Raw genomic sequence first — 461,373 nt, forward strand, 5'->3', positions numbered from 1 at the left:
TCACCATTTGAGCGGCTTCGCCGATTTGATAGCCCACGCTCATAAAAACGCCGTCATCTTCAGCAAGGAGCGATGACGCCATAAGAGAAAGTAAAATCGTTTTTTTCATAAAATGTTCCTTAAAGTAATGTTTTATTTGCAAAATCGTATCAAATTGAAACTTTATTTACAATGCGTTTAAATTATGCCATAAATTTATTGAATCTTTAATAAAATTGAGCAAAAATTAACAAATTTTGCTTTTTTTTGGATTTAAAAAGAGGTTTTTGATGGTGAAAAATGCTTTGAGTAAATTTTAGCGCTCAAAGGAGATTGGGGCTAAAAATTTTCAAAGCGTTTTGCAAATCCTCTTTGGTGTCAATGCCCACGCTTTGGCTTTGAACGATTTTTACTGCAATCTTTTTTTGATAATACAAAGCCCTTAATTGCTCTAATTTTTCCAGCTCTTCTAAAACGCAAGGTTTTAAAGCGCACAATTCTTCTAATATTTCTTTATTGTGGAAGCCATAAATACCGATATGCCCTAAAAGGGGGGTTTGGCGTTTCATACCAGCGTCTCGTAAAAAGGGGATAAGGGAGCGCGAAAAATACAAAGCGTTACTTTGGCTGTCTAAAACCACCTTGACTAAATTGGGGCTTTTGGCTTGCTCTTCATCAATGACTTTAGCGCAAGTCGCCATGAAAGGGGCGTTTTTGGTGGCTTCTAATAAGGCTAAAATGACTTCTTTTTCTAAAAAAGGCTCATCGCCTTGCAAATTTAAAACCCTTTCATCGTTTTTTAACCCTAAAATTTGCGCCGCTTCCAAACAGCGTTCTGTGCCGCTATTATGGTGTTTGGAGGTTAGCACGGCTTTAATGTGGAATTTTTGGCATGTTTGCATGATGCTTTCATCATCGCAAGCGACCACGCATTCATCTACAAGATTCGCATTTTTAGCGCAACGCACCACCATAGGCAAGCCAAAAATATCTTCTAGCACTTTATTTTCAAAACGACTGGATTTTAATCTAGCAGGAATGATAATCATCTTTAAACCTTTTTAAGCCTTATGAAAATAGGGGATTTTTATGGTATTATACCCATTAAAAGCTTATCCCTTTTATTGTAAGGGTTTAGGCTATTGAACTTTAGGAGTTTTAATGATATTAAGAGCGAGTGTGTTGAGCGCGTTACTTCTTGTAGGCTTAGGGGCAGCCCCTAAACATTCAGTTTCAGCTAATGACAAACGGATGCAGGATAATTTAGTGAGCGTGATTGAAAAACAAACCAATAAAAAGGTGCGTATTTTAGAAATCAAACCTTTAAAATCCAGCCAGGATTTAAAAATGGTCGTTATTGAAGATCCGGACACTAAATACAATATTCCGCTTATAGTGAGTAAGGATGGTAATTTAGTCATAGGGCTTGGCGGTATCTTTTTTAGCAATAATGCCGGGGATGTGAAGTTGCTTACAGAAACCAATCAAAAAATCCTAGCCCTTAACACCAACCAGCAAAATAGCGCGAAATTGAACGCTATTTTTGATGAAGTGCCAGCTGATTATGCGATAGAGTTGCCCTCTACTAACGCTGAAAATAAGGATAAAATCCTTTATATTGTTTCTGATCCCATGTGCCCGCATTGCCAAAAAGAGCTCACTAAACTCAGAGATCACTTGAAAGAAAACACCGTGAGAATGGTTGTAGTGGGGTGGCTTGGAGTCAATTCGGCTAAAAAAGCGGCTTTGATCCAAGAAGAAATGGCGAAAGCTAGGGCTAGGGGAGCGAGCGTGGAAGATAAAATCTCTATCCTTGAAAAGATTTATTCCACCCAATACGATATTAACGATCAAAAAGAGCCTGAAGATTTACGCACTAAAGTGGAAAATACCACTAAAAAGATTTTTGAATCTGGCATGATTAAAGGTGTGCCTTTCTTATACCATTATAAGGCATGATATAAGGCTACTCTCATGAAAAAACCCTACAGAAAGATTTCCGATTATGCGATCGTGGGTGGTTTGAGCGCGTTAGTGATGGTGAGCATTGTGGGGTGTAAGAGCAATGCCGATGACAAACCAAAAGAGCAAAGCTCTCTGAGTCAAAGCGTTCAAAAAGGCGCGTTTGTGATTTTAGAAGAGCAAAAGGATAAATCTTACAAGGTTGTTGAAGAATACCCAAGCTCAAGAACCCACATTATAGTGCGCGATTTGCAAGGCAATGAACGCGTGTTAAGCAATGAAGAGATTCAAAAGCTCATCAAAGAAGAAGAAGCCAAAATTGATAACGGCACGAGCAAGCTTATCCAGCCTAATAATGGAGGTGGAGGGAGTAATGAAAGCTCAGGCTTTGGCTTGGGGAGCGCGATTTTAGGGAGTGCGGCGGGGGCGATTTTAGGGAGCTATATTGGCAATAAGCTTTTCAATAATCCTAATTATCAGCAAAACGCCCAACGGACCTACAAATCCCCACAAGCTTACCAACGCTCTCAAAATTCCTTTTCTAAAAGCGTGCCCAGCGCTTCAAGCATGGGCGGAGCGAGTAAGGGACAGAGCGGGTTTTTTGGCTCTAGTAGGCCTACTAGTTCGCCTGCGGTAAGCTCTGGGACAAGGGGCTTTAACTCATAATTTAATCTATTTTAAGGCTAAAAAATGCAAGTGATTCCTTTAAAACCTTTAGACAATAAGACCTTAGAAGAAATCGGCTTAGATTGGCACACTAATGACGACATGTCATCTTATATCGCTGATGAAATGGTGGTTGTTTCTCAAAAAGAAGCGGACGCTTATTATGATGCTTGTAATGAGCTTTATGACATGTTTGTAGAGACGGCTGAAGAGGCCATTCAAAACGATCGCTTTTTTGAATTGGATATTCCTAACGCGCTCATTCCTATGATCAAACAGAGTTTTGAAGAAGAAGTGCATTGGCACATTTACGGGCGTTTTGATTTAGCCGGGGGGCTTGATGGCAAGCCTATTAAATTATTGGAATTTAACGCTGATACCCCCACCATGCTCTATGAAACGGCGGTAATTCAATGGGCGTTACTCAAAGCGAATGGCTATGATGAAAACAAGCAATTCAATAACCTTTATGAAGCGCTTGGCGAGAATTTTAAACGCATGGTAACTTTAGGCGAAGACACGAGTCGTTTTGAGGAAATGTATGAGGGGTGGAAAATCCTTTTTTCAAGCGTTAGGGGGAATATTGAAGAAGAGCGCACCATGCGTTTTTTGCAAGACGCTGCTCAGAGCGTGGGGTTTGAAACGGATTTTTCTTACATTGATGAGGTGGAATTTAATGCAGAAGAGGGCGTGTTTAAAAACGGCTTGAATTATGAGTTTTTATTCAAACTAATCCCTTGGGAAAACATCGCTATTGATGAGCCAGAATTAGCCCTTTTGATGCAAGGCATGATGGAAAATAAAAACACGATTTTTTTAAACCCCGCTTACACGATCCTTTTCCAATCCAAGCGTTTTTTAAAACTTTTATGGGACAGATACCCCAACCACCCCCTATTGTTAGAAACGAGCTATGAGCCATTATCCAATAAAAAGCAAATCAAAAAAGTGGCTTTTGGTAGGGAAGGGGCGAATAGTGAAATCTTTGAAGCTTCCATGCAATCGCTTTTGAAAACGGACGGCGTTTATTCTAACCACAAGCCCGTTTATCAAGAGTTTTACGAGCTCAATTCGCATAACGGGTTGTATTATCAGCCTAATGTGTTTTTTGCGTATGAATCTTGCGCGCTAGGGTTTAGAAAAGGGGGGTTGATCTTGGATAATTTTTCTAAATTCGTGAGCCACATGTTGCAATAATGGTTGCAATGATGCGTTATTTTCACATTTATGCGACCACTTTTTTCTTCCCTTTGGCGCTTCTTTTTGCGATTAGTGGGCTTTCATTGCTCTTTGGGGTGCGCCAAGACACTGGCGCTAAGATCAAAGAGTGGGTTTTAGAAAAATCCTTAAAAAAAGAGGAACGATTGGATTTTTTAAAAGACTTTCTAAAAGAAAACCATATCGCTATGCCTAAAAAGATAGAGCCTAGAGAGTATAGGGGAGCGCTGGTTATTGGCACGCCTTTGTATGAAATCAACCTTGAAACTAAAGGCGCTCAAATAAAAATCAAAACCATTGAAAGGGGCTTTTTAGGCGCGCTCATCATGCTGCATAAGGCTAAGGTGGGCGTTGTGTTTAAGACGCTTTTGGGGATTTTTTGCGTGTTTTTATTGTTGTTTTATTTGAGCGCGTTTTTAATGGTGGCTTTTAAGGACACTAAACGCATGTTTATAAGCGTTTTAATAGGGTTCGTGGTGTTCTTTGGAGCGATCTATTGGTCTTTATAGGGTTTTAAAACAAAAGGTATTTTTCACAATCAAAATAAAAGAGCTAAGCGAGTGATAGTTTTGGTGCTCTTATGGGGTTAGGGGGATTTAGTTTTGGGGTTTTGGGAGGGTTATTTCAAAATGCCTCCTATCTCTTTATGGGTTTTAAAAATCCCATTTTTTAAAAATTAAAGAATGTTAATGCTGAAATAAGCTTGTTCATACGGGAGCGAAAGCGACACTAAAGGTATTTGAGATTTTCCCTAGTCTGATGCGAGAGTTTGGGTTTCACTCTGTGTCCCTAAGGATTTTACAGAGTTTGATCTCTAACGCATTCGCTCACGCATCATGCCTTTAAAGGCGTAACTCCTTTGTCCTAGATACGAACGCAATATTATAGACTAGTAGCATTCATCACAAACGCTAAAGGTGTTTGGGTTTTCTGCTTGGGTGGTTTAAAATTTTTCAATACCCCCTAAGTTTAGTGAGGTTTTCGCATGCTTGTTTCATGCCTAGCTTACAGCCCTTGTCATAAATCATTATGGCGTTTTCTTTATCTTTCATGTTGTAATACATGCCCGCTAGAGCGAAGCAACCCACTTCATCGCCCATATCGCAACCCCTTTCATAATTATCAAGGGCTTTCCTCAAGTCTTTTGGAACAGCGTCCCCTTGGGAATACATAAAGCCCATCCTAGAGCAACTCACCGCGTTCCCCATATCGCATGCTTGTTTGAAAAAATTAAAAGCCTTTTGGGGATCTTTTTTGACATACCTGCCTAACATATACATAGAGCCTAAACTCGCGCAACCACCAGAATTGTTTAATGTGCAAGCTTTTTGCAAATAATCAAACGCCACTTCAAAATCTTCATCAAGCCCTGCATCGCCATTTTCAAACAAACTCCCTAACGCGCGACAAGCCTGTCCATCATCCAATCGGCACGCTTTCAAATAATAAATCACGGCTTTATGGTTGCTTTGTTTGACTTCTAAAAAGCCTTTTTCATAAGCCACGCCCAAAACATAACACCCCTTAGCCATATCAAAATTGCAGCTTTTTTGATAGTAGGTAACCGCTTGAGCGGCATTGCCTTTGATTTTTCGGTCATAAATAATGCCTAAATTGTAGCAACTCTCAGGGTGTTTTAAAACGCACGCCTTAGCATAAGCGTCAATGGCCTCTTGATAATTTTGAGTCGTGCCTAACCCCTCATCATAAAGCCCCCCTAAACCAAAACACCCTTCCCTATCATCACCCTGGCATGCGCTTTGGTAATATTCTAGGGCTTTTTTATAATCTATTTTAGTGCCTTGCCCGTTTTCATAAATGATTCCTAATTGCGTGCAACCTTCACTCACCCCATCGTTGCATGCTTTTTTAAAATAAGATGTAGCTTTAGAATAATTCCCGCTTTTATAGGCCCTTTCAGCAACCCCTAAAAAGCTATTGTCTTTTTTCCCCCATAAATGGGCTTGCAAGCTCCAAAAAAATAACCCACAAACTAACATTTTTAAAATTTTGACACTCATTCTTACCTTCTTTATAAATTCTGATTTTTAGAACCCTCTTCAATCAAAACAAAAAATGCAACGCTCCATTTTAACATAAATCAAGCGCTTTGATTAAGGCTTGAAAGGTTCCTTACGCTCTTCTTTATGCGCTAAAGAGGTGATGTAAAGGTAAATCGCTTGGATTTCTTCTAAATTGAGATTGTATTTAGGCATCATGCCTTTGCCTAAACTTAGAGCGTCTTTAAAGGTTTTAAAATCTAAATGGTTGATTTTAGGGGCGTAGAGGATTTTTTTTTCGCCTTTTTCATAATAAAAAGTGATTTCTTGTTTTTCACCTTTAATGCCATGGCATTTCGCGCACGCAACGCCCCTAGGGTTTTTATAAAGAGCCATCCCGTATTCCAAATCAGAAATGAAATCCGCTTCTTTAGCATTCAAGCTTAACCACAAGAACAAAACCAGCGCGATAAACAAACGCATTAAAACAACTGCGCCTTTTCTAAAATCTCTTTAGCCCCGCTTTGCAAAAACGCTTCTAAAAGCTCTTGAACCAGATCAAGCGCTTTAGTTTTATCCCCTTGCTTTTCTTTAGCGATGACTTCTTTCCCGTTAGGCAAGCCTAAAACCGCCCGGATTTTAACCCTATCACCCATTAAACTCGCATGCACGCCAATAGGGATCTGACACCCTCCATTAAGCCCCTTGATAAACTCCCTTTCCAAATGGCAGCAAAACGCGCTTTCTTCATCATTGAGTTTTTGAAGCGTGGCAAAATGCTTGTGGCTTTTGAGCATTTCTACCCCTAAAGCCCCTTGACCCATGCTGGGAATCATTTCTTCCACGCTAAAAGCCTTGCGGTATTTCGCTCCTTGAATTTCTAGGCGGCACAACCCGGCTTCAGCTAAAATGATAGCGTCAAATTCTCCGCATTCAAGCTTTTTCAAACGGGTTTGGACATTCCCTCTCAAGCTTTCTGTGTCCAAATCCTGGCGCTTCAGTTTGAGTTGCATGGAGCGCCTTAAGGAAGTCGTGCCAACCTTTGCCCCTTTAGGCAAGCTCATCAAATCAGGGAATTTCACGCTTAAAAAAGTGTCCCTCACATCAGCCCTTTTAGTGATGCATGCCAAGTCTAACCCCTTTTCAAACACGACCGGCACATCTTTTAAAGAATGCACCGCCAAATCAATTTCGCCTTTTAAAAGCAATTCTTCTAATTCCTTAGTGAATAGCCCCTTACCGCCAATCTTATTTAAAGGGGTGTCTAAGATCTTATCGCCCTTAGTCTTAACGATTTGAATCTCGCTTTCTATAGAGCATTCTTTTTTCAGGCGTTCTTTAATGTGATTCGCTTGCCATAAGGCTAATTCGCTCCCCCTAGAGCCAATCACTAAATTTCCCACTCTTTCCCCCTTATTCGCTTTTTAACATTTCTAAAATTTTTTCTTCTAATTCTGTGTCTTTAAGCGTTCGTTTTTCTAAATTAGCGCGTTTGATGCATTCAAATTCTTTACTCTCTAAAGTTTGCTTCCCAACAATGAGCGCTAGTCGTTCCCCAATCAATTCAAAATCCCTCATCTTCGCCCCAAAACGCGCGTCTCTATCGTCTAACAGCGCATCAACGCCCTTTTGACGCAGCCTTTCATACACTTCAAAAGCGAGTTTTTTTTGCGCTTCATCTTTCCAATTAGAAACCACGATCACCACATCAAAAGGAGCGGTATTTTTCGTCCATACACAGCCTAGATCATCGCTTTTTTGCTCTAAAATCGCGCTGAGCAATCGGCTAATGCCTATCCCATAGCACCCCATTTCAAAAAATCGCTCCTTACCATTTTTATCCAAGAAACTAGCCTTCAAGCTTTTAGCATAGCCTTGCCCGAGTTTGAAAATATGCCCCACTTCCAAACTCTTATGGTATTTCAATTCTCCTTGACAATCAGGGCAATGATCGCTCTCTTTAACCTGGACAATATCCGCATAAACAAGATTTTCAAACCCTTTTAAATCCACGCCCACCGCATGAAAATCCTTTTCATTAGCCCCAACGATCAAACAATCGCCCTCTTTTAAATCTTCATCAAAGATAATGTAAGAAACATGCTTTTTCAAGCCATAAGGCCCTATAAAACCCGCTATTAACCCTGCGTTGTTTAAATCTTCTTTACTGGCCTCTCTTAACTCTAAAGCGTTCGCTCCTAAAAGATTCAAGGCGTTTAGGGCTTTAACTTCCTCTAAATTGTCATCGCCCCTGACAAAAAAGCACGCTAGGGTTTCTTTATCTTTATGGATCACTTTTCTAACAAGCGCTTTTAAAACAAAATAAGGCTCTGTTTTAAAAAACTCCGCCACGCTTTGCGCGCTGGTGGTATTAGGGGTAGGGAATTTCGCTAATTGCGCTTTTGGGACATTTAAAGGCTCAGGCCTTTTAGAGCGTTTAGCGATTTCAATGTTGGCGGCATAATCGCAATTTTTACACACCACGATCGTGTCTTCCCCGCATTCGGTTAAAACGACAAATTCCCTGCTCTTACTCCCTCCAATCGCCCCGCTATCCGCTTCCACAATGCGAAAATCCAAACCCAAATCGCTTAAAATCTCTTTATAAGCGCTTTGCGTGTTTAAAAATTCCTTATCCAAGCTCTCAGCGTCTTCATGAAAGCTATAACCATCTTTCATGATAAATTCCCTCGCTCTCACTAACCCGAATCGTGGGCGGATTTCATCACGGAATTTCGTGTGGATTTGATAGAGATGGACGGGTAATTGCTTGTAGCTTTTAATGAAATTAGCAGCAATTTCGGTGATATTTTCTTCTAAAGTGGGGCTTAAAACAAAATCATTGTCTTTTCGGTCTTTAAAAACCAATAATTCCTTGCCGTATTTATCCAAACGGCCTGATTTTTCCCACAAACTCGCTAAAACGACAAAACTCATTAAAATATTTTGCGCCCCATGCTCTTGCATGCGTTTGTGCGTGATGTTTTCTATCTTGTCTAGCACTTTTTTAGCTAAAGGCAAAAAATTATAAATCCCGCTGCCTACTTGATAAATGTATCCTGCTTGAGCTAAGTGTTTATGGCTTTTTAACACGGCATCTTTAGGGGGTTCTTTAAGAGTGGGGGCAAAGAGTTTTGAAAATAGCATGCATTATTCCTCGTAATATTCGCATTTATAGAGATTTAAATTCTGGGCATGATTGGCGCTAGATTTGTCTAAATTAAACAAGTTTTTAATCGCGCCCACAAGCACATCGGATTCTTCTTTTTGAGCGTTCTTTTTTAAGGCGATGGTAGGGTGGTGTAAAAAAGTATTGAAAGCGTTGTGCAAGATTTTTTCAATATTGCTTTCGTATTCTTTAGGCACATAGCGTTTTTTAAGCGCTTTTTGCAATTCCTTCTGGGCTGAAATCCTAGCTAACTCCCTTAAATCCTTAATCAAAGGCTCTACTTCTAAGCTTTGGATCCATTGGTAAAACTCCATAGTGGCAAGCCCTACAATCTCATAAGCTTTCGTTCTGCTCTCTTGCCGGTTTTCCACATTTTCTCTAACCATAGGCTCTAAATCATCCACGCTGTATAAGAAAATATTATCCAATACCGGCTTTTCAATATTCCGTGGCACGGCTAAATCAAACCAAAAACGCCTGAAAATCGTTTCTTTTAACATGTCATTTTGCACGATAAAATGCGGCGAAGAAGTGGCGCAAAAAAGCAGTTGGTATTCATTGATATAAGCGTTTAAATTTTCTATATTTTGAAAGCTCACTTTTTTAGGCTCTTCTAATTCTTTGATGAAATCTTCAAATTTAGCCTCATTACGCCCCAAGATAAGCGCTTCAAATTGCTTGTTTAAAAGGTGCTTGATGACTAATTGAGCCATCTCGCCAAGCCCTATCACAAGGGCTTTTTTATCCTTAATCCTTTCTTTTTCAAAAATATTAAGCGCTTCTTTGACCGCCACTGAAGAGATGGAGACTCCTTGTTTGGAAATGCCGGTTAAATTGCGCACTTTAGCGGCGCATTTGAAAGCAAAATGGAGCAATCGGGTTAAATCTTTGGAGCAAAATTTCTCTTCAAAAGCGAATTTATAGGCGTTTTTCATCTGCCCTGTGATTTGAGTTTCCCCCACTACTAGGCTATCCAAACTGCTGCACACGCTAAAGACATGATGGACTGCGCTTTCATCAACGCTCATTAAAACGCATTTTTCTAAATCAGACACGCTCATTTTTTTATTTTGAGCCAAAATTTTTAATAACGCGCTTTTTTGTTCATTAGCATGAGCGCCATGCTTTAGGCTCGCATAGATTTCAAAGCGATTGCATGTGGATAACACCATGCACTCTTTGATGTTAGGGCAATGGTTTTTAATGGTTTGTAAAAATTCTTTAAGCGTTGCGCTCGAATTGATAGCGAGTTTTTCTCGCATTTCTAAGCCCATGCTTTTATGCGTAAAGGCTAGGGTGAAATATTTTGACAAATGAGTTTCTAACTCCATTAAAAAGTCCTATAAATGACATCTTGCGCTAGTTTTTCTAAAATCAAATTGTTTTCCTTTTTAATGGCTTCAAGGGCCTTTTTAGAATAAACTTGAGCGGTTTTAAGGGTTTCTTCTATGATACCATATTGCTTGAATTTTTCCTTAGTCCATTCTATGATTTCATGACTATCTTGTTTAAAATAAGAAATTAAAAGCCCTTGTTCATGCGGATTTAATTTTTCATATAAAAGCAAGTAGGGTAAAGTGGTCTTGCCCTCTTTAAAATCGCTAAAATTGGGCTTACCTAAAGTTTTGGCGTCTTGAGTGATGTCTAATAAATCATCAATGATTTGAAACGCCATGCCAAAATTTAATCCAAAATCCGCATATATTTTTGCGTCTTTATTTAAAAGAATCGCCATGCTCTTTAGACTCGCTTCTATGAAATGAGCGGTCTTGTCTTCTAAAATACGCCAGTATTTTTGTTTGTCGCTATTGAAACATTCCCCCACAAACACATCTTCAATCTCGCCCCTAGAGAGCCTTAAAACCGCATTAGAGAGAGTTTGAGCGATGGATTCACCCATTTTAGAGAGTTCAAAAAAGGCTTTAGAATAAAACACATCTCCAAGCATCACGGCGTTAAAATTACCAAAAAGAGCGTTAATGCTGGGGAGCTTTCGGCGCATGGTCGCCTTGTCAATCACATCATCATGCAATAAAGAAGCGGTCTGTATCATTTCTACAATCGCGCACAAATTGAATGCTTTATCCAATAAAATAGCGTCTGTTTTTCCATTTAATAAAGCGAGCATGAGTTTGGAGCGCAGCATTTTTGAAGGGCCAATCTTAGAAAACAATTCATCTATAAAGGCGCTTTCTATTTCTTTGATCCAAGAAGCGATCTTGTTTTGAATGGCTTTGAGTTGTTTTTCTTGCATGCAAATTCCTTAAGGCTCTTTAGGAGAAAAAACAAGGGGCATAAGGGCTAAAAGCCTTAAAGCGGCTTTATCTTCTTTAAAGTCTTTAAACACAAGCGACAGAACGCTGTTAGAAGAAAATTTTTCTTCAAAAACTTTGAGGTTATAGGTGTTTCTCGCATGATCGGTGTATAAAATAAACTGGTAAGGGAAATGGTTAAAACGCATGTTGATGACTAAACCTTTATTTGCATATAGCGTCCAATAGAGCGTGATTTCTTTGGTTTGTTCGTTTGAAGTGTCTTTGATGATCGCTTTAAACACTTCATCTTTTTTTAATTCTAGCGTTTTATCTATCCCATAATCAAGCCCAAACGCCTTTAAAAAAAAGAGAAACATCAAGCCATAGCGGATAAGCTCATTCATTCCCGCTAAGAATATTCGCCATGGATTGGATCACAATGTCTGTTTTTTTGCTCTCTATTTTTTGTTGCAACTCTTCATCAATTCTTAAAGCTTTAGCGAAAGATTCAAACTTTTCTTCTAAGTCTTCTTTTTCTATAAAAGTTTCCAAGAGAGCCAGAAGCTCTAAAAGCCTTTCTAGCTCTTTTTTAGAAAGCTTTCTACTCGCATGAAAAATAATGTCATTCCACTTGTCTAAGGGGTTTCCCTCAAAAATTTCAAGTTCGCTGTAATCTCTCATGCTGGCTTCTTTTTGGGAGCTTAAGCCAAATGGGCTTGCAGCATCCAAATGGATTTTTGCAACTTGGCCAATTGATCGTCCGCATAAGTTACGGTGACTTTATCGCCTTCTTTTTCAGCGGTGTTAGAGAGCTCTTTAAATTCTTTTTCTAGGTGTTTGTAGTCCTCTAGAATTTCTTTAAAGATGTCTTTAGAGTGGAAGCTTGTTTTAGTTTCTTCTTTAACACGAGTGAGTTTGATCGCTTCGGATAAAGTGACTAGGGGGTGGTGTCCTAATTGAACAATCCTTTCAGCGAGATCATCAAACATGTCCGCAAACTCTTCATAAATTTCTTCGGTGGCTTTATGCACATTAAAAAAATCGGTGCCTTTCACATTCCAATGGAAGTTATGCACTTTCATAAACAACACGATCGCATCCGCTTGCAAATGTTTTAAAATTTCAAATGTTTTCATCAAAAATCCTTTTTTAAAATTGTTTTAGGCTTTTATTTTCATAAAAACCTTGATCGCTATCCTACACCAAAAGAGTTAATGAAAAATTTTTTTGATCTTATTTTTGTCAAATATTGATAAACCCTATTCAATTTAATATTATTTAATCTTTTTAAAATTTTGTTTTATAGTAAAACTCATTTTTAAGGGGAATAGTTATCCAAATCAAGAAGCGTTAAGAATCTTAATTTCAAAGGTTTTTTCTTGATTTTCTAATAGCGCAATGCTCCCTTCATGGGCTTTAACCACTTGTAAAGACAGGGCTAACCCTAAGCCATTACCCTTTAATTTAGTGGTTTCAAAAGGTTCAAACAAAGCGCTTTTGTTTTCCACTTCCTTGCCATTATCAATAATAGTGAAGACAATAAATTCGTTTTGAATGAACGCTTCAATCTTCACTTGACCCTGCTCGCTCTCTTCTAAGGCTTCAATCGCATCAATAGCGTTATACAAGAAATTTTGCAGCACAATCCCCATCAAATCAAAGTCAAAAAACCCTTCTTCATCGCTAAAATTAAAAAGAAAATCAATGTCTTTAGAGTAAGTGTAGCAATTTAGGGCTTCTTTGAGATCGCTCTCTAGCGTTTTTAAACTTTGCTTGGTGCGGTTGGCTTGAATGCCTTTAGAAAAAAGCAAGGTGGCTTTAATGATTCTTTCCACGCGCCATAAAGCTTTTTGCAATTCTACAACAATGGGCTTAGTCTTTTCATTTGCATGCTTTAATAACACCGAAGCTAAAAGAGAGATAGAGCCTACAGGGTTTCTGATCTCATGGGCTAAATGCGCTGAGATTTTCCCCATAGAAGCGAGCCGTTCTTGGCGTTTTTGAGCGCTAATATCGGTTGCGGTGATGATTTGCTTGCCTTGAATGCTGTTTTGCTGGACCAAATAGCTTTTATTTTCATGTTCAATTTCAGTGTTAAAATTTTCTAATTTAGCCTTATTGAACACCTCATGGCTTTGATTGGCTAAAGAATTTTTATAAAAAAAGCTCCCGTTTTCATTCACCACCCAAATGGCTTGCGGTAAAATCTCTATGACCCATTCATAAAGGGCTTTATAATCCTTAAATTCCTTTTCTACCTTGTAGCTTTGTAAAATAAATTGGTTTAAAAGCCCTAGCAATTCTTGCATGTCTTTTTTGTTGGAAAAATTTTCTAATAAATCTTCGCTCTCTTTGGGTTTAAAGTTTTCTAATGAAATCACATTATCCTCTTTTTTTAACAACCCCTTGAAAGAAGAAGCCTTATAAGAGTGTTTCAAATGGGAACGCTTCAAATAAGGGCGTTTTAAGCGCTTGGATTTTTTCATGATTTTTGTTTTTCTTGCTCTTTTAAGAAATTAAACAGCATTTCGCTATAGCCAAAATTCCCGCTCAATTCTTTAGAAAGGGTGTCCTTATACATGGAAGTGTAAATCTCATCGCCTGGGGCTTTAGGATACAAAGGGTTATCCATTTTCATAGCGCTATCTAGCATGAATTTTAAAAGCAACGCTTCAAAAGAATCGGTTTGTTCTTTGAGGAGCTTGTCGTTTTTATTTTGAGCTAACGCTTTTAATTTCTCTTCGCTCGCTAATTTAGAAACATTGTATTGCTCTAACATGGCTTTATTGTTGTTTATCATAGTATCTCCATTTCAGCGCTAATCGCACCGCTTTTTTTTAGGGCTTGCAAGATTGAAACCATCCCCTTAGCGCTCACGCCAATTTTTTGTAAGGCTTTCACCACCCCGGCAATGGTGATGTTTTTCCCATTAGAACTCAGCGTGTTATGAGCGGTGTCTAAGGACATGTTATTGTCTAAATCCTGCGCGTTTTTAGAATTGTCTAAGGGCTCTTTAGTGATTTTAAGCGTGATGTCTTGGCTTGTAACCACTATAGGATGCACCATTATATCCACTCCTGAAACGATCGTGCCTGATTTTTCATCCACAATGATCTTATTTTTTGCGCTGTAATTAATAGGGATTTCTTGCACTAAGGCTAAAAACTCCACCATAGAAAAACGCTCTGGGCGAGTGATTTGAATGGTTTTTGGATCTAATGCTATCGCTACTTTATTACCAAATACCTTATTTAAAGTGTTTTGCACTTGGATAGCGTTTTTAAAATTGGGGTTTTTTAGGCTTAAAACCATGGCGTTTTTATGGAACAAATCATACGAAACTTCCCTTTCAATAGTCGCCCCATTGATGATATTGGCTGAGAGCAAGTTATTAGAATTACCCGAAGTGATAGCCCCTTGAGCGAGGGCGTAAATATTCCCATCTACCGCATTTAAAGGGGTCATCACCAAAGTCCCTCCTTGAATGGATTTTGCATCCCCAATAGAAGAAATTTGAATATCAATTTTATCGCCCTGTCTTGCAAAGGGGGGCAAGGAGGCTGTAATCATCACTGCAGCGACATTTTTAGATTTAATATCATCTGCAGAGATTTTGACATTCACGCTCTCTAGCATGTTAGAAATGGATTGCATGGTGAATTTTGAGCCGGATTTATCCCCTGTGCCATTTAGGCCAATCACAAGCCCATAACCAATCAGCTGGTTATCCCTTACGCCCACCACGCTCGCTATATCGCCTATTTTTTCGGCCAAAAGCTTGTGAAAGGCTAATACAAAAATAAGCCATAAAAACACCCGTTTCAATCAAACCCTTTCTTATTCCCTAAATTCTAATTATTTTAGCATAAGCCTTTTATAAAAACTTTAAACCTAATTGAGCGCATTTTTATGCTATACTCAAAAATCTTATAAACTTTAAATCAAAGATTTTAATTTTAGCCTTTTATTAGCTTTTTATAAAGTTTCAAATTAAATTGAGGTATGAATCTCCCATGGAATTTAATCAACCACCACTCCCTACAGAAATTGATGATGACGCTTATCATAAGCCGAGTTTTAATGATTTGGGCTTAAAAGAATCGGTTTTAAAATCCGTTTATGAAGCCGGTTTCACTTCCCCAAGCCCCATTCAAGAAAAGGCTATTCCGGCTGTTTTGCAAGGCCGAGATGTCATCGCACAAGCCCAAACAGGCACAGGAAAAACCGCCGCTTTCGCTCTGCCCATTATCAACAACCTTAAAAACAACCACACCATAGAGGCCTTAGTGATCACGCCCACTAGAGAGTTAGCCATGCAAATTAGCGATGAGATTTTCAAATTGGGCAAACACACTAGGACTAAAACCGTGTGCGTGTATGGAGGCCAGAGCGTTAAAAAACAATGCGAATTTATTAAGAAAAACCCCCAAGTGATGATCGCTACACCAGGAAGGTTGCTGGATCATTTAAAAAACGAACGCATCCATAAATTTGTGCCTAAAGTGGTCGTTTTAGATGAAAGCGATGAAATGCTGGATATGGGGTTTTTAGACGATATTGAAGAGATTTTTGACTATCTCCCTAGCGAAGCGCAGATTTTGCTTTTTTCAGCCACGATGCCAGAGCCGATTAAAAGACTAGCGGATAGGATTTTAGAAAACCCTATTAAAATCCATATCGCCCCTTCCAATATCACTAACACTGACATCACCCAACGCTTTTATGTGATTAATGAGCATGAGAGGGCTGAAGCGATCATGCACCTTTTAGACACCCAAGCGCCCAAAAAGAGTATTGTTTTCACGCGCACCAAAAAAGAAGCCGATGAATTGCACCAATTCCTTGCTTCTAAAAATTACAAAAGCACCGCCTTGCATGGGGATATGGATCAAAGGGATCGGCGCGCTTCTATCATGGCGTTTAAAAAAAATGACGCTGATGTGTTGGTGGCTACAGATGTGGCGAGCCGTGGGTTGGATATTAGCGGTGTAAGCCATGTGTTCAATTACCACTTGCCCCTAAATACCGAGAGCTATATCCATCGCATCGGGAGAACCGGGCGAGCGGGCAAAAAAGGCATGGCAATCACTTTAGTAACCCCCTTAGAATACAAAGAGCTTTTACGCATGCAAAAAGAAATTGATTCAAAAATTGAGCTTTTTGAGATCCCCACCATTAACGAAAATCAGATCATCAAAACCTTGCATGACGCTAAAGTGTCTGAAGGGATCATCAGTCTTTATGAACAGCTTACTGAAATTTTTGAGCCGTCTCAATTGGTTTTAAAACTTTTGAGCTTGCAGTTTGAAACCAGCAAAATTGGCTTAAACCAGCAAGAAATTGATGCGATTCAAAACCCTAAAGAAAAAACGCCAAAAACCTCTAACAAAAAAACACACCAGCGTGAGCAAGCGCGTTCTTTCAAAAAGGGTCAGCACCAAGACAGACACCCTAAAACAAACCACCATTCTAAAAAACCCAAACGCCGTTAAAATATTTAAAAAGGAAATCCATGCCCATTGATTTGAACGAACATTTAAAAAAGAAAAATTCTCAAAGAGAAACCCCCACGCCTAATACGCCCAATGATGGGGGGCGTTTCATCCCGCCGTCTAACTCTTTTAATTCTAAAAAACTATCGGTTTTAATTGTCATTGTCCTTTTAGGCGTTATCGCTTTTTTGGCCAAGCCTTTTGAAGTGATTAGCTCAGGAGAAATTGGCATTAAAATCACCGCCGGGAAATACGAACCCACCCCCTTACAGCCAGGAATCCACTTCTTTGTGCCTATCATTCAAGACATTCTTATTGTAGATACAAGGATTAGAAATATCAATTTTTCACGCACCGAAGACATGGGCGTGGCGGGTAAAAACCAAGGGATTTTTAGAAACGACGCTATTAATGTGATGGATAGTAGGGGCTTGACCGTTTCTATTGAACTCACCGTGCAATACCGCCTAAACCCTCAAACCACCCCCCAAACGATCGCTACTTATGGCTTATCTTGGGAGCAAAAAATCATCAACCCTGTGGTGCGCGATGTGGTGCGATCTGTCGTGGGGCGTTACCCGGCTGAAGATTTACCCATTAAGCGCAATGAAATCGCCGCTTTGATCAATAGCGGTATCAATAAAGAAGTTTCTAAGCTCCCCAACACCCCTGTGGAATTAAGCTCTATCCAATTGCGAGAAATCGTCTTGCCCGCTAAGATTAAAGAGCAAATTGAAAAAGTCCAAATCGCGCGCCAAGAATCAGAAAGGGTGAAATATGAGGTGGAGCGCTCCAAGCAAGAAGCTCAAAAACAAGCCGCTCTGGCTAAAGGGGAAGCGGACGCTAACAGGATTAAGGCTCAGGGCGTGGCTGATGCGATCGTGATTGAGGCTAAGGCAAAATCTCAAGCTAATTTAAGCATTTCACAAAGCTTGAGCGACAAGCTTTTAAGACTGCGCCAAATTGAAGTTCAAGGCCAGTTTAATGAAGCGTTAAAAACCAACAATAACGCTCAAATCATGCTCACTCCAGGCGGGGCTGTGCCTAATATTTGGATTGACACTAAAAGTAAGGTTAAATCTAGTATTGCCGAGACTAAAGAGCCTTAAAAACGCATGGCATCTCTTGCCTTTATCCAAGCTTTTTTGGAGTCTTTTAAGGGCTTTTTAAGTCAAGCGACTTTAATTAGCGTTTTAATAGCGAGCGTTTTAATCCTTTTTTGCGCGATTTTGCTCCTTTTGGCTTTGCTTTTAAGAAACCGCTTGGCCAGATATATAGCGGCAACGGCTTTTTTAGGCGCGTTTTTAAGCATGCCTTTTGCTTTGAATGTTTTACTCACTCAAACGATTTACCCTATAGAAACACGCATCTTACACGCTAACCCTTTAAGCTATAGCAAAGCCTTTTCTTTGCAAGTGGGAGTCAAAAACAATTCCAAATTTACTCTAAACAAATGCGTTTTACGCCTAGAAGTGCTTAAAAACCCTCACAATTTTGTAGAAGAGCATGCGTTTAAATTGTTTGTCAAAAAAAGCTATGAAAAAACCTTTAAAGAAAAGATTTTGCCTGAAGAATCCAAGGTCTTTTCATTCTTCATTGACAACTACCCTTATTTAAAAACAGCCCCCTATCAAGTTTCTTTGTTTTGTTTGTAGAAAAGATAACACCCATTAAAAAGCGGTTAAAAACGCTTAAAGGCATGAATTTTAAATAAAGCTTTAAAGCCTAGATTCCAACAAACGCTTCGTATAAGCGTGTTTAGGGTTGTCAAACACTTCTTTAATAGTGCCCATTTCTACGACTTTCCCCTCACTTATCACTAACACCTTATCACAAAACGCTTTGATCACATCTAAATCATGGCTGATAAACAAATAGCTCAAATCCTGTTTTTCTTGTAAATCCAACAGCAATTCCAACACGCTTTTTTGAATGCTTTTATCTAAAGCAGAAGTGGGCTCATCTAAAAGAATGATTTTAGGTTTTAAGGCAATCGCTCTAGCGATCGCCACTCTTTGGCGCTCCCCACCGCTGAGTTCATAAGCGTAAAAGTTAAGCAATTCAGGGTTTAAACACACCTCTTCTAAACAAAGTTTTGCGAGATGGTGCCATTCTTCTTTGGAAGCTTTAGGGTAAGCAAAGTGCAAAGCCTCTGTTAAAATGCTTTGAATGCTTAAGCGAGGGTTTAATGATGCGTAAGGGTCTTGAAACACCATTTGCAAAATCTTGCGGTAGGGTTTGAACGCCTTAGAATTTAAAAGCCCCACGCTTTGGCCTAAAATCTTTTCTTCCCCACTATTTAAAGCGAGTTTTAAAAGCCCCAACGCTAAAGAGCTTTTCCCGCTCCCGCTTTCGCCAATGATGCCGATGTTTTCTTTGGCTTTGAGGGAAAAATTGACTGATGCAATAAGGGGCTTTTTTAAAGAAGGCCTAAAAAAGCGTTTTTGCAAGTAATAAACGCTAAAATCTTTCACCTCTAAAAGCGTCTCATCTAGCGCTTTTAAATTTTTAGCGGGCAAGTTTGAAGCTTGAATCAAGAGTTTTGAATATTCGTGCTTGGGGTCATTAAAAAGCTCTTTAGTGGAATTGGTTTCTACTATCTCGCCTTTTTTTAGCACATAAACCCTATCAGCTAAGCGTTTGACCGCTTTCAAATCATGGCTAATGAATAAAAGGGCGATGTTTTTTTCCACGCTCAATTGCTTGAGCAAGTCTAAAATCTGGTTTTGGATTTGCGCATCTAATGCGGTGGTAGGCTCATCGCAAATGAGCAGTTTGGGTGCATTAATAATGCCCATAGCGATACACACCCTTTGGCGCTGCCCTCCGCTCAATTCATAAGGGTAACGATTTAAAAATTTTTCATCTAATTGGACTTGCTGCATGGCGTTTAAAACTTTTTCTTTAAGGAGCGTTTTAGAAGCGTTTTTATGGTGTAAAAAATAGGCTTCACTCATTTGCTTGCCGATTTTATGCAAGGGGTTTAGGCTGGATAGGGGGTCTTGAGCGATGTAGGCTATCGCATTACCCCTTAAATGCTGCATAAATGCTTCGCTTTCTTTTAAAAGGTTGGTTGTTTCAAACAACACTTCGCCATTATGGGGTTTGAATCTAGGGTTTAAACGCATGATGATATTAGCGATAGAGCTTTTTCCGCTCCCGCTCTCGCCCACGATCGCCACCCTTTCGCTAGGATTTAACGAAATATTGATGTTTTGGAGCGAAAAATGTGCGTTTAAAACGCAGTTTAAGTTTTTGATTTCTAGCATGTAATCCCCTTATTTGAGCATGTTAGCGTTGAAAGCATCGCGTACCCCTTCGCCAATGAACACCAAAACAGAAAGCAACAAGCTAATGGCTACAAACGCAACGATGGCTAAATGGGGCGTAGTGAGGTTATCTTTGCCTTGATTGACTAATTCTCCCAAACTCGCGCTCCCTATAGGCATGCCAAAACCCAAGAAATCCAAAGACACTAAAGTAGAAATGCTGGCCGCCATTAAAAACGGCACATAAGTGATCGTCGCCACTAAAGCGTTGGGTAAAACATGGTAGAAAATGATTTTTAAATCATTCACCCCAAGCGCTCTAGCGGCTTTGGTGTAATCCATGTTCCTTGCTTTTAAAAACTCCGTGCGCACGACTTGAGAAAGCCCCATCCAGCTAAAGAGCAAGACTAAAAATAAAATGATCCAGAAATTAGAATTAAACGCGCTAGAAATCACAATGAGTAAAAAAAGCATAGGGATCGCGCTCCAAATCTCGCTCAACCTTTGCCCCACTAAGTCTATCAACCCTCCATAATACCCCTGAAACGCTCCCAAACTCACGCCAATAAGAACGCTAAAAAGGGTGAGTAAAATCCCAAACACTAACGAAACACGATAGCCATAAACCAGTCTGGCTAACACATCTCTGGCTTGATCGTCTGTGCCTAAAAGGTGTTTGAAGCTTGGGGGGGTGGGGGCAGGCGAGTCTAAATCCATAATGATCGTATCGTAGCTATAGGGGATGAGCGCATGGATAATGAAAGCGTCTTTTAGAAGCGTGTCTTTCACATAAGGATCGTTATAATCCGTGGGGGTGAAAAAATCGCCTCCAAACTCCACTTCCGCGTAGTCTTTAAACATGGGGAAATACGCCTTATTGTCTTTATAGATGAATAAGGGGCGATCATTCACCCACAAGGGGGCTAAAAGAGAAAGCGCTAATAAAGCGATAAAAAGATAGAGCGAAAACACCGCCCTCTTATTCTTTTTAAAACTAAGAATGCGCATTTTAAACAAACTGCTCACGCTCAAACTCCCTTGATGAAAAACAATTCCTAAGATTATAATTAATTATGGGTAATACTAGCAAGAAAACGGGTTTGATCCATAAAGAAAGAGAATAAGCGTAATTAATGGTGGAGTGTAGGGGGTTCGAACCCCTGACCTCAACGCTGCCAGCGTTGCGCTCTCCCAACTGAGCTAACACCCCACTAAAAAGCAGAAAAAAGCGTAAAAATTAAGCGAGAGCGATTATAACATTTTGCTTAAAAGATGTCAATTTGATGCTTTTTTGAAACGCTTAATAGCAAATTAAGAATGATTATCTTAAAATTAGGGAGTTTCTTTTATGGATTAAGTAAAATCACTTATCAAAGCCAAAGCAAAAAGGATATTTTTGAAAAACCACTCCTTTAAAAAAACGATCGCTCTTTCCTTGCTGGCGGGCATGTCTTTGTGTAACGCTGAAGAAGATGGGGCGTTTTTTGTCATAGATTATCAAACGAGTTTGGCCAGACAGGAATTGAAAAATCCAGGCTTCACTCAAGCGCAAGAATTAAAGCAGTTGATTAGAGATGGGGCTGTGAGGTTGCAAACTTCTGCCATTCCCTTATCCTACTACTTGGATATTTTAGGGAATAAAACAAAAATCCTTTTGAGTGAAAGCGTGAAAGACAATGCACAACCACCCCAAGCCTTAGTCAATTTAGAGCAATCTCTAGGGATTTTAGGAAAGCTATTGGATCTATCCCAGCAATACGCTAATCAGGGTGTCATTAAGCCTTTGGTGGTGGATGTGGGGAAAGAACAAATCGGTATCACTGATAGCATGCTCTTAGTGGCTCAAAACATCGTTTTAGCTTTAGGGCAAGTGGATTTGAGCAAAATCCAACAAAATAATAACAAACAGCTATACGAAAACATCATGCAAGTCATGCTTTTAGGCGCAGGCGGGACTAATGGAGCGTATAATGGCGTGAGCGTGGGCGATATTGCCACAGGCATGCAAAATTTTTCTTCGCAAACGGGCTTGATAGGGGCTAATTCTACGGTGAGCGAGCTGAACGCTTTGATTAAGAGCGGGATTTCTTTAGATCGTGAGACTTTGGGGTTAGGGAGTTTTATTGAAAAAAATATTTGTAGCAGCGCATCGTCTTGTTTTAGCAAGGGCCAGCTTATCTATAAGAAAGGGCTAGATAGATCCATAAACATCATCAGTGCGAGCTTGGATCAGTTTGAAAATTCGGCTAGTTCTCTTTATAAGATTTCTTATATCCCTAACCTCTTTTCGCTCAAAGATTACCAGTCAGCGAGCATGAACGGCTTTGGGGCTAAGATGGGTTATAAACAATTTTTCACCCATAAGAAAAATATCGGCTTAAGGTATTACGGGTTTTTGGATTATGGCTATGCGAATTTTGGCGATACGAATTTAAAAGTGGGAGCGAATCTTGTTACTTATGGGGTAGGAACGGATTTTTTATACAATGTGTATGAACGCTCTAGAAGGAGGGAAAGGACTACAATCGGCCTTTTCTTTGGCGCTCAAATTGCAGGGCAAACTTGGAGCACTAATGTAACGAACTTATTGAGCGGGCAAAGGCCTGATGTCAAGTCCAGTTCGTTCCAATTCTTGTTTGATTTGGGCGTGCGCACCAACTTTGCAAAAACCAATTTCAATAAGCACAGGCTAGACCAAGGGATAGAATTTGGGGTGAAAATCCCTGTTATCGCTCATAAATATTTCGCAACCCAAGGCTCAAGCGCAAGCTATATGAGGAATTTTAGCTTCTATGTGGGCTATTCAGTCGGTTTTTAAGGAAGGCTCTTGATGAAAAATACCAATACAAAAGAGATAAAGAATACAAGAATGAAAAAAGGTTATAGTCAATACCACGCGCTCAAAAAAGGGCTTTTAAAAACCGCTCTGCTTTTTAGCCTTCCTTTAAGCATGGCGTTAGCTGAAGACGATGGCTTTTATATGGGAGTGGGCTATCAAATCGGCGGCGCGCAACAAAACATCAATAACAAAGGCAGCACCCTAAGGAATAATGTCATTGATGATTTCCGCCAAGTGGGCGTGGGTATGGCAGGGAGTAATGGGCTTTTAGCTTTAGCGACAAACACGACCATGGACGCTCTTTTAGGGATAGGCAATCAAATTGTCAATACTAATACAACTGTTGGCAACAACAACCTAGAATTAACCCAGTTTAAAAAAGTACTCCCCCAAATTGAGCAACGCTTTGAGACGAATAAAAACGCTTATAGCGTTCAAGCTTTGCAAGTGTATTTGAGTAATGTGCTTTATAACTTGGTTAATAATAATGGCAGTAATAATGGAGTAGCTCCTGAATATGTAGGGATTATAAAAGTTCTCTATGGTTCTCAAAATGAATTCGCTCTCTTAGCTACGGAGAGTGTGGCGCTTTTAAACGCGCTTACAAGGGTGAATCTGGATAGCAATTCGGTGTTTTTAAAAGGGCTTTTAGCCCAAATGCAGCTTTTTAATGACACTTCTTCAGCAAAGCTAGGCCAGATCGCAGAAGGCTTGGAGAAGAGCGGTGGTGTAGGATCAATGCTCCAAAAGGATGTGAAAACCATCTCGGATCGAATCGCTACTTACCAAGAGAATCTAAAACAGCTAGGAGGAATGCTGAATAATTACGATGAGCCCTACTTGCCCCAATTTGGGCCAGGAAAAAGCTCTCAGCATGGGGTTATTAATGGCTTTGGCATTCAAATGGGCTATAAGCAATTTTTTGGGAGCAAGAGGAATATAGGCTTACGGTATTACGCTTTCTTTGATTATGGCTTTACGCAATTGGGCAGTCTTAGCAGCGCTGTTAAAGCGAATATCTTTACTTATGGCGCTGGCACAGACTTTTTATGGAATATCTTTAGGAGGGTTTTTAGCGATCAGTCCTTGAATGTGGGGGTGTTTGGGGGCATTCAAATAGCGGGTAACACTTGGGATAGCTCTTTAAGAGGTCAAATTGAAAACTCGTTTAAAGAAACCCCCACTCCCACGAATTTCCAATTTTTGTTTAATTTGGGCTTAAGGGCTCATTTTGCCAGCACCATGCACCGCCGGTTTTTGAGCGCGTCTCAAAGCATTCAGCATGGGATGGAATTTGGCGTGAAAATCCCGGCTATCAATCAAAGGTATTTGAAAGCGAATGGGGCTGATGTGGATTACAGGCGTTTGTATGCGTTCTATATCAATTACACGATAGGTTTTTAAGCTCTTTTTAGGGCTTATAAAGAGGCTTTTTACTTTTTTTTGGTATTCTAACGAGCTTTTAAACAATCCAATCTACTTTGTTTTAAGGATAATATTTTATGGCAGATGTCGTTGTGGGGATCCAGTGGGGAGATGAGGGGAAAGGAAAAATTGTTGATAGGATCGCTAAAGATTATGACTTTGTGGTGCGCTATCAAGGCGGGCATAATGCCGGGCATACCATTGTGCATAAGGGGGTTAAGCATTCTTTGCATTTAATGCCCTCAGGGGTTTTATACCCACAATGCAAGAACATCATTTCTAGTGCGGTGGTCGTGAGCATTAAGGATTTGTGCGAAGAAATCAGCGCGTTTGAGAATTTAGAAAATCGTTTGTTCATCAGCGACAGAGCCCATGTGATCTTGCCTTATCATGCCAAAAAAGACGCTTTTAAAGAAAAATCTCAAAACATCGGCACGACTAAAAAAGGCATAGGCCCTTGCTATGAGGATAAAATGGCAAGGAGCGGGATAAGAATGGGGGATTTATTAGACGACAAGATCTTAGAAGAAAGGCTAAACGCTCATTTCAAAGCCATTGATCCTTTTAAGGAAGCGTATGATTTGGGCGAGAATTACGAAAAAGATTTGAGAGAGTATTTTAAAACTTATATTCCAAAAATCTGCCCCTTTATCAAAGACACGACAAGCATGCTGATAGAAGCGAACCAAAAGGGTGAAAAAATCCTACTAGAAGGGGCGCAAGGCACGCTTTTAGACATTGATTTAGGGACTTACCCTTTTGTAACAAGCTCTAACACCACGAGCGCTAGTGCATGCGTGAGCACCGGCTTAAACCCTAAAGCGATCAATGAAGTGATAGGCATCACGAAAGCCTACTCCACTCGTGTGGGTAATGGGCCTTTCCCTAGCGAAGACACTACACCCATGGGCGATCATTTAAGGACTAAGGGCGCGGAGTTTGGCACGACAACCAAACGCCCAAGGCGTTGCGGGTGGTTGGATTTGGTGGCTTTAAAATACGCTTGCGCTTTGAATGGTTGCACGCAATTAGCTTTAATGAAATTAGATGTTTTAGACGGGATTGATGCGATTAAGGTGTGCGTGGCTTATGAAAGAAAGGGCGAAAGATTAGAGGCTTTCCCTAGCGATCTGAAAGATTGCACGCCGATCTATCAAACTTTTAAAGGCTGGGAAAAAAGCGTGGGCGTGAGAAAACTAGACGATTTAGAGCCAAACGCTAGAGAGTATATCCGTTTTATTGAAAAAGAAGTGGGGGTAAAAATCCGCCTTATTTCTACAAGCCCTGAAAGAGAAGACACGATTTTTCTATGAAAAAATTCGCTTCTGTATTGGTGCAATTAAAAATCCTTGCATTAGAAAAAATAGAGCAAAAGCTTAAAAGCAAGCGTTTAGAATTGCAGCAAAATGAGCGAGAAATTTTGGACAAACAAGCCCAACTGAGCGCGTTTAAAAACCCTGAATTGGGGGGAATGAGCCTTTTTTTACAAACCCAGCAATTAAAAAGTGCTATAAGAATGGAGATAGAATATTACCAACAAGAAAGCGAGAATTTAAATAAGGATTTAAAAATTTTAGAAAAAGAGTATCTTTTGGCTAACCAGGAATTAGAAAAAGCTAAAATCATTTTAGAAAATGAGAAGCGAAAAGAAAAGGAAATTTTGGAAAAAAAAGAGCAGGCTCTTTTAGACGAAAACGCCATGATTTTACACTGGCAAAAAGAGGGCTTGCATGCGTAAAATCTTGTTAATGGGCTTGATTTTACAAGCACTCTTTGGCGAAGAAGCCACGCAAGAATTGTTGCAATGCTCTGCGATTTTTGAATCCAAAAAAGCCGAATTGAAAGACGATTTGCGCCGATTGGGCGAAAAAGAGCAGTCTTTAAGGATCTTGCAAACCGAAAACGCCCGCCTTTTAGATGAAAAAAACGATCTGTTAAACAAAAAAGAAAAAGAAGTGGAAGAAAAACTGAAAAATTTAGCCGCTAAAGAAGAAGCCTTTAAAGCCTTACAAACGGAAGAAAAAAAGCGCCTTAAAAATTTGATAGAAGAAAACGAAAGCATTTTAAGAGGAATCAAGCAGGCTAAAGATAGCAAGATTGGCGAGACTTATTCTAAAATGAAAGATTCTAAGTCCGCCTTGATTTTAGAAAATCTACCCACTCAAAACGCCCTAGAAATTTTAATGGCGCTAAAACCCCAAGAACTCGGTAAAATTTTAGCCAAAATGGATCCTAAAAAAGCGGCGGCTTTGACAGAGTTGTGGCAAAAACCCCCACGAGAAAATAAAGAAATCCCAAAAACCATACCACCCATGCCCCCTATAGCTCCCATGCCCCCTATAGCTCCCACGCCTTCAAAAGAGCCGATGATAAAAGATCCTAACACCAAAGAGCCTGCAGGGGTATGATGTTCATTGTAGCGGTTTTAATGCTGGCGTTTTTAATCTTTGTCCATGAATTAGGGCATTTCACTATCGCTAGGATTTGTGGGGTCAAGGTAGAAGTCTTTAGCATTGGTTTTGGTAAAAAACTCTGTTTTTTTAAGCTTTTTGGCACGCAATTCGCTTTGTCTTTGATCCCGCTTGGGGGCTATGTGAAATTAAAGGGCATGGATAAAGAAGAAAATGAAACGAATGAAAGCGCGAATGATAGCTATGCGCAAAAAAGCCCTTTCCAAAAGCTATGGATACTATTTGGGGGGGCGTTTTTTAATTTTCTTTTTGCGATTTTAGTGTATTTTTTTCTGGCATTGGGTGGGGAAAAAGTCTTACTGCCCGTCATTGGCGATTTGGAAAAAAACGCGCTAGAAGCTGGGCTATTAAAGGGGGATAAAATCCTTTCTATCAACCACAAAAAAATAGCGAGTTTTAGAGAGATTAGAAGCGTAGTGGCGCATGCTAGAGGCGAGTTGGTTTTAGAAATAGAGCGCAACCATCAGATTTTAGAAAAACGACTGACCCCCAAAATCGTGGCAGTGATAAGCGATTCTAACGATCCTAATGAAATCATCAAATATAAAGTAATAGGCATTAAGCCGGACATGCAAAAAACAGGCGTTGTTTCTTATTCCTTGTTTCAAGCGTTTGAAAAGGCCTTGAGTCGGTTTAAAGAGGGCGTTGTTTTGATTGTGGATTCTTTAAGGCGTTTGATTACAGGGAGCGCTTCAGTTAAAGAATTGAGCGGGGTGGTAGGCATTGTGGGAGCGTTAAGCCATGCGAGTAGTGTGAGCATGCTTTTGTTGTTTGGGGCGTTTTTGTCTATCAATTTAGGGATTTTAAATTTATTACCCGTTCCAGCGCTAGATGGGGCGCAAATGTTAGGGGTTGTTTTTAAAAATATTTTTAAGATCGCGTTGCCGGCGTTTATGCAAAATGCGTTGTGGCTAGCGGGTGTGGGGTTTTTGGTTTTTATCATGTTTTTAGGGCTTTTCAATGACCTCACTCGTTTGCTATAAAAGGGGGAGTTGGTGGATGTATTGAGCGTGAGCGAAATCAATGCGCAAATCAAAGCCCTTTTAGAAGCGACTTTTTTGCAAGTTAGGGTTCAAGGGGAAGTGAGTAATTTGACGATCCATAAGGTGAGCGGCCATGCGTATTTTTCGCTCAAAGACAGCCAGTCAGTCATCAGATGCGTGCTGTTTAAAGGGAACGCTAACAGGCTCAAATTCGCTTTAAAAGAAGGGCAGGAAGTGGTTGTTTCTGGGGGCATTAGCGCGTATGTTCCAAGGGGGGATTATCAAATCAATTGCTTTGAAATAGAGCCTAAAGATATAGGTTCATTAACCCTAGCTTTAGAGCAATTGAAAGAAAAATTACGCCTTAAGGGTTATTTTGATGAAGCCAATAAATTACCCAAACCGCATTTTCCTAAACGAGTGGCAGTCATCACTTCTCAAAATTCAGCCGCTTGGGCGGACATGAAAAAGATCGCTTCCAAACGATGGCCGATGTGCGAATTGGTTTGCATCAATGCGTTAATGCAAGGGGAGGGCTGCGTTCAAAGCGTGGTGGAGAGCATCGCTTATGCGGATAGCTTTCATGACACAAAAAACGCTTTTGATGCGATTGTGGTGGCTAGGGGTGGGGGGAGCATGGAGGATTTGTATCCTTTCAATGATGAGAAAATCGCTGATGCATTGCATTTGGCTAAAACTTTCAGCATGTCAGCTATTGGGCATGAGAGCGATTTTTTATTGAGCGATTTGGTAGCGGATTTAAGGGCTTCTACGCCTTCAAACGCGATGGAGATTTTACTCCCTAGCAGCGATGAATGGTGGCAAAGACTTGATGGGTTTAATGTGAAATTGCACCGCTCTTTTAAAATTTTGCTCCATCAAAAAAAGGTGCATTTAGAGCATTTAGAGGTTTCTTTAAAACGATTGAGTTTTGAAAACAAGCACCATTTAAACGCTTTAAAGCTAGAGAAATTAAAAATCGCTTTAGAAAATAAAACCCTAGAATTTTTACGCTTTAAAAAAACGCTTTTAGAAAAAATCTCTACTCAAACATTAACAAGCCCTTTTTTACAAACTAAAACAGAGCGATTGAACGCACTAGAGAACGCCCTTAAACTCGCTCATGCAAATTTGAAATTACCCCAATTTGGGGCGTTTGTGAGCAAAAATAACCAAGCGATAGAGTTAGAGGCATTAAAAAGGGGCGACAAAATTGAATTGAGCAATGAAAAAGCCAGAGCGAGCGCTGAAATTTTAAGCGTGGATAGGGTGTAGGGGTTTGAAAAATAATATTTAAAATAAAATAGATTTTGTTTTTAAAATTTCGTATTCACTTCTTTTAACAATCTTTTCTAAACGCAATAGCATGATGTTTGAAATCGTGTTTTTATATCCCTTGTTTTTCAAAATGCTAGCAGCTTGTGGGTTATTTTTAATTTTTTCTTCTTTTTGGCACAAATAAAAAGACCAATTCAAATAATAATCCTTATTAACTTCTATAACCGCTTGCGCTGTTGTCCCGCTACCTGCAAAAAAATCTAAAATAATAGAATCTTTGGGGGTGGAGCATAATAATAAATATTTAATCAATGCTACAGGTTTTGGCGTCTTAAAAAGACCCTTTAAGCCTAATTTTTCTAAATCTTTTGTGCCTTGTCGGCTATAAAAATCCAGCACGCTCAAACAATTATCTTGTGATTCTTTTAGGTAATATTTTTCATAAGGGCGATTATTCTTAAAAATAAGTCTATTTTGATAATATAATTCCTTAAGCTTTTCATCACTGCTCCACCCTCTGCTTTTTAGGGGTTCTAAAAAAAGATTGATTTCTTGTATCGCTACACTACGCGGATTTGAAGGCGTAGATAAATCTTTAGCGAAATAAATCTCACCTTTTTCATCCACTAAATTATAATTTTTTAAAAAATTAAAATGTTCTTTTTGAGATAACTCTTTGATTTGTTCTTTTAAAACAAGTTGGGCTTGAGCTTGTCCTTTTTGTTTAAAAACATTCTTAATCATTCGCATTAAATCTTTTAATGGTTTAGCATAAATGGGCAAAAGCGTTCGTAAGATTTTAAAACCAGGAGCGAATGCTTTATTTTTAGCGTAGCTTAAAACATATTCATGGGTAATATTGATGTGTTTAGCGTTAGACCTTGTGGCTTGTTTAGTGATAAAAGTGCCTAAAAAATTGCATGTTCCAAAAATTTCATTGGCAATGATTTTAACTTCAGCCATTTTATTATCATCTATAGAAATAAAAATACAACCACTTTGTTTTAACACAGCCTTTGCTAAAATCAAATGTTCTTTAATCCATTTTTCATAGTCAGCATGAGCGTCTTCATATTCAAAGTTAGAACTCTTAGTGTTATAAGGGGGGTCTATATAGATAGTTTGGATGCTTTCTTTTTCTATTCTTTTCAAACATTCCAAAGCTTCCATAATAAAAACTTTATGCAAGATGGTTTTCCCAAGAAAAATGACCAAATTTAAGATTAAAAAGATTGATAAGCTCTTGTTCTTTTAAATCAATGGGTTTCATTTTAAAATCAAATTCTTTAATTAACTTACTAACCCCTATCGTTTGAGTTGAACGCCTGCTCTCATTATGACACTCTTTTACTTTTTGTTCTAAATACAAGCCAATTTTAGGGTGTTTTCCATAAACAATGAATAAAAGATTAGAAATATTATTCCAAACGCCCACGGCTAAAGTCGTTTTAATATCGCAAAAAACTTTGGCTTTTTCTAAAGTGGTGTCATTAAAAGTCGCGCTCCAAGTTTTACTTTGAAAGGATACTTGTTTGATTTCTAAAAATTCATCGCTTGAACTTCTTTTGGCATCAAGGCCATGCTTTTGAATATTGATAAGCTCATAATCTAAATATAGAGCCACCATGCTGTCTCTCAATTCATTCAAAAATGAATCGTTGTCATGTTTATTGTATTTATTTTGAATTTCTTCAATCGGCTTTAATGCTTGATAGCTTTCTGTAATGAAATTTCTATCAATGGGCTCAAAGTGCCCTTTATTAAAAAATCCCAAAGATTGATTTAAAAATTGCATATCTAGCCCTTTGATTGAATTCTGTCAATATTATTTTAGTGAAAATATATTATTCATTAGCAATACTTTTAAGCAGAATGTCTAAAATTTGCATTTCACTTTTATCATAAGCTTGCTTAAACACCAGCCATTATCAAAAAGTTTTGTATTATAATTTGATTGATTTCTATTGATTAAGGTGTTTGAATTGAGTTTAGCCGATGTTAGAGCGTTTTAAAGATTTTATGAGAGAACAACCTGAACCTTACAAGTTTTTACAGGTTTTTTACGCGCAAGAAAAAGAACGCTTTTTAAATGATAAAATGAACGATTGTATTAAGCAAAATAAAAGCAAGGAAGAGGCTAGTATTTTGGCCAGACAAGGCTTTGTCAGCACCATAGGAAGGGTGTTAGAAAAAATCATAGAACTTTTATTAAAAGATTTTTGTACTAAAAACAATGTAAAAATGACGAACGATAAAATCTTAAGGGCTAAACGCATTAATGGCGAGTTGGATAGAGTCAAACGGGCTTTATTGGTGCATTTTGGAGAGTATAGCGTTTTGCCTGATGGAGATATTATTCTTTATCAAACCAACAAGGATAATATCAAAATCCTAGCGATCTTGTCGGTAAAAAATTCATTCAGAGAGCGTTTCACAGAAGCGCCTTACTGGAAATTAAAACTTTTGCAATCGCCTATAACTTCTCATATTAAAGTCTTTATGATAACACCGGATAACGATAATGAAATCAGCTTTAAAGACAAACCTAAAAAAGCTAGGATCGTCATGGAGCATGAATTAGATGGCCTCTATTTAGCCAAAAGCCATTTTGATCAAAGCTCTAAAATTAAGGGTATAGAAAACTTGTTAGAAGATTTAAAAAGGCTTTTATGAAACCTTATTTCAGTTTGGAAAAATTGGATTTATACCATGGCGATGTCAGCGTTTTAGAGACTTTTGAAAAAGGTTTTTATGATTTGTGTATCACTTCACCGCCCTATAATTTGAGTGTTGAATATCAAGGGAGTAATGATTTTAGGGCTTATGATGACTATTTAAATTGGTGCAAGAATTGGCTTAAAAATTGTTATTTTTGGGGCAAGGAACAAGCGAGATTGTGCTTGAATGTCCCTTTAGACACGAATAAACATGGCAAGCAAAGTTTGGGGGTAGATATTATCGCAATAGCTAAAGAATGCGGTTGGAAATACCAAAATACGATTATTTGGAATGAAAGCAATATTTCAAGACGCACGGCTTGGGGGAGTTGGTTGCAAGCTAGCGCGCCTTATGCTATCGCTCCTGTGGAGTTGATCGTTGTTTTTTATAAAAACGAATACAAACGCCAAAAACAAACTTCTACAATCAGTAAAGAGGAGTTTTTGCTCTACACGAACGGGCTATGGAATTTTAGCGGCGAATCCAAAAAGCGCTTAAAACACCCAGCCCCATTCCCAAGGGAATTACCCAGGCGTTGCATTAAATTGTTTTCTTTTTTGGAAGACACGATTTTTGATCCTTTTAGCGGATCTGGCACGACTATTTTAGAGGCAAACGCTTTAGGGCGTTTTAGCGTGGGTTTAGAGATTGAAAAAGAATATTGCGAGTTGTCTAAAAAGCGTATTTTGGAGAGTTTGTCATTAGTGTGAGCGTTTTAAAAACCTTTGAGGGTTAAAATAGTGTAAAATAGTAAAGATTTTAAAACTCAAAAAGGATTGATAATGAATTTATTTGAAAAAATGACTGACCAATTGCATGAAACTTTAGACAGCGCGCTCGCTCTAGCTTTACACCATAAAAACGCTGAGGTAACGCCCTTGCACATGCTTTTTGTCATGCTCAATAACTCCCAAGGCATCCTCATTCAAGCCTTACAAAAAATGTCTGTGGATATTCAAGCCTTAAGGCTTAGCGTTCAAAGCGAGTTGGATAAGTTTGCTAAAGTTTCACAAATCAACAAGCAAAACATCCAATTAAACCAAGCTTTAATCCAAAGTTTAGAAAACGCTCAAGGCTTGATGGCTAAAACGGGCGACTCTTTTATCGCTACAGATGTGTATCTTTTGGCGAACATGAGCCTTTTTGAAAGCGTTCTAAAACCTTATTTAGACACTAAGCAATTGCAAAAAACTTTAGAATCTTTGAGAAAAGGCGCGACTATCCAAAGTAAAAACGATGATTCTAATTTGGAAAGTTTGGAAAAATTTGGCATTGATTTGACGCAAAAAGCCTTAGAAAATAAGCTCGATCCGGTGATTGGGAGGGATGAAGAAATCATTCGCATGATGCAAATTTTGATAAGAAAAACAAAAAATAACCCTATTTTACTAGGTGAGCCTGGAGTGGGGAAAACGGCGGTTGTGGAGGGTTTAGCCCAACGCATTGTGAATAAGGAAGTGCCTAAAACGCTTTTAAACAAACGAGTCGTCGCTTTAGATTTAAGCTTATTGGTGGCTGGAGCCAAATACAGAGGCGAGTTTGAAGAGCGTTTGAAAAAGGTGATTGAAGAAGTTAAAAAAAGCGCGAATGTGATTTTATTCATTGATGAAATCCACACGATCGTAGGGGCTGGAGCTAGTGAGGGGGGCATGGATGCGGCTAATATCTTAAAACCCGCGCTCGCTAGGGGGGAATTGCACACGATTGGAGCGACCACTTTGAAAGAATACCGCAAGTATTTTGAAAAAGACATGGCACTACAAAGGCGTTTCCAACCCATTTTACTCAATGAGCCTAGCATCAATGAAGCCTTACAGATTTTAAGAGGGTTAAAAGAAACTTTAGAAACGCACCATAATATCACCATCAATGACTCCGCGCTCATAGCGAGCGCCAAACTCTCTAGCCGTTATATCACCGATAGGTTTTTACCCGATAAAGCGATTGATTTGATTGATGAGGGGGCGGCTCAATTAAAAATGCAAATGGAATCCGAGCCGGCAAAACTCTCTAGCGTTAAGCGCTCCATTCAAAGATTGGAAATGGAAAAACAAGCCCTTGAAATGGAAAAAAAAGAGAGCAATGCCAAACGCATGCAAGAAATCCTTAAAGAATTGAGCGATTTGAAAGAAGAAAAAATCCAATTAGAAGCGCAATTTGAAAACGAAAAAGAAGTGTTTAGAGAAATTTCACGCTTGAAAATGGAAACGGAAAGCTTGAAAAAAGAGGCTGAGAGGTTTAAGCGCAATGGGGATTACCAGCAAGCGGGTGAAATTGAATACTCTAAAATCCCTGAAAATAAAAAGAAAGAAGAAGAATTGCAGCACAAATGGGAAGCGATGCAACAAAACGGGGCGTTATTGCAAAACGCTTTAACCGAAAACAACATCGCTGAGATCGTGAGCCAATGGACGCATATCCCGGTCCAAAAAATGCTCCAGAGCGAAAAAAATAGGGTTTTAAACATTGAAAGCGAATTGCAAAAAAGAGTGGTGGGGCAAGAAAAAGCGATCAAAGCGATCGCTAAAGCGATTAAAAGGAATAAGGCCGGGCTTAGCGATAGCAATAAACCCATAGGGAGTTTTCTCTTTTTAGGGCCAACGGGCGTGGGTAAAACCGAGAGCGCTAAAGCTTTGGCGCAATTCTTGTTTGATAGCGATAAAAATCTTATAAGAATTGACATGAGCGAATACATGGAAAAACATGCCATAAGCCGTCTTATTGGGGCCGCTCCTGGGTATGTGGGCTATGAAGAAGGCGGGCAATTGACCGAAGCGGTGCGCAGAAAACCCTATAGCGTGGTGCTGTTAGATGAAGTGGAAAAAGCCCATCCGGATGTGTTTAATCTCTTGTTGCAGGTTTTAGATGAAGGGCATTTAACCGATAGTAAGGGCGTGAGGGTGGATTTCAAAAACACGATTTTGATTTTAACCAGCAATGTGGCTAGCGGCGCGCTTTTAGAAGAAAATTTGAGTGAAGCCGATAAACAAAAAGCGATCAAAGAGAGTTTGAGGCAATTCTTCAAGCCGGAATTTTTAAACCGCTTAGATGAAATCATCTCCTTTAACGCCCTAGATAGCCATGCTGTCGCTAATATCGTGGGGATTCTCTTTGAAAACATTCAAAAAAAAGCGCTTGAAAGAGGCATTAATATAACCCTAGACGAAGAAGCAAAAGAATTGATCGCCAAAGCGGGATTTGACAGATTCTATGGCGCTAGACCCTTGAAGCGCGCGCTCTATGAAATGGTAGAAGACAAGCTCGCTGAACTCATTTTAGAGGATAAAATTAAAGAGAATGACAGCGTGGCGTTTGTGGTAGAAAATAACGAAATTGTGCCTAAGATTAAGTGAGGTTTTGCTATCCTAAAAAAGATAAGAAATGGTTATTTTTAAAAAAGGATTGAATGATGTTTGATAACACGCTTATCAATTTATTTGAGACAGCGCCTCTTTTAACTTCGCTTTTAGCTGGGATTTTAACTTTTTTAAGCCCTTGCGTGTTGCCTTTAATCCCAGCGTATATGTCTTATATTTCTCAAATTTCTTTAGAGGATATTAAAGATGGTAAGGCTAAAAGGGTTTCGGTTTTTTTAAAATCCTTGATGTTTGTGGTGGGGTTTTCGCTCGTGTTTTTGGGCGTGGGCATGTCTATGGCCAAGCTTATCCATAGCTTTTCGTTTTCCTGGGTGAATTATATCGCCGGAGGGATTGTGATCCTTTTTGGTTTGCATTTTTTAGGCGTGTTTCGTTTTGCATTTTTATATAAAACCCAAAGCTTTCGTTTAGCGAGCAAATCTAACAGCATGCAGCGCTTTTACCCTTTTCTTTTAGGCATGAGTTTCGCTTTAGGCTGGACGCCATGCATCGGGCCGATATTCACTTCTATAGTGATCATGAGCGCGAGTAAGGACGCTTATGGCTTAATGCTTATGGTGGTGTTTGTGGTGGGCTTGGCGATCCCTTTTTTATTGGTGGCTTTAATGCTAGAAAGAGCGCTTTTATTTTTAAAATCCTTAAAGAAATACAACCGCGCGATTGAAATTGTTTCAGGGTTGGTGCTTATTTTAATGGGGATATTGATTGTAACCAACTCTATGGAAAGCTTGACGAATTTCTTGCAAAAATAGGAGGGTTTGATGCTGTTAAAAAACGCTTCGTTTTATGATGGTGAGGTTTTAAAAAGAGCGGATATTCGCTTAAAAGATTCTCTCATTGCAGAGATTAAAGAAAACTTAAGCCCTATTAAAAATGAAGAAGTAATTGAGTGCGCGAATTTATTCGTGCTGCCAAGCTTCATTGATTTGAGCGTTACTGGTTTGGAGGGTTATGAAAATTTAAAACAAAAGGCTTTTAAAGGGGGGGTAGGGTTACTCAATGTTTTTAATTGCGATCAAAGCGGCATTAAAAATATTATGGCGATTAGAAACAACCAACTAGCCGACATCGCTACGCTTAAAAACAAAGGAGGGGAAATTTTAATCGTGCAATCTGACGCTTTTTTAGAACTCATCAGCCATTACGCCAAATCCTACAATTTGCCTCTTTTAATCTCTTTAGAAAATTCTTTTGAAGCCCTAAATAGCGGGGCATTAGCCTATGAATTGGGGCAAAATTTTGTAGAAAATGCGTTTGAAAACACGCGTTTGGTGCGTTTTATGGAAGTTTCTAGAGCGTTACAAATCCCTATGCTTTTAGATAAAGTGAGTAGCGCCGCCACGCTCAAACTCATCAAAGCCTTTAACAATTTAGGGGCGCACCTGCAAGCCCAAACGCCCTTAAGCCATTTAATCTTAGATGAGAGCGTGTATGAAGATTATGAGCCCAGATTTAAAATCGCCCCTCCTTTAAGGGATAAAGAAAGCCAAAACGCCCTAAAAGAGACCCTAAAGAATGATGAAATTACTATGCTCACAAGCCTCCATGTTTTTAAAAATTCTAACGCAGAGCTTTTTGAAGAAAGCGCTTTTGGGTGTGAGAGCATAGAGAACGCTTTTAGCGTGGCTTATACTTTTTTAGTTCAAAAAAAGGTTATCAGCTTCCAACAGCTCATTAAAGTCATGGCGACTAATCAAGCGAGATTTTTAAAACTCAATGCAGGCGAGGTTAAAGAAAATCAATTAGCTAATCTCATGATTGTGGATTTGAACGCCCAAACAAGAGTTAATAATAAAAATTCGCCCTTTTATGGTTTAGAATTATATGGTGAAGTTCAAAGAATGATCTTAAAAGGGCAAACCACATTGATTAAGGAGAATGCATGCAAGAAATCATAGGAGCGTCTTTAGTTTTTTTATGCAATGAAAAATGCGAAGTGTTAGAAGATTATGGCGTGGTCTTTGATGAAAAGATTGTTGAAATAGGCGATTATAAAAGTTTAACGCTTAAATACCCCCACTTAAAGGCGCAGTTTTTTGAAAATTCCGTTCTGTTGCCCGCTTTTATCAACGCGCACACCCATTTTGAATTTTCCAACAACAAGGCGAGTTTTGATTACGGGAGTTTTTCTGGCTGGTTAGGGAGCGTGTTAAACAATGGGGGGGCGATTTTAGAAAATTGCCAAGGGGCTATTCAAAACGCTATCAGCGCGCAATTAAAAAGCGGGGTAGGGAGCGTGGGAGCGATTTCTAACCACCTGATAGAAGTTAATTTATTAAAAAAAAGCCCTTTGAACGCTGTCGTATTTTTAGAGTTTTTAGGGAGTAGCTATTCTTTAGAAAAACTGAAAGCGTTTGAGGCAAAATTCAAAGAGTTAAAAGATTTAGAAGACAAAAAACTTAAAGCCGCTCTCGCTGTGCATGCCCCTTATTCGGTTCAAAAAGACATGGCTTTAAGCGTGATCCAATTAGCCAAAGATTCACAAAGCCTGCTTTCTACGCATTTTTTAGAATCGTTTGAAGAATTAGAATGGGTGGAAAATTCTAAAGGGTGGTTTGAAAATTTTTACCAGCATTTTTTAAAGGAGTCTCATTTCAAATCGCTCTATAAGGGCGCGAACGATTACATTGACATGTTTGAAGACACGCACACTTTATTCGTGCATAACCAGTTCGCTTCTTTGGAGATGCTAAAAAGGATTAAATCTCAAGTCAAAAACGCTTTTTTAATCACATGCCCCTTTTCTAACCGCCTATTGAGCGGGCAAGCGTTGGATTTAGAAAGAACCAAAGAGGCCGGTTTGAGCGTGAGCGTGGCCACTGATGGCTTGAGCTCTAACATTTCGCTAAGCCTTTTAGACGAATTAAGGGCGTTCTTGCTCACCCATAACATGCCATTATTAAAATTAGCTAAGATCGCTCTTTTAGGAGCGACTAGGCATGGGGCTAAAGCTTTAGCTTTAAATAATGGCGAGATAGAAGCCAATAAGATGGCGGATTTGAGTGTGTTTAATTTTGGTGAAAAATTCGTTAAAGAGCAAGCGGTTTTGCAATTCTTATTGCATGCTAAAGAAGTGGAGCGCTTGTTTTTAGGGGGGAAAAGGGTGATCTAATTTGTTTTAAAGACAGAATGCGTTAAAATGAGAAATCTAAATCAATTCAAGGAAAGAGTCAATGAAATTAGTTTTAGCCAAGAATACAAGAAAATCAGACGCTAAGAGCGTGGAATTAGAGGATTTGTATCACAAATTTAGTGAAGACAAGCGTTCTATTTTCTATTTTGCCCCCACAAACGCCCACAAAGACATGCTCAAAGCGGTGGATTTTTTCAAAGAAAAAGGCCATACGGCTTATTTAGATGAGGTGAGGGTCAGCAGCGATGAAAAAGATTTTCTTTATGAATTGCACATTATTTAAAGGCTTGTATTGAAAGTTTATATTGAAACAATGGGTTGCGCTATGAACTCTAGGGATAGCGAGCATTTATTGAGCGAGCTCTCCAAACTAGACTATAAAGAAACTAGCGACCCTAAAGCAGCGGATTTGATTTTAATCAACACTTGCAGCGTGCGCGAAAAGCCTGAGCGGAAATTGTTTTCAGAAATCGGTCAATTCGCTAAAATCAAAAAACCCAATGCCAAAATCGGGGTTTGCGGTTGCACCGCAAGCCACATGGGAGCGGATATTTTGAAAAAAGCCCCGAGCGTGAGCTTTGTGTTAGGGGCTAGGAATGTGTCTAAAATCTCTCAAGTGATCCATAAAGAAAAAGCGGTTGAAGTGGCGATTGATTATGATGAAAGCGCGTATGCGTTTGAATTTTTTGAAAAAAAGGCTCAAATCAGATCGTTACTAAATATCTCTATAGGTTGCGATAAGAAATGCGCTTATTGCATTGTCCCGCACACTAGGGGGAAAGAAATTTCTATCCCTATGGATTTGATTTTAAAAGAAGCTGAGAAATTGGCGAGTAATGGCACTAAAGAGCTGATGCTTTTAGGGCAGAATGTGAATAATTACGGCGCGCGTTTCAGTAGCGAGCATGCGAAAGTGGATTTTAGCGATTTGTTGGATAAATTGAGCGAAATCCAGGGGATTGAAAGGATACGATTCACTTCGCCTCACCCCTTGCACATGAATGATGCATTTTTAGAGCGCTTTGCCAAAAACCCTAAAGTGTGCAAGAGTATCCATATGCCCTTACAGAGCGGATCTAGCGCGGTGTTAAAGATGATGCGAAGGGGTTATAGTAAGGAGTGGTTTTTAAATAGGGTGGAGAGGTTAAAGGCTTTAGTGCCTGAAGTGGGCATTAGCACGGACATTATCGTAGGCTTCCCTAATGAGAGCGATAAGGATTTTGAAGACACGATGGAAGTGCTAGAAAAAGTGCGCTTTGACACGCTCTATAGTTTCATTTATTCCCCACGCCCTTTCACTGAAGCGGGAGCTTGGAAGGAAAGAGTGCCATTAGAGGTTTCATCTTCAAGGTTGGAGAGGTTGCAAAACAGGCATAAAGAAATTTTAGAAGAAAAAGCCAAGCTAGAAGTGGGTAAAGTGCATGTGGTGTTGGTGGAAAACAGGCGTGAAATTGACAATCAAATCGTGGGTTTTGAAGGGCGCAGCGATACGGGGAAATTCATTGAAGTAGCGTGTAAAGAAAAAAGAAATCCGGGCGAGCTTGTAAGAGTGGAGATTGTTTCTCATTCCAAAGGGCGCTTGATAGCGACCGCTAAAGGCAACTAATAAAAATAACCAATGAAAAAGTGGGTTTAAAGGCGAGAATTGAGCTTAAAATTTTTCAGGAAAAATATCGTTTTAAGGGTTGTCCCACGCTTGGCGTTTGGAGTCCTTTGGTTGTTGCATAAAACTTGTAAAAACCGCTATTTTTTAGCTCAAAATTTAAAAGAAAAACCCTTTATTGTAAGCTGTTGGCATGGGGAGCTTGGCATGATCGGGTTTGCGTATTTAAGGCTTCAAAAACCTTCTGTTTATGTGATCGCAAGCCAGCATTTTGACGGCTCTATTGCGACGGGTTTGTTTGAAAGCTTTGGTTTTAAAAACATTAGAGGTTCTAGCAAAAAAGGGGGGGTTAAGGTTTTGATAGAAGGGCTTAAGCGTTTGAAAGAAGGTTGCGATGTCGCTATCACTCCTGATGGTCCCAAAGGCCCACGACACAGCATAGCGGATGGGGTGATCGCTTTGGCTCAAAAATCAGGCGTGGGGATTAGCGCTTGTCGGGTGGTTTGTAGAAACGCATGGCGATTGAACACTTGGGATCAATTTGAAATCCCTAAGCCTTTTAGCGAAGTGCATTATTACATGCTAGAATCTGTGATTATCCCTAAAGAATGGGAGCTTTCAAAAGCTAAAGAATATTTAAAGACACGCATGGATTCTGTTGGATTTGGAGAATCTCAAAGGGGTTTGGGTGCTTAAAGGGTTAAAAAAAGCGCTTAAAGAGAGGTTTTGCTCTCAAGTGTATATCTCTTTTAATGTGGATCACAATCTTTTATCCGCTCAAATTTTAAGGGTTAAAAACCATCGCATTAAAGAGAAATTTTTTAAAACTTTTGAAACTAAAGTGGAGATTAAAAGCGGTGAAGTCCCCATTCAAGCCTTAAAAATCGCCAGAACTTATAGCCAAAAATACCCCTACACTTATTTTAGCGCGATGAGTAAAGCTAAAGAGGTTTTATGCGAAAAGCAGGCGTTTGAACAAATCAAACGAGAAAATCAAGATTATCAGGCTTGCGAAGTCAATCAAAAGTATTGCGTTTATGTGGAATCTAAGGATTTTTTAAAGGATTTCAAGCGTTTTAAAATCCAGGATGTGGATTTTTTGTTTTCGCCTTTTAGCCTTATTTATGATTTTGTGCGCGATCATTTAGAAGAAAAGCCGTTGTTGTATTTGCTTTTGGAGCGTTCAAGATTTTATTTTTTGATTGCGGATAAAAAAGAGATTTTTTTAGCCAAATCCGTGTTTTTAGAAGAGCAACCTGAAGAGTTTATAGAGAGCAAGGAGGAGGATTCTATGGAGATGGATAATGAGGCTGTGAATTTGTTTTTGAGTGAAATCCAAGAAGATATTGACAGCCTTGAAGAAGCGATAGGTCTAGATAGCAGTAAGGATAATAGCGAAAAAAATGAGGACGCTTATAGTTTGATTGAAGGCATGACAAATATCCCTTTGATTGCAAACGCCTTGCAAGAGGGATTGCGCAGCGTCTATCATTCTAGGGATATAGACTTTGTAGAAAAAGTGGTTGTTTTAGACAGCTGTCAAATCCACCAAAAAGCGTTAATGCATTTGCAAGAAACTTTGATGATAGAAGTGGATAGGCTTGATTTTTCTTTAGTGGAGCGCTTGAATATTTTAGCGCGCATGGAGAATGAAAATTATGCGTTTTAGCTACATCGAGCCAAGAGCGAAATACCTTATTAGCAAGCTTTCCAAAATTTGGGTTTTTTACATTTTTTTATCTTTTGTGGTAATAGGGGGGTTAGTGTGGTTTATGCATAACGCCATTAAAAACACTCAAAACAATGCGTCTGATTTGACGATCCAAGAAAGGCTCTATCGCCATGAAATCAGCCGCTTGCAGGTTAAGACTGATGAAACCTTAAAACTCATTAAAGAAGCCAAAAAGCGTTTGAATTACAATGATGATATACGAGATGTTTTGCAAGGGCTTTTGAATATTGTGCCGGATCTCATTACCATTAATAGCATTGAAATAGACCAGCAAAGCGTGGTGGTTAGTGGTAAAACCCCTTCTAAAGAAGCCTTTTATTTTTTGTTTCAAAACAAACTAAACCCCATGTTTGATTATTCTAGGGCGGAATTTTTCCCCTTAAGCGACGGGTGGTTTAATTTTGTTTCCACCAACTTTTCTAATTCCTTACTGATAAAAAACCCGGAGTCTATTAAATGAAGCCATTGCATTTTTCACACCTAGACAGAGAGCAATCAGGCGATGTGGGGTTTATCATTAAAAACCTCGTTTTTTTAGGGGTTTTTTCCTTATTTGGTTGGTTGAATACCGAGTATTTTCTATGGCCTAGCATGCTGGAATTGAAAAAAATCCTTTTAGAAGAAAATCGTAAAAAAAGCGTTTTAGAATACGCGCAAAGGCATTTTGAAACAGCTCTAACCAATTACCGCAATCAAAAAGAAACAGGCGAATCCTTATTAAAGATCTTTAACGATGAAGAGTCTAGGCGGATTTTAGAAAAGATTTTAAAAAAATGTTTTGATGCCTATAAAATCAAACCCTTGCTCTCTCAAAAACCCTTTCAAAAAACCCAATTTTTTATCATGGCCAGAGCGAGCGAATTAGAAAAGACCTACCTTTTTTTCACCTTAATCAACAAGTATTTACCGAGCGCTCAAAGCCAATTGCCCTTAAAAATCTCTAAAGATGATGAAGGGTTGTTGGTGCAATTTAGCGTGAGTATTGATCTCCAATAGGATTAGGGGTAGTTTAATGCAAGATTTTGATTTCAGTTTTAATCATAAGGCATGCGAGGGTTGTGGGGCAAAGTGTTGCGTGGGGGAAAGCGGGTATATTTTTTTAAATATCCAAGAAATGCAAAAAATTAGCGCTTTTTTAAAATTAGAATTAGAAGAATTCAGTCAAAAATATGTTAAAAAGGTAGGGTATAAGTTCTCTTTATTAGAAAAAGACGCTAAAGAGTTGGGTTTGGCGTGCGTGTTTTTGGATTTAGAAACCAAAAAATGCCAGATTTATAGCATGCGCCCTAAACAATGCCAAACTTTTCCTTTTTGGGAGAGCGTGAAAACTTTCTCTAAAGAGCAAAAAGAAGCTTTTTGTCAAAGCTGTCCGGGCATTACACAAAAAACCAAAGAAACTAAAGTGCGCTAAAATTCACTTCAGTGATACAAAAAAAGGAAATAAAATAATGGGTATTCAAATAAAGAAAAGATTTTTAGCAAGTTTATTGCTTTTTAGCCTGTTTTGCCTTAAGGCTGAAACCCTTTCAGAAGATCATCAAATCCTATTGAGCTCAGACGCTTTCCACAGAGGGGATTTTGCTAGCGCTCAAAAAGGCTATATGAATCTCTATAAGCAAACCAATAAGGTGGTGTATGCTAAAGAAGCGGCCATTTCAGCGGCGAGTTTAGGGGATATTAAAACCGCTATGCATTTAGCCATGCTCTATCAAAAAATCACCAATAATCGTAATGATGTTTCTATCAATAAGATTTTAGTGGATGGCTATGTGCAAATGGGACAGATTGATAAGGCGATTGAATTGTTGCACAAAATCCGTAAAGAAGAAAAGACCATAGCCACAGACAATGTGTTAGGGACTTTGTATTTGACTCAAAAGCGTTTGGATAAGGCTTTCCCGCTGTTGAGTAAGTTTTATAATGCAGTGCATGATGAAGACAGCCTAGAAAAACTCATTACGATCTATTTTTTGCAAAATCGTAAAAAAGAGGGCTTGGATTTGTTGCAATCTCATATAGACAGGTATGGTTGCTCAGAGCAATTGTGCCAAAAAGCGCTCAACACTTTCACGCAATTTAACGAGCTTGATTTGGCTAAAACGACTTTTGCTCGTTTGTATGAAAAAAACCCTATTGTTCAAAACGCCCAATTTTACATAGGGGTATTAATCTTGTTAAAAGAGTTTGATAAGGCCCAGCAAATCGCAGAATTATTCCCTTTTGACAGGCGTTTGTTGTTAGACTTATACACCGCACAAAAAAAATTCGCTCAAGCTTCCAAACAGGCTTCTTTGATCTATCAAGAAAAAAAAGACCCTAAATTCTTAGGATTAGAGGCTATTTATCATTATGAGAGCTTGAGCACAAAAAATAAAAAACTCACCAAACAAGAGATGCTGCCTATCATTCAAAAATTAGAAAAAGCCACCAAAGAGCGCCAGCAAATCCTCGCTAAAACTAAAGACAAAGAAGACGCGCAAGACGCTTTCTTTTATAATTTCTTAGGGTATTCCTTAATAGACTATGACTTAGATATTAAAAGGGGCATGGATTTTGTGAGGAAAGCCTTAGCGTTGGATTCTGGCTCAGTGCTTTATTTGGATTCTTTAGCATGGGGTTATTACAAATTAGGGAATTGTTTGGAGGCTAAAAAAATCTTTTCTAGCATCGCTAAAGAGTTTATTCAAGCCGAACCCGAACTAAAAGAGCACAATAAAATCATTCAAGAATGCAAGAAATAGGGATTTTAGAAAATTTACAAAAAAGCTTAGCCTTAAAAGAGGGCATGCTTTCTTATGAAATGCTGGGTAAAAGCCTGTCGTATAACCCTTACTTGCCTAGAATTATTTCTAAAACCAAAGATTGTGTTTTTGTAACCCCTGATGAGGTTTTAGGAAAGCTTTTGGAAGAAAACACCCGCACCGATTGCGTCATTGTCAATTTCAAAGGATTATACGAAATAGGCGCGCCAAGCGTGTTTGATTTAGAAGTTTTAGGGTTATTGCGCCGCCATGCGAGCTCTTTGATTGTCCATCAGGATCTTTTCATCAGCCATTACCAGCTTTTAGAATCGCTTGTTCAAGGCTCTGATGGGGTCATTTTAGACGAAGAGCTTTTGAAAGAAGATTTAAAGGGCATGGCAGAATTTGCTTGGCGTTTGGGCTTAAGCGTGTTTGTAGAAACCCACAAGCCAGACTATACCCATTTAAAAGATTTAGGGGTTTTAGGCGTGCTAGAAAAAGTCCCCCATTCTCAAAATCAAAAAAAAATAGTTTTTTTAGATTGAATTTTAAGCTAATTTAGAGTAAAAATCGTATTCAAACTTTTTAAAAGGAGTTAGTCATGTCATTATTGGTGAATGATGAATGCATTGCGTGCGATGCTTGCAGAGAAGAATGCCCTAGTGAGGCGATTGAAGAGGGCGATCCCATTTATAATATTGATCCAGACAGATGCACAGAGTGTTATGGGTATGATGATGATGAACCTCGTTGCGTGAGCGTATGCCCTGTAGATGCGATTTTACCGGATCCTAACAATGCAGAGAGCAAAGAGGAATTGAAATACAAATACGAAAGCTTAAAAGAGCAAGATTAAAGGCTAGCAATGGCTAAAATCACAACCGTGATTGATATAGGATCTAATTCGGTGCGTTTGGCTATCTTTAAAAAGACGAGCCAGTTTGGGTTTTACTTGCTTTTTGAAACCAAATCTAGGGTTAGGATTTCAGAGGGTTGCTATGCGTTTGATGGGGTTTTGCAAGAAATCCCCATGCAAAGAGCCATTAAAGCCTTGAGCGAATTTAAAGAAATCGCCCTTAAATACAAAAGCAAAAAAATCTTATGCGTGGCGACCTCAGCGGTGCGCGATGCCCCTAATCGGCTGGAGTTTGTAGCGAGGGTGAAAAAGGCTTGCGGTTTGCAAATCAAAATCATTGACGGGCAAAAAGAAGCGCTCTATGGCGGGATCGCGTGCGCGAATTTGTTGCATAAAAATTCAGGGATCACGATAGATATTGGAGGGGGTAGCACGGAGTGCGCGTTGATTGAAAAAGGCAAGATTAAGGATCTCATCTCGCTTGATGTTGGCACGATTCGCATTAAAGAAATGTTTTTAGACAAAGATTTAGATGTCAAAACCGCTAAAGCCTTTATCCAAAAAGAGGTTTCTAAACTGCCCTTTAAGCATAAAAACGCCTTTGGGGTGGGGGGGACGATTAGGGCGTTGAGTAAGGTATTGATGAAACGCTTTGATTACCCTATTGATTCTTTGCATGGTTATGAAATAGATGCACATAAAAATTTAGCGTTCATTGAAAAGATTGTTACGCTCAAAGAAGATCAATTACGGCTTTTAGGGGTGAATGAAGAGCGTTTGGATAGTATCAGGAGCGGGGCGTTGATTTTATTAGTCGTTTTGGAGCATTTAAAAACTTCTTTGATGATCACCAGCGGCGTAGGGGTGAGAGAAGGCGTGTTTTTAAGCGATTTATTGCGCCACCACTACCACAAATTCCCCCCCAATATCAACCCCTCTCTGATCTCTTTAAAAGATCGCTTTTTACCCCATGAAAAGCACAGCCAAAAGGTCAAAAAAGAATGCGTGAAATTGTTTGAAGCCTTATCGCCTTTGCATAAAATAGATGAAAAATACCTTTTCCATTTAAAGATTGCGGGGGAATTAGCGAGCATGGGTAAGATTTTGAGCGTCTATTTAGCCCACAAGCACAGCGCGTATTTTATTTTAAACGCTTTGAGTTATGGCTTTAGCCACCAAGATAGAGCGATCATTTGCTTATTGGCGCAATTCAGCCATAAAAAAATCCCTAAAGACAACGCTATCGCTCACATGAGCGCGATGATGCCAAGCCTTTTAACCTTACAATGGCTGAGTTTTATCCTTTCTTTAGCCGAAAATCTGTGCCTGACAGACAGCCATCATCTAAAATACACGCTAGAAAAAAACAAGCTTGTGATCCATTCTAATGATGCGCTTTACTTGGCTAAAGAGATGCTCCCTAAACTCGTTAAGCCCATTGCTTTGATGATAGAGTTTGCTTGAAGATAGCGATTGTCAGGCTTTCAGCGCTTGGGGATATTATCGTGAGCGCGGTGTTTTTAGCGCTGATTAAAGAGTGTTTTACTAACGCTCAAATAGAATGGTTCGTGGATGAGAGATTTGGCGCGATTTTAGAGCATTCCCCTTATATTGATAAATTACACCCCATCGCTTTAAAAAGTGCGCTCACAACCTTTAACCCTTTGAAGATTTTCAAACTTTTTAAATCTTTAAGGGCTTATGAATACGATATAGTCATTGACATGCAAGGTTTGATCAAATCCGCTCTTATCACTCAAATGTTAAAAGCCCCTAAAAAAGTCGGCTTTGATTGCGCTTCGGCTAGGGAGGGTTTGAGCGCGTTTTTTTACTCGCAAAAAGTTTCTATCGCTTATAATGAGCCTGTTTTAAAGCGCAATTTCACGCTCCTTTCTCATGCCCTAAACTTGCCTAAAAAAGAAATTTCAGAGGGCTTAAGCTCTCGATCTAAAGTGTTTTCTTACCAAGATTCTCCAAAAATTGATGCGTTAAATTTGAATAAAAACAAGCTAAAAATCCTTTTTGTTTTAGAAACTTCTAAACTCAATAAAACCTACCCCATAGAGCGTTTTAAAGAGCTGGCGTTAGCGTTAGAAAATTTTCAAATTTGCTTGTTATGGCATGCTAGTGAAGATAAGGCTAATGCGCTTTATGGCGCTTTAAAAAACCAGCGCGATGTGTTATTGCTCCCTAAACTCACTTTAAACGAAGTTAAGGCGTTGCTCTTTAAAATGGATTTGATCATTGGGGGCGATACGGGTATTACGCATTTAGCATGGGCGTTGCAAAAGCCCAGCATCACCCTTTATGGCAACACGCCCATGGAGCGTTTTAAATTAGAAAGCCCGATCAATGTTTCGCTCACCGGTAATTCAAACGCCAACTACCATAAAAAGGATTTTTCTATCCAAAACATAGAGCCTAAAAAAATTAAAGAATGCGTTTTAAACCTTTTAAAGGAAAAAGAATGACTTATAAAGAACGACTCATACACGAAAAAATATTAAACCAAGGCGACAAGGGTTTTAGAACAGAACTGCGCATTTTGAGTATTTTTATCGTGGAATCTTTAGTGAATATTTTGGGGTTTATTTTAGCTAAAATGCCTCATTTATGGTTTTTAAGGTGCATCAAAGCTGTGGCGTGGCTCATGAAAACTTTTGATAAGCGCCGTTATTTTGACGCTAAAGCCAATTTGGATTTTGTGTTTGGGGATTCTAAAAGCGAAGAAGAGAAAAAAAAGATTATTAAAAAGGGTTATGAAAATTTTGCTTTCATTCTTTTAGAAACCATTAGAGTGATCTTTATCCCTAAAGATGAATACGACGCTCGTTTCACGCTCATCAATGAAGAAAATGTGTGGAAGTCTTTAAACAAGGAAGGCCAAGCGATCACTTTATGCATGCATTTTGGCTATTGGGAAGCGGTAGGCACGACTTTAGCGCAATACTATAAGGACTATGGTAGGGGGTGTTTGGGGCGTTTGACTAAATTCGCCCCCATCAATCACATGATCATGAGCAGGCGAGAGGCGTTTGGGGTGCGTTTTGTCAATAAAATGGGAGCGATGAAAGAACTCATTAAAATGTATAATCAAGGCAATGGCCTTGTGGGGATTTTAGTGGATCAAAATGTTGCGCCTAAAGATGGGGTGGTGGTGAAATTCTTCAATAAAGACGCTACGCACACCACGATCGCTTCTGTTTTATCGCGCCGTTACAATATAGACATTCAGCCGGTATTTATTGATTTTAATGACGATTATTCGCATTACACAGCGACTTATTACCCGAGTATGCGCTCTAAAATCACCGATAACGCTGAGAACGATATTTTAGAATGCACGCAAGCCCAAGCGAGTTTGTGCGAAGAAGTGATTAGAAAGCATCCGGAAAGTTATTTTTGGTTCCACAGGCGTTTTAAAAGCACCCACCCTGAGATTTATCAAAGATAGGGTTTTGTTTTAATTAAAAATTAAAAACTAAAGTCTTATTTGAGAAAAACTCATTCAATGAGAGCGGGAGTGGTATTTCTCCAAAAACTCTTTTTTAAAACTCAAAAACCGCTTTTCTAAAATGGCGTTTCTGGCGTTTTTAACCAGCTCTAAATAAAAATGCAAATTGTGCAAGCTAGCTAAACGAGCGTAAGTGAGTTCTTTAGCTCTAAACAAATGGTGCAAATAGGCTTTAGAATAGCGTTTGCAAGTATAACAGGTGCAATTTTCTTCAATAGGCGTATCATCCAATTTATAGGGCGCGTTTTTGATAGAAATCTTGCCAGAATGCGTGAAAAGGGTGGCGTTTCTGGCGTTTCTGGTGGGCATCACGCAATCAAACATATCCACCCCTAAACCGATAGCGTCTAAAATGTTTTCAGGCGTGCCTACACCCATTAAGTAGCGAGGCTTGTCTTTGGGGAGCAAGGGGGCGGTGTGCGCGATGGTTTCTAGCATTTCATCTGCGCTTTCCCCCACCGCTAAACCGCCTATAGCGTAGCCATCAAAACCCTCATGCGTTAATCCCACGCTAAGGCTTCGCATTTTCAAATGCGTCCCACCTTGGATAATGGCAAAAAGGTTGTTGTTGGGGCGGTTTTTTTGCTTGTGGTATTCTAGGCTAAGATTCGCCCATTTAGCGCTTCTTTTAATGGATTCTTCAAGGCGTTTTAAGGGAGCGGGCAAGCCCACTAAATCGTCTAAAACCATCATAATATCGCTATTTAGAGAATATTGAATGTCCAAAACTTTAGCGGGCGTGAATAAATGCTTACTCCCATCAATATGGGATTTAAAAACAATCCCGTCTTCTTGCAATTTGACATTATCGCTCAAACTAAAGGCTTGAAACCCTCCACTATCGGTTAAAAAACTCCCATGAAATTGAGTGAAACGATGCAAGCCCCCTAATTTCTCAACGACCTTTTCGCCCGGCCTTAAATACATGTGATAGGTGTTGGCTAAAATGAGTTTAGTGCCTAAAATATCTTGCATGTCAGTAGCGTCTAAAGATTTGATACAACCTTGCGTGCCTACTGGCATAAAAACAGGCGTTGCCACTTGAGAATGGGCTAAATTTAAAAGACCAGCTCGTGCGTTATTGTCCATCGCTTGGAGTTGAAAATCCATCGTTTAAGCCTTAATCTTGGATATAATGGCGTAATCATTTTTTAGGAAGTTTGGAATTGAAAAAAATCGCCCTTATTTTAGATGGCATTGTAGCGAAAAATTTTTTAGACTTGGTGCTAAGGCATTATTCTAATCATAATTTTTATATAGTGGTTGTCAAAAATGAGAGCCTTATCCCTAAAAATTACCCAAGCACTTTCGCTTTTCACTGTTTTGATGCGACTTCTAGTTTCAGGCTTTTGCAAGTGTTAAACGATGAGGTGAGCGATGCGTTTTTAATCATACAAGATTTTAAAGAACAGCGCATCATTCACAAAATCATTCAAACCCATTTCAAACGCATGCGCGTGGTTTTGGGCGTGAAAAGAGATGGTGAAAAAACTTTAGAAAATAATGAAGAAAATAAAGATGAAAAGCTTATTCTAATTGATGAGTTTGAAGTTTTAGCCAATAAATTCATTTCTCGTTTGCCTAATATCCCTAGCACCCCCAGAGAGTTTGGGTTAGGCAAGGGCGAGATCATGGAGATTGATGTGCCTTTTGGGAGTATTTTTGCTTACAGGCATATTGGCTCTATCAGGCAAAAAGAATACAGGATTGTAGGGCTTTATCGCAACGATGTTTTGTTGCTCTCCACTAAATCTTTGGTTATCCAGCCGCGAGATATTCTCTTAGTGGCAGGCAATCCGGAAATTTTAAATGCAGTGTATCTCCAGGTTAAAAGCAATGTGGGGCAGTTCCCAGCCCCCTTTGGTAAGAGCATTTATTTATACATTGATATGCGCTTACAGAGCCGAAAAGCGATGATGCGCGATGTGTATCAAGCCTTGTTTTTGCACAAACATTTAAAGAGCTACAAGCTCTATATCCAGGTTTTACACCCCACTAGCCCTAAGTTTTATCATAAATTTTTATCGCTAGAAACCGAAAGCATTGAAGTGAATTTTGATTTTTATGGGAAAAGTTTTATCCAAAAACTCCATGAAGACCACCAGAAAAAAATGGGTTTGATTGTGGTAGGCAGAGAGCTTTTTTTATCTAAAAAACACCGAAAAGCCTTGTATAAAACAGCCACCCCGGTTTATAAAACCAACGCTTCCGGCTTGTCTAAAACCTCTCAAAGCGTGGTGGTATTGAATGAAAGCTTGGATATTAATGAGGACATGTCTTCAGTGATCTTTGATGTGTCTATGCAAATGGATTTGGGCTTGTTGCTCTATGATTTTGACCCTAACAAGCGCTATAAAAACGAGATTGTCAATCATTATGAAAATTTAGCCAACGCGCTCAACCGCAAGATTGAGATTTTTCAAACCGATATTAGAAATCCTATCATGTATCTCAATTCTTTAAGAAAACCCATTTTGCATTTCATGCCTTTTGAAGAGTGTATCACGCACACGCGCTTTTGGTGGTTTTTATCCACTAAAGTGGAAAAATTAGCGTTTTTAAACGACGATAACCCTCAAATTTTTATCCCCATAGCGGAGTGAAAGGATGCAAGAAATTTTAATCCCTTTAAAAGAAAAAAGCTATAAAGTGTTTTTGGGGGAACTGCCTGAAATTGAATTGAAACAAAAAGCGCTCATCATTAGCGATAGCATCGTGGCTGGGTTGCACTTATCGTATTTATTAAAGCGCTTGAAAGCCTTAGAAGTGAGAGTGTGCGTGATAGAGTCCGGAGAAAAATACAAGAATTTTAATTCATTAGAGCGCATTTTAAACAGCGCCTTTGAAATGCAATTAAACCGCCATTCTTTAATGATAGCCCTTGGTGGGGGAGTGATAAGCGATATGGTGGGGTTTGCGAGCAGTATTTATTTTAGGGGGATTGATTTTATTAATATCCCTACGACCTTACTCGCTCAAGTGGATGCGAGCGTGGGGGGGAAAACAGGGATCAATACGCCTTATGGCAAGAATTTAATCGGATCGTTTTACCAGCCTAAAGCGGTTTATATTGATCTGGCTTTTTTAAAAACCCTTGAAAAAAGGGAATTTCAAGCAGGGGTTGCTGAAATCATTAAAATGGCGGTGTGTTTTGATAAAAACCTGGTAGAAATATTAGAAACAAAGGATTTAAAAGATTGCTTAGAAGAAGTGGTTTTTCAAAGTGTTAGTATCAAAGCTCAAATCGTTACGCAAGATGAAAAAGAGCAAAATATCAGGGCTGGGCTCAATTACGGGCATACCTTTGGGCATGCGATAGAAAAAGAGACTGATTATGAGCGATTTTTGCATGGCGAAGCGATCGCTATTGGCATGCGTATGGCCAATGATTTAGCTCTTTCTTTAGGCATGCTCACTCTAAAAGAATACGAACGCATAGAAGATTTATTGAAAAAATTTGATTTGATATTTAATTACAAAATCACAGATATTCAAAAATTTTACGAACGCTTGTTTTTAGACAAAAAAAGCGAGGATAAGACAATCAAATTCATTCTGCCCAAAGGCGTTGGAGCGTTTGAAATTGCCTCTCATATCCCTAAAGAAACGATCATAAAGGTGTTAGAAAAATGGCATTAAGGGTATTATTATTCTTTTGTTTTTTGTTTTTACAAGCAGAAGATAAAAGCCAAGAGCTATTGTCCATACAAAAACAAATGGCTTTGGTGGATAAAAAACTCGCCAAAGACGATAATGTGTGGTTGAAAAAATTTGAAAACTATAAGATCTACAATCAAATTTATACCGAAAAAGAGAGCGTGAGGCAGGAATTAAGGCGTTTAAAAAATAAAAAAAGCAAGGATCTATTAAAGATTAGCACCTTAGAGCACACCTTAAAGGCTTTAGAGTCCCAGCAAAAAATGTTTGAAAGCTATGGGGTCAATCCTTTTAAGGACTTGATAGAGCGCCCTAATATCCCCAATATCCCTAATATCGCTAACCCTATTGCGATCATTGATGGCATTTCTTTCATTAAAAGCATGCGTTTAAAGCATGAAAGTCTTAAAAATAACCAGACTGCTTTAGAAGAAGTTTTAAGGCTTTTAGATCAAAAACACCAGCTTTTAAATCAGTGGCACGCTTTGGATAAAAACGCGAAATTAAGCGATGAGATTTATCAAACTCAAGCCAAACGCTTAGAATTGCAAGGGGCTCAAAACATTCTAAAAACTACGATTGGGATTTTCCAAAAAGACAGCGATGAGGCTATAAGCATTGTCAAATCTCAAGTTAAAAACCAGCTTTTTAAATTGGTTTATGTGTTTTTAGCAGCCCTTTTGAGCGTGGTGTTTGCTTGGATTTTAAAAATCATTTCCAGTAAATACATTGAAAATAATGAGCGCGTCTATACCGTGAATAAAGCCATTAACTTCGTGAATGTGAGCGTGATCATTTTAATCTTTCTTTTTTCGTATTTAGAAAATGTTACTTACTTGGTTACGGTTTTAGGCTTTGCGAGCGCTGGCTTAGCGATTGCGATGAAAGATTTGTTCATGAGCTTGCTCGGGTGGTTTATTATTTTGATTGGGGGGAGCGTGCATGTGGGCGATAGGGTGCGTATCGCTAAGGGGACGGATATTTTTATTGGCGATGTGTTGGATATTTCTATGCTGCACATTACGATTTTAGAAGATGTAACCTTTACCACTTATACGAACAACAGGAGAGCGGGCCGGATTATTTTTGTGCCTAATAATTACATTTTCACCACCATGTTCGCTAATTACAGCCATTTTGGGATGAAAACGGTTTGGGATGGGGTGGATTTTTGCGTTACATTTGATTCTGATTTTAAAAAAGCTTCTAAAATTGCACTCAATATCGCTACAGAATTGTCTAAAGAATACACGGATATTACTTATAAACAGCTCAATAAAATGCGCGACCGGTATTCTTTAAGGAGTTTGAGCGTGAAGCCTCGGTGCTTTTTGATGCCTGAAAGTAACGGGATAAAGATCTCGGTGTGGTATCAAACCAATTCGTATGCGACCTTGTCTTTAAGGAGCAAGATTGTGGCTGAAATTGTTGAAGCTTTTTTGAAAGAAGAAAATATCCATATCGCTTATACGACCAGCAAGCTGCTTAAAGTGGATACTGAAGGCGATGGCTTTGGGAATAAAAGGGAACAAAAATGAAAAAAGTCTATTTCAAAACTTTTGGGTGCAGGACGAATCTTTTTGACACGCAAGTGATGGGCGAGAATTTGAAGGATTTTAGCGCGACCTTAGAAGAACAAGAAGCTGATATTATTATCATCAATTCTTGCACCGTAACCAATGGGGCCGATAGCGCAGTAAGGAGTTACGCTAAAAAAATGGCGCGATTAAATAAGGAAGTGCTATTTACTGGCTGTGGGGTGAAAACTCAAGGCAAGGAGCTTTTTGAAAAAGGGTTTTTAAAGGGCGTTTTTGGGCATGACAATAAAGAAAAGATTAACGCGCTTTTACAAGAAAAAAAGCGTTTTTTTATAGACGACAATTTAGAAAACAAGCACTTAGACACCACGATGGTGAGCGAGTTTGTGGGAAAAACTAGGGCGTTTATCAAGATCCAAGAAGGCTGTGATTTTGATTGCAATTATTGCATTATCCCAAGCGTGAGAGGGAGGGCTAGGAGTTTTGAAGAGAGGAAAATTTTAGAGCAAGTGGGCCTTTTATGCTCTAAAGGGGTTCAAGAAGTGGTTTTAACCGGCACCAATGTGGGGAGCTATGGGAAAGATAGAGGGAGTAATATCGCAAGATTGATTAAAAAATTAAGCCAGATTGCTGGGTTAAAACGCATCAGGATTGGGAGCTTAGAGCCTAATCAAATCAACGATGAATTTTTAGAGCTTTTAGAAGAGGATTTTTTAGAAAAACATTTGCATATCGCTTTACAGCACAGCCATGATTTCATGCTAGAAAAGATGAACAGAAGAAACCGAATAAAAAGCGATAGGGAATTATTGGAAATAATCGCTTCTAAGAATTTTGCTATCGGCACGGATTTTATTGTAGGGCATCCGGGCGAGAGCGGAAGCGTTTTTGAAGAAGCGTTTAAAAATTTAGAAAGCTTGCCCTTAACGCACATCCACCCTTTTATTTACAGCAAACGGAAAGACACCCCCTCTAGCTTGATGACTGATAGCGTGATCTTGGAAGATTCTAAAAAGCGTTTGAATGCGATTAAAGATTTGATTTCACATAAAAATAAGGCGTTTAGGCAATTGCAACTCAAGCTCAATACGCCCCTAAAAGCTTTAGTGGAAGTGCAAAAAGACGGCGAATTTAAAGCCTTAGATCAATTCTTCAACCCCATTAAAATCAAAAGCGATAAGCCTTTAAGGGCTAGTTTTTTAGAAATTAGGGATTATGAAATTAAGGAGAGGGAAAATCATGCCGTTTTCTAAAAATTTAGAAAACCTCACCGCTCCCTTTAAACGCATCAAAAACCGCTCGCTTGTTTTGGCGTTAGGGTTTTTGATCCTTACTTTTTGCTTGCTTCTTTTTTTAGTTTTGAGCGATGTTTCTAGGCTCATATCCAGTAAGGACTTTTTTTATGTGATCCAATCTCACCCTAAGCAAACTCTAACAGAAGATGAAAATTATTTTTATGCTAACAAGGGTCTTTATAAAACCAACAAAGAAGCCTTTTTGAGAGCCTATAAAATCCCAGAAAGCATGCCCATAGAAAAACGAGAAAATTTAAACAAGGTTTCTAAAATCTTTTTAGCGTTGCTTTTTTTCATTTCTAGCATGCTTTTTGGGATCTTTTGGTGCTTGCCTAAACGATTGGATACTAAAATGAATTTAGAAAGCGTGCACAAAAACGAATTAGAAAATGCATTCCAGCGATACGATGCGTTAGGGGTGCGTTTTGAAGATATTGCAGGGGTGGATGAAGTTAAAGAAGAATTATTAGAAGTGATAGATTATTTAAAAAACCCTAAAAAATACCAGGATTTAGGGATTTTTCTCCCTAAAGGCGTGCTGTTAATCGGGCCTCCTGGAGTGGGGAAAACCATGATCGCTAAAGCCTTAGCGAGTGAAGCCAGAGTGCCGTTTTTTTATGAAAGCGGGAGCGCGTTTTCTCAAATTTATGTGGGGGCTGGGGCTAAAAAAGTGCATGAACTTTTCATGCACGCTAAAAGGCATGCCCCCTCTATTATTTTTATTGATGAAATTGACGCTTTGGGTAAGGCTAGGGGAGGGCATAGGAGCGATGAAAGAGAGGCCACGCTCAACCAGCTTTTAACCGAAATGGATGGGTTTTTGCAAAACGATGAGGTGGTGGTGATAGGAGCGACTAACCAAATGGAGGTGATGGATGAAGCGCTATTAAGGAGCAAGCGTTTTGATCGGCGCATTTTCATTTCTTTACCGGATTTGTCAGAAAGACAAAGCATTTTAGAAAAGCTTTTAGAAAATAAAAAGCATGCGCTCAATTATCTTAAGATCGCTAAAATTTGCGTGGGTTTTAGCGGGGCGATGTTAGCGACTTTAATCAATGAAAGCGCTTTAAACGCCCTAAAACACCAACGAATTGAAATCACTGAGAGCGACATTTTAGAAGTGAAAGACAAGATCGCTTATGGCAAGAAAAAGCCCCAAACCTTAGACGAAAACCAAAAAGAATTAGTCGCTTTGTATCAAAGCGCGAAAGCCTTGAGCGCGTATTGGCTAGAAATTGAATTTGATAAAGCGCCTTTATTGGGGGAATTTATCGCTTTTAATGAAAATAAAATCCATAGCGAGAGCGAGATTAAAAATTACATTAAAGTGTATTTGAGCGGGACGATTATTTTAGAGCTGCTCTATAAGGAGCGTTATAGCCTGTCTAAACAAGACTTGCAAAAAGCGAAATTTTTGAATGAATTTATGGCTAGTGAGCTTCTTTTAGCCCCTACAAAAGAGTCTTTAAGCGTTCTTTATGAAGAGCAACTGGAGTTTTTAAAGCCGCAAATTGCAGCTTGCAAGCGCTTGAGCGTTCTATTATTGGAGCAAGAATATTTAGAACATTCTAATTTGTATGATTTATTGAACGGGTGAAAATGCGTTTTTTTAGTGGTTTTGGGTTCACTGATGAAAGCGTTTTGTTTGAAAAGTGGCTTTTAAAAGGGGCTTATGATGTGTCAGGCTTTTCTATAGGGGCGATTAAGGCGATAGAATACGCTTATAATGAGATCTTACAACAGCGCCGTATCAATTCTTTGTTATTGTTTTCGCCTTGCATGTTAGCGCATAAGAGTTTGGCGTTCAAACGCTTGCAACTTTCTTCGTTTCAAAAAGACCCGCAAAGCTACATGGATAACTTTTATCAAGAAGTGGGCTTGAGCGCTAAATTGGAGCGTTTTAAAAGAGAGGGTTCTTTAGAAGAATTAGAATTTTTATTGAATTACAAGTATAGTGATTCTACAATTAGATTTCTATTAGAAAAAGGCGTGAAGATTGAAGCGTTTATCGGATTAAGAGACAGGATCACTGACATTCAAGCCTTGTTAGAATTTTTTATGCCTTTAGTTCAAGTGTGGCAGTTTAAGGATTGTAACCATTTGTTGCAAAAATCTTAAAAAAGGTGGAAGATGAAAAAATTTGGTTTAGGGGTGTATTTGCTTCTTTTAGGTATTTTGGGTGGCTCTTTGATCATTCTAGGAGCGATAGTTGCGCCCATTGTTTTCAAAGCTTCAAGCATTTTACCTGAATTGAATCTAACTCCATTTGAGAGCGGGAAACTCATGGCACAAATCTTTGTGCGTTTCAATTATATTTTAGGCGCGATCGGTTTTGTAGTGTTGCTTTATGAAATCATTTCTTTTATTTATTATAAAAGATCGTTAGTGTATTTGATCCTTGGCGTGGCGATAGGGGCGTTGTGTTTCCTCTTTGTTTTTTATTACACGCCTTATATTTTAAACGCTCAAAAAGCGGGCGAAGTCGCGCTCCAAAGTGCTGAATTTGCCCGTTCGCACGCTCAAAGCGAATGGCTGTTTAAGGAATTGTTTGTGCTGGTGTGCGCTTTGTTTTTTTGGCGTTTGTTTGGAAAAAATGCGCTTTGATTTAAAGGAGAGGTTTTGTTACTATTTTTGTTACTATCTAGGAAATGAGAAGGTAGCATTTAATGAAAAAATTTAAAAAGAAACCAAAAAGTATAAAACGATCGCATCAAAAAACAATCTTAAAGCGTCCTTTATGGCTTGCACCTTTACTAATCAGTGGGTTTGCTAGTGGGGTGTATGCGAATAATCTGTGGGATTTGTTAAACCCAAAAGTGGGGGGTGAGTATGTGCATTGGGTTAAGGGCAGTCAGTATTGCGCATGGTGGGAATTTGCAGGGTGTTTAAAGAATGTGTGGGGGGCAAATCATAAAGGCTATGATGCTGGAAATGCCGCTAACTATTTATCTTCTCAAAACTATCAAGCTATTTTTGTGGGTAGCGGGAATGAAACGGGGACTTATAGTTTAAGCGGTTTTACCAATTATGTTGGGGGCAATCTCACGATCAATCTAGGCAATAGCGTCGTTTTAGATTTGAGCGGTTCTAATAGTTTCACTTCGTATCAAGGTTATAATCAAGGCAAAGATGATGTAAGCTTTAATGTTGGCGCAATCAATTTAAACGGTGCTTTAGAAGTGGGCAATCGTGTGGGATCTGGAGCTGGCACGCACACCGGCACAGCCACTTTAAACTTGAACGCTAATCAGGTCAATATCAATTCTAATATCAGCGCGTTTAAAACTTCGCAAGTGAATATAGGCAATGCTAACAGCGTTATTACTATCGGTTCGGTTTCTTTGAGTGGGGATACTTGCAGTTCTTTAACTAGGGTTGGCGTAGGGGCTAATTGCTCCACTTCTGGGCCTAGCTATTCTTTTAAAGGGATAACTAACGCTACTAATACGGCTTTTAGCAATGCAAGCGGCAGTTTCACTTTTGAAGAGAACGCCGCTTTTAGCGGGGCGAAATTGAATGGGGGGACTTATACTTTCAATAAAGGATTTAGCGCTACCAATAATACCGCCTTTAATAGCGGCAGTTTTAATTTTAAAGGCGCAAGTTCCTTTAATGGCGCGACTTTCAACAACGCTACATACACTTTTAATAATCAAGCCACTTTCCAAAACAGCTCCTTTAATGGGGGGACTTTTACTTTCAATAACCAAACCAATCAAACTAACAGCGCTCAGCACCCCCAAATTTTGTTTGAAAACAGCTCTTTTAGTGGTAATGCTACCACTCTTAAGGGCTTTGTGGATTTCCAGCAAGCCTTTAACAATTCAAGCCACCAATTGACGGCGCAAAACGCTTCCTTTAATGGCGCCAATTTTAACAATACCGGTAAAATCACCATAGAAAAGGAGGTAAGTTTTAACAACACGACTTTTAACACTTCTATTAATACAAGCAACATGACCATTACCGGTAGCGTTACTCTAAGCGGTAAGAACGATTTGAAAAATGGCTCAACCCTTGATTTTGGGAGTTCTCAAGTTACCCTCACTCAAGGCACGACTTTCAACCTCACAAGTTTAGGGGATAAAAATAGCGTAACGATTTTAAATTCCAGCGGTGGGATCACTTATAATAATCTTTTAAACCATGCGCTCAATAGCTTGACAAACGCCTTAAAAACGAGCGAAAACTCTTCAGATCCGCAAAATTTCGCTCAAGGTTTGTGGGACATGATCACTTACAATGGGGTTACCGGACAGCTTTTGAGCGCAAACATTGTGGCCTCTAAAGTCGCTGACTCTTCGCTCTCTAAATCCTCTACAAACCCTACAAAAGTCTATCAAGTGGGCTACAAAATAGGGGATATTATCTACAAACTGCAAGAAACTTTTAGCCATAATTCCATTATTATTCAAGCTTTAGAGAGCGGGACTTACACGCCACCCCCTGTTATTAGCGGCTCCAAATTTGACTTATCCGCTTCAAATTATATTGATTCTAACATGCCTTGGTATGATCATAAATCTTACATCCCTAAATCCCAAAATTTTACAGAGAGCGGGACTTATTACTTGCCGAGCGTTCAAATATGGGGGAGCTATACCAACTCGTTCAAACAAACCTTTAGCGCAAGTGGTAGTAATCTGGTGATTGGGTATAATTCAACATGGACTGATCACAATGTTTCTTCTAGCGACACGGTGTCTTTTGGGGACACTTCAGGGAGCGCTCTTAATGGGCATTGCGGGCCTTGGCCATACTATCAATGCACAGGCACGACTGATGGCGCTTATAGCGCTTATCATGTGTATATCACAGCGAATCTGCGTTCTGGCAATCGTATAGGCACGGGTGGGGCAGCTAATCTAATCTTTAATGGGGTAGATAGCGTCAATATCGCTAACGCTACCATCACGCAACATAACGCCGGGATTTATTCAAGCTCTATGACTTTTTCCACGCAAAGCATGGATAATTCGCAGAATTGGAATGGTCTAAATCCTAACGGCACGCTTTCAGTGTATGGTGCAACTTTCACTAATCAAGCCAAAGACGGGAAATTCATTTTCAATGCAGGGAAAGCGGTTTTTGAAAACACCAACTTTAATGGAGGGAGTTATCAATTCAGCGGCGATAGCTTGAATTTTTCAAATAACAACCAGTTCAATAGCGGTTCGTTTGAGATTAGCGCAAAAAACGCTTCGTTTAATAACGCTAACTTTAACAATAGCGCTTCTTTTAATTTCAATAATTCTAACGCAACCACTTCGTTTGTGGGGGATTTCACTAACGCTAATTCAAATTTGCAAATCGCCGGGAACGCTGTTTTTGGGAACTCTAATAATGGCTCTCAAAATAACGCTAATTTCAATAATACCGGCTCTGTTAATATTTCAGGGAATGCAACTTTTGATAATGTGGTTTTTAATAGCCCTACGAACATGAGCGTGAAAGGGCAGGTTGCTTTAAATAATATCACTTTAAAAAATCTAAACGCCCCTTTGTCTTTTGGCGATGGGACAATTACTTTTAACGCTCATTCTGTTATTAATATTGGTGAAGCTATTACTAATGGCAACCCTATCACCCTTGTAAGCTCTTCTAAAGAAATTGAATACAACAACGCTTTTAGTAAAAATCTATGGCAGCTCATCAACTACCAAGGGCATGGGGCAAGTAGTGAAAAACTCGTTTCTAGCGTGGGTAATGGCGTTTATGATGTGGTGTATTCTTTCAATAACCAAACCTATAATTTCCAAGAGATTTTTTCACCAAACAGCATTTCTATCCGGCGTTTGGGTGTTGGCATGGTGTTTGATTATATGGATATGGAAAAATCGGATCATTTGTATTATCAAAACGCTCTCGGTTTTATGACCTACATGCCTAATAGCTATAACAATAATTTAGGGGATTCAAACAACACCATTTACTATTACGACAAGAGCATTGATTTTTATGCGAGCGGGAAAACTTTATTCACTAAGGCGGAATTTTCTCAAACATTCACTGGGCAAAACAGCGCGATCGTTTTTGGGGCTAAAAGCATATGGACGAATGCAAGCGATGCACCACAATCCAATACAATCATTCGCTTTGGGGACAATAAGGGGGCAGGGAGTAATGATGCGAGCGGGCATTGCTGGAATTTGCAATGCATAGGCTTTATTACAGGGCATTATGAAGCGCAAAAGATTTACATCACCGGCAGCATTGAAAGCGGGAATCGCATTTCTAGCGGTGGGGGCGCGAACCTTAATTTTAACGGGCTTCAAGGCATTCTTTTAACGAACGCGACTTTGTATAACCGCGCCGCTGGCACGCAAAGCTCGTCTATGAATTTTACCTCTAAGAGCGTGAACATTCAGGCTCAAAACTCCTATTTTATAGACGATACCGCGCAAAATGGAGGCAACCCTAATTTCAGTTTCAACGCTTTGAATCTGGATTTTTCTAACAGCTCTTTTAGGGGCTATGTGGGGCAAACGCAATCTGTTTTTAAATTCAATGCCTCCAATGCGATTAATTTCACCAACAGCACGAATTTAAGCTCTGGTTTGTACCAAATGCAAGCTAAAAGCGTGTCGTTTGACAATTCCAATTTAAGCGTTTCAGTGGGGACAAGCAGTATTAAAGCCAATGCGATCAATCTTTCTCAAAACGCCTCTATCAATGCGAGCAACCATTCAACCCTAGAGCTTCAAGGCGGTTTGAATTTGAACGACACCAGCTCGCTCAACCTCAACCAAAGCGTCATTAATGTTTCCAATAACGCCACGATCAACGATTATGCGAGTTTGATTGTGAATGATGGCTCACGCCTTAATTTTAATGGGACAACCAATTTTAATTCAGCGAATATCACTACGAGTTTGAATCATTCTTCTATCGTGTTTAAGGGAGCGATCTCTTTAGGAGGGCAGTTTAATTTAAGCAATAACTCTTCTTTAGATTTTCAAGGCTCTAGCGCTATCACTTCTAACACGGCGTTTAATTTCTACGATAACGCTTTTTCTCAAAGCCCCATTACTTTCCATCAAGCCCTTGACATTAAAGCGTCCTTAAGTTTGGGAGGCAACCTCTTAAACCCTGACAACAGCAGCGTGCTGAATTTAAAAAACAGCCAGCTTGTTTTCAGCGATCAAGGGAGTTTGAATATCGCTAACATTGATTTACTAAGCGATCTAAACGATAATAAAAATCGTGTGTATAACATCATTCAAGCGGGTATGAACAATAATTGGTATGAGCGTATCAACTTCTTTGGCATGCGCATCAATGATGGGGTCTATGATGCTATTAACCAGACTTATAGTTTCACTAACCCTCTCAATAACGCCCTAAAAATCACCGAGAGCTTTAAAGACAACCAACTAAGCGTTACGCTCTCTCAAATCCCGGGTATTAAAAACACGCTTTATAACATTAGCTCTGAAGTCTTTAACTACCAAAAAGTTTATAACAACGCTAATGGCATGTATTCTTATAGTGATGACGCAGAAGGCGTGTTTTATCTCACGAGCAATGTGAAAGGCTATTATAGCCCTAACCAATCCTATCAAGCCAGCGGTAGCAATAACACCACAAAAAATAATAATCTAACCTCTGATTCTTCTGTCATCTCGCAAACTTATAACGCGCAAGGCAACCCTATTAGCGCGTTGCATGTCTATAACAAGGGCTATAATTTCAACAATATCAAAGCGTTAGGGCAAATGGCTCTCAAACTCTACCCTGAAATCAAAAAGATATTGGGGAATGATTTTTCGCTCTCAAGTTTGAGCGCTTTAAACTCTAATGCGCTAAACCAGCTTACCAAACTCATCACGCCTAACGATTGGAAAAACATTAACGAGTTGATTGATAACGCAAATAATTCGGTGGTGCAAAATTTCAATAACGGCACTTTGATTGTGGGAGCGGCTAAAATAGGGCAAACAAACGCCAATAGCGCGGTTGTTTTTGGGGGATTAGGCTATCAAAAGCCTTGCGATTACACCGATATTGTGTGCCAAAAATTTAGAGGCACTTATTTGGGGCAGCTTCTAGAGTCTAGCTCGGCTGATTTGGGCTATATTGACACGACTTTTAACGCTAAAGAAATTTATCTTACCGGCACTTTAGGGAGCGGGAACGCATGGGGGACTGGGGGGAGCGCTAGCGTAACTTTTAACAGCCAAACTTCGCTCGTTCTCAACCAGGCTAATATCGTAAGCTCGCAAACCGATGGGATTTTTAGCATGCTGGGTCAAGAGGGTATTAATAAGGTTTTCAATCAAGCCGGGCTCGCTAATATTTTGGGCGAAGTGGCGATGCAATCCATTAACAAAGCCGGGGGATTAGGGAATTTGATAGCGGATATGCTAGGGAGTAATAGCGTGATTGGAGGGCATTTAACGCCTGAACAAAAAAATCAAACCCTAAGCCAGCTTTTGGGGCAGAATAACTTTGATAATCTCATGAACGATAGCGGTTTGAATGTAGCGATTAAGGATTTGATCAGACAAAAATTAGGCTTTTGGACCGGGCTAGTGGGGGGATTAGCCGGGTTGGGGGGCATTGATTTGCAAAACCCTGAAAAGCTTATAGGGAGCATGTCAATCAATGATTTATTGAGTAAAAAAGGGTTGTTCAATCAGATCACCGGCTTTATTTCCGCTAACGATATAGGGCAAGTGATAAGCGTGGTGTTGCAAGATATTGTCAAACCGAGTAGCGCTTTACAAAACGATGTAGCGGCTTTAAGCAAACAAATGATTGGCGAATTTTTAGGCCAAGACACGCTCAATTCTTTAGAAAGCTTGTTGCAAAACCAGCAGATTAAAAGCGTTTTAGACAAAGTCCTAGCGGCTAAAGGCTTAGGGCCTATTTATGAACAAGGCTTGGGGGATTTGATGCCTAATCTTGGTAAAAAAGGGCTTTTCGCTCCTTATGGCTTGAGTCAAGTGTGGCAAAAAGGGGATTTTAATTTCAATGCGCAAGGCAATGTTTTTGTGCAAAATTCCACTTTCTCTAACGCCAATGGAGGCGCGCTTAGTTTTAACGCAGGAAATTCGCTCATTTTTGCCGGAAACAATCATATTTCATTCACTAACCACGCTGGAGCGCTCAATTTATTGTCCAATCAAGTTTCTAACATTAACATCACTACGCTTAATGTTAGCAACGGCCTCAAGATTAACGCCGCTAATAATAATGTTTCTGTGTCTCAAGGCAATCTGTTCATCAACGCTAGTTGTGCGGGACAAAGCGATTCAACTACAGCTAACATTGCAAACCCTTGCGCGCTTAGCGCCCAAAGTGCAAATGGCGCTTCTTCTAGTAATGCGTCAAATAACGCGCAAATCGCCTTGAACAATAACGATGAAAGCTTGATGGTTACGGCGAATGATTTCAATTTTTCAGGCAATATTTACGCTAACGGGGTGGTGGATTTTTCAAAGATTAAAGGCTCTGCAAACATTAAAAACCTGTATCTTTACAACAACGCTCAATTCCAAGCCAACAACCTTATTATTTCCAATCAAGCGGTGTTAGAAAAAAACGCCAGCTTTATGGCCAATAATTTAAACATTCAAGGGGCGTTTAACAACAACGCCACGCGCAAAATAGAGGTGCTTCAAAATTTAACGATCGCTTCAAACGCTTCTTTAAGCACTGGGATTTATGGGTTAGAAGTGGGGGGGGCTTTGAATAATTTTGGAGCGATCCATTTTAATTTAGAAAATATTCAAACGCCAACGCCGCTCATTCAAGCAGAAGGGATCATTAATCTCAACACCACCCAAACGCCTTTTATGAATGTCAATAACAGCATGGCGAATAACACGACTTACACTTTATTGAAAAGCAGCCGTTACATTGATTACAATATCAACCCCAACAGCTTGCAATCGTATTTGAATCTCTATACCTTAATCAATATCAACGGGAACCGCATAGAGGAAAAAAACGGCGTATTGACTTATTTGGGCCAACGGGTTTTGTTGCAAGATAAGGGGTTATTATTGAGCGTAGCGTTGCCTAACTCAAACAACGCCCATCAAAACAACATTTTAAGCCTTTCTGTCCTTCATAACCAGATTAAAATGTCTTACGGCGATAAAGTGATGGATTTTACCCCCCCTACTTTACAAGATTACATTGTGGGCATTCAAGGGCAAAGCGCGCTAAATCAAATTGAAGCTGTTGGGGGGAATAACGCTATCAAGTGGCTTTCAACATTGATGATGGAGACTAAAGAAAACCCGCTTTTTGCGCCGATTTATTTAAAAAACCACTCTTTGAATGAAATCTTAGGCGTGGCTAAAGATCTTTTAAACACCGCAAGCTTGATTTCTAACCCTAATTTTAGGAATAACGCTACCAACCTTTTAGAATTGGCGAGTTACACCCAACAAACCAGCCGTTTAACAAAACTCTCTGATTTTAGGGCTAGAGAGGGAGAGTCTGATTTTTCTGAACGCTTGTTAGAGCTTAAAAACAAGCGTTTTAGCGATCCTAACCCTAGCGAAGTTTTTGCCAAATACTCACAACCCAACAAACACCCAAATAACCTTTGGGTTCAAGGGATTGGTGGAGCGAGCTTTATTTCTGGGGGCAATGGCACGCTTTATGGCTTGAATGTGGGCTATGATCGGTTGGTTAAAAATGTGATCCTTGGGGGTTATGTGGCTTATGGGTATAGCGGTTTTAATGGGAATATCATGCATTCTTTGGCTAATAATGTGGATGTGGGGATGTATGCGAGGGCTTTCTTAAAAAGAAACGAATTCACTTTGAGCGCGAATGAAACTTATGAGGGCAATGCAAGCAATATCAATTCTTCTAATCCCTTGCTTTCTGTGTTGAACCAACGCTATAGTTATAATACCTGGACAACGAGCGTGAATGGGAATTACGGCTATGATTTCATGTTCAAGCAAAAAAGCGTGGTGTTAAAACCTCAAGTGGGCTTGAGCTATCATTTTATAGGCTTGAGTGGGATGAAGGGCAAAATGAATGATGCCGCTTACAAACAATTTCTCATGCATTCAAACCCCTCTAACGAATCGGTTTTAACGCTCAACATGGGGTTGGAGAGCCGTAAATATTTTGGTAAAAATTCTTATTATTTTGTAACGGCGAGGTTGGGTAGGGATCTTTTGATCAAATCTAAAGGCGGCAATATGGTGCGTTTTGTGGGCGAAAACACTTTATTGTATCGCAAGGGGGAAGTTTTTAACACTTTTGCGAGCGTGATTACAGGGGGCGAAATGCATTTGTGGCGTTTGGTGTATGTGAATGCGGGGGTGGGGCTTAAGATGGGCTTGCAATACCAAGACATTAATATAACCGGGAATGTGGGCATGCGAGTGGCGTTTTAGCTTTTTTGCTATAATGCTTCGTTCAAATTTTATAGTTAGGTTTTTCTATGTTTAATTATGAAGAGCTGTTTCAAACTCACAAAACCCCTTTTTACCTCTATGATTTTGACAAAATCAAACAGGCTTTTTTGAATTATAAAGAAGCGTTTAAGGGGCGTAAGTCTTTGATTTGTTACGCTTTAAAGGCGAATTCCAATTTGAGTATTCTCTCTTTATTAGCCCATTTAGAGAGCGGGGCAGATTGCGTTTCCATAGGCGAGATATATAGGGCTTTAAAAGCTGGGATCAAACCTTATAGGATTGTGTTTAGTGGGGTGGGTAAGAGCGAATTTGAAATAGAGCAAGCCCTAAAACTCAACATTTTATTTTTGAATGTAGAAAGTTTTATGGAATTGCAAACGATTGAAAAAATCGCCCAATCTTTAGGGATAAAGGCTAGGATCTCTATTAGGATCAACCCTAACATTGACGCTAAAACGCACCCCTATATTTCTACCGGTTTGAAAGAAAACAAGTTTGGCGTGGGAGAAAAAGAAGCTTTAGAAATGTTTCTTTGGGCTAAAAAAAGCGCGTTTTTAGAGCCTATTAGCGTGCATTTTCATATCGGCTCACAGCTTTTAGATTTAGAGCCGATTGTAGAAGCGAGCCAAAAGGTGGCTAAAATCGCTAAATCTTTGATAGCGCTAGGGATAGATTTGCGTTTTTTTGATGTGGGCGGAGGGATTGGCGTGAGCTATGAAAATGAAGAGACTATCAAGCTTTATGATTACGCGCAAAGGATTTTAAACGCGCTTCAAGGCTTGGATTTGACGATCATTTGTGAGCCGGGTCGATCCATCGTGGCTGAGAGTGGGGAATTGATCACGCAGGTTTTGTATGAAAAAAAGGCTCAAAACAAGCGCTTTGTGATTGTGGATGCAGGCATGAATGATTTTTTACGCCCCAGTTTGTATCATGCTAAGCATGCCATAAGGGTTATAACGCCCTCTAAGGGGCGTAAGATCTCGCCTTGCGATGTGGTAGGGCCTGTGTGTGAGAGCAGCGACACTTTTTTAAAAGGTGTGAATTTGCCAGAATTAGAGCCAGGCGATAAATTGGTCATAGAAAAGGTTGGGGCTTATGGCTCTAGCATGGCCAGCCAATACAATTCGCGCCCCAAACTCTTAGAATTAGCCCTAGAAGATCACCAAATCAGGGTGATAAGAAAAAGAGAGGCTTTAGAGGATTTATGGCGCTTAGAAGAAGAAGGCTTAAAAGGGGTTTGACCAGATGCAAAAGAATTTGGATAGTCTTTTAGAAAATTTAAGGGCTGAAATTGATGTGTTGGATAATGAATTAAGCGATCTTTTAGACAAACGCTTAGAAATCGCTTTAAAAATCGCTCTCATCAAACAAGAAAACCCCATTTATTGCCCTAAAAGAGAGCAAGAAATTTTAAAACGACTCAGCCAAAGGGATTTCAAGCATTTGAATGGAGAAATTCTTACGGGTTTTTATGCAGAGATTTTTAAGATTTCTAGAAAATTTCAAGAAAACGCCCTAAAAGAGCTAAAAAAATAAAAGAGAGTTGCCATGTTTGAAAAAATCACCCTAGCGCATAAGGACTTGTTTTCAAGGTTTTTAAACGCTCAAAAAATCGTTTTATCGGATGTGAGTTTTACCAATTGTTTTTTATGGCAGCACGCAAGGCTCATTCAAGTGGCGGTGATTAGGGATTGTTTGGTGATTCAAACCACTTATGACAATCAAAAACCCTTTTATTTCTATCCTATCGGTAAGAATGCGCTTGAATGCGTAAAAGAGCTTTTGAAGCGAGAAAAAAATTTACGATTCCACTCCTTGACTTTAGAGCAAAAAGACGATTTGAAAGACAATTTTGTAGGGGTGTTTGATTTCACTTACAACAGAGACAGGAGCGATTATATTTATTCTATTGAAGAATTGATCGCTTTAAAAGGGAAAAAATACCATAAGAAAAAAAACCACTTAAACCAGTTTTTAACTAATTGCGCGAATTTTGTTTATGAAAAAATTTCTTCTCAAAACAGAAAGGAAGTTTTAGAAGCCTCCAAAGAGTGGTTTTTAGAAAGCCAGACCGATGATATAGGGCTAATCAATGAGAATAAGGGCATTCAAAGCGTGTTGGAAAATTATGAGAGCTTGGATGTGAAAGGGGGGCTAGTTAGGGTTAATGGAGAAATAGTCTCGTTTAGTTTTGGAGAAGTTTTAAACGAAGAAACCGCGCTCATTCACATTGAAAAAGCCCGCATGGATATTGCAGGCGCGTATCAAATCATCAACCAGCAATTGCTTTTGAATGAATTTAGCCATTTGACTTACGCTAACAGAGAAGAAGATCTAGGGTTAGAGGGTTTGAGAAGGTCTAAAATGAGCTATAACCCGGTGTTTTTGATAGACAAATACGAAGCTGTTGCTAAAAATTAAATGATTTTTGGGGATTTTAAATATCAAAAAAGGATTAAAAAACTCACCGCCACCAATCTTCATGAGCTGAAAAACGCCCTGGATTTCATCTCTCAAAATAGGGGGAATGGGTATTTTGTGGGGTATCTTTTATACGAAGCGCGCTTAGCGTTTTTAGATGAAAATTTTCAAAGTCAAACCCCTTTTTTATATTTTGAACAATTTTTAGAAAGAAAAAAATATTCTTTAGAGCCTTTAAAAGAGCATGCGTTTTACCCCAAAATCCACAGCTCTTTAGATCAAAAAACTTATTTCAAGCAGTTCAAAGCCGTTAAAGAATATCTCAAAAACGGCGATACCTATCAAGTGAATCTCACGATGGATTTATTTTTAGACACTAAAGCCAAACTGAAGCGCGTTTTTAAGGAGGTGATACACAACCAAAACACGCCCTTTAAGGCTTTTATAGAAAATGAGTTTGGGAGCGTTTTAAGTTTTTCGCCGGAATTGTTTTTTGAATTAGAGTTTTTAGACACAGCGATTAAGATTGTTACAAAACCCATGAAAGGCACGATCGCTCGCTCAAATAACCCCTTAATAGATGAAAAAAACCGATTGTTTTTGCAAAATGATGACAAAAATAGAAGTGAAAATGTGATGATTGTGGATTTACTGCGTAACGATTTGAGCCGCTTGGCCTTAAAAAATAGCGTGAAAGTCAATCAATTGTTTGAAATCATCAGCTTGCCTAGCGTGTATCAAATGATAAGCGAGATTGAAGCGAAATTGCCCCTAAAAACCAGCTTGTTTGAGATTTTTAAGGCGTTGTTCCCTTGCGGATCTGTGACCGGATGCCCTAAAATAAAAACCATGCAAATCATTGAAAGTTTAGAAAAACGCCCTAGGGGGGTGTATTGCGGAGCGATAGGCATGGTTGAAGAAAAAAAAGCCCTTTTTAGCGTGCCTATCCGCACTTTAGAAAAAAGAGCGCGCGAAGATTTTTTGCATTTAGGGGTAGGGAGTGGGGTAACTTATAAAAGTAAAGCGCCCAAAGAATATGAAGAGAGCTTTTTAAAATCCTTTTTTGTGATGCCCAAAATAGAATTTGAGATTGTAGAAACGATGAAAATTATCAAAAAGGATCAAAAATTAGAGATTAACAATAAAAACGCCCATGAAGAACGCTTAATGAATAGCGCCCAATATTTCAATTTCAAACATGATGAAAATCTTTTAGACTTTGAATTAGAAAAAGAAGGGGTTTTAAGGGTTTTACTCAATAAAAAGGGCAAGCTCATTAAAGAATACAAAGCCTTAGAGCCTTTAAAAAGCCTAGAAATTCGTTTGAGTGAAGCCCCCATTGATAAACGCAATGATTTTTTATACCATAAGACCACCTATGCCCCTTTTTATCAAAACGCCCGAGCGCTCATTAAACAAGGCGTTATTTTTGATGAAATCTTTTATAACCAGGATCTAGAACTCACTGAAGGCGCTAGGAGTAATCTCATTTTAGAAATCCATAACAGGCTTTTAACCCCTTATTTTAGCGCGGGCGCGTTAAACGGGACGGGTGTGATGGGATTGTTAAAAAAGGGTCTTGTTGAGCATGCCCCTTTAAAATTGCAAGACTTGCAAAGAGCGTCTAAAATCTATTGCATCAATGCTTTATATGGCTTAGTGGAAGTGAAAATCAAATAACCATAAAATAGAGCGGCTAAAACCTCATTTTTTAGAAATAGGCTACTAAATAGAGCAAAAAAGTTAAAACTCGCCCCCAGTAATCATAATGATTAAAGTTTTCATGTTCATTATAGATCCATTTACACAACTATTTTATAAATTCAAATAGAGGGTTTGTAGGAACTCTCATTAAAGAACAAGGAGTATAACATGAGACATGGAGATATTAGTAGCAGCCCAGATACTGTGGGTGTAGCGGTAGTTAATTATAAGATGCCTAGACTCCACACTAAGAATGAGGTGTTGGAAAATTGTCGCAATATCGCCAAGGTGATTGGTGGGGTCAAACAAGGTCTGCCCGGGTTGGATCTGATTATTTTCCCTGAATACAGCACGCATGGGATTATGTATGACAGACAAGAAATGTTTGACACAGCCGCAAGCGTTCCTGGAGAAGAAACCGCAATCCTTGCTGAGGCTTGTAAGAAAAACAAGGTTTGGGGAGTGTTCTCTTTGACGGGGGAAAAACACGAGCAAGCTGAAAAGAATCCCTATAATACTTTGATTCTTGTCAATGATAAGGGTGAGATCGTGCAAAAATACCGCAAAATCTTGCCTTGGTGCCCTATTGAATGCTGGTATCCTGGGGATAAAACTTATGTGGTTGATGGGCCTAAGGGCTTGAAAGTTTCTTTGATTATTTGCGATGATGGTAACTATCCTGAAATTTGGCGCGATTGCGCGATGCGTGGGGCAGAACTCATTGTGCGCTGTCAAGGTTACATGTATCCGGCTAAAGAGCAACAAATTGCGATCGTGAAAGCTATGGCGTGGGCTAATCAATGTTATGTAGCGGTAGCGAATGCGACCGGCTTTGATGGGGTGTATTCCTATTTCGGGCATTCTAGCATTATTGGTTTTGACGGGCATACTTTGGGCGAATGCGGGGAAGAAGAAAATGGTCTTCAATACGCTCAACTTTCTGTGCAACAAATCCGTGATGCGAGGAAATACGACCAAAGCCAAAACCAACTCTTCAAACTCTTACACAGAGGTTATAGTGGGGTTTTTGCTAGTGGCGATGGGGATAAGGGTGTGGCGGAATGCCCTTTTGAGTTCTATAAAACTTGGGTGAATGACCCCAAAAAAGCTCAAGAAAATGTAGAAAAATTCACTCGCCCAAGCGTGGGTGTGGCCGCTTGTCCTGTAGGCGATTTGCCCACGAAATAAAGGGCAAAAGGAGGGGGCTTTAGAAGCTTAAAAGCAATTTTAATATCTCTTTTTAGAACGCTTAAAAACCACCAAAAGACTACAAATATTTCGTTAAAGACAGATTATTGATTTTGTTCGTGGAAGCCAGAACGGCGTTATAGTTGTTAGTGAGATTGGAAAATTTATTGTAAGTTTCTGCCATGTCCGTGCCGGTTGTTTCCCCGCGAATGCTTTGAACTTGCGTTTTTAAAACTTCATTACGCCTGATAATGTTTTCAAACGTCTTACCATGAGCGCCGTTTTTAGCGATCATTTTTTCTATGTGATCGCTCAAGTGATCTATAAGGGTGATGCCGTTTTGAATGCCTAAATTACGCATGTCGCTAGAATAAGTATCCCCTAAAGCGTCCGGGCGATAAATCCCTTTTCTTACCGAAGTGATGGTATTTTCTAATTGATCAAAAAAATTCACGCTGGGCTTGTCAATAATTAAAGCGTTATTAGCGTTTAATTTAAGGCTTGGTTTGTCGCTGTGCAAGGCGTTTTGAGAAAAATCATTCGCGTCTTTATCAAAAAGCATGAACTGCATTTTGGTGTTTGAGTGCATGTTATCTTGGATAATGACTTTTCCTTCTTCATTCAAATTAACAGAAAGGTTGTCTTTAGCTTGTTTTAACAATTCAATAAAGCGCTCCTTGCTTTCTTTTGAAGTGGGGTTATCGCTGATTTGTTGGTAGATGGCGGGGTCAGTATTGCTGTAATTGAGCGCGATACTCATCGCATCCATAAGTTGCCTGTAAGTTACTTCATTGGGTTTAGAAGCTTGAATATCAGCGCTTGTGGGGTCATAAAGCGGGATTTTAATGCCATTAGGCAAACTTAAAAAAGCCCCATTATTATCCAAGATCATTTGCGCTTCTAAAAACGAACCATTCACATCGTTTAATTTCATGTTAAAAACGCTATTTTCTAAACTCCCATTAGCGACTTCACTCAGTTTAGTAGAGCCATTAGCCGCGCCATTTTGAGCGATTTGAGCCACATTGCTTTCTAATTTTGCCCCTTCTTTATTGAAATAGGTTTTTTGGTATTCGCTCGCATTATTAGTAGGAATGCCGGCCACTTCTAGCCCTTTTTGATCTAGGGCGCTTAAAGCAAAAGAAATAGGCGATTGGTTAGAAGAATTGTCAATAATCCTCAAACGCCCGTTTGTTTCAATTTCCACATCCACTTCATTATTAAAGCGTTCTTTAATCGCGTCTTTCAAATCTTTAATCGTAGAATTTTTCACATTTAAAAGAATGGGAATATCCAAATAAACAGGGAGGTTTGGGATTTTAATAGCGCTCGTATCGTCCCTGGCATTGATTTTTAAAGTTTCCACGCTATCGCCAAAAATCTCGCTCAATTTAGTGTTTTTGTTGGCTAAAACATTGTCTTTAGTTACAAACACGCTAGGGATTTCAAGCACCCTAGGGTTATACATGTTGGGCACCGCTTTAACCTGGCTCAAGCTCCTATCCGTTACAAACGCGCTTTTGACATATTCAGTAACCCTTTTAGCGCTTGAACGCAAGGCGTCTAAATCGTCAAAATCCCCATCGCTAGAAATCAAATGAAAATCCAAATTTTCACTGCCAGGCGTTAGGTTTTTGATCTCAATTTGCCCCCAATTATTCAAACTCACATCCACGACTTTATTTTGCGAAGTGTTCCCGTAAGCATGACCGATTTTATCCAGCAAATCGCTCACTTTAGTCGCGCTTTCTTTGTTCTGGTAGGCTTTATCCAGCGCGAATTTTTCTTTAAAACTGGAGCCATCAGGCCTAATGCCTTGCAAATAAAAAAACTCTTTAGGGTCATTGGTGGGGTCTTTATCGTTATCGCCGATGAGTTCTCGCAAGGTATCACCGGGTTTAATAAAAACTTCTTCAGGCAATGAAGAATGCTCTAAAGCGTCCATCACATCAGGGTGGAGCTTGTTTTGATTGAGTAATTTAATGTTGGTGGTGATGAGTTTGTGCTTGTCTTTATCCGCGCCTAAAAACAAATCTTGCCCACTGATATTATAAGGCACAAGGTTATCAGAGCTGATGAGTGCGTTTAAATCTTCGCCATTGCCATGGTATTTCCCCTCGCTATCAATGGGGGGTCTATCCACCTTACTGCCCCCAAATAAAAATTCCCCCCCTATAGAGGTGTTAGCAACATTCATCATATGCTCCCTCAAGCGTTCCAAATCGTTAGCGATAGCGACGCGAGAAGTTTCTGAATGCACATCGTTAGCGGATTGGATGAGCTTGGTTTTAAAAGTCTCCATCGTTTTAGAAAATTCTTGCAAGGCTTTGTCGGTATTGAGCGTTGAAGTGTAAGCGTTTTGAGCCACATCAATGCCTTGATCTAAGGTGTTTTCTTCGTATTGGAATTTTAAATTCTGGTTGTTAATGTCGCTGTTTTGATAGCCATAACGGATTTTTAGCCCTGAAGCGATCTGCGTGTTAGCGTCGTTGATTTTATTTTGTAAAGCGTTTTGATAGTTATTCATTTGGTTGTATTTTGAGCCAAAGGTAACGCGCATGATCAAATCCTTATTGGTTTTTTAACAAACAAGCTAAAAGTATTCCAAAACAAGTTAATAACAATTGTGAGTGGTTTGAGTGGAGCAATGATGCGGGGTAATAATGGCGGGTTAAATGGGGTTGTTTTGAGTAAAAAAATTCTTTTAATATGAATTTAATCTAAATTTAAAGTTAAATTTTAGCAAATACTCACTATAATAAGCGTTTATTTTAAAAAGAGCGTTCAATTTTTAAGGAATAGAAATGTCATACGCAATATTTAAGCATGGCGGTAAGCAATATAAAGTCGTTGAAGGCGATATTGTTTTATTGGATAAAATGGATAAAGAGCCTAAGGCTTTAGTGGAATTAGTGGAAGTGTTAGCCGTGTCCAAAGAAGGCAAACTCTCTTGCGGGAAACCCTTTGTGAATGGGGCTAAAATTGAAGCGGAAGTGATCAATGAAGGGCGTGGCAAAAAAGTCATCACTTTCAAAAAACGCCGCCGAAAAGACAGCAAAACCAAGCGTGGTTTTAGAAGAGATTTCACTCGTGTTAGAATCACTAAAATTGTAGCATAAAGGAGCATTAGACAATGGCACACAAGAAAGGTCAAGGGAGCACGCAGAATAACAGAGATTCTGCAGGAAGACGCTTAGGCGTGAAAAAATTCGGCTCAGAATTTGTGAGAGCAGGGAATATTATCGTGCGCCAAAGAGGCACTAAAATGCATCCGGGTAATAATGTGGGCATGGGGAAAGACCATACCTTATACGCGCTCATAGATGGCGTTGTGAAGTTTGAGCATAAAGACAGAAACCGCAAGAAGGTTTCTGTGGTTAGTCAAAACTTTGGGGAGTAGGGTAACCTTTAAAGGTCAATTAAACCTTTGGGTGTTTGTTAAACGCCTATAAACGCAATAAAATATTTATAATTTAGATCTCTATCCTTTAGAATTTGTTGTGGAGATTGGCTTATGAATAATGTTTTTGTTAAGGGTTTGTTTTTTTTTCTTTTGTTGTTTGGGTTCTTTTTGAAAGCTTTAGAAAACCCAAACGCTACTCTTAATCCCTCTAAAGAAAATGTTTCCGTTGAAGAGCAAAAGCGTTTTGGAGGCGTTTTAGTTTTTGCTAGAGGCGCTGATGGATCAAGCATGGATCCTGCCTTAGTAACTGATGGCGAAAGCTATGTGGCAACGGGCAATATTTATGACACGCTCGTGCAATTCAAATACGGCACCACAGAAATTGAACCCGCCTTAGCGACAAGCTGGGAAATATCCCCGGATGGTCTTGTATATACCTTTCATTTACGCAAAGGGGTTTATTTCCACCAGACGAAGTATTGGAATAAAAAAGTAGAGTTTAGCGCTAAAGATGTGCTGTTTTCGTTTGAGCGCCAGATGGATAAGGCTAAACGATACTATAACCCGGGGGCTAAAAGCTATAAATACTGGGAAGGCATGGGCATGTCTCATATTATTAAGAGCATTGAAGCTTTAGATGATTACACGATTAGATTCACGCTTAATGGGCCAGAAGCCCCGTTTTTAGCCAATTTAGGCATGGACTTTTTGAGCATTTTGAGTAAGGATTATGCTGATTATTTGGCTCAAAATAATAAAAAAGACGAGTTGGCTAAAAAACCTATTGGGACAGGGCCTTTCAAATTCTTTTTGTGGAATAAAGATGAAAAAATCATTCTTCTAAAAAATCAGGATTATTGGGGGTCTAAAGCTTATTTGGATAAGGTGGTGGTGCGCACCATTCCTAATCCTTCCACTCGCGCTTTGGCGTTGCGCACCGGTGAAATCATGCTCATGACTGGGCCTAACCTTAGTGAAGTGGAGCAATTAGAAAAAGTCCCTAATATCGTGGTGGATAAGAGCGCTGGGTTGTTGGCGAGTTGGCTTTCATTAAACACGCAAAAAAAGTATTTTAACAACCCTTTAGTGCGTTTAGCCATCAACCATGCGATTAATGTTGATGATTACATCAAAGTGCTTTATGAAGGCTTTGCCCAAAAAATGGTCAATCCTTTCCCGCCCACCATATGGGGTTATAACTACAACATCAAACCCTATGAATACGATTTGAAAAAGGCTAAAGAGTTATTGAAACAAGCGGGGTATCCTAACGGCTTTAAAACCACCATTTTTACCACTGCCACCCGTAACCCAAAAGGAGCGGTGTTCATACAAGCGAGCCTGGCTAAAATTGGCATTGATGTGAAAATTGAAGTGTATGAGTGGGGGGCTTATTTGAAAAGAACGGGTCTGGGCGAGCATGAAATGGCGTTTGCAGGCTGGATGGCAGACATTGCGGATCCGGATAATTTCTTATACACCTTATGGAGCAAGCAAGCAGCCTCAGCTATACCCACTCAAAATGGTTCCTTTTATAAGAGCGACGCCTTTTCAGATCTTCTTTTAAAGGCTAAACGGGTTTCTGATCAAAAGGAGAGGGAAGCTCTTTATTTAAAGGCTCAAGAAATTATCCATAAAGATGCGCCCTATGTGCCTTTAGCTTATCCTTATTCGGTGGTGCCGCACTTGTCTAAAGTTAAGGGTTATAAGACGACCGGAGTGAGCGTGAATCGCTTCTTTAAGGTGTATTTAGAAAAGTAAAAGGGGTTGTATGCTGAGTTTTATCATCAAGCGTGTTTTGTGGGCGATCCCCACGCTGTTTGGAGTGAGTATCATTGTGTTTATGATGGTGCATTTAGTGCCAGGAGATCCGGCGTTAGTGATTTTAGGCGAAAAGGCCAATCAAGCCGCTATTGACGCTTTAAGGGAACAATTTGGCTTGAATAAGCCTTTGATAGAGCAGTATTTTTTCTTTATCAATAATGTGTTGCATGGCAATTTTGGCACTTCTATCATGACCGGTGAGCCTGTGATGCATGAATTTTTGCAACGCTTCCCGGCTACGGTGGAATTGGCTTTGATCGCTCTGTTTATGGCTCTTGTTTTGGGTATTAGTGTTGGCGTGTTAGCCGCGATCAAACGCTATAGCGTGTTTGATTATTCCAGCATGACTTTCGCTTTAGCCGGGATTTCTATGCCCGTGTTTTGGCTAGGGCTCATGCTGATTTATATCTTTAGCGTGCAATTGGGGTGGTTGCCTGTTTTTGGGCGTTTGAGCGATGTGTATTATTTAGATGGCCCTACAGGTTTTTATTTGATAGACAGCTTGATCGCAAGGGATTATGGGGCGTTTGTGGATACCATTAAGCACTTGATTTTGCCTAGCATTGTGTTAGCCACGGTTTCTACCGCTGTTATTGCCAGAATGACTCGCGCGAGCATGGCAGAAGTGTCTAAAGAAGATTATGTGCGCACCGCTAAAGCTAAGGGGTGCAGCTCCTTTAGGGTGATTTTTGTGCACACTTTGCGTAACGCTTTAATCCCTGTAACGACTATCGCAGGCTTGATGTTGGCCGGGCTTTTAGGGGGGAGCATGATAACTGAAACGGTTTTCTCATGGCCTGGGATTGGTAAGTGGATCGTTAATGCACTCAACCAGCGCGATTTCCCGATTATCCAGTCCATGTCTTTGATTATCGCCATGATGTATATTGGGGCTAATCTTTTGGTGGATATTTTATACGCTTTTATTGATCCCAGAATAAGGTTGTCATAATGGAGTCTTTTAGAGAATTTATCCAACAATTCAAAAAAAATAAAGCGGCAGTAGTTGGCGCATGGATTGTGCTTTTATTGGTGGTTTGCGCGATTTTTGCACCCCTTTTGGCTCCGCATGATCCTTATGCGCAAAACGCGCAAGATCGCCTTTTAAAGCCTATATGGGAGCATGGGGGGAATATTAAATACCTTTTAGGCACCGATGATTTGGGGCGCGATATTTTGAGCCGCTTGATCTATGGGGCTAGGATTTCTTTAACCATAGGGATTGTTTCTATGGGGATTGCGGTCTTTTTTGGCACGATATTAGGGCTAATAGCGGGGTATTTTGGAGGGAAAACAGATGCGGTTATCATGCGTATTATGGACATCATGTTCGCTTTGCCCTCTATTTTATTGATCGTGATTGTGGTCGCTGTGTTAGGGCCTTCACTCACTAACGCCATGCTCGCTATTGGGTTTGTGGGGATTCCTGGATTTGCAAGATTGGTGCGCAGTTCCGTGCTGGGCGAAAAAGAAAAAGAATATGTGATCGCTTCTAAAATCAATGGCTCTTCGCATCTTCGTTTGATGTGTAAGGTGATCTTCCCTAATTGCATTATCCCTTTAATCGTGCAAACGACAATGGGTTTTGCTTCCACGGTTTTAGAAGCGGCCGCGCTGAGCTTTTTAGGTCTTGGGGCCCAACCTCCCAAACCTGAATGGGGAGCGATGCTTATGAACTCCATGCAATATATCGCTACCGCTCCTTGGATGCTTGTTTTCCCTGGGGTGATGATTTTTTTAACGGTCATGAGTTTTAATCTGGTGGGCGATGGCATCATGGACGCTTTAGATCCTAAACGCGCCTCTTAAAAGGAGCTTGCATGATTTTAGAAGTTAAAAATTTAAAAACTTATTTTTTCACCGATAAGGGCGTGAATAAAGCAGTAGATGGCGTGAGTTTTGGCTTGAAAAAGTCTCAAACGCTCTGCATTGTAGGGGAGAGCGGGAGCGGGAAAAGCATCACTTCGCTTTCTATTTTAGGGCTTATTGAAAAACCGGGTCAAATTGTGGGAGGGAACATTCAATTTTTAGGGCAGGATTTGTTGCAGCTCAAAGAAAAGCAGATGCAAAAAGAAATCAGGGGTAAAAAAATTGGCATGATCTTTCAAGAGCCTATGACAAGCTTGAACCCTTCCTACACAGTGGGGTTTCAAATCAATGAAGTGTTGAAAATCCACCACCCTAACCTTAACAAAAAAGAACGCTTAGAAAGGGTGGTCTATGAGTTGGAGCGCGTAGGCATTCCCCATGCAGGGGACAAATACCACGAATACCCTTTCAATCTCAGTGGAGGGCAGCGCCAAAGGGTGATGATCGCTATGGCTATGGTGTGTGAGCCTGAAATCTTGATCGCTGATGAGCCTACGACAGCGTTAGATGTAACCATTCAAGCGCAGATTTTAGAATTGATGAAAGAGTTGCAACAAAAAAAAGGCACTTCTATTTTGTTTATCACCCATGATTTAGGCGTGGTGGCGCAAATCGCTGATGAAGTGGTGGTGATGTATAAAGGGCATGTGGTGGAGCAAGCGAGCGCGAAAGAGCTTTTTGCTGATCCAAGACACCCTTATACGAAGGCTCTTTTAAGCGCGATCCCTAAACCGGGCAAAGAATACCGCAAAAAACGCTTAGAAACCGTGGATGAAAATATAGATTATTTGAGTTTTCAAAAGGAGTTGCGATGAAGCTCTTAGAAATTAAAGAATTGAAAAAATCCTATGCGATAGACAGGGGGTTATTCAAACCCAAGAGGATCATCCATGCGCTCAATGGGATTAGTTTTGAAGTGGAACAAAATGAAGTTTTAAGCATTGTGGGGGAGAGCGGTTGCGGGAAAAGCACGACAGCAAAAATTTTAGCCGGGATTGAAAGGCAAGATAGCGGGGCGATTTATTTCAATGGTAAGCGCCATTTGCATTTTAGCAAACAGGATTGGTTTGATTACCGCAAAAAGGTGCAAATGATTTTTCAAGATCCCTATTCTAGCCTAAACCCTCGGTGGAAAGTGGGCGAGATCATCGCTGAACCCTTGCTTTTAAATTCTCATTTTTCAAAAAAAGAAATCAAAACAAAAGTGCTAGAGATCATGCAAAAAGTGGGTTTGAAATTAGAATGGATCGATCGTTACCCCCACCAGTTTTCAGGCGGTCAAAGGCAACGAATCGGCATTGCTAGGGCGCTCATTTTGCATCCTAGCGTGGTGATTTGCGATGAGCCTGTGTCTGCGTTAGATGTGTCCATTCAAGCGCAAGTGTTGAATTTGCTCTTGGATTTGCAAAAAGAAATGGGGCTGACTTATATTTTTATCAGCCATGATTTAGGGGTGGTGGAGCATATAAGCGATAAAATCATCGTAATGAATCAAGGGCAAATCGTAGAAACGGGAGATGTGGATAGCGTGATAAGCGCCCCCAAGCACCCTTATACGCAGAAATTACTCAATGCGGTGCCGCATTTGGAAAAATCCATGCAAAGATTTGCTGAATAAAAGAAAGGACTTCTAGGCTGTGTTTGTAGATAGCGTGGAAATCATCGTCGCTTCGGGTAAGGGGGGACCTGGAATGGTGAGTTTTAGGCGAGAAAAGTTTGTCATCAAGGGAGGCCCTGATGGAGGCGATGGAGGCGATGGAGGCGATGTGTATTTTGAAGTGGATAACAATACCGACACTCTAGCGAGTTTTAGAGGCACTAAACACCATAAGGCTAAAAACGGGGCTCCAGGAGGCACACGAAATTGCACGGGCAAAAAGGGTGAAGATAAGATTATTGTTGTGCCGCCAGGAACGCAAGTTTTTGTAGATGATAAGTTGTGGCTTGATTTAGTGGAGCCTAAAAAAAGGGTGTTAGCCTTAAAAGGAGGCAAGGGGGGGTTAGGGAATGCGCATTTTAAAAGCGCGATTAAACAACAACCCACTTACGCGCAAAAAGGCTTAGAGGGGGTTGAAAAATGCGTGCGTTTGGAATTAAAGCTCATCGCTGATATAGGGTTAGTAGGCTTCCCTAATGCGGGTAAATCCACGCTCATTTCCACAATCTCTAACGCTAAGCCTAAAATCGCTAATTATGAATTCACGACTCTAGTGCCTAATTTAGGGGTTGTGAGCGTAGATGAAAAAAGCGAATTTCTAATGGCTGATATTCCTGGCATCATTGAAGGGGCTAGTGAGGGAAAAGGCTTAGGGATTAGCTTTTTAAAGCATATTGAGCGCACCAAAGTTTTAGCCTTTGTTTTAGACGCTTCTAGGCTGGATTTGGGTATTAAAGAGCAATACCAACGCTTGAGATTGGAGTTGGAAAAATTTTCACCCGCTTTGGCCAATAAGCCTTTTGGGGTGTTGCTCAATAAATGCGATGTTGTAGAAAACATTGATGAGATGGCTAAGGATTTTTGCGCCTTTTTAAACTTAGAAGCGCAAAAATTAGAGGCGTTTGGTTTAGAGCCGTATTTAGGGTTTTTACACCCCCATTTAACCAGCGATTTTGAAAATAACCCTAATGAAAAATCAGCGCTCTTTGTCTTACCCCTTTCAGCACTTAGCGCTCTTAATACGCATGCGCTTAAATTTGTGTTGTTGGAAGCGTTACCATAAAACGCTATTTTTAGATCAATCCATCAAAATAAAGGCGAGAAATGAAAAGATTTGTTTTGTTTTTATTGTTCATGTGTGTTTGCGTTTGCGTTCAAGCTCATGCCGAGCAGGATTACTTTTTTAGGGATTTTAAATCTACAGACTTGCCCCAAAAACTCCATCTTGATAAAAAGCTCTCCCAAACAATACAGCCATGCGTGCAACTTAACGCATCAAAACACTACACTTCTGCTGGGGTTAGAGAGCCTGATGCATGCACAAAGAGTTTTAAAAAATCCGCTATCATGTCTTATGACTTAGCGCTAGGCTATTTAGTGAGCAAAAACAAACAATACGGCTTAAAAGCTATAGAAATTTTAAACGCTTGGGCTAAAGAGCTTCAAAGCGTGGATACTTATCAGAGCGAGGATAATATCAATTTTTACATGCCTTATATGAACATGGCTTATTGGTTTGTCAAAAAGGCGTTTCCTAGCCCAGAATATGAAGATTTCATTAAGCGGATGCACCAGTATTCGCAATCAGCTCTTAACACTAACCATGGGGCGTGGGGCATTCTCTTTGATGTGAGCTCTGCGATAGCGTTAGACGATCATGCCCTTTTGCAAAACAGCGCTAATCGGTGGCAAGAGTGGGTATTTAAAGCCATAGATGAGAATGGGGTTATTCCTAGTGCGATCACTAGGAGCGATACAAGCGATTATCATGGCGGCCCTACAAAAGGCATTAAAGGGATAGCTTATACTAATTTTGCGCTTCTTGCGCTAACCATATCAGGCGAATTGCTTTTTGAGAACGGGTATGATTTGTGGGGTAGTGAGGCTGGGAAAAGGCTCTCTGTGGCGTATAACAAAGTCGCAACATGGATTTTAAACCCTGAAACTTTCCCTTATTTCCAGCCTAACCTTATTGGGGTGCATAACAACGCCTATTTCATTATTTTAGCCAAGCATTATTCTAGCCCTAGTGCAGATGAGCTTTTAAAGCAAGGCGATTTACACGAAGATGGTTTCAGGCTGAAACTCCGATCGCTGTGAATTTTTCTGTATTCAAGGTTATAGCCTTAAGGATAGCCCCATGCGCTTTAACCTTTTTATGAATGGTTTAGAAAGTTTGGTTCAGTCAGCATTATTTACAAAAAGAGTTTAAAATAAACGCAATTGTATCTCTTGAGTCGTCTTTAGAGTGCAAATGATTATCAAAATGAATCGTTTTAGTTGTAAGCGTTCTTAATTTACACTAAAATAATAAGCGTTATTGATAAGACCACATTAAAGGATAATGAATGAAAAAAATGGTTTTGGTATCGGTTTTACTAGCAGGGTTTTTGCAAGCGGTGAATTTGGATTTATCTTCGGCTAAGCTAACATGGACGGCCTTTAAAACTAAGGCTAAAACACCGGTAAATGGGAGTTTTGAAAGCATCACCTATAAACTGGGTAAATCTCAAGATAGTTTAAAAACCCTTTTAGAGGGAGCGAGTGCGAGCATGGATAGCTTGAAAGTCAATTTAGGCGATGACACTAAAAACAAAAATGTTAAAGAGGCTTTTTTCGCTCTTTTTAAAAGCACTAACATCAAAGTAACTTTTAGAAATGTGATAGAAGGCGATCATGAAGGTTCTCTTACGGCTTATGTGAGGATGAATGAAAAACTGGTGAAAGTGCCTATGCAATACACGGTTGCTAGTGATAAGCTCGTGGTTAAAGGGGTCTTGGATCTATTGAATTTTGGCTTGAAAAACGAATTAGCGAGCTTGGCTAAACGATGCGAGAGTTTTCATGAGGGCTTGACTTGGTCGCAAGTGGAAATCCAATTTGAAAGCATGATTAAGGGATAATTTAAAATCATGGAGTTGTTGCACAGCATTAATGATTTTAATGAAGCTAAACAGGTGATCGCTGGGGGGGTCAATTCGCCTGTGAGGGCGTTTAAGAGCGTTAAAGGCACTCCTCCCTTTATTTTAAAGGGTAAGGGGGCGTATCTTTATGATGTGGATAACAACCATTATATAGATTTTGTGCAAAGCTGGGGGCCTTTGATTTTTGGGCATGCTGATGAAGAGATTGAAGAAAATATTATTAATGTATTAAAAAAAGGCACTTCTTTTGGCGCTCCCACAGAATTAGAAACCACTTTAGCTAAGGAGATCATTTCTTGTTATGAAGGCTTAGATAAGGTGCGTTTAGTGAATAGCGGCACAGAAGCGACCATGAGCGCGATACGACTCGCTAGAGCTTATAGCCAAAAAGACGATTTGATCAAGTTTGAAGGGTGCTATCATGGGCATAGCGACTCCTTATTGGTGAAAGCGGGTAGCGGGTGCGCGACTTTTGGCTCTCCTTCTTCTTTAGGCGTGCCGAACGATTTTAGCAAACACACTCTAGTGGCTCGTTATAACGATTTAAATTCCACAGAAGAATGCTTTAAAAAAGGCGATGTGGGTTGCGTCATCATTGAACCCATTGCCGGGAATATGGGGTTAGTGCCGGCTCAAAAAGAGTTTTTATTAGGCTTAAAGGCTTTGTGTGAAAAATACCAAGCGGTGCTGATTTTAGATGAAGTGATGAGCGGGTTTAGAGCGAGCTTGAGCGGTTCTCAAGAATTTTATGGCGTGGTGCCGGATTTGGTAACCTTTGGTAAGGTGATAGGCGCGGGGCTTCCTTTGGCGTGTTTTGGGGGGCGTGCGGAAATTATGGACTTGCTTTCACCCATTGGAGGCGTGTATCAAGCAGGCACATTGAGCGGTAATCCCCTAGCGGTGTGCGCGGGGTTGAGTGCGCTTTATAAAATCAAAAGAGATAAAACCCTTTATACCCGCTTAAACGCTTTAGCCGTTCGTTTGACTCAAGGTTTAAAAAAGAGCGCTCAAAACTATAACATCGCTTTAGAAACGCTCAATAGAGGGAGCATGTTTGGCTTTTTCTTTAACGAAAATGCGGTGCGTGATTTTGATGACGCTTTAAAAAGCGATACGGAAATGTTTGCAAAATTCCACCAAAAAATGCTTTTTAAGGGCGTGTATTTGGCATGTTCAAGCTTTGAAACCGGCTTTATTTGTGAGCCTATGACTGAAGAGATGATTGATTTAGCGGTTGCAAAAGCCGATGAAAGTTTTGATGAAATCATAAAAGGTGTGTGAATTTTTGAAAAAGCCAAAGTATTATAAATTCATAGAGGGGGCGAATTATTTGAGCTTGGGGCTTTCTATGGTGGTAGCGATCCTTATGGGCGTGGCTATAGGCTATGGGCTTAAAAAGCTCACTCATATTTCGTGGCTTTTTTGGCTTGGGGTTATTTGGGGCGTGTTAGCGAGCTTTCTCAATGTCTATAAAGCTTATAAAAACATGCAAAAAGATTATGAAGAATTAGCCAAAGACCCTAAACACACACAAAACAAGTAAATACAATAAAAGCCCATGTGCCAAATCAAATGCTTGCTTATTTTACTTTCTATCAATATAGTTAGCGCGATCATCATTTATTTTTTCCAAGCATTTCAAGGGGTTTTGAATTTTGAAGGGGGGTTTTTAGGGTTTTTTATCGTGGCGTTGTCTTCGTATTACGGCGTTAAAAAGCGTTTGGATTTAAGGAAACAAAATTCAGGAGAAAAAGAAGAAAAGCAAAAATTCCAAAAATTCGCCTTGGGCTTGGAAATGTCTTTTAATGTGTGGCGTTTAGGGGGGTATGGGGTTTTACTAGGCATTTTAGGAGCGCTTTTATTCTTGCATCTTTTTAACGGGTTAATCTTTCTTATCGGCGTGTTTGTGAGTTCGCTCTCTAGCGCGTTATTACGATTTTTGAATAATAATGGTAAGTTTTGACACAAACGCATGTGGATTTTAACCCCATTAATCCTCTTTTAATTTCTAATCCTATACAATAAAAACAAAAATGGGAGTGGATCTTGAAAACAAAAAATCCCGCTAAAAGAATCCTAAAAACGGCTACGATTCAGATGCAATCCAAACCCTACGCCTTAAATGAAAACCTGCAATTAGCGCTCAATCTCGCCAAAGAAGCCCACAACAAAGGCGCGAATCTCATTGTTTTACCGGAATTGTTTGATAGCGGTTATTGCGTGAATGATAAAGACGCAGAGTTTGGGATAGATCTTAAAGCGATAGAGCACAGAAAGGAAACGCTAAAAAACGAGTCGTTGAGAGCGTTAAGCGATTTTGCAAAATCCAATAAGGTGCATCTAGTGGCGTGCAGCATTGAAAAAACGGATAAAAAACTCTACGACAGCGCTTATATCATTCCACCAAAAGGCGGGATCGTTGGAAAACACCGCAAGGTTTATTTGTGGGGCGATGAAAAATCGCGTTTCAAAAGGGGTAAAAAATACGAGGTTTTTACGCTGGATTTTGGGGATTTTAGCGCGAAAGTGGGTTTGCAAATTTGCTATGAAATCGGCTTTGGCGTGGGAGCGAATCTTTTAGCGTTACAAGGAGCGGAGATTTTAATCTATCCTAGCGCGTTTGGCAAAGCTAGGGCTTATAACTGGGATTTATTGAGCAAGGCTAGAGCGTTAGAAAATGGCTGTTTTGTGTGTGCGTGCAATCATAGTGGGGAAGAAACTAACGCTCAATTAAAACAAACGCTAGAGTTTGCCGGCGATTCAAGAATCATCGCGCCCAACGGGAAAATCATTGCGCAAGCCACCAGGCTTAATGAAGCCATTATCGCTGAAATGGATTTAAACGAAGCGGCACTGCAACGCCAAAAAATTCCTTATTTACAAGATTTTGACACCAAACTCACCAAAAAGGGGTTTGGAAAACTCACTTAAAAAGGAGCGATTATGGCAAAAGAAATTTTAGTGGCTTATGGCGTGGATATTGATGCGGTGGCTGGTTGGCTAGGGAGCTATGGCGGGGAGGATTCGCCTGATGATATTTCGCGCGGGCTTTTTGCGGGCGAAGTGGGGATCCCACGGCTTTTGAAATTGTTTAAAAAATACCATCTCCCTGCGACTTGGTTTGCGCCTGGGCATTCTATTGAAACTTTCCCTGAACAAATGAAAATGATCGTGGATGCAGGGCATGAAGTGGGTGCGCATGGGTATTCGCATGAAAACCCTATCGCTATGAGCACCAAGCAAGAAGAAGATGTTTTGTTAAAAAGTATTGAATTGATTAAAGATCTCACTGGCAAAGCCCCCACAGGCTATGTGGCGCCGTGGTGGGAGTTTTCTAATATCACTAATGAATTGCTTTTAAAACATGGCTTCAAATACGACCACTCGCTCATGCACAATGATTTCACGCCTTATTTCGTGCGCGTGGGGGATAGTTGGAGCAAGATTGATTATAGTTTGGAAGCTAAGGATTGGATGAAGCCTTTGATCCGTGGGGTGGAAACCGATTTGGTGGAAATCCCTGCGAATTGGTATTTGGACGACTTGCCGCCGATGATGTTTATTAAAAAATCCCCCAATAGCTTTGGTTTTGTAAGCCCGCGCGATATAGGGCAAATGTGGATCGATCAATTTGATTGGGTTTATCGTGAGATGGATTATGCGGTGTTTAGCATGACAATCCACCCTGATGTGAGCGCCCGCCCGCAAGTGTTGCTCATGCATGAAAAAATCATTGAGCATATCAACAAGCACGAGGGCGTGCGTTGGGTAACATTCAACGAAATCGCTGACGATTTCTTAAAACGAAGCCCCAGAAAAAAATAGCGGTTGGAATTGTACCTAAGTTGGTGTGAATTTAGTGGGATTCACGCCAACTGCTACAAATAAACTTTCAATTCATTCTCCATTAGTTTGATTGCTTTAATGAGAATCTGTTCATCTAAAGGTTTGAAATTTTTGTGTATGGGTTGGTTTATGTCTCTTTCACCTTTGAGTAAGGTTACTATATTCAGATTCACGCTTTCAAAGTAGCTCATTATAGCATGCGTGGATTTTGATCCCAATGGGGTTTCTGGTAAAGCTGAATAATCCCCTCCTAATTGACTTTCTAGCTGAAATAAATAACAAGATATATTTGGATATAAAGTTTTAAGGAGATGAAAATCTACTAATATTCACTTTAGCATAGCATTTTCCGTATAGTTTTTACACTCTATCCCCATAACCAATTGATTATCCACAAATATATGTTTATCAACACTCAATCCGTAATAATAATCTTTCTTACGCTCTAATATGTATGCCCTTACTTGTTTGTTAGCTATATTTTCTATGTAGCTGTCTTTGATAGGAATCTTTATTTTTTTAGAATTTATTTCAAGCCTATTAGCTTTAGCGCCAATATTTTGCCACGCTATTTTTACAATCGCTTCGCTGATATCTTCTAGTAATTTGCCTTTAGCACTTCTTATAACTCCACCATACGCCCTGCTATCTTGCCCCTGAGCATCTTTATCAATATCTTTAACCACGCTTCCATAGACTTGTATAATATCTTCTATAGAACTCAAATCACATCTCTCAATTAAATAAATTTGTTACTTCTTTTAGTCTTGCTCTTGCTACTTCACAATACTTTTCACTAATGTCTATACCTATGAATCTGCGCCCTAGTTGTTTGGCGACTTTTGTCGTTGTCCCTGCACCATTAAATGGATCTAATATAATATCATTTTGATAGGAAAATAGTTTTAAACACCGCTTTACTAATTCTTCTGGAAACATTGCATCATGCCCATATTGTTTCATGTTGCGTTCTGGGGCAAAGTTCCACTTTCCATAAACCCACTTTTTAAATTCATCATCGGTTATGTCAATGCTGTCTTTATCGCCCTCTTTTTTAAGATTATTTTTGCAAAAAATTTCAATAAACTCCCACGAATATTTTAAATATGGTGCAGCAGGGCTTTTCCAGCTTCCCCAAGTGCAGTATTTGCAGTTGTAGTTATTCTTTTCCCATAAAATCTCGCCTTTCCAAATAAGCCCTTCATCAATGAAAAATTTGCTGATAAAATGGTGTGTAGGGATATAATCGCTAAACATAGGCTGGATATTGACGATGATTCGCCCTCCGCTTTTTAATACACGAATACACTCTTTAAAAATGGCAAAAAGCGTGTTGAAATACTCATGCCAAAGATTTGCATCCTGCGTTGCGCTGTAATTGATACCAAAGTTGTAAGGTGGCGAAGTTAGCACTATATCTATGCAATTATTCGGGAGCTTTTTTAAAAACTCCAAGCTATCTTCGCAGTAAATTTGATTAAGACAGCTTTGAATCTCATTTGTCTCCTTGCTAAACTCTTTTTTGTAAGATTCGTAAGCCAATCTTGCCTTTGCGTTTTGCTTTTTGTTGGCGACTTTTTTGGCTTTATTGAAGCTCTTAAATACGATTTTGCCATTTTGACTAGAAAATGAGCGAATTTTATACAACTCCTCTAATGTCTTTTGAACTAGCGTATTTTGTGTAGTAGATTCAAGCATTTTTAAATCCACAATGTCAAAATTAAGCGTGATATTTGAAGGATTAACAATCGATTCAATACCGCAAGATTGCAACAATGAAAGCGCGTCTGTTATCTCATCTGGCGCATAAATATTTTCTAGTGTAAGAGTTCTATAATCCTGCATTAAATTTCCTAATCAATAAACAATTAAACAGCACGAGATTTATTCTTGTTTTTTCAGTAAAATTGTAGCATGATTTAGATTTAAAAGGTTGAAAGATGTGCGTTTTATGCGGGGAGCTTATCAGTTCTTTCCATTGGACTGATAGTTATGAGAATGAAAATTTGAAGGGGCAAAATGCGCTTATTAGTGCCAATGAAAACGCCAGGGAGCGCAAAAGAGCACGGATCAAACGAGTGGGATTGCTCAATCAAATTTTGGCGTTTTATGGGCTAAAAATGGATGATTGGCAAGGCGCGAAGTTTGTGTTGTGCGATAAAAAAGGGCAAAGCGTGATCGTGAATGATTTGGGCGATTTGTGGGATAAGGCGCAAAACTTAGCCAAAAAAGAGATGGACGCGCTAGATTCTCATCTGTTAGCGTTTTTAAATCAAAATACCAACGCCATTCACTGATGCCCAAAATCCCTATCACGCTCATCACCGGTTTTTTAGGCAGTGGTAAAACGAGTTTCTTAAGCGAATATTTAAACCAAACAGATCACCAAGGCGTTGTGCTTATCATCAATGAAATCGGTCAAGCCGCCTTGGATCAGCGCATCTTAAACATTCAATATTGCGGTGAAAAAATGCTCTATCTTAACGCAGGGTGCGTGTGTTGCAACAAACGCATGGATTTAGTGGAGTCTCTAAAAGCCACGCTCAATAACTATGAATGGCGCGGCGAAATTTTAAAGCGCATCATTATTGAAACCACCGGTTTAGCCAACCCGGTGCCGATTTTATGGACGATTTTGAGCGACACTTTTTTAGGGGCGCATTTTGAGATTCAAAGCGTGGTGGTTTGTGTGGATGCACTGAACGCTAGAATGCATTTAACCAACAATGAAGCTAAAGAGCAAATCGTTTTTGCTGATAGCGTTTTATTGACCAAAACGGATTTGCAAAACGACAGCGTGGCTTTAATCAAATTAAAAGAGCGCTTGCAATCCATTAACCCTAGTGCAGAAATTTTTGACAAGAAAAATATCCATTACGAAAGCTTTTTTTCACGCAAAAATAGGGTGCGAAATTTTATGCCAAGAATGCCAAAAGATTCGCACTCGCAAGGCTTTGAAACTTTGAGCATTAATTTTGAAGGGGCGATGGAATGGAGCGCGTTTGGGATTTGGCTGAGTTTGTTATTGCATAAATACGGCACACAGATTTTACGCATCAAGGGGATTATTGACACTGGAAGCGGCTTTTTGGTGAGTATTAATGGCGTGATGCATATCATTTACCCGCCTAAGCACATTTTAAAGGATCAAAACGGCTCTAACCTCGTTTTTATCATGCGCCATTTAGAGCGTGAAAAAATCTTAAATTCATTAAAGGGTTTTAAGGATTTTCTCGGCATTAAGGGTTTTGAAACCCAATAATTTTTCTATTGATTGATGGCTGTTTGCATTTTGATAGGGAAAAGAACGATAAAGCTTAAAACCAAACACGCCCCACAAATGACAAAAATCAAAAGATAGCCCAAATCCCCTAAAAAGATCGTAAAAAGATACGAAAAAAGCGCTTGGAAAATGCCAAAAGAAAACACCACCCACGAAGACGCTTTAGCGAAATGCTTTGCGCCTGCAATTTTTAAAGCCATCATGCTGAATAAATTGATATTGGCGGTTGTGGCCGCTCCCATTATAAAGATGCTTAAATTGAGTAAAGAGATTTGGTGGAAAAAAATGGGCAAAAAGCATGCGATAGATTTTAAAATAAGGATAAAGATATTGGCGTTTTTAGCCCCTAGTTTTTGAGCCATGGGACCGCTGATTAAAGAGCCAAGCGTGGCCCCAAAACCAAAAAACGCCCATGAAGTTCCAGCGATAGCGGGGGAGATATTTAAATGGCGAATCAAATAATCCACCCAAAAAAGCGTGTGCGGTAAAAAACCAATCGCATTGAGCGCGCAAGAAATGAGCAATAACCACAAATGAAAAGGGATTTTAAACGCGCTTTCTTCTTTTTTAACGGATTTTTTCCTTAAAGAATGGTTTTTTAACCCAATCAAGGAAAGAATAAAGGCTATCAAACAACTGCCCCCTAAAAAAATCCATGCCCATTTGATATTATAAGAGCTAATCCAAGGCAGAACAAACCCACTAAAGACAGATCCAACGCCTACAGCGCTAAAAATAAGCCCCCCCACTAAGGCTCTTTTATTTTCTTTGACATAGGGTAAAGAGAGGGGAGCGACTAAAATCATTAACGCGCTGCTAGCCACACCGGCGATAAAACGCCAGATCCAAAGCCAAAAGAAAGGGATACTATCAAAATAACAGATTAAAAAACTCAAAGCGATCAAACCAAAACTGATTTTAGCGATGCTTTCTAATGACATTAATGGGCTTAAGAATTGGATTAAAAAACTCCCAAAAACATAGCCCATTAACACCGCAATACCCAGTTGGAAGCTTTGGTGTGGGGTTAAACTTCCTGATAAAATGAGTAGGGGGATTAAAACCACATAGCCAAAACGAGCCAAGCCGTTGGACACAAAAACCCCTAAAAAGCAAACAAACACGCGCATTTTGATCCTTAACAAACGACAAATTATAAAAAAACAAGATCTTATATTATATTGAAACTTGTTAATTGATAGCGCATAATGAAAGCATGGTAAGAATAAATTTAAGGAGCGTCCTTTACCAATACCCGTATTATTAAAGAGTCCTCACGATTGAGAAAAAAGAGTGGTTATTAGCGCTTATAGAGCTTGTTTCAAAAGCGCTTTATAAAAACAAGGTTTCTATTAGGATAAGGCTTCTTGCGGTATCGTTGCTGAAACAGACGCTAATAACTATGGGCTAGGCTTAAAAAGAGCATCATTGAATAGCATGAAAGCGCTTTTTTTGTCATTTTGGAAAAATTTTGTCATTTTTTTGCTTTTGATGCTTTTTGTGTGGTGTTAGCCCACAAAAAGGCTTTTAGCATTTTTTAAGAGTGGATAGTAAAGAGCTTGACTTTGCCGTAACCTCTTTAAAAAGAGATCTTTTGGGGCGTTTGCCCCTTATGAGTGAGAAAGTTTATTTCTTGTGAGCGAAATCGTGTGGGTTGCCTTTGCCCCCAACATAAGCGATTTCGTCGCCTAAAATGTCATAAGCTTGGCCAAAGCCTTTCACGAAACGCCCTTCTTTGAAATCCAATGCGATCAAATGGAAATCTTGCATGGTGCGAATGGTTTTAATGCCCCCAGCTCCGCCGGTTTTTTCAATGAAAGAATCAAACGCTTTGTCAAACTCCGCCCCTCTTTCAATAAAACGAGCGTTGGTTTTATAACGCAAGCGTTTCCTCAAAATAGCTGATTTAGCCTTGCTTTCGTCTTCTAAAAACATCACTTCTACATTGTGGGGGTTGTGTTTAAGGCCGGCAAAATGTTCAGCCACTTCGCTCACATAAATGTAGTATTGTTTGCCATCTGTCATTAACGGCGCATAAGAGCATACCACATGCCCATTAGGGTGTAAGGTCGCTAAACAAACAGAATCAAAGCCTTCTTTAAAGGCTTTAACTTCTTCTTCCACGCCTTTTAAATCATGGGTTTTTTCTACGCTTTGACACAATTCAATGATAGCGTTTTTGTAGTCTTTGGGGTCTTTGACTTCGTGGTTAAATTCAATCCTTAAGGTTTGATTGTTGTTATAACCAATCACAACGCCTTGAGAATCCACGCTTTTAAAGGCGACATTTTCAGCGTGATGGACTTGCCCGAATTTTTTCAACAAACCTTTCATGTCTTCCACATGGTGAGCGTTCATGTGTTCTATAATACGATTAAGCAAAATATTCTCCTTAATTTCAAAAAATAAGGGGAATGTTATAACAAAAAATTAAATATTAGCTTAATCTTTAGCAGAAATTTTGGTTTTTATCTCTATGCCTAAAAGTTTGAAAGCGTTGCTCAAACTCAAGCTCACCATTAAACAAATCTTTAAAAGCTCTTTAGCTTTAGGGGTGTCTAAAATCTTGCCAGCGTTATAGAAGCGGTGGAATTCTGAGGCGAGGGTTTTTGCGTATTCGCACATTTTTTGCAAGCCGTATTCTTCAAAAGAAGATTCAATGATTTTGGGCAAGCTTAAAGCGCTAAAAAGCAGGTATTTTTCTTCAGCGTTCAAATTGGTTAAAGGGGTTTGTAAAATTTCTTCTTTAGAAAAGGGCGATTTTTCTAGCATGGTGTGGATGCGCGAATTAGCGTAATGGATATAGTAAATAGGGTTTGAGCTGTCTTGTTTTTTTAAAGTATTGACATCAAACTCTAAATGCGTGTCAAGCCGTTTGCTTAAAAAAATAAACCTTAAGGCGTCTTTACCCACATCATCAATCACATCTTTAATCAAAATGAAATTACCCGCTCTTTTACTCATCTTGTAAGGCTCGTTATCTTTGAGCAAGCGCACCATTTGAGCGAGCAAGACTTCAAGCTTGTTGGAATCATAGCCCAAAAACTCAAGGCTGGCTTTCACTCTAGCGATATAGCCGTGGTGGTCTGCCCCCCAAATGTTGATATATTTGGTGTAATTTTGCTTGAATTTTTCATCATGATAGACAATATCGCCCGCTAAATAAGTGTAGCTCTTATCTTCTTTAATGAGCACCCGATCGCTTTCATCCTGGTAGAGTGAAGATTTGAGCCAGATTTTAGAATCCTTTTCATAAAGGGCGTTCGCTTTTTCTAATCGTTCAAACACCGCATCTTTATGTTTAAAAATTTCTCTTTCGCTTGCATAAGAATCAAAATGAATGCCTAAAGCGTCTAAATTATCTTTAATTTCTAAAAGCATTAAATCTTTAGCATAGCCGCTTAAAACTTCAATAATAGTTTCTTCGTTTTCTTTAAAAAGGCTTGGCTCTAAATCGTTGTTCGCCTTTTTAGCGATTTCAATGATGTATTCGCCTTTGTAAAAGACTTCTGGGTAAGTTACGCTTTCTTTTAAAACATGCTCTCTGTAAGCGAGCCATACAGAAAGCCCTAACAAGCGGATTTGAGATCCCATGTCATTAACATAATATTCGCACAAAACTTCATGCCCTAAAAAGCGAGCGATTTTAGCCAAACTATCGCCAAACACCGCCCCTCTAGCATGCCCTATGTGTAAAGGCCCCGTGGGGTTAGCGCTCACAAATTCTAAAAAGATTTTTTGAGAACGCTCGCTTTTGGGCTGAGAGCCAAATTTTTCTTTTAATTCTAAAGCCTTTTGGGTGAAACGCTCTAAAAAATCTAAAGAAAGCGTGAAATTGATATAGCCTTTACAAGCCACTACGCTGTCAAAAAGCCCTTGAGTTTTTTCATGCGTGCTGATCTTAAGGGCTAATTCTTCAGCGATAACTAAGGGCGATTTTTTAAAAACTTTGGCGAGATTGAAAGCAATGGGCGTAGCGTAATGCCCATGCTCTCTGTCTTTAGGGTATTCAATAATGACTTCTTCTTCTAAAATCTCTTCTAAAACGCCCTTAATGAGAGTGTGCATGTTTAACTTTCTTGTTTGCTTTTAATCTCGCTAGTTTCATGCACTTTGGTTTGTGCTGCTTGAGCGTCTAGGGTTTTTGGCTCGTTTTTAGCCTCTTCTTCATCGTCTTTCACGGCTTTTTTGAAATTTTTAATCCCGCTGCCTAAACCCTTAGCCAACTCTGGGATCTTTTTAGCCCCAAATAACAACACAATCACTAATAAAACAATGACCCAATGCCATATGCTTGTGAATCCACCCATATTTTACTCCTTAAACTATTGGTTGGTTTTCCTTGAATTATAGCTTTTTTAAAAAATAATTGATAGGTTTTATAAGGATTCGTTTTTCCAAGCCTTGCATATTTTTTCAAAATTAAACGCTTTTAAGCGATGGACTAAAGTTTTTGCGATGCTTAAGATGATTTCTTTGGATTTTTCCAAATCTTCATTGATGATGAGGTAATCAAAGCTCTCCAAGCACTGCATTTCCTTATAAGCGTTGATCAAGCGTTTTTCTATCGTCTCTTTAGAATCCGTCCCCCTTAAAAGCAAGCGCTCTTTTAAAATCTCTTGGTTTTTGGTGCTAATAAACACAGAGCATGCGTTGGGGTAATGCCTTTTAAGGATCTCATGCCCTTGCACATCAATATCAAAAATGACGATTTTACCTTCTTTTAAGGCTTTTTCTACAGGGATTTTAGAAGTGCCATAATAGTGGTTATGCACGATCGCCCATTCTAAAAATTGCCCTTTTTCTATGCCTTGTTTGAATTCTTCTTCGCTGACAAAATTGTAATGCAAGCCATCAACTTCGCCCTCTCTGGGCTTTCGTGTGGTGGTGGAAAGGGAAAAATGGGTTTTTGGGATTTTTTCTTGCAAATACTTTGTAAGGGTGCTTTTACCCGCTCCGCTAGGGCCTGAAAGGATGAGTAAATTAAAATCATTATGCATCAGGTTTTTTATCCTCTAAAGTGATTTTAATGCTTAAGGTTTTGTTTTCTAAAAGGTTTTTCAAGGACTCTTGATTGAGACTTTTTAATAAATCTTGCAAATTCAAGCGCAATTCTAGGGGGTTGGAAGTTTTATCGCTTCCTTCTTTTTCTTGCGGGGTTTTGATAACGCTCTCTTTAGGGGTTTCTGTGTCATTCTCATTATTAGAAGTTTTTGCAACGCTCTCACTCAAAAAGGGCAATGCTTCCCCCATCGCTTGAGCCATCACCGGCTCAGGAATGTCTTCAATGCTTTCGTAATGGTCTTCTTGGGTTTCTAATTCTTGGGTTTCTTTTTGCGGTGTTTCTGTGCTTTCTTGTGGGGTTTCTAACTCTTGTTTTTCTTCTTGCGGGGTTTCTAACTCTTGTTTTTCTGTTTCTTGTGGAGTTTCTGCGTTTTCTTGTGGGGTTTCTAACTCTTGCGGTGTTTCTAATTCTTGCGGTGTTTCTAATTCTTGCGGTGTTTCTAATTCTTGCGGTGTTTCTTGTGGGGTTTCCGTATTTTCTTGCGGTGTTTCTTGTGGGGTTTCTGCGTTTTCTTGGGCTTCTTCTTTAGGGGTTTCTAACTCTTGTTTTTCTGTTTCTTGTGGGGTTTCCGTATTTTCTTGCGGTGTTTCTTGTGGGGTTTCTGCACTTTCTTGGGCTTCTTTTTTATCCTCTTGGCTGTTAGAGTTTTCTTGGATTTCTTTGACTAATTCTTGCATGGCCTCTAATTCTTGCGCGCTTGGGGAATCTTGCGTTTTTTCTTGTTTTTCCTCTTTAATTTCTTGCGTTTCTTCTTTGATTGGCTCTTGTTCTTTGGCTTGCTCTTGCGTTTCTTCTTTGATTGACTCTTGTTCTTTGGCTTGCTCTTGCGTTTCTTCTTTGATTGACTCTTGTTCTTTGGCTTGCTCTTGTGTTTCTTCTTTAGGGATTTCTAATTCTTCTTGCGTTTCCAACTCTTTAGAAACTTCTTTATCTTTGAGAGTTTCACCCTCTTGTATTTCATCATCTTTAGGTTTTTCTTCTTCTTGGGGAGTTTCTTTAACCTCTTCTTTTTCTTCTTCTTGGGGAGTTTCTTTAACCTCTTCTTTTTCTTCTTCTTGGGGAGTTTCTTTAACCTCTTCTTTAACTTCTTCTTTTTCTTCTTGTGCGTTTAAAGTGGGGAGCAGTTGCTCTTCATTGTTAGGCTCTTCTTGCACTAGGGCTTTTAAATCGCCTAAATTTTCTAATTCGTCCCAATTGGTTTCTAAAACTTCTTGAGTTGGGTCTAAATTCTGGCTAGGCTCTAGCTCGCTCATGTTAGAACCAAGCTTTTTTTGAAGGATTTTTAAAATCTCAGTGGGTAAAAAAGGTTTTTTGATTTTCATCTCAAAGCCCTCTAAGAAGGGTTGCGCTTCATGGCCCTTTTTATACATGCACACGCTGTTTTTATTTTGAGAGATGATCTCTTTTAATTCTAGCCAATCCACTTGGTCTAGTTTTTCCAAACATTCATCATCGGCTATCAAAATCCATTCTGGATCTTCTTTAAGGCGTGTGGATAGCTCTTGATAGCGGTTAAAATCTTCCATAGACAATTCTAATTTCTTAGAAACACTCTCAAGCAGCTTTGTGATCATGGGGTTTTGGTTGAATAGAATCATTTTCATTTTAGGGACTCCTTATTTGATAAGAAACGCTTCTTTAAGCCTATCAATTTTTATCGCTTTTTTTAAATCTTTTATTATAATCAAAAATCCACTTGGTTGGTTGTTTTTATCATGAGTGTAATTTAAAATAAGGATCATTTGATGTTAAACAAATTTAAAAAAATCGTTGGCGCGGGTGTGTTAGTGGGCTGTTTAGGGGTTTTGCAAGCTAAAAACAGCTTATTTGTCTTACCTTATGAGCAAAAAGACGCTCTCAATTCTTTAGTTTCTGGCATTAGTAGCGCCAGAGAGAGCGTGAAAATCGCTATCTATAGTTTCACGCACAGAGATATTGCAAGAGCGATTAAAAGCGTAGCGAGTAGGGGGATTAAGGTACAAATCATTTATGATTATGAAAGCAATCATAATAACAAGCAATCCACTATCGGCTATCTGGACAAATACCCTAACACGAAAGTGTGCTTATTAAAAGGGCTTAAGGCTAAAAACGGGAATTATTACGGCATCATGCACCAAAAAGTAGCGATCATTGATGATAAGATCGTGTTTTTAGGATCAGCGAATTGGAGCAAAAACGCTTTTGAAAATAATTACGAAGTGCTTTTAAAAACCGATGACACAGAAACAATCCTCAAAGCCAAGAGTTACTACCAAAAAATGTTAGGAAGTTGCGTTGGGTTTTAAAAGCCCTTTAGAAGTGGTAATTATACCCCACATAAAAGGCAAAGACCCTACGCATTTGAACCTTGAGTGCATCAGTGGTGTAATATTTGTTATTAATGGTGGGGAATTTAAAACCGATTTCAAATTCATGTTCATCTACAAATAAAGCCTTGAGACCAAAGTTAAAGAGGAATTGAAAAGAGGTGTTATCAACCGCCCTGCTGTTAGTGATGCCTAATAATTCCTTCCCTTTACTGCCAATATACCAGCTATTCCCCGCAATCGCAATCCCCCCAAAAACGCCAATATCCACGCCAATATCATCTTGATAGAAACTCCCTTGGAAGAAATTCCACACCGCATCCACGCCCACGCCATAAGTGATCATGTTATTGCCGCCATAATAGCCTTTAGGGTATCTCATGCCATAGCCTTGCCAATCTAAAAAAGCAAAATAACGCAAGCCCAATATTTTATCCGGATGGAAAAAGTGGTTATAGCCCATGACTAATCCAATCCCATTAGATCCCATGTTGGTGAGTTTTTTAACGCTATTAACGCTAGTTATGATATTGGTGTAACCGGTTTGATAGTTAGTAATTTCTCTAACTTCATGGATATTAGTCATTAAATTGATAGACCCTGTTTGGTAATTGACTCCCATATACAAATTTTTCGTCCAAGAAGGTGCAGCGCTTTCTTCTTTAGCTATTAAGGCGTGTGCCAGCAAGCTTGCGCCAACCAACATTTTTAACAAGGTTCTCAATTTTATCTCCTGCAAGTTAAGTTTCATTATAAAGATCTAAATTTTACAACAACTTACTCAAAATTAAGCATTTATTCTTTATAAGAGAGTATAATTCAAGGCTTAAAATAACTCAAATAAGGCTAATGGATGAAAAAAGCGCTTTATTTAGGGGCTGTTGCGTTTAGCGTTGCATTCAGCATGGCATCAGCCAATGAGCCAAAAATTGATTTTAACCCTCCTAATTATGTAGAAGAAACCCCCTCTAAAGAATTTATCCCTGAATTGAACAAGTTGGGGAGTTTGTTTGGGCAGGGAGAGCGCCCTTTATTTGCGGACAGGAGAGCGATGAAGCCTAACGATTTGATCACAATCATTGTTTCTGAAAAAGCGAGCGCGAATTATTCCAGCTCTAAAGATTATAAAAGCGCTTCAGGGGGTAATTCCACGCCCCCAAGACTCACTTATAACGGGCTAGATGAAAGAAAGAAACAAGAAGCGCAGTATTTAGACGATAAGAATAATTACAATTTCACCAAATCCAGCAATAACACGAATTTTAAAGGCGGTGGCTCGCAAAAAAAGAGCGAAGATTTAGAGATTGTGTTGAGCGCTCGAATCATTAAAGTGCTAGAAAACGGGAATTATTTCATCTATGGGAATAAGGAAGTGCTAGTGGATGGGGAAAAGCAAATCCTTAAGGTGAGTGGGGTGATTCGCCCTTATGATATTGAAAGGAACAATACCATCCAATCCAAGTTTTTAGCCGACGCTAAGATTGAATACACGAATTTAGGGCATTTGAGCGATTCCAATAAAAAGAAATTCGCTGCTGATGCGATGGAAACCCAAATGCCTTATTAAAAAGAGCAAAGCCTAGCATGAGAGCGATCGCTATTGTTTTAGCCAGAAGTTCCAGTAAAAGGATCAAGAATAAAAATATCATTGATTTTTTCAATAAACCCATGCTCGCTTACCCTATTGAAGCGGCGCTAAATTCCAAGCTCTTTGAAAAGGTGTTTATCTCTAGCGATAGCATGGAGTATGTTCATTTAGCTAAAAATTATGGGGCGAGTTTTTTGAATTTGCGCCCTAAAGTTTTAGCGGACGATAGAGCCACGACTTTAGAGGTGATGGCCTATCACATGAAAGAATTAGAGTTAAAAGATGAAGATATTGCGTGTTGTTTGTATGGCACTTCAGCGCTTTTACAAGAAAAGCATTTAAAAAACGCTTTTGAGATTTTAAAAGGAAATACGGATTATGTTTTCACATGCTCTCCATTCAGCGCTTCGCCCTATCGTTCTTTTAGCCTTGAAAACGGCGTTCAAATGGCTTTTAAAGAGCATTTAAACACGCGCACGCAAGATTTAAAAACGCTCTATCATGACGCAGGATTGCTTTATATGGGGAAGGCTCAAGCCTTTAAAGAAATGCGGCCTATTTTTAGTCAAAATTCTATCGCTTTAGAATTATCGCCCTTAGAAGTCCAAGATATTGACACTTTAGAAGATTTAGAATTAGCCAAGCTCAAATACAGCCGTTTGAAAAACGCATGCCAGTAAAAATTTTGTGCGATTGTTTTTTAACAAGCGGTTTAGGGCATGTGAGGCGTTGTGAAAAAATCCTTTCTTTTATAGAAAAATTAGGGGTTAAAGCGGATCTTTATTTATATAAGCACAATAATATAAGCGCTTTTTTAGAGGGCGTTGGCAATGATGATTTTTTGATTATAGATAGCTATTGTTTAAATTCAAAGGATTTTTATCTTTTAAAAGAAAAAGCTAAAAGCCTTATGGTCATAGAAGATAAAGAGCATGTTAAGGGGTTTTACCCTAAAAACACCAAGATCATGAATTTCACGCTGAACGCTTTAAAACACTACCATTATTTATCAAAAGATTATCAGTATTATTTGGGGGTGGGGTTTTACCCTGTTGATATTCGCTTTGTCTATGAGCGCCCTATTAATACAGAAAATAAAGAAGTGCTGATCACTCTAGGGGGGAGCGAGCAAAAAACGCTCAAAGAGATAGTCAAAATTTTAGAAAATAAGGGCATGCATTTGCATATCATTTCGCCCCATATCCCCAAAAATCCTCCCAAAAACACGCATTATTACAGCCCTTTAAGCCCTTTGGAGTTCAGTTCTTTGATGAAATTTTGCGCTTGCGCCATTAGCGCTGCAGGCCAAACCCTCTATGAATTAGCCCTTTCTCAAACGCCCTCTCTTATCATTCCCATCGCTTCTAATCAAATCATTCAAAGCCAAGAATTTGAAAGCTTGGGTATTTTCAAACAAACGAGTTTGAAAACTTTAGCGAAAGATTTTGAAAAATTACAAATTCAAAAAAACCAAGCATGGGCAAAAAACCTGGCCTTTGGGAGTGAGCTAGAGGGCGCCTTAAGGGAGTTTTTAGAAATTTGAAAAAAAATTATTGTTATAAAAATATCCAAGCGATTGATTTTGCGCACTTAAACGATGAAGAAAAGTTGTTGGTTTTAGAGTTTCGCAACCACCCAAACACTGCCTTATGGATGTATAGCGCTTTTATTTCTTTAAAAACGCATTTGCAATTCATAGAAGATTTAAAAAACTCGCCTAACCACCGCTATTTTTTGTTTAAAGAAGAGGGCGTTTATTTAGGGGTTGGCTCTATCACTAAAATCAATTTTTTTCATAAGCATGGGTATTTGGGGATTTATAAAAACCCTTTTTTGAAAAATAGGGGAGAAACTATTTTAAAAGCTTTAGAACGCATCGCTTTTGAAGAGTTCCAATTAAATTCTTTGCACTTAGAAGTGATGGAGAACAATTTCAAAGCGATCGCTTTTTATGAAAAAAACCATTATGAGTTAGAGGGGCGTTTGAAGGGCTTTGTTTCTAAAGAAAAGGAATTTATAGATGTTCTTTTGTATTACAAGGATAAGAAAGGATATAACGATCGATCTGTTCTAAAACTTTAGGGCAAATTTCTAGCTTTAAATCCAATACGCTTAAGGGCAAGTTGCAATCTTGTAATTTGACGAGATCTTTTGAAGTAACCAATAAGGAAGTGGCGTTATTTTGATAAAACTCTTTTTCTAAAAGCTTCAAATCAAAAGGGGCATGATCTCTAAAATACAATTTTTTAACCACTTCTTTGGGTAAAAACGCATCAAGCCTGCTAGGATTAGCGATAGCCGTTGCTAAAAGCATGCGTTTGGTGGGGTGGGAAATAGAGGTGATTCTTTTATAGTCCTTATCTTCTGTAATGACCAAATGGGCTTCTTTATAGCTTTTGATGCTTTCTCTATACAACCCGCTAGGCAAACAAAAGGGGTAGTAGGGGGGGACTTTAGGCTTTAAAAGCAAATTGAATTGGTTGAAGTTAAACCTAAAACCATCGTCCAAAAACACAATCTTTGCCCCTAATTCAAGGGCTTTTAAAACGCCTAGCTCTCTTTTTTCGCTCACAATCACGCTCGCTTGTTTTAAATTTAAGGCTAAAAGATAGGCTTCATCGCCCGCTGTTTGTTGGGAAACTAAAATGTTTCCTTTAACGCTCACCACCACTAAACCTTTAGAATCTCGTTGGTACCCCCTAGAGATAACCGCCACTTCTTGGTATCTTGGAGCGGTTTCTAAAATAAAGGGCGTTTTACCGCTTCCCCCAGCGATCAAATTGCCTACGCTGATAATGGGGATTTTAAAATCATGCTTTTTAGCGGTTTTTCGTTTAAGGGTGGCGATGCCTTGATAGATTAAAGAAAAAGGATAGAGCGCAAAAATCAACCCCTTTTGCAAAAGAGTGGGGTCATAAAAATAGCGTTCTAAAAAGGGTTTATCGCTTTTCATTTAGGGTTAAATCGTTTGGCGATGGTGGGTAATTCTAATTTGAAAGAGTTTTTTTGGATACGGCTCATGATGTTTTTCACTAAAATTTCATCATAGCCTAATTGGGTGAGCGTTTCTGCATCAATGGGCTTGTTTTGAAACAACGCTTCAATATCCTTCAATAAAGGATCGATCACGCTATAAGGATAGCCCAAATCTTTTTCATCGCTTTGCCCCACAAATAAATCCGCGCTAGGGGGCTTATTTAAAATCTTTTTAGGGATATTCAAATGGCAAGCGAGTTCATAAACTTCGGTTTTAAATAATTCCCCAATCGGGTTAATCGCGCACGCCAAATCCCCAAATAAAGTGCCATAGCCTAGCATTCTTTCGCTTTTATTGCTCGTGCCAATGACTAAAGAATCGCTTTTTAAAGAATAATCGTATAAAAATGCCATGCGCAATCTTGCGCAAAAATTCCCCTTCCTGGTAAGGCTTGCGTCTTTAAAATGAGAATCAAAGATGGCGTCATAGGGAGCGATAGAATATTCTGTATAAGGGATAGAAAATGTTTCGCACAAATCTAAAGCGTCTGTTTTACTCTCTGGCATAGAAACCAAAGAGGGCATTAAAAGGGCATGAGCGTTTTTTTTAAAAACTTTTTGACACAGCACCCCAACGACCGCGCTATCCAGCCCCCCGCTCAGCCCATAAACGACTTTTTTAAAGCCTCGTTTTTGCGCTTCTTTTTCTAAAAAATCGCATAAATAAGCGATGAGTTTTTGGTGATCTTTTTGCATGCCTTAAATTATAATAGAAAAAACGCATCGTTTAAGTGAAAAATTAGCTTTTCTTGCTATAATCATCGTTTCACTTCTTTAAAGGTGCTCGTAGCTCAGCTGAATAGAGCAACAGGTTGCGGTCCTGTAGGTCGGGGGTTTGAATCCCTCCGAGCACACCATTTTTTAATTCTGCATGTTTTTAAACATTATCGCTCCCATTATGGTAAAATAAATACTTGCTTAAACACGCTAGGAGATTTGATTTTGGCATTACCCGTTTATTATGATAAAGACATTGATTTAGGCGTTATCCAATCCTTACAAGTGGGCATTATCGGCTATGGCGCGCAAGGAGAAGCCCAAGCGCTCAATTTGAGGGACTCTAAAGTAAGAGTGCGTATTGGCTTGTATCAAGGGAGTTTGAGCGCTTCAAAAGCAAAAGCAGAGGGCTTTGAGGTGCTAGAAGTCAAGGAATTAGTCCAACAATCTGATGTGATCATGGCGCTACTTCCGGACGAATTGCATAAGGAAGTGTTAGAAAAAGAAGTGATCCCTTTTTTAAAAGAGGGGCAAATTGTGGGCTTTGCCCATGGCTTTAGCGTGCATTTCAATCAGGTTGTTCTCCCAAAAGGCGTGGGCGCAATTTTAGTCGCACCAAAAGGGCCTGGGAGCGCTTTAAGAGAAGAATACCTTAAAAATAGGGGCTTATACCATTTGATCGCTATAGAGCAAGAAAGCTCAAAAAATAACGCTAAAGCGGTGGCTTTAAGCTACGCCAAAGCGATGGGTGGGGGGAGAATGGGGGTTTTAGAAACGAGCTTTAAAGAAGAATGCGAGAGCGATTTATTCGGCGAACAAGCGGTTTTGTGCGGGGGGTTAGAAGCGATTGTGAGAACGGGGTTTGAAACTTTAATTAGGGCAGGATACCCTGAAGAATTAGCCTATTTTGAGTGCGTGCATGAAGTGAAGTTAGTGGCGGATTTATTGCATTATAAGGGGGTAGAGGGCTTAAGGAAACACATTTCTAACACCGCTGAATTCGGGGCGATTAAAAATAGAGAGCCTATGGGAAATCTGCTAGAAAAACGCATGCAAAAAATCTTAAAAAAGATTCAAAACGGCTCATTCGCTAAGGATTTTTTACTGGAAAAGAGTTTGAATTACCCCAGGTTAAACACAGAGAGGAAAGCCCTTAAAGAGACTAAAATAGAACAAATTGGGGAAATTTTACGCGCCCCATTCAATCATAAAAAATAAATCATTAAAAGGAATCATATGGCAATAGTAGTTACTATCACTTCAGGTAAGGGGGGCGTGGGTAAAAGCACCACCGCGGCTAATTTAGCGATCGGCTTGGCTGAGAGCGGTAAAAAAGTCGTAGCGGTTGATTTTGACATAGGCCTTAGGAACTTGGATATGATTTTAGGCTTAGAAAATCGCATTGTTTATGATGTGGTGGATGTGATGGAAAAAAATTGCAACCTTTCGCAGGCTTTAATCACGGACAAAAAGACCAAAAACCTTTCTTTTTTAGCGGCTTCACAAAGCAAGGATAAAAATGTTTTAGATAAGGAAAAAGTAGCGATTTTAATCAACGCTTTAAGGGCGGATTTTGACTATATTTTGATTGATTCACCGGCTGGGATTGAAAGCGGTTTTGAGCATGCGATTTTGCATGCGGACATGGCGTTAGTGGTGGTAACGCCGGAGGTGAGCTCTTTAAGGGATAGCGACAGAGTGATTGGCATTATTGATGCGAAGTCTAATCGGGCTAAAAAGGGCATGGAAGTGCATAAGCATTTGATAATCAATCGCTTAAAACCCGAATTAGTGGCAAATGGCGAGATGATTTCCATAGAAGAAGTGCTTAAGATTTTATGCCTGCCTTTAATTGGGATCATTCCTGAAGACAGCCATATTATTTCAGCGACCAATAAGGGCGAGCCAGTGATTCGCACGGATTGCGAGAGCGCGAAGGCTTACCAACGCATCACCAGAAGGATTTTAGGCGAAGAAGTGGAATATGTGGAATTTAAGGCTAAAAAAGGCTTTTTTAGCGCGTTAAAAGGGATATTTTCATGAGTTTGTTTGATTTTTTTAAAAACAAAGGGAGTGCGGCTACCGCAACAGACAGATTAAAATTGATTTTAGCCAAAGAGCGCACTTTAAATTTACCCTACATGGAAGAGATGCGTAAAGAAATCATTGCCGTCATTCAAAAATACACTAAATCTTCAGACATCCATTTCAAAACCATTGATGGCAATCAAAGCGTGGAAACGATTGAAGTGGAGATTATATTGCCTAAATAGTTAATCAACGAATGAAAAGCAACTTCCAATACAGCGCGCTAGAGAATATCCCTAAAGCCTTTGATATTCTCAAAGACCCCCCTAAAAAGCTCTATTGTGTGGGCGATACAAAGCTTTTAGATGCGCCTTTAAAAGTGGCTATCATCGGCACAAGAAGACCCACCCCTTATAGCAAGCAACACACCATCACTCTAGCCAGAGAGTTTGCTAAAAATGGTGCGGTTATTGTGAGCGGAGGAGCGTTAGGCGTGGATATTATCGCTCAAGAAAACGCCTTACCAAAAACGATCATGCTTTCGCCTTGCAGTTTGGATTTTATCTATCCCACGAACAACCATAAAGTGATCCAAGAAATCGCGCAAAACGGCTTGATTTTAAGCGAATATGAAAAGGATTTTATGCCCGTTAAAGGCTCTTTTTTAGCGAGAAACCGCCTGGTGATCGCTTTAAGCGATGCGGTAATTATCCCCCAAGCGGATTTAAAAAGCGGCTCTATGAGCAGCGCGAGATTAGCCCAAAAGTATCAAAAACCCTTATTTGTTTTGCCCCAGCGCCTGAATGAGAGCGATGGCACTAATGAGCTTTTAGAAAAAGGGCAGGCTCAAGGGATATTTAATATTCAAAATTTTATAAACACCCTTTTAAAAGACCACCATTTAAAAGAAATGCCTGAAATCAAAGACGAATTTTTAGAATATTGTGCCAAAAACCCAAGCTATGAAGAGGCGTATCTCAAATTTGGGGACAAGCTTTTGGAATACGAACTGTTGGGTAAGATTAAACGCATCAATCATATCGTGGTGTTAGCGTGATTTTGGCATGCGATGTGGGGTTAAAACGCATTGGGATCGCTGCGCTTTTAAACGGCGTTATCTTGCCATTAGAAGCGATTTTACGCCACAACAGGAATCAGGCCTCTAGGGATTTGAGCGATTTGTTGAGGGAAAAAAACATTCAGGTGCTGGTGGTGGGCAAGCCCAATGAAAGCTATGCGGACACGAACGCACGCATTGAACATTTCATCAAACTTTTGGATTTTAAGGGCGAAATCGTTTTTATTAATGAAGACAGATCCAGCATAGAAGCCTATGAAAATTTAGGGCATTTGGGTAAGAAAAACAAGCGGCTCGCTATTAAAGACGGCCGGCTAGACTCTTTGAGCGCTTGTAGGATCTTGGAGCGCTATTGCCAGCAGGTTTTGAAAAAGTGCTAGATTTGATTGCAATTTGATTATAATAAAGTCTAAATTTTTTAATAAAGGGAGAAGCGTCATGCTAGGAAGTTTCAAAAAAGCTATTTTTAGGGCTTTGTGTTTGTGTTGTGCGTTGATTGGGGGGGGGGGGTTAATGGCAAGAGCCAAACCCTGAAGAGCTTTTCAATTTGGGTATGCTGAGTTACGACAAGCAAGATTTTTCTAAAGCTAAGGAATATTTTTAAAAAGCGTGTGATTTGAATAATGGTAGGGGGTGTAATGGTTTAGGGGTGTTATATAGAGATGGTCAAGGAGCGGAAAAAAACTTAACAAAAGCCGCTCAATACGCCTCTAAAGCGTGTGATTTGAATAATGGTAGGGGGTGTGGTGCTTTAGGGAGTCTATATGAAGATGGAAAAGGCGTAGAAAAAAACTCAAAAAAAGCCACTTATTTTTATTCTAAAGCTTGCGATTTGAAAGATGGTTGGGGGTGTAATAATTTAGGGTGGTTATATGAAAATGGTAAAGGGGTAGGAAAAGACTTAATAAAAGCCGCTTATTTTTATTCTAAAGCATGCGAGTTAAAAGAAGGTTTGGGGGTGTGGTGCTTTAGGGGCGTTATATTATGATGGGAAAGGAGTGGAAAAAGACTCAAAAAAAGCCGCTCAATACGCCTCTAAAGCCTGCAAATTAGGAGATCAAAAGGCATGCGAGATGCTCAAAAAATAGAAAATAGGGACAAAAAACATGCGATAATCTCACCTAAAAATTATCGCACAAAAGCCCTATTTCGGGGGTTAGGATATTGTTAAACGCTCTCTTGTCTTCTTAAGAAGGCATTTTACTAGAGAGTTTTAATCTTTTTTTGGTATTCTTTTAGGGTGATAATAAGCGGACTCAATACCTTTAAAAACGGATAACAATGAAAATCATGCATCAAGTTATGGATTTTTTAGATTCTTGCAAACAAACGATCCAAAAAAATTCTAACGAAGCGCTCCAAAAGACCAAACGAGCGCTCTTCAAGGAAAAATCTCAAAAGATCAGAGAGCAAGCGGTTAAAATCGTGGAAAAACGCTTGAAAAAAGAGGGCATGAAATTGAGCGATTTCAATGAAGAGGAATTAAAAATCATGTTTGAAGCCGAAGAAAAGAGGCTCTTGGAGCAGATCCACGCCAAAGAATCTGAAGAAAACCAAGAAAAGAGTGTTAAGCATTTCAAAGAAGTTTGGGAAAAGGGCGATAATGAGCAAGAAAGATAGTTTCATCTCTAGCGTGATGGGGTTTTTTAGCGAAAAGAATGAACGCTGGCTCTTAGCCCACAGGCACACGAGAGGGTTTGTGATCGTGGCGTGGCTTTTTCGGTTTAAAAGCATCGCGTTTTCTATTTTGATCACTCTGTTGATTATTTTAGTGGATATTTGGGTGTATAGCGATGTGCGCCAATTCTTGCTAGACACCGCCAGTTCGCCTATTTTGCTTTTAGTCGCTTTGTTAATCAAGTGGGGCGTGATTGTCATAAGCGTGCGCCAATGCTATAAGTTCAGCAAAAAAATGTTTGCGCTCATCCAAAAAAAAAGGCAAATCAGAGAGAGTTTGAAAAAGCGCTCCCACCAACAAGAGGGTAAAACTCCCCCAAAAGAGAGGCTCTCTAGCGTTACTGAAGAAATTATCGCCAAAAAGCAAGAAGAAACCCAACGCCAAGAAGCCCCAGAGGATACGCATGAGAGGCTCTCTAGCGTTACTGAAGAAATCATTTCAAAAAAACTAGAAGAATTGAAAGCCAGAAATGATAAGGGGAATTAAAAAGGGCGTAGAACGCTTTAGCTTATTTACCGAAAGAAACATTAAGAGGGTTTATCAAGATGCTTTGCAAGCAGCAATATCCCCTAAGGGATATATAGAAAATCTTAATCAAAACCCCCAAAGAGAACAACCAAAAGAACAATCAATAAAAAAGGGTCAATCTTTTAAAAATGGCATGAAGCGTTTGGGCATGGGGGAAGTGATCTCATGGATCGCTCCCTTAAATTCAAATGCCAAACTAGAGGCATGGAGCATGAGTAATGGGGTGTTATTTTCACGCTTCAATTGGAGGTATTCTCTAGCGTTTTCATCTATGACCCCATAAAGCCCCTCGCCCACGATCCTATGACCCACGCTGCTTAAATGCAAGCGGATTTGGTGCGTGCGCCCGGTGAGTGGGGTTATTTTGAGTAGGCTTATATCCAAAAAAGGATTATAGCTTAAAGGCTCAACAAGCGTGGTTGAAGGCTTGCCTAAAGGAGAAATTTTAGATCGAATACGCAAATCTTTTTGAATGCTTTGTAGCGTTAGAATGGGTTTGTCTATGACGATATTTTTATCAACCAACCCATGCACTAGCGCCAAATAAGTTTTTTTCACTTTTTTTTGCATGAAAAGCGCTTTTAAATCCTTAGCGCTTTGTAAAGTCTTCCCCGCTAAAACTAACCCGCTCGTTTCATAGTCTAGTCTGTGGGCTGGGTGGGCGTTTTTGCCAAAATGCGACTGGATATAATCCAGTAAGCTTTCATGGTAAAAATAGCCTTTAGGGTGGGTATAGACTTGAGGGGGTTTGTCAAACACGCCAAAATCTTTCGTTTCAAAAACAAGCGCTTGAGTTTTTTCATTAGGCTTGAAATGAATCAAGCTAACGACCCCTTGAATCATTTGAGATTTACGCACGGCTTGTTGGTTTTGTTTTAGGCGTTGTTTGTCAAGGTGGCGCTGGGCTTCTTTTAAAGAGCATTTTAAAACATCGAGCACAAAAAACAAGGCTTTGGTGGGTTTTAAAATTTCAAATTCTTCTTCAACAAAAGGCACTACAACAAACTTTTAACAAACATTTTAGGCTCATTAGAACACTCATCTAATTCCACGCTAAAAATCGCATTCACCTTTTCGCCCGCTTTCAAAAACCGCTCAGTGTTAAAATAAATAGCCTCTTTGATGCATTCTTTATCCTTAAAACGCAAAACCTGGTGGCTTTCTTTAATGATTTTTTCTTCTATGACTTCTAAATTTTGCGCTTGAAAGAGCGGCTCTGGGTTTTCTTGCCCATAAGGTTCGCCCGCTTCTATAATCTCTAAAAGCTCTCTGTCAATGTCTTTTAACGTGAGCGTTAAAGGGGGTTCTTTTTCACAAAAAGGTAGGATTTTAAAATCAAAATTTTCTAAAGTTTCAAAGAGCGAGATGATATTGTTTTTTCCAACGCTCAAACCGCAAGCTTGCCTATGCCCCCCATAGCCGAGCAACAAAGAAGAAACCCCATTCAAAGCGTCAATGAGATCAATATTTGAAGAGCTGCGCCCGCTCCCTTTATACACCCCTTCTTTAAAGGTAAAAACCAGGCTTGGCTTTTGAGTGGCTTCCACTAATTTTGAAGCCACAATCCCAAGCACGCCCTCATGCCAATCATCCTTAAAAGCGATGATAATTTTTTCTCCAACCATCGCATGCTTAAAAGCCTCTTCAAAAACCTGCTGTTGGATCATTTTACGCTTCATATTGCATGCTTTCAAGCGTTCATACAAAAAATAGCCATCTTGAAAATTATTCGCGCTTAAAAAATCTAAAGCCATTTTTGCATCTTGCATGCGCCCTGCGGAGTTGATTAAGGGGGCGATACTAAAAGAAATATCGCTCGCTTTTAAAGAGCGTTTTCTAAAAACTTCTCTTTGGCGCAAAAACCCCATCGCTCCTAAAGATTCTTTTTGCAAAAAATACAAGGCTTTAGAAACTAAAAAGCGGTTAAAAAAAGTCAAAGGCATCATGTCAGCAATAGTCGCCACGCCCGCTAAGCACAGCAACTCGCTAGAATGGCTTTTTTCTTTTCCTAAAAGCTGGTGGATGCCATAGCACAAATAAAACGCCACCAACGCCCCGCACACTTCCTTTTGGATAAAATCACAATCCGGTTGCTTGGGGTTGATCACCGCATAAGCGTCTGGGACTTCATCATGGTGTAAGCAATGGTGATCTGTGATGATAAGGGTGTAATTTTTTTCTTTGCAAAATCGCGCGGCTTCAAAGGCGCTAATCCCATTATCCACCGTGATGATTAAAGGGGCGTGGTGTTTTTCTAAAAATTTTTTAGAAATCCCATAGCCATCAATGAAGCGATTAGGGATTACAATGCGAACATGCTTATAATTCAGGCTTTCAAAAAATTTTGCCATGATAGTAGAGCTAATCACGCCGTCAGCGTCATAATCGCCCACCACTAAAATCTCTGTGTTTGCGCGCATGGCTTCTATGATTTTGAGCGCGGCTTTTTTCAAGTCTTTGAATAAAAAGGGGCTAGGAAACCCTTTTTCATTATAAGCGATAGAAGCCACTCGCTCTTTGATTTGAGCTTTAAGCTTTTGTTTCATTTTTTTAGATTAGGATTTATGAAGAGCGCTCTTAATGAAATCCAAAATAATAGGGTTAGGGCTTTGCAACCTGGAGGTGAATTCCGGGTGGAATTGCACTCCCACAAAAAACGGGTGATCGTCTAACTCAATCGCTTCTATCAAATGATTCGCTCCAAAACCCACCACTTTCAAGCCCTTATTTTCCCACTCTTGGCGGTATTTGGGGTTGATTTCATAACGATGGCGGTGCCTTTCTTTAATGCTAGGCTTTTTATAAGCTTTTTCTAACAAGCTATTTGGCACGATTTCGCATTCGTATTCGCCTAATCGCATGGTGCCTCCTAAAGGCGAATTATAGGTGCGCACCTGTTTTTGGTGGTTTTGATCGATAAAATCTTCAATCAAATACACCACAGGGTATTCGCAGCGTTGGTTAAACTCCGTAGAGTTAGCCCCTTTTAAACCCAAAACATTGCGGCAAAATTCAATGATCGCTAATTGCATGCCCAAACAAATCCCTAAAAAGGGGAGTTTTTCTAACCTTGCCCTTTGAATGGCGCAAATTTTGCCCTCAATCCCCCTTTCTCCAAAGCCCCCAGGCACTAAAACCGCATCAACGCCCTCTAAATCCGTCTTTTCGTTAAAATTCTCGCTATCTAGCCATTCAATATTGACTTGCGTGTCCAAATGCGCGCCCGCATGGATTAAGGCTTCAATCAAGGATTTATAAGATTCTTTTAAGCTTAAATACTTGCCCACAAAACCAATTTTGACTTTGTGTTTAGGAGCGATAATCTTTTCTACTAAAGTGTTCCAAGCCGCCATTTTGGGGTGTAGTTTATTCAAATTAAAGCGTCTGGCAATGGGGGTTAAAATGCCTTCTTGCAAGAAAAGAATAGGGCATGCGTAAATGCTTTTAGTGTCTGTGGCGACAATCACGCTGTCTTGCTCCACATCGCAACTCAAAGCGATTTTATTTTTCAATTCTTTATCCAAAGGCTTAGGCGATCGCGCCAAAATGATTTGAGGGGTTACGCCAAGGCGCCGTAATTCTTGGACGGAGTGTTGCGTGGGTTTGGTTTTTAATTCGTTAGTGGTTTGGATATAGGGGATCAAGGTTACATGCACATTGATGACTTTTTCATTCCCTAATTCCAATTTAAGCTGGCGGATCGCTTCTAAATAAAACATGCCCTCCATATCGCCCACGGTTCCGCCCACTTCCACGATTAAAAAATCCAATCCCTTAGCCGCGCTTTTAATGCGCCTTTTGATTTCATCGGTTACATGGGGGACGATTTGAATGGTTTTGCCTAAATATTCCCCTTTCCTTTCATTTTCTATCACGCTTGAAAAAATCTGTCCGGTAGTGAAATTGTTCAACCTTGTTAAATTCCTGTTCAAAAAGCGTTCATAATGCCCTATGTCTAAATCCGTTTCAGCGCCATCGCTAGTTACAAACACTTCCCCATGCTCTAAAGGGCTCATGGTGCCTGGATCAATATTGATATAAGGGTCAATCTTCAAAATAGAAACCTGATAATTGCAATGCTGTAAAAGCGTAGCGATTGAAGAAGATGAAATCCCTTTCCCTAGAGAGCTTAACACGCCCCCTGTAACGAATATAAATTTGGCTCTATCCATAAGTTATTGCGTTCCTTTGATTTTTACTTCTCGCATTGTAGTCTAAAAAGGGTTAAAAAGCTTTAAAAGAGGGCAAAAATTAAAGCGATTTCAAAAAAAAAAAAAAAACAATTTCAGTTTTTTATTAGCTAGGTTTGATTAGAATAAAAAGCTTTTATGTGTTTAAACTTCATTGTCTTAAAACTTTTAAGAGCAATTTTAAAGTTCGTTGGCGTATAATATCAAGTTTGAATGAACTAACTAAAAGGGTTTTAAATAATGGCTGAAAATTCTTTCAAAAATGTTACCATCCAATCCAAACCATTTTTTTTGTCGCAAGTTAAAACCCTTTTTCTTTTAGGAGGCGTTTTTAGCGCGTTTTTTATCCTTATGGTTGGCTTGGTTTTTTTTGATTGTGTTAATTCAATGGACAATGCCATTTTTAACTTGATGCGTTCAAACTCTTCTAACCCTATTTTAGATCAAACGCTCCAACGCATTGTTTTTTTAGGCTCTTCTCAATTCGTGTTGCCTTTGAGTTTGTTAGTGGGGGTGTTTTTAAGCCTTTATCGCAGAAATTTAGCGCTTGGGGTGTGGTTTGTGCTAAGCGTGATCCTGTTTGAAGCCCTTTTAGAATCCTTAAAACACCTTTTGGCGCATTCCATTCAGTGGCTTTCGCACAGCGCTAATTTCCCTAACGCTACTGCGCTTTCTTTAGCGCTATTTTATGGGTTGCTTGTTTTATTGATACCCCATTTGATCACGCATCAAACGCTTAAAAACATTCTTTCTTATAGCTTATTTGGTTTGATTCTTTTAATAGGGTTAGCACTGATTGTTTTAGGGGTTTCTTTTAGCAGTGTTTTAGGAGGGTTTTGTTTAGGGGCGTTAGGGGCTTGTTTTTCCATAGGGATTTATTTGAGCGTGTTTCAAAAGATCTAAGCGAACGGCTTAAAAGAATGAAAATTTTATCAAGGTTTTAATATTGGATTTAAAGGTATTATTGCAACGGATTGTTGATTTTTTCATCAAGCTCAATAAAAAGCAAAAAATCGCCCTGATCGCAGCCGGGGTTTTAATCACCGCTTTACTCGTGTTTTTATTGCTCTATCCCTTTAAAGAAAAAGACTATACGCAAGGGGGCTATGGGGTTTTATTTGAAAGATTGGACTCTAGCGATAACGCTTTAATCTTACAGCACCTCCAGCAAAACCAAATCCCCTATAAAATCTTAAAAGACGACACCATTCTTATCCCTAAAGATAAAGTGTATGAAGAAAGGATCACGCTGGCTTCTCAAGGGATCCCTAAAACGAGTAAAGTGGGCTTTGAAATCTTTGACACTAAAGACTTTGGAGCGACTGATTTTGATCAAAATATCAAACTCATTCGCGCCATTGAGGGGGAATTGTCGCGCACGATTGAAAGTTTAAACCCCATTTTGAAAGCCAATGTGCATATTGCAATCCCTAAAGACAGCGTGTTTGTGGCTAAAGAAGTCCCTCCTAGCGCTTCAGTGATGCTCAAACTCAAGCCTGACATGAAGCTTTCACCCACTCAAATTTTAGGGATTAAAAATTTAATCGCTGCAGCGGTGCCTAAACTCACGACAGAAAATGTGAAAATCGTGAATGAAAACGGCGAATCAATAGGCGAGGGCGATATATTAGAAAACTCCAAAGAATTAGCCCTAGAGCAATTGCGTTACAAACAAAATTTTGAAAACATTTTAGAAAATAAGATTGTCAATATCTTAGCCCCTATTGTGGGGGGTAAAAACAAGGTAGTCGCAAGGGTCAATGCGGAGTTTGATTTCAGCCAAAGGAAAAGCACTAAAGAGACTTTTGATCCCAATAATGTCGTAAGGAGCGAGCAAAATTTAGAAGAAAAAAAAGAAGGCGCTCCTAAAAAACAAGTCGGCGGCGTGCCGGGGGTTGTGAGCAATATCGGGCCTGTGCAAGGATTGAAAGACAATAAAGAGCCAGAAAAATACGAAAAATCTCAAAACACGACCAATTATGAAGTGGGTAAAACCATTAGCGAGATTAAGGGCGAGTTTGGCACTTTAGTGCGTTTGAATGCGGCGGTTGTGGTGGATGGCAAGTATAAAATCGCGCTTAAAGACGGGGCGAACACTTTAGAATACGAGCCTTTGAGCGATGAATCGCTTAAAAAAATCAACGCTCTAGTGAAACAAGCCATTGGCTATAATCAAAATAGAGGCGATGATGTAGCGGTGAGCAATTTTGAATTTAACCCTATGGCACCCATGCTTGATAACGCCACTTTGAGCGAAAAAATCATGCACAAGACTCAAAAAATCTTAGGCTCATTCACGCCTTTAATCAAGTATATTTTGGTGTTTATAGTGCTATTTATTTTCTATAAAAAAGTGATTGTGCCTTTCAGCGAACGCATGCTAGAAGTGGTGCCTGATGAAGATAAGGAAGTGAAATCCATGTTTGAAGAAATGGATGAAGAAGAAGATGAATTGAACAAATTGGGCGATTTGAGAAAAAAAGTAGAAGATCAATTAGGGCTTAATGCAACCTTTAGCGAAGAAGAAGTAAGATATGAAATTGTCTTAGAAAAGATTAGAGGGACCCTTAAAGAGCGCCCTGATGAAATCGCAATGCTCTTTAAACTCCTAATCAAAGATGAAATTTCTTCAGACAGCGCGAAAGGCTAAAAAGATAAAAGGTTAAAAATGGCAACCAAGCTTACCCCCAAACAAAAGGCCCAATTAGACGAACTTTCCATGAGTGAAAAAATCGCTATTTTACTCATTCAAGTGGGCGAAGACACCACAGGCGAGATTTTAAGGCATTTAGACATTGACTCTATTACAGAGATTTCTAAGCAAATCGTGCAATTAAACGGCACAGACAAGCAAATCGGCGCGGCGGTTTTAGAGGAATTTTTTGCGATTTTTCAGTCTAACCAATACATCAATACCGGCGGTTTAGAATACGCTAGAGAGCTTTTAACCAGGACTTTAGGGAGCGAAGAAGCCAAAAAAGTGATGGATAAACTCACTAAAAGCTTGCAAACGCAAAAAAACTTCGCTTATTTAGGCAAAATCAAGCCCCAACAACTCGCTGATTTCATCATTAACGAACACCCTCAAACCATTGCCTTGATTTTAGCCCACATGGAAGCCCCTAATGCGGCTGAGACTTTGAGCTATTTCCCTGATGAAATGAAAGCTGAGATTTCTATTAGAATGGCGAATTTAGGCGAAATATCGCCCCAAGTGGTTAAAAGGGTTTCCACGGTGTTAGAAAACAAACTAGAATCGCTCACTAGCTATAAAATTGAAGTGGGTGGTTTAAGAGCGGTGGCTGAAATCTTTAACCGATTAGGCCAAAAGAGCGCTAAAACCACGCTCGCTCGCATTGAAAGCGTGGATAACAAGCTCGCCGGCGCGATTAAAGAAATGATGTTCACTTTTGAAGACATATCCAAACTAGACAATTTTGCTATCAGAGAGATTTTGAAAGTAGCGGATAAAAAAGATTTGTCTTTGGCGCTAAAAACTTCTACCCAAGATTTAACCGATAAATTTTTAAACAACATGAGCAGCAGGGCTGCAGAGCAGTTTATAGAAGAGATGCAATATTTAGGGGCGGTCAAAATCAAAGATGTGGATGTGGCCCAAAGGAAAATCATTGAAATCGTGCAGAGCTTGCAAGAAAAAGGCGTGATCCAAACCGGTGAAGAGGAAGATGTCATTGAATAGCCGTAAAAACTTGATCCAAAAAGACCATTTGAATAAGCATGACATTCAAAAATACGAATTTAAGAGCATGGCAAACTTACCCCCTACAACTAATCCTAATGGTGCGTCTTTAGAAACGCCTAACCCAGAAGAGCCTTTGGAAAAAAAAGCGATAGAAAACGATTTGATTGATTGCTTATTGAAAAAAACCGATGAGCTTTCAAGCCATTTAGTGAAATTGCAAATGCAATTTGAAAAAGCCCAAGAAGAGAGTAAAGCTTTGATTGAAAACGCCAAAAACGATGGCTATAAAATCGGCTTTAAAGAGGGCGAAGAAAAAATGCGTAACGAACTCACTCATAGCGTGAATGAAGAAAAAAACCAGCTTTTGCATGCGATCACCGCTTTAGATGAAAAAATGAAAAAATCAGAAGATCACTTAATGGCTTTAGAAAAGGAACTGAGCGCGATTGCGATAGATATAGCTAAAGAAGTGATCCTTAAAGAAGTGGAAGACAACAGCCAAAAAGTGGCCCTAGCTTTGGCTGAAGAGCTTTTAAAAAATGTTTTAGACGCAACGGATATTCATTTAAAAGTCAATCCTTTGGATTACCCTTATTTAAACGAGCGTTTGCAAAACGCTTCTAAAATCAAATTAGAGAGCAATGAGGCTATTTCTAAAGGAGGCGTTATGATCACTAGCTCTAACGGGAACCTTGATGGGAATTTAATGGAGCGCTTTAAAACGCTCAAAGAAAGCGTGTTGGAAAATTTTAAGGTGTGATTTTGCAAAATAAAACTTTTGATTTAAACCCTAATGATATTGCAGGCTTGGAGTTGGTGTGCCAAACGCTGCGGAGTCGTATTTTAGAAGTGGTGAGCGCTAATGGGGGGCATTTAAGCTCTTCTTTAGGGGCTGTGGAGCTGATTGTAAGCATGCATGCCTTATTTGATTGCCAAAAAAACCCTTTCATCTTTGACACTTCGCACCAGGCTTACGCTCACAAGCTTTTAACCGGGCGCTTTGAAAGCTTTAGCACTCTAAGGCAATTTAAAGGCTTGAGCGGCTTTACTAAACCCAGCGAGAGCGCATACGATTATTTCATTGCCGGGCATAGTTCCACTTCGGTGTCTATAGGCGTGGGGGTGGCTAAAGCTTTTTGTTTGAAACAAGCACTAGGCATGCCTATAGCTTTATTAGGCGATGGGAGCATTAGCGCAGGGATTTTTTATGAAGCCTTAAACGAACTGGGCGATAGGAAATACCCCATGATCATGATTTTGAACGATAATGAAATGAGTATCAGCACGCCTATTGGAGCCTTATCCAAAGCCCTTAGCCAGCTGATGAAAGGTCCGTTTTACCAGTCTTTCCGCTCTAAAGTTAAAAAAATCTTAAACACCTTACCTGAAAGCGTGAATTACTTAGCGAGCCGTTTTGAAGAATCTTTCAAGCTCATCACCCCGGGTGTGTTTTTTGAAGAATTAGGCATTAACTATATAGGGCCTATTAATGGGCATGATTTGAGCGCGATTATTGAAACCTTAAAACTCGCCAAAGAGCTTAAAGAGCCGGTGCTAATCCATGCGCAAACCTTAAAGGGCAAAGGCTATAAAATCGCTGAAGGGCGGTATGAAAAATGGCATGGGGTGGGGCCTTTTGATTTGGATACCGGCTTGTCTAAAAAATCCAAAAGCGCGATTTTATCGCCCACTGAAGCGTATTCTAACACCCTTTTAGAATTAGCCAAGAAAGATGAAAAAATCGTAGGCGTAACCGCTGCTATGCCTAGCGGCACAGGATTAGACAAACTTATTGACACTTACCCTTTGCGCTTTTTTGATGTCGCTATCGCTGAACAACACGCTTTAACTTCTAGCAGCGCTATGGCTAAAGAGGGGTTTAAACCTTTTGTGAGTATCTATTCTACTTTTTTGCAAAGGGCTTATGATTCCATTGTGCATGACGCTTGCATTTCTAGCTTGCCGATTAAATTAGCCATTGATAGGGCTGGGATTGTGGGCGAAGATGGCGAAACGCACCAAGGGCTTTTAGATGTATCGTATTTGCGCTCTATCCCCAACATGGTCATTTTTGCCCCACGAGATAATGAGACTTTAAAAAACGCCGTGCATTTTGCCAATGAACATCATTCAAGCCCTTGCGCGTTCCGCTACCCTAGGGGGTCGTTTGCGTTAAAAGAGGGGGTTTTTGAGCCTAGCGGTTTTGTTTTAGGGCAAAGCGAATTGTTGAAAAAAGAGGGCGAAATTTTACTCATTGGCTATGGTAATGGCGTGGGGAGGGCGTATTTAGTCCAACTGGCTTTAAAAGAAAAAAACATAGAGTGCGCGCTTTTGGATCTCAGGTTTTTAAAGCCCTTAGATCAAAATTTAAGCGCCATCATTGCCCCTTATCAAAAGCTCTATGTTTTTAGCGATAATTACAAGCTTGGGGGGGTGGCTAGCGCGATTTTAGAGTTTTTGAGCGAACAAAATATTTTAAAGCCTGTTAAAAGCTTTGAAATCATTGATGAATTTATCATGCATGGGAACACCGCTTTAGTGGAAAAATCCTTAGGTTTAGACACAGAGAGTTTGACTGACGCTATTTTAAAAGATTTAGGACAAGAGAGATGAAATCAAAAGTGCCAATGAAAAATATCCGCAATTTTTCCATTATCGCTCACATTGACCATGGTAAAAGCACTTTAGCGGATTGTTTGATCGCTGAATGCAACGCTATCAGTAACAGAGAAATGACCAGCCAAGTGATGGACACTATGGATATTGAAAAAGAAAGGGGCATTACGATTAAGGCTCAAAGCGTGCGCCTAAATTACACGCTTAAGGGGGAGGATTATGTTTTAAACCTCATTGACACCCCAGGGCATGTGGATTTCAGCTATGAAGTGTCGCGCTCTTTGTGTTCATGCGAAGGGGCGTTATTGGTGGTGGATGCCACTCAAGGCGTGGAAGCGCAAACCATTGCGAATGTTTATATCGCTTTAGATAACCATTTAGAAATTTTACCGGTGATTAATAAAATTGATTTGCCCAATGCGAATGTTTTAGAAGTCAAACAGGATATAGAAGACACGATAGGGATTGATTGCTCTAGTGCTAATGAAGTGAGTGCTAAAGCTAGGCTTGGCATTAAAGATTTGTTAGAAAAAATCATTACGACCATTCCTGCCCCTAGCGGTGATTTTAACGCTCCCTTAAAAGCGCTCATTTATGATTCATGGTTTGACAATTATTTAGGGGCGCTAGCGCTGGTGCGTATCATGGATGGGAGCATCAACACCGAGCAAGAAATTTTAGTGATGGGAACGGGTAAAAAACACGGCGTTTTAGGGCTATACTACCCTAACCCTTTGAAAAAAATCCCAACTAAAAGTTTAGAATGCGGTGAGATTGGCATTGTGAGTTTAGGGCTAAAAAGCGTTACGGATATTGCTGTGGGCGACACGCTCACAGACGCTAAAAACCCTACCCCTAAACCCATTGAAGGCTTTATGCCGGCTAAACCCTTTGTTTTTGCGGGGCTTTACCCTATAGAAACGGACAGGTTTGAAGATTTAAGAGAAGCGTTATTGAAACTCCAGCTTAACGATTGCGCTTTAAATTTTGAGCCTGAAAGCTCTGTGGCGCTTGGCTTTGGCTTTAGGGTGGGCTTTTTAGGGCTATTGCACATGGAAGTGATTAAAGAAAGGCTGGAAAGGGAATTTGGCCTTAACCTCATCGCTACCGCTCCCACGGTGGTGTATGAAGTGCATTTGACGGATAATAGCATCAAATATGTCCAAAACCCTAGCGAACTGCCCCCTGAAAACCATATCGCTTGCATCAAAGAGCCTTTTGTGAGGGCGACGATCATCACGCCGAGTGAATTTTTGGGTAATTTAATGCAGTTATTGAACAATAAAAGAGGCATTCAAGAAAAAATGGAATATTTGAACCAATCTCGTGTCATGCTCACTTATTCCTTGCCGAGCAACGAAATTGTGATGGATTTTTATGACAAGCTCAAATCTTGCACTAAAGGGTATGCGAGCTTTGATTATGAGCCGATAGAAAACAGAGAGGCTCATTTAGTGAAGTTGGATGTGAGGGTGGCAGGCGATGTGGTGGATGCGCTTTCTATCATCATAGATAAAAACAAGGCGTATGAAAAGGGGCGAGCTTTAGTGGAAACGATGAAAGAGCTTATCCCAAGACAGCTTTTTGAAGTCGCTATCCAAGCGAGCGTGGGGAATAAAATCATCGCCAGAGAGACGATTAAATCTGTCGGTAAGAATGTAACGGCTAAGTGCTATGGGGGCGATATTACACGAAAAAGAAAACTCTTAGAAAAGCAAAAAGAGGGTAAAAAACGCATGAAAGCTATCGGTAAGGTGGAGCTTCCCCAAGAAGCGTTTTTGGCGATATTAAAGATTGATTAGGGCGTTTGATGAAAGTAGGCTCACTTTTTGCTGGGATTGGAGGGTTTGAATGCGCGTTTTTGCAAGCGGGCTTTGAAATTGGTTGGGCGAATGAATTGGACAAAGACGCATGCAACACTTATAGGGCTAATTTCAAACACAAGCTTTTAGAACAAGACATTAAAGATTTAAACCCTAATGAATTAGAAGATGTTGGGTTGATAAGCGCAGGGTTTCCTTGTCAAGCGTTCAGCATTGCCGGGTTGCAAAAAGGACTTAATGATGAAAGAGGAGCGATTGTTATGGAAATGTTTCGCATCATTCAAGCCAAAAAACCTCAAGTTTTATTATTAGAAAATGTAAAAAATTTAGTGAGTCATAATAAGGGGGAAACCTTAAAGTTTATTTTAGAAACTTTAAAAAACTTAGGCTATTTTGTCCATTATAAAATACTAAACACTTATGAATATTCTACTGTACCACAAAATAGAGAGCGGATTTATATTATAGGATTTTTAGATAAAAACCATTACAAGCGCTTTCATTTTCCTTTAAAAATCAATCACACACAAAGTATTAAGGATTTATTAGAAATAAAAGTGGGTGAGGAATTTTATTACAAGCAATATCGTTTTTATGAGACTTTAAAAAAAGAAATCACCAAAAGAGACACTTGCTACCAATGGCGCAGGCATTATGTAAGAGAAAATAAAAACAATCTTTGCCCCACTCTTACAGCCAACATGGGGACAGGAGGGCATAATGTGCCTTTAGTTTTAGATGAGCAAGGCATAAGAAAACTCACGCCTAAAGAATGTCTGAATTTTCAAGGTTTCGCTAAAGATTATGTTTTACCTAATACCGCTAAAAGCAAACTTTATAAACAAATTGGTAATTCTGTGAGTGTGCCTGTGATTAAAGCTTTAGCGTTAGAAATTAAAAAGGTTGTTTATGGATAATTATACGCATCAAACTTGGGTCATCAATTTAACCGGTATTGACAAGGGGATTTTTCGCACAATGAATGGCAACGCTGATGAACTCATTGCTATAGGAAGGGTGATTAAAGCAGGATTTCCTTGCAGTAGAGTAGATGTTACAAACGCTAAATACGATGCCATTGTGGATCTAGGAGGAAAGCAGAAATTATTGAGGATACAGATTAAAGGCACAGGGGGAGATACCTTGAATTTTACAGGGGGCTATAGGAGTGGGGTTCAAATTGATAGGAATGCCCCTAAACGCACTTACAAATACACCAAAAAGGATTGCGATTTGATTTTAGGGATAGACACTCGCACGAGCGAATGCTATATTATCCCTATTGAAGACATACAAGAATGGGGCAACACAAAGAGTTTGTCGCAACTCCAACACTATAAAGAGAATTGGCAAATTTTGATTGACTTGGCGTTGGAGTAAAAATATAAAATTACATTTATAAAGAAAAAAAGACCTCTTTAGATATGGTGTTGGTTATGCTAAAAGGGCATAATCAAATTACAAAAGAACGATTTGCTCTTAAACCCTAGCCTAGTGGAAACAGGAAGGAAATTTTTACAAGCTTTTAGAATGGCTCTATCTTAAAATGGACGCTGATAATAAAGTGGATAATAAAAAAGCTTGATTTTAATGGGGCGATAAAAACATTAAGGGGATTAGAGACCAAGCCGACACTCTCTAACCATTACAGAAACGACTATAGCGTCTCAAACCTTAATGGGGATAATCCTACCACAAACGGGTTTAAAACACAAGAACCACAACGAACTAAACAACAAAAAAGAAAAAATAAACATGCAAACACACGCACGCATGAAAATTTTTCACAAGCCAAAAAGACAAATCGTTTTTAAGCTTTTGAGGCGAGTTTGTTGATCGCTTCAGCGTTCATGTCGTCTTGGTGGGTTTTTAACACTTTAGAATACATGTCCAAAAAGCGGTTGATTCCAATCAAAGCGCTCATCTCGCGCACCGCATTGACATTGCTTTTTTCTAGCATATATTGCCTTAATGAGCCAGAGTCAGAGATTTGATGAACGCCTTCGCCCTGATAAGTATAAAGGTTTTGCCCTATTTTTTTAAGATTTTTAGGTTCGCTAAAACTCACTAAAGCTAACGCGCCTGCTTGAATGGGGGCTTCATTATCCCTAAAAGTGATTTCGCCATTTTGATTGACTTCAATTTCAGCGTTAGGCATGAGCATGATCCCTCCTTTTTCGTTCAATCCCGAGCGAGAAAGCACCCTAAAGCCATTAAGAGTTACCAAAAAGCCGTCTTTATCCACGCTAAAATGCCCATCTCTGGTATAGGCGACGCCCTCATTAGTTTGTATCGCAAAATAGAGATTAGGGCTTGTTAGGGCAAAATCTAGGGGGTTATGCGTTTCTTCAAACGCGCCAAGGCTTCTATCCGTATAGATTTCTGATAGAATAGGCACACGATTGAGATTGCGGTTTAAATACTTCGCGCTCGCTTTGGTTTGATCTTCTAAGGGCAGTTGCTCTCGGTATTGTTGGTAAAGCCTTAAAAAATCGCCTGTAATCGCATCGTCTCTTTTAAAGCCATTGGTGTTTAAATTAGCTAAATTATTAGAGGTTAAATCCAAGCGGTTAAATTGTGTCGCCATGGCTCCCGTGGCCGCATAATACCCATTTTGCATGCAAGAATCCTTTTAAAAGAAAAATTATAGCAAAAATTAAATAAAAACCAGGATTTATTCCAAATAGGTTTTTTTAGGGAATATGATAACCATAACCATAAAGATAACAATACTAAACATGACATAGCCCACAAACCCCCATTCAAAACCATGTTGTTTGAATTGCAACGCTACATAACTCGCGCTCCCTCCAAAAAGCGCATTTGCAATCGCATAGGCTAAACCCACGCCAAGCGCTCGCACATGTTCAGGGAACAATTCCGCTTTAATGACCCCAGCAATGCAAGTGTAAAAACTCATCGCGCTCAATGCAAGCATTTCATAAAATAGGGCTTCATACACGCCACTAGCATGCTTGATACCATAAAAGACAACGGGCGTTACAATAAGCCCTGCGATAGCAAAAACCATCAGCATTTGGGTGCGTTTGATTTTATCAGCCAGCATCCCGCATAAGGGTTGTAAGAAGATAAAATAAGAGAGCGCTAAAAGCATGATAAAACTGCTTTCTTTAGGGCTGAATGATGAGCTGTTGGTTAAAAAGATTTTTAAATACACCGTAAAAGTATAAAAACACAAACTCCCTCCCATAGTTAGCCCAAAGACTATCATTAAGGCTTTTTTATGGTTGAGCAATTCCTTCAAACTGCCTCTTTGGGTTTCTTCTTTAATGGTGGTTTTGGAAGTTGTTTGACTATCCATAGTTTCTTCCATGATATTTCTTAAAAAGAGCGAGAGTAAGGCTAATATACCCCCTAAAGCGAATAAATAACGCCAAGCAAACGCGCTGATTTGCTCATGCGTGTAAATATTTTCAACGATGAATAGTGAAAAAATAGCTAAGAGTTGCCCTCCCACTAAAGTTACATATTGAAAAGAGCCATAAAAACCTTTTTTGCCATTCTTGCCTAATTCAGAGAGGTAAGTAGCGACCACGCCATATTCTCCTCCCACGCTAAAGCCTTGTAAAAGCCTGGCTAATAATAAAAACAAGAACGCCCATTCCCCTACGATTTCTTTAGTGGGGAGCAATGCGAGCATGAAAGAGCCTAGCGCCATAAGGATAATGGAATACACCATAGAAGTTTTACGCCCCTTTTTATCCCCCAATTTACCAAAAAACAAACTCCCCAAAGGGCGCATGAAAAACCCTAGCATGAAAACTAAAAAAGCTGAGATTAGCGCTAAAGTGGGGTCGTTAGTGTGGGTAAATTCCTTAGCAAAATAAGGCGCTAAGAACGCATAAGCGTAAAAATCATACCATTCCACTAAATTACCTGAACTAGCGGCTAAAAGGGATTTTAAGGGTTTTTTGGTGGCTGGTTGGGTTTGGGGGTTCATGGCTATCCTTGAATATGAAATTTTTAGGTGATTTTACTAGGAGTTAGGGAATACACAGATAATATTTGATTAATAGATGAAAGGTTGGTATCGTTTGTATCATTGAGAAAAGTTTTTTAAAAATTAAAAATAATGTTTGCTAATATCCAATGAAAACAAAACCTAAAAGTTTTGCAAAATCTCTCTGTTGCCTTTGGCGTTTCTTGGGGACAAAAAGCCTTGAGCTTCTAATTCGTCAGTAATGGTAGCGGCTTGGTTGTAGCCGATTTTTAATTGGCGTTGTAAAAAACTCGTAGAAGTGATCTTTTTTTCTAAAATCACCGCTTTAGCCCTTTCTAAAATGTCATCGCCTTGATAATTAGGGGTGTCTAAAGGCATGCGCGATTCTTCTAGCAAGAAATCTTTATCGTATTTTACTTCTTTTTGGGCTTTAATGAAATCCACGATTTTTTTGATTTCATCTTCAGTGGCAAAGGGGGCATGCAAGCGCACTAACCCGTTTGATCCTGGGGGGGTAAAGAGCATATCGCCCCTTCCTAACAAGCTTTGCGCCCCATCGGTGTCTAAAATCACTTTAGAATCAATCTTAGTGCCTACCCTAAAACTCACCCTTGAAGGCAAGTTGGTTTTAATCAAGCCGGTTACAACATCCACGCTTGGGCGTTGGGTCGCTACAATGAGGTGCAAGCCGCTCGCTCGCCCCATTTGAGCGATTCTAGCGATAGGAAACTCCGCTTCTTTGCCCCCTGTCATCATCAAATCCGCTAATTCATCAATCACTACAATCAAATAGGGGAACGCTTCAACGCCATTGTTTTCCGCCTGCTCGTTATAAGAATCAATGGTTTTAACCTTGTATTCGCTCATTAAAGAATATCGGCGCTCCATTTCTTTAGCCACGCTTTGTAAAGCCCCGATAGCTTTTTTAGGGTCGGTGATAATGGGCGTGAGTAAGTGAGGAATGTCTGCATAAATGCTAAATTCTACCATTTTGGGATCGATCATCACTAATTTGAGTTGATCGGGGGGGTTTTTATAGAGTAAGGATAAAATCATCGCATTCACGCCCACGCTCTTACCGCTTCCTGTCGTGCCAGCGATGAGCAAGTGGGGGAGCTTTTTTAAATCCGTGATGAAAGGGTTACCCACAATGTCTTTGCCTAAAGCTAGAGTTAAGGGCGAGCTGGATTTTTGAAACAATTCGCTCTCTAAAATTTCTCTTAAATAAATGGTTTGGCTTTGGCTGTTAGGGATTTCAATGCCAACGACATCTTTACCCTTAATAGGGGCTTGAATGCGAATGGATTCAGCGCATAAAGTCATCGCTAAATCATCGCTCAAGCCTAAAATACGGCTCACCTTAACGCTAGGGGCAGGGCGGAATTCAAAAGTGGTTACAATAGGGCCTGAATAAGTGCGGATAATATCGCCATCAATTTTAAAGGTGCGCAGTTTGCTCAATAAATCCTGGATTTTTTGGTCAATCTCGTTTTCATCTAAAGAAGTGTCCTTCAAACAAACCGCATTCAATAATTGCGTTGTGGGAAGCTCATAATCTTTGGGTTTTTGCACTTCGCCATAATCCAATCCGTCTAGTATCTCTTTATTTTCGCTCAATTCTTTAACCATAACGGGTTTTTTAGCGCTTGTGGGGGTTATTGGGCTAAAACTTGGAGCGTTTTGCGCCTCTTTTTCTTCTTCTTTTATCATTTCTTCTATCATTTCTTCTATCATTTCTTTTTGTGCGTTTTCTTGCATGTTTTCTTCTTTTGTGGGGTGGTTTGGGGCTTTGTGGTTTTCTGTTTTGTTGTCATTTTCTGTGTTGGGTGCAGATGCGGGCATGATAGGTTTGAGCGTGGTAGGTTTGGGCGTGGGTTCTCTTTCTTTAGTTCTTTTAAAGCGGGGTTAGTGGGGTTGGATAAGTCATCAAATCGGTTTTTTTTAGGGTAAATGGTGTAATGGGTAGGAGGGTTGGAAGAGATTTGGACTAAGCCTTCTTGCGGCTCTAGAGCGTTTAAAGTCGTGTTATAGGGGGTAGGGATCGCCAGAAACGATTCTTCGTTAGGGGTTTTGTGGTTTTCATCAATAGGGTTTTCTTTGAGGTTTTCTTTTTCTTTGTCGTTTTTGGTTTCTTTTTTTTGAATGTCTGATGGGGCGTTTTCAAAACCCTCTTTTTTGGGGCTAAAATTAGGGCTAAAGGCTTGTAAGCATTGTTTATAAACCTCCTTTAAAAGGCTTTGTGTTTTGTTTATATAAGGATAAAAAACGCTTTTAGGGGGCAGTTTGAATAAAATCAAATAAGAAATAACTACCATAAGCATTATAAGCGCATAAAGCCCAAAGTCCCCTATAAAAGGGCGTAAAAACAAACGCGCGCTGTTGCCGATTTCCCCTTGATCCAACAGGCTAGATTGCAAAAAGAGCAAAGATAAAATGCCAAGCAGATGCCCTAAAGTTTTTTCTAAAACGATTTCTGTAAAAGGGTTTTTAGTCTTGTATAAAAGGAATAAAACCCACGCTAAATAGGGTAAATTAACCAATGAAAGATACCCAAAATATTTTTTATTGATTGCGGCAAACCACACCCCAAAACGCCCCACTAAACCGCTATTACTTAGCCATGAAGATAGGGTTAAAAACGCTAATAAAACCCCTATGATTAAAGCTAAATAAAGTTTTTTAGATTTCATCGGTTGCACATGTCTTTAAAAGAGCAATATTCACAATCTTTAACCTCTAGAGTTTTTTCAAAATCAATTTCTTGTTTGAGCTTGGGGATAAGAGAAGATTTTAAATAATCCATTTTAGCCTGCAAAATAGGCTCTTCTTCTTCTAACAGCTTACCCTTTCTTAAGTCATAAAAAAAGGCTTTTATAGGCCCTTTGTAACCCAGATTTTTAAGGGCAAACGCATAGATGGCCATTTGATAATCAGCGCTTATTTGAGCGATTTCTATGGGGCTTAAACTTCCTCTTTGTTTTTCACTCATGTTGTCCAATTTCAAATCGCTTTTGAATTTGTAATCCAATAAAATAATCTCATTGTCAGCCGTTTTGTCAATCCTGTCTATGCGCCCTTTAAACGCAACGCCTTGAATGGTTGTTTCAAAGCTTTTTTCAAGATCAAGGATTTTGATTTTTGCATTGAAGCGTTCTTTTTCTTTAACATAAAAAGCCTGGATTTTTTTAAGCGCTATAAGAGTGTCTAAACGCTCTTTAGGGGTAATGTTTCCTTTTGTTTCTAAGAGTTGAATGAGCCTTTCTTCTAATGCATAGGGGTTTTTATCTTTTTCATAAGCTTCTTTTAAAAGTTCATGGAGCAAACTGCCTATAGTGCTATTACTTTCATCTTTAGGGCTTTCTTTGAATCGCTTAATGTAGTGGTAGTAAAAACGGCGTTTGCAAGTTAAAAAAGTGTTCAATGAGCTAGCGCTAAAGCTAAAATCTTTAGGGATAGTGGCTTGGATTTCTTCTTCTTGGTAGTCTTTTAAAGGGGTTGGTGCAAAAAGCGTGTAAGCGTCTTTGATAGGCTCTATATGCAAATCCAATTCCAAAAGCATGTTAGAAACTTTTGAAGTTTCGCTCTCTATATAAGAAAGCGCCATTTCTTTAGAGTTTTTAAAGAGCTGGTAGTAATAATGTTTTTGCAAATTTTTCTTATCTGATAAAGTGGGGAGGTTGAGCGATTTTCTTAAAGCAGAGTTTAAAAACAAATCGCAATCTTTAAGGCTTGGCACACAAGTTTCATTGAAATCCACAATCACGATTTTATCAAATTGCATGCCCCTTGTTTCTAAAGTGTCCATGACTCGTATTTTGCCCCCGCTAGAATCGTCTAAACGGAAATTGGCTTCAAATTCTTGCAAATACAAATGCAACAAATCTTTAAGGCTGTAGTTTGTAAGCGTGTCTTTTAAAAGATGAAACTGGTGCATGATTTGAGAATGCGCTTCTTTTAATGGCGCTTTTTCTTTAGAGCTTTGTTGTTCTAAAAGCGCAAGCGTGAGGTTTTCCAAATCCAATAAAGGCGATGCGCTCAAATCAAAACCGCTCGTTTCTAAATCTTCTGAGATTTTGACAAGCTCTATATAATAAGGGCTGTTTTTAGCCCCTAAGCCCATAGCGAAATTCAAATTGTTGTTTTTGTCTAAGAGTTTTAAAAAAGGTAAAAAATCCGCATTAGGCGTGATGATCGCCATTTTATTAGGATCGTTATCTTTTTGCAAATATTCTTCTATGGTTTGTAAAACTAAAGCGCTTTGTTTTAAATAACTGGAGTTGGCGTAAAGCTTTGGCTCTATTTTTTGGTGCTTGGGTGTTTGGGAGAGGATCTTTTGGGTTTTAAAATCAATGGAATAATCGCAATCTGTTTCTAATTTGAGATTCAAAAATTCCAAAAATTTTTGGTTGTATTGATCGCAAGATAGGTGTAAAGTGATAGGCACTAACTCGGCCACTTCTAACAGGCATTGCCTTTCAAAAACGCTCATAAAGCCATCTAAATGCCATTCAATGGAGAAAAAATGCTCAAAAAATTCTTTTAAAATGGTGGGCTTTTCTTGCATGATTTTGTCATAAAATCCCAGTTCTTCCAGCTTTTTAATGTAGCGCTTATAAATCATTTCTAAGACTTCTAAATGCTTTTCATAATCCAAATAAATGTCTTTAGAAGAAAGTTCATTGAGCTTGATACAAGCCGAACTCAATTCATCAAACAAATCAAACAAAAAAGAAGTGCTTTCCAAATACCCCAAAAAGCTGTTTTCAAAAAGCAAAAGCCCTTCAAGAATGGATTTTTTTTCTTTAGCGATAGCTTTAATGGTGTCTATCATTAAAATTTGGCGTGCGCTGTTAGGGATTTTCTTTTTATTAGGGATGTAAAAAGCCTGTTCAAAAAAACTCCCCATGCTCATTGCGTTAGGCAAAAACCCTTCGCCTTGCTCTAAATAGAAATGTTTTAAACGCCTGGTGGAGCTAAAAACAAATAGGGGGTTTTTTTGTGAAAAAAGTTTTTCTAAGTTCATGCGTGGAGTAACCTTTTAGCTTGAGCGGTGATGTTTTCAACGCTGAAGCCGAATTTTTCAAAGAGTTTATTGCCCTTTGCTGAGCTCCCAAAAGAATCCATGCCAATGATCTTATCCGCAAAACGATACCACTCTATCGCGCGGCTCGCTTCAATCACTAAAACTTTACCCTTAAAAAGCTCTTTAAGATAGCTTTCATCTTGTTCCACCAATAAATCAAAGCATGGCGCGCTCACCACTTGAGTGGGGATATTTTCTCGCTCTAACATTTTAGCGCTCTCTAAAGCTAAAGAAACTTCGCTCCCGCTCGCAACCAGTGTGATAGCGGGGTTTTTAGCCTCATATTTAACATACGCACCTTTTAAAACCTGCTCTTTAGAAACCTCATCAAGCACGGGTAAATTCTGGCGCGATAAAATAAGCCCGCTAGGAGCGCTCAAACTTAACGCCACTTGCATGCAAGCGGTATTTTCAAAAGCGTCGCTAGGTCTGAAAGCGTAGAAATTGGGCAAAGCGCGTAAATGGCTCAATTGCTCTACAGGCTGGTGCGTCGCCCCATCTTCGCCCACGCCAATGCTGTCATGCGTAAAGATAAAAAGGGCTTTTAGTTTCATTAAAGCGCTCAAACGAATGCTGGGCATCAAGTAATCGCTAAACACAAAAAAGGTCGCGCAAAAAGGCACAAACAAGCCATACGCCGCTAAAGCGTTAGTGATAGCCCCCATGGCATGCTCTCTGATCCCAAAATGCAAGTTTTGCCCTAAAGGGAAATCGCCAGAGTGTTTTAATTGCGTGTTATTGGACGGGGCTAAATCCGCGCTCCCCCCCAAAAAGCCCTCGCATTCTTTAGCGATAGCGTTTAAAATCATGCCGTTACTCACTCTCGTGGCTAGAGATTCGTCTTTTTTAAAGGTGGGGTAATTGATGGCGTTAAAATCAAAATCCTTCAACGCATGGATCTTTTCTTTTGTTTTAGGGCTTAAGGATTTTTCCCATAAGGCTTCTAAACTAACGCCCCTAACTTTCACTTCTTCAAAATGCATTTTGTTTTTTAGGCTAACGATAAAGCTTTCATCAGGATTGATTTGAGCGTTTTCTTTGGATTGTTTTAACACTTCTTTATTTAGGGGCGAGCCATGCGTTTTTTCACTCCCCTCTAAGCCAATAGCCCCCTTACCAATAATCGTATGAGCGATTAAAAGCGTGGGTTTGGTGGATTTTTTGGCTTCTTCTAAAGCGTTATGAATCGCTTGATAGTCATGCCCATCGCATTCTAGCACTTCCCAATTTTGCGCCAAAAACCGCATCTTAACCTGTTCGCTAAAACTAATATTAATAGCGCCTTCAATGCTGATCTGGTTGCTGTCATAAATCACAATGAGATTGCTTAAGTTGAGGTGCCCAGCTAAAGAAGCGCTCTCATAACTAATGCCTTCTTGCAAATCCCCATCCCCACACAAGCAATAGACTTTATGAGAAATGGCTTCTTTGTCTAAAAGGTTTTGAGCGTATTGACTCGCCATGCTAAAGCCCACAGCGTTAGCAAAACCTTGCCCCAAAGGCCCGGTTGTGATCTCAATGCCTTTGGTGTGGTGCAATTCGGGGTGTCCTGGGGTTTTAGAGTGTAATTGCCTGAAACGCTTTAAATCTTCTAGGCTTAAATCAAAGCCCCACAAATGCAACAAACTATACGCTAACGCGCTCGCATGCCCTCCGCTAAAAACCAGCCTATCTCTATTGAGCCATTTAGGGTTGGTGGGGTTTAGGTTTAAGTGCAAGCTTAAAACCACCATCACATCGGCTAATCCCAAGCACACGCCCGGATGCCCGCTATTAGCCTTATCTATCATGTCCGCGCACAAAAAGCGCAGCGTGTTGGCCATGCTTTTTAATCGTTCTAAGTCAGCGTTACTCAATCGCATCAAATTTTTCCATTTTTAAGGTTTTTAAAAGCCATTTTAACACAAATTATCTCAAAATCTCTTTGGCCCTTAAGATGTCTTGTTGGATCTGATTTTTAAGCTCTTTTAACGAAGAAAAACGCATGTTGTCTCGTATTTTTTGGACCAAACGCAAAGCGATTTCTTGGGGCGGGTTTTCTATGATGGTATCAAGGACATGGCATTCTATGGCGAAATGTTGATCCGTGCTTAAGCGGTTGCCTATAAAACTCACGCTTTTTTGATAAATTGGATCTTTTATTTTCACTAAACTCGCATACACCCCAAAACTAGGGAGGATAAAATCTTTAGTTTTTATATTTAAAGTAGGCGCTAATTCTTTATGCCCTAAGCCTTGATCGCTAATGACTTCCCCGCACACTTCATAAGGCCTGCCTAAGAGCTTGTTAGCTAAAGATAAGTCGCCATGACTTAGGGCTAGTTTGATAGTTTTAGAATGCACGCTAATCTCTTTTATTTTCACTTCAGGCACAATAATGGTTTTTTCAAAACGCTCTTTTAAAAATAAAGCGTCATTTTGCCTCTCATGCCCAAACCTGAAATCATAGCCCACGACCAGGCGTTCTAAATGGGGGAATTTCTTTTTTAAAAGATCTAAAAATTCTGAAGCGTTTAATGGCGAAATCTCTTCTAAATACACAAAAAATAAAGGCATGCCCACGAGTTTAGCGCGGTATTTTAGGGGGGTTAAATAGCCTTTGGTGTAATGTTTTTTTTCTATGATTAAAAGGGCTTTGGGATCTTTTAATTCCTTAAAAAGGGCTTGATGCCCTAAATGCAAGCCGTCAAATTTACCGATAGCTAGGCTTTTAATTTTAGGCTCGCTTGAAATGGATAAAAAATTCAACATTCCCGTTTTTCCCTTTCACTAAGCTTTCTTGGATCTTTAAGATTTGAAAATCCTTTGTTTTTAAATGGTTTTTAAAGTTTTCTAAAGCGTTCAAAATGGCTTTTTTATCCACCACCACCCCCTTTTTATTGCGTTTTGTTGCTCTGCCCACTTCAAATTGCGGTTTGAAAAGTGTTAAAAATTCATCGCTTAAAGGCAAAATCGCTTCTAAAATACAATATAAAGAAATAAAGCTCACATCACAAAGCGCTAAATCAATTGTTTCTGGCGTTTTAAACCCTCTAATATCGCATTCTTCATGACATTCTATGCGCTTGTCTTGTTTCAAACTTTCATCTAATTGCATTTTCCCCACATCCACGCAAAGCACCTTTTTAGCCCCTTTTAAAAGAGCCACTTCACTAAAGCCCCCCTTGCTCGCTCCCACATCTAAAACCACCTTTCCCTTAAAATCCACGAAATGGGTTTCTAAAAAAGCCGCTAATTTTTCCCCAGCCCTGCTAACGAATAGGTTTGTAGCGATGAGTTCAATCTTATCGTCCTCTTTAACAATAAAAGAGGGTTTAGAAACCACCATTTTATTGACTAAAACCTGATTTTTTAAAACCAACGCTTTAGCTTTTTCTCTGCTACCCACTAAATGCCGGTTGAATAAAGCGTAATCTAAGCGCATTAAAATTGAGGTAAGGGGACTTGATAAGCGAAATTAAAAACAATCTTGCCTAAACTATAGGCATCAAGCTCTAGTTTGGCTTCTTGCACCGCTAAATAATCCAATTTGTCAAAAGCGAGTAAAAAGGCTCTGCTCCAGCGATTCGTGGTTTCTAAAATGCCATCAAATTCATCTTTTGTGATTTCTCGCACCCATAAAGGCTCTTTTCCTATAGGTTTTGTGCCAAAAAGTTCATAAGAAATATAGCCATCATCAATCCAATTGTTATTTTGCGTGAAAATCTCCACTAAAAAATACTCATGGTCATAGTAAGCGCCGCTATCCACATCGTTTAAATGCGTAGCGATAGCCGTGATGATAGGCACATTATCTTGGGTGATTTCGCCCTTCCTGCTGGCTTGGATCTTTTTTTCTAAAATGAGATCCGGCGTGTAAGTGTCTTCATTAAAATTGCTCACACACCCTAAACAAAAGAATAAAAACACCAGAAGCGTTGAGAGATTTTTCAAGCCCATTCCTTGCTAAAACCCATGCCATTTTTAGCTAAAATAAAGTCTATATTATAACTAAAAGGGGGTTTTATGCCAAAAAAATGCCGACACTTGCTCCAAACCAGCGATTTAAGCCTAGATGAAATCAAGCTTTTATTAAAAAAAGCGAGCGTTTATGCGAGCGATTTTAACGCCGTATCTTTAGAAACAAAAGAAAAAATGCAAAATAAAATCATCGTGGCTTTATTTTTTGAAAATTCCACCAGAACGGTGTCTAGTTTTGAAATCGCAAGCTTGAGATTGGGGGCAAAAATCGTGAAATTAAACATGCAAACAAGCTCCGCTTCAAAGGGTGAAACCCTAACAGACACCTTTAAAAATATCCATGCCATGCAGCCTGACGCTATCATCACACGGCATGCTTTTTCAAGCGCACCTTTTAAATTAGCCGAATTTTCTCAATGCCCCTTGATTAATGCAGGAAGCGGCGTAAGCGCTCATCCTACCCAAGCGTTATTAGACTTGCTCACCCTTTATCAGCATTTTGGCGGTTTAGAAAATTTAAAAGGGAAAAAAATCGCTTTCATAGGCGATGTGAAAAATTCCAGAGTGGCTAATAGCAACATTAAATTGCTCCAAAGGCTAGGGCTTGAGATCATGCTGTGCGCTCCAAGCTCCATGCTCCCTATCGCTTCTTTAAAAACGACGCATAACATTGAAGAAGCGATAGAGTTTGCAGACATTTTAATGAGTTTGAGAACCCAAACCGAACGGCACAACGCGCCCATTTTTGCAAGCTTGAAAGATTATGGTAACGCTTATTGCATCACCCAAAAACGCCTAGAGACTCACGCTAAAAATAAAGAGATCATTATTTTACACCCAGGCCCGGTGCATAGGGATATTGATATAGAAAGCACGGTGTTAGAAGATAAGCGATCTAAAGTTTTAGAGCAAGTCAAAAACGGCGTGGCGATGCGCATGGCGGTGTTGGAGTTTTTGCTATTAGATTGATTGTCAAACTTAAAAGATGCTTTTTGGCATTTTTAAAATCAATATGAGAGCTTTCATATTAAAAAAATGGGTTTGGTTATAAAACAGCACAAAAATCCCACTTTGATTAAATTTTGATTTACCTTATCTCATTTTAGCATGAAACTAAAAAAATTTCGTTATAATCTAAAATAGTTGAGTTAATTAAAAGTAAATAAATAGCTTGATTACGCTTCTTTGTTTTTAGATTAGTTAAGAATTGTATAGTCTTTAAGTCATAATCTTTAAGATGTATTTGCTATTAAAAGGAAAAAAATGAAAAATAGCACGCCTTTAAAGAATAAAGTTTTTTGTGGGTTATATGTTTTAAGCTTAAGCGCTTCTTTGCAAGCGTTTGATTATAAAATTGAAGTTTTAGCGGAGTCCTTTTCTAAAGTTGGCTTCAATAAAAAAAAGATTGATATTTCTAGGGGGATTTATCCTACAGAAACCTTTGTAACCGCTGTAGGGCAGGGCAATATCTATGCGGATTTTTTATCCAAAGGCCTTAAAGATCAAGGGCATGTTTTAGAGGGAAAAGTCGGTGGCACGCTAGGAGGGGTCGCTTATGATGACACCAAATTCAATCAAGGCGGATCGGTTATTTATAACTACATCGGTTATTGGGATGGCTATTTAGGGGGTAAAAGAGCCTTATTGGATGGCACGAGTATCCATGAGTGCGCGCTTGGGTCTGATGGCAAGGTGATTGACTCTATAGCGTGCGGGAACGCTAGGGCCAATAAAATCCGCCGTAATTACTTGATGAATAACGCTTTTTTAGAATACCGCTATAAGGATATTTTTTTAGCTAAAGGGGGGCGTTACCAATCTAGTGCTCCTTATATGAGCGGTTATACGCAAGGTTTTGAAATCAGCGCTAAAGTCAAGGATAAAAGTGAAGGGATTCATAAATTATGGTGGTTTAGCTCATGGGGTAGGGCGTTCGCTTATGGGGAGTGGATTTATGATTTTTACTCTCCAAGAACCGTGATTAAAAACGGGCGCACTTTAAATTATGGTATCCATTTAGTGAATTACACTTATGAAAGAAAAGGGGTTAGTATCAGCCCTTTTTTCCAATTTTCGCCCGGGACTTATTATAGCCCTGGGGTGGTTGTAGGCTATGATAGTAACCCTAATTTTGATGGTGTGGGCTTTAGATCAGAAACAAAAGCTTACATTTTGCTCCCTGTCCATGACCCCTTAAAAAGGGATACTTATCGTTACGCCATAAAGGCTGGCACCGCCGGGCAAAGCTTGCTTATTAGGCAACGATTTGATTACAATGAATTTAATTTTGGAGGAGCGTTCTATAAAGTATGGAAAAACGCAAACGCTTACATCGGCACGACAGGAAACCCTTTAGGCATTGATTTTTGGACCAATAGCGTTTATGATATAGGGCAAGCGATAAGCCATGTGGTAACCGCTGATGCCATCTCTGGTTGGGTTTTTGGTGGGGGCGTGCATAAAAAGTGGCTGTGGGGGACTTTATGGCGTTGGACTAGTGGCACTTTAGCCAATGAAGCGAGCGCGGCTGTTAATGTGGGCTATAAGATCAGTAAGAGTTTGACAGCGAGCGTGAAATTAGAATATTTTGGCGTGATGACGCATTCAGGCTTTACGGTAGGGAGTTATAAGCCCACGCCCGGCTCTAAAGCGCTTTATTCAGACAGGAGCCATTTGATGACAACTCTTAGCGCTAAATTCTAATCAAGCGCTTTAAGCTGTTTATTAAAGCGTTAAAAATCCCTTAATAAAAACACTATAATACGAGTTTAGTCAAATCCATAAGGTTAAACATTTGAAACTCTTTTTCAGGCGTTATTCTAAATATCTTAAAGAGCATTATAAAAGTTTTATAGTGGTTTTATTTTCTTCTTTAGTGGTGGCTTTAAGCACGGCTTGGGGGACTTATTTGGTCAAGCCCACTTTAGATGAAATTTTTATCAATAAAGACACTCACATGCTTAAAATCCTGCCTTTTTTAGTGATTTTGGCGTATTTGGGCAAGAGTGGGGGCATGTATTTAGGGACTTATTTCACTAACTTTATCGGGCTTGATATTGTCAAAAAAATACGCAACACCATGTTAGAAAGCCTTCTCAAAATGGAAATGGATTTTTTTAACAGGACTAAAAAGGGCGAATTGATCGCAAGGATCACCAATGATATAGGTTTGATCAGAGCGAGTTTGTCCAATTACCTTTCAGAGAGCATAAGAGAAGGGCTAACGATTGTTGGGTTAGTGGGGGTGGTGGTTTATCAAAGCCCTAAATTAGCGTTAGTGGGGCTAGTGATCATGCCGCTAGCCGCTATTCCTATCAGTAAAATCATTCGTAAGGTTAAAAAACTCGCTAAATCCCATCAAGAGAGTAACGCCAAAATCACCTCTCGTTTGAGTGAAGTCTTTAACAATGTGGAAGCGATTAAAATCTCTAATGGCGAAAAGTTAGAGCATAAGGCTTTTGTGAAAGAAAATGAAGCGTTTTTTAAAATCGGCATCAAAAACATCGCCGTGGCTGAAATTTCTTCGCCTTTAATGGAGTTTTTAGGCTCTATCGCTATAGCGCTAGTGATTTATTTAGGGGGGAATGAAGTGATTAGAGGCCATATTAGCGTGGGGGCGTTTTTTTCTTTCATCACGGCCCTTTTTATGCTCTATACGCCGATCAAACGCTTGACTAGGATTGTTTCTAATTTTCAAGAAGCCTTAGTCGCTAGCGACAGAATCCATGAGATTTTAGAAAGAGAGCCGGCTATTGTTGATGGGGAATTAACGCTAAATGACGCTATACACACCATAGAATTTAAAAAAGTATGGCTGGCTTATACGCTAGACAATCAAGAGCGTTATGTTTTAAGCGATATTAGTTTGAAATTCCAACAAAATGAAATCATCGCTTTAAAAGGCGAAAGCGGGAGCGGTAAAAGCTCGTTAGTGAATCTGATCTTACGCCTTTATGAGCCAAGCAAGGGCGAAATTTTCATCAACGATCAAAAAATAGAGAGCATCACTCAAAAATCCTTGAGAGAAAAGATTAGCGTTGTCACTCAAAGGGTGTTTATCTTTAACGGGAGCGTGGCTGAAAATGTGGCGTATGGTTTAGAAATTGATGAGGTAAAAATCAAAGAATGCTTAAAAAAAGCTCAAGCCTTAGATTTTGTGGAAAAAATGCCTCATGGGATAGAGAGCGTTTTAGATGAATTTGGCGCTAATCTTAGCGGCGGCCAACGCCAAAGAATCGCCATTGCAAGAGCTTTGTATAAAGACGCTCAAGTGTTAATCTTTGATGAGGCCACTTCCGCTTTGGACAATAACACAGAAGAGAGCGTTAAACAAAGCATTTTAGAATTGAAACAAAATCGTTTGATCATTCTCATCTCGCACAACCCAAGCACGCTAAAATTAGCCACTAAGCATGTGAAATTAGAGCATGGGCGTTTGATAGAATGCTAAGGGTTTTAAGCGTTGGTGTTGTTTTTATTTTATTAGGGTGTCAGTTTTTCAACAAAACCACACTCCATTTAAAATATAAAAATTACCCCAAGAATAGCACTTTAAAAACCGCTGTCACTTTAACCCCCCCTAAAATCTTTTTTAACGCCCGTTTTGTGCCACCCTTTTACCAAAAAGAATTTAAAAAAGCAATCATCCAACAAATCGCTTATTTTTTAAAAGATAAAAGCGCTTTTATTCTCAATGTTTCAGGCAATGTTTTTTTTTCTTTTGAAGAGAGTCCTAAAGATTTAAAAGCCATTAAAGAAAGGCTTAAAAAGACGATTGAGCCTAACGCTGACCCAAAATCCGTCATGCGTTTTTTAAACCTTCAAGCGAGCTTGATTTTAGAATGCACCCCGCAAACAACTTGCCCGTTTGACACCCTTTTAATCCCCACCGCTTTCAGCGTGCCTGTTTATTACGCTAATCGTTTGGGCGATAACCCCTCTCTTTTTTCCCAAGAAGATAAAACCTATCATAACGCTTTAATCAAAGCCCTTAATAAGGCTTACTATTCTCTTATGGAGGGTTTAGAAAAGCGTTTGAACGCTATAGAAAATGCAGAGTGGCTTTAAGGCATGAAAAAGATTGTATTTTTTATTTTTGTCATTTTGTTTTCGGTAGGGATTTATTTAGCCTGGCATGTTTTATTGGAAAAAGCCTTAGAATTGAAATTAGTAACCTCAGCTAATGATTTGCTTTTAAAATTGTTAGCGCTTCTTGGCGTTTTTTCAATGTTAGTGCTTTTTCAAGGCGTTATTTCTTCGTATAAGAAGCGCCAACTCAAACGCGCCTTACAAAAAATAGACGCCATGAACGGCTTTGAATTTGAAGAATATTCCAAAATCTTTTTCACTTCAAAGGGTTTTGAAGTGAGCATCACGCAAAAAAGCGGCGATTATGGAGCGGATTTGATTATAGAAAAAGACGGCATCAAGTGGGCGGTTCAGGCCAAACGCTACTCGCATAAAGTTTCGCCCAAAGCCATTCAAGAGGTGGTCTCTTCTAAAGCTTACTACGCTTGCGAAAAAGCTTGCGTGATCACTAACAGCTATTTCACGCAAGCCGCTCAAAAACTAGCCCAAGCTAACGAAGTGCTTTTGATTGACAGAGACGAATGGGTTAGGTTTTTGAACGAAAAGAGATGAACTGATCCCATCAGATCGTTTGTCCTCAAGTTCTTTTAAAATTTTGTCGTAATTGCATGCGCTATAATGTCAAGCGTTAATTTCTGCTTGGATAAAGGGGTTCAATGATTCAGTCTGTTCGCATCAAAAACTTTAAGAATTTTAAGGACACCACAATTGATGGTTTTACCAAGCTTAACATTATCACTGGTGAAAACAATGCGGGCAAATCCAATTTGTTAGAAGCGTTGTATTATTTGGTAGGTAAATCCATGCACCCATGCGCTAATATAGTAGAGATTTATGACAATATACGCAAAGAACCTTTAACATCAGAATCAAAAAGCTTAATGTTTTATGGTTTAGACACCAAGAAAGAAATACAAATTGTTACAACTTTAGATAACAATCAGACCTTGGACTTGCAAATAAAATTCATAGCCAGTGAATATCAAAATACAATAGAGTCGCAAATAATACCCACAGTAGAACAGGCGCAAGCATTCTCACAACTTAAGTTCATTTTTAAAAAAGGTAAAGAAGAAATCTATAACGACTATTTAAATATTGCTAGAATTCCCAATTTCCCACCAATTCCTAATCAGTCAAGCTATAACAGGCAATTTAACAATTTCAGACCTGATCTATCACGGAAGCTTTTACCCTTTGAAAGCGCTGCCATCATAACGCCTAGCGATGTTGCTCGCAAGCGAGATATTATGAATCCTAATGCTATCCATATTATGGATCCTAATATCATTCAAGCAATGCGTAAGATTCTTGACAACAATCAACTAGAAAAAAGGCTGAATCAAAGCCTTAACCAATTTGATAAAAGTATTCAAGCCATCAGGTTTAGTGCCAACAACCAACTCAAATTAAAAGTGAAAGGTATAAAAGAAAAAATCCCATTATCTATGTTTGGCGATGGTTTGATGAAGTATTTGCATATTGTGAGTGCTTTTATTGTCAATAACGCAACAACGATCTATATTGACGAAGTGGAAAATGGTTTGCATTTTTCTCGCATGGGGTTATTGTTAGAAGAGATTATTGATTTTATTAATAATAACAAAGATCGTAATTTGCAAGTGTTTATGACTACCCACAGCCAAGAATTTGTAGAAATTTTAGATCAAGTTATCAGAGAAAAGGATTTTGCCAATCAGACTAAGTTGTTTTGCTTAGAACAATACAATGGTTCAATCGTTGCAGAGCCTTATTATGGAGAAAATTTATCTCTTTATTTCAAGAATCATGCCAATCTTTTTGGAGGTAAAGAAAGGTTTAAGGAAAATAATTATGAGTAAAAAGACACTCATTTATACAGAAGGAAAAAGTGATAAAAATTTTCTAGGTTGGTGTCTTGATGTTTGGAAAAATGAAGATCGTTTTGATATAATCCATGTAGAAGGTAAAGATAAATTATTCTCAGATGAATTTTGTGAAAGAATCAAGAATATTTTAAAGAATAAAAACCAAGAATATAGACAAGTGTGCATTATTTTTGATGCAGACATAAAAAAAGAGAACCAAGAAAGCGATGCAGGTTTTGATAATAAGCTTGAGTATATTCGTGAAAAATTCAAAGAAAAAGGGATTGATTTTCCAAAAGAACAAATCTTTTTATTCCCTAACAATCAAGATGATGGCGATTTAGAAGACCTATTATTAAAGATTGCTAAACACGATAAATTTTTTGAATGCTTTGAAGGATACTTAGAATGCATTAAAAGTAAAGAACATTATAAACCGATTAAAAACATAAGAAAAAGCAAGTGGTATGCCTATTTAGAAGCACTTGGATTAGAGGATCTATATACCAAAAAAAATATTTTTGATATAGAAGGTAAAGTAAAGAATGAATATGAAGAAGACTATGAAAGATTAAAAAAAGCTATCGAGTTTGAATCAGACATTCTCATTCCCCTTAAAAATTTTTTAGAGCTTACAAAGAATACAAAACCTAATAAATCAAAAAAATAAATCCTAAAGTTTTCTAATTTAACAAAATATATTACAATTATCTAAAAAGTATTATTTTTCTTAAAAGGCGTGCTGTGAAATTGTGGTTTCCTTATTTTTTAGCGATTGTGTTCTTGCATGCATTAGGTTTAGCGTTGCTCTTTATGGCCAATAACGCTTCGTTTTATGCGGCAGCGTCTATGGCTTACATGCTAGGGGCAAAGCATGCCTTTGATGCAGATCACATCGCTTGCATAGACAACACCATTAGAAAGCTCACCCAACAAGGCAAAAACGCCTATGGTGTGGGGTTTTACTTTTCTATGGGGCATTCAAGTGTGGTGATTTTAATGACCATCATCAGCGCGTTTGCAATCGCTTGGGCTAAAGAGCATACGCCGATGCTAGAAGAAATAGGGGGGGTAGTGGGGACTTTAGTTTCTGGGCTTTTTTTGCTCATTATAGGGCTATTGAATGCCATTATTCTAGTGGATTTATTAAAAATATTCAAAAAATCGCACTCTAATGAAAGCCTAAGCCAGCAACAAAATGAAGAGATCGAGCGGCTCTTAACGAGTAGGGGCTTACTCAACCGCTTTTTTAAACCCTTGTTTAATTTCATCTCCAAGTCGTGGCATATTTATCCTATCGGTTTTCTTTTTGGGTTAGGTTTTGATACCGCTAGTGAAATCGCGCTTTTGGCCCTCTCTAGCAGCGCGATTAAAGTGAGTGTGGTGGGCATGCTCTCTTTACCCATTCTTTTTGCCGCTGGCATGAGTTTGTTTGACACTTTAGATGGGGCGTTCATGCTTAAGGCGTATGACTGGGCGTTCAAAACCCCTTTAAGAAAAATCTATTACAATATCTCTATCACGGCCTTAAGCGTGTTTATCGCGCTTTTTATCGGCTTGATTGAGCTTTTTCAAGTCGTTAGCGAGAAACTCCACTTAAAATTTGAAAACCGCCTTTTAAACGCCTTACAAAGCCTAGAATTTACAGATTTGGGCTATTACTTGGTGGGCTTATTTGTAATAGCGTTTTTAGGCTCATTCTTTTTATGGAAAATCAAGTTTTCTAAACTAGAGAGCTGAATTTTAAGCCCTCAAATTATCGCTTAACAAATCTTTAAGGCTTTTATTTGAAAAACTTGGCATAAAGGCTTTAGGGTTTGAAAGGCTTTCGCTCAAATAACCTAATAATTCCTTAATTTCGTTTAATTTTTCTTCCAAATAAGCTTGAAATTCGCCCGCATTTTCCAATAAATCCAACGGATTATCCACAACCATGGAAAAAACTTCATCATTGATTGCAATGTTGAGCTGAGTGTCAAACAAAGGGGAGGCTAAAAACTGGCAATTTTCTACAATTTCTCGCAATTCCTGTTTAATGATAGAAGCTTGCAAAGCGTCTTTATCTTCTAAACCCATGCTCTTATTGAAAAGCTTTTTGCAAGCGATTTGCAAGACTTGTAACGCTCCAACGCTCTCGTTTATATTTTTCATGTCCCTACTGAATTTGGCGATTTGTTGGGATTTTTCTATCGCATTGGTTTTAAAATCGCTTGTTTCAACATCGCCCAAATGCTTTTGAAGAGTTTTTAAAATATCCATAAAAAACCTTTAAGTAGAATTGATTATTCACAAGCATTTTTCGTTCCTTTTTATGAAAACTTTAAAAACATCCTTAAAAAGGTTTTTGGGTATAATTAGCGATCTTTTAGTTTCAAATAGTAGAGAGATTGGATGAAAAAAATATGGCTTTTAGTGTGGGGCTTGTATTCTTTGGTGTTTGTGCATGCGATAGAAACGATAGAAAAAGTCCCTACAAATGTAGAGGATAAAGACAAAGCCCCCCACTTGTTGCTTTTAGCAGGGATTCAAGGCGATGAGCCTGGGGGGTTTAATGCGGCTAATTTGTTTTTAATGCACTATAGCGTTTTAAAAGGCTTGGTTGAAGTGGTTCCGGTATTGAATAAGCCTTCCATGTTGAGAAATCATAGGGGCTTGTATGGGGATATGAACCGCAAATTTGCCGCTTTAGACAAGAATGACCCTGAATACCCCACCATCCAAGAAATCAAATCCTTGATCGCAAAGCCCAATATAGATGCCGTCTTGCACTTGCATGATGGCGGTGGGTATTATCGCCCTGTTTATGTTGATGCGATGCTCAATCCTAAGCGCTGGGGGAATTGCTTTATTATTGATCAAGATGAGATTAAAGGGGCAAAATTCCCTAACTTGCTTGCTTTTGCAAACAATACGATTGAGAGCATCAACGCCCATTTATTGCACCCCATTGAAGAGTATCATTTAAAAAACACGCGCACCGCGCAAGGCGATACAGAAATGCAAAAAGCCCTAACTTTTTATGCGATCAATCAAAAAAAGAGCGCTTTTGCCAATGAGGCCAGCAAAGAACTCCCTTTAGCATCAAGGGTGTTTTACCATTTGCAAGCCATTGAGGGCTTACTCAACCAACTCAATATCCCTTTTAAGCGCGATTTTGAGCTTAACCCTAGCAGCGTGCATGCCCTAATCAATGATAAAAGCTTGTGGGCAAAAATCAGCTCTCTGCCTAAAATGCCCCTTTTTAACTTGCGCCCCAAACTCAATCATTTCCCCTTACCCTACAACACTAAAATCCCACAAATCCCCATAGAGAGCAACGCTTACATTGTAGGGCTAGTCAAAAATAAACAAGAAGTGTTTTTAAAATACGGCAACAAGCTCATGACACGATTATCGCCCTTTTATATAGAGTTTGATCATTCTTTAGAAGAAGTGAAAATGCAAATTGATAATAAGGATCAAATGGTTAAAATAGGGAGCGTGGTTGAAGTGAAAGAGAGTTTTTATATCCATGCTATGGACAATATCCGCGCGAATGTGATTGGCTTTAGCGTCTCTAATGAAAGCAAGCCTAACGAAGCGGGTTATACGATTAAATTTAAAGATTTTCAAAAACGCTTTTCATTAGACAAGCAAGAAAGGATCTATCGCATAGAATTTTATAAAAACAACGCGTTTAGTGGCATGATCTTAGTGAAATTTGTGTAGAATGGTTAAACCTTACCAAAAGAGCATGGATAGCTTATCGTAGCGATTAGACAATGATTTAAAAGATGATGACTCTCGTATTCTTGTCCCTATTGGATACATAAAGGGCTTATGCTTGGCGATATGAAACCCGATTGATCTATGCATATTGTTTGTTAAAATCTGTGAACTCATTCGTTCGCGATTCAACAGCAATCTATCTCGCAACTCCCTTTCTTTTATGGGTGGTGTGATTAGCGGCTTGAATAAGCAGATTTGCATGGATAAAAAATTAAAATGAGAAAAGGAAAACGCGATAACTTTTCTCTTATGGTTATGATAGATCGCAATGGAAGGGCGTAAAAACACCCAAACAAAGCATTAAAAGACAACGACCCTTTTGAGTGTTGCGGTCTTTAAACTGCTATCTTTATATCACACCACCTTTATTATCAATTATTATCACACCACTTCTATATCACATTACTTCTTGCCCAGCATCTAATAAGGCTTCTTTAATCAAATCCTGTGTCGCTGGAGCGTCAAACTCTACAACCACGCTCTTTTTTTCCACGCTCACATCAATAAAGCTCACGCCTTCAATTTCGCCCACAAATTTTTCAATTTTATCCACGCAATGGTTGCAAGTAATGCTTGGCACTTGAAAAGTTGCTTTCATTCAATGATCCTTAATTTTAAAATTCCTTAGCCTTTGGGAGTTTAAGACCACACTCACAGAGCTTAAACTCATCGCTAAACCCGCAATCGCCGGGCTTAACATGATATTAGCCTTATAAAGAACCCCACAAGCTAAAGGGATAAACACGCTATTATAACAAAAAGCCCAAAACAAATTTTCTTTGATATTTTTAATGGTCGCCCGGCTTAATTGGATCGCGCTATAAACCGATTTAATATCGTTATTAAAGCTCACAATATCCGCTGCTTGCACGCTCACATCGCTCCCCTTAGCCATCACCACCGCCACATCGCTCATCGCAAGACTGGGAGCGTCATTCAAGCCATCGCCCACCATCATAACGATCTGCCCTTTTTCTTTAAGCTCTTTAATCTTATTGAGCTTGTCTTGTGGTTTAGCGTTGCTGATATAGCCATCAATCCCTAATTCAAGCGCGCATTTTTTGACATTTTCCCTATTGTCCCCACTTAAAAGAAGCGTGTTAATGCCTAATTTTTTGATTTGAGCGATATGCTCTTTCACGCCTTTTTTGGGCAAATCTTCTAAAACAAACACCCCTAAAAGCTCGTCTTCTTTTTCACTGATCGCTCTGCCCACAAACACTAAAATCCCGTTTTCTTTAATTTCTAGCGTGTTAATAGGGTTAAAAAACTCGCTGTTGCCTACTTTAATGATCTCTTTAGTGCCTTGATAATCCGTTTTAGCGCTAATGCCAAAACCCGTTTTCACTTTAACCTCGCTCATTTCTTTTAAGGGAGCGTTATTCTCTTTTGCGTATTCTACAATCCCTTTAGCGATGACATGTTCGCTGCTCTTTTCAATACTGCCCGCTAAACTCAATAACTCTAATAATTCTATCTTAGAATGAACGCTTTTAACGACAGGCTTGCCGTTAGTGAGCGTGCCGGTTTTATCAAAAACGATCGTATTGACTAGCCTTGCTTTTTCTAAACTTTTAGCGTCTTTAAAAAATAAGCCTAAAGAACTCGCTTTTTGGTTCGCTACTAAAATACTCATAGGCGTAGCCAGCCCTAAAGCGCAAGGGCAAGAAATCACTAAAACCGACACAAACACTTCTAAAGCGATTCCAAAATTCCACCAAAAATCAGGCTTAGGCGCGATGATGAGCCACACCACAAACGCTAAAATAGCGATAGCGATCACGCTTGGCACAAACACGCTTGAAACCTTATCCGCTAAGCGAGAAATCTCTGCCTTTGAGCTTTGAGCGTTATGGATCATTTCTATGATTTGAGACAAGGTGCTGTTTTTGTTATTTTGCGTGGCTTTCATTAAAAAACTCGTGTGGCTATTGAGTGTCCCTGAAAAGACTTTATCGCCGACTTTTTTATAAACTGGCAACGCTTCACCGCTTAACATGCTCTCATCTAATTCCCCTTCGCCCTCTATGATTTCGCCATCCACCGCAATAGCGCTTCCAGGGAGGACTTTCAAAATATCCCCCACCACAATGCTATCCACTAAAACTTCAATCTGTTGGTTATTTTGCATTTTAAGGGCGGTTTTTGGGGCGTTTTTCATCAAGGCTTGCATAGCGTCTAACGCTTTGTCTTTAGAAACATTTTCAATGCGTTTGCCCACCATCACAAACATTAAAATCACGCACACGCTCTCAAAATAATAATGCCCATAAGACCACTGGTTTGTATAAACCAAATACAATGGCCACAGGCTTGAAATTAAGGCAGCGCTTGTGCCTATGGCGATAAGGCTACTCATGTTAGGCTGTCTGTGCCATAAGGCTTTAAACCCTTGAATGTAAAAATCCCTCCCCAAATGCATGACAATGAGCGCGCCTATAAGCTGTAAGCAAGCGTTTAAAAAATTACTATGATTATCAATCGTAAGCAAGCTTTCAGGTAAAAGGCTAGGACTAAGCATCGCCCCCATAGAAAGATACACCACAAAAAGCGTGAAAACGACCGCCAACGCTAATTTAACATTAGGGCTGAAAAATCCTTTTTTTTCTTTTGCCAGAGTTTTTTTAGGGCTATAGCCTAGCTTTTCAATGAGCTTGAAAATTTCGTCTAAATTGGTTTGGTTTTCGTCAAATTCAATATTAGCGCTCTTATTTAAAAGGCTCACTTCTATTTTTTTCACAAAACTCTTACGCCCTAAAGAGCGTTCAATCCCACTAGAACACGCCGTGCAAGTCATTCCCTCTATGTAAAAAGATTCTTTCATGTGCTTTTATTTTTATTAAAAATAATTTTTACCATTAAAAAGAGCCACCGAATGATGCCATAAATCAAATACAACCCCATAAACACGCTTAAAGTCTCTAAAGGGCGCACAAACACTAACGATAAAAAAATCAACACTAAGATGAAAAGCTTGAGATTCCATTTGACTTTTTTAAAATTAGGGTAGCGGATATTGCTCACCATAAGCACCCCCAATAAGGCAATGAAGCCTAAAAATAACTTTTCTGTATTTCCTTCTAAAAAATGGTATTTGTTATCCAGTAACACGCAAAGCACCACCAATACCGCCGCAGCAGGAATAGGGATACCGATGAAAGAATAGGGGTCGCTTGTGTTGGTGCTGATATTGAATCGCGCCAATCGTATCGCTCCAAAAATCACAAACAACGCACTCACCGCCATGCCTATGCGCCCAAAGTTATACCCCACATAAAAGTAAGTGATTAAGCTTGGGGCCACTCCAAAAGCGACCACATCAGCCAGAGAGTCAAATTCAATGCCAAACTTGCTAGTGGTGTTGGTAAGCCTTGCGACACGCCCATCAAGCCCATCTAAAATAAGGCTCGCTACCACTAACCAGCATGCCATGACAAATTGATAACTGGAAGCGTAAAAAATACTCATCATGCCTAAAAAAATACTGCTAGCGGTGAAAAGATTAGGGAAAAGATAGAGAGGGTTAATAGGCATTAGAAGCTCTTTTTAACTTGGCTTTTAGAATGGGAATAAAAACGATTTTAAAATCCATTGTGGGGATAAAAACCTCACAAGCGTTAAAAAACTTACAAGGAAAGAGCGTTAGAGCGAACGCTTTATAACGCTGTTGATAAGCATGAGTTTTTAGAAAACAAAGTCTAAAAAAAAACTCTAAACAAACAGAATGTTTGTAATAAGGCTTTAAACCCTTATCAAAAATCCGTTTGTAAGCTCGCACTCTTAACTCGCTTGCTCTTCTAAAGGGATCAAACGGCTTTCTAAATTGTTGGCGGCTTCGTATTCGCTGATGATTTCACGCACCCTTTCGCCTGTAATGACTTCTTTGTCAAACAATTCTTTGACCATGATTTCAATCGCTTCTCTATAGTCGCTTAAGGTTTGTTTGACATGCTTATAGCGTTCTTCTAGCAGGTTTTTAATGAAAAGATCCATTTCTTCTGCGGTCTTTTCGCTAAATTCCCTACTGCTTCCATAACCACCTCCTAAAAAGGCGTTCCGTTGCTTTTCTAATACCATAAGCCCACTGACACTGCTCATGCCGTAGTAACTCACCATGCCTTTAATAATATCAGTCGCTCTTTCTAAATCGTTGCTCGCACCGGTAGAAATTTCTTCCAAAAAGACATCTTCAGCCGCTCTCCCGCCTAAAAGCACATCAATTTCAGCGATGAGTTCGTGTTTTTGCATCAAGTATTTGTTTTCTTCAGGCGTGTTAAGGGTGTAGCCTAAAGCCGCCATGCCCCTTGGAATGATAGAGACTTTATTCACCCTAGCGCTCCCTTTAGTCATTTCAGAAATCACGGCATGCCCGCTTTCATGATAAGCGACGATTTTCTTTTCTTTAGGGCTGATGCGCCTGCTTTTCTTTTCTAACCCTGCAATCCCTCTTTCAACCGCTTCTTTTAAATGTTGTTGCCTGACTTCTTTTTGGTTGTTTCTTCCTGCTAAAAGCGCGGCTTCATTGATGATATTCGCTAAATCCGCCCCCGCAAGGCCTGCGGTGAGTTTGGCGACTTCTTGCAAATTCACATCATTAGCGAGTTTCACGCCCTTAATATGCACTTTTAAGATTTCCACCCTGCCATTAAAATCAGGCTTATCCACTAAAACCTGCCTGTCAAAGCGCCCTGGACGCATTAAAGCTGGATCTAAGATTTCAGGGCGGTTCGTTGCGGCTAAGACAATCACAGGCGCGTTTTCGCTCCCAAAACCATCCATTTCGGCTAAGAGCTGGTTTAAGGTTTGCTCTCTTTCATCGTTCCCGCTCACCACGCCTCCAGCCGCTCGGCTCTTACCTATGGCATCAATTTCATCAATAAAAATGATGCTAGGGGCTTGTTTTTTAGCGGTTTCAAACAAATCTCTAACCCTGCTTGCCCCTAAGCCCACAAACATTTCAATGAAACTGCTCCCTCCCATAGAGAAAAACGGCACATGCGCTTCGCCGGCCACCGCTTTTGCTAAAAGGGTTTTACCGGTTCCTGGAGGCCCTACTAATAACACGCCTTTAGGGATTTTAGCCCCTAAATTAGCGTATCGTTCGGGGTATTTTAAGAAATCTACGATTTCTACCACTTCTTCTTTGGCTTCTTCATTGCCTGCCATGTCATTAAAACGCACATTGGGTTTTTCAGCGTTAATGAGTTTTTTCGCACTCCCCATGCCAAAAATACCCCCACCCATATTTTTTTGCATGCGGTTTGCCATAAACATCCATAGCCCTAAAATCACTAAAATAGGCATGAGCCACCCTAACATGTCCGTAAAAAAGTTAGACTCGCTAAAACCAGAATAATTGATTTTTTTCTCGTCTAACAAAGGCACTAAGGTCAAATCAGGCACTCGTTTAGCGATATAAATCACACGATTGTTACCCTCTTTATGGCTGGCTTTGATCAAAGTTTGACCGATACTCACATTTTCCACTTCATTGTTACTGATGAGCTGTTTGATTTCATGGTAGCTCACATTTTTAGTGCTAGAAGCTAAGAAATTGTCCGAAAAACTGCCATCAGAATTGAAAGAGCGTAGGAAAAAGATGAGTAAAATCCCTCCAAGAACCGCAAGGATAATGGGACTTTGAAAAAAAGGTTTTTTAGGTTCGTTCGTTGGTTTCATTATAATCCTTAATTTATTGATTGTTTTTTAAGCAATTTTAGAGCGACCCATTCGTTACGCTGTCGTTGCTCTAAAACCTCAAATCCATTATAATAGATCTGTAAAACAGAGTTTAAATGGGTTTCTAAAATCCCTGATAAAATAAGAGTGTGGTTACAAAGCCGCACAAATTCACTATACAAACTCTTAATCACATCAGCGACAATGTTCGCTACAATAATATCAAAACGCCCTTCAATTTTTTGCGTAGAGCCATGAATGACTTTATCTTGCGCTAATAGGGTGATTTGATTCAGGCTAAAATTTTTTAGGGTTTCTTCAACGGCTAAACTATCCGTATCGCAAGCGCTTAAAGCGCTAACGCCTTGTTTTTTTAAAGCGATGCTTAAAATCCCGCTCCCACAGCCCACATCTAAAGCGTTTTTGCGTTTTAAATCAAGGTTAGAGAGCAATTCCAAACACATAGAAGTGCTTTCATGATGGCCTGATCCAAAGGCAAGAGCCGGATCAATCATTATGCTATCATCTGTAGCGACATGGCTTGGTTTTTGATGCCAGCTAGAGTATATGTAAAATTTGGCGCATTGCACCGGCAAAATAGCTTGTTTGTAGGCTTCTAGCCAGTCTTTTGAGGCCAGATTGCGTGAAAGATAGAAAAAATCAAACCCGCTTTGCAGGTTTTGTTGCAAGCTCAAACAAAACGCTTCTAATGCTGGAATGAGCAAGTCGTTCAAATCCTTTTGAGAGCGTAAGATAACGAAATTTTTGAGGTGTGGGGGTTTTTCTTTTAAATTTTCTTTTAAAGGGTCATGAGTGGCGAAATAATGCCAACTGGATTGGCTTATAAATTCAATGGTTTCTTTATCGTCAAACGCTTTTAAATTTTCTAGGCTTGATTCTTCTAAGGCTAGATGCGTGGTGTCTAAAAGAAAGCTCTCAAAAAGCTCTTGCTCCTTAGGAAAGATAAAGAAAAACTCATAATACATTGGCTTTAACACTCAATCGTTTGTCCCTAAAACAACCTCTAATTTTTCTTTCAAAACTTGGGGGGTAAAAGGCTTCACAATGTAGTTATTCACGCCCGCTTTCAAAGCCGTAATGACCTCAGCCTTACCGCCCTCTGTGGTGATCATAATAATAGGGATTTCTTTAAACCGCTCATCCGCACGCACCTTTATAACGAGATCCAAGCCGTTCATTTCAGGCATGTTCCAATCTGTGATAAGCACCTTAGTGTCCGCATTAGCGTTTAGTTTCTCCCAAGCTTCCACCCCATGCTCAGCTTCTAAAACATCTTCATAGCCTAAGCGTGAAAGTGTGTTTTTAATAATTCTCCTCATAGTTGAGCTATCATCTACTACCAGTAGTTTCAAAGCGCTTCTCCTTTTAAGATTGCATTTAAATTAGGCTCTTTTTAAACAGCCAAAGCGTCTCTAACGCCTTATAATAATAAATCGTTCCAAATAATAGCATGTTTTGATTAAAATTACCTTGACCGACAATAATCATTGGCTAAATGGAGCGTTCAATGAGCGTTCCTATTTGTAAAAAAATTTAGTTTGTTTGCTATGATAATCGTTTAAAAGTAATAAAATAACTCTTTGAGTGCAATAAAGGGTCATTGGATGGTTTGAAAAAAGAAAGACAAGGATTTTGCAAGTAAGTGTATTATTTAAGAATTTTAATACTGAGTATAAGTTTTTTAAATATTTTAAATGCTGAAAATTTGAGTTATATGTCTTCTTCTTATCAAGTGGGCATGGTGTTTATGCGCCCTTTAAACACCAACAAGCTTTTACAAGGGGCTTCAATCCTTCAAGGCTATGAAGTGAATCCTAAAAACGATTGGGCTTATTCTAGGTATTATTTCTTTATAGATTATGGTAATGTGCTTTTTAACAATGATTCTACTTTACAAGCGAACATGTTCACTTATGGGGTGGGAGGGGATTTTATGGTCGCCTACGCTAAAAACCCTATCAACCGCTGGGCTTTTTTCTTTGGCTTGCAACTGGCCGCTAACACATGGATACTCAACAATAAAGTCAAAGATTTGGTGGTGAATACTTGGGATTCATTAAAAGATTTCAATTTTCGTAACACTTATTTCAGGGCTATTGGGAAATTTGGGGTGCAGTTTCGCACGATCGTTTTGTATCATAAGGTGGATGTGGAAATTGGCATGAAAATCTTTCTAACCCCTGAAAGGCGCAGTTTGTTTGAAAGGAGCTTTTTGTTTTTTGTTTCGCATTCGTGGCATTTTTAAATGGCGGAGAGAGAGGGATTCGAACCCTCGAAGGCTTGCACCTTACACGCGTTCCAGGCGTGCTCCTTCAACCACTCGGACATCTCCCCTTAAAAAGGGTTTATTATAACTAAGATTTGTTTAAAAAGGGCTTATTTTAAAAGGAGTGAATCCTTAGAAATAACGCCATCAACCTGATTTTTAGCGCAAATTTCCCACAACTCTGTATCGTTTAAATCCATAGAAAACAAAATTTTGCTATCTAGTAAGTAATTAGTGGCGTGTTGTTGGGCGAGTATAGCTTGTTTAATATCCTTAAAAATACAATAGAGCGGTTTGAAAGCGTTGAATAAAAAAAAGGTGTCTGTTTCTATTTTGTGCGATAAAAAGATCACGCTAAAATGGACGCTATTTTCACAGCAATATTTGGCTAATTCCAAATTTTTTGGGTGTGCTTCAAAACATACTATATCGTTATTGGTGCTAGAATGAACGCCGTCGGTGTTTTTAATGAAAATAAAACGATCGCTAGGGATTAAAGGGTGTCCTAAAATAAGCATATTTACCTCTTATCTTTCAAACAAGTTTCACTGCAATACGCCACCGCCCCGCTATAAATAGCGTCTTTGCTAGAAACATAGGTTTGGCATTTAGAGCATACAATCATGTGATCTTCTAATTCTTTAGGGGTTTGTTGCGTATAAGAGTGGTTGTCTTTAAGGGGTTTTTGTCTCAAAAACAAACGCCATAAAACCCACACAATAATGAGTAGGGGGATTAAAATTCTTAACATAAACTTTCCTTTGATTTGTAAAAATAAATACGCCTTTGATGCATAAAGCATTCTGTGTCTTTACAAGCGATTTCATCTTTTAACTGCTCGCCTTTATAAAATAAAAAATACCCCTTATCTTTTAGGAAGCGTTGGCTTTTTTCTATCAAAAAAGAAGAGCTAGCGACCGCTCTAGAAGTGATTAAATCCACTTGTAAAAGATTTTGGTAATCTTCTAAACGCTTTTTAACAATTTCAATATTTCTTAAAGGCAAAACGCTTTTAAGGTAGCTTAAAAAAGCCGCTCTTTTTATTCTTGGCTCTAAAAGAATGAATTTGACTTCAGGTTTTTCAAGGGCTAAAGGGATAGCAGGAAGTCCCGCCCCGCTCCCAATATCCAAACAACTTTTAAAATCTTTGATAAATTCTAAGGGTTTTAGAGCGTCTGTGATCTGGGGTTCTAACTCGCTTAAATGTTTCGCGCCGCTCAAGTTGTGCGTTTGATTCCATTCTAAAAGGATGCGCGCATAGTCTTGCAATAAGGGGTTCATAAAATCAGCATCCCATCGCCATAAGAATAAAAACGATACTTCTTTTCTATGGCTATTTGATAGATTTCTTTGGTTTTTTCTAAGCCTATCATCGCGCTTACAAGCATTAAAAGGCTTGATTTGGGCAAATGGAAATTGGTGAGTAAATAATTAACATGCAAAATAGGATTAGCAAGATGCAAGAATATATCGCATTCAAACGCCTCTTGATTAGGGTTTTCTAAACGCTTAAAGTATTCCACGCTCCTTAAAGCGGTCGTGCCGATGCATAAAATCTCTTGGGTTTTTTGCAAAATTTCTTGGCTCTTTTTAGGAATGCGTAAAACTTCTGTATGGATTTGATGCTCTCTAATATCCTTAGTTTCTACTCCAAGAAAAGTCCCAGCCCCCACATGCAAGGTTAAAAAAGCATGCTTGAAATCTTTCAATAATTTTTCTAAGGTATTTTGAGAAAAATGCAATGATGCTGTAGGGGCAGCCACCGCACCCATGTGTTTAGCGAACACGCTCTGGTATTCATGCGTATCCAAACTTTCATCCGCTCTTTTAATATAAGGGGGTAAGGGCATATGCCCGTATTGCTCTAAAAGTTTTAAGATATTCGCTTGATTTAAGGGGGTTTTATTGCCATAAAAAGCGATCAAGCGCTGGCCGTTATGAAGCAATTCCAAAACTTCAGCGTGATAATTTGCATCAAAAAAGATTTTGTCCCCCACTTTGATCTTGCCCTTGATTTGAGTTAGAGCGGTATTATCTTTAAAAAAGCGGTGGAAAAACACTTCGGTTGTTTTTGATGGCAAAAAGGCATGCTTAGAACCAAAAAGCCTGGCCTTAATCACTTTAGTGTCGTTCAACACCACAAGGGCGTTTTTAGGGAAAAAATCTAAAACATGCTCAAAAGTGGTGTGCGTGATTTTTTGCGAACGCCTTTCATATACGAGTAATTTAGCCTTTTCTTTGGGCAAAATGGGGTAGTTTGCGATCAATTCCTTAGGCAAATCATAATCATAGCTTTCTAAATCAAATTCTTTCAACTACGACTCGCTTTTTTCATTTTCTTTGGCGTTATTTTCGCTATCTTTTGCGTTGTCATTTTCGTTGTCATTTTCGTTGTCATTTTCGTTGTCATTTTCGCTATCTTTGGGAGCCGGATTGACCATTTTGGCGATCAAAATAGAAAGCCCATAAAGCCCCACTAAAGGCAACGCCATAAAGATTTGACTCACCACATCAGGGGGAGTGATAATGGCTGCTACAATAAAAATCACTACAATAGCGTATTTAAAATACGCTTTCAAGCTCGCATCGGTAATCAAGCCCACTTTAGCCAAAAAATACGCCAAAACAGGCAATTCAAACGCCACACCAAAGCCTAAAATCAAGCGCGTGAAAAAGCTCACATAACTAGAAGCAGAAATATTAGCCGCAAACACATCGCTCCCAAAAGTGGCTAAGTATTCAATGATGAAAGGGAACACCACATAATAAGAAAATGCCGCCCCAATTAAAAACATGCCGCTCCCAAAAAACACAAAAGGCAAAATCACTTTTTTTTCATTCTTGTAAAGCCCTGGAGCGATAAAGAGCCATAATTGCCAAAAAATAATAGGCATGGAAATGACGATAGCGGCTGAAAAACTGATTTTAACCGCTACCATGACCCCTTCAATAGGGGAGAGCTGAATGAGCGTGCCTTTATAAGAATTTTTAACAAATTCAAAAATACTTTTCCAAAAATGAAAGCACCCCAAAAACGCCACTAGAATCGTCCCTACAGAAACCATCAAACGCTTTCTTAATTCCTGTAAATGCGGTTTTAAATCTTCAAACATGCTCTTTTTCTTTGTCGTGTTCTTTGGTGTTGTTATCGGTTGCTAATTTGACTTCTTTAGGAGATTCATCGCTTGAAACCTCTTTATTTAGGGCTTCTTCATTGGAAACTTCTTCGCTTAAATGGTTAGGGGTTGTGTTGGTTTCTAAGCTGCGTTGATAATCTTGCATCAAATCCTGAATGCTTTTAATCTCATTTTCTGCAGTTACTTTAGCGTCTTCTAATTCTTCAATCTTAACGCCCTTAAGACTCTCCACTTTGTTTTCAAAGAGCTTTTGATACTCTAGGGTTTCTTTTTTGATTTCTTCAATATTGATTTCTTTATCCAAAGTGTCCTTAGCGTCATTGAGCGTTTTTTTAACCGCGCGGAAAAACTTCACCATATCCACGACAGCCTGGGGGAATTTTTCTGGCCCTAAAAAAATAATCGCTACAACCAACACCACAAGGATTTCAAAAAAGCCCATGCCAAACATAATAATCTACTTTTACACCCTTTAAAATTTTATCGTTATTGTAGTGTAATTTTCTTTCTAAACAAGATTAAAAAGTAAAAGTTTGAATTTTGTTAGTCCTTGGTTCTAAAATTTTTATGCTAGAATGCCACTAGTTATTCTTAACTTGCTTTATGGAGAGTAAGCGTATCTGGTGTATGCCTTGGGCTTCAAACCCACAGAGTGCCTAGATGTCTAGGTGCTGAGAAGTTCGATTCTTCTACTCTCTCGCCAATTCTTATTTTATTTTTAGTTTATTTTTGAATCAATAATATTATTCCATGCAAGTTTATGCTCTTCATTGATTTCTGTATTTTGCGAGATATTTTTAAGATAATTATTTATAAAATGTTCCGTGTTTTTAATCAGTCTCAAGTAATATTTTAAGGTATCATAAATTCCATTAACAATTACTTGACAACCATGTTCATGCTCAATTTTATCTATAATCTTTTGTAATTCTGTTTTGTTTTGAATGGGCAAAGTGCTTAAAATGTAGTATCGCTTAATAGGTGTTTGAGCAATTTTTTTATAAGCGTCTTGTAGCATAATACTATCTATAGCGATATTAAATTTAATTTCTATAACTTCAAATAATTGTTTTTGTTCATCTAAAATTACAATGTCTCCAGCATTGCCACTACTTCTATCGCAACTATAATGAGAATCTAAAGGCTTTAAGCTTTTATTAGTAAAACGCCCTAGCTCTAAGATTAAACATTCATATATGCTAAACAAAGCCACTACAGGCAATATAGAAGCCCCCCTACTTTTATAAGCGTAGTTAAAATGTTTTTGTAGTGTATTGATGATAAAATCTATGCTATAGCTAGATTCTTTTATGATAGGCTTAACAAGAATAATAGCCTTTCTCGTTTTTTCTCTAATGCTTAAATAAAATAGAGCTTTTAAGTATGGTGTAGATAAGTTTGGATTTTTTTCTACATCATCTAAAATTTCTAAAAACGCTTTTTTAATAGAAACGCTTGAAATTTTTCCTGGATAATCTATGGTATAGGGTAAATTTTGTTCTAAACTTCTTGTAAGCCACCCACTTTCTTTCATAGCCCCTAGAAATTGCTTTTGCTTTAAAAAAGGCGTGATAAATTTGGTATCAAAACTTCTACCACTATATCCATTTTTCATATTTGCTTGATGAAACCTAATATCTTGCTCATGGTAGTTGCTTTTATAAACTAAGCTTGTGATTAAAACCGTATAAACACCCTTAAAAGTTTCTTCTTTTTCAACAATCATTTGAGCTTTTTGGAGTTGTGTTTTGCTTAAATTCAAGCTGTCTAAATTTTTTAAGCTCACACATTCTTTATAAATTTTTTCTAAAAATTCTAAAATTTTATTTTGCATATTATTTTCCTTAAGGGGTTGTTTGTAAAATTGATTTAATACTTCTTTCATGATAGCCTTAATCATAGGAACACACACGCTATTGCCTATGCGTTCATAAAGCTGTGAGTTTGTGCCTATTTTTTTGAAATCTTTAGGAAACCCCATAAAAGAAAAACATTCATTTAGAGTTAATTTTCTTACTAAATTATCCGTATAAATGAAATAACGACCACTTTGCTCTTGACTAGCAATGGTGGGGTGTATACCCTTCACATGATAAATCCTATTAGGCTGTTTATGAACTCTGCTTAAATGTTCTGTATTTTCTCTTGTACCTTTAGTGCGGATTTTTTTATTACGATAGCCACAAAAAATAAGTCCTGAATTTTGCCTCTTAAGTAACTGGTTATCCAATAGAGTGTATTCATAAGGTTCTAAAATCTCAAAATGACCACTCTTATCTAAAAAATTTTGCATGTCAGTAATAGGATTTGTTTTAATAGGATTAAAGTCAAAGACTTGAGAGCCTAAATATCCTACAATGATAATTCTTTCTCTATTTTGTGGGACTGAAAAATTTTTAGCGTTTAAAATTTGATAACTCACGCTATAACCTAAATTACTAAGGGCTTGTAACATTACAAATAGCGTGTTGCCCTTATTGTGTTTTAAGAGATTTTTTACATTTTCTAAGATAAAAATCTTTGGTTTCTTATTTTTTAAAATCCTACAAATATCAAAAAATAATGTTCCCCTTGTTGTATCTTCAAAGCCTTTTTGCTTACCACATACTGAAAATGCTTGACAAGGAAATCCAGCACATAAAATATCAAAATTTGGCATAGTGTTTGGATTTAAAAGAGTAATATCACAAGTGGAGTCATCATCAAAATTTGCTTGATACATGGCTATGGCATGGGGATTGTTTTCTGCACTAAAAACACATTTTAACCCTAAAGAATCTAAAGCAAGTCTAAAACCACCGATACCTGCAAATAAATCTGCATAAGTTAGCAAAATAAGTATTTCCTATAAAAATTTTGATTTCGTAGTGAATACTATAACAAAAATGCTATAAAAATCAATATTTCTGCAATAAATATATGAGCTTGGTTTGAACACACCTACGATTTTTGTGGATTAAAAGTTTTCATAGAAAATTCATATTGCCAAACTAAAATAGACTTGCTGGAGTAGGGGTGGTTGTAGGGATTTTTAAAAGCGCATGGGTTTTAGGCGTGGCGATTCTGCCTTTAGCGGTGCGCTCTAAATAACCATTAGCGAGTAAAAAAGGCTCAATCACATCTTCAATCGTGCCTTCATCTTCTCTCATAGATGCTGCAATCGTGTTCAAACCCACCGGTCGTCCTTGAGCGTTAGCCAACAAAGACAAATACGCCAAATCCGCTTCATCAAAGCCTAATTCATTCACGCCTAATTCATTCAAAGCATGCAAAGTGATGTTTAAATCCATCAAGCTTGAATTTTTGACTAACGCAAAATCGCGCACCCTTTTTAAAAGCCTTAAAGCAATCCTTGGCGTGCCTCTACTCCTTTTAGCGATTTCATCAGCGCTTTCTTCTTTGATGTCTTGGTTGAGTTTGGCGGCGGCTTTTTTGATAATAAGAGCCAGTTCGCTAGGGTTATAAAATTGCATTCTAAAGCTCATGCCAAATCTGTCTCTTAAGGGGTTAGAGAGCATTCCGGCTCTGGTGGTAGCGCCGATGAGGGTGAAAGGGGGTAAATCAATTTTAATGGTTTGAGCCGCCGGGCCTGAGCCTATGATAATATCCAACCTGAAATCTTCCATAGCCGGGTATAAAACCTCTTCAATCGCTGGGCTAAGCCGGTGGATTTCATCAATAAAAAGAATGTCTTTAGCTTGCAAATTCGTCAAAATGGCGGCCAAATCACCGCTTTTTTCTATCATGGGAGCGGCGGTGATTTTGAGATTGGTTTCCATTTCTTTAGCGATGATATGGCTTATTGAAGTTTTACCCAAACCGGGCGGGCCAAAAAAGAGCATGTGATCCAAACTTTCTTGGCGTTTTTTAGCCGCGCAAATAGAAACTTGCAAATTGCTTTTAATCTTTTCTTGACCGATATAATCTTCCCAAAGATTAGGGCGCAAACTCGCTTCTTGAGAAGTTTCAAAATCCAAAGTTTCTAAATTGACTATCCGTTCTTTCATTTAATGATAACTTTCTAATTCGTTAGGGAAGTTTCCCTTTTTCACATCATCAGCGTATTGTTTGATAGCGTTTTGAACCAATTCTTTCCCCTTAAGGTATTCTCGCACGAATTTAGGCTTAAAACTATCAAAAAAGCCTAACATATCGCTCCACACTAAAATCTGCCCGTCGCAATCTTTACCGCTCCCTATGCCGATCGTGGGGATTTTGATTGTTTGCGTGATTTTTTGAGCGATAGGGGTGGTTATACCCTCTAAAACCAATAAACCCGCACCGGCTTCTTCTAAACTCAAGGCGTCTTCTAAAAGTTTTTTTTGTTGCTCTTCATTTTTGCCCTTAATCTTATAACCTCCATCAAGACGCACGAATTGGGGCATTAAGCCGATGTGTCCTACCACGATAACGCCCTCATCAGTGAGCGTTTTAACCAGTTTCGCTTTTTCTTTCCCTCCCTCCAGTTTGATCGCGCTCGCTTGGGTTTCTTTATAAACTCTAATGGCGTTTTTTAGGGCTGTTTTTTCATCTTTATAGCTTCCAAAGGGCATGTCTGTGATGATAAAAGGAATTTTAGCACCCGCGCACACGGCTTTGGTGTGATAGAGCATCATTCCCACACTCGCATTTAAAGTGTCGTTTTGATTGAAAAAACTCATATTCAAACTATCGCCCACTAAAATCACATCCACTAGCGGATCAAATATTTGAGCGAATAGCGCATCATAAGCGGTGATAGCGATGATTTTTTCTTGATTTTTTTTAGCTTGGAGGTGGTTGAGAGTGATTTTTTTAATTGGGGCGGTTTGCATGCTCATTGAAAAATCCTAAGTGTTAAATATAGTGGCATTGTAGCATGACTTTATTGGGGTGGGTAAAATTTCACTCAATTTTAACCGGTCATTTTAATTATTTTAGTATAATTGGAAAAAACTTTTAACAAACAATTCAAGGGATTTAGCGATTTTGGGTCTTAAAAAATATGTTATTTTATGGTTTTTAATGGGGTTTTATTCGGGATTGAACGCGCTTGATTATGACACCTTGGACCCAAAATACTACAAGTATATCAAGTATTATAAAGCCTATGAAGATAAAGAAGTTGAAGAATTGATCAAAGACTTAAAAAGGGCGAACGCTAAAAGCGGGCTTATTTTAGGGATCAATACCGGGTTTTTTTACAACCATGAAATCATGGTTAGAACTAATAGCTCTAGCATCACGGGGAATATTTTAAATTATTTGTTCGCTTATGGCTTGCGTTTTGGCTATCAAACTTTCAGGCCGTCGTTTTTTGCGCGCTTGGTCAAGCCAAATATCATTGGCAGGCGCATTTATATCCAATATTATGGAGGAGCTCCTAAAAAAGCGGGCTTTGGGAGCGTGGGGTTTCAATCGGTTATGCTGAATGGGGATTTTTTATTGGACATTCCCTTACCTTTTGTGGGAAAATACCTTTATATGGGGGGTTATATGGGTTTAGGTTTAGGGGTTGTAGCGCATGGGGTGAATTATACGGCGGAATGGGGGATGTCTTTTAACGCAGGATTGGCTCTAACGGTATTAGAAAAAAACCGCATTGAACTTGAATTTAAAATTTTAAATAATTTCCCTTTTTTGCAATCTAATTCTTCAAAAGAGACTTGGTGGGGAGCTATAGCAAGCATTGGGTATCAATATGTGTTCTAAAAAAATAAAAAATCTCATTTTATGCTTTGGTTTTATTTTAGGCTTGAATGCTGAAGAAAATACGGCTCAAGAGAATATGACTGAAGAAAATACCCCTAAAGACGCTCCCGTTCTTTTGGAAGAAAAACGCACCCAAACGCTAGAGTTTGAAGAAAACAAGGAAGCTAAAAAAAAGATTGATGAAAAAAGCCTGCTTGAAGAAATCCATAAGAAAAAACGCCAGCTTTACATGCTCAAAGGGGAATTGCATGAAAAAAATGAATCCATCTTATTCCAACAAATGGCTAAAAATAAGAGCGGTTTTTTTATAGGCGTAATTCTTGGCGATATAGGCATTAACGCTCATCCTAACGCTCGATCTTATGAGAGCTTTGAACCTTCAAGCAATATTCAAGCTTCTCCTTTGTTGTATGGCTTAAGGAGCGGGTATCAAAAGTATTTTGCTAACGGGATTAGCGCCTTACGCTTTTATGGGGAATATTTAGGGGGGGCGATGAAAGGGTTTAAAAGCGATTCTTTAGCTTCTTATCAAACCGCAAGCTTGAATATTGATCTGTTGATGGATAAGCCTATTGACAAAGAAAAAAGGTTTGCGTTAGGGATATTTGGAGGCGTTGGAGTGGGGTGGAATGGGATGTATCAAAATTTAAAAGAGATTAAAGGGTATTCACAGCCTAACGCTTTTGGGTTAGTGTTAAATTTAGGGGTGAGCATGACGCTTAACCTCAAACACCGCTTTGAATTAGCCTTAAAAATGCCTCCCTTAAAAGAAGCTTCGCAAACCTTTTTATATTATTTTAAAAGCACTAATATTTATTATATTAGTTACAACTATTTATTGTAAAGGCTAAAATGTTGAAATTTAAATATTGTTTGATTTATATCGCGCTCATACTGGGACTTCAAGCGACAGATTATGACAATTTAGAAGAAGAAAACCAACAATTAGACGAAAAAATAAACCATTTAAAGCAACAGCTCACCGAAAAAGGGGTTTCGCCCAAAGAGATAAATAAGGATAAGTTTGAAGAAGAATATATTGATCGATCTTATCCTAAAATTTCTTCCAAGAAAAAAGAGAAATTGCTCAAATCTTTTTCCATAGCCGATGATAAGAGTGGGGTTTTTTTAGGGGGTGGGTATGCTTATGGGGAACTTAACTTGTCTTATCAAGGGGAAATGTTAGACAGATATGGTACGAATGCCCCTAGCGCGTTTAAAAACAATATCAGCTTAAACGCTCCTGTTTCTATGATTAGCACTAAATTCGGGTATCAAAAATACTTTGTGCCTTATTTTGGGACACGATTTTATGGGGATTTATTGCTTGGGGGTGGGGTGTTAAAAGAGAATGCGCTCAAGCAACCTGTAGGCTCGTTTATTTATGTTTTAGGGGCTATGAATACGGATTTGTTGTTTGATATGCCTTTAGATTTTAAAACTAAAAAGCATTTTTTAGGCGTTTATGCGGGTTTTGGGATAGGGCTTATGCTCTATCAAGACAAGCCTAATCAAAACGGGAGGAATTTGGTAGTGGGGGGCTATTCAAGCCCTAATTTTTTATGGAAATCTTTGATTGAAGTGGATTACACTTTTAATGTGGGCGTGAGTTTAACGCTTTATAGGAAACACCGCTTAGAGATTGGCACAAAATTACCGATTAGCTATTTGAGAATGGGAGTGGAAGAGGGAGCGGTTTATCAAAATAAAGAAGATGATGAGCGTTTGTTGGTTTCGGCTAACAACCAGTTCAAGCGATCCAGTTTTTTATTAGTGAATTATGCGTTTATTTTTTAAGGCTTGATCTTGGAGTTAAGGTTTAAAATTTTAGCGATAGTCGTTTTAATTTTAGTGGGTTATTTGATTTTTAACGCTTTAATCACAAAACCCAAAGCTTTAAGTTTTAGTTTAAATAGCAAAGAGGGTGCGCTTAATAGCAATGATGAAGCGCTTTTTTGGGATTTAAAAAAACCCATTAAGATTAAAATAGTAGCCCCAAAGGGCATCAAACGCTATGAATTGAAAGTAACCACACAAGATGATTTGATCTTATACGAAAAAGAAAATCTGGTGTTGGATAAACCCAAATCTTTAGAAGTGCCTTTGATCAAGCCTGAAATCATGGGGCTAGAAGACAAGTGCCTTTTGTATGAAATTCAAGCTAATGATTGGAGTTATGCTAATTTTTTCAATGGCAATAAAGCGTCTTTCAAACAAGAAGTGTGCGTTGATACGATAAAACCCTCAATTACTATTTTATCTCGATCCCCAAGCATCGCTTATGGAGGGAGCGCGATAGTCGTTTTTGAAGCTTTGGATAAGAATTTATCTCAAGCGTTTGTACGCGTCAAAAAGAAGGATTTTGAAGCTTTCAGGCTTTTAGAATTCAAACAGCGTAATGTTTTTATCGCTCTAGTGCCTTGGTCTTATAAAAATAAGGATTTTAAGGCGTTCATTGTCGCTAAAGATAAAGCCTATAACTCTAATACCATCCCAATATTATTCAAGCGAAAAACCCATCGTTTGAGGGAAAAAGATATAGACTTAAGTGCTTTAAAAGATAAGATTGCAAAGCAAGAAAAATCCCAAAACCACACTGAACAAACTTTGTTAGAAAGATTTTCCAACGCGCGCCCAAAAGATTTAGAAAAAATCCACAAGATCGTTTTAGAGCAAGGGGATTTTTATAAGGATTTTTCTCATTTTCAAGCGCTAAAACCCTTGAATGGGCCTTTTAAAATGGCAAGCAATTTTTTAGAAAATCGGCGTATCTTAAGGGATAATCAGGTGTTGTTCCAATTCTTGCATTTAGGGGTGGATTTGATACCTGGCAAGGATTTATCTTTAGCGTTTGATTCATCTGTGAAGAGGGTTTTTAAGGGGGAGTTAGATTTTTATGGTAATAGTTTGATCAATTGTTATGGGCTGGGTTTGTGCGTTTTTTTAGCCCATTTAAAAGATGATGAAAGCGTGGGGAGTAGTGGTTTGAAATTAGGGAGCGGGTTGCATTTAGGGACGCTTTTGCAAGGGGTTTTTGTCCGGCCTAATGAATGGCTTAATGAGCAATGGATAAAAACCAATATCATCGCCCCCATAGAGCAAGCCAAGTGGCTTTTAATGAAAGGATAGTCATGTTAAAAACGAATCAAAAAAATGTGCATGCGTTTGAAATTGAAAAGCAAGAGCCTGAAGCGGTCATAGGATTTTTAGAAAAAAACCATGCCCTTTTGCAGTATTTTCTTATTATATTTAAATATGATATTGAACCAGAAGTCAAAGCCATTTTGCGCAAACACCAGCTTTTGTTTTTAGAAACGAATCGCCCTTTAAACGGGCGTCATATCAAAACCATGTCTATAAAAGAAGAAACCAACCATCCAGCACCCAATCATTCTAAAACAGAACCTAAAACAACGATTTATGAGCGCCATATCAGGAGTGGGGAAGAGATTTATAGCGCTAACCACCTTATTTTTTTGGGTAATATCCACAATGGAGCCAAGATTATTTCAGAAGGCTGTGTGTCGGTTTATGGGGTTTGTGAAGGGGCGATTGTGTGCTTTGGAGAGTGTTTGATTTTGAAAGAAGTCAAGAGCGTTCAAATCGTTTTTCAAAATAAAATTTTATCTCTAAAAGAGATTGAACGGCTTTTGGTAAATAAAAATATTAAAATAATCACTAAAAATGACGATATACTAGACATAAAGGAAGTATTATGAAACAAACAACCATTAACCACTCTGTGGAATTAGTAGGGATAGGCTTGCACAAGGGCGTTCCTGTGAAGCTTGTTTTAGAGCCTTTAGAAGAAAATCAAGGCATTGTTTTTTACCGCTCTGATTTGGGCGTGAAGCTCCCCTTAAAACCTGAAAACATCGTGGATACCAAAATGGCAACCGTGTTGGGTAAGGATAATGCTAGAATTTCTACGATCGAGCATTTGCTTTCAGCTGTCCATGCGTATGGCATTGACAACCTTAAGATCTCTGTGGATAACGAAGAAATCCCTATCATGGATGGGAGTGCTTTGGCTTATTGCATGCTTTTAGATGAAGCAGGGATTAAAGAACTAGACGCTCCTAAAAAGGTGATGGAAATCAAGCAAGCTATTGAGGTTAGAGAGGGCGATAAGTTTGTTAAAATTGAGCCAGACAGCCAGCTTTCTTTGAATTTTGCGATTGATTTTAACCATCCGGTTATCGCTAAGCAAGCCCACCATTTCGTTTTTAGTAAAACCGCTTATAAAGAGCAAGTCGCTAAAGCTCGCACCTTTGGGTTTTTGCAAGAAGTGAATTACTTGCGATCCATTGGTTTGGCTAAAGGGGGGAGTTTGAATAATTGCATCGTCCTAGATGAAAACAGCATTTTGAATAAAGAGGGTTTGAGGTGCGAAAAGGAATTTGTGTGCCACAAGATTTTAGACGCTATGGGGGATCTAATGGTTTTAGGCATGCCTGTGATGGGCAAATACACTTCTTTTTCAGGGAGTCATAAGCTCAATTCCATGTTGGTTAAAGCCATTTTGGCGGACGCTAAAAATTACGAAGTTTTGATCGCTACAGATCCGGCTAAAGAATTTGCGTTGCAAAAGGCTTTCGCTTAATCCTGAATTAGGGTTTATTTTTTGGAATTGGATTTAGTGCTTGTCTCTTTAGGCGAGAAGGTCTTGCTTGGGGTGTATCAAAACAATTTTTTATGCGCTTCTTACACTTCTAAAGCAAAAACAAGCGAAGCTTTAGTGGAAGTTTTTTCGCAATTATTTGAAGATTTTAAAAACCCTACTTTACCGGCGATTAAAGGGGTTTATTACGCTAAAGGGCCAGGGAGTTTCACTAGCCTAAAGCTCACGCATGTTTTCTTACACACTTTGGCTTTAATCCATGACTTTGAACTCTATTCCACCACAGGCTTTGATTTTAACGGCAACACGCCCATTTTAGCGTATGCCAATAAATACTTTGTTTCAAAAGAAATGGAAAGCTTGAGCGATTTTAAAGATTTGAAAATCGCACCAAAAGATTTCATGCTGCCCCCCTTTTTAGAGAAAGACAAATTCACCCAATTGAACACGCCGTTTTACATTTTGCCTCCTATTTAGTGTATAATGCTGGTTTTAAAAAATGAAAGGGTATCAACAATAGGGGTTTAAAATTTGGTAGTGAGTGTTCCTGCAACAAGTGCGAATTTAGGCCCCGGTTTTGATTGCTTGGGTTTGAGCTTGAATTTACGCAATCGTTTTTTTATTGAGCCTAGCAGTTTTCATGCGGTGAAATTGGTTGGGGAGGGTGAAGGGATCCCTAAGTTTTTAACCAACAATATTTTCACTAAAGTGTTTTATGAGATTTTAAAAAAGCATGGGAATGACGGCTCATTTAAATTTTTATTGCATAATAAAGTCCCTATTACAAGGGGCATGGGGTCTAGCTCGGCGATGATTGTGGGGGCGGTCGCTTCAGCGTTTGCGTTTTTAGGGTTTGCTTTTGATAGAGAAAACATTGTCAATACCGCTTTAATTTATGAAAACCACCCGGATAATATCACCCCGGCGGTGTTTGGGGGGTATAATGCAGCGTTTGTGGAAAAAAAGAAAGTGATAAGTTTGAAAACCACAATCCCTTCTTTTTTAAAAGCGGTGATGGTGATCCCTAATAGGGCCATTTCTACCAAGCAATCGCGCCATCTCTTGCCCAAGCGTTACAGCGTGCAAGAAAGCGTGTTTAACCTTTCGCATGCGAGCTTGATGACGATGGCGATTGTGCAGGGGAAGTGGGATTTATTGCGTTGTTGTTCTAAAGACAGGATGCATCAATACAAGCGCATGCAAACTTATCCCGTGTTGTTCGCGATCCAAAAGCTCGCTTTAGAAAATAACGCCTTAATGAGCACGCTTTCAGGGAGCGGTTCGTCGTTTTTTAACATGTGTTATGAAGAGGACGCCCCTAAATTAAAGCAGGTTTTGAGCAAGAAATTCCCTAAATTTAGGGTAGCGGTTTTAGATTTTGATAATGATGGAGTCCTTGTTGAGAAAGACTGAAATTAAAATCCGCATGTGTGTGGCGTGCAGAATGCGCCAACCTCAAAAGGATTTGTTGCGTTTGAAAAGCTTTGAAAATCAGATCATGGAATTTGATGGCAAAGGCCGTAGTTTTTATGTGTGTGAAAATTGTTTGAAAAATGGAGAAAAAAAGTTGTTGAAAGCGGTTTCAAAAATAAAGAACGCCCCAAAAGATACCAAAAATATCATTACTTGGATTAAGGAGAGAAGCATAGCATGAGCGAGATGGTTGATTTAAAAAAATTTTTAACCGAGCTTGGTAAAACCCAAAAAGAGCTTAAAAATGTGATCGAGCAAGCCAAAGACATTGGTTTAGAGCTTAAGACAAATTCTAAAATGACCCCAGAGCAAGCAGGCAAGCTATACAAATACATTGTGGATGGCATTAAAGAACAAATACAAGCCAATAAACCCACTAAAAATCCTGAACAAGACAATAAAGATGATTTGAATATAACCGCTACGCCCAAACCCCTTAACAAAAAGGTTTCCAAAACGCCTAAAAAAGAAGAAACAAAAAGCCAGCCAAAGCCCAAAAAAACTAAAGAAAAGAAAAAAGAAGCTCCTGTGCCCATTGCCAAAAAAAAAGGAGGGATAGAGATTGTCAATACTTTTGAAGACCAAACGCTAGAAAACACCCCTAAAGTGGTTAGCCACTCTCAAATAGAAAAAGCCAAGCAAAAGCTCCAAGAAATCCAAAAAAGCCGAGAAGCCTTAAGCAAGCTCACTCAAAGCAACGCTAACAGTGCCAATAACGCTAATAATGTTAATAACGCTAATAATGTTAATAACGCTAAAAAAGAAATCAGCGAAGTTAAAAAGCAAGAGCAAGAGATCAAACGCCATGAAAACATTAAAAGGCGCACCGGTTTTAGGGTGATTAAACGCAACGATGAAACAGAAAATGAAACTGAAAACAGCGTAGCTGAAAGCAAAAGACCCACTCAAAGCGCGGCGGCTATTTTTGAAGACATTAAAAAAGAATGGCAAGAAAAAGACAAACAAGAGGCCAAAAAAGCCAAAAAACCAAGTAAGCCCAAAGCCACCCCCACAGCCAAAAACAACAAATCCCATAAAATTGATTTTAGCGATGCGAGGGATTTTAAGGGCAATGATATTTATGATGATGAAACCGATGAAATCTTATTGTTTGATTTGCATGAACAAGATAATTTCAATAAGGAAGAAGAAGAAAAAGAAATCCGCCAAAATATCAACGACAGGGTGCGCGTCCAAAGAAAAAACCCTTGGATGAATGAAAGCGGGATCAAGCGACAATCCAAGAAAAAGCACGCATTCCGTAACGATAACAGCCAAAAAGTGATCCAAAGCGCGATTTCAATCCCTGAAGAAGTGCGCGTTTATGAATTCGCGCAAAAAGCGAATTTGAATCTGGCTGATGTGATTAAAACCCTCTTTAATTTAGGGCTTATGGTAACTAAAAACGACTTTTTGGATAAGGATAGCATAGAAATTTTAGCCGAAGAGTTCCATTTAGAAATTTCTGTTCAAAACACTTTAGAAGAATTTGAAGTAGAAGAAGTGCTAGAGGGGGTGAAAAAAGAGCGCCCGCCTGTGGTTACTATCATGGGGCATGTTGATCATGGTAAAACTTCACTATTAGATAAAATCCGTGATAAAAGAGTCGCTCACACGGAAGCTGGGGGGATCACTCAACACATTGGCGCTTACATGGTAGAAAAGAATGATAAGTGGGTGTCTTTCATTGACACCCCAGGGCATGAAGCCTTTAGCCAGATGCGTAATCGTGGGGCTCAAGTTACAGATATTGCAGTGATTGTGATAGCGGCTGATGATGGGGTGAAGCAACAGACTATTGAAGCTTTAGAGCATGCAAAGGCCGCTAATGTGCCTGTGATTTTTGCGATGAATAAAATGGATAAGCCTAATGTGAATCCGGACAAACTCAAAGCCGAATGCGCTGAGCTTGGCTATAACCCTGTGGATTGGGGCGGAGAGTATGAATTTATCCCTGTTTCGGCTAAAACGGGCGATGGCATTGACAATTTGTTAGAAACCATTCTTATCCAAGCGGATATTATGGAATTAAAAGCCATAGAAGAGGGCAGCGCTAGAGCGGTTGTTTTAGAAGGAAGCGTGGAAAAAGGGCGTGGGGCAGTAGCCACTGTGATTGTCCAAAGCGGGACTTTGAGCGTGGGGGATAGTTTTTTTGCCGAAACAGCGTTTGGTAAAGTAAGAACGATGACTGATGATCAAGGCAAGAGCATTCAAAATTTAAAACCCTCTATGGTGGCTCTCATCACAGGCTTAAGCGAAGTGCCGCCTGCGGGATCTGTTTTAATAGGGGTAGAAAACGATTCTATCGCGCGCTTGCAAGCTCAAAAGAGGGCGACTTATTTACGCCAAAAAGCCTTGAGTAAAAGCACTAAAGTGTCTTTTGATGAGCTTTCAGAAATGGTCGCTAATAAGGAATTGAAAAACATTCCTGTAGTCATTAAAGCGGATACGCAAGGAAGCTTAGAAGCCATCAAAAACAGCTTGTTAGAGCTTAATAACGAAGAAGTAGCGATTCAAGTGATCCACTCAGGGGTGGGGGGCATTACTGAGAATGATTTGAGCCTGGTTTCTAGCAGTGATCATGCGGTGATTTTAGGCTTTAATATCCGCCCCACCGGTAATGTGAAAAATAAGGCTAAAGAATACAATGTGAGCATTAAAACTTACACGGTGATTTATGCCTTGATTGAAGAAATGCGATCGCTGTTATTAGGCTTGATGAGTCCTATTATTGAAGAAGAGCATACCGGGCAAGCGGAAGTGAGAGAAACCTTTAATATCCCTAAAGTTGGCACGATAGCTGGGTGTGTGGTGAGCGATGGGGTGATCGCTCGTGGCATTAAGGCGCGTTTGATTAGGGATGGCGTGGTGATTCATACCGGCGAAATCCTTTCTTTGAAACGCTTTAAAGATGATGTGAAAGAAGTTTCTAAGGGCTATGAGTGCGGGATCATGCTGGACAATTATAATGAGATTAAAGTGGGCGATGTGTTTGAAACCTATAAAGAAATCCATAAAAAAAGAACCCTCTAATGAACGCTCATAAAGAACGCTTAGAATCCAATCTTTTAGAATTATTGCAAGAGGCTTTAGCGAGCTTGAACGACAGCGAGTTGAATTCTTTAAGCGTTACTAAAGTGGAATGCTCTAAAGGGAAGCACCACGCTTTTGTGTTTGTGCTTTCACAAGATCATAAAATCCTTTCCAAATTAAAAAAAGCTGAGGGCTTGATCAGGCAGTTTGTTTTGCAGGCGAGCGGGTGGTTTAAATGCCCAAAACTCAGTTTTGTTTTAGATAACAGCTTAGAAAAGCAGCTCCGCCTAGACGCCATATTTAATGAAATCGCTAAAGGGAAAGATAATGACTAAAAAAATAGAAGAGAAAATAGAGGGCGTGATTGAAAGTTTGGGTTATTTGCTTTATGATGTGAGTTTGATTAAAGAAAATGAGCAGCATGTTTTAAGGGTGAGCCTTAAAAACCCTAACGGAGCGGTTAGTTTGGATATTTGCCAGCAAGTGAGCGAGATCATTTCGCCCTTATTAGATGTGTGCGATTTTATTCAAGACGCTTATATTTTGGAAGTGAGCTCCATGGGGTTAGAAAGAACGCTTAAAACCCCCAAACACTTCAAGCTTTCTTTAGGCGAAAAAGTGGGAGTCAAACTCACAAATAAAGAAAGCTTCCAAGCTGTCCTTAAAGACGCTAACGATTTGAGCGCGGATTTTGAATTAGAAGATCACGCTATCAAAAGCGTGGAGTATAAAGATTTAAAGAAAGTTAAAACGCTTTTTGAGTGGTGAAATAACGCAAAGCGGTAGCGTTCTTACACTTTATGAGAGATTATCGCTTGATTGGAATTGGGTTCTCATTATTTGGCTAAAAAACGCTAAAAGGCGTTTTTTAGATTTCACTCTTCCATTTGAACAATACTCATTATTTCTTTGACCACATTCACATCTTCTAGCGTGCTTAAATCTTGAGTGATTGGCTCTTTTTTGGCGATAGATTTCAAAAGCCTTCTCATGATTTTCCCGCTCCTGGTTTTAGGCAAACCTGGCACATACATGACATTGTCTAATTTAGCGATCTTTCCAATCTCAATGGATAAGATATGATTCATTTCTTTTAGCAATTCTAAACTCTCGCCAAGATTGCATTTAGCCCCATCGCACAGCACTACAAACGCAAACAAGCCCTCTCCTTTAATCGTATCTGGGATACCCACTACCGCACATTCAGCCACCATTTCATGTTTAGAAATAGCGCTCTCCACTTCAGCCGTGCCAATCCTATGCCCGCTCACATTCACAATATCATCTGTGCGCCCAATAATAGTAATGTATCCGTTTTCATCCACGATAGCGCCATCTCCAGAGAGATAGACATATTCCCCATTCAACTTGATTTGAGAAAAATAGCTGTCAATGTATCGTTTTTCATCGCCCCAAACGTTTCTTATCATAGAAGGCCATGGCTTAGTGATGCATAAAAACCCTTGTTCTCCGGGTTTTGTTTGAGTGCCGTCTTCGTTTAAAACTTCTGCATGGATGCCAGGCAAAGGTAAAGTTGCACAACTGGCCCTTATAGGCGTAGCTCCCGGTAAAGGGCTGATGATATGCCCGCCTGTTTCTGTCTGCCACCAAGTATCCACGATACTGCATTTTGAATTACCGATTTTTTCATAAAACCATTTCCATGCTGTAGGGTTAATGGGCTCTCCCACTGTTCCTAAAACTTTGAGTGAGTCTAAATTATACTTTAAGGGTTCGTTTTCGCCTTTGGCATGCAGCATTCTTATAGCGGTGGGGGAAGTGTAGAATTTATCCACGCGGTATTCTTCTATCATCCTCCACCATCTCCCATAATCCGGATAAGACATCGTGCCTTCTAGTATCAAAGTCGTCGCCCCACAAGCTAAAGGCCCATAAACCACATAAGTGTGCCCTGTGATCCAGCCAATATCAGCGGTGCACCAAAAATTATCGTTATCTCTAATATCAAAAACCCATTCCATCGTCATTTGTGCCCACAGCAAATACCCTGCACTGCTGTGTTGAACGCCTTTAGGTTTCCCGGTTGATCCGCTTGTATAGAGCAAGAATAAAGGATCTTCAGAGTCCATCATTTCAGGCTGGCATTTACCGGATTGGTAATTGACCATTTCATTATAGACAAAATCGCGCCCTCTCACATAGTCAATCTCTTTGGCGTTTCGTATCACAATGAGCACTTTTTCCACACTGGGGCAGGCGTTATTTTCTAGAGCCTTGTCAAGGGCTGGCTTGAGCATGTAGGGTTTGCCTTTTCTAAAAGTCCCATCCGCTGTGATAACTAATTTGGCTTGAGCGTCGTTGATTCTATCCCTCAAGGCTTCAGGGCTAAATCCGGCAAAAACGATGCTATGGATCGCTCCAATCCTAGCGCATGCGAGCATCATATAAACGCTTTCTACAATCATAGGCATATAGATAATAACTCTATCGCCTTTTTTGACATTGAATTCGTTTTTTAAAAGGTTGGCTGTTTTATTGACTTCAGAGTGGAGTTTTCTGTAGGTGATGACATTATAATCCCCCATTTCCCCTTCAAAAATGATCGCCACTTTATTCTTTTTGTCTTTTAAATGCCTGTCTATGCAATTGTAAGAAACATTGATTTTGCCGTTTTCAAACCATTTAAAAAAAGGGGTGTTATCGCTGTTTAAAACCTTATCAAAGGGCTTAAACCATGTGAGTTTTTGTTTGGCTAACTCGCCCCAAAAATGTTCATAATCTTCATTGGCTTCATGCACTAAATCTTTATATTCGCACATGTTTTTAATCCTGGCTTGCTTGGCAAACGCTCTGTTAGGGTTAAAGACTTTTTTAGCGAATTCTAAATCATCGTCTGATTGCATCGCATCTCCCTTCTATGGCTTTAAGCACATTTTTTATTATTGTATCCAAACTCACACTCTTTTAAGGGGAGGGATACTTTTCTCTTTCTGTGGGGATTGAGACTGATAAAAAAGGAAACAATAGCAAGATGAAACCTAAAGGGGATATTAGCCCTAATATGCTAATATAGAAAAAACATTATGACTACAAAAGGGTGATATGCTGATCTCTATAGCGTTTTTATTGGTTTTGTGTCTTTTGAATTATAGTTCTTTTAGGATGTTAAAATCGTTTTTAACCTTAAAAAAAATCTCTCAATACGCTTATTTAGGGTTTTTTATCCTTTTGAGCGTGGGCGAGGCGGCTTTTGCTTTTTATAGAAATATTATGCCTAGCCATTTGTTTGTTTTGACTTCGGCGTGTTCGTTTGTATCTTTTATTGTGTTTATTTTTTCTTTAAGTTTTTACGGGTTTTCCTACTCCATAGAAAAAATAGATTTTTTGCATTCAAGGCGTAAAAGTTTAAAAAATTTTTTAAAGTTGGGGTTTTATCTGGCGTTATTGGGGTATTTTTGGCGCGGGTTTTATGAAGGGTTGGCCCGCCCTAAAATCAAAGAAACCCCTATTTATTTGGACAAGCTGGATAAAGAATTAAAGATTATTTTACTCACAGACATGCATGTGGGGAGTTTGTTGCAAAAAGATTTTGTTGATTACATTGTAGAAGAAGTCAATCAAAAAGAAGTGGATATGGTGCTGATTGGGGGGGATTTAGTGGATGAAAACATTGAAAAAGTCAAATCTTTTTTACTGCCCTTAAACAACCTTAAAAGCGCGCATGGCACTTTTTATGTGCCAGGAAATCATGAGTATTATCATGGCATAGAGCCGATTTTATCGTTTCTTGACACGCTTAATTTAACGATTTTAGGGAATGAATGCGTGCATTTAGGGGGGATCAATTTGTGCGGCGTGTATGATTATTTCGCACGAAAGCATCAAAATTTTGCCCCTGATATTGACAAAGCTTTGAAAAAGTGCAATGAGAGTAAGCCCACGATCCTTTTAGCCCACCAGCCCAAACAAATTAGAAGCCTCAAAGAAAGCCACTCTGTAGATTTAGTGCTTTCAGGGCATACCCATGCGGGGCAAATCTTTCCTTTTAGCCTTTTAGTCAAGCTGGCGCAAACTTATTTATATGGTTTATACAAGCACAGCGACACCACTCAAATTTATGTGAGCAGTGGGGCAGGGTATTGGGGTGTTCCTTTAAGGTTTTTAGCCCCTAGCGAGATCGCATACCTTAGGCTTTTACCTAAAAATCAAGCTTAGTTAAACAAAATTTTAAAATCGTAATCAAGCGGTTAAAAATGAGAATTAAAAAACAACCGCCAAGACAAAGGGAAAGGAGGGGGAGGTGACCCTTTAGTCTAAGCGGTGCCAACCAAACCATAAGGAATGGTTGGATTTGTAATTATACAATAAAATAGTGATTTTTAGCAAATGATTTTAAAAATTATCCATAAAAACGCTCAAAGGCATTTTTTACAACCAATAATCAAGGGCTTGATTTTGATCAAGCGATAACTTTTATTAATATTTTCTTAAACTAATTTAAAATTATGATATAATCAGTGCTTGAATTACTCTTAAATGCAGGAGCCAACAAACCATGCGCGTTCTACTGATTGAAAAAAATTCTGTTTTGGGTGGAGAAATTGAAAAGGGCTTAAATGCTAAAGGCTTTATGGCTGATGTAACAGAGAGTTTAGAGGATGGGGAATATCTTATGGATATTAGGAATTATGACTTGGTTATGGTTAGCGATAAAAATGCTTTAAGTTTTGTTTCTAGAATCAAAGAAAAGCACTCTTCTATTGTTGTTTTAGTTTCTTCGGATAACCCTACAAGCGAGGAAGAAATCCATGCGTTTGAGCAAGGCGCGGACGATTATATCGCTAAGCCTTATCGCAGCATTAAGGCTTTAGTCGCAAGGATTGAGGCTCGTTTGAGGTTTTGGGGTTCTAATGTGATTGAAATCGGGGATTTGATCATTAGCCCTGATGAAGAAAAGATTATTTACAAGGGGCGTGAAGTTGAGGTTAAAGGGAAGCCTTTTGAAGTGCTTACCCATCTTGCCAGACATAGGGATCAAATTGTCTCCAAAGAACAGCTTTTAGACGCTATTTGGGAAGAGCCTGAAATGGTTACCCCTAATGTCATTGAAGTGGCTATCAATCAAATCCGCCAAAAAATGGATAAACCCTTGGGGATTTCCACGGTTGAAACCGTAAGACGCAGAGGCTATCGTTTTTGCTACCCAAAACCGGCGTGTGAAGAATAAATTCCGTGGTTTTTGCTAAAAATAGATTAGAATGAGGGTGTGGCTCTGTCAAACATTGACCATAAAACTTAAAAAATGTTAAAAGCATTTTTTACAATCAAATCATTAAAAGAGCTTGATTTTAATCAAGCGATGGATTTTTAAGCGCTCTTTTGGGGGTTAGGGGGATTTAGTTGGAGGTTTGTAGGGGAAGAAGTTATTTTAAAATATCTCTTATCCCCTTAAAAAATGAGCTTTTGCCATAAAACGAGAAAATTTTTAAACTTTCCAAAAAGAGTTTTTAAACTCTTTTTAGTTTTTGTTAGCTTTTTACAAACAGCTTATTTTAAGCGTTATTAAAGATTTCTTCAATTTGTTCTTTAATATCCCTATAATTAAAACTCTCTCTAAAGCCATCAATCTTGCCTCCGCTCGCATTCCTATGCCCTCCCCCATTAAAACACATTTGACTGAGTTCGCACACATCGCAATTCCCGTTCGCTCTCAAGCTCACATTCCCTTTAGCGTTCACATCCATATAAAAATCAAAATCCGGATTTTGCGTTAAAAAAAGGTTAGCCAACACGCTAATACCCCCCATAGAATAACTTAAAAACCCTTTTTTATCCTGGTAATAAACGCTGCAATCATGCTTTTTTAAAGAGAGCAAATGCGTTTGCGCGTTTGAAGAGATATTGTCCATCGTTTCTGTATCAGGATCACCCCCCAAAGCGATTTTTTTAAGTTTGAACAAATCATTATCATAGGCTACAGAGGCATTTTCTAAAAACAAATAGTTTTTAACTTCTTCTAAAAGCTTTAATTTATAATTGCGGTTCTCATCATCAAACATGAAACGATTCAATTCAGAGCTTTGGTTAATCATGCGCATACACACCTTGCCTAATTCAAAGCCATAACCTTGCGTGTCCCAAATATCCACAGAATTGACCATTTCCACTAAAGGCTCTAGCCATGCTGTGTTTTTTGGCTCTAAAATCGCGTAATGCTTTTTCAAAAACTCATACACGATTTTAGTCGCGCAGCGGTTCGTGTCTAAAAAATACCAATGGAAACTCTCAGCCACTTCCTTACCGCTGATATGGTGATCTAAAAGCTGGATTTGAATGTTTCTATTTTGCAAGCGGTGTTCTTGGATTTTATCTTGCAAATACTGCGCTTCGTTTAAATTCAAATTCAAATCGCTAATCAAAATGAGGAATTTACTCTCTTTAGATTGAGCGATCGCGTTTAGAATTTCATAAATCCTTGCTGAGACTTCACGCCCGTAATTAGCGTTATAGCATTGGATATTTTTAAAAAATTGTTTTGAAACAAGCTGGCATGCATAGCCGTCTAAATCAATGTGTGAAAGGTGATAAACTTGCATCATTCTCCTTTTTTATCAATTATTTATCCATTAAAAGTTGATATGGATCGTGCCTAAGGCTTCAAAATTAGAGTTAGGATCTAATTCGGCATGGCTTAGCACGATCACATCAATCCTGGCCTGCTCCATTTGATTGGAGAGGGCTTTTCTTAAATTAGGCTCTACGATCAAAATCACCGGAGCGATCCCTTTTTGCAAGACTTTCATAGCCTCTTCAGAAACCACTTCAATGAGTTTTTGCAATTCGCCCACATTGAGCAGCAGACTCTTAGAAGTGCCATTTTCTCGCAATTTATTAAGCAAAAATTGTTCGCTATCGGTAGAAAAGGTTAAAAATTTCAAACGCCCGTCTTCAGATTTAAAAGCGTTAGTGATCACCCTAGAAAGCCTCGCTCTCACTTGTTCGGTTAAGATATTCACATCGTTTTGAACCAATGGGGCAATATCGGTAATCGTTTCTAAAATAGTGAGCATGTCTTTAATGGGGACTTTTTCATGCAACAAGGCTTGCAAGACTGATCGGATCGCACCGGTGGGGATTTTTTTACTCTCTTCTACAATCGTAGGATAGTCTTTAGCCAAGCGCTCTAAAAGGGATTTCACTTCATCTTTAGTGATAAAATCTTCAGCGTATTTTTTCACTAATTCGCTGGTGTGCGTCGCAATAACGGTGCTTGGATCAATAATGGTATAGCCTTGAATAATGGCTTCTTCTTTATTTTTAGTTTCAATCCATAAAGCATCCATTCCAAAAGCCGGCTCTTTAGTAGGAATGCCTTCAATTTCTTTATTCACAAAACCGGTATTCATGGCTAAAAACTTATCTGGCATCACCATGCCTTCACCAATCACAATGCCTTTAAGCTTGATTTCATAATGCGTTGGGGGGAGCTGCAAATTATCCCTGATCCGGATTTGAGGCATCAAAAAACCATAATCGCTCGCTATTTTTTTTCTAATACCCCTAATCCTTTCTAACAAATCGCCCCCTTGTTTCATGTCCGCAAGACTGATGAGCTGATAGCCTAAAGCCAATTCTAAAAATTCAATTTTTAACACTTCATCAATCGCTTGTTCTTCTTCTCTTTTAAGCTCTTCTTGGGTTTTAGCCCTTGTGGTTTGGGTGTGGGGTTTGATTTTAGAGCTGTGGGGTTTTTCGCTCAAATCCAAGCCGAATTTTTGACTCAAATAATTTTCTAATTTAGTGAGCAGCCCGTCTTTTCCCTCCCTGCTAATCAGCCATGCGATGAACAAAAAGAGAGTCCCTACAAACGCTAAAGAAAAGGTAGGGAGTCCAGGAATGGTTGCAAAAAGCAATAAAATCGCTCCCACAATCACTAAAGTTTTGCTTTTATTGGTGAGCTGTGTGATGAGTTTGGAAGCAAAGTCCTCTTCTTCGTTTTGCGTGGTGCGGGTGGCGACAATACCGGTCGCTGTCGCAATGATTAAGGCAGGGATTTGCCCTACAAGCCCATCGCCAATGGTTAGGATAGTGAAAGTGCTAGCGCTAAAGCTCAAGCTCATATCCCTTTGAAACACGCCCACTAAAAACCCTCCAATGATATTGATAAGCGTGATGATAATAGAAGCGATCGCATCGCCTTTGACAAATTTAGACGCGCCATCCATCGCGCCATAAAAATCCGCTTCTTGGCTTAGAGCGGCGCGCCGTTTTTTAGCTTCCTTATCATCAATAAGCCCTGAATTTAAATCCGCATCAATCGCCATTTGCTTTCCTGGCATAGCGTCTAGAGCGAATCGCGCCCTCACTTCAGTAACCCTAGTAGAGCCATTAGTAACCACTAATAAATTCACCAGCACTAAAATACTAAAGATAATAGCCCCAATCACATAATTCCCGCTCACGTTAAATTCCCCAAACGCCGTGATAATATCGCTCACCGCACTAGGCCCTTTATAGCCTTGCGTTAAAATCATTCTGGTCGTGGCGACATTTAAAGCCAAGCGGTACAAGGTTACAATGAGCAATAAAGTGGGGAAAGCACTAAAATCAGTCGGTTTGTCAATATAAAGCCCGATTAAAATAATCAACACCGATAGCGCGATAGAAATCGTGAGTAAAAAATCCAACACAAAAGGCGGTAACGGCACGATAATGATCGCTAAAATAGCTATCACAAAGACCACAAGGGCTAAGTCTTTGGATTGCAAGAAGCGTTTAAAGACGGGGAAAGTCTTTTTAAAAGCTAATTTGGAGCGTTCGTTTGCCATAATCTAAAATCAATGCCTTAAGGTAGATGGTTTGTCTTTTTAGGCTTATTATAATATAAAGTTTAAGAGTATGACACAAAAAAGCTTATTTTACGCTATAATGCGATCTTTAAAATTATTACCAATTAGGAGGTCGTTATGGCTTTGAATCTGGAGAAAAAACAAGAAATCATTAAGGCGTTTGCCACTAAGGAAAACGATACGGGTTCTTGTGAGGTGCAAGTGGCGTTGTTGAATGAAAGGATCAAACTTTTAACCGAGCATTTAAAAGCTAACCCCAAGGATCATTCCAGTCGTTTAGGGCTTTTAAAATTAGTCGCCCAAAGACGCAACTTGTTGAAATACATCAAACGCACCGATCATGCGCGTTATGTGGTTTTGATTGAAAAGTTAGGCATTAAAGACAGATAATTTTTATCGGTTTTAGGGCATGGCGAGTTTGTGTTGAAAGAGCGTTTAAAAGCCTTTTTTAGTGCGGACTCTGTTTTCACTTTAATTTTTGCCCTTTTCTTTCTCACTTCGTTTAAAAAGCCTTTAACTCAAGTCTTATTGATTGTTTTAATGGTTTTTTTGTTTTTTAGGTGTTGTTTCCAAGCGTCTTTGAAAGAGATCTTTGGAATTAATCATCTAAAAACAATGCCTTTCAAATGGCTCACTCTGGCTTTTTTGGGCGTGTTTTTAAGCATCTTCCCCAACATGTTTAACATGCATGATAGCCAAACTTTCCGCTACAATTTATTCGCTCTAAACATGTCCTTAACTTATGCTTGCGGGGCGTTATGCTTGCTTTTTGCCAGTTGTTTAAGAATCAAATTGAATCAAAAAATCCTTTTTTACAGCATGGCTGTTGCCAATTTCATCAACGGCTTGCTTTCATTGGTGCAAAAAATTTATTTTAACATGCCCAGAGCGCAAGGGTTTAGCACTGTTAAGGAGTATGTGGTTTTAGTGAGCGTTTCCATTTTAGGCTGTTATATTTATGCGCTTTATTCGCGCAATCAAAAAGAGAAACTTTTTTTCACGCTTTCTGTTTTTGTGGGGTTTTTAGTCGTTATTTTAAGCGCTACAAGGAGCGCGACAATCGCTTTTATTATGACTTTTTTAATCCTTTCTTGCTTTATTTTATACGCCAAAAAATCGCTCAAACCATTGGGTTATATGGTGGTTGTGAGTCTTATTTTGAGCGCTTTGTATATGGGGAGTAACGCTTTAGAAAAAAAGGGGGCAATAGAGCAATCTAGGGTTCAAAACCAAAGCTTTGAAGAAGATTTGAAACGCTACGCTAAAAAGGACGCTGATAGCAGCATCGGGTGGCGTTTGGAGCGTTGGAAAGAAGCCCTAACGGTTTTGCGTTTAAGGCCCTTTTTTGGTATGGCCGCTAGCGAGAAATGCCAGAGGTTAGAAGAGATTTTATCTTTATCGCATTCTTACAGAGCCAAAGATTTGATTCTTTGTTATGAAAGATACGACAACCAAATCATTCATGTTCTAGCCACTAGGGGGATCATAGGCTTTTTAATCTGGCTCTTTTTTTTATTAGTCATTGTAAAGATTTTTTGGAGCGGGATAAAGCAAAACTCTTTAATCTCACTCTTTATATTAACGACGATCACTTTTTACCTTATTTTTGGTATTGGGTTTGACCCCTTTGATTTCTTTATTACGGGAAGTTTTTTTGTAGGAATGGTCATGATGGCTGTTTTTTTAAAAAAGGATAAAAGCGCTTTTTAGCATCAAAGGGTTTAATGCTAGTCAAGCGGTAATTTCTTGTGATGCACTCTTATGGGGATTTAAGGGGTAAGATAAAAACTTATGCTATAATGCGATCTCATTCCATATTAAACAAGGAGAAATCAACAATGAAAATTTTAGTAATTCAAGGGCCTAATTTAAACATGTTAGGACACAGAGACCCAAGACTTTATGGCATGGTAACCTTAGACCAAATCCATGAAATCATGCAAACTTTCGTGAAGCAAGGCAATTTAGATGTGGAATTAGAGTTTTTTCAAACCAATTTTGAGGGTGAAATCATTGACAAGATCCAAGAGAGCGTGGGTAGCGATTATGAAGGGATTATCATTAACCCTGGAGCGTTTTCGCATACTTCTATTGCGATTGCTGATGCGATCATGCTAGCGGGCAAACCCGTCATTGAAGTGCATCTCACTAACATTCAAGCTAGAGAAGAATTCAGGAAAAATTCTTACACTGGAGCGGCTTGTGGAGGCGTGATCATGGGATTTGGCCCGCTTGGTTACAACATGGCTTTAATGGCGATGGTCAATATTTTAGCCGAAATGAAAGCGTTCCAAGAAGCCCAACAAAACAACCCTAATAACCCCATTAACAACCAAAAATAAAAGGGGGCTATTGATGAGAGAATTAGAGAGAGACGCCCATTTCACGCTTGATGAAAATGCGATGTTTTTTGAGTGTGCTTATAGTTGCGATAACGCTTTGTTTTTGCAATTAGAGGATCGTTCGTTTTTTATCACTGATTCTCGCTACACTCAAGAAGCTAAAGAAAGCATTCAGCCTAAAAATGGCGTTTTAGCGGAAGTGGTAGAATCTAGCGATTTAGTGCAAAGCGCGATTGATTTGATTGCTAAAAGTTCGCTTAAAAAGCTCTTTTTTGACCCCAATCAAGTGAATTTACAAACCTACAAGCGTTTAAATTCAGCGCTTGGGGATAAGGTTACTTTAGAGGGCGTGCCTGGTTACCACCGCCAAAAACGCATCATTAAAAACGATCATGAAATCCAACTCCTCAAAAAATCTCAAGCGCTGAATGTTGAGGCTTTTGAAAATTTTGCTGAGTATGTGAAAAAGGTTTTTGATGAAAAAGAGTCGTTGAGCGAGCGGTATTTGCAGCACAAGGTTAAGGACTTTTTGACTAAAGAGGGGGTTTATGATCTGAGTTTTGAGCCTATTTTAGCCTTGAATGCGAATGCGAGCAAGCCCCATGCCTTGCCTAGCGCGAAGGATTTTTTAAAAGCAGAGCATAGCATTCTTTTGGATATGGGGATCAAATACGAACGCTATTGCTCTGATAGGACTCGCACGGCTTTTTTTGACCCTAAAGATTTTGTCTTCACAAGAGAGCAGAGTTTCAAGGATAAAGAGCGTCAAAAGATTTATGACATTGTGAAAGAAGCGCAAGAAAAGGCTATTTCAGGCATTAGAGCGGGCATGACCGGTAAAGAAGCGGACAGCTTGGCTAGGGGAGTGATTAGCGATCATGGTTATGGGCAATATTTCACTCACAGCACCGGGCATGGCATTGGCTTAGACATTCATGAGCTTCCTTATATTTCATCGCGCAGTGAAACCATTTTAGAAGAGGGCATGGTGTTTTCTGTAGAGCCTGGGATTTATATCCCTGGGTTTTTTGGGGTGCGCATTGAAGATTTAGTGGTGATCAAAAATTCTAGGGCTGAGCTTTTGTGATGCGAGAGATCCTTACTAGCCGCTTTTTCCCTAGCCTTTTTAAAAAAAGGCTTGATTTTTCTAACAGGGTGGTTTTAGGGCTGGGATCTAATCTTAAAAATCCTTTAAAAATATTAAAAAATTGTTTTTTATATTTTAAAAATCATAGTAAAATCGGGAAAATTTTTTCTTCGCCTGTTTATATCAACCCGCCTTTTGGTTACACGAAGCAACCTAACTTTTATAACGCTACGATTATCCTTAAAACATCTTTAAGTTTGCGCCATTTTTTTGCTCTGGTTTTTTATATAGAAAGGCGTTTTGGGCGTCAAAGGAAGCGCGATTTTAAAGACGCTCCAAGAACTTTAGACATTGATATTATCGCTTTCAATCAAGTCATTTTAAGACAGAACGATCTGACTTTACCTCATCCTAAATGGAATGAAAGGGATTCGGTGTTAGTGCCGTTGGCTTTGCAACAAATTCTTTTTAAAAAAGGGGAGTGGTGAAATTCTATACCTATAGTGGGGAGACGGCCGCTGAAGCTTTAAAGATCGCTCAAAGCCACCATGGGGTGGATACGCTGGTGTTTAAAACCCAAGAAATCCGTAAAAAAACGCTCACTTCTTCTGGGCTTTATGAAATCGTTGTGGCGGTTGAAGAAGAAAGCGAAAACAAACCCCCTAAAGCCCCCCTTATTCCAGAAAGTTTGTATGATGAAGAATTGAATGAAGAAGATGTGGTCATGCAGCTTTCAAGCACTGTAGAAGAAATGCGCAAACTCGCCGGGGTTTCATCCAGTCAGCGCAACTATAGTTTTTCAAAAAATAAGACCCTTTTAGAAAAAGACGCTCCATTAGAGGATGCGCCTTTAGAGGCTAATCAACAAGACGCTTTATTGCAAGCTTTAAAAGATGAAGCCAACCATAAAAAAGAAAGAGAAAAAAGAGAAGTCAAACAAGAAGAAGAAATTAAAGGCATCAATCTGCAATTAAGCAAAATCAGAGACAGCCTGAAACTCATTCAAAACATGTTTTGGGATGAGAAAAACCCTAATTCTATTAATATCCCTCAAGAATTTGCAGAAATTTACAAACTGGCCAAACAAAGCGGGATGAAATCCAGCCATTCAGATGAAATCATGCAATTGAGCTTGGAATTGATGCCTTTACGCATGCGGGAAAATTCCGTAACGATCAAGCGTTATTTTAGAGAAGTGTTGCGCAAAATGATCTTGTGCCGCCCTGAAGACTTGAATTTAAGGCAAAAACGCATTTTAATGCTTGTAGGGCCAACAGGCGTGGGGAAAACGACGACTTTAGCTAAATTAGCCGCGCGCTATTCTAGGATGTTAGCTAAAAAATACAAGGTGGGCATTATCACTTTAGACAATTATCGCATTGGGGCTTTGGAGCAATTAAGTTGGTATGCTAATAAAATGAAAATGAGTATAGAAGCGGTGATTGACGCTAAAGATTTTGCTAAAGAAATTGAAGCTTTGGAATACTGCGATTTTATTTTAGTGGATACGACAGGGCATTCGCAATACGATAAAGAAAAAATTGCCGGTTTGAAAGAATTTATAGATGGGGGTTATAATATTGATGTGTCCTTAGTGCTTTCGGTTACCACTAAGTATGAAGACATGAAAGACATTTATGATTCTTTTGGGGTGTTAGGGATTGACACTTTAATCTTTACGAAATTAGATGAGAGTAGGGGGTTAGGGAATTTGTTTTCTTTAGTGCATGAAAGCCAAAAGCCTATCAGCTATCTTTCTGTTGGGCAAGAAGTGCCTATGGATTTGAAAGTGGCTACTAATGAATATTTAGTGGATTGCATGCTAGATGGCTTTAGTAACCCTAATAAGGAACAAGCATGAACAATCAAGCGAGTCGCTTAGATAATTTGATCAATATTAAAAACCCCAAAAGTTTTTTTGACAATAAAGGGAATACCAAATTCATCGCTATCACAAGCGGTAAGGGAGGCGTGGGGAAATCCAACATTAGCGCTAATTTAGCTTATGCTTTATACAAGAAAGGTTATAAGGTAGGGGTGTTTGATGCGGATATTGGTTTAGCGAATTTAGATGTTATTTTTGGGGTGAAAACCCATAAAAATATCTTTCACGCTTTAAAAGGTGAAGCCAAATTACAAGAAATCATTTGCGAGATTGAGCCCGGGCTTTGTCTTATTCCTGGGGATAGCGGCGAAGAAATTTTAAAATACATTAGCGGCGCAGAAGCTTTGGATCAATTCGTGGATGAAGAGGGGGTTTTAAGCTCTTTGGATTATATTGTGGTTGATACAGGTGCTGGGATTGGAACCACTACGCAAGCGTTTTTGAACGCGAGCGATTGCGTGGTGATTGTTACCACTCCCGATCCTTCAGCGATTACCGATGCGTATGCATGCATTAAAATCAACTCCAAAAATAAAGATGAATTGTTTCTTATCGCTAACATGGTAGCCCAACCTAAAGAGGGCAGGGCGACTTATGAAAGGCTGTTGAAAGTGGCTAAAAACAATATCGCTTCATTAGAATTGCATTACTTAGGAGCGATTGAAAACAGCTCCTTATTGAAACGCTATGTGAGAGAGCGCAAAATTTTGAGAAAAATAGCCCCTAATGATTTGTTTTCGCAATCCATTGATCAGATAGCGGGCCTTTTGGTTTCTAAATTAGAAACCGGCGCTTTAGAAATACCAAAAGAAGGTTTTAAAAGCTTTTTTAAAAGGCTTTTGAGTTATTTGGGGTAGGCTGATGAAAGTGCAAAATTTTATCCATTTTTCTGTTGTGGTAGGGTTTTTTTTGGGGTTAGTGGTTTCGGTGTTGAAATTCAATGAGCCAGAGAGCATTTTATTATGGACGGTGTTATCCACGCTTGGGGGATACTTGATTGCGTTGTTGTTCGCGTCTATTTTTATCGCTTGCACGGATTTGGATATTTGTCTTTTTGACAAAAAAGGCACTGAAGAGAGCTTGCTTCGTTTCAACCATGAGTTTAAGAACAGGGAAAAAGAAGTGGCTAGTATTTTAGAATACATTAGAAGTTATGATTTTGATGATGGAAAATAGAATGCCCAAAGAAATTCAAAAAACTCAAACAAGCGAAACAAACGAAAAAAATATAGAAAAGGTTTTGAACGCCTATGATAAGCAGCAACACCACCATCAAGACGCGCTCGCTATCCAGTATTTACCCGCCGTGCGCGCTATGGCGTTTCGTTTGAAAGAGCGCTTGCCCAGCTCTATTGATTTTAACGATCTGGTTTCTATTGGCACTGAAGAATTGATTAAATTAGCCAGGCGTTATGAGAGCGCGTTAAACGATTCTTTTTGGGGGTATGCTAAAACTCGTGTCAATGGGGCGATGCTAGATTATTTGCGCTCTTTAGATGTGATTTCTCGCTCCAACAGAAAGCTGATTAAAAGCATTGATAATGAAATCACCAAACACCTTAATGAGCATGGGAAAGAGCCTAGCGATGCGTATTTAGCGGAAGTTTTAGGCGAAAATATTGAAAAAATTAAAGAAGCCAAAACGGCTTCAGATATTTATGCGTTAGTGCCAATAGATGAACAATTCAATGCGATTGAGCAAGATGAAATCACTAAAAAGATTGAAGCAGAAGAGTTGTTAGAGCATGTCCAAAAAGCGCTGAATCAAATGAGCGAAAGAGAGCAAATCCTTATCCAGCTTTATTACTTTGAAGAGTTGAATTTGAGCGAGATTAAAGAGATTTTAGGCATCACTGAATCGCGCATTTCTCAAATCATTAAAGAAGTGATTAAAAAGGTGCGTAAATCCTTAGGAGTGGATCATGGCTGATATTTTAAGCCAAGAAGAAATTGATGCGCTTTTAGAGGTCGTTGATGAAAATGTGGATATTCAAAATGTCCAAAAAAAAGATATTATCCCGCAGCGCAGCGTAACCCTCTATGATTTCAAACGCCCTAATCGTGTGAGTAAGGAGCAACTGCGCTCTTTTAGGAGTATCCATGACAAAATGGCTAGGAATCTTTCCAGTCAAGTTTCTTCTATCATGCGTTCTATTGTAGAAATTCAGCTCCATAGCGTGGATCAAATGACTTATGGCGAATTTTTGATGAGTTTGCCTAGCCCTACGAGTTTTAATGTCTTTTCCATGAAGCCTATGGGAGGGACAGGGGTTTTAGAAATCAATCCTAGCATCGCTTTCCCTATGATTGACAGACTATTAGGGGGTAAGGGGAGCGCGTATGATCAAAACAGGGAGTTTAGCGATATTGAATTGAATTTATTGGATACGATTTTACGCCAAGTGATGCAAATTTTAAAAGAAGTGTGGTCGCCCGTGGTGGAGATGTTCCCTACCATTGACGCTAAAGAATCCAGCGCGAATGTGGTCCAAATCGTCGCTCAAAATGAAATTTCTATCATGGTGGTTTTAGAGATTATTATCGGGCATAGTCGTGGGATGATGAATATTTGTTACCCGGTGATTTCCATTGAGAGCATTCTTTCTAAAATGGGGAGTAGGGATTTGATGCTTTCAGAAACGAATTCCAAAAAGAGCCGTAACAAGGAATTGCAAGCGCTATTGAGCGGGGTGAGCGTGGATATGATGGTGTTTTTGGGCGCGGTAGAATTGAGTTTGAAAGAAATGCTGGATTTAGATGTGGGGGATACTATCCGGTTGAATAAGATCGCTAATGATGAAGTGAGCGTGTATGTGCATAAAAAAAAGCGTTATTTAGCGAGCGTGGGGTTTCAAGGGTATAGGAAAACCATTCAAATTAAAGAAGTGGTCTATAGCGAAAAAGAACGCACTAAAGAAATTTTAGAAATGCTAGAAGAACAGCGCAGAGACAAAGTGGGCGATATTATGAAAATAGAAGAAGAGTGAGAAATGCAAGATTTTATTAAAATTTTTATTCAAGAGGTTGTTTCTACTTTAGAAGGGTTAGTGGGTAAGGCTCCGAGCGTGGGATTAGAAAAAGAAGTTTCTAATAGTGAAGAAGCTTGGGAGAGTTTGATTAGCGCACCTTATGCAAGAGTTGTGATAAGCGCGATTGAAAAAGAAGAGAGTTCTATTGAATTACTGGCTCCAGTAGTTTTAGTTACCGCTTTAAGCGATTTGATGCTAGGAGGTGAGGGAGCGAGTAAGGAAGAAATGGATAATGACGATTTAGACGCCTTTAAAGAAATGGCTTCTAATATTTTTGGCGCGATCGCTACAAGCTTGAAGTCTCAAGAATTGCTCCCTAAACTCAATTTCACCACTATAAACGCTGAGATCGCTAAAGAGCTTCCTAAAAAAGAAGATTACGCTAAAATGATGGTGTTTTCTTTTAAAATGGAAGCGCTCAAAGAAAGCCAAATCATTTTATTGACTACGGCGGCTTTTGAGCGCCAATTTGAAAAAACGCATCAAGAAGAAAAAGAAGAAAAAGAAGAAAAAGAAGAAAAAGAAGAAACGACAAAGAGCGCTACTGAAGAGGTTAAAACCCATGATGCGTCTTTAGAAAACATAGAAATCCGCAATATCAGCATGCTTTTAGACGTGAAACTGAATGTTAAGGTGCGCATCGGGCAAAAAAAGATGATTTTAAAAGATGTGGTTTCTATGGATATAGGGAGCGTGGTAGAGCTGGATCAATTGGTGAATGACCCTTTGGAAATTCTTGTAGATGACAAGGTGATCGCTAAGGGCGAAGTGGTGATCGTGGATGGGAATTTTGGCATTCAGATCACAGATATTGGCACTAAAAAAGAACGCTTAGAACAACTGAAACATTAAATCTTTTTATCATAAAAAGGAAAGGGATATGGCTATTTTTGGGGAATTAAGCTCGCTTGGGCATTTGTTTAAAAAAACGCAAGAATTAGAAATTTTGTATGAGTATTTAAAAGATGTCATGCAAAAGGGTAGTAAAGCGAATCAAAGGGTTTTAAACCTCGCTTCTAGTACAGAATTTCAAGTGCCTTTAGGGCATGGCATGTTTAGCATAGAGCAGAGCTATTGTTTAGAGCATGCCAAAGAAAGCGCGAAAGGCTTTTTTGAAAGCCACAAAAAATATGTGGATTTCCAGCTGATTGTCAAAGGCGTTGAGGGGGCTAAAGTGGTGGGTATCAATCAAGCTGCCATTAAAAACCCTTACAATGAAAAAAAAGATTTGATCGTTTATGAGCCGGTTAGTGAGGCTTCTTTTTTGCGTTTGGATGCGGGCATGCTGGCTATTTTTTTTGAAAGCGATGCACATGCGTTGAGGTTTTATGGAGAGTCTTTTGAAAAATATAGGGAAGAGCCGATTTTTAAAGCGGTCGTTAAAGCGCCCAAAGGATTGATCAAATTAAAATTATGAAATTGGTGAGTCTTGTTATAGTTTTTTGTTGTTTTTTAGGGGCTGTAGAGTTGCCTGGAATTTATCAAACTCAAGAGTTTTTATACATGAAAAGCTCTTTTGTGGAGTTTTTTGAGCATAATGGGAAGTTCTATGCCTATGGTATTTCTGATGCGGATGGCTCTAAAGCCAAAAAAGACAAGTTTAACCCTAACCCAAAACTAAGGAATCGCAGCGATAAAGGCGTGGTGTTTTTAAGCGATTTAATTAAGGTTGGAGAACGATCTTATAAAGGCGGTAAAGCGTATAATTTTTATGACGGCAAAACCTACTATGTGAGAGTCACTCAAAATTCAAACGGGGATTTAGAATTCACTTCAAGCTATGATAAATGGGGGTATGTGGGTAAGACTTTCACTTGGAAACGCTTGAGCGATGAAGAAATCAAAAATCTAAAACTCAAGCGTTTTGACTTGGATGAAGTCCTTAAAACCATTAAAGATAGCCGCCCTATATAAGCTTCTTTTTTAAAATCTTTTAATACGCGCTCTCTTGGCATTCTTTACACCACACAAACATTTTCATGTCATGGCTAATCAGCTTGGCTTGATATTTTTTAACGACTTCATTCTGGCGGTGTTCAATTTCAGGGTCTGCAAATTCAATGATCTTACCGCAATGCAAACAAATGATGTGATCATGGTGTTCTTTAGCCGCAATTTCATAGCGCCGGCCGCTTTTTGAAGTCTCTAAAACACAGATAAAATTTTCTTTTTCTAAGAAATTCAAAATGCGATAGACTGAAGAAATGCTGGTGTTTTTGTCCTTTTGGCGGATAGAATGCGTGATTTCTTCAGGGCTTAGGTGTGTGCCGCTGCGATACAAAACGCTCACCACTTCTTCTCTTTGTTTTGAATTTTTGAGTCCGTTTTTTTTGATAGACATTCTCAAGCGCTCTAAAATGGATTCTAAAGTTTCTAATCTTTTCATGTTAATATTTTCCTTATCCGTAAAATGATTTTTATAACTAGAATATTATTATACAATAATAATGCGATGAAACATAGATAAAACTCATTATTATTTTAATTTAATCAAAAAATATTGATTTTTTATTACCATTATCGCATTTTAATGTAACTTATAAGATCAATTTCTTATCTTATCCAGCCATTCTAAAAGGGTTTTTTCAAACCCTATGCCTTGAGAAGAAACCAAATCTAGGGGTTTTTCCAAATAATCTTGTTTGACATAGCCGTTATAATCATGCGGGTAAAGGTAATCTTTAGCGTTAGGCAGCAGGTGTTTAGGAATAGGGTAGAGTGAGCCTTTTTGAACGCAATCCAAAGCCTGATTGATCGCTCTATAAGCCGTGTTAGACTTGGGCGAACAAGCCAGATAAATCACGCATTGGCTTAAAATGATGCGCGCTTCAGGGTAGCCGATTTGTTTGACTGAAAGCAAGCAAGAAGCGGCTAAATTTAGAGCGTTTGGGTTAGCGTTACCAATATCTTCGCTCGCAAAAATCACCAGCCTTCTAGCGATAAATTCCGGGTTTTCCCCGCCAGCAATCAAGCGCGCCAAATAATAAATGGAAGCGTTTTCATCGCTCCCTCTTAAAGACTTGATTAGAGCGCTAGTAAGATTATAATGCGTATCATCACTATAAGATCCGTCATTCAGGCTATGAGGCCGTAAGGATTGCAGCGTTTCTAAAGTGATAGGATCTTCTATTTTAGCGCTCAAATCTAAAAGGTTTAATAACGCTCTGGCATCGCCAGCACTGTTGTTTAAAAGATAGGTTTTAGCGCTAGGCTCTATTTGTTTTTTGAGCAATGTTAAAGCTTTAGCGCAAAGCTTGTCTAAATCGCTCTTGTTTAGGGGGGTTAATTCAAAAATAAAACTTCTTGAGCGAATCGCATGGCTTAGGCTGTAATTAGGATCTTGCGTGCTAGCCCCTAAGATTAAAGCGTGATCTTTTTCCATAATGGGGAGTAAAAATTCTTGTTGGGTTTTATTCAATCTGTGGGTTTCATCAATAAAAACAACCGGTTTTAAAAGGGTGTTTTGGTAATTTTTAAGCTTAAGGCGTAAATCCTCTAGCTTAAAATCCGTCGCATTAAATAAAAGAATGGGGCGCTCTAGCATGCGGGCGATGATTTGAGCCAGACTTGTTTTACCCACGCCAGGAGGGCCATAGAAAAAGGCGTGGGGGAAGTGTTTGGATTGTAAGGCTTTAAATAAGGGGGCGTCTTTGCCTATTAGATGCTCTTGGCCTAAAAAATCTTCTAGGCTTTTTGGGTTTAAAAGCGAAGTCAGGCTCATTTTTTAAACAAAATCAATTCATAAAAATTAGTAGGGGTGTTTAAATTTTTCGTTGGGGTTTTGTTGTTTTTAGAGTGTTTGTGCAGAGCGTCTTGCAATTCTTTATTCAGGCTGTCTAACTCATCAAGCTTTTCTTTTAAACGCAAAATAATATCCACACCCGCTAGATTAACCCCCATATCCCTTGTAAGGCGTAAAATCGTTTTGATTTTATCCATATCTCGTTGGGAGTATAGGCGCATTTTCCCATCAGTCCTGCTAGGCTCTATCAAACCCTCTTTTTCATATTGGCGCAAGGTTTGAGGGTGCACGCCTAAGATTTTAGCCACAACGCTTATCAAATAAAGCGGTTCATCATAATCGCACACGATTCCTCCTTACAATTCTTTTTCTAATAACGCTTTTAACTCGCTAGAAAGCGTTTCAGTTTTAGGCAAAATCAAACGAGCTTGCAAATACAAATCCCCCACATGCGAAGTTTTTCTGTTTTTGATCCCTTTATCTTTAATGCGGAATTTTTGCATCGCTTTTGTGTTAGGGGGAATGGTTAGGGTTAAGGTTTTATGCCAAGTAGCGATTTCAATTTTCCCTCCAAAAAGAGCCGTTTTTAAGGGTAAATCAAAGATTTGGATAATATCGTCTTTCTCGCGCTTATAAATTTCATCTTCTTCAATATGGATCTGTAAGAGCAAATCGCCCCTGCCCGTTCGCCCCATTTTCCCCTTGTTGCGAACCCTGATTTTTTCACCCTCTTCCACGCCGATAGGGATTTTAAGGCTAAAAGTTTCATTATTGATGCTCACTTGTTTTTTATTGCCTAAAAGGGTGTCTAAAACAGAGACATTTAAAGTGGTGGTCATGTCTAAATCTTCATGGGCGAAATTGGAAAAATTAAAGCCAGAAAAGCCTTGCGAATTTTGAGAAAATCTTTGCGAAAAGCCTCCTCTCCCAAAAATAGAGCTTAAAATATCGTCTAAATCTTCACTAGTGCTGCGGCTTCTGGCAAAATCGCTGAAATTCTGCCCGCCAAACATGTTATCGCCAAACTGATCGTATTGGCGGCGTTTTTCTTCGTCGCTTAAAATTTCATAAGCGGCGTTGATTTCTTTGAATTTTTCTTCGGCTTCTTTGGTTTTATTCAAATCCGGGTGGTATTGTCTGGCTAAACGGCGGTAGGATTTTTTGATTTCATCTTGGTTGGCGTTTTCGCTCACATTTAAAGTTTGGTATAAACTCTTGCTCATGGATCACCTTTAAAATAGTTTTATTAGAATACTATCATAAATCTTTAGTGTTAGTCAATCAAGTTTATTGATAATGCTTTTAGGTAATGGAGATTTTAAACCCGTTTCAGCGCAATTAAAAGGAATTTTCATTAAAATATTGAGTTTAAATCCACGATGAGTTTTTAATGCAATATAAGAAAAATAAGAAAAGATATTATTATTTAGCGTTATGGATCCTTTTTTTAAATGGTCTGTCTTTGAAAGCTTTAGAAATCGCAGTCAAACCTTTTGGCTATCTGGGGCTGTTGTATAATCAAGGGGCGCAAAAAAACCCTCACAGCTATGTGGGGGCTTTAGCGCGCCTTGGGGTGGATTTTTCTTATAGCAATGGGTGGTCCTTTGGCATTGGAGCGATTGGAGCTTGGAATATTTATAACAAACAGCGTTTGGCCAACCTTTACATCAGTCTAGGGAATTTTTTTGGTAGTTCTAAAAATGTTAAACCTTATTTGAGCGCTGGCGATGTTTCTGATGCATATATTCAATACACTAACCAGCGTTTTAAAATAGCTTTAGGGCGTTTCAATACCGATTTTGTGGATTTTGATTGGATAGGGGGCAATATTCAAGGGGTTTCTGTAGCTTTTAAGCAAAATTCCATGCGTTATTTTGGGATTTTTATGGATAGCATGCTTTATAACGGGCATCAAATCAACAAAGAGCAAGGGAATCGGATCGCTACTTCCCTAAACGCTCTAGCGTCTTATGACCCTGTGTCTAAACGCTTGTATGTGGGGGGGGAAGTGTTTGTTTTAGGCGCAGAATACAGGCATGAAAATCTTAAAGTGCTTCCTTTTATTTTAACGGACACCCGCTTGCCTTTGCCCACTCAAAATGTTTTAGTGCAAGTGGGGGGTAAGTTGGAGTATGACGCTTCTTTGGCTAAGGGTTTCACTTCGCGCACTTTAGTGCATGGCATGTATCAATACGGCAACACTGACGCTACCACCAACGCTAAAAATGCCGGCTTGTTTTTGATCGATCAAACTTTTAAATACAAAATTTTTAATTTTGGAACGGGTTTTTATATCGTTCCAGCAAGAAACAATAAGGGCTATCTATGGACTTTTAATGACAGGACCAAATTCTATGGTCGTGGGATCAACGCGCCCGGCGTGCCAGCGATTTATTTTGCAAACTCCAGCATTTCAGGCTATGTTTTTTTAGGGCTTAAGACTAAAAGGGTGCGTTTAGACGCGATGGTGGCTTTTGGGGATTACCAAGAATATTCTTTAATGAGCAGTTTTAAGGTTTGGACTTATAGGAGTTTGTCTTTTGATATGGGTGGGGGGTATGTGTATGCTTACAATTCTAAAGCCACGAGAAAAAGTCTTGGGAATAGTTCTTTTGTCTTTTTTGGGAAGTTTTTATTTTGAAAAATACCATTTCTACAATCAATAGTGAAGGGCCTTGCGATAAAGCAAGCGATAATTTCTTTTTTCAAGAAATTCTTTTAAAATCAGGTCTTTGGGGTTTTTTAGGGAAAAAGGTTTTTTTAAACTCAGGCTCCCATAGTTTGATCACGCCATGGTGGGTCATCTGGTGCATATTGACCAAACGCATGTTTAAAAGAGCCTTTTCTTTAGCTTCGCTATCGCTCAAATCTTCTTTAATTTTGAACGCTTGAATGATTTGCTCCCACAACTCATGCTCTTTAGCGTCTTTGTTTAAAAAATCTTTATAGTTGAAGCCACCAATCCCTTTAACCCCTTTAATGTTATCCCCCTTATCCCCCACAACGCACTGATAATAAGCAAAAAAATGAGCCTCTTTTTGACTCACATTGAAAAAAGCGTTGGTTTTGAGGTTGAAATGAGAGCCTCTATTGGAATACAAAATATCCTTATCCATGCTGGCTATCACATAATTTTTGGGGTCTTTCTTTTTGTAAAAAGAGATAATATCATCGGCTTCATATTCAAAACAATGTTCGCCCTGGATTCTAGCCCCTTTTTTTAGGGGGTATTTTTCCACTAAAGCGATCTTTAGAGCTTTTAAAAGAGATCGAAAATCTTCATCAAATTGGTGGCGTTTTTGTTTGTAATGATCGCACAGCTGGTAGCGGAAACTCTCTCTGCCCCTAGTGATAAAAAAAAGCGTTTTAGAGCAACGGGCTTTGCGCATGATGGATAAAATTTGAGTAGTGAGAAAGATTATGCCCACTTCTTGCAAGCTGCAAGCGGCGAATCTTTTAGGGAGCGTTTTATTAGAAAGCAAACGCCTAACAATATTAGGGATAACACAATCAATGTCTAGTAAAAGGGTTTTTGAATGTGCAAACCTTGCCTTGTTAAACGCTTGTCTAATGGTTAATCCTTAAGTTGAATTTCTCTTTTTTAAAAGCTAAACTATTATAGCAAATATATAGCAAATAATAAGTTATTTTAATGATAATTAGCTCTATTCTCATTAAATACGCTAAATTTTGAGAGGTTATCGCTTGCTTTAGATCTTTTGATTGTATTTGATTGTAAAAACGCTTTTGGCATTTTTACATTTTATGATCAAACGCCCAATAAAAACAGGGCTTAAGGATTTTCTTTTATTTGCGCGGCAAGTTATACTTACGGCGTTTTTCCCAAAGGCTTTTGCGGCTAATGCCAAGCTTGTTAGCCAATTCTGTATCGGTGCAAGTAGAAGAAAAATGCCTGATCGCTTCTCTTTCATATTCTTGAATGGAAAGGAAAGTCGTGTGGTTGCTAAACAAAAATAAGGGTTTATCGCCGCATTCAATGCTCACAATTTTAGGGAATTCTAGGGGTTCTTTATGGGTATAGGACAAAACAATAGGGCATGAACGGGCCAATTCTAACAATTTCAATTGCTCATCTTTTTTAAGCTCTTCTAAATGCATGATGTAAAAAGGGCGTTCTAGTTTGTCTTTATTCTTGTATAGTTCTTTCCAAGTGGTATCCTTTAGAGAGAAAAAAGAAAAATCCATTTGCCTTTCTTTAGCGTATTGCAATAAATAAGCGTTCGCAAGCTCTTGAGAGGGCGTGTGGATGATAAAGGGCGGCCGGTAAGAAAAATCTTTAGGCAAGGGCAATTCCGCATGGATAAAGTCTAAGTAATTTTCATAAAATCCTAGGCGAGCGGTCATTTCTTGGTAGGCTTTGTGGTATTGGATCTTACGCAACAATTCGTCCATTTTAAAAGGTTTTAGAATATAATCCCTCGCTCCCGCTTGAATGGGTTTATTCACGCCATCTTCATTGACATGCGAAGCCATCATGATGATGATTTGCTTGGAATTATAACGCACAAAGTGTTCGCAACGCCCTTGAGTGCAAACTTTAGAAGAAACCAAAATCACATCATAAGGCTCTTTATTTTCTTCTGAAATGCTAGAGATGATCTCGCAAAAATGCCCTAAATCATGCAAATTATGCGAAATACTCCTAGCTAGCGCTAAATCGTCTTCAATGATTAAGATTTTCATCAATTCTTCCTTTTATCACATTTTATCACATTTAAAGTTTTTGTTTATAACGCATGCTCACATGCGCTTGGACTAACAGCCCTTCTTGTTTGCCAATGAACCCCATTTTTTCCATTGTAGTGGCTTTCAAGCTGATTTGAGATTTTTCTAAACCCAAAAGTTGGCTCAAATTTTCTAAAATCGCCGGTTTGTAAGGAGTGATTTTAGGGATTTCGCTAAAGATGGTCGCTCCCATTTCAAGCAATTCAAACCCAATGCTTTGAGAAAAATCCAACACGATTTTTAAAAGCTCTTTAGAAGAGGCGTTTTTGTATTGCGGGTCATTATCAGGGAACCATTCGCCAATATCCCCCCCTTTAATCGCTCCTAAAATCGCATCAATAACCGCATGCAACAAAGCATCGCCATCGCTATGGGCCTTTAACCCAAACTCGCAATCCAAAACAACCCCCCCTAAAACCATAGGCTTATCTTTAATGAACGCATGCGTATCAAATCCCATGCCTATAAAAGTGTCTTTTGCTGGGTTAAAAAAGAATGAGAAATGCTTCAAATCGCTACTCGTGGTGAGCTTGTGCAAATCCTTACTGCCTTCAATATAGCTCACCAAATCAGGGAAAGCTTGTAAAATTGCGCTGCTTTCATCTTTAAAATCCCCTTGATTTAGGGCTGATTGGAGCGTTTTGGTGTGGCTTAATTGTGGGGTTTGAATGAGTTTGATCGCTTCTCTGTCTAAAACCTCGTTATAATAGATTGCCGTGTCATAGCAAGGCAAATAAGGAGCGATGCAATAATGGTTGGTTTGTTGGAGGGTTAAAAACAAACTTTTGAGCGTTTCAATATTGGCCAAACCCCTAGCCACATCGCTGGTGAGCGTGTAAGCGCTATCAATTATTTTTAAAGCGTTACGCACGGATTCTTGCCTTGATGCCCCGCCTTTTACAAGCTTGATTTCAGGGTGATGGCGTTTGATATAAATATAATCCAATTCGCTTACGACTAGAAGGATTTCTTTAAAGTCTAGGGCTTCTTTAAAGCTTTCATAAACGCTGAGCCATAAGGGGGTATGGTTAGAGCGCAACCATTGTTTTTTGATTGTTTGAGAAAAACGCCTAGATTCCCCAGCGGCCAATAAAACAACGCTCGTTTGTTTAACAAGCGTTTCTAGCGTTTCTTTAGTTTCAAAAGGGTCTTCTTCCAAACTTTCTAAAGAGAGTTTAAAAGCTTCCCCATTCACTCTAATCAAAGACATGCGACTAACAACCCACCTCTATCATTTCACCAAAATGATCCTATAACCTTGATTCAAGTCTAAAACTAAGAATCGTTTGGGTTTGCCTTTATACTTTTCTAAAGCATGGTTAAAATCCGCAACGCTTTTAACTTCAACCTCTTCAATTTTTGTGATAATGTTGCCTTGCCTAAATCCGGCTTGCTCTGCTGGGGAATTTTCATTCACTTGAGAAACTAAAACCCCTTGAACATCATCGCTCAAACGCATAGACCTTTTGGTTTTTTGGGTTAAATCTTCTACTTGAAGCCCGTTCAATTGGCCTTGCGCACCGTTTTGAGCAGAAATTGTTTCTTTTTTGTTAGGGTTTTTCCTTTCGGCAAGAGTGAGAGTGAAGGTGCGTTCTTTTTTATCTCTAATGACTTTTAAGGTTACTCTTTGATTGGGTAGCATAGAGCCGATTAGATTTCTCAATTCGTTCGTGTTTTTAATTTTTTTCCCATTGACTTCGGTGATCAAATCCCACACCAAAATCCCTGCTTTTTTAGCCGGAGAGTCTTTTTCTACGCTAATGACTACCGCCCCTTCTTTATTGTCATAAGAATTTTGCAAATCGCTGCTCAAATCTTGCAAGCCCACGCCCAAGTAACCTCTCTCAATCTTACCGGTTTTAATGAGCTGAGTTACAATATCTTTAACCATGTTAGAAGGGATGGCAAAGCCAATGCCGTGGTTGCCTCCAGTTTTAGAGATAATAGCGGTATTAATCCCCACTAACCCTCCACGGCTATCAATTAAAGCGCCACCGGAATTTCCAGGATTAATAGAAGCGTCTGTTTGAATGAAATTCTCATAGCTGTTGATCCCAATCCCGCTTTTATTGAGCGCTGAAACAATGCCTTGCGTAACGCTTTCACCCACGCCAAAAGGGTTACCAATCGCAAAAACCAAATCGCCCACTAAAATATCATTAGAATCAGAGAATTTGATCGTGGGCAGATTGTCTTTAGTGATGCGAATCACCGCTAAATCGCTTTCAGAGTCCGTGCCTACTAGAGTAGCGGAATATTCTTTATTGCTCCCTGGAATGGTCACTTTAATCTTATCTGCGCCATCAATCACATGGTTATTAGTTACAATATAGCCATCTTTAGAAATGATTACGCCACTGCCTAAAGCCCTTTCCATTCTTTCTTTAGGGATCATGCCGCCCAAATCCCCAAAAAATTGTTGGAAAAAGGGGTCATTAAACATACCGCTACCCATAAAATTGTTTTTAATCTTCTTTTCAGTAGAGATATTCACCACCGCTTTAATCGAATCTTTAATAGAATCGTGGTAAGAATAGATCGTATCGTCTTTAGAGGGGACACTCACTCGCTCTTTAACTTTGGGCATGCTTTGGATTTGGATATTGCCCGCATTCAAGCTTAACGCTAAAGCCAAAGAGATAAAAAGGGTTTTTTTCATCATGGTTACTTCCTTAAAATTTGCTAAACTTCAAAATTAATAAAAGATTATATCAAATCTTTTTTGTTATTTTCATTAGCTTTTTGTGTAAAATAGTATCCAATGTAACAAATAACAGCAAAAACAATCGTTAAAATCATCCCAATGCGTTGATCCTTATCCATAGCCGAACCAATCACGCCGATGACACACCCAGTGATCCCTATGAGTTGCAAAAAGGGTAGGAAGGGGGCTTTATAAGGCAAATCCTCTAAAGAATGCCCGGCTTTTAAGTATTGCTTGCGGAAAGAATATTGCGAAACAGACACGCTAACCCACACAATAATCACCGTGAAACTGATCACATTGATCAAAGCTTCCACGACATTTTCTTTGGCATAAATTTGGACTAAAAGCCCTATGAGAGAAAAAGAAAGGGAAAAAAACATCGCATAAGTGGGCGTGCCTTGTCGGTTGAGTTTGGAAAAAACCTTAAAAAACATCTTTTGTTTGGACAGCCCATAAATCATGCGGCTCGCTCCATAAAGCCCTGAATTAGCGGTAGAAAACATCGCCGTAATGATAACAGCGTTCATTATATCAGACACATAAGGGATACCCATGCCAATAAAAGGCAAATTAATGCGTTCTAAAACGCTCACAAAAGGGCTTTGCGTGATAGAAGAATTGCTCATGGGTAAAAAAACAGAAATGACAAACACAGAGCCTAAAAAGAAAAAGACGATCCGCCACAAGGTCGCCTTAATCGCTTTAGGCATCACTTCGCTAGCGTTTTTAGTCTCTCCCACAGCCACCCCAATCACCTCTGTGCCAGTGAATGCAAAAATCACCGCAAGCATCGCGCTAAAAACCGCTGCGCTCCCGTTAGGGAAAAACCCCTTATCGCCAAAATGGAAGTTATCAAAAATAGAACTAAACCCATGCAAATAGATTTGATAAATAATCCCAATCGCGCCAATGCCTATAAAAGCGATCACCGCTAAAACTTTAATCAGGCTGAAGAAAAACTCGCCCTCAGCAAAAATTTTAACCGAAAAAAAATTCAATAAAAAAACTAACGCAATGCATAAAATAACCCAATAATGGATAGGAATACCAACAAACCAGCGTTGCATGAGCATGCCTATAGCGATATATTCTAACGCCACCGTGATCACCCAACCAAGCCAATACATCCAAAAAACCATATAGCCCGTGCCAGGGCCTATGAATTTAGCCGCATAATCCCCAAAACTTCCCGTAGTGGGATAAACGCTAGCCAATTCGCCTAAAGAGAGCATGATGCAATAAACCACTAGCCCTCCAAAACAATAAGCGATCAAAGTCCCTAAAGGGCCAGCACTCGCAATATTACCCCCAGTGCCTACAAAAAGCCCTGTGCCAATCGCTCCCCCAAATGCAATCATTAAGAGATGGCGCATTTTCATGTCTCTTTTAAGTTCGCCTTGTTTTTGCGTGATATTTTGATGCGCTATCTCTTGATTGTCCATGCGACACCTCCTTAGATTGAAAATAAAAATAGCTTGAATTATAACAAAAATAAAATAAAATGATTTTTTTTAATGAATATTGAAAATAAAATTTAAAAAAAACGAAAGAATTAAGGTTAATGTTTATCAATATTGGATGAGAACGGAGTTTTAAGGTATTTTTTAAAGGACGCTAAAAACTTCTTCTAAAACATTAAGATTTATAATATTTAATAGTGTAATCTATCCCCGAATAAAGGGTTAAAAAAATCGCTATAGCCACAAGCGTATAAGAGTAAGTTACATCAGCCAATAAAGCGCTAATCGCCACGACTTGAGAAACGGTTTTATACTTGCCTAGCGCATTGACAGGAATATCCTTTTTTTCATTAGCGGCTAAAACCCTAAGCCCTGAAATAAAAAATTCACGCCCTAAAATCACAAACGGAATCCACGCGTTCACACGATCCAAATGGACTAATCCTAAAAACGCGCTCAAAATAAGGATTTTATCCGCTAAAGGGTCAAAGATTTCCCCAAAGCGCGATTTGGCTTTATAGTTTCTAGCGATGTAGCCGTCCAATAAATCCGTGAGCGCGGCAAACAAAAAAACCAATGAAGAGATCATGTTGATGTGAAAGGGGGTTAAAAAACTAAAATAAGTGTGCGTGTTTAACAATAAAAATAATAAAAATAAGGATAAGACGATGCGTAAAATCGTTAAAAAATTAGGCAGGAGTTTTAAAACTTTCATGCTTTCAAAAAGACTTGTGAAAAATTCAAAAACGCGCGCCCTAAAAAGCCAAGCGCCACACACATTAAAATCACAGCGATCGTTAAAAAAAGGATAACTAACGCTTGCACTAAAATCCCTAAAAGAGCCAGCATGAAACTAAAAAGCAATAACCTAAACCCGCTTAAAAAAAACCTTTCTTGCGTGTAAAGGCTCAATTCTCTATAGAGTTTGTGCAAATAAAAAATAGAAACGCCATTACCGATTAGCGAAAGAGCGTTACTAGCGTTAGGGATAAGATAGCTTAAAAGAGCGCATAAAATCACCGCTAAAAAACTGAAAGCAAAATTTTCAAAAAAACTCAGATGGCGTGTGATTTTAGAAAGCCTGTAAAAACCAATGGCTCCGGCAATAAACCCAAGCGCACACAAAAAAAGAGACAATAAAACGATATAGGCTAGTTGGTTGCTAAAGAGGTTAGAAACTTCAAACGATTTTGCCCCACTTGAAACAAGAAAAAGCGCTAGCAGGATAGCCCCACACAAAGGGGCGAAAAAATAGCATAACAAGCATTTTTTAATGAATTGCAACTCTTTGTTTTGGTGGATGTGGATAATGTTTTGCAAGAAATATCTTTATTTAAAAGTAGTCCCGCCATCTACAACGATCGTTTGCCCTGTAAGCCAACCGCTTTGGGTTTCATCGCATAAAAAATAAGCCGCTCCGGCTAGATCGTTAGGATTGCCCATGCGTTTTAGGGGCGATTGCTCTTCTACTTTTTCTTTAATCTCCACATAATCAGGGAAGGCTTTCAAAGCGTCCGTATCAATAGGCCCGCCACTCACCGCATTCACTCTAATGTTAAACTCGCCTAAATCAACAGCAGCGTATTTGACCATGGTTTCTACGGCGTTTTTAGAATTGCCATGCCCGGCGTAATTAGGCATATAGACCAAATTCCCGGTAGAGCTTAAGCTCACGATCGCCCCGCCGCCTATTTTTTGCATGCGTTTTGCCGCTTCTTGAGCCCCCACTACAAACGCTAACACAGTGGCTGTGTAAATATTGTTTAACCCTTTAGGTTTTAATCGCATAAACGGCGCAAATCCGCCCACGACAGAACGCCCGTAAATAATAGCGTTAGAAATAAAAAAATCCACTCTGTCAAAATCAGCGTCAATTTGTTTAAAAAGCTCTGTGTATTGCTCAGGCTCTAAAACATTAAGGGGGTAGGCTTTGGCTTTAATGGAATATTTTTGCTCCACATCTTCTATAATTTTGTTGGCTTCTTCAACATTTTTATTGTAAGTGAAAGCGATATTCACGCCGCTTTGAGCGAAGCGATACAATATTGCCTTGCCAATCCCTCTAGTCGCGCCGCTGATCACTAGGGTTTTATTTTTCATGTGATTGGAATTGTTCATGCAATTACCTCATATTGTTGTAAAGTTTTTTCTAAAAGTTGAATCGTTTCTTTGCTTGGGGCCACTAAAGGCAGTCTGTAGCTTGGGTTTTCAATCAAGCCGGCTAAATGCATAGCCATTTTAATAGGGATAGGATTCGTTTCTACAAAAAGGGCTTGGTGCAAATGAAAAAGCTTATTTTGGATTTCTAGGGCTTGTTGGTATTCAAGTTTGAGCGCGCAATTGACCATTTGTGAAATCAGATTAGGCATTAAATTACCGGTCACTGAAATCACGCCACACCCCCCTGAAAACATGATAGAGTGGTTGAGTGAATCTTCCCCACTAAAAATTTTAAAATCTTTTTCATAATAATGCAATTCTGTTACCCTTTTCAAAGAGCCAGACGCTTCTTTAATGGCTTTAATGTTAGGGACTTCTCTAAAGAGTTTGAGAGCGGTTGAAACTTCAATAGACACGCCTGTTCTACTTGGCACATCATAAAGCATGACGGGGATTTCCACCGACTGAGCGATAGTTTTATAATGTTCAAACAAACCTTGTTGGGTGGGGCGGTTATAATAGGGGCTTACGCATAAAATCGCATCCGCGCCGATTTTTTGAGCGAACTTTGCCAAAGAAAGGGACTCGCTCGTGGCGTTACTGCCCACGCCGGCTAACACTTTCATGCGTGAATTTGAGGGCGTTTTAGTGTTTTTGCAAGTTTCTACGGCGATTTCAATGCAACGCATGTGCTCTTGATGGGTGAGCGTGGCGGATTCTCCTGTCGTGCCAACAGGCACGCATGCGTCCATGCCTTGAAAAATTTGGCGCTTGATCAAGGCTTCATAAGCGGCCTCATCAACGCTCAAATCTTTTTTAAAAGGCGTAATTAACGCGCTAGATGAATGGAATTGCATGTTATAAGGCTCTTTTAAGGTTTCAAAAACACGGTGGTTGATTGGGTGTCTTTAAAATATTCATTGGCCACACGCACCAAATCGCTCACTTTTAAATCCAAAAATTGTTGCTGATAATCCGTCAAGCCTTGAATATCGTTTTGCACTAAATAGTCCGCAAAAAGCCCCGCAACATCGCTAGAACTTTCTAAATTAGAAATGAAGTCGGCTTTTTGATTGATTTTGAGCTTGTCTAACTCAGCTTGAGTGATTTCGCCTTTTTTAAGCTTTTCTAAAAGCGCTACGATTTCTTTTTGTAAGGCTTCGGCTTTGACATTAGGATTACCCCCCGCAATGAATAAAAACACGCTTTCATCTTGTAATTGCATGTTGTGCGAGAAAGCTTGAGAAGCCAGGCGTTTTTTATCCACCAATTCGCTTTGCAACCACGAGCTTTTACCTTCGCCTAAAAGCTTGCTTAGCGCGTCTAGGGCGACTTGATCTTTATGCTTGAAAGCAGGCACTTTATACCCAAGGGCTACCCATTCTAAATGGACCCCATCTTTATGCACGACTGCCGTTCTGGCTCCATCTTGCTTAGGCTCTTTCATGTAGGGGGTGGGGATAGCTTTTCCATCAAGGTTCTTTAAGGATTCAAAATGCTTTTTACTCAATTCAAAAACCTTTTGAGAATTGACATCGCCCACCACTAAAATAATAGCGTTTTTAGGCTGATAATAGAGCGAATGGAATTTTTTAATGTCTTTTAAAGTCCAGTTTTGAATATCGTCCATAAAACCAATGGGCGTCCAATGGTAGGGGTGATAGACATAAGCGGTGTTAAAAAAGCGGAAATAAAGCATGCCGATAGGGGAATTATCAGTGCGCCATCGCCTTTCTTCAGCGACCACTTGACGCTCAGGCAAAAACTCATCTTCTTTTAAATTCAAAGAACCCATGGTTTCAGCGAACAATTCTAAAGATTTATCCAAGTTAGCCTGACTGGTTTTAATGAAATAGCGTGTAATATCAAAGCTCGTAGAAGCGTTACTCACGCCCCCAAAACGCTTAACGATTTTATCAAATTCGCCGGCTTTAAGGTTTTTGGTGCTTTTAAAATTCAAATGCTCTAACATGTGAGCGATCCCGCTCTTGCCCATGGTTTCGTTTCTAGAGCCGACTTTATAAAGCACATCCACTTCTATAACCCCGGTTTTATTTTCTAGGGGGACGCTTACGACTTGCAACCCATTTTTTAAGGTAACACTCTCATGTTTGGGTAAGTAAGATTGTGCGTGCATGCTCGCTCCTAAAGTGACTAACAAGACAGAACTAAGCCTCAAAAGTCTTTTAACAGAAAAATATCTCATCTTAAATCCGCTCCTATAGCCTCTTTGACGCTCAAAAATCCATCTTTTTGGAGTAATTTTACCAAATCTTTAAGAATATTTTGGCATAAATTTGGCCCATTGTAAATAAAAGCGCTATAAATTTGTAACAGACTCGCTCCCATTTTAATCCTTTCATAAGCATCTTTGGCACCGCTAATCCCCCCCACAGAAACAAGAACGCTTTTATTAAAAAAAGCTTTAGCCAATTCTTTAAAGATTTCACGGCTTTTTTTAGTCAAGCATTTCCCGCTCAAGCCCCCCATTTCTTTAGGAGCGAACACCAGGCTTTTATCAATCGTGGTGTTAGTCGCAATGATCCCATGCGCTCCTGCTTCAATAGCGCTATTGACCATCTCTAGCATGTTGTCTGTTTCTAAATCCGGGGCGATTTTTAAAAATAAAGGCTTATGGGTCATTTCTTTCGCCATGCAAAAAAGCTCATTCACAAACGCTTTGTTTTGTAAATCCCTTAAATTAGGGGTGTTGGGCGAAGAAAGGTTGAAAGTGTAATAATCGCCAATGTTTAAACATTTATTTAAAACCGCCTTGTAATCTTCTAGGGCATGCGCTTGCTCTATGCGTTTGTTTTTGCCTAAATTGATGCCAATAGGGGTTTTATAAGGGGCGAAGCGATTGAACGATCTCGCTGCTAAAATTGCCCCATGATTATTAAACCCCATCGCATTTTGTAAGGACTCTTCTTCAATGTGCCTAAAAAGCCTTGGTTTTTCATTCCCCGTTTGCGCTTCATTGGTGAGAGTGCCTGCTTCTAAATAGCCAAACCCAAAAGCGATTAACGCCCTAAGCATGGAGATATTTTTATCAAAACCGGCGGCTAAGCCTAAAGGGTTAGGGAAATGCAAGCCTAAAATTTCATTTTCAAGCTTTGGGTTTTTATAACCCCATTGAGAATCAATCAAACCACACAAAAAGGGCGATGAAGAAAGCATTTTTAAAATTTTACACACTTTTTCATGCGCGTCTTCAGCGTCTAGGCTAAAAAGATATTTTTTTAATAACGAATAAAGCATTTAAATCCTTATCTTTTATGATTTGAACGATAACCCTTAAAAGGTTTTAAGGGTTTGTTTTTCAAAGTAATCCTGCGAATTTAAAGGATCGTTAGGGTTTGAAACTTTAATGTAACGGCCTTTAGAATTTAACTCATAGCGTTTCAAGGTGTCTTTTAATTGGATTTCTAAAATATGCAACAACTTATTAGCGATCTTTGGGTTTGTGGCCGGGACAAGCAATTCCACGCGCCTTTCTAAATTTCTGGGCATTAAATCCGCGCTAGAAAAATAGATATTCTCATGTTTAAAATAATAAATGCGTGCATGTTCTAAATATTTCCCCACAATAGAATACACCCTGATATTTTCACTCAATCCCTTGACTTGGGGCTTTAAACAGCAAATCCCTCTAATAATGAGATCAATTTTAACCCCTTTTTGAGAGGCTTGATAGAGCCATTCAATGATTTCGCTATCCACTAGGGCGTTGGCTTTTAAAATGATATAGCCTTCTTGTTGGTGATTCATTTCATTTTGAATGAGTTCAATGATTTTAGGCTTGATCTGTTTGGGCGCCATAAAAAGCGTTTCTAGAGCGCTATTAGTCGCACTGCTAGTGAGCAAGGAATGGAAAAGCTTGATAGTGTCGTTAGCGATTTCATTTTTAGCGCTAAAAAAACTCACATCGGTATAGATTTTAGCGCTCAAAGGGTTGTAATTGCCCGTGCTTAAATGGGTGAAATGGCGTAATTGGTTGTCTGTTTTTTTAGTGATCACTAGCATTTTGGCATGCACTTTGAGTTTGAAAACGCCATAAACGACTAACGCGCCCGCCCTTTCTAAAGCTTTTGCCCAATGCAGATTGCTCTCTTCATCAAAGCGCGCTTTTAATTCCACTAAAACGCTCACTTGAATCTTGCTCGCCGCTTCAATTAAGGCTTTGACAATGGGGGAATGCTTGCCCACACGATAAAGCGTCATTTTGATAGAAAGGGTGGTGGGATCGCTAGCGGCTTGCTCTATTAGATCAACCACAGGCTCAAAACTTTCATACGGGTGGAACAGCAACAGATCTTGCTTTTCTATGGATTTAAAGAGATCGTTTTCATTGAAATGAGGGTGGATTTTGGGCGTGAAATTGGGCGATTTAAGCGCTTTAAAATCGCTATGACTGACCAATTCCCACAAATCCCCTAAATTGAGCATGATCGCGCTTTTATAGGCATGCATGCCGGTGAGTTTGCGCTTTTTGTAAGAGTGGGTTTGAAAACTCCTTAAAGACGCTAAAAGGGTTTTTAAAAGCTCTTGACTCCCTTTTTGGGTTTGCAAGCGCACGATTTCGCCTTGATTGCGTTTCCTTAAACTCTTACTCATCAAATCCGCATAATCATGCGCTTCATCTTCAGTGATGGCAATATCCGCATCGCAAGTTACCCTAAACGCCATGCAATCTAAAATCTCATGCTCTAAAAACAATTCTTCTAAATGCGCTTCTACGATTTCTTCAGCCAGCACAAACAAGCCTTTTTCTAGCTCTACAAAACGGAAGATAAAAGAGGGGAGTTTGATGAGCGCATAGGAGGTGGTTTGGGTTTCTTTGTCTTTAATGCGGGCAAAAAGCGCGAAAGTCAAATTCCCCAAAGGCGGGAAAGTGTGCGAAGAATCCAACTTAAAAGGCAAAGCTAACGCATAAAGTTGCTCTTTAAAATAGGTTTTAGCCTTAGCTTTTTGCTCCAAATTCAATTCATTATAGGGGGTGATACAAAGCCCTTTTTTAAAGAGTAGGGCTTGGATTTTTTGGAATTCCAACTCCCTTTCTTCAATTTCATGCGCTAAATAATGCTTGATTTTTTCTAATTGTTCTTCAGGGTTTGCGCCATCAATGCCTTTAGAGGCGATTTTATGCTCATAGAGTTGTTTAAGCCCTGCCACTCTTATCATGTAAAATTCGTCTAAATTCGTGTCATAAATGGCTAAAAATTTCAAGCGCTCTAATAAAGGCAAGCTCTCATCTTTGGCTTCATTTAAAACCCTTGTGTTAAAAGCTAACCATGAAAGCTCTCGGTTAAAGAAACGATTCAATAGAAATCCTTTAAATCATCATGTTTAAAAATCAGTTTGTTTGGTGTGATTATATAATGAAATGATAATAATTGAAGCTTTTTAAAAAGTCATGGTCGGAGTAGCGGGATTCAAACCCACGACCTCACCCACCCCAAGGGTGCGCGCTAATCAGGCTGCGCCATACTCCGCAATCAAAAAGGGAAATTGTAGCGCGAGTTTGCTTAGTTATTGTTTAAAAACTCTTTTTTGTAAAACTTCATTTAACCCTAAAAGATCGCTTAAAATTTTTTTAGCGTTTTTTGGGTTGATTTATTCTATAATAAACGAACGCAAGTAGTAATCTCTTGGTTTTCTCTTTAGTTGCGGTATTTGGAGTATGTTAGGGTTGGGGGTAACAATGGGCGGTTACCCCGAAAGGAGATAACCTACATGAGATTACTATTAGTAATCATAGTTTTAATGGTATACGCAACGCCATTATACTAAAATTTTGGCTCTGGCACAAGAGCGCTAGGGTCAAATCTATGGTTACTAGCGGATTTGACTCAAACTTTTAATTTTTGAAACTTCTTTTTCTTTAAAAAATTTCTTTTGATGACAAAACTTCTCTTTCTTGTAACTAAAGGGTTTTTACCCCTTAAAAAGTTTTGTTTTAAAATTTTTCATTGGGGTTTGACTTGTTGTTTTAGGAGTAGGGGGAGTAGAAAATCTCTGATTTGTTCTAATTTTTTAGAAGTTCTTGTGTTAATGGATATAAGCGTGAGTAGGGGCATAATAATTTGATTAAATTTTTTAATTTCATGCACGGACGGCATGTAAATAGGATATTTTTTAAGCAAATTTTTTTGTAAGTGTTTAAGGCTAGTTCCTTGAAAAAAGCTTTGATTGATATGGGTTTTTATACTTGAGAGCAATAAATATAAATAGTCGCTAAATTCGTTAGCGCAAATACACCAAGTATCCGTTGAATAAGAAGCTTTGCCTACATAAAATTTAATACCAGCATTACCGCCAGTGTTTAAAAAGCAATTTCTGCCATCAATGATCGCTTTAGGATAGGATAGGATATTATCTCCGCTTGTAAAAAAGGGGTATTTATCTTGGGTTTTTTGGGCGTTTTTAACCATAATACTAGATTTAGGATTTTCAATAATAATTTGTTCTAGCTTTGCATTTTTAGGTTTGTATTTGAAATAATATTCATAGACTTTATAAGCGAGCGTGTGTAAAAGCTCATTGATTTTGTGGTTGTTTTCAATCTTATTTTGAATGCTATTAAAAATTTTAGCGATTGTAAAATTGATTGTAGGGATTTTGAAATCCATCATGTGTGTTTTATTGCCTCTTGGCATTTTAGAACCTTGACTGCCTGAACACGCATAATCAGTAAAAATTTGACTAGATAAAATCGCAAAAAGTGTGGCGCTATCAATGTGTTTAGCCCTAAACACTAGGACATCAGAACTGCAACCGCCTTTTTGTTTGGCTCTATAAACTTTTCTAAAATAAAGTCTTATATTTGACAACAAAACATCATCTTTTTGAAATGATCTGACCTTTCCTTGTGGGATATTGATGTTTTTAAGTGTATCAATACCGCCTAAATTTTGGCACATGTTATCCGTAGTTATATAGTGATTGATTTCATTTGATTGTATGGTATCATTGATTAAAGTTGCATAGTCTTGTAGAGTTTTACTCAAACCTAACCCCTTTTAAAGTTTCTAAAATTTCTTGTTGCAAGCTCTGGCTTTCATCAAAAAGGCTTGTTAATTTGCTTGAATATTGTTGCATCAAGTTTTCAAACTCTGCTTGGCTTATTTTCTCGCTTGTGTCTTCTATAGTGAAATACTGCCCGGGGTTTAGAGAATAGTTTTTTTCTGTAATCTCATTAAAAGAAACCAGAGCGCAAAAATCCGCTTTTTGGGTTTTATTTTGAAAAGTTTCTAAAATCAAATCAATATCGCTCCCTCTTAAGCGCGTTTTTTTGTTTTTGTTTTCGGTGTATTCTTCGCCGAGTTTGGAAGCGTCAATCAAAACCACTTCATTTGCGCTTGGCGTTTTTTTAAAAAAGATGATGCTCACATTAGTGCCGGTGTTGGCAAAAACTTGACTGGGCATGCAAATCACCCAATAAACGAGCTTTTCATCCACTAAATGCCTGACAATCTTATTTTCTACTCCGCTTTTAGCGCTAATGAATCCGGTTGGCACGATTATAGCCCCCTTACCCTTATCGCTAAGCATGTTCAAGCAATGCTGGAAAAAGAGCGTGTATATGGGCATTTTGCTTTTATCGTTTTTAGGGATATTAGGCACGCCTAAGAAAAAATCGTTTTTGTTTTGCGAAATTTCGGCATGCTCGTTGGAAAAATCCAGCTTGAAAGGGGGGTTACTCACGATGTAATCCATTTTCCCTTTAAGGTCTTTAGAGTGGTAGGGGTTGGTTAAAGTGTTTCCCTCAATGGCGTATTTTAAAGAGTGGGTCAAATCGTTTAAAATGAGGTTGAGTTTGAGCATTTTTAAGGATTTTTGCGAAATGTCTTGGGCATAAAGGGTGCAAGAATCTGTGCCTATTTGGTGGGCTAATGCCATTAAAAGCGTTCCTGTGCCTGCGCTTGGGTCATAGATTTTGACGCTTTTAGTTGGCTCATTAATTAAAAGCTTAGCAATGATTCTAGCGATGCTTAAAGGGGTGTAGTATTCGGCGTATTTGCCTGTGCCGGCGTTATTGTAATCTTTGAGCAAGTATTCAAAAATGGGGGCGAAAAAATCATAGCCTTGCTGGTTTTGTAAATTTAAAAAAGCTTGTTTGAAATCAAAATTTTTGAGTTTGTCTAGTAAAATTCTGGTGAAATTAGCCCTTTTAGACTCTTCATTAATGTATTGTGAGATGCTTTCAAATAGGGCGATAGTGGTTTCATCCGTGCTTTTGGTGTTGAAAAGCTCGGCATTATTGCTAGAAATACGATTAAAAATAGTATCTAGCTTTAGGTGTAAATCGTTATCGTTAAAATGTTTTTCAAAAAGATAGCTTAAAAGATCATCATAGGCGAGTTTGGGGAGTCTTTTATCTATTAAGGTAATCAAAAAATCTTCTTTTTCTTCTTCGTTAAAGTCTTTGTAATCTTGTATTGTTTGGTTAGGAAATTCTTGTTCAAAAAGGAATTCAAATTTATCGCATAAGAATTTATACAAAAAGCATTGCGTGATGATCTTGTATTCGTTGCCATCATTCCCTAAACCAAAACTCGCACAAACGACTTTTAAATCATCAATGAGGTTGAGGGTGCTTTGTTTGATTTGCAATAAAGCGTTATTAGGCATGTGAATTTCCTTGATGGTGGTTTTGTAGCTCGTTAAAAAGGGTTTGAACGATAAATTCTTTTTCTTTTTCTAAATCTTTTAAGGAGGGGTTTTTTTTGAAAGCGTTCCTTAATTCTAGTTTTATGGCATTTTTTAGGTGGTATTCTTCGTTTAAGAATTCTTGACGCTTAGAAATACGCTCATCAATAGCACTTTTTAAGGCGCTTAAAAGCGTGAAAATTCCCACTGGGTCAGAAATGTTTTTTTCCGTGAGGCGTTTGTGGAGGCGTTTGTGCGTGATCGCATAAGCTATATTATCGTATTTATTTAATAAGTGGGTGGTTTGTTGGTGGTGTTGTTTGAGTTGTGAAATGATTGCGCTATAAGAATGAGAAATTTCCTCAAAATTCTGGCTTGTTGCGGGCGTTTGGAGCAGTTTTGAAAAGTCTTTATAAATCTTTTGGATTTCTTTATCTTTTTGATCCTTGATTTTTTCTAAAATCTCTTTAGCTTGCTTTTGTTTGGTGCTAATTTCTTCGCTTTCTTTGAAGTGTAATTCTTTGCTTTCTTTATACGCTATTTTAAAGTCTAAAATAGCGATGAGATCTTCTAAAATGATTAAATCGTTTGGGTTTTTAGGCTCATTGATATTTTTTAACGCATGGAGGTGTTTGGCTTTTTTATGAAGCGTTGAAGAGATTTTATTGATCTTTTCAATATCAATTTTTTCTTTTAGTGAAAGGATTTTTTCATCATTAGAAGTGCGGATTAAATTGTAGCGCTCTTTGAGCGTGTTGATGGCGTGTGAAACTTTTTGTAACTCGTTAATGTCGCTCATATTCACAATGGCGTTAGTCATGTCTTCTATATTGTCAATGGGGTAATCAAAAAGATCACCATAGGCGTTTTTAATGTCTTGTTCTAAAACCTCACGATCCGCAAAAATGTCTTTGATATTAGAATCGCTACTGGCACCGCTTTGATTGAATCGGTTTAATTCTTTCAAATAATCATCAGTCGTTTTGTCAAAATTTTCTTGAATCCCTACAAAATCTATAAGGTAGCCAAAAGACATGTTGTTATAGGGGCGATTCACTCTGGCTAGGGCTTGGAGTAAATTGTGATCTTTTAACTCCCTATGGATATAAAGGCGTTTGAGATTGGGTAAATCAAAGCCGGTTAAAAGCATGTTAAACACAAAGGCTATATCCGTATCTTCATGTTTGAAAGAATAAATCTTTTCTTTGACTTCTTGTTCATCATGCAAAATCAGGCTGGATTTGAGTTTGTTTAAAATCCTTAGGTTGGGGTTTTTTTGTAAGACTTCTTCTTGGACTTCATTAAAAAGAAAATTAGCCAATCTGGCTTGCTTGCTTGAAAAACAAACCACCATAGCCTTTAATTGTTCGTTGTCGTCATGCAGTTGTCTGAATTTCAATAAATCTCTAATGATATAAGAGAGCATTTCTTTAATGTATTTTTCATCATTAAAAATCGTTTCTTTTTTAACCTCTATGTCTTCAATAATGATGCTTTCTTGTAAAAGGCGATAGATTTCTTGTAGTTTTTCTTTGTAGCTTGTTTCAATGGTTTCTAACTGGAGTGTTAGGGTGTGTCCGTCTTTAATGGATTCTGTGTAAGAATAGGTGTGCAAGTAGTTGCCAAAAGTTTTTTTAGTGGCTTTATCTTGCGCGTTGTCTTCTAATAGGGGCGTGCCTGTGAGAGCGATTTTAATCGCTGTTTTGTCGCATTCTATCAAATTAGCGTAAAAACAACCTTTAGGATCGTAGCTCCTGTGGGCTTCATCTATGATAAACACCCTTTGTAAATCGTGGCTGTTTTGAATGGATTCTTGCAATTCTGTTTTAGAAATAATTTCTTTAGGAGCGCTATTGGAGGGGTCTTCATTGGGGGCTTTGAATTTTTGGATATTCACAACGATGATTTCATCATTCCCTTGAGGGTTTTCAAACACGCTAGAGTTTTTTAATTTTTGGCTCAAATCCTCTTTATTTTCTGCCTCATGCGCTTGAAGGCCTCTTTTTAAAAACTCGTTTTTGGCTTGCTCTAATAAATCCAACCTATCCACAATAAAATAAAATTTAGTCTTTTTCGGGCTAAAAAAGTCTTTTATGAGTTTGGTTAAATGATAGGTTAAGGCGGTTTTACCGCTGCCTTGCGTGTGCCAAATGATGCCTTTTAGGGGGTCTTTGGGGTTATTTTGATAATGCTTTTGCAATTCTTTTAAAACATTCAAGCTCGCAAACATCTGCGCATAACGCCAAATGTGTTTTTTAAACTCTGATTTTTCTTTTAAGAAACTGATGCCGTATTTTAGGATAAAGCAAAGCCTTTTTGGGGAGCAAAACGAAGTTAAAAGGGCGTTTGTGGGGGTGTCTTTAGGGTTTTTTGGGCAGTCGGCGTCTTTAAGGTTAAATTCGTTTAAGACGCTTTTTTGAATTTCTTCAAGCGATTGATGATTTTGATGATTTTGATGATTTTCGGGGGGGGGGGGTAATATCTAGCTTATCCGCTTCAACAAAGCGTTGGAAAATAGGCGAATATGAAGCGCTATAAAACGCGCCTTGATCGGGGTTGTTTTCATCATAGGGTAAATTATCGCTAAAGAGCCAAATTTGCGAGGTTATAAAAAACTTTGTTTTCAGGGTTTTTATAGCGTTTGATGTGGCGATCTCTTTCTTCTTTAATGCCTTGTCCGGCGTAAGGCTGCTTAACTTCTATATTCACCAAAGGCAAGCCATTGATAAAAAGGGTGATGTCAGGCCTAAAGGATTTATAGGGTAATTCAGCCATCATTTCATAAAGATTGTTGTTAGGGTTATCAAAGTCTATGATTTGACGCTCGCTTTTGAGCAAGTATTCATAAAAGCTTTTGCCTAAATCATTATCATTCAAGCGTTTTTTCATTTCATCAAGCGAATCTTGTGCGTTTTTAGTGGGGTTTAATCGCTCAAACGCTTGAGTGAAACTATCTGTTAAAATATTAGTGGCCGTGTCTAGATTAGGCTTAGAATTAGTAGGAATAAAATCATAGCCCAACTTGGCTAAATGCATTAAGGCAGGGACTTGAACCCTTGTGATTTCATTGTGTGGCATGAGCACCCCTTTGATTTAAGGTTGTTAATTATAATGTAAAAGTAAAAATCATGGTTGTTTGAGTCGCATTTGCAATAACAAACAAGCTTTTTTAAGGAATTGTTTTAAGGTGTTTTGAGAGTGGTTGGTAAAATGCGTAAGCTCATTTTCGTTAAGATGCAATGAAACGATCAATACGCTTTGTAAGATATGAGCGATACTCCCCTCAAATAAAATGCCTATAGTGGGGGTTTTAGCGCTTGTTGTTTGGCAAAATCCATTCAAGCTATCCACCCATTCAAATATTTCTTGCTTGGTTTTGCAAGGCGTGTTTAAATGCATGAAAAAATCCTCTTTAAAACTGATCAGATTTTTTTGTAAATTTTTTAAATCCTTAGCATGGTTACTTTTAGGGCTAAACATGCTTTTAATGCGAGCGGTAGCTTTTTGTTTGTTGGAATGTTTCAATTTTACTTGAGAATGATTGAGGCTAACGGCATGCTTGATTTTAGCCCCATAACTTAAATTATAGACTTTTTTAGGCTGGTAATAATTAAGGGCTTCTTCAATCCTTTCTTTAGAGAGCAAAAAAAGCGAGTCGCTAAAAGTTTCATAACCTTTAAAATTACCCTCTACGCTGATTAAAGACGAAGGGTCAATTTCTTTTTCATTTTCATAATAGGAATTTTGAGCGTGCTTTTTAAACCCTTTGATATAAGCGCAATCTAAAGCGCACAAATAAATTTCATCGCTCATCAAACCCGCTAAAGCCACCCCGGCATTGCCCACAAAAGGCGCTGCGTATTCTATACTTAAAGGGCTTATATACGCGCAAGCGCTCCCCCCACGCATAAACATTAACGCTTCTTTGGCTATATTAAAAGCGTTAGGATTGAGCATGTTAGCCCCTATTAAGGGGGTGTCTTCTAGGGGAGCTTTTTCTAAAACCTCTTTAAGATAGTCTATGCGCTCCACTTCTATTTGAAAATCCACTTTGATGCCATGCGTTTTTAAAGGCTTTAAAGCGGTTCCGCATGAAAAAATAATGAAACGATCTTCATTTTCTTTTAAAAAATCCAACAATAAATCCAGGCTTGGCCCATTACCCACCACGCAAATGGGGGCGTTAATCTTTTTAGGTTTGGTTTTTAGGGTTTGGTATAAGGGTAAGTTTTTAAGCGTGTTTTTTAATCCTAGCAATTCATCTTCAAAACTCCCCCAACCCCTTAAAGCTTGTTTGTAATAGCTTTGAATGTTTTCTCGCATGCGTGAATTAAAAGCGCTTTTATAGGGCATGATTTCTAGCTTTAAAAAAGAATGCGTGATAGGGCGTTTCAAAAAATCCATTTTTAATTCATTGGGGTTAAAAAACCCTTGAATAAAGAGTTTAGCCCCTTTTGTAATCAAATCTTCATAACGTGCAAAATAACAGCTGATTTTAAACAAATCTAAATTTTCTTCAAACAAATAAAGCGAATGGAAGCGGTAATTTTGAGCCTGTAAAATAGCCAAAAACAAGCCGTCCAAGACGCCATAAATCATGGTAGGGGGTAAGAATTTTTTTAAAGAGCAAGGCGTTTGATAATCATCTAAAAAGTTTGAGATCGCATGCGTGGCTTTAAGGGTTAGGGGGAGTTTGGGGTTGTTTTGAGTTTTTAAATAATTTAAAGAGAGGTGGTTATTATCTAATGACCATCTGGGATTATTCAGGGGGTTAGAAGCCATGTTAAAAGCGATTTCTACCATTTGATTTTTAGGGTAGCTTAAAGCGTTTGTGGGCGTGTGTAAGAGATTGAAGTGGTTTTTTTCAAAAAGCAATCGGTAATTTTTAAAAGGCGTATTGAGAGCGTTAAAAAGATGGGGATTATAAGATTTGAAAAAAACTAAATTATCCCTAAAACGCTTTGAAATTTCTTTTTCTAAAAAGGGCGCATCAAAAGATTCTAGGGCTTTTAAAAAGGGCATTCAATAGCCTTTTTCATAAGACCCCTTAGGAGTTTTTTAAAGCATTTTCTAAGAGTTGGGAAGCGAGAGCGATCTTTTTCAACGAGATAAAATCTTGTTCGCTGTAGCGTTTGTTGTCGTTCATTTTATGGTAGTAGAGAGCGCTTAAATTTAGGGCTTTTTCCTCTAAATCTTGCTTGGTTATATTAGTTTGGATTTCAAAAAGATTTTTTGCTTCTTCTAAAGACATAGGGATTTCTATTGAATTGAAGCGTTCAAAATTATCATAAAGCTCGTTAAAATCTTGATTGTCTATCTGCAAAAACGCCCCCACATCTAAAAACAATTCTTTTTCTTTGCTATCCAAAATCCCATCAGCATAGGCTAATAACATAAGAAATTCCACTAATTTCAGGCGTTTGGTGTATTCCCCATGCGTGTGGTCGGCGATTTCTTGGCATAAGGATTCAAAATTTTCTTTTTTATCCACAGGCTCATTGAGGAGCTCTTTGGCTAAATTTTGCTGTTCGCTGTTTAAGGGTTGCTCTAATTCATTGATAAAAAGCGTCCTTAAGGCGTTATCTAAAGCGTTTTTTTGAATGTCTAAAAACTTTAAAAGACGCATATACGCGCCTATTTGGGTTTGCTTGAATTTTTCTAGGGGGCTAGATTGCACCAACAAATAGGGGTCATTTTTCAAGTCGTATTCTTCGGTTTTGGTTTTAGGGTTTAGGGGGTTTTTCAAATATTCTTTGAGGGTGTTGTAAAAATAAAACAACACAATCGCCGCAACAATTAACAAAATGATTTCCATCTTTTTCCTTTATGAGTATTTTTTCATTTGTTCTTTAAGGTCTTGTTTTTGCCTGCTCTCTCGTTCTTTTTTGGCTTGATAAAGACGCATTTGCTCTTCTTTTTGCTTGTCTTGTAAGATCATTTTCCTCTCATGGTTTTTTTTAAGCCGTTCTATGTATTCTTCTCGTTTTTCTGGGTCTTGGAAACTCACAGGGCGGATGAAAAAAACAAACAAGATCAATAAAAAAATCCCTATGGCGACAATCTCAGAGCCTTCGCCATTGAAAGCATACCAAAGCCCCCCCATCAAAGAAGCGAGCGCGAGTTTTAAAAAAGCGTTCATCTTAAATGAAAGTAACCTTATGATAATGCGCATCAAGCCCTAAAGCTTGCGTGTTTTTTTCCCCCATAGCCATTAGCGCGATTTGAGGTAAAAATAAAGTGGGGGTGTTGTCATTATCTCTTTTATAAATCTTTGAAGCTTTTAAGCTTAAATTTTCAAAAGCGTGAAAAAGCCCTAAAGAATGCGCGATTAAAAAATCCGCCCCCAAATCAATCCCTAAATAGCGTAAATGCGCGCACTGGAGTAAGCCGCTTATTTCATTGACTTCTAAAAGAGGGGCGTAATTTTGAAAAGACTCTAAAAAATGGGGGGCTTTTAAATGGATTTTATTGAAAAAATGATCGCTTTGTTTGATGCGAGAAAATTCAGCCCCTAAAAACGCATCAAAAGGGCCTTTCAATTCCCATGCCAAAAACTCATTAACCCACTCATTAAGATAGACTATCTCAACGCCTTTTTCATAAACAAGCTGGTATTTTTTCAATTTTTCATTAATGGAGTCGATGATTTCAGGGTTGTTGTCTAAAACTTCTTTAGCATGCAAGATATTCAAATACGCATCTTCTTCGCAAAAAATGAGCGAAACGCCATTGGCTTTGGCTAGAGCCAAATTATATGCGCAAGCGGTGAGGAAATCATGCGTGCTTATAATCTTCCCATAATAGCCTCCATCATAACAAAAAGGCAGATCAATGGTTTTTTGCCCCATTTTTTCTAAATAGAGCTTGGCGCTTTTTAGAAGCGGTTGCGCGTTTAAATGCTTCGCATAAGCGTTAAAGAGCGCACAAGTTTTAGGGGGGTTAGGCGTTTTAGGGGGGTTAGAATTGTATTGAAAAAGGCTTAAAAGGTTTTTAGAAAAATCTTTCCATGGCTTGATTTTGGAATTGGTTAGGATTTCTTGCAATTCATAGATTTCATGGTCAATGTTGTCATCGTTTTTATAGAGGTAATGCGCCACGCTTAAAAAATTCATCACGCCGCTTTCAGGCTGAGAGATCATCTCTAATAACCGGTTGCGCTCTGTGGGGTAGCGCTTCATCAGCCATTTAACATACAAGAAAAAGCCATCGCCCAGATATTTAGGGTTTGTTTGGGGGTTGATAAAATTGATTTGGATAAACTTTTCTAATTCTTCTTTTTCGCCTTTAGTGATGTAGGGGACTTGTTTGAAAAAATCTTCATAGTTTTTTAAAACCGCCTTTTCATCAATCACCAAATCTTTTAAAGCGTATCGTTTGGATAGGGGATCTAGCACCCATTCTTTAGAAAAAGACGCCACCAAATCGCTCACTTTAGCGTCTTCAAACACCGCAATTTGGTTGATTTTAAGCGCGATATTTTCATTATAGCTCACGCCTTTGAGTTGTTTTAAAAGATCCAAAAGGTATTGATCTTCTTGGTATTCTAAAAAATAAGACTCATAAGCAGGGTTGTAATCTTTGTTGGTTTCAAAACGAAAGACTTTTACATGCAATTTCAAAACGCTCATCAATCAGTCCTTTAGCTTTTGTGCAGATTTTCTAAAATCGCGCGGTTTTTGGAATTGGAAAAAAGGGCTTCTTTAGAATCCAGCCATTCTTTAGACTCCCGCTCGTCTTTTTTTGGCTCTTGAAAGAGCGGTTCTTCTTTTTGAAACAATTCAAGCGAATCGCAACGATTGAATAAAACGGCATTTTCATTTTTTTCTTTGATAAGGATTTGAATGATGCCAGGAAGTTCCACTTGAACCACGCTACCAATGTTATTAGGGCCAAACCCGGCTTCAAACTGCACGCTTTTTGCATCAACCATCAAGCTTTCTAAGGTGTATCCGGCTAAAACAAACAGCACCAACGCGCCGAATTTTTCATGAATTTCTTTAGGGAGCTTGGGGGAAAAATCAATCGCATCTCTTTCGCACAAAAGGTTAAAACTCAAATGGTTTTTGGACAGAAATTGCAAGTATTCAATGCAATGCTTGTTGTTTAAAAGCCTTAATTCTCTTTGCATGCGAGCAACCTTTCAAATTCTTCTAACAAATGACGCACCTCTTGCATGCCAATTTCCCAAAATTCTTTGCTATCAATGTCAAAGCCAAACATGGACACTAATTCTTTAGGGCTTTTTGACCCTCCTAAGCTCAAAAATTCCGTGTAAGTTTTAACAAACTCTTTAGCGTCGCTTTTTTTATAAAGCCCATAAAGCGCTAAAGTTAAAAGCTGCCCGTAACTATAAGCGTAGCAATAAAAAGGCGAATGGATAAAATGGGGGATATAGCTCCACCACAAATGGTAGTTTTTAGTGAGTTTCACGCTCTTTTCAAACATTCTTTGGTTTTCTTCAAACCAGATTCGATCAAAATCTTTGGTGTCTAGTTCTTCATCAATTTCATGGATTCTTCTTTCAAAATTAGTCATCACCACTTGCCTAAAAAGGGTAGAAAAAATATCTTCTAGCTTGCCGGCCAGCATGAAAAGGAGCTCGTCAGATTTTAATCCCTTTTTTAAATGCTCAAAAAACAGCATTTCAGAAAAGACGGAAGCGGTTTCTGCGGTGGTTAAGGGCGTATCCATGTTCAATACGCCTTGTTTTTTGGACAATTCTTGGTGGATCATATGCCCAAATTCATGAGCGATAGTGAAAGCGTCTCGGCGATTTCCTGTGTAGTTTAATAGCACATAAGGGTGAACGCTAGGCACCCCGCCATGGCTAAAAGCCCCGCCTTGCTTAAAGTCTTTAGGGTGTGAATCCACCCAGCCTTCTTTGATCGCTTTAGAAGCGATTTTGTAAAATTCAGGGCTAAAGGCTTTAAGGGTGTTAAGCACTTCTTCTAAAGCTTGAGAGTAAGTCATGGTGGTATTTTCATCGCTTAAAGGGGCGTAGCGATCGTAATCTTTGAGTTTATGCCCTAAAATTTGCGCTTTTTGATGGTAGTAACGATGCACTAAGGAAAAATTAGCGTTCACAATCTCTATCATGCTATCCACGCTCTCTTGGGAGATCTGGTTGTCAATGTGGCGGAAACTCTCTTTTTTATCGTATTTTCTCAGCCTAGTTTCAATGAGCAAATCTTTACGCACCATGTTTAAAATGTAAGTGAGCAAAGGGCGAGATTTTTCTAACGCTTTACTGAAAGCTTTTTGAGATTTTTTACGGATCTTGCGTTTGGGGTTGTGCAAGAGGGCTAAAATTTCTTCTTCGCTTAAGTGTTGCTCTTCAAAAGGGATTTTCAAAGAAGAAAAATGCTCATCAAAAAGACGGCTAAACGCACCCACTCCCACAGGTGAAAGGGCTAGAGCGATCTTTTCTTCGTCTAAATTTAGGGTGTGCTTTTTCTTTTCTATGAGATTGTTCAAATAAAAAGCATGGTCTTTGCATTTTTTAATGAAAGCGAGTTGTTTTTTGGCGTCTAAATTCTTAAATTCAATTTCAAAGAACAAAAGGTGCTGTTGGATATTTGTGCAAGCCATTTCGCATTGCGAATAAAACTTCGCTTCTTTAGTGTTTTTAGCAAAAAGTAATTGAGCGTAAGTCATCGCTTTAGAGATTTTTTCTGACAAATCTTCGTAATATTTAAGAGCGTTGGAAAATCCTGTAGCGTCTAAATTCTTAAGGTTGTTTTGATAAGCGCTCTCAAATTCTTGCACTTCTGTTTGTAGGGTTTTTAAAAATTCTTCTGTGCTTTCTTTATTTTCAAATAAAGCACTTAAATCCCATTCTTGCTCCTTCATAAAAGCCCCCTTTGTTTAATAGTTTGAGTTCAATACGCTGGTATTTTAACATAATACTGACAATACAAGCAAACTTATCATTTGGTTTTTACGCAATTATTTTTTAGCCGGCTCATTTTCTTGGCTCTTTTGGTGCAAAATAAATTGAGCGATAGATTCTAGGTATTTTAAAATAAAAGGGGTTGCCAACATAGAAAAGACCACCATCAAAATAAGGAGCTGGTGGATGTCATTTTGAGCGATACTTAAGATATTTTTTTGGTGCAAAAAACCAAGAATCCCTTTTTTTTCTTGCAAATTAAAGAGCTGGTGCGAGCCTGAATTTAAAAAGATGACAAAAGAAAATTCCCCGATTTGTGCCAAAGAAAGAGCGGTTTTTATGGCAGTTTTAGAGTCTCTAAAAAAACGCAAGAGTGCATAAATGATAGCCGTCTTAAAACCCATCACTAAAATGAGTAAAAAGATGACAACAAAGAACTTCTCTATAAAGAAACTCACATTAATTTGCATCCCTATCGTAATGAAAAAAAGGGCTAAGAAGAGGTTTTTTAACTGCACGAATTCTTCTTGGACATTGATTTTATAGCGCGATTTAGAAATGGCCATGCCCGCAATGAACGCTCCTAAAGACATAGAAAACCCAAAAAAATGGCTCAACCCCGCCGCGCTGCAAACAATCACTAAAATCGTGCCTATAAAAATTTCAGGCAAGCGCGTGTCTTTTGCTTGCTCTAAGATAAGATTAGCCCCTTTTTTTCCAGGCAATAATAAAAGAACTAAAATAATCCCTGCTGAAATAAAGGTTTTAAGAATGAGTAAATTGACATTAGAATCTTTACTGCCTAGAATCGTCAAAATTAAAAGCATGGGAATGGCTGCAATATCTTGGAAGATCAAAATCCCCACCGCGCTCTTTCCCATGGGCGTGCTAAGCTGTTTGGAATCTTCAAAGAATTTCAGCACAATAGCGGTTGAAGAGAGCGAAAGCCCCATGCCTAAAACAAGGGAAAAAATGGGTGAAAGACCCAAAACAAAATACCCCAATAAAAAAGCGATTAAAGCGCATAAAACTACTTGTAAAAGCCCAAAAACTAGCACTTCTTGTTTGATGGATTTGAGCTTGTCAAAATTAAACTCAATGCCTATCATAAACATTAAAAAGACGATACCAAATTCACCAATATCAGACAACAAATTAAAATCATTAATTTTAAAAAAAGCCGCTAAGACCGTTCCTGTGCAAATGTAACCAATGATAACAGGCATGTCTAATTTCTTTAAAAAGATCCCAAAGCCCACAGCAAGCCATAAGCCAGCAATAACAATATAAAGTGTGCTGTTTTCCATAAAAACCTTTCCCCAGTAGAATCGATTTGTTTTAAAGAAATAAAAACGAAACTATCCTATTAAATTGAGCCATTAAATAACACTATTGAATAAAATAGTATCTATCAAATATATAAGTATTTTATTATTTAAATCTTACTAAACCCATATTCAAACGCAAACACCAAATGCTCTATTTAGTAAAATAAAAATTAAAACGCTAGGATTGTACTGCACTAAAGCAAACTTTCTATTTATGAAAAAGATTTTTGAACCCCAACCTTTCAAGAGTCGGCTAGGGTTTAATTTGATGAAGAAGAGCGAATGGAAGAATGGATTAGAAAGTGAAGACATAATCCACATACCAAGAATAGTAGCGGATAAGCCCCACATCCTTACTGCCCTGATTAACCATAGGGAATTTCACGCCCGCTTCAAACGCACTGCGATCCCCAACGCGCATTCTTCCGCCTAAATTCCATAAGAACTGGAATCTCGTTTGATTGACATCATAAGGGAACATCCAAGTGTTTCCGGCTAACTGAACGCCACCAATAAGACCCAGAGCGAATTTATCCAAAGGAATGAGATTGACAATCAAATCGCCACCGCCACCATAGGTGAGCAAATTGGTTTTTGTGTGTTCGGTCCCTGAAGTGTTAAACCAATCTAAAAAGCCATACACCCTAGCCCCAAACCATTTATTGGCAAAGCCTACAAAACCTAATTTGAAATTCAAACCATAAAGATCATTGCCATGGCGCCAATCAGAGTAATTGCTGTTATAAGGACCATAACGACCTTGCTGGTAACCCGCACCCATAAAAAAGCCATTCACTTCGCCAGCAAGCGCTAAACTCGTGCTCAAGCTTAAAATACAAGCAATTCTTTTAATCATAATAAATCCTTCTTGTTGAATTAAAGTTACACCCTAAAATCGGTTATTTTTCTAAAAGATTTAATTTTTTATCAAAGATTGAGGGTTTTAGAGTGAAAATATTGATTAAATCATGGATAAGCGGGACACACCCACAAAACCACCTCAAACTTTTAAAATACAAATTTTTAAGATACAAATTAGATATAATCACCAACTCCAATCATTTAATAAAAGGGAGTTTTATGAAAAATACTTTCAAAGCGTTTGCCTTTTTAATCGTATTTTTTTCAAGCGCTCTGTTGGCACAGGATTTAAAAATCGCTGCTGCTGCTAATCTCACGCGCGCTTTAAAAGCCCTTGTTAAAGAATTTCAAAAAGAACACCCAAAAGACGCTATTAGTATTAGCTTTAATTCTTCAGGCAAACTCTACGCTCAAATCATTCAAAACGCCCCTTTTGATTTATTCATTTCAGCAGATATTGCTAGACCTAAAAAGCTTTATGATGAAAAAATAACCCCTTTTAAAGAAGAAGTCTATGCTAAAGGCGTGTTGGTTTTGTGGAGCGAAAATTTAAAAATAGATTCTTTAGAAATTCTTAAAGATCCTAAAATCAAGCGTATCGCTATGGCTAATCCTAAACTGGCCCCTTATGGAAAAGCCAGCATGGAAGTCTTAGATCATTTAAAACTCACTTCCAGTCTTAAATCTAAAATCGTTTATGGCGCTTCTATTTCTCAAGCCCATCAATTTGTCGCTACTAAAAACGCTCAAATAGGCTTTGGAGCGTTATCCTTAATTGATAAAAAAGATAAAAACCTCTCTTATTTCATCATTAATAAAGCCCTTTATAGCCCTATTGAACAAGCCTTGATTACCACTAAAAATGGGGCTAATAACCCTTTAGCCAAAGTCTTTAAAGATTTTTTATTCAACCCTAAAGCCAGAGCTATTTTTAAAGAATACGGCTATATTGTGGATTAAAGCGCATAAAAAAGGCGAACAATGGATCATGAGTTTTTGATTACCATGCGTTTGAGCTTTTCTTTAGCTTTTATTACCACCCTTATTTTACTCCCTATAGGGATTTGTTTAGGCTATTTTTTAAGCCTTAAGCGCAATCTTTTAACGAGCTTGACAGAAACGCTTGTGTATATGCCTTTAGTTTTACCCCCAAGCGTGCTAGGGTTTTATCTCCTTTTAATTTTTTCGCCTTCTTCTTTTTTGGGAGCGTTTTTACAAGATGCGTTAAATGTGAAACTTGTTTTTAGTTTTCAAGGGCTTATTTTAGGGAGTGTGATTTTTTCTTTACCCTTTATGGTAAGCCCTATTAAAAGCGCGTTAATTTCCTTGCCCACTTCTTTAAAAGAAGCCAGTTATAGTTTGGGTAAAGGGGAATATTACACCCTTTTTTTTGTCCTACTCCCTAACATCAAACCCAGTTTATTGATGGCTATCATTACAACTTTTACGCACACTATAGGTGAATTTGGCGTGGTGATGATGCTTGGGGGTGATATATTAGGGGAAACAAGAGTGGCTAGTATTGCGATTTTTAACGAAACTGAAGCGCTCAATTACCCTAAAGCCCACCAATACGCCTTAACGCTCACGCTTATCAGTTTTGGCCTCTTATTTGTTACCCTATTTTTGAATAAAAAACAAAGCTCGTTTTGATGATAAAAGCGCGATTTAAAAAACACCTTTTAGGATCTAGGGGTGCGTTTGATTTGAATATAGACTTAGAAATTAAAGAAGCAGAAGTTGTGGCTTTATTAGGAGAATCTGGAGCGGGTAAAAGCACGATTTTACGCATTTTAGCAGGGCTTGAAGCGGTGGATAGTGGCTATATTGAAGTCAATCATTCAGTATGGCTAGACACTCAAAAAAAGATTTTTTTAAAGCCACAGCAACGAAAAATCGGCTTTGTGTTTCAAGATTACGCCCTATTCCCTCATTTAAATGTGTATCAAAACATCGCCTTTGCTCACCCTAAAGATAAAAATAAAATCCACGAAGTGTTACGCTTAATGCGTTTAGAAAATCTAAGCCATCAAAAAATCCTCAAACTCTCTGGCGGACAAGCCCAACGAGTCGCTTTAGCAAGAGCTTTAATCGCAGCCAAGAATTTATTGCTTTTAGATGAGCCTTTAAACGCCCTAGATAACGCCTTAAAAAACGAAGTGCAACAAGGTTTGCTTGATTTTATCAAGCGTGAAAATTTAAGCGTGTTATTGGTAAGCCATAACCCCAATGAAATAACCAAACTCGCGCGAACTTCCCTCTTTTTAAACAATGGCGTTATTAATCCTAATCAAGAAAATCTGCTTTTTTCAAACCGCTTATTGATAAAACCTCTCTTTGAAGATGAGAATTATTGCCATTATGAGGTCATTCCTCAAACGATTAGTTTGCCAAAAGATTGTCTGAACCCAACTTTTAAGCTTGATTTCAATCAGGGCAAAAAATTTTAGAAATATTTTTATTTTTCTCTTAAAACCCTCTTATTTTTCAAAAATGCAAACTTTATGCACCCATTTTAGAGAGCTAATCTTTTAGTTTTTCAAAAACTCTTCTATTCTTTTGAGGCTCTCTGTTTTGCCTAAAATGAAAAGCGCTTCTTTAAGGCCTATCCCGCCCCCCTTACCCAAAAGGGCTAATCTTAAAGGCTGCATAAAACTGCCCGCTTTAATTTTTTCTTCTTCAATGATTTTGTGCATGGCGTTTTCTAGCGTGCTTTCATCGTTGAAATTGGCTTTATTCAATTCCAGTTTAAACTTTTCTAACAAGGGCATAACGAGCGCTTGATTGAGCTTTTTAAAAACCTTTTCTTCATATTCCACAGGAGCGATTAAAACCTCATCTATTTTAAGGGCTAATTCTTTTAAGGTTTGAGATCTCTCTTTGAGAGCGTCCAACAAACGATCCAATTGAGTGGGGTTTAAATGCGAGAGATCGCTAAAACTAAAAGGCTTTAAAAGTTCTAACAATCTTTGCGCGCTTTGGTTTTTTAAATAATGAGCGTTGAGCCAATTAAGCTTGTGCCAACTGAAGCAACTGGGCGAAGAATTTAAATCTTTAGGGTCAAACCATTCTAGTAATTCTTGCATGCTAAAAACCTCTTTATCGTGATAGCTCCACCCCAAACGCGCTAAAAAATTCACTAAAGCTTCCTTAAGATAGCCCATTTCTTGATAGTCCATCACATTAGTGGCCCCATGGCGTTTGCTTAATTTTTGCCCTTCTTCATTCAAAATCATCGGCACATGGAAAAAATTAGGGATTTTAAAATTTAAAGCCTTATAGAGAACGATTTGTTTAGGGGTGTTAGAAAGGTGATCATCGCCTCTAATCACATCAGTAATCCCCATTAAAGCGTCATCAATGGTAACCACAAAGTTATAAGTGGGCGTCCCATCGCTCCTGGCGATAATAAAATCGTCTAATTCATTAGTATTCACTTTCACTTCGCCTTTAACCCCGTCATTAAAACCAATGATTTCATTTTGTGGGACTTTAATCCTTACCACAGGCTCTATGCCTTTAGGGGGCGTGCCTTTAAAATCACGATAACGATTGTCGTAGCGTGGGGTTTCTTTCCTGGCCTTTTGTTCTTCTCTCAAAGCGTCCAGCTCATCTTTACTCATGTAGCAGTAATAAGCTTTGTCTTCATCTAAGAGTTTTTGGATATATTCTTTATAAATTCCAAAGCGTTTGGATTGGTAGAGGATTTCTCCATCGTATTCTAGCCCTACCCATTTGAAAGCCTCTATAATGGCATTAGCCGCTTCTATAGAGTTACGGCTCAAATCCGTGTCTTCAATGCGTAAAAAAAATTTTCCTTGATTGGCTCGTGCAAAAAGATAATTGAAAATGGCTGTTCTTAAGCCTCCTATGTGGAGATAGCCAGTGGGCGATGGAGCGAAGCGCGTAACGATCAAACTCATTATTCTAACCTTAAAAATAAAATACTCTTATTGTATTCAAAAATGGCTTAAAAATGGTTTCACTTTTTTCTATTAAAATTAGTGTATGATTGAGATTATTTTTGATTAGGATCAACCCATGCAAAAAACCTTATTTTCTTTACCTTTGCCTTTTTCTTTATTTTTATCTTTTTGTATCGCTGAAGAAAATGGGGCGTATGCGAGCGTGGGGTTTGAATATTCTATTAGTCATGCCATCCAACACAATAACCCTTTTTTGAATCAAGAACGCATCCAAATCATTTCTAACGCTCAAAATAAGATTGATAAACTCAATCAAGTCAAAAATGAAATCACAAGCATGCCTAAAACCTTTGCATATATCAACAACGCTTTGAAAAACAATTCTCAATTAACCCCTACTGAAATCCAAGCTGAGAAATACTACCTCCAATCCAGCTTTGAAAATATTGAAAAAATCGTGATGCTTAGCGGTGGCGCTGCATCTAACCCACAACTAGTTCAAGCGTTAGAAAAAATCCAAGAACCCACCACTAACGAATTTGAAGAAAACTTAAAAAATTTAGAATCGCAATTCGCTCAATCCCAAAACCGCATGCTTTCTTCTTTGTCTTCTCAAATCGCTGCAATTTCAAATTCCCTAAACGCGCTTGATCCTAATTCTTATTCTAAAAACATTTCAAGCATGTATGGGGTAGCTTTGAATGTGGGTTATAAGCATTTCTTTACCAAGAAAAAAATCAAGGGTTTCGCTATTACTTGTTCTATGACTATGGTTACACTAATTTTGGTTTTGTGGGTAATGGCTTTGATGGTTTGGGCAAAATGAATAACCACCTCTATGGGCTTGGAATAGACTATCTGTATAATTTCATTGATAATGCACAAAAACATTCTAGCGTGGGTTTTTATGCAGGCTTTGCTTTAGCGGGGAGTTCGTGGGTAGGGAGTGGTTTGAGCATGTGGGTGAGTGAAACGGATTTTATCAACAATTACTTGATTAATTATCAAGCTAAAATGCACACGAGTTTTTTCCAAATCCCTTTGAATTTTGGGGTTCGTGTGAATATGGACAGGCATAACGGCTTTGAAATGGGCTTAAAAATCCCTTTAGCGATCAATTCCTTTTATGAAACGCATGGCAAAGGGTTAAATACCTCTCTCTTTTTCAAACGCCTTGTGGTGTTTAATGTGAGTTATGTTTATAGTTTTTAGGGGGTTAAATGCCTTCAAACGCTCTTTCTATTGAAGAAATCGCTCGCCTAATCAATGTTTCTCATAGCAGCGTGCATAACTGGATCAAAACCAATCTTTTAGAGAAACTAGAGATTGATCACAAAATTTATGTGAAAATAAGCTCTTTTTTAGATTTTTGCCGCAACCATTTAGGGAAAAGCAAGCTTAACAAATACGCTAACAAATCCTTAAAAAGCACTCATAACCATCAAGAATTGGTTTTAAAATACCTAAAAATATTAGAAAATAGCTCTGATTTAGAAAAGTTGGGTTCTTATTATGAAGAAGAGCTTTCTAACACCACCAGAAATTTAGAGGGCATTTACTACACTCCTAATAAAATAGTAGAATGGCTTTTCACCCTCCCTAAAGATTTTGATGCCTCTCAAGCGATTTTTTGCGATCCGGCTGTGGGGAGCGGGAATTTCATCATGCATGCTTTAAAACTGGGGTTTAAGGTTGAAAATATTTATGGCTATGATACGGACGCTTTTGCTATCGCTTTGACTAAAAAGCGTATTAAAGAGCGTTATCATTTAGATTGCCCTAATATTGTGCAAAAAGATTTTTTAAATTTAAAACACACCCCACAATTTGATTGCATTTTCACTAACCCGCCATGGGGCAAGAAATACAATCAAAACCAAAAGGAAAATTTCAAACAGCGATTCAACCTCTCTCAAAGCCTAGATAGCGCGTCGCTCTTTTTTATAGCGAGTTTGAATTGCTTAAAAGAAAACGCTCATTTGGGGCTATTATTACCCGAAAGTTGTTTGAATATTGATGCATTTAGTAAAATGCGAGAAATGGCTCTGAAGTTTCAAATTAGAAGCCTTATTGATTTCAACAAACCCTTTAAAACCCTAATGACTAAGGCTGTGGGTTTGGTGCTTAAAAAAGCCCCTAACAAGGATCAAAAAATCTCATGCTTTTATCAAAATAGTGAGTTCAAACGCTCGCCCTCTTCTTTTTTAAACAACCCTAAAAAGATTTTTAATATCCATTGCTCTAGCAAAGAAAATAAAATTTTAGACCACCTTTTTTCCCTTCCTCATATAACTTTAAAAAATAACGCTCATTTTGCTTTGGGGATTGTTACAGGCAATAATAAAGAAAAATTACACTCCAAACAAGAAAAAAATACCATTCCTATTTTTAGGGGTTCAGATATTTTAAAAGACAGATTAAAAGCCCCTAGCCAATTCATTAACGCTGATTTAAAAAACTGCCAGCAAGTCGCTCCCTTAAGCCTTTATCAGTCTAGAGAAAAAATCGTGTATAAATTCATTTCTTCAAAACTTGTCTTTTTTTATGATAATAAGCAACGCCTTTTTTTAAATAGCGCGAACATGTTTGTTTTAAAAGAAAATTTTCCTATCAACGCTAATGCGTTAAAGGAATTATTAAACAGCGATTTAATGCAATTTATTTTTGAATCGCTTTTTAAAACGCATAAAATTTTAAGAAAAGATTTGGAATGTTTGCCTCTATTTGTGCAATTTATCAACAATAGTTTTGATGAAAAATTTTATTTGAAAAATTTAGGGATAGAAAAAAAAGACCCTAAACATTTTACAATCAGGAAAAACCATGCACATCGCTTGTCTTTTGGCTTTAGGGGATAACCTCATCACGCTTAGCCTTTTAAAAGAAATCGCTTCCAAACAGCAACAACCCCTTAAAATCCTAGGCACTCATTTGACTTTAAAAATCGCCAAGCTTTTAGAATGCGAAAAACATTTTGAAATCATCCCTCTTTTTGAAAATGTCCCTGCTTTTTATGACCTTAAAAAACAAGGCGTTTTTTGGGCGATGAAGGATTTTTTATTGCTGTTAAAAGCGATTAAAAAGCATCAAATCAAACATTTGATTTTGGAAAAACAGGATTTTAGAAGCGCTCTTTTAGCCACATTCGTTCCCATAAACGCTCCCAATAAAGACATTAAAAATGTTTATCAAAACCGCCAGGAGTTGTTTTCTCAAATTTATGGGCATGCTTTTGATCATTCTCCATACCTTATGAATTTAAAAAACCCCAAAAAGATTTTGATCAACCCTTTCACAAGATCAACAGAGCGAAGTATCCCTTTAGAGCATTTGCAAATCGTTTTAAAACTCTTAAAACCCTTTTGTGTTACGCTTTTAGATTTTGAAGAACGATACGCTTTTTTAAAAGATAGAGTTACTCATTATCGCGCTAAAACCAGTTTAGAAGAAGTTAAAAACCTGATTTTAGAAAGCGATTTGTATATAGGGGGGGATTCGTTTTTGATCCATTTGGCTTACTATTTAAAGAAAAATTATTTTATCTTTTTTTATAGGGATAATGACGATTTCATGCCGCCTAATGGCAAGAATGAAAATTTTCTAAAAGCCCACAAAAGCCATTCTATAGAACAGGATTTAGCCAAAAAATTCCGCCATTTGGGGCTATTATAATATTGTGTTATACTTCTAAATTCAATTTTGCTTGTTAGGACATTTATGAAAAATATTAGAAATATCGCTGTAATCGCGCATGTTGATCATGGGAAAACCACTTTAGTAGATGGCTTACTTTCTCAATCTGGCACATTTAGTGAGAGGGAAAAAGTGGATGAAAGGGTGATGGATAGCAACGATTTAGAAAGAGAAAGAGGGATTACTATCCTGTCTAAAAACACCGCTATTTATTACAAAGACACTAAAATCAATATCATTGACACTCCTGGGCATGCTGATTTTGGGGGCGAAGTGGAGCGCGTTTTAAAAATGGTGGATGGGGTGCTTCTCCTAGTGGATGCGCAAGAAGGGGTCATGCCTCAAACTAAATTCGTGGTTAAAAAGGCTTTGAGTTTTGGGATTTGCCCTATTGTGGTGGTGAATAAAATTGATAAGCCTGCCGCTGAACCAGATAGAGTGGTGGATGAAGTTTTTGACTTGTTCGTAGCGATGGGGGCTAGCGATAAGCAATTGGATTTCCCTGTGGTGTATGCTGCTGCTAGAGATGGCTATGCGATGAAAAGTTTAGACGATGAAAAGAAAAATTTAGAGCCTTTATTTGAAACGATTTTAGAGCATGTGCCAAGCCCTAGTGGGAGCGTTGATGAGCCTTTGCAAATGCAAATTTTTACGCTTGATTATGACAATTATGTGGGCAAAATCGGTATCGCTAGAGTGTTTAATGGCTCAGTTAAAAAGAATGAAAGCGTGCTGTTGATGAAAAGCGATGGGAGTAAAGAAAATGGCCGTATCACTAAGCTTATAGGCTTTTTAGGGCTGGCTAGGACTGAGATTGAAAACGCTTATGCGGGCGATATTGTAGCGATTGCCGGCTTTAACGCAATGGATGTGGGCGATAGCGTCGTTGATCCTGCTAACCCCATGCCTTTAGATCCCATGCATTTAGAAGAGCCTACGATGAGCGTGTATTTCGCTGTCAATGATTCGCCCTTAGCCGGGTTAGAAGGAAAGCATGTTACTGCCAATAAATTGAAAGACAGGCTCTTGAAAGAAATGCAAACCAATATCGCTATGAAATGCGAAGAAATGGGCGAAGGCAAGTTTAAAGTGAGCGGGCGTGGGGAATTGCAAATCACTATTTTAGCTGAAAATTTGCGCCGTGAAGGGTTTGAATTTAGCATTTCACGCCCTGAAGTCATCATTAAAGAAGAAAATGGCGTTAAATGCGAGCCTTTTGAGCATTTAGTGATTGACACGCCTCAAGATTTTAGCGGGGCTATCATTGAGAGATTAGGCAAAAGAAAAGCCGAGATGAAAGCGATGAATCCCATGAGCGACGGCTATACAAGATTAGAATTTGAAATCCCTGCAAGAGGGCTTATCGGCTATAGGAGCGAGTTTTTAACCGACACTAAGGGCGAAGGCGTGATGAATCATAGCTTTTTAGAATTCCGCCCTTTTAGCGGGAGCGTGGAATCGCGCAAAAATGGGGCGCTAATCAGCATGGAAAATGGCGAAGCGACCGCTTTTTCGCTATTCAATATCCAAGAAAGAGGCACGCTTTTTATCAACCCCCAAACTAAGGTTTATGTGGGCATGGTCATTGGCGAGCACAGCAGGGATAATGATTTAGATGTTAATCCCATCAAATCCAAGCATTTAACCAACATGAGAGCGAGCGGGAGCGATGATGCGATCAAACTCACCCCGCCTAGGACTATGGTGTTAGAAAGAGCACTAGAATGGATTGAAGAAGATGAGATTTTAGAAGTTACCCCCTTGAATTTAAGGATCAGGAAAAAGATTTTAGACCCCAACATGAGAAAAAGGGCGAAAAAATAAAACTTGTATAAGGTAGCAGATATTTTTTGTGGTGCTGGAGGATTGAGCTATGGCTTTTCTATGCACCCTTATTTTGAATTGATATGGGCTAACGATATAGACAAGGACGCTATTTTAAGCTATCAAGCCAATCATAAAGAAACGCAAACCATTTTATGCGATATTATGCAACTTAATTGCCACAACTTGCCATGCGTTTCAATTGATATTCTACTAGGCGGACCACCATGCCAGAGCTATTCTACCCTTGGCAAAAGAAAAATGGATGAAAAAGCGAATCTGTTTAAAGAATATTTGCGGCTCTTAGATTTAGTAAAACCAAAAATGTTTGTTTTTGAAAATGTGGTGGGTTTAATGTCTATGCAAAAAGGGCAATTATTCAAACGAATTTGTAACGCTTTTAAAGAGAGAGGTTATATTTTAGAGCATGCCATTTTAAACGCCCTAGATTATGGTGTGCCTCAAATAAGAGAGCGAGTGATTTTAGTGGGAGCGCTCAAAAGCTTTAAACAAAAATCCCACTCCCATAAACCCATAAAAACGCATTTTTTCAATCAACTTATATTTTGATTTGCATTAGCCTTTTTATTGCCTCCTATTAAAAGTGATCCCATAAACTTCATTCCTGATTTGGAATAAGGGATCAGTAGGAGCTTCTACGCCTTTAGGGAGATCGGCTGGGAAATACACATCTTTATTGCAACCCATTCCTTCGTATTTTTCAACTTTCAATGTCCCTACTAGTAATTCCTTGTGTTTGCCTTTCCAAAGTGCGGTCGTGTCGTTGGTGGCATCATTTTTATTCGCAAACACCAGATACATTTGGTATTCTATGGGTTTAGTTTTAAGGTGTTGTTGGAATGAAGAAAGCAGATAATTTGAATCTTTTTGCTTTAATTCTTGGGGGTTAAGATACTTAATGCCGTCTTTAGGCACAAATTTCCATCTCGCAGGCAATAATTTTTCTTTTTTATCTTTAAACTTGAACGCATGCACGCTATAATAAGGTGTGTTAGCCACGCTTGAGCTAATCCCTATCGTTTTGGTGTAAGCGGCAAAATTCCTATAAGAGGGGACTTCTTCATAAAGCTTTTTGATTCTTGCTTCATCCACCTTGCCATTTTTAGGGATTCTCATTTCAAAAAATTGAGCGAATTCGTTAGGGTTTTTGGCAAAATTGATTTCTGTATTGAGCATCACCATTGTCCAACTAGCGTTTTGGTTTTCTAATTTTAACGCCATTCCCCTAACTTTGCTTTTATCATCCATCGCCACGCCTCCTAAAGAATACCTTACAGACGCAGGGATTTCTTTTTCATTGAGTAATGGCACATCTAAATCCTTTCTTACTTGCGGGTTAGGGAGGAACACGCCTTTAGCGCAAAACCCCTTAGTGTGGTTGATTTTCATTTTAGGCTCTTTGGCGTTGAGTTTGTAGAAAATATCCGCAATCTTTTCAGCGCTCACTTCATGGGCTTTTAAAAAACCCAAGCTAAAAACCACACACAAGCTCAAACCAATTTTTTTCATTCTTGATCCTTGATTATTATTTTTTATATAAAACAATGCCTTATTGTATCAGTAAATTTCCTATTGAGCCTTAAAAAAGCCTTTTTTAAATATCTTATTAGGATATTAAAAGATTATCCTATCCATTTGCATGCGATGAGCAAGCTTTTAAGGATAAACTTGCGTTTTAAATTTTGTGATTTTTAAGAAAAATTAGCTTGATTTTAAACTAATTCTACATTCTTTTATGCTACAATTATCTCTACATAGTAATTTATCTATTCTCAGGTAAAGTAAGGAAGAGGAATGAAATTAAAGAAACGAAAAGTTGCGGCTACATTGCTAAAGCGTTTTACCTTGCCACTATTGTTCACTACGGGTTCATTAGGGGCGGTTACTTATGAAGTGCATGGGGATTTTATCAACTTCTCCAAAGTGGGTTTTAACCATTCGCCTATTAACCCTGTTAAAGGTATCTATCCCACAGAAACTTTTGTTAACCTTACGGGTAAGCTAGAGGGGTCTGTGCATTTAGGTAGGGGATGGACCGTGAATTTAGGCGGTGTTTTGGGCGGACAAGTTTATGATAGCACTAGGTATGATAGGTGGGCAAAGGATTTTACCCCCCCAAGCTATTGGGATAAAACTTCTTGTGGCACTGATTCTATGAGCCTTTGTATGAACGCCACTAAAATGTGGCAACAGCAAGGGCCAGGTGGTGTCATTAACCCTAGAGGTATTGGTTGGGAATATATGGGTGAGTGGAACGGCTTGTTCCCTAACTACTATCCGGCTAACGCTTACTTGCCTGGGCATTCAAGGCGCTATGAAGTTTATAAAGCGAATCTCACCTATGATAGCGATAGAGTCCATATGGTAATGGGGCGCTTTGATGTTACTGAGCAGGAGCAAATGGATTGGGTTTACCAATTGTTCCAAGGTTTTTATGGGACTTTCAAGCTCACGAATAAGATGAAGTTCTTGCTCTTTAGCTCTTGGGGTCGTGGTATCGCTGATGGTCAATGGTTGTTCCCTATCTATCGTGAAAAGCCTTGGGGTATTCATAAAGCCGGTATTATTTATCGCCCTACAAAGAATTTAATGATCCACCCTTATGTGTATCTTATCCCAGAAGTAGAAACAGATCCCGGTGTTAAAATAGAGTATGATACCAATCCTGAGTTTAGTGGTAGGGGCATAAGAAACAGAACGACTTTCTATGCGTTATACAGCTATCGTTGGAATAACGCTGAATACGGTCGTTACGCGCCCGCTCGTTATAACACTTGGGATCCTTTCTTGGATAATGGTAAGTGGCGTGGCTTGCAAGGTCCTGGTGGTGCGACGCTTCTTTTGCGCCACCATATAGATATTAACAACTACTTTGTGGTTGGTGGTGCTTATCTCAACATTGGTAACCCTAACATGAACTTAGGTACTTGGGGTAACCCTGTGGCTGTTGATGGTATCGAACAATGGGTCGGTGGCATCTATAGCTTAGGTTTTGCGGGGATTGACAACATTACCGATGCTGACGCGTTCACCGAGTATGTTAAAGGTGGAGGCAAGCATGGTAAGTTCAGTTGGAGTCTCTACCAACGCTTCACTACCGCTCCAAGGGCTTTGGAATATGGTATTGGTATGTATCTAGACTATCAGTTCAGCAAGCATGTTAAAGCGGGTCTCAAACTCGTATGGTTAGAGTTCCAAATCCGTGCGGGTTACAACCCTGGAACCGGTTTCCTTGGGCCAAACGGGCAACCGCTTAACTTGAATAATGGTTTGTTTGAATCTTCTGCGTTCGCAGAAGGTCCTCAAGACATGGGTGGCATTAAAAAGAGTATCACCCAAGACAGAAGCCATTTGATGACACACATTAGTTATAGTTTCTAAGAGAGCTTCCCTATCTCTTAGATATGCCTTTTTTGTATTTTTATTTTAATATCTTTGGGAGTTAGGGTTTTGGAAATTAAGAAATATTTTTCTTACTCTCTGTTTTTTTTGCTTTTTTCTAGTCTCTTTTTGTCCAAACTTCAAGCTTATAAATTCAACATGAGCATTGTTGGAAAGGTGAGTAGCTATACCAAGTTTGGCTTTAACAACCAAAGATACCAGCCTTCTAAAGACATTTATCCTACAGGTAGCTACACTTCTTTGCTCGGCGAATTGAATTTGAGCATGGGGTTATACAAGGGTTTGAGAGCGGAAGTGGGAGCTATGATGGCAGCGCTTCCCTATGACTCTACCGCCTATCAAGGCAACAATATCCCCAATGGCCAGCCCGGCTCTAGGACCGATCCTTTTGGGGCGGGTATCTTTTGGCAATACATTGGTTGGTATGCGGGGCATAGTGGTTTGCAAGTGCAAAAACCTCGTTTAGCCATGGTGCATAACGCTTTTTTGAGCTACAACTACAAAAAAGACAAATTCAGTTTTGGCGTGAAAGGGGGGCGCTATGATGCTGAAGAGTATGATTGGTTCACTTCTTACACTCAAGGGGTTGAAGGCTTTGTCAAATATAAAGACACTAGGTTAAGGGTGATGTATTCAGACGCTAGGGCTTCAGCGTCAAGCGACTGGTTTTGGTATTTTGGGCGCTACTATACAAGCGGTAAGGCTTTAATGATTGCGGATTTGAAATATGAAAAAGACAATCTAAAAATCAACCCTTATTTTTATGCGATCTTTCAAAGAATGTATGCGCCAGGCATTAATATCACTTATGACACCAACCCTAATTTCAACAATAAAGGCTTTCGTTTTGTAGGCACTTTCGTGGGGTTTTTCCCCATTTTTGCCACTCCAGCCAATCAGAATGATATTATCCTCTTCCAACAAGTGCCGTTAGGAAAAAGCGGGCAAACTTATTTCTTCCGCACCCGTTTTTACTATAACAAGTGGCAATTTGGGGGCAGTGTCTATAAAAATATCGGTAACGCTAATGGTGATATAGGTATTTATGGGGATCCTTTGGGGTATAACATCTGGACGAATAGTATTTATGACGCAGAAATTAACAATATTGTTGGCGCTGATGTTATTAACGGGTTTTTATATGTAGGCTCACAATATAGAGGGTTTAGTTGGAAAATTTTAGGCCGTTGGACGGATAGCCCAAGGGCTGATGAAAGGAGTCTTGCGCTCTTTTTGAGTTATTTTTCTAATAAGTATAATATTAGAATGGATTTAAAACTAGAATATTATGGCAATATCACCAAAAAAGGCTATTGTATTGGGTATTGTGGCATGTATGTTCCAGTCGATCCTAACGGGCCTGGGACACAGCCTTTAACGCACAATGTGTATTCTGACAGGAGCCATATAATGTTTAATATTACTTATGGTTTTAGGATTTACTAGCATTTTATCCTTAATGGATATTTTTGATTAGCCTTTTTAAAATATGAAAAGGCTCTGTTCCAATCAAATATTAATACTCAAAAAGCCTTATTTAACTTTATTATTCAATATTTAATACACTAGAAAAAACACCACACCCTACGCATTTTTTCAACAAGCTCAACGAGTTTAAAGATGAAGTCTTTAGCACGCCAAAGGCTAAAGAATACATTGACATAGCGAGCGGTTTTCATAAGCTTTTCAAAAACGACGCTAAGATCGCCGAAAGCCTAAAGCCAGCCACCACTAAGAACTTAAGCCAAGGTTTAGCTACCACTCTAAGCGGAGCGTTAAAGTATCAATGGACTAAATTTACGCTAGGGACTTTATACCGCAACGCACCCGATCGCATTTTAGGAGTGAAGTTACCAAAAGCTTTAAACGAAGCCACCGCAGGAGCGGCTTTAAAGTATCACATTAAAAGAGCGTTAGAAAGAAGCCACACTATAAGCGATTTTAGCAAGCAATTAGAACTAAGCGCTAAAAACTCCCAATTCACCAACAACACGCTTAAAATCATTGAAGAGCTTAATAACGGCGTTAAACAAGCCAGCGATGAACTCAAAGAAGCCACAAAACCGAGTAATCTAGTTAAAAGCATAAGAGAGCAAGATGCGCGCCCTTTTGAGGTCATAAAAGACAAAGAAGCTTTTTTTAAAGACTTGAACCAAAATCTAAACGATAACGCTACCGCCTTGCCTAAAGGCATGAGCGTTGAAGAATTTAAGCAAACTTTAGAGAGCGTTGAAAACAAAGAAAGGTTTTTAGAACATTTACAAACAAGAGAAAACAGCGATGAAAGGTTAAAAGCGCTTAATTTAGTAGAACCAACTCTTAGAGAGCCTCACATTGAAATTTTCACTAAAGATAAAAATAACGCTACAGATAAAAAAGAATATATCAAAGCGTTTAAAGATGAAAACCAAGCGCGCCTATATATGCTAATCACACAAGATAACGATACGATTTTAAGGACTTTTATACCAGATACACCTGAGAGATATGTAAGAAATCATGTAAGAAATGCTGACATTATCCACTCTTTCATTCAGCCGAACAGAACCGCAAATAGCGACGACTTAGAAGCCGTAGTGGTCTATGGAGAGAATACTACTAAAAAACCTCTAACAAGTCAAGAGGATTTACTCAAAACACAAGAAAACGCGCCAAAAAACACGCAAGATTTAAGCCCTCTAGAACTTGCCAAAGCCGAAAAGCTTGCCAAATTAGAAAGCGATCGCATAGAGAGCGAAAAAGAGTTTTTGAAAGCCAAAGAGCAAGAACAAGCACGAAAAGCCGCTTTAAAAAAGAAATTAGAACACGAGCGAGGCAATGCAGGCAACATTGAAAGCCAGACTAAAATAGAAGTTGGAGAAGATATACCAGCACACACGCAAGCGCAAATCCCTAAAAGCCGAGTGAGGTTGAATGAAAGAGAGATTTACGATCTAGATTATGCGATCGTGAAAGCTAAAGACCTAAAACCAAGCTTTACCACAGGCGGAACGCAGAAACGCACCGACATGAACGAAGAACAGATTAAAAGCATTTCAGAGAATTTTGATCCAAAAAAGATATTTGGAAGCGGAGGTTTTGAAGATTTACCGATCATTTTACACGACGGGCAAGTGATCGCAGGAAACCACCGAATCCAAGGCATGCTAAATTTCACGCCTAAAAGCCGTTTTTCTTACGAGAAAGCGATCAAGGAATACTATCATATAGATTTAAAGCCGGACGAGTTGTTAGTGCGCTTGCCTTCTAAACGCTTAAATAATACCGAGATCAACAATTTAGCAGCATCAAGCAATCAAGGACGCTTTAATAGCGAGAGCGATCATGCAATAGCGGTTTTAAGCCACTATGAAAGCAAATTAAAAGAATTAGAAAGCCAATTAAACGCTGATAGCGTCTATTCTTTAAAAAATATCGTTGCTAAAAATCTTAATTTTGATAAGGCTACTCATCCTAATGTAACCGATAGCAACTTGAGTCTTTTGATGTATAACATGCCAAGGACGAAAACGCAAGGCATAGAGCTATTAAACCGCTGGCAGAAAGAATTTTCTAACGACATTAAAAGCTATGAAAAATAAAAAAATGTTTGTAGATAACGCCGGGAGTTTTCACAATCTAATCCATGACATGAATTTCCCCAATGTAAGCCTGAACGCTTATTTAAGCGACATAATGGATCGGTCTTTTGCTAATTTAAAGAACTACCAAAGCACGAGCGAGAGCCTGAAAGACTTGAGCGAAAAATTCTATAAAACGAATAGTTTAGAAATGTTTGAAAAGAGCGATCAAGGAATAAGCGATATCAGCGAGATTTTAGGAGGAGCGATCGCAAGGTTTGCGAGGTTTGATGATCCTTCTAAAGCGTTATTTGAAGCCTTAAGAAGCGATAACATTAAAAAAGGTTTGAAAGAATTTAAGATCGCTGATGTTGCAAAGGACATGTTTGATCCTAATAGTAAGGAATTTAAGGACATTGATATTTACGATTTCACGCATTACCTTTTAATGGTTAATAGAGAGCCTAATGAAACTAATCCCGCCTTAAATCGTTTGATTGAAGCCGTAAAGGACATGCAAAAAGAAAGCAAGAACGCCAAAGAAGCAAGCAAAAAGAGTGCTAAGGAAACTAAGAAAGGGATTTGAGTAATGATGAAATTAAAAAACTTATTGATGAAAGCCCACGAACTGGAAGCAGTATGCCTATTTTAGGGATGCAAAATTTGAACGCAGAAGCGGTTGAATACATTCAAAAAAATCATAAACGAATAGCTGTTGAAAAGATAGATCCAAGTTTTGCTAAAGATTTAAAGTTGAAATATCCAGATGATGCAAGAGCGGCTATTGACTATCAAGCTATTAACCATATACTAAAAGAACACAAAAACTTATCGTATGAAGACATAGCCAACTATAGAAAATTATCCAAACAAGCTAATGAAACCTTAAAACTAAAAGATAATCAAAACAGACCGGTAGTAGCGAGTTTTAATCAAATAAATAGATTTTTTGTAGTGGTGGAGTAAGTATCAAATGCTAAGAATGAACTAATGCTAAAAACAATGTATAAGGCAAGAGGAAATTATAAGGATAGTTTAATCTATAAAAAAACATTAGCAAAATCTCAGAATAGCAATTGACCATCAGTTATGAGCTGAGTGCTAGACATATTTGATAAAGCTAATGTATTTTTAAAGTATAAAACAAAATTTTTAATAAGTCAAGGAGTAAGAAGAAGAAAAAAAGCCTCACCCACGCAGTCAAAAAAACCGCTATGTTCACGCTTAAATTTGGAGAATCTCTGACAATAGAACACGATTGCAAAAATTTCATGGGGATTACAATCCAAACCAATAAGGGCGTAAAACCCTTCATTTTAAACTTCCACAACCCAAGGAATGAGAATCGTTAATTGGTTGGCTCTTTGGTTAAAGCCTTTTTAAATTAATCGGGTTGGATTGACTCCTTGTTTTATTTCTTTAATTTTTTAAAAAAAGAAATTGTGGTTACTCTGTTTGCATCGTTACTAGAACTTTGTTGATTTTTTAGCTTAAAGCCCAGTTGGTTTTAGTGAGATTTTCTCTGATTGAAAAAAGCTTGTCTTTGACTTCGTTACTGCTCAATTTCCTCACTTTATCCGAATTGTATTTCAAATCCTGGCTAAGGAGAGACAATCGATTAGACAAATCGGCAATATCCACCCGTAGCCCCTCATCTCTGGCTAATTTGAGCGCAGGGATCAAATCCGTATCTTTTGAAAATATAAGAATCCTATCGGCTATTTTTTTAAAGGCTATTCTTTGAATGTCAAGACCCATGAGCATATCCACCTGCTTTTGTTCTAATAACGCCTTATAACTCCCATCAAACTCCACTCTTATTGCGTTTAACTTAGTCCTCCCCAACCTCAATTCCACTTGATCCAATGAAGCTAGATCGTGTTGGAAATTTTCCACATCGCTATAAATCTTCTCCCATTTAGTCGCTTCACTGCTTTGTAAGATCTCTTCAATGTCGTTGCTTGTGAAGATTTTCATTTCTGTTCCCGGATTTTTTTCATTTTGGAGGGTGTCATTCCTCTTATCCCATAACGCATGTTCAAAATCAAAGGGTGGGGTGGTATAAAAGTAAATACGACTGATCCTCTCATCATCTAGTAAAAAAGCCCTAATAGTAACGATCACATCTAAAGCGATATTATAATTAACGCATTTTGTTTGTTTAATATCGCGCCTGAAATTCTCCCAATCTACTAATATGATTGTGTTTGCTTTCATTTATTGCTCCCTTATTTATATGCTAAATTTTTTAAAACTTTTAATGCAATCTTGTATTTTGCGCTAACAAGAAACATGGATATAATAATAGCGTTTTTTAAACCTTGCGATAAACAAACAGGAATGGTTGATGCGTATTTTAGGAATAGATCCGGGCAGTAGGAAATGCGGGTATGCTATCGTTTCTCACACTTCTAACAAGCTTTCTTTAATCACGGCCGGGTTCATTAACATCACCACGACACGCTTGCAAGAACAGATTTTAGACTTGATAGAAGCCTTAGATTGCTTATTGGATCGTTACGAAGTCAATGAAGTAGCGATTGAAGATATTTTCTTTGGGTATAACCCTAAAAGCGTGATCAAGCTTGCGCAATTCAGGGGGGCGTTGTCCTTAAAGATTTTAGAAAGGATCGGTAATTTTAGCGAATACACGCCCTTACAAGTCAAAAAAGCCCTAACCGGTAACGGGAAAGCCGCTAAAGAGCAAGTAGCCTTTATGGTCAAACGCTTGCTTAACATCACAAGCGAAATCAAGCCTTTGGATATTAGCGATGCGATAGCCGTTGCTATCACGCATGCGCAACGCTTAAAACCCCACTAATCACCATTTGTAAGCCACTTCAAAACGCGCGTTAAACCCGGGCTCTGCGATCGCTCTTTTAACAGCGTCAGTGCCTGGCATGTCCGGGCTCATGACATAAGGGCTTGTTTGATCCACATAGAATTTGTTGAAAACATTATTAAACACAGCAGAAAGCAACAAACCTTTCCAGCGGCTTTTGGTTTTAGGACTCCAATTGATATAAAAATTACTCACGCCATAGCCTGGTTTATGCATATGCACTAACCCTAATTGGGATCCGCATTTGGCTAAATCGGTAGGGGTTTTGGGTTTTTCAGCCGTCCCGTAATCAGGCAAGTAAATATCAAACCCGCAATAATCTAAACCGGTAACAAAACGGCTAAGCCATGCAAGATTGATCCCTGTTTTGGGGATGGTGTAATCCAATTTGATGATAAAAACATTACCGGTGCTTGCGGCAAGCTCATAGCTGTCCGCCATTAAATACCCCCTAGTGGTGGGCCAAGTGCGCGAGATCCCCACATTCAAACTCACGCCCTTGTATTTGAATGTCCCGCCCACTTCATAGCCATAAATCCTAATCGCTTGACTCAAATTGGTTACAATCAAACTTTGCGCGTATTGTGAGATGAAATTATCCAAAGCCTGATAAAACGCCGCAGCCCTCCCGCTAAAATACTGGCCTGAATAATCAATATTAAATTCAGCGTTAGAGCCCACTTCAGGCTTGATATTTTTAGCGTATCGTAAATCGTTTTGGCGCATATACACGCCATCTCCTGGCATAACCCCCCTTGTAACTTGAGAATAAGTGATTTTTAAAGATAGAGGCTCAATGGGGCTGATCACAAGAGCCGCGCTAGGGCTAAATCCTTGAGTGTAGCGGTGGTTCCAGTCTTTATCATAAAGCGTGTATGCGTCCCACCTTACCCCGGCTCCAAAAGTGATGATTTTATGAGGCGAGTAATTCGCTTGCACATAGCCTCCATAAATATTCCCGTTCGCTTTCCCTCTTTGGCACAAAGTAGGGTCATTGGGGTTATTATCCACAAGAGAGCAAGCGATTTGTTTTTGCCCTTTATCATCAGTATAGACTTGATTAGGCCTGTATAATTCTGATTTAGGGATGCGAGCGTCAAAAACGCTTAAATTTTGGTAGTTGAATCCGTATTCAAAGAGGCTGTCTGTGGCTTCATCAATCACATGCGCGACTTTAAGGTTTAACCCGGTGTTGTTTAAAAACAAATCCCTAGGCTGTGAGCTTGGTTTATCCACATCTGAAAAGCTTGGGGTGCAATACCCGCCTTCCACGCATGGGTAATTTTCTTTTTCCCATGCGCTCGCTTGAGAAGTGGGGAATTTAGCATAAACGCCATTAGGATCAAATAGGGGATCAAACTGAGCGTTTCTAATGCTTGTATAAAGGGTAAAATCTAATCGTGGGTCGCCAAAAGAATTTCCCGCTTCCCTTTTGTATTGTAAGGAAAGATTGTTAGCGCTATTGATGGAGTGATACATGTATCTTGTGAAACTATCCAACACATTAGGACACCCTTGGTCGCTATCTGGGCTAAAAGGGGCTTCACAAGGATAGGCTAACCCTATAGCGTTACTCCTTAAAGGGCGTGTAGCGTTATCTCGTGTCATGTTCCAGCTGAAAGTGAGCGTGTCTCTGTCGCTCAAATAACCATTCATTTTAACTAAAGCGTTGTTTTGCTCGCTAGGAGTTCCTGGCTCTTTATCGGCTTGTGTGGGATTGAAAAGGTTTTTCATCGCTGTAGCGCCGCTTCTATAATAGAAGATGTTTTGGTGCGTGTAGTAAGCGATAATATCAAAATGCGCACTTTGATAAGCCGATCTAAAAGTCTCTCGATCGCCAAAATTGGTATAAAAACTCACCGCCCCACTCGCTGCATAATTTTTCCCCCTAGGGATAAAATCAGCCGCTCCTTTAGTCTCCATTTTAATCACCCCCGCAATCGCTCCTGGCCCTGCACTCGCGTTCGCTGATCCTTTGGTCACTTCCACGCTTTTGAGCATGCCAGGGTCAATCACGGTGTTGCCTTGGTGGTGGTAGATATTGCCATTTTGCGCAGCCCCATCCACCGTAACCCTTAAAAGCCTGTCTTCAATGCCTCTCACATAGATTTTCTGCCCCATCACGCTCCCTCCGCCCACATTCACATCAGGGTTAGTCCTAAACAAGTCCTTGACTTCATTGCTTTGGCGTTGATCCAATTCTTTAGAAGTTACTTTAAACTCATTGTTGTAAGTGAAAATCCTTTTAGCTTGGGTGGTAACCTTATTTAAAGTGCGCTCCTCGCTATAGCAAGTATCAGCGAGTAGGGGGAAACATAAAGCGTATCTAAGCTTTGGGTATGATCTTAAAAATATCAAACAACTCTCCTTAATCTGAAAATTTAAAAAATAAAAATCAAAAAAAAAAAAAACAAAATCCGTCAATGCATTGAGATATAATAGTATGATAATTATTATTAAAACCAGATTAAAAATAAAATTTTGTTTTTAATTCTTTCTTATTTTCATTAATTGTTACAAATAGAAATACTTAAGGGGTCTTTTTATTCTCAAAAAAGGATTTTTTAAGGAAATTGAATCTTGTTAGTCTTTGTATAACAAATTATGTAATAATCACCGCAAGTAATTTGGCTTAGTGCTAGATTACTAAAGATTTAAAACCAAATAAAGGAAAAAAGATGGTTAATAAAGATGTGAAACAAACCACCGCTTTTGGCGCTCCCGTTTGGGATGACAACAATGTGATTACAGCTGGTCCTAGAGGTCCTGTTTTATTACAAAGCACTTGGTTTTTGGAAAAGTTAGCGGCGTTTGACAGAGAAAGGATCCCTGAAAGGGTGGTGCATGCTAAAGGAAGCGGAGCTTATGGCACTTTCACCGTGACTAAAGACATCACTAAATACACTAAAGCGAAAATTTTCTCTAAAGTGGGCAAAAAAACAGAATGCTTTTTCAGATTTTCTACTGTGGCAGGGGAAAAAGGCAGTGCGGATGCGGTGAGAGACCCTAGAGGTTTTGCGATGAAGTATTACACTGAAGAAGGTAACTGGGATTTAGTAGGGAACAACACGCCTGTTTTCTTTATCCGTGACGGGATCAAATTCCCTGATTTCATCCACACTCAAAAACGAGATCCTCAAACCAATTTGCCTAACCACGACATGGTATGGGATTTTTGGAGTAATGTTCCTGAAAGTTTGTATCAAGTAACATGGGTTATGAGCGATAGAGGTATTCCTAAATCTTTCCGCCACATGGATGGTTTTGGTAGCCACACTTTCAGCCTTATCAACGCAAAAGACGAACGCTTTTGGGTGAAATTCCACTTTCACACCATGCAAGGCGTTAAGCACTTGACTAATGAAGAAGCTGCAGAAATCAGAAAGCATGATCCTGATTCCAATCAAAGGGATTTATTCAATGCGATCGCTAGAGGGGATTTCCCAAAATGGAAATTAAGCATTCAAGTGATGCCAGAAGAAGATGCTAAAAAGTATCGATTCCATCCGTTTGATGTGACTAAAATTTGGTATCTCAAAGATTATCCATTGATGGAAGTGGGCATTGTAGAGTTGAATAAAAATCCTGAAAACTATTTCGCAGAAGTGGAGCAAGCGGCATTCGCTCCGTCTAATGTCGTTCCTGGAATTGGCTATAGCCCTGATAGGATGTTACAAGCTCGCTTGTTCTCTTATACAGACACACAACGCTACCGCTTAGGGGTTAATTATCCTCAGATACCGGTCAATAAACCAAGGTGCCCATTCCATTCTTCTAGCAGAGATGGTTACATGCAAAACGGATACTACGGCTCTTTGCAAAACTATACGCCTAGCTCATTGCCTGGCTATAAAGAAGATAAGAGCGCGAGAGATCCTAAGTTCAACTTAGCTCATATTGAAAAAGAGTTTGAAGTGTGGAATTGGGATTACAGAGCTGATGATAGCGATTACTACACCCAACCAGGCGATTACTACCGCTCATTGCCAGCTGATGAAAAAGAAAGGTTGCATGACACTATTGGAGAGTCTTTAGCTCATGTTACCCATAAAGAAATTGTGGATAAACAATTGGAGCATTTCAAGAAAGCTGACCCCAAATACGCTGAGGGAGTTAAAAAAGCTCTTGAAAAACACCAAAAAATGATGAAAGACATGCATGACATGCATGGAAAAGACATGCACCACATGAAAAAGAAAAAGTAACCCTTTTCTTTGAGCGTTCTTATTTTTTAGGAATGCTTTGTCTTTCAAAATTTAGGTTTTTGGATACTTATCAATCCTTTAGGGTTGGTGGTGTGTCCTACTTTTTCATTCATTCAACGAATTTAAAAATTACAATAAAGAGTTATACCTATGAAACGAAGGGATTTTATTAAAACGACTGCTTTAGGCGCTACAAGTGCTGTTTTAGGAGCACAGATTTTGCAGGCAGAAGAAAGCAAAGGGAGTGTTGCAAAATATAAAATAGAAGCTCAATACAGCATTGATTTTGATTCTGCAGAACACACTTCACTTTTCATTCCCATGCCGAGTGTTGTAGCGAGCAATGTGCATTTACAAGGCAATCATGCTAGCTATAAAAGCATGCTCAATTTTGGAGTGCCTTATTTGCAAGTGGATTTTTTAAAAAGCGCTCAAAAAAAGCAAGTCCATTTGTCTTATGAGATCGCTAGCTATCAATTGAATGAGCGTTTGTTTGAAACGAGCGATTTTGTAGCAATGGGGCGTTATGAAAGAGACGATGCGAGCGTGGCTAACATTGCCAACCAGCTCAAGGGAACAACCCCTAAAGAAAGCGTTCGTAATTTTTATGCGTTCATCAAGCATGAGATGCCTAAAAGACAGAAGGCTTTAGAGGGTAAAGAAAATTTGCCTAAGCGAGAGAGTTTGCCTTGGTTTGCAACCATTTCAAAAGAGAGCATGTTTGTGTCCTTATGCCATGCGTGTGGGATTAAAAGCGCTGAAGTGCAAGGCTTGAAATTGGCTCAAAACAGCGTGGTGAAAAACGCTTCTAAGGTAGAAGTGTATTTGAAAGATTCATTTCTAGCGTTTGATTTTCAAAATAATCACAAGGAAGTTTTTATCCCGTTGAATCGTCATAAAGACATGCAGTTAGATTCTGCTTTATTGGCGACTTTTGGCGATGCCTTTGCCCTTGTAGATGGTAGGGACTTAGGCAATTACGAGAGCAAACTTTTTGAAAAAAGAGTGTCCTATACGATTGTCTAAAGGCATGAAATTTAGGAATATTCCTTGATAGTGAGCTTTCCTTTTTAAGGAGAGCAAAAAGGGTTTAAAGGGTTGTCTTTATGCGAGAATTTTTTAAGAAACTTGGCACAGAATACGCTTCTAAGCTGTTTTTGGTTTATTGGCTTAGGTGGATGTTGAGCGCGTTGGTGATGCTGCCTTTTATGGAGATTTTCTATTATTTCAATTTTCCGTTGTGGCTCAATCTTTTCTTGGGGCAAACCATTGGAGCGGTGATTTTTTTCAAGCTGGATAAGTTGATTTTTTCTAAAAAATGATTTTTACAAGCTTAAAAAGCCACTAAGCTTTTCTCACTCTTAAGCTTTTGTATTTTCCTAAGCTTTTTTGAGGAATTCAGATTTTAAAGACAGACTCTGCCCTTCCACTTTACAATCCACATTGTGATCGCCATTGACAAGCTTGATATTTTTGATTTTGGTGCCTTTTTTAAGCGCTAAAGATGAACCTTTAACCTTTAAATCCTTGATGAGAATGACCGAGTCCCCATTTTGTAAAAGATTGTTATGGCAATCTTTAACGATCAATTCTTCATCATTAGCTTCATTTTCATTCCATTCATGCAAACAGCTAGAGCAAACCAATTGCACGCCATCATGGTAGGTGTAGGCGTCGTTGCATTTAGGGCATGGGGGCAAATCTTGCATGATAATTATCCTTATTGTGGTATCAGTATGACGATATTACCTAAAGTAAGGTTATAAAACGCTTTATTTTGATAAGTATCAACCCCATAAGATCGCATGACGAAAAAATATCACCTGCTTAGTGCAAGCTATTTAATATTTTAAAAAATTCTTTTAGTATTTTTAATGCCATCAATTTAAGTTTTTTCTGGTTAGTATTCAAAAAGCTCTTTTTAGAAATAGGTTACTAAAAGTTACTAATAAGTTAAAATTCGTTAAAATAATCATAATAATTAAAGATTTTAACCACTATTGTAGAAAAATAACAAGAGGGTTTGTAAAAACTCCCATTAAAAACAAGGAGCAAAAAAGATGAAAAAAGCGGGCTTTCTTTTTTTAGCGATGATAGCTATCGTTGTGATGAGTTTAAACGCTAAAGATCCGAATGTGTTGCGTAAGATTGTTTTTGAGAAATGTTTGCCTAATTATGAGAAAAATCAGAATCCTTCGCCATGCATAGAAGTCAAACCCGATGCCGGCTATGTGGTTTTAAAAGATATTAACGGCCCGTTGCAGTATTTGTTGATGCCAACAACTCACATTAGCGGTATTGAAAGCCCTTTGTTGCTTGATCCTTCCACGCCTAACTTTTTTTATTTGTCCTGGCAAGTGCGTGATTTTATGAGCAAAAAATACGCCAAACCCATTCCTGATAGCGCGATCTCTTTGACGATTAACTCTCATAAGGGGCGATCGCAAAACCATTTTCACATCCATATCTCTTGCATTAGCCTTGAAGCGCGCAAACAGCTGGATAATAATCTAAAAAAAATCAACAGCCGTTGGTCGCCATTATCAGGTGGCTTGAACGGGCATAAATATCTGGCGCGTCGGGTAACAGAAAGCGAATTGGCGCAAAAAAGCCCCTTTATCATGCTTACCAAAGAAGTGCCTAATGCACGCAAACGCATGGGAGACTATGGCTTGGCGGTGGTGCAACAAAGCGATAACTCCTTTGTCTTGTTAGCGACACGATTTAACCCATTGACTTCCAATCGCGCTTCAGCCGAAGAGATTCAAGATCATGAATGCGCGATTTTGCGTTAAGTTAGATTCTTAAATTTGAGCGGCAACTTTTAAAAAGCGTTATGGGGGTAGTGTTACCAAAACCCCCTATTTTTTGTGAATTTGACTGATCTTTTTGATTAACAAAACTTAAAATCCGCAATCAATCATTCTAAAAAGCTATTTAGGAACAACTTTTGCTTTATTTTGCATAGATTGAATTTCTTTAAATTAAAGGATAACCATGCTTAGGTCTTTATGGTCTGGTGTCAATGGGATGCAAGCCCACCAAATCGCTTTGGATATTGAGAGTAATAATATTGCGAATGTGAATACCACTGGTTTTAAATATTCTAGGGCTTCTTTTGTGGATATGCTCTCTCAAGTCAAACTCATCGCTACCGCACCCTATAAAAACGGGTTAGCAGGGCAGAATGACTTTTCTGTGGGGCTTGGGGTAGGCGTGGATGCGACGACTAAAATCTTTTCACAAGGCAATATCCAAAACACAGATGTCAAAACCGATCTAGCGATTCAAGGCGATGGCTTTTTTATCATTAGCCCTGATAGGGGGATCACGCGCAATTTCACTAGAGATGGGGAGTTCCTTTTTGACTCGCAAGGGAGTTTGGTTACCACCGGCGGGCTTGTGGTGCAAGGGTGGGTGCGAAACGGGAGCGATACCGGCAATAAAGGGAGCGATACGGACGCTTTAAAAGTGGATAACACCGGCCCTTTAGAAAACATTAGAATTGATCCAGGAATGGTGATGCCAGCCAGAGCGAGTAACCGCATTTCTATGAGAGCGAATTTAAACGCTGGAAGGCATGCGGATCAAACAGCGGCGATATTTGCTTTGGATTCTTCAGCCAAAACCCCTTCAGATGGCATTAATCCGGTGTATGATTCAAGCACGAATCTAACTCAAGTCGCCGAAGACATGGGATCTTTATACAATGAAGATGGCGACGCTCTTTTATTGAATGAAAATCAAGGGATTTGGGTGAGTTATAAGAGCGCAAAAATGGTCAAAGACATCCTCCCTTCTGCAGAAAACAGCACGCTTGAATTGAATGGGGTTAAGATTTCTTTCACGAACGATTCAGCGGTTAGCAGGACTTCAAGCCTAGTGGCAGCCAAAAATGCGATCAATGCGGTCAAAAGCCAAACAGGCATTGAAGCTTATTTGGACGGCAAGCAATTGCGTTTGGAAAACACCAATGAATTAGACGGCGATGAAAAGCTTAAAAACATTGTGGTTACTCAAGCCGGAACCGGGGCGTTCGCTAATTTTTTAGACGGCGATAAAGATGTAACGGCTTTCAAATACAGCTACACGCATTCTATCAGCCCTAATGCGGATATTGGGCAGTTTAGGACCACTGAAGACTTGCGCGCATTAATCCAGCATGACGCTAATATCGTTAAAGATCCTAGTTTAGCGGACAATTACCAGGACTCAGCCGCTTCTATAGGGGTTAGCGTCAATCAATACGGCATGTTTGAAATCAATAACAAAGATAATAAAAATGTCATTAAAGAAAATCTCAATATCTTTGTGAGCGGGTATTCTTCAGACAGCGTAACGAACAATGTTTTGTTTAAAAATGCGATGAAAGGGCTTAATACCGCCTCTTTAATTGAAGGGGGAGCGTCAGCGAGCAGTTCTAAATTCACCCACGCAACCCATGCGACAAGCATTGATGTGATAGACAGCTTAGGCACTAAACACGCCATGCGCATTGAGTTTTATAGGAGTGGGGGAGCGGAATGGAATTTCAGGGTGATCGTGCCTGAGCCTGGGGAATTAGTAGGGGGGTCAGCGGCTAGGCCTAATGTGTTTGAAGGAGGCCGTTTGCGCTTCAATAATGACGGATCGCTTGCAGGCATGAACCCGCCTCTTTTGCAATTTGACCCTAAAAATGGCGCTGATGCCCCCCAACGCATCAATTTAGCTTTTGGTTCTTCAGGGAGCTTTGATGGGCTAACGAGCGTGGATAAGATTTCTGAAACTTATGCGATCGAGCAAAACGGCTATCAAGCGGGCGATTTGATGGATGTCCGCTTTGATTCAGACGGGGTGCTTTTAGGGGCGTTCAGTAATGGCAGGACTTTAGCGCTCGCGCAAGTGGCTTTAGCGAATTTCGCTAACGATGCGGGCTTACAGGCTTTAGGCGGGAATGTCTTTTCTCAAACCGGAAACTCAGGGCAAGCCTTAATCGGTGCGGCTAATACGGGGCGTAGGGGTTCGATTTCAGGATCTAAACTGGAGTCTAGTAATGTGGATTTGAGCCGGAGTTTAACGAATTTGATTGTGGTTCAAAGGGGGTTTCAAGCGAACTCTAAAGCGGTAACCACATCCGATCAAATCCTTAACACCCTATTGAATCTGAAGCAATAAACTAAAAGATTACTCTAATACAATATAATAGGGGCTAATTTAAAGATTAAGGTTTAGTATGCATGAATACTCGGTCGTTTCTTCTTTAATCGCTCTTTGCGAAGAGCATGCGAAGAAAAATCAAGCCCATAAGATTGAAAGAGTTGTGGTCGGTATTGGTGAAAGAAGCGCTATGGATAAGAGCTTGTTTGTGAGCGCGTTTGAGACTTTTAGAGAAGAATCTTTGGTGTGTAAAGACGCTATTTTAGACATTGTGGATGAAAAGGTTGAATTAGAATGCAAGGATTGTTCGCATGTTTTTAAGCCTAACGCGCTAGATTATGGGGCGTGTGAGAAATGCCACAGCAAGAATGTCGTTATCACTCAAGGCAATGAAATGCGTTTGTTGTCTTTGGAAATGTTAGCGGAATAACCGATGCAAGAAGAATTGAACGCTTACCAGCAAGAAATTAAAGACACTAGAGAAGTTTTAAAAAAAATCCGTTTGGAATTGAAGCAAGTCCAAGAAATCTTGCGTAAGAAAAAGAGCGCTTTAAAAGGTTTGAAGCAAGAAATCTATCAAAAAAAATTAGAAAAAGAAAACTCCCGCTTAAACAAAGAAACACAAAATACACAAGAGGATGTGATTTTCCCTAAAGCCCTTGAAGAAGTGGAGATTTACACTAAGGATAATCAAGTTATAATAGCAAAACCAAGCAAGCGCGTGTTTGATGAAGGGCTTTATTTGCAATACCGCAGCGTTTTGCGCGAAAACAGGTTTTTAAAAAACCATCTCTCTAAAAAAGACTTTGAAAATTCGTTACTCAAAATTGAATTAAGGGATTTGCATAAAGAAATCAAGCTTTATCAAGTCCAAAACCTTTTGAAAGACAAATAATGCCCACGATTTTAGTGAGCGCTTTAGAAGCGAGCTCTAATGTGCATTTAGAGGAATTACGCCGCAATTTGCCTAAAGATTATCGTTTTATTGGCGTGTTTGAAGGCAAAGAGGCGCTCTATAGCCCTAGGGAATTTTCTATCATGGGTTTTAGAGATGTGATAGGCCGTTTAGGGTTTTTACTCAAAGCCCATAAGGAAATGGTCCAATTAGCCAAACAAGCGGATATGGTGCTTTTAATGGATTCTTCTTCTTTCAATATCCCCCTAGCCAAAAAAATCAAAAAACAAGATCCGCATAAAAAAATCATGTATTATATTTTACCGCAAGTTTGGGCATGGAAAAAATGGCGCGCTAAAAGCCTTGAAAAATACTGCGATTTTTTGGGAGCGATTTTGCCTTTTGAAGTGGGCTATTACCAAAAAAAAGCCCAATATGTAGGACACCCTTTATTAGATGAAATTAAATACTATAAAAAAGATATTAAGGGCGAAACTCTAGTGTTCATGCCAGGAAGCCGAAAAAGTGAAATCGCTAAAATATTCCCTTTGTTTGTCAAAGTGGCTCAAATTTTAGAACAAAACGAAGGGTTTAAAAGGCGTGTGTTGGTGGTGCCGAGTTTCTTTAAGGGGTTGGATTTGAAAGCTCTTTATGGGGAAGACATTAAATTATTTGAAATTTCTTATGATGCGCATAAGAGTTTGTTTGAAGCGGAATTTGCGTTCATTTGCAGCGGCACAGCGACTTTAGAGGCCGCTTTGATTGGCACGCCTTTTGTGTTGGCGTATAGGGCTAAAACGATGGATTTTTTGATCGCTAGAATGTTTGTCAATTTGCATTATATAGGTTTAGCGAATATCTTTTATAACGCCTTAAACAATGAGACTCCAGGGCTTGGGGAGAGCCAATTACACCCGGAATTGATCCAGCATTTTTTGAGCGTAGAGGGTTTGTTAAAAGCGTATGAAGAAATGGATAGAGAGCGCTATTTTAAAGAAAGTTTGAGATTAAGGGAATATTTGGCTAGTGGGAGCGCGAGAAAAATCGCTAATGGAATGGCTTTTTTGCTGAATTTAACTTAATTTTTACTATAATCTCTACTGAATAAGCTTAGGAGATTAAATGAACAAAGAACCTATGAGTATGCATGGATACAATAAAATTTGCGCGGAATTGAAGCAATTAAAAGAGGTGGAACGGCCTAATATTGTGAAAGAAATTGATATTGCTAGAGGGCATGGGGACTTGAAAGAAAACGCTGAATACCATGCTGCTAAAGAAAAGCAACGCTTCATTGAAGCGAGAATTGTGGATTTAAGCGAAATTATCGCTAACGCTCAAGTGATTGACCCAAGCGTTTTAGCCCATAATAAAGTGAGTTTTGGCAGCACGATTAAAATCCTTAATTTAGATAACGATAAAGAGTTTTCTTATACGATAGTAGGGAGCGTGGAGAGCGATCCGTCTAAAGGGTTAATCTCTTTTGGTTCGCCGATCGCTAAGAGCTTGATAGGTAAGAGCAAGGGCGATGCGGTGAGCATTCAATTGCCTAATGGTGAGAGCGATTTTGAAATTTTAGACATTTATTATAAAGAGATTTGTTTTGATGAAAATTAAAATCCAAAAAATCCACCCAAACGCCCTTATCCCTAAATACCAAACTGAGGGTTCTTCAGGCTTTGATTTGCATGCTGTAGAAGAAGTAATGATCAAACCTCATAGCGTGGGCTTGGTGAAAATAGGGATTTGTTTATCTTTAGAAGTGGGGTATGAATTGCAAGTGCGCACCCGTAGCGGTTTGGCTTTGAATCATCAGGTGGTGGTGTTAAATTCTCCTGGCACGGTGGATAATGATTATAGGGGCGAAATTAAGGTCATTTTAGCGAATTTGAGCGATAAAGATTTTAAGGTTCAAGTAGGGGATAGGATCGCTCAAGGGGTGGTTCAAAAAACTTATAAAGCCGAATTTATAGAGTGCGAACAATTAGATGAAACTTCAAGGGGTAGCGGGGGCTTTGGCAGCACAGGAGTGAGTAAGGCATGAGTATTAAGGAAAATTTAGAGCAAGTTAAAAACGAATTTAAAAGCGATGAAAAGCTTTTAGAAGGGGCGTTTAGATTAGAAAAGTTTTTCAAACGCTACAAGTGGGTGTTGTTGTTTATCGTGGTGGCTTTTATCGCTTATTTAGGGGATACAAAATTACAAGATTATAAGCATGAGCAAACTAGAGAGCGGATCACTCAAATTTATAATGAAGTGCTAGAGAGTCCTAATAATATAGCCTTGCAAAAAAGATTGAAAGAAGTCGCCCCAGAGTTGTATGACTTGTATCAGTTCGCCAGAGCGAGTGAGAGAAACGATGCAAACGAGTTTAAAAGGCTTTCGCAATCTTCTAATGAAGTCGTTAAAGCGTTTGCCAAATATTCTTACGCATCGCTCTCTAGAGATAAAAACTTGCTTGAAAAAAGCCCCATTCTTAAAGAAATGAGCGCTTTACAAGAAGTGAATTTGTTGTATGAAGAAAATTCTAAAGACGCGATCATAAAAGCGCATCAAAGTTTATCAACTATCCCTATAAGTTCTTCACTCTATGCTATAATCTCTGTTTTAAAACATTATGGAATGTTAGAAGATATTCAACAAAACCCTTCCAAACCAACCAATCTAAAAAAAGAAACCATTCAAGGAACGCATTGATTTGATGAACAAACCATTTTTAATCTTACTCATAGCCCTAATTGTCTTTAGCGGCTGTAACATGAGAAAATACTTCAAACCCGCTAAACACCAAATTAAAGGCGAAGCGTATTTCCCTAACCATTTGCAAGAAAGCATCGTTTCGTCTAATCGTTATGGAGCCATTTTGAAAAATGGAGCGGTTATAGGCGATAAAGGTTTAACGCAGCTAAGAATCGGTAAGAATTTCAATTATGAAAGCAGTTTTTTAAATGAGAGTCAGGGGTTTTTCATCCTTGCGCAAGATTGTTTGAATAAGATTGATAAAAAAACAAGCAAAAGCAAGGTGGCTAAGACTGAAGAAACGGAATTGAAATTAAAGGGCGTTGAAGCAGAAGTCCAAGATAAAGTCTGCCATCAAGTGGAATTGATTAGCAATAACCCTAACGCCAGCCAACAATCCATCATTATTCCTTTGGAAACTTTTGCCTTGAGCGCGAGCGTTAAAGGGAATCTTTTAGCGGTGGTGTTAGCGGACAATTCAGCGAATTTATACGACATCACTTCTCAAAAATTGCTTTTTAGTGAGAAAGGTTCCCCAAGCACCACGATCAATTCTTTAATGGCGATGCCTATTTTTATGGATACGGTCGTGGTATTCCCCATGCTAGATGGGCGTTTGTTAGTCGTGGATTATGTGCATGGAAACCCTACGCCTATTAGAAACATTGTTATCAGCAGCGATAAGTTTTTTAACAATATCACTTATCTTATCGTAGATGGCAATAACATGATCGCTTCTACAGGGAAAAGAATACTCTCAGTAGTGAGCGGTCAAGAGTTCAATTATGATGGGGATATTATAGATTTGCTTTATGATAAGGGGACTTTATATGTGCTCACGCTAGACGGGCAGATTTTGCAAATGGATAAGAGTTTGAGGGAATTAAATAGCGTGAAATTACCCTTTGCTTCGCTCAATACCATTGTATTAAACCATAATAAATTGTATTCTTTAGAAAAACGCGGGTATGTGATAGAAGTGGATTTGAATGATTTTAATTCGTATAATGTCTATAAAACGCCAACTATAGGCAGTTTTAAGTTTTTTTCATCCAATCGTTTGGATAAAGGGGTGTTTTATGATAAAAATCGGGTGTATTATGATCGCTACTATTTAGATTATAATAATTTTAAACCCAAGCTTTATCCCGTTGTGGAAAAACCTGCATCTGAAAAATCTCAAAAAGGCGAAAAAGGGAACGCTCCTATTTATTTGCAAGAAAGGCATAAAGCTAAAGAAAAGCCTTTAGAAGAAAACAAAGTTAAGCCAAGAAATAGCGGGTTTGAAGAGGATGAAGTTAAAGCCAACCAACGCGGTATGGAGCCTATCAACAATCAAAATAACGCTATCCAACGAGGCGTAAAAGAAAATCAAGAAAACAAAAACACTCCTGCTTCAAAAGAGGGTAACGCTTTTAAAGAAGCGCCAAAACTCAGCCCTAAAGAAGAAAAACGCCGCCTGAAAGAAGAAAAGAAAAAAGCCAAAGCCGAACAAAGAGCGAGAGAATTTGAACAAAGAGCGAGAGAGCATCAAGAAAGAGATGAAAAAGAGCTTGAAGAAAGAAAAAAAGCTTTAGAAATGAATAAGAAGTAAGCCTATGCCAGCTAGGCAATCTTTTGCAGATTTGAAAAACCTGGTTTTATGCGATATAGGCAACACGCGCATCCATTTCGTGCAAAACTACCAACTCTTTTCAAGCGCTAAAGAAGATTTAAAGCGTTTGGGTATTCAAAAGGAAATTTTTTACATTAGCGTGAATGAAGAAAATGAAAAAGCCCTTTTGAATTGTTACCCTAACGCTAAAAATATTGCAGGATTTTTTCATTTAGAAACCGACTATGTGGGGCTTGGGATAGACCGGCAAATGGCGTGTCTAGCGGTAAATAATGGCGTGATCGTGGATGCGGGGAGCGCGATTACGATTGATTTAATCCAAGAGGGCAAGCATTTAGGAGGGTGTATTTTACCCGGTTTAGCCCAATATATCCATGCGTATCAAAAAAGCGCTAAAATCTTAGAGCAACCTTTCAAAGCATTAGATTCTTTAGAAGTTTTACCTAAAAACACTAGAGACGCTGTGAATTACGGCATGATTTTGAGCGTCATCTCTTGCATCCAGCATTTAGCCAAAAATCAAAAAATCTATCTTTGTGGGGGCGATGCGAAGTATTTGAGCGCGTTTTTACCCCATTCTGTTTGCAAGGAGCGTTTGGTTTTTGACGGGATGGAAATCGCTCTTAAAAAAGCAGGGGTATTAGAATGCAAATGATGCACAATTTGAGTTTTTTGGGCATGTTTTTAGCCGCTTTGAGCATGTCTTTAGGGCATTGTGTGGGCATGTGTGGGGGGATTGTGAGCGCGTTTAGTCAAATAAGATTTTCTAAAGTTACAAGCTTTTCTTACCAGCTCGCTTGCCATGCTCTCTATAATGTAGGGAGGATCAGCACCTACATGCTTTTAGGGGCTATAGCGGCGGGTTTGGGGCATAGTCTTAGCGTGAGCATGGGTTTTAGGGGTGTTTTATTCATCAGCATGGGGATTATTTTGATCGGTTTAGCGCTCTTGGGGGCTAAAGTGGAAAAATTAAGCTTTCAAATCCCTTTCATCTCTTTTTTGATGAAAAAAACCTTGCAATCTCAAAACATTCTAGGGCTGTATTTTTTGGGCGTGTTGAACGGGTTTTTACCTTGCATGATGGTGTATTCGTTTTTAGCGAGCGTGATTCTCAGTCATAGCGCGTTTATGGGAGCGATGCTAGGCCTTTCTTTTGGGCTTGGCACCAGCGTGCCGTTGTTTTTAATGGGGTTTTTTTTAAGCAAAATTTCCGTTTCTTACAGGAAATTTTTCAATCTTTTGTCTAAAGGTTTAATGGGGGTTTTTGGGCTTTATATTCTTTATATGGGGATCATGCTCATTAACCACCAAAACCCCCATGCGATACATCATTCAAGCGAAACCACCCAACACGATCACAAGGGAATGCATGAGCGCCACTAACAAAGCCCTTTTTTTGGACAGAGACGGCATTATCAATATTGATAAAGGCTATGTGAGTCAAAAAGAAGATTTTGAGTTCCAAAAAGGGATTTTTGAATTACTAAACCATGCGAAATCTTTAGGCTACAAACTGCTTTTAATCACCAACCAATCCGGGATCAACCGGGGCTATTACACCCTTAAAGATTTTGAAACACTCACCGAATACCTCCAAGAAAGCTTGCTCAAAGAATTAGGTTTTAATTTGGATGGCGTCTATTTTTGCAGGCACGCCCCAGAAGAAAATTGCGCTTGCAGAAAGCCAAAACCCTCTTTGATTTTGCAAGCCGCTAAAGAACATCAAATTTGCTTGGAGCAATCTTTTATGATAGGCGATAAGGAGAGCGACATGTTAGCCGGCTTGAACGCTAAAGTTAAAAACAACCTTTTATTGACCACAAATGTTTTAAAAACTTCTCATTCTTGGATACAATGTAAAGATTTTAAAGAGATGATAGATCTAATCAAATAAGGACAAGAATGCGTTATATTGATGATGAATTAGAAAATCAAACGATTTTAATCACCGGTGGGGCTGGCTTTGTGGGCAGTAATCTGGCCTTTTATTTTCAAGAGAACCACCCTAAAGCTAAAGTGGTGGTTTTGGATAAATTTCGCAGTAACACGCTTTTCAGTAATAAGCACCCCAGTTCCTTAGGGCATTTTAAGAATTTAATCGGTTTTAAGGGTGAGGTGGTTATAGCTGATATTAACAACCCCTTAGATTTAAGGCGTTTAGAAAAATTGCATTTTGATTATTTGTTCCACCAAGCCGCTATCTCTGATACGACCATGCTGGATCAAGAATTAGTGATGAAAACCAACTACCAGGCTTTTTTAAACCTTTTAGAAATCGCTCGCCCAAAAAAAACTAAAGTGATTTACGCTTCTTCAGCGGGCGTTTATGGCAACACCAAAGCCCCCAATGTGGTAGGCAAAAACGAAAGCCCTGAAAATGTTTATGGCTTTTCCAAGCTTTGCATGGACGAATTTGTCCTCTCCCATTCAAACGACAATATTCAAGTGGGCTTAAGGTATTTTAATGTCTATGGGCCTAGGGAATTTTATAAAGAAAAAACCGCCTCTATGGTTTTGCAACTCGCCTTAGGCATAATGGCGTTTAAGGAAGTCAAGCTTTTTGAATTTGGCGAGCAATTAAGGGATTTTGTCTATATTGAAGATGTGATCCAAGCGAATGTAAAAGCGATGAAGGCTCAAAAAAGCGGGGTTTATAATGTGGGTTATTCCCAAGCCAGAAGTTATAATGAAATAGTTAGCATTTTAAAAGAGCATTTAGGGGATTTTAAAGTAACTTATATTAAAAACCCTTATGCTTTCTTCCAAAATCACACCCAAGCACATATTGAACCCACTATTTTGGATTTGGATTACACCCCTTTATACGATTTAGAAAGCGGCATTAAAGATTATTTGCCCCATATCCATGCGATTTTTAAAGAACAGCGCGCATGAAACAAATTCTAGTCGTGGGGGATCTAATCGCTGATTATTACCTGTGGGGGAGGAGCGAACGCCTTTCGCCTGAAGCCCCTGTGCCTGTTTTAGAAGTCCAAAGGGAGAGCAAGAATTTAGGCGGAGCGGCTAATGTGGCGAACAACCTCACCTCTTTAAAAGCTAAAGTTTTTTTATGTGGGGTTGTAGGCGATGATTTAGAGGGCGAGCATTTTATTAACGCTCTCAAAGCCAGGAATATTGACACTTCAGGCATTTTAACGGATAAAACCCGTTGCACCACGCTCAAAACGCGCATCATCGCGCAAAACCAGCAAATCGCGCGCGTGGATAAGGAAATCAAAGACCCCTTAAACGCTGATTTAAGAAAAAAACTTTTAGATTTTTTCACAGAAAAAATCCAAGAAATAGATGGCGTTATCCTTTCAGATTACAATAAGGGCGTGTTGGATTTTGAACTCACTCAAAAAATGATCGCTCTAGCCAACAAACACCACAAGCTCATTTTATGCGACCCTAAAGGGAAGGATTATAGCAAATACGCTCATGCGAGTTTGATCACGCCTAATCGCATTGAATTAGAACAAGCGCTCCATTTGAAGTTAGACAGCCATGCGAATTTATCAAAAGCGCTCCGAATCTTAAAAGAAACTTATCATATCGCCATGCCTTTAGTAACTTTGAGCGAACAAGGCATCGCTTTTTTAGAAAAAGGCGAGTTAGTCAATTGCCCCACTATCGCTAAAGAGGTTTATGATGTAACCGGGGCAGGCGATACGGTGATAGCGTCTTTAACGCTCTCTTTATTAGAATCGATGAGCCTAAAAGAAGCTTGCGAGTTTGCCAATGCGGCTGCGGCTGTGGTGGTGGGTAAAATGGGGAGCGCGTTAGCGAGTTTAGAAGAAATCGCTTTGATTTTAAACCAAACGCACCCTAAAATCCTCCCTTTAGAAAAGCTGTTAGAAACTTTAGAACGCCATCAGCAAAAAATCGTTTTCACCAATGGCTGTTTTGACATCCTCCATAAAGGGCATGCGAGTTATTTGCAAAAGGCTAAAGCTTTAGGGGATATTCTCATTGTAGGGTTAAATAGCGACGCTTCCGTTAAAAGACTTAAGGGGGATAAACGCCCCATAGTGAGCGAAAAAGACAGAGCGTTTCTTTTAGCGAGTTTGTCTTGCGTGGATTATGTCGTGGTGTTTGAAGAAGACACGCCAATCAAATTGATTCAAGCCCTAAAGCCTGATATTTTAGTCAAGGGAGCGGACTATCTCAATAAAGAAGTCATAGGGAGCGAGTTTGCTAAAGAAACCCGCTTGATGGAATTTGAAGAAGGTTATTCCACAAGCGCTATCATAGAAAAAATTAAAAGGACATGCAATGATTGATGGTTTGATTAAAAAAGAATTTTTAGCCCATAAGGAAGCGTTAGAAAAAAGTTTAGAGAGTTTGCAAGAAGCGTTAAAAGAAAGCGTTCATCTTTTGATAGAAACTTTAGAAAACCAAGGGAAAATCCTTATTTGCGGTAACGGGGGGAGCGCTAGCGATGCGCAGCATTTTGCCGCTGAATTGACCGGGCGCTATAAATTGGAAAGGAAAGGTTTGAGCGCCTTAAGCTTAAGCACGGATACCTCAGCCCTTACCGCCATTGCGAACGATTATGGTTATGAAGAAGTGTTTGCCAGACAAGTAGAAGCGTTGGGGGTAAAAAACGATGTTTTGATAGGGATTTCTACAAGCGGTAATTCCAAAAATGTCCTAAAAGCTTATGAAAAAGCCAAAGATTTAGGGGTAAAAACGCTTAGTTTAGCGGGGCGTGATGGGGGGAAAATGAAGCCTTTAAGCGACATGGCTTTGATTGTCCCTAGCGATGATACCCCACGAATCCAAGAAATGCACATTCTTATGATCCACATTTTATGCGATTGCATTGAAAGGCATTTCGCTAATAAAAATTAAATTCAAAGGCTATGCGCTTGAATTTAACAAGAAAATGATCCCACAAAACAAGTTGAAGACCATTTTTTTGTCTTTTGCTTTCGTTTCATCAATCTTTTTTAGATTGCGTCTCCATTGAAAATTGAATTTTTCACAATGACATAATCAACTTTTCGAATCGCTTCAAGGTCTCTCCCACCTGCATAGGAGATTGAAGATTGTAGATCTTGATGCATTTCAATCAGCGTATCTTTTAATGATCCTTTATGTTGGATCCAAATTTTCTTACCTTCAATATTTTTCTTTTCACCTTTTTGGAACTCTGAAGCTGAACCGAAATATTCTTTATATGCGATACCATTTTCTATTTTTGTTTCTCCAGATGATTCTTCATGCCCTGCAAAAAGCGAGCCAATCATTACCATTGTCGCGCCAAAGCGTATTGATTTTGCAATATCGCCATGCGTGCGAATACCACCATCTGCAATAATCGGTTTTCTTGCTGCTTTAGCGCACCATATAAGAGCTGCCAGTTGCCAACCACCCGTACCAAAACCTGTTTTGATTTTGGTGATGCACGCTTTCCCAGGTCCAATGCCAACTTTTGTAGCGTCAGCACCGGCGTTCTCTAATTCACGGACTGCTTCTGGTGTGCCAACATTCCCGGCAATCACAAAAGTTTCTGGAAAATGCGTTTTGATGTGTTGGATCATTTCAATGACAGAATTTGAATGGCCATGCGCAATATCGATCGTGATATAGTCTGACGCTAATTTTTGTTTGGCCAACTCTTCTATGAAAAGATATTCTTCCTTTTTCACCCCAACACTGATGGAGCTGATCCATTGGCGTCCCTTCATTTTTTTGACAAACGGGATTCTTGCCGCTCCATCAAAACGGTGCATGATGTAGAAATAGCCATTTTCTGCTAGGAATTCTGCGATCGAGTCGTTGATGATTGTTTGCATGTTTGCTGGAACTACGGGCATTTTAAATGCGTGCTTGCCTAAGGTAACGGTCGTATCACACTCTGAACGGCTATTCACGATACATTTATTAGGGATGAGCTGGATGTTTTCGTAATCAAATATTTTCAATGACACGATCCTTTTGATGTTCGTATAGAGCAAAACACGAACATTATTTGATTTTAAGCATTATTTTTAAGCACCTTTTGTAATTTATCTTAATTTGAATAAAAAATCAAGAGAGAAAATTAAATAAACTCGGACAAGATTTGGGCATCAAAGATCTTACAGATAACCATAATAAGCAAGGGATACAATATTGTAAAGAAAACGCTACAATAAACTTTCTCTAATCACAAAAATAAGGAAATCATAAGATGCTACAAACCATCAACTTAACGCAACGCTATGCGACTAAAAAATTGTTTGAGAATGTGAATATCAAGCTAGATAAAAACAAACGCTACGGGCTGATTGGGGCTAATGGTGCAGGAAAATCCACTTTTTTAAAGATTTTAAGCAAGAGCATTGATTGTAGCAGTGGGGAAGTCATCATCACAAGCGGGATGAGAATGGGGGTTTTAGGGCAGGATCAATACGCTTTTGAAGATTTGAGCCTTAAAGATGCGGTTTTGATAGGCAATAAGCGTTTGTATGACGCTATCAAAGAAAAAGAGCGCTTATACACTGAAGGCGATTTGAGCGATGATAAAGTGAATGCCAGGCTAGGGGAGTTAGAAACCATTTGCGTGGAAGAAGATCCCATGTATGAATGCGAAGTGGTGATTGAAAAAATCCTAGAAGATTTAGGCATTCCTAGCTCTAGGCACAATGATTTGATGAAAACCTTGCCAAGCAGCGATAAATTTAAAATCCTTCTCGCTCAAGTCTTATTCCCTAAACCGGATATTTTGCTTTTAGATGAGCCGACCAACAACCTGGATTTAAACGCCATTGAATGGCTAGAAAACAACCTCAAACGCCATGAAGGCACGATGGTAGTCATCAGCCATGACAGGCATTTTTTAAATGCGGTATGCACGCATATTTTAGATTTGGATTTTCACAGCGTGCGCGAATTTAGCGGGAATTATGACGATTGGTATATCGCTTCTACTTTGATGATCAAACAGCAAGAGGCCGAACGCAATAAAAAACTCAAAGAAAAAGAAGAGCTAGAAAAATTCATCGCTCGTTTCAGCGCTAACGCTTCTAAAGCCAAGCAAGCCACCAGCCGCCAAAAACAACTGGATAAATTAGACATTCAAAGCTTAGCGGTATCTAGCAGGAGGGATCCTAGCATTATTTTTAAACCCAAAAGAACCATTGGTAATGAAGCTTTAGAATGCGAAAACATCTCTAAAAGTTATGACGGGCAAATCGTTTTAAATCAAGTGAGCTTGAAAGTGATGCCTAAAGACAAGATCGCCCTCATAGGGCCAAATGGCGTGGGTAAATCCACGCTTTGTAAGATTTTAGTAGAAGAGTTAAAGCCGGATACGGGCGTGGTGAAATGGGGAGCGACCGTTTCAAAAGGCTATTTCCCTCAAAATGTGAGCGAAGAAATCAGCGGGGAAGAGACCTTGTATCAATGGCTTTTCAATTTCAATAAAAAGATTGAAAGCGCAGAGGTGAGAAACGCTTTAGGGAGGATGCTTTTTAATGGCGAAGAGCAAGAAAAATGCGTGAACGCTTTAAGCGGGGGCGAAAAACACCGAATGGTTTTATCCAAGCTCATGCTAGAAGGGGGGAATTTCTTAGTCTTAGATGAGCCAACCAACCACCTAGATTTAGAAGCCATTATCGCTTTAGGTGAAGCACTCTTTAAATTTGATGGGGCGCTGATTTGCATAAGCCATGACAGAGAGCTTATTGATGCGTATGCTAATAGAATCATTGAATTAGTCCCAAGCCCTAAAGGCGCTTCAATCATTGATTTTAAAGGCAGTTATGAAGAGTATTTAGCGAGCAAAAAATGAAACCACAAGATATTGGAATCATTCAAAGCGTTTTAGAGATTATCAAAGAGCCTATTAAGGTTACTGAAGTTTATGATAAAACCCAAGAGCTTTTTGAAAAAGGCGAGATTGAAAACATGTTTGATTATGGGGGTAACACTCCCGATCAGAGTGTTAGCGCTGCTATTTATACAGCCTTAAACAAGGGCGAAGAGCTGCCTTTTTTGAAAACGCAAGAAAAACCAGTTTTAATCGCTTTAAAAGATGCGGCTAAAGAGCCGGTTTTAAACGCTCAAAAATCAAGCGTTCCAGGCGTTAAAATCGTGCATGAAAGAGATTTGCACCCCTTTTTAACTTACATGGCTTGCTACAATGAAAATTTGAAATGCTACACGAAAACCATTTTTCATGAAGGGAGCTCAAAATCGCCAAAAGGCATGGACAGGTGGCTTTATCCGGACATGGTGGGGGTTAGGTTTTTGCACGCTGAATTGTCTAATGAAAATTTAATCGCTTTTTCTAAGAAATTTGACACTTTACCCGTTAAACTGGTGAGCTTTGAATTGAAAAAAGAAATCAGCGTGAATAATTGCAGGGAGTGTTATTTTCAAGCGATTTCTAACAGCTCGTGGGCTAATGAGGGGTATTTAGTGGGCCATCATATTGATACGCATAATCCCAAACTCATGGATTTGTTGAAGCGTTTGCATGCGAGTTTTGGGATTGGCGTGATTGATTTGAGAACGAATGAGGACAAAAGCGCTATTTTATTGAACGCTAAATACAAAGAAAAAATTGATTACACCGTGGCTTTAGAGCTTAGCGAAAAAAATGAAGAATTCAGCGGTTTTTTAAAGAGCGTTGTGGATTATGACCCAAACCACCAACACCGCTATAAAGATGAATTTGATGAGATCAAAAAGAAAGAGGAGTTATACCCTAACGCATAACTTTCTTTAATAAAACGCTTTAAGCGATTTAATAAGGGCGTTTCAAAAACCCCAAATAAAGTGCTAAAGAACAGCATGACCAAGCAATCCCTAATAAAAACCCTCCTAAAACATCGCTAGGGTAATGCACCCCTAAATAAACCCTATCATACGCCATTAAAAAAATCCAAAAAAATAAAATTATAGCGCCAATAGTTTTAATGCGAGCGTTGGCGTTAGAATAGCATAACAACAACGCCAAAGAGCCGTAAAAAAGCGCTGAAGCTAAAGCATGCCCGCTAGGGAAACTAAAGTTATGCGCAAAAGCCAGTTCGCCATTAGTTACAGGCCGTGGGCGCGCCACCAAATGCTTAAGGAGTTTTAAGGTGATTTCACCTAATAAGATGCTAGGAAAAAACCACAACGCCAAAGCGATGCGTTTTTGAAACCCAAACCACAGGCTAATGAGTAAAGCGATAGAAGTGGTGAGCTTGCTTTGCGCAAACCATGTGCTTAAAAACACGAAAGAAAGCCACGCGCTCCCTTGAATGGGGGCAGGGTTGCGGATCAAGTCTATAAAAAATAAATCCAATTGTTGCACCCACTCTTTTTGAAAAGCCACCCCGCTTATTACGATGCCAAACAATATAAAAAAGACCACCCCCACAATCCCAAGCGTTTTAGCCGCTTTCTTTTCTCTTACGCTTATCGTTCTGTCAAATACCATTCAAACCCCTTTTAAAAATGACCTTTAAAAAGGGGATTATAGCTTATTTGATTAAAAAATAAGTTTTATGACAAAACTATAAAATAACCACAATCCCATTATTTAAAAAAATAACAATAAAGTTTTAATTATCAGTATTTGATGAGAATAGAACTTTTTTGTTTGCCTAAAACCCTACTATAAAAACTGCAACACTCTCAGGTTTTGAAAGCAATTTTATATCAAATTTCAAGCTTGGTTCTACCCTAGAGCTTGCATTATGGATTCGTAATGAAAATGACCACCCTTCATCTAAAACCAATTCTAAAGTATTGAAACTTTTGGGTTTGAAATCAAAATAAATCATTCTAGTAGGCAATTTGCTTAAAGGGATAATTCTTTTAGGCTTATTTTTCACGCTACGATTAAGAGTATTATTAAAATGGTATGCCTCTAATTTAGTTTTTTGTTCTCTTTCTAACAAAATCGCTTTGTAAAAATCATATTTGCCTAGCAAATACTCCACCATTTTTTGTGGGACTTTATTTTTCTTATTTTCATCAATTCTTAAAACCTCTTTTTTAAAAGCTTGTAATAATGGGGCATAAATTTCTTGTTCTTTATTAGGGAAATCCCTCCATAACATGCCTTCTTTTTTAGCGTTTTCTAGTCTTTCAAATAGTGGTTTTATAGTGTCTTTATAATTTTGAGACACTCCAACACCCAGCCATTTTTTTCCAAAATCCAAGTCTTTAGAAAGTCTAGAATGTTTTACCGCATCATGGTTATGTTTAATGCTTAATCCTATGCAAAATCTATCAAAATAAATTAAAATATCCCGGATATCACCTATTTCACCAAGTTTGTCTTTTTGCAATGATAGGGTGATTTCATTTTGCGAACTCTCTATGACTTCGTTTAATAATGGCTCACAATCCAATAAAAGCAATACGCCTTGTTTAGCGCTTTCTAAATAACGATCTTGTAGAGATTTTTCTAAACTTTCATAAGCTCTATAGCATGCATTAAAACCATTTTGTTTATCCACTATAACCTTTTTAAAAACGCTCAATTTTTGCTCCAAAGCTAAACACCATGCGTATTCATACGCCCTACCTTGATTATTGCTCTTATCGCTCAATATAACGCCTTATAAATACTTACAGCAATTTCTTTAGCTAAACTCACAGGCACAGCATTACCTATCATTTTATAAGCGTCGTTGAGGTTTTCATAAACGAAATAAAAATCATCATCAAAACCTTGAATCCTTGCACACTCTCGCACGCTCAAGCGGCGGTATAAATGTTGGTAATTTTCTATAAATCTGCAATCATTTTTGCCAAATTTAGCCATTTTAGGGGCTTGTGGGTGTAGTTGGCATTGCCTTCCTGATGCTTGTATAGTAAAGGCTTGTTCGTCCCAATTTTTTACACGATTTCTGCTCATAAAGATCGGCGAATAAGAACCAATAAAATATTCATGATTGTTAATGGCATTAGGGTTTCGTTTGTTTTTTGCTAAAGCGCACACCACGCTATCTTTTAGATCCCAAATAACATCTTTTAAAGTGAGTTTTTTTAAATGCGTTGAACCTTTAGGAAAAATGTAATTGATTTTTAAATCTTTCCTAAAACCAATATAAAAAACCCTAAGCCTTTCTTGCGCTACTCCATAATCTTTGGCATTCACTAAATGCGTATTGACTTCATAACCACACTCTTTAAAAGCATTAAGGATATTTTTCACACTCGTTTCGTGGCGTTGAGCGAGCATGCCCCTTACATTTTCAGCTAAAAAAAATTTAGGCTTAAGCTCTCTTAAAAGGCGCAAATATTCATAAAATAACTGCCCTCTAGCATCATCAATACCTTTTAAATTCCCAGCCTCTGACCAACTTTGGCATGGCGGACCGCCAATAATCCCATCAACAGAAAAGTTAATTTCACTGGTTTGTAAATTTTTAATGTCTTTTTCTAGTAGTCGTGTATTTTTATGATTTAGTCTGTAAGTAGGTGTAATATTTTTATCATATTCATTTGCAACTACTATTTTAAACCCTGCTTTCTCAAAGCCTAAATCTAGCCCTCCGGCTCCAGCAAATAATGAAAGTAAATTCAAAAACTATCCTTATCATTCTGTTAAATCTCAATACTTTATAATGAAAGAATTTTACAATAAATATCGGGTTATTCTAAAGAATGGGTTAGCATTATTTAAGGCTTTAGTTATCGGTATTTGATTAAAATAAAACCTTTAAATTTTTAAAAAACGCCAATCAACACAAAAAAGAGGCTTATTATCATGGAAAACAAAAACACTCAAGCAGATAAATCTTCTTCACTAGAACGCAACGAATTGCACAACACCATTTGGAAAGTGGCTAATGAATTGAGAGGCTCAGTGGATGGCTGGGATTTTAAGCAATATGTTTTAGGCATTCTTTTTTACCGCTACATTTCAGAAAACATGGCTCATTACATCAACAAAGAAGAGCGAAAGCGCGATCCGAGTTTTGATTACGCCAAATTAAGCGATGAAGAAGCCGAGAGCGCAAAAGAAGGTCTGATTGAAGAAAAAGGCTTTTTCATCCCGCCAAGCGCTTTAGCCGCTTTCTTTTCTCTTACGCTTATGTCAAATACCATTCAAACCCCTAAAAATGACCTTTAAAAAGGCGATTATAGCTTATTTTCCACACAAACGCATGGAAAATACAGGGAATAAAAAAATAATATTCTTTGCTATAATGAAACCTTTGAATGGTATGCTAAAAACGCCAAATTTTGAAATTAGAAAATATTTTAAAGCGCATCTTTGTAAAATAAAAGAAAGTTTAAGGAGGCTCATAATGTTAAAAGAATTACGCCAAAAACGCCCCTTAGTGCATAATATCACCAATTATGTGGTGGCGCAATTCGTGGCTAATGGTTTATTAGCCTTAGGGGCATCGCCTTTAATGAGTGATGCCATTGCTGAAATGCAAGATTTAGCAAAAATTTCTGACGCGCTCGCTATCAATATTGGCACTCTCAATGAACGCACCATTTTATGCGCTAAAGAGGCTATCAAACATTACAAGGCTTTGAATAAACCCATTGTGTTAGATCCTGTGGGGTGTTCAGCGAGCGCTTTACGCCATGGCACAAGTTTAGAGCTTTTAGAAAGCGAAGGGATTAGCGTTCTTAGGGGTAATGCTGCAGAATTAGGCTCTTTAGTGGGGATTTCTTGCGGAAGTAAGGGGCTAGACTCTCATTATGCCACCACGCCTATAGAAATAGTCAAACTAGCGGCTCAAAAGTATTTTGTGATAGCGGTAATGACGGGTAAAACAGATTATGTGAGCGATGGGAAAAAAGTTTTTAGCATTACTGGGGGGAGCGAGTATTTAGCGCTCATTACTGGGGCTGGGTGTTTGCACACAGCAGCGTGCGCGAGCTTTTTAAGTTTGAAAAAAGACCCCCTAGATTCTATGGTGCAACTTTGCGCGCTCTATAAACAAGCCGCTTTTAATGCGCAAAAAAAAGTGTCGGAAAATAACGGCTCTAATGGTTCGTTCTTGTTTTATTTTTTAGACGCTCTAAGCTTGCCCATAAAGCTAGAAAATAGCCTTATTAAGGAAGAGTTGTGAAAATTTACCCGCAAGTTTTAAGCATTGCCGGCAGCGATAGCGGTGGGGGTGCTGGGATACAAGCCGATTTGAAAGCGTTCCAAACTTTGGGCGTGTTTGGGACAAGCGTGATCACTTGCATCACCGCGCAAAACACACAGGGCGTGCATGGGGTTTATCCGTTGAGCGTTGAAAGCGTGAGGGCACAAATCTTAGCCATTAGAGATGATTTTTCTATCAAAGCGTTCAAAATGGGAGCGTTATGCAACGCTCAAATCATTGAATGCGTGGCGGACACTTTAAAAACATGCGATTTTGGGTTGTGCGTTTTAGATCCGGTGATGGTTGCAAAGAATGGGGCTTTGCTTTTAGAAGAAGAGGCGATTTTAAGCTTAAAAAAACGCCTTTTACCTAAAACCCATTTACTAACCCCTAACCTCCCTGAAGTTTATGCGCTCACAGGCGTTCAAGTGCGAGATAATAAAAGCGCTTCAAAAGCGATGGGCATTTTAAGGGATTTAGGCGTTAAAAACGCTGTGATTAAAGGGGGGCATACAGAGCATTTTCAAGGGGAATTTAGCAACGATTGGGTGTTTTTAGAAGACGCTGAATTTATCCTAAACGCCAAGCGATTCAACACGAAAAACACGCATGGCACGGGTTGTGTTCTGTCTAGCTTGATAGTGGGCTTACTCGCTCAAGGGTTGGATTTGAAAAACGCTATTTCAAAGGCTAAAGAGCTTTTAACTATCATCATTCAAAACCCTTTAAACATTGGGCATGGGCATGGGCCTTTGAATTTATGGAGTATTAAAGAGCTTGTTTGATGCGAATTGTTTGAAACTCATGTTTGTGGCTGGTTCGCAAGACTTCTACCACATAAAGGGCGGCAAAAACGATAGGATAAACGCGCTTTTAGACGCTTTAGAATTGGCTTTACAATCTAAAATCACAGCGTTTCAATTCCGCCAAAAAGGCGATTTATCCCTACAAGATCCTATTGAAATCAAACAATTAGCCCTAAAGTGTCAAAAACTATGCCAAAAATACGGCGCGCCTTTTATTGTCAATGATGAGGTGCAACTCGCGCTAGAATTAAAGGCTGATGGCGTGCATGTGGGGCAAGAAGACATGGCCATAGAAGAGGTAATGACTTTATGCAAAAAGTGCCTTTTTATAGGTTTGAGCGTCAATACTTTAGAGCAAGCCCTAAAAGCGCGCCATTTAGACGGCGTAGCCTATTTTGGGGTAGGCCCTATTTTTCCCACACAATCTAAAAAAGACAAACAAGTTGTAGGCGTGGAGCTTTTAAAAAAAATAAAAGATAGAGGGATAAAAAAACCTCTCATAGCGATTGGGGGCATCACGACGCATAACGCTTCAAAATTGCGCGAATATGGGGGTATCGCAGTCATTAGCGCGATCACGCAAGCCAAAGATAAAGCCTTAGCGGTTGGAAAACTTTTAAACGATGCGTGAGGGATTCTAAAATCCCACAAAAAGCGTTTTTTAAAAAAATCAAGTTTTAGTTTTCTACCCTATCGTGTCCAACAAACGCTCTTCAAAAGCAAAAAGCATGGGGGTTTTTTCGCATGCAATTTCCACAGAAGAAAAGCCCAAAAGGGTGTTTTGAGCCTCTTTTAAAATTTCTTTAGTCCTTTGGAGGGAGGTTTTTAAAAAAAGCTGTTTTTCTTTTTCCTTTAAATAAATAACGCCGCCAATTTCGCCCAAGTTAGGATACAGAGCGTAAAAATCAACGCTTTGTTTTTTGGCTTTCACTTGCAAAAAAGCTTTTTTGCGTTCGTTTTCAATCACAAAGCTTAACACCTGCGATTGCAAGCTTAAAAGCATGTTGGCCGTATTCAAAAACTCTTGCGGATTTTTAGCATGGATTAATTTTTCGCTCAAAAGTTCTTTATATTCTTTTAAAGGGGTATTGTCTTTAGCGCTCAATATTTCTTTGATTTTTTTCATTTCAAGAGCGCTCAAATCGTCCAATGCGTCTAAAATTTTTGGGGCAGGCACTAAATTTTTAAGCACAATATCGCCCAGCTGGTTTCTTTGCATGGTCGCAAAATAAGGCTGATTGATTTTCAATTCCTGTTCGCTTTTGGTGGGGATAATCCTATTACCCACTTGCAAAAGAAAAAGATCTTTATCTTGTTTTTCTAAAACCTTCAAAAGAATGGGTAAGGTAGCGTTAAAATGGTGCACGGCGTTTTTGGAATGAAGAGCGTTAAGCTGGTTTATGGCGTTTAGGGCTTCTAGCATTAAAGGGCGTTGTCTTTGATAAAATCAAGGATTTTAAAGCTCGCTTCTAATTTGTTCATAGAAGGGATTTTTTGGGTTTTGTGATGGCTAAAAAGCCACAATTCATTCTCTAATGAGCCAAAAGGGCGTGAATCTTTAATGAGATTCAAAGCAACCATGGAGCAATCCTTGCCGTTATCTTGAGAAGGTTTTAAAAGATTTTGAGCGTTTTTGATGGCGTTTTGTTGATCGTCTTCAGCTTTAAAACCGATTTTAACGAATTGATTGGGATTGATAGAAGCCAGTAAATCCTTATTTTGAACGCATTCAATGTTTAGGGTTTCGCCCAATTCGCTTTTTTTAAGCTTATGGTTAAAAGAAGTTTTAGGCACATAATCGCTAATGGCGGCTAAATTAAAGAGTAGGGGTTTTAAGGCATGTTTTTGCATGTTGTTAGCGGCGTTATTTAGGGCGTTTTCATAAGATTTAGTATCGCTGACTGGAACGCTTGCGATTTCTTTAGGCAAGGGGGTAGGGAAGTTTGATGCGATCAAGGTTACTTTCGCTCCCTTAAAATACAACGCCAGAGCTAAAGCGCTCGCTTGGATCCCGCTAGAAAGGTTGCTGATCGTTCGAACGCTGTCAATCTTTTCCACGCTCGCGCCGCCCATGATGATGACTTCTCTGTTTTCAAAATAAGCGTCTTTTAAGAGCGTTTGCGTGGCTTTAAAAAGGATTTCTAAAGGCTCAGCCATCGCCCCATCGCCTTTAGTATCGCATGCTAAAAGGCCGTTTTGCGTGTCTAAAATAATATGGTTGGAATCTTTCAAGCGTTTTAAATGGCTTTGAATGATAGGGGAATTGAGCATGTTGGTGTTCATGCTAGGGGCTAGGATTTTAGGGGAAGCGCAAGCTAAAAAAGTCGCGCTTATGATATTATCCGCTAAAGCGTGAGCGATTTTAGACAGGCTGTTAGCGCTTAAAGGGGCAAAGATGAGTAAATCAGCATTAGCAGCGCATGCGATGTGGTTATGGTGCAATGCGTTTTGGTGGTTGTAATACCATTTTTCATTATGATCATGCAAGACTTTGTGATGGCTCAAGGCTTCAAAGCTTAAGGGCGTAACAAATTTTTTTGCACCCTCACTCATCACCACTTGAACACTAGCCCCGCTTTTAAACAACAAACGCACTAATTCTAGGGATTTATACGCCGCAATAGAGCCGCTCACGAGCAATAAAACGCGCTTGTTTTCTAATAATCTTAAGGGGTAAAACAAATCTTCTAAAAAATTCATAGCAATTTCAATAAATCATCAGGCTCTAGCCATTTGCTGTTATTATGGCTGCTGTATTCAAAATCAGGGGCGACTTTGTGGCCTTTTTCGTGGAGTTTGGTGAGCGTGTAATCTTTAGGCGTTTGGAAGCTTATAGTGGGCTGAATGATGAAAAAGTCTTCAAATTCTAGGGCTAAATGGCTTTCATCTTTAGGGATCATCACTTCATGGAGTTTTTCGCCCGGTCGAATGCCGATGATTTTAATAGGGGTATTGGGGGCTAGGGCTTTAGCGAGATCAGTCATTTTCATGCTGGGGATTTTAGGCACAAAAATTTCACCCCCATGCATTCTTTTCAAGCTTTTAAGCACAAAAGAAACCCCCTCATCTAAGGTGATCCAAAATCGTGTCATGCGAATATCTGTAATGGGGATTTCACTCGCTTTGTTTTGGATTAGTTTTTTAAAAAACGGCACCACGCTCCCACGACTCCCCACCACATTACCATAACGCACCACGCCAAATTGCGTTTGAGAAGAGCCTTTGAAGTTATTCGCGCTCACAAAGAGCTTGTCGCTGCACAATTTCGTTGCGCCGTAGAGGTTAATAGGGTTAGCGGCTTTATCGGTGCTTAGGGCGATGACCTGGCTCACTTCATTTTTTAGGCATGCGTTAATCACATTGCTCGCGCCCATGATATTGGTTTTAATGCATTCTAGGGGGTTGTATTCAGCGATGGGCACATGCTTGAGCGCGGCGGCATGGATGCAAATATCCACACCCTCTAAAGCGTAATTCAAGCGCTCTAAATCCCTCACATCGCCGATAAAAAAACGCATCCTAGGATCATTAAATTCCATTGCCATTTCGCTTTGCTTTAATTCATCTCGGCTATAAACAATGATTTTTTTAGCGTTGGTGGTGTCTAAGACTTTACGCGCAAAGCGTTTGCCAAAACTCCCAGTGCCACCGGTGATTAAAATCGTTTGATTGTCTAGCATGTTTTACCAGCGATAGCCTAAAGAGGCGCTAAAGATTCTCAATTGCCCAATGTTTGGGGATTGATACAAACTAGAGCGGTTGCTTTTAAAAGTGAAACTCCCCGCTACGCCCAAATCAAAGCCCCTAAAATTGTATTTAGTCCCAAAAGCCACGGTATAGCCATTAGAATCCGGAATGCCTATCGCATCTTGGGGGCTTGGAGCTTGATCATAATCAATAGCGCCCATTAAACGCAAGCTTTTGCCCATGTAAGTTACCCCTAATCTAAAGGTGTTGGTGTCCCTCCAGCCAGCTCCCATGTTCATCACGCTTTTAAAATTCGCTAAGCCTACCATTTTTTTAAGCGTCTCAGAGTCTAGTGAAGCCACCGTTCCGCTCAAGCCCTTGTAAGTGGCGTTCGCAAAATCAGGGGTTACTAAAAATTTATTCCCTTGACTCCAAAAGGTGCGCTCAAACACCCCCTCTATTCTTAAATGGTCTTTAAAAAATTGGTGGGCGTAGGCTAGGCTTAGGGTTTGGGGGAGTGAAACATTGATATTCAAGCTGCCTTTAGTCAAAACGCTCCCTAAAGAAGGGCCAAGCTCTGTGATAGCCACTAGATCGCCTTTCATGTTGAATGTAACTGAAGAATTATACACCACAGAAAACATGCCATGATCAAAGATACGCAAACTCGAACCCACTCTATAGCCCCCCGATACGCCTTGCCCGTTAGATTTTTGCACGACTTGAGTTGTGCCATAAAGATTCGCGCTCGCTTTCACTAAACCGCTATAGCCCATGATTTTTTTCAAGCCGTTATAAAACTCTTGACAGCTTTGATCGCTCATATCCCCACCGGCTTTTTGGCAATTAAGTGCGGGTTGGTAGCCAATATTGCCTAATAAAGCCATCATGTTGCTTGGCACTTGATCGGCAAAAACATTGTTGGGTAAATTTAAAATTTGCTCCGCGCTCAAAACCGAAGCGCCCTCTAAAGGCACATAAACGGTGTTATTAAAGCTCCCGGTCGCATAAAGCCCCCTTAAGCCCACTCCCACGGAAAAGCGCTTATTAACAGTATAGCTCATGCTAGGGGCAAGCTCTACCATCATGATGAAAACATCATGCAAAAATTCCCCCCCCTTACCATTCCATTTCATGCCCAACCCGCTAGGAGCGCTAAAACTCCCCCCAAAAGTGAAGCCGTTATGCGTGCGCGTCTTATAAAAGAATTTGGGTAAAACAAAATTAGTCGTGCCCGTCCAGCCATTCACGATTTGAGTGTCAGGCGATGAAGCGAGGGTTACGACTTTTTGATTGGTTAGATTCATAAGCCCTTGAATACGATTGAAAGCTTGTTGCAAGCCATTGGTAGCGGCCGTATTGCCAAGCGCTTTAAGGATATTGCCAAGCCCTATAGTGTTGATGATGCCTAAAATATTTTGTTGGCTTTTATCAATTTCTAAGCTCGTAACTGAATACAAGCCTTGATTAGTCGTAGGGACTTTAAAGCTAAAGGCCGGAATGTTAATCACGGTGGTGGTCATTTCAAATTCGCTTCTGTTTTCACCCCAATCGTTAGTAAAGCCCATATTCGCCGGGTTATAAAAGGAAGCGTCAGCGCCCCTAGCCCCAGCGACATACGCCGAGCCTAAAGCCGTGCCGTTCAAACTTTGCTCTTGGATTTTAAAGCCATTGGCATAAGAAAGCAAGGGCAAGCTCCAAGCGATTAAATGGCGTTTTTTAAACTTTTTTAAAAAATAGAGTGGGGAAAAGTTTTTCATTGGAGCTCGCTGTCAGCGTTTTCATTATCTTCTAAATCTTGCAAAGAAGGCTCATAGGGTTCAATCCTAATAGCAATTTTTTGAGTCAAATTCTGGAAAGAAATTAGGCCATTTTTTCTTTCATAAAGGATAATTTCCCCGCTTTTTTGAAACCTTTGGATCACATATTCAGGGGTTAGGTGGCGCTTGCCTAAACCTTTAAAAATATCCCTCCCTAAAACGATGTCATCAAACAAATCCCCATAGCTCACCTTACCAAACAAATCCCTTGCAACAATCCATTTAGCCGAACATTTTTGGCTAAAACAAATGTTTCGTTTAGTCATATAAATATCGCCCACTCTTTGGCTGAGTTTATAAAGGGTTATTTCAATATTATGGTCTTTATCGGTTTTGATCGTGCCGTAATCATAAAAGCGAAAAACCGGCGTGTTAATATAAATGAGCCTGAATTGGCGCAAGGCATTCAAAGTCTCTTCTCTTTTTTTACGGGCTTCTTCTTGTCTGATCTGCTCCCTAGTCTTAGGGGTTTGTTTATGAAAGGGGTGCTTGGAGCAAGAGATAAAAAAAAGCGTCATGAAAAATAATGAAAAAACGCTTCTAAAATACCGCATGGTTGAGAGTAAGAGAATTTATCCTCTCGCTCCGCTCAAAATACGATACCAAATCCTGCCGTCTAATTTAAGCTCCATGCTGACTTGACACAAGCCGTCTTTATAGATGGTTTCAGTGATTTCAGCGTTACGAATGAGAGCATTCACTCTGGTTTTAATCACGGAATTTTGTAAAACCATGTCTTTGACGGTGTCTTGAGCGTTCACTCTGATACCATACATTTTTTCACCCAATTGGCGGTAGCCATCAACAATAGCCGCTCGTTTGGCCAAAGCTAGGGCTTGAGAGGGCGAAATGGTGGATTCTGGAGCCACACCCATGCCCACCGCGTTCAATTCAATGACATTATTAGGCGTGAGAATGGGGGTGTTAGGGATAGCGTTAGTGGGATTAGAGCTAATGATGGGCTGATCGTTATTCTCAAGGCGAGGGCTTGGGAGAGGCTGAATGCTCTTTCTGGGGGTGAAATTGGTCGGGGGATAAATGGGGGCTTGCAAGCCATTAGCTGAAGGGGGGATTAGCTGCGCATTAGTGTTACGCTTTTTAAAGAGACTGCAACCACTTATCAAAAGAGCGGCAACAAGCAATGAATTAATACCAAAAAAGGCAGTGTGCAAACGCATGGGCATTTTCCTTAAAATGAGTTCATCAAGTCTATTATATCATTTTTGAATGGATTTGTCATGCGGATATTCTTATTAAGCTTATAAGGCTAGTGGGTTTTAATGTAAAGTCTAGGGGATTATGATTTATTTTTTTTAAAAAAGGGATTTTAATGGCTTGATTTTATCGTTTTAAGATTTTATTTTATGATAAAACTCATTTTTTAAGTTTGATTTTTAAATTCATTTCTTTAAGGGTGTAGGGGGTATTTTGAAAAATTCCCCCTACAACCCTAGATTAAAAACCCCCTAAAGAGCGCTTTTTTAAGAGGTTATGGCTTATTTTTTTTCAAGATCTTTTTAATTGTAAAAAATGCTTTGAAAATTTTTTAAATAAGATGAGAAATAAAATGAAATTTTTTGAGCGCTTTTTAAGAATAAGGTTAAATTTTTAAAACGATTCAAAAAGAGTTTTTAATTTCTTTTAACCACCAACCTTTCATCAAAAACACCAACAACGATTGTTTTAAATTCCTATGATAGTAAAAATAATGCGAGTGGTGTCCTTGGCGGGATTCGAACCCACGACCTTACGATTAGGAATCATACGCTCTATCCAGCTGAGCTACAAGGACATAAGAAAGCAAGAAACTCACAACCTATTGGTAAGCCCCTTGCTGAGTGGATCAGATTTATTTGCCTTCTTCAACTTTTTGTTTAAGGATTTTGCCGGGTTTGAATTTAGGCACTCGCTTGTCTTCAGTTTTATAAGTTTTATCGCTTCCTGGCACTTTACCTTCTTTGCCTTTTTGCTCTGCGGTCTCAAATTTGCCAAAACCAATCAATTCCACGCTTTCACCCTTGCTTAAAGCCGTTTCTACCGCTAGAGTAAAGGCATTGATCGCTTCTTCGGCTTCTCTTTTGCTGTTGTATTTGCCCGCTTCTTTAACCAAATCAATAAATTCCGCTTTGTTCATGTGGATAACCCCTTTTCTAATAGATGCCAAAACCAAGCGATTTAACGCCTAGCTTGACTGATTGAGCGGTAATTATAATCAAATCCTAAAGATAAATCAAGCAAAGACGCTTTTTTAAGGGGGTTTAAAGCATAAAAAATTTAATTTTGTTGGGCGCTTTTTTTATCTTTAGCGTTAAGGATTAAAGGCGTGCCTAAAAAATTAAATTCTTTCCTTAAGGTGTTGATCAAATAGCGTTTGTAACTGAAATGCAAGGCTTTAGGGCGATTCATTATAAGAGAGATTTGAGGGGGTTTGGTGGCAAATTGCGTGGCGTAATACACTTTCACTAATTTCCCTCCATCGCTTGGCAAGGGGTGTTTTTGGGTGGCTTGATTGATCACGCTATTGAGCAAGCTCGTGGGAATGCGTTTGGAAAAACACTCATAGACTTCTATGATTTTATGCTTGATTTCATCTATATGGCGCGCTTTTAAGCAACTGGTTGTGATAACGGGGGCGTATTCTAAAAAGCGGAATTTCCTTTTTAAAGTTGCCATGATCTCTTCATAAGGGGCATAGCGGATGTCCCATTTGTTTAAAATAAGAATGATGCCTAAAGAGTGTTTATCTGCTAAGGAACTGATCTTTTCGTCTAATTCCACAAAAGGAGCGCTCACATCTAAAACTAAAAGCGTGATGTGGGATTTTTCTAAGGCTTTTTGCGTGCGTTCTAGCGCGTATTTTTCAATGCCTAAAATTTTACCCCTATGCCTGATGCCAGCGGTATCCACAAAGCAAATTTTTTGATCGCCTATTAGAATGGTTTCATCTATGGGGTCAATGGTAGTGCCAGCCACGCTAGAAACAAGGCTCCTTTCTTTTTTCGTGAGCGCGTTTAAGAGCGAGCTTTTGCCCACATTCACCCTCCCAATGATGCCCACTTGAATGATCTCTTCTTCTTTAGTTTCTTCTTTGGGTGCGTTATTTTCTAGGCTTTCTAAAATATCCGCATCCAAATCCTGCTCTATGATTTGATTCAAATCCAGTGCGCTCAATATCGCATCAATTAAGGCGCCAATGCCTCTATTGTGCGAAACGGAAATATTAAAACTCTTTGGCATGCCAAAAGAAGAAAACGCGTAAGCTCGCTCTTTTTCTTTGTCGTTATCAATTTTATTGATCACTAAAAAGCAGTTAGGGTTGGTTTTAAAAACCTCTCTAAAAAGCTTAAGATCTTCATCGCTAGGGATAGACTTACCATCCACAACATATAAAATCAAATCGCTCATTTGAGCGGCTTTTAAATTAAGGGCTTTGATTTCTTTAGACAAAAGAGCGTCTTTAGCCATGCCCCCTGTATCTAGCAATTCCACTTCATGGCCATTCAATGCGATTTTTCGTTTGTTAATGTCTCGTGTAGTGCCTGCAAAATCTGAAGTGATAGCGATCCTTTCTCTAGCCAGGCGGTTAAATAACGAGCTTTTCCCCACATTAGGCTGGCCTAAAATCGCAATGGTTTTTAAAGTTTTATGGCTTGTATTCATTTTACTTGTAGTTTCACTTTAATCAAAATTAGATTACAATATTATAGTTATTTAAAGCTTAAATAAGGGTCTAGCATTGTTTTTAGTCAAAAAAATAGGCGTGGTAGTAGTGGTTTTAATAGGCTTTTTAGCTTGCTCGCAAGAGAGGTTTATCCAATTGCAAAAAAAAGCCCAAGAGCAAGAAAATGACGGATCTAAACGCCCTAGCTATGTGGATTCGGATTATGAAGTCTTTAGCGAAACGATTTTTTTACAAAACATGGTGCATCAGCCTACAGAAGAAAGAGACGCTTTGGCCCAACTGACTAAAGATGAAGACGATTTTTTTAACCCTGAAACTTCTGTGATTTTATTGAATGAGCCAAGCGATAACGATACAAAAAACCCGCCCTTAAACCAAAATGAGTCTGACAATAATACTAACACTGCCAATAACGATGCAAAAAACCCGTTCCTTTACAAACCAAAAAGAAAAACAAAAGATCCAAAACTCATTGAATATTCCCAACAAAATTTCTACCCCCTAAAGGACGGGGATATTATGATGAGTAAAGAAGGGGATCAATGGCTGATAGAAATCAAATCCAAAGCATTGAAGCGTTTTTTAAAAGATCAAAACGATAAAGATCGCCAGATCCAAACTTTCACTTTTAATGACACTAAAACGCAAATCGCGCAATTTAAGGGCAAAATTTCTTCGTATGTTTATACCACCAATAACAGCGATTTGAGTTTAAGGCCTTTTTATGAATCCTTTCTCTTAGAAAAAAAGAGCGATGATTTTTATACGATAGGGGATAAGGCTTTAGACGCCATTGAAATTCAAAAGTGTCAAATGGTGTTAAAAAAGCATTCAACCGATAAATTAGACAGCCAGCATAAAGCCATCAGTATTGATTTGGATTTTAAAAAAGAGCGCTTTAAGAGCGATACGGAACTTTTTTTAGAATGCCAAAGCTAGGCTTTTGTTACAATATTTTAGATTTTTTAGGTAGCATGTTAGCATTTCAAAGGCATGGATATTGTTAAAAAGTAAGCTAAGGAGTGTTTATGTGGATCACCCAAGAAATCACGCCGTATTTGCGTAAAGAATACACCATAGAAGCGAAATTATTAGATGTTAGAAGCGAGCATAATATCTTAGAGATTTTTAAATCTAAGGATTTTGGCGAAATTGCGATGCTTAATTGCCAGTTGCTGTTTAAGAATTTTTTGCACATTGAAAGCGAGTTGCTCGCTCATATGGGGGGTTGCACTAAAAAAGAGCTTAAAGAGGTTTTGATTGTGGATGGGTTTGATTTGGAATTAGCCCACCAGCTTTTTAAATACGACACGCATATAGATTTTGTGCAAGCGGATGAAAAGATTTTAGACAGCTTCATTAGTTTTTTCCCCCATTTCCATGAAGTGAAAAACAACAAAAATTTCACGCACGCTAAACAACTATTAGATTTAGACATTAAAAAATACGATTTGATTCTTTGCTTGCAAGAGCCAGATATTCATAAAATGGATGGTTTAAAAAGAATGCTTAAAGAAGATGGGGTGTTTATTTCTGTAGCCAAACACCCATTATTAGAGCATGTGAGCATGCAAAACGCCCTTAAAAACATGGGCGAGTTTTTTTCTGTTGCCATGCCTTTTGTAGCGCCTTTAAGGATTTTGAGCAATAAGGGTTATATTTACGCTTCTTTTAAAACCCACCCCTTAAAAGATTTAATGGCGCCAAAAATAGAAGCGCTAAAAAGCGTGAGATACTATAACGAAGACATTCATAGGGCTGCATTCGCTTTGCCTAAAAATTTACAAGAAGTCTTGAAAGACAATATCAAATCTTAAAATGGTTTTAAAAAACGCTATCGCTCTAACAGGGGGGATAGGCACCGGTAAAAGCACCACCATTAAAATATTAGAATCGCAAGGTTATCAAATTTTAGATGCCGATAAGATCGCCCATCAATTATTGCAAGAGCACCGGTTTAAAATCGCCCAACATTTTGGATCAGATATTTTAGAAAAGGACATTTTAAACAGAAAAAAACTTGGCGTTATCGTGTTTCAAAATGCTAATGAGTTAAAATGGCTAGAGGATTTTTTACACCCCTTAATCCGTGAGCGCATGCTTAAAAAAGCCTATGAATTAGAAAAGAATCATCAAGCGTATTTTTTAGACATCCCTTTGTTTTTTGAAGTGGGGGGTAAAAAATGCTATCCTGTGAGTAAGGTGGTTTTAATCTATGCGCCTAGGGCCTTACAAATTGAGCGCCTTTTAGAGCGAGACAAACTCAAAGAAGCTGAAATTTTGCAGCGCTTAGCTTGTCAAATGGATATAGAGCAAAAACGCGCCATGAGCGATTGCATTATAGACAACAGCTCCAGTTTAAAAGATTTAAATAAGCAAGTTGAACGCTTTTTAAAAACGCTCTTATAAGCTCGTTTTGTATCTAAGCATGTTAAACTACCATTAAATTTTTTGTAAGGCTAAAAACATGATCACTTTAAAACAAGCCCTTTCTTTATCCCAAGATGAATTAGAAACCCTTAAAAACGAAATTGACGCTAAGGTTAGAGCTTCAGATTTGAACGCTTATATTAAAGCCCCTAGCCTTAATGGCACTAGCGCTAAAGGGGTGCCAATCCTTATTAAAGACAATATCAGTGTTAAGGGGTGGGAAGTTACTTGCTCTAGTAAGATTTTAGAAGGCTATATCGCTCCTTATCATGCGAGCGTGATTGAAAACTTGCACCAAAACAGCATGGCAGGGTTTGGGCTTTCTAACATGGACGAGTTTGCGATGGGAAGCACCACGGAGTCTAGTTGCTATGGGATCACTAAAAACCCACGAGATAAAAACAGAGTGCCTGGAGGGAGTAGCGGAGGAAGCGCAGCAGCTGTGGCTGGCGGCTTAGCGGTGGCGGCTTTAGGGAGCGATACGGGCGGGTCTATCAGGCAGCCGGCGAGCTATTGCGGGTGCGTGGGGTTAAAGCCCACTTATGGGAGAGTGAGCCGTTATGGTTTGATTGCGTATTGTTCTAGTTTTGATCAAATCGGGCCTATCACGCAAAATGTAGAAGACGCTTCTATTTTATTTGACGCAATTAGCGGGCATGATAGCAAGGACTCCACGAGCGCAAATCTCAAACCCACGCAAACCTTTAAAAACCTTAACAGAGAAAAACGCTTTAAGATCGCTATCTTAAGAGATCACATTAAAGATGCGAGCAATGAAGTGCAACTCGCTTATGAAAACACCCTTAAAGCCTTGAAAGAAATGGGGCATGAGATTGTGGAAAAAAGGATGTTGGATTCGCATTATCAAATCTCTATCTATTATATTATCAGCATGGCTGAAGCGAGTTCGAATCTGGCCAGATTTGATGGGGTGCGTTATGGGAGGAGGGCTCAAAATATTAAAGACTTGAAAGAATTGTATCTCAAAAGCCGCAGTGAAGGTTTTGGCGATGAGGTGAAACGGCGCATCATGTTAGGGAATTTTGTCTTAAGCAGCGGGTATTATGACGCTTATTATTTGAAAGCCCAGCAAATGCGTTTGATGATTAAAGAGCAATACAACAAGATTTTTGAAGAAGTGGATTTGATTTTCACCCCTGTAGCTCCCACGAGTGCCCATTTATTCAATTACCATGCAAGCCCTTTAGAAATGTATTTGAGCGATATTTACACGATTGGGGCGAATTTGAGCGGTTTGCCGGCCCTTTCTTTACCGGTCGCTAAAGATCCTTTAGGCTTGCCTATAGGGATGCAATTCATTGCTAAGGCTTTTGATGAGCAAAGCCTTTTAGATGTTTCTTACGCTTTAGAGCAAGAATTAGATTTAAAATTAGATTAAGGATAGAAAATGAGAATTTTACAAAGGGCTTTGACTTTTGAGGATGTGTTGATGGTGCCTAGAAAATCCAGCGTTTTACCTAAAGATGTGAGCTTAAAGTCTCGCCTGACTAAAAACATTAGTTTGAATATCCCCTTTATCAGTGCGGCTATGGATACGGTTACAGAGCATAAAACCGCTATCGCTATGGCACGCCTTGGGGGTATTGGCATCGTGCATAAAAACATGGATATTCAAACGCAAGTTAAAGAAATCACTAAGGTTAAAAAAAGCGAGAGCGGGGTGATTAATGATCCTATTTTTATCCATGCGCACAGGACGCTAGCGGACGCTAAAGTCATAACGGATAATTACAAGATTTCAGGCGTGCCTGTGGTAGATGATAAGGGGTTGTTGATTGGGATTTTAACCAACAGAGATGTGCGCTTTGAAACCGATTTGAGTAAAAAAGTGGGCGATGTGATGACTAAAATGCCTTTAGTTACCGCTCGTGTGGGCATTAGTTTAGATGAAGCGAGCGATTTGATGCACAAGCATAAGATTGAAAAATTGCCCATTGTGGATAAGGATAATGTTTTAAAAGGCTTGATCACGATTAAAGACATTCAAAAACGCATTGAATACCCTGAGGCTAACAAAGATGATTTTGGGAGGTTGAGAGTGGGGGCGGCTATTGGAGTGGGGCAGTTGGATAGGGCTGAAATGTTAGTTAAAGCTGGGGTGGATGCGTTGGTGTTAGACAGCGCGCATGGGCATTCAGCTAATATCTTACACACTTTAGAAGAGATTAAAAAAAGCTTGGTAGTGGATGTGATTGTGGGGAATGTGGTTACTAAAGAAGCCACAAGCGATTTGATTAGCGCGGGGGCGGACGCTGTTAAAGTGGGTATTGGACCAGGAAGCATTTGCACCACTAGGATTGTGGCTGGGGTGGGAATGCCTCAAGTGAGCGCGATTGATAATTGCGTAGAAGTGGCGTCTAAATTTGATATTCCTGTGATTGCAGATGGAGGGATTCGCTATTCAGGCGATGTGGCTAAGGCTCTGGCTTTGGGGGCATCAAGCGTGATGATAGGTTCTTTACTCGCTGGCACAGAAGAATCGCCGGGGGATTTTATGATCTATCAAGGGAGGCAATATAAAAGCTATAGGGGAATGGGCAGCATTGGGGCCATGACAAAAGGGAGTTCTGATCGGTATTTTCAAGAGGGCGTGGCGAGTGAAAAATTAGTCCCAGAAGGCATTGAGGGGCGTGTGCCTTATCGTGGTAAGGTTTCGGATATGATTTTCCAATTAGTGGGGGGCGTGCGCTCTTCTATGGGGTATCAGGGGGCGAAAAATATTTTGGAATTGTATCAAAACGCTGAATTTGTAGAAATCACTAGCGCGGGGTTAAAAGAAAGCCATGTGCATGGCGTGGATATTACTAAAGAAGCCCCTAATTATTATGGGTGAATTTTAAAAGAAAATAAGACAAATCGTTAAAAAACTCGTTAAAAAGCTTGGTTTAATGAGTTTTTAAAACTTAATTGCTACAATTAAGGAAATTTTCAATAAGGCTTAGAGAAACTTTTTCATGGAACACAGAGTATTTACTATTGCTAATTTTTTTAGCTCCAATCATGATTTTATCACCGGGTTTTTTGTTGTTTTGACGGCGGTTTTGATGTTTTTAATCTCGCTTGGCGCGTCGCGCAAAATGCAGATGGTGCCTATGGGTTTGCAGAATGTGTATGAGAGCATCATTAGCGCGATTTTGAGCGTGGCTAAGGATATTATAGGCGAAGAATTAGCCCGCAAATATTTCCCACTAGCAGGCACGATCGCTTTGTATGTCTTTTTTTCTAACATGATAGGCATCATTCCTGGTTTTGAATCCCCTACGGCCAGTTGGAGCTTTACACTAGTTTTAGCGCTGATTGTGTTTTTTTATTACCATTTTGAAGGCATTAGAGTGCAGGGCTTTTTTAAGTATTTCGCTCATTTTGCAGGTCCTGTGAAATGGCTCGCCCCTTTCATGTTTCCTATTGAGATTATCTCGCATTTTTCTAGGATTGTGTCTTTATCGTTTCGTTTGTTTGGGAATATCAAGGGCGATGACATGTTCTTGCTCATCATGCTTTTATTAGTGCCTTGGGCTGTTCCTGTAGCGCCCTTTATGGTCTTGTTTTTTATGGGGATTTTACAAGCTTTTGTTTTTATGATCCTCACTTATGTGTATTTGGCAGGGGCTGTTTTAACCGATGAGGGGCATTAAGCAAAACATTCTTGTTTGGCTTTAATATTGTTTTTTAAAACTTTGTTTTATGGTAAAGCTTAAAAGGATAGGGGGGTGATTTTGAAACCATGCTCCCCTTATCTTTTGTGCTTTTTAAAATTACCGCTTGCTTGTGTAAGTTCTATTTTATTATCAATACCCAATTTTAATAGCTTTTATAATTTTTTAAGCAATCATTAGATAAAATTCACCATACTTCTGTTTTGGATGTGTTTGGGTTTTAGAAGTGCTACTTTTTTATAACTTTTTCATATTCTTATGGGTATGTTGTTATTTTTTTACCGGAGAATTTTATCTTGAAAAACATTTATGTAGGGAATTTGGTTTATAGTGCTACCAGCGAGCAAGTTAAGGAGCTTTTCAGTCAATTTGGCAAAGTTTTTAATGTCAAGCTGATTTATGATAGAGAAACGAAGAAACCTAAAGGTTTTGGCTTTGTAGAAATGCAAGAAGAGGGCGTTAGTGAAGCGATTGCTAAATTAGACAATACGGATTTTATGGGCAGAACGATTAGGGTAACTGAAGCTAATCCTAAAAAGTTTTAGTAGCATTAGAAAATAATTTTCTAATGCACTTCCATTCTCTTGATGCGTCTTAATTGCGCATAGAAGCTAAAAGGGGTTAAACCCTTTTAAAATCCATTTAAAATTTTAATCCATTTTTAAAGGCGATTAAAAACCAATTTTATTCTAATCAAATGGGAGCAATTGACGCTTTAAAACGCTCTTTAGTATGTTTATTATTGGCTATACAAACTGCCAATATTTCAAATATTTAAAATGGAGTTTTCTCATTAAGGCGATTTTAGGGCTATAGGGTTCTTCTTTTCGCGCTATCGTAGAGATTTGCTCATCATCAGCGATCACAAAAGGTTGTAACACCAAATTTTTCACGCCATGGATAAAAGTAGCGTCCATTATCGTATCCACAGGAACAACCCATTTTCGGCTGCATTTTTTAAAAACTTTGGCAATCTTGGGCGTGATCACATAGCCTTGCGTCCCCACCCCATGACTATAAGCTTTAATGATGCCCACACGCTCTTGTATCTCGTGGTTTTTGTGGTTCAATGGCTCACTTCTTACACTGGCATCATACAACAAATGCATCAAACGCGCATAGCCTAGTTCTTGGATGTGTTTTTCTAAAAAATCCAATCCCTCTTTAAAATTCTCTTTCAAGGTTATATCGTCTTCTAAAATACAAACGGGCTCATTTAACTCTATGCATTTTTCCCACAAGGAATAATGGCTCGCATAGCACCCAAGCTCCCCCAAGCTCATAAACTTCGCATAGTATTTTAAAGCGTAATAAAACTTAGAAACCCTACTGATTAGGTTGGTTGTAATCCCCATGTCTTTGATGTTTTGCGTGATGAAATAAGGGTGTAAATGCTTTTTAACTAAGGGGTGCAACTCGCCTTCAAAAGTTTTAGAATAAATCGCATCAAAAATTTGTGCCTTGTGGTGGGTGGCATTGATATTATGGAGTAAAGTTGTGGTGTCTCTAAAAACTAAACCAAATTGATCGCACACTTTTTGATTTAAAGAAATAATAAAAACACGCAAAGCTTAAACTCCCATAATTGTTAATAGAGTATATCGTTTTTAGGCTCTGTTTTACAATAAAACTTTGCGAATAAAATCGCATCACGGCTACAAAAAAGCTTTAAAAGATCCAATGAATGTTTGAAGCGAGAACTCATAACCCTAAATTTAGGGTTATAAGCTTGATTTAATGGTGTTCTAAATAAGAAATCACGCTTAAGGCTGCCGTAGCGCCATCGCTTGCAGCACAAACCACTTGCTTAGGGGCAAAAATGCGAATATCTCCTGCTGCAAACAAGCCTTGAACATTCGTTTTCATGGAAAAATCCACGACAATAGAGCCGTATTCATCGCATTTGCATAGCATGGAGCCGTCTTCTTGTTTCAACACGGCGTTATTCACATCATAACCTACAAAAATAAAAAACCCCGGCACGATTAATTCTCTTGTTTCATTAGTGGCTGTGTTTTTAATGCTTAAAGAAGACACGCCAGAAGCATCGCCCTTGATTTCTTCTACCACATAAGGGGTTAAAAACTCAATCTTATCATTGTTTTTGGCATGTTCTAAAGTGATAGGCGCACACCTAAAACCATCTCTTCTGTGGATGAGATAGACTTTTTTGCAGATGTTGGCCAGATAAATCGCCTCTTCTACGGCGGTATCGCCTCCACCAAGCACCGCTACTTCTTTATTTTTGTAAAAGAAGCCATCGCATGTTGCACAAGTGCTAACGCCTTTACCCCAATATTCTGACTCGCCCTTGATGCCTGTGCGTTTAGGGCTACCACCGGTAGCGATAATCACGCTATTAGCTTCAAAAGTCTTGCCATCTTCTGCCAAAATAACAAAATGAGAGTCTTTTTTAGAAACCCTTTGAATAGCGCTCATCTCATGCTTTAAGCCAAAGCGGAAGCACTGCTCCTGCCATGGTTGCATGAAATCCAACCCGCTCACCACTTCCTTAACGCCCGGATAATTTTCAATCTCGCTACTGCCAGTGATTTGCCCCCCAGGCATTCCTTTTTCAAATAAAACGGCGTTTTTAACACCGCCTCTAGTGGCATAAAGCCCCGCACTCAAACCGGCAGGACCACCTCCAATAATTGCGCAATCTATCATGGCTACTAGCCTAGAAGTTTGTTCAATTGCTCTTTTAAAGCAACTTTAGTTTGCACGCCCACCAACTGATGGACGACTTCGCCATCTTTTGTGAATAAAAGCGTAGGAATGCTCCTAATACCAAATTTCGCGCTCAGTTCTTCTTGCTCATCGGTATTGACCTTACAGATCTTAGCCTTATCTTCATATTCGCTGGCTAATTCATCAATCACAGGGGATAGCATCTTACAAGGCCCACACCATGGCGCCCAAAAATCCACTAACGCAACCCCTTTTTTAATGGTGCTTTCAAAATTTTCTTCAGTTAATTCAATATAGTGACTCATTGGTTACTCCTAAATATATGATTTTGATTAACGAGAATTATATTAGCTTAAGAATGTTAATGAAAACGCATTGATTTTGGATAAAAATCTAAAAAGTGATATTTTCTAAAAGCTCAAAATTACCATTTTTCACAATAAGAGCGTCAATGCAAAAATCGCTATTGGGATCTTTTTGGGACAAATAACAGCGGATCGTTTTAATCATCTTTTTTAATTTGCTTGGCGTGATCGCATAAATGGGATCAAAATTTTCCCCGCTTTTGACTTCAATGAAATGCAAAACCCCTTTTTTCAAAGCGATAATATCAATTTCGCCAAATTTTGAAAAAAAGTTCCTCTCCACCATTTCAAAACCCAGCGTTTTTAAAAATTCGCAGGCCTCTTCTTCAGCCTTCAAGCCCTTTGCCCTGTGTTTGTTATTCAAAAAGCGCATTCAATGTTCCAAACGGATCATTTTAGGGGTGTCTAGCACGCTTTTTAGATTTTCAAGCTCTTTAAGGGCGTTTAACATAGATTTTTCGTTGGTGGTGTGCGTGGAAAATAAGATTTTAGCCTTGTTGGAATGCGGGATTTCTTTTTGTAAAACATTGTTGAGCGAAATATCATTTTGGGCTAAAATCGCGCTAATTTGAGAAAAAACCCCTTTTTCATCGCTCACCAACAAACGCGCATAATAAGCGCATTGGATCTCTTCTTTGGGTTTTAGGGGGAGTTTTTGAGGGGTTTCAAAGCCTAGCATTAGAGAGCTTTTTTTCCTTGCGATTTCTATAATATCGCTAATGACCGCACTTGCGGTAGGCTCTCCCCCAGCCCCAGCCCCATAATACAAAGTCTCGCCCACCTTATCCCCTATAACGCTTATAGCGTTCATCACCCCATCCACTTTAGAGAGCATGCATTCATTTTTAATCATGCTTGGATGCACCCTTAATTCAATGCAATCTTGGTGTTTTTTAGCGATGCCTAAAAGTTTAATGCTATAACCAAATTCTTTAGCAAACTCCATGTCGTCTGGCTCTATTTTTTCAATGCCTTCAATTAAAATTTCTTCTAATTTCGCATCAATGCCATAGGCTAAAGACGCTAAAATCAATAATTTGTGCGCCGCATCAATGCCTTTAATGTCAAATTCAGGGTTTAATTCCGCATAGCCTAAATGTTGGGCGTCTTTCAAAGCGTCCTTAAAGCTCGCTTGATTTTTAAACATTTGGCTTAAAATGTAATTGCTGGTGCCGTTTAAAATCCCTTTAAAAGAAAGGATGTGATTAGCGCTCAAGCCGTCTTTTAAAGCCTTGATAATAGGGATACCCCCACACACGCTCGCTTCAAAGCCTATGGGGGTGTTTTTAGCGATTTGTTCTAATTCATAGCGGTGATACGCTAACATGGCTTTATTGGCTGTAACGAAGGCTTTTTGTTTGGCTAAAGTTTTTTTAGCTAAAAGATAAGGCGCTTCCACCCCACCCATAAGCTCCACGACAATATCAATCTCTTCATCTTCTATCAGGCTTTCTAAATCATTACTGATCTCAAAAGGGTAGCCTTTGCGCTTTTTCACATCTCGCACCACCGCTTTTTTAATCATGATTTCCACGCCGGCTCTGTCTTTAATGATTTCTTGATTTTCTTGTAAGATTTTAGCGACCGCGCTCCCCACACACCCTAAACCCACAAGCCCTATATTCAATCTTTTTTTCATGTTTTTTCCTTTAGATTCGTTTTTTTAAAACAGCGTTTTTTTCCTGCTCGCTCGCTTTTTCTATCGCTTCAAAACTCCCAAAATAATCCAACAATTTTTTCACGCTGGCTTCTCCTATACCCTTTTCTTTTAAAAGAGCGATTTGTTTCATGTTTTTAAGTTTAGTGGATCTATGGAAGTTTATCGCATACCGGTGGCTTTCATCGCGCAATTTTTGCACCCACTGCAAGCGCTTGTCGCTAGGGAGCAATTTAAAAGTATCGCTAGCGGTGTGGATAATGTCTTTAGCGCCCCCTTTAGAGCGATAAGCTTTAGAATCCCTTTTTTCTTTAGAAATAGCGATCACTTCTACAAAACTCCCGCTGCTTTTTAAAATTTCTAAAGCGATGTTTAATTGCGCCCTCCCTCCATCGATCACCCACAAATTAGGCGGCGGCTCTTTGGCAAAGTCTAAAGCCCTTCTGGTGAGCAATTCGCTCATTTGAGTGTATTCATTAGAGCCTTTTAAATGGTAGCGCCGATAGGAGTTTTTTTGAAATGCATGGTTTTCATACACGACCATTCCCCCCACGCATTGGCTGTTGGCATGGTGGCTTGTGTCAAAGATTTCCACCCTATAAGGCATGCACTCTAATTTAAAGAGCGATCGCGCTTCTTCTAAAATCAGATCTTCATTAGAGGTTTTTTCCTGGCTAAAAATCTCTTGAGCGTTTTTCATAGCGATTTCTATTAAAGCGAGCTTATCGCCTTTTTTAGGAATACTAAGAGCGATTTTTTTAGAGTATCGGTGAGAGATAAATTCTTGCAATTCTTTAAGCGTTTCATTAGAACAAGCGTTCAATAAGATTTGTTCTGGAATTAAAGGCAAATGCGATTGGTAATGATTGATAATGGCTTGTTTCATCGCTTCATCAGTGTCAAACCCATTGAGAGAGTGGATTTTTTCAAACGATGAAGAAATGATTTTACCCCTACGCATAAACATTTTCACTAACACCGCCTTATTACCCTTGCCATAAAAAGCAAAAATATCCAAATCGTAGAGTTTGGCTAAATCCATGCAAGTGAAAGGGGCGATTTTTTGGATTTTTGCAATCCTGTCCCTATAAATGAGGGCTTCTTCAAAACGCAAGTTATTAGAAAGGCGCTCCATTTTTAATTCAAGCTCTTTGATGAGTTTGTCTTTATTTTCAATCATTTCTAAACATTCTTTAGCGATTTTCAAATACTCTTCTTTGGTGATTTTATTCTCGCATGGGGCTTTACAACGCTCTATTTGATAAAACATGCATGCCTTTTTATCTTTGATGCAATTTTTCTTTTGAACTAACGGGAGCAATTCATACAAGCTGTCTAAAATATCCTTAGCCCCGCTCGTAAAAGGCCCAAAATATTTAACGCCAGGCTGTTTTAAAATTTTTCGTGTGATTAAAGGGATAGGGAAATCAGTGGAAAAATCCATGTAAATATAAGGGTAAGTTTTATCGTCTCTTAAAAGAATGTTGTATTTGGGTTTGAGCTGCTTGATTAAAGAATTTTCTAAAATCAAAGCGTCTTGCTCGTTTTCCACTAAAATGGTTTCTAAAAAAGCGATCTGTTTGACCATCATTTGGATGCGTAAGCTGGTGCGATAATTGGGCGTGATTTCATTATTGCGGACAGAAAAATAGCTTTTGATGCGCTTTTTTAAATTTTTCGCCTTACCGATATAGAGTAATTGGTGGTTTTTGTCAAAATATTGATACACGCCACTGCTATGAGAAAGGTTTTTCAAACTGGACAATAAATCAGCCATTCATTCCTCAAAAAAACTTCGTTGGTAGTGGATCAAAGCGCGCGCTTTTTCAAAACATTCATGCAAACGAGCGTCTTTAATGGGGTTATGGAACAACCCTAAAGCGCTAGGGCGATAAAAACGGGCTTGTTTTTTAATGGGGGCATAAAAATTGGCTTTTTCTAAGGAATCTTTAGGCACATAGCCTAAAATTTCTAACCCATTCAACCCGTCAAACCCATAAGCATGCCCTTGCGCGTTTAAAAAATGGCTGATTTCTTTAGCGAATCGCTGGTTAAATTCTTTAGAAGCCCAAAGATCTTTAAACGCAAAAAGCAATTTAGAGTCTTTTATGAAGATAAAAAGCAAATTTTCTTGTAAACTTAAAGGCATAAAAACCTTAAGCTTTTTGAGTTTCAAAAGAGTTTCAAGCTTTTTATAAGACTTTTTTTGAATGAGTAAGGAGAAAATATTTTGTTCCATAAACTGATCTTAACATGCTTTTTAACGCTTGTAGCAATAACGATTCAAGCTTGCGGCTATAAAGCCCCCCCATTCAATGAAAAACCCGCTAAAAAAACTTCAAACAGCTCTAATTCTTCTATGCAAACGCCCACCAACAACACCACGCCAGAATTTTTAAATCAGCCTTAAAATCACGGCTCTTATTTAAGGGCTTTGATTTCTAGGGTTTTTGTGGCCAACTTTTGAGCCTCGCTTTCATCATGCGTTACCATAATGAAAGTAGCGTGAGAATTTTGGTGTATTTCTTTGATGAGATCTTGCAAATTCTTACGATTAAAACTATCTAAAGCGCTAAAAGGCTCGTCTAACAAAATGAGTTCTGGTCTGTGGATAATCCCCCTAATAATGCCCACCCTTTGGGCTTGCCCCCCACTCAATTCGTTAGGGAATTTATCCATAAGGCTCTCCTCTAACCCCATTTTTAACGCTAAGGCTTTGGCCTCTTTTTGAGCGCTTTCTTTGTCCATGCCTTGCAAATTAAGGCAAAAAGTCATGTTTTGCAGGGCGTTTAAATGAGAAAATAAGGAATTGCCTTGAGCGATATAGCCTATTTTTTGGCGTAAAAAAGCGTTGTTTGAAAGGGTTTCATTAAAGATTTTAACGCTCCCCAAACTGGGTTTTAAAAGCCCTAAAATCAAGCCTAAAAGCGTGCTTTTACCGCTCCCGCTCTCCCCTAAAACGCATAAAAAATCCCCTTCTTGAATGTTTAAATTAAAATCCTTAAAAACAGCGCGATTGTGGTAGTTAAAAGACACATTCTCTATTGTAACGATTTCTTTCATGCTATAACCCTAATCTCTCTAAAAACTCTTTAGCGACTATTTGGGGGCTTTTTTTCAACACTTCCACCTGATAGTTTAAATCTTGCATCACCTCATCGCTAAATTTTGAATCCAATTTTTCTAAGATTTTTAACGCTTCCGGATACTTTTTTACAATTTCTTTTCTCATAACAATACCGGCCTGATAATTGGGGAAAAACCCTTTATCGTCCTTAAGCACTCTTAAATCCAACTCTTTGATTTGAGCGTCTGTAGTGAAGACATCTAAAGCGTTGATTTTATGGGATTCAAAACTTTTATAGCGCAAATTAATATCCATTTCATGCAAACTTCTAAAATGGAATGGATAGGCTTTCACTAAGCCTTTAAAAGCGTCCTCTCTTTCAAAAAAGTCAAACTCCGCTCCAAAATCAAAATTTGGGCTATGAAAGGCTAAATCGCTGAAAGTTTCAATAGCGTATTTTTGAGCGTCTTCTTTAGAAATCGCTAAGGAATAGGTGTTATTAAAGCCCAAAAGCCCCACCCATAAAAGATTGAATTCCTTCTCATAACGCTTTTTAATCGTTTCAAAATCCACTTTTTGAGTCAAAGGGTTTTTGAGCGTATTCACCCAAGCGGTGCCGGTATATTCCACATACAAATCAAAATCGCCCCTAATTAACGCCGGATGGATATTCATCGTCCCCCCACCAATGCCAAACGCTCGCTTGATAGGGATATGGTGTTTTTCTAACAAAAGGCTTAAAATCTCGCCCAAAATATACTGCTCGCTGCTGGGTTTTGTCGCCACGACTAAGGGTTACAAACAGAAACTAAAATCCTATAATAACCTATAAAATACTATAATTTTTGTATAGGTTATTAAGTTTTGTGTTATACTGCTTGCATGAATAAAAGAATGCTATCAATCGGTCAAGCGAGTAAGCTTTTGGGTGTAACTATCCAAACCTTACGCAATTGGGATAAAAAAGATTTGTTAAAACCTGATGAACTCACTAAAGGCGGTGAAAGGCGTTACAAGTTAGAAAGTTTAAGGCGTATCAATAGAAACGCAGTCTTTAATCAAGATGAATTAAAAACAATAGCTTATGCTAGAGTAAGCTCGCATGACCAACAAGAGGATTTAATCAGACAAGTTCAAGTTTTAGAGCTTTATTGCGCTAGATGCGGCTTTAACTATGAAGTGATACAAGATTTAGGGAGTGGCATGAACTACTATAAAAAAGGCTTAACCAAGCTTTTAAACTTAATCTTAGACAATCAAGTCAAGCGCCTTGTATTAACGCATAAAGACAGATTATTACGCTTTGGAGCTGAATTGGTATTCAGTATTTGTGAAGCTAAAGAAGTAGAAGTGGTTATCATCAATAAGGGTGATGAGAATGTGAGGTTTGAAGAAGAATTAGCCAAAGATGTTTTAGAAATTATAACCGTCTTTAGCGCTAGATTGTATGGCTCTAGGTCTAAGAAAAACAAAAAACTCTTAGATGAAATGCAAGAAGTCATAACTAACAATGTCAGCTATCTCAATCACGCATAAAATCGCTTTAAAGCCTAATAACAAGCATATTACTTACTTTAAAAAAGCTTTTGGGTGCGCTAGGTTCGCTTATAATTGGGGGTTAGCTAAATGGAAAGAAAACTACCAACTGGGTATTAAAACTAACCATCTACAGCTTAAAAAAGAATTTAACGCTCTTAAAAAATCGCAATTTAATTTCGTTTATGAAGTAACTAAATACGCCACCCAACAGCCTTTTATCCACTTAAATCTAGCCTTTAATAAGTTTTTTAGGGATTTGAAAAAAGGTTTAGTGAGTTACCCTAAATTTAAAAAGAAAAGAGAGTTTCAAGGTTCTTTTTATATAGGGGGCGACCAAATTAAAATCATTCAAACAGCTAATACTGGTTATTTAAAAATACCTAACTTACCACCAATCAAACTCACTGAAAAACTAAGATTTCAAGGCAAAATCAATAACGCTACCATCACTCAAAAGGGCGATCATTTCTATGTTTCAATCTCTTGTGGTGTTGATGAGAGTGAATACAAACGAACCCATAAACTCCAAGAGAGTCATAATAAACTAGGGGTTGATATAGGGATTAAATCCTTTGTGAGTTTGTCTAATGGCTTAAATATCTATGCCCCTAAGCCCTTAGATAAGCTTACTAGAAAGCTTGTAAGAATTAGCAGACAACTGAGTAAAAAAATCCACCCAAAAACCAAAGGGGATAAAACCAAGAAATCTAATAATTACTTAAAGCATTCTAAAAAGCTTACCCACTTGCATGAAAAAATCGCTAACATCAGACTTGATTTTTTACACAAGCTCACAAGCTCTCTTATAAGACACTCAAACTCGTTTTGTTTAGAGAGTTTGAAAGTCAAAAACATGTTTAAAAATCACAGGTTGGCTAAATCTTTAAGCGATGTTTCTATGTCTGTGTTTAACACGCTATTAGAGTATAAAGCTAAATACTCTAATAAAGAAATTCTAAGAGCTGACACTTACTATCCAAGCTCTAAGACTTGTTCTAATTGTCAAAAGGTTAAACAAGATTTAAAACTTAAAGATAGGATTTATCAATGCCTAGAGTGTGGCTTTGAATTAGATAGAGATATAAACGCTGCTATCAATCTTTTAAAGCATTTAGTAGGTAGAGTTACTGCCGAATTTACGCCTATGGACTTGACAGCTCTGTTGAATGATTTATCCAAAAATCGTTTAGCAACTAGCAAGGTTGAACTAGGAATACAACAAAAACCCTAAATTAAGAGAATTTTATAGCTCTTTATAGGATTTTATAGGTTTGTAGTAACGGCTTTTCTTCTATGGCGTTTCTAGGAATGAGCCATAAAGCGCTCGCTAGCAATAAAAAAAGGAACACCGCTAAATTAAGATAAACTTTTCTTTTTTGTTTTTTGGTAGCGTTTTGAGAAAATAGGCGTTGCAAGGCGTTTTCATGCTGAAAGACGCTCACAAATTGATCCGCTAAAACACTAAAAAGAGCAATGATCAAACTGCCCGCCACTAAAAGCGTGGTGTTTTGTGTGTTTAGCCCTCTAAAAATCGCCTGCCCTAAGCCCCCAGCCCCAATGAGCGCCCCAATCCCAGCCATCGCTACTAGCATCACCACCGCAATCCTTAAGCCCACTAAAATTTGGGGGATAGCGAGCAAGAATCGCACCCTAAAAAACAACTCTTTTGGGTTACACCCTAGCCCGATAGCGGCCTTAATCACCTCTTCTCTCACCTCTTTTAAAGCGTTATAAGTGCTATGGACAATGGGTAATAAGCCGTATAAGACCAACACTAAAAGCGCGTTTTTTAACCCCACCCCAATTAAAGGAATGAATAACGCAAATAACGCAAGCGATGGGATGGTGTAGAGGAAATTCACTATAGGGAGCAAGAACGCCCTAGCCTTTGAGTTGTAAAACACAAAAACCCCAATCAAAACCCCAAACACCAGCACAAGAAAGCTAGAGAGTGCAACGATGATAAAATGCTGCGCGAGTAAGTCTATAAAATAAATGAAACGATCATGAAATTCTTGTATCAAATGTTTTACCACGCTTATTTTTAGCGCTATGGCAACTAAATGCTGTGTGATTACATCTACAGAATGGAGCAACCATTCATACAATTCTTTAATCAAATGTTTAAAAACGCCCATGCTTGGCATTATAACTAAACTTATTTGAATAAAGGGGTTTTGTTTAGTTTTTGCATGGGGGTTTTGTAGCGTTTAATGAGTGGGCTTTGTTATAATACCCTTTCATGTTACCTATTTTTATTATTCTATACCAAAAATTTTTATTCATGCCAACAACTATAGCGCCAAATGTTTAAAACGGGTGAAAAAATCAAAACTGGAAGGTGCGTTTGCCTAAATTGGTGCTCACTTCTATCCATAGGGGCTGGTTTTCGCATAAAATTTCATAGGCTACGCTTTGATTCCTCACTAAAGAAACGCTTTTAGGCGTGGGGTAGAGCGAGCAAGAACGCCCCTGATTGATGTCAATTTTTAAGATAACCACACTCTCCACGACAGCGCTCACCTTTAAATAATACGACTCCCTAGCCCCTTGCCATTCTAAATAGGGCGTTTCTTGGGGGACAATCTCTAAAGCCACTAAAGGGCTTTGAGCCAGTTTTAAGCGCGTTTTTTGCTCCTGCTCTTTTAGTTCTTGTTCTCTGTTAATCCCTTGATCGATCAAATCAAAAAGGTTTGAAGAAGCGTCCTTTTCTCTGGCAATAAGGCTCGCTAAAAAGAGAAAGATGAAGAGAAAAAATTTATTCATGGCTCATTCTTGGTGGGGGTTGAACTCATTATCTAAAATAGAGTGGATCTTACTCAAATCGTTCGCATCGGTTGAAAAAAAGATTTCCACACGATTGTTTTTCATCCTGTTTTCTAGGGAATCATTAGGCGCGATAGGGTTTGTGGATCCGTAAGAAGAAAAAGACAGTTGGTTAGGATTTACGCCGTATTGTATAAGGACTTTCATCACCCTATAAGCGCGATTAGCGGCTAATTCATAATGGCTTTTAAAACGGGTTTTAATTAAAGGCGTGTCGTCTGTAAAACCTCTCACATTAATATGCACCCTTTTAGGGAGTTTTTGAATGATTTTAGCGATCCGTTCAAGATAAAGCATCATGTCTTGATTGATAGTATCTGAAGTAGCGTTTTCAAACAACAAATTAGAAGGGAGCTTTAAAATAGAGCCTTGATCAATTTGCTCTAAAACACTGCCTTCGCCTTTGCGAGCGATAGTGGCTTTTGTTTCGGTATTTTGCGAAGCCGGTTTGGAGCTTTCGCTCGCCATTTGCTCTTCTTCTTTCCCTGAATCAGGGGGGATCACTACAACCGGCTGCATCGCCTCTGGCTTGGGAGCGTAATTAAAAATCTTAATAAATTCGGTTTTCAAGGCTTCCACTTTGGATTTATTGACCGCTGAAATGGCATAAAGAGCGATAAAAAGCGCAAGCAACAACGACAAAAAGTCCGCATAAGGAACCGCCCATTTTTCGCCGGCGGGGCATTCGGTGGGTTTGTTTTTCTTAGCCATCTTTAGCCCTCAAATTGAGATTTTTTAGGCTCACCGGGAGCGATGTAGTTTAAGAGTTTGTTTTCTAAATCCCTTGGATTTTCCCCGTTAGCGATGCCTAAAATCCCCTCTAAAAGAACGGTTTTTTCTTTGATAATGTCTTTAGACTTAGCCTTGAGCTTATGCCCAAAAGGGCCAAAAATCGCATAAGAACACATAATCCCTGTAACAGTAGCCGTAAAAGCCCCAGCGATCCCTGCTGCCATTTCAGCCGGGTTGTCTAGTTTTTGCAAGGCTAGCATAAGCCCCATAACCGCCCCCACTAACCCCATAGTCGGAGCGGTCTCGCCGGCCGTTTCCCAATAATGAGCAGCGCCGTGGTAATACTCTTCCATTTCTTCAATGCTGATTTCTAAGCTTTCCTTAACGGATTTGAGATCCTTGCCATCTATAATCATAGACAAACCATTACGGGTGAAATCGTCTTCAATTTGTGCCACTCGCCCCTCCAAACTCAACACCCCATCTTTTCTGGCTAAAGTGGCTAATTCCACTAAATTTTTAATGGTTTCGTTCAAATTGATTTTAGGGTTTAAAAAAACAATTTTTATCTCTTTGTAAGCGGCTTTCACATAGCGAGCATGCGTGCCTGTCATGGCAGCAAAAAGCGAAGTGGGCACGATGATGATGACTGAACTCAAATGGATAATGTGCAACGGGTTACCATCTTCTAAAATATCGCCTAGCGAAATAGAAGCGACCGCCAATACCAAGCCTAGTATGGTTGATAAATCCAAAACTTACCCCTTAATCTAAATTTCATAATCTTGTAAATGCGTGATTTTATGCGTGCCACAAACCCTACATTCAGGGTTTTTGGGTGCTTGAATTTTTTTAAAATCCATCGTTTTAATATCGGCTATAAGTAAAGTATTTATAAGTAAAGTTTCAAACCCTAAAAAATATTTAAGGCATTCGCTCGCTTGGATGCACCCTAAAACTCCGGGTAAGACCCCAAAAAGCCCTGAAATAGGATTTAATCCCTTTTTAGGGGACTTATCAAAAACGCACGCTAAGCATGCGCTATTGGGTAAAACGCTCATGCTTTGCCCCCTGTATTTTAAAACCCCGGCATGCGAATAGGGTTTTTGGGCTAACACGCAAGCGTCATTAATCAAAAATTTAGCGTTGAAATTGTCTGTAGCGTCTATGATAAAATCATAAGGCTCTATGAGAGAAAGAGCGTTATGAGCTTTAAAGCGTTCTTCAAAAGTCTCTATTTCAATACCCGCATTGAGTTGTTTTAAGCGCGCTTTAGCGCTAGAGGCTTTAGATTGGTTTAAAAAATCCTGTGAATGGATAATTTGGCGTTGCAAATTACTCATATCCACCACATCAAAATCTACAATACCGATTTTTCCTATCCCAGCAGCGCACAAATATATCAAAACCGCCGATCCAAGACCCCCAGCCCCAACGACTAAAACGCTAGATTTTAAAAGCTTCAATTGGCCTTCTTCGCCCACATCTTCTAGCATGATATGGCGCAAATAACGCTCCTTTTCTAGCCGGCTTAACAATTAAGCCATCCTTGAAACCCAAATTTTAGAATGCTCTCTTTCAGCAAAAAAACTTGTCTTATCCCCATGCCCTGGATAAATCTCTATGTCTTTAGGGAAATCTAAATTTTGAAACCTTAACAGGGACTCTTTCATGTCTTTTTCATTAGAATAAGGGAAATCATAACGGCCAATGCTGCGATAAAAAATAAAATCCCCGCTAAAAATCACCCCTTCTATTTCTATGATAGAGCAGCCGGGCGTGTGTCCGGGAAAATGCCAATATTTAATGGTGGTGTTTTCTATCTCTAAAGTGGTGCAACCCTTATTGCAAGGCACGCTGAAATTGGGGCTAAAAACCGGCATGCCCAAATGGAAAATATCATTTTCTAGCATGAACACATCGTCTTTGGGGGCGTAAATGGGGGTGTTTTTAAGGAGTTTTGACAATTGAGCGCTATCCCATACATGATCATAATGCCCATGCGTGATTAAAATCGCCTTAGGGTTTTTAGCGTTTTCTAACACCCATTCGCTACTAGAAAATCCGGGATCAATAATAAAATCTATCCCACTAGAAAGCTTCACAATATAAGCGTTTTCTTCCACCGCCCCACATTCTCGCCTTAAAATTTCCAAACTCTAAACTCCCTTCAAACTTAGCTTAAAAAGTCATTATGATTGAATATCATAGCGCAAAAATAAGGCGATTTTGACTAGAATAGCGCTTCTATTGTTGTTGGTTGAGATGAGTTTAATGAAAGGAAAATCATGCATTCGTTTGGGAATTACATGCAAGAGTGGCTTTATGGAGAAAAGGGGTATTACAAAAAAGCACTAATCGGTCAAAAAGGGGATTTTTACACTTCGGTGTCTTTGAGTAAGTTTTTTGGGGGCGCTGTTGCGTTTTATATCGTCAAGCTTTTAGAAGAAGAAAAATTATTTTTGCCTTTAAAAATTGTAGAAATTGGCGCTCATCATGGGCATTTTTTGAGCGATATAGCGAATTTTTTAAACGCTTTGAGCGTGGGCGTAATGGAAAAATGCGAGTTTGTCAGCTGCGAGCCTTTAAAGGAATTGCAAAAACTCCAACGAACCATTTTTAAACAAGCCACGCAATTGGATTTGAGTAGTTGCAGTTTAGAAGAGCTTGATTTTAAAGAAAAAAGCGCGTTTGTTGTCTCTAATGAATTGTTTGACGCATTCGCTTGCGAGATCATTAAAGATAACAAAATGCTTTTTATTGCCCATGATCATAAGGGCGTTTGGGGCACTATTGATGAACCCACTAAAGAACTTCTTAAAAATTTGGATTTAAAACAAGGGTGCGCGCCGTTATTTTTAGAGGCTTTCATTAAGGATTTGTTAGAAAAATTGGATGAGGCTTCTTCTTGGGTGTTTTTGAGCTTTGATTATGGCGATGAAATAGAGAGGAAAGACATGCATTTAAGGGCTTTTAAAAACCACCAAGCGCTGGATTTTAAGGATATTTTAAACAATCTAGCTTCTTTGTATCAAAAGAGCGATTTGACCTATGATGTCAATTTTTCTCTGGTGCGCTTTTTGTTTGAAAAACACCATGCGCAATTTTCATTCTTCAAATCGCAGGCTAACGCTTTATTGGATATGGGACTTATGGAGTTATTAGAAACATTTTCAAAGAGTGCGAGTTATGAAAGGTATTTGAAAGAAGCGGCTAAAATCAAGCCCCTAATTAGCCCTGGGGGCTTGGGGGAGCGTTTTAAAGCGTTAGAGTTTGTGAAAAAAAATAAAATGTAAAGCATTTTTACAATCTAAATAATAAAGAGTTTGCGTATTTTTAAAGGGGGGATTGGTGTCTTGGATTTTAGAATATTAAACACTAAGTATTTACTATTAAACACTACGCTTTCAAGTTTAGTTTGTGTGAAAAGTTGAGAGAGGCTAACTTGCTTTCTCAATTGAAGGTAAGAGCATCAGGACATTTTAATGAAAAAGTTTATTAAAATGCTAAGTTATAGTAAAGAAGGAAGGAATATAATACGCCTTTTGCTCTTACCTTCACCGAGCATTATACCAAAAAAAAAAAAAACGATGTTATTTGAACTTTATTTTTAACATTCTTTTTAACTTTTTTACAAAATGAGAATTTATTTATTTAGTATTGGCGCTTAAAAGAAAGAATTGCTATAATTTGAAACAATTTAAGTCTATTGATGGGATAAAAGGGGTTTTTTGAAAATTTTTCTTTCTTGCAAGTCTTTGTTGATTCAAAGGAGTTTGGAATTTTATTTGAGCGATTGCCTCTCTCCTATGGAAGTTTGCGATCTTGTTTTAAGCGATGATGGAAAGCTAGAAACCAATAAGCCCCTATGCTTTATAGAAGAGCGCTTAAGAAAGCCTTTCACTAAACAGAGCGTGAAAGAAGATATAAAAAATTTTTATCACGCTTTAAAAGAGAGCGAAAAACCTTGCGAAGAAATCCAATTTTCTAAAGAGCAAAAGATCCAGCAATTGCTAGAAGAATACACCCAAAAATTATGCCAAATCATCAGCCAGTAAAAAAATTTAAGATTATTGGGGGGGCTTGTAAGGGATTGGGCTTGAATTTGCCCAAAATTTCTAGCACGCGCCCCACGAAAGCGATCGTAAGAGAGTCGTTTTTTAACACCTTGCAAGCAGAAATTAGGGGAGCGCATTTTATAGAAGTGTTTTCAGGCAGCGCTTCTATGGGTTTAGAGGCTTTGAGTAGGGGGGCTAAAAGCGCGGTGTTTTTTGAGCAAAACAAAAGCGCTTATGCCACGCTTTTAGAAAATATTTCCCTCTTTAAAAACCGCCTGAAAAAGGAAATTGAAATTCAAACCTTTTTAGACGACGCTTTCAAGCTTTTGCCCACGCTGTGTTTAAAAAATGGCGTTTTGAATATCCTTTATTTTGATCCTCCTTTTGAAACAAGCGGGTTTTTAGGGATTTATGAAAAGTGTTTTCAAGCTTTAGAAATGTTATTGAAACGCTTTAATCCAAAAAATCTTTTAGCGGTTTTTGAGCATGAAAGCGTGCATGAAATGCCTAAAAGTCTTGTAACTTTAGCTATAATCAAACAGAAAAAATTTGGAAAAACCACTTTAACTTATTTTCAATAGGAATAGGCATGGCAGAAGAACAAGAAAATACCGCGCAACAACCTCCCAAAAAAAGCAAAGCCCTTTTATTTGTCATTATTGGAAGCGTGTTAGTGATGCTTTTATTGGTAGGGGTGATTATCATGTTGCTTATGGGGAATAAGGAAGAATCTAAAGAAAACGCTTCTAAAAACACCCAAGAAGTTCAAGCTAATCCTATGGCGAACAAAAATCAAGAGGCCAAAGAAGGCTCTAATATCCAGCAATATTTGGTGCTTGGGCCTTTGTATGCGATTGATGCGCCTTTTGCGGTGAATTTGGTTTCTCAAAATGGCAGACGCTACCTTAAGGCTTCTATCTCGTTAGAATTGAGTAATGAAAAGCTTTTAAATGAAGTCAAGGTTAAGGACACAGCGATCAAAGACACGATTATAGAAATTCTGTCGTCTAAAAGCGTGGAAGAAGTGGTTACTAACAAAGGCAAAAACAAGCTTAAAGATGAAATTAAGAGCCATTTGAATTCGTTTTTGATTGATGGCTTTATTAAAAATGTCTTTTTCACTGATTTTATCATCCAATAATTTTAAATGATTGGCATAGATATTGTTTCTATTGCTAGGATAGAAAAGTGCGTAAAACGCTTTAAAATGAAGTTTTTAGAGCGTTTCTTATCGCCAAGTGAGATTAATTTATGCAAGGATAAATCTAGCAGTATCGCCGGGTTTTTCGCGCTTAAAGAGGCTTGCTCTAAAGCCCTTCAAGTAGGCATTGGTAAGGAATTGAGCTTTTTGGATATAAAAATCTCTAAAAGCCCTAAAAACGCCCCCTTAATCACTCTTTCTAAAGAAAAAATGGATTATTTCAATATCCAAAGCTTGAGCGCAAGCATCAGCCATGACGCTGGTTTTGCGATAGCGGTTGTAATGGTTTCTTCATCAAGTTGATAAATAACGCATTCTAAAACTAACATTCTGTTTTAAAAAGCGCCCCGCTTTCATGGCAAAGCGAAGAAGTGCATAATCTCACAAGCTCTCGAACGGCTGGAATGTTTGGTAAGCATGCAGGCATTAGCATGCAGGGCAATTGGATCAACAGGCAAGATTTTAAGCAAAACAGCCCTACAAAGGCGCGAAATTACTTGCTTGATGCGGTTTATAAGATTAATGCGACCAACACTTTTAAGGTTTAATCTTTATGGCTGTAGCGGTTTAAGCAGTTGGGTATAAAAAACAACCCTTTGTTTTAAATGTTCTCTTAGAGCGCGGTAATTAGGGCAAAAGATTTCCACGCAACGCCAGAAATTTTTAGAATGGTTTTTGTGGATCGTGTGGGCGAGCTCATGGATGATGACATAATCAATCGCTTCTTTTTTGGCGCAAACCAATAATAATGCAAAACTCAAGCGGTTATGATAAGAGCAACTCCCCAAAACTTTAGCGTTGTTTCTAACGCTAAAATGGGTGTATGAAGTTTGCATTTTTTGAGCGCTTAAAGGGAGTTTCTGCTCCAAATAAGTTTTTAAGATTTTTTTAAGCTCTGTTAGGGTGTAATCGTTAGCGTTTTTCACCTCATCAAACACAAGGATTTTGTTTTGATAGGTTTCTAAGCGCGAGTGTAAAAGGGAGTATTTTTCTTGCATGGCTGAAAGGGTTTTTTGTAGCCAAGCTTTCTGTTCTTTTAAAAAAGCATGCGCTCTATTTTGAGGGCAAGAATCAGGCATTTTTAGAATCACTTCTAAAGAGGGCGTGATGTTCAAGCTTAGGGTTTTGATTTTTTTACTTTTTTGGATGGTAATAGGAATATCATCTAACATAATGCGTATTTTACTAAAATTTGCGCTAGAATGTGAGTCTGTTTGATATTGATTTTATTTGCATTAAGAATTAAGGCTAACATGCGTGTTTTTATTATTCATTTAAGCCCAAAAACCTGTCAAAATTTTTCTTTAAAAGAAACTCATATAACCCCCCTTTTAGAGAGCCTTAAACTTCAAGGGATCTCTTATGAAATTTTTGATGCGATCTATTCTAAAATCTCTCCCACTCAATTACACTCCTTGATTTTAGAGCATTTGCACCCTTCTTTTATGGTTGAAGATTTATGGGCTTTTTGCAAGAATGAAAAACACCCCCCTTGCGCGTTAAAAAATTTCTTTTACGCGCTCAAGCATTGCGGGAAGAGGATGGGGTTTGGGGAGCTTGGGTGCTATGCGAGCCATTATTCATTGTGGCAAAAATGCATAGAACTCAACGAAGCGATCTGTATTTTAGAAGATGATATTATTGTGAAAGAGTATTTTAAAGAGAGCCTGGAGTTTTGTTACCAACACATCAACGAGTTAGGCTATATCCGTTTGATGCATTTAGAAGAAAATGTGGCCAAACAAAAAACTCTTATTAAAGGGGTTTCTCAAATCTTAAATTTTAAAGATGGCATTGGCACTCAAGGGTATGTTTTAGCCCCAAAAGCCGCGCAAAAATTGTTGAAATACAGCACGAAAGAATGGGTGATGCCTATAGATTGCGTGATGGATAGGCATTATTGGCATGGGGTCAAAAACTATGTGTTAGAAGAATTTGCGATTGCTTGCGATGGAATGAACACTCAAAACTCCAACACAGAAAAACAAAGGCCTAAAAAATTACCTTTAAGCATTAGGATTGGCCGTTCTTTACATAAAAGCGCGCTTAAACAATGGAATGTTTTGAGATCATTTTTTCCCCATCAATGATCAAGTAATAATCGTTATTAAACATGCTATATTTGTTGTTTTTATAACACTTAATATTATTGAATAAAACGAGGGAGTTAGAATGATCTTAAAACGAGTTACTGAAGCTTTAGAAGCGTATAAAAATGGCGAAATGCTTATTGTTATGGATGATGAAGACAGAGAAAATGAGGGGGATTTGGTTTTAGCTGGGATTTTTTCCACCCCTGAGAAAATCAATTTCATGGCCACGCATGCTAGGGGGTTGATTTGCGTGTCTTTGACCAAAGATTTAGCGAATAAATTTGAATTACCCCCTATGGTTAGCGTGAATGATTCTAACCATGAGACCGCTTTCACGGTTTCCATTGACGCTAAAGAAGCCAAAACCGGGATTTCTGCTTTTGAAAGGCATTTAACGATTGAATTATTGTGTAAAGACACCACCAAGCCTAGCGATTTTGTGCGCCCGGGGCATATTTTCCCTTTAATCGCCAAAGATGGAGGCGTGTTAGCGCGCACGGGCCATACTGAAGCGAGCGTGGATTTATGCAAATTGGCTGGATTAAAGCCTGTGAGCGTGATTTGTGAAATCATGAAAGAAGACGGCTCTATGGCGAGAAGGGGGGATAAATTTTTGAGCGATTTTGCCCTAAAGCACAATCTCAAAACTCTCTATGTTTCTGATTTGATTAGCTATCGTTTAGAAAATGAAAGTTTGCTGAAAATGTTTTGCCAAGAAGAAAGGGAATTTTTAAAACACCAAACGCAATGCTACACTTTTTTAGACCACCAGCAAAAAAACCATTACGCTTTTAAGTTTAAGGGCGCAAAAACCAATGATTTAGCCCCTTTAGTGCGTTTCCACCCTATCAAAGAGGATTTTGATTTTTTAACGACTGGCGCGTTTGAAGTGTTTTTTAAGGCTTTAGAATATTTAAAGCGCGAAGGGGGTTATTTGATCTTTATGAACACGCATTCTAAAGAAAACAATATCGTTAAAGATTTTGGGATTGGGGCGTTAGTGTTAAAGAATTTGGGGATAAAGGATTTCAGGCTTTTAAGCTCTTCTGAAGATAGGCAGTATAAGGCTTTGAGCGGGTTTGGGCTTAAGCTTGTAGAAACGATTAGCCTTTGAGGCTTGTTGAGTCTTATTGAATGTGTTGTAATGTTTTTAAGGTATAATAAACTCTTTTTAAGTCAAGCAATAAAGTTTGCAACCTGATGAAAGTAATAATAGAGTTTATGCTGATTTCATTAAAAACATTCCTAAAAATATTATTGAAAATATTCCTAAAAACATTCCAAAAGATTTGGATGGTTTTGGTTATTATTTGGGGGTTAGGCTGTAGTTTTTTAAACGCTAACAGCGTTCAATTAGAAGAAACGCTCAGACGAAATCCTAAAAATTTTATTTGGCAACACTTTAAAAAGAGGTTTAAAAAGAGCAACACGATCCCTTATGCCCCAAATAGCCGTTGGAAATATTTAGGCACGAGTGTTGGGATTTTAGGCGTGTCTTTGGTGATAGGGATTGTGGGGTTGTATCTCATGCCAGAGAGCGTAACGAATTGGGATAGAGAAAAATTTGGGATCAAGAGTTGGTTTGAAAATGTCCGCATGGGGCCAAAACTGGACAATGATAGTTTTATTTTCAATGAAATTTTGCACCCTTATTTTGGGGCTATGTATTATATGCAACCGCGCATGGCTGGGTTTGGTTGGATGGCATCAGCGTTTTTTTCTTTTATCACTTCTACGCTTTTTTGGGAATATGGCTTGGAAGCGTTTGTGGAAGTGCCTAGCTGGCAGGATCTAGTGATCACGCCCTTATTAGGCTCCATTTTAGGGGAAGGGTTTTATCAGCTCACGCGCTATATCCAACGCAACGAAGGCAAGCTTTTTGGCTCTTTATTTTTAGGGCGTTTGGTTATCGCTCTTATGGATCCTATCGGTTTTGTGATTAGGGATTTAGGGCTTGGGGAAGCTTTAGGGATTCATAATAAACATGAAATCCATTCTAGCTTAAGCCCCAATGGTTTGAATTTGACTTACAAATTTTAAAGGAGTAGCCCGCATCAAGCGATTTTAAAAACATTTTTATCGGCACAAATTATAAAGAGTTTTGATAGAATACCTTTTTTTAAAGATGCGTTTTTAAAACTAATTTTAGGAGTATCCTTGAAACGATTAGAAGTTTCTAACCAAGCCAAATTACCCACTCAATTTGGGGAGTTTTGTATCCAGTGTTTTAGAGAAAAGGGTTCTAATGGCTCTAAAGATCATTTAGTGGTTTTCACCCCTAATTTTTCTCAAAACCCCTTAGTGCGTTTGCATTCAGAATGCTTGACCGGCGACGCTCTAGGCTCTCAAAAATGCGATTGCGGGGGGGCGTTGCAAATGGCGTTAGAAAGGATTTCTAAAGAAGGGGGGCTAGTGATTTATTTGCGCCAAGAAGGGCGTGGGATAGGGCTATTTAATAAAGTCAATGCCTACGCTTTGCAAGATAAGGGCTATGATACCATTCAAGCCAATGAAATGATAGGGTTTAAAGACGATGAAAGGGATTATAGTATTGCGGGTGAAATTTTAGAATATTACGGCATTAAAAAAATGCGCTTACTCACAAACAACCCTAAAAAAATCGCCGCTTTAGAAAAATACGCTGAGGTAACAAGAGAGAGCTTGATCGTGTGCGCTAATGAGCACAATCAAGGGTATTTGGAAGTCAAAAAGCTCAAAATGGGGCATTTATTGTGAAAACCATGAGCGCTTTAAAGAGGTTTTAAAATATTAAAATCATGCTTTTAAAGATTTAATATAAGGGTAAATGATGGTAGAAGTGCGATTTTTTGGACCCATAAAAGAAGAAAGTTTTTTCACCAAAGCGAGTGATTTAAAGGAATTAAGAGCGATTTTACAAGAAAAAGAGGGCTTAAAAGAGTGGTTGGGCGTTTGCGCGATAGCCCTTAATGATCGTTTAATAGACAATTTAAACACGCCTTTAAAAGAGGGCGATGTGGTAAGTTTGTTGCCACCGGTTTGTGGGGGCTAGGTGTTAAAAATCATTCAAGGGGCATTAGATACTGACAAGCTTTTAAAAGCCTACCAAGAGGAAGCTTGCGCGAAAAACTTTGGAGCGTTTTGCGTGTTTGTTGGGATTGTGAGAGGAGAGGATAATATTCAAGGCTTGAGTTTTGATATTTATGAAGCGCTATTAAAGACTTGGTTTGAAAAATGGCACCATAAAGCCAAAGATTTGGGCGTGGTGTTAAAAATGGCGCATAGCTTGGGCGATGTTTTGATAGGACAAAGCTCATTTTTATGCGTTTTAATGGGAAAGAATAGAAAAAATGCCTTAGAACTATACCAAGATTTTATTGAAGATTTTAAGCATAACGCCCCTATTTGGAAATACGATTTAATCCACAATAAACGCATCTACGCTAAAGAAAGAAGCCACCTTTTAAAAGGGAGTGGGCTTTTAGCTTAAAAAGGAGTTAAAATGCAAACGATTCATATAGGCGTTTTGAGCGCAAGCGATAGAGCGTCAAAAGGGATTTATGAAGATTTAAGCGGTAAGGCGATACAAGAAGTGTTGAGCGAATATCTGCTCAATCCTTTAGAATTTCATTACGAAATTGTCGCTGATGAAAGGGATTTAATTGAAAAATCGCTGATTAAAATGTGCGATGAATACCAATGCGATCTAGTCGTTACTACAGGAGGCACAGGCCCTGCTTTAAGAGATATAACCCCAGAAGCCACAGAAAAAGTGTGCCAAAAAATGCTTCCTGGTTTTGGAGAGCTTATGCGAATGACTAGTTTAAAATATGTGCCTACAGCGATTCTATCGCGCCAGAGCGCTGGTGTTAGGAATAAGAGTTTGATTGTCAATCTCCCTGGTAAGCCAAAAAGTATTAGAGAATGCTTAGAAGCGGTTTTTCCAGCGATTCCTTATTGCGTGGATTTGATTTTAGGAAATTATATGCAAGTGAATGAAAAAAACATTCAAGCGTTTCGCCCCAAACAATAAGGTAAAAAAATGCCGCTCACTCATTTGAATGAAGAAAATCAGCCTAAAATGGTGGATATAGGGGATAAAGAAACCACTGAAAGAATCGCTTTAGCAAGCGGCCGCATCAGCATGAATAAAGAGGCTTATGACGCTATTGTTAATCATTGCGTCAAAAAGGGTCCGGTGTTACAGACTGCTATTATTGCTGGGATTATGGGGGCTAAAAAGACAAGCGAGCTCATTCCCATGTGCCATTCAATCATGCTCAATGGGGTGGATATTGATATTTTAGAAGAAAAAGAAACTCATAGTTTTAAACTCTATGCGAGAGTCAAAACTCAAGCTAAAACGGGCGTAGAAATGGAAGCGCTAATGAGTGTGAGTATAGGGCTCTTAACCATTTATGACATGGTGAAAGCCATTGATAAGAGCATGACAATTAGCGGTGTGATGTTGGAGCATAAAAGTGGAGGCAAAAGTGGGGATTATAACGCTAAAAAATAGAAAAAGACTAAATAATCTAAAGATGTTAGGGTAAAATAACATTTTGACAACAAAAGCGTGTTGGTTGCTTCGGGTTTGTTGTTATGGAAGTCTAAAATATTACAATCAAGGATAGAACGATGAAAGCAAACAATCATTTTAAAGATTTTGCATGGAAAAAATGCCTTTTAGGCGCGAGCGTGGTGGCTTTATTAGTGGGATGCAGCCCGCATATTATTGAAACCAATGAAGTCACTTTGAAATTGAATTACCATCCAGCTAGCGAGAAAGTTCAAGCGTTAGACGAGAAGATTCTACTTTTAAGGCCAGCTTTTCAATACAGCGATAATATTGCTAAAGAGTATGAAAACAAATTCAAGAATCAAACCGCAATCAAGGTTGAACAGATTTTGCAAAATCAAGGCTATAAGGTTATTAATGTGGATAGCAGCGATAAAGACGATTTTTCTTTTGCACAAAAAAAAGAAGGGTATTTGGCCGTCGCTATGAATGGCGAAATTGTTTTACGCCCCGATCCTAAAAGAACCATACAGAAAAAATCAGAACCCGGGTTATTATTCTCCACTGGTTTGGATAAAATGGAAGGGGTTTTAATCTCGGCTGGGTTTATCAAAGTTACCATACTAGAGCCTATGAGTGGGGAGTCTTTAGATTCTTTTACGATGGATTTGAGCGAGTTGGACATTCAAGAAAAATTCTTAAAAACCACTCATTCAAGCCATAGCGGGGGGTTAGTTAGCACTATGGTTAAGGGAACGGATAATTCTAATGATGCGATCAAGAGCGCTTTGAATAAGATTTTTGCAAATATCATGCAAGAAATAGACAAAAAACTCACTCAAAAGAATTTAGAATCTTATCAAAAAGACGCCAAGGAATTGAAAACCAAGAGAAACCGATAAAAGCAAATACACACAAGAAGAACGCTTGAACAAACTGCTTAAAAAGGGGTTTTTAGCGTTCTTTTTGAGCGTGTATTTAAGGGCTGATGATCTGGTTACTTACACAATCACCAAAGAAGAAGATCTAGGATACCAGCGGTTTTTAGCAAAGAAGTGTTTAAGGGGTAAAACCCATTCTCCATGTTTCACTGAGCCTAAAAAGCCCAATAAAAAACTTTTTAACATAGACAAAAGTTCCCATTATTACGGCACAAGCGTGGTGCAAATGTCATGGCTACAGAGTAGGGAAAAATTTGAAAACCATTCAAAATACCGAGATATTCCTTTTGCTGAAGTCAGTTTGATTTATGGCTATAAACAATTTTTTCCTAAAAAAGAGCGCTATGGTTTCCGCTTTTATATTTCTTTGGATTATGCCTATGGTTTTTTTCTTAAAAATAAAGGTTTGTTGGGCGATAGTTTGAGGGAGAGTTCGCAAATCCCTAAAAGCTATAGGGAAAAATTGCAAAGAAAAGAGACTTTTATTAACGCTATTTTTTATGGCGTGGGAGCTGACTTTTTATACAAACGCGCTTTTGGAACGCTGATTTTAGGGATGAATCTCGTGGGAGAAACCTGGTTTTATGAAACAAGGATTTTTAAAAAGTGGGCTAAAGATCCTTCAAGCGTTTATCACCCTTACATGTTTCAAGTGATGTTGAATGTGGGGTATCGTTACCGCTTTTCAAGGTATAAGAATTGGGCGATAGAATTGGGTGTGCGCATCCCCTTTTTAACCAATGATTATTTTAAAACCCCTTTATACACCCTTCATTTCAGGCGCAATATTTCTGTCTATCTCACTTCAACTTATGATTTTTAGTTTTTTAAATTTTTGAAAACTAGAATTAAAACCGCTTTTTATAAACCGGAATTAAAACAAATTAAGCTATAATGATACAAAAATTTAATTTTTTAACCATTTAAGGAAAAAAATGAATCTTGAAGTGAAAAAGATTGACACCGCTAACGCCCGTTTGAACGCTAAACCTTCCGTTGAAAATTTAGAAAAGCGTTATGATAAAATCGCTCAAAAAATCGCCCAAAAAGTTAAAATTGATGGCTTTAGAAGAGGTAAAGTCCCCCTTAATTTAGTGAAAACCCGTTATCAAGCCCAAATTGAACAAGACGCTCAAGAAGAAATGATTCAAGAGGTTTTAAAAAACGCTCTTAAAGAATTAGGGATTGAGAATAAGGATCTAATCGGTAGCCCCAACTTCACTAAATTTGAAAAAAAAGACACGCATTTTGAAATAGAAGCGGACATCGGCTTAAAACCCACGATTGTTTTAGACAAGATCAAAGAGTGCGTGCCTAGCGTGGGAGTGGAAATTCCAAATGAAGAAAAAATTGATGAGCGTTTGAAACAGCTCGCTAAAGACTATGCGAAATTTGTGGATACTGACGCTCAAAGAAAAGCTCAAAACGACGATAAATTAACGATTGATTTTGAAGGCTTTATAGATAATGCGCCTTTTGAAGGGGGCAAGGCTGAGAATTTCAGTTTGATTTTAGGCAATAAGCAAATGCTAGAAGATTTTGAAAAGGCTCTTTTAGGCATGCAAGCGGGCGAAGAAAAAGAATTCCCTTTGACTTTCCCTAGCGAATACCACGCAGAGCATTTGGCCGGCAAAGAAGCCCTTTTTAAAGTGAAATTACACCAGATTCAAGCGCGTGAAGTGTTAGAAATCAATGACGAACTCGCTAAAATCGTGCTGGCTAATGAAGAGAATGCGACTTTAAAGCTTTTAAAAGAAAGGGTTGAAGGGCAGTTGTTTTTAGAAAATAAAGCCAGGCTCTATAATGAAGAGTTGAAAGAAAGATTGATTGAAAATTTAGATGGAAAGATTGTTTTTGATTTGCCTAAAACGATCATAGAGCAAGAAATGGATTTGTTGTTTAGGAACGCTCTTTATTCCATGCAAGCTGAGGAAGTCAAATCCTTACAAGAAAGTCAAGAAAAAGCCAAAGAAAAGCGTGAAAGCTTTAGGAATGATGCGACAAAAAGCGTGAAAATCACTTTTATCATTGACGCTTTAGCGAAGGAAGAAAAAATTGGCGTGCATGACAATGAAGTCTTTCAAACTTTGTATTATGAAGCGATGATGACAGGGCAAAACCCAGAAAATCTCATTGAACAATACCGCAAAAACAACATGTTAGCGGCGGTGAAAATGGCGATGATTGAAGATAGGGTGCTGACTTATTTGTTGGATAAAAACCTGCCTAAAGAACAACAAGAAATTTTAGAGAAAATGAGGCCCAACGCTCAAAAAACTCAAGTGGGTTAAACGGCTAAAAAGGAGAGATGATGGGATACATTCCTTATGTAATAGAGAATACCGATCGTGGGGAGCGTAGCTATGATATTTACTCGCGTCTTTTAAAGGATCGCATTGTTTTATTGAGCGGTGAGATCAATGATAGCGTGGCGTCTTCTATCGTGGCCCAACTCTTGTTTTTGGAAGCTGAAGACCCTGAAAAGGACATTGGCTTGTATATCAATTCTCCCGGTGGGGTGATAACAAGCGGTCTTAGCATTTATGACACCATGAATTTTATCCGCCCTGATGTTTCCACGATTTGCATCGGTCAAGCGGCTTCTATGGGGGCGTTTTTACTGAGCTGTGGGGCTAAGGGCAAGCGCTTTTCACTACCCCATTCAAGGATTATGATCCATCAGCCTTTAGGGGGGGCTCAAGGGCAAGCGAGCGATATTGAAATCATTTCTAATGAGATTCTCAGGCTTAAAGGTTTGATGAATTCTATTCTGGCTCAAAACTCAGGGCAGAGTTTGGAGCAAATCGCTAAAGACACGGATAGGGATTTTTATATGAGCGCTAAAGAAGCTAAAGAGTATGGCTTGATTGATAAAGTGTTAGAAAAAAATGTGAAGTGATTGCATGGCGTTATTAGAGATTATCCATTACCCTTCTAAAATCTTAAGAACGATTTCTAAAGAGGTCGTTTCTTTTGATTCAAAACTCCACCAACAACTAGACAACATGCATGAGACTATGATTGCTAGTGAGGGGATAGGGTTAGCCGCTATTCAAGTGGGTTTGCCTTTAAGAATGCTCATTATCAATCTCCCACGAGAAGATGGCGTGCAACACAAAGAAGACTGCTTAGAAATCATTAACCCTAAGTTTATAGAAACTAAAGGGACGATAATGTATAAAGAGGGGTGCTTGTCTGTTCCGGGGTTTTATGAAGAAGTGGAGCGCTTTGAAAAGGTTAAGATAGAATACCAAAACCGCTTCGCTGAAGTGAAAGTTTTAGAAGCGAGCGAGCTTTTAGCGGTAGCCATCCAGCATGAAATAGATCACCTTAATGGCGTGTTATTCGTGGATAAATTGTCCATTTTGAAGCGTAAGAAATTTGAAAAAGAATTAAAAGAATTAAATAAAAATCCCAAAAACAAGTCCTAATCATGATTAACACGATATTTTGTGCAACCATGCAAAGGGGAGTGGCAGAAATCGTGGCTGTGGAGGCAACTTTCACAAGGGCTTTGCCGGCGTTTGTGATTTCAGGCCTGGCTAATAGCTCTATCCAAGAAGCCAGACAGCGGGTCCAATCGGCTTTACAAAATAACGATTTCACTTTCCCGCCTTTAAAAATCACCATCAACCTTTCCCCTTCAGATTTGCCTAAATCCGGGAGCCATTTTGATTTGCCTATCGCTCTTTTAATCGCTTTGCAAAAACAAGAGTTGGCTTTTAAAGAGTGGTTTGCTTTTGGGGAGTTAGGGCTTGATGGCAAGATCAAACCCAATCCTAACATTTTCCCCATGCTTTTAGACATTGCCATCAAACACCCCCATGCTAAAGTCATTGCACCTAAGGCCAATGAAGAGCCTTTTTCGCTCATCCCTAATTTGCAATGCTTTTTTGTGGAGCATTTTAAAGAAGCTTTAGAAATCTTGCAAAACCCTGAAATCAAAGCAGACACCCACACGAAAAAACTACCCTTTAAAACGATAGAATTGAACGATAAAGAGTATTATTTTTCAGACGCCTATGCCTTAGATTTTAAAGAAGTTAAGGGGCAAGCTGTCGCTAAAGAAGCCGCTTTGATCGCTAGCGCTGGGTTTCATAACTTGATTTTAGAGGGAAGTCCAGGGTGTGGGAAAAGCATGATCATCAATCGCATGCGTTATATCTTGCCTCCATTAAGCCTGAATGAAATCCTAGAAGCGACGAAATTACGCATTTTAAGCGAGCAAGACAGCGCCTATTACCCCTTAAGGAGTTTTAGAAACCCTCACCAAAGCGCTTCAAAATCCAGCATTTTAGGCTCAAGCTCTCTAAAAGAGCCAAAACCTGGCGAAATCGCGCTAGCGCATAACGGCATGCTCTTTTTTGATGAATTGCCTCATTTTAAAAAGGATATTTTGGAAGCTTTAAGAGAGCCTTTAGAAAACAATAAATTGGTGATCTCAAGAGTGCATAGCAAGATTGAATACGAAACCTCTTTTTTATTTGTGGGGGCTCAAAACCCTTGCTTGTGCGGGAATTTACTCAGCACAACCAAAGCATGCCGTTGCCAAGATAGAGAAATCACGCAGTATAAAAACCGCTTGAGCGAGCCTTTTTTGGACAGGATTGATTTGTTTGTGCAAATGGAAGAGGGGAATTATAAAGACACGCCGTCGCATTCTTGGACTTCAAAAGAGATGCATCAATTAGTATTGTTAGCTTTCAAACAGCAAAAATTAAGGAAACAGAGTGCTTTTAATGGTAAGCTTAATGAAGAGCAGATAGAACGATTTTGCCCTTTAAACGCTGAAGTGCAAAAGTTGTTAGAGCAGGCGATTGAAAGGTTTAATCTGTCCATGCGCTCTGTTAATAAGGTCAAAAAAGTCGCTAGGACGATTGCGGATTTAAACGCTTGCGAGAATATAGAAAAATCTCACATGCTTAAAGCGCTGAGTTTTAGAAAGATTTCTTAAAAGGATTTTTATAAGGGAGAGAAAATGCAAGAATACCACATTCATAATTTGGATTGCCCTGATTGCGCGTCTAAATTAGAAAGGGATTTAAACAAACTAGATTGTGTGAAAAAAGCTCAAATCAATTTCAGCACCAGTAAGTTGTTTTTGGATACGAGCGATTTTGAAAAAGTTAAGGCTTTCATCAAGCAAAATGAACCGCATTTGAGCCTGTCTTTTAAAGAGGCCACAGAAAAGCCCTTGAGTTTTACGCCACTCATTATGACGATCATTGTCTTTTTAGGCGCGATTTTAATCTTACACCTAGATCCTAGCCCTTTTATTGAAAAGGCTATGTTTTTCGTGTTGGCTTTAGTGTATCTCATAAGCGGTAAAGATGTGATTTTAGGGGCGTTTCGTGGGCTTAGAAAAGGGCAATTTTTTGATGAAAACGCTTTGATGCTCATTGCGACTATTGCGGCTTTTTGCGTGGGGGCTTATGAAGAGAGCGTGTCTATTATGGTGTTTTATTCAGCGGGCGAATTTTTGCAAAAACTCGCTATCTCTCGCTCTAAAAAATCCCTTAAGGCTTTAGTGGATGTCGCTCCTAATTTGGCTTATTTGAAAAAGGGCGATGCGCTAGTGAGTGTTGCACCTGAAGATTTAAAAGTCAATGACATTGTGGTGGTGAAAGTTGGCGAAAAAGTGCCTGTGGATGGCGTGGTGATCAAGGGCGAAAGTTTGCTAGATGAAAGGGCGTTGAGCGGGGAGTCTATGCCTGTTAATGTCAGCGAACGCTCTAAAGTTTTAGGGGGGAGCTTGAATTTAAAAGCGGTCCTTGAAATTAAAGTAGAAAAAATGTATAGAGATTCTTCTATCGCTAAAGTGGTGGATTTGGTCCAACAAGCCACGAATGAAAAGAGCGAAACCGAGAAATTCATCACTAAATTTTCACGCTACTACACCCCAAGCGTTTTATTCATTGCACTAATGATCGCTATATTACCGCCCTTGTTTTCTATGGGGAGCTTTGATGAGTGGATTTATAGGGGGCTTGTGGCTTTAATGGTGAGCTGTCCTTGCGCGTTAGTGATCTCTGTGCCTTTAGGGTATTTTGGGGGCGTGGGAGCGGCGAGCAGAAAGGGTATTTTAATGAAAGGCGTGCATGTTTTAGAGGTGCTTACCCAAGCTAAAAGCATCGCTTTTGATAAAACCGGCACTTTGACTAAAGGCGTTTTTAAAGTGATAGATATTGTGCCGCAAAACGGGCATTCTAAAGAAGAAGTTTTGCATTACGCTTCTTGTTCGCAGCTTTTATCCACGCACCCGATCGCTTTATCCATTCAAAAAGCATGCGAAGAAATGTTAAAGGGCGATAAGCACCAGCATGACATTAAAAATTACGAAGAAGTGAGCGGAATGGGGGTTAAAGCGCAATGCAATACGGATTTAATCATCGCAGGGAATGAAAAAATGCTAGATCAATTCAATATCGCGCACAGCCCTTCCCCAGAAAACGGCACGATCGTGCATGTGGCTTTCAATCAAACTTATGTGGGCTATATCGTCATTAGCGATGAGATTAAAGATGACGCCATAGAGTGCTTAAGGGATTTAAAAGAGCAAGGGATAGAGAATTTTTGCATTTTGAGCGGGGACAGAAAAAGCGCGACTGAGAGCATCGCTCAAACTCTAGGCTGTGAATATTATGCGAGCTTGTTGCCTGAAGAAAAAACGAGCGTGTTTAAAACTTTTAAAGAACGCTATAAGGCCCCGGCGATTTTTGTAGGCGATGGCATCAATGACGCTCCGACTTTAGCGAGCGCTGATGTGGGGATTGGCATGGGGAAAGGATCAGAATTGAGCAAGCAAAGCGCAGACATTGTGATCACTAATGACTCCTTAAGCTCTTTAGTGAAAGTTTTAGCGATCGCTAAAAAAACTAAAAGCATTATTTGGCAAAATATCTTGTTCGCTTTGGGGATTAAAGCCGTTTTTATCGTGCTAGGGCTTATGGGGGTAGCGAGCTTGTGGGAAGCGGTCTTTGGCGATGTGGGGGTTACGCTTTTAGCCTTAGCCAACTCCATGCGCGCGATGAGGGCTTAATGATCGTATCATCAGCCATTTAGAAGAGGGGCAAAATGCATAAAATAGAGCGCTTACTCCAAACCTTAGCGCCTAAGGGGGTGGAGTTTAGGAAATTGGGGGAGGTGTGTGAAATAATTAGGGGTAAAAGGGTTACAAAAAAAGAAATATTAGATAAAGGAAAATATCCCGTTGTATCTGGTGGAATAGGATTTATGGGATATTTAAATGAATATAACAGAGAGGAAAATACAATCACTATAGCTCAATATGGAACTGCCGGATTTGTCAATTGGCAAAATCAAAAGTTTTGGGCAAATGATGTTTGTTTTTCTGTTATTCCAAAAGAAACCCTAATCAATAGATACCTTTATTATGTATTAACAAACATGCAAAATTATTTATATTCTATTTCAAATAGAAGCGCTATACCTTATAGCATTTCTAGTAATAACATTATGCAAATAACAATCCCCATCCCACCCCTAGAAATCCAACAAGAGATCGTTAAGATTTTGGACGCTTTCACAGAATTAAACACAGAATTAAACACAGAATTAAAAGCGCGAAAAAAGCAATACCAGTATTACCAAAACATGCTTTTAGACTTTAATAACATCAATCAAAACCATAAAGATGCAAAAATTAAAACCTACCCTAAACGCTTAAAAACCTTACTTCAAACCTTAGCGCCTAAGGGGGTGGAGTTTAGGAAATTGGGGGAGGTGCTAGAGTATGATCAACCCAATAAATATTGCGTAACGAGTAAAGAATTTGATAAAAGTTATCCTACTCCCGTTTTAACCGCAGGAAAAACCTTTATTTTAGGTTATACAAACGAAAAAGACAATATTTATCAAGCGAGTAAAAGCTATCCGGTTATCATCTTTGATGATTTCACAACAGCGACCCAATGGGTTGATTTCCCTTTCAAAGTAAAATCAAGCGCCATGAAAATCTTACTCCCCAAAAATCCTACAATTAACATCAGATTTATCTTTTTTTACATGCAAACTATTCCCTATAATATCAGTGGGGAACATACAAGGCAGTGGATTTCTCGCTATTCAAAAATAACAATCCCCATCCCACCCCTAGAAATCCAACAAGAGATCGTTAAGATTTTGGATCAATTCTTGGCTCTAACCACCGATTTATTAGCCGGTATCCCAGCTGAAATAGAAGCGAGAAAAAAGCAATACGAATATTACAGAGAAAAACTATTGACCTTCAAACCACTAACCCCCCACAAAGAAGTTAAAAAATGCTAAAAGCGTTTTTACAACCAATAATAAAAGAGCTTGCATAAAAAGAATTTGAAATATTTTTTAAAAACAAGCCCTAAAATAGGCGATAAAGCGTTTTTTAATGGCTGATTTTTTGCTAGGCGTTTTAACAAACCCCTTAAAGGGTTGTTATTTAAAGAGGGCTTAAAGCTTCCACACTATCTCGGTGAAAATATGGCTCCTATCTTGATCGGTTGCAGGCTGGCTGTCCAATTTTGGCCCGTTCCACCCCATTTTATAGCCTTGATGCATCAACACATTATAATATTCAAATTTGATGTCGGCCGAGAAATTTTTAGTGAATTTATAGCCCAAGTTGAGCGATAGGACTTGTTCGTTCGCCCTAGGCCCATAGGTCAAACGCCCCAATAAGCCCCAAAGGAGTTTCCTATGCACCCCACCGCCAAAGGCAAACACGGTAAAAGCGTTCGCATCCATCATGTAAGACAAAGAGTTAAGGGTGTTTGCATAAACGGTGTTCGTCCAAAAGTCAAAGCCTAAGCGGTTACCATGGTAGCCTATCATCCAGTTAGCGTTCCCAAAGGATTTATAAATCCCAAAACCAAAATTGTATTCATTCCATTCAAACTTTTGTTTGATCATCAAGCTGTGTGCATTCTTACCGGCTGGCATGCCAAATTGATAGGTGTCCCAAAATCTTTTAGCATAAAAAGGATTAAGCACGGTAACATCTGTTTGAGAGCGAAACCCTAATCCGGTAAAAGTGGGGTTACTATCATAAGTGATCGTGAAGTTAGGGTCGTATTCGTTAAAGGGTGAAAAATAGACAAAAGGCTGAATGCTCCAACCCTTGTAATTCCAAATGATATAAAAGGCATGCACCCCAGGGTTTATGGTTTGCCCGTTTTTAAGAGTGTAGGTTTTAGGCGAATAGAAATTATAAAGCCACTCATTATAGGCAAAACCACGACCAAAAGAGCTAAACCACCAGAATTTGAAATTCCCTAAGTTTAAGGTCATGTCCAAGCCTTGGTTGTAACCACTCATATAATCCGCTGGGGATTCGTATCTTCCGCCCCTAATTTGAAAAATATCTTTGTAGTTGTAGCGCAAGTAAGCGTTATAAATCACATAGTTTCTGGTGTGATCGGCATAAGATTTTGCGCAAGTGGAAGCCTCTAAAGCCTCTTGATTGGACAATTGTGTCATTTGGGCTTGAGTCATCTTATCGTATTGGCCTTGGGTCAAATTCCCTGTGGCTAACCCGCAACTAGCCCATGGTTTTTGCCCTACAAGACCGCCCCAATAGCCCACATAGTTCCATGTCATAGCCCCATAGGGTTTTCCTGTAACTTCGTTAATGAAATCCTTAGTGCTATCATAAATAACAGCACCCCCCCAACCCCCAAGACTCCCGTCTAAATGATGCCCGTTAGCCGTAGCGCTTTTGGGCAAGAGTTCCGTAAAATCTACTTGCATGTAAGCCATAACCGTCATAAAGGTTTCGGTAGGGTAAAGCCCTTTATTAGTGTTGATAGGTTTGTTATTGAAACCGACTTTAGAGAAACTTTCAGCACCCGCTTTAATTTTAGCGATTTTACCCAAATCAAAAGCTTGACTTTGATAAGAGAATAAAAAAAGAAGCGTTGCGATATTTTTAGCAGATGCAACTTTATAGTTCATGTTTAACCCTTAGTATAAACAAAAAATTCTAAATAGAGTAAGCCAACACCATTCAAAGAAAATTTTTTCTTACAGATCTTGAGAGTCTAATCAGTCTGTTCATCTTTCGTCCTTTTTTCTACGAAGTCCGACTTATAAAGTTAATTCTTAACTAAGTCGTTTCTTATACTAGCATAATATTATTGTTTTTTTTAATTTTGAGGATAAAATTTTTCTTTGTTAGTCAAATATAGACATTCAAAGCCTTATTTAATCTAATATTATTTAATTTTTTAATTTATTCATTCCTTAACACGCTTAAAGCGTCAATATGAGAAGCTTTTTTAGACGGGTAATAAGAAGAAAGGGCTACGATAATGATAGAGCCTATTAGAGTGAGCATAAAATCCATTAAAGACAGATCCAAAGGCAAGGTGTTAATACCATAAACATCTGCTGGGAGCGAGATGATAGGGAACACGCTTAAAAGATACATGCTTAAAAACGCTAAAATCACCCCAAGCGCCACACCGCCTAAACCAATGATATTGCCCAAATAAAAAAAGGTTTTTTGGATTTCTTTTTGGCTGCTCCCCATGCTAAAGAGTAGAGCGATTTCTTTACGCCTGTTCATCACCACCATTAAAAGCGAGCTGATGATATTTAAAGACGCCATTAAAATAATGAGCATGAGCACAATGAATAACGCTCTTTTTTCTAATTCCATAGCCGAGAAAAAATTCCCGTTTTGTTGCCACCACCCTTCAATGCCTATGCCATGGTGGTTGATGGTTTTTAAAGCGTTGCGCAAAATTTCAATATCCTTCATGGGCGTTTTAGAATAGACATGCACCCCATCATAAAGCCCTAAGGGCAATCTCCTGATCGCGCTTATGGCTTGAAGGCTAGAATACATGTAGCTCATGTCATAAGATTTTAGCCCTGAATCAAAATCGCCTTTGATAGTAAAACGCTTCATGATAGGGGAGAGCGTGAGGCCTGTTGGCTCTAATTCGGTGAAAAACAAATCGGCTTTTTGATTGAGATCTAAATTCAAGCTGTATCTCAAGCTTTTCCCCACGATCAAATTAAAAGGGTTTTTAAAAAGATCGTTTTCATTGGTGTTTTTTAAAGCGTCGTTTAAAACTTCATTGATGCGCCTTTCTTTAGAAAAATCAACCCCAAACACCACGCCACCATTCATGGAATGAGCGCTTTTAATCAGGCTTTGAGTTTGCAAATAGGGGCTAAAAAGCAAATTAGGGAACTTTTTTTCTAAAGCTTGAACCACTTCTTCGCTGATCCCATAAGGGCTTGTGGTATAGAGCGTTAAGGGGTAGTTCATCACAAAAAGCTTTTTTTCAAATTCCTTACTCATGCCGTTCATGATCGCCATAGCCACAATTAAAACCATCACGCCAACCGCCACTCCAAAAAAAGCCAAAAGGGCGGTGATGCTAATAAAAGGCTGGCTTTTATCAAAACGCAAATAACGCTTGATAAGGAAAAAAATCAACGATCTATTTGGCAAATAAGCCCTTTTTAGGCCCGCTTTTAGCGCAACAATCTTTGTATTTTTTGCCGCTCCCACAAGGGCAAGGCTCGTTCCTTTTAGGGGTTTTAGCGAAAGCTTTCATGGCCACATTCAAATCTTCATCTAAGGCTTCTTCATGGCGGTAAGTTACGCTTTCATGCTCTCTTTCTTCGCTAAAGTTATCCAAATAACGCTCCGCATCGCTAGAATCTTGCTCATTTTCAAACTGGATCTTAGAAAAGGTTTTGATCGCTTCCATTTTAATGTCTTCAATGAGTTCTAAGAAAAGGTTGTAACTCTCTTTTTTGTATTCTACAAGAGGGTCTTTTTGGTTATAGCCTCTTAAATTAATACCGGTTTTGAGATTATCCATCGTATAAAGGTGCTCTCGCCATGCGTTGTCTAAAATCTGCAAATACACGATGCGTTCAATCCGGCTTCTTTGTTCGCTATCCAAAACTTTCATTTTGTTTTCATAATTGCTTTTTAATTTTTCGGCGACAAAATTTTCAATAGGGGAGGCTTTTTTTAAATCTTCTAATCCAACATGAGTGTTAAAATCTTCTTTTAAGATGTTTTTAAGCCCTAAAAGTTCCTCTTCAGACAGGTTTTGATGGTCAAAGGCTTTGAGTTTAGAAAAGATTTGATTGAGCGCGTATTCTCTGTTTTCAGCGATTTTAGCGCTAATATCGTAATTGACATCTAATAATTCATCTCTAAATTTATACACGCTTTTTCGTTGCTCATTAGCGACATCATCGTATTCTAACAAATGCTTACGGCTTTCAAAATGCAAGTTCTCCACTTTTTTTTGCGCGTTTTCCACCGCTCTTGTAACAAGCTTTGATTCAATGTGTTCGCCGTCTTTAAGCCCTAATTTTTCCATCACCCCCTTAATCCTATCGCTCCCAAAAATGCGTAATAGATTGTCTTCTAAACTCAAATAAAACTGGCTTGTTCCCGGATCGCCTTGGCGCCCGCTTCGCCCCCTTAATTGGTTGTCAATCCTGCGGCTCTCATGCCTTTCAGTGCCAATGATATACAACCCCCCAAGCTCTTTAATTTCATCAGTGAGTTTAATATCAACGCCCCTGCCTGCCATGTTAGTCGCAATCGTAACCGCCCCTTTAAGCCCGGCGTCTTTGATGATTTCAGCTTCTTTGGTGTGCTGCTTGGCGTTTAAAACGGTGTGAGGGATGCGTTCTTTTTTGAGTAAAGCGTGTAAGGTTTCACTCTTTTCAATGCTGGCCGTGCCGACTAAAACGGGCTGTCCCTTATCGTGCAACTCTTTAATCTTAAGGATCACGGCGTCAAATTTTTCTTTTTCACTCTTATAGATCAAATCGTTCAAATCTTTCCGCTTGATCGCTAGATTAGTGGGGATAGACACCACTTCTAAATTATAGATTTCTAAAAATTCTGTGGCTTCGGTTTGAGCCGTGCCTGTCATGCCAGCGAGTTTAGAAAACATCCTGAAATAATTTTGGAAAGTAATATCGGCTAAGGTTTGGCTCTCTTCTTTAATGCTCACGCCCTCTTTAGCCTCTAATGCCTGGTGCAAGCCCTCACTAAAGCGCCTCCCCTCAGACAAACGGCCGGTAAATTCATCTACAATCACCACTTCATTATTGGCTACAATATAATCTTTATCAATAAAAAAGAGGTAATTCGCTTTCAAAGCCTGGTCTAAATGGTGCGATAAAGCGGCGTTTTCAATCTTGTATAGATTATCCACGCCAAAGAGGTTTTCGGCTTTTTTAATCCCCTCTTCAGTGATTAAAATCGCGCGGTTTTTTTCATCTATGGTGAAATCTATTTCCACTTGCATGCTTTTAGCGACTTCATCAGCCTTGTTGTAATTTTCCATGCGCCTATCCACAGGCCCTGAAATGATTAATGGGGTTCTGGCTTCATCAATTAAAATGGAATCCACTTCATCAACAATAGCGAACGCATGCGATTTTTGCACCTTATGCTCTAAAGAATATTTCATGTTATCCCTTAGATAATCAAAGCCAAATTCATTATTAGTGCCATAAACAATGTCTTTAGAATAAATTTCCAATCGCTCATCATCATCTCGCACGCTTGCGCTGATCGTGCCTACGCTATAACCTAAGAAATGATACAACGGCTCCATTTCTTTAGAATCCCTATGGGCTAGGTAATCATTAACGGTTACCACATACACGCTCTCACCCTTTAAAGCGTTCAAAGCCACCGCTAAAGTAGCGACTAAAGTCTTGCCCTCGCCGGTTTTCATTTCAGCGATTTTGCCATCGTTTAAGACCATGCCCCCAATGAGTTGCACATCAAAATGGCGCATCTTTAAGATCCTTTTGCTCGCTTCTCTAGTGATAGCAAAACTTTCTGGTAAGACTTCTAAAAGGGTTTTTTCTTGCAAATCTTTTTCTACGGATCGCACTCGTTTTTTTAACTCTTCAAAAGCGTTTTGCAGCTCATCATCGCTCATTTTTTCATAAGTAGGCTCTAAAGCGTTGATAGCTAGGACTTTTTTTTTGTATTGTTTGATCCAGTGATCGTTTCTGGTGCCAATGATTTTTCCAATTATTGCTTTTATCATAGTAGTAATAACCTTATTAAGAGTGCTTTAATCCTATTTATTTTATTAAAGCGTCAGTTTTTAATCCCATTTTAGCATGGATAAAATAAAAGTCATGTAAAATAAAGGGTTTTATTGAGATGAGAGATTATTTTAAGGTTTGGATAATGAAAGCTTTTTTAAAGATTTTAATGGTTTTGATTTTTATGAGCGTTGCTTGTGCTAAAAATCCTTCAACGCTTTCTAAAGAAGAAGAGGTTTTGCAGCATTTGCAAAGTTTTAGTGCGAATTTCAAGCAGGTTTTAAAAAATGAAAAGCCTTTAGTTTATTACGGGGTTTTAAAGGCTAAAGCCCCTAATTGGGCTTTATGGGTTTATGAAAAGCCTTTAAAAAAAGAAATTTACATGAACGATAAAGAAGTGGTAATTTATGAGCCTAATTTGTTTCAAGCGACCATCACGCCCTTAAAAGACAAGACGGATTTTTTCACCATTCTCAAGCGCTTAAAAAAGCAAGATGACGGCTCTTTTAAAACGACTATCAACAAAACCACTTATCGTTTGGTTTTCAAAGACGGCAAGCCTTTTTCGTTGGAATTTAAAGATGACATGAACAATCTTGTTACGATCACTTTTTCTCAAACAGAAATTAACCCCACCATTGCTAATGAAACCTTTGTTTTTAAGCCTAAAGATGAAAACATTGATATTGTGCGCCAATGATTTTTGATGACTCATTGCATTTTGTTAGCAAAAGTTGACTAAAATAGACAAGCTTTTAAAATTATGGGGCTGACTTGGATTTCGACAGATTTCTTGTCGCACAGACGGCATGCCAAGCGCTGCTTGTAAAACAGCAACAAAAATAACTGTAAACAACACAGATTACGCTCCAGCTTACGCTAAAGCTGCGTGAGTTAATCTCCTTTTGGAGCTGGACTGATTAGAATTTCTAGCGTTTTAATCACTCCATAACCTTAAGCTAGACGCTTTTAAAAGGTGGTTCGCCTTTTAAACTAAGAAACAAGAACTCTTGAAACTACCTCAAGGTTTTAGAAAGTTGGACCAGAGCTAGTTTTAAGGCTAAAAAACTAACCAATTTTCTAAGCATTGTAGAAGTTTGTGTTTAGGGCAAGATTTTTGGACTGGGGTTCGATTCCCCACAGCTCCACCATATTAAAAAGTATCATTTTTAAGCGTATTTAAGGAAGGTAAATGCAGAAGTTTTTCTCTCGTTTTAGAAGGTGGGCGTTGCCCTTTTATTTTGTGAGCGCTTTAGCAGCGATTGATATTGATGAAGTAACAGAAGCTCAAGCCAACAGCATTAAATTAAGCGATCAGTTAGTAAGCCTGAGCGATAAGCTTTTAGAAAAAGCGGTTGATAGGGGGCGCAATACCGATCACTTAAAAGATCTTAACGATTTGCATGAAAAAATCAAACATTTGCGCTTGATCTTAGAGCCCAAACCTAAGGATAAAGAAAATAATCCTAACTTAAAAGATCATCAAGGTTCTGAAACGATTGAAATCGGCGAAGCGATTAAAAAGGCTTTAGGCGATCCGGTATTCCCCCAAGACGCGCTAGATGCCGCTTTGCAAATTGACAAACAGCTGGATTCTTTCAAGCAAGATAGTTTGATTGATGTTAAGCCCTTAAAAGATGTTTTAGCCCAACTAGAAGCCGAATTGAGAAAAGCCATTAATTTCCAAAAACAATGGCTCAATTCTACCAAGCCTAATTGATAGGGCTTAAAAAAAGAACTTCACGCTAGCCATAAGGTTGCTCCTGTCTTGCGCATCAGCCTTAAAGGCTTTGTTGAAAGGGCCGGTAAGATAGTTTAATTTATAGCCGTTGTGCATGCTGACCACATAGTATTCTAAATCCACATCAACCCTGAAAAAAGAACCCCATTTGTAACCCAAGTTCAAGTTAATGGATCTTTCGCTCGCTCTGGTGGCATAAGTGTATCTGCCTAAAATACCCCATAAAAATTTCTTATACACCCCCCCACCAAAGACATATCCAGAAACAGCGTCTGCGGTAATAGCGTTACTAAAAATCCTACCATAAACGCTGTTATTTCTTATACTAAAAGGGGTCGGGTTACCATACCAGCCAATCCTTGCGTTAGCGTTGCCAAAATTTTGGTAATAACCAAAGCCAAAGTTAAATTCGTTGTAGTCAAAGCGTTGGTGGATTAAAAGCGATGAACCCCACTCGCCAATCTTAGAATTAACCCAATACACATCGTATAAATCTTTAGCATAAACAGGGAAGATCGCATTGATAAGGGTTTGAGATCGTAACCCTAAACCTTTAAATTTCGGGTTGCTATCAATATGGATTTTAATCCCGGGCGCTTTATAAGTCTTAGGTGAAAAATAAATAAAAGGCGTTATTTGAACATGTTTGCTAGAAAAATAGAGTTGCACCGCATGAATGCCGTCATTAACATCTTTTCTGTCGTCTTCAGTAACAATAGGAGCATACCAATCCCTAATCCATTGCCCCGCAGCCAAAGCCCTCCCAAAAGAGCTGAACCATTTTAACGACACCTTAGGTTTGATTTTATATTCTACTTCAAAACCTTGCGTATAACCGCTCATAAAATCCATGTTAGAGAGGTAACGCCCTAATTTTAAGTGGAATTTATCGCCATAAGAATAAAACAAATAGGAATTATACAGCACATAATTACGAGTGTGAGCGTCAGATTCTATGGGAGAGTCTTTCCAAGGAGCGTCGCCTAAATACCCCCACCAACGCCCTATGAAGTAATAAAGTTCTGATCCATAGACTTGATGCGTGGCTTGGTCTATGAGCGTTTTTGTGGAATCGTAAGCGAGCGCTCCTAAAATCCCGCCAACGCCTATTTTTAAGCTGTGTTTTTCAATGTTTTTAGGGAGCAGATTGGAATCAACTTGAAGCTTGATTGTGGCGGTTACAAAAGTGGCTGTAGGGAAAATGCCTTCTTTGGAATTGAGTTTGGAATGGTTAAACCCCACTTTAGAAAAGGATTCCGCTACCCCGCTAAACTTATAATCAAAAGCCAACAAAGGGCTTTGATTGTAAAGAATGGAAACAAACAATAGAGGTAATTTTTGAAATTTTAACACAGAATAACCTTTGTTTAATTTTCTCTCGCATCATATTCCAATTTTATTAAAAAACCTATTAAAAATGAAAGCATTCAAATAATTATCTAAATATTATTCTTTTTTTGTTCCGCTTCCATTTTTTATCGGCTCAAAAGAATACCCTAAAGCCTGATAAATTTGATTGTGGTAACGGACTTGATTGTCTTCTAAACTCTCTTGAAAAGATTTTTTAAAATGCGGATCTAGCGTGTTTAAAAACACCTCTAACCCTATCGCGCTGGAATAATTCACCCAATCATGCCTTAAATCGCTCTCCAATAAGGAGGCGTATTCTATAAGCGTTTCATCGCTATTTTGCAAGGCATTGACAATGAATAAATTTTTTCTGTCTTTAGGCTGGGTGAGTAAGAGTAAAGAGGGGTTGAAATTGATTTGTGTGGAAAGGATTTTAAAGGGTTTATATTCTAAAAGCCCTATTTGAGAAAGGATTAGGCCGCTTTTAGTGGTAGGGGTGTTTAAAATCAAGGTAGAATTTTTAAAAAACGCATCATGTTTTCTAAAATTTTTAGAAAAACTGGTGGCTTGCTTGTAAGAAATATTTTCTTGGTGTTTGACTGCAATGCTTAAAGACTCCGTGATTTGCCTCAAGCGTTCGCCTATTAAGCCATCATCATCGTATTCAATCACGGGCGAATTAGGGCTAATGAAGGCCGTGAGCATGCCTAATTGCTCTTTATAGTCAATCCCCCCAAAATACAAACGCTCGCTTAAAGAACGATCGGCATGATTTTCTAATTGCACTCTATTCACCGTAGGCACATAAGTAGGGGTGCTAATGGTGGTGTTTTGGAGCAAATTTTCCACGCCCTCTTTAGTCAACAAGGCTATCACAAAAGGGAATTTTTCTTTTTCAATTTCTTTATAGGTTTGCTCTAATTTTTCAGGACTCTCTTCATCGCTGTCAAAGACTTGGATATTGAAATCGTTGTTTCTGGTGTTCAAATACGCTAAAAGGGTGTTCATCACCGAAATGGCATAACGCCCCACCACCTTTTTAGGCAGTAAAACCGCTAATTCAATCTTAGGCTCATAGCTTTCTTTAGCTGGAGTTTGAGAAGCGATAAATACGGGGTTGAGTTTATTGAGTATGTCTTTGTAATAAGTTTTAAGGCTCTCATCTTGGCTGTTGTTATCGTATTGAGAAACAAAAGAAAAGATTTGATTTTGCAGCATCAAGTCTTTCAAGCATTCCAAAGAGCAAGGCTCTGTCTTAATGATTTGCTGGTGCGCTGGGGGCAAAGGGGAAAACAGATAGCTTTTAGCGTTCAAGCTTATCGCGCAAAAAATTGAAACAATCAGCACAAGGCGTTTGAAAAATCTTTTTCTTAAGGCGTATGGCATTTTTTAATATCTTTTAAACTGAATTTCCTAAAATTTTATTATAGAATATTTAATGAGAAAACTAATCCCACCCCCGCAATCCAACAAGAGGACTTTTTTAAGGCGTGTGAGATCAAACGCGCTTGGACACTCAAACTCTATAAAATCCCCATTATATTATAGGGACACAGAGCGAGAGCCAAACCCCCCAACTTTAATTTCTTCAACCATTAAAGGATTGCATCAAAGGATTGAATGGCGCATGCTTTCATGTTTTGATTATCCCCTAGCGCCAATTATAGATATAAGGCCTTAAGCTAATGCAATAATCTCTAGTGCTTAATATATCCTTACGCATATCCCCTAATTGCTCAGACAACACTTCTTGCACTTTTCTTAAATGGTTAATCTCAGTGTTTTGCGCGCTGATTATTTTTTTTAAATCCCTTATCTCTTTAATCAAATCCGCATTAATGATCGCTTTATTGGCTTGTGCTGGATCCGCGCTTAAAAAAGCCAACGCCACACACCAACTCACAACGATTTTTTTCACCACCGCTCTCCTTTTTTATCCTATTCCAACACTCAGCCACAGCTAAATAAAAGGGATCGCCCCTTTTAATGCAAAACTAGAGCCTGAAATTCTCCATTAAGTTAAAGTTCATGTAGCGATAGATCTTGTCTTTTTGGCTCTCTAGCTTTTCACTCACTAAATTCATGTATTCTTCTTTAGTGGGGATTCTCCCTAGTAAAGCGCACGCCGCCCCAAGCTCCGCACTGCCTAAATACACTTTAGCCCCTCTACCCATACGATTATCAAAATTCCGTGTGGAAGTGGAAAAGACGACCGCATTATCCCTAACCCTCGCCTGATTGCCCATGCACAAGCTACAGCCTGGGACTTCAGTCCTTGCCCCAGCAGCCCCAAAAATCGCATAATAGCCCTCATTAATAAGCTCTTGTTCATCCATTTTACTGGGTGGCACTACCCAAAGACGTGCTTGACTGGGGGGAGCGTTTTTAACGATTTCGCCAAAGGCTCTAAAATGCCCGATATTCGTCATGCAAGAGCCAATAAACACTTCATCAATAGCGTGGGGTCTTTTGCCGGTCGTATCCGCTAAAACTTCGCTCAAAGTAGCGACATCATCAGGGTCATTAGGGCATGCCAAAATAGGCTCAGTGATTTCTGCCACATCAATTTCAATGACAGCGGCGTATTGAGCGTTACTATCTGGCTCTAACAATACCGGATTATCCACCCAAGCTTGCATCGCATCTCGGCGTTTTTTCAAAGTTTCTTTGTCTTCATAACCGCTCGCAATCATCTCATCAATAAGCTTGATATTGGATTTCAAGTATTCAATCATCGGCTCTTTATTCAAACGCACCACGCAAGCAGCCGCGCTCCTTTCTGCACTTGCATCGCTTAATTCAAAAGCCTGCTCCATTTTAATATCAGGCAAGCCTTCAATCTCTAAAATACGCCCGTTAAAGACATTGATTTTACCCTTTTTCTCCACCGTGAGTAACCCTTTTTTAATGGCATAATAAGGGATCGCATTCACTAAATCCCTTAAGGTGATCCCAGAATTCATTTCCCCTTTAAAACGCACCAATACGGATTCTGGCATGTTCAAGGGCATCGTGCCTGTAACCGCTGCAAAAGCGACTAACCCGCTCCCTGCCGGGAAACTAATGCCTAAAGGGAAACGGGTGTGGCTATCCCCCCCTGTGCCTAAAGTGTCAGGCAATCCCATGCGGTTTAGCCATGTGTGGATCACGCCATCGCCCGGATGCAACGCCACACCGCCTCTTTGAGTGATAAAACTGGGCAAGGTTGCATGCAAACTCACATCGCTAGGCTTTGGGTAAGCGGCGGTATGGCAAAAACTCTGCAACACAAAAGGCGCATCAAATTTCAAACTCGCCAATTCTTTAACCTCATCTCTAGTCATCGCCCCTGTGGTGTCTTGACTGCCCACGGTGGTAACCTTTGGCTCACAATAAGTGCCAGGTAAGATCCCTTTCACCCCACAAGCATGGCCTACAATTTTTTGGGCTAAAGTGTAGCCTTTGGCGTCGCTTTTAGGAGCGGATGGCTTTTTAAACGCTTCAGATTCGCCTAGCCCTAAAAATTTACGCGCTTTATTCGTCAAACCCCTGCCAATGATTAAAGGGATACGCCCAGAAGCCCTAACTTCATCTAATAAAGTTTCAGGCTCTAGCTTAAAGGAACTAACCACTTTATCGTTCAGCGTGATTTCGCCTTTATAGGGATAGATTTTAATCATATCGCCCTCTTTTAAATCCTTAACATCAGCCACAATGGGTAACGCCCCGCTATCTTCACAAGTTGCAAAGAAAATCGGAGCGATCACCCCCCCAATCACAATGCCCCCGCTCCTTTTATTAGGCACAAAAGGAATGTCCTTACCAAAATGCCACATGATAGAGTTTGTCGCGCTTTTTCTGGAGCTTCCTGTGCCGACCACATCGCCCACATACGCTACAGGAACGCCTTTAGCTTTAATGGCTTTGATGCGTTGTTCGTAATTTTCAATCCTGTTTTTGAGCATCGCTTTGGCGTGTAAAGGAATATCGCTTCGTGTGAAAGCATCGCTTGCTGGGCTTAAATCATCGGTATTGGTTTCGCCATCAATCTTAAACACGCACGCTTCAATGCATTCATTTAAAGGCTCTTTATTCAAAAACCATTCAGCGTTCGCCCAAGATTCTAGCACCTCTTTAGCCAAAGCGTTAGTTTTACTCATTGCAGCGATTTTATCAAACGATCCATAGACTAAAAGAGTGGTTTTTAACGCTTTCGCACTCTCTTTAGCGATGCTTTTGTCTTGACTTTCTAAGCCCATAATCAAAGGCTCTACATTATACCCCCCAAGCATCGTGCCTAAAAGAGTGGTCGCTTCTAAAGCGCTAATGCACGTGCATTCTAGTTTTTTTTGAGACAATTTGGCTAAAAATTCCGCTTTCACTTTCGCCCCCTCATCAACCCCAGGGCTTACTCTGTGAATGAGTAATTCTTTAGCGAAAGCAGCGTTTGTGGGATCTTTCATCAAAATCTCAACGACGGCTTCTACTTGTTTAGCGTTTAAAGGGAGCGGCGGGATACCATCGCTTTCTCTTTCTAAAACGCTTTTTTTATAATCTTCTAAAAAATCTTTCATCATTTCTCCTTTTTAAATAGCATTATTGACTAATGCCCTAATCATTTGCCCCATCATGATAACAAAACTCTTTTTACTTTTAGTTAAGTTGTAAGAAACTTTAGCTACCATGCGATACAAAAAAGGATTTTAAGTGCGTTTTGGTAAAATTGATTATTTAAACATGCTCCCTTTTGATGTGTTTATCAAATCCTACCCCACCCCTTGTTATTTCAAACAATTTTTACGGCTTAAAAAAACCTACCCTTCCAAACTCAATGAGAGTTTTTTATTCAGGCGTATTGATGCGGGGTTTATTTCTTCTATCGCTGGCTATCAATTCGCTCTTCATTCCTATTCTCTAGGCATTGTCGCTTATAAGGAAGTTTTAAGCGTGCTGGTTGTGGATACAAAAAACGCTTTTGATAAAGAAAGCGCCTCTTCAAACGCCCTCTCTCAAGCGCTAGGGTTAAAGGGCGAAGTGTTAATCGGCAATAAAGCACTGCAGTTTTACTATTCCAACCCTAAAAAAGATTTTATAGATTTAGCCGCTCTTTGGTATGAAAAAAAACGCTTGCCGTTTGTTTTTGGGCGTTTGTGTTATTACCAAAACAAGGATTTTTACAAGCGCTTGTCTTTAGCTTTCAAACATAAAAAAACAAAAATCCCTTACTACATCCTTAAAGAAGCCGCTTTAAAAACCAACTTAAAACGCCAAGACATTCTAAACTACTTGCAAAAAATTTACTACACTCTAGGCAAAAAAGAACAATTAGGCCTTAAAGCGTTCTATCGTGAATTGCTATTCAAACGCATTCAAAAACCCAAGCGCTTTTAGTTATTCGCCAAGAACAGAGGCTTAAAAATTCAGAAAGGGTGTTTTTAAGCAAGATTAGGTTACAATCATAAGTTTTATTAAAGTTTTATTAATGATTAAGAAGGGATCATGCAAGCAAAAATAAAAAACAAACGGGTTTTGGTGAAATTTTCTGGGGAAGCGTTAGCTGGGGACAACCAGTTTGGGATTGACATTCATGTGTTAGATCACATCGCTAAAGAAATTAAAAGCTTAGTGGAAAACGCTATTGAAGTGGGTATTGTGATTGGTGGAGGCAATATCATTAGGGGGGTTAGCGCGGCTCAAGGGGGGATTATCAGGCGCACCAGTGGGGATTATATGGGCATGTTAGCCACCGTGATTAATGCAGTAGCCATGCAAGAAGCTTTAGAGCATATCGGCTTAGACACAAGAGTGCAAAGCGCGATTGAAATCAAAGAGATTTGTGAAAGTTACATTTACAGAAAAGCGATCAGGCATTTAGAAAAGGGTAGGGTGGTGATTTTTGGTGCTGGCACGGGAAACCCGTTTTTCACTACGGATACGGCTGCCACTTTAAGAGCGATTGAAATTGGATCGGATTTAATCATTAAAGCGACTAAAGTGGATGGCATTTACGATAAGGACCCTAACAAGTTTAAAGACGCTAAAAAATTAGACACTTTAAGCTATAACGATGCCTTGATAGGGGATATTGAAGTGATGGACGATACCGCTATTTCTTTAGCTAAAGACAATAAGCTCCCCATTGTGGTGTGTAACATGTTCAAAAAAGGGAATTTATTGCGAGTGATCAAGCACCAACAAGGCGTATTTTCTATGGTAAAATAAGCCCTTTAAAATTGGATAGAACTCTAAAAAATAAAAGGATCAATTTGAAAAAAGAGAGAACAGAGAGTTTAGTCGCTCAAGCCTTAAAAAATATTGGGAACGACCGCTACATGCTAGATAATTTAGTTTTTGTTCGTGTGAAGCAATTGAACGCCGGAGCCAAAACTTTAGTGAATATGGACCCTAAACGCCATAAATTAGTGGATATTGCCATTAGAGAAATCGCTGAAGGGAAAATTGATATAGACAGGATAGATGAACGAAATTGATAAATCCGTTGATATCGGATTCTTACGGATTCTTGATGTTATTAAAAAAGTTACGACCCCAAAGGGCGGCATTGAAATCTTAAGGACTTTAATTGATTTCACGCCCAAAATTGAAAACGCCCTAAATTTAGCGGCCAAAAGCCATAAGGGGCAGTACAGAAAAAGCGGCGAGCCTTATATTGTCCATCCTATTTGTGTGGCAAGCTTGGTAGCGTTTTGTGGGGGCGATGAGGCGATGGTGTGTGCAGCGCTTTTGCATGATGTGGTAGAAGACACGCCCTGTAAAATTGAAACGATTGAGCAAGAATTTGGGCAAGATGTGGCTAATTTAGTGGATGCGCTCACTAAAATCACTGAAATCAGGAAAGAAGAATTAGGAGTGAGCGCTCAAGATCCCAGAATGGTGGTTTCAGCGCTCACTTTTAGAAAGATCCTAATTAGCGCGATACAAGATCCAAGAGCCTTAGTGGTAAAGATTAGCGACAGGTTGCACAACATGCTCACCTTAGACGCCTTGCCTCACGACAAACAAGTGCGTATTTCTAAAGAAACTCTAGCGGTGTATGCCCCCATAGCGAGCCGATTGGGCATGTCTTCAATCAAAAATGAATTAGAAGATAAGAGCTTTTATTATATTTATCCAGAAGAGTATAAAAATATCAAGGAATATTTGCACAAAAACAAGCAATCTTTACTCTTAAAGCTCAACGCTTTTGCGAGCAAGTTAGAAAAAAAACTTTTTGATAGCGGGTTTAGCCATTCGGATTTTAAACTCGTTACAAGGGTGAAACGCCCTTATTCTATCTATCTTAAGATGCAACGAAAAGGTGCGGTTAATATTGATGAAATTTTGGACTTGTTAGCCATTCGGATTTTATTGAAAAACCCGATTGATTGCTATAAGGTTTTAGGGATTATCCATTTGAATTTCAAACCCATTGTTTCTCGTTTTAAAGATTACATCGCTTTGCCCAAAGAAAATGGCTATAAGACGATACACACGACCATTTTTGATGAATCTTCTGTTTATGAAGTGCAGATTCGCACCTTTGATATGCATATGGGGGCGGAGTATGGTAATTCAGCCCACTGGAAGTATAAAGCTGGGGGCGTGGATAATGACGATCATCATGAGGGCATGAGGTGGTTGCAAAATTTTAAATACCATGACAGCGATTTGAAAAACGACCCTAAGGAATTTTACGAACTCGCTAAGAACGATTTGTATCGTGAAGATATTGTCGTTTTTTCGCCCCATGGGGACACTTACACCTTACCGGTAGGAGCGATTGCTTTAGATTTTGCTTACATGGTGCATAGCGATTTAGGCGATAAAGCCACGGACGCTTATATCAATAGTAAAAAAGCCTTACTCAATCAAGAATTAAGGAGTGGGGATGTGGTTAAAATCGTTAAAGGCGATAAAGTAATACCTCGTTTCATTTGGATGGATCAGCTTAAAACTTCTAAGGCTAAAAACCATTTGCGCATCCAAAGAAGAAACCGCTTGAAAGAAATTGACACTAAGAGCATGATCAATATCTTAGCGACTTTTTTTGGGCGCTCTGTTTTTGAAGATGTGGATTTGAAAGATTACAAAAACTTTGAAGAAAGATTAACAGATTGTGGGGTGGAAACCACCTTAACAGAAGCGATGAAAACCTTTGAAAATTTAGCCAAACTCACTGAAGAAATTGAAAATAAGGTGTTTTCTTTAAAAGAAGATGCGATTTTGGAATACCAAGAGATGAGTTTATGGACTCGAGGTTTAAGGTATTTGGGTTTTAAAACCAGCGTTTTGAATTTTCTAACCCCAAACCGGCAGTGGCAGTGTAAGGAATTAGAACATTTTAGCGTTTGTTCAAGCAACGCTTTAGAAATCAAACAGGTGTTGTTGAATGATTGTTGTTACCCTAAATATGGCGATGAAATCATTGCGATTGTAACGGATTTAAAAGATCCAAAAGCGATTGCGCACCATAAATTTTGCAAAAAAGCGATGGCGGAAGTGGATGCTAAAGTGCCTATGGTTTATATAGAATGGCACAAGCGGGATCGAACGATTTATAAAATGATGTTTTATTTAGGCGAAAAAAAGTCGGTTTTAGCAAGTTTATTGACTTTTTTAAACAGGAATGAATGCAATATTGTGGGCGTGTCTTACTTAGGCTATAAAGACAAGTATTCTAGCCATTGTGAAGTGAGTTTTGAAATAGCTACGGATAAGGCGGATTGGATCAGAGCCTTAATCAATCGCAAATATCAAGATAGGATTGTAGAATTATCCAGTCTGGATGATGCTTATGAATTACAATAAGCCCTAATTAAGGAATGAACATGGAACAAAAAATCAGTATCGCCTTAAAAGAGATCGCTAGAGGCGCTAATGAAATCATTGGATTAGAATATATTGAAAAATTGGTGAGAAAATATTACGAAACCAATGAACGCTTTATCGTTAAAGCCGGGTTTGATCCTACCGCTCCAGATTTGCATTTAGGGCATACGGTATTGATCCAAAAACTGGCTTTATTACAGCAATATGGGGCTAGGGTTAAGTTTTTGATTGGGGATTTTACCGCTATGATAGGCGATCCTACAGGGAAAAATGAAACCAGAAAGCCTTTAAACCGGGAGCAAGTCTTAGAAAACGCTAAAACTTATGAAGAGCAAATCTATAAAATTTTAGATCAAAAACACACCGAAGTGTGTTTTAATTCCACTTGGCTTGATGCTTTAGGCGCAAAAGGCATTATAGAATTGTGCGCGAAGTTTTCAGTCGCTAGAATGCTAGAAAGGGACGATTTCACCAAACGCTATAAAGAAAATCGCCCTATTAGCATCGTGGAATTTTTATACCCTTTGTTGCAAGGCTATGATTCGGTAGCGATGGATGCGGATATTGAGCTTGGGGGCAATGATCAAAAGTTTAATTTGTTAGTGGGGCGCTTTTTGCAACGGGCTTATGGCTTGAATAAAGAGCAGTCTGTCATCACCATGCCTTTATTAGAGGGGCTTGATGGGGTGCAAAAAATGAGTAAGAGCTTGGGGAATTATGTGGGGATCACTGAAGAGCCTAATGCGATGTTTGGGAAGATCATGAGCGTGAGCGATGATCTCATGTGGCGATACTACACCCTTTTGAGCGCTAAGACTTTAGAAGAAATTGAAGACTTAAAACATGGCATTTTAAATCAAACCTTGCACCCTAAAGCCGTTAAAGAAGATCTCGCTGGTGAAATCGTGGCTCGTTATTATGATAATGAACAAGCCATCAAGGCTAAAGAGCAATTTTCTAAAGTGTTTGGCGCAAATCTTTTGCCTGAAATTTTATTAGAGAGCGATTTTGATGAGGGGGTGGGGATTTTAGATGTTTTAAAACAGATTGGCTTTTGCCCATCCACTTCACAAGCCAGGCGCGATATTCAAGGGGGAGGGGTAAAGATTAATCAAGAAGTGGTAAAAAATGAGAATTATCGTTTTGTTAAAGGAAATTATGTTATACAGCTTGGTAAGAAAAGATTTATGAAATTAAATATTAACTAAGGAAAGAGCTATGGTATCAACACTCAAACCGCTAAAAATCGGTAAGCACACCATAAAATTCCCTATCTTTCAAGGGGGAATGGGTGTGGGGATTAGTTGGGATGAACTAGCTGGAAATGTTGCCAAAGAAGGGGCTTTAGGAGTGATTTCAGCCGTAGGGACTGGTTATTATAAAAACATGCGTTTTGTAGAAAGGATTGTGGCTAAAAAACCCTTTGAAGCCTTGAATTTTTACTCTAAAAAAGCGTTGAATGAGATTTTTGCAAACGCTAGGAAGATTTGCGGGAACAACCCTTTGGGGGCGAATATTTTATACGCTATCAATGACTACGGCCGTGTTTTAAGGGACGCTTGTGAAGCGGGAGCGAATATCATTATTACAGGGGCTGGTTTGCCCACTAACATGCCTGAATTCGCTAAGGATTTTAGCGATGTGGCGCTCATCCCTATTATTTCTTCAGCGAAGGCTTTAAAAATCCTTTGTAAAAGGTGGAGCGATCGGTATAAAAGAATCCCAGACGCGTTTATTGTGGAAGGGCCTTTGAGTGGGGGGCATCAGGGCTTTAAATACGAAGATTGTTTCAAAGAAGAATTCCGATTAGAAAACTTAGTGCCTAAAGTCGTGGAAGCTTCTAAAGAATGGGGGAATATCCCTATCATCGCTGCTGGGGGGATTTGGGATAGGAAGGATATAGACACCATGCTAAGTCTTGGAGCGAGTGGGGTGCAAATGGCGACTCGTTTTTTAGGTACGAAAGAATGCGACGCTAAAGTGTATGCCGATCTTTTGCCCACGCTCAACAAAGAAGATATTTTACTCATTAAATCGCCTGTAGGCTATCCGGCTAGGGCTATCAATACTGGGGTGATCAAACGCATTGAAGAGGGTAACGCGCCCAAAATCGCATGCGTGAGCAATTGTGTAGCGCCTTGTAACAGGGGTGAAGAGGCTAAAAAGGTGGGCTATTGCATCGCTGATGGCTTGGGGCGCAGTTATTTAGGAAACAGAGAAGAGGGGCTTTATTTTACCGGGGCTAATGGCTATAGAGTGGATAAAATTATCAGTGTGCATGAATTGATTAAAGAGCTTACAGAGGGTTAATTTGTAGTGCTTGTGAGGTTAGGGGTTGTTGCATGTCTTTTTTGGTTGCATTTTGCTTATGCGACAACCCTTAAAATTATCAATATTGTGCCTTTTGGCTCTAGCAGTGTCAAAATCTCTTTCAATCAAGAAATTAAAACATTCAAAGAAGTTTCGCTCAAAAATTTTAAGAGTTATTTGGAATTAGAAGCCATTTTAACCATTCCTAAAAAGCATTACCAGTTTTCTAAACAATCGTCCATCACGATCGCGCAATTTAGCCCTAAATTAGCGCGAGTGGTCATTAGCCATGCTCCCAAGATGACTTATGAAGTTAAAATCCTTAAAGACAAGCTCTATGTTTCTATCGTGGAGAAAAAGCCCTTAATAAGGCATCAAATGGCGCCAAAACACCAGGTGCTAAAACCACCCAAACACCATGCGCTAAAACACCAAGTGTTAAAACCTGCTCCTAAACCCATTAAAAAAGAGGCTAAAGAAGTTAAAGAAAAAACGCCAACTAAGCATGCGCGCTCAAAACACACGCATTCTCAATGGAACGAAAGGAGCGCTAAAAAAGAAATTCCTAAAAAAGAAGCAGAAAATGAGGGTAAGAACCAAGTTTTTATAGCAGAAAAAAATGATGCTTTCATCAAAACCAAGCGCAAAAAACACAAAAAGATTGTTTTAGACGCCGGGCATGGGGGGAAAGATTGCGGGGCGATGAGCGCGAATTTAGTGTGTGAAAAAGACATTGTTTTAGAAGTGGTGAAGTTTTTGCATAAAGAGCTTAAAAAAAGAGGCTATAGCGTTTTATTGACAAGGGATAAGGACATTTATATTGATTTAGTGGCCCGCACGGAATTAGCCAACAAAAAAAGCGCGGATTTATTCATCTCAGTGCATGCCAATTCTATCCCTAAACGCTCCACCTCTAACGCTCATGGCATAGAAACTTATTTTTTATCCACCGCAAGGAGCGAAAGGGCTAGGAAAGTGGCTGAGCAAGAAAATAAAGACGATGTGAATTTGATGGATTATTTTTCTAAAAGCTTGCTTTTAAATTCATTAAACACGCAGCGATTGATTGTTTCTAACAAACTGGCGATTGATGTGCAATACGGCATGCTCCAAAGTGTCCGCAAAAATTACCCTGATGTGGTGGATGGGGGCGTGAGAGAGGGGCCTTTTTGGGTGTTAGCCGGGGCCTTAATGCCTTCAATTTTAATAGAAATTGGTTATAATTCCCATGCGATAGAATCTAAACGCATCCAAAGCAAACCGTATCAAAAAATCTTGGCTAAGGGCATTGCTGATGGCATTGATAGTTTCTTCAGCAAGAATGATTAGGCAATGATTAGGTTATAGATGAATTTTTATCAAAAAATACACACGCATAAAGTCGTTTTTTCTTCATTGTTTTTTTTATTGTTTTTGTTCAATGTGGAAACTTTGTTGCTTTCGCATTTCAGCGACGATTTTTCGCAATTGTTTTTTTTGTTTGAAAACCATGTTTATGATTTCATTGTCAAATTAGATTACTTGGGGTTAATAGGCGTTTCTTTAATTTATCTGCTTGTGCTTATTCTAAAGCCTTTCACCCTCACGCGCCAAAAATGCGCTTGCGTAGGGATATTATGCCTTTCTTTCTACGCTTGGAATTTTCCGGTTAAAGATTCTTTAATGGCGCTTTATATTTTCTATTTTGTGCTGTTAGCGACTTTATTGTGGCGTTTTTTAGGGGCTAGCATGAAGCAATCTTTCTTGCCCTCTATGAATATTTGCATCGTGTGGATTTTTGCTTCTTCTTTACAGAGTTTTAAATTTTTAAGCGTGTCTGATTGCGTGGATTTTTCCCTTTTTATACTCGCTCTTATTTTATTGATACTGGTTTTAATCTACCACAAACGCCTTTTTGGGTTGTATGAATACGCTAACACGCTCATTTTGATCGTGGGGCTTAGCGTGGTGGTGCTATGCTCTAGCATGTTCATTCAAACTAAAGAATACTATGGCATGCGATTGGGTTTTTATTTTTTAGGCTTGTTAGGGTGGCTTTTAGAATATGTGCATAACACTTTAAGGCGCTTGGAGCATCAAATTTAAAGCTCAAGTAGGGATAGCTAAAGCCTTTTGATTGAGTGTCTTTTTAGGGCTTAAAAGCGGGTTTAAAAAATCTTAAAGAGGTTTAATGATCTTTTGTTTCTGGCGTTCTTGCTCTAATTTAGCCACTTGAGCAAAGACAATCGCCACGGCTTCAAACAATTCTTCTGGTATGGTAGCGTTTAATTTCACATCTCTATAAAGCTCTCTAGCGAGCGTTTTGTTTTCTATAATTTCTATGTCATGCTCTCTAGCGATACCCTTAATCCTAATGGCTAAATAATCCGTGCCTTTAGCCACCACCACCGGCACAGGGTGTTCTTCATCAAATTTGAGAGCGACGGCATAATGGGTAGGGTTAGTAACCACGACATTAGCTTTAGGGATTTCTTGCATCATTTTATTCGTGGCGTTTTTTAGCATCATTTGGCGGATTTTGGCTTTGATTTCTGGGTTTCCTTCTTGCTGTTTGTATTCGTCCTTAACTTCTTGCTTAGTCATCTTTAAAGAGTTGGTGTATTGGCGGCGTTTGATCATTAAATCTATAAAAGCCAAGATAAAAAATAAAAATAAAAGCGAAGAAATGAGCAGTAACGCCTTGCTTTTAAACCACAATAATTGGCCTTGCAAATTCAAAAGAGCCGCATGGTTTAATTCCCCTAAAAATAAAGAAAAGATGAAAAACCCCAGAAAAAAAGCTAAAAAAACTTTTAAGGTGATCAAACTCCCATCAAGGAGCTTTTTTAAAGAAAAAAGGTTTTTGACGCCATTGATAGGGTTGATTTTAGAAAATTTAGGCTCAATGACTTTAGGGGCAAAGAGCCAGCCAAATTGCAAGACATTAGATAAAAACGCCACCACCACTAAAATGATTAAAACAGGTAAAAGCAATAAAAAAGTGTCTTTAGCCAATTGGTTAAACAGCTTTTGAACGCTTTCTTTACTGAAATCTAGGGAAAAATCTTTCACTACATGGCGATACATCTCGCTAAAGCCATCCACCCACCATATAAAAAAAACAAAAATACTGAGTAATCCAGCTAATAACCCTAAAAACCCCACCACTTCCATGCTCTTAGGCACATTGCCTTCTTCTCTGGCTTTTTGGATTTTTTTCGCGCTAGGGAGTTCGGTTTTTTCTTCTTCAGCCATTGGTCCTCTCTTTTAAAATTTGAACGGCTAATTCATAGTCTTTTAGGGTGTTTAGGTTTAAAAACTCTTCTTCTTTATCCAAATGCATAGCGATAGAAGAGGTATTTTTCACAAGATCACTAAGGCGATAATTTTGTGTTTTAAGAGCGTAATTAAGAGCGTTAAGGCTATTTTGATGCCACAAAGAAATCAAATAATGTTCTTTTGTAGGACTTTTAGCATAGGTTACGCTAAAGTTTTTAATCCCACAAAGAGCCTTAATGCTTTCAAAGGACACTAAAGGCGTATCTATAGGGATAAAAAAAATATAAGGGGTTTGCAATGTTAAAAAAGCGTTATGAATGCCAAAAAGGGGTGAAAAAAGATCGCTCTCTCTTTCTAAAAGATAGGGAGCGTTTAGTTCATACGATTTTTTAGCGCTGATAATGACTTTTTTGAAAAGTTTTAAAAGGCGCGTGTATTGGTATTCTAAAAGGCTAGAATACGATTCAAAAGGCATGAGAGCCTTATTGATTTGAATGTTATTAATGATAAAACGAGAGCTTTTGCCCCCAGCCAGTAAAACGCAAGGAATGTTATCAATGATAGGGTTTTTCAAAAGATCCATCCATGTTTAATGTTGTTAAGTCATTGTTTATTATGTTACACTAAAAGCTTAAATAAAGGGCATAAGGGAAAAGGGAGTGTTAGTAGATAGTTTTAATAGGGTTATTGACTATATTAGGGTTTCTGTAACCAAACAATGTAATTTCAGGTGTCAGTATTGCATGCCTACTACGCCATTAAATTTTTTTGATGATGAAGAATTATTGCCTTTGGATAATGTTTTAGAATTTCTTAAAATCGCCATTGATGAAGGCGTTAAAAAAATTAGAATCACCGGTGGGGAGCCGCTATTACGCAAAGGCTTAGATGAATTTATCGCCAAACTACACGCTTACAATAAGGAAGTGGCGTTAGTTTTAAGCACTAATGGTTTTTTACTCAAAAAAATGGCTAAGGATTTAAAAAATGCCGGGTTATCCCGAGTGAATGTTTCATTGGATTCTTTAAAAAGCGATAGGGTTTTAAAAATCTCTCAAAAAGACGCTCTTAAAAATACGCTAGAAGGGGTTGAAGAGTCCTTGAAAGTGGGTTTAAAACTCAAATTAAACATGGTTGTGATGAAAAGCGTTAATGATGATGAAATCTTAGAGCTTTTAGAATACGCAAAAAATAGGAATATCCAAATCCGCTACATTGAATTTATGGAAAACACGCATGCCAAAAGTTTGGTTAAAGGCCTGAAAGAGCGAGAAATTTTAGATTTGATCGCTCAAAAATATCAAATCATTGCGACAGAAAAACCTAAACAAGGGTCTTCTAAAATCTACACGCTAGAAAATGGCTATCAATTTGGCATTATCGCTCCGCATAGCGATGATTTTTGCCAATCTTGCAATCGTATCCGTTTGGCTTCTGATGGTAAGATTTGCCCATGTTTATACTATCAAGACGCCATAGACGCTAAAGAGGCGATCATGAATAAGGATACAAAAAATATAAAAAGGCTTTTAAAGCAATCTATCATCAATAAACCAGAAAAAAACATGTGGAATGATAAAAACAGCGAAACTCCCACAAGGGCGTTTTACTACACAGGGGGGTAGGACACAGGAGAGTAGGGAAAATATTTATTAGTTTAAATCTTTTTGTTAAGAATAAGGCGGTTTGTTTAGGATTTTTGGTTGTAGTAGCTAGGATTAAACAATAAGAAGCGTTTTATGGAAAAAATCCTAGCGTTTTTCATCCCTAGCTATTTTATCCCTAGTCTTTTTTCTAGTTTTTCGGGGGGGGGGGGTTACTTATAAGCCTTTCTTGAATTCTTCAAAATCCCCCATTCTTTTTAAACTTCTTAAATTCCGTTTATTGACACCGCTAAAGGGAGGCAATTCATGTTAGATCAAGATGCGTTACAAAATTTCCATGAAGCTGGGATGGGTGGTTTGGAGGGTGAAATCTTGAATGGTTTTGTTTTATTCATAGAGAGTATCTATGAATGCCAAAAAAAAGGAAAAGACCCCAAAGAAGCGCTCAAGCGTGCCGCCACTGAGACTCTAAAGGGTGGGGCGCGTAGTTATGGTATTGCATCTATGGGTTCATTGTTGAGGAATATGATGCAAAATAACGCTAACCAATTCATCCAAAGCCTTGGCAATGGTCCAATGCCTACGATGGTTGTAGGGGTTGGTGTGGGAAGTTGCGAAATTTTAATTAAATATTTTCGTGGAGAGATTGATAGAGTGGAGTGTTTGGAGCAACTGGGGGAAAAAAACACCAACTTTTTAAGCGGTATGGCTATGGGGGGCATTGGTCAATTAGCGATCCCCATTCCTGTGGTTGGGGTGCTCATTGGGTGCTTTGTGGGCACAGTGATGAGCAAAACTTTTTATGATATCTCGCTAAAGACTCTCAAAGAAGCCAAGGAGGCGCACCAAAGGCGTATAGAGATTGAGAAAGAATGCCGTGATCATATCAGGCAGTTAGAGATGCATCAAAATCAATTTAATGAGGTGTTTGAGCGGTATTTTCACGGGACTATCAAATTCTTTAATGAGAGTTTTGATGAGTTGGAGAGGGCGCTTTATGCGGGCGATGCAGATTTAGCCATAGGAGCCAATAACAAGATCCAAGAAGGGCTAGGTCAAAAGCCGTTGTTTGGCAACAAGCAAGAAGGTTGGGAATTTATCACTAGCCGTAAAGAAGGAGAAGTCATGGAAGAAAATAGAGATGGGCATGCGATTGTGTCTAATGTGATAAAGTCGTTGGAAAAGGGTGGTTTTTTCAGTCCAAGCGATCGAGAAAAATTCGCACAAACCGCTAGAGAGTATGGGATTGAAGGTAGCGTTATTGAATAGGTTATTGATATTGCTCAGACCATTAGTCTTAGCCACCGCCATGAAGATTGGCTTGATGCAAGCGATCTGGCAAGAGAGGAGAAGAAAGCCATGCGCGCTGAGCTCCAAAAAAGCATTGATGAAAATTTAGAAGCTTTGAGAAAGATCATAAACATTTAAAGGAGAAGACATGCCATTACCATTCATTTTAGGAGGGTTAGCTCTAGCGGCTGCAGGATACGGGGTTAAAAAGGGGATTGATGCAAAGAATACCAACGACGAAGCTAAAGACCTATTCAAAAAAGCAGAGGAACGGCTAGAAGAAACAAAGAAGAGGGTTGAGTTTGCTCAGTCTGATTGCAAGAATGCTTTTGCAAGGTTTGGTGAGAAGAAGCTCCATGTCATAAGCCGTGGCGTTTCAAGGTTTGTGGAGCATTTCAATCAATTGGAGGGTCATGAGTTTGTCATCAACAATATGGATATGCAAAACATTCAAGAGCAAGTCTCAGAAGCGCTAAATGTTGTCAATAAGTGTAAAGAGATGGGTTTATCAGATCTTGCTAGTTTGGGTGGCGTGGGTACTGCGGTTGGAGTTCTTGCCACTTATGGCGCATACACCGGTATAAGCGCGACGGCTGGTGGCACGGTGCTGTCGTCTCTTAGTGGCGCTCTTGCTTGGATGAGTGGCGGGGCGATTTCTTTGGGAGGTGGGTTGGCTGCTGGGAGTATGGCGTTGATTGGAGGGGTTGGGGCTGCACCCGTGATCGCAATCTTGGGAGTTTTGAGCGCTAAAAAAATGGAAAAAAAGCTAGAAGATGTTAAAGCTTATTGCTGCGAGGTTGAAGAGGCGATCACTAAAGCCTATGGGGTGATTGACGACCTTTTAGCCGTTGAGAGAGTGGTAAAGCTTTTCACCAGACAGATCACCAAATGCGATGCATTGTTCTTTTCGCTCTCTCAAGACGCCATCGCCACGATGAAAAAGCATAACTACGATACCTCTCGTTACAATCAAAAAGAAAAAGATCAACTCTGCGTTACGGTTTCAATCCTCATGACTTTGAGCGCTTTTTTGAAAGTCCCCATCATAGACAAACACCAAAAGCTCCAAGAGAAAGCGAAAAGGGCTTTGGAGATCATGAAAAGGCAGATGGATAACTTAGAAAGCGGGCGTTATAATGTGGCAATGATCCAATCCAGGCAAAAAGATCTTGAAAACCTGTAAAAAGGGATCGCCTATAGGCTTGAAAGATGAAGGGCTTTAAAGGGGAGAATATAAAAAGATGAAAGGATCAAATGAAAAGCTTGATCGCTTCCCCTGCACCTCTTGTGGGCTGTGCTGTAAAAATATCACCGGGATTGTTGAGCTTGTTGGGTTTGATGCGGGCAATGGGGTGTGCAAGTTTTTGGATTTAGAAACCAATCTGTGCAAGATTTATGAATCCCGCCCGTTAATTTGTAGGGTTGATGAAGCGCACAAAAAGCTTTATTCTCATATCCCGCTGGAGGAGTTTTATGCCAAAAACGCAGAGGTTTGCAACGCTTTGCAAGAAGCAAACCATATGGATAAGAGCTTTAGGGTTATTGTTCAATAATATTAGAATTATTGTTCCACAAACACCGCATCAACCAAGTCTTCTATAAAGCGTTCTTCATCAAAAGCGATCAAGTCGTCTTCTTTTTCGCCCATTCCTAAATAAAGAATGGGTAATTTCAACTCATACAGCACGCTTAAAATCGCTCCGCCTTTAGAAGTGCCATCAAGCTTAGTCATAATCACGCCGTCTAACGCCAAAGTCTCATGGAAAATCTTGGCTTGAGTGAGTCCAGAACTCCCTTGCGTGCCGTCTAAAATAAGGAATTTATAAAAGGGGGCGTCTTTTAAGACTTTAGAGCAGGTGCGCGCGATTTTAGAAAGCTCGTTTTTAAGGTTGGTCTGGTTGTGTAACCTCCCGGCGGTGTCTATAAAAACTTCATCTATATTTTTAGCGATCGCGCTTTCTATGGTGTTATAAGCTAGAGAGCTTGGATCGCTCCCTTCTTTAGCGCTAATGACTTGAATGTTAAGCTTTTCGCCCCATAATTGGAGCTGTTTGACTGCGGCCGCTCTAAAGGTATCGCCTGCCCCTAAAAGCGCTTTTTTATGCTGTTTTAAAGAGAGCTTGGCGAGTTTGGCGATCGTTGTGGTTTTACCCGCCCCATTAACCCCCACGATGAGATGCACTAAGGGTTTTGTGGTGATGGTTTTTAGGCGTGTTTTATCATAATAGCTTTCCCCACGCACGAAACGCAACAAAGCGACTTCTAATTGCTTGGGCGTGATTAAATCGCCTAAATGATTTAACAAACTCTCTATCAAATCGTATTGAATGTCAAAGCCAATCAAAATTTCTTCTAATTCCTCTTTAGGAACGCTTTGACGCTTTTTTTCTTTAGTCTCTTCACCCTTAATTTTATTGACAATTTTTTTGAAAAAATTAAACATGGTTTTTTAATCCTTTAAATTGGAAATATCAAATTGGAGCATTTCTATTGGCACGATCCCCTGATACATTTTAATCAATTCGTGTTTGTAATATAAGAGCATGTTAAAAGAATGGTTTAAAGAGTCATGCTTTAAATGATCAAAAAGAGCGGTATCTTTAGGGCTTAAAATCATAAAATCAGCTTGAAAATGCGTATTAAAGTCTTTGATTTCATCGCTTGAATAGGGTTTATTGAGTAAAATAAGCACTCTCAAACGATCTTTAAAAGTTTTTTTTAAGATGTTAAAGCTAGGGGCGTAATCTTTTAAAAAATTATCTAAAGCGCTTAAAACTAATAGGGTAGGGGTGTTAGAATCCGGGCTGATATTTAGAGAATCTAAATCGCCTGTGATGGTGTATTCTTGGTTATTCAAATCCATAGCGGTGTAGGTTTTAGGGCTATCTTGTTGGGTGGTATTGTTTTGAGAATCTTGAGATTTTTGAGAATTTTTACAAGCGCTAAAACCTAACAAAACGATCAAAACCAGCGCGATAAAACGCAAAAAATAAGCCTTAATTCTCATTATAAACACATCCTTAAGAATAATAAAATGGTAACTAATAACCTAAAATTATACTATAATGTAAGTCTAAAATTTAAGGATTATAACCATTAAAACGATTTTTAGAGATTTTTGTAAAGAACGCTTGAAAAGGGCTAAACCAACCAAAGATAAAGCAGTCAGGGATAAACTGGCTTGCAAGCTTTTATTTTGGAAACTCAAAGATTATCAAAATATTTTATTGTATAGCCCATTAGGGCATGAGCTTGACATTAGGTCTTTGATTTTGAAGTTAAGACAAAAAAATAAGCGCGTGTGGTTGCCTAAAAGCATCAAAAAAGGCGCTAATTTTTCTAAAGAGGGTTTCACTATCGCGCCCTTTAGGTTGCCCTTAAGGCGTTTGGGGTGGTTTGATGAGCCGAGCTTGTCGCGTTATTATAAGCGGGAATTGGATTGTATTGTCGTGCCGATTTTAGGGATGGATACAAGCTTTAGGCGCGTGGGTTTTGGGCTAGGCATGTATGATAGGAGTTTGCCCCAATTATTCAAAAGGCGGCTAAAACGCCCCTTAATCGTGTTTGTGAGTAGGGAATTAGCTCTAGCTAATGGTGTTCTTACAGACGCTTATGACATTGAAGCGGATCTTTATATGAATGCTCGTATCGTTATGAAGAATAATAAAAGGAAACATTATGAGCAGCGGGTTAATTTACATTTCATTAGAAGTCTTAGTAGCGTGTTTGATTACCGCTCTAATCATGTATTATGTGATGAAAAAGATCTATTATGCTAGAGGGCAAACCATTTTAAAAGGCGCTTCAGCTAAAGCCAAATTAATGGAGTTTCAAGCGAAATCTTTTGTGGAAGCTGAAGAGATGCGCATGAAAAGCCAAGAATGCAAATTGCAACAGCAATACGAAAATAAAAATTTGCAACTCCAAACCCATTTTGAAAAAAAAGAAGTGCATTTGAAGCATCTAGAAGCGCAACACAAAGAATTTGTAAGAGATGAAAAACGCTATTTGGAAAAGGAAAAACAAGAGCTTGAAAAAGAACGCCAAATTTTAGAGCAAGAGAGGGAAAATTTTAAAAAACAGCGCGCTGTTTGCAAAGAAGCTCAAGCCAAAGCACTAGATGCGATGCTCAATTACATGGCTTATACCAAAGATGAAATTAAAAGCATGGTTTTAGAGCAATTAGAAGAAGAATTAGAAGCGCAAAAAAGCGCGTTAATCAAGCGTTATGAAAAAGAAGCCAAAGAAGAGGGCAAGAAAAAATCGTATGCCATTTTAGCGGAAGCGACAGCCCGTTTTGCGGGTAATTATGCGGCAGAGAATTTAACAACTCGCATTGCTTTGCCTTGCTCAGATTATATCGGTCGTGTGATAGGCAAAGACGGGAAAAATATTGAAGCGTTTAAAAAAGTCAGTGGGGTGGATATAGAATTTAGCGAAGGTAGCAGCGAATTGTATTTGTCCAGTTTCAATCTTTATCGGCGTGAAGTAGCGAGCGAAACGCTTAAAATTTTAATAGAAGACGGCCGTATCCAGCCTAACAGGATTGAAGAAGTTTATCATAGAGTCGTGCGCAACATGGAAAAAGAATTGCTTTCTGAAGGGGAGAGCGTGGTGCTAGAATTAGAGCTTGGGGCTATGGAAGATGAGCTTAAAATTTTAATAGGCAAAATGCGTTATCGTTCTAGTTTTGGGCAAAACGCCTTACAGCATTCTAAAGAAGTCGCTCTTTTAGCCGGCTTGATTGCAGAACAGCTTGGGGGGGATAAAAAACTCGCCAGAAGAGCCGGTATTTTGCACGATATTGGTAAAGCGCTCACCCAAGAGCTTGGGAGAGATCATGTGAATTTAGGGGTTGAGGTGTGCAAGCGCCATAAAGAAGATCCGGTTGTGATTAATGCGATTTATGCCCACCATGGGCATGAAGAGATCATGAGCGTAGAGTGCGCGAGCGTGTGCGCGGCTGATGCGCTTTCAGCAGGGCGTCCTGGGGCTAGAAGAAAGAGCGATGAAGAATACGCTAAACGCATGCAAGCTTTAGAAGAGATCGCGCTAGAATTTGATGGGGTGGAAAAGGCGTATGCGATGGAGAGCGGGCGAGAATTAAGAGTGGTTGTCAAATCCAACCAAGTCAGGGACAATCAAGTGCCTATTATTGCCAGAAAGATCGCTAAAAAGATAGAAGAGAGCGCTCAGTATGTGGGCGAAGTGGGCGTGCAAGTGGTGCGAGAAAGCCGTTTTAAAACGACCGCTACGCTCAAGCAATAATCAAGCCTTTTTCCCGCACCTTTTCCAAATGCCTTTAGAAAAAACTTTGTAATAGATGAATGAGCGCAAAAAAGTTTCTGATGCGATCACTACAAAAATAAATTCCACCTTAAAATGATAAATTAAAAGCAAGTAAATGGGCATGATCCTTAACCCCCATAAGCTTAGGGTGTTAATATACAGTGAGACTTTAGAAATGCCAGCCCCTCTAAAAACTCCATCCAGCACAAAATACCCAATTAAGGGGGCTTGAGAAAGACCCACAGCGATCAAATAAGATCGCGCCACTTCCAAGACTTCTTCATCTTGAGAAAAAAGGTTCGCAAATTCTTTAGCGAATAAAACTAAAACAATCCCTAAAACCCCCATTAAACCCATAGAAATTTTTAAAATCAAATGCGCGTATTCTGTGGCGATTTTTGGCTTGTTCGCCCCCAAATTTTGCCCTGTTAAAACCATCGCTGCGATCATAAACCCAAATCCGGGCATGAACGAAAAGGTTTCAACCCTAATGCCTATTTGCATGCCCGCTAACACTTTATCCCCATAGCTCGCTACAAATTTGGATAAGAGGATTAAAGAAAATAAGCTCAATAAGCGCTCAAACCCGGCCGGCCAACCCACTCTAAACATGGTTTTTAAAAAAGAAAAATTAAAGGTTATTTTGAATTTTAAAGGGATTTTTTTGATTTGTATCCAAACGCCAAGCGCGAGTAATTCCAAATAAGAAACAATCACATTCGCTAAAGCAGAGCCTACAATCCCCATTTCTTTAAAACCAAAATCCCCAAAAATCAAGGCTTGATTCAAGAAAATGCATGCGATGACCATGATGATTTTGACAATAAAGGGGGTTAGGGTGTCTGAAAAGCTAGCGAGCGCTGAAACTAAAACATTTTTTAAAAAAATACTCGGTAGCGCGATGACTAAGACTTCTAAATAATCTTGCGTCAATTGGCGCGAAGGATCTTGCAATCGCATCCAATTTAAAAAAGGCTCAATCAAAAAATAAGAAACAAACAGCACGCCCAAACAGATCACAAACGCCCCTATAAAAATACTTGAAAAAGCGTGATTGATTTGAGTAAAATCCCTAGCCCCCACAAGCCTAGAAAGAATGGCGTTAGTGCCGGTGTATAAAATCGTATTGATGCCATAAAAAAGCATCAAAAATTGCAAGCCCACCCCTAAAGCCACAATGTGATGGTGAGAAATCTTGCCCACAAAAAAAACCGAGAGCGCGACCACTAGCACATCTAAAAAAGCATTAATCCCAGAGGGTAAGGCTAAAGAAAAGATTTTCTTAACTTGATAGATTAGCCTAATAGTAACGCTCCAACCACTCCAAAAACAATCAAAGGGAGGTTATAGACTAAAAAAGTCGGCACGCATGTGTCATAGATATGATTGTGTTGGTTGTCTGCGTTAAGCCCGCAAGTGGGCCCCATGGTGCTATCGCTAGCCGGTGAGCCTGCATCGCCTAAAGCTGCGGCTATGCCGATGAGTAAAATCGTAGATTCTATGCTAAAACCTAATTTCGCGCATAAAGGGACATAAAACACAGCGATGATAGGAATAGTGCCAAAAGAAGTCCCTATCCCCATAGTGATAAAAAGCCCTACAACAAGCATTAAAAAAGCCCCTAAAAGCTTCCCTTGGACGACGCTTGTGATCGAATTCACTAAGCCCTCTATCGCATGCACTTTTTGCAACACTTCTCCAAACCCGCTAGCCACTAACATTACAAAAGCGATAAACGCCATCATTTTCACGCTATCATCCATAAGCGAGTCTGTTTCTTTAAACTTAATGCCACGGCCTAATAAGATGATCGCTAACGCTAAAAAGGCGGCTAAAGGCATCGAATCGGTGGCTAATTGGATCACAAACGCCACGATAATCCCTATAAAAGTCAAGTAGTCATGGTAGTTTAATTTAAGCGAGTCGTAATTTTCTATGTTAAAAGATTTTTCTTTGTAGTGTCTGGGTTTTTTGTATAGCGTTAATACAGCGACAAATAGCCCAACAGCCATCGCTAACCCCGCTATCCACATCACTCCTGTGATTTGCGCTAGGGTAGCGCTAACGCCATTAGCTTTTAATTGCTCTAAAATGGTGGTTTGAAAAATCAAGCCAAACCCTACAGGAAGCACCAAGTAGGGGGCTTGCAAACCAAAGGTTAAAGCGCAAGCGACCGCTCTTCTATCCAATTCTAGCCGGTTCATTAAATGCAAAAGAGGGGGGATTAAAATAGGGATAAAAGCGATATGCACCGGCACTAAATTTTGCGAAAAACATGCGATGAAAGCGATCAAAAAGCAAAAAGTGGATCGCTTGTAGTTCATTAAGCCTATTAATTTACTCAAAGCGACTTTAATGAGATTGCTTTTAGCGATCGCTACCGCTAAAGCCCCTAAAAGGATGTAGCTTAAAGCGATGTTTAAATTGCCTTTCATGCCATCTATCATTGCATTAAAACTCTCCGTGATCCCAAGCCCTCCCATAAGTCCTGCTATGAGAGTCGCACTTATCATAGAAAGCATGACATTGAGCCTTAAAAGGCTAAGAACGCACATGCAAATGATAGCCACAAAGGCAGGATTGCTCCATATAGAGCTATTTTCTAGCATTTTTGCTCCTTGTTAAAATGAAAATACCGCGCAAAAATGATAGAATTTTTGCGCTTGTTTAGCGCAAAAAACCACACCTACCATGTTTAATCCTTTCTAACCTTAAATTTTAAATTGATTGACTGATTAAATATAGCGTTTCAACAAATCGTTATAAAAATCAATACGCCTGTCTCTCAAAAACGGCCACATTCGGCGCACTTCTTCGGTGCGTTCTAAATCAATTTCTGCATACAAAATCTCTTCTTTATCGCTCGCTTTAGCTAAAAATTCGCCCAAAGCCCCCACCACAAAACTAGAGCCAAAAAAAGTGATGCCTCCCTTAATCGTGCCGCTAGGATCTAACTCTACGCCCACTCTGTTAGTCGCAATCAAAGGCAAGCCATTAGCGATCGCATGCCCTCTTTGGATAGTCTCCCATGCATTTTGCTGGCGTTTTTTTTCTTCATTAGAGTCTTCTTCTAAAAACCCTATCGCGCTAGGATAGATTAAAATTTCTGCCCCTTTTAAAGCCATAATCCTTGCTGCCTCAGGATACCACTGATCCCAGCACACCATAAGCCCTAATTTGCCCACGCTTGTAACAATAGGCTCAAAGCCCAAATCCCCCGGCGTGAAATAAAATTTTTCATAAAACCCCGGGTCATCAGGAATGTGCATTTTGCGATACACTCCAGCGATTAATCCGTCTTTTTCAAACACAACAGCGCTATTGTGATACAACCCTTTAGTGCGCTTTTCAAATAAAGAAGCGATCAGCACCACTTGAAATTTTTGGGCTAAAGCGCTAAAAAAAGCCTTATCCTCTTCAAAATATTCGCCCAAATCAAAAAATTTAGGGTTTTCGCTCTGGCAAAAATAACTATAAGGGTTTAATTCTTGCAACACCACTAAATTGGTTTTAGGGTGTTTTTTTAGCGCTTGTTCAAGCAAGTTTGCTGTATGCTCTATGGTTTTTTTTCTAGAGCCGCAATAAGCATGCTGGAGGACGCTTGCACAAATCATTTTTCACTCTTCTTCATAATCAGAGCTATAGTCTTCATAATCGTCATCATCATAGACATTCTTATAATCCCCATACTCTTCATCTTCTTCTTCAAAGCCCTCTAATTCTTCTTCTTCAAAATCTTCCAATTCGTCTTCGTAATCTTTCATTTTGCTTCCTTTCATTGCTGATAATACCTTATTTGATAATGTCTTGCACGACTTCACTCGCTATTTGCAAACCAAAACTCGCCGTAACCGCATTAAAACTCCCAAGCTCTATGCAATGCGGGACTTCAGGGCTAAAAACCACTTTAAAATCCCCTTTAAAGCGGCGTTTTTTTAAAAAATCCCTAAATTTACGCCCGAATTTATCGCCATAGCTTTCCCACACGCTCCCCACTTGGATGTGTTTAGGGTTCAAGCGTTTCGCGCTCCCCATAGAGCTGATAAATTTCCCGTAAGCGAAATTTTGACATTTGATCGCTAAGCTCGTTTTAATAGGCAAATCGTCCATGCAATCTAAAATGTAATCATAATCTCTAAAATTAAACGAATTTAAAAACGCTTCATCTATATGCAAATTCAAAGCTTGAATGCCCTTATAGAGATCTTGCAACACCAACACTTTAGATTCTCCTATCCTTTCTGATCCAATCTGGCGGTTTTGATTGGTAACATCAAACACATCTTTATCAATGATAGTGATTTGCCCTATCCCCACACGATACAAAGCGTCTAGTGCAAAGCCCCCAACGCCCCCCACGCCACAGATTAAAACCCTTTGTCGGCGGATTTTTTCAAAATCGTTTTTAAACAACCACCTTATGCGCGTGAATCTATCTATGGGTTCAGACAATCTTTAGCCTTCAATAAAAATAGTGCTTTTATTGTATCGTAGTTTAAAAAATCTAAAACAAAAATTTTTGAATCTTTTTAGCCTTATGCATTTGTGATTGCAGTTCTTCTTTTTCTTTTTCCAATAATTCAATGCTTTGGGCTATCATTTCCTTAAGGCTTAAAAGCGTGTCTAAATCTAAGCTTTTTATTTGCTCTAAAGAAAGGTGCTCTATCAACGAAAAGGCAAGTCTAGAATCTTTTTTAATGAGAGCGATTTTAAAGGAATCTAATAACATGTCAGGCGAGTTCATCTGAATGGATTTCCCTCCATGCTTCTAGTAACCCCCTAGCCACATTCAACACCAAATCAATCTTGCTCGCATCATTTTCCACATTGGCTTGCGTTAAAACTTTGATTTGATGGGTGTATAAGCCTGTAAGATACACTGCCACTTCCCCCCCTTTTTCATAATCTAAAATATTCAACAATTCCGTGAAAATATCCGTAACCCTGTTAATATAATAAATCTTTTTTTCAATGTCTTCATTTTCAATACAGCGTTTGGCTTGCGAAGAAAATCTTAAAATCCCTTCATAAAGCATTTCAATGAGTTTTGCCGGGGATTCCACACTCACTCGGTTATGCTGGTAGGCTTGATAAGCGTTAGCGTATTGCATAATGTTCCTTTATCCTTTAAAATTGATAACTCTTTTTTTAATTCTTTTTAATTCTTTTTGGCCGCCGCTTGATCGATCATCATTTGCACGGAATTGAATTTTTGATTGGCTTTAGAAATTTGGCTATCATAAGCCGCAAAGCGTTCCGCCATGATGTTGTAGCGGGTTTTTAAAAGCTCTTGAGCGTTTTCTTTGTCTTTGGTCAGGCTTTTAGCGTCTCTGTCTAGGGAATCTTCATAAATCTTTAATTTAGCGTTCCCTCCATCTATGAGATTGGCGATGACTTGATTGAATTTAGAAAAAATGCCCTCTTGGTGGATCTCTCTGCCCCCCATATCCTTGCTATCGCTCCCATAGAAAAAATCTTGAGTCGCTTTAGGATTAGAATTTAGCGCGCTACTCAATTTAGCCTCATCTAAACTCATCACGCCCTTATCGTCCAAACTAAGCCCGTATTTCATCAAGCTTTCTACCCCATTATCCGTATGCACGCTATAAGAAAACACATTATTAAGAGAAGATCGAATCGCGCGAATATCGCTCACGCCGTTAAAAATCCCAGCGATTTTAGTGTCAGCGTCATAACGAGTGTCTTCGTCCAGTTTAGGGATAAGCTCATTATAGGCTTTGACAAATTCAGTAAGGCTGTCTATAATGGCTTGATTGTCCCTGCTCACGCTGATAATGGCAGGCTTATTAGGCTCTGTGGTTTGCTCTAAAGTGATATTAACCCCACTGATCACATCATTGACCTCATTAGTGGGGCGTGTGATGCTCACCCCGTTATAAGTGAATGCTGAATCGCTCGCTTTTTGCAAATTTTTAGACATAAAAAGCGTGCCTTGCGAAGCTTCATAAGATTGCACCATGCCAGCACTTAAACCCAAATCCTTCAAACTGGCCTTGCCTAAAGCGTCCTCGCCCTTAATCGTTAGCATCCCGGTTTTAGAATTGATCACAAGCTTGCCTTCGGCGTTCTTAAACGCATTCAAGCCTTCTTTGGAATTGATCGCTTGAATGATAGCGTCTGTGTTTTCTTCGCTGGTGTTGCTTTCTTTGGTTAAAGCGCTCAAATCCAGTTTTTGGCCATTCAAGCTAACCACCCCTTCTAATTTACCCTCTTTTATGGTGCGAGAGCTTTTCAATAAATCGCTTTCTTGGGTGGTGGTTTGCAAAAACCCAAGCTCTTTAGCCTTACTCCCTTTAATTTCAATGTTTCCCCCACGCCTGTCATTAATGATTAAAGACTCCCCCCCATGAAGAGTGTCTATAGAAATATCCCCATTAGCGATCAAATCTTTAAAATTAGGGTCATTTTCTAAAGCCTGCTCTATCGCTTTTTGGATTGCGGTGTTTTTTTGTTTGATAGAAGCGCTTTCAGGGAGTTCTAGCATGATGGGGACTTCATGCATACTCCCATCAGCCCCCTTTAAATTCAAACTCACTTCACTTTTTCCGCTCCCATCAACCCCCAAAGAAAGGGCGTTTTTGTTAGTGAGCGTGGATTGGAGGTGTGAGCCAAAATAGATGCGGTTGTCTTCGCCGGTGTTTTTGGTATTCACCATTAATTGGTAGGGGTCATTCCCTCCTGTTTTCATCACAATGCCCATCACTTCGCCGTTGGTAGCGTCCGTGATGCTTTGAGCCACATCGCCTAAAGTCATTCCTGCTTTAATGTTAACGGCGTAGTCCTTGTTTTGCGTGTAAAATTTGAGTGTGGTATCCACTTGGCTAAAAATATCATCTCTTGAAGAAAATTTCGCCCCCAATTCGTTAATATCGCCTTGCGCTAAATTTTGCACATCCACTTTAATATCTTGAATAGGCACGCCAGCCCCCACGCTCGCACTCAACGCATCGCCTGTAACATTGCTTTTCCTGCTGATATAAGTGGAATAATCCGAAAGCGTTTTAACCGGGCCTTTTAGAGATGAAAGGAGCGTTTTAATTTCTACTAGGGCTTTTTGTTTTTCAACATTTTGCTCCATTTTCTTGTCTAAGGGGGCGATTAACGCTTTTTCATCGGCGTCCTTAAGCTTGTCAATCACATCGTAATTCAAAACCTTACTGCCAAGCCCTAATGAGCTTAATGAACCTATTGCCATGTTTTACCTCTAATTTTTAGCCTTTTTCATCAAAGATAATGCCTATCACATCGCGCATTCTTTGCATAAGCTCCACGGCTTCTTTAGAGGGTATTTCTCTTATCACCTTATCCCCATTAGCGTCTTTGACTGAAACCACTAACCCTTTGATCGTATCGTTATAACTAAAATTAATATCCGTGCCGATGCGCTTCATTTCTTCATTCAGACGCTCGCTCAATAATTCCAATTTGGGTTTGTATTGCTCAGGGTCTATCGTTGTTTTAGATTCATCAATAGTGTTTATAGTATTTGTGCGACTGATCTCTTTTGTGGGGGTTGTTTGAACGCTTGTGTGAGATGTGGGAATCCCAATCCCTTGAACTTCATTGACCATAAAAACCTCCAAATTTTTCCATGCCTACAAGTATAATGATTTGTTTGTTTGCATGAACTCTTTAGCCAATATCGGCAATAAAAATGATTTGTTAAATCTTAATTGCGCGCGATGAGTTCTAGGGGGTTGATGTGTTTTTCTTTCATGGTAACTTCAAAGCCCAAGCGTTGATCAATGCGCCCTAAAACATAGCCTTTTTGGATCCGCATGCCGCTTTTAATGGTGGGAGCGATTTTATCCAGTTGAGAATAAATCGTGCGGATGCCGTTTTTATGCTCAATGATAACGACTTTTTTAAGCATGTTGATTTCTTTAGCGAACACGATTTTCCCATCTAAAACATTACGCACCAAAGCGTTTGGGGTTTTTGACACTAGCGTAATAGACTCGCTAAAAATTTTTAAATTATAAACCGGATCAATATAGGGGCCAAATTTTTGCACCACTTCATAATCGTTCAAGGGAGCGATCGTTTTTGGCCCGTTATAGCTCGTGGTGTTGATATTTTGATAAGAGCTCGCTACTTGTTTGACTTCTAAGGCTTGAGAAGATCTTTTCAAACTGACTTTTTCTTCATTTTCTCTGTTTTGTTTGATGATATTCAAGCGTTTTAAAAGAGCGTTTAAATTCTGGCGCTCTTTTTCTAAAAGGGTTAGGCGTTGGTTATAGATCGCATAATCTTTTTGCATGCTCAAAATGAGCTTATCTTGTTCGGTTTTCAAGGATTTTAAGGTTACTTCACGAGTTTTTTGCTCATCTATGACAGATGAGATTTTTTGAATGCTGCTTTTGACTTTTAAAGCTTGCGCGTTGAGATCCTTTTCTTCTTGGCTTAGTTGCGACATTTTAGACAGAGTGCTTTGGTGCAAGTTTTCAAACGCTACTTGTAAGATAACATCATTAGAAGAGGCTAAATTCTGTCCCTTTAGGGCTTGTGAAAAAAGGAAATCCTGTAAAAGCGCATCAAACACCCTCTTTTGTAAAAACGATCGCTGTTTTTGCAAACGATCTAAAGACTTGCGGTAGTTAGTTAGGACTTTTTCTTGTGCCAAACTTTCGTTACGATTTTTTTCAAGACTCTTTTTTAAAGCGATCATTTGGCGCTCCATCTCAGCTTTTTGAAGCTCTTTAGAGCGGATCGCTTCGCCTAAAGAACTCAAACGGCTGTTCAATTGGTTTTTTTCTTCATGGGTTTTTTTCAAAAGGGTTTCTTTATGTTGAATGTCTTTAGCAATATCGCTCACTTTTTGCGTGTTAGCTGATAGTAAGGTGGCTAACAAAAACACCCCTAATTTATACATGTCTAGTCCTCCAAGCTACAAGTAAAACAGAAACAAATGAGACCACAAGGCTAAAAAGCAGTCCCCATAAAAAATGGTTTAAAGCAAACGCGCCTCCTATAATACCCAAAGTATCCATCGTTTTTTCAAAACCTTTTTGCGAAGTGATATAGAGCATGAACATGGGGGCTAAAAAACTAGCGATTATAGAATCCATTAAAGCTATTTTATACAAAAACCCGTTTTTAAAAGACACCGAAGCCCCTAATAAATCCATAATCTCCAACCTCTCATGGTATTGATAGATCCAGATGCGGACTTGTTTAAACATCAATAAAACCGATAAGACAAAGACCACTAACGCAAAGATATAGACCGCTGCTTTAATAAAACTCAAAAGATCATACACTTGCATGTAAGTTTTGGCAAAAACTTCAACTTTTTGAACGCCAGGGATTTTGAGCAATTTTTCTTTAATGTTTTCTAAACGCTCTTGAGTGGGGAATGTGGAAAGTTGTAAAGAATAAAAAAAGGGTAAATTTTTTCTCAATTCCTTAAGCCCGTCCATGCCTAAAGTTTTTTGAAGAGGCTCTAAAGAGTAATTAGGATCAATTTCTTTTAACGCTACGATTTCGCTAAAATTTTGACGCAACAATTCCAAGCCTAATTTTTGCGTGCTGGCCAACACGACCGAATAATCTTCAATCAATTTTTTTTCTTTTTGCTCTATCGCTTGATTGATAAATAACACGCACTCCAAACTAAACAATAACGCTACTAGGGGAATGATAAAGGCTAAATGCTTTTTAAGAGTATTCATAAACTTCCCCATCTTCTATATAAAATTTTCGGTGATAAGCGCTAAAATTTTTAGGGAATTTGTGCGTAACCACCACGATCGTAGCGTTTAATTGCGTGTTCATGCCCCTTAACAAGCTCCAGATTTTATCGCTAGAATAATCGTCTAAATTCCCGGTAGGCTCATCGGCTAAAATGAGTTCAGGGCAGTTCGCTATAGCTCTAGCCATAGCCACTCGCTGTTGTTCGCCTCCGCTGAGCTCTTTGGGGTAGCGGTTAGCCTTATGGCGTAAATCAATATGCCCTAAAAGTTTTTCTAGCTGCAAGCGGCATTCTTCTTTTTTAACGCCGCAAATCACCATGGGTAGTTTGATGTTTTGCTCAATCGTGTAATCTTGGATCAATTTATAATCTTGGAAAACCACGCCGATATTTTTACGCAAATCTAAAATCGTTGATTTTGAGGCGTTATTCATGTTGATATTGCAAACTTCTAATTTGCCGCTAAAAAGTTTTAAATCCCCATAGAACGAACGCAAAAGCGTGCTTTTACCGCTCCCGCTAGGCCCTGAAATGAACACAAAATCCTTGCGTTTGATGCGTAAATTAGCATGCTTAATGACCGGTTCGTTTTGCTGGTATTGCAAGCACAGATTGTTCGCTGCGATGATCACACTCATCCAATTCCCTTTTGGCTTAGGATATTTTGGAGCAAAAGATGCGCTTTGTGGTTGTTTAAGGTTTTTAAGGGGCTTTTATTGAGATAAAAAATCTGATTTTCTGTCAATAAAACAAACAAACGCACAGGCCAATCAAAATCCCCCATACTCAATTCCACTAAAAAATCCCCCTTATTCTCATAAATATTACAAACATGCACAAAATACCCCTCTTGGATGATTTTTGGGGTTTTTAAAATCGTTCCAACGCTCTTTTTACTAATTGTTATTGTATCAAAAGAAAAATCAAATGCATGATGATAAAAAGGGGTTTCATTCAATTCTAAAGAATAAATTCTTAAATCATAAATATCTTTTTTGAGTTTATTCCAACGCGCTTCATACTTGCTGATAACCGGTATTTGAGCGTTTTTTTTGATTTCTATCTCGCATTTAAAGTTTTTTAGGGCTAATTTTAAGCTGTCTTCAAAATAAAGGCTATCATCGGTTCGTAATTCCAAAAACCCTTTAGGCTTTAAAACCCTTAAAGCTTCGTTTAAAAATTTTTCGCTTAACACTCGGCGGTGTTTTTTCTCATTCCATGGCACAGGGAAATGCACAAAAATTTTCTCGCACTTGTGGTGTGGCATGCTCTCTAAAACCAAACGGCCATCGCCTTGTAAGATATGCAGATTTTTCAAATCCAACAGCTCAATTTGCTTTAACGCTTGCGCGATAGATGGGGTGTGAATCTCTATCCCTAAACATGTTTTAGTGGGGTTGTTTTTGGCTAATTCTATCAAATGCCTCCCACTCCCAAAACCAATTTCTACTAAAATAGGGGCTTGATTTTTTTGAATAAAGTCTTCAAAAGTTTCTAAATCAAGGGTTTTTTTTCCGCTCGCATGTTTAGAATTTTCTTGCAAATTATGCGAAATGATTTCAAAAGATTGCGAATAAATCCTTAAAGCTTGTTTTAAAACCTCCCTTTTTAAGGGCGTTGCTTTTTCGCTTTTGATCAAAAAATCATTCGCTCGCCTGATTTTTTGCAATAAAAAAATGCGATCCTTAAAACTCGCATACACATAGCTTTTAGTGGGGTGTTTTAAGCTTAAAAATTCCCTATGAAAACAAAAATCCCCTTCAATTAAGGGGTATTCTAAGGGTTTAAAATCCAGCTTGGCTAAAAAATGGGGCATTAAAACCCTTTTAGCGCTCTAAAAACAAACGCACTTCTTTGCTTGGGTGCGACTCTAAACCATCTTTATCCACGCTCACCACTTGGTAGCGATAAGACACGCCCACTTTCATGTCTTTATCCACGAATTGGTTTTTGGTGATATTCCCAAAGCGTAAAGGGGTTTTAGAGTTGGCTTCAAAGCGATACACCGCATAAGTGGCTATTTTAGCGCTTGGGTTATTTTCCCATTGAATGAGGGCTGAAGAGTCTTGAATAGTCCCTTTAGTGATGATAGGGGCTTCGGGCCTATCAGCGGTCTCACCCATTGCAGGATCTTTGGGTAATGCCCCTTCAAGATGCGTTTTATCAAGGGCGACGACTTTATAATAACGAGTGAGGTTGTCTTTTTCTATTTTATCCACATAGGAAGTGTTGGTGGTTTGAGCGATGAATTTGTATTTATCGTTGCGGTTATTGGAAGCGTAAATGCGATAAGCTATCACATCTTCTTCGGGGGATTTATCCCAACTCAATTCAATGTGTCGGGTGAGATTTTGGCTCACTCTAACATTAGCGATTTCTTTGGGTAAATCTTTGGTTTTCCCTTCTACTATGATGCTAGGCCTGGATTTATCCCCCATGAAATTTTCGGCGATGACTTGGTAGCGGTATTTTTTCCCATCTTCTAAATCTTTATCAAAAAACTCTACAAACAAGCGGTTCCTAACAGCCCCTACGCTAACAAATTTGCCGTCTTTATTCTGCCTTTGGATGATGTATTTAGAAACGCTAGGGTTAGGGTGGGGGCTCCAAAAGACTTTCACGCTTTTAGGGTATTCAAGGCTTGCAAACACGCTTTCTACGGGATTGATAAAAGAGGTTTTCACTAAAATGGGCTCTGAAAGTTTAGAGATTTTATCGCCCTTGTAAGTAGCGAGTTGGTAAGTGTAAGAACTCTCTGTTTCTAGCCCCTCATCATAATAATGGGTCGCATAAGGGTTTTTAATCGTGGCGATTTTTTTAAGCTTGGAGTCTTTTTTCAAACGATACAAAATAAACCCATCAATATCATAAGTATCAGCGATTTTAGGCCATTCAAAACCCACTGAACTCACATCGTTAATCGTTTTAACAGAATGGACTACCGGAAGATTAGTGTCTGTATTTTCTTGATTACTAAGGGCTGAAAAAGTATGATTCCTGGTAGAAGAACACCCTATAAAAACCGCTAATACCACACTACTTTGCAATAAAAGCGTGAAGTATTTTTTCTTCATCCAAGACCTCATCTAAATTCTCCTTGTCAAAAACTTTTCTAAAGTATTCTAACATATCCTTTAATAGGGGAACTTTAAAGCGCAGTTTTTGCTCGCTTCTAGGGTGTTTGAACTCTATCAAATAGGCATGCAGCATGATTCTTATTTCTTCTTTAGGAAGCGCTTGATTAAGCCCGTAAAGATTATCGCCTATGATGTGTCTGTTCAAATATTCCAAATGCGCTCTGATCTGGTGCGTGCGCCCGGTGAACAATTTAGCCCCTATCAAATTAAGATTATTTTGAGAAGTCAGCAAGCTGGTAAATTCGCTTTTGGAATAACGGCTTTTTTCTTTTTTGGCCGCTTTGAGCGCTATCATTTTTAGGCGGTTATTGGGGTTTCTTGTCAAATAGCATTCCACGCTCATTTTTTCTTCTTTTAAGGGGGTTGAAAGCAAGGCGATATAGTAGCGCCCCATCATTTTAGTTTTGAGCTGCTCGCTCAAATAAACATGGGTAAAATTGTTTTTAGCGATGACAATCCCTCCGCTTGTGTCCTTATCCAAACGATGCACAATCCCATAGCGCTCTTTAGATCCCAGATTAGAAAGCTCGTAATTTTTCAATTCCAGCCAATCCACTAAAGTAGGCTCTTTCACGCTTGGGGCTTTATGGATGACTAAATTAGGGGGCTTATTCAACACTAATAAATCTTCATCTTCAAAAATGACTCCTATTTCTAAATCAAGCCCTCTTTTTAAGGGTTTAGGCGTGATTTTGGGCGTTAAAATCGTGATTTCATCGCCTTTTTTTAAGGCTAACCCTCCCTTTTTTACCCCCTTTTTTTGACAAAACACCAGCCCTTCTTTAATCAAATGCAACACTTGGTTTTTAGAAATTTGCAATTCTTTGGCTAAAAATTCATCAAGGCGTTTGTGATCGGTTAGGGCGATAAAAACTTTTTGCATCCAAACTCTTTTTTGCTTTTTTAAAAACCATTATTTTACTCAAAACCTTAAAAAATCATGTAATTCATTAGTTAGTTTAATACGCTATAATCGCCTTATATCTTAAATCATTCTATAAAGGGGTTTTATAATGGAAAACAACGAAAACCATGAAAAGTTGAGCGGTATTTTGCACAAGTTTTTAGGCGATGCGTTCACGCTTGATGGGAAAGAAGGAGGATTGAATATGGAAAAAATGCACGAAGTCATCAAAAAAGAAAAACCAATCATGAATATTTTGCTCATGGGAGCTACTGGAGTGGGTAAAAGCTCGCTCATTAACGGCTTATTTGGTCAAGAAGTCGCCAAAGCAGGCGTAGGAAAACCTCTCACTCAGCACCTTGAAAAGCATGTTAATGAAGAAAAAGGCTTGATTTTATGGGACACTAAAGGCATTGAAGCTAAAGATTATCAAAATACCATAGAAAGCATTAAAAAGGAAATGGAATATTCTTTTAAAACGCTTGATGAAAAAGAGGCGATTGATGTGGCGTATCTGTGCGTTAAGGAGGGTTATTCTAGGGTTCAAGGGAGAGGAAAGCTTTATTGAGTTTTGCTAAAGAATAGAATATCCCAACGATCGTGGTCTTCACCCACACCCAAGCCGAAGCCGGCGATGCGTTTGTTCAAGAAGCTCAAAGAGTTATAGATGAAGAATGGGGCTTTAAAGGTTTTGTCAGAGCCTATGTGAGAGTCAATTCCGTTGCGTTTTCATTTAGAGGCATGGAAGTCCCCGTTGAAAGTTTAAAAGAATTGGTAGATGAAACGAAAAAATGCTTGATAGACGCTAAGAAAAACAAACAAAACCATTTCTTGCTGATTCAAAAAGCTAATATCCAAGCAAGAAAACAAGCTATGATAGATGAAGGTAAAACCATTATCCACCTTGCATCAGGAGCGGCTGGAGCGGCTGGGCTTATTCCCATACCTTTTAGCGATGCGCTCGCTATCGCACCCATTCAAGCAGGAATGATCTATAAAATGAATGACGCTTTTGGAGTGAAAATCGAAGATTCTGTAGCCGCATCGCTCATCATCGGATTGTTAGGCGTAACCGCAGTCGCGCAAGTGGGGAGAACGCTCGTTAATGGCTTACTTAAATTCATTCCTGTTGCGGGGAGTATTGTGGGGAGTGTTGCAGGGGGCGCAACCGCTGCGACTATCACAGAAGGCATTGGGTTTGCTTATTTGAAAGTGCTAGAAAAGTGCTTTAACGATGAGACGGGCGAAGTGGAATTGCCTGCAATGGATACGATAAAATCTCTCTTTAAGGAGAGTTATCTCAGTTTGGATACTATCAAAAAATTAAAACCATAAGATTAGGGGTTATGAAAAACGCATGGCATTAGACAAAAGAATCTGGATGCATTTTGATTTCTTGCCTTTTGTGTTTGTCATCCCCTTGCTTGTGGTTTCTTTTTTATTGATTTTTGAGAGCAGTGCGGTTTTAAGTTTAAAGCAAGGGGTTTATTATGCGATAGGGTTTCTTCTCTTTTGGATCGTGTTTTTTATCCCTTTTAGGAAGCTTGATCGGTGGCTCTTTGTGTTTTATTGGGCATGCGTTATTTTATTAGCGTTAGTGGATTTTATGGGATCGAGCAAGCTTGGGGCGCAGCGATGGCTAGTCATTCCCTTTACCTCTATCACCTTACAGCCTAGCGAACCCGTGAAAATCGCTATCCTTCTATTATTGGCGCATTTGATTAAAATAAACCCACCCCCTTTTAAGGGCTATGATTGGGGCATGTTTTTAAAGCTTAGTTTTTACATTTGCTTACCGGCGGCTTTGATTTTAAAACAGCCTGATTTAGGCACGGCTCTTATTGTGTTAATCATGGGTTTTGGGATTTTATTGATCGTGGGTTTAAGGACTAGGGTGTGGCTCCCTCTTTTTATCGCTCTTTTAGTGGCTTCGCCTATCGCTTATCACTTTTTGCACGATTACCAAAAAAAGCGCATCGCAGACTTCCTTTCTGAAAAGCCTAGTTACCATGTCATGCAATCCATTATCGCTATAGGATCGGGCGGGTTTTTAGGCAAATCTAAAGAAGCCTGCACGCAAACCAAATTCAAATTCTTGCCTATCGCAACGAGCGATTTTATCTTCGCTTACTTCGTGGAGCGTTTTGGGTTTTTAGGGGCTATGTTGCTTTTTGCAATTTATATAGGCTTGAGTTTGCATTTATTTTTTTACATGTTTGAGAGCAACAGCGATTGGTTTTTAAAGATTGTAGCCCTTGGGATTTCTATTTTAATCTTTGTTTATTCCAGCGTGAATATCGCCATGACTTTAGGGTTAGCCCCTGTGGTGGGGATTCCCTTGCCCTTATTCAGCTATGGAGGGAGCAGTTTTATCACTTTTATGATCCTATTTGGGATCTTAGAAAACCTGCTTGCTTTTCGCTATATTTTTGGATACAATAGCAAACCATCCTTTGGGAATTTTGGATTCTTAGCTCAGCTGGTCAGAGCACTCGGCTCATAACCGATTGGTCGTAGGTTCAAGTCCTACAGAATCCACCACTCCCCCCTTTTTTAAGTGAAAAGCGATTGGACGCTTTCGTTATGATAAATCCTTCTGATCACTTCCGCAAATAAGGGCGCTACGCTTAAAGTGGTGATTTTATCGCATTTTTGAACTAAAGGGATAGAGTTAGTTGCCACCACTTCATCTAACGCGCTTTCTTTAATGCGCTTGATCGCATTCCCGCTCAAAACCGCATGCGTGCCTAACGCCATGACAGAAGTTGCCCCTTGTTCTTTTAAGGCTAAAGCGGCTTTACAGATCGTGCCTGCGGTATCAATCATGTCATCCACTAAAATCACATCGCGCTCCTTTGCTGAGCCGATAATATTCATCACTTCGCTTTCATTAGCTTTTTCACGGCGCTTATCCACGATGATTAAATCTAAGCCCATTTGATTAGCAAAATACCTGGCTCTTGTAACCCCACCCACATCAGGGCTAGCGATCACAGGGTTTTTTAACGCTTTAGAGCGGATATAATCTCTAAAGACGATAGATCCGTATAAATTATCCACCGGCACATCAAAAAAGCCTTGGATTTGCCCGGCATGCAAATCCATCGTAATGATCCTTTCAATCCCCACTTCTTGCATCAAATTAGCGACCATTTTAGCCGTGATAGGCACTCTTGGAGCCGCTTTTCTGTCCTGTCTGGCATAGCCAAAATACGGCAACACCGCTGTGATAGAATTGGCTGAACTGCGCCTTAAAGCATCTACCATGACTAACAATTCCATTAAATTGTCATTAACCGGCACGCAAGTGGGCTGGATAATAAAAATATCCTTACCGCGCACCGATTCGCTGATTTGGATATTGATTTCGCCATCGCTGAATTTGCCTATCACCGCTTTGGATAAGGGAATGCCTAAATGCTTTGACACTTCTTTGCCAAATGCAGGGTGAGCGCTCCCTGAAAAAATCTTAAAACCACGCATCTTTGTCTTAAACCCACGCGCCTTCATCGTTTACACTCCCTAAAATGAATTAAAATCAATTGTAGCGCACCCAAACTAAAAGCGTTTGTTTTCAACCAAGCTCCTTTTCTAATAAGTTTTTTAAGGTAAGATAGGTTTCATTTAAATCAATCCCGCACACCCTAGTTTGAGCGATAACGCTTATAAAATTGCTATCGCCTAAAAACCTAGGCACTAAATGCATGTGCAAATGCTCAGGGATTCCTGCTCCAGCGTTTCTGTGCAAATTCAAACCTAAATTGATCCCTTGAGCGCCATAAGCATACAACGCTTTTAACGCTTTAGGCGCTAATGCATTCATATTCAGCCAAGTATTCAGCTCTAAAAGTTCAACGCTCGCCTTGTGCACATGGGGAATGATCAACAAATGCCCTGGGTTATAAGGGTAGGCGTTCATCACAACAAAGAGATCGCTATTTCTATAAAGCACTCTGTTTTCTGAATCTTTTGTAGGGTTTTGAGAAATTTCACAAAAGACACAACCCTTATCTTTCTCTTTCAAATAACTTTCGCGCCAAGGAGCGTATAAATGTTGCATGTTCATTTCCTAAATGTAATTGGGGGCGTCATTAGCGAATAAAATCAAATCGCCTTGAATCGTGGTGGCTTGTAAGATATTTTCCAATTGCGCCTTATCCTTGAGTAAGATTTTTTGGGGGGTTTTCAATTGTGAAGCAATCGTTTTGGAATTCAACTCCCCTGTGATGATAGCGACATCAAAAACCTCGTCTATTTTTTGCGCTAAAGTTTCATTACTTTCTGTATTGCTTTCCACTAATCCCGGTGTTACAATGACTTTACGCCCTTCATACAAACTCGCTAAACGAATGCCCTCTAACATGCCCTTTAAATTCCCATTAAAGCTATCGTCTATAATGATTTTTTGATTCACTTCCAAAAGTTGCAAACGATGGGCAATGGGGTTGAGTTCTAAAACAAGCCGTTTGATCCTTTCTGTTTCTAATCCTAAATGCTTAGCGATTAAAATGGCTGAAGCGATATTATAAGCGTTGAATTTGCCTAAAACCTTCGTTTCAAAGCTTTCCCAAACGCTACCTATAAGCATTTCAAAAGAAGTGCCTTTTAAAGTGGATTGGATGTTTTTAACCAGGCTAGAATAGTCTATTAAAGGGCTATCTTTAGGGGCATAGGGCTTGATTTTTTCTACAGAGTAACAAAAGGCTTTTTCTAAGCGTTTGGAATCCAATAATTCCGCTTTAGTCTCGCAAATATTTTCTAAAGTTTTAAAGTATTCTAAATGCTGTTCGCCCACTTCTGCGACCACGGCAAGGTGCGGTTCAATGAGGCGAGTGATTTCTTTAATATCGCCCTTATTCCTTGCTCCGGCTTCAGCGATATAAATATCACTCCTATCATCTAAATTCTGGTTAATATCATTCGCAAGCCCTAAAAGAGTATTGACGCTTTTGGGGCTTGCATGCGCGTTGAATGTGGTTTGTAAGATTTGAAGCAAGAAATTTTTAATGCTGGTTTTCCCAAAGCTTCCGGTAATGGCGATGACTTTTAAATTCTTTAAAGAGGCGATTTTATCTTTAGCGGTTTGCAAATACTGCTTGGATAAGACTTTTTCAAAGATTAAAGAAGCGTTTAAAACAAATATGAATAAACACAAATAAGCGAGCACGAGTGAAATCCCATTCAAAGGGACTAATTCTGTATTTAAGATTTCATGCAAGATTAAAAATAACAATAAGAAGATAAAAAAGCGCTTCACCCTTGGCGTGAAAACTAAAGGTTTGTCGTTGCGTTTGGCCCAAACAATGAGCATGGGCATTTGAATAACGCCGCAAAAGAAATCAAAAACAAACGGCATTGTGAAAGCATACGATAGGATAAACACCCCCAAAGGCAATAAAAAATAAATCCCATGCCAACGCATCTTGTGGTGCTTGGTTAAGATCCTAAACACGCTGTAATGATACCATTGCAATAAAGTCATTATATAATAGCCAAGCCCGGTTATAAAGAGCCAACGAAACGCTAAATTCAGCCAACTAAGACTTTGCATGATGATTCTCCACTAGTTTTTCAATCTCTTTTGCCTGGTTTAAAAAAAAGAAATGATCCCCTTCTAAAACGAATAACGCGCTTCTTTTCAATAAGGTTTGCATTTTTTGAGCAGAGCTTAAGGGGGTTGCTTTATCATCTTTACCCCAAAATAATAAAACTTCTTTCTCGCATCGTTTGAAATGATCGCTAAAGTCTTCGCTAACTACTTTTTTAAAGGTTTCATACATCGCTTGATTAAGCCCCATAGCGTCCTTACTCCTCAAAAACCCTAAATTCAAGCCTAATTTTTTAACGATTTTAGCTAAAAGGATTTTACAACGCACTTTTAAGGGCTTTGGCTCTAAGATCCCTGCGCTGCTCAATAAAACAATGCGTTCGTTTTCACACAAGATCGCTACTTTCCCTCCAAAGCTATGCCCAAAAACGACATGCGCTTTTTTATCCACGCTTTTTAAGAACGAATTGATGATATTAGCATAATCTTTAGTCTCTAAAACTTTTTCATCGTTAGGGCTTTGATTGAAGCCGGGCAAATCCACATACAAATGGTTGTAATTTAAAAAACAGCCTTGAAACGCTTGTTGCATGATTTCTTTAGAACTCCCCCAACCATGCAAAAACAAGGCGTTTAAAGGGCTATGGTGGTCTATAAAAGTGTAGGAAATGTCAAAAACGCTATCCAAATAAGCGATACTGCGTTTGGCCATTACTTATTCTTTTGGATTTGCAACAAATAAGAGTTTTTGATTGGGATTTTAGGGGTTTTGGGTAATGATTGCGCTAAATTTTCTAGCGTTGTTTTAAAATCATCAAACAAATAATTGGCCAAACTGCCAGGAATGGGGTTGATCTCATTAAGATACACTTCATTTTCTATGACAAAAAAATCGCAACGGATGAGCGCGCCATCAAACAAATCGTTATAGAGTTTTTTAAAATTTTCTTTCAATTGTTCTTCTAGGGCGTTAGAAAGATTCGCTTTAGGGGCTTTATTGCGTGAAAAATCCAAATATTTTTGTTTGAAGTCTAAAAATTCCTGTTTGTTAGGCTCTTCAATATAGGAAAAACAGAAATCCTTTTTGATCTTGCAACCGGCTAAATTGTATTCTTTCACTCCCTGAATGAAAGGCTCTATTAAGACCTCTTTAGAATATTCAAACGCGCCGTCTAAAGCGTAAATCAATTCTTTTTCTTCTTTCACAACGCTCACCCCTAAAGAGCTCCCAGCATTATTGGGCTTGACAATAAAAGGAAAATTAAAGCCAATCAAATTTAGAGCGTTAGCGCGGTTTTTTTCATTCAAAAGAACATGATCTAAAGCCTTTATCCCTAAGTCTTTGGCGTAAAGCTTGGTTAAATATTTGTTATAACTCAACACGCTCGCTTCAATCCTAGGGCCTATAAAAGCGATACGATAAAATTCTAACAAGCTCGCTAATTTCCCGTCTTCGCCATCGCCCCCATGCACAAGATTAATCACTAGAGGCAATTCTATAATCTTAGCGCCTAAAAACGAGTTCTTAAGCAAGCCATTGCGCGTAAGGATTAGGGGGGGTAATTTTTTTTCTTTGATCTGAGCGAAGTATTTTGAATGCATGTTAGATTCTTCAATCAAATAAAAATGATGGTTTTCATCTAAAAAAATAAAATATTTAATCCTATCCTTTAGCGCTTCTTTAAGCGCGATCGCGCTCACAATGCTGATTTCATGCTCAAAACTCGCCCCACCAAATAAAACGCAAAATTCCACGATCAAACTCCCTAAAAACGATTGCAATGAAGTCTATCTATATTTACCTAAAAAAAGGCTTTTGAATTTTCTTAAAATTAAAGTTTAATGTTAAAAAATCCCAAAATATTGATGACTAATAACGCGCTCAATCCGGCTAAAACACCCGCTAAAGCGTCATCAGCCACAACCCCTAAGCCCCCTTTAACTTCTTTGTCTATCTTGCCAATGAGTGAGGGTTTAGTAATATCATAGATCCTAAAAAAGATAAAACTCAAAATTACGCCCGCTAACGATAACCCGCTAATCGCCATCGCCAACCACATGCCCACTAATTCGTCTATCACAATATAAGAGCTGTCATGAATCTTACTCTCTTCTTCTTCTTTATCTATTTGAGCGATAGCGATAAGCCCAATAAAAACTGCCGCTAAAAACAAAGTGTTAGCCGAAAAAATTAAAACAGGTAAGCCTAGCAACAACGCTACTAAACTCCCTATCGTTCCAGGAGCTTTTTTAGAATACCCGCTAAAAAAAAGGGTTAGAAAACACGCGCGAAGACTAAATTTATTCAATCATTGCCTTAAATTCTTTTTAAATCATGGCATTTTAGCATTTTATTTGCATTAAAAAGCGATTTTCTTAAACAATAAGGCTTAATTTTAAGCGCGTTTTAGTATGATACCTTTTAAATTCTCTCAAAAATTAAAGGTTAATTTTAAAATGTTGCTTTTCACTCCAGGCCCTGTAGCCATTAGCGAAGAGATGCGCTCAAGCTTTTCTCAGCCGATGCCCCACCACCGCACCAAAGATTTTGAAAAGATTTTCCAAAGCGTGCGAGAAAATTTGAAAAAAATGACCGGTTTAGAAGAGGTTTTGCTTTTAAGTAGTAGCGGGACGGGGGCTATGGAAGCGAGCGTGGTTTCGTTGTGTCAAAAAGAGTTGCTTTTTGTTAATGCGGGAAAGTTTGGCGAAAGGTTTGGCAAGATCGCTAAAGCCCATTCTATCAAAGCCCATGAATTAGTCTATGAATGGGACACGCCAGCCCAAGTGGATGGGATATTAAACGCGCTTAAAGCCAACCCTAACATTGATGCGTTTTGCATTCAAGCATGCGAGTCCAGTGGGGGGTTACGACACCCTGTAGAAAAAATCGCTCAAGCGATCAAAGAAACTAACCCGAATATTTTTGTGATTGTAGATGCTATCACCGCTTTAGGGGTTGAGCCTTTAGAAATAACGCATATTGATGCGCTCATTGGAGGGAGTCAAAAAGCGTTCATGCTGCCTCCTGCGATGAGCCTAATCGCATTGAGCCAGAAGGCGATTGAACGCATAGAAGAACGCAATGTGGGGTTTTATTTCAATTTAAAGAGCGAATTGAAAAACCAAAGAAATAACACCACAAGCTACACCGCTCCTATTTTACACACTTTAGGGTTGCAACGCTATTTTGAATTGGTGCAAAATTTAGGGGGCTTTGAAGCGCTCTATAAAGAAACTAAAAGAGTCGCTTTAGCCACTCAAAAAGCCGTTTTAGCTTTGGGTTTAAAGATTTTCCCTAAAAGCCCAAGCTTGAGCATGACAACGATTGTTAGCGAGCATGCCAAAGAATTGAGAAACCTTTTAAAAGAAAAATACCAGGTGCAATTTGCGGGCGGTCAAGAGCCTTATAAAGACGCGCTCATTCGTATCAACCACATGGGGATCATTCCTGTTTACAAAAGCGCTTACGCTTTAAACGCCCTAGAATTAGCCCTAAACGATTTGAAATTAAGGGAATTTGACGGCGTGGCGAATACAACCTTCTTGAAGCAATATTATGAAATTTAAGGATTATAATGCATTATTCTTATGAAACCTTTTTGAAAGATAGCCTAAAATTAGTCAAACAAGTAGAGCGAATTTGCGGTGTCCCAGAAGCCCTTGTGTGCGTGATGCGAGGGGGCATGACTTTAGTGCATTTTTTGAGTTTGCACTGGAATTTAAGGGAAGTTTATGGCATCAATGCGATTTCTTATGACACCACCAACCGACAAAACGCCCTAAAAATTGAAAATATCCCCACGATCAAAGAGCGTTTAAAAACCATTCTTGTGGTAGATGAAATCGTAGATAGCGGTAATTCTTTAGAAGCGGTGCTTCAAGTGTTAGAAGACAAACACCCTGATAAAAAGTTTTATAGCGCGAGTTTGTTCCAAAAAACAAGCGCGAAATACAAAGCCGATGCGTTTTTAAAAGACGCTCCTGAATGGATTGATTTCTTTTGGGAAGTGGATTTGAAAAACTTAAAAAGCCATTAACATGCAAATTAAAGAAAACAAACAACTCTGCTTAATTTCATTAGGTTGCTCTAAAAATTTGGTGGATTCAGAAGTGATGTTAGGCAAGCTTTATAACTACACGCTCACTAATGATACTAAGAGCGCTGATGTGATTTTGATTAATACTTGCGGTTTTATTGAAAGCGCCAAGCAAGAAAGCATCCAAACCATTCTAAACGCCGCTAAAGACAAAAAAAAGGGGGCGATTTTGATTGCGAGCGGGTGCTTGAGCGAGCGCTATAAAGATGAAATCAAAGAATTGATCCCTGAAGTGGATATTTTTACCGGTGTGGGGGATTATGACAAGATTGATATAATGATTGCTAAAAAACAAAACCAGTTCAGCGAACAAGTGTTTTTAAGCGAGCATTATAACGCGCGCATCATCACGGGATCGAGCGTGCATGCGTATGTTAAAATTTCTGAGGGTTGCAATCAAAAATGCTCTTTTTGCGCTATCCCTAGCTTTAAGGGGAAATTACAAAGCAGGGAATTAGACTCCATTTTAAAAGAAGTGCAAGATCTCGCGCTTAAAGGCTATACGGATATGACTTTTATCGCTCAAGATTCTAGCTCCTTTTTATACGATAAGGGGCAAAAAGACGGCTTGATCCAGCTTATCAAGGCGATTGACAAACAGCAAGCCTTAAAGAGCGCGCGAATCTTATACCTCTACCCTTCTAGCACCACGCTAGAGCTTATTGGCGCGATTGAAAGTTCGCCCATTTTTCAAAATTATTTTGACATGCCCATCCAGCATATCAGCGACTCCATGCTTAAAAAAATGCGGCGCAACTCCAGCCAAGCGCACCATTTAAAGCTTTTAAATGCCATGAAGCAGGTTAAAGAAAGCTTTATCAGAAGCACGATCATTGTAGGGCATCCGGAGGAAAATGAGGGCGAATTTGAAGAATTGAGCGCGTTTTTGGACGAGTTCCGGTTTGACCGGTTGAATATCTTTGCTTTCAGCGCTGAAGAAAACACGCATGCCTATTCTTTAGAGAAAGTGCCTAAAAAAATCATCAACGCTCGCATCAAAGCCTTGAATAAAATCGCTCTAAAACACCAAAACAATTCCTTTAAGGCTTTGTTAAATAAGCCCATTAAGGCGTTAGTGGAAAATAAAGAGGGCGAGTATTTTTACAAAGCAAGGGATTTGAGATGGGCGCCTGAAGTGGATGGGGAAATCTTAATCAATGACAGCGAACTAGCCACCCCTTTAAAACCCGGGCATTATACGATCATGCCTAGCGCATTTAAAGACAATATCTTACTCGCTAAGGTTTTAAGCCCTTTTTAAAAGTTAAGGCTAAAAGCGTGGCTAGAGCGTAGCTAGAGCGTGGGGGTTTGCGTTTTTTTTTTTTTAAATTGCGTCAGAAAAATCCGGCAAGAGGCAAAAATGAAAAACATTTATTTTGATGTGGAGAAAAGTATCAAAGATCTCTAAAAGATTTTTGAAAATACCGATGGTGCTGATAAGAGGTTAAGAGCGTTCAACCAAGAAGCCCTAGAGAAGTTCAAAAACCTAGAGTCTGAGAGCTTAAAAGAGCTTGAAAGTCTAAAAAATAATGAAGAGTGGGAAAAATTTACCATTGCTTTTTATGGGGAAACCGGCGCGGGGAAATCAACCCTCATTGAATGCTTGAGGCTGTTTTTAAAGAGCCAAGCAAAATGGATCAGCAAGAACGCTTCAAGCGGCTCTATGCAAATATGAAAAATTATAGAGGCAACAAGCATGCTGAGCTAGAAAAATTGCAAGATGGAGCGATTATAGGTGATGGGAGGAGCGATTTCACTTTAGAAACAAAATCTTACACCCTGAAACACAACAATCAAAGCTTTGTCTTGCTTGATGTTCCAGGGATAGAGGGCGATGAAAAGAAAGTTAAACAGCAAATTTCTAACGCTTCAACAACCCAAGAGTCTTAAAAGATGGGCTTATTGATGAAAACGAAAAAGAAAGCTTAAAAATTTTAAATGAAAAGATGGGAGCTATTTTAGGCAAACACTACGAGGGGCATCAAATAGTCAGCGTCCAAGCGGCTTTTTATGGCCTTTCATCGGCGTTGTTTCCAGAGAGTGATTTTTATAAAAACAAACAAAAATTTTTAGCAATTTTTAAAGCAGAAGAATTGTTATTGAAATCCCATTTTAAACAATTAGGAAAATTTATAGCTGAAGCGCTTCTTGAAAACTCACGCAAAAAAATCATAGAATCCAACTGCAATAAAGCCTTAAAAGTGATAGAAAAATTGCAAAAAGCGATCGTAACCACGATTGAGAGACAGATAGACCCAACTATCAAAGAAATAAAGGATAAGCAACTAGAGGCTCGTTACAAGCTGGATCGTTCTAGGGATAAATTCGTATCCAATTTAACAAATTCAGTATTCGGCACAATAGAGCGATTCGAATCTGACTTGAGAGAAAAAATGTATGAGCATATTGACAGAGATGAAACATGATTTTGATCATGATTCTAAGATTGATACTGATAGGGATATTAAAAAAAAGGCTTCAATAGCAAGTTTGATTTTGGGAATATCCAACTTTTGGAATTTTGCAGGTTGGGGATCCATAGGATTAGGATTAGTTGGGATAGGCAAATCAGTGTGGAGTTTTTTTGATTCAGACTATAAAAAATCCCAACAGAAAAAAGAAGTGGATGAGAATTTAGATAAATTTTGTGAACAAATTACAGAGGAAATGAGAAACCAGATTGAAGGTGCCAAAAAAGGCATATGTGAAAAGGTTGAAAGCCTAAAAGTCGGGCTTAACGATCCCGTTGTTTGTTATGAATGCATGAGGGAAGGACTGATAAAAGCTGGTGAGGGCTTATGGCAAATATCTAACCACATCAAAACAAGGATCGCGCAATGAATGAAACTTTAAAACAATTTAAAGAAAATCAAAAGAGGAATCAAGAAAATCTTGAAAAATTGCTTGATTTTGTCAAGACCGGTGAAAAATACGACATCCGTATTGAAGAGTCCTTTAAGGCAAAGATCAACAGCACGATCCAAAGCGCTGCTGATCAGAAACTCAAGGTGGCGTTGGTGGGAGGCTTTTCTGAAGGAAAAACATCCATAGCGGCAGCTTGGATTGAACGCTTGGATAAGAGCATGAATATAGATCATCAAGAATCAAGCGATGCAATTAAGATCTATGACATAGATAATGAAATTGAGCTGGTTGATACCCCGGGGTTGTTTGGGTTCAAAGAAAAAGAACACGATAGCGGCAAAATAGAACGCTATAAAGATATTACCAAAAAATATGCCAGCGAAGCCCATCTCATTTTATACGCGCTCAACCCGTCAAACCCCATCAAAGAAAGCCATAAGGACGATTTGAATTGGTTGTTTAGGACGCTCAATCTTTTATCCAGGACGATCTTTGTCATCAGCCGTTTTGATGATGAAGTGGATATTGAAGATGAAGAAGATTACAACAAAAGATTTAAAACCAAAAAAGAAAACATTCAAAACCGGCTGAATAATCTCATTTCTTTAAGCGAAAAAGAAAGAGAGGGTCTGAGCGTTGTCGCTGTGGCTGCCAATCCTTTTGGTTGGGGGCTTGAATACTGGCTAGAACATAAAGAAGAATTCCAAAAGCTTTCGCATATCAAAACTTTGCAAGATGCGACGCAAAAAAAGATTAAAGAAAATGGCGGGAAAATTAACCATCATAGAAGAAGCTAAAAAAAGCGTCATTCAAGATGTTGTTGATAAGCAAATGCTCTTGGCAAAAAAAGAGCAACAATATATTAAGAGAGAATTGGAAGATTTGAATAAAGCGAAAAGGCAAAAGGAGATTCAAGATTTAAATGGCGAAATTTCTCAAACCCGCATTAATTTAAGAGAATTTATAACGAGGTATTTTAGCGGTCTCATCCGTCAAGTTGCTGGCACCGGCCTAGAAACCTTTTAATGTTTTTGTTATCAGAGAAATAGGCGATGAAGGTATCAATATAGATACAAGAGTCCAAAATGCATTTGAAAGAGAAACGCAAGGGATTTTAAATGAAACCGCTAAAATTGCAACGAGTTTTAATGCCGATAGGAGTCTTTTTGAAAAACATGCTGGAACATTGGGGAAAATTGGGAATGAATTTTTAAAAACAAGCGGGTTCATCAACGCAACTAACATCAAACTGGCTAGAGACACAATAGCGGCTGTGGGAAAATTGGTGGGCATAGATTTGGCTTTCAAATTCAAACCATGGGGCACTGTAAAATTGGCAAGCAATGTGAATAAAGCTCTGCCGCTTATCGGTTTTGTTTTTGAAGCATGGGATTCTTATAACAAATATCAAAAAGAGCAAAAGCTTGAAGAAGCTAAAAAAGAAATGCTATCCAATTTTGACAATCAAAAAAAAGAAATCTTAGATCTCATCAATGATGAAACCAGATTCAAACAAAAATGTTTCCCGAGCGCGTTGGAACTGGAAAAATCGCTCCAAAAGATCAAAGAAGCGATTGAAAAAACGCAAGAGTATGATCAAGAATTTGAAAAATGGATTAAAGCCGGCGAAGATTTGATCAAGGGCGAAGATTTTATAGAAGTTGAGCCTAAAGAGGAATGGATTATGATCCAATCTGTGTTAAAATACCCAATGCGCCAACGCCAAAACGCTTGCTAGTTTTTGGCTAGTAAGCGGTGTTTTTCAATCTTTTAATAAGGGAAGACAATGTTTTCTAAAATCTGCTCATCTTTTAAGCTCGCCAATTTGTTCAAGGGCTTTTTGTTCAAACGCATCGCAAGCCCCATGCAGAGCACTCGCATTGTCAACATGATTTTGAATATCAAAAACGCTCTTGAGAGCGAAAACGATCCATCAAACAAGATAGGCAAGACTTTAGACTTGATCGTGGGTTTTAAGAAAGAGAACCCGCAGGATTTTGACGAATTGTTTCAAATTTTAAAAGAACTCATCCAGGAATACGAGAAAAATCCTGAAGAGGTCAAGCAGAATCTCACAGAGATTTTGAAAAAAGGCAAGGCATGAACCACCTTTTAATCCTCTACAATCCTTACTACCAGCGAGATGTTATCCAACAACATTTAAGCGTTTTGCAGGAAAAATCCCAAGTGGGTTTTGGTAAAATCCGATCAAAGCTCAACGATCAAGAAAAGCACCACTCTTTAGAAGAGATTTATAAAGCCACTAATGAAAAAAATTTTTTGCAGCTTTTTTTGACCGATTACGCTAATTTGTTTGTCGCTAAGGTGATAAAGGTTTCTAAGGATATTGATGAGGATTTGATCCCTAGTTATTATAAAGAAAAAAATTTGGAAGTGGAAGACTTTTTTATTATCAGCGATTTAAGGGAATTAGTCAGGGAAGACTTTAGCCTTTTAAGGGATCAGTTTTTAGCCAATTTCATCGCACCCAACAACCACACTTACGCCATTTATGGGAATAATTATGTTTACCCTTTGCCGGTGAGGTTGAAAGAAGAGCGTTCTTATTTTTTAGGCGATGGAAAACATTATTTGAGCGTGTATAAAAGCAAAGAATATTTGATCATGCAAGAAAATTTCATGCGTTTTGTTTTTGGCAAAAGGCTTTTTTACCTCTTACACCCTGACAGCATCAATAACATCATCCATGCAGAATTAGAGCTTTTGCAAAGCGAAAACGATCTTTTGAATGATTTTACAAGCATCATCGTCAAATACTCCAAAACCTTAGAATACGAAATTTATCTTTTCGCTAAAAAAGTCCTTTTAAAGGCGTGCGCAAAAGATCTCAACCTTTATGATTTAGATTATAAAGTCCAAGGAAAATCTTTGATACTTGAAGATTTTTTCACTCAAAAGCCTAATCTTGGGAGCGTTAAATTTTTACTCAGACACGAAAAAATCCAATACCATTTAGAAGAAAACTTAAACCGATTCATCAATTATCCTTTTTCAAAAAGCCTAAGCCTCATTCAAGATATCCGCAATGAAGCCGTCTATGAAAAAGCCCCGAGTTTGCATGAAGTGGAAAAGCTCAGGAATGAAATTTTAGGCATAGAAGGTATGAGCTTGTTGAAAAGCATTCTGACTCGCAGGGAAGTTTCATGAAAGAATGCTAAATCTATGCTTAATGCCGATTTGATAGCGCGAGATTTTAAAACCTATTTAGAGCCTTTAAGAGAGAAGAAAAATTTATTGGGTTTTTCAGGTGGGTTGGACTCTACTTGCTTGTTTCATCTTTTAGTTGAAGAAAATATCGCTTTTGACATCGCTTTAGTGGATTACAACACGCAAAAACAACGCCTTGAAATCATCCAACACGCCCAAAAACTCGCCCAAACACACCATAAAAAATGCTATGTCCATTACGCTCCAAAGATTGAGCGCAATTTTGAAATGCAAGCGAGAAAGATCCGTTATGATTTTTTTGAAACTTTGATCAAAGAGCATTCTTACAAGCATTTGATTTTAGCGCACCACTTGAATGACAGGCTGGAATGGTTTTTGATGCAATTAAGCAAAGGAGCCGGGCTAAACACGCTTTTAAGCTTTCAAGCTTATGAAAAAAGAGGGTTTTATGCGATCGTTCGCCCCTTACTCTACACCCCTAAAGAAACCCTTAAAACGCTCGCTAAAGATTGGGAATTTTTTGAAGATAGTTCTAATTCTTCTTTAAAATTCAAACGCAATTTTTTCAGGAAAAATTACGCTAACTCCTTGATGCAACATTATTCTAAGGGCATTATCCAAAGTTTTAAGTTTTTGGATAAAGAAAAAGAGTGGCTTTACCCTTTGATGGTCGTTTCACAAATGCATGGGATCACTTTTTTTAAGTATTCGCAAAATACGCTTTTTATGGTGGATAAAATCTTAAAGCAAAAGGGGTATGTGTTGAGCTTTTCTCAAAAAGAAGAAATCAAACGCAATTTTTTTAGCCTAGAAATCGCTCAAAAATTCATCATTGAAAAGAATAAAGAGCATGCGTTTATCGCCCTTAAACCCCAAAAAACTTTAAGCATGCCAAAGGATTTTAAAGACAAAGCCAGGAGGTTGAATATCCCTAAACGCTTACGGCCTGTTTTATACGCAGAGTTTTTAAAACAACCAACGCATGATTTTTTAACCCGTTTTAAACAGAGTTTAACAGATCTATAACAGATCTATAAAAGAGCTTCATTTCAATCAAGCGATAAGTTTTTAAAGCGCTTTTTAACCTTGATTGTGTCAAAATACAGCAAAAAACTTTGATATGAGAATGAATGGACTTTAAGAATAAAAAATGGCTTTTTCTAGCCCCTTTGGCAGGCTATACGGATTTGCCTTTCAGGAGTGTGGTGAAAAAATTTGGCGTGGATGTTACCACAAGCGAAATGGTGAGCTCGCATTCGTTAGTGTATGCGTTTGATAAAACTTCTAAAATGTTGGAAAAATCCCATTTAGAAGATCATTTCATGGCGCAAATTTCAGGCTCTAAAGAGGGCGTAGTCAAAGAAGCGGTGGAGAAAATCAACGCTTTAGAGCATGTGAGCGGGATTGATTTTAATTGCGGTTGCCCTGCTCCTAAAGTGGCTAATCATGGTAATGGTAGCGGGCTATTGAAGGATTTAAACCACTTAGTGAAGCTTTTGAAAATCATCAGAGAAAACACCAATAAAAAAATCACAAGCGTGAAAGTGCGTTTAGGCTTTGATCAAAAAATCCCTAAAGAAATCGCTCATGCCTTAAATGACGCGCCGGTGGATTATGTGGTGGTGCATGGGAGGACACGAAGCGACAAATACCAAAAAGAAAAAATAGATTATAAAAGCATCGCTTTAATGAAAGGGATTTTAAAAAAGCCGGTGATAGCCAATGGCGAAATTGACAGCGTGAAAAAAGCCTTTGAAGTTTTGCAAATCACGCAAGCTGATGGGCTAATGATAGGGCGAGCAGCCTTAAGAGCCCCATGGATATTTTGGCAAATCAGAAACAACACCACCGAATTGCCCGCAGTCGTGAAAAAAGACCTGGTTTTAGAGCATTTTGATAAAATGGTGGAGTTTTATGGGGATAGGGGGGTGATCATGTTTAGGAAAAATTTGCATGCTTACGCTAAGGGCGAAATGCAAGCGAGCGCGTTTCGCAACTGCGTCAATACCCTTACAGAGGTAAAGAGCATGCGAGAGAGTATAGAGGAATTTTTTAATCAAGAAATGTTGCAAAGTGAAGTGCCATTATGGGTAGAATTGAATCAAAAAAGCGTTTGAAAGCGCTTGTTTTTTTAGCCAGTTTAGGGGTTTTGTGGGGAAATGCCGCTGAAAAAACGCCTTTTTTTAAAACGAAAAACCATATTTATTTGGGTTTTAGGCTAGGCACAGGGGCTAATGTAAGCACAAGCATGTGGCAACAAGCCTATAAAGACAACCCCACTTGCCCTAGCAGCGTGTGTTATAGTGAGAAATTAGAAGCCCATTATAAGGGGGGTAAAAACCTGTCTTATACCGGGCAAATAGGCGATGAAATAGCTATTGATAAATACCATATTTTAGGATTAAGGGTGTGGGGGGATATAGAATACGCTAAAGCGCAATTGGGTCAAAAAGTGGGGGGTAATACCCTTTTATCCCAAGCCAATTATAACCCAAGCGCGATTAAAACCTACGATAGCGCTTCAAACACTCAAGGCTCTTTGAATTTGCAAAAAACCCCAAACCCTCAAGATTTTCTCTTCAATAACGGGCATTTCATGGCGTTTGGTTTGAATGTGAATGTGTTTGTTAACCTCCCTATAGACACCCTTTTAAAACTCGCTTTAAAAACAGAAAAAATGCTGTTTTTTAAAATAGGCGTGTTTGGTGGGGGTGGGGTGGAATACGCAATATTATGGAGTTCTCAATATAAAAACCAAAACACCCATCAAGATGATAAATTTTTTGCAGCGGGTGGGGGGTTTTTTGTGAATTTTGGGGGTTCTTTGTATATAGGCAAACGCAACCGCTTCAATGTGGGGTTAAAAATCCCTTATTATAGCTTGAGCGCGCAAAGTTGGAAAAACTTTGGCTCTAGCAATGTGTGGCAACAACAAACGATCCGACAAAACTTCAGCGTTTTTAGGAATAAAGAAGTTTTTGTCAGCTACGCGTTCTTGTTTTAGGCTTTATTCCCATTGAATACTGATAAAATTCAAAAGATAATTTTATCGTTACAAAAATCAACACTCCAAAGATAAATAAGTTAAAATCCCCAAAAATCTTTTTTTTTTGAAATTCAATAAGTTTATTATAAAATTAAACTCATTGCAAATCTATTATCATTTTAAAATATTTTTGTAACAAAAAATTACTTCAAGGAACACTTTTATGAAAAAACGATTTTTACTTTCTCTATCCCTTGCGGCGTCATTACTTTGCGCTGAAGACAATGGCTTTTTTGTGAGCGCGGGCTATCAAATCGGCGAAGCGGTGCAAATGGTCAAAAACACCGGCGAATTGAAAAACTTGAACGAAAAATACGAGCAATTAAACCAGTATTTAAATCAAGTGGCTTCGTTGAGACAAAGCATTCAAAATGCCAACAACATTGATCTGGTCAATAGCTCTTTAAATTATTTAAAAAGCTTTACCGAAAACAACTATAACAGCACCACCCAATCGCCCATCTTTAACGCCGTGCAAGCGGTTATCACTTCGGTATTGGGTTTTTGGAGTCTTTATGCGGGGAATTATCTCACTTTTTTTGTGGGTAATAAGGATAGTAAACAACCCGCTAATGTCCAAGGTAACCCTCCTTTTTCAACGATTACCAAAAACTGCTCAGGAATTGAAAACTGCGCTATGGATCAAACCACTTACGACAAGATGAAAAAACTTGCTGAAGATCTCCAAGCAGCTCAAACAAACTCTGCCACTAAAGCGAACAATCTTTGCGCTTTATCCGGATGCACTGCAACACAAGGCCAAAGCCCAAGCTCAACCGTAAGCAACGCTCTTAACTTGGCGCAACAGCTTATGGATTTAATCGCAAACACTAAGACTGCTATGATGTGGGACAATATCGTCATCGCTGGTGTTTCAAACGCGTCCGGTGCTATCACATCCACCAATTACCCAACGCAATATGCGGTGTTTAACAACATCAAGGCGATGATACCTATCTTGCAACAAGCGGTTACGCTTTCTCAAAGCAGCAACACCCTATCTGCTGGCTTGCAAGCTCAAGCTACAGGATCTCAAACAAACCCCCAATTCGCTAAAGACATCTACAATCTCGCTCAAAACCAAAAGCAAGTCATCTCTTACGCCAAAGATATTTTCAACCTCTTTAATTCCATCCCTAAAGATCAGTATAGATATCTAGAGAAAGCTTACTTGAAAATACCCAATGCGGGTTCAACTCCTACTAACCCTTACAGACAAGAGGTGAATTTAAACCAAGAAATTCAGACGATTCAAAACAATGTGAGTTATTATGGCAATCGGTTGGATTCGGCTTTAAGCGTGGCTAAAGATGTTTATAACCTAAAATCCAATCAAGCACAGATTGGAGTCGCTTATAGTGGCGCTAAGAATTTGAGCGAAGAGATTTCTCAACTCCCATACAATCAAGTCAATACAAAAGACATTATCACACCACCTTATGATAAAAACGCTCCAGCAGCGGGCCAATACAACTACCAAATCAACCAAGAGCAAGCATCCAATCTTTCTCAAGCTTTAGCAGCGATGAGCAATAACCCCTTTAAAAATATAGGAATGATCAGCTCTCAAAACAATAACGGCGCTTTGAACGGGCTTGGCGTGCAAGTGGGCTATAAGCAGTTCTTTGGCGAAAGCAAAAGATGGGGATTAAGGTATTATGGCTTCTTTGATTACAACCACGGCTATATCAAGTCAAGCTTTTTTAATTCTTCTTCTGACATATGGACTTATGGCGTGGGGAGCGATTTGTTAGTGAATTTTATCAACGATAGCGTTACAAGAAAGAACAACAAGCTTTCTGTGGGTCTCTTTGGTGGTATCCAACTAGCAGGGACTACATGGCTTAATTCTCAATATGTGAATTTAACCGCATTCAATAATCCTTACAGCGCGAAAGTCAATACTTCCAATTTCCAATTCTTGTTCAATCTCGGCTTGAGGATGAATCTCGCTACAGCTAAGAAAGAAGACAGCGAACATTCCGCACAACATGGCATAGAATTGGGCATTAAAATCCCTACCATTAACACGAATTACTATTCTTTTCTAGGCGCTAAGCTAGAATACAGAAGACTCTATAGCGTGTATCTCAATTATGTGTTTGCTTACTGAGTGATCCAAACCCTCTTTTTTAAGGGGGTTTAGAAAAACCGCAACATCAAGCTTTTTATCACTAATGATAAAATCTACAAAACCAACGGTGCGACAACAAACCCTAACGCCACGCTCAAAGACACGACTAAAACCCCAGGGATCAAAAACGCATGATCAAACACATAACGGCCCATTTTAGTGGTGCCGGTGTTATCCATAGCGATCGCTCCTAGTAAAGTGGGGTAAGTGGGTAACACAAACAACGCCGAAACGCTCGCAAAAGAAGCCACGATAATATACAAATGCTCCGTGTGGTTAGCGCTAATGCCTAAGGCTGTGATCACGCTTGGGATGAGCGCTTTAGAGGTGGCAGCTTGCGAATACAAAAGCATGGAAGCCAAAAAGAGCGCTACGGCTAATAAAAACGGGTAATCTGCAATCAAAAAAGAAGCGTATCGCTTGATTTCATCTAAATGATTGCTCACAAAAGTATCGCCCAACCACGCCACGCCTAACACGCACACGCACGCTTGCATGCCGGATTTAAACACGCTTGAATGAGCGATTTCATTAGCGTTAATTTTGCAAAAAAGCACAATTAAAGTTGCCACGCTCAACATGAAAGACACGATCGCGTAATCTCTGCCTAAAACCACCGGGTTAATCAAAGCGATATTTTTAGAAATCGCGCTCGCGTAAAAAACGATCGCTACAACCCCACCGATAAAAATCCATAACGATAATTTCGCGCTTTTTGAGGTTTCTTTTTCTTCTTTGATGGTAGGGAGCGAAATTTTTCTTGCTTTCAAACGCTCTAAATAATTCGGATCGCTGTCTAATCTCAAATCAGTAAAACCCATAACAAACGCCGTGATCATGCATGCTAAAAAAGTCGTAGGGATCCAAACCATTAAAAGGGTCAAGTAATCCGCCCCTAAAGGCTCTAAAATGCCGCTCATAAACACCACCGCCGCGCTCACCGGGCTTGCAGTAATAGCGACTTGACTGGAGACTACCGCTAAGCTTAAAGGCGCTTTGGGTTTGATGTTTTGGCTCTGGCTCACTTCCACAATCACCGGGATCAAGGAAAAAACCGTATGCCCAGTGCCGGCTAGTATCGTTAAACAATACGCCACGCTTGGCGCGAGGTAATTGATTTGCTTGGGGTGTTTTCTTAAAATTTTTTCAGCGATTTTGACTAAGTAATCCAAGCCCCCCGCTTTTTGCATCGCGCTAATAGCGCTAATGACTGCCATGATGATTAAAATCACATCAAAAGGGATTTTGCCCGGATTTAGCCCCAAAAATAAGCATAAAACAAGCACGCCCAAACCCCCCGCATAGCCTACTCCCAAGCCCCCTAGCCTTGCCCCTAAAAAAAGCGAAAAAAGCAACACTACAATTTGAAAAAAGGCATCCACCATTAACTCTTTTTAAATTTATTTTAACAACGATTCACTATACTACAAAAATCTTTAAATCCTTTTATTTTGTTTGAAGGGGCAGGTTATGGCTCAAAATTTACCCACCATTGCTTTATTGGCGATGGGGGGGACGATTGCAGGGAGTGGCGTTAATGCGAGTTTGGGTAGTTATAAAAGTGGTGAGTTGGGCGTCAAAGAGCTTCTTAAGGCTATCCCCAGTCTTAATAGACTCGCTCGCATTCAAGGGGAACAGATTTCTAATATCGGCTCACAAGACATGAATGAAGAGGTATGGTTCAAGCTCGCCAAACGCGCCCAAGAATTGCTAGATGATAGCCGTATTCAAGGCGTGGTCATCACGCATGGCACGGACACTTTAGAAGAGAGCGCGTATTTTTTAAATTTAGTTTTACGCTCCACAAAACCGGTTGCACTAGTGGGAGCGATGCGTAATTTTGCTTCTTTGAGCGCGGATGGGGCTTTGAATTTGTATAACGCGCTGAGCGTAGCAACTAATGAAAAAAGCGCGAATAAAGGCGTGTTGGTGGTGATGGACGATAATATTTTTAGCGCTAGAGAAGTGGCTAAAACGCACACCACCCACACTTCCACCTTTAAAGCCCTAAATAGCGGCGCGATAGGGAGCGTGTATTATGGTAAAACACGCTATTACATGCAGCCTTTGAGAAAACACACCACAGAGAGCGAATTTTCCCTTTCACAACTCAAAACCCCCCTGCCTAAAGTGGATATTATTTACACGCATGCCGGCATGACCCTTGATTTATTCCAAGCGAGCCTAAACTCGCATGCAAAAGGCGTTGTGATAGCCGGGGTGGGTAATGGGAATGTGAGCGCTGGGTTTTTAAAAGCGATGCAAGAAGCGAGCAAAATGGGGGTGGTTATTGTTCGTTCTAGCAGGGTAGGTAGCGGTGGAATTAATTCAGGCGAGATTGATGACAAGACCTTTATCACAAGCGACAATTTAAACCCCCAAAAAGCCAGGGTGCTTTTACAACTCGCTCTAACTAAAACAAATGATAAGGCAAAAATCCAAGAAATGTTTGAAGAGTATTGAAACCCTCTTTAGAATGGTTTGAAACGCTGAAACGGTTTTAGGTTTTTATTTTTTGATTGGAATTTAATCAAATCGTGGTTGGGGGTAGAAGTTGCCTTTAAAACCACCCAAGCATAAATCCCAAACATCTTTAGTGTTTGGGATGAATGCCACTAATTTGTAGTATAATGCCCCCATGCATTTGTATCTAGCGTAGGAAGTGTGCAAAGTTACGCCTTTATAAGATATGATGTGTGGGACCGAATGCATTGGAGATCAAACTCTGTAAAATCCCTATGATTAGGGACACAGAGTGAAAACCAAACTCTCCCCCAACACCAGCCTAGGAAGCCCAATTGCTTTAGCGGTTGGGCGCTTCACTGATAAATCCCACGCTTGGCTGATTGCTAAAAACTGCGGTGTTAAAAAAACAATAAAAAATCACTAATAATATTTTATATAATAACATGCTTCTATCCCAAACGCTAAAAGCGTTTAGGATTTCTGCTTAAAGGGTTTGAAGCTTTGATAGAAAAGTGGTGTGGTTTAAGCTTTATTTCTCATTTTCGCCATGATCATCATGATCGTGATCTTTTTTGCCTTGTTCTTCACCATGCCCTTTATCATGCCCTTTTGCTTTATTTTGACCATCGTGTTTGTGGTGTTTATGCATTTTCCCATGCTTGCATGATCTCAACCCCAAATCATCATCCATGTCCTTCATGTTGCTTTTTTTAAGCGCTTCTTTAACGGCTTTTTTGTGCGCTTCAAAATCCGCCACGGTCATGTTGTCTGTGTTTTTAATCGCATATTCATGCAACTGCTTATGGAACGCTTCTCTTTTGTCTTTAGGCATTTTTTTCATGCGCATTCTCAACTCTTTTTTATAATCCACAATATCCTGCGGAGCGACAATGCCAGCCATTTTAGCCAAATCCTCATCGCTTGTTTTGCTGAAATCTTTGGCGTTTAAAGCCACAAATAGCAACGCGCTAACAGAAAGTATTTTCAACGCTTTTTTCATGTTTTATCCTTTTAAATTAAATTTTATCTCACTTAGGAGAGCAATGTTCGTCTTTTTTCTTAACAGCCCTACACCAAACTTTTCTCGTATCGCCACTGCAAACGCTCACATTAAGCCCTTTTGCCTTAATCTCTTCAGCGCTCAAACCTTTGGTTTTTTCTTCTAATTCCTTACGCACTTCTTCACGCATTTTTTTGAAATCCTCTTCACTCATTTTGGAAAGATTCTTCTTAGCGATTCGGCTGAAATTCGCGCGGAATTTCTTAGCGTCTTCAGCGTTTAAGGCTTTAAGGCGTTTAGACACTTCCATGCGATAATCAATCGCTTCATTAGAAGGCAGAGTTCCTGCTAATTCTAAAAGCTCCTTATCTTTGAGTTGCGAAAAATCCCTAGCGCCTAAAACCTGTAATCCAAGCAAAGCTAACAGGCAAAAAGCCAAACTCCTTCTCATTCCCAATTCCTTGTTGTCTAAATTTTTGCCGCATGACGACAGCAAATTTTGGCATTCTACCATATTAATTTTAATATTTTCAAACGCCTCTAAGAGCACTAAAAAATGGGGTTTTTAAATTTTGTGCAAACCATTGTGTATCATCATTTAACTTTTATTTATAAAGGTCGTTTTAAACCCTAAAATTTTAAAATACCATTTTGAATGATTGGTTTGTATGGTGTTGGTAGTTTTTGGCTTATTTTGAGTGAAAGGATTTAAGCAAGATGTTTGTGGTTTTTATAGAAGGTTTTGGTTTAGCGATTTCTTTGTGCGCGGCTGTGGGAGCACAATCCTTGTTTATTATAGAGCGAGGCATGGCTAGGAATTATGTGTTTTTGATTTGCACTTTGTGTTTTATGTGCGATATTGTGTTAATGAGCATGGGCGTGTTTGGCGTGGGGGCTTATTTTGCTAAAAACCTTTATTTGAGTTTGTTTTTGAATTTATTTGGAGCGGCTTTTACCGGATTTTACGCTTTTTTAGCTTTAAAAACCCTTTTTCAAACCTTTAAAAAGAAGCAAGTCCAAACCCCTAAAAAATTATCCTTAAAAAAGACCTTATTATTCACTTTAGGCGTTACCTTACTCAACCCTCAAGTGTATTTGGAAATGGTGTTTTTAATTGGTGCGAGTGCTTTGTCTTTCAATTTAGCTCAAAAATTTGTTTTTTTAGCTGGCACTTTATCGGCTGCCCTTTCTTGGCTTTTATTGTTATGCACCCTATCTCTACGCTATGGCTCTAAACTTTTAAACAACCAAAAAATCTTTATGGGGGTGAATCTCTTTGTAACCGCTATCATGGGAACGCTTAGCGTTACTTTATTTAGGGATTTTTTAGCGCTATTGAGTAAAACCTAAAAAGGGGCTAGTTTTAAGTCATTTTGCATTACAATACTCCTAAATGAGTTTTAAGGATTACAATCAATATGCAAGTTTTAGCGTTAAAATACCGCCCCAAACATTTTAGCGAGCTAGTCGGTCAAGAGAGCATGGCTAAAACGCTTTCTTTAGCCCTAGACAACCAGCGTTTGGCTAACGCTTATTTATTCAGCGGGTTAAGAGGTTCAGGCAAAACCAGCTCTTCTAGGATTTTCGCTAGGGCTTTAATGTGTGAAAAAGGGCCAAAAGCCGTGCCTTGCGATACTTGCACCCAATGCCAGAGCGCTTTAAACAACCACCATATAGATATTATAGAAATGGACGGAGCGTCTAATAGGGGGATTGATGATGTCCGTAATCTCATAGAGCAAACGCGCTACAAACCAAGCTTTGGGCGTTATAAAATCTTTATCATTGATGAAGTGCATATGTTCACCACCGAAGCGTTTAACGCGCTTTTAAAGACTTTAGAAGAGCCTCCTAGCCATGTGAAATTCCTTTTAGCGACAACGGACGCCTTGAAATTGCCCGCTACCATACTCAGCCGCACCCAGCATTTCCGGTTTAAAAAAATCCCTGAAAATTCCGTTATTTCTCATTTAAAAACCATTTTAGAAAAAGAACAAGTGAGCTATGAAACAAGCGCGTTAGAAAAACTGGCTCACAGCGGGCAAGGGAGCTTGAGGGATACGATCACTCTTTTAGAGCAAGCCATCAATTATTGCGATAACGCTATCACAGAAAGCAAAGTGGCTGAAATGTTAGGAGCGATTGATCGAAGCGTTTTAGAAGATTTTTTTCAAAGCCTAATCAACCAAGATGAAGCGCGATTGCAAGAGCGTTATGCCATTTTAGAAAATTATGAAACCGAGAGCGTTTTAGAAGAAATGATGCTTTTTTTGAAAGCGAAATTATTAAGCCCTGATGCTTATTCCATCCTTTTGATAGAGCGCTTTTTTAAAATCATCATGAGCGGTTTGAGCCTTTTAAAAGAAGGAGCTAATGCCAGTTTTGTGCTGTTGTTATTGAAAATGAAATTCAAAGAAGCTTTGAAACTCAAAGCCCTAGACGATGCGATTTTGGAATTAGAGCAAAGTAAAGAAAGCGTTTTAAAACCCTTAAACCAAAACGCTAACGCCTTTAAACAAGAACCCAAAAACGCAGAGAAAATAGAAAAGCCAGAAAAAAGAGAAAACACAGAAACCCCACAAACTCCCATGCTTTCAGCCAAAGATCGCATTTTTCACAACCTTTTCAAACAAGTTCAAACATTGGTTTATGAGCGCAATTACGAATTAGGGGCGGTGTTTGAAAAAAATATCCGTTTCATTGATTTTGACAGCCAGACTAAAACCTTGACTTGGGAGTCTTTAGCTACCCATAAAGATAAAGAGCTTTTAAGAGAGCGTTTTAAAATCGTGAAAAGCATCGTTGATGGGGTTTTTGGCAAGGGCGAAACTATCAAAATCGCTTTAAAAAATTATTCAGAAAATAAAAGCGCTTTAGAAGTGGTTAAAGGGTTTAAATTCCCTTATTTAAAGCCCAAACCAACCACCGAAACGACGGCTGAAATGAAAGAAAAAGAAACTAAAGAAAAAGAGATTAAAGAAAACGACACTAAAGAAGTTCAAGAAACCCAACCAAAAGAAACCCCTACAGCCTTGCAAGAATTCATGGCTAACCATTCCGATCTCATTGAAGAGATTAGGAGCGAGTTTGAAATCAAAAGCGTGGAATTGTTATGAGAGCGCATTTAGACGAGTTAGACAAAGTGGCTGCTGCAATTTTAAAAGATGATTTTAAGGGGGTGGTGCTTTTAAAAGGCGTTGTGGGGAGCGGTAAAACGACTTTGGTTCAAGCGTGCTTGAAACACTTGGGTTTAGACATTCAAGCGACTTCGCCCACCTTTAGCCTGATGCATGCTTATAGCGAGAGCGTGTTCCATTATGATTTTTACATGCGCGATTTGGAGGCTTGCTTGGAGCTTGGCATGTTAGAGTGCTTGTTGGAAAAGGGGATCCATTTTGTGGAATGGGGCGATGAAAAATTAGAAAAAATTTTAAAAAAATACGATTTAGCTATTAAGGTTGTGGAAATTAAAACCGAATTAACCAGCCGTTTTTATACAATAAAGATCGCTTAAAGGGTCGCTTGAATGGATATTTTAAAAGCAGAGCATTTAAACAAACAGATTAAAAAAACCAAAATCGTTTCAGATGTTTCTTTAGAAGTGAAAAGCGGCGAAGTGGTGGGGCTTTTAGGGCCTAATGGGGCGGGTAAAACCACCACCTTTTATATGATATGCGGGCTTTTAGAGCCTAGTGGGGGGAGCGTTTATTTAAACGATGTGGATTTAGCTAAATACCCCTTACACAAGCGCTCTAACTTAGGCATAGGCTACTTGCCCCAAGAATCTAGCATTTTTAAAGAATTGAGCGTGGAAGATAATCTAGCCCTAGCAGGGGAGAGCACTTTTAAAAACTCTAAAGAGAGCGAAGAAAAAATGGAAAGCTTGCTAGACGCTTTCAATATCCAAGCCATAAGAGAGCGCAAGGGCATGAGCTTGAGTGGGGGAGAAAGAAGGCGCGTAGAAATCGCTAGGGCTTTAATGAAAAACCCTAAATTCGTGCTATTAGATGAGCCTTTTGCGGGCGTGGATCCGATTGCAGTGATTGACATTCAAAAAATCATTGAGAGTTTGATTGGATTAAACATCGGCGTGTTGATCACTGATCACAATGTGCGAGAGACTTTGAGCGTGTGCCACAGGGCGTATGTGATTAAAAGCGGCACGCTTTTAGCGAGCGGGAACGCTAATGAAATTTATGAAAACGCTCTGGTGCGTAAGTATTATTTAGGGGAAAATTTTAAGGTATAGACATGGCGGTTTTACGCGCAAACCTTAGCCCTAAAAACAAATTAAACGCTACCTTAAAAGGGTGGCTCCCCATTTTACAAAGCGAGCTTGAAGACTTAGAAGAAGTGTTGAAGCAAAACGCCCTAGATAACCCCTTAATCAAAATTGAAAACAAACGCATCAAAAATTTTAGCGATCGTTTTAGCGCTAAAAGTAGCAGCGATCATTTAGAAAATTTCGCAATCGCCTCTAAAAGCCTTTTTGAAACCTTAGAAGCTCAAATCATTCCCCCCCTCTTTCCTACTGAAACCTCTCAAAAAATCGCTATGGATATTATCAACGGGCTAGATAGTGAAGGGTATTTTGAAGAAAACATTGAAGAAAGGGCTAGAATTTTAGGGGTAGAGAGCGAAGTTTATGAAAAAGTGCGCCAGCGTTTTAGTTGCCTTAATCCCGCTGGCATTGGCGCTAAAGATGTGAAAGAGAGCTTTTTATTCCAGTTAGAGGGTAGGGAATTAGACGATAATGAGCTTTATGAAGAAGCGCGAAAAATCATTTTAAATTTAGAAAAACACCACGAATTTTCTAAAGATTTTTATTATGAAAAGGCTTTAAAGATTTTAAAATCCTTTAAAAACCCCCCAGCCATTGAGTTTTTAGAAAAAGAAATAGAAGTCATTCCGGAGCTTTTTATTCTAGAAGTGGATAATGAAATCATCGTGCGTTTGAATGATGAGAGCTACCCGACGATCAGTTTAGAAGAGAATCGCTTTAAAGATAGCGCTTATTTAAAAGAAAAATTAAAAGAGGCTAAAGATTTGATTGATGCGTTGAATTTGAGAAAAGCCACGATTTATAAAATCGGCCTCATGCTTTTAGAGTATCAATACGATTTTTTTAAGGGTAAGGAATTGCGCCCTTTAAAATTATTGGATTTAGCCAATGAGTTTAACCACTCTGTAAGCACGATTTCAAGGGCTATTTCTAATAAATATTTGGCATGCCAAAGGGGGGTTTTCCCTATTAAACATTTCTTTAGCACCGCCTTAGACAATAGCGAGACTTCAAACGCTGTGATCAAAGACTACCTTTTAGAATTGATCAAAAACGAAGACAAAAAAGAGCCTTTGAGCGACGCTAAGATTTTAGAACTCATTGAAGAAAAATTCCATTTGAAAATGGTAAGAAGAACGATCACCAAATACCGCCAACTGCTCAACATCGCTTCTTCAAGCGAAAGGAAAAAGCTCTATTTGATGCGCGCTTGAAAATAACCAGTCAAGTTCTACTCAAATGGATCAGAAAAAATCCGTTTAAGCTATCTCCTAACATATAAAAAGAATGGTTTTAGAGAGGTGAGCGGATTGGTTGGGTAAAAAAGTTTTATCGTTTTGATGCATGGGGTTTCCTAAATTTAAAAATAACTAGAGATTAACATGTTTTTAATTTAATATTCATTAAGCGGTGGTTTTGTGGCTATTTCATTTTAATTTTGTTTTTCATTAAAACCCAACAACTAAAATCTTATTTTTATAATAAAATACTTACTAATAACAAAATTCTAAACTCAAGGAAAAACCATGAAAAAAGCTCTCTTACTCTCTCTCTCTCTCTCTCTCTCGTTTTGGCTCCACGCTGAAAGGAATGGATTTTATTTGGGTTTAAATTTTGCAGAAGGAAGCTATATTCAAGGACAAGGTAGCATCGGCGAAAAAGCTTCAGCAGAAAACGCCTTAAATCAAGCGATCAATAACGCAAAAAATTCATTATTCCCCGAACAAAACACAAAAGCCATAAGAGATGCGCAAAACGCTTTAAATGAAGTGAAAGATTCAAAAAAAATCGCTAACCGATTCGCAGGAAATGGTGGATCGGGCGGTCTTTTTAATGAACTCAGCTTTGGGTATAAATATTTTTTGGGTAAAAAAAGGATTATAGGGTTTAGGCACTCTCTTTTTTTCGGTTACCAACTTGGTGGCGTTGGTTCTGTTCCTGGTAGCGGTTTAATCGTTCTTTTACCCTATGGTTTCAATACGGATTTGCTCATTAATTGGACTAACGATAAGCGAGCGTCCCAAGAATATGTTGAACGAAGGGTAAAAGGGCTCTCTATATTTTACAAGGATATGACCGGCAGAACGCTAGACGCTAATACATTAAAAAAAGCATCAAGGCATGTATTTAGAAAATCTTCAGGGCTTGTGATTGGCATGGATATAGGGGCTAGCACTTGGTTTGCAAGTAACAATCTCACCCCTTTCAATCAAGTCAAGAGCCACACGATTTTTCAGTTACAAGGAAAATTTGGCATTCGTTATAATAGTGATGAATACGATATTGATCGCTATGGCGATGAAATATATCTTGGGGGTTCTAGTGTTGAATTAGGGGTTAAAGTGCCAGCTTTTAAAGTCAATTACTATAGCGATAATTATGGGGATAAATTGGATTATAAAAGAGTGGTGAGCGTTTATCTTAACTATACATATAACTTTAAATAACTTTAAAAACAAAAATTAAAACATGCCTTTTAATGCTCTTTAGTTGGTTGTCTTCAACATGCTTTTGAGCATTTTTTAGATTTTATAACCAATACGCTATTAAATAGAGCTATAAATCACTTAAAATCCCTAAACAATTTCCCTAAATCCAAATCAAGCAGTTCTGTTTGGGATCGCAATTCTAAAAGGTTTTGAGCCCCTTTAATCAAATCGTTACTGGAAATGCCATGAGAAAGAGAGATTTGAGCTTCTAAAAACGCGCTCAAATGATCGCACACCTTCAAAAGCTCCCCACAAACCCCAAGATATTCATCGCTGTTATAAAGCGTGAATAATTCTTCAGCGTCTTTAGTGAAAATGATTTGATGGGACTTGTCTTTGTAGCGGTTTTTAAACTCGTTTTCGGTGAAATATTTCAAATCTTCTTGAACGCCCAAAGAGACAAAGGAATAGACTTTGTTTTGCATTTCCTTTTTTTCAATTTCTTTAATGCAGTTATCAAGCCCTGCAACGCTTTGTTTGATGGGCGTGATAATATCTCGGGTTAAAATCTCGGGTAAATCATGGAAAAGCCCGCCCAAAAAATGATTGATCCGCATGCTTTTACAAGCTTTTAAATCAAAGCTCAACAAATACCCCATGATCGCCACGCATAAGGTATGCCCTAAGACACTGGTTTGCGGCACTCTTGGGGTCTGGCTCCAGCGCTTTTGGAAACGCAACTGCCCAAACATGCTCACCAATTTTTTCAGATCTTCTTTTTCCCCAAAAAGCCCTTCAAACAAATGCTCGTTATTGTGGAGTTGCTTATCAATCTTATCTTTAATTTCTTTCACGCCATACATGTTGGGGTTAAAATGATAAATAATATCAAATTCCCACTTAGACGCATAAAAATGCGCGCTCTCTAAAATTTGAGTTTCTAAAACTTGGGGCCTGTGGCTTAAATACTCTTTTAATTCCTCTAAAGAAAAATACGCGCTGATTTCATCTTGCAAACTTTGCGCGACATAGGAGGCTAATTCTTGGCTGTGCGTTTGTTGGAGGGCGTAAAAAATAGGGGGTTTAATATCGGTTAAAACCAAGCGCTCCAAAAATTCAAAGCAAAAATACTTGATTAAAAGATCTAAATCCAAGTCTTTGCCCCTGTCTTTTAAATCTTTAGCGAGCAAATACGCAATCATCGCTTTATGGGCTTGCTTGTCTAATTCCACAAATTCCAAAGGGCATGCTTGGTCATTCCAACGCCTAATAGACGCACCCACAAACACACGCCTCAAAAATTTAGTTTTGAGTTTAGGGGCTTTTAGGAGTTTAATAGGATGAGCCGCATACATAACTTTCCTTTTTATACTATTTTGAATATTAAAGCTATGATCTTATTAGGAACTATTGATTTGATCACGCAAGTGAAAAACCTTAACGCACCACTACCAATACTAACTAAATCTTATTATACGAAAAAAAGACAAAAATAAGGCTTTTATTTAAAAAAATATTATTTCTATCAATTCTTTTCACGCTCAAAACACCCACCCATAATTAAAAACACCTTAAAAGCCCCTTCATTGAAAACAAAAGAGTTCGTATAATCGCCATTGCTAGAAACGACGCTAGCTTTTCTTTGGATTAAAGGAATGCTAATCCCTACAGAATATTTAGAATGCTTATAGCGGTAGTTCAATCCAGTAGCCACATCTAAATTTGGCATTAATTAGGCTGTGTTAATCAAAGTTTGATAGTTAAACCTTTAATAACCCCCTTAATTTTTCTAAAAAGCGCTTTACTTAGCGCACTTCTTTATATCAATATTCCAGTCAGCACCGGATTTAATTTGATATTTTTGCGCGAAATTATCCATATTCAGCGCTACAGAAACATTCAACAAGCTGTTTAGATAGACCAACGGCTGGCCTTCTAAAACATCGCCAAAGCTCGCAACATACGGCATTTTCCCTTCGTATTTTTTCTTGGAACCTTTAGAGATAGTTACACACAATATATCGTTGCGTTTGATCCCTGCTTGATTGAGCAATCTATCGCTGATATTGCTCCAAACATTGCCGTATTGGATATCAAGAATTGGGATATTACCCTTCACCTCCCCTTTTGTTGCTTTCGCTTTTTGATAAGGGATTTCAACAACCTTTGCGGGAAGCTCTGGCCCGATCTGCTCGAATGTGATCGCCCCAGAAGCCAAGCGCGCCCCAGTGTAAGCATACACATCACGACCATGGAAAGTATAGGATTTTTCAGAACCTTTCAAGCGGTTGGCTTTTTCATCAATTTCACGCACGCTATCAATCCCCAAAGTTTGCGCCACCAAAGTCAGCGTGCCGTTATCCGGTGAGACGAAATACTGGCCATTTTTAGTTTTCAATACCACCGATTTACGCTTAGTGCCTACGCCCGGATCAACTACGCTCACAAATACCGAACCTTGCGGCCAATAACTAGCGCTCTGATACAAGCGGTAAGCGCCCTCCCAGATGTTATACGGGGGGATTTCGTGCGTTAAATCAAAGATTTTAAGATTAGAATCAACGCTGAAAGCGACGCCTTTCATCGCCGAAACGGCCCCATCTTTTAGGCTAAAATCGGTTTGTAAAATCAAAGCGTTACTCGCACAAACAGACGATAACCCTATACACGCTGATAAAAACAACGCTAGAATCGTTTTTTTCATCTATATTATTTCCTGAATAACAAAAGTGGAGTGAATCGTTTTCTCATGGTTATCCTTTGTTGGCTTAAAGTGTTTTTATTATACCATTTAAGGGGATTGTTTGTTTGTTTTTTGAAATTTAAAGTTTTTACAAGGGATTAAAATTTCGTATTGAAACAAAATTTTAAAATAAGTCTTTTATATTAAAATAATTCAAAATGATTTATTATCAATTAGGCTCTCTTAAGGATAGGGGGTTTTTCACTTAAAACGCAATATCGCCAATATTTTCACTATTCTCTATATAGTATTTAAAGCGCTCTTTTTCTAATTCGTTTTTTAGGATTTGTTGCTCTTCTAAAAGCAAGCGTTTTTGATTTTCTAGGGTGTTGATTTTACGGCTAATGTAATAGATATTATTGCTTAAATAGATTTTAGGCGCTAACAGAGCTAAAAACGCGCCCCCAAAAACCAATACCCCTATTAAAGCCATTAAAGAAATCCCATGCTCTTGTTTGGGCGTTATCGCATCAAATAAGGCGTTTTTTTCACTTTCTTTAATACGCATCAAGTGATCTTGGTTTAGAATATTTTCTGTATTCATGTTTTTATGCCTGTGGCCTGAATTGAAACACTCTCATTTTAGCGCTTCGTGAACGCCTGTTGTTTTTAATTTCTTCTGGGCTTGGAGTGATGGGCTTTTTGGTTAAAATTTCGCCTAAAGCGTGATTGTTAGAGCAAGCGCATTTGAAACTTGAAGGATCGCAAATGCAATTTTTAGCGTAATCTTTAAAAGCGTTTTTCACTAACGCATCTTCTAAAGAATGGAAAGAAATCACGCACAAAATCGCTCCCTTAAGGTTTCTAGCGCATTGTAAAAACTCTTTTAATTCTTCTAATTCGCTATTAACTTCTATGCGAACGGCTTGAAACACCAAAGTCGCTGGATGGATTTTTTTATTTTTAGAAAGGGAGCTTAAAAAATCGCTCAAATCCTTAGCGTCTTTAAAGGGTTTTTTAGCGCGCCTTTCTGCAATTTTGTGGGCGATTTTTTTGTATTCTTTGATTTCGCCATAGTCTTTAAAGATTTTTTCTAACGCCACTACAGGATAAGAGTTGATGACTTTTTGAGCGTTCAAATCGCCCTCTAAATCCATGCGCATATCCAGAGCGTGCGAGTGGAAATTAAACCCTCTGTTATCATCATCAAGCTGTAAAGAGCTCACCCCTAAATCCACTAAAACCCCTTTAATCTCCTTGTTATGCGTTTCTAGGGCTTCTTTAAAGCGTTTGGCAAACCCCCCACTTAAGAGATTATAACGCCCTTCAAAGGCTTTCAATCGTTCTTTAGCGATTTCTTGAGCGAACTTATCCTTATCAATGCCAATGAGTTTCAGGTGCGGTTTTTGGGATAGAAGGGCTTTAGAATGCCCTCCTAACCCTAAAGTGCAATCTATCAAAACCCCTTCTTCTAAAGGCGTGAACGCTTGCAAAACTTCTTGCAACAAAACGCTTTGGTGCAAACTCTCTATTTTTTGCAAACAACCCCCTTAAAACCCCTAGATGAATTTTCCAAATGCCTACTCAATGGTATTGGTTTTGTTGGTTACGCTCAAAAGTTTCTTTATAACCAACCTCAGCTTTCAACCTTAGCTTTTTAAGATGCAAAAACCCAAATTAAAATCCTTTTTATAAAGACTAAAAGGGCTTAAAGATACCCTTTTAAAGGGTTTAAAAAGTGTAGTTATACCCTAAATAAAGCGAATAATCCCGTTTCAAATGGTAATAAAGATTAGTAGCGTTAGGACCCGCACTCAAAAACTTGTTGATGAGTAGCGGCACTCTCACGCCAAACTCCACGCCATTATGCTTGTAGATATTGGCTCTCACCCCAAAATTCAACCATACCTGAAAAGCGACGGTTGAAGTGTTGGTGCTATAAGGAGCGTTAGGGTTACAATAAGTAGGGGTGCAAACATCAGGACCTTTAGCTTCAATGATTTGCTCTTTCCAATAGTTTGCTGCTGAGCTTTTCCAAGTGTTACCGCCGATAGCGACCCCACCAAAAATACCAAAAGAAGCGTTGTCTTTATCAATAATATCAGCTAACAAATCGCTCCCCACACCCCAAGAAACCATATCCAACTGGATTTTATTAGGTGCATAAACTTGCTTGCCTAAATCGGCATGCCCGTAATCAAAAAGCCCATACACTCTAAAACCAAACCACTTGCTTGTCATGTCAAAAGACTTGAACTGGAAGAACTTCTTATAACCCACATTCAACCCAAAACCATTCAAAGCCCCATTAGCGTATTTGGAGTGCCAATTGATATTGGTGCCTCCTGGATTATGCTTATTAGCGGTAAGACCTGGGGGGCAACCTACAACACTCCCCGTGCAATCCCCTGTATTATAAATATTACTATTCAAACGGGCTTGTCCAAGCTGATAATTAGTCCCTATATAAACACCATCACCTTCGGCTAACAACGAAGAGCTTAAAACTGCGGATAGAAGCCCTAAAGCTACAAACTTTTTCATAAATTCCATTCCTTTACATTCCTATCTTTAAAATTGTCTCATAAAATAATAGCATGTTTATCCTTAATCAAGCAAATATTTTTAACTCTTATGAATAAGAAATGATAATAAAACCATTCTTTTTTGAAGTATAATAGCTCCTTTTAATCCACTTTCTTAATTTTAAGGAATTTTAAGGAAACTCTTGCAACATAAAACCATTATGGATAAGATCATTATTCAAGGGGCTAGGGAAAATAATCTCAAAAATATTTTTTTAGAAATCCCTAAAAACCAGTTTGTTGTTTTTACCGGATTAAGCGGTTCGGGCAAATCCACTCTGGCGTTTGACACTTTATACGCTGAAGGCCAAAGGCGTTATTTAGAGAGTTTGTCCAGCTATGCGAGGCAATTTTTAGACAAAGTGGGTAAGCCTGATGTGGATAAAATTGAAGGCCTAACCCCTGCGATTGCTATTGATCAAAAAACCACTTCTAAAAACCCTAGATCCACTGTGGGGACGATCACTGAGATTTATGATTATTTAAGGTTGTTGTTTGCAAGGATTGGGGAGCAATTTTGCCCCACATGTTTAGAGCCCATTAGTTCTATGAGCGCGAGCGATATTATTTCTCAAATCTGCCATTTAGAAGAAAATTCTAAAATCATTATTCTAGCCCCCATTATTAAAGATAAAAAAGGTTCGTTTAACGATAAATTAGAGAGCTTGCGTTTAAAGGGGTATGTGAGGGCTTTTGTTGATGGGGTGATGGTGCGTTTAGATGAAGAAATCCATTTGCACAAAACCAAAAAACACACCATTGAAGCGGTGGTGGATAGGGTGGTTATCAATAGCGAAAATTCTTCACGGATCGCTAGCGCAATAGAAAAAGCCCTTAAAGAAAGCTATGGGGAATTAGAAGTGGAAATCTTGCAAGACAATGCGCCAAGTATCAGGAAGCATTACAGCGAGCATAAGGCATGCTTTAAATGCAAGATGAGTTTTGAAGAATTAGAGCCTTTGAGTTTTTCATTCAATTCGCCTAAAGGGGCGTGCGAGAGCTGTTTGGGTTTGGGGACAAAATTCAGCTTAGACATTAGTAAGATTTTAGACCCTAACACGCCTTTAAATCAAGGAGCGATTAAAGTGATTTTTGGGTATAACCGCAGTTATTACGCTCAAATGTTTGAAGGCTTTTGCGAATACAATGGCATTGACACCGCGCTTTGTTTTAATGAATTGAATAAAGAGCAACAGGACGCTCTTTTATATGGGAATGGCACTGAAATCAGCTTTCATTTTAAAAATAGCCCTTTAAAACGCCCTTGGAAAGGCATTATCCAAATCGCTTATGACATGTTTAAAGAGCAAAAGGATTTGAGCGATTACATGAGCGAAAAAACCTGTTCTTCGTGCGAGGGGCATCGTTTGAAAGCCTCAAGTTTGAGCGTCCAAGTCGCTGGCTTGAAAATGGCGGATTTTTTAACTAAGCCCATTGAAGAGGTCTATCACTTTTTTAATGATCCCACGCATTTTAGCTATCTTAACGAGCAAGAAAAAAAGATCGCTGAACCCATTTTAAAAGAGATTTTAGAAAGGGTGTTTTTTTTATACGATGTGGGGCTAGGGTATTTGACTTTAGGGCGGGATGCGCGAACGATTAGCGGAGGGGAGAGCCAAAGGATACGAATCGCTAGTCAAATCGGGAGCGGTCTGACGGGGGTTTTGTATGTTTTAGACGAGCCTAGCATTGGCTTGCATGAAAAAGACACGCTCAAACTCATCAACACCCTTAGGAATTTGCAAAAAAAGGGGAACACGCTCATTGTCGTAGAGCATGACAAAGAGACGATTAAGCATGCGGATTTTGTTGTGGATATTGGGCCAAAGGCTGGAAGGCATGGGGGTGAAGTGGTTTTTAGCGGGAGCGTAAAAGATTTATTGCAAAACAACCATTCTACCGCCTTGTATCTCAACGGCACTAAAAAGATTGAGCGCCCTAAATTGGAACTCCCTAAAGAAAAGCATTTTTTAGAAATTAAAAATGTCAATATCAATAACATTAAGAATTTGAGCGTTCAAATCCCTTTAAAACAATTGGTGTGCATTACTGGGGTGAGCGGGAGCGGTAAAAGCTCGCTGATTTTACAAACCCTTTTACCCACCGCTCAAACCCTTTTAAACCATGCTAAAAAAATTCAAAGCTTGAATGGGGTGGAGATTGTAGGGTTGGAGCATTTGGATAAAGTGATTTATTTAGACCAAGCCCCCATAGGCAAAACCCCACGAAGCAACCCTGCCACTTATACAGGAGTGATGGATGAAATCAGGATTTTATTTGCCGAGCAAAAAGAAGCTAAAATTTTAGGCTATAGCGCGAGCCGTTTTAGCTTTAATGTTAAAGGGGGGCGGTGCGAGAAATGCCAAGGCGATGGGGATATTAAAATAGAAATGCACTTTTTGCCTGATGTGTTGGTCCAATGCGATAGCTGTAAGGGCACTAAATACAACCCCCAAACTTTAGAAATCAAGGTGAAAGGCAAATCCATTGCCGATGTGTTGAACATGAGCGTAGAAGAAGCCTATGAATTTTTTGCTAAATTCCCTAAAATCGCTGTGAAGTTAAAAACCCTTATAGATGTGGGATTAGGCTATATCACTTTAGGGCAAAACGCTACGACTTTAAGCGGGGGGGAGGCTCAAAGGATCAAATTAGCTAAAGAATTGAGCAAAAAAGACACAGGCAAAACCCTTTATATTTTAGATGAGCCTACCACCGGTTTGCATTTTGAAGATGTGAATCACCTTTTACAAGTCTTGCATTCTTTAGTGGCGTTAGGCAATTCCATGATAGTGATTGAGCATAATTTAGACATCATCAAAAACGCTGACTACATTATAGACATGGGGCCTGATGGGGGGGATAAGGGCGGGAAAGTCATTGCGAGCGGCACGCCTTTAGAAGTGGCGCAAAATTGCGAAAAAACCCAAAGTTATACGGGAAAATTTTTAGCTTTGGAATTGAAATAGCTTACGCATGGGGTTTGTTTGTGAAAGAGAATGAACTACCGAAATTATAAAAAATACTAAAAAGCATTTTTTATAATTAATAGTAAAAAGCTTGATTTTACAAGATTTTATTTATTATTGTTATTGTTTCCCTTCCGCATTAGAATCGCCTGAATGGGATCTTTGCCGAGGAGGTTGCCAAACAGGGGCCCTTTTGACAACTCATAAAACACCCTGCTTGTTATTTTAACGGCTTCCCTCTTTGAGTCTTTAAGATATTTGGGGAATTGCATTTTAACTTCTCTATCAATCATAGATCCCCACTTTTTATAGCGGAATTTGATCACGAATTTTGTTTCTCGTATCCGCTCTACCTTGCAACTCCTAAACCCAACCTCCAAATACTTTCTCATCAACCACTCAATGTTGTAAGGCCCTCTATCCAAAAAAACGCCTGATATTTGCAGAATTAGCTTCATAATATATTGCAGGCTCGCCATTTTCAAGCAAATCAGCAAGAGTGGTGTTGTTATTATCAATCATAGGGGGCACATAAAACCCTAAACACTCATCAACCTCTAATTCCTTAACGATAAACAATTTGCAATTAATAAAATCACCATCCTTATCATTAAGAACATCAATGATTTTATAGGAGCTACCATGCCCATAATAGAGCGAGTTAGGTTTCTGTGGTTCTTTATTAGCCTTTAATCCATTAAATTCATCAAAAATACCTTCCATGAAATTATCACCATTTGCTAAAGCGGTTTTGCTATTCAATCTAACAATCGTTTCCCTATTCAATTGAACAATAACTTCGCTAGTCTCTTTATCCACTCCAACACCAATCGCTCTATAGCCAAATCTATCCACTCTTTTACTCAATTTGTTACACAACAAACCATGCAACTCCTTGTTTTTTAATTTCTTAACCATAAAATCATTCGCTAACATAAAAACTCCCCATTAATTGAACCCTCATCTTTAAATCCCTTTAAGCAAAAATCCCAAATTAAGCGTTTCTAATAAATGCTTTTTAATAACTCCATGAAATGATACTACCTTTCCAAAAACAAATCTTTTTCTTGGATTTCTGCTCCTTCGCTTAAAATCGCCGCTCTCTCCACGACGCCTAAAAGCTCTCGTACATTCCCATGCCAAGAATATTCTAAAAGGCGTTTTGCGGCGTTTTTTGAAAAGGATTTTGGCCCCAAATGATACGCATCGCACACTTCTTTAAGCTTGATTTCAGCAATGGGTAAAATCTCTTCTACCCTCTCTCTTAAAGGTGCAATAACTATAGGCACAATTTGCAGGCGGAAGAACAGATCCTCTCTAAATTCTTTCGCAGCGATTTTTTCTTTCATGTTAGCGTTGGTAGCGGAAATGAAACGAACATCAATTTTAACGCTCTTATTATCCCCAAGGCGCGTGATTTCTTTTTCTTGAACCACTCTTAAAAGTTTGCTTTGCAATTGAATGGGCATTTCAGCGATTTCATCTAAAAAGATCGTGCCTTTATGAGCGCTTTCAAAAAGCCCCATTTTAGGAGCTGTGGCGTCCGTGAACGCCCCTTTTTGATACCCAAAAAGCTCGCTTTCTAATAAATGCTCTGGGATAGCGGACATGTTGATTGCTATAAAAGGGTGTTTGGAGCGTTGCGAATGCTGGTGGATGAAATGAGCAAAAACCTCCTTACCCACCCCGCTTTCACCTAATAGCATGACATTAGCGTCCGTGCTTGCGACTTTTAAGGCTTGGCGTTTGCTCTCTTCTAACGCTTTTGAAGCGGCTAAAAAGCTGTGTTTGTGTGGTTTTTTTAAAGGTTTTTCTAAAGGGTGTTTTTTTTGAAATTCTAAAACTTTTTTGGTGCGATAGATGGACTCTAAAAGCAATTCTGGTTTAAAAGGCTTTTGGAAAAAGTCTTTCACGCCTAAACGAATGGAATCAATGGCTTTATTCAAGGTCGCATTACCGGTAATCACAATGGATTCATACTTGCCTTCTAAAAGGCGTAAAAATTCCAAGCCGTCCATATGGGGCATGTTAATATCCGTGATGACTAAATCAAAGCTTTCATCTAATTTGGCTAAAGCGTCTTTAGGGTTTTTAAAACTCACAATCTCTAAATCGTCTTGAAGCTCAAAAAAAAGCTCCAGGCTTTTACGCATGTTAATATCGTCTTCTACAATGGCGATTTTCATTCTTCTTCCTTTCTAAAAATATCTAAAAATAGTGCATCTCCCACCAAACTCGCTCTAACGCTTAAGGCTTTGAGGTTGAGAATGCTTGTGGTGGTGGTGCCGTTTTTATAGCTGTGATCATAATGCGTGATAGCGACTTGGCTTTTTAAAATGCAGTCTATGACTCGCTCTTTTTCTTTTTTTAACGCTATTTCTAAAAGAAAGCGTTCTAACTTTACTGGGAGCAAGGATTCTTTCAAATCGGGTGAGTTGCGAATAATAATGGAGCAATGATAGTCTAAAACATAGGGGGCTGTTTTGATGCGGCTAACGATAGGTTTAGAAACAGAATACTCTTCGCCTATCACTCTGGAATCAACGATTTTCAAGCGATACGAAATTAAAAATTCTTGATTTTCTAGGGGGTTTAGAGCATACAAAGAAACCCCTAAAAAATACAATAAAAAATAAAAGAATGAAAAGAAACGCATCACTCAAACAATTGTGTGGGAGGGTTTTCTAAATTTTCTGGCTCTTCTTCTTTGGGGCAAGAATTGGCATACACGACTTTATCGGCAGTGTCTATGAGTTTTACCCCACTGGTATTTCTTCCGATGGTTTCTTTAATGTCTTTAATAGAAACTCTGATCATTTTCGCGCTTGCGGTAAGGATCATCAAATCCAGGTTTTCATCATCCACGCTGATAACGCTCACTAGATTGCCGGTTTTTTGAGTGAGCTTCATGCCAATGATCCCCTTACCTCCACGAGATTGCTCTCTATACGCTTCGGCTAAAGTTTGCTTGCCAAGCCCGTTTTCACTCACGCTCAAAAGCTTGTTGCTGTCATCGTTAATAACGACCGCACCGACAACAAAATCATTTTCATTCAATCTAATCCCTCTAACCCCACGAGTGCTTCTTCCGATCTCGCGCACATCTTCTAAAGGGAATTTAATGAAAAGGCCCAAATACGATGCGATGAGCAAATGTTTAGCGTTTTTATCCACAATTTTTGCGCTCACCAATTCATCGCCCTCATCTAAAACAATCGCTCTCATACCGTTATAGTTGCTGTCAAATTCGCTCAAGTTGGTGCGCTTCACCACACCTTTTTTGGTGAAGAAAGCTAAAGAGCGTTCATCGCTAAAGTCTTTGGTGCTTAGAGTCGCCATGATCTTTTCATCAGGAGCGAGCGAGATTAAATTCACGATGGCTTTACCCATAGCGATCCGGCTCGCTTCTGGGATCTTATAGACTTTCAAACGATACAACTGCCCCTTGTTGGTGATAAAGAGCAAAATATCATGCGTGTTAGCCACAAAAAAGTTTTCAATGAAATCGTCTTCATAAGTGTTGCCTGAAAGCTTGCCCTTACCGCCACGATTTTGCCTTTCATAAGCTTTCAAATCCACTCTTTTCACATAGCCTTTATAGCTCATGCTCACCACCATAGGCTCATTAGCGATCAAATCTTCTATGTCAATATTTTCATAAACTTCTTGAATCTCAGTGCGCCTTTGAGAGGAAAATTGCTCTTTGACTTCTAAAAGCTCTGTTTTGACGACTTTATTCAAGCGATCTTCGCTCTTTAAAATGCCATTGAGATCACTAATAAGCTCTAACAAGTTTTGGTATTCTTCTTTGATTTTATCTCTTTCAAGGCCTGTTAAGCGCTGCAAACGCATTTCTAAAATGGCTTTGCTCTGGATTTCGCTCAAAGTAAAACGCTCCATTAAGGCGTCTTTAGCCGCTTCTGGGCTTTGGCTTGTTTTAATGAGTCGCACGATTTCATCAATATTGTCTAATGCGATCAAATAGCCCTCTAAAATATGCGCTCTAGCTTTAGCCTTCTCTAATTCAAAAATAGTGCGTCTTATAATAATGGTTTTTCTGTGGTTTAAAAAAAGGCGCAACAACTCTAAAAGCGTGAAAATCTTAGGCTCTTTATTGTAAATAGCGAGTAAAATGATGCTAAAAGTGGTCTCCATGGTGGTGAGTTTGTAGAGGTGGTTTAAGACAATTTCACTCATCGCATCTCTTTTTAATTCAATCACCACTCTAATGCCCTCTCTATCGCTCTCATCGCGCACTTCGCTAATGCCTTCAATTTGTTTTTCTCGCGCTAAATCGCTGATTTGTTCCACTAATTTGGCTTTATTGGTTTGAAAAGGCATTTCATCTAAAACGATGATTTCTTTATTTTTCGTCTTTTCCACATGCACTTTGGCGCGCACTTTCACGCGCCCTCGCCCCGTTTTATAGGCTTCAATAATACCCGCCTTGCCATAAATGATCCCGCCAGTGGGAAAGTCAGGCCCTTTGACAAATTCTAAAATTTCATCTAATCCAGCGTTAGGGTTTTCTAAGACATGCACTAAAGCGTCTATGATTTCATCAATCCTGTGAGGGGGGATAGAAGTCGCCATCCCTACAGCGATCCCATTAGCCCCATTGACTAAAAGGTTAGGCAGACGGCTTGGTAAAATATCGGGCTCTTTTAAGGTGTCATCGTAATTAGGCACAAAATCAATGGTGTCTTTATCAATATCCCTTAAAATTTCTTCACTCGCCTTGGTCATTCTGGCTTCAGTGTAACGCATCGCCGCAGCGTTATCGCCATCAATAGAGCCAAAGTTGCCTTGCCCATCCACTAATTCCAAACGCATAGAAAAATCTTGCGCCATTCTTACTAGCGCATCATAAACCGCGTTATCGCCATGGGGGTGGTATTTACCAATCACATCACCCACGATCCTAGCGCTTTTTTTATAAGCGACTTTGGAAGTGAGGCCTAATTCATGCATCGCATACAAAATACGCCTATGCACGGGCTTTAAGCCATCTCTAGCGTCCGGTAAAGCGCGCCCTATGATCACGCTCATTGAATAAGCTAAATAGCTTTCTTCAATAGAAGAATCAATCCCCACTTCTACAATATTTTTTGTTTCATTGATTAAATTATCTTGCATGTGTCTCCCTAAAATTTCATTACTCCAAATAAAGCGTTAAAAGATAACGCCCCCAAATGAAAGCCCAAAAAATAAGCCCTATCAGTTGGGCTGAACTGGCCATGTCTTTAGCCTTTTTAGCTAAAGGGTGGAACTCTTTGCTGGTAAAATCCACAGCCTTTTCAATAGAGCTGTTGATCAATTCAATGACCACCGACAAAAAACAAGGCAAGATCAATAGCCCCCATTCTAAAAAATCTTTAATCAGATAGCTCGCTAGAACGATACAAAAAAGAGCCAAGATGGCAATTTGCCTGAACGCGCTCTCTTCAACCCATGCGCATTTAAGCCCGTCTTTAGAATAAAAAAGGGCTTTAAAAAGGCGTTTAAACCCTTTAGCTTTGGGGGGGACTTTGAAATCACTCATGGCTTATTTTGTAAGATTGAAAGAAATTCACGCTAAGACTTTCTAACAAGGCGTTAAAAGTCAGCTTGGCGTTGTCTTTAGCTTGGGCGTTAAGAGCGATTTGGGATCGTTTGTCTTTAGCCATAGAAACAAAGGCTTGCAACAATCCTTTAAAATTTTGTTGGAGCTTTGCATCGTCTTTAAAGTGGGATTGGAACAAGGCCATAAAATATTTTTCTAAAGAAGCTAACGCGCTTTCATAAGAGACGCTAGGGGTTTGAGAACGCAAGCTAAAATAAGGGGAAAAAAAGCCCAAACTCTCTTTATTTTGGTGATAAAAGGCGTCTAAAAGGTTTTTAAGATGGCGCGCTTGGATAGAAACACCCAACTTTGGCACTAAAAAACGCAGTTTGTCTTGCAACTCTTCTATGGCTTTAGCGTCTTTAGAACTCAAGGTTTTAAAAATATTTTTAAGGGAGAGATTTTCTTGCGCCTCCATTAAGCCCTCTTGAAAAAAAGTGTAAGCAAGGATATTTTCTGCATTAGTCAAATCGCATTTTAAATGGTCGTTTAAGGTTTTTTCATCTAAAGCGTTGAATTTTAAAAAGCAATTCAAGCGCGTGGGTTTAATTTTTTCCAATAAGGCATTCAAGTCTTTTAGGGGGATTTGATGGATTTTTTGCTGAATGGATTGTTCTAAAATAGGGGATTTGATTTGAGAATGGACAGAAAGGACAAGAGAGCTCTTATCTAAAGAATTGAGCTTAATACTCAAATTTTTAAAATCCATAATAGGGGAGTTTTGAGAATCTAAAAAACTGATCTCTTTAGAAACGCATGCAATTTTAAAAAACCCCTCGCATTCAAAAGGAGCACCTACAATCCCCACGCCCTTAATCTTAGGGCGTTGATCTAAATAAGCGTTAAGATAAGCGGTTAAAGATTTTTTAACCGACATGCTAGTAAAGAAGATAAACACCCCTAAAAGCACGCAAATTAAAGCCCCGATAACCACCATCCAAGACATGAATTTTTTAGTCAAAAAAACCCTTTATTGAAAGCATAATGATAGAACTCATAAAATACATTTTCTTATTTTTAGAATAGAAAATATCGTGTTTGTTAGGGCAAAAAAATCGTTAGTAATGCCTTGTGTTACTTTCATAGCTTTTCCTTTTAGGTGGATTAAAATTATACCGAGTATTAAATCAAAAAAAAAGAAAAAAGCTTAAATTTTTTAATTTGCAACTAAATTTGTTAGGAGTGAAGAAAATCTGCTTGAGTTAAATTAACCCAAGCTTGTCATATAAAGGATTGAGCGCTCTTAGCGTCTTTCTGGGGGCTGTATGCCTAGCCAATCTTTATAAAACGCCTCTATATCAGGCTCAAAATCATGGATCACAGGATACCAAGGAGTTGGGGCTTCAACATCTAAAAGGATGCCGCAATCCGGGCAAATATACTCCCGATACACTTGCCAGTTAGTATCGCTGGCTAAGAGTTTAGGATACACCTCTTCCATTTTTTCTGCCGTATCGCGCACATAGATGTTTGCATGCAATTTCCAGTTCTCCTCTGGAGCGCAAAACGCATGACCGCATGAACACTTGATCGCCCACTTTTTTTGCGGGTCTTGCACCACAAACAAATGCGGCCCCAAGGGTAGGACGATTTTGTCATCAAAATCTACCTTATCTTGCAACACCTTCAAATACATTTGGAATCTTTCATGATCTTTAGGCATGCTAAGCATTTTTAAGACAGTGTTCCAATCCAAGTTCCCCTCTACCAAATTTTTAATTTGTTCTTGTGTGTATTTTGACATAACCATTCTCCTTTCTTTATTTCTCATCAACCAACACAACCGTGCGCACATCAGGCAATTTATTCAAATCCATCCTGTATTTAGACCCATAGGTGAATACACCAAGCTCATCTTCTTTCACGCTCCAGCTCTTTGGCAAGTTCCAGAATGTTTTAAAATCGTTTAAAAACTTAGGCGAAAGATCAAAACTAGTCGCATACATGTGCTTAACCTGTTTGGAAGCCTCTTTTTCAAGGATAGCGTTTCTTTCTTGCTCCATCCATTGTTTTACCGGTATGGATCTAGCCTTTCTGTTTTCAAGAATTTCTTTTCTTCTAGCCTTAGTTTTGGCTTCATCGCCGACCCACACGCCGTCTTTATTTTGACTCACCACCGCACCATAAACCTTGTAAGCGTATTCTGGCAATAGCTGTTTGCTGTTGAGATCTTCTAAAATCGCATTCAAATCCCTTTCAATCGGATCGCCAAATCCAGGACCGCCTTTGATGTAATTCAAATACAAGTCATAATTATCAAAGCAGTTCTCGGTGGTGATGCACTGCTTATCCCTTTTAACTTGAGACGCATGAGAAATGTGTTTTTCATAATCTCTATCAGTTGGGTTAAAATCGCCCCCCAAAGGCAAGCTGGCGTTATTTTTAATCCTGTTTTCTAAATCGGTGTTGTGCGCTTCAAACCTATAGCCACTAGCCGCTGGATAGCCCCCCATCATACCCCAATCGCTATTCATATAGCCATTACCCATAAAGAACATGGTCCAATCATGTGCACCCCACACCATTCTTAAGGTTTCAAACCCATTACCGCCTCGATATTTTCCATACCCACCGGTATTGGCTTTGACATTCCTGCCTAGATAAAGGAGAGGCTCTGCCATTTCCCAAATTTCAACATCGCCCATATCGCCCTCTGGATTCCAAATAGCCGCTGCGTGATTCAAGCCGTCTTTTATCGCGCAAGCTCCAGTCCCACAAGAACTCGTCTCAAAGCTATTCACCGCATGGATTTCTCCATCCTGGTTGATACCACCGCCTTGCAGCCAATTGGAAGTGTTAGCGTTTCCGGAATTGACCTCTTCTAAATACCCTCGGCTGTAATACGCTTGAGATAAGCCTCTCCACAAAGCGCTCCAGCCTGATACCAAGAAATGCCACGCATAAGCATGCCCGGTGCGCCTGTCATCTGGATTCATCCAAGTCCCTTTTTTGAGCCTGAACTGCGTAGCGAAATAAGCGCCATCATTGATGCGAGAAGTGGGTATCAGCGTTTGAGTCATCATCACCCAAATACCGCTAGTGAAAGACACTTGGTTGCAATTAAAAGAGTGCCATCCCCACCTAGACGCGCCTTCAAAATCTAATTTCCATGTAGCGTCTTTATTGATAGTGATTTCCACAGGAGAGTGCATGATTGTGTCTAGCTTAGCAAATTCAGAGCACACGCCAATATCCTTATGTGCATAAGGCACATCCACAAACGCTACCTTTCTATACTTGCCTGGTATGGTCATGGATTTGATCCTAGAGATAAGACCTCTTCTGCCCTCTTCAATCACCTCATCAATAAATCGCATGTAAGAATCAATGCCATCTTCTTTAATGACTTCCATCACTAAATCTCTAATCATATGGCACCCTGCAATCCTAGTCCTTTCATCTAGAATCCAATATTTAGGCGTGCGAACCGATCTTTGAGATTCATGCAACCAATCTTTAAAGCTTTCATCGTTCGCTCCTGTCTTACGGCAAGTGATCATGTATCCATCCCCAAATCTTTGAACCTGTCCAGTGCTCATCGATCCTGGAGTAACCGAACCGGTATCAATCACATGCGTAACGCCACCTACCCACCCAATCAATTTTTCATCGTGGAAAATAGGCACAAGAGTCATAATATCGCATGGGTGCACATTCCCAATCGCGCAGTCGTTATTGGTGAAAATATCCTTGTCATTGATACCGGGGTTATCTTCCCAATTATTCTCTACCATGTATTTGATAGCTGATCCCATAGTGCCTACATGGATAATGATACCCGTAGAAGTCAGCACGCTATCGCCCACAGCGTTATAAAGCGTGAAACACAATTCCCCCTCTTGCTCAACAATAGGGCTTGCCGCAATCCTTTTAGCTGTTTCTCTGGCATGCACGATACCGCCCCTTAGTTTAGAGAACATCTTCTCATAACCGATCGGATCTCTTTCTTTAAACTCTAGTTTTTTGAGACCATTATAATGCCCTGTTTTTTCTGTCCTGGCTAGGATTTCATCTCTAGCTTGTTTTAAAGTTTTGCCGTTTTTCAATAAATTTGCCATTTTGAACTCCTTTATTTAATTTCTTTCAAGTGGAACAATCGGTGTTTGTCTAGTCTTGTCGCAAAGCCTTTGGGTATCACGAAAGTGGTCGCATCTGATTCCACGATCGCAGGCCCTATGACTTCATTTCCAGGCAATAATTTTTCCATTTGCCACACATCTGCATCCACCCATTTTTTATGCCGATAGAATTTTCTAACGCCTATTTTGGCTTCTTTTGGGGGCGTAGCACCATGCTCTTTTTCAACCGGAATTACAGGTTTTTGCGTAGCCACAACACCACGCATGATCACGCCGGTCACGCTAAAACCAAGCTCTGGAGAACACGCTGATTCGGAATAAACACGAGCGTAGGTTTTTTCATATTCTTTGACAATCTCTTCCCAATCAGCCACGCTTGCAGCTTTTGACACAGGAGAAGTGATCTCTAAATCATTCAATTGCCCCATATACTGCATCCTGTATCCAGGTCTTAAGATCACATCTTTTTGAGAAAATCCATTGATCTTGAACTCTTCAATCACTTTGAGGGTCAATTCATCCCATGCGTCTTGAATGATTTTGCATGCTTCTACTTTTGACTTGTCTGAAGAATACTGCGGAATAGCAATATCCACGCTCTTATCGTATCTGTATTCAAAATCAGCGCAAGCGCAACCAAAAGCGCTAAATCCAGCCGCCCACGCAGGCACTACCACATCCTTAAACCCTAAGCCTTCTGTATAGCCATAGGTATGCACAGGCCCCGCACCACCATACGAAAAACACACAAAATCAGACGGGCTATACCCTTTAGCGCTAATATTGGATCGCAAGTATTCTTTAAGCTCCAAATCAAGCAACTCAATCACACCCGCAGCCGCATCTTCTACGCTAATGCCTAGCGGATCAGCGATTTGTTCTTTAATGTGTTTTTTAGCCCTATCCACATCTAATTTGATCAAACCACCTAAGAAATTATCCGGGTTCAAATAGCCTAAAACAATATGGCAATCGGTTACTGAAACCGTGTCTAATCCGCTGTCTTTCCAACAAGTGCCAACCCTATACCCCGCACTGTCAGGCCCTAGTTTGACAGATCGGCTGTGTGGATCAATGCGCACAAAACTCCCCGCACCTGCACCAACGGAATCCATAGCCACAAGCGGTAGAGATAAAACAAGGCGTGCCATATCAGGGTCAGAAGCGATGTTGAAATTGCTCTTAACGATAAGCGCCATATCAAAGCTCGTGCCGCCAATATCGCTGCATGCAATATTGTCATAACCAAGCGTTTCGCCTAGCAATTTAGATCCGATCACGCCTCCAATAGGACCGCTCACGATCGTTCTGGCAAGCTCTTTAGCCTTCCAACTAATAGTGCCTCCATGTGTTGCCATCACCCTAAGATCAAATTTAGCGCCATGCTCTTTGAAGCGGTTGCTGACTTTAGAGAGAGTTTGCCTGCTTGGCTCAGCCGCATAAGCTTCTAAGATAGTGGTGTTCATTCTGTGGCTTTCTTTTCTTTGAGGGTAGTAATCCACCGAAGCGAATACAGGAACATTTTTACCCAATTTTTCAATCTCTTTTAACGCTATATCTCTAACGATCCGCTCGCTTTCAGCGTTTTTATGAGATTGCAACAAGCAAATCACAATGGCCTTTGCGCCTGCTTCTAAAAGCTCCTTAACAGCAACTTTAATCTCTTCTGGGCGCACTGGGATAACCACTTGCCCCTTGACATCGGTTCTTTCTGTAACGCCTCTAATCCTTTTTAAAGGAATCAGCGGATCATCATACTTGTGCGTGTTGATATGCAACCTTTCTTCTAGCGCATACCCCAAGTAGGATTGCAACGCTCTGCCCATAGAATGCATTTGCTCAAAACCCTTATTACAAATTAGGCCCACTTCCATCCCACGCCTTTGGACGACCCGATTGAGCATCGCCGTGCCTGAGTAAACGCAAGTGACCAACTCTGGATAAACCTTATTCACATCCGATTCCCAGTGCGATAAAGCGTCTTGTGAGCTATTGTAAATAGCTAAGCTCTCATCTTCTGGGTTGCTTTGGGCTTTACCAACTACGAAACTGCCATTTTCTTTCACAAAAAATGTGTCCGTCATGGTGCCGCCGGCATCAATACCCATCACCTGAACTTTTGCGTCTTTCATTTTTTAGACTCCTTAGTATTAATGTGTTGCTCGAGGTAACCTATCAAGGTAACCTGTTTGAATTATAGGACAAATTTTAAAATGGAAATCATTTTTTTTTTTAAAGCCAGTCAATAACAATGTAAAAATTTGGTGTATAAAGTGAAGAATAGTAATAAGTTCATTCAAAGAATACCATATATATATATATATATATATATATTAGGAAGAAAAATATTAAACCTATATTAAATCAAAAAGCAAAATTCAATTCTAAAGTGCCGATTTGATGGTGTTTAGGCTGGGATTGAAAGGTTTTACTAATATCGGTGATCGTAAAAGCCACCCTAAAGCTGCGCCACATCATCGCCGCTCCTATTTCACTGGCATAAACAAAGTATTCCAAATTAGCAATACCCCTAGTTTCAGGGCTATTGCCTTGAATGAAGATGTTAAGGGGTTGGAAGCGCCCAAAAGCCCCTACAAAAAAATAGATGGAAAATTTATCGCTATAAGGCATGCCTCCATCAAAAGCGGTATTGACCTTATTGACACCATAATCAGCGTCCAGGTTATACCCAGCCCTAAAGAGCGAGCCTAGTTGGAAATAATCCCTCGCATTACCCAATTCCACATTAAACCCAGGCATTAACTCCATAGAAAAAAAACGAGTCTTTAAAAGGGGGACTTTTTTGAGCAATTGGTAGTGCAATTCAAAGATAAATTCGTTTTTGAGCTGCGTGTTCCAGCCATAAAATTGGGGGTCATGACCCCATTTATGAATGAGATGCTGCGTTTGAGCGGCCAAAGAATCTTGCCCTGTCGTTCCTAAAGAAAGCGTGAATAACTCCATGAAAGTTTGATGGCGGTTATACACATTCAAATTCACCCTCAAATACCCCCCATAAGGGTGGTTGTCATGCAAATGCACCAGTTTTCTGTTTTCAAGTGAAGGGGTATACATGTCTTGGGCGAGAGAAATGCCAAAACGAGTAACCCTAGGGCTTTTATTGAAAAACCCTAAATACGAAGTCCATTTCATCGCTTTATTTTTAGAAAAATCAAACTCTTTAGTAGAAAAGCCTATTTGATTGCCTGCGGTATAATACTCATCAATGTAAGGGTTGATATAACCATCATTTTCAGTCATCAAATTGATAGAATAGCGTTTAGAGGGCGTTAATGGGGTAAGAATATCCTCTTTTGCCCATGCAAACATTCCTAATAATAAACATAAAATAAATTTGAAAAACAAAACACTTCCTCTTAGGTTATTATGGGGTTATTGTAACGAAATAAGGCTTAATTGCAAGAGCGTTTAAGGGGTAGAGAAAATTTACCCCATTGAAAAGAGCGTGGTTTTAGGCATAAAAAACTCACACTAAAAAATAAAACACCCCACACACGACTAAGCCTACAAAAATTAAAGTCAAAACGCAATAGCCCATAATATCTTTAGCGCCCAAACCCGCAATGGCTAAAGCGGGTAAAGCCCAAAAAGGCTGTATCATATTCGTCCAAGCGTCTCCCCAAGCGATAGCCATAGAAACCACGCCCGGATCCACCCCCAAGCTTTGCCCTGCAGGGAGCATGATAGGAGCTTGAATCGCCCATTGCCCTCCGCCAGACGGGATGAAAATATTGACAATCCCCGCGCTCAAAAAAGTCATGAGCGCGAAAGTTTTTTCATTAGCGATGTGCGTGAAGGCTAAAGAAAGCATTTGCGCTAATGAATGACCTCCCACGCTATGGCTTGCCATCATCCCCATGATCCCGGCATAAAAAGGGAATTGCAATAAAATCCCAGCCACGCTCCTAGCGGAATGATTGATCGCTTTCACATAAGCTAAAGGGGTTTTATGGAGCAAAATCCCTAAAAAAAGGAAAATCGTATTGACAATGTTTAAACTAATCCCTCCTCCTTTAAAAAAATAAATACCAAGATACCCAAAACCCAAAAAAACCAAAAGATAAGAAAGCAAAGCGCTGTTTTCCAAAAAATGTGCGATCGTTTTGTCTTGTTGGTGATCAATGAGTTCTGTTTCCTTGTATTCGTCTTTTAAAAGCTTTGCGTCAATCTCAACAATTTCTTCTTTTTTAGGGTGGATTATTGCCATTAAAAAGGGTAACCCTACAAGAATGATCCCTATGATGATTAAATTATAAGCAGAAAAAATCGTCTGACTGATAGGAATAGCTTTTTCAATCACCCCGGTGCTTATTTTGGATAGATCTTCATTTTGGGTGGCAACGCTTAAAGGGATAGAGCCTGATAAGCCCCCATGCCAGATGACAAAACCCGAATAAGCGCTCGCAATAAGCAGCCTGTAATCCACCCCTTTAACATTTTTGGCGATCTCTTTTGCAAAAATAGCGCTAATCACTAAGCCAAAACCCCAGTTGATCCAATTAGCGATTAATGACAGAAAAGTAACCAACAATAAAGCCGCGTAATACCCTTTAGGTAAAGACGCTAGATATTTTAAAAGTTTTTGGACTAATTTAGCGCTAGCTAGAGCCTGACCCAACACCAAAATAAGAGCCATTTGCATAGAAAAACCTAAAAGCGTCCAAGCGCCATTCCCCCAACTAGAAATGACAGAAAAAGCGTCTTGCCCTGTCAAACCATAAACAAGAATAAACACGATAAACGATAAAAGAGTGACCAAGACAAAGGAGTCCGGCAAACATTTAGACGCCAAAAACACGCACGCTGAAGTCAAATGCCTTAATAAAAACATCAACACCCCTTTTATAAGCTATAAGCACACTTCAAATTCAGCTTCTGTTTTTTCTCTCACTTGATCAAGGCTGACACCCTCTTGCAATTCCACTAATTTCATGGCGTTATTAAAAAACTCAAACACCGCTAAATCCGTTATCAATTGATGCACCACGCCTTTTCCTGTTAAGGGCAAGGAGCATTCTTTTTTCACTTTAGACTCCCCGTATTTGTTGCAATGCTCCATGATGACAATCACTTTTTTAGCGCCATGCACCAAATCCATAGCCCCTCCCATGCCTTTTATGAGCTTTTTAGGGATCATCCAATTAGCCAAATCCCCATTTTGTGAGACTTCCATCCCTCCTAAAATCGCTAAATCAATATGCCCCCCACGAATCATCGCAAACGAATCCGCGCTGTTGAAAAACGAAGCGCCCGGCACCACGGTCACGGTTTCCTTTCCTGCATTAATGAGATCCGCATCAACGCCCCCTTCCAATGGGTAAGTGCCAATCCCTAATAGTCCGTTCTCGCTTTGGAAAACGATATTCATCCCGCTCACTTCATTAGCCACAAGCGTGGGCAAGCCTATCCCTAAATTCACATACATGCCCTCTTTCAATTCCTTTGCCGCTCTTTTAATGATAGCCTCTCTCATTTTGCGCTCCTTGTCGTGATTTTTTCTATCCGTTTTTCAAATTTCTCGCCCTTATAGATGTGTTGCACATAGATTCCTGGCAAGTGTATTTCATCTGGGTCTAATTCCCCAGCCGGGACAATTTCTTCCACTTCAGCGACGCATATTTTTGCCGCCATCGCGCACAAGGGATTAAAGTTTCTAGCCGTTTTTCTAAACACCAAATTCCCAAGAGTGTCGCTTTTATAGGCTTTGATAAGCCCATAATCGCCTGTGATCGCTTTTTCTAAAATATACTCCTTGCCGTTAAACTCCCGTGATTCCTTGCCTTGAGCGATCAAAGTCCCAACCCCGGTTGGGGTGTAGTAAGCGGGTATCCCAGCCCCTCCAGCGTGCAAATTTTCAGCCAGCGTGCCTTGTGGTGTCAAAACGACTTCAATTTCTCCGTTCAGCATTTGCGATTCAAAAATCTTATTTTCCCCCACATAGGAAGCGATAATCTTTTTAATCTGCTTTTTTTCCAAAAGAATGCCAAGCCCAAAGTCATCAACGCCGCAATTATTGCTCACAACAATCAAATCCTTGATGCCTTTCTTATAAATGTAATCAATGGCGTATTCGGGTATCCCACACAGCCCAAAACCGCCCACTAAAATAGTGTCTCCGTCTTTTAAAGCGCTCAATGCTTTGTCTAAATCAGTTATAACCTTATTCATCTCATTCTCCTTATTTTTGTTCCACTACCACTGATAGCCCTTGTCCGCCGCCCACACACAATGACGCGCAACCCACGCCATGACCGCTTCTTTTCATTTCATGCAATAAAGTTACCAAGATCCTAGCGCCGCTTGCACCAATAGGGTGGCCAATGGCTATCGCGCCTCCATTCACATTCACGATATTGGGGTTTAATTCAAGCTCTTTTAACACGGCTATGCTTTGCGCGGCGAAGGCTTCATTGAGTTCAAAAAGATCGATGTCGTTGAGATTTATTTTGACATTTTTAAGATTGTTTTTAATAGCGATGCTAGGGCATATCCCCATTATATCCGGACTGCAACCACCCAAACCAAACCCCTTGATAGTTGCCATTGTTTTTAACCCCAATTTTTGCACTTTTTGAGCGCTGCATAAAATGATAATACTTGCGCCATCATTGATCCCTGATGAATTTCCTGCCGTTACCGATCCATCTTTTTTGAAAGCGGGTTTGAGCTTTGCAAGGGATTCTAGCGTCGTTTCTCTAGGGTATTCGTCTTCTTTAAAAACAACCACGCCTTTTTTATTCGCTATTTCAATGGGCGTGATTTCTTCTTGGAATTTCCCTGCATTAATGGCGGCTCTTGCTTTGAGTTGCGATTGGAGCGCGAAAGCATCTTGCTCTTCTCGGCTGATGTGGTATGCTTGAGCGACATTATCAGCGGTGATCCCCATGTGGTAATCATTGAACGCATCCCACAATCCGTCATGGATCATGGAGTCTATCATGTTCGCATTCCCCATTCTTTTCCCATCTCGCATGTCAAACGACAAATAAGGCGCTGCGCTCATGTTTTCCACGCCACCGCACACCACCACCTCATCGCGCCCAAGCATGATGCTGTCATGCGCTAATTGAATGGCTTTCATAGACGATCCACAAACCATATTGACGCTAAAAGCGTTCCTGTCATTCGGAATGCCCGCGTCCAGTTGGATCTGTCTGGCGATATTTTGACCCAAACCGGCGGATAAAACATTGCCTAAAATGACAGAATCCACATCGCTAGGCTTAAGACCGCTCGCCTTCAAAGCGTCTTTAAGCACGACAGCGCCCATTTCTCTAGCGCCCACGCTCTTTAGAGAGCCTAAAAAACTCCCCACTGCACTTCGTTTTGCCGCCACTACAACCACTTCATTCATGTCTTTACCTTTAAGTTGATTTATTAATCCATAGTATCACTTTTAGGTGATTGACACCCTAACAGGTTTGATTTTGTTTTAGGTTTTGTTTTAGATTGAGGGCGATCCGTTTATTTTTTTCACAAAAATATTATTTACATTCAACACAAATTGGTTTAAGCTATAGCCTATCTTATAAGTTGGTTATAAATACCCATATTTTGGTTTTGACTATCTAATTAAGGTTTTAATAGGAATTTGATAAAGCTTCAAGCAAACTCCCCAATCTCTTTCTCTAAAGCGTTAATAAAAACGCTTGAATAGGATTTTTCTTTAGGGAATTTTTCTAAAAAATCGCTCAATAGCCCAAGGTATTGCTCTTTATTTAAAGCGCCTTTTAACACTTCGTATTTCAAAAAAAGCCAGTAAGTGTTAAGCGCATCGCTTTGGCAATAGCTGTCAATAACGCCTTTTTTCTCCTTTTGGCTTAAATGTGGGTTGTAATAAATCGCATGCACTAAATCCCCGCTCACATCAAATTTACCAGGAATATTTGTCATGGAGCAAACGCCATTTAGATTCAACCCCCTAACGGATCCATAATGGCTCAAGCTATCCATTAAATCCAAATGAAACTGCTCGCTATAGCGCGCGCGGTAATTTTCCCATTTGTTCTCTTGGTTGTAAAAAGCGTCTAAAGTTAAATTATATTTAAGGGCTTTGAGCGTGAGTAGGGGCATGTCAAAACCTCTGCCATTGAAACTTATCAAGCGCGGTTGCTTTTCGTTAAAGTATTTGAAAAAGTCCTCTAAAAGCTCTTTTTCGCTCGCAAAATCCTCTTTATTCTCGTGCTTTTGACCAAAATTCCCCACTTTGATAAACTTCCCGTAATCATCGCCTATGACCGCTGCAATAGAGATAATTTCATGCAAATAAAGAGGCAAAAACTCGCTCCCGCTTTTTTCTTTTTGCTTTTCAAAACTCCGTTCACAGATTTTTAGCGCATCATTTTCTTCTAATTGAAAATGCTCTTTACACAAGCTCACGCTAGGAATGGTTTCTATATCAAACACGCACAACATTACACGCTCCTTTCGCATTTTAACATTCTTGTTTCGCTTTTATTATATAACAATTAGTCTTATAGCGCTATAGTGCTAAATTTTAATATCAAAACTATATAACCAAAAATTAAAAAACTTATTTGGAGAATTGGAAGTGGAAGAAATCATTGTCGCTCTTGTGGGCCAACCTAATGTAGGGAAATCCTCCCTTATCAATGCTTTGAGCAACGCCCATTTGAAAGTGGGGAATTTTGCCGGGGTTACCGTGGATAAGATGGAAGTGAGTTTGATCCACAAAGAGCGTCAAATCACCATCATTGATTTACCTGGCACTTACGCGCTCAATGACTTCACCACTGAAGAAAAGGTTACTAAAGATTTTTTAGAAAAAGGGCAATACGATCTCATTCTTAATGTGGTGGATTCCACCAATTTAGAGCGTAATTTAGCCTTAAGCGCGCAACTATTAGACACGAATAAAAAAATGCTTCTTGCGCTCAACATGTGGGATGAGGCGCAAAAAGAAGGCATTAAAATCAATACAGAAAAGCTTTCTCAAGAATTAGGGGTTGTGTGCGTGCCTACAAGCGCAAGATCCAAAGAAGATCGCTTGAATACGGAGCTTTTATTAGATGAAATTGTCAGGCTTTATTCTCAAAACACTACAAACAATGAAAGCATAAAAGTCCCATTTCAAAGTTTTAAGGAGTCTTTAAAATACAGCCAGAGCGCTCAAAGAATCGCCAAATTAGTGATCAGTGAAAACAAACAAAACGCGAGCTTTGAACACACTTATAAGATTGATAAGATTTTAATGCACAAGCGTTATGGGATTTTCATTTTTTTAGGGTTTATGTTTATCATTTTTTCCTTGAGCTTTTTAATAGGAGGCGGAGCGCAAAAAGCGCTTGAAGCAGGGTTTAAATTTTTGAGCGATAGCGTTAAAGAAAATGTGGCTAATGAAGATTTAGCGTCTTTGGTGGGCGATGGCATTATTGGGGGAGTGGGAGCGACGGTTTCATTCTTGCCTTTAATTGTGGTGTTGTATTTTGGGATTTCTTTACTAGAAACGACAGGCTATATGAGTAGGGTAGCGTTTTTATTAGATGGGATCTTGCATAAATTTGGCTTGCATGGGAAGAGTTTTATCCCTTTAATCACCGGTTTTGGCTGCTCTGTGCCCGCTTACATGGCGACAAGAACCTTACAAAACTATAACGAACGATTGATCACGCTTTTTGTGATCGGGTTTATGAGCTGCTCGGCAAGACTCCCTATTTATGTGCTGTTTGTAGGCTCGTTTTTCCCTTCTTCAAGCGCGGGGTTTGTGCTGTTTTGTATTTATATTTTGGGGGCGGTTGTGGCGTTAGTGATGGCCAAATTACTCAAATTAAGCGTGTTTAAAGGACAGACTGAATCCTTTATCATGGAAATGCCCAAATACCGCTTTCCTAGTTGGAGAATGGTCTATTTCAGTATCTATACCAAATCGCTTTCTTACCTTAAAAAAGCCGGGACTTATATTTTAGTGGGAGCGATTTTAATCTGGTTTATGTCTCAATACCCTAAAAGCGATGCGGCTATGAAAACTTATAAACAAGAAAGCTCATTAGTGGATAAAGACACCACCCTTTCAAGCGAAGCTAAAGAAGAAAAATTAAAAGAATTAAAAACCAAATTGGATCAAAAGAATTTAAAAAATAGCATTGTAGGAAGAGGCGGGGCGTATTTAGAAAAAGTCTTTAGCCCTATGGATTTTGATTGGCGTTTGAGCGTCTCGCTTGTAACCGGATTTATGGCTAAAGAGGTGGTGGTTTCTACTTTGGGGGTGTTGTTTTCTTTAGGGGATCAAAATGAAAAATCTGACGCTTTTAGAGAGATTTTAAGAAAAGAAGTCAGCGTGCCAAGCGGGATTGCTTTTATCGTGTTTGTGATGTTTTATATCCCTTGTTTTGCAGCGACCATTACTTTTGGTAGGGAAGCTGGGGGGATCAAGTTTGTAGCGTATTTATTCATCTTCACAACCGTTGTAGCGTATGCGTTTTCCTTGATAGCTTTTTATGCAACTCAAATTTTGGTTTAAAGGTTAGCCATGGTTTAAAAACTTTATTTGTTTAAAATTCCCCCCATTAAAAATATTAAAAAATTTTTATTTTTCTCCCAATCTTTTCTATAAACATTCGCATTAATCGGCATTTTTGACAAAAAAAGCTATTAATTTAATTTAAATAATAATTGTCTCAAAATTTAAGCCAAAACTAATAATAGTTATTATAAATTCCACCTTGTTGTAAAAATGAACATTTTTCATAAAAGGTGGTAAATGAAAAGAATTTTAGTCTCTTTGGTTGTTTTGAGTCATAGCGCGCATGCTGTCAAAACTCATAATTTGGAAAGGGTAGAAGCTTCAGGGGTGGCTAACGATAAAGAAGCACCTTTAAGCTGGAGGAGCAAGGAAGTGAGAAATTATATGGGTTCTCGCACGGTGATTTCTAACAAGCAACTCACTAAAAGCGCCAATCAGAGCATTGAAGAAGCTTTGCAAAATGTGCCAGGCGTGCATATTAGAAACGCTACGGGTATTGGAGCTGTGCCTAGCTTTTCTGTTAGGGGGTTTGGTGGGGGGAGTTCAGGGCATTCCAATACGGCTATGGTTTTAGTCAATGGGATCCCTATTTATGTTGCACCCTATGTTGATATTAGCATTCCTATTTTTCCTGTAACCTTCCAATCTGTAGATAGAATCAGCGTAACCAAGGGCGGGGAGAGCGTGCGTTATGGCCCTAATGTTTTTGGCGGTGTGATTAATGTGATCACTAAGGGCATTCCTACCAAGTGGGAGAGTCAGGTGAGCGAGAGGGCCACTTTTTGGGGCAAATCTGAAAATGGGGGTTTTTTCAATCAAAATTCTAAAAACCTTGACAAGAGCTTAGCCAATAACATGCTTTTTGACACTTACTTAAGAACAGGGGGCATGATGAATAAGCATTTTGGAATCCAAGCTCAAGCCAACTGGCTTAAAGGGCAAGGGTTTAGATACAACAGCCCTACGAACATTCAAAACTACATGCTAGATTCCTTGTATCAAATCAATGAGAGTAATAAGATCACTGCTTTTTTCCAATACTATAATTATTTTATGGCAGACCCCGGATCTTTAGGTATAGCCGCTTACAATCAAAATCGTTTTCAAAACAACCGCCCTAATAACAATAAAAGCGGGAGAGCGAAGCGATGGGGGGCTGTGTATCAAAACTTTTTTGGGGATACGGATAAAATAGGTGGGGATTTCACTTTTAGCTACTATGGGCATGACATGTCAAGGGATTTTCAATTTGATTCTAATTTTTTGAATGTCAATACCAATCCTAAATTAGGCCCTGTTTATACCGATCAAAATTATGCAGGATTTTTTATCTTTGATCATTTAAGGCGTTATATAATGAATGCATTTGAGCCTAATTTGAACTTAGTTGTCAATACCAGTAAAGTTAAGCAAACTTTTAATGTGGGCATGCGTTTTATGACAATGGATATGTATTTTAGGTTGGATCAAAGCACATGCGAAAAAACCGATATTATCAATGGGGTGTGCCACATGCCTCCTTTTGTTCTTTCTAAAAAACCCAGCAACAATCAAAACTTGTTCAACAACTATACAGCGGTATGGTTGAGCGATAAAATAGAGCTTTTTGATTCTAAATTGGTGATAACTCCAGGGATTAGATACACTTTTTTGAACTATAACAACAAAGAGCCAGAAAAGCATGATTTTTCTGTATGGAACATTACAAAAAAGCGTCAAAACGAATGGAGTCCCGGCCTTAACATTGGCTATAAACCTATGGAAAATTGGATATGGTATGCGAACTACCGCCGCAGTTTTATCCCTCCACAACACACAATGCTAGGCATTACTAGGACTAATTACAACCAAATTTTTAATGAAATTGAAGTAGGGCAACGCTATAGTTATAAAAATCTATTGAGTTTTAATACCAATTATTTTGTGATTTTTGCCAATCGTTACTATGCGGGAGGCTATAGCCCACAGCCTATTAACGCTAGGAGTCAAGGGGTGGAATTGGAATTGTATTACGCGCCAATTAGGGGTTTGCAATTTCATGTGGCTTACACTTACATTGATGCGCGCATCACTTCTAACGCTGATGACATTGCTTATTATTTTACAGGTATTGTCAATAAACCCTTTGACATTAAAGGGAAGCGTTTGCCTTATGTGAGTCCTAACCAATTCATATTTGACATGATGTATACTTACAAGCACACGACTTTTGGTATCAGTAGCTATTTTTATAGTCGTGCTTATAGTTCCATGCTCAATCAAGCCAAAAGCCAAACCGTGTGCCTGCCCTTAAACCCAGAATACACAGGGGGGCTAGAGTATGGTTGTAATTCTGTGGGGTTATTGCCCTTGTATTTTGTGTTGAATGTTCAAGTAAGCTCAGTTTTATGGCAAAGCGGTAGGCATAAAATCACAGGAAGTTTGCAAATCAATAACCTTTTCAACATGAAGTATTATTTTAGGGGAATTGGCACAAGCCCTACAGGAAGAGAGCCCGCACCAGGAAGATCCATTACAGCGTATTTGAATTATGAGTTTTAAACTAGCTTCAAGCTTTTATCGCTTGAATGCTTTTAATATTAAACCATTTTAAAACTCGCCACTAAATTTTCGGTCAATAAATTAAACCCATCTACCAGAATAAACACTAAAATTTTAAAAGGCAGAGAAATCATTACAGGCGGGAGCATCATCATGCCCATCGCCATTAAAATAGAGCTGATCACCATATCAATCACCAAAAAAGGCAAGTAGAGTAAAAAGCCGATTTGAAACGCTGTTTTCAACTCGCTTATCATAAATGCCGGGATTAAAACGCTCAAACTCACCTCATCAGGGGTTTTAGGGTTAGGGAGGTTTCTAATCCTAAAAAAAAGGGCTAGATCCTTTTCTCGTGTGTTTTTAAGCATGAATTCCTTGAAAGGCAGAGCGCTTTTTTCAAACGCTTCGGTGTAAGAAATTTTTTTATCCATATAAGGCTTAATCCCTGTATCATAAGCCTTTTTCAAGCTAGGTTCCATGATGAAAAAAGTCAATATCAAAGAGAGCGAAACTAAAATTTGAGTGGGTGGGGTTTGTTGCGTGCCTAAAGCGGTCCTTAAAAAAGAAAACACCACGATCAAACGGGTGAAACTCGTCATCACTAAAATCAATGACGGGGCTAAAACTAAAAGCGTGAGTAGGGCGATGACATTAAGGGTGGTTACAAGCTGCTTAGGATCATTAGGAGCGTTTAAAGAGAGATTGACGCTGGGTAGCGCGCTATCAGCGCTCATTAAAGGGTATATTAAAGGGCAAATGAGGATTAAAAAAATGAAAAAACGCAAAATTCTAGCCTTAAATCTTTGATGAAACGAAGCCAAATTATAAGATAAGGCATGTTAAAATTCCCTAAAATAAGTTTAAGGATTTTAATGCTTTCTGTCATCATACTGGCTGCTGGTAAAGGCACTCGCATGCATTCTAGCCTGCCTAAAACTTTACACACGATTTGCGGGGAGCCTATGTTATTTTACATTTTAGAAACGGCTTTTTCAATCAGCGATGATGTGCATCTTATCTTGCACCACCAGCAAGAACGCATTAAAGAAGCGGTGTTGAAGCGTTTTAAGGGTGTGATTTTCCACACTCAAATCGTGGAAAAATATTCAGGAACAGGTGGGGCCATCATGCAAGAAGATAAAACGCCTATCCCCACTCAACATGAGCAGGTTTTGATTTTGAATGCGGACATGCCCTTAATCACTAAAGACGCTCTCGCCCCTTTATTAAAAAGCCATAATAACGCTATAGGCTTACTCCATTTGGCTGACCCTAAAGGTTATGGGCGCGTTATTTTAGAAAACCATCAGGTTAAAAAGATTGTAGAAGAAAAGGACGCTAATGATGAAGAAAAAGAAATTAAAAGCGTGAATGCTGGCGTGTATGGGTTTGAAAGGGAGTTTTTAGAAAAATACTTACCCAAGCTCCATGACCAAAACGCCCAAAAAGAATACTACCTCACGGATTTAATCGCTCTAGGAATCAATGAAAACGAAACAATTGACGCTATTTTTTTAGAAGAAGAGTGCTTTTTAGGGGTGAATAGCCAAACAGAAAGGGCGAAGGCTGAAGAAATCATGCTAGAAAGACTGCGAAAAAACGCCATGGACTTGGGGGTAGTGATGCAATTGCCTAGTAGCATTTATTTAGAAAAAGGCGTGAGTTTTAAGGGGGAGTGCGTTTTAGAGCAAGGGGTGCATTTGAGTGGGAATTGTTTGATAGAAGATGCGTGCATTAAGGCTTATAGCGTGATAGAAGAGAGCCAGATCATTAATAGCAGTGTGGGGCCGTTTGCCCATGCGCGCCCTAAAAGCGTGATTTGTAATAGCCATGTGGGGAATTTTGTAGAGACTAAAAACGCTAAACTTCAAGGCGCTAAAGCAGGGCATTTGAGCTATTTAGGGGATTGTGAGATAGGGAAAAACACAAATGTAGGGGCTGGCGTGATCACTTGCAATTACGATGGTAAAAACAAACACCAAACAATCATCGGTGAAAATGTCTTTATAGGGAGCGATAGCCAGCTAGTCGCCCCCATCAATATCGGCTCTAATGTCTTAATCGGCAGCGGCACCACCATCACTAAAGACATTCCTAGCGGTTCGTTGAGCCTTTCACGCGCCCCTCAAACTAACATTGAAAACGGGTATTTTAAGTTTTTTAAGAAATCTTAAAGAGTTTGAAAAATCGCTTTTACAGAAAAAATTGCAATGTCTTAAAACTTTATTGAGCATATTTTTAATGGATTAAAAAATCCTCTTTTTATTCTTAATTATTTACCTTAATCTTGTAATTTGTGCAGAAACAAAACACTTATTGAGCTTTTTGTGATATTTTTATGATCTATAACAATGCTTCTAATAGGATTGTGGTATAAATATTCTTATCAAGGTGTGCCAAACATGCCTTGAATCTCAATTTTATGAAAGGATTTGTTATGAGTGGATTGAAAACATTTAGTTGTGTAGTGGTTTTATGCGGTGCAATGGCTAATACAGCTATAGCTGGTCCTAGAATAGAAGCAAGGGGTGAGTTTGGTAGATTTTGGGGGGGAGCTGTTGGAGCTGGAATGGGTGGTGCAATGGGTGGAATAATTGGGTCTCTTGTAGGTCCATGGAGTACTGTGGTTGGTGCAGGCATTGGTGGTGGAATAGGGGCATATTCTGGAGCTGAAATAGGCGATAGGGTAGAAGATTTTATCCGTGGCGTTGATAGAGAGCCACAAACCCCAAGAGAACCCACCTATGATCGTCATTTTGTGTATGATAGGTAGTTTTGGGCAAGAAAGGAGAAAGCATGAATATCAAAGAGCGTTTGAGAATCTCCGAATATCGATGGGCAGTGGCTCTAGTCTATGGGGGATGTCTCTCCATGGGCACTGGGATTTTGTATGAGATCAATGGTTCTGCTAGCGATTCGACCTTTGACCCTAAAAATAGCTATTATATGTGGCTAATACTCTTAATAGCGGCTCTATTGTCTAACCTTTTATTTGACCCACGAGGCAGGGATTGTTATAAATCTTTCCAAGTAAGATACCCTAGGTTTCTCAAAGCCATTTTTAAGGCTAGGTTTTTTGGCGCGTTTTATGACGCTGTGTTAGGAGCGAGACTAAGGGATTTTTATATGGTGCTTTCAATGATGCCCTTTGTTGTCGCTATGCATGAAATTTCAGCGTATTGCGGGCACCCTAGCAACTTTCTTGTAGAGTGTTTGGTCATTTTGGGGCTTCAATGTTTTCTTAAGCTTTGCACTAAATTAGGGTGGTGATTTAACCCAAGTGCCATTAAATGGAGGGGGGTATAAAAAATTAAAAAACTTTAAAACTCATTCTCATTAATAGAACAGATTCAACTTGAACTTTTCTTTTTCTTAAGTTTTTTATTGATACAATTCCAAATTTAAAAAACAAACGATTTAATTCAAAGGAAAAATTTTGATTACGGTGGTTAAACGAAACGGGCGCATTGAGCCTTTGGACATTACAAAAATCCAAAAATACACTAAGGACGCTACGGACAATTTAGAGGGCGTGAGCCAAAGTGAGCTGGAAGTGGATGCGAGGTTGCAATTTAGGGACAAGATCACTACTGAAGAAATCCAGCAAACTTTGATTAAAACCGCTGTGGATAAGATAGATATTGACACGCCTAATTGGAGCTTTGTCGCCTCAAGGCTTTTTTTGTATGATTTATACCATAAAATAAGTGGTTTTACAGGGTATAGGCATTTGAAAGAGTATTTTGAAAACGCTGAAGAAAAGGGCCGCATCCTTAAGGGCTTTAAGGAAAAATTTGATTTAGAGTTTTTAAATGGCCAGATCAAGCCTGAAAGGGATTTCCAATTCAATTATTTAGGGATTAAAACCTTGTATGATCGCTATTTGTTAAAAGACGCTAACAATAACCCTATTGAATTGCCCCAACACATGTTTATGAGCATTGCGATGTTTTTAGCGCAAAACGAACAAGAACCCAACAAAATCGCTTTAGAATTTTATGAAGTTTTAAGCAAATTTGAAGCGATGTGCGCAACCCCCACTCTAGCGAACGCTCGCACCACCAAGCACCAACTAAGCTCATGCTATATTGGCAGCACGCCGGATAATATTGAGGGGATTTTTGACAGCTATAAGGAAATGGCGTTGTTGTCCAAATACGGCGGAGGGATTGGCTGGGATTTTTCTTTGGTGCGCTCTATTGGGAGTTATATTGATGGGCATAAAAATGCGAGCGCTGGCACGATCCCTTTTTTAAAGATCGCTAATGATGTGGCGATTGCGGTGGATCAATTAGGCACACGAAAGGGCGCGATTGCGGTCTATTTGGAAATTTGGCACATTGATGTGATGGAGTTCATTGATTTAAGGAAAAATAGCGGCGATGAAAGGCGAAGAGCGCATGATTTGTTCCCGGCTCTTTGGGTGTGCGATTTGTTTATGAAAAGGGTTTTAGAAGATGCGATGTGGACTTTGTTTGACCCTTATGAGTGTAAGGATTTGACTGAGCTTTATGGGCAGGATTTTGAAAAACGCTATTTAGAATATGAAAAAGATCCTAAAATCATTAAAGAATACATTAACGCTAAAGATTTATGGAAAAAAATCTTAATGAATTATTTTGAAGCCGGCTTGCCTTTCTTAGCCTTTAAAGATAACGCCAATCGGTGCAATCCAAACGCTCATGCAGGCATTATTCGATCCAGCAATCTGTGCACGGAGATTTTTCAAAATACCGCGCCTAACCACTATTACATGCGAATAGAATACACCGATGGCACCATAGAGTTTTTTGAAGAAAAGCAGTTGGTAACGACAGACAATCATATCACTAAATGCGCCAACAAGCTCACTAGCACGGATATTCTTAAGGGCAAGCAAATCTATATCGCTACTAAAGTCGCTAAAGACGGGCGAACGGCGGTGTGTAATCTGGCGAGCATCAATTTAAGCAAGATCAACACTGAAGAAGACATTAAAAGGGTTGTGCCGATCATGGTTAGGCTTTTAGACAATGTGATTGATTTGAATTTCTACCCCAACCGCAAAGTCAAAGCCACCAGTTTACAAAATAGAGCCATAGGGTTAGGGGTTATGGGTGAAGCGCAAATGCTCGCAGAACATCAAATCGCTTGGGGGTCTAAAGAGCATTTAGAAAAAATTGACGCTTTAATGGAGCAAATCAGCTACCATGCGATTGACACGAGCGCGAATTTAGCGAAAGAAAAAGGGGTTTATAAGGATTTTGAAAATTCAGAATGGAGTAAGGGGATTTTCCCCATTGATAAAGCCAATAATGAAGCCTTAAAGCTCACCGAAAAAGGGCTTTTTAACCACGCTTGCGATTGGCAAGGTTTGAGGGAAAAAGTCAAAGCCAATGGCATGCGTAATGGCTATTTGATGGCGATCGCTCCTACTAGCTCCATTTCTATTTTAGTGGGCACAACCCAAACGATTGAACCCATTTATAAGAAAAAATGGTTTGAAGAAAATTTGAGCGGGCTTATTCCTGTCGTAGTGCCTAATTTGAATTTAGAAACCTGGAATTTTTACACATCAGCCTATGATATTGACGCTAAAGATTTGATTAAAGCAGCGGCTGTGCGCCAAAAGTGGATCGATCAAGGCCAAAGCATTAATGTGTTTTTACGCATAGAAAACGCCAGCGGTAAAACCTTGCATGAAATTTACACGCTCGCTTGGAAATTAGGGTTAAAATCCACTTATTATTTGCGCAGCGAAAGCCCTAGCATAGATGAAAAAAGCGTGTTGGATCGATCGGTGGAGTGTTTTAATTGCCAATAATATAAGCTTAAATAAGCTAATCTTTGCTAAAATGAGATTCAAAATTATTTAAGGAAGATGAATGCTTTTTGCTATGATTGGTTCAGGGGGGTTTATCGCTCCCAAGCACTTGCAAGCGATTAGAGATACAGGGCATTTTTTGGATTGCTCTTTTGATATTCATGATAGCGTGGGGGTCTTAGATGAATATTTCGCGCAATCAGAGTTTTTTACAAATATTGAAGATTTTGAAAAGCATTTAGAGCAATCTAAGGCTATGGGTAAAGAAATCAACTATTTGAGTGTTTGCACGCCCACGCACACGCATTTTGATTATATCCGTTTTGGGCTAAAATACGGCATGCATGTGATTTGTGAAAAACCCTTAGTTTTAGACCCTAGCGAAATACAAGAATTGAAAGATTTAGAGGTGAAATACCAAAAAAGGGTGTTTAGTCTTTTGCCCTTGCGCTTGCATTGCGACACGCTGGCCTTAAAAGAAAAAATTAAAAGCGAATTAGACAAAAACCCTGAAAAGGTGTTTGACATCACGCTCACTTATATCAGCGTTCAAGGGAAATGGTATTTTTCTTCATGGCGAGCGGATGTGAATAGGAGCGGGGGGTTAGCCACTCATATGGGGATAAGCATTTTTGACGCTTTAATCTATTTGTTTGGAGGCGTTAAAGACAAGGTTATCAATAGAGAAGAGCTTGATTGCGTAGGAGGGATACTTTTTTTAGAGCATGCCAAAATAAGGTGGTTTTTTTCCATCAATCCAGAACACATGGGAGTGGCTAAAGAGAAAGTTTATCATAAAATGATCCTAGAGGGCGAAGAAGTCAATCTCACGCAGAGTTTTGATAATCTGTATATAGAAAGCTACAAACAGATTTTAGCTCAAGGGGGGTTTGGCTTGGATGAAGCTATGGCGTCTATCAAACTGGCTTATGAATTAAGAAACCTCTCAGTCAGCGAACCCAATGAAGATTCGCATGCTTTGTGTTGCAAAAACAACGCATGCAAGTAAGGCTAATCGCTTTGTAATTTTTTTTAAGAGGGTTTTTACTTTTTTAAGGGTTTGTATGGATATTTATGCGTTATACATAGCGATAGGGCTTTTTACTGGTATTCTATCAGGGATTTTTGGCATTGGTGGGGGGATGATCATTGTCCCTATCATGCTCGCAACCGGGCATTCTTTTGAAGAATCCATTGGGATTTCCATTTTGCAAATGGCGCTTTCATCGTTCGTTGGCTCTGTTTTGAACTTTAAAAAAAAATCGCTTGATTTTTCTTTAGGCTTGTTGATAGGGGCAGGGGGGCTGATAGGGGCGAGTTTTAGCGGATTCATTTTAAAAATCGTTTCCAGTAAAATTTTAATGGTAATTTTTGCGCTTTTAGTCGTGTATTCTATGATCCAATTTGTTTTAAAACCCAAAAAAAAAGATTTTATAGCAGATACCAAACGCTACCATTTGCAAGGTTTAAAATTATTCTTAATTGGCGCGCTCACTGGGTTTTTTGCTATCACTTTAGGGATTGGTGGGGGGATGCTCATGGTGCCTTTGATGCATTATTTTTTAGGGTATGATTCTAAAAAATGCGTGGCGCTAGGGTTATTTTTCATCTTGTTTTCTTCTATTTCAGGAGCTTTTTCTTTAATCTATCATCACATTATCAATAAAGAAGTGCTTTTAGCAGGGGCGATTGTGGGATTAGGCTCTGTTATGGGCGTGAGCATTGGGATTAAATGGATCATGGGGCTTTTGAATGAAAAAATGCATAAAGCTTTGATTTTGGGGGTGTATGGTTTGTCGCTATTGATTGTTTTATACAAACTCTTTTTTTAATTGATGGTTTTATACCACTACTATTTTAAGACCCCTAAGAGTTTCCCTTTAGAGTATTTGCATTTGTGCGCTAATGAGAGCCATTTATTAAGATTGGATTTTGATGCGACCAATTTTTCTCATAACACCCCTATGAATACCCCATTAAAACTCAGCGTTCAAGCCTTGGAGCGTTATTTCTTGGGACAACTTTTTGAATTTAATGCGCCTTTAGATTTGATAGGGACTTTTTTTCAAAAACAAGTTTGGTCTGCGTTAATGACTATCCCTTATGGCAAGACAAAAAGTTACGATGAAATCGCAAAGCTCATTAATAACCCTAGATCTTGCAGAGCTATTGGCAACGCTAATCGCAATAACCCTATTTCTTTGATCGTGCCTTGTCATAGAGTGGTGCGTAAAAATGGCGCTTTAGGGGGGTATAATGGGGGCATAGAAGTCAAAAAGTGGCTGTTAGAATTTGAAAGCAAAATTTTAAACCAGCAAGCTAAAAACTCTTTAATTTCTTAAAAAATGGGGTTTTGGTTATTTTATGGTAAAAATCATTTTTTTAAGGGAGTAGGGGGGTGTTTTTACTTTTCTTCCCAAATGCCCGCCGCTTCTTCTAAACGCTGCTTATCAAAATGCGTGTAAATCCTACTGGTATTCAAGCTCGCATGCCCTAGAGCTTCTTGAACTAAAATCAAATCATGGCGTTTTTGATAAAGCAAGGTTGCAAAAGAATGCCTTAACATGTGCGCCCCGTTTTTTTCCCTTCTCAGACCCGCAAAATTGATGATGCGCTCCACTTGTTTATACAAATACGCTTGCGTTAAAGCGCTGCCTTTTTGATTGCAAAACAATAAATCATTTTTAACGGGATACAATTCCCTTTCCATAAGCCATTCTTTTAAAAGGCTCTCAATGTGGAAAGCTTTGAGCATCACCGCTCTGTATTTGTCGCCCTTACCTTTAATCAAAATCGTATAACAGCCATTTTCTAAAGTAAAATCCTTTATTTTAAGCTGTAAGGCTTCGTTAGAACGCATGCCCGTAAAAACGATGATTTTAATGAGAAGGCGGTTTCTGGCACGCACTTTAGCAGACATTTCTATTTTATCAATGCCCTCTAAAAATTTTTCTAATTCTTCATTATTTAAGTGAGTAGGGAGCTTGTTGCCCGCGCTTTGATTGACTCCGCTGATATTTTTAAGCGTGATATTGTAAATATAAGATTTTTCATTTTCATCTTGATTTTGCTTGTCTATGTAGCTAAAAAGCCCGAGTAGGGCGATCCTGTAATTTTTCTTAGTGGCTAAACTCAAACCCCCGGTATAAACGCTCAAAAATTCAGCGAGCAGCACTTCATCAATGCTTTTGAGCGATTTTAAAGAAATCTTTTTTGTGTATTCATAAAATTTGAGTAGGGGTAATGCGTAGGTGTTGATCCCGAGTAATCCGGCGTTACGGGCTTTTTTACAAACTTTTTCTAAGTGGCTTGCACTGCACGCTTGATTGAGTTCGTTCAAGCATTCAAAAACCTTGTTTTGGTCTTTCACTTGGGAATTAGACAAGCTTGTGCATTTGTAACGCAAAAAGCGCCCAATCCATAGCAAAAGATTTTCTATAGGATCTTTTAATTCTTCTAGGGGGTGCTTCATTATTTGGGTTTAGTCATCTATTAAGCGCAGATCAATGATATAAGAGCCTTCAGAAATGTGATACACTAAAGAACCTTGGCTATAATTATTATAGGGAGACAGCATATATTCAACAAGCCGATCAACATTCTCTAGATCCAACGCCTCTCTAGGCACTTCAATAACCAACTGACTTGACTCTTTCAATAAAGGATTACCAATATCAAAGATAAAATGGAATGTGTTATCAAGCAAATTATACTTAATATCGTTTATTAGAGCGTAATCGAGAGCCACTCCCTCTTTTTGATTGATAGCGTTAGTAATAATGTCTGATAATGGAAATGCTTGAGTTTTTAATTTTCCCAATAAATCCTGAAGATTTAAATCATTGATGGTTTTATCGTTTTTTAATAAAAATGAATTTTCATCATCAATACACCCACAGATAGTTCTTATTAATCCATTGAATATGTTTTTTTTAGTGTTAGGCAACTCATCATTTTCTAAAACTTTTCTAGGCACTTTAATAACTAATTGAGAAGGGTTACCAACATCAAAGATAAAACAAAACGCACTATCAAGCACATTATACTGGATGTCATCTATTTGAGCATGATCGAGTGCGACTCTCTTTTTTTGGTTGATAGCATTGATAATATCTATAAATAATCGTTCCTTTAAATTCTTTAAACCATCAGGAGTGATAAAACAATAAGCTAGCATTTAGATCGAACGCATTAGAGATAATCTTTTTACCAATTATCTTACCACTTTTTAAACCTTCAGCAATTTCATTGATCTTGCGGTTTTGTTCAGAGTCTACTCTATAATTACGAAAAGAAGGATTTATCTTAATTTCTTCATTCACTTGCTCTTTTATTTTGGCTATCCTTTTGCAAATTTAATTGGTGGCAAAAAAGATAAAATTTTTCCATTGGGGCTTTTTGAATTTTTAAAGTTTGTAAGAAATTGTGGTATTTCATTAGGGGTTTTTGGTATATTCTCTGAAAATTCAAGCAATACCTCTCTGAAATCAGAAACATTACCAATCAATTCAATTTTGTGTGTGTTTGCGTTTTCACAATAGAAAATACCCGTTAGCTCAAACCCTAACTTTTCTTTCAATCCTAACAAGTATTGCTTTAAATTGAATGGTCTATCGTTCTCGTCGTTATCAAATAATGTTACATTTGGCTTGTTTTGGAACACAAAACAGCTTTTTAGATTATCTAAAATTAAATAGTCCTCAATTGTAATTGGGTAGTCAATAAACCAGTTACTCTCATCATCACAAAAGCATGATTTTAACTTTTTGGTTTTATCGTCAATATCAATAGGGTTGTCAGAGTTGCCAGCGATGAAGATAATCCCAAAAGGCAATCCGTAATTAATTTTTTTATGAAAATTAAATTCAATTTCCTTGTTCTTTAAATTTGTAAGAAGTTGTAAATCACCATTGAAAGTGTCTTTGACTGTGCCTAAAACTTCTCCAAACACTCCTCTAAAATCATTAGCAGAGCTCACCAATTCTATATTATAAGTGCCTTTTTTATCGCAAATAGCGTTTTCACAATACCAAATATCTCTACTATTGAAATTTTTGGCTAACACTAACAAGTAGTTTTTTAAATTGAATATTGTATCTGAATCGCTCTTATGCTTTAAAATTGATCTTAATTCCTCGGTTTTGTCGCCAGTGATAAAGATAACCCCAAATCTTACTGCCATATTTTTCCTTTTAAAAATTCATTTAGTTATGAAAACTGCACTTTTCAAACTTTTAAATCTAACCATTATACCACTAACTACAATATAAAATCCCCCCTTTTAAAATAAGATTCTTTTATCCTTTTGATTTGACAAAGCGAGCGATGCGTTCCATCCCCTTTTCAATCTGTTCTTCTGAGCATGCAAAAGACAAACGCACATAGCCTTCCAATCCAAAAGCCTTTCCAGGCACTAACGCCACGCCTTCTTTTTCCAATAATTCATGGCAAAATCGCATCGAATCCCCCCCACAAAGACCGCCAATGTTGATAAAAAGATAAAACGCCCCATCAGGTTTTAAAGCGTTCAGCCCCTCAATCGCATTGATTTTTGCGTGGGCTAAATGACAGCGCTTCTCAAAAGCCTGACGCATCGTTTCAATTTCTTTATCCACCAACCCCTCAAGCGCCACGATAGAAGCCATTTGCGTGATAGAATTGATATTGGAAGTGCATTGGCTTTGCAAGTTATTCATCAATTTGACTAATTTTTTATCCTTGCTCGCCGCATAGCCCATACGCCAGCCTGTCATCGCTACCGACTTGCTCAAGCCGTTAATGGTAATGGTGCGTTTTTTCATCTCTTCACTCACCGCCGCACAAGAAACAAACTCCCCCTTATAAACAAGCTTTTCATAAATTTCATCGCTAAGCACCCAAATTGGAGTGTCTTTTAAAACTTCGCCTAAAGCCTCTAACTCCGCCTTACTATAAAGCATGCCGGTAGGGTTTGATGGGGTGGTGAGAATGAGCATTTTTGTTTTGGGGGTTAAGGCGTCTTTAAGCTGCTTGGGGGTGATTTTAAAATGGCTTTTTTCATCGGTTTGAATGAATTTGCTCACCCCACCGCTGTATTTCACAAGCTCAGGGTAAGTTACCCAAAAAGGCACAGGGATAATCACTTCATCGCCCTCCCCTATTAAGGCTTGAATCGCATTGAACAAGCTTTGCTTAGCGCCATTGCTCACTAGAATTTCATTCGGTTCGTAATCCAAGTTGTTTTCTTTTTTCAATTTATGAGCGATCGCTTTTAATAATTCAGGGATTCCGGCTACTGGAGTGTATTTGGTGAAGCCGTCATTTAGGGCTTTTATAGCCGCATCTTTAATCGCTTGCGGGGTGTCAAAATCAGGCTCGCCCGCTGAAAAACTTAAAATATCTTTTCCTTGCGATTTCAATTCTTTAGCGAGTGTGCTAATAGCGATCGTTGTGGATTCTGAAAGGGATTGGATTTTAGAGGAATAGGGCATGCTTAATCCTTGTTAAATTTTTAAACTATCATAACATGATCAAAAAGATTTTAATTCTAATTTTCAAAAAACTTTCAAAAATGTTTCAAAAGAAAGCGGGAGATTTTGTAAGAAAACTCTAATTGAAAATCCAATTAGAGAAAAACAAGCGTTTTAAATCAGAAATTGTAACGATACCCCACATAAAGGCTGTATTGACGGCGGTAAGTGAAGCTCAAATTCCCATGGTTAAAATAATAAACATTGATAGTAGGAATTTTCACGCCAAAGTCAAATTCTTGATGTCGGCCAATATGGGTGCGAATCCCTAAATTAAAAAGGAATTGGAAAATCGCCGGATCAAGGCTATAGGAGGTGTGCTTATAAGGGCTTTTAGTTTCCAAAAAGGCCCCTGTCGTATTCCCCCAAGAGTTACCCGCGATTTGAACCCCAAAAAAGAATCCAAAACTCGCATCCTCTTTATTGATGACATTGTATAAAGTGTCAATACCCACACCATAAGTGAACATGTCAGACAGATTGCCCATTGTCCCTACTTTGGTCGCGCATGGCTGGTGAAGCTCACACACCCCACCATTATCTGATGTCAAAGCGTTCGCTCCAAACACGGCATGCCCATAGTCCATGAAGCCGTAATAGCGTGCACCAAACCATCTCTTTTCCCCGAAAAACTGCTTATAACCCACAGTAAGTCCTAAGCCTTGCATAACGGCTAGATAGTCGGTTTTACCCACAGGGAACTTAGGATAGTTAAATTCACTGCTTTTGGGGGGGTTTTTAACGCTTTGCGAAGCCTGACCGACTTGATAGCTAATCCCCAAATACCAAGCGTTTTTCTCGCCTTTCACTGCTTTATACTCTTTTGGCTTTTCCAATTGTTTTTGCACTTCTGTGCTGCCTTCTGCTGCCAAAAGACTATTACCTAACACTACCGATAAACAGAGCGTTTTAAACACTACAAACTTTTTCATACAACATTTTTCCTTCTAAAAGTCTACATTTCGTATAATAATAACATAATAATCTATAAAAAACCTAAATTCTTAAGAAAAACACCCCTAAAACTTAAAATTTTAAATTTTCTTGGGGGTTTTAGCGGTTTTGCTTGGTGATTTTTTCTGTTTTTGGGGGGTTTCTTAATTTAACTTTGTTAAGAAAACTATCATTGTTTATAATGAAACCACTTAATCCTATCTCACCAAAGAAATATTCAATGACAATTTGCTTGAAATCTATAAAAGCATGACTAATGTCTGTAGCTTTGTTTGTATCAAGCTCTAAATCTTTTCCGTGTGCTAGAGAGTTACGGCAGTCAACAATCTGTTCGATTAGATCTTCTTGACATTTATCATTAAAATAATTTTTCGTTTGATCGCATTTTGTCCTAGATAATGAAATTTTAAAAAATTCAGAGAGTTTTACACGGAGTGGTGTTCGTTTTGATTTCTTTAAAAAACTTTCAATCATGCTAATCAGTACAAACATGTCTGAATACAAGTGAATAATTGGATCTTTTTTATTGACAATGTCTAAAATACTTTCAAGTTGGAAACCTTTATTTTTAATACAAAAATCAATCCATTTTTCAAGTATTACAGAAAAATTATCTATCCGTTGGAAATCTATAGCAATCCCATAAGGATCTATCTGCATGGACTTTTTATCTTTTTTGTAAGTGTTTCTTATTGCTGTAATGTCTTTATTAGAAAGCTTAAATTGGATATAGTCAATTTGGATGTCAAAATTAGAATGAGCATAAATCAAAATAAAAAAGTTTTTAATTGCTTCAGCAATAAGCTCTAATTTTTCAAGGGTTTCAAAAATCATATTGCATTCCAAAAATAAATCACATTGATAAGTTAATAAACGATTCTGTCTTTTAGAAAACAATGTATTAGATCTTGCTTTCACCTTGTCTTTTTCATATTTTTGGGACAAAAAACCATTTTGAATATAAAATGATTGTAAGATAAAATTCTTATCGTTATCCCCATGATAACTTTCACACCCACTTTCATCTGCTTTAAATAATGCATCAGGTAGCAAATGCTTCTTGGTTGTAAAAAAGCTTTCTAAATAATTTGTCCTGCAAACAAAACATTCGCCCTTAATTTTGTTTGGATCAACATGATCATCAAACAGCCATTCATAATAAAGTGTGATTGGTACAGGATACCCTAAAACATGACCTAAAATAATGCGATTATAAGGCTTGTAAAGAGTGTATCTTTTTTTGTTATCCACAATATAGAGCGTTTGGTATTGCAAAGAGTGGATCTCTTTAATTTCTCCTGAAACCATAAAAGAAAAAGAAATTTTGTTTTCTTGATACGAAAACACTCCCGGAATGTATTGCTCATTTTGTGGATTGGTTTGTGGATTTTTTAAAAAAGCAAGACATTGCCCTTCAAAATATTCCACACCCCCAAGCGATGCGATCACTCAAACCTCTTTTCGCTGATTTTTTCTATCAAATCCACGCTTTTTTCAGAGAGTTTGATGACCCTACAAAGGAGTTCAAAAACATATTTGCCGCCGGCGTAATCGTTCGGGTTGTTTTCAATCAAGCTGTCTTTATCCTTAGTCTTTTTATAGCGTTCGATCACCCAGTCAATCGCGCTTTTGCCATTCACCACATAGTCAAAGGCTTTTTTAGGGATTTTAGTGATAGCGATATGGTTGTTATAATGGATGCGATCCCCTTTTTTGGTCATTGTTTCCACATCATAATAACCCTCTTGTTCTGCGTTCATTAGCGTTTTGTATTCAACGCTTGCGTGCATTTCCCCACTCTCATAGTTAAGGTGCAACTTCGCTAATTCTTTACCAAGATTAGAGAGCTCTTTAAAATCCTTACTCAAACCGATGCGCGGATCTTCTTTGGTTAGGGAATTTTTGTATTTTTCTAAATAGCCTTTATGGTGGAAAATCGCATAAATGTAATAAAAAATCTCTTCTTCAGCGATAGAGTTATCTTCATAATGCTTCCTAAAGAGGTTGAACGCATAGCCGCTGATCGCATAATGGCGATTCCTTAAATCATCGTAATAATACAAAGGGTAAGCTTGGTTGGGTGAAATCAAACCATAATCAGAAATAAAATCGCTTACAAGAGCGCTAAAATTCTTACCATTACCCACACCAGTATTGATCACCACATTCTGAGCGTCTTTATTCGGGAAAATTTTTGAAAATTCTCCTTGTCTGTTTATCCAATCCTTATCCCAATAAAGCCATTGTTTATTAAAGGGGCGATACAAACTAACAGAGATTTTTTCTTGTGAAAAATCATCAAGTTTTTTCCCTTTTATCAGTTGCATTTTAAGATTTTGAACCCAAGCGATTTTCGTTTTATCGGTGGTGATTTCTTTGAGGTGTTTGTAAAGATCGCGTGATTTGACGCCTTTGGCGCGTTGTTTGAAAGCTTCCCTAAAAGATTCGTTAAAGCGCTTCAAATCAGCGTTATAAGTGTCAATGCATTTTTGCACCGAATGCATTAAAGCGTTTGGAGAAAAGTTATACACCCAAGGATCACGGCCAGTGGATACCCCTAACGAATTGGTGTCAAAAACGCTAGGGTTTTGGCGTTTTTTATCTCTTTTTAAAGGGATGAGTTTTTCAAAAGCGTCATTCCTTTGGTTGATCCAATCGCCTTTATTATTCGGGGTGATGGTTTCAAAAGCGATTGCGTCTAGGTTGGTGAAGTGAGCGAGCCGATTGAGTTTTTCTTCTCTTTTCAAATAATCCCCAATATCGTAGTAATGGATCGTGCTATTTTTCACGCTTGCGTCTTTGACAAAAAAGATAATCGCTATCGTCGCCCTTGATCCGCTATCAAAGATTTTCCCTCCCTCTTTTTTAAAAGTCTCCCCTGAAGTCCTAGCATTCCCCCTTAAATTCAACACATAAAGATGCGCAAATTCTTGCGCCACGCATTTCCTGAATCCGTCCGCGCTTTTAGAGTCAATAAAACTCCCATTCACCACAAAGCCTAGCACCCCCCTATCTTTAAGAAGTTCGCTTGCCATGTAGATGCTTTGAATGAGCGTGTCTCGTGTGGTTGCCCCCACTTTGGCGGTGGAATTTTTGCCGTATTTTTCATAAACCCTTTTTTCAAGCTTGGGGTGTGAAAGGTTTTGGTTGTTGTCGTTTTCAGATTTTGAGCCGGCTGAATAAGGCGGGTTGCCTATGATGACTCTAATGTTTCGTTTTTCTATGGTGGATTTGATTTCTTTGTTTTCTTTCAAATCTTCAAAGATTGGCAACACTCCCTTATCGTTTTTTTCCTCATAAATATCCAGGCTGTCCGTGAGCGCGATATTTTTGAAATTTTTTAACGAACTATCCCTACTTTGCGCGGCTTGGGTGATATTGATTAAAGCGATATAATAGGCTAAAAGCACGATGTCAAAAGCGAATAAATGGTTTAAAAACTTCTCTTTTAAGGCTTCGTCGCTAATGAGCTCATTTTCTTTAGAAAGCAAACGAGCGATAAAACTCCCGGTTCCGGTGAAAGGATCAAAAATCGTGATGTTTTTATCGTTAAAATCCGTATTGAAATGCTTTTTCAAAATGCCGTCAGTGGCTCTTAAAATGAAATCCACCACCTCTATAGGCGTATAAACGATTCCTAGTTTTTCGCTTTGTTTTCTAAAGGCTTCTTTAAAGAAAGTGTTGTAGAGGTTTTTAATGAGTTCTTGTTGGCTTTTTTGGCTTTTGGCGTGCATGGCTTCTGTTTTCACGCTTTCATAGAGGTTTTTAAGATCTTTAGTTTCTCCTTGTAATCCCAGAGTGGAGAGTTTTTCTACCATTTTATCCAGCGCTTTAGAGATAGGGTTTTTGATATTGTCCCCAAAAATCGCATCAAAAATGGGCTTAGTGATGATATGAGAGATGATCATATCTAAGGCTTCATCTTCTTTGATGCTTTGGTGGATATTGCCTCTTAAAGAATCCAAAAAGCCGTGGAAAATTTCAGGGTTTTTTTCAAAAATATCTTTCAAGCGATTGTTCAAGGTTCTTGCGATATTGCCCGTTTTTTTGGCGAAATTTTCCCAATAGTTCCTGTCCCCTAATTTAGTGGGCATGACATTATACACAGCGTTTGCTAGATCTTGCAATAAGATAGCGTCAAAAAGGGTTTTTTGGGCTTGTTTGGGATCTTGCTTTGTTGTATCTTTTTTTGGCTCTCCATCGTCTTGATTGGTTTCATCATTGTCATCGCTTCCAAAGACTTTGATTTTTTCTTTAAAAGTGGCTTCATCAACCAGGCTTGGGTCATGGCTTCTTAAGGCTTTTATCACTTTCCAAATGTTTTTGAAATTGGTGTTATTGACAGCTTCATCCAGGTTTTGGATTTCACTCTCTTCTAAAGCGATAGGCAAAATGATATAGCCTCTTTTCTTGTGTTTGGCTTTTTCGCATCACCCTACCCACCGCTTGGATAATATCCACCATAGCGCTTTTGCCATCAAAAAAGACAATGCTATCTAACGCCGGGACATCCACCCCTTCGCTCAAACACCTAGCGTTACTTAAAACCTTGCAAGTGTTAGGCTTGAATTCATTGAGTTCTTCTAATTTTTCAAGCCTAACCTTACAATTCATGGTGCCATCAATGTGATCGATGCTGATGGTTAGGTTTTTAAAACTCTTTTTCTTAAGCTCTTCATTGTAGCATTCCATAATCGTTTCAAAAGATTCTTTAATATGCTTGCTCGTGTTAATGCTTTTACAAAAGCTTATGGCTCTTTGAGAGGGAGTGGTGTCGTTTTTGTTTTGCAAGTCGTAATCTTTTTTGTTTTCATCATCTAAAGCGATTAAATCCTGCTTGGCCAACCCTTTATGAGTGCCAATAATCTTACAAACAAATTCGTTATTGATGAGCTTTTTATCCAGTTTAGTGCCTTCGGCTTCAAGCCGACTGATCTTTTGATTCACGCTGTTAGTAACGCCACTTAAATTTTCTTTTCGCACCGCTAAAATCATGACTTTGTAGTCTGTGAGAAGATCTAAAGCGATCGCTCTTTCAAAATTGAGCGTATAGATTTCTTCGCCAAAAATCTGTGCATCGTCCATAGAATAGATGGCATTATCGCTCTCTTTGGCTTTAGCTTTAGAGCTTTCGCTATAAACTTTAGGCGTGGCGGTCATATAAAGGCGTTTTTTCGCTTTGATATGTTCATCGCTATGGCAAAGCGTGAAAGCGTTTTTATCGTCCCTTTCATTACTAGAATACATAGCCCCTACCGTTCTGTGGGCTTCATCGCAAATGATGAGATCCATTTCGCCCAAACCCACTTCTTGCGCTTCTTGGATGCGCAACGCGCTTTGATAAGTTGAAAAGATGATGAAGCGCTTGTTTTCTTTTTGCGCTTTTTTTTGAACGCTTAAAATGTCTTCAAGGCGAGTGGAGGGCTTTAAGGGGAGCTCAGAAAAATTAATATCATCGGTGTCATCATCGTTTTTATTTTTCTTACCTTTCCCGACTTTATCATCGCTGCACACGATAGAAGCGTAAAAAGGCTCGCTTTTTTCTTGCGCGTATTCTCTAAAAGTTTGAGAAAGCAAAGCGATGCTTGGCGCTAAAAAAAGCGTGATTTTGGGCTCTAAAGCTTCCATGATTTTTAAAGAAGTGTAGGTTTTGCCTGTCCCGCATGCCATAATGAGCTTGCCTCTAGTGTTTTTAGGGTCAGAAAAATACTCTTTGGTGGCTTTTATCGCTTCTATTTGGTGAGGGCGTGGCTTTTTCTTATCGCATAAGGGGAGTTCGCCTTGAGTTTGCATAGGATCAAACTTTTCCCAATCAATCTGAGAATAGATAAAATCCTCTTCAGTGATTTCAACAATATCAATTCCTTTGCTTCTTCTGATTTGTTCAATTTCGTTAAGAGCGGCTGAGGTTAAATTAGAAGTGGAGATGATGATCCCTTTTTTAAACCTAACCTCTTTTACCCCGCTTTGCAATTTGAGTAAAAAAGTTGAAAGGTCGTTCAATGAGACGCTGTCTTGGTGGAATTTGCATTGCACGGCGATGTGTTCTTTTGAAGTCGTTGTAATCACCATATCAATCCCACAATCGCGTTTATTCCCCCTTAATTCCCAATCGCTCCAAAGCTTAATAGACTCGTATTCGTTAGCGCTGTCATGCTCTATTAAAAAACGCCTAGAAACTTTTTCAAACCAGCTCCCTTTAAGGCGTTGGTTAGGTATGGCTTGCAATTTTTCTTTGATGAGTTTGTAGGTGCTGATTTCTGACATTTTTCATTCCTTAAATAGTGGCGTTAAAGTTCTGTATTATATAAAAAGATATTAGAAAGTGGGGTTAAAAAGGCTTTTTATTCAGCGCTTTTTAAAGCTTTAGCGATGAGTTCTAAAGGGTGCGAAAATTGCGGGGTGTTAGGGTCGTCTAAAGACTTTAAGGCGTTGTTTAATTGCATGTGGCATGCCCCGCATTCAGCGCTTAAAATTTCAGCTTTAGTGTCCATGATTTCTTTAGCCCTAAGAAGCCCTACTTTTAAAGAAAATCCCGCCTTTTCTGTTTGCATCGTAATCCCCCCAAAACCGCAACAATTATCCGGCATTTCTTTAATTTCATAATGCGAATTGAGTAAGTTGCGCACTTCCTTATGAGCGTTTAGGGTTTTTTTGGCATGGCAAGGGTTATGATAGGTGATAGTCTCTTTTTTTCCCTTAGGGATTTTTTCTAAAAGATGTTTTAAAGGGGTGTGTTTCTCTAAAAACACGCTCGCCAGATAGATTTTAGGCGTGATTTTTTCCAAGCGCTTCAAATACAAATCCTTATCCTTTTCGCCTAAAAACACCTTGTAATAATCGTTGATAAGCATGCTAGCGCATGTGGCTTCAGGCACAATGATCGCATCCACTTCATCTAAATAGCTTTCAAACCATTCTATGTTTTTTTTCACTAAAAAAAGCGTGGTGTCTTTATCGCCGGTAAAATACGCCGGCGCTGAGCAGCATTCTTGCTTAGGGATGATCGCTTGAATGTTGAGTTTTTCTAAAATATACAACAAGCTTTCCCCCACTTGTTGGTAATGGTAATTGCTCAAGCACCCTATAAAAACCGCCACTTTTTGAATGGGGTTTTCTAAAGGCTTCATTTCTGCATGCTTTTGTAAAAAACTTTTTTGATTTAAGGGGGGCAGAGCGCTTTTTTTAAAGCGTTTGAATAAGCCTTTAAACGCCATTCTAGGCTCTAAACTATCCCCTACTTGCTTAAAAATACAAGGGGCTAAAAAATGCGCCACCGAAAACACCCTATCCATTTTTTTGCGGTTTTTTAAAAGGGAAAAATAGGATTTTTTATACCAAGCAATGCCGTATTTTTGAGCGATTTTTTCTCTGGCTTTTTCTATTAAAGTGTCTATGGGCAAATGAAAAGGGCAAATTTCCACGCAAGCGGTGCATAAAAAACAAGTTTCTAAAAGGTGTTTTAAATTCGTGTCTAATTTAAGCTTGTTTTGAGCGTTTAGGCGCATCAAATCTAAAAAGCCTCTAGGCGAAGTCGTTTCGTCTTTATGAATGCGGTATATGGTGCAACCTGGCACGCATTTAGCGCATTTAACGCAAGCGTCCCCTACTTCTTCAAAAATATTTTCATTCATAGCGTTTTACTGAAATGTTTTTCGCCCCCACGCAAATACGCGTCAAACTCTATAGCCATGTTTCTTACGAGCATGCCCCCTGTTTTGGTCATCTCAAAGCCTTTAGCGTTAAAAGAAAGCAAGCCCGCTTCTTCATAAGGCTTTAATTTTTCTAATTCTTTTTTAAAATGCGCTTTAAAATCAATAGAAAATTTTTCTTCAATATTAGAGTAATCCAATTTTAAATTACTCATCATTTGCATGATCACTTCTTTTCTCAATACATCTTCTTTGGTGAGCGCTACACCCCTTTCTACCGGTAAATGCCCCAAATCAAGGGCTTTTTCATAGTGGTGCAAGTCTTTATAATTTTGCGTGTAGTAATCGCTCCCTTCGCCAATGCTCGTAATGCCAATGCCAATGGTTTGAGTGAATTTCTTAGTGGTATAGCCTTGAAAATTACGACGCAACTCTGCTTTTTGAAGGGCTAGATACAATTCATTATCGCTTTTAGCGAAATGATCCATGCCTATCATTTGGTAATGGGCTTTTTCTAAAAAACTAATGAGGGATTCTAAAATCTCTAGCTTGTCTCTAGGGCTTGGCAATAAGGTTTCATCAATTTTACGCATCGTTTTTTTCACCCAAGGCACATGCGCGTAATTAAACACCGCTAACCGGTCCGGATCCAGTTTCAAAACCAATTCCAAAGTTTTTAAAAAACTCTCTTTAGTTTGGTTGGGTAAGCCATAAATCAAATCAAAATTAATGGATTTGATGCCGTAATCTCTGGCGAGTTTCACGGATTCTTGAACCATTTCAAAAGGCTGGATCCGATGAATGGCTTTTTGGACTTCAAAATCAAAATCTTGCACCCCAAAACTCAAGCGGTTAAACCCTCTATCAAACAAGGTTTGCATGTGTTCTTTAGTGAAATGCCTAGGGTCAATCTCGCAACTCATCTCAATATCTTGACTGAAATTAGGGAAAACTTCTTGAATGCTTTGGGTGATTTCATCTAATTGAATGGGCGAAAAAAAGGTCGGCGTGCCGCCTCCATAGTGGAATTGCACCACTTCTCTGTTGGTATCCATCGCGTTTTTTAAAAGAGCGAGTTCTTTTTTAAGGTAGCTGATATAGCGAGTTTTTTTCTCTTCTAAGCTTGTATAAATGACTGAACAAGCGCAAAAATAGCACGCGCTCCTGCAAAAGGGCAAATGCGTATAAAGCGATAAGGGCATGGGGTTTTTGAGATGGTCATGGTTAAAAAACGCCGTTTTCAAGCTCTCTTCATTAAAATTTTCTTTAAATTCCACCGCTGTTGGGTAGCTGGTGTATCGCGGCCCGGGCTTTGAATACTGGGAAAATTTTTCAAAATCAATGGTTTGCATTAAAAATTTTCCTCATCGCTGTTATCAAAATTTTCAAAATTATTCTCATTAAAAGGGGGTTGTTTGAACATGTTGTCAAAATTAAAAAATAAATTAGGGTGTTCTTTTTTGATTTGTTTGACAAAGTTTAAGGTGTTGATATTGGGCAAATTCCCGTCTTTTTGGCGTAAATTTTCTAACAATTGCAAGGAAACTTCGCGCACATCTTCAAAATCAATCGGCGCTTGGGTGATAATATCCCTTTCTAATTCCGCCCTAAGCCTGGCTTCAAAAGCCTTTCTGGCGTTCTCTGCCAAAAGAGAGATCACATTATCTGGCACTAAAACATAATTTTTATCTTCTTCATCAGAAATAAAGTAAGCTTCATTTTTTTTAAACGCCCCTTTTTCTAATTCTAAAAGCATTTCACTAGCGCTGATTTTTTTGAGAAAGGCTCTGTTTTTTTGGGTTGTTAAGCTATGGATAAGTTTTTGTGATTTGGTTTTAGAAACTCGTTTTTTAGGTAATTTTTCCACTTTATATCCTTTTTAAGCTGATTGTATCCAATTTCGTTTAATTCTCATTATAAATCGTTTTTAAATACTCTATTTTTGAAGTCAAATTGAGTAATACCATATCAGCCAACACCAATGAAAGCAAACTCTCGCACACCACACTCCCTCTAATCGCAATGCAAGGATCATGCCTGCCCTTTAACAAGCATTCGCATTCATTATTGTTAATATCTATGGTTTGTTGAGGTTGGAAAATACTTGGCGTGGGTTTGAAATGCGCTCTTATAATAATTTCTTCCCCATTGCTCATGCCCCCTAAAACCCCCCCGCTACGATTGCTCAAAAACCCCTTTTGATCCATTAAATCATTATACTCTGAGCCTTTTAGTAAAGAGCTTTCTACCCCCTTGCCTATTTCAACCGCTTTCACCCCGTTAAGCCCCATCATCGCTTCAGCGATTTTAGCGTCTAATTTAGCGTATAGCCCTTGACCTAAGCCAATGGGGAGCTTTTGATTTGTTTTTGCGCTCCTTGCTCTAATCAAAGCCACGCCCCCTATGCTATCGTGGTTTTTGATAGCGTTTTGAATGGTTGTTTTTTGCGCTTCTTCTTGTTCTTCATCTAGGGCAAAAATCTCGCTTTTTAAGGCGTGATTAAAATCATAATTTTTGGCTTTAATGCCCCCAATTTCTATGATCCCGCTTTCACAAACAATACCGATTTCTCTTAAAAGCATTTTAGCAAACGCCCCAGCAGCCACTCTTATAGCGCTCTCTCTGGCCGAACTCCTCCCCCCACCCCTAAAATCTCTGATGCCGTATTTATGAAAATAAGTGAAATCCGCATGGCTAGGCCTGAAAAGGTTTTTAATGTTATCATAATCCTTACTCCTAGCCCTTTGGTTGTGGATTAAAAACCCTATAGGCGTCCCTGTGCTAAAACCTTCAAAAACCCCGCTTGTTATTTCCACTTTATCGTCTTCTTTTCGTGGTGTAATGAAAACATTCCTCCCCCCTTGGCGGCGCTTCATTTCATTTTCTAATAGCGCATAGTCTATTTTAATCCCGCTAGGCATGCCGTCTAATACCCCCCCTATCACATCCCCATGCGATTCCCCAAAAGTCGTGAGCCTTAAAAAACGCCCCAAAGTGTTCATTTTGCTTCCTTAAGTTTTTGAAGCGCTTGATAAGCGCATTGCTGTTCGGCTTCTTTTTTGCTTTTGCCTTTAGCGGTCGCGTATATTTTATCTTGAATGTATAGAGCCATTTCAAATTCTTTATGGTGATCGGGGCCTTTTTCTTTGAGCAATTGGTAAGTGGGGATCACGCAAAATTGCGCTTGGGTTAATTCCTGTAAAGCGGTTTTATAGTCCATAAACAAATGCTCCAAATCCAAACGCTTGTAAGCGCGATTGAGTAAATTCTGTATGATTTTTTGCACCTTAGCTAACCCCGCTTCTAAATACACCCCAGCCATTAAAGCCTCAAAAGCGCTTGATAAAATAGAGGGTTTTTCTCTCCCATTAGAAATTTCTTCAGAAGAAGAAACGTGCAAATAATCTTGTAAAGCGATCACTTTCGCTAATTTAGTAAAACCATGCGCGCTCACAATAGAAGCCCTTAATTTAGAGAGTTTGCCCTCATCGTATTGATAGAATTTATGGTATAGCAACTCCCCTATCACCAAACCCAACACCGCATCGCCCAAAAATTCCAAGCGCTCATTGTTTAAAGCGAGCTTGCATGATTTATGCGTTAAGGCTTGCTCCAATAAACGCTTGTCTTTGAAAGAATACCCCAAAGCTTTTTCTAGCGTTGCATAAGGGCTATTAGGCGTTGCATAAGGGCTATTTTGAGAGCGTTTGTTTTTCATCGTTTTTCCCTTTGGTCGTTTTTACCCGTTTTTGCGCCTCTAATTTAGCGAGGCTATCGCATCGTTCATTCTCGGCATGCCCATTATGCCCCTTGATCCAAACAGCCATGATCAAATGCCCTTTAGAGACTTCTAAAAATTCTTTCCACAAATCCACATTTTTGACTTTAGAAAAATTCTTTTTTTGCCAGTTAGTTAGCCACACATTGATCGCTTGGCACACGTATTGCGAATCGCTATAAAGCGTGATATGGCATGGGCGTTTCAAAATTTTTAACGCTTCATTGAGTGCTCTTAATTCCATGCGGTTATTCGTGGTGAATGATTCGCCTCCACTGATGATTTTTTCTTTATCTTTATAGCGTAAAATCGCCGCATAACCGCCTGGCCCGGGATTGCCTAAAGAAGAGCCATCGCAAAAAATTTCAATCTCTTGCATCCAATCCACTCCCATAGCTTTCTTTAGAAATTTTAAGCACCATATCCATAAACGCTAACTGGTAACACACAGGACACCTATGGCTTTCAAAAGGAAAGATTTGTTTGCAATGCTTGCAGCGGTATTCAAAAGTCAGACTCGCTTTTATAGGGCTATTCAATAAAGCGCGTAAAACCTCTAATTCAAAAACTTGGCAAGGTTTGTTATCCAAAAGCAGCCCTTGAGATCGCGCGATGTCTTGCAAAATGGCATGTTTTTCTAAAATAAAAGCAGGGATATTCATATCCCATAAAAGATCGATCATATTTTCTAAACGCTCGGTCGCATCAATTTCTTGCCAAAAAAGATTTTCATCATGCGATTTTAAGTGATTTAGGGCGATTTTTTTCAAATCTAATGACGCTTTTGAAACATGCAAGATTTTAGCCGCATCTTCTTTATTCTCTATTAAATGCATGAGATAAAGGTAATTTTTAATCGTTTCAATTTCAGGCGTTTCTAATTCTTCCAAACATTCCAAAGTCTCTAAAGCCTTTGAATAATCTTTTTCTAATTCATACGCATGCAAAAGTTTCAACAACGCTTCCACATTCCTTGGGGAAAAGCGCAAAATTTCTTTCACGGTGTCTTTTGTTTTTTGCAAATACCCCACACTAAAATAATTTTTGGCTAATAAATCTAAAACAGTGATTTTTTCTTCATCTTTTAGGGGGCGATTCAAAAGCCCTTTTAAGATTTCAATACTCATTTGTACATCCGCTTTAGAATACGCTCTGGCTAAAAACATCAAACTAGAAATTTTAGCATGCTTTAAAAGCTCGCTTAAATTCTCACTGCCTGCATAAGCGTTTTGATTTTGGGCGAATTTTTGTAAAAATTTTTTGTTTTTCTTTTGAGTGAAATACGCCCTAGCCTGTTCTAATAAAATCACAAGAGCGATAATGAAAGTGAATAAAGCGATAGAAAATAAAGAATCTTTATAGAGGAAATTAAAGTGTTGCACAATCTAAAATTCACTCTCTAATCATCACAATCCTAGACTTAACGCGCAATTTTTCAAAATGCTCTTCTAAAATCTTATCTTTAGATTCTTCCACTAATTTTTGGGCGATGAATTGCTTGGCTTGACTGAAGCTCACTTCGTTTTTACCCTTTTTTTCCTTGATATAAAAGGTGATAAACTGCCCCCCACCCCCATTCATAACGGGCGTAAAAGAGCCTTGCTCATGCGAAATAAAGACTTGAGCGATTTGAGGGTTTAGGGTTTTCATCTCTATTTTTTCATTAGCCTTACTCACCCCTGGAATTTCCAAATTAGGGTTAGACATCGCCCTTTCTAAATCTTCTTGGTTGGTGGAAGTGTAGCGCACGGTTTCTATTTCAGTGGGGATACTGAATTGCTCCTTGTGTTTGTTGTAATATTCGCGCATTTTAGTTTCAGAGCTGGTATCCACATTCGTGAGTAAGATATTACGCAACAATTCTTGCATTTCTAAATGCTCCTTAAGCTGATTCCTATAGAGTTTATAATGCCCCTCAGCCATAAGCATTTGTTTGAAATGGTCTAAATCCATGCCTTGTTGTTGAGCCATCATCGCCATTTCTTGGTCTAGCTTGTCGTCATCTACATGGATTTTTAAGCGCTCAATTTCTTGGTTTTTAATGCGTTCAGCGATCAAACGATCCCTGGCTTGAGCTTTGCTCACTTTGGATTTCTCTTGCTCTTCTTGGATTTGATACAGCGTGATAGGCGAACCATTAACAAGCAAAGAAATGCCCCCTACGACCTTATCTTCAAGGGTGCTATTAGCAGCGTCATTAGGATTACCAAAAATGGAATTGAATTGAGAGTTAGGGGTTGCTTCTTTTTTTTCCGTGGTTTGAGTGGTTTTCTCTTTGGGTTTTATTGCGTTATTTTGATCGCTTTGGTTTTGAAAGGCTTTTTTGCTTCCTTTGATTTTAGGAGGCGTTATTTTTTGAGTGGGATTTTTGGCATCCCCATGATGGACTTCTGCTCTGGGCTTTCTTTTGGCTTTTATTTCTTTCTTTTCTTCGGCGTTTTTCTTTTCTTCTTTATTTTTCAGTTCTTTATTTTTTAACTCTTGGCGGATTTTTTTATCCAAAGAAGACTCTTGTTTCTTCCCTTCTAAGGCTTCTACTTTAGATTCAGGATCTGCATGAGCGATCCCAAAAAACAACAAAGCCTTCAAAACATAAGAAAAAATTTTCCTCATCAATCCAATTTCTCTTTCAAAATAGCATTCACCACGCTAGGATTAGCGCCTTTTAAATTTTTCATCGCCTGCCCCACAAAAAAACCAAAAAGCTTGTCCTTACCGCTTTTGTATTCAAGCACCTTATCAGCGTTGTTTTTAAGCACCTCTTCTATCACTTTAACAATCGTTTCTGTGTCATTGACTTGAGACAAGCCCATTTGTTCAATGAGCGCATCCACATCGCCCCCTTGCTCTTCTAAAAGCCTGTCTAACACATCTTTAGCGCTCTTGCCAGAAATCTTGCCCTCATCAATACGTTTGGCTAAAACGCCTAACATGTGAGCGCTAACTCCGCAATTTTCTAAAGTGATTTCGGCTTTCAAACGCCCTAATAATTCCACGCAAAGCCATGTTACGCTCGTTTTAGCCTTAACCCCAAGATCGAGCATGCTTTCAAAATACTCTGCCAATAAAGGATCGCTCGCCAATAAATTCGCATCGTCTTCTTTAATGTTAAAATCTTTCATGTAGCGGATTTTTTTCGCGCTAGGCAATTCATTGATCTTTTGAGCTTCTTTTAAAAGTTTTTCATCAATAAAAACAGGATACAAATCCGGATCTTTAAAATAGCGGTAATCCGCTGATTCTTCTTTATTGCGCATAGAAAGGGTGATCCCTTTATTAGTGTCAAAAAGGCGCGTTTCTTGAACCACTTCTTTATGATAACGCCCGCTTTCCCACGCCGCGCTTTGGCGCTCTATCTCGTATTCAATCGCTTTAGCGATGAATCTAAAGCTATTTAAGTTTTTAATCTCCACTCTCGTGTAAAGCTTTTCATCGCCTTTGGGTCTAATGGACACATTCGCATCGCACCTGAAATTCCCCTCTTGCATGTTCGCATCAGAAATCCCTATAAAACGCACGATAGCATGGAGCTTTTTCAAATACGCTATGGCTTCTTCACTATTTCGCATGTCCGGCTTACTGACAATTTCTAATAAAGGGGTGCAAGCGCGGTTCAAATCCACTAAAGAACAGCTGCCCTCATGGATATTTTTACCAGCGTCTTCTTCCATATGGGCTCTTTCAATACGCACGATTTTTGCGCCCTCTTTAGTGTCAATCTCTAATTTCCCATCGCTCACAATAGGGACTTCAAACTGCGAAATTTGATAAGCCTTAGGCAAATCAGGGTAAAAATAATTTTTCCTTGCAAAAATGGAATATTGGTTGATGTTGGCTTCAATGGCTGTGCCTAATTGGATGGCTTTTTTAACCACTTCTTTATTCAATACCGGCAAAGCTCCCGGTAAGCCCAAACACACAGGGCAAGTGTTAGAATTAGGGGATTCTCCAAAGCTTGTAGAGCAAGAGCAAAAGATTTTGGTTTTAGTGTTGAGTTGGACATGGACTTCTAGCCCGATTACAGCTTCAAATGGCATCATTTGTCCTTCTTTTTATTGCTCACAATGGCAAAAGTCAAGTCGTTGATTTCGGTATGGGCTTTAATGAAATCATTGATCTCTTTCAAACTCATTTTTTGGATTTGATCCAATAGCGTTTGGTTGAAATTTAAAGGCAAATCCAAATAAAAATAATTGTAAGTGGTGTTCAAGCGGCTAGAGATTGTTTCATTCCTTAAAGGCTCAGAGCCTAGTAAAAACTTTTTAGCGTCGTCTAATTCTTGTTGCGTCATGCCTTTTTCTATAAATTCTTTGACTATTTTTTTAACTAAGGCAACGCTTTTAGCTTGAGTGCTGAGCTTGGTTTGCAAATACCCGCTTGCAAAATGCGCTACTTTAGAAAAATTGGAGCGGATATACACGCTATAAGCCAAGCCCTCTTGAACCCTGATTTTTTCCATCAAACGAGAGCCAAACCCCCCTCCAAGCACAAACATCATGACTTTAGATTTCGCTAAATCCTGTTTTAAATCCTTGATTTTAAAGGGCGCGCCAAAATACACGAAAGCCTGTTCGGTGTCTTTATAGAGGATTTTTTCGCTCTTTTGATGGCTCGTTTCAAAATAAGGCTCTTCATACGCTTTACCTTGCGGCAAGAAATTAAGAGCGTTATCTAAACGCTTAAGGGTTTGATTGATTTTCAAATCGCCCCCAAGCACCACCACGAGTTTATTGAGTTCAAAAACCTTATCAAATTGCTGTTTCAAATCGTCTAGCTTGATTTTTTGAAGACTCTCTTTAGTGCCTAAGGCTGCGTTAGCTAAAGGGGTGTTAGCAAAAAGTTCTTGCTTTAAAGTCAATTTAGCCAGATAATCAAAATCGCTTTCTTTTTGTAAAAGCGCGGCTAACATTCTGGTTTTGACTTTTTCTAAAGCGCTTTGCGTGAAATTAGGGGATTTTAAAAGCTCTTTTAAGCGCATGATGGCTTCATCTTCGTATTCTTTTAAAAATTCTAAAGTGATTTGCAAATCTTCTGTGCTGGTATCCACATTCAAACTGATCGCTTTTTGCTCTAACGCTTGTGCAAATCCCACCGCGCCAAGCTCTTTAGTGCCTTCGTTTAAAACTTGCGCAAATAGTTTCGCCAAACCCAATTGGTTTTTATCGCTTAAGCTCCCACCCCCTCTAAAAGCTAAATGGATAAACCCCATAGGCAACAAATGGTTTTCTTCATAAATCACAGGGACTTTAGCTTGATTGATTTCTTGGTGTGTCAAAGCGCTCGCTTGTAACCCCATAAAAACTCCTAATAATAAAGTGATTAAAATTTTTTTCATGCTGTTTATACCTTTGCTTTAGCCGGATAACGCTTTAAGATTTCATAAGCGGTGTTTCGTTTAGCCGCCACGCTCCCAATATCTTCAATAAGCTCTATCATTTCTGATTCATTCATGCAAAAACTCGTTCCGGCCGCTTTCACTACATTTTCTTCCATCATCACACTCCCTAAATCATTCGCTCCAAACAATAAGGCTAACTGCCCTATCATAGAGCCTTGAGTAACCCATGAGCTCTGTATGTTTTGAATGTTATCTAAAAAAATCCTACTGCATGCCAAATAGCGTAAATACCGATTGGAACTCGCTTTTTTAATGCTTGGGATTTCTTCTTTTAAAGGGGTGTTGTCGGGCTGAAAACTCCATAAAATAAAAGCCCTAAAGCCACCGGTTTCATCTTGCAAATCGCGCACCCTTTGTAGATGCTCCACCACATCTTCTTCATTATCCACGCTCCCAAACATCATGGTAGCCGTGCTTTTAATCCCACAAAGATGCGCCATTCTATGCACTTCAATCCAGCGATCACTGCTCAATTTTTTAGGAGCGATCACATCGCGCACCCTATCGCTTAATATTTCTGCTCCCGCTCCTGGAATGGAGCTTAAACCGGCGTTTTTCAACCTTTCTAAAACTTCTTTTAAAGACAATTTAGAGATTTTAGAAATGTAATCAATTTCAACCGCGCTAAAACCATGAATGGTAATGGTGGGGAATTTTTGAGCGATATGGCTGACTAAATTTTCATAATAGTCTATTTTGAGCTGCGGGTGCACCCCCCCTTGAAAAAGGATCTGCGTGCCGCCAATAGCGAGTAATTCTTCAATCTTTTGATCAATTTCTTCATAGCTCAACACATAGGCGTCTTTTTCTTTTAAGGTGCGTTTGAAAGCGCAAAACTTGCAATCCACAAAACAAATATTGGTGTAATTGATATTCCTATCCACAATAAAAGTCGTCAAGTTTTCAGGGTGCAAGCGTTGCTTGATTCTTAAAGCCTTTTGCCCTAGTTCTTTCAAGGGCGCGTTTTTCATTAAATCTAAAATTTCTTCTCTGTCAATGCGCATTTTAAAACCTTGTTCCCATAGAAAATTCAAAGTGTTGCGTGTAATCGTCCATGTTAGGGTTGAAGCATAGCCCTTTACATTTCTTGCCATTGCCATCGCCCCATTGGTTGAAAAACGCTATAGGGAATATGAGCACCAAAGGCCCCATGGGCGAAATCCATTCAATCTGCAAGCCTGTAGAAGCCCTCCAAGTTGCTCTTTCAAACCCAGCCCCTATAACGCCATAATCTTTAAAATTCGCTGTTGTGAAGGGAGCATTATAGAAGAAGCTCCCCCTAGTTGGGGTTTTAAAGGTTAAGAAACCAAAGTCAAAAAACCACGCTAAACGCATTTTAGCCGCTTTTAACACCCCATAGCTCAATTCTGTAGAAGCGGTGAATATCCCATCGCCCCCAAGCCACAAGCCAAATTCGTCTTTAGGCGTAACCGATCCGTTCCTAAAGCCTCTCACCGTGGTTACGCCCCCCATGTAGAAAGTGGAGTTTAAGGGCAAGTAATCATCGGTGTTATACCTAAAGATGTAGCCCCCTTGCGTTTTAAAGCGAGCGATCAAATCTATCAATAAATATTTTTGCAAATGGTGGTAAGCGGCGAATTTACCATAGACTTTAGTGTTACGGACATTCCCGCCTAACCCGTTCCACGAATTGAGCGTGCCAGAGCTTGGCAAGCCAGACATCGTCGCATAGGAGCTAAAGATAACCCCATTTCTAGGGAAATAATAATCATCGGTGTTGTCATAGCTCAAATCAAGGGTGAAAGAGCTGGTGATAGGCGTATGGTAATCCCTGTCCCAAATCCCTTTTATTTCTGGTGAAGTGGTGATCGCTCCAGGGCTAGAACAGCTTTCAGGTTGTAAGGGGGTTTTACCGCCTGATAAGCGATTGATAATCACCGATGCGGGGGTAGAGCATCGCCTTGGAGAAACCACTTCATTAACAGAGGAATAGTAGCGGTTGTATAAAGGGCTGCTGAAACCAAGGAGTTTGGTAACATTCAAGTTATACCCTAAGCTCACATGGGTTCTGTTACCCAGCATGCGCCCGATATTCACCCCAAAGCCCCCGCCTTGTTGGATGTATTGGTAGCTTATCCTATAATCCGCATAAAGATTGATCGTAGAGCTATACCAGCTGTCAAAAATCCTTGGATTAGTCAGGCTCAAATTCCCGGCAAACATACGACCCGCTCCTTTTGGCATGCCCGGATAAGATCTGCCTCCCCCTGTAGCGATGTTAGCATACAAGCTCATGCTTTGCCCTGTGCCAAAAAGGTTTCTTTCGCTCACGCTCCCATTAAGCATAAGCCCTCCATAAGAGCCATAGCCTAACCCAAATTGCAACTGCCCAGTGCGCCCCTCTTCTACGCTCACTAACAAATCCATAAGCGAGCTATTCACCCTTTTTTCTTCAATTTTGACTTTAGAAAAGAATCCTAAACGCCTTAAAGAATTTTCGGAATTTCTCAGTTTAGTCAAGTTGTATTTATCCTTAGGCCCTAACAATAACTCCCTTCTGATGATCCTATCGCTTGTGCGCTGGTTCCCTGAAATGATGACATCATTGATATACACCATATCGCCCACTTCAATACGATAAATGACTTTCACAAGCCCGTTTTTTTCATCTTTATCCAAGTCTGGCTTCACCACCGCAAACGCATAACCCTTATCGGCAATTTCGGTTTTTAAAATTTGCGCATCCGCTCTTAAATGCTCAATATTAAAGACATCTTTTCTTTTAACTTTAAGCGCTTTTTCTAAGGTTTTTAAGGGGACTACCGGGTTGTCAATCTCTATTAAAATGTCTGAAATCCTGTATTGAATCCCCTCTTTGACTTTATAATGAAGCTTAGCGTCATGGGTAGAAAAATCCGTTTTCAAAAAAGGCGAAGAAATATGAGCGTCTAAGTAACCCCTACGCATATACACATCTTGGATACGCATAGAATCGTATTCTAATTGATCTAAACGCAATTTCCCATCATTCAAGCCCCACATCCAGCCCATGAAATCTCGTTGCTTGTTCGCGCTCAAAGATTCAATCATGCGGCGTTTTAATTTCGCGCTTCCCTCATAAATGGATTGTTTGATATAAATGCTATCCCCCCTATTCACATCAAACACGATTAATAACGCGCCCTCACTGACCTTTTGGGTGCGCACCTCCACCACGCTCCCATAATAGCCCTGCCCCTCTAAAGCGGATTTTAAAGCCGTTTTAGCATGCTCTAATTTTTGCTCATCAAAGGTGTCGCCCTTTTTGATCCCCATTTGGGATTTTAAGCCGTCTTTTTCCTTTTCAGTCCCATAACCCTTGATTTCTACCCCGGCAATTCTGGCTTTTTCATCAAAATGAAACTCTAATATGCCGCCTTCAAAAGTGGCATAAACATCTTTAAAATACCCTTGATTAAACAAAGCCAAAACAGCGGTGTCTATTTTTTTAGAATCCACAATATCGCCCACACGAATCTTTACAATTTCATTAGCGAGCATGTCAGACATGTAAGAAAGCCCAACATAAGAAACGGACTTGACTTTCATTTCTTTAGGCGTTTGACTTGATTGAGAGGTTTCGTTTTGAGCTTCATTTCTTTGAATCTCATTTTTTTGAGATTCTTGAGAGGCTTCTTTTGGAGAAGTCAAATCGTTTGGTTTAGAGCCGTCATTTTCTAAAGCTTCAACGCTGGTATTGATACATGCGAAAACAAGAGAAGATAGAATAAATTTTTTAATACTGATTTCCTTAATAGATTTTAGCTTGAGTGTTGTTA

At 39.0% G+C, this 461,373-nt stretch carries 428 protein-coding genes, 7 tRNA genes, 1 other RNA gene and 18 pseudogenes (1 of these 454 only partly in view); 248 read left to right on the top strand and 206 right to left on the bottom strand.

Annotated features, from left to right (window positions below):
• Window positions 1–109, bottom strand: the start of a protein-coding gene (gene hopA / locus HPSH112_RS01395; protein ID WP_000751101.1) for a porin HopA. 1,343 nt of this gene lie to the left of the window's left edge; only the first 109 of its 1,452 coding nucleotides appear in the window; the start codon lies at window positions 107–109; the stop codon falls past the left edge of the window.
• A 193-nt stretch (window positions 110–302) separates the two neighbouring features.
• On the bottom strand, window positions 303–1,028 hold the full coding sequence (gene kdsB, locus HPSH112_RS01400) for a 3-deoxy-manno-octulosonate cytidylyltransferase (RefSeq protein WP_000584031.1): 726 nt from the start codon (window positions 1,026–1,028) through the stop codon (window positions 303–305).
• A gap of 112 nt (window positions 1,029–1,140) precedes the next feature.
• On the opposite strand from kdsB, the gene dsbK reads away from it, so the two are divergent.
• The 4 genes from dsbK to HPSH112_RS01420 are packed head-to-tail and all read left to right on the top strand — an operon-like array spanning window position 1,141 to window position 4,334.
• Window positions 1,141–1,938, top strand: a complete 798-nt coding sequence (dsbK, locus tag HPSH112_RS01405) for a protein disulfide-isomerase DsbK (RefSeq protein WP_000603198.1) — start codon at window positions 1,141–1,143, stop codon at window positions 1,936–1,938.
• A 15-nt stretch (window positions 1,939–1,953) separates the two neighbouring features.
• Complete coding sequence (locus HPSH112_RS01410) at window positions 1,954–2,607, top strand: UPF0323 family lipoprotein (RefSeq protein ID WP_000743486.1); 654 nt, start codon at window positions 1,954–1,956, stop codon at window positions 2,605–2,607.
• Window positions 2,608–2,631: 24 nt separating this feature from the next.
• The gene (locus HPSH112_RS01415; RefSeq protein WP_001197176.1) at window positions 2,632–3,804 is read left to right on the top strand and encodes a glutathionylspermidine synthase family protein; all 1,173 of its coding nucleotides are present in this window, start codon (window positions 2,632–2,634) and stop codon (window positions 3,802–3,804) included.
• On the top strand, window positions 3,804–4,334 hold the full coding sequence (locus HPSH112_RS01420) for a membrane protein (protein WP_000226282.1): 531 nt from the start codon (window positions 3,804–3,806) through the stop codon (window positions 4,332–4,334). Before HPSH112_RS01415 ends, HPSH112_RS01420 begins: the two co-directional genes overlap by 1 nt.
• A gap of 444 nt (window positions 4,335–4,778) precedes the next feature.
• Here the strand turns inward: HPSH112_RS01420 and hcpE are convergent, their stop codons facing one another.
• From hcpE to HPSH112_RS01480, 12 genes are all read right to left on the bottom strand, one after another.
• Entirely contained in the window at window positions 4,779–5,846 is a 1,068-nt protein-coding gene (gene hcpE, locus HPSH112_RS01425; RefSeq protein WP_000111768.1) for a Sel1-like repeat protein HcpE, read from the bottom strand.
• A gap of 93 nt (window positions 5,847–5,939) precedes the next feature.
• Window positions 5,940–6,308: a c-type cytochrome gene (locus HPSH112_RS01430; RefSeq protein WP_001235917.1), complete on the bottom strand. Its 369-nt coding sequence runs from the start codon at window positions 6,306–6,308 to the stop codon at window positions 5,940–5,942.
• Entirely contained in the window at window positions 6,308–7,228 is a 921-nt protein-coding gene (hemC, locus tag HPSH112_RS01435) for a hydroxymethylbilane synthase (protein ID WP_000527620.1), read from the bottom strand. The genes HPSH112_RS01430 and hemC overlap by 1 nt, the downstream gene beginning before the upstream one ends.
• A gap of 10 nt (window positions 7,229–7,238) precedes the next feature.
• Window positions 7,239–8,972, bottom strand: a complete 1,734-nt coding sequence (gene proS, locus HPSH112_RS01440) for a proline--tRNA ligase (protein ID WP_000899234.1) — start codon at window positions 8,970–8,972, stop codon at window positions 7,239–7,241.
• Between the two features lie 3 nt (window positions 8,973–8,975).
• Window positions 8,976–10,325, bottom strand: a complete 1,350-nt coding sequence (gene hemA, locus HPSH112_RS01445; protein ID WP_000418277.1) for a glutamyl-tRNA reductase — start codon at window positions 10,323–10,325, stop codon at window positions 8,976–8,978.
• On the bottom strand, window positions 10,325–11,248 hold the full coding sequence (locus tag HPSH112_RS01450; protein WP_001156626.1) for a polyprenyl synthetase family protein: 924 nt from the start codon (window positions 11,246–11,248) through the stop codon (window positions 10,325–10,327). The genes hemA and HPSH112_RS01450 overlap by 1 nt, the downstream gene beginning before the upstream one ends.
• Before the next feature lie 9 nt (window positions 11,249–11,257).
• Window positions 11,258–11,653: a hypothetical protein gene (locus tag HPSH112_RS01455; RefSeq protein WP_001004144.1), complete on the bottom strand. Its 396-nt coding sequence runs from the start codon at window positions 11,651–11,653 to the stop codon at window positions 11,258–11,260.
• Window positions 11,646–11,930 (bottom strand): DUF2018 family protein, encoded by a 285-nt coding sequence (locus HPSH112_RS01460; protein ID WP_001206067.1) that lies wholly within the window; start codon window positions 11,928–11,930, stop codon window positions 11,646–11,648. Before HPSH112_RS01460 ends, HPSH112_RS01455 begins: the two co-directional genes overlap by 8 nt.
• Before the next feature lie 20 nt (window positions 11,931–11,950).
• A complete protein-coding gene (gene dps, locus HPSH112_RS01465) occupies window positions 11,951–12,385 on the bottom strand; it encodes a DNA starvation/stationary phase protection protein (RefSeq protein ID WP_000846459.1) in 435 nt (144 codons plus the stop codon).
• Window positions 12,386–12,589: 204 nt separating this feature from the next.
• Window positions 12,590–13,735: an acid survival sensor histidine kinase gene (gene flgS, locus HPSH112_RS01470; protein WP_000748841.1), complete on the bottom strand. Its 1,146-nt coding sequence runs from the start codon at window positions 13,733–13,735 to the stop codon at window positions 12,590–12,592.
• On the bottom strand, window positions 13,732–14,049 hold the full coding sequence (locus HPSH112_RS01475; RefSeq protein WP_000609407.1) for a hypothetical protein: 318 nt from the start codon (window positions 14,047–14,049) through the stop codon (window positions 13,732–13,734). Before HPSH112_RS01475 ends, flgS begins: the two co-directional genes overlap by 4 nt.
• Window positions 14,046–15,074 carry a flagellar basal body P-ring protein FlgI gene (locus HPSH112_RS01480; RefSeq protein WP_000832089.1) on the bottom strand — a complete coding sequence of 343 codons (1,029 nt, stop codon included), beginning with the start codon at window positions 15,072–15,074 and terminating at the stop codon, window positions 14,046–14,048. The genes HPSH112_RS01475 and HPSH112_RS01480 overlap by 4 nt, the downstream gene beginning before the upstream one ends.
• Before the next feature lie 188 nt (window positions 15,075–15,262).
• Between HPSH112_RS01480 and HPSH112_RS01485 the strand changes: the two genes are divergently transcribed.
• From HPSH112_RS01485 to HPSH112_RS01495, 3 genes are read left to right on the top strand one after another with little or no spacing between them, the layout of a single operon-like run.
• Window positions 15,263–16,741 carry a DEAD/DEAH box helicase gene (locus HPSH112_RS01485; protein WP_000395605.1) on the top strand — a complete coding sequence of 493 codons (1,479 nt, stop codon included), beginning with the start codon at window positions 15,263–15,265 and terminating at the stop codon, window positions 16,739–16,741.
• A gap of 20 nt (window positions 16,742–16,761) precedes the next feature.
• Window positions 16,762–17,850, top strand: coding sequence for a prohibitin family protein (locus tag HPSH112_RS01490; RefSeq protein WP_001121071.1), 1,089 nt, complete (start codon window positions 16,762–16,764; stop codon window positions 17,848–17,850).
• A 6-nt stretch (window positions 17,851–17,856) separates the two neighbouring features.
• The gene (locus tag HPSH112_RS01495; RefSeq protein ID WP_000157389.1) at window positions 17,857–18,396 is read left to right on the top strand and encodes a DUF2393 domain-containing protein; all 540 of its coding nucleotides are present in this window, start codon (window positions 17,857–17,859) and stop codon (window positions 18,394–18,396) included.
• A gap of 63 nt (window positions 18,397–18,459) precedes the next feature.
• Here HPSH112_RS01495 and HPSH112_RS01500 read toward each other — a convergent pair whose 3' ends face one another.
• From HPSH112_RS01500 to HPSH112_RS01510, 3 genes are all read right to left on the bottom strand, one after another.
• Complete coding sequence (locus tag HPSH112_RS01500) at window positions 18,460–20,010, bottom strand: dipeptide ABC transporter ATP-binding protein (RefSeq protein ID WP_000889790.1); 1,551 nt, start codon at window positions 20,008–20,010, stop codon at window positions 18,460–18,462.
• Window positions 20,011–20,019: 9 nt separating this feature from the next.
• The gene (locus tag HPSH112_RS01505) at window positions 20,020–21,042 is read right to left on the bottom strand and encodes an ABC transporter permease (protein WP_000116838.1); all 1,023 of its coding nucleotides are present in this window, start codon (window positions 21,040–21,042) and stop codon (window positions 20,020–20,022) included.
• 102 nt (window positions 21,043–21,144) lie between these two features.
• Window positions 21,145–21,220: transfer RNA gene (locus HPSH112_RS01510), tRNA-Ala, on the bottom strand.
• A 186-nt stretch (window positions 21,221–21,406) separates the two neighbouring features.
• Here HPSH112_RS01510 and hopF point away from each other — a divergent pair.
• From hopF to xseA, 7 genes are all read left to right on the top strand, one after another.
• Window positions 21,407–22,828: a Hop family outer membrane protein HopF gene (gene hopF / locus HPSH112_RS01515; RefSeq protein ID WP_000788612.1), complete on the top strand. Its 1,422-nt coding sequence runs from the start codon at window positions 21,407–21,409 to the stop codon at window positions 22,826–22,828.
• A gap of 12 nt (window positions 22,829–22,840) precedes the next feature.
• Window positions 22,841–24,253: a Hop family outer membrane protein HopG gene (hopG, locus tag HPSH112_RS01520; RefSeq protein ID WP_014662201.1), complete on the top strand. Its 1,413-nt coding sequence runs from the start codon at window positions 22,841–22,843 to the stop codon at window positions 24,251–24,253.
• A gap of 98 nt (window positions 24,254–24,351) precedes the next feature.
• Complete coding sequence (purA, locus tag HPSH112_RS01525; protein ID WP_000796204.1) at window positions 24,352–25,587, top strand: adenylosuccinate synthase; 1,236 nt, start codon at window positions 24,352–24,354, stop codon at window positions 25,585–25,587.
• A complete protein-coding gene (locus HPSH112_RS01530) occupies window positions 25,584–26,012 on the top strand; it encodes a flagellar export protein FliJ (RefSeq protein ID WP_000712748.1) in 429 nt (142 codons plus the stop codon). The genes purA and HPSH112_RS01530 overlap by 4 nt, the downstream gene beginning before the upstream one ends.
• On the top strand, window positions 26,005–26,682 hold the full coding sequence (locus HPSH112_RS01535) for a MotE family protein (RefSeq protein ID WP_001226661.1): 678 nt from the start codon (window positions 26,005–26,007) through the stop codon (window positions 26,680–26,682). Before HPSH112_RS01530 ends, HPSH112_RS01535 begins: the two co-directional genes overlap by 8 nt.
• Complete coding sequence (gene rseP, locus HPSH112_RS01540) at window positions 26,682–27,728, top strand: RIP metalloprotease RseP (protein ID WP_000471105.1); 1,047 nt, start codon at window positions 26,682–26,684, stop codon at window positions 27,726–27,728. The genes HPSH112_RS01535 and rseP overlap by 1 nt, the downstream gene beginning before the upstream one ends.
• A 12-nt stretch (window positions 27,729–27,740) precedes the next feature.
• On the top strand, window positions 27,741–29,003 hold the full coding sequence (xseA, locus tag HPSH112_RS01545) for an exodeoxyribonuclease VII large subunit (protein ID WP_000382879.1): 1,263 nt from the start codon (window positions 27,741–27,743) through the stop codon (window positions 29,001–29,003).
• An 18-nt stretch (window positions 29,004–29,021) separates the two neighbouring features.
• On the opposite strand, the gene HPSH112_RS01550 is transcribed toward xseA, so the two are convergent.
• Together HPSH112_RS01550 and HPSH112_RS01555 are read right to left on the bottom strand one after the other, a co-directional pair.
• A complete protein-coding gene (locus HPSH112_RS01550) occupies window positions 29,022–30,176 on the bottom strand; it encodes a DNA methyltransferase (protein ID WP_041199820.1) in 1,155 nt (384 codons plus the stop codon).
• A gap of 10 nt (window positions 30,177–30,186) precedes the next feature.
• Entirely contained in the window at window positions 30,187–30,801 is a 615-nt protein-coding gene (locus HPSH112_RS01555) for a hypothetical protein (protein WP_014662202.1), read from the bottom strand.
• A gap of 200 nt (window positions 30,802–31,001) precedes the next feature.
• On the opposite strand from HPSH112_RS01555, the gene HPSH112_RS01560 reads away from it, so the two are divergent.
• The 19 genes from HPSH112_RS01560 (at window position 31,002) to HPSH112_RS01650 (ending at window position 48,620) form a co-directional block, all read left to right on the top strand.
• Entirely contained in the window at window positions 31,002–31,679 is a 678-nt protein-coding gene (locus HPSH112_RS01560) for a BsaWI family type II restriction enzyme (protein ID WP_000893463.1), read from the top strand.
• Window positions 31,676–32,434, top strand: a complete 759-nt coding sequence (locus tag HPSH112_RS01565; protein WP_000806081.1) for a DNA-methyltransferase — start codon at window positions 31,676–31,678, stop codon at window positions 32,432–32,434. The genes HPSH112_RS01560 and HPSH112_RS01565 overlap by 4 nt, the downstream gene beginning before the upstream one ends.
• A gap of 72 nt (window positions 32,435–32,506) precedes the next feature.
• Window positions 32,507–35,077, top strand: a complete 2,571-nt coding sequence (locus tag HPSH112_RS01570) for an ATP-dependent Clp protease ATP-binding subunit (protein WP_001048002.1) — start codon at window positions 32,507–32,509, stop codon at window positions 35,075–35,077.
• A gap of 56 nt (window positions 35,078–35,133) precedes the next feature.
• Window positions 35,134–35,853: a cytochrome c biogenesis protein CcdA gene (locus tag HPSH112_RS01575; protein ID WP_014662203.1), complete on the top strand. Its 720-nt coding sequence runs from the start codon at window positions 35,134–35,136 to the stop codon at window positions 35,851–35,853.
• A gap of 9 nt (window positions 35,854–35,862) precedes the next feature.
• Window positions 35,863–36,999 carry an amidohydrolase family protein gene (locus HPSH112_RS01580; protein ID WP_000924936.1) on the top strand — a complete coding sequence of 379 codons (1,137 nt, stop codon included), beginning with the start codon at window positions 35,863–35,865 and terminating at the stop codon, window positions 36,997–36,999.
• The gene (gene mqnF / locus HPSH112_RS01585) at window positions 36,984–38,213 is read left to right on the top strand and encodes an aminofutalosine deaminase family hydrolase (protein ID WP_001155840.1); all 1,230 of its coding nucleotides are present in this window, start codon (window positions 36,984–36,986) and stop codon (window positions 38,211–38,213) included. The genes HPSH112_RS01580 and mqnF overlap by 16 nt, the downstream gene beginning before the upstream one ends.
• 61 nt (window positions 38,214–38,274) lie before the next feature.
• Window positions 38,275–38,517: a nuclease gene (locus tag HPSH112_RS01590; protein ID WP_000780041.1), complete on the top strand. Its 243-nt coding sequence runs from the start codon at window positions 38,275–38,277 to the stop codon at window positions 38,515–38,517.
• 9 nt (window positions 38,518–38,526) lie between these two features.
• Complete coding sequence (gene miaB / locus HPSH112_RS01595; RefSeq protein WP_000870197.1) at window positions 38,527–39,840, top strand: tRNA (N6-isopentenyl adenosine(37)-C2)-methylthiotransferase MiaB; 1,314 nt, start codon at window positions 38,527–38,529, stop codon at window positions 39,838–39,840.
• Between the two features lie 39 nt (window positions 39,841–39,879).
• Window positions 39,880–40,533 (top strand): lysophospholipid acyltransferase family protein, encoded by a 654-nt coding sequence (locus tag HPSH112_RS01600; RefSeq protein ID WP_000053558.1) that lies wholly within the window; start codon window positions 39,880–39,882, stop codon window positions 40,531–40,533.
• Window positions 40,526–41,506, top strand: a complete 981-nt coding sequence (locus HPSH112_RS01605; protein ID WP_000911945.1) for a hypothetical protein — start codon at window positions 40,526–40,528, stop codon at window positions 41,504–41,506. The genes HPSH112_RS01600 and HPSH112_RS01605 overlap by 8 nt, the downstream gene beginning before the upstream one ends.
• A complete protein-coding gene (locus HPSH112_RS01610; protein WP_001212809.1) occupies window positions 41,496–42,029 on the top strand; it encodes a hypothetical protein in 534 nt (177 codons plus the stop codon). Before HPSH112_RS01605 ends, HPSH112_RS01610 begins: the two co-directional genes overlap by 11 nt.
• Window positions 42,026–42,565, top strand: coding sequence for a hypothetical protein (locus HPSH112_RS01615; protein WP_000803109.1), 540 nt, complete (start codon window positions 42,026–42,028; stop codon window positions 42,563–42,565). Before HPSH112_RS01610 ends, HPSH112_RS01615 begins: the two co-directional genes overlap by 4 nt.
• Before the next feature lie 16 nt (window positions 42,566–42,581).
• The gene (locus HPSH112_RS01620) at window positions 42,582–42,980 is read left to right on the top strand and encodes a YkgJ family cysteine cluster protein (RefSeq protein ID WP_001150503.1); all 399 of its coding nucleotides are present in this window, start codon (window positions 42,582–42,584) and stop codon (window positions 42,978–42,980) included.
• A gap of 37 nt (window positions 42,981–43,017) precedes the next feature.
• The gene (locus HPSH112_RS01625) at window positions 43,018–44,310 is read left to right on the top strand and encodes a tetratricopeptide repeat protein (protein ID WP_000512686.1); all 1,293 of its coding nucleotides are present in this window, start codon (window positions 43,018–43,020) and stop codon (window positions 44,308–44,310) included.
• The gene (locus tag HPSH112_RS01630; RefSeq protein ID WP_001155707.1) at window positions 44,298–44,855 is read left to right on the top strand and encodes a beta/alpha barrel domain-containing protein; all 558 of its coding nucleotides are present in this window, start codon (window positions 44,298–44,300) and stop codon (window positions 44,853–44,855) included. The genes HPSH112_RS01625 and HPSH112_RS01630 overlap by 13 nt, the downstream gene beginning before the upstream one ends.
• 56 nt (window positions 44,856–44,911) lie before the next feature.
• Complete coding sequence (locus HPSH112_RS01635) at window positions 44,912–45,166, top strand: YfhL family 4Fe-4S dicluster ferredoxin (protein WP_000055463.1); 255 nt, start codon at window positions 44,912–44,914, stop codon at window positions 45,164–45,166.
• Window positions 45,167–45,175: 9 nt separating this feature from the next.
• A complete protein-coding gene (locus HPSH112_RS01640; RefSeq protein ID WP_001074200.1) occupies window positions 45,176–46,630 on the top strand; it encodes a Ppx/GppA family phosphatase in 1,455 nt (484 codons plus the stop codon).
• On the top strand, window positions 46,627–47,637 hold the full coding sequence (waaC, locus tag HPSH112_RS01645; RefSeq protein ID WP_000684655.1) for a lipopolysaccharide heptosyltransferase I: 1,011 nt from the start codon (window positions 46,627–46,629) through the stop codon (window positions 47,635–47,637). Before HPSH112_RS01640 ends, waaC begins: the two co-directional genes overlap by 4 nt.
• Window positions 47,634–48,620: a lipid A biosynthesis lauroyl acyltransferase gene (locus HPSH112_RS01650; protein ID WP_000221276.1), complete on the top strand. Its 987-nt coding sequence runs from the start codon at window positions 47,634–47,636 to the stop codon at window positions 48,618–48,620. The genes waaC and HPSH112_RS01650 overlap by 4 nt, the downstream gene beginning before the upstream one ends.
• A 54-nt stretch (window positions 48,621–48,674) precedes the next feature.
• On the opposite strand, the gene tgt is transcribed toward HPSH112_RS01650, so the two are convergent.
• Entirely contained in the window at window positions 48,675–49,790 is a 1,116-nt protein-coding gene (gene tgt, locus HPSH112_RS01655; RefSeq protein WP_000347359.1) for a tRNA guanosine(34) transglycosylase Tgt, read from the bottom strand.
• Between the two features lie 56 nt (window positions 49,791–49,846).
• On the opposite strand from tgt, the gene HPSH112_RS01660 reads away from it, so the two are divergent.
• The 13 genes from HPSH112_RS01660 to HPSH112_RS01720 all read left to right on the top strand — a co-directional run bounded on the left by HPSH112_RS01660 (window position 49,847) and on the right by HPSH112_RS01720 (window position 71,873).
• Window positions 49,847–51,283: a COG3400 family protein gene (locus HPSH112_RS01660; RefSeq protein WP_000717258.1), complete on the top strand. Its 1,437-nt coding sequence runs from the start codon at window positions 49,847–49,849 to the stop codon at window positions 51,281–51,283.
• Between the two features lie 4 nt (window positions 51,284–51,287).
• The gene (gene aroB / locus HPSH112_RS01665; protein WP_001156103.1) at window positions 51,288–52,319 is read left to right on the top strand and encodes a 3-dehydroquinate synthase; all 1,032 of its coding nucleotides are present in this window, start codon (window positions 51,288–51,290) and stop codon (window positions 52,317–52,319) included.
• Window positions 52,310–53,875: a mechanosensitive ion channel family protein gene (locus HPSH112_RS01670; RefSeq protein ID WP_001218172.1), complete on the top strand. Its 1,566-nt coding sequence runs from the start codon at window positions 52,310–52,312 to the stop codon at window positions 53,873–53,875. Before aroB ends, HPSH112_RS01670 begins: the two co-directional genes overlap by 10 nt.
• Window positions 53,872–55,128: a tRNA (N(6)-L-threonylcarbamoyladenosine(37)-C(2))-methylthiotransferase MtaB gene (gene mtaB / locus HPSH112_RS01675; RefSeq protein WP_000758470.1), complete on the top strand. Its 1,257-nt coding sequence runs from the start codon at window positions 53,872–53,874 to the stop codon at window positions 55,126–55,128. Before HPSH112_RS01670 ends, mtaB begins: the two co-directional genes overlap by 4 nt.
• Complete coding sequence (locus tag HPSH112_RS01680) at window positions 55,115–56,767, top strand: AAA family ATPase (protein ID WP_001116733.1); 1,653 nt, start codon at window positions 55,115–55,117, stop codon at window positions 56,765–56,767. The genes mtaB and HPSH112_RS01680 overlap by 14 nt, the downstream gene beginning before the upstream one ends.
• A 2-nt stretch (window positions 56,768–56,769) precedes the next feature.
• Window positions 56,770–57,288, top strand: a complete 519-nt coding sequence (bioV, locus tag HPSH112_RS01685; RefSeq protein ID WP_001210556.1) for a pimelyl-ACP methyl ester esterase BioV — start codon at window positions 56,770–56,772, stop codon at window positions 57,286–57,288.
• A 12-nt stretch (window positions 57,289–57,300) separates the two neighbouring features.
• Window positions 57,301–57,774, top strand: coding sequence for a DUF4149 domain-containing protein (locus HPSH112_RS01690; protein ID WP_000713306.1), 474 nt, complete (start codon window positions 57,301–57,303; stop codon window positions 57,772–57,774).
• A 62-nt stretch (window positions 57,775–57,836) separates the two neighbouring features.
• Window positions 57,837–66,536: an immunomodulatory autotransporter protein ImaA gene (gene imaA / locus HPSH112_RS01695; protein WP_000713677.1), complete on the top strand. Its 8,700-nt coding sequence runs from the start codon at window positions 57,837–57,839 to the stop codon at window positions 66,534–66,536.
• A gap of 47 nt (window positions 66,537–66,583) precedes the next feature.
• On the top strand, window positions 66,584–67,801 hold the full coding sequence (lysA, locus tag HPSH112_RS01700) for a diaminopimelate decarboxylase (protein WP_000483590.1): 1,218 nt from the start codon (window positions 66,584–66,586) through the stop codon (window positions 67,799–67,801).
• Between the two features lie 4 nt (window positions 67,802–67,805).
• A complete protein-coding gene (locus HPSH112_RS01705) occupies window positions 67,806–68,096 on the top strand; it encodes a chorismate mutase (RefSeq protein WP_001171423.1) in 291 nt (96 codons plus the stop codon).
• Window positions 68,097–68,108: 12 nt separating this feature from the next.
• Entirely contained in the window at window positions 68,109–68,981 is an 873-nt protein-coding gene (locus tag HPSH112_RS01710) for a DUF2156 domain-containing protein (RefSeq protein ID WP_000461860.1), read from the top strand.
• Entirely contained in the window at window positions 68,982–70,661 is a 1,680-nt protein-coding gene (locus tag HPSH112_RS01715) for a bifunctional chorismate-binding protein/class IV aminotransferase (RefSeq protein WP_000575946.1), read from the top strand.
• Window positions 70,662–70,853: 192 nt separating this feature from the next.
• Complete coding sequence (locus HPSH112_RS01720; RefSeq protein WP_001215732.1) at window positions 70,854–71,873, top strand: aliphatic amidase; 1,020 nt, start codon at window positions 70,854–70,856, stop codon at window positions 71,871–71,873.
• Window positions 71,874–71,952: 79 nt separating this feature from the next.
• On the opposite strand, the gene flgL is transcribed toward HPSH112_RS01720, so the two are convergent.
• Complete coding sequence (gene flgL, locus HPSH112_RS01725; RefSeq protein WP_001266679.1) at window positions 71,953–74,433, bottom strand: flagellar hook-associated protein FlgL; 2,481 nt, start codon at window positions 74,431–74,433, stop codon at window positions 71,953–71,955.
• A 244-nt stretch (window positions 74,434–74,677) separates the two neighbouring features.
• Between flgL and rplU the strand changes: the two genes are divergently transcribed.
• The 15 genes from rplU (at window position 74,678) to HPSH112_RS01800 (ending at window position 87,375) form a co-directional block, all read left to right on the top strand.
• Window positions 74,678–74,992: a 50S ribosomal protein L21 gene (gene rplU / locus HPSH112_RS01730; protein ID WP_000119318.1), complete on the top strand. Its 315-nt coding sequence runs from the start codon at window positions 74,678–74,680 to the stop codon at window positions 74,990–74,992.
• Between the two features lie 14 nt (window positions 74,993–75,006).
• Window positions 75,007–75,273: a 50S ribosomal protein L27 gene (rpmA, locus tag HPSH112_RS01735; protein ID WP_000940618.1), complete on the top strand. Its 267-nt coding sequence runs from the start codon at window positions 75,007–75,009 to the stop codon at window positions 75,271–75,273.
• Between the two features lie 114 nt (window positions 75,274–75,387).
• Window positions 75,388–77,037 (top strand): ABC transporter substrate-binding protein, encoded by a 1,650-nt coding sequence (locus HPSH112_RS01740; protein ID WP_001066749.1) that lies wholly within the window; start codon window positions 75,388–75,390, stop codon window positions 77,035–77,037.
• 10 nt (window positions 77,038–77,047) lie between these two features.
• Entirely contained in the window at window positions 77,048–78,052 is a 1,005-nt protein-coding gene (locus HPSH112_RS01745; RefSeq protein ID WP_000948028.1) for an ABC transporter permease, read from the top strand.
• Window positions 78,052–78,909, top strand: coding sequence for an ABC transporter permease (locus HPSH112_RS01750; RefSeq protein WP_000443364.1), 858 nt, complete (start codon window positions 78,052–78,054; stop codon window positions 78,907–78,909). The genes HPSH112_RS01745 and HPSH112_RS01750 overlap by 1 nt, the downstream gene beginning before the upstream one ends.
• 11 nt (window positions 78,910–78,920) lie before the next feature.
• The gene (locus HPSH112_RS01755; RefSeq protein ID WP_000599913.1) at window positions 78,921–79,784 is read left to right on the top strand and encodes an ABC transporter ATP-binding protein; all 864 of its coding nucleotides are present in this window, start codon (window positions 78,921–78,923) and stop codon (window positions 79,782–79,784) included.
• A complete protein-coding gene (locus HPSH112_RS01760; protein ID WP_000770449.1) occupies window positions 79,781–80,587 on the top strand; it encodes an ABC transporter ATP-binding protein in 807 nt (268 codons plus the stop codon). The genes HPSH112_RS01755 and HPSH112_RS01760 overlap by 4 nt, the downstream gene beginning before the upstream one ends.
• Before the next feature lie 19 nt (window positions 80,588–80,606).
• Complete coding sequence (gene obgE, locus HPSH112_RS01765; RefSeq protein ID WP_000497292.1) at window positions 80,607–81,689, top strand: GTPase ObgE; 1,083 nt, start codon at window positions 80,607–80,609, stop codon at window positions 81,687–81,689.
• 41 nt (window positions 81,690–81,730) lie between these two features.
• On the top strand, window positions 81,731–82,726 hold the full coding sequence (locus HPSH112_RS01770; protein WP_000819937.1) for an alginate lyase family protein: 996 nt from the start codon (window positions 81,731–81,733) through the stop codon (window positions 82,724–82,726).
• A gap of 248 nt (window positions 82,727–82,974) precedes the next feature.
• Window positions 82,975–83,529 carry a YceI family protein gene (locus HPSH112_RS01775; RefSeq protein ID WP_000738963.1) on the top strand — a complete coding sequence of 185 codons (555 nt, stop codon included), beginning with the start codon at window positions 82,975–82,977 and terminating at the stop codon, window positions 83,527–83,529.
• A gap of 9 nt (window positions 83,530–83,538) precedes the next feature.
• Window positions 83,539–84,831, top strand: a complete 1,293-nt coding sequence (gene hemL / locus HPSH112_RS01780; RefSeq protein ID WP_000421479.1) for a glutamate-1-semialdehyde 2,1-aminomutase — start codon at window positions 83,539–83,541, stop codon at window positions 84,829–84,831.
• A gap of 4 nt (window positions 84,832–84,835) precedes the next feature.
• Window positions 84,836–85,093 (top strand): AtpZ/AtpI family protein, encoded by a 258-nt coding sequence (locus HPSH112_RS01785; protein WP_001867648.1) that lies wholly within the window; start codon window positions 84,836–84,838, stop codon window positions 85,091–85,093.
• Window positions 85,094–85,108: 15 nt separating this feature from the next.
• On the top strand, window positions 85,109–85,513 hold the full coding sequence (locus HPSH112_RS01790; RefSeq protein WP_000336425.1) for a hypothetical protein: 405 nt from the start codon (window positions 85,109–85,111) through the stop codon (window positions 85,511–85,513).
• An 83-nt stretch (window positions 85,514–85,596) separates the two neighbouring features.
• The gene (locus HPSH112_RS01795; protein ID WP_000850687.1) at window positions 85,597–86,481 is read left to right on the top strand and encodes a carbon-nitrogen hydrolase family protein; all 885 of its coding nucleotides are present in this window, start codon (window positions 85,597–85,599) and stop codon (window positions 86,479–86,481) included.
• A gap of 12 nt (window positions 86,482–86,493) precedes the next feature.
• The gene (locus tag HPSH112_RS01800; protein WP_001040381.1) at window positions 86,494–87,375 is read left to right on the top strand and encodes a polysaccharide deacetylase family protein; all 882 of its coding nucleotides are present in this window, start codon (window positions 86,494–86,496) and stop codon (window positions 87,373–87,375) included.
• Between the two features lie 53 nt (window positions 87,376–87,428).
• Here the strand turns inward: HPSH112_RS01800 and HPSH112_RS01805 are convergent.
• Window positions 87,429–88,121, bottom strand: a pseudogene (locus HPSH112_RS01805) (restriction endonuclease).
• A gap of 10 nt (window positions 88,122–88,131) precedes the next feature.
• Window positions 88,132–89,241: a DNA-methyltransferase gene (locus tag HPSH112_RS01810; protein WP_001154467.1), complete on the bottom strand. Its 1,110-nt coding sequence runs from the start codon at window positions 89,239–89,241 to the stop codon at window positions 88,132–88,134.
• A 95-nt stretch (window positions 89,242–89,336) separates the two neighbouring features.
• Here HPSH112_RS01810 and HPSH112_RS01815 point away from each other — a divergent pair, with 95 nt between their 5' ends.
• Together HPSH112_RS01815 and HPSH112_RS01820 are read left to right on the top strand one after the other, a co-directional pair.
• Entirely contained in the window at window positions 89,337–89,693 is a 357-nt protein-coding gene (locus HPSH112_RS01815; protein WP_000337973.1) for a hypothetical protein, read from the top strand.
• The gene (locus HPSH112_RS01820) at window positions 89,693–90,658 is read left to right on the top strand and encodes a CobW family GTP-binding protein (protein ID WP_001124381.1); all 966 of its coding nucleotides are present in this window, start codon (window positions 89,693–89,695) and stop codon (window positions 90,656–90,658) included. The genes HPSH112_RS01815 and HPSH112_RS01820 overlap by 1 nt, the downstream gene beginning before the upstream one ends.
• Before the next feature lie 5 nt (window positions 90,659–90,663).
• Here the strand turns inward: HPSH112_RS01820 and HPSH112_RS01825 are convergent, their stop codons facing one another.
• The 6 genes from HPSH112_RS01825 to HPSH112_RS01850 form a co-directional block, all read right to left on the bottom strand.
• Window positions 90,664–91,809, bottom strand: coding sequence for a YbfB/YjiJ family MFS transporter (locus HPSH112_RS01825; RefSeq protein WP_001263596.1), 1,146 nt, complete (start codon window positions 91,807–91,809; stop codon window positions 90,664–90,666).
• Between the two features lie 496 nt (window positions 91,810–92,305).
• Window positions 92,306–93,061, bottom strand: a complete 756-nt coding sequence (locus HPSH112_RS01830) for a HugZ family heme oxygenase (protein WP_000934604.1) — start codon at window positions 93,059–93,061, stop codon at window positions 92,306–92,308.
• Between the two features lie 60 nt (window positions 93,062–93,121).
• Window positions 93,122–94,747: an arginine--tRNA ligase gene (gene argS / locus HPSH112_RS01835; protein WP_000557179.1), complete on the bottom strand. Its 1,626-nt coding sequence runs from the start codon at window positions 94,745–94,747 to the stop codon at window positions 93,122–93,124.
• A 2-nt stretch (window positions 94,748–94,749) separates the two neighbouring features.
• Window positions 94,750–94,989 (bottom strand): twin-arginine translocase TatA/TatE family subunit, encoded by a 240-nt coding sequence (tatA, locus tag HPSH112_RS01840; protein WP_000508577.1) that lies wholly within the window; start codon window positions 94,987–94,989, stop codon window positions 94,750–94,752.
• Window positions 94,990–95,058: 69 nt separating this feature from the next.
• Entirely contained in the window at window positions 95,059–95,679 is a 621-nt protein-coding gene (gene gmk, locus HPSH112_RS01845; protein WP_000551236.1) for a guanylate kinase, read from the bottom strand.
• Entirely contained in the window at window positions 95,672–97,348 is a 1,677-nt protein-coding gene (locus HPSH112_RS01850) for a midas domain-containing protein (RefSeq protein WP_000782086.1), read from the bottom strand. Before HPSH112_RS01850 ends, gmk begins: the two co-directional genes overlap by 8 nt.
• A 141-nt stretch (window positions 97,349–97,489) precedes the next feature.
• Between HPSH112_RS01850 and HPSH112_RS01855 the strand changes: the two genes are divergently transcribed.
• The gene (locus tag HPSH112_RS01855) at window positions 97,490–98,032 is read left to right on the top strand and encodes a phospholipase D-like domain-containing protein (protein ID WP_000932469.1); all 543 of its coding nucleotides are present in this window, start codon (window positions 97,490–97,492) and stop codon (window positions 98,030–98,032) included.
• 7 nt (window positions 98,033–98,039) lie between these two features.
• Here the strand turns inward: HPSH112_RS01855 and HPSH112_RS01860 are convergent, their stop codons facing one another.
• Window positions 98,040–98,777 (bottom strand): outer membrane protein, encoded by a 738-nt coding sequence (locus tag HPSH112_RS01860; protein WP_014662204.1) that lies wholly within the window; start codon window positions 98,775–98,777, stop codon window positions 98,040–98,042.
• Between the two features lie 129 nt (window positions 98,778–98,906).
• On the opposite strand from HPSH112_RS01860, the gene flgH reads away from it, so the two are divergent.
• From flgH to pseH, 4 genes are read left to right on the top strand one after another with little or no spacing between them, the layout of a single operon-like run.
• The gene (gene flgH, locus HPSH112_RS01865) at window positions 98,907–99,620 is read left to right on the top strand and encodes a flagellar basal body L-ring protein FlgH (protein ID WP_000709991.1); all 714 of its coding nucleotides are present in this window, start codon (window positions 98,907–98,909) and stop codon (window positions 99,618–99,620) included.
• A 17-nt stretch (window positions 99,621–99,637) separates the two neighbouring features.
• Window positions 99,638–100,321, top strand: coding sequence for a pseudaminic acid cytidylyltransferase (gene pseF / locus HPSH112_RS08865; RefSeq protein ID WP_001201338.1), 684 nt, complete (start codon window positions 99,638–99,640; stop codon window positions 100,319–100,321).
• Window positions 100,312–101,184: a hypothetical protein gene (locus HPSH112_RS08870; RefSeq protein ID WP_001144423.1), complete on the top strand. Its 873-nt coding sequence runs from the start codon at window positions 100,312–100,314 to the stop codon at window positions 101,182–101,184. Before pseF ends, HPSH112_RS08870 begins: the two co-directional genes overlap by 10 nt.
• Window positions 101,181–101,723, top strand: a complete 543-nt coding sequence (gene pseH, locus HPSH112_RS01880; RefSeq protein WP_000742581.1) for a UDP-4-amino-4,6-dideoxy-N-acetyl-beta-L-altrosamine N-acetyltransferase — start codon at window positions 101,181–101,183, stop codon at window positions 101,721–101,723. Before HPSH112_RS08870 ends, pseH begins: the two co-directional genes overlap by 4 nt.
• On the opposite strand, the gene HPSH112_RS01885 is transcribed toward pseH, so the two are convergent.
• Together HPSH112_RS01885 and HPSH112_RS01890 are read right to left on the bottom strand one after the other, a co-directional pair.
• Window positions 101,656–102,594: a tetraacyldisaccharide 4'-kinase gene (locus HPSH112_RS01885; protein ID WP_000833938.1), complete on the bottom strand. Its 939-nt coding sequence runs from the start codon at window positions 102,592–102,594 to the stop codon at window positions 101,656–101,658. The genes pseH and HPSH112_RS01885 overlap by 68 nt on opposite strands.
• Window positions 102,591–103,373 carry an NAD+ synthase gene (locus HPSH112_RS01890; RefSeq protein ID WP_001168078.1) on the bottom strand — a complete coding sequence of 261 codons (783 nt, stop codon included), beginning with the start codon at window positions 103,371–103,373 and terminating at the stop codon, window positions 102,591–102,593. Before HPSH112_RS01890 ends, HPSH112_RS01885 begins: the two co-directional genes overlap by 4 nt.
• Before the next feature lie 84 nt (window positions 103,374–103,457).
• Between HPSH112_RS01890 and HPSH112_RS01895 the strand changes: the two genes are divergently transcribed.
• From HPSH112_RS01895 to HPSH112_RS01935, 10 genes are all read left to right on the top strand, one after another.
• Window positions 103,458–103,534: transfer RNA gene (locus tag HPSH112_RS01895), tRNA-Arg, on the top strand.
• Window positions 103,535–103,619: 85 nt separating this feature from the next.
• Window positions 103,620–104,612, top strand: a complete 993-nt coding sequence (gene ilvC, locus HPSH112_RS01900) for a ketol-acid reductoisomerase (protein WP_001207777.1) — start codon at window positions 103,620–103,622, stop codon at window positions 104,610–104,612.
• 18 nt (window positions 104,613–104,630) lie between these two features.
• Window positions 104,631–105,437 carry a septum site-determining protein MinD gene (gene minD / locus HPSH112_RS01905; RefSeq protein ID WP_001019023.1) on the top strand — a complete coding sequence of 269 codons (807 nt, stop codon included), beginning with the start codon at window positions 104,631–104,633 and terminating at the stop codon, window positions 105,435–105,437.
• The gene (minE, locus tag HPSH112_RS01910; RefSeq protein ID WP_000051411.1) at window positions 105,434–105,667 is read left to right on the top strand and encodes a cell division topological specificity factor MinE; all 234 of its coding nucleotides are present in this window, start codon (window positions 105,434–105,436) and stop codon (window positions 105,665–105,667) included. Before minD ends, minE begins: the two co-directional genes overlap by 4 nt.
• Window positions 105,668–105,678: 11 nt before the next feature.
• Window positions 105,679–106,479, top strand: a complete 801-nt coding sequence (gene dprA / locus HPSH112_RS01915) for a DNA-processing protein DprA (protein ID WP_000840094.1) — start codon at window positions 105,679–105,681, stop codon at window positions 106,477–106,479.
• Window positions 106,476–106,880 carry a Holliday junction resolvase RuvX gene (gene ruvX / locus HPSH112_RS01920; protein ID WP_000599165.1) on the top strand — a complete coding sequence of 135 codons (405 nt, stop codon included), beginning with the start codon at window positions 106,476–106,478 and terminating at the stop codon, window positions 106,878–106,880. The genes dprA and ruvX overlap by 4 nt, the downstream gene beginning before the upstream one ends.
• A gap of 236 nt (window positions 106,881–107,116) precedes the next feature.
• Window positions 107,117–107,488 carry a tetratricopeptide repeat protein gene (locus HPSH112_RS08190; RefSeq protein ID WP_014662205.1) on the top strand — a complete coding sequence of 124 codons (372 nt, stop codon included), beginning with the start codon at window positions 107,117–107,119 and terminating at the stop codon, window positions 107,486–107,488.
• A 10-nt stretch (window positions 107,489–107,498) separates the two neighbouring features.
• On the top strand, window positions 107,499–107,588 hold the full coding sequence (locus tag HPSH112_RS08985; RefSeq protein ID WP_411155629.1) for a hypothetical protein: 90 nt from the start codon (window positions 107,499–107,501) through the stop codon (window positions 107,586–107,588).
• Window positions 107,589–107,781: 193 nt separating this feature from the next.
• The gene (locus tag HPSH112_RS01930) at window positions 107,782–108,120 is read left to right on the top strand and encodes a hypothetical protein (RefSeq protein ID WP_000699918.1); all 339 of its coding nucleotides are present in this window, start codon (window positions 107,782–107,784) and stop codon (window positions 108,118–108,120) included.
• Window positions 108,104–108,664 carry a hypothetical protein gene (locus HPSH112_RS01935; RefSeq protein WP_000037125.1) on the top strand — a complete coding sequence of 187 codons (561 nt, stop codon included), beginning with the start codon at window positions 108,104–108,106 and terminating at the stop codon, window positions 108,662–108,664. The genes HPSH112_RS01930 and HPSH112_RS01935 overlap by 17 nt, the downstream gene beginning before the upstream one ends.
• Window positions 108,665–108,820: 156 nt before the next feature.
• Here the strand turns inward: HPSH112_RS01935 and HPSH112_RS01940 are convergent, their stop codons facing one another.
• Genes HPSH112_RS01940 through pyrG form a run of 3 tightly spaced genes read right to left on the bottom strand, consistent with a single transcriptional unit; the run spans window position 108,821 to window position 112,878 of the window.
• Entirely contained in the window at window positions 108,821–109,702 is an 882-nt protein-coding gene (locus HPSH112_RS01940; RefSeq protein ID WP_001117116.1) for an RluA family pseudouridine synthase, read from the bottom strand.
• Complete coding sequence (gene recJ / locus HPSH112_RS01945; RefSeq protein ID WP_000810779.1) at window positions 109,702–111,252, bottom strand: single-stranded-DNA-specific exonuclease RecJ; 1,551 nt, start codon at window positions 111,250–111,252, stop codon at window positions 109,702–109,704. The genes HPSH112_RS01940 and recJ overlap by 1 nt, the downstream gene beginning before the upstream one ends.
• Window positions 111,253–111,261: 9 nt before the next feature.
• Window positions 111,262–112,878: a glutamine hydrolyzing CTP synthase gene (gene pyrG, locus HPSH112_RS01950; protein ID WP_000373227.1), complete on the bottom strand. Its 1,617-nt coding sequence runs from the start codon at window positions 112,876–112,878 to the stop codon at window positions 111,262–111,264.
• A 258-nt stretch (window positions 112,879–113,136) separates the two neighbouring features.
• Between pyrG and HPSH112_RS01955 the strand changes: the two genes are divergently transcribed.
• From HPSH112_RS01955 to HPSH112_RS08705, 9 genes and pseudogenes are all read left to right on the top strand, one after another.
• A complete protein-coding gene (locus HPSH112_RS01955) occupies window positions 113,137–113,799 on the top strand; it encodes a phosphatase PAP2 family protein (RefSeq protein WP_000829951.1) in 663 nt (220 codons plus the stop codon).
• Between the two features lie 43 nt (window positions 113,800–113,842).
• Window positions 113,843–115,546 carry a flagellar basal-body MS-ring/collar protein FliF gene (gene fliF / locus HPSH112_RS01960; RefSeq protein ID WP_000364762.1) on the top strand — a complete coding sequence of 568 codons (1,704 nt, stop codon included), beginning with the start codon at window positions 113,843–113,845 and terminating at the stop codon, window positions 115,544–115,546.
• A gap of 18 nt (window positions 115,547–115,564) precedes the next feature.
• On the top strand, window positions 115,565–116,596 hold the full coding sequence (gene fliG / locus HPSH112_RS01965) for a flagellar motor switch protein FliG (RefSeq protein WP_000201851.1): 1,032 nt from the start codon (window positions 115,565–115,567) through the stop codon (window positions 116,594–116,596).
• Window positions 116,583–117,359, top strand: coding sequence for a flagellar assembly protein FliH (gene fliH, locus HPSH112_RS01970; protein ID WP_000056306.1), 777 nt, complete (start codon window positions 116,583–116,585; stop codon window positions 117,357–117,359). The genes fliG and fliH overlap by 14 nt, the downstream gene beginning before the upstream one ends.
• 2 nt (window positions 117,360–117,361) lie before the next feature.
• Window positions 117,362–119,212, top strand: coding sequence for a 1-deoxy-D-xylulose-5-phosphate synthase (dxs, locus tag HPSH112_RS01975; RefSeq protein ID WP_014662206.1), 1,851 nt, complete (start codon window positions 117,362–117,364; stop codon window positions 119,210–119,212).
• 14 nt (window positions 119,213–119,226) lie between these two features.
• Window positions 119,227–121,017, top strand: a complete 1,791-nt coding sequence (gene lepA / locus HPSH112_RS01980; protein WP_014662207.1) for a translation elongation factor 4 — start codon at window positions 119,227–119,229, stop codon at window positions 121,015–121,017.
• 8 nt (window positions 121,018–121,025) lie between these two features.
• Window positions 121,026–121,955 (top strand): DNA cytosine methyltransferase, encoded by a 930-nt coding sequence (dcm, locus tag HPSH112_RS01985; protein ID WP_000862787.1) that lies wholly within the window; start codon window positions 121,026–121,028, stop codon window positions 121,953–121,955.
• A gap of 61 nt (window positions 121,956–122,016) precedes the next feature.
• A complete protein-coding gene (locus HPSH112_RS08565) occupies window positions 122,017–122,418 on the top strand; it encodes a group I intron-associated PD-(D/E)XK endonuclease (RefSeq protein WP_157819905.1) in 402 nt (133 codons plus the stop codon).
• Between the two features lie 173 nt (window positions 122,419–122,591).
• A pseudogene (locus tag HPSH112_RS08705) lies at window positions 122,592–122,874 on the top strand (hypothetical protein).
• Here HPSH112_RS08705 and HPSH112_RS02000 read toward each other — a convergent pair.
• The 8 genes and pseudogenes from HPSH112_RS02000 to HPSH112_RS02035 form a co-directional block, all read right to left on the bottom strand.
• A complete protein-coding gene (locus tag HPSH112_RS02000) occupies window positions 122,849–123,658 on the bottom strand; it encodes a flagellar hook-basal body protein (RefSeq protein ID WP_001179221.1) in 810 nt (269 codons plus the stop codon). The pseudogene HPSH112_RS08705 and the gene HPSH112_RS02000 sit on opposite strands and share 26 nt — an antisense overlap.
• Window positions 123,659–123,712: 54 nt before the next feature.
• Window positions 123,713–124,999, bottom strand: a complete 1,287-nt coding sequence (locus HPSH112_RS02005; protein WP_001069542.1) for an MFS transporter — start codon at window positions 124,997–124,999, stop codon at window positions 123,713–123,715.
• Window positions 125,000–125,161: 162 nt separating this feature from the next.
• Window positions 125,162–127,689: pseudogene (locus HPSH112_RS02010) on the bottom strand (DNA translocase FtsK).
• Entirely contained in the window at window positions 127,686–130,022 is a 2,337-nt protein-coding gene (gene addB / locus HPSH112_RS02015; protein ID WP_001047495.1) for an ATP-dependent deoxyribonuclease AddB, read from the bottom strand. Before addB ends, HPSH112_RS02010 begins: the two are co-directional and overlap by 4 nt.
• A complete protein-coding gene (tkt, locus tag HPSH112_RS02020) occupies window positions 130,019–131,944 on the bottom strand; it encodes a transketolase (protein WP_001239882.1) in 1,926 nt (641 codons plus the stop codon). Before tkt ends, addB begins: the two co-directional genes overlap by 4 nt.
• 46 nt (window positions 131,945–131,990) lie before the next feature.
• Window positions 131,991–132,833: a bifunctional riboflavin kinase/FAD synthetase gene (locus HPSH112_RS02025; protein WP_000931633.1), complete on the bottom strand. Its 843-nt coding sequence runs from the start codon at window positions 132,831–132,833 to the stop codon at window positions 131,991–131,993.
• Window positions 132,799–133,506 carry a 23S rRNA (cytidine-2'-O)-methyltransferase TlyA gene (gene tlyA, locus HPSH112_RS02030; RefSeq protein ID WP_001235217.1) on the bottom strand — a complete coding sequence of 236 codons (708 nt, stop codon included), beginning with the start codon at window positions 133,504–133,506 and terminating at the stop codon, window positions 132,799–132,801. The genes HPSH112_RS02025 and tlyA overlap by 35 nt, the downstream gene beginning before the upstream one ends.
• Entirely contained in the window at window positions 133,506–134,021 is a 516-nt protein-coding gene (locus HPSH112_RS02035) for a hypothetical protein (RefSeq protein WP_000523555.1), read from the bottom strand. The genes tlyA and HPSH112_RS02035 overlap by 1 nt, the downstream gene beginning before the upstream one ends.
• Window positions 134,022–134,087: 66 nt before the next feature.
• Here HPSH112_RS02035 and pyrB point away from each other — a divergent pair, with 66 nt between their 5' ends.
• The 8 genes from pyrB (at window position 134,088) to HPSH112_RS02075 (ending at window position 142,717) form a co-directional block, all read left to right on the top strand.
• On the top strand, window positions 134,088–135,011 hold the full coding sequence (gene pyrB, locus HPSH112_RS02040; RefSeq protein WP_001124602.1) for an aspartate carbamoyltransferase: 924 nt from the start codon (window positions 134,088–134,090) through the stop codon (window positions 135,009–135,011).
• Window positions 135,012–135,305: 294 nt separating this feature from the next.
• Window positions 135,306–136,745 carry an outer membrane beta-barrel protein HofB gene (gene hofB / locus HPSH112_RS02045; RefSeq protein ID WP_000798585.1) on the top strand — a complete coding sequence of 480 codons (1,440 nt, stop codon included), beginning with the start codon at window positions 135,306–135,308 and terminating at the stop codon, window positions 136,743–136,745.
• Window positions 136,746–136,836: 91 nt separating this feature from the next.
• Complete coding sequence (locus HPSH112_RS02050; RefSeq protein WP_000765019.1) at window positions 136,837–138,492, top strand: ABC transporter ATP-binding protein; 1,656 nt, start codon at window positions 136,837–136,839, stop codon at window positions 138,490–138,492.
• Window positions 138,486–139,109, top strand: coding sequence for a hypothetical protein (locus HPSH112_RS02055; RefSeq protein WP_000946787.1), 624 nt, complete (start codon window positions 138,486–138,488; stop codon window positions 139,107–139,109). The genes HPSH112_RS02050 and HPSH112_RS02055 overlap by 7 nt, the downstream gene beginning before the upstream one ends.
• A 3-nt stretch (window positions 139,110–139,112) precedes the next feature.
• On the top strand, window positions 139,113–139,682 hold the full coding sequence (locus HPSH112_RS02060) for a restriction endonuclease (protein ID WP_000724640.1): 570 nt from the start codon (window positions 139,113–139,115) through the stop codon (window positions 139,680–139,682).
• Window positions 139,683–139,786: 104 nt separating this feature from the next.
• Window positions 139,787–140,971 (top strand): AAA family ATPase, encoded by a 1,185-nt coding sequence (locus HPSH112_RS02065; RefSeq protein ID WP_000616475.1) that lies wholly within the window; start codon window positions 139,787–139,789, stop codon window positions 140,969–140,971.
• The gene (locus HPSH112_RS02070) at window positions 140,964–141,647 is read left to right on the top strand and encodes a DUF3226 domain-containing protein (RefSeq protein ID WP_000039507.1); all 684 of its coding nucleotides are present in this window, start codon (window positions 140,964–140,966) and stop codon (window positions 141,645–141,647) included. Before HPSH112_RS02065 ends, HPSH112_RS02070 begins: the two co-directional genes overlap by 8 nt.
• Before the next feature lie 74 nt (window positions 141,648–141,721).
• Window positions 141,722–142,717 carry a HoxN/HupN/NixA family nickel/cobalt transporter gene (locus HPSH112_RS02075; RefSeq protein ID WP_000780449.1) on the top strand — a complete coding sequence of 332 codons (996 nt, stop codon included), beginning with the start codon at window positions 141,722–141,724 and terminating at the stop codon, window positions 142,715–142,717.
• Window positions 142,718–142,720: 3 nt separating this feature from the next.
• On the opposite strand, the gene HPSH112_RS02080 is transcribed toward HPSH112_RS02075, so the two are convergent.
• The gene (locus HPSH112_RS02080) at window positions 142,721–143,236 is read right to left on the bottom strand and encodes a flagellar FLiS export co-chaperone (protein WP_000353415.1); all 516 of its coding nucleotides are present in this window, start codon (window positions 143,234–143,236) and stop codon (window positions 142,721–142,723) included.
• Window positions 143,237–143,368: 132 nt separating this feature from the next.
• Here HPSH112_RS02080 and csd4 point away from each other — a divergent pair, with 132 nt between their 5' ends.
• On the top strand, window positions 143,369–144,685 hold the full coding sequence (gene csd4 / locus HPSH112_RS02085) for a DL-carboxypeptidase Csd4 (RefSeq protein WP_000725415.1): 1,317 nt from the start codon (window positions 143,369–143,371) through the stop codon (window positions 144,683–144,685).
• Window positions 144,686–145,142: 457 nt separating this feature from the next.
• Here the strand turns inward: csd4 and copP are convergent, their stop codons facing one another.
• The 7 genes from copP to HPSH112_RS02120 are packed head-to-tail and all read right to left on the bottom strand — an operon-like array spanning window position 145,143 to window position 151,797.
• The gene (gene copP, locus HPSH112_RS02090) at window positions 145,143–145,343 is read right to left on the bottom strand and encodes a copper-binding metallochaperone CopP (RefSeq protein ID WP_000648264.1); all 201 of its coding nucleotides are present in this window, start codon (window positions 145,341–145,343) and stop codon (window positions 145,143–145,145) included.
• Complete coding sequence (gene copA / locus HPSH112_RS02095) at window positions 145,344–147,569, bottom strand: copper-translocating P-type ATPase CopA (RefSeq protein WP_000664953.1); 2,226 nt, start codon at window positions 147,567–147,569, stop codon at window positions 145,344–145,346. It abuts the gene before it with no gap.
• On the bottom strand, window positions 147,566–148,279 hold the full coding sequence (pssA, locus tag HPSH112_RS02100) for a CDP-diacylglycerol--serine O-phosphatidyltransferase (protein ID WP_001122209.1): 714 nt from the start codon (window positions 148,277–148,279) through the stop codon (window positions 147,566–147,568). Before pssA ends, copA begins: the two co-directional genes overlap by 4 nt.
• On the bottom strand, window positions 148,269–148,523 hold the full coding sequence (locus HPSH112_RS02105; protein WP_001203143.1) for a hypothetical protein: 255 nt from the start codon (window positions 148,521–148,523) through the stop codon (window positions 148,269–148,271). Before HPSH112_RS02105 ends, pssA begins: the two co-directional genes overlap by 11 nt.
• A gap of 2 nt (window positions 148,524–148,525) precedes the next feature.
• Entirely contained in the window at window positions 148,526–150,424 is a 1,899-nt protein-coding gene (ftsH, locus tag HPSH112_RS02110) for an ATP-dependent zinc metalloprotease FtsH (protein ID WP_000805279.1), read from the bottom strand.
• A gap of 8 nt (window positions 150,425–150,432) precedes the next feature.
• Window positions 150,433–151,410, bottom strand: coding sequence for a 50S ribosomal protein L11 methyltransferase (prmA, locus tag HPSH112_RS02115; protein ID WP_195154942.1), 978 nt, complete (start codon window positions 151,408–151,410; stop codon window positions 150,433–150,435).
• Window positions 151,411–151,422: 12 nt separating this feature from the next.
• Entirely contained in the window at window positions 151,423–151,797 is a 375-nt protein-coding gene (locus tag HPSH112_RS02120) for a chemotaxis response regulator CheY (RefSeq protein ID WP_000772153.1), read from the bottom strand.
• A 290-nt stretch (window positions 151,798–152,087) separates the two neighbouring features.
• On the opposite strand from HPSH112_RS02120, the gene HPSH112_RS02125 reads away from it, so the two are divergent.
• Window positions 152,088–152,690 (top strand): outer membrane protein, encoded by a 603-nt coding sequence (locus tag HPSH112_RS02125; protein ID WP_000291641.1) that lies wholly within the window; start codon window positions 152,088–152,090, stop codon window positions 152,688–152,690.
• Window position 152,691: 1 nt separating this feature from the next.
• On the opposite strand, the gene HPSH112_RS02130 is transcribed toward HPSH112_RS02125, so the two are convergent.
• From HPSH112_RS02130 to tatB, 7 genes are all read right to left on the bottom strand, one after another.
• Window positions 152,692–152,779 (bottom strand) — tRNA-Ser (locus tag HPSH112_RS02130).
• Between the two features lie 42 nt (window positions 152,780–152,821).
• The gene (locus HPSH112_RS02135; RefSeq protein WP_000906076.1) at window positions 152,822–153,229 is read right to left on the bottom strand and encodes a hypothetical protein; all 408 of its coding nucleotides are present in this window, start codon (window positions 153,227–153,229) and stop codon (window positions 152,822–152,824) included.
• A 2-nt stretch (window positions 153,230–153,231) separates the two neighbouring features.
• Window positions 153,232–153,462: a PP0621 family protein gene (locus HPSH112_RS02140; RefSeq protein ID WP_000944425.1), complete on the bottom strand. Its 231-nt coding sequence runs from the start codon at window positions 153,460–153,462 to the stop codon at window positions 153,232–153,234.
• Complete coding sequence (rsmG, locus tag HPSH112_RS02145; RefSeq protein ID WP_001068816.1) at window positions 153,456–153,992, bottom strand: 16S rRNA (guanine(527)-N(7))-methyltransferase RsmG; 537 nt, start codon at window positions 153,990–153,992, stop codon at window positions 153,456–153,458. The genes HPSH112_RS02140 and rsmG overlap by 7 nt, the downstream gene beginning before the upstream one ends.
• The gene (gene queA / locus HPSH112_RS02150; RefSeq protein WP_000657327.1) at window positions 153,989–155,026 is read right to left on the bottom strand and encodes a tRNA preQ1(34) S-adenosylmethionine ribosyltransferase-isomerase QueA; all 1,038 of its coding nucleotides are present in this window, start codon (window positions 155,024–155,026) and stop codon (window positions 153,989–153,991) included. The genes rsmG and queA overlap by 4 nt, the downstream gene beginning before the upstream one ends.
• A complete protein-coding gene (gene tatC, locus HPSH112_RS02155) occupies window positions 155,027–155,824 on the bottom strand; it encodes a twin-arginine translocase subunit TatC (protein ID WP_000461252.1) in 798 nt (265 codons plus the stop codon).
• Window positions 155,817–156,299: a Sec-independent protein translocase protein TatB gene (gene tatB / locus HPSH112_RS02160; protein ID WP_000467596.1), complete on the bottom strand. Its 483-nt coding sequence runs from the start codon at window positions 156,297–156,299 to the stop codon at window positions 155,817–155,819. The genes tatC and tatB overlap by 8 nt, the downstream gene beginning before the upstream one ends.
• Before the next feature lie 154 nt (window positions 156,300–156,453).
• On the opposite strand from tatB, the gene HPSH112_RS08465 reads away from it, so the two are divergent.
• Window positions 156,454–156,551 (top strand) — tRNA-Sec (locus HPSH112_RS08465).
• A 15-nt stretch (window positions 156,552–156,566) separates the two neighbouring features.
• Here the strand turns inward: HPSH112_RS08465 and HPSH112_RS02165 are convergent.
• From HPSH112_RS02165 to panB, 3 genes are all read right to left on the bottom strand, one after another.
• Window positions 156,567–158,681 carry a DNA cytosine methyltransferase gene (locus HPSH112_RS02165; protein WP_000958896.1) on the bottom strand — a complete coding sequence of 705 codons (2,115 nt, stop codon included), beginning with the start codon at window positions 158,679–158,681 and terminating at the stop codon, window positions 156,567–156,569.
• A 157-nt stretch (window positions 158,682–158,838) separates the two neighbouring features.
• A complete protein-coding gene (gene ruvB / locus HPSH112_RS08470) occupies window positions 158,839–159,855 on the bottom strand; it encodes a Holliday junction branch migration DNA helicase RuvB (RefSeq protein WP_000664453.1) in 1,017 nt (338 codons plus the stop codon).
• Window positions 159,856–160,668 carry a 3-methyl-2-oxobutanoate hydroxymethyltransferase gene (gene panB / locus HPSH112_RS08475; RefSeq protein ID WP_000062663.1) on the bottom strand — a complete coding sequence of 271 codons (813 nt, stop codon included), beginning with the start codon at window positions 160,666–160,668 and terminating at the stop codon, window positions 159,856–159,858.
• 148 nt (window positions 160,669–160,816) lie between these two features.
• Between panB and HPSH112_RS02180 the strand changes: the two genes are divergently transcribed.
• Genes HPSH112_RS02180 through HPSH112_RS02235 form a run of 12 tightly spaced genes read left to right on the top strand, consistent with a single transcriptional unit; the run spans window position 160,817 to window position 171,434 of the window.
• Window positions 160,817–161,539 (top strand): hypothetical protein, encoded by a 723-nt coding sequence (locus tag HPSH112_RS02180; RefSeq protein ID WP_000523345.1) that lies wholly within the window; start codon window positions 160,817–160,819, stop codon window positions 161,537–161,539.
• Complete coding sequence (locus tag HPSH112_RS02185; protein ID WP_014662208.1) at window positions 161,529–162,383, top strand: outer membrane beta-barrel protein; 855 nt, start codon at window positions 161,529–161,531, stop codon at window positions 162,381–162,383. The genes HPSH112_RS02180 and HPSH112_RS02185 overlap by 11 nt, the downstream gene beginning before the upstream one ends.
• A gap of 8 nt (window positions 162,384–162,391) precedes the next feature.
• Window positions 162,392–163,336, top strand: a complete 945-nt coding sequence (locus tag HPSH112_RS02190; protein ID WP_000911212.1) for an outer membrane beta-barrel protein — start codon at window positions 162,392–162,394, stop codon at window positions 163,334–163,336.
• Between the two features lie 9 nt (window positions 163,337–163,345).
• Window positions 163,346–164,668 (top strand): M23 family metallopeptidase, encoded by a 1,323-nt coding sequence (locus HPSH112_RS02195; RefSeq protein ID WP_000423073.1) that lies wholly within the window; start codon window positions 163,346–163,348, stop codon window positions 164,666–164,668.
• Window positions 164,669–164,670: 2 nt separating this feature from the next.
• Window positions 164,671–165,258, top strand: coding sequence for a septum site-determining protein MinC (gene minC / locus HPSH112_RS02200; protein ID WP_000921039.1), 588 nt, complete (start codon window positions 164,671–164,673; stop codon window positions 165,256–165,258).
• Window positions 165,255–166,142, top strand: coding sequence for a UDP-3-O-acyl-N-acetylglucosamine deacetylase (gene lpxC, locus HPSH112_RS02205; protein WP_000815187.1), 888 nt, complete (start codon window positions 165,255–165,257; stop codon window positions 166,140–166,142). The genes minC and lpxC overlap by 4 nt, the downstream gene beginning before the upstream one ends.
• 21 nt (window positions 166,143–166,163) lie before the next feature.
• The gene (locus HPSH112_RS02210; protein WP_000418021.1) at window positions 166,164–166,637 is read left to right on the top strand and encodes a tRNA threonylcarbamoyladenosine biosynthesis protein TsaB; all 474 of its coding nucleotides are present in this window, start codon (window positions 166,164–166,166) and stop codon (window positions 166,635–166,637) included.
• A 54-nt stretch (window positions 166,638–166,691) separates the two neighbouring features.
• Entirely contained in the window at window positions 166,692–167,573 is an 882-nt protein-coding gene (gene thrB, locus HPSH112_RS02215) for a homoserine kinase (RefSeq protein ID WP_000261717.1), read from the top strand.
• Window positions 167,560–167,814, top strand: a complete 255-nt coding sequence (locus HPSH112_RS02220) for a DUF448 domain-containing protein (protein WP_001232496.1) — start codon at window positions 167,560–167,562, stop codon at window positions 167,812–167,814. The genes thrB and HPSH112_RS02220 overlap by 14 nt, the downstream gene beginning before the upstream one ends.
• Window positions 167,811–170,666, top strand: coding sequence for a translation initiation factor IF-2 (gene infB / locus HPSH112_RS02225; RefSeq protein WP_001293398.1), 2,856 nt, complete (start codon window positions 167,811–167,813; stop codon window positions 170,664–170,666). The genes HPSH112_RS02220 and infB overlap by 4 nt, the downstream gene beginning before the upstream one ends.
• Complete coding sequence (gene rbfA, locus HPSH112_RS02230; RefSeq protein ID WP_000991174.1) at window positions 170,666–171,001, top strand: 30S ribosome-binding factor RbfA; 336 nt, start codon at window positions 170,666–170,668, stop codon at window positions 170,999–171,001. Before infB ends, rbfA begins: the two co-directional genes overlap by 1 nt.
• Window positions 170,994–171,434: a ribosome maturation factor RimP gene (locus HPSH112_RS02235; protein WP_000162229.1), complete on the top strand. Its 441-nt coding sequence runs from the start codon at window positions 170,994–170,996 to the stop codon at window positions 171,432–171,434. The genes rbfA and HPSH112_RS02235 overlap by 8 nt, the downstream gene beginning before the upstream one ends.
• A 107-nt stretch (window positions 171,435–171,541) precedes the next feature.
• On the opposite strand, the gene acs is transcribed toward HPSH112_RS02235, so the two are convergent.
• The gene (gene acs / locus HPSH112_RS02240; RefSeq protein ID WP_001190264.1) at window positions 171,542–173,530 is read right to left on the bottom strand and encodes an acetate--CoA ligase; all 1,989 of its coding nucleotides are present in this window, start codon (window positions 173,528–173,530) and stop codon (window positions 171,542–171,544) included.
• Window positions 173,531–173,729: 199 nt separating this feature from the next.
• Between acs and HPSH112_RS02245 the strand changes: the two genes are divergently transcribed.
• On the top strand, window positions 173,730–174,842 hold the full coding sequence (locus HPSH112_RS02245) for a metallophosphoesterase (protein ID WP_000908689.1): 1,113 nt from the start codon (window positions 173,730–173,732) through the stop codon (window positions 174,840–174,842).
• A 340-nt stretch (window positions 174,843–175,182) separates the two neighbouring features.
• Window positions 175,183–175,854, top strand: coding sequence for a response regulator-like transcription factor HsrA (gene hsrA, locus HPSH112_RS02250; RefSeq protein ID WP_001264965.1), 672 nt, complete (start codon window positions 175,183–175,185; stop codon window positions 175,852–175,854).
• Window positions 175,855–176,179: 325 nt separating this feature from the next.
• Here hsrA and HPSH112_RS02255 read toward each other — a convergent pair whose 3' ends face one another.
• Together HPSH112_RS02255 and flhA are read right to left on the bottom strand one after the other, a co-directional pair.
• Window positions 176,180–177,223: a 3',5'-cyclic-nucleotide phosphodiesterase gene (locus tag HPSH112_RS02255; RefSeq protein WP_014662209.1), complete on the bottom strand. Its 1,044-nt coding sequence runs from the start codon at window positions 177,221–177,223 to the stop codon at window positions 176,180–176,182.
• A 30-nt stretch (window positions 177,224–177,253) separates the two neighbouring features.
• A complete protein-coding gene (gene flhA, locus HPSH112_RS02260; protein WP_001262838.1) occupies window positions 177,254–179,455 on the bottom strand; it encodes a flagellar biosynthesis protein FlhA in 2,202 nt (733 codons plus the stop codon).
• A 138-nt stretch (window positions 179,456–179,593) separates the two neighbouring features.
• On the opposite strand from flhA, the gene rpsO reads away from it, so the two are divergent.
• The 13 genes from rpsO (at window position 179,594) to HPSH112_RS02325 (ending at window position 189,733) form a co-directional block, all read left to right on the top strand.
• The gene (gene rpsO / locus HPSH112_RS02265) at window positions 179,594–179,866 is read left to right on the top strand and encodes a 30S ribosomal protein S15 (protein WP_001207116.1); all 273 of its coding nucleotides are present in this window, start codon (window positions 179,594–179,596) and stop codon (window positions 179,864–179,866) included.
• Between the two features lie 30 nt (window positions 179,867–179,896).
• A complete protein-coding gene (locus HPSH112_RS02270) occupies window positions 179,897–181,186 on the top strand; it encodes an O-antigen ligase family protein (RefSeq protein WP_000910782.1) in 1,290 nt (429 codons plus the stop codon).
• A gap of 128 nt (window positions 181,187–181,314) precedes the next feature.
• Window positions 181,315–181,818, top strand: coding sequence for a type II 3-dehydroquinate dehydratase (gene aroQ / locus HPSH112_RS02275; protein WP_000699289.1), 504 nt, complete (start codon window positions 181,315–181,317; stop codon window positions 181,816–181,818).
• A 13-nt stretch (window positions 181,819–181,831) separates the two neighbouring features.
• Entirely contained in the window at window positions 181,832–182,905 is a 1,074-nt protein-coding gene (locus tag HPSH112_RS02280) for an aminopeptidase (RefSeq protein ID WP_001208574.1), read from the top strand.
• Window positions 182,905–183,393, top strand: a complete 489-nt coding sequence (gene folK / locus HPSH112_RS02285; RefSeq protein WP_041199792.1) for a 2-amino-4-hydroxy-6-hydroxymethyldihydropteridine diphosphokinase — start codon at window positions 182,905–182,907, stop codon at window positions 183,391–183,393. The genes HPSH112_RS02280 and folK overlap by 1 nt, the downstream gene beginning before the upstream one ends.
• On the top strand, window positions 183,390–184,766 hold the full coding sequence (flhF, locus tag HPSH112_RS02290; protein WP_014662210.1) for a flagellar biosynthesis protein FlhF: 1,377 nt from the start codon (window positions 183,390–183,392) through the stop codon (window positions 184,764–184,766). The genes folK and flhF overlap by 4 nt, the downstream gene beginning before the upstream one ends.
• Complete coding sequence (gene ylxH / locus HPSH112_RS02295; protein WP_001064440.1) at window positions 184,763–185,647, top strand: flagellum site-determining protein YlxH; 885 nt, start codon at window positions 184,763–184,765, stop codon at window positions 185,645–185,647. Before flhF ends, ylxH begins: the two co-directional genes overlap by 4 nt.
• A gap of 4 nt (window positions 185,648–185,651) precedes the next feature.
• On the top strand, window positions 185,652–185,966 hold the full coding sequence (locus HPSH112_RS02300; RefSeq protein WP_000868006.1) for a hypothetical protein: 315 nt from the start codon (window positions 185,652–185,654) through the stop codon (window positions 185,964–185,966).
• The gene (locus HPSH112_RS02305) at window positions 185,944–186,720 is read left to right on the top strand and encodes an RNA polymerase sigma factor FliA (RefSeq protein ID WP_000602374.1); all 777 of its coding nucleotides are present in this window, start codon (window positions 185,944–185,946) and stop codon (window positions 186,718–186,720) included. The genes HPSH112_RS02300 and HPSH112_RS02305 overlap by 23 nt, the downstream gene beginning before the upstream one ends.
• Window positions 186,713–187,777 (top strand): flagellar motor switch protein FliM, encoded by a 1,065-nt coding sequence (gene fliM, locus HPSH112_RS02310; RefSeq protein ID WP_000763580.1) that lies wholly within the window; start codon window positions 186,713–186,715, stop codon window positions 187,775–187,777. The genes HPSH112_RS02305 and fliM overlap by 8 nt, the downstream gene beginning before the upstream one ends.
• A 3-nt stretch (window positions 187,778–187,780) precedes the next feature.
• Entirely contained in the window at window positions 187,781–188,671 is an 891-nt protein-coding gene (gene fliY, locus HPSH112_RS02315; protein ID WP_001150673.1) for a flagellar motor switch protein FliY, read from the top strand.
• Between the two features lie 28 nt (window positions 188,672–188,699).
• Entirely contained in the window at window positions 188,700–189,236 is a 537-nt protein-coding gene (locus HPSH112_RS02320) for a YhcH/YjgK/YiaL family protein (protein ID WP_000964052.1), read from the top strand.
• Complete coding sequence (locus HPSH112_RS02325) at window positions 189,233–189,733, top strand: DUF2147 domain-containing protein (RefSeq protein WP_000780267.1); 501 nt, start codon at window positions 189,233–189,235, stop codon at window positions 189,731–189,733. The genes HPSH112_RS02320 and HPSH112_RS02325 overlap by 4 nt, the downstream gene beginning before the upstream one ends.
• 19 nt (window positions 189,734–189,752) lie before the next feature.
• Here the strand turns inward: HPSH112_RS02325 and fur are convergent, their stop codons facing one another.
• From fur to HPSH112_RS02345, 4 genes are all read right to left on the bottom strand, one after another.
• A complete protein-coding gene (gene fur, locus HPSH112_RS02330) occupies window positions 189,753–190,205 on the bottom strand; it encodes a ferric iron uptake transcriptional regulator (RefSeq protein WP_000824987.1) in 453 nt (150 codons plus the stop codon).
• Window positions 190,206–190,364: 159 nt separating this feature from the next.
• Window positions 190,365–191,540 carry a replication-associated recombination protein A gene (locus HPSH112_RS02335; protein WP_000060221.1) on the bottom strand — a complete coding sequence of 392 codons (1,176 nt, stop codon included), beginning with the start codon at window positions 191,538–191,540 and terminating at the stop codon, window positions 190,365–190,367.
• The gene (locus HPSH112_RS02340; protein WP_000333000.1) at window positions 191,537–191,908 is read right to left on the bottom strand and encodes a heat shock protein transcriptional repressor HspR; all 372 of its coding nucleotides are present in this window, start codon (window positions 191,906–191,908) and stop codon (window positions 191,537–191,539) included. The genes HPSH112_RS02335 and HPSH112_RS02340 overlap by 4 nt, the downstream gene beginning before the upstream one ends.
• Before the next feature lie 9 nt (window positions 191,909–191,917).
• Complete coding sequence (locus HPSH112_RS02345) at window positions 191,918–192,784, bottom strand: DnaJ family protein (RefSeq protein WP_000045803.1); 867 nt, start codon at window positions 192,782–192,784, stop codon at window positions 191,918–191,920.
• 167 nt (window positions 192,785–192,951) lie between these two features.
• On the opposite strand from HPSH112_RS02345, the gene HPSH112_RS02350 reads away from it, so the two are divergent.
• A complete protein-coding gene (locus HPSH112_RS02350; protein WP_001199604.1) occupies window positions 192,952–194,202 on the top strand; it encodes a hypothetical protein in 1,251 nt (416 codons plus the stop codon).
• Between the two features lie 64 nt (window positions 194,203–194,266).
• Here HPSH112_RS02350 and HPSH112_RS02355 read toward each other — a convergent pair whose 3' ends face one another.
• From HPSH112_RS02355 to HPSH112_RS02430, 16 genes are all read right to left on the bottom strand, one after another.
• Complete coding sequence (locus HPSH112_RS02355) at window positions 194,267–195,133, bottom strand: 5'-3' exonuclease (RefSeq protein ID WP_080024693.1); 867 nt, start codon at window positions 195,131–195,133, stop codon at window positions 194,267–194,269.
• 235 nt (window positions 195,134–195,368) lie between these two features.
• Complete coding sequence (locus tag HPSH112_RS02360; RefSeq protein ID WP_000697556.1) at window positions 195,369–196,265, bottom strand: OriC activity response regulator; 897 nt, start codon at window positions 196,263–196,265, stop codon at window positions 195,369–195,371.
• Between the two features lie 31 nt (window positions 196,266–196,296).
• On the bottom strand, window positions 196,297–197,517 hold the full coding sequence (locus HPSH112_RS02365) for a bifunctional 2-C-methyl-D-erythritol 4-phosphate cytidylyltransferase/2-C-methyl-D-erythritol 2,4-cyclodiphosphate synthase (protein WP_000052976.1): 1,221 nt from the start codon (window positions 197,515–197,517) through the stop codon (window positions 196,297–196,299).
• A 21-nt stretch (window positions 197,518–197,538) separates the two neighbouring features.
• Window positions 197,539–198,969: a DegQ family serine endoprotease gene (locus HPSH112_RS02370; RefSeq protein ID WP_000976659.1), complete on the bottom strand. Its 1,431-nt coding sequence runs from the start codon at window positions 198,967–198,969 to the stop codon at window positions 197,539–197,541.
• A 44-nt stretch (window positions 198,970–199,013) separates the two neighbouring features.
• Complete coding sequence (locus HPSH112_RS02375; protein WP_000369889.1) at window positions 199,014–200,456, bottom strand: amino acid permease; 1,443 nt, start codon at window positions 200,454–200,456, stop codon at window positions 199,014–199,016.
• A gap of 193 nt (window positions 200,457–200,649) precedes the next feature.
• A complete protein-coding gene (pgsA, locus tag HPSH112_RS02380; protein WP_014662211.1) occupies window positions 200,650–201,189 on the bottom strand; it encodes a CDP-diacylglycerol--glycerol-3-phosphate 3-phosphatidyltransferase in 540 nt (179 codons plus the stop codon).
• Complete coding sequence (locus tag HPSH112_RS02385) at window positions 201,186–201,794, bottom strand: hypothetical protein (protein ID WP_001179523.1); 609 nt, start codon at window positions 201,792–201,794, stop codon at window positions 201,186–201,188. Before HPSH112_RS02385 ends, pgsA begins: the two co-directional genes overlap by 4 nt.
• Window positions 201,795–201,803: 9 nt before the next feature.
• Complete coding sequence (locus tag HPSH112_RS02390) at window positions 201,804–202,592, bottom strand: enoyl-ACP reductase (RefSeq protein WP_001065844.1); 789 nt, start codon at window positions 202,590–202,592, stop codon at window positions 201,804–201,806.
• A complete protein-coding gene (gene dapA / locus HPSH112_RS02395) occupies window positions 202,589–203,491 on the bottom strand; it encodes a 4-hydroxy-tetrahydrodipicolinate synthase (RefSeq protein WP_001159503.1) in 903 nt (300 codons plus the stop codon). The genes HPSH112_RS02390 and dapA overlap by 4 nt, the downstream gene beginning before the upstream one ends.
• A 14-nt stretch (window positions 203,492–203,505) precedes the next feature.
• Window positions 203,506–204,840 carry a zinc protease PqqE gene (gene pqqE / locus HPSH112_RS02400; protein ID WP_001268796.1) on the bottom strand — a complete coding sequence of 445 codons (1,335 nt, stop codon included), beginning with the start codon at window positions 204,838–204,840 and terminating at the stop codon, window positions 203,506–203,508.
• Window positions 204,837–205,892, bottom strand: coding sequence for a quinone-dependent dihydroorotate dehydrogenase (locus HPSH112_RS02405; RefSeq protein WP_000967023.1), 1,056 nt, complete (start codon window positions 205,890–205,892; stop codon window positions 204,837–204,839). Before HPSH112_RS02405 ends, pqqE begins: the two co-directional genes overlap by 4 nt.
• Window positions 205,893–205,928: 36 nt before the next feature.
• Window positions 205,929–207,956: an RNA degradosome polyphosphate kinase gene (locus HPSH112_RS02410; protein WP_001078627.1), complete on the bottom strand. Its 2,028-nt coding sequence runs from the start codon at window positions 207,954–207,956 to the stop codon at window positions 205,929–205,931.
• A 92-nt stretch (window positions 207,957–208,048) separates the two neighbouring features.
• Window positions 208,049–208,126, bottom strand: a tRNA-Pro gene (locus HPSH112_RS02415).
• 474 nt (window positions 208,127–208,600) lie between these two features.
• Window positions 208,601–209,641, bottom strand: coding sequence for a restriction endonuclease subunit S (locus tag HPSH112_RS02420; protein WP_000047722.1), 1,041 nt, complete (start codon window positions 209,639–209,641; stop codon window positions 208,601–208,603).
• A complete protein-coding gene (locus tag HPSH112_RS02425; RefSeq protein ID WP_001133462.1) occupies window positions 209,634–211,265 on the bottom strand; it encodes an N-6 DNA methylase in 1,632 nt (543 codons plus the stop codon). The genes HPSH112_RS02420 and HPSH112_RS02425 overlap by 8 nt, the downstream gene beginning before the upstream one ends.
• Entirely contained in the window at window positions 211,258–213,513 is a 2,256-nt protein-coding gene (locus HPSH112_RS02430; RefSeq protein WP_000458270.1) for a DEAD/DEAH box helicase family protein, read from the bottom strand. Before HPSH112_RS02430 ends, HPSH112_RS02425 begins: the two co-directional genes overlap by 8 nt.
• Before the next feature lie 55 nt (window positions 213,514–213,568).
• Between HPSH112_RS02430 and HPSH112_RS08875 the strand changes: the two genes are divergently transcribed.
• Window positions 213,569–213,703 (top strand): hypothetical protein, encoded by a 135-nt coding sequence (locus HPSH112_RS08875; RefSeq protein WP_001146205.1) that lies wholly within the window; start codon window positions 213,569–213,571, stop codon window positions 213,701–213,703.
• On the opposite strand, the pseudogene HPSH112_RS08480 reads toward HPSH112_RS08875, so the two are convergent.
• From HPSH112_RS08480 to HPSH112_RS08915, 11 genes and pseudogenes are all read right to left on the bottom strand, one after another.
• Window positions 213,687–214,361: pseudogene (locus HPSH112_RS08480) on the bottom strand (type I restriction endonuclease). The gene HPSH112_RS08875 and the pseudogene HPSH112_RS08480 sit on opposite strands and share 17 nt — an antisense overlap.
• 48 nt (window positions 214,362–214,409) lie before the next feature.
• Window positions 214,410–216,305: a motility associated factor glycosyltransferase family protein gene (locus HPSH112_RS02435; RefSeq protein WP_001116302.1), complete on the bottom strand. Its 1,896-nt coding sequence runs from the start codon at window positions 216,303–216,305 to the stop codon at window positions 214,410–214,412.
• A 25-nt stretch (window positions 216,306–216,330) separates the two neighbouring features.
• On the bottom strand, window positions 216,331–217,098 hold the full coding sequence (locus HPSH112_RS02440) for a TerB family tellurite resistance protein (RefSeq protein ID WP_000402722.1): 768 nt from the start codon (window positions 217,096–217,098) through the stop codon (window positions 216,331–216,333).
• Window positions 217,099–217,107: 9 nt separating this feature from the next.
• Window positions 217,108–217,422 (bottom strand): hypothetical protein, encoded by a 315-nt coding sequence (locus HPSH112_RS02445; protein WP_001860400.1) that lies wholly within the window; start codon window positions 217,420–217,422, stop codon window positions 217,108–217,110.
• Between the two features lies 1 nt (window position 217,423).
• The gene (locus HPSH112_RS02450; protein WP_000114762.1) at window positions 217,424–218,911 is read right to left on the bottom strand and encodes a DUF5644 domain-containing protein; all 1,488 of its coding nucleotides are present in this window, start codon (window positions 218,909–218,911) and stop codon (window positions 217,424–217,426) included.
• An 11-nt stretch (window positions 218,912–218,922) separates the two neighbouring features.
• Complete coding sequence (locus HPSH112_RS02455; RefSeq protein ID WP_001188581.1) at window positions 218,923–219,411, bottom strand: hypothetical protein; 489 nt, start codon at window positions 219,409–219,411, stop codon at window positions 218,923–218,925.
• The gene (locus HPSH112_RS02460) at window positions 219,396–221,132 is read right to left on the bottom strand and encodes a M3 family oligoendopeptidase (protein WP_000662878.1); all 1,737 of its coding nucleotides are present in this window, start codon (window positions 221,130–221,132) and stop codon (window positions 219,396–219,398) included. The genes HPSH112_RS02455 and HPSH112_RS02460 overlap by 16 nt, the downstream gene beginning before the upstream one ends.
• Window positions 221,133–221,228: 96 nt before the next feature.
• Window positions 221,229–222,479: a cation:proton antiporter gene (locus tag HPSH112_RS02465; RefSeq protein WP_000431973.1), complete on the bottom strand. Its 1,251-nt coding sequence runs from the start codon at window positions 222,477–222,479 to the stop codon at window positions 221,229–221,231.
• Window positions 222,480–222,629: 150 nt separating this feature from the next.
• Entirely contained in the window at window positions 222,630–222,812 is a 183-nt protein-coding gene (locus HPSH112_RS08715) for a hypothetical protein (protein ID WP_080024744.1), read from the bottom strand.
• Entirely contained in the window at window positions 222,796–223,356 is a 561-nt protein-coding gene (locus HPSH112_RS02470; protein ID WP_000595790.1) for an outer membrane beta-barrel protein, read from the bottom strand. Before HPSH112_RS02470 ends, HPSH112_RS08715 begins: the two co-directional genes overlap by 17 nt.
• Before the next feature lie 43 nt (window positions 223,357–223,399).
• Window positions 223,400–223,552, bottom strand: coding sequence for a hypothetical protein (locus tag HPSH112_RS08915; protein ID WP_000234785.1), 153 nt, complete (start codon window positions 223,550–223,552; stop codon window positions 223,400–223,402).
• 28 nt (window positions 223,553–223,580) lie between these two features.
• Here HPSH112_RS08915 and modA point away from each other — a divergent pair, with 28 nt between their 5' ends.
• Genes modA through HPSH112_RS02490 form a run of 3 tightly spaced genes read left to right on the top strand, consistent with a single transcriptional unit; the run spans window position 223,581 to window position 225,811 of the window.
• Window positions 223,581–224,321: a molybdate ABC transporter substrate-binding protein gene (gene modA, locus HPSH112_RS02480; protein ID WP_000798918.1), complete on the top strand. Its 741-nt coding sequence runs from the start codon at window positions 223,581–223,583 to the stop codon at window positions 224,319–224,321.
• 21 nt (window positions 224,322–224,342) lie between these two features.
• Entirely contained in the window at window positions 224,343–225,014 is a 672-nt protein-coding gene (gene modB, locus HPSH112_RS02485; RefSeq protein ID WP_000349383.1) for a molybdate ABC transporter permease subunit, read from the top strand.
• A complete protein-coding gene (locus tag HPSH112_RS02490) occupies window positions 225,014–225,811 on the top strand; it encodes an ATP-binding cassette domain-containing protein (protein WP_000588348.1) in 798 nt (265 codons plus the stop codon). Before modB ends, HPSH112_RS02490 begins: the two co-directional genes overlap by 1 nt.
• An 81-nt stretch (window positions 225,812–225,892) precedes the next feature.
• Here the strand turns inward: HPSH112_RS02490 and gltX are convergent, their stop codons facing one another.
• A complete protein-coding gene (gene gltX / locus HPSH112_RS02495; protein ID WP_000053266.1) occupies window positions 225,893–227,284 on the bottom strand; it encodes a glutamate--tRNA ligase in 1,392 nt (463 codons plus the stop codon).
• A 118-nt stretch (window positions 227,285–227,402) separates the two neighbouring features.
• On the opposite strand from gltX, the gene HPSH112_RS08920 reads away from it, so the two are divergent.
• The 6 genes and pseudogenes from HPSH112_RS08920 to HPSH112_RS02525 form a co-directional block, all read left to right on the top strand.
• Window positions 227,403–228,113: a hypothetical protein gene (locus HPSH112_RS08920; protein ID WP_001172977.1), complete on the top strand. Its 711-nt coding sequence runs from the start codon at window positions 227,403–227,405 to the stop codon at window positions 228,111–228,113.
• Window positions 228,044–228,499, top strand: coding sequence for an outer membrane protein (locus tag HPSH112_RS08925; protein ID WP_041199793.1), 456 nt, complete (start codon window positions 228,044–228,046; stop codon window positions 228,497–228,499). Before HPSH112_RS08920 ends, HPSH112_RS08925 begins: the two co-directional genes overlap by 70 nt.
• An 8-nt stretch (window positions 228,500–228,507) precedes the next feature.
• Window positions 228,508–230,145: a class I SAM-dependent methyltransferase gene (locus HPSH112_RS02510; RefSeq protein ID WP_001139731.1), complete on the top strand. Its 1,638-nt coding sequence runs from the start codon at window positions 228,508–228,510 to the stop codon at window positions 230,143–230,145.
• Window positions 230,111–230,959 (top strand): glycosyltransferase family 9 protein, encoded by an 849-nt coding sequence (locus tag HPSH112_RS02515; RefSeq protein WP_000546655.1) that lies wholly within the window; start codon window positions 230,111–230,113, stop codon window positions 230,957–230,959. Before HPSH112_RS02510 ends, HPSH112_RS02515 begins: the two co-directional genes overlap by 35 nt.
• A 45-nt stretch (window positions 230,960–231,004) precedes the next feature.
• On the top strand, window positions 231,005–232,804 hold the full coding sequence (typA, locus tag HPSH112_RS02520) for a translational GTPase TypA (protein ID WP_000790221.1): 1,800 nt from the start codon (window positions 231,005–231,007) through the stop codon (window positions 232,802–232,804).
• A gap of 3 nt (window positions 232,805–232,807) precedes the next feature.
• Window positions 232,808–233,353: pseudogene (locus HPSH112_RS02525) on the top strand (DNA cytosine methyltransferase); the annotation flags it as partial.
• A 36-nt stretch (window positions 233,354–233,389) separates the two neighbouring features.
• Here the strand turns inward: HPSH112_RS02525 and HPSH112_RS02530 are convergent.
• Window positions 233,390–234,334: a catalase family peroxidase gene (locus tag HPSH112_RS02530; protein WP_000719630.1), complete on the bottom strand. Its 945-nt coding sequence runs from the start codon at window positions 234,332–234,334 to the stop codon at window positions 233,390–233,392.
• Window positions 234,335–234,619: 285 nt separating this feature from the next.
• On the opposite strand from HPSH112_RS02530, the gene hofC reads away from it, so the two are divergent.
• From hofC to HPSH112_RS08720, 3 genes and pseudogenes are all read left to right on the top strand, one after another.
• Entirely contained in the window at window positions 234,620–236,206 is a 1,587-nt protein-coding gene (hofC, locus tag HPSH112_RS02535; RefSeq protein WP_000768630.1) for an outer membrane beta-barrel protein HofC, read from the top strand.
• 69 nt (window positions 236,207–236,275) lie between these two features.
• Window positions 236,276–237,673, top strand: a complete 1,398-nt coding sequence (gene hofD / locus HPSH112_RS02540) for an outer membrane beta-barrel protein HofD (protein WP_014662214.1) — start codon at window positions 236,276–236,278, stop codon at window positions 237,671–237,673.
• A 398-nt stretch (window positions 237,674–238,071) separates the two neighbouring features.
• A pseudogene (locus HPSH112_RS08720) lies at window positions 238,072–240,867 on the top strand (PBECR3 domain-containing polyvalent protein).
• A 405-nt stretch (window positions 240,868–241,272) separates the two neighbouring features.
• On the opposite strand, the gene HPSH112_RS02550 reads toward HPSH112_RS08720, so the two are convergent.
• Entirely contained in the window at window positions 241,273–242,004 is a 732-nt protein-coding gene (locus tag HPSH112_RS02550) for an NYN domain-containing protein (RefSeq protein WP_000646758.1), read from the bottom strand.
• A 130-nt stretch (window positions 242,005–242,134) separates the two neighbouring features.
• Between HPSH112_RS02550 and ruvC the strand changes: the two genes are divergently transcribed.
• Window positions 242,135–242,608 carry a crossover junction endodeoxyribonuclease RuvC gene (gene ruvC / locus HPSH112_RS02555; RefSeq protein ID WP_001221189.1) on the top strand — a complete coding sequence of 158 codons (474 nt, stop codon included), beginning with the start codon at window positions 242,135–242,137 and terminating at the stop codon, window positions 242,606–242,608.
• On the opposite strand, the gene HPSH112_RS02560 is transcribed toward ruvC, so the two are convergent.
• Window positions 242,609–244,984, bottom strand: a complete 2,376-nt coding sequence (locus HPSH112_RS02560; RefSeq protein ID WP_041199825.1) for a TonB-dependent receptor — start codon at window positions 244,982–244,984, stop codon at window positions 242,609–242,611.
• Window positions 244,985–245,307: 323 nt separating this feature from the next.
• On the opposite strand from HPSH112_RS02560, the gene HPSH112_RS02565 reads away from it, so the two are divergent.
• The 3 genes from HPSH112_RS02565 to HPSH112_RS02575 all read left to right on the top strand — a co-directional run bounded on the left by HPSH112_RS02565 (window position 245,308) and on the right by HPSH112_RS02575 (window position 248,156).
• Complete coding sequence (locus HPSH112_RS02565; protein ID WP_000247325.1) at window positions 245,308–246,834, top strand: catalase; 1,527 nt, start codon at window positions 245,308–245,310, stop codon at window positions 246,832–246,834.
• A 150-nt stretch (window positions 246,835–246,984) separates the two neighbouring features.
• Window positions 246,985–247,860, top strand: coding sequence for a twin-arginine translocation signal domain-containing protein (locus HPSH112_RS02570; RefSeq protein WP_000828989.1), 876 nt, complete (start codon window positions 246,985–246,987; stop codon window positions 247,858–247,860).
• Between the two features lie 80 nt (window positions 247,861–247,940).
• Complete coding sequence (locus HPSH112_RS02575) at window positions 247,941–248,156, top strand: hypothetical protein (RefSeq protein WP_001206520.1); 216 nt, start codon at window positions 247,941–247,943, stop codon at window positions 248,154–248,156.
• A gap of 57 nt (window positions 248,157–248,213) precedes the next feature.
• Here HPSH112_RS02575 and HPSH112_RS02580 read toward each other — a convergent pair whose 3' ends face one another.
• A complete protein-coding gene (locus tag HPSH112_RS02580) occupies window positions 248,214–248,543 on the bottom strand; it encodes a zinc ribbon domain-containing protein YjdM (RefSeq protein WP_001153411.1) in 330 nt (109 codons plus the stop codon).
• Window positions 248,544–248,739: 196 nt separating this feature from the next.
• Here HPSH112_RS02580 and cdh point away from each other — a divergent pair.
• The 15 genes and pseudogenes from cdh (at window position 248,740) to gmhA (ending at window position 262,073) form a co-directional block, all read left to right on the top strand.
• Window positions 248,740–249,629: pseudogene (cdh, locus tag HPSH112_RS02585) on the top strand (CDP-diacylglycerol diphosphatase).
• A gap of 202 nt (window positions 249,630–249,831) precedes the next feature.
• Window positions 249,832–251,988 (top strand): flagellar hook protein FlgE, encoded by a 2,157-nt coding sequence (gene flgE / locus HPSH112_RS02590; RefSeq protein WP_000946422.1) that lies wholly within the window; start codon window positions 249,832–249,834, stop codon window positions 251,986–251,988.
• A gap of 58 nt (window positions 251,989–252,046) precedes the next feature.
• Complete coding sequence (hypA, locus tag HPSH112_RS02595) at window positions 252,047–252,400, top strand: hydrogenase/urease nickel incorporation protein HypA (RefSeq protein ID WP_000545277.1); 354 nt, start codon at window positions 252,047–252,049, stop codon at window positions 252,398–252,400.
• A gap of 3 nt (window positions 252,401–252,403) precedes the next feature.
• Entirely contained in the window at window positions 252,404–252,865 is a 462-nt protein-coding gene (mua, locus tag HPSH112_RS02600; protein ID WP_001154766.1) for a nickel-binding protein Mua, read from the top strand.
• Window positions 252,865–253,947: a lipid-A-disaccharide synthase gene (gene lpxB, locus HPSH112_RS02605; RefSeq protein ID WP_001142281.1), complete on the top strand. Its 1,083-nt coding sequence runs from the start codon at window positions 252,865–252,867 to the stop codon at window positions 253,945–253,947. Before mua ends, lpxB begins: the two co-directional genes overlap by 1 nt.
• Window positions 253,948–253,987: 40 nt before the next feature.
• Window positions 253,988–254,482 carry a transcription elongation factor GreA gene (gene greA, locus HPSH112_RS02610; protein WP_001031330.1) on the top strand — a complete coding sequence of 165 codons (495 nt, stop codon included), beginning with the start codon at window positions 253,988–253,990 and terminating at the stop codon, window positions 254,480–254,482.
• Window positions 254,472–254,909 carry a dUTP diphosphatase gene (gene dut / locus HPSH112_RS02615; protein WP_000694157.1) on the top strand — a complete coding sequence of 146 codons (438 nt, stop codon included), beginning with the start codon at window positions 254,472–254,474 and terminating at the stop codon, window positions 254,907–254,909. Before greA ends, dut begins: the two co-directional genes overlap by 11 nt.
• A complete protein-coding gene (locus tag HPSH112_RS02620) occupies window positions 254,906–255,562 on the top strand; it encodes a tetratricopeptide repeat protein (protein WP_000022985.1) in 657 nt (218 codons plus the stop codon). The genes dut and HPSH112_RS02620 overlap by 4 nt, the downstream gene beginning before the upstream one ends.
• Before the next feature lie 4 nt (window positions 255,563–255,566).
• Window positions 255,567–257,198, top strand: a complete 1,632-nt coding sequence (gene pgbB, locus HPSH112_RS02625; RefSeq protein WP_001039570.1) for a plasminogen-binding protein PgbB — start codon at window positions 255,567–255,569, stop codon at window positions 257,196–257,198.
• 4 nt (window positions 257,199–257,202) lie between these two features.
• A complete protein-coding gene (locus HPSH112_RS02630) occupies window positions 257,203–257,874 on the top strand; it encodes a type III pantothenate kinase (protein ID WP_001111528.1) in 672 nt (223 codons plus the stop codon).
• Window positions 257,865–258,602: a sulfite exporter TauE/SafE family protein gene (locus HPSH112_RS02635; protein ID WP_001178190.1), complete on the top strand. Its 738-nt coding sequence runs from the start codon at window positions 257,865–257,867 to the stop codon at window positions 258,600–258,602. The genes HPSH112_RS02630 and HPSH112_RS02635 overlap by 10 nt, the downstream gene beginning before the upstream one ends.
• Entirely contained in the window at window positions 258,589–259,113 is a 525-nt protein-coding gene (gene gmhB / locus HPSH112_RS02640; RefSeq protein ID WP_001276972.1) for a D-glycero-beta-D-manno-heptose 1,7-bisphosphate 7-phosphatase, read from the top strand. The genes HPSH112_RS02635 and gmhB overlap by 14 nt, the downstream gene beginning before the upstream one ends.
• An 8-nt stretch (window positions 259,114–259,121) precedes the next feature.
• The gene (gene rfaD, locus HPSH112_RS02645) at window positions 259,122–260,114 is read left to right on the top strand and encodes an ADP-glyceromanno-heptose 6-epimerase (RefSeq protein ID WP_001268966.1); all 993 of its coding nucleotides are present in this window, start codon (window positions 259,122–259,124) and stop codon (window positions 260,112–260,114) included.
• A complete protein-coding gene (gene rfaE1, locus HPSH112_RS02650) occupies window positions 260,111–261,502 on the top strand; it encodes a D-glycero-beta-D-manno-heptose-7-phosphate kinase (protein WP_000809666.1) in 1,392 nt (463 codons plus the stop codon). Before rfaD ends, rfaE1 begins: the two co-directional genes overlap by 4 nt.
• Window positions 261,495–262,073, top strand: coding sequence for a D-sedoheptulose 7-phosphate isomerase (gene gmhA / locus HPSH112_RS02655; RefSeq protein ID WP_000565148.1), 579 nt, complete (start codon window positions 261,495–261,497; stop codon window positions 262,071–262,073). Before rfaE1 ends, gmhA begins: the two co-directional genes overlap by 8 nt.
• Window positions 262,074–262,171: 98 nt before the next feature.
• On the opposite strand, the gene guaC is transcribed toward gmhA, so the two are convergent.
• Window positions 262,172–263,149 carry a GMP reductase gene (gene guaC, locus HPSH112_RS02660; protein ID WP_000688167.1) on the bottom strand — a complete coding sequence of 326 codons (978 nt, stop codon included), beginning with the start codon at window positions 263,147–263,149 and terminating at the stop codon, window positions 262,172–262,174.
• A gap of 248 nt (window positions 263,150–263,397) precedes the next feature.
• Between guaC and HPSH112_RS02665 the strand changes: the two genes are divergently transcribed.
• Together HPSH112_RS02665 and HPSH112_RS02670 are read left to right on the top strand one after the other, a co-directional pair.
• Window positions 263,398–264,999: an ABC-F family ATP-binding cassette domain-containing protein gene (locus HPSH112_RS02665; RefSeq protein WP_000942161.1), complete on the top strand. Its 1,602-nt coding sequence runs from the start codon at window positions 263,398–263,400 to the stop codon at window positions 264,997–264,999.
• Window positions 264,996–265,928: a COG2958 family protein gene (locus HPSH112_RS02670; RefSeq protein WP_000804222.1), complete on the top strand. Its 933-nt coding sequence runs from the start codon at window positions 264,996–264,998 to the stop codon at window positions 265,926–265,928. The genes HPSH112_RS02665 and HPSH112_RS02670 overlap by 4 nt, the downstream gene beginning before the upstream one ends.
• Window positions 265,929–265,956: 28 nt before the next feature.
• Here HPSH112_RS02670 and HPSH112_RS02675 read toward each other — a convergent pair whose 3' ends face one another.
• The 3 genes from HPSH112_RS02675 to HPSH112_RS02685 all read right to left on the bottom strand — a co-directional run bounded on the left by HPSH112_RS02675 (window position 265,957) and on the right by HPSH112_RS02685 (window position 268,734).
• A complete protein-coding gene (locus HPSH112_RS02675; protein ID WP_000230847.1) occupies window positions 265,957–266,634 on the bottom strand; it encodes a phosphatase PAP2 family protein in 678 nt (225 codons plus the stop codon).
• A gap of 166 nt (window positions 266,635–266,800) precedes the next feature.
• On the bottom strand, window positions 266,801–267,754 hold the full coding sequence (locus tag HPSH112_RS02680) for a HaeIII family restriction endonuclease (RefSeq protein ID WP_001281076.1): 954 nt from the start codon (window positions 267,752–267,754) through the stop codon (window positions 266,801–266,803).
• Window positions 267,751–268,734, bottom strand: coding sequence for a DNA cytosine methyltransferase (locus HPSH112_RS02685; protein WP_001050902.1), 984 nt, complete (start codon window positions 268,732–268,734; stop codon window positions 267,751–267,753). The genes HPSH112_RS02680 and HPSH112_RS02685 overlap by 4 nt, the downstream gene beginning before the upstream one ends.
• Before the next feature lie 183 nt (window positions 268,735–268,917).
• Here HPSH112_RS02685 and HPSH112_RS02690 point away from each other — a divergent pair.
• The 5 genes and pseudogenes from HPSH112_RS02690 to thiE form a co-directional block, all read left to right on the top strand.
• Window positions 268,918–269,220 (top strand): annotated as a pseudogene (locus HPSH112_RS02690) (type I restriction-modification system subunit M N-terminal domain-containing protein); the annotation flags it as partial.
• A 52-nt stretch (window positions 269,221–269,272) separates the two neighbouring features.
• Window positions 269,273–269,395 (top strand): annotated as a pseudogene (locus HPSH112_RS08725) (type I restriction endonuclease); the annotation flags it as partial.
• Window positions 269,396–269,461: 66 nt separating this feature from the next.
• Complete coding sequence (gene thiM, locus HPSH112_RS02700) at window positions 269,462–270,241, top strand: hydroxyethylthiazole kinase (protein WP_014662217.1); 780 nt, start codon at window positions 269,462–269,464, stop codon at window positions 270,239–270,241.
• Entirely contained in the window at window positions 270,238–271,047 is an 810-nt protein-coding gene (gene thiD / locus HPSH112_RS02705) for a bifunctional hydroxymethylpyrimidine kinase/phosphomethylpyrimidine kinase (protein WP_000708610.1), read from the top strand. Before thiM ends, thiD begins: the two co-directional genes overlap by 4 nt.
• Complete coding sequence (gene thiE, locus HPSH112_RS02710; RefSeq protein ID WP_000458999.1) at window positions 271,040–271,699, top strand: thiamine phosphate synthase; 660 nt, start codon at window positions 271,040–271,042, stop codon at window positions 271,697–271,699. The genes thiD and thiE overlap by 8 nt, the downstream gene beginning before the upstream one ends.
• Before the next feature lie 54 nt (window positions 271,700–271,753).
• On the opposite strand, the gene HPSH112_RS02715 is transcribed toward thiE, so the two are convergent.
• The 9 genes from HPSH112_RS02715 to der all read right to left on the bottom strand — a co-directional run bounded on the left by HPSH112_RS02715 (window position 271,754) and on the right by der (window position 280,235).
• Entirely contained in the window at window positions 271,754–272,491 is a 738-nt protein-coding gene (locus HPSH112_RS02715; protein ID WP_000888370.1) for a hypothetical protein, read from the bottom strand.
• Window positions 272,491–273,768: a bifunctional phosphopantothenoylcysteine decarboxylase/phosphopantothenate--cysteine ligase CoaBC gene (gene coaBC / locus HPSH112_RS02720; protein ID WP_001010002.1), complete on the bottom strand. Its 1,278-nt coding sequence runs from the start codon at window positions 273,766–273,768 to the stop codon at window positions 272,491–272,493. Before coaBC ends, HPSH112_RS02715 begins: the two co-directional genes overlap by 1 nt.
• The gene (gene pseB, locus HPSH112_RS02725; protein WP_000886571.1) at window positions 273,765–274,748 is read right to left on the bottom strand and encodes a UDP-N-acetylglucosamine 4,6-dehydratase (inverting); all 984 of its coding nucleotides are present in this window, start codon (window positions 274,746–274,748) and stop codon (window positions 273,765–273,767) included. Before pseB ends, coaBC begins: the two co-directional genes overlap by 4 nt.
• Before the next feature lie 3 nt (window positions 274,749–274,751).
• Entirely contained in the window at window positions 274,752–276,515 is a 1,764-nt protein-coding gene (locus HPSH112_RS02730) for an OmpP1/FadL family transporter (RefSeq protein ID WP_000788073.1), read from the bottom strand.
• A complete protein-coding gene (locus HPSH112_RS02735; RefSeq protein WP_001268753.1) occupies window positions 276,512–277,129 on the bottom strand; it encodes an HP0838 family lipoprotein in 618 nt (205 codons plus the stop codon). Before HPSH112_RS02735 ends, HPSH112_RS02730 begins: the two co-directional genes overlap by 4 nt.
• An 18-nt stretch (window positions 277,130–277,147) precedes the next feature.
• A complete protein-coding gene (locus HPSH112_RS02740; RefSeq protein WP_001236594.1) occupies window positions 277,148–277,753 on the bottom strand; it encodes an LPP20 family lipoprotein in 606 nt (201 codons plus the stop codon).
• 537 nt (window positions 277,754–278,290) lie between these two features.
• A tRNA-Arg gene (locus HPSH112_RS02745) sits at window positions 278,291–278,367 on the bottom strand.
• A gap of 57 nt (window positions 278,368–278,424) precedes the next feature.
• On the bottom strand, window positions 278,425–278,709 hold the full coding sequence (locus HPSH112_RS02750; protein WP_001029061.1) for an HU family DNA-binding protein: 285 nt from the start codon (window positions 278,707–278,709) through the stop codon (window positions 278,425–278,427).
• A gap of 140 nt (window positions 278,710–278,849) precedes the next feature.
• Window positions 278,850–280,235, bottom strand: a complete 1,386-nt coding sequence (gene der, locus HPSH112_RS02755) for a ribosome biogenesis GTPase Der (RefSeq protein WP_001097836.1) — start codon at window positions 280,233–280,235, stop codon at window positions 278,850–278,852.
• Between the two features lie 76 nt (window positions 280,236–280,311).
• On the opposite strand from der, the gene HPSH112_RS02760 reads away from it, so the two are divergent.
• From HPSH112_RS02760 to HPSH112_RS02790, 7 genes are all read left to right on the top strand, one after another.
• On the top strand, window positions 280,312–281,196 hold the full coding sequence (locus tag HPSH112_RS02760; RefSeq protein ID WP_000480395.1) for a hypothetical protein: 885 nt from the start codon (window positions 280,312–280,314) through the stop codon (window positions 281,194–281,196).
• Window positions 281,197–281,285: 89 nt separating this feature from the next.
• Window positions 281,286–282,074 (top strand): spermidine synthase, encoded by a 789-nt coding sequence (locus tag HPSH112_RS02765; protein WP_000265051.1) that lies wholly within the window; start codon window positions 281,286–281,288, stop codon window positions 282,072–282,074.
• Between the two features lies 1 nt (window position 282,075).
• The gene (gene coaE / locus HPSH112_RS02770) at window positions 282,076–282,666 is read left to right on the top strand and encodes a dephospho-CoA kinase (protein ID WP_000243306.1); all 591 of its coding nucleotides are present in this window, start codon (window positions 282,076–282,078) and stop codon (window positions 282,664–282,666) included.
• Between the two features lie 58 nt (window positions 282,667–282,724).
• Entirely contained in the window at window positions 282,725–284,086 is a 1,362-nt protein-coding gene (gene gatA / locus HPSH112_RS02775) for an Asp-tRNA(Asn)/Glu-tRNA(Gln) amidotransferase subunit GatA (protein WP_000631528.1), read from the top strand.
• Window positions 284,087–284,095: 9 nt separating this feature from the next.
• A complete protein-coding gene (gene guaB, locus HPSH112_RS02780; RefSeq protein WP_001221749.1) occupies window positions 284,096–285,541 on the top strand; it encodes an IMP dehydrogenase in 1,446 nt (481 codons plus the stop codon).
• Between the two features lie 121 nt (window positions 285,542–285,662).
• On the top strand, window positions 285,663–286,343 hold the full coding sequence (locus tag HPSH112_RS02785; RefSeq protein WP_000401225.1) for a F0F1 ATP synthase subunit A: 681 nt from the start codon (window positions 285,663–285,665) through the stop codon (window positions 286,341–286,343).
• Window positions 286,344–286,660: 317 nt separating this feature from the next.
• Window positions 286,661–286,909 (top strand): RNA-binding protein, encoded by a 249-nt coding sequence (locus HPSH112_RS02790; RefSeq protein ID WP_000790556.1) that lies wholly within the window; start codon window positions 286,661–286,663, stop codon window positions 286,907–286,909.
• Window positions 286,910–287,110: 201 nt separating this feature from the next.
• Here the strand turns inward: HPSH112_RS02790 and HPSH112_RS02795 are convergent, their stop codons facing one another.
• The 7 genes from HPSH112_RS02795 to HPSH112_RS02825 all read right to left on the bottom strand — a co-directional run bounded on the left by HPSH112_RS02795 (window position 287,111) and on the right by HPSH112_RS02825 (window position 293,316).
• Window positions 287,111–287,932, bottom strand: a complete 822-nt coding sequence (locus HPSH112_RS02795; RefSeq protein WP_001263421.1) for a glycosyltransferase family 25 protein — start codon at window positions 287,930–287,932, stop codon at window positions 287,111–287,113.
• Window positions 287,933–288,098: 166 nt separating this feature from the next.
• The gene (trxB, locus tag HPSH112_RS02800) at window positions 288,099–289,034 is read right to left on the bottom strand and encodes a thioredoxin-disulfide reductase (protein ID WP_000564371.1); all 936 of its coding nucleotides are present in this window, start codon (window positions 289,032–289,034) and stop codon (window positions 288,099–288,101) included.
• A 5-nt stretch (window positions 289,035–289,039) separates the two neighbouring features.
• Entirely contained in the window at window positions 289,040–289,360 is a 321-nt protein-coding gene (trxA, locus tag HPSH112_RS02805) for a thioredoxin (protein WP_000020197.1), read from the bottom strand.
• Between the two features lie 88 nt (window positions 289,361–289,448).
• Window positions 289,449–289,793 carry a YraN family protein gene (locus HPSH112_RS02810; protein ID WP_001211675.1) on the bottom strand — a complete coding sequence of 115 codons (345 nt, stop codon included), beginning with the start codon at window positions 289,791–289,793 and terminating at the stop codon, window positions 289,449–289,451.
• Window positions 289,794–291,059 (bottom strand): homoserine dehydrogenase, encoded by a 1,266-nt coding sequence (locus HPSH112_RS02815; protein WP_000746802.1) that lies wholly within the window; start codon window positions 291,057–291,059, stop codon window positions 289,794–289,796.
• Window positions 291,060–291,069: 10 nt separating this feature from the next.
• Window positions 291,070–292,854 carry an excinuclease ABC subunit UvrC gene (uvrC, locus tag HPSH112_RS02820; RefSeq protein WP_000774345.1) on the bottom strand — a complete coding sequence of 595 codons (1,785 nt, stop codon included), beginning with the start codon at window positions 292,852–292,854 and terminating at the stop codon, window positions 291,070–291,072.
• Window positions 292,855–293,316, bottom strand: coding sequence for a hypothetical protein (locus HPSH112_RS02825; protein WP_000437151.1), 462 nt, complete (start codon window positions 293,314–293,316; stop codon window positions 292,855–292,857).
• Here HPSH112_RS02825 and HPSH112_RS02830 point away from each other — a divergent pair.
• Window positions 293,308–293,487 carry a hypothetical protein gene (locus tag HPSH112_RS02830; protein WP_000468794.1) on the top strand — a complete coding sequence of 60 codons (180 nt, stop codon included), beginning with the start codon at window positions 293,308–293,310 and terminating at the stop codon, window positions 293,485–293,487. The two genes, HPSH112_RS02825 and HPSH112_RS02830, sit on opposite strands and share 9 nt — an antisense overlap.
• An 11-nt stretch (window positions 293,488–293,498) precedes the next feature.
• Here HPSH112_RS02830 and egtV read toward each other — a convergent pair whose 3' ends face one another.
• Both egtV and egtU (HPSH112_RS02840) read right to left on the bottom strand, forming a co-directional pair.
• Window positions 293,499–294,140: an ergothioneine transport ATP-binding protein EgtV gene (gene egtV, locus HPSH112_RS02835; RefSeq protein WP_000659419.1), complete on the bottom strand. Its 642-nt coding sequence runs from the start codon at window positions 294,138–294,140 to the stop codon at window positions 293,499–293,501.
• A gap of 1 nt (window position 294,141) precedes the next feature.
• Window positions 294,142–294,939, bottom strand: a pseudogene (gene egtU, locus HPSH112_RS02840) (ergothioneine transport permease/ergothioneine binding protein EgtU); the annotation flags it as partial.
• A gap of 87 nt (window positions 294,940–295,026) precedes the next feature.
• On the opposite strand from egtU (HPSH112_RS02840), the gene HPSH112_RS02845 reads away from it, so the two are divergent.
• Both HPSH112_RS02845 and HPSH112_RS02850 read left to right on the top strand, forming a co-directional pair.
• Window positions 295,027–295,680: an IS607-like element IS607 family transposase gene (locus HPSH112_RS02845; RefSeq protein WP_001042542.1), complete on the top strand. Its 654-nt coding sequence runs from the start codon at window positions 295,027–295,029 to the stop codon at window positions 295,678–295,680.
• A complete protein-coding gene (locus HPSH112_RS02850; protein ID WP_001274344.1) occupies window positions 295,655–296,914 on the top strand; it encodes an RNA-guided endonuclease InsQ/TnpB family protein in 1,260 nt (419 codons plus the stop codon). Before HPSH112_RS02845 ends, HPSH112_RS02850 begins: the two co-directional genes overlap by 26 nt.
• Window positions 296,915–296,945: 31 nt before the next feature.
• On the opposite strand, the pseudogene egtU (HPSH112_RS02855) reads toward HPSH112_RS02850, so the two are convergent.
• The 6 genes and pseudogenes from egtU (HPSH112_RS02855) to HPSH112_RS02880 all read right to left on the bottom strand — a co-directional run.
• Window positions 296,946–297,830, bottom strand: a pseudogene (gene egtU / locus HPSH112_RS02855) (ergothioneine transport permease/ergothioneine binding protein EgtU); the annotation flags it as partial.
• 181 nt (window positions 297,831–298,011) lie between these two features.
• Window positions 298,012–298,449 (bottom strand): hypothetical protein, encoded by a 438-nt coding sequence (locus tag HPSH112_RS02860; protein WP_001031795.1) that lies wholly within the window; start codon window positions 298,447–298,449, stop codon window positions 298,012–298,014.
• 3 nt (window positions 298,450–298,452) lie between these two features.
• The gene (gene motB, locus HPSH112_RS02865) at window positions 298,453–299,220 is read right to left on the bottom strand and encodes a flagellar motor protein MotB (protein WP_001085329.1); all 768 of its coding nucleotides are present in this window, start codon (window positions 299,218–299,220) and stop codon (window positions 298,453–298,455) included.
• 2 nt (window positions 299,221–299,222) lie between these two features.
• On the bottom strand, window positions 299,223–299,996 hold the full coding sequence (gene motA / locus HPSH112_RS02870; RefSeq protein ID WP_000366185.1) for a flagellar motor stator protein MotA: 774 nt from the start codon (window positions 299,994–299,996) through the stop codon (window positions 299,223–299,225).
• A 15-nt stretch (window positions 299,997–300,011) separates the two neighbouring features.
• Complete coding sequence (locus HPSH112_RS02875) at window positions 300,012–300,779, bottom strand: HesA/MoeB/ThiF family protein (RefSeq protein ID WP_000952633.1); 768 nt, start codon at window positions 300,777–300,779, stop codon at window positions 300,012–300,014.
• The gene (locus HPSH112_RS02880; RefSeq protein ID WP_000404704.1) at window positions 300,780–301,397 is read right to left on the bottom strand and encodes an MBL fold metallo-hydrolase; all 618 of its coding nucleotides are present in this window, start codon (window positions 301,395–301,397) and stop codon (window positions 300,780–300,782) included. It lies immediately after the preceding gene.
• Window positions 301,398–301,529: 132 nt separating this feature from the next.
• Here HPSH112_RS02880 and HPSH112_RS02885 point away from each other — a divergent pair, with 132 nt between their 5' ends.
• The 6 genes from HPSH112_RS02885 (at window position 301,530) to HPSH112_RS02910 (ending at window position 305,048) form a co-directional block, all read left to right on the top strand.
• On the top strand, window positions 301,530–302,537 hold the full coding sequence (locus HPSH112_RS02885; protein ID WP_000555527.1) for a class I SAM-dependent methyltransferase: 1,008 nt from the start codon (window positions 301,530–301,532) through the stop codon (window positions 302,535–302,537).
• A 435-nt stretch (window positions 302,538–302,972) separates the two neighbouring features.
• On the top strand, window positions 302,973–303,299 hold the full coding sequence (locus HPSH112_RS02890; RefSeq protein ID WP_000688959.1) for a hypothetical protein: 327 nt from the start codon (window positions 302,973–302,975) through the stop codon (window positions 303,297–303,299).
• Window positions 303,278–303,880: a 16S rRNA (guanine(966)-N(2))-methyltransferase RsmD gene (gene rsmD, locus HPSH112_RS02895; RefSeq protein ID WP_001132707.1), complete on the top strand. Its 603-nt coding sequence runs from the start codon at window positions 303,278–303,280 to the stop codon at window positions 303,878–303,880. Before HPSH112_RS02890 ends, rsmD begins: the two co-directional genes overlap by 22 nt.
• An 8-nt stretch (window positions 303,881–303,888) precedes the next feature.
• Window positions 303,889–304,440: a flagellar basal body-associated protein FliL gene (gene fliL, locus HPSH112_RS02900; RefSeq protein ID WP_000797017.1), complete on the top strand. Its 552-nt coding sequence runs from the start codon at window positions 303,889–303,891 to the stop codon at window positions 304,438–304,440.
• Between the two features lie 6 nt (window positions 304,441–304,446).
• Window positions 304,447–304,803 (top strand): holo-ACP synthase, encoded by a 357-nt coding sequence (gene acpS / locus HPSH112_RS02905; protein ID WP_000579170.1) that lies wholly within the window; start codon window positions 304,447–304,449, stop codon window positions 304,801–304,803.
• A 68-nt stretch (window positions 304,804–304,871) separates the two neighbouring features.
• The gene (locus HPSH112_RS02910) at window positions 304,872–305,048 is read left to right on the top strand and encodes a hypothetical protein (protein ID WP_154079360.1); all 177 of its coding nucleotides are present in this window, start codon (window positions 304,872–304,874) and stop codon (window positions 305,046–305,048) included.
• Between the two features lie 3 nt (window positions 305,049–305,051).
• On the opposite strand, the gene HPSH112_RS02915 is transcribed toward HPSH112_RS02910, so the two are convergent.
• Complete coding sequence (locus HPSH112_RS02915) at window positions 305,052–305,672, bottom strand: M48 family metallopeptidase (RefSeq protein ID WP_000883259.1); 621 nt, start codon at window positions 305,670–305,672, stop codon at window positions 305,052–305,054.
• 81 nt (window positions 305,673–305,753) lie between these two features.
• Between HPSH112_RS02915 and HPSH112_RS02920 the strand changes: the two genes are divergently transcribed.
• The 17 genes from HPSH112_RS02920 (at window position 305,754) to HPSH112_RS02995 (ending at window position 320,321) form a co-directional block, all read left to right on the top strand.
• Window positions 305,754–306,590, top strand: a complete 837-nt coding sequence (locus HPSH112_RS02920; protein ID WP_001263328.1) for a glycosyltransferase family 25 protein — start codon at window positions 305,754–305,756, stop codon at window positions 306,588–306,590.
• A gap of 82 nt (window positions 306,591–306,672) precedes the next feature.
• Window positions 306,673–307,707, top strand: a complete 1,035-nt coding sequence (locus HPSH112_RS02925) for a bifunctional 3,4-dihydroxy-2-butanone 4-phosphate synthase/GTP cyclohydrolase II (RefSeq protein ID WP_000601468.1) — start codon at window positions 306,673–306,675, stop codon at window positions 307,705–307,707.
• A 76-nt stretch (window positions 307,708–307,783) separates the two neighbouring features.
• On the top strand, window positions 307,784–307,921 hold the full coding sequence (locus HPSH112_RS08730) for a hypothetical protein (protein ID WP_001182133.1): 138 nt from the start codon (window positions 307,784–307,786) through the stop codon (window positions 307,919–307,921).
• On the top strand, window positions 307,887–308,633 hold the full coding sequence (locus tag HPSH112_RS02930) for a DUF3943 domain-containing protein (protein WP_000244671.1): 747 nt from the start codon (window positions 307,887–307,889) through the stop codon (window positions 308,631–308,633). The genes HPSH112_RS08730 and HPSH112_RS02930 overlap by 35 nt, the downstream gene beginning before the upstream one ends.
• A 117-nt stretch (window positions 308,634–308,750) precedes the next feature.
• On the top strand, window positions 308,751–309,329 hold the full coding sequence (gene ribA, locus HPSH112_RS02935) for a GTP cyclohydrolase II (protein ID WP_000825041.1): 579 nt from the start codon (window positions 308,751–308,753) through the stop codon (window positions 309,327–309,329).
• A gap of 73 nt (window positions 309,330–309,402) precedes the next feature.
• Window positions 309,403–309,624: a MoaD/ThiS family protein gene (locus HPSH112_RS02940; RefSeq protein ID WP_000230631.1), complete on the top strand. Its 222-nt coding sequence runs from the start codon at window positions 309,403–309,405 to the stop codon at window positions 309,622–309,624.
• Window positions 309,625–310,062 (top strand): molybdopterin synthase catalytic subunit, encoded by a 438-nt coding sequence (locus HPSH112_RS02945; RefSeq protein ID WP_000912620.1) that lies wholly within the window; start codon window positions 309,625–309,627, stop codon window positions 310,060–310,062. It begins immediately after the preceding gene.
• A 12-nt stretch (window positions 310,063–310,074) separates the two neighbouring features.
• Entirely contained in the window at window positions 310,075–310,605 is a 531-nt protein-coding gene (mog, locus tag HPSH112_RS02950) for a molybdopterin adenylyltransferase (protein ID WP_001193323.1), read from the top strand.
• Window positions 310,606–310,614: 9 nt separating this feature from the next.
• Complete coding sequence (gene moaC / locus HPSH112_RS02955; protein WP_001131556.1) at window positions 310,615–311,091, top strand: cyclic pyranopterin monophosphate synthase MoaC; 477 nt, start codon at window positions 310,615–310,617, stop codon at window positions 311,089–311,091.
• 119 nt (window positions 311,092–311,210) lie between these two features.
• Window positions 311,211–311,993, top strand: coding sequence for a flagellar sheath lipoprotein HpaA (gene hpaA / locus HPSH112_RS02960; RefSeq protein WP_000646687.1), 783 nt, complete (start codon window positions 311,211–311,213; stop codon window positions 311,991–311,993).
• A 25-nt stretch (window positions 311,994–312,018) separates the two neighbouring features.
• Window positions 312,019–312,855 (top strand): outer membrane protein, encoded by an 837-nt coding sequence (locus tag HPSH112_RS02965; protein WP_001037762.1) that lies wholly within the window; start codon window positions 312,019–312,021, stop codon window positions 312,853–312,855.
• A 112-nt stretch (window positions 312,856–312,967) separates the two neighbouring features.
• On the top strand, window positions 312,968–314,323 hold the full coding sequence (gene tig, locus HPSH112_RS02970) for a trigger factor (protein ID WP_001047726.1): 1,356 nt from the start codon (window positions 312,968–312,970) through the stop codon (window positions 314,321–314,323).
• Window positions 314,324–314,343: 20 nt separating this feature from the next.
• Window positions 314,344–314,931, top strand: coding sequence for an ATP-dependent Clp endopeptidase proteolytic subunit ClpP (clpP, locus tag HPSH112_RS02975; RefSeq protein WP_000540571.1), 588 nt, complete (start codon window positions 314,344–314,346; stop codon window positions 314,929–314,931).
• Between the two features lie 4 nt (window positions 314,932–314,935).
• Window positions 314,936–315,463 carry a peptide deformylase gene (def, locus tag HPSH112_RS02980; protein WP_001185887.1) on the top strand — a complete coding sequence of 176 codons (528 nt, stop codon included), beginning with the start codon at window positions 314,936–314,938 and terminating at the stop codon, window positions 315,461–315,463.
• 2 nt (window positions 315,464–315,465) lie between these two features.
• Window positions 315,466–316,986 carry a YifB family Mg chelatase-like AAA ATPase gene (locus HPSH112_RS02985; protein ID WP_000611097.1) on the top strand — a complete coding sequence of 507 codons (1,521 nt, stop codon included), beginning with the start codon at window positions 315,466–315,468 and terminating at the stop codon, window positions 316,984–316,986.
• A gap of 24 nt (window positions 316,987–317,010) precedes the next feature.
• The gene (locus HPSH112_RS02990; protein WP_001158823.1) at window positions 317,011–319,071 is read left to right on the top strand and encodes a heavy metal translocating P-type ATPase; all 2,061 of its coding nucleotides are present in this window, start codon (window positions 317,011–317,013) and stop codon (window positions 319,069–319,071) included.
• 35 nt (window positions 319,072–319,106) lie between these two features.
• Complete coding sequence (locus HPSH112_RS02995) at window positions 319,107–320,321, top strand: restriction endonuclease subunit S (RefSeq protein ID WP_000548888.1); 1,215 nt, start codon at window positions 319,107–319,109, stop codon at window positions 320,319–320,321.
• Between the two features lie 159 nt (window positions 320,322–320,480).
• On the opposite strand, the gene hofF is transcribed toward HPSH112_RS02995, so the two are convergent.
• From hofF to secA, 3 genes are all read right to left on the bottom strand, one after another.
• A complete protein-coding gene (gene hofF / locus HPSH112_RS03000; protein ID WP_001108269.1) occupies window positions 320,481–321,980 on the bottom strand; it encodes an outer membrane beta-barrel protein HofF in 1,500 nt (499 codons plus the stop codon).
• Between the two features lie 277 nt (window positions 321,981–322,257).
• On the bottom strand, window positions 322,258–323,490 hold the full coding sequence (locus HPSH112_RS03005; RefSeq protein WP_001133725.1) for an ABC transporter permease: 1,233 nt from the start codon (window positions 323,488–323,490) through the stop codon (window positions 322,258–322,260).
• Entirely contained in the window at window positions 323,480–326,077 is a 2,598-nt protein-coding gene (gene secA, locus HPSH112_RS03010) for a preprotein translocase subunit SecA (protein WP_000588057.1), read from the bottom strand. Before secA ends, HPSH112_RS03005 begins: the two co-directional genes overlap by 11 nt.
• A 146-nt stretch (window positions 326,078–326,223) precedes the next feature.
• Between secA and lolA the strand changes: the two genes are divergently transcribed.
• The 3 genes from lolA (at window position 326,224) to HPSH112_RS03025 (ending at window position 327,798) form a co-directional block, all read left to right on the top strand.
• Complete coding sequence (lolA, locus tag HPSH112_RS03015; protein ID WP_014662222.1) at window positions 326,224–326,778, top strand: LolA-like outer membrane lipoprotein chaperone; 555 nt, start codon at window positions 326,224–326,226, stop codon at window positions 326,776–326,778.
• Between the two features lie 65 nt (window positions 326,779–326,843).
• Window positions 326,844–327,229: a transfer-messenger RNA gene (gene ssrA, locus HPSH112_RS08265) on the top strand.
• A gap of 41 nt (window positions 327,230–327,270) precedes the next feature.
• Window positions 327,271–327,798, top strand: coding sequence for a hypothetical protein (locus tag HPSH112_RS03025; protein ID WP_001168741.1), 528 nt, complete (start codon window positions 327,271–327,273; stop codon window positions 327,796–327,798).
• Between the two features lie 6 nt (window positions 327,799–327,804).
• On the opposite strand, the gene HPSH112_RS03030 is transcribed toward HPSH112_RS03025, so the two are convergent.
• The 4 genes from HPSH112_RS03030 to acnB form a co-directional block, all read right to left on the bottom strand.
• Window positions 327,805–329,172 carry an outer membrane family protein gene (locus HPSH112_RS03030; RefSeq protein ID WP_000911494.1) on the bottom strand — a complete coding sequence of 456 codons (1,368 nt, stop codon included), beginning with the start codon at window positions 329,170–329,172 and terminating at the stop codon, window positions 327,805–327,807.
• A 93-nt stretch (window positions 329,173–329,265) separates the two neighbouring features.
• On the bottom strand, window positions 329,266–330,555 hold the full coding sequence (locus HPSH112_RS03035) for a DDE transposase (RefSeq protein WP_001146081.1): 1,290 nt from the start codon (window positions 330,553–330,555) through the stop codon (window positions 329,266–329,268).
• Window positions 330,556–330,820: 265 nt separating this feature from the next.
• Entirely contained in the window at window positions 330,821–331,087 is a 267-nt protein-coding gene (locus tag HPSH112_RS03040) for a hypothetical protein (protein WP_014534255.1), read from the bottom strand.
• 76 nt (window positions 331,088–331,163) lie between these two features.
• The gene (acnB, locus tag HPSH112_RS03045; RefSeq protein WP_014662223.1) at window positions 331,164–333,722 is read right to left on the bottom strand and encodes a bifunctional aconitate hydratase 2/2-methylisocitrate dehydratase; all 2,559 of its coding nucleotides are present in this window, start codon (window positions 333,720–333,722) and stop codon (window positions 331,164–331,166) included.
• 133 nt (window positions 333,723–333,855) lie between these two features.
• Here acnB and HPSH112_RS03050 point away from each other — a divergent pair, with 133 nt between their 5' ends.
• The 8 genes from HPSH112_RS03050 to HPSH112_RS03085 all read left to right on the top strand — a co-directional run bounded on the left by HPSH112_RS03050 (window position 333,856) and on the right by HPSH112_RS03085 (window position 342,372).
• Complete coding sequence (locus HPSH112_RS03050; RefSeq protein ID WP_001210719.1) at window positions 333,856–334,539, top strand: MqnA/MqnD/SBP family protein; 684 nt, start codon at window positions 333,856–333,858, stop codon at window positions 334,537–334,539.
• A gap of 108 nt (window positions 334,540–334,647) precedes the next feature.
• Complete coding sequence (gene pyrH, locus HPSH112_RS03055) at window positions 334,648–335,370, top strand: UMP kinase (RefSeq protein ID WP_001148050.1); 723 nt, start codon at window positions 334,648–334,650, stop codon at window positions 335,368–335,370.
• A 44-nt stretch (window positions 335,371–335,414) separates the two neighbouring features.
• Window positions 335,415–335,639 (top strand): DNA-directed RNA polymerase subunit omega, encoded by a 225-nt coding sequence (locus HPSH112_RS03060; protein WP_000712204.1) that lies wholly within the window; start codon window positions 335,415–335,417, stop codon window positions 335,637–335,639.
• The gene (locus tag HPSH112_RS03065) at window positions 335,626–337,956 is read left to right on the top strand and encodes a RelA/SpoT family protein (RefSeq protein ID WP_001002213.1); all 2,331 of its coding nucleotides are present in this window, start codon (window positions 335,626–335,628) and stop codon (window positions 337,954–337,956) included. The genes HPSH112_RS03060 and HPSH112_RS03065 overlap by 14 nt, the downstream gene beginning before the upstream one ends.
• 20 nt (window positions 337,957–337,976) lie before the next feature.
• Entirely contained in the window at window positions 337,977–339,185 is a 1,209-nt protein-coding gene (gene tyrS / locus HPSH112_RS03070) for a tyrosine--tRNA ligase (RefSeq protein ID WP_000435671.1), read from the top strand.
• A 10-nt stretch (window positions 339,186–339,195) separates the two neighbouring features.
• Complete coding sequence (gene fabX, locus HPSH112_RS03075) at window positions 339,196–340,287, top strand: decanoate oxidase/trans-2-decenoyl-[acyl-carrier protein] isomerase FabX (protein WP_000255235.1); 1,092 nt, start codon at window positions 339,196–339,198, stop codon at window positions 340,285–340,287.
• Window positions 340,288–340,293: 6 nt separating this feature from the next.
• On the top strand, window positions 340,294–341,616 hold the full coding sequence (locus tag HPSH112_RS03080) for an N-acetylmuramoyl-L-alanine amidase family protein (RefSeq protein WP_014662224.1): 1,323 nt from the start codon (window positions 340,294–340,296) through the stop codon (window positions 341,614–341,616).
• Window positions 341,617–341,634: 18 nt separating this feature from the next.
• Window positions 341,635–342,372 (top strand): hypothetical protein, encoded by a 738-nt coding sequence (locus HPSH112_RS03085; RefSeq protein WP_001012372.1) that lies wholly within the window; start codon window positions 341,635–341,637, stop codon window positions 342,370–342,372.
• A 72-nt stretch (window positions 342,373–342,444) separates the two neighbouring features.
• Here HPSH112_RS03085 and flhB read toward each other — a convergent pair whose 3' ends face one another.
• A complete protein-coding gene (gene flhB, locus HPSH112_RS03090; protein WP_000796818.1) occupies window positions 342,445–343,521 on the bottom strand; it encodes a flagellar biosynthesis protein FlhB in 1,077 nt (358 codons plus the stop codon).
• The gene (gene mobA / locus HPSH112_RS03095) at window positions 343,514–344,119 is read right to left on the bottom strand and encodes a molybdenum cofactor guanylyltransferase MobA (protein ID WP_014662225.1); all 606 of its coding nucleotides are present in this window, start codon (window positions 344,117–344,119) and stop codon (window positions 343,514–343,516) included. Before mobA ends, flhB begins: the two co-directional genes overlap by 8 nt.
• 85 nt (window positions 344,120–344,204) lie before the next feature.
• Between mobA and moaA the strand changes: the two genes are divergently transcribed.
• The 4 genes from moaA (at window position 344,205) to HPSH112_RS03120 (ending at window position 347,992) form a co-directional block, all read left to right on the top strand.
• Window positions 344,205–345,170 (top strand): GTP 3',8-cyclase MoaA, encoded by a 966-nt coding sequence (gene moaA / locus HPSH112_RS03100; RefSeq protein WP_014662226.1) that lies wholly within the window; start codon window positions 344,205–344,207, stop codon window positions 345,168–345,170.
• A gap of 285 nt (window positions 345,171–345,455) precedes the next feature.
• Complete coding sequence (locus HPSH112_RS03105; RefSeq protein WP_000886710.1) at window positions 345,456–346,418, top strand: hypothetical protein; 963 nt, start codon at window positions 345,456–345,458, stop codon at window positions 346,416–346,418.
• A gap of 169 nt (window positions 346,419–346,587) precedes the next feature.
• The gene (locus HPSH112_RS03115; protein WP_001130748.1) at window positions 346,588–347,622 is read left to right on the top strand and encodes an interferon alpha-inducible IFI6/IFI27 family protein; all 1,035 of its coding nucleotides are present in this window, start codon (window positions 346,588–346,590) and stop codon (window positions 347,620–347,622) included.
• 58 nt (window positions 347,623–347,680) lie between these two features.
• On the top strand, window positions 347,681–347,992 hold the full coding sequence (locus HPSH112_RS03120) for a YkgJ family cysteine cluster protein (RefSeq protein WP_000678794.1): 312 nt from the start codon (window positions 347,681–347,683) through the stop codon (window positions 347,990–347,992).
• 8 nt (window positions 347,993–348,000) lie between these two features.
• On the opposite strand, the gene ftsY is transcribed toward HPSH112_RS03120, so the two are convergent.
• On the bottom strand, window positions 348,001–348,882 hold the full coding sequence (gene ftsY, locus HPSH112_RS03125) for a signal recognition particle-docking protein FtsY (protein ID WP_000481601.1): 882 nt from the start codon (window positions 348,880–348,882) through the stop codon (window positions 348,001–348,003).
• A gap of 6 nt (window positions 348,883–348,888) precedes the next feature.
• Window positions 348,889–349,446: a PHP domain-containing protein gene (locus tag HPSH112_RS03130; RefSeq protein ID WP_001220442.1), complete on the bottom strand. Its 558-nt coding sequence runs from the start codon at window positions 349,444–349,446 to the stop codon at window positions 348,889–348,891.
• Between the two features lie 97 nt (window positions 349,447–349,543).
• Here HPSH112_RS03130 and HPSH112_RS03135 point away from each other — a divergent pair, with 97 nt between their 5' ends.
• Window positions 349,544–350,218 (top strand): 5-formyltetrahydrofolate cyclo-ligase, encoded by a 675-nt coding sequence (locus HPSH112_RS03135; RefSeq protein WP_080024701.1) that lies wholly within the window; start codon window positions 349,544–349,546, stop codon window positions 350,216–350,218.
• Window positions 350,196–351,707: a ribonuclease Y gene (gene rny / locus HPSH112_RS03140; RefSeq protein WP_041199830.1), complete on the top strand. Its 1,512-nt coding sequence runs from the start codon at window positions 350,196–350,198 to the stop codon at window positions 351,705–351,707. The genes HPSH112_RS03135 and rny overlap by 23 nt, the downstream gene beginning before the upstream one ends.
• Here rny and HPSH112_RS03145 read toward each other — a convergent pair whose 3' ends face one another.
• The 15 genes from HPSH112_RS03145 to HPSH112_RS03215 form a co-directional block, all read right to left on the bottom strand.
• A complete protein-coding gene (locus HPSH112_RS03145) occupies window positions 351,708–353,024 on the bottom strand; it encodes an MATE family efflux transporter (protein ID WP_267470971.1) in 1,317 nt (438 codons plus the stop codon).
• Complete coding sequence (locus HPSH112_RS03150) at window positions 353,024–354,337, bottom strand: Na+/H+ antiporter family protein (RefSeq protein WP_000892549.1); 1,314 nt, start codon at window positions 354,335–354,337, stop codon at window positions 353,024–353,026. The genes HPSH112_RS03145 and HPSH112_RS03150 overlap by 1 nt, the downstream gene beginning before the upstream one ends.
• Before the next feature lie 126 nt (window positions 354,338–354,463).
• Window positions 354,464–355,342: a carbon-nitrogen hydrolase gene (locus tag HPSH112_RS03155; RefSeq protein WP_000562732.1), complete on the bottom strand. Its 879-nt coding sequence runs from the start codon at window positions 355,340–355,342 to the stop codon at window positions 354,464–354,466.
• A gap of 3 nt (window positions 355,343–355,345) precedes the next feature.
• A complete protein-coding gene (locus tag HPSH112_RS03160) occupies window positions 355,346–355,492 on the bottom strand; it encodes a hypothetical protein (RefSeq protein WP_000656202.1) in 147 nt (48 codons plus the stop codon).
• Window positions 355,493–355,520: 28 nt separating this feature from the next.
• Window positions 355,521–356,180, bottom strand: coding sequence for a tRNA threonylcarbamoyladenosine dehydratase (locus HPSH112_RS03165; RefSeq protein WP_001294133.1), 660 nt, complete (start codon window positions 356,178–356,180; stop codon window positions 355,521–355,523).
• A gap of 52 nt (window positions 356,181–356,232) precedes the next feature.
• Window positions 356,233–356,472 (bottom strand): hypothetical protein, encoded by a 240-nt coding sequence (locus HPSH112_RS03170; RefSeq protein ID WP_001087782.1) that lies wholly within the window; start codon window positions 356,470–356,472, stop codon window positions 356,233–356,235.
• Window positions 356,459–356,839 (bottom strand): flagellar export chaperone FliS, encoded by a 381-nt coding sequence (gene fliS, locus HPSH112_RS03175; RefSeq protein ID WP_001199081.1) that lies wholly within the window; start codon window positions 356,837–356,839, stop codon window positions 356,459–356,461. Before fliS ends, HPSH112_RS03170 begins: the two co-directional genes overlap by 14 nt.
• A gap of 47 nt (window positions 356,840–356,886) precedes the next feature.
• Window positions 356,887–358,944, bottom strand: a complete 2,058-nt coding sequence (fliD, locus tag HPSH112_RS03180; protein ID WP_014662228.1) for a flagellar filament capping protein FliD — start codon at window positions 358,942–358,944, stop codon at window positions 356,887–356,889.
• A 16-nt stretch (window positions 358,945–358,960) separates the two neighbouring features.
• Entirely contained in the window at window positions 358,961–359,320 is a 360-nt protein-coding gene (locus tag HPSH112_RS03185) for a FlaG family protein (protein WP_014534249.1), read from the bottom strand.
• Window positions 359,321–359,418: 98 nt separating this feature from the next.
• On the bottom strand, window positions 359,419–360,621 hold the full coding sequence (locus HPSH112_RS03190) for a murein hydrolase activator EnvC family protein (protein WP_000277348.1): 1,203 nt from the start codon (window positions 360,619–360,621) through the stop codon (window positions 359,419–359,421).
• On the bottom strand, window positions 360,614–361,420 hold the full coding sequence (locus tag HPSH112_RS03195; RefSeq protein ID WP_001094193.1) for an FtsX-like permease family protein: 807 nt from the start codon (window positions 361,418–361,420) through the stop codon (window positions 360,614–360,616). Before HPSH112_RS03195 ends, HPSH112_RS03190 begins: the two co-directional genes overlap by 8 nt.
• Window positions 361,407–362,078: an ABC transporter ATP-binding protein gene (locus HPSH112_RS03200; protein WP_000111072.1), complete on the bottom strand. Its 672-nt coding sequence runs from the start codon at window positions 362,076–362,078 to the stop codon at window positions 361,407–361,409. Before HPSH112_RS03200 ends, HPSH112_RS03195 begins: the two co-directional genes overlap by 14 nt.
• Complete coding sequence (gene trmB, locus HPSH112_RS03205) at window positions 362,075–363,256, bottom strand: tRNA (guanosine(46)-N7)-methyltransferase TrmB (RefSeq protein WP_001119907.1); 1,182 nt, start codon at window positions 363,254–363,256, stop codon at window positions 362,075–362,077. The genes HPSH112_RS03200 and trmB overlap by 4 nt, the downstream gene beginning before the upstream one ends.
• A gap of 10 nt (window positions 363,257–363,266) precedes the next feature.
• Window positions 363,267–364,514, bottom strand: a complete 1,248-nt coding sequence (locus tag HPSH112_RS03210; protein WP_000731387.1) for a fibronectin type III domain-containing protein — start codon at window positions 364,512–364,514, stop codon at window positions 363,267–363,269.
• Window positions 364,477–365,460, bottom strand: a complete 984-nt coding sequence (locus tag HPSH112_RS03215) for an RluA family pseudouridine synthase (protein ID WP_001174289.1) — start codon at window positions 365,458–365,460, stop codon at window positions 364,477–364,479. The genes HPSH112_RS03210 and HPSH112_RS03215 overlap by 38 nt, the downstream gene beginning before the upstream one ends.
• Before the next feature lie 130 nt (window positions 365,461–365,590).
• On the opposite strand from HPSH112_RS03215, the gene HPSH112_RS03220 reads away from it, so the two are divergent.
• From HPSH112_RS03220 to HPSH112_RS03230, 4 genes are all read left to right on the top strand, one after another.
• Complete coding sequence (locus HPSH112_RS03220) at window positions 365,591–366,049, top strand: GTPase (protein ID WP_000429695.1); 459 nt, start codon at window positions 365,591–365,593, stop codon at window positions 366,047–366,049.
• A 32-nt stretch (window positions 366,050–366,081) separates the two neighbouring features.
• The gene (locus HPSH112_RS03225) at window positions 366,082–366,816 is read left to right on the top strand and encodes a YcjF family protein (RefSeq protein ID WP_080024702.1); all 735 of its coding nucleotides are present in this window, start codon (window positions 366,082–366,084) and stop codon (window positions 366,814–366,816) included.
• Window positions 366,817–366,838: 22 nt separating this feature from the next.
• Window positions 366,839–367,984, top strand: a complete 1,146-nt coding sequence (locus HPSH112_RS08275; RefSeq protein WP_014662229.1) for an FtsW/RodA/SpoVE family cell cycle protein — start codon at window positions 366,839–366,841, stop codon at window positions 367,982–367,984.
• Window positions 367,946–368,022, top strand: a tRNA-Ile gene (locus HPSH112_RS03230). The genes HPSH112_RS08275 and HPSH112_RS03230 overlap by 39 nt, the downstream gene beginning before the upstream one ends.
• 12 nt (window positions 368,023–368,034) lie before the next feature.
• On the opposite strand, the gene HPSH112_RS03235 is transcribed toward HPSH112_RS03230, so the two are convergent.
• The 6 genes from HPSH112_RS03235 to HPSH112_RS03260 form a co-directional block, all read right to left on the bottom strand.
• Window positions 368,035–368,991, bottom strand: coding sequence for a ribose-phosphate pyrophosphokinase (locus HPSH112_RS03235; RefSeq protein WP_000647450.1), 957 nt, complete (start codon window positions 368,989–368,991; stop codon window positions 368,035–368,037).
• Between the two features lie 64 nt (window positions 368,992–369,055).
• Window positions 369,056–369,541: an HIT family protein gene (locus tag HPSH112_RS03240; protein ID WP_001164326.1), complete on the bottom strand. Its 486-nt coding sequence runs from the start codon at window positions 369,539–369,541 to the stop codon at window positions 369,056–369,058.
• A gap of 9 nt (window positions 369,542–369,550) precedes the next feature.
• Window positions 369,551–371,032: a Mur ligase family protein gene (locus HPSH112_RS03245; RefSeq protein WP_001191318.1), complete on the bottom strand. Its 1,482-nt coding sequence runs from the start codon at window positions 371,030–371,032 to the stop codon at window positions 369,551–369,553.
• Window positions 371,019–371,741 (bottom strand): lipase EstV, encoded by a 723-nt coding sequence (estV, locus tag HPSH112_RS03250; protein WP_001129425.1) that lies wholly within the window; start codon window positions 371,739–371,741, stop codon window positions 371,019–371,021. Before estV ends, HPSH112_RS03245 begins: the two co-directional genes overlap by 14 nt.
• Window positions 371,741–372,784: a D-alanine--D-alanine ligase gene (locus tag HPSH112_RS03255; protein ID WP_000393614.1), complete on the bottom strand. Its 1,044-nt coding sequence runs from the start codon at window positions 372,782–372,784 to the stop codon at window positions 371,741–371,743. The genes estV and HPSH112_RS03255 overlap by 1 nt, the downstream gene beginning before the upstream one ends.
• Window positions 372,785–372,861: 77 nt before the next feature.
• Window positions 372,862–373,338, bottom strand: a complete 477-nt coding sequence (locus tag HPSH112_RS03260; protein WP_001032176.1) for a phosphatidylglycerophosphatase A family protein — start codon at window positions 373,336–373,338, stop codon at window positions 372,862–372,864.
• Window positions 373,339–373,486: 148 nt separating this feature from the next.
• On the opposite strand from HPSH112_RS03260, the gene HPSH112_RS03265 reads away from it, so the two are divergent.
• From HPSH112_RS03265 to sabA, 12 genes and pseudogenes are all read left to right on the top strand, one after another.
• Complete coding sequence (locus HPSH112_RS03265) at window positions 373,487–374,596, top strand: pyridoxal-phosphate-dependent aminotransferase family protein (RefSeq protein ID WP_014661960.1); 1,110 nt, start codon at window positions 373,487–373,489, stop codon at window positions 374,594–374,596.
• Window positions 374,597–374,604: 8 nt separating this feature from the next.
• The gene (locus HPSH112_RS03270) at window positions 374,605–375,066 is read left to right on the top strand and encodes a phosphoribosyltransferase (RefSeq protein WP_000559497.1); all 462 of its coding nucleotides are present in this window, start codon (window positions 374,605–374,607) and stop codon (window positions 375,064–375,066) included.
• Window position 375,067: 1 nt separating this feature from the next.
• Window positions 375,068–376,387, top strand: a complete 1,320-nt coding sequence (gene rimO / locus HPSH112_RS03275; protein ID WP_001165904.1) for a 30S ribosomal protein S12 methylthiotransferase RimO — start codon at window positions 375,068–375,070, stop codon at window positions 376,385–376,387.
• 150 nt (window positions 376,388–376,537) lie between these two features.
• A pseudogene (locus HPSH112_RS03290) lies at window positions 376,538–377,967 on the top strand (hypothetical protein).
• Window positions 377,964–379,017 (top strand): annotated as a pseudogene (locus HPSH112_RS08880) (LeoA/HP0731 family dynamin-like GTPase). Before HPSH112_RS03290 ends, HPSH112_RS08880 begins: the two co-directional pseudogenes overlap by 4 nt.
• 40 nt (window positions 379,018–379,057) lie before the next feature.
• Window positions 379,058–379,729, top strand: a complete 672-nt coding sequence (locus HPSH112_RS08885) for a LeoA/HP0731 family dynamin-like GTPase (protein ID WP_267471064.1) — start codon at window positions 379,058–379,060, stop codon at window positions 379,727–379,729.
• Window positions 379,730–379,831: 102 nt separating this feature from the next.
• Window positions 379,832–380,095, top strand: a complete 264-nt coding sequence (locus tag HPSH112_RS03300; RefSeq protein ID WP_228921247.1) for a hypothetical protein — start codon at window positions 379,832–379,834, stop codon at window positions 380,093–380,095.
• Window positions 380,092–381,159, top strand: coding sequence for an HP0729 family protein (locus HPSH112_RS03305; RefSeq protein ID WP_001016109.1), 1,068 nt, complete (start codon window positions 380,092–380,094; stop codon window positions 381,157–381,159). The genes HPSH112_RS03300 and HPSH112_RS03305 overlap by 4 nt, the downstream gene beginning before the upstream one ends.
• A gap of 15 nt (window positions 381,160–381,174) precedes the next feature.
• Entirely contained in the window at window positions 381,175–382,206 is a 1,032-nt protein-coding gene (gene tilS / locus HPSH112_RS03310; protein WP_000930470.1) for a tRNA lysidine(34) synthetase TilS, read from the top strand.
• Between the two features lie 104 nt (window positions 382,207–382,310).
• Complete coding sequence (locus HPSH112_RS03315; protein WP_000346087.1) at window positions 382,311–383,297, top strand: tRNA dihydrouridine synthase; 987 nt, start codon at window positions 382,311–382,313, stop codon at window positions 383,295–383,297.
• Window positions 383,267–384,184 (top strand): outer membrane beta-barrel protein, encoded by a 918-nt coding sequence (locus tag HPSH112_RS03320; protein ID WP_000532502.1) that lies wholly within the window; start codon window positions 383,267–383,269, stop codon window positions 384,182–384,184. The genes HPSH112_RS03315 and HPSH112_RS03320 overlap by 31 nt, the downstream gene beginning before the upstream one ends.
• 205 nt (window positions 384,185–384,389) lie before the next feature.
• Entirely contained in the window at window positions 384,390–386,339 is a 1,950-nt protein-coding gene (sabA, locus tag HPSH112_RS03325; RefSeq protein WP_000745552.1) for a Hop family adhesin SabA/HopD, read from the top strand.
• A gap of 74 nt (window positions 386,340–386,413) precedes the next feature.
• Here the strand turns inward: sabA and HPSH112_RS03330 are convergent, their stop codons facing one another.
• On the bottom strand, window positions 386,414–387,745 hold the full coding sequence (locus HPSH112_RS03330) for an anaerobic C4-dicarboxylate transporter (RefSeq protein WP_000227244.1): 1,332 nt from the start codon (window positions 387,743–387,745) through the stop codon (window positions 386,414–386,416).
• Between the two features lie 55 nt (window positions 387,746–387,800).
• Between HPSH112_RS03330 and HPSH112_RS03335 the strand changes: the two genes are divergently transcribed.
• On the top strand, window positions 387,801–388,823 hold the full coding sequence (locus HPSH112_RS03335) for a type II asparaginase (RefSeq protein ID WP_267471065.1): 1,023 nt from the start codon (window positions 387,801–387,803) through the stop codon (window positions 388,821–388,823).
• 63 nt (window positions 388,824–388,886) lie between these two features.
• Here HPSH112_RS03335 and HPSH112_RS08590 read toward each other — a convergent pair whose 3' ends face one another.
• From HPSH112_RS08590 to HPSH112_RS03345, 3 genes are all read right to left on the bottom strand, one after another.
• The gene (locus HPSH112_RS08590; RefSeq protein WP_000557525.1) at window positions 388,887–389,030 is read right to left on the bottom strand and encodes a hypothetical protein; all 144 of its coding nucleotides are present in this window, start codon (window positions 389,028–389,030) and stop codon (window positions 388,887–388,889) included.
• A 325-nt stretch (window positions 389,031–389,355) separates the two neighbouring features.
• Window positions 389,356–389,826: a sialic acid-binding protein gene (locus HPSH112_RS03340; protein WP_000709594.1), complete on the bottom strand. Its 471-nt coding sequence runs from the start codon at window positions 389,824–389,826 to the stop codon at window positions 389,356–389,358.
• A 28-nt stretch (window positions 389,827–389,854) separates the two neighbouring features.
• Window positions 389,855–390,277, bottom strand: a complete 423-nt coding sequence (locus HPSH112_RS03345; protein WP_001254628.1) for a DUF1104 domain-containing protein — start codon at window positions 390,275–390,277, stop codon at window positions 389,855–389,857.
• A gap of 266 nt (window positions 390,278–390,543) precedes the next feature.
• On the opposite strand from HPSH112_RS03345, the gene HPSH112_RS03350 reads away from it, so the two are divergent.
• The 6 genes from HPSH112_RS03350 to oipA all read left to right on the top strand — a co-directional run bounded on the left by HPSH112_RS03350 (window position 390,544) and on the right by oipA (window position 396,555).
• Entirely contained in the window at window positions 390,544–391,176 is a 633-nt protein-coding gene (locus tag HPSH112_RS03350; protein ID WP_000498359.1) for a LysE family transporter, read from the top strand.
• Between the two features lie 68 nt (window positions 391,177–391,244).
• Window positions 391,245–392,942, top strand: coding sequence for a DNA polymerase III subunit gamma/tau (locus HPSH112_RS03355; RefSeq protein ID WP_001197455.1), 1,698 nt, complete (start codon window positions 391,245–391,247; stop codon window positions 392,940–392,942).
• On the top strand, window positions 392,939–393,340 hold the full coding sequence (tsaE, locus tag HPSH112_RS03360) for a tRNA (adenosine(37)-N6)-threonylcarbamoyltransferase complex ATPase subunit type 1 TsaE (protein WP_001201266.1): 402 nt from the start codon (window positions 392,939–392,941) through the stop codon (window positions 393,338–393,340). The genes HPSH112_RS03355 and tsaE overlap by 4 nt, the downstream gene beginning before the upstream one ends.
• A 12-nt stretch (window positions 393,341–393,352) precedes the next feature.
• On the top strand, window positions 393,353–394,075 hold the full coding sequence (lptB, locus tag HPSH112_RS03365) for an LPS export ABC transporter ATP-binding protein (protein ID WP_000353224.1): 723 nt from the start codon (window positions 393,353–393,355) through the stop codon (window positions 394,073–394,075).
• A 2-nt stretch (window positions 394,076–394,077) separates the two neighbouring features.
• Window positions 394,078–395,322 carry an RNA polymerase factor sigma-54 gene (locus HPSH112_RS03370; protein ID WP_000279770.1) on the top strand — a complete coding sequence of 415 codons (1,245 nt, stop codon included), beginning with the start codon at window positions 394,078–394,080 and terminating at the stop codon, window positions 395,320–395,322.
• Window positions 395,323–395,634: 312 nt separating this feature from the next.
• The gene (gene oipA, locus HPSH112_RS03375; RefSeq protein ID WP_000709691.1) at window positions 395,635–396,555 is read left to right on the top strand and encodes an outer inflammatory protein OipA; all 921 of its coding nucleotides are present in this window, start codon (window positions 395,635–395,637) and stop codon (window positions 396,553–396,555) included.
• A 116-nt stretch (window positions 396,556–396,671) separates the two neighbouring features.
• On the opposite strand, the gene HPSH112_RS03380 is transcribed toward oipA, so the two are convergent.
• The 6 genes and pseudogenes from HPSH112_RS03380 to hopE all read right to left on the bottom strand — a co-directional run bounded on the left by HPSH112_RS03380 (window position 396,672) and on the right by hopE (window position 401,773).
• Window positions 396,672–397,892, bottom strand: a complete 1,221-nt coding sequence (locus tag HPSH112_RS03380) for an HD domain-containing protein (protein ID WP_000270532.1) — start codon at window positions 397,890–397,892, stop codon at window positions 396,672–396,674.
• 186 nt (window positions 397,893–398,078) lie between these two features.
• Window positions 398,079–398,260, bottom strand: a pseudogene (locus HPSH112_RS03385) (hypothetical protein); the annotation flags it as partial.
• Window positions 398,261–398,338: 78 nt separating this feature from the next.
• Window positions 398,339–399,241 (bottom strand): SAM hydrolase/SAM-dependent halogenase family protein, encoded by a 903-nt coding sequence (locus HPSH112_RS03390; protein WP_000750991.1) that lies wholly within the window; start codon window positions 399,239–399,241, stop codon window positions 398,339–398,341.
• 244 nt (window positions 399,242–399,485) lie between these two features.
• The gene (locus tag HPSH112_RS03395; protein ID WP_001091049.1) at window positions 399,486–399,824 is read right to left on the bottom strand and encodes a hypothetical protein; all 339 of its coding nucleotides are present in this window, start codon (window positions 399,822–399,824) and stop codon (window positions 399,486–399,488) included.
• Window positions 399,825–399,828: 4 nt separating this feature from the next.
• Entirely contained in the window at window positions 399,829–400,761 is a 933-nt protein-coding gene (gene rsmH, locus HPSH112_RS03400) for a 16S rRNA (cytosine(1402)-N(4))-methyltransferase RsmH (RefSeq protein ID WP_001169162.1), read from the bottom strand.
• A gap of 190 nt (window positions 400,762–400,951) precedes the next feature.
• On the bottom strand, window positions 400,952–401,773 hold the full coding sequence (gene hopE, locus HPSH112_RS03405) for a Hop family outer membrane protein HopE (RefSeq protein WP_000395381.1): 822 nt from the start codon (window positions 401,771–401,773) through the stop codon (window positions 400,952–400,954).
• A gap of 175 nt (window positions 401,774–401,948) precedes the next feature.
• On the opposite strand from hopE, the gene uvrA reads away from it, so the two are divergent.
• Entirely contained in the window at window positions 401,949–404,774 is a 2,826-nt protein-coding gene (gene uvrA / locus HPSH112_RS03410) for an excinuclease ABC subunit UvrA (RefSeq protein ID WP_001163951.1), read from the top strand.
• Window positions 404,775–404,881: 107 nt separating this feature from the next.
• On the opposite strand, the pseudogene HPSH112_RS08930 reads toward uvrA, so the two are convergent.
• From HPSH112_RS08930 to HPSH112_RS03495, 16 genes and pseudogenes are all read right to left on the bottom strand, one after another.
• A pseudogene (locus tag HPSH112_RS08930) lies at window positions 404,882–405,710 on the bottom strand (hypothetical protein).
• A gap of 104 nt (window positions 405,711–405,814) precedes the next feature.
• A complete protein-coding gene (flgR, locus tag HPSH112_RS03425; protein ID WP_000684498.1) occupies window positions 405,815–406,960 on the bottom strand; it encodes a transcriptional activator FlgR in 1,146 nt (381 codons plus the stop codon).
• Complete coding sequence (locus HPSH112_RS03430; RefSeq protein WP_014662234.1) at window positions 406,957–407,430, bottom strand: hypothetical protein; 474 nt, start codon at window positions 407,428–407,430, stop codon at window positions 406,957–406,959. The genes flgR and HPSH112_RS03430 overlap by 4 nt, the downstream gene beginning before the upstream one ends.
• Entirely contained in the window at window positions 407,430–409,910 is a 2,481-nt protein-coding gene (gyrA, locus tag HPSH112_RS03435; RefSeq protein WP_001153690.1) for a DNA topoisomerase (ATP-hydrolyzing) subunit A, read from the bottom strand. The genes HPSH112_RS03430 and gyrA overlap by 1 nt, the downstream gene beginning before the upstream one ends.
• A 19-nt stretch (window positions 409,911–409,929) precedes the next feature.
• Entirely contained in the window at window positions 409,930–410,316 is a 387-nt protein-coding gene (locus HPSH112_RS03440; RefSeq protein WP_001279244.1) for a diacylglycerol kinase, read from the bottom strand.
• Window positions 410,309–411,337 carry a hypothetical protein gene (locus HPSH112_RS03445; RefSeq protein WP_000162092.1) on the bottom strand — a complete coding sequence of 343 codons (1,029 nt, stop codon included), beginning with the start codon at window positions 411,335–411,337 and terminating at the stop codon, window positions 410,309–410,311. The genes HPSH112_RS03440 and HPSH112_RS03445 overlap by 8 nt, the downstream gene beginning before the upstream one ends.
• Before the next feature lie 7 nt (window positions 411,338–411,344).
• A pseudogene (locus tag HPSH112_RS08990) lies at window positions 411,345–411,460 on the bottom strand (DUF262 domain-containing protein); the annotation flags it as partial.
• Between the two features lie 159 nt (window positions 411,461–411,619).
• Window positions 411,620–412,120: an acetone carboxylase subunit gamma gene (locus HPSH112_RS03455; RefSeq protein WP_012443347.1), complete on the bottom strand. Its 501-nt coding sequence runs from the start codon at window positions 412,118–412,120 to the stop codon at window positions 411,620–411,622.
• Window positions 412,121–412,136: 16 nt separating this feature from the next.
• The gene (locus HPSH112_RS03460) at window positions 412,137–414,434 is read right to left on the bottom strand and encodes a hydantoinase B/oxoprolinase family protein (RefSeq protein WP_001285101.1); all 2,298 of its coding nucleotides are present in this window, start codon (window positions 414,432–414,434) and stop codon (window positions 412,137–412,139) included.
• 11 nt (window positions 414,435–414,445) lie between these two features.
• On the bottom strand, window positions 414,446–416,587 hold the full coding sequence (locus HPSH112_RS03465; protein ID WP_000650533.1) for a hydantoinase/oxoprolinase family protein: 2,142 nt from the start codon (window positions 416,585–416,587) through the stop codon (window positions 414,446–414,448).
• Window positions 416,588–416,819: 232 nt separating this feature from the next.
• Window positions 416,820–417,821: a lipid A deacylase LpxR family protein gene (locus tag HPSH112_RS03470; RefSeq protein ID WP_000465184.1), complete on the bottom strand. Its 1,002-nt coding sequence runs from the start codon at window positions 417,819–417,821 to the stop codon at window positions 416,820–416,822.
• 121 nt (window positions 417,822–417,942) lie between these two features.
• Window positions 417,943–419,307 carry a TIGR00366 family protein gene (locus HPSH112_RS03475; protein WP_000479474.1) on the bottom strand — a complete coding sequence of 455 codons (1,365 nt, stop codon included), beginning with the start codon at window positions 419,305–419,307 and terminating at the stop codon, window positions 417,943–417,945.
• Between the two features lie 18 nt (window positions 419,308–419,325).
• The gene (locus HPSH112_RS03480; RefSeq protein WP_001206275.1) at window positions 419,326–419,949 is read right to left on the bottom strand and encodes a 3-oxoacid CoA-transferase subunit B; all 624 of its coding nucleotides are present in this window, start codon (window positions 419,947–419,949) and stop codon (window positions 419,326–419,328) included.
• The gene (locus tag HPSH112_RS03485) at window positions 419,946–420,644 is read right to left on the bottom strand and encodes a succinyl-CoA--3-ketoacid CoA transferase subunit A (protein ID WP_001045153.1); all 699 of its coding nucleotides are present in this window, start codon (window positions 420,642–420,644) and stop codon (window positions 419,946–419,948) included. Before HPSH112_RS03485 ends, HPSH112_RS03480 begins: the two co-directional genes overlap by 4 nt.
• Before the next feature lie 10 nt (window positions 420,645–420,654).
• Window positions 420,655–421,830, bottom strand: coding sequence for an acetyl-CoA C-acetyltransferase (locus HPSH112_RS03490; protein ID WP_001006951.1), 1,176 nt, complete (start codon window positions 421,828–421,830; stop codon window positions 420,655–420,657).
• A 248-nt stretch (window positions 421,831–422,078) separates the two neighbouring features.
• A complete protein-coding gene (locus HPSH112_RS03495; RefSeq protein WP_000882732.1) occupies window positions 422,079–422,891 on the bottom strand; it encodes a 3'-5' exonuclease in 813 nt (270 codons plus the stop codon).
• A gap of 136 nt (window positions 422,892–423,027) precedes the next feature.
• Between HPSH112_RS03495 and feoB the strand changes: the two genes are divergently transcribed.
• Both feoB and HPSH112_RS03505 read left to right on the top strand, forming a co-directional pair.
• Window positions 423,028–424,956 (top strand): ferrous iron transport protein B, encoded by a 1,929-nt coding sequence (gene feoB / locus HPSH112_RS03500; protein WP_014662235.1) that lies wholly within the window; start codon window positions 423,028–423,030, stop codon window positions 424,954–424,956.
• Between the two features lie 240 nt (window positions 424,957–425,196).
• Window positions 425,197–427,500, top strand: coding sequence for a TonB-dependent receptor family protein (locus HPSH112_RS03505; protein ID WP_000822118.1), 2,304 nt, complete (start codon window positions 425,197–425,199; stop codon window positions 427,498–427,500).
• 38 nt (window positions 427,501–427,538) lie between these two features.
• On the opposite strand, the gene fliP is transcribed toward HPSH112_RS03505, so the two are convergent.
• Complete coding sequence (gene fliP, locus HPSH112_RS03510) at window positions 427,539–428,285, bottom strand: flagellar type III secretion system pore protein FliP (RefSeq protein WP_001210303.1); 747 nt, start codon at window positions 428,283–428,285, stop codon at window positions 427,539–427,541.
• A gap of 87 nt (window positions 428,286–428,372) precedes the next feature.
• Here fliP and glmU point away from each other — a divergent pair, with 87 nt between their 5' ends.
• The 7 genes from glmU (at window position 428,373) to HPSH112_RS03550 (ending at window position 435,645) form a co-directional block, all read left to right on the top strand.
• Window positions 428,373–429,674 carry a bifunctional UDP-N-acetylglucosamine diphosphorylase/glucosamine-1-phosphate N-acetyltransferase GlmU gene (gene glmU, locus HPSH112_RS03520; RefSeq protein WP_000953665.1) on the top strand — a complete coding sequence of 434 codons (1,302 nt, stop codon included), beginning with the start codon at window positions 428,373–428,375 and terminating at the stop codon, window positions 429,672–429,674.
• 263 nt (window positions 429,675–429,937) lie between these two features.
• Window positions 429,938–430,273 carry a glycine zipper domain-containing protein gene (locus tag HPSH112_RS03525; protein WP_000015899.1) on the top strand — a complete coding sequence of 112 codons (336 nt, stop codon included), beginning with the start codon at window positions 429,938–429,940 and terminating at the stop codon, window positions 430,271–430,273.
• 23 nt (window positions 430,274–430,296) lie between these two features.
• The gene (locus HPSH112_RS03530) at window positions 430,297–430,770 is read left to right on the top strand and encodes a hypothetical protein (protein ID WP_001021870.1); all 474 of its coding nucleotides are present in this window, start codon (window positions 430,297–430,299) and stop codon (window positions 430,768–430,770) included.
• A 166-nt stretch (window positions 430,771–430,936) separates the two neighbouring features.
• Window positions 430,937–433,303: a ribonucleoside-diphosphate reductase subunit alpha gene (locus tag HPSH112_RS03535; protein ID WP_000633918.1), complete on the top strand. Its 2,367-nt coding sequence runs from the start codon at window positions 430,937–430,939 to the stop codon at window positions 433,301–433,303.
• 61 nt (window positions 433,304–433,364) lie between these two features.
• Window positions 433,365–434,312, top strand: a complete 948-nt coding sequence (locus HPSH112_RS03540) for a Gfo/Idh/MocA family protein (protein ID WP_000895495.1) — start codon at window positions 433,365–433,367, stop codon at window positions 434,310–434,312.
• A 55-nt stretch (window positions 434,313–434,367) separates the two neighbouring features.
• Window positions 434,368–435,135 (top strand): sulfite exporter TauE/SafE family protein, encoded by a 768-nt coding sequence (locus HPSH112_RS03545; RefSeq protein WP_000356009.1) that lies wholly within the window; start codon window positions 434,368–434,370, stop codon window positions 435,133–435,135.
• Between the two features lie 3 nt (window positions 435,136–435,138).
• Window positions 435,139–435,645, top strand: coding sequence for a methylated-DNA--[protein]-cysteine S-methyltransferase (locus HPSH112_RS03550; RefSeq protein ID WP_000244844.1), 507 nt, complete (start codon window positions 435,139–435,141; stop codon window positions 435,643–435,645).
• A gap of 62 nt (window positions 435,646–435,707) precedes the next feature.
• Here HPSH112_RS03550 and xerH read toward each other — a convergent pair whose 3' ends face one another.
• From xerH to bamA, 18 genes and pseudogenes are all read right to left on the bottom strand, one after another.
• Window positions 435,708–436,775, bottom strand: a complete 1,068-nt coding sequence (xerH, locus tag HPSH112_RS03555; protein WP_000682415.1) for a tyrosine recombinase XerH — start codon at window positions 436,773–436,775, stop codon at window positions 435,708–435,710.
• A gap of 477 nt (window positions 436,776–437,252) precedes the next feature.
• Window positions 437,253–438,284, bottom strand: a pseudogene (locus tag HPSH112_RS08935) (hypothetical protein); the annotation flags it as partial.
• Between the two features lie 316 nt (window positions 438,285–438,600).
• On the bottom strand, window positions 438,601–439,773 hold the full coding sequence (locus tag HPSH112_RS03570) for a pyridoxal phosphate-dependent aminotransferase (RefSeq protein WP_001147053.1): 1,173 nt from the start codon (window positions 439,771–439,773) through the stop codon (window positions 438,601–438,603).
• A 158-nt stretch (window positions 439,774–439,931) separates the two neighbouring features.
• Complete coding sequence (locus tag HPSH112_RS03575; RefSeq protein WP_000715000.1) at window positions 439,932–440,744, bottom strand: outer membrane protein; 813 nt, start codon at window positions 440,742–440,744, stop codon at window positions 439,932–439,934.
• Between the two features lie 121 nt (window positions 440,745–440,865).
• A complete protein-coding gene (locus tag HPSH112_RS03580; protein WP_000562048.1) occupies window positions 440,866–442,215 on the bottom strand; it encodes a HEPN domain-containing protein in 1,350 nt (449 codons plus the stop codon).
• Window positions 442,212–447,033 (bottom strand): annotated as a pseudogene (locus tag HPSH112_RS03585) (type ISP restriction/modification enzyme). Before HPSH112_RS03585 ends, HPSH112_RS03580 begins: the two are co-directional and overlap by 4 nt.
• A gap of 77 nt (window positions 447,034–447,110) precedes the next feature.
• Complete coding sequence (locus HPSH112_RS03590; RefSeq protein ID WP_001004819.1) at window positions 447,111–448,400, bottom strand: (Fe-S)-binding protein; 1,290 nt, start codon at window positions 448,398–448,400, stop codon at window positions 447,111–447,113.
• The gene (gene hemN, locus HPSH112_RS03595) at window positions 448,397–449,770 is read right to left on the bottom strand and encodes an oxygen-independent coproporphyrinogen III oxidase (RefSeq protein WP_001193131.1); all 1,374 of its coding nucleotides are present in this window, start codon (window positions 449,768–449,770) and stop codon (window positions 448,397–448,399) included. Before hemN ends, HPSH112_RS03590 begins: the two co-directional genes overlap by 4 nt.
• Complete coding sequence (locus tag HPSH112_RS03600) at window positions 449,770–450,285, bottom strand: DUF2603 domain-containing protein (RefSeq protein WP_000413468.1); 516 nt, start codon at window positions 450,283–450,285, stop codon at window positions 449,770–449,772. The genes hemN and HPSH112_RS03600 overlap by 1 nt, the downstream gene beginning before the upstream one ends.
• A 37-nt stretch (window positions 450,286–450,322) precedes the next feature.
• Entirely contained in the window at window positions 450,323–451,420 is a 1,098-nt protein-coding gene (gene aroC / locus HPSH112_RS03605) for a chorismate synthase (RefSeq protein WP_001094045.1), read from the bottom strand.
• A complete protein-coding gene (gene rnc / locus HPSH112_RS03610) occupies window positions 451,417–452,136 on the bottom strand; it encodes a ribonuclease III (protein ID WP_000792203.1) in 720 nt (239 codons plus the stop codon). The genes aroC and rnc overlap by 4 nt, the downstream gene beginning before the upstream one ends.
• Window positions 452,111–452,575 (bottom strand): ribonuclease HI, encoded by a 465-nt coding sequence (gene rnhA / locus HPSH112_RS03615; RefSeq protein WP_001155441.1) that lies wholly within the window; start codon window positions 452,573–452,575, stop codon window positions 452,111–452,113. Before rnhA ends, rnc begins: the two co-directional genes overlap by 26 nt.
• Entirely contained in the window at window positions 452,562–453,578 is a 1,017-nt protein-coding gene (locus tag HPSH112_RS03620) for a hypothetical protein (protein WP_001163513.1), read from the bottom strand. Before HPSH112_RS03620 ends, rnhA begins: the two co-directional genes overlap by 14 nt.
• A gap of 10 nt (window positions 453,579–453,588) precedes the next feature.
• Window positions 453,589–454,809: a SurA N-terminal domain-containing protein gene (locus HPSH112_RS03625; protein ID WP_001225945.1), complete on the bottom strand. Its 1,221-nt coding sequence runs from the start codon at window positions 454,807–454,809 to the stop codon at window positions 453,589–453,591.
• The gene (gatB, locus tag HPSH112_RS03630; RefSeq protein ID WP_014534234.1) at window positions 454,809–456,233 is read right to left on the bottom strand and encodes an Asp-tRNA(Asn)/Glu-tRNA(Gln) amidotransferase subunit GatB; all 1,425 of its coding nucleotides are present in this window, start codon (window positions 456,231–456,233) and stop codon (window positions 454,809–454,811) included. Before gatB ends, HPSH112_RS03625 begins: the two co-directional genes overlap by 1 nt.
• Window positions 456,233–457,531, bottom strand: coding sequence for a M16 family metallopeptidase (locus HPSH112_RS03635; RefSeq protein WP_000721996.1), 1,299 nt, complete (start codon window positions 457,529–457,531; stop codon window positions 456,233–456,235). Before HPSH112_RS03635 ends, gatB begins: the two co-directional genes overlap by 1 nt.
• Before the next feature lie 5 nt (window positions 457,532–457,536).
• The gene (locus HPSH112_RS03640; RefSeq protein ID WP_014662238.1) at window positions 457,537–458,598 is read right to left on the bottom strand and encodes a dehypoxanthine futalosine cyclase; all 1,062 of its coding nucleotides are present in this window, start codon (window positions 458,596–458,598) and stop codon (window positions 457,537–457,539) included.
• 1 nt (window position 458,599) lies between these two features.
• Window positions 458,600–461,335: an outer membrane protein assembly factor BamA gene (bamA, locus tag HPSH112_RS03645; protein ID WP_080024704.1), complete on the bottom strand. Its 2,736-nt coding sequence runs from the start codon at window positions 461,333–461,335 to the stop codon at window positions 458,600–458,602.
• Between the last annotated feature and the right edge of the window lie 38 nt (window positions 461,336–461,373).

The sequence above is a fragment of the Helicobacter pylori Shi112 genome (assembly GCF_000277405.1).
Taxonomy (GTDB): domain Bacteria; phylum Campylobacterota; class Campylobacteria; order Campylobacterales; family Helicobacteraceae; genus Helicobacter; species Helicobacter pylori_C.

Excerpts from the sequence above, each read along its gene's own strand:
- kdsB (WP_000584031.1), bottom strand. The coding sequence starts at position 1,028 with ATGATTATCATTCCTGCTAGATTAAAATCCAGTCGTTTTGAAAATAAA.
- dsbK (WP_000603198.1), top strand. The coding sequence starts at position 1,141 with ATGATATTAAGAGCGAGTGTGTTGAGCGCGTTACTTCTTGTAGGCTTA.
- HPSH112_RS01410 (WP_000743486.1), top strand. The coding sequence starts at position 1,954 with ATGAAAAAACCCTACAGAAAGATTTCCGATTATGCGATCGTGGGTGGT.
- HPSH112_RS01415 (WP_001197176.1), top strand. The coding sequence starts at position 2,632 with ATGCAAGTGATTCCTTTAAAACCTTTAGACAATAAGACCTTAGAAGAA.
- HPSH112_RS01420 (WP_000226282.1), top strand. The coding sequence starts at position 3,804 with ATGGTTGCAATGATGCGTTATTTTCACATTTATGCGACCACTTTTTTC.
- hcpE (WP_000111768.1), bottom strand. The coding sequence starts at position 5,846 with ATGAGTGTCAAAATTTTAAAAATGTTAGTTTGTGGGTTATTTTTTTGG.
- HPSH112_RS01430 (WP_001235917.1), bottom strand. The coding sequence starts at position 6,308 with ATGCGTTTGTTTATCGCGCTGGTTTTGTTCTTGTGGTTAAGCTTGAAT.
- proS (WP_000899234.1), bottom strand. The coding sequence starts at position 8,972 with ATGCTATTTTCAAAACTCTTTGCCCCCACTCTTAAAGAACCCCCTAAA.
- hemA (WP_000418277.1), bottom strand. The coding sequence starts at position 10,325 with ATGGAGTTAGAAACTCATTTGTCAAAATATTTCACCCTAGCCTTTACG.
- HPSH112_RS01450 (WP_001156626.1), bottom strand. The coding sequence starts at position 11,248 with ATGCAAGAAAAACAACTCAAAGCCATTCAAAACAAGATCGCTTCTTGG.
- HPSH112_RS01455 (WP_001004144.1), bottom strand. The coding sequence starts at position 11,653 with ATGAATGAGCTTATCCGCTATGGCTTGATGTTTCTCTTTTTTTTAAAG.
- HPSH112_RS01460 (WP_001206067.1), bottom strand. The coding sequence starts at position 11,930 with ATGAGAGATTACAGCGAACTTGAAATTTTTGAGGGAAACCCCTTAGAC.
- dps (WP_000846459.1), bottom strand. The coding sequence starts at position 12,385 with ATGAAAACATTTGAAATTTTAAAACATTTGCAAGCGGATGCGATCGTG.
- flgS (WP_000748841.1), bottom strand. The coding sequence starts at position 13,735 with ATGAAAAAATCCAAGCGCTTAAAACGCCCTTATTTGAAGCGTTCCCAT.
- HPSH112_RS01475 (WP_000609407.1), bottom strand. The coding sequence starts at position 14,049 with ATGATAAACAACAATAAAGCCATGTTAGAGCAATACAATGTTTCTAAA.
- HPSH112_RS01485 (WP_000395605.1), top strand. The coding sequence starts at position 15,263 with ATGGAATTTAATCAACCACCACTCCCTACAGAAATTGATGATGACGCT.
- HPSH112_RS01490 (WP_001121071.1), top strand. The coding sequence starts at position 16,762 with ATGCCCATTGATTTGAACGAACATTTAAAAAAGAAAAATTCTCAAAGA.
- HPSH112_RS01495 (WP_000157389.1), top strand. The coding sequence starts at position 17,857 with ATGGCATCTCTTGCCTTTATCCAAGCTTTTTTGGAGTCTTTTAAGGGC.
- HPSH112_RS01500 (WP_000889790.1), bottom strand. The coding sequence starts at position 20,010 with ATGCTAGAAATCAAAAACTTAAACTGCGTTTTAAACGCACATTTTTCG.
- hopG (WP_014662201.1), top strand. The coding sequence starts at position 22,841 with ATGAAAAATACCAATACAAAAGAGATAAAGAATACAAGAATGAAAAAA.
- purA (WP_000796204.1), top strand. The coding sequence starts at position 24,352 with ATGGCAGATGTCGTTGTGGGGATCCAGTGGGGAGATGAGGGGAAAGGA.
- HPSH112_RS01530 (WP_000712748.1), top strand. The coding sequence starts at position 25,584 with ATGAAAAAATTCGCTTCTGTATTGGTGCAATTAAAAATCCTTGCATTA.
- HPSH112_RS01535 (WP_001226661.1), top strand. The coding sequence starts at position 26,005 with ATGCGTAAAATCTTGTTAATGGGCTTGATTTTACAAGCACTCTTTGGC.
- rseP (WP_000471105.1), top strand. The coding sequence starts at position 26,682 with ATGTTCATTGTAGCGGTTTTAATGCTGGCGTTTTTAATCTTTGTCCAT.
- HPSH112_RS01550 (WP_041199820.1), bottom strand. The coding sequence starts at position 30,176 with ATGGAAGCTTTGGAATGTTTGAAAAGAATAGAAAAAGAAAGCATCCAA.
- HPSH112_RS01555 (WP_014662202.1), bottom strand. The coding sequence starts at position 30,801 with ATGCAATTTTTAAATCAATCTTTGGGATTTTTTAATAAAGGGCACTTT.
- HPSH112_RS01560 (WP_000893463.1), top strand. The coding sequence starts at position 31,002 with ATGTTAGAGCGTTTTAAAGATTTTATGAGAGAACAACCTGAACCTTAC.
- HPSH112_RS01565 (WP_000806081.1), top strand. The coding sequence starts at position 31,676 with ATGAAACCTTATTTCAGTTTGGAAAAATTGGATTTATACCATGGCGAT.
- HPSH112_RS01570 (WP_001048002.1), top strand. The coding sequence starts at position 32,507 with ATGAATTTATTTGAAAAAATGACTGACCAATTGCATGAAACTTTAGAC.
- HPSH112_RS01575 (WP_014662203.1), top strand. The coding sequence starts at position 35,134 with ATGTTTGATAACACGCTTATCAATTTATTTGAGACAGCGCCTCTTTTA.
- HPSH112_RS01580 (WP_000924936.1), top strand. The coding sequence starts at position 35,863 with ATGCTGTTAAAAAACGCTTCGTTTTATGATGGTGAGGTTTTAAAAAGA.
- mqnF (WP_001155840.1), top strand. The coding sequence starts at position 36,984 with ATGCAAGAAATCATAGGAGCGTCTTTAGTTTTTTTATGCAATGAAAAA.
- HPSH112_RS01590 (WP_000780041.1), top strand. The coding sequence starts at position 38,275 with ATGAAATTAGTTTTAGCCAAGAATACAAGAAAATCAGACGCTAAGAGC.
- HPSH112_RS01610 (WP_001212809.1), top strand. The coding sequence starts at position 41,496 with ATGCGTTTTAGCTACATCGAGCCAAGAGCGAAATACCTTATTAGCAAG.
- HPSH112_RS01615 (WP_000803109.1), top strand. The coding sequence starts at position 42,026 with ATGAAGCCATTGCATTTTTCACACCTAGACAGAGAGCAATCAGGCGAT.
- HPSH112_RS01620 (WP_001150503.1), top strand. The coding sequence starts at position 42,582 with ATGCAAGATTTTGATTTCAGTTTTAATCATAAGGCATGCGAGGGTTGT.
- HPSH112_RS01625 (WP_000512686.1), top strand. The coding sequence starts at position 43,018 with ATGGGTATTCAAATAAAGAAAAGATTTTTAGCAAGTTTATTGCTTTTT.
- HPSH112_RS01630 (WP_001155707.1), top strand. The coding sequence starts at position 44,298 with ATGCAAGAAATAGGGATTTTAGAAAATTTACAAAAAAGCTTAGCCTTA.
- HPSH112_RS01635 (WP_000055463.1), top strand. The coding sequence starts at position 44,912 with ATGTCATTATTGGTGAATGATGAATGCATTGCGTGCGATGCTTGCAGA.
- HPSH112_RS01640 (WP_001074200.1), top strand. The coding sequence starts at position 45,176 with ATGGCTAAAATCACAACCGTGATTGATATAGGATCTAATTCGGTGCGT.
- HPSH112_RS01650 (WP_000221276.1), top strand. The coding sequence starts at position 47,634 with ATGACTTATAAAGAACGACTCATACACGAAAAAATATTAAACCAAGGC.
- tgt (WP_000347359.1), bottom strand. The coding sequence starts at position 49,790 with ATGGATTTTCAACTCCAAGCGATGGACAATAACGCACGAGCTGGTCTT.
- aroB (WP_001156103.1), top strand. The coding sequence starts at position 51,288 with ATGCAAGAAATTTTAATCCCTTTAAAAGAAAAAAGCTATAAAGTGTTT.
- HPSH112_RS01670 (WP_001218172.1), top strand. The coding sequence starts at position 52,310 with ATGGCATTAAGGGTATTATTATTCTTTTGTTTTTTGTTTTTACAAGCA.
- mtaB (WP_000758470.1), top strand. The coding sequence starts at position 53,872 with ATGAAAAAAGTCTATTTCAAAACTTTTGGGTGCAGGACGAATCTTTTT.
- HPSH112_RS01680 (WP_001116733.1), top strand. The coding sequence starts at position 55,115 with ATGCCGTTTTCTAAAAATTTAGAAAACCTCACCGCTCCCTTTAAACGC.
- bioV (WP_001210556.1), top strand. The coding sequence starts at position 56,770 with ATGCGTTTTTTTAGTGGTTTTGGGTTCACTGATGAAAGCGTTTTGTTT.
- HPSH112_RS01690 (WP_000713306.1), top strand. The coding sequence starts at position 57,301 with ATGAAAAAATTTGGTTTAGGGGTGTATTTGCTTCTTTTAGGTATTTTG.
- imaA (WP_000713677.1), top strand. The coding sequence starts at position 57,837 with ATGAAAAAATTTAAAAAGAAACCAAAAAGTATAAAACGATCGCATCAA.
- lysA (WP_000483590.1), top strand. The coding sequence starts at position 66,584 with ATGTTTAATTATGAAGAGCTGTTTCAAACTCACAAAACCCCTTTTTAC.
- HPSH112_RS01705 (WP_001171423.1), top strand. The coding sequence starts at position 67,806 with ATGCAAAAGAATTTGGATAGTCTTTTAGAAAATTTAAGGGCTGAAATT.
- HPSH112_RS01710 (WP_000461860.1), top strand. The coding sequence starts at position 68,109 with ATGTTTGAAAAAATCACCCTAGCGCATAAGGACTTGTTTTCAAGGTTT.
- HPSH112_RS01715 (WP_000575946.1), top strand. The coding sequence starts at position 68,982 with ATGATTTTTGGGGATTTTAAATATCAAAAAAGGATTAAAAAACTCACC.
- HPSH112_RS01720 (WP_001215732.1), top strand. The coding sequence starts at position 70,854 with ATGAGACATGGAGATATTAGTAGCAGCCCAGATACTGTGGGTGTAGCG.
- flgL (WP_001266679.1), bottom strand. The coding sequence starts at position 74,433 with ATGCGCGTTACCTTTGGCTCAAAATACAACCAAATGAATAACTATCAA.
- rplU (WP_000119318.1), top strand. The coding sequence starts at position 74,678 with ATGTCATACGCAATATTTAAGCATGGCGGTAAGCAATATAAAGTCGTT.
- rpmA (WP_000940618.1), top strand. The coding sequence starts at position 75,007 with ATGGCACACAAGAAAGGTCAAGGGAGCACGCAGAATAACAGAGATTCT.
- HPSH112_RS01740 (WP_001066749.1), top strand. The coding sequence starts at position 75,388 with ATGAATAATGTTTTTGTTAAGGGTTTGTTTTTTTTTCTTTTGTTGTTT.
- HPSH112_RS01745 (WP_000948028.1), top strand. The coding sequence starts at position 77,048 with ATGCTGAGTTTTATCATCAAGCGTGTTTTGTGGGCGATCCCCACGCTG.
- HPSH112_RS01750 (WP_000443364.1), top strand. The coding sequence starts at position 78,052 with ATGGAGTCTTTTAGAGAATTTATCCAACAATTCAAAAAAAATAAAGCG.
- HPSH112_RS01755 (WP_000599913.1), top strand. The coding sequence starts at position 78,921 with ATGATTTTAGAAGTTAAAAATTTAAAAACTTATTTTTTCACCGATAAG.
- HPSH112_RS01760 (WP_000770449.1), top strand. The coding sequence starts at position 79,781 with ATGAAGCTCTTAGAAATTAAAGAATTGAAAAAATCCTATGCGATAGAC.
- HPSH112_RS01770 (WP_000819937.1), top strand. The coding sequence starts at position 81,731 with ATGAAAAGATTTGTTTTGTTTTTATTGTTCATGTGTGTTTGCGTTTGC.
- HPSH112_RS01775 (WP_000738963.1), top strand. The coding sequence starts at position 82,975 with ATGAAAAAAATGGTTTTGGTATCGGTTTTACTAGCAGGGTTTTTGCAA.
- hemL (WP_000421479.1), top strand. The coding sequence starts at position 83,539 with ATGGAGTTGTTGCACAGCATTAATGATTTTAATGAAGCTAAACAGGTG.
- HPSH112_RS01790 (WP_000336425.1), top strand. The coding sequence starts at position 85,109 with ATGTGCCAAATCAAATGCTTGCTTATTTTACTTTCTATCAATATAGTT.
- HPSH112_RS01800 (WP_001040381.1), top strand. The coding sequence starts at position 86,494 with ATGGCAAAAGAAATTTTAGTGGCTTATGGCGTGGATATTGATGCGGTG.
- HPSH112_RS01810 (WP_001154467.1), bottom strand. The coding sequence starts at position 89,241 with ATGCAGGATTATAGAACTCTTACACTAGAAAATATTTATGCGCCAGAT.
- HPSH112_RS01815 (WP_000337973.1), top strand. The coding sequence starts at position 89,337 with ATGTGCGTTTTATGCGGGGAGCTTATCAGTTCTTTCCATTGGACTGAT.
- HPSH112_RS01820 (WP_001124381.1), top strand. The coding sequence starts at position 89,693 with ATGCCCAAAATCCCTATCACGCTCATCACCGGTTTTTTAGGCAGTGGT.
- HPSH112_RS01825 (WP_001263596.1), bottom strand. The coding sequence starts at position 91,809 with ATGCGCGTGTTTGTTTGCTTTTTAGGGGTTTTTGTGTCCAACGGCTTG.
- argS (WP_000557179.1), bottom strand. The coding sequence starts at position 94,747 with ATGCACACTCTCATTAAGGGCGTTTTAGAAGAGATTTTAGAAGAAGAA.
- tatA (WP_000508577.1), bottom strand. The coding sequence starts at position 94,989 with ATGGGTGGATTCACAAGCATATGGCATTGGGTCATTGTTTTATTAGTG.
- gmk (WP_000551236.1), bottom strand. The coding sequence starts at position 95,679 with ATGCATAATGATTTTAATTTACTCATCCTTTCAGGCCCTAGCGGAGCG.
- HPSH112_RS01850 (WP_000782086.1), bottom strand. The coding sequence starts at position 97,348 with ATGAAAATGATTCTATTCAACCAAAACCCCATGATCACAAAGCTGCTT.
- HPSH112_RS01855 (WP_000932469.1), top strand. The coding sequence starts at position 97,490 with ATGTTAAACAAATTTAAAAAAATCGTTGGCGCGGGTGTGTTAGTGGGC.
- flgH (WP_000709991.1), top strand. The coding sequence starts at position 98,907 with ATGAAAAAAGCGCTTTATTTAGGGGCTGTTGCGTTTAGCGTTGCATTC.
- pseF (WP_001201338.1), top strand. The coding sequence starts at position 99,638 with ATGAGAGCGATCGCTATTGTTTTAGCCAGAAGTTCCAGTAAAAGGATC.
- HPSH112_RS08870 (WP_001144423.1), top strand. The coding sequence starts at position 100,312 with ATGCCAGTAAAAATTTTGTGCGATTGTTTTTTAACAAGCGGTTTAGGG.
- HPSH112_RS01885 (WP_000833938.1), bottom strand. The coding sequence starts at position 102,594 with ATGAAAAGCGATAAACCCTTTTTAGAACGCTATTTTTATGACCCCACT.
- HPSH112_RS01890 (WP_001168078.1), bottom strand. The coding sequence starts at position 103,373 with ATGCAAAAAGATCACCAAAAACTCATCGCTTATTTATGCGATTTTTTA.
- minD (WP_001019023.1), top strand. The coding sequence starts at position 104,631 with ATGGCAATAGTAGTTACTATCACTTCAGGTAAGGGGGGCGTGGGTAAA.
- minE (WP_000051411.1), top strand. The coding sequence starts at position 105,434 with ATGAGTTTGTTTGATTTTTTTAAAAACAAAGGGAGTGCGGCTACCGCA.
- dprA (WP_000840094.1), top strand. The coding sequence starts at position 105,679 with ATGAAAAGCAACTTCCAATACAGCGCGCTAGAGAATATCCCTAAAGCC.
- HPSH112_RS01930 (WP_000699918.1), top strand. The coding sequence starts at position 107,782 with ATGAAAATCATGCATCAAGTTATGGATTTTTTAGATTCTTGCAAACAA.
- HPSH112_RS01935 (WP_000037125.1), top strand. The coding sequence starts at position 108,104 with ATGAGCAAGAAAGATAGTTTCATCTCTAGCGTGATGGGGTTTTTTAGC.
- recJ (WP_000810779.1), bottom strand. The coding sequence starts at position 111,252 with ATGAAACAAAAGCTTAAAGCTCAAATCAAAGAGCGAGTGGCTTCTATC.
- pyrG (WP_000373227.1), bottom strand. The coding sequence starts at position 112,878 with ATGGATAGAGCCAAATTTATATTCGTTACAGGGGGCGTGTTAAGCTCT.
- HPSH112_RS01955 (WP_000829951.1), top strand. The coding sequence starts at position 113,137 with ATGGCTGAAAATTCTTTCAAAAATGTTACCATCCAATCCAAACCATTT.
- fliG (WP_000201851.1), top strand. The coding sequence starts at position 115,565 with ATGGCAACCAAGCTTACCCCCAAACAAAAGGCCCAATTAGACGAACTT.
- fliH (WP_000056306.1), top strand. The coding sequence starts at position 116,583 with ATGTCATTGAATAGCCGTAAAAACTTGATCCAAAAAGACCATTTGAAT.
- lepA (WP_014662207.1), top strand. The coding sequence starts at position 119,227 with ATGAAAAATATCCGCAATTTTTCCATTATCGCTCACATTGACCATGGT.
- dcm (WP_000862787.1), top strand. The coding sequence starts at position 121,026 with ATGAAAGTAGGCTCACTTTTTGCTGGGATTGGAGGGTTTGAATGCGCG.
- HPSH112_RS08565 (WP_157819905.1), top strand. The coding sequence starts at position 122,017 with ATGAATGGCAACGCTGATGAACTCATTGCTATAGGAAGGGTGATTAAA.
- HPSH112_RS02000 (WP_001179221.1), bottom strand. The coding sequence starts at position 123,658 with ATGCAAAATGGGTATTATGCGGCCACGGGAGCCATGGCGACACAATTT.
- HPSH112_RS02005 (WP_001069542.1), bottom strand. The coding sequence starts at position 124,999 with ATGAACCCCCAAACCCAACCAGCCACCAAAAAACCCTTAAAATCCCTT.
- addB (WP_001047495.1), bottom strand. The coding sequence starts at position 130,022 with ATGAACTTAGAAAAACTTTTTTCACAAAAAAACCCCCTATTTGTTTTT.
- tkt (WP_001239882.1), bottom strand. The coding sequence starts at position 131,944 with ATGCGATTGAGTAACGCTGACTTAGAACGATTAAAAAGCATGGCCAAC.
- HPSH112_RS02025 (WP_000931633.1), bottom strand. The coding sequence starts at position 132,833 with ATGTTGAATTTTTTATCCATTTCAAGCGAGCCTAAAATTAAAAGCCTA.
- tlyA (WP_001235217.1), bottom strand. The coding sequence starts at position 133,506 with ATGCGCTTAGATTACGCTTTATTCAACCGGCATTTAGTGGGTAGCAGA.
- HPSH112_RS02035 (WP_000523555.1), bottom strand. The coding sequence starts at position 134,021 with ATGGGCTTGAAAAATCTCTCAACGCTTCTGGTGTTTTTATTCTTTTGT.
- pyrB (WP_001124602.1), top strand. The coding sequence starts at position 134,088 with ATGCCAAAAAAATGCCGACACTTGCTCCAAACCAGCGATTTAAGCCTA.
- hofB (WP_000798585.1), top strand. The coding sequence starts at position 135,306 with ATGAAAAATAGCACGCCTTTAAAGAATAAAGTTTTTTGTGGGTTATAT.
- HPSH112_RS02055 (WP_000946787.1), top strand. The coding sequence starts at position 138,486 with ATGCTAAGGGTTTTAAGCGTTGGTGTTGTTTTTATTTTATTAGGGTGT.
- HPSH112_RS02060 (WP_000724640.1), top strand. The coding sequence starts at position 139,113 with ATGAAAAAGATTGTATTTTTTATTTTTGTCATTTTGTTTTCGGTAGGG.
- HPSH112_RS02065 (WP_000616475.1), top strand. The coding sequence starts at position 139,787 with ATGATTCAGTCTGTTCGCATCAAAAACTTTAAGAATTTTAAGGACACC.
- HPSH112_RS02070 (WP_000039507.1), top strand. The coding sequence starts at position 140,964 with ATGAGTAAAAAGACACTCATTTATACAGAAGGAAAAAGTGATAAAAAT.
- HPSH112_RS02080 (WP_000353415.1), bottom strand. The coding sequence starts at position 143,236 with ATGGATATTTTAAAAACTCTTCAAAAGCATTTGGGCGATGTTGAAACA.
- csd4 (WP_000725415.1), top strand. The coding sequence starts at position 143,369 with ATGAAAAAAATATGGCTTTTAGTGTGGGGCTTGTATTCTTTGGTGTTT.
- copP (WP_000648264.1), bottom strand. The coding sequence starts at position 145,343 with ATGAAAGCAACTTTTCAAGTGCCAAGCATTACTTGCAACCATTGCGTG.
- copA (WP_000664953.1), bottom strand. The coding sequence starts at position 147,569 with ATGAAAGAATCTTTTTACATAGAGGGAATGACTTGCACGGCGTGTTCT.
- pssA (WP_001122209.1), bottom strand. The coding sequence starts at position 148,279 with ATGCCTATTAACCCTCTCTATCTTTTCCCTAATCTTTTCACCGCTAGC.
- ftsH (WP_000805279.1), bottom strand. The coding sequence starts at position 150,424 with ATGAAACCAACGAACGAACCTAAAAAACCTTTTTTTCAAAGTCCCATT.
- prmA (WP_195154942.1), bottom strand. The coding sequence starts at position 151,410 with ATGTATTATGAGTTTTTCTTTATCTTTCCTAAGGAGCAAGAGCTTTTT.
- HPSH112_RS02135 (WP_000906076.1), bottom strand. The coding sequence starts at position 153,229 with ATGCTTATTTTAGGACACCCTTTAATCCCTAGCGATCGTTTTATTTTC.
- HPSH112_RS02140 (WP_000944425.1), bottom strand. The coding sequence starts at position 153,462 with ATGTTAAGAATTTTAATCCCCCTACTCATTATTGTGTGGGTTTTATGG.
- rsmG (WP_001068816.1), bottom strand. The coding sequence starts at position 153,992 with ATGAACCCCTTATTGCAAGACTATGCGCGCATCCTTTTAGAATGGAAT.
- tatC (WP_000461252.1), bottom strand. The coding sequence starts at position 155,824 with ATGTTTGAAGATTTAAAACCGCATTTACAGGAATTAAGAAAGCGTTTG.
- tatB (WP_000467596.1), bottom strand. The coding sequence starts at position 156,299 with ATGTTTGGCATGGGCTTTTTTGAAATCCTTGTGGTGTTGGTTGTAGCG.
- ruvB (WP_000664453.1), bottom strand. The coding sequence starts at position 159,855 with ATGAAAGAACGGATAGTCAATTTAGAAACTTTGGATTTTGAAACTTCT.
- panB (WP_000062663.1), bottom strand. The coding sequence starts at position 160,668 with ATGAGCATGCAAACCGCCCCAATTAAAAAAATCACTCTCAACCACCTC.
- HPSH112_RS02185 (WP_014662208.1), top strand. The coding sequence starts at position 161,529 with ATGTGTTCTAAAAAAATAAAAAATCTCATTTTATGCTTTGGTTTTATT.
- HPSH112_RS02190 (WP_000911212.1), top strand. The coding sequence starts at position 162,392 with ATGTTGAAATTTAAATATTGTTTGATTTATATCGCGCTCATACTGGGA.
- minC (WP_000921039.1), top strand. The coding sequence starts at position 164,671 with ATGTTAAAAACGAATCAAAAAAATGTGCATGCGTTTGAAATTGAAAAG.
- lpxC (WP_000815187.1), top strand. The coding sequence starts at position 165,255 with ATGAAACAAACAACCATTAACCACTCTGTGGAATTAGTAGGGATAGGC.
- infB (WP_001293398.1), top strand. The coding sequence starts at position 167,811 with ATGAGCGAGATGGTTGATTTAAAAAAATTTTTAACCGAGCTTGGTAAA.
- rbfA (WP_000991174.1), top strand. The coding sequence starts at position 170,666 with ATGAACGCTCATAAAGAACGCTTAGAATCCAATCTTTTAGAATTATTG.
- HPSH112_RS02235 (WP_000162229.1), top strand. The coding sequence starts at position 170,994 with ATGACTAAAAAAATAGAAGAGAAAATAGAGGGCGTGATTGAAAGTTTG.
- acs (WP_001190264.1), bottom strand. The coding sequence starts at position 173,530 with ATGCAATCAGACGATGATTTAGAATTCGCTAAAAAAGTCTTTAACCCT.
- HPSH112_RS02245 (WP_000908689.1), top strand. The coding sequence starts at position 173,730 with ATGCTGATCTCTATAGCGTTTTTATTGGTTTTGTGTCTTTTGAATTAT.
- hsrA (WP_001264965.1), top strand. The coding sequence starts at position 175,183 with ATGCGCGTTCTACTGATTGAAAAAAATTCTGTTTTGGGTGGAGAAATT.
- HPSH112_RS02255 (WP_014662209.1), bottom strand. The coding sequence starts at position 177,223 with ATGCAAGTTTATCACCTTTCACACATTGATTTAGACGGCTATGCATGC.
- flhA (WP_001262838.1), bottom strand. The coding sequence starts at position 179,455 with ATGGCAAACGAACGCTCCAAATTAGCTTTTAAAAAGACTTTCCCCGTC.
- rpsO (WP_001207116.1), top strand. The coding sequence starts at position 179,594 with ATGGCTTTGAATCTGGAGAAAAAACAAGAAATCATTAAGGCGTTTGCC.
- aroQ (WP_000699289.1), top strand. The coding sequence starts at position 181,315 with ATGAAAATTTTAGTAATTCAAGGGCCTAATTTAAACATGTTAGGACAC.
- HPSH112_RS02280 (WP_001208574.1), top strand. The coding sequence starts at position 181,832 with ATGAGAGAATTAGAGAGAGACGCCCATTTCACGCTTGATGAAAATGCG.
- folK (WP_041199792.1), top strand. The coding sequence starts at position 182,905 with ATGCGAGAGATCCTTACTAGCCGCTTTTTCCCTAGCCTTTTTAAAAAA.
- ylxH (WP_001064440.1), top strand. The coding sequence starts at position 184,763 with ATGAACAATCAAGCGAGTCGCTTAGATAATTTGATCAATATTAAAAAC.
- HPSH112_RS02300 (WP_000868006.1), top strand. The coding sequence starts at position 185,652 with ATGAAAGTGCAAAATTTTATCCATTTTTCTGTTGTGGTAGGGTTTTTT.
- HPSH112_RS02305 (WP_000602374.1), top strand. The coding sequence starts at position 185,944 with ATGATTTTGATGATGGAAAATAGAATGCCCAAAGAAATTCAAAAAACT.
- fliM (WP_000763580.1), top strand. The coding sequence starts at position 186,713 with ATGGCTGATATTTTAAGCCAAGAAGAAATTGATGCGCTTTTAGAGGTC.
- fliY (WP_001150673.1), top strand. The coding sequence starts at position 187,781 with ATGCAAGATTTTATTAAAATTTTTATTCAAGAGGTTGTTTCTACTTTA.
- HPSH112_RS02320 (WP_000964052.1), top strand. The coding sequence starts at position 188,700 with ATGGCTATTTTTGGGGAATTAAGCTCGCTTGGGCATTTGTTTAAAAAA.
- HPSH112_RS02325 (WP_000780267.1), top strand. The coding sequence starts at position 189,233 with ATGAAATTGGTGAGTCTTGTTATAGTTTTTTGTTGTTTTTTAGGGGCT.
- fur (WP_000824987.1), bottom strand. The coding sequence starts at position 190,205 with ATGAAAAGATTAGAAACTTTAGAATCCATTTTAGAGCGCTTGAGAATG.
- HPSH112_RS02335 (WP_000060221.1), bottom strand. The coding sequence starts at position 191,540 with ATGAGCCTGACTTCGCTTTTAAACCCAAAAAGCCTAGAAGATTTTTTA.
- HPSH112_RS02345 (WP_000045803.1), bottom strand. The coding sequence starts at position 192,784 with ATGAGCAAGAGTTTATACCAAACTTTAAATGTGAGCGAAAACGCCAAC.
- HPSH112_RS02350 (WP_001199604.1), top strand. The coding sequence starts at position 192,952 with ATGCAATATAAGAAAAATAAGAAAAGATATTATTATTTAGCGTTATGG.
- HPSH112_RS02360 (WP_000697556.1), bottom strand. The coding sequence starts at position 196,265 with ATGAAAATCTTAATCATTGAAGACGATTTAGCGCTAGCTAGGAGTATT.
- HPSH112_RS02365 (WP_000052976.1), bottom strand. The coding sequence starts at position 197,517 with ATGTCTTTGATTAGAGTGAATGGGGAAGCTTTTAAACTCTCTTTAGAA.
- HPSH112_RS02370 (WP_000976659.1), bottom strand. The coding sequence starts at position 198,969 with ATGATGAAAAAAACCCTTTTTATCTCTTTGGCTTTAGCGTTAAGCTTG.
- HPSH112_RS02375 (WP_000369889.1), bottom strand. The coding sequence starts at position 200,456 with ATGGACAATCAAGAGATAGCGCATCAAAATATCACGCAAAAACAAGGC.
- pgsA (WP_014662211.1), bottom strand. The coding sequence starts at position 201,189 with ATGAAAGTTTTAAAACTCCTGCCTAATTTTTTAACGATTTTACGCATC.
- HPSH112_RS02390 (WP_001065844.1), bottom strand. The coding sequence starts at position 202,592 with ATGAACAATTCCAATCACATGAAAAATAAAACCCTAGTGATCAGCGGC.
- dapA (WP_001159503.1), bottom strand. The coding sequence starts at position 203,491 with ATGCAATTCCATTCATCTAGCGCGTTAATTACGCCTTTTAAAAAAGAT.
- pqqE (WP_001268796.1), bottom strand. The coding sequence starts at position 204,840 with ATGAGATATTTTTCTGTTAAAAGACTTTTGAGGCTTAGTTCTGTCTTG.
- HPSH112_RS02405 (WP_000967023.1), bottom strand. The coding sequence starts at position 205,892 with ATGCTTTATTCGTTATTAAAAAAATATCTTTTTAGCCTAGACGCTGAA.
- HPSH112_RS02425 (WP_001133462.1), bottom strand. The coding sequence starts at position 211,265 with ATGCCTAATAACGCTTTATTGCAAATCAAACAAAGCACCCTCAACCTC.
- HPSH112_RS02430 (WP_000458270.1), bottom strand. The coding sequence starts at position 213,513 with ATGTTTGCGAGCTTGAATGTTTTAAAAGAATTGCAAAAGCATTATCAA.
- HPSH112_RS08875 (WP_001146205.1), top strand. The coding sequence starts at position 213,569 with ATGCCGTATTTTAGGATAAAGCAAAGCCTTTTTGGGGAGCAAAACGAA.
- HPSH112_RS02435 (WP_001116302.1), bottom strand. The coding sequence starts at position 216,305 with ATGCCCTTTTTAAAAGCCCTAGAATCTTTTGATGCGCCCTTTTTAGAA.
- HPSH112_RS02440 (WP_000402722.1), bottom strand. The coding sequence starts at position 217,098 with ATGGAAATCATTTTGTTAATTGTTGCGGCGATTGTGTTGTTTTATTTT.
- HPSH112_RS02445 (WP_001860400.1), bottom strand. The coding sequence starts at position 217,422 with ATGAACGCTTTTTTAAAACTCGCGCTCGCTTCTTTGATGGGGGGGCTT.
- HPSH112_RS02450 (WP_000114762.1), bottom strand. The coding sequence starts at position 218,911 with ATGAGCGTTTTGAAATTGCATGTAAAAGTCTTTCGTTTTGAAACCAAC.
- HPSH112_RS02455 (WP_001188581.1), bottom strand. The coding sequence starts at position 219,411 with ATGCAAAGAGAATTAAGGCTTTTAAACAACAAGCATTGCATTGAATAC.
- HPSH112_RS02460 (WP_000662878.1), bottom strand. The coding sequence starts at position 221,132 with ATGAAGGAGCAAGAATGGGATTTAAGTGCTTTATTTGAAAATAAAGAA.
- HPSH112_RS02465 (WP_000431973.1), bottom strand. The coding sequence starts at position 222,479 with ATGGAAAACAGCACACTTTATATTGTTATTGCTGGCTTATGGCTTGCT.
- HPSH112_RS08715 (WP_080024744.1), bottom strand. The coding sequence starts at position 222,812 with ATGTCTTCACTTTCTAATCCATTCTTCCATTCGCTCTTCTTCATCAAA.
- HPSH112_RS02470 (WP_000595790.1), bottom strand. The coding sequence starts at position 223,356 with ATGATTAAAAGAATTGCTTGTATTTTAAGCTTGAGCACGAGTTTAGCG.
- modA (WP_000798918.1), top strand. The coding sequence starts at position 223,581 with ATGAAAAATACTTTCAAAGCGTTTGCCTTTTTAATCGTATTTTTTTCA.
- modB (WP_000349383.1), top strand. The coding sequence starts at position 224,343 with ATGGATCATGAGTTTTTGATTACCATGCGTTTGAGCTTTTCTTTAGCT.
- HPSH112_RS02490 (WP_000588348.1), top strand. The coding sequence starts at position 225,014 with ATGATAAAAGCGCGATTTAAAAAACACCTTTTAGGATCTAGGGGTGCG.
- gltX (WP_000053266.1), bottom strand. The coding sequence starts at position 227,284 with ATGAGTTTGATCGTTACGCGCTTCGCTCCATCGCCCACTGGCTATCTC.
- HPSH112_RS08920 (WP_001172977.1), top strand. The coding sequence starts at position 227,403 with ATGCAAAAAACCTTATTTTCTTTACCTTTGCCTTTTTCTTTATTTTTA.
- HPSH112_RS02510 (WP_001139731.1), top strand. The coding sequence starts at position 228,508 with ATGCCTTCAAACGCTCTTTCTATTGAAGAAATCGCTCGCCTAATCAAT.
- HPSH112_RS02515 (WP_000546655.1), top strand. The coding sequence starts at position 230,111 with ATGCACATCGCTTGTCTTTTGGCTTTAGGGGATAACCTCATCACGCTT.
- typA (WP_000790221.1), top strand. The coding sequence starts at position 231,005 with ATGAAAAATATTAGAAATATCGCTGTAATCGCGCATGTTGATCATGGG.
- HPSH112_RS02530 (WP_000719630.1), bottom strand. The coding sequence starts at position 234,334 with ATGAAAAAAATTGGTTTGAGCTTGTGTGTGGTTTTTAGCTTGGGTTTT.
- hofC (WP_000768630.1), top strand. The coding sequence starts at position 234,620 with ATGAAATTAAAGAAACGAAAAGTTGCGGCTACATTGCTAAAGCGTTTT.
- HPSH112_RS02550 (WP_000646758.1), bottom strand. The coding sequence starts at position 242,004 with ATGAAAGCAAACACAATCATATTAGTAGATTGGGAGAATTTCAGGCGC.
- ruvC (WP_001221189.1), top strand. The coding sequence starts at position 242,135 with ATGCGTATTTTAGGAATAGATCCGGGCAGTAGGAAATGCGGGTATGCT.
- HPSH112_RS02565 (WP_000247325.1), top strand. The coding sequence starts at position 245,308 with ATGGTTAATAAAGATGTGAAACAAACCACCGCTTTTGGCGCTCCCGTT.
- HPSH112_RS02570 (WP_000828989.1), top strand. The coding sequence starts at position 246,985 with ATGAAACGAAGGGATTTTATTAAAACGACTGCTTTAGGCGCTACAAGT.
- HPSH112_RS02575 (WP_001206520.1), top strand. The coding sequence starts at position 247,941 with ATGCGAGAATTTTTTAAGAAACTTGGCACAGAATACGCTTCTAAGCTG.
- HPSH112_RS02580 (WP_001153411.1), bottom strand. The coding sequence starts at position 248,543 with ATGCAAGATTTGCCCCCATGCCCTAAATGCAACGACGCCTACACCTAC.
- flgE (WP_000946422.1), top strand. The coding sequence starts at position 249,832 with ATGCTTAGGTCTTTATGGTCTGGTGTCAATGGGATGCAAGCCCACCAA.
- hypA (WP_000545277.1), top strand. The coding sequence starts at position 252,047 with ATGCATGAATACTCGGTCGTTTCTTCTTTAATCGCTCTTTGCGAAGAG.
- mua (WP_001154766.1), top strand. The coding sequence starts at position 252,404 with ATGCAAGAAGAATTGAACGCTTACCAGCAAGAAATTAAAGACACTAGA.
- lpxB (WP_001142281.1), top strand. The coding sequence starts at position 252,865 with ATGCCCACGATTTTAGTGAGCGCTTTAGAAGCGAGCTCTAATGTGCAT.
- greA (WP_001031330.1), top strand. The coding sequence starts at position 253,988 with ATGAACAAAGAACCTATGAGTATGCATGGATACAATAAAATTTGCGCG.
- dut (WP_000694157.1), top strand. The coding sequence starts at position 254,472 with ATGAAAATTAAAATCCAAAAAATCCACCCAAACGCCCTTATCCCTAAA.
- HPSH112_RS02620 (WP_000022985.1), top strand. The coding sequence starts at position 254,906 with ATGAGTATTAAGGAAAATTTAGAGCAAGTTAAAAACGAATTTAAAAGC.
- pgbB (WP_001039570.1), top strand. The coding sequence starts at position 255,567 with ATGAACAAACCATTTTTAATCTTACTCATAGCCCTAATTGTCTTTAGC.
- HPSH112_RS02630 (WP_001111528.1), top strand. The coding sequence starts at position 257,203 with ATGCCAGCTAGGCAATCTTTTGCAGATTTGAAAAACCTGGTTTTATGC.
- HPSH112_RS02635 (WP_001178190.1), top strand. The coding sequence starts at position 257,865 with ATGCAAATGATGCACAATTTGAGTTTTTTGGGCATGTTTTTAGCCGCT.
- gmhB (WP_001276972.1), top strand. The coding sequence starts at position 258,589 with ATGAGCGCCACTAACAAAGCCCTTTTTTTGGACAGAGACGGCATTATC.
- rfaD (WP_001268966.1), top strand. The coding sequence starts at position 259,122 with ATGCGTTATATTGATGATGAATTAGAAAATCAAACGATTTTAATCACC.
- rfaE1 (WP_000809666.1), top strand. The coding sequence starts at position 260,111 with ATGAAACAAATTCTAGTCGTGGGGGATCTAATCGCTGATTATTACCTG.
- gmhA (WP_000565148.1), top strand. The coding sequence starts at position 261,495 with ATGATTGATGGTTTGATTAAAAAAGAATTTTTAGCCCATAAGGAAGCG.
- HPSH112_RS02665 (WP_000942161.1), top strand. The coding sequence starts at position 263,398 with ATGCTACAAACCATCAACTTAACGCAACGCTATGCGACTAAAAAATTG.
- HPSH112_RS02670 (WP_000804222.1), top strand. The coding sequence starts at position 264,996 with ATGAAACCACAAGATATTGGAATCATTCAAAGCGTTTTAGAGATTATC.
- HPSH112_RS02675 (WP_000230847.1), bottom strand. The coding sequence starts at position 266,634 with ATGGTATTTGACAGAACGATAAGCGTAAGAGAAAAGAAAGCGGCTAAA.
- thiM (WP_014662217.1), top strand. The coding sequence starts at position 269,462 with ATGTTAAAAGAATTACGCCAAAAACGCCCCTTAGTGCATAATATCACC.
- HPSH112_RS02715 (WP_000888370.1), bottom strand. The coding sequence starts at position 272,491 with ATGCTAGAAGCCCTAAACGCCATAAACCAGCTTAACGCTCTTCATTCC.
- coaBC (WP_001010002.1), bottom strand. The coding sequence starts at position 273,768 with ATGAATTTTTTAGAAGATTTGTTTTACCCCTTAAGATTATTAGAAAAC.
- pseB (WP_000886571.1), bottom strand. The coding sequence starts at position 274,748 with ATGCTAGACAATCAAACGATTTTAATCACCGGTGGCACTGGGAGTTTT.
- HPSH112_RS02730 (WP_000788073.1), bottom strand. The coding sequence starts at position 276,515 with ATGAAAAACTTTTCCCCACTCTATTTTTTAAAAAAGTTTAAAAAACGC.
- HPSH112_RS02735 (WP_001268753.1), bottom strand. The coding sequence starts at position 277,129 with ATGCGGTATTTTAGAAGCGTTTTTTCATTATTTTTCATGACGCTTTTT.
- HPSH112_RS02740 (WP_001236594.1), bottom strand. The coding sequence starts at position 277,753 with ATGCGTTTGCACACTGCCTTTTTTGGTATTAATTCATTGCTTGTTGCC.
- HPSH112_RS02750 (WP_001029061.1), bottom strand. The coding sequence starts at position 278,709 with ATGAACAAAGCGGAATTTATTGATTTGGTTAAAGAAGCGGGCAAATAC.
- der (WP_001097836.1), bottom strand. The coding sequence starts at position 280,235 with ATGAATACAAGCCATAAAACTTTAAAAACCATTGCGATTTTAGGCCAG.
- HPSH112_RS02765 (WP_000265051.1), top strand. The coding sequence starts at position 281,286 with ATGTGGATCACCCAAGAAATCACGCCGTATTTGCGTAAAGAATACACC.
- coaE (WP_000243306.1), top strand. The coding sequence starts at position 282,076 with ATGGTTTTAAAAAACGCTATCGCTCTAACAGGGGGGATAGGCACCGGT.
- gatA (WP_000631528.1), top strand. The coding sequence starts at position 282,725 with ATGATCACTTTAAAACAAGCCCTTTCTTTATCCCAAGATGAATTAGAA.
- guaB (WP_001221749.1), top strand. The coding sequence starts at position 284,096 with ATGAGAATTTTACAAAGGGCTTTGACTTTTGAGGATGTGTTGATGGTG.
- HPSH112_RS02785 (WP_000401225.1), top strand. The coding sequence starts at position 285,663 with ATGGAACACAGAGTATTTACTATTGCTAATTTTTTTAGCTCCAATCAT.
- trxB (WP_000564371.1), bottom strand. The coding sequence starts at position 289,034 with ATGATAGATTGCGCAATTATTGGAGGTGGTCCTGCCGGTTTGAGTGCG.
- trxA (WP_000020197.1), bottom strand. The coding sequence starts at position 289,360 with ATGAGTCACTATATTGAATTAACTGAAGAAAATTTTGAAAGCACCATT.
- HPSH112_RS02810 (WP_001211675.1), bottom strand. The coding sequence starts at position 289,793 with ATGCGCTTTTTGAATAACAAACACAGGGCAAAGGGCTTGAAGGCTGAA.
- HPSH112_RS02815 (WP_000746802.1), bottom strand. The coding sequence starts at position 291,059 with ATGAAAAAAAGATTGAATATAGGGCTTGTGGGTTTAGGGTGTGTGGGG.
- uvrC (WP_000774345.1), bottom strand. The coding sequence starts at position 292,854 with ATGGCTGATTTATTGTCCAGTTTGAAAAACCTTTCTCATAGCAGTGGC.
- HPSH112_RS02825 (WP_000437151.1), bottom strand. The coding sequence starts at position 293,316 with ATGGAACAAAATATTTTCTCCTTACTCATTCAAAAAAAGTCTTATAAA.
- egtV (WP_000659419.1), bottom strand. The coding sequence starts at position 294,140 with ATGAAAGAAATCGTTACAATAGAGAATGTGTCTTTTAACTACCACAAT.
- HPSH112_RS02845 (WP_001042542.1), top strand. The coding sequence starts at position 295,027 with ATGAATAAAAGAATGCTATCAATCGGTCAAGCGAGTAAGCTTTTGGGT.
- HPSH112_RS02850 (WP_001274344.1), top strand. The coding sequence starts at position 295,655 with ATGTCAGCTATCTCAATCACGCATAAAATCGCTTTAAAGCCTAATAAC.
- HPSH112_RS02860 (WP_001031795.1), bottom strand. The coding sequence starts at position 298,449 with ATGAATAAATTTTTTCTCTTCATCTTTCTCTTTTTAGCGAGCCTTATT.
- motB (WP_001085329.1), bottom strand. The coding sequence starts at position 299,220 with ATGGCTAAGAAAAACAAACCCACCGAATGCCCCGCCGGCGAAAAATGG.
- HPSH112_RS02885 (WP_000555527.1), top strand. The coding sequence starts at position 301,530 with ATGCATTCGTTTGGGAATTACATGCAAGAGTGGCTTTATGGAGAAAAG.
- rsmD (WP_001132707.1), top strand. The coding sequence starts at position 303,278 with ATGCCAAATCATCAGCCAGTAAAAAAATTTAAGATTATTGGGGGGGCT.
- fliL (WP_000797017.1), top strand. The coding sequence starts at position 303,889 with ATGGCAGAAGAACAAGAAAATACCGCGCAACAACCTCCCAAAAAAAGC.
- acpS (WP_000579170.1), top strand. The coding sequence starts at position 304,447 with ATGATTGGCATAGATATTGTTTCTATTGCTAGGATAGAAAAGTGCGTA.
- HPSH112_RS02915 (WP_000883259.1), bottom strand. The coding sequence starts at position 305,672 with ATGTTAGATGATATTCCTATTACCATCCAAAAAAGTAAAAAAATCAAA.
- HPSH112_RS02920 (WP_001263328.1), top strand. The coding sequence starts at position 305,754 with ATGCGTGTTTTTATTATTCATTTAAGCCCAAAAACCTGTCAAAATTTT.
- HPSH112_RS02925 (WP_000601468.1), top strand. The coding sequence starts at position 306,673 with ATGATCTTAAAACGAGTTACTGAAGCTTTAGAAGCGTATAAAAATGGC.
- HPSH112_RS02930 (WP_000244671.1), top strand. The coding sequence starts at position 307,887 with ATGGTTTTGGTTATTATTTGGGGGTTAGGCTGTAGTTTTTTAAACGCT.
- HPSH112_RS02940 (WP_000230631.1), top strand. The coding sequence starts at position 309,403 with ATGGTAGAAGTGCGATTTTTTGGACCCATAAAAGAAGAAAGTTTTTTC.
- mog (WP_001193323.1), top strand. The coding sequence starts at position 310,075 with ATGCAAACGATTCATATAGGCGTTTTGAGCGCAAGCGATAGAGCGTCA.
- moaC (WP_001131556.1), top strand. The coding sequence starts at position 310,615 with ATGCCGCTCACTCATTTGAATGAAGAAAATCAGCCTAAAATGGTGGAT.
- hpaA (WP_000646687.1), top strand. The coding sequence starts at position 311,211 with ATGAAAGCAAACAATCATTTTAAAGATTTTGCATGGAAAAAATGCCTT.
- tig (WP_001047726.1), top strand. The coding sequence starts at position 312,968 with ATGAATCTTGAAGTGAAAAAGATTGACACCGCTAACGCCCGTTTGAAC.
- clpP (WP_000540571.1), top strand. The coding sequence starts at position 314,344 with ATGGGATACATTCCTTATGTAATAGAGAATACCGATCGTGGGGAGCGT.
- def (WP_001185887.1), top strand. The coding sequence starts at position 314,936 with ATGGCGTTATTAGAGATTATCCATTACCCTTCTAAAATCTTAAGAACG.
- HPSH112_RS02985 (WP_000611097.1), top strand. The coding sequence starts at position 315,466 with ATGATTAACACGATATTTTGTGCAACCATGCAAAGGGGAGTGGCAGAA.
- HPSH112_RS02990 (WP_001158823.1), top strand. The coding sequence starts at position 317,011 with ATGCAAGAATACCACATTCATAATTTGGATTGCCCTGATTGCGCGTCT.
- HPSH112_RS02995 (WP_000548888.1), top strand. The coding sequence starts at position 319,107 with ATGCATAAAATAGAGCGCTTACTCCAAACCTTAGCGCCTAAGGGGGTG.
- hofF (WP_001108269.1), bottom strand. The coding sequence starts at position 321,980 with ATGAACTATAAAGTTGCATCTGCTAAAAATATCGCAACGCTTCTTTTT.
- secA (WP_000588057.1), bottom strand. The coding sequence starts at position 326,077 with ATGATAAAAGCAATAATTGGAAAAATCATTGGCACCAGAAACGATCAC.
- lolA (WP_014662222.1), top strand. The coding sequence starts at position 326,224 with ATGAAAGCTTTTTTAAAGATTTTAATGGTTTTGATTTTTATGAGCGTT.
- HPSH112_RS03025 (WP_001168741.1), top strand. The coding sequence starts at position 327,271 with ATGCAGAAGTTTTTCTCTCGTTTTAGAAGGTGGGCGTTGCCCTTTTAT.
- HPSH112_RS03035 (WP_001146081.1), bottom strand. The coding sequence starts at position 330,555 with ATGCCATACGCCTTAAGAAAAAGATTTTTCAAACGCCTTGTGCTGATT.
- acnB (WP_014662223.1), bottom strand. The coding sequence starts at position 333,722 with ATGAAAGATTTTTTAGAAGATTATAAAAAAAGCGTTTTAGAAAGAGAA.
- pyrH (WP_001148050.1), top strand. The coding sequence starts at position 334,648 with ATGCAAGCAAAAATAAAAAACAAACGGGTTTTGGTGAAATTTTCTGGG.
- HPSH112_RS03065 (WP_001002213.1), top strand. The coding sequence starts at position 335,626 with ATGAACGAAATTGATAAATCCGTTGATATCGGATTCTTACGGATTCTT.
- tyrS (WP_000435671.1), top strand. The coding sequence starts at position 337,977 with ATGGAACAAAAAATCAGTATCGCCTTAAAAGAGATCGCTAGAGGCGCT.
- fabX (WP_000255235.1), top strand. The coding sequence starts at position 339,196 with ATGGTATCAACACTCAAACCGCTAAAAATCGGTAAGCACACCATAAAA.
- HPSH112_RS03085 (WP_001012372.1), top strand. The coding sequence starts at position 341,635 with ATGAATTTTTATCAAAAAATACACACGCATAAAGTCGTTTTTTCTTCA.
- flhB (WP_000796818.1), bottom strand. The coding sequence starts at position 343,521 with ATGGCTGAAGAAGAAAAAACCGAACTCCCTAGCGCGAAAAAAATCCAA.
- HPSH112_RS03105 (WP_000886710.1), top strand. The coding sequence starts at position 345,456 with ATGTTAGATCAAGATGCGTTACAAAATTTCCATGAAGCTGGGATGGGT.
- HPSH112_RS03115 (WP_001130748.1), top strand. The coding sequence starts at position 346,588 with ATGCCATTACCATTCATTTTAGGAGGGTTAGCTCTAGCGGCTGCAGGA.
- HPSH112_RS03120 (WP_000678794.1), top strand. The coding sequence starts at position 347,681 with ATGAAAGGATCAAATGAAAAGCTTGATCGCTTCCCCTGCACCTCTTGT.
- ftsY (WP_000481601.1), bottom strand. The coding sequence starts at position 348,882 with ATGTTTAATTTTTTCAAAAAAATTGTCAATAAAATTAAGGGTGAAGAG.
- HPSH112_RS03130 (WP_001220442.1), bottom strand. The coding sequence starts at position 349,446 with ATGAGAATTAAGGCTTATTTTTTGCGTTTTATCGCGCTGGTTTTGATC.
- rny (WP_041199830.1), top strand. The coding sequence starts at position 350,196 with ATGAAAAAGATCTATTATGCTAGAGGGCAAACCATTTTAAAAGGCGCT.
- HPSH112_RS03150 (WP_000892549.1), bottom strand. The coding sequence starts at position 354,337 with ATGCTAGAAAATAGCTCTATATGGAGCAATCCTGCCTTTGTGGCTATC.
- HPSH112_RS03155 (WP_000562732.1), bottom strand. The coding sequence starts at position 355,342 with ATGATTTGTGCAAGCGTCCTCCAGCATGCTTATTGCGGCTCTAGAAAA.
- HPSH112_RS03160 (WP_000656202.1), bottom strand. The coding sequence starts at position 355,492 with ATGAAAGATTACGAAGACGAATTGGAAGATTTTGAAGAAGAAGAATTA.
- HPSH112_RS03170 (WP_001087782.1), bottom strand. The coding sequence starts at position 356,472 with ATGAACTCGCCTGACATGTTATTAGATTCCTTTAAAATCGCTCTCATT.
- fliS (WP_001199081.1), bottom strand. The coding sequence starts at position 356,839 with ATGCAATACGCTAACGCTTATCAAGCCTACCAGCATAACCGAGTGAGT.
- fliD (WP_014662228.1), bottom strand. The coding sequence starts at position 358,944 with ATGGCAATAGGTTCATTAAGCTCATTAGGGCTTGGCAGTAAGGTTTTG.
- HPSH112_RS03185 (WP_014534249.1), bottom strand. The coding sequence starts at position 359,320 with ATGGTCAATGAAGTTCAAGGGATTGGGATTCCCACATCTCACACAAGC.
- HPSH112_RS03190 (WP_000277348.1), bottom strand. The coding sequence starts at position 360,621 with ATGTATAAATTAGGGGTGTTTTTGTTAGCCACCTTACTATCAGCTAAC.
- HPSH112_RS03195 (WP_001094193.1), bottom strand. The coding sequence starts at position 361,420 with ATGAATACTCTTAAAAAGCATTTAGCCTTTATCATTCCCCTAGTAGCG.
- HPSH112_RS03200 (WP_000111072.1), bottom strand. The coding sequence starts at position 362,078 with ATGAGTGTGATCATCGCAGCGAACAATCTGTGCTTGCAATACCAGCAA.
- trmB (WP_001119907.1), bottom strand. The coding sequence starts at position 363,256 with ATGCCCCATTTTTTAGCCAAGCTGGATTTTAAACCCTTAGAATACCCC.
- HPSH112_RS03210 (WP_000731387.1), bottom strand. The coding sequence starts at position 364,514 with ATGAAGAAAAAATACTTCACGCTTTTATTGCAAAGTAGTGTGGTATTA.
- HPSH112_RS03215 (WP_001174289.1), bottom strand. The coding sequence starts at position 365,460 with ATGCAAAAAGTTTTTATCGCCCTAACCGATCACAAACGCCTTGATGAA.
- HPSH112_RS03220 (WP_000429695.1), top strand. The coding sequence starts at position 365,591 with ATGGAAAACAACGAAAACCATGAAAAGTTGAGCGGTATTTTGCACAAG.
- HPSH112_RS08275 (WP_014662229.1), top strand. The coding sequence starts at position 366,839 with ATGGCATTAGACAAAAGAATCTGGATGCATTTTGATTTCTTGCCTTTT.
- HPSH112_RS03235 (WP_000647450.1), bottom strand. The coding sequence starts at position 368,991 with ATGAAGGCGCGTGGGTTTAAGACAAAGATGCGTGGTTTTAAGATTTTT.
- HPSH112_RS03240 (WP_001164326.1), bottom strand. The coding sequence starts at position 369,541 with ATGCAACATTTATACGCTCCTTGGCGCGAAAGTTATTTGAAAGAGAAA.
- HPSH112_RS03245 (WP_001191318.1), bottom strand. The coding sequence starts at position 371,032 with ATGCAAAGTCTTAGTTGGCTGAATTTAGCGTTTCGTTGGCTCTTTATA.
- estV (WP_001129425.1), bottom strand. The coding sequence starts at position 371,741 with ATGGCCAAACGCAGTATCGCTTATTTGGATAGCGTTTTTGACATTTCC.
- HPSH112_RS03265 (WP_014661960.1), top strand. The coding sequence starts at position 373,487 with ATGTTGCTTTTCACTCCAGGCCCTGTAGCCATTAGCGAAGAGATGCGC.
- HPSH112_RS03270 (WP_000559497.1), top strand. The coding sequence starts at position 374,605 with ATGCATTATTCTTATGAAACCTTTTTGAAAGATAGCCTAAAATTAGTC.
- rimO (WP_001165904.1), top strand. The coding sequence starts at position 375,068 with ATGCAAATTAAAGAAAACAAACAACTCTGCTTAATTTCATTAGGTTGC.
- HPSH112_RS03305 (WP_001016109.1), top strand. The coding sequence starts at position 380,092 with ATGAACCACCTTTTAATCCTCTACAATCCTTACTACCAGCGAGATGTT.
- tilS (WP_000930470.1), top strand. The coding sequence starts at position 381,175 with ATGCTTAATGCCGATTTGATAGCGCGAGATTTTAAAACCTATTTAGAG.
- HPSH112_RS03315 (WP_000346087.1), top strand. The coding sequence starts at position 382,311 with ATGGACTTTAAGAATAAAAAATGGCTTTTTCTAGCCCCTTTGGCAGGC.
- HPSH112_RS03320 (WP_000532502.1), top strand. The coding sequence starts at position 383,267 with ATGGGTAGAATTGAATCAAAAAAGCGTTTGAAAGCGCTTGTTTTTTTA.
- sabA (WP_000745552.1), top strand. The coding sequence starts at position 384,390 with ATGAAAAAACGATTTTTACTTTCTCTATCCCTTGCGGCGTCATTACTT.
- HPSH112_RS03330 (WP_000227244.1), bottom strand. The coding sequence starts at position 387,745 with ATGGTGGATGCCTTTTTTCAAATTGTAGTGTTGCTTTTTTCGCTTTTT.
- HPSH112_RS03340 (WP_000709594.1), bottom strand. The coding sequence starts at position 389,826 with ATGAAAAAAGCGTTGAAAATACTTTCTGTTAGCGCGTTGCTATTTGTG.
- HPSH112_RS03345 (WP_001254628.1), bottom strand. The coding sequence starts at position 390,277 with ATGAGAAGGAGTTTGGCTTTTTGCCTGTTAGCTTTGCTTGGATTACAG.
- HPSH112_RS03350 (WP_000498359.1), top strand. The coding sequence starts at position 390,544 with ATGTTTGTGGTTTTTATAGAAGGTTTTGGTTTAGCGATTTCTTTGTGC.
- HPSH112_RS03355 (WP_001197455.1), top strand. The coding sequence starts at position 391,245 with ATGCAAGTTTTAGCGTTAAAATACCGCCCCAAACATTTTAGCGAGCTA.
- tsaE (WP_001201266.1), top strand. The coding sequence starts at position 392,939 with ATGAGAGCGCATTTAGACGAGTTAGACAAAGTGGCTGCTGCAATTTTA.
- lptB (WP_000353224.1), top strand. The coding sequence starts at position 393,353 with ATGGATATTTTAAAAGCAGAGCATTTAAACAAACAGATTAAAAAAACC.
- HPSH112_RS03370 (WP_000279770.1), top strand. The coding sequence starts at position 394,078 with ATGGCGGTTTTACGCGCAAACCTTAGCCCTAAAAACAAATTAAACGCT.
- oipA (WP_000709691.1), top strand. The coding sequence starts at position 395,635 with ATGAAAAAAGCTCTCTTACTCTCTCTCTCTCTCTCTCTCTCGTTTTGG.
- HPSH112_RS03380 (WP_000270532.1), bottom strand. The coding sequence starts at position 397,892 with ATGTATGCGGCTCATCCTATTAAACTCCTAAAAGCCCCTAAACTCAAA.
- HPSH112_RS03390 (WP_000750991.1), bottom strand. The coding sequence starts at position 399,241 with ATGAAAAAAACGATTCTAGCGTTGTTTTTATCAGCGTGTATAGGGTTA.
- HPSH112_RS03395 (WP_001091049.1), bottom strand. The coding sequence starts at position 399,824 with ATGAATACAGAAAATATTCTAAACCAAGATCACTTGATGCGTATTAAA.
- hopE (WP_000395381.1), bottom strand. The coding sequence starts at position 401,773 with ATGGAATTTATGAAAAAGTTTGTAGCTTTAGGGCTTCTATCCGCAGTT.
- flgR (WP_000684498.1), bottom strand. The coding sequence starts at position 406,960 with ATGAAAATCGCCATTGTAGAAGACGATATTAACATGCGTAAAAGCCTG.
- HPSH112_RS03430 (WP_014662234.1), bottom strand. The coding sequence starts at position 407,430 with ATGCGTTTCTTTTCATTCTTTTATTTTTTATTGTATTTTTTAGGGGTT.
- gyrA (WP_001153690.1), bottom strand. The coding sequence starts at position 409,910 with ATGCAAGATAATTTAATCAATGAAACAAAAAATATTGTAGAAGTGGGG.
- HPSH112_RS03440 (WP_001279244.1), bottom strand. The coding sequence starts at position 410,316 with ATGAGTGATTTCAAAGTCCCCCCCAAAGCTAAAGGGTTTAAACGCCTT.
- HPSH112_RS03455 (WP_012443347.1), bottom strand. The coding sequence starts at position 412,120 with ATGTCAAAATACACACAAGAACAAATTAAAAATTTGGTAGAGGGGAAC.
- HPSH112_RS03460 (WP_001285101.1), bottom strand. The coding sequence starts at position 414,434 with ATGGCAAATTTATTGAAAAACGGCAAAACTTTAAAACAAGCTAGAGAT.
- HPSH112_RS03465 (WP_000650533.1), bottom strand. The coding sequence starts at position 416,587 with ATGAAAGACGCAAAAGTTCAGGTGATGGGTATTGATGCCGGCGGCACC.
- HPSH112_RS03475 (WP_000479474.1), bottom strand. The coding sequence starts at position 419,307 with ATGTTTTTATTAAGGCATTTGACTTCAGCGTGCGTGTTTTTGGCGTCT.
- HPSH112_RS03480 (WP_001206275.1), bottom strand. The coding sequence starts at position 419,949 with ATGAGAGAGGCTATCATTAAAAGAGCGGCAAAGGAATTGAAAGAGGGC.
- HPSH112_RS03485 (WP_001045153.1), bottom strand. The coding sequence starts at position 420,644 with ATGAATAAGGTTATAACTGATTTAGACAAAGCATTGAGCGCTTTAAAA.
- HPSH112_RS03490 (WP_001006951.1), bottom strand. The coding sequence starts at position 421,830 with ATGAATGAAGTGGTTGTAGTGGCGGCAAAACGAAGTGCAGTGGGGAGT.
- HPSH112_RS03495 (WP_000882732.1), bottom strand. The coding sequence starts at position 422,891 with ATGTTGTGCGTGTTTGATATAGAAACCATTCCTAGCGTGAGCTTGTGT.
- HPSH112_RS03505 (WP_000822118.1), top strand. The coding sequence starts at position 425,197 with ATGAAAAGAATTTTAGTCTCTTTGGTTGTTTTGAGTCATAGCGCGCAT.
- glmU (WP_000953665.1), top strand. The coding sequence starts at position 428,373 with ATGCTTTCTGTCATCATACTGGCTGCTGGTAAAGGCACTCGCATGCAT.
- HPSH112_RS03525 (WP_000015899.1), top strand. The coding sequence starts at position 429,938 with ATGAGTGGATTGAAAACATTTAGTTGTGTAGTGGTTTTATGCGGTGCA.
- HPSH112_RS03530 (WP_001021870.1), top strand. The coding sequence starts at position 430,297 with ATGAATATCAAAGAGCGTTTGAGAATCTCCGAATATCGATGGGCAGTG.
- HPSH112_RS03540 (WP_000895495.1), top strand. The coding sequence starts at position 433,365 with ATGCTTTTTGCTATGATTGGTTCAGGGGGGTTTATCGCTCCCAAGCAC.
- HPSH112_RS03545 (WP_000356009.1), top strand. The coding sequence starts at position 434,368 with ATGGATATTTATGCGTTATACATAGCGATAGGGCTTTTTACTGGTATT.
- HPSH112_RS03550 (WP_000244844.1), top strand. The coding sequence starts at position 435,139 with ATGGTTTTATACCACTACTATTTTAAGACCCCTAAGAGTTTCCCTTTA.
- xerH (WP_000682415.1), bottom strand. The coding sequence starts at position 436,775 with ATGAAGCACCCCCTAGAAGAATTAAAAGATCCTATAGAAAATCTTTTG.
- HPSH112_RS03570 (WP_001147053.1), bottom strand. The coding sequence starts at position 439,773 with ATGCCCTATTCCTCTAAAATCCAATCCCTTTCAGAATCCACAACGATC.
- HPSH112_RS03575 (WP_000715000.1), bottom strand. The coding sequence starts at position 440,744 with ATGAAAAAGTTTGTAGTGTTTAAAACGCTCTGTTTATCGGTAGTGTTA.
- HPSH112_RS03590 (WP_001004819.1), bottom strand. The coding sequence starts at position 448,400 with ATGAATGAAAATATTTTTGAAGAAGTAGGGGACGCTTGCGTTAAATGC.
- hemN (WP_001193131.1), bottom strand. The coding sequence starts at position 449,770 with ATGCAAACCATTGATTTTGAAAAATTTTCCCAGTATTCAAAGCCCGGG.
- aroC (WP_001094045.1), bottom strand. The coding sequence starts at position 451,420 with ATGAACACTTTGGGGCGTTTTTTAAGGCTCACGACTTTTGGGGAATCG.
- rnc (WP_000792203.1), bottom strand. The coding sequence starts at position 452,136 with ATGAAAAACAAACGCTCTCAAAATAGCCCTTATGCAACGCCTAATAGC.
- rnhA (WP_001155441.1), bottom strand. The coding sequence starts at position 452,575 with ATGCAAGAGATTGAAATTTTTTGCGATGGCTCTTCTTTAGGCAATCCC.
- HPSH112_RS03625 (WP_001225945.1), bottom strand. The coding sequence starts at position 454,809 with ATGAGGAAAATTTTTTCTTATGTTTTGAAGGCTTTGTTGTTTTTTGGG.
- gatB (WP_014534234.1), bottom strand. The coding sequence starts at position 456,233 with ATGCCATTTGAAGCTGTAATCGGGCTAGAAGTCCATGTCCAACTCAAC.
- HPSH112_RS03635 (WP_000721996.1), bottom strand. The coding sequence starts at position 457,531 with ATGAAAAAAATTTTAATCACTTTATTATTAGGAGTTTTTATGGGGTTA.
- HPSH112_RS03640 (WP_014662238.1), bottom strand. The coding sequence starts at position 458,598 with ATGCGCATTGACAGAGAAGAAATTTTAGATTTAATGAAAAACGCGCCC.